We start from the raw sequence: 461,373 nt of genomic DNA, 5'->3' as shown, positions 1-461,373 counted from the left end.
AGAGCATGTGAATGCGCATTCTAAAGTTTCTTTTGAAAAAGATTTCGCGCAACCAGTGAAGAAGATGCGTTACCTAGCGGATAACTTCACTAACTCCGACGCGTTTTCACGCTCCTACGGTGATGGGAATACCAATTTTGCAAAAGGGAAGGCCGCGATGCTGATGCAAGGCCCATGGTCGTTCAGTGAGATCGCTAAGACTAATCCCGATCTGAACCTAGGTACTTTCCCTCTGCCCATGACAAACGATCCGAGTGACCTGAAAGTTCGGGTTAACGTAGACTTAGCGGGCTGGATCCCTCAGGCGTCAAAACACAAAGCTCAGGCAAGGCAGTTCCTCGAATACCTATACAGCCCAGGCGTAATTGAAAAGTACAACGCGTCCCAATTAGGGATCGTACCGATCGACGGGGCGAAGCAAACTCAGGACGAGCGGATTCAAGGGGCAATGCACTACTACAACGAAGCTAAATTTTACCAGGGTCCGTCCGTGCTGATAGATAAAACGATCCCGGTGTTCAACTACACGCAAGAGATGCTGTTGAGCGATCAGCCAAATAAGCTCTTGCAAACGCTTGACGAAGACTGGGCGCGTTTAGCGTCACGGCGGTAAGAAAAGAGGCGACATGATGTCCACTGAATATGCTCCAGCGGCTACGCCGGGCCGCAGCAAATCGGCTCGCAGCAAACCGGTTAGTTCCAAGCAGGGGCGCAAGAAGCACCGGCGCCTATCAGTAGAGCCAATCTACTGGTTTTTCTTGCTCCCCACGTTGATACTGATCACGCTGGTGATCACGGTGCCTGCAATAGTCGGATTCTTCTTTGGGCTCACCAACTACATTGGGGTAGGGGAATGGGACTTTATCGGACTGGCGAACTACAAGACCTTATTCGCCGATCCAGCGATCCGACAAAGCTACTTCTTCACCCTCGGGTTCTCGCTGGTGACCGTCATTATCGTGAACATTATTTCCTTCTTACTTGCGGTTGGGTTAACCGCGAAGATAAAGTTCAAAGTCACCCTCCGAGCCGTGTTCGTTCTCCCAATGGTGATTTCTGGCATCATCATTGCGTACGTGTTCAACTTCCTGTTCTCCACCACGCTGCCGAACGTTGGGCAGGTTCTGGGGATAAGCTGGTTGGAACAAAGCATCCTCAGTGACCCAAACTGGGCGTGGCTCGCGGTCGTGATCGTAACTGCATGGCAATCAATGCCGACCATGCTGCTGATTTACATTGCGGGCCTACTGTCAATCCCCACGGATGTGTACGAAGCCGCCGCGATTGATGGAGCCTCAAGATGGCAGCAAATGATGCGCATAACGCTGCCGCTCGTGTTCGGATACGTGGTTATCAATATTGTGATTGGGTTTAAGAACTACCTGAACTCCTACGACATTATTGTGGGACTCACTGGGGGCGGGCCGGGTACGGCAACCCGCTCGGTCGCCCTCACTATTATCACTGGGTTTTTCGGTGGGGACTACGCCTACCAGATGGCGAATGCCACAATATTTTTCATCCTGGCGATTGCCCTGGCGATACTGCAACTGTCGCTAACGCGTGGAAGGAATGCGATCTAAAATGTCCGCACACACACAAACACTGTCAAGCCCCTCGTCGTCCGCGCGCAGACAAAGAGCGGGCAGCGTAAAAACCCGCAAAGAGCGCGTAAACTGGTCCACCACCATAGTGCTGATCCTGTGTTCGGTCACGGTGATCCTCCCGTTCTTCGTCGCTATTTCAATGGCGCTTAAAACCACGGGCCAGGCGGTGGACGGCAAAGCATTCTCAATGCCAAACCCGTTCAGCCTGGAAGGTTTTACGCAAGCGTGGTCGCTCACGGATTTCCCTAAGGGCGCGTTCGTGTCCGTGTTCGTAACTGCCGGCACGGTGGTGTGCACCATTATTTTGGCGGCCATGGTTGCGTACGCGGTGGTGCGCAACTGGGAGAAACGGTTTTTCCGCTACTCGTTTTTCTACATCATGGCGATGATGTTCATCCCATTCCCCGTAGTCGCTTTACCACAGATCCAAATGACCGGCCGGTTGCATTTAGATAACCCCGTGGGCGTGGTGGTGTTGTCCACCATGTTTCAGATGGCGTTCAGCGTAATGCTGTTTACCGCGTTCTTGAGGTCCATTCCACTGGAGTTAGAAGAAAGCGCGCGGATCGATGGCGCCACCACGTGGCAAGTGTTTTGGAAACTGATTATGCCACTGCTTACCCCGATGGCTGCCACCGTGGGGATCTTCGCGTTCTTGTACGCGTGGAACGACTTCATGCTGCCGTCCCTCATGATTTCTGACCCCCAGTGGCAGACACTACCGGTGCGGCAAAACCAGTTCCAAACCCAGTTTTCCAACAACTACAACATTGCGTTTGCGTCGTATTTGATGGCGATGGCCCCGGCGATTGTGGCGTACTTGTTTTCACAGCGCTGGGTAATGGCAAGTGTCACCCAGGGCGCTGTGAAAGGTTGATGCTTACTGCGCTGCCCGAATCCACACGGTGGTTTCACCGGGGATCTGTGTAGCAGAGTCGGTGGAACGCACGAGCGGTTGGGTGGATAGCACCACGTCTTCTAGACGCGAATTTGCTTCCGTGTCTGGGCTGGTAGTTTGAGGCAGTTCGATGGGGCCGGAACCGAAGTTCGTGACGCACACCCATCCGCCGGGGCGCTCAAATGCGAGTACGTTGTTTGTGCACAGGTCTTCGCACCACTGTAATGTTTCGTCGCCCTCCATGGCGGCGCGCCAGGCCAGGGCTGCGCGGTAGAAATGCAAGAACGACCCACTGTCCGCCTCTTCAGTTTCTACGCTGAAGTTCGCGAACCAATCTGGTTGCGGTAGGTGTGCTTGCGCGGTGCTGAAGCCGAATGCGGGGCGCTCCTGCGTCCATGGGATGGGTACGCGGCAGCCGTCACGCCCAATCTGCGTGGCTTGTGTGCGGAAGTACGTGGGGTCTTGCCGCTCGGCGGGCATGATTTCAACCACCTCGTGCAATCCCAGTTCCTCACCCTGGTAAATGTAGGCAGATCCTGGGAGGGCAAGCATGAACGCGGTTGCGGCTTGAGCGCGGCGCGCACCTTTCTCGCGGTCCAAGTGCGGGTGCTTGCCACCGGAGAGGAGCCATTCAGATTCTGGGCCCGGTTCGTTGTCGAGCACGCTTCCGGCCGTGTGTTTTGAGGGTGGGAGCCCGTAGCGGGTGGGGTGGCGCACCACGTCGTGATTGTTCAGTACCCACGTGCTCGAAGAACCTGAGGTTTTAGCTAGTTTCAGGTTGTGCGTAACGATCTGCCGGAACTCACCTGCATCGAAGTTCGCTTTTAGCAGGTCGAAGTTGAAGGCTTGTCCCAGGCTCTGCGGGTTTGCGTAGCGGGGAATCCGATCGGGATGCACCCAGGCTTCTGCCACGGCGGTGCGGGGTGGGTCGTATGAGTTAAATACTTCCCGCCACGTGGCGTAAATATCCTGCACGTCGTCGCGGTCCCACAGGGGGTGTTTACCGTCGTGAGGGAGGGCATCTAACTGCTCTTGGGTGGGCAGGATTTCCGGGAGGTCTTTTGCCAACCCATGGGCCACGTCGATGCGGAAGCCGTCGACTCCACGGTCAGACCAGAAGCGGAGGGTTTCTAAGAACTCTTCTTTCACCTCTGGGTTGCGCCAGTTCAGATCCGGTTGTTCCCGCGCGAAGAAATGGTAGTACCACTGGCCGTCCTCAACTTGGGTCCAGGCGCGCCCACCGAACGTGGATTCCCAGTCGGATGGCGGCAGTTCGCCGTGTTCGCCGCGTCCGTCGCGGAAGATGTACCGGTCGCGTTCTGGTGATCCGGGGCCGGCAGCAACGGCTTCTTTGAACATTTGGTGCCGGTTAGACGTGTGGTTTGGCACGATGTCAATAATGATGCGAATACCACGTTCGTGTAGTTTCGTGGCGAGTTCATCGAAGTCTTCGAGCGTACCGATGCGCGGGTCTACGTCCCGGTAGTCGTCCACGTCGTAGCCACCGTCAGCGAGTTGGGAGGGGTAGAACGGGCTGAGCCAGACGGCGTCGATCCCGAGTTTTTCTAGGTAGTCGATTCGCGAAATGATGCCTTGGAAGTCTCCAATTCCGTCGCCGTTACTGTCTTGGAAGGAGCGGGGGTAGATTTGGTAGACGACTGCTTGCCGCCACCAGTTCGGGTCGCTGGAGTCAAACCTGCGTTTTGCGGTGGGGGTTGGTAGTACGAACTGTGTCATTTCACTGCCTCGTTCTAAAACTAGGGGTCACGAACTGTTCTCACTCAAGTTTACGTGTCCACTTGGTTGGGTGCGTAGTTGGGCTTGGGTTTTGGGTGGTCAGCCAGGATTGGGATGGGTTTTGTCTAATGCGTTTGAGGTTGGGGTATCTGCGCGTAGGCGTCGTCGCGTTTTCGCATGAGGCGGCCAATCGTTACGAAACTCACGATCATGAGGATGATGCCGAGGACAACGGTGTAGGGGTTCGCGGTGATGCCGGCGACGATAAACATGAGGAGCACGATCGTGCCGTTGGTGAGGGCGTAGGGGATTTGGGTGCGCACGTGGTCGATGTGGTCGGCGGCGGCACCTGTGGAGGCGAGGATGGTGGAGTCGGAGATCGGGGAGCAGTGGTCACCGAAAATGCCGCCCGATAAGACGGCGCCGATGCACACGAGCATGGGGGCGTTTAAACCTTGGGCAATGGGGATCGCGAGGGGAATCATGATCGCGAACGTTCCCCACGAACTGCCTGTGGCAAACGACATGAGGCCGGCTGCGATAAACACGAGCGCGGGCACTAAGAAACCGGGGATGTTGCCCTGCAGGATTTCCACAATGTAGTTGGCAGTGCCCATTTTGTCTAGAAGTGCGCCGAGGCTCCAGGCGAGCACCAGGATTATTACTAAGTTAATCATCCGTTCCATGCCTTTTACATACGTAGAGAATACGCTCCCAAGTGAGCTCACTTTGTAGAGGAGCATGAGTACCACGAGGGTGATCGCGGCGAACAGGTAGGCGGTGGAAAGAGCTGCGCGGAACTCGTTGCCGGGAACCTGTTTTACGGGAAATCCTTGTGAAATAAGGATCCCAAAAAGGGTGGTGAAGAGGACCGCGAGTGGCAGCCAGATGAGTGTGGCGCGGCTTGCTTTAGGGGTTTCGTTTTGCTGTGTGTTTTGCCCCCGAAGTGGTTTCGACCCCGGCCAGTAACGCTGGTTTTGGTAGGCGGTGCGGGCTTCGGCGCGGCGCATGGGGCCGAAATCTGCGTTGGCGAAGATAACGACGGGCACCGACAGTACGGTGAGGATTGCGTACATTTGGAAGGGGATCACGTGTACGAACGTGGTGAATTCGGATGCGTTGATGTGGGCACGGTCGAACGCGTCTGCGATTAGTCCCATGATGTATATGCCCCATCCGATGAAGGGGATGAGTACGGCTACGGGCGACATGGTGGAGTCGAGTATCCACGCGAGTTTTTCGCGTGAGGATTTCACTTTGTCGTAGATGTTTTCGAAGATGGGGCCCAGGATCAGTGGGGTGCCGAGGTCGGAGAAGAAGATTGCGAGTGATCCGAGCCAGGTGGCGAATTGGGCGCGTGTGCGAGAGGTGATGAGTTTTTCACTGCGTTCCGCCAGGGCGTTGCCCCCGCCAGATTTTTCTACGAGGGCAACGAATCCACCGATGAAAAATAGGAGTACGAGTACGCCTGCGTTGTACGAATCTGTGGCTTGTTCGATTAAGTAGTCCTTGACGAGGGACATGCTGGTGCCCACCGGGTTGCCGTGCAGAATAATGAGTAGACCAACAAATAGTGCGGCGAATAGGGATACTTCCACGCGTCTAAACGCAATGGACAGCCCGATAGCTAGAACCGGTGGTATCAGGGAGATTATCCCCATATTCTCCATTTCTTATCCCTCCAAAGAAAAACAAACCGAGAATAACCATACACAACTAGCGATAAACATGCATAAAACGGTATAAAACACCTCCGGACGAAAATGGGTTGGAATTCATCCGGAGGTTATTTGTTGCCTGCTTCAGTCCGCTGTGAACTGAAAGTGCTCAAGCGGGGTTCATTGGCGAGTAACGCCTGTTTATCTCAGCGTTTCCCCGCGGCATGCCGCTTAGCGAGCACGTATGCACACAGCACGGAGATGAACGCGGTTATGGTAGAGAATAATCCCACTAGGATCGTGTCTCCGTCAACTACGGACACCAGGTATGTGCACACGGACGGAACGATACCAGCCACCAGAAACGACGGCACGTGGTAGACGAATGAGATTCCGGAGTAACGCACTTCCGGTTCAAAGTATGAGGACCACAGGGCCCCCATTGACGCCCACACCAGGGTAAACGCGCCAGACCAGCCCAGGACGATCACGGTGGTGGTGAGGAAAATTTCCCCGTCCGACCATTCGATGAGCTTCAGTGTGGGGATGGACATCAGTGCGGATAAGACCGCGCCGATCATAAAGGTTTTCGCGTTTCCGATTCGCTGCGCGATGTGGCCACCAATAAAAGTGAACGGGATCTTAAAGATACACGCAACAATCGTGATTATGTACGTGTGCAGCAGGGGAGTGTTGTGGTAGGCGTGCAGGTACGCCATGATCCAGACTATAAAAATGTTGTAGAACGTTCCATCTACCCACCGGGTTCCGCAACCCAGCAGCAGGGTCCGCCAGTACCCTTTACACATTGCGATGAACCCCAAACTTTCTTTCGCTTGGGCTGCATCCATCTGTTCCATGCGTTCTTGGGCTTTTTTAAAGTCCTCGGTTTCCATCATGTGGTCTTTGGCGTACACCACGATTGCGGTTAGCACTACGGCCAGCAAGAACGGGAAGCGCCATCCCCACGAGAGGAACACGTGCTCGTCCAGCAGGTAGGCGGGGAGCGCGATCGCAAGTGACGACAAACCGAACCCTAGTGGCAGGCCAATTTGGGGGATCGCGGCGTATAGGGAGCGTTTATTTTCGGGCACGTTTTCGTACGCCATGAGAATTGACCCGCCCCACGTGCCACCGCGGCCAAAGCATTGCAGTAGGCGCATTAGTTGCAGTACGACCACTACCCATACGCCAGATGCAGCGGCGGAAGGTAGCAGGCCGATCACCGCAGTGGAAACCCCCATGGTGAGAAGGGAGGTGTACATCGTGAACTTGCGTCCGTGTTTATCCCCAAGGTTGCCAAAAAAGATGGCGCCGAAGGGGCCGGCAATGTATCCGATGGCGAACGAGAGGTAAGACAGGATTAGCGCGGTGGTCCGATCGGACACTTGCGAGAAGAACACGGTGTCGAATACGGTGCCGGCCGCTGTACCGTACAGCAAAAAGCAGTACCACTGGATCGAGGAGTCAAATAGAGTCACCGCTGCGACGCGTCGTAAGCTAGGTTGCCGATCAGCCGTTACTCGGGTTGCGATGGCGGTCATCAGTGTTCTCCCTCGTAGTATTTGAACGGCCAAGGACCAGAGTAGTCGGCGCCCACTGGAATGGGTACGTAGTGGGTGTTGACCTGCCCGTCTACGAAGTTGTGGATATAGCAGGCGGGGTTCGCTAGGTAGAACCGGTCACCGCCACCTTTGAAGCCGTGTTCACGCTCTTGAGCGGTGACGTCTGGGCTTTCGGGCGTGCGGAAATCGACTTCCATCTGCATGCACACCGCGGGGCTGACGCGGCAAGAGACCCCGTGCCACGTGGTGATCAGTGGGGTGTGCAGGTGCCCGCAGCAATAGATTATGTGGTCTTTGTGCTGTTCAAATATTTGCGCCATACGTTCGCGGTTCTCAAACCCTTCGTCCATGGCGGGCAACCCGGATTCAAACGGTGGGTGGTGTCCAAACACTATCGTGGGGGTGGTGGGGTGGGCGTCCAGCTGGGCTTCGAGCCAGTTAGCCACCGGGTCTGCTAAACCACCCCAGTGTTTACCCGGTAAGGACGTGTCGATGAACACGGAACGAACGGGTTGTGACTCTACCGTGTAGCAGATATAGGGGGCGATGTCAGTGGCAACTGGAGCGTTGTCGGGCAGCATCTCCAAGTACAGGTTGCGGTCATCGTGGTTACCTGGAACCACGTAGGCGGGGCGCGGGAGGCGAGCGAGCTCCTCACGCACCATCTCTAGCCCCTCGCGGGTACCACCTTCAGCCAAGTCACCGCTTACCACAAAGTAATTTGGTAAATCGTACGGTTTTAGATCCCTCAACCAATCGATGGTTTTCGCGACGAACGCGCGGGTATCACATTTTTGAAACGATAGCTTTCCGTCTGAGCGAAGATGAAATTCTGAGATTTGAATTATTCGCATGTAATAAAAGTATCAGGAAACTACCGTGACGAACACCTCGTAGTTTTCACGTACCTTCCGCCACACTCCATATGCATTGGGCGGGTTTTGTCGGTAACGTTGAACCGTTCGAAGCCCCGAGAGACCTTTAATGGTAGAAAGCACATGTTCAAAAAAATAATTAAAATCGCGATGGCGTTCCTAGGCATGGTTGTGGGGGCTGGGTTTGCATCCGGACAAGAGCTCCTGCAGTACTTTGTCGCATTCGGTAAGTGGGGGGTTGTCGGCGCAGTCATAACCGGGATTGTCATGGCGATTTCCGGGGATGCTATTTTGCAGTTAGGCTCCTATTACCGGGCTCGTGAGCACAAGTCTGTGCTGGACGAGGTAACCCACCCGATAGTGTCTTGGATTCTGGACGGTATCCTCATATTCACCCTCTTCTGCTTCGGATTCGTAATGATCGCAGGTGGGGGCGCTAACCTGAATCAGCAGTTCGGCCTGCCCATCTGGGTTGGGGCTGCGCTGATGGCGGTTCTGGTTATTGCAGCCGGGTTCCTGGACGTAGACAAAGTCACCACTTTGATTGGGGCGATTACGCCGCTGATCGTGGTGCTACTCGTGCTCGGTGCCGGTTACGCAATCAGCCAATCGGACCTCACGTTCACCGCTGCGGCACAAGCGGCAAGTAAGATCACTCCCGCAATGCCCCCGTGGTGGCTGTCGGCAATTAACTACGTTGGCTTAGCCCTCGTCCTCGCGATCTCGATGGCGCTCGTCATGGGTGGGGACCAGTTGAATACCCGAGCTGCCGGTCTGGGCGGTGTCGCAGGAGGTTCTCTGTTCGGCGTGCTCCTGGTACTGTCCGCCGTTGGGTTACTGTCTGCAATAGATAAAGTTAGAGACGCAGACTTGCCCATGCTCGCGCTCATGGACGCGATTCACCCCACCGTGGGCGTAATCATGGCGATCGTTATTTATCTAATGATTTTCAATACGGCAATCGGGATCTACTACGCGCTCGCAAAACGTGCGGAAGCGGTGAAACCAAGTTGGTTCCGCCCCGCATTGATTTTGAGCACGCTGGCGGGATTCGTATTCAGCTTCCTGGGGTTCAAGTCACTGATTTCGTGGCTGTTCCCAATCCTGGGTTATTTGGGCGTGGCGATGGTTGCAATTCTGGTGGTGTCGTGGCTGCGTTCCTATGGAGAGATTACGGAAGAACACGAGCGGCGCGAGCGGGTACGCGATCTGATTCAGCGTAAGTTGCATCCGCGCAAGCGCTTCCAGCGCAAGCACCGCACGGAACTTACTCGCACTATCGAAGATTCGAATGTGGAGAACTCCGATTTGTCTGATCAGATTCACCATGAGGTGGCAACTGAACTCGTTGCGGACTCTGATGTAGAAGAATTCACGGAGGAAGAAGCACAGCCGTACCTGCTGGATACCGAGGAGACCGAGCAGTCGGACGAGGCAGAAGAGGCTGCGCAGGCGAACGACAGCGATGACGCTGCTTTGAAGGATGAGGCGGCCGAAGCTGTGGCGCATAAAGACTAGGCCCGCTCCCACTTCAGAACAGCCGGCGATTGGCGGTAGGCGAGGAGGCGTTCTCCTGAGGGTTACTGGCCATCAGATGGCAGGCATTACTAGGTAACTGTCCCATATCTGGTAGGCATCGGTTGATAAAGGTGACGAAAAAGGGGTGCTGATCGACTTGGATCAGCACCCCTAGAGTTTTACTTAGATTTTTGCTTGCCAGCGCTTTCAACGGCTGCCCGCAGGACCCAGAGTAGCTCCGGCGTGCCAGCCTAGTCGAGGCGTTCGAATTTGCGTGACCACGCGGTCCGTACCGGGTTCGCGTTTGTGAGCATGATGGAGAACCGGTCGTTCGCGATCTCCACGATTTCAGACAGGACGACGATTCGTTCTTGCACCGGAGAGTTCTCTAGCCGGCGCAACCCTTTTTTCGCGATTTGTTCCCGCGAGGTGAGCGCGCCGAGGCATGCCACGAACGGCATGGCAAATCTCTTGCGGTACCGGTCGGATAGTTCTTGGATTTCTTCGCGTTCTTTGTCGTCCATTTGATCCAGCGCCAGGGAGCCAATGTCTTGCGAAATCTGCTGCGCAGCCCCTTCGTCTGAAAGCAGTAGCTGCGCCATGTCGGGGTACGCACTAATCAGCGTGTCTTGATCCGAGCGGCTGGCGGTGAGCACGGCCTCTTGGAACGCGTCACGCAAGTGCTGCACATCTTCGAATGGTTTCGACTGGTAGGCGCGTTCCACCGGCCAGGTGGCGTCATTGAACAAGCGTTTGAACGTGTGGACGAACTGGGTTTTGTCCATCGCATTAACGTCACTGAGTGTGAGTCGTTTACCTTTAGTGAGTGCCACGTCCTCACCGCGGGTTTTCACCAGGTGGAAGAACACGAGGTTGAGCACGATTGCGGTTATGGACCCGATTGTCACGCCGGAAGCGAAGAATATTTGTGCCCACGAGGGGAAGACGTTCGCGATGTCGGGTTTGAAAGACACGAGCATAGCTAGGCCGAGCGAAGTGGTGACGATGGCGGAGTTACGCGCGTCGTGCAGATCAACTTTACTGAGCATTTGGATGCCCACGAGCGCCACGTTCGCGAATAGGGCAAGCGAAGCCGCTCCCAGAACCGGCCCGGGAATCGACGCGACTACGGCGCCGGCTTTGGGAATAATGCCAAGAATTATCATGAGGCCCCCGGCGAGCGCTACGACCCAGCGAGACTTTACGCCGGTGAGCCGCACGAGCCCCACGTTCTGGGCAAAACACGTGTACGGGAACGAGTTGAGGATGCCCCCGAGGGTGGTGGACAGGCCGTCGGCGCGAAGTGCGCGGGCAATGTGGTCGCGGGTGATGCGCCGGCCCACGATCTCGCCGCAGGCGAAGACGTCGCCGGTGGTTTCCACCATGGTGATGATCATGACGATAATCATCGAAATAATCCCGCTTAGGGCAAATCGGGGGGCGCCAAAGTAGAACGGGGTGGTGACCCCTAACCAGTGCGAGGTGCCGACTTCGCTAAAGGACGCGTCGCCAAGCGCAATTGCCACTCCGGTGCCGATTACGAGCCCGAGCAGCACGGATATGGTTCCGAGGAATCCACGGAAAAAGCGTTGCACGAGGATGATTATGAGCAGCGTGCCAGCGGCGTACGCGAGGGAACGCATGGCGATCGGTTGGGGTGGTTGCATTTCGTCAACCCGATTGATGATGTCGCCGGCGGACACACCCAGCAGGGTGATGCCCATGGTGGCGAGGACTGTGCCGATCACTACGGGTGGAAAGAACCTCACGATTTTTGCGAAATAGGGGGCGGCGAGGAAAGTGAATAACCCTGCCACGATGATGGAACCGTATATGGTGGGCAGGCCCTCGGCACCCCCGTCGGGCCCGGTTACTGCGAGTCCGATTGCAATAATAGGGGAGATCGCGGTGGTGGTGACGCCTTGAATGATCGGGAGGCGAACGCCGATTTTCCAAAATCCGACCGACTGAATCAAAGTGGCGATTCCGCAGGTGAACAGGTCGGCGTTGATCAGGTGGATTGTCTGTGCTGGAGTTAAGTTTAACCCGCCGGCAATCACGAGTGGAACTACAACGGCGCCTGCGTAAAACGCGAGAACGTGTTGGGTTGATAGAAGAAGTGTTTTTCCGAAAGGAGGTTTGTAATTAACTGGATCGATGTCTTTAGTTGACATTAATTATCCATATCTATGAGCAGTGGGATAGGGACAGTCACTACTATATGACCGCTGGTGGAGCGCGGGGCAAATCGCTGATCTTAATCGTCAGAACTGTGAGACACAGATTAAACCTAACTGTCAGACCCATACTAAACTGAGAGAATGCACACGATTACACGCGAGGAAGCCGCTCAGCGGAGTCAAACAATCGACCTGGAAACAATCGACGTCACGTTGGACTTAACGGGGGCCGCGGGGGAGGGCACGACATTCACTTCGGTAAGTGAGTTGACGTTTACCACCCGCGTGCCGGAAACATTTCTAGATGTGATTGCCGATAGTGTCGATTCTGTTGAGGTCAACGGGGCCGCCGCACAGTACGAGTTTGACGGCGGGCGGGTAACGCTTACAAACCTACCAGTTGGGGTAGAGCTGACAGTGCGGGTTGAAGCGCAGTGTAAGTATTCAACTACCGGTGAGGGGCTGCATCGGTATCGGGATCCAGAAGATGGCGCCACGTACCTGTATACGCAGTATGAGCCCACGGATGCGCGGCGGGTTTACGCTTGTTTTGACCAGCTAGATTTGAAGGCCCGGTGGCAGTTCACGATTGCGGCGGATACCGATTGGGTGGTGTTATCTAATCAGCCGCAGGTATCCGAAACTACGCAGGGGGCGTTCACGACCCGAGTTTTTGACCGCACGCCACCCTTGTCGTCGTATATTACAGCGGTGATCGCGGGCCCGTACACGCGCGTTGATGGTGGGGTTTGGCGCGGTGGCGCCGCAGATTCGCAGCCAGTGGATGTGCCGCTGGCCCTGTATTGCCGGGCTGCGCTAGCCCCGTATTTGGATTCCGACGAGGTGCTGGCGGTGACGCGCGCGGGGTTGGATTTTTACCACGCCCGCTACAACTACACGTACCCGTGGGGTAAGTACGACCAGGTGTTTGTTCCCGAATACAACTTGGGGGCAATGGAGAACCCGGGGTGCGTGACGTTTAACGAAAACTACATTTCGCGCGATCGCACTACGCGCAGTGAGCGGCAGTCGCGGGCGAATACGATTTTTCACGAAATGTGCCACATGTGGTTTGGGGATTTGGTGACGCCCCGCTGGTGGGACGACTTGTGGCTAAAGGAATCTTTTGCGGACAACCAGGGCAGTGCGGGTCTGGTGGCTGCCACCCCATATAAAGGGGAGTGGGCTACGTTCGCAGCGGGCCGCAAGGAGTGGGCTTACTATCAGGATCAGCTTTCTACCACCCACCCGATTGCCGCGTCGATTCCCGACGTGGATGCTGCGAAACATAACTTCGATGGCATCACTTACGCAAAGGGCGCGGCCGTGTTGAAACAGTTGGTGGCGTACGTTGGGGAGAGCGCGTTTTACGCGGGCGCGAGTGATTTGTTTAAGCGCCACGCCTTTTCAAGTGCTTCCCTTAATGATTTGCTTGAGGTTCTAGAAGCTCATTCTGAGCGTTCGGACCTCAAAGACTGGGCGCATCGGTGGTTGCAGACAACGGGGCCGAGCCGGCTCAGTTGTTCGCGTGAAGATCGGCTGTTAAGTATCACCCAGGCAGGTGAGGTGATGCGTCCGCACACTATTCGCGTGGGCTTCTTCAAGGGTGAGGACGCGGTTAGGGTCGATCAGGTTGAGGTGACGATTCGGCAGCAAACTTACGAGCTGGAACTGTCTGAAAAGCAGATGAGCGCGGATTTTATCTTGCTGAACGACGATGACCTCACGTATGCCGTCATTGAGCTGCACGGGCCTGATTTGGCGTACGCTGTCGATCACGTGCACCGCATGGCGCACCCTACTTCTCGGGCCGTGGTGTGGTCCGCTCTGTGGGCGGCTATGCTCACTCAGAAGCTCCCGCCCGCGCGGTACATAGAGGCCGTGGGTCGCCACGCGGAAAGCGAGACTGAGGATGCTGTATTAGAGGACGTGATCAACCAAGCGGTTAAAGCCTTGCGGTACTTCACCCCAGGTATCCACCGGGACGAACGAGCTGCGTGGTTTGCTCAGCGTGCATTGGAAAACTGCGCTAACGAAACTGAGCGCGATCGGCAGCACATTTGGGCAACTGCGGCGGTGCAGGCACTTACATTGGACCGCTCTAACCGCCCCGAGCAAAACCGGTTCCTAGAGGATCTTGCGAACCAGAACAGCAGTCTAATTACCGTGGGGCCATCATTGGCGTGGCGAGCCCGAGTGGCCCTCGCAGCACGCGGTCGGTTTACGCAAACGCAGGTGGATGCGGCGCGGCAGGAGGATAATACGGGTGAAGGCCGGGTGTGGGCCCTGCGGACGGGGGCGGCGATTCCGGAACGCAAGTCGCGCCTAAACGCTTGGGATATGGTGCTTGCCGACAAGTTGACTAATCAGGAGATGTCCGCGGTGCTGGCGGGTCTTGCCGTCGGCGGGATAGGTAACCAAGTGCCCGGTTTCGCAGGTGGTTTCTTTGACGAGGTGGGGCCGTACTGGATGGAGCATTCGATCGGGATGGGCAACCGGTTCGTGGCGGGAGCGTTCCCAGATCTGATTGACGCGTCGAATCCGGCGGATGCGCAGGCCCTGCTGTACCAGGTGTCGTACTGGCTGAGTGAGTCGGATGCGCCCGCTGCTTTGCGACGTTTAATGGAGGAAAAGCGAGATGACTTGCGGCAACGATTCGAGGTACAGCAGGCTTGGCTAGAGTAGATGCCTCGGTTGAAAACGAGGGTGGTGCGGGGCGAAATGGTTCCGCGGCGGGGAAGAAAACCGCTTTGCGCAAGCGGGATGCTGCCGCATCCATGTCTCTTTTGCAGGAGCTTTTGTATGATCCGCTGAACTATGGGTATTCGAAAGTACCTCAAAGAAATGGGCGGGAGCGCCCGAAGCGGTCGGCTTGGGGACGTGTGGTTACGCTGGTGCTTGCAGTGGTGCTCGGGCTAGTGGTTACGGTGAGTACGCGCAGTCTGTTGGCGCAGCTTAACTCGGGTGACGTGGTGAATAAGTCTTTACGCAGCCAGGTTCAGATGAGTCGGCAGAGTGTGAATACTCTTCAAGATGAGGTGGATACTTTGCAGGGCAAAGTGCAGATTCTGTCTAAGCAAGATGACAGTGCTCGCCCGGCGGATAGTAACAGTGTTGCGTTAGCCCAGTCGCAGGAGCTGCGGGGGGAGGGCGTGGTGCTAACCGTGCGGGAGGATGCGCATGCAGATGCGAAGGGCCGGGTGCAGGACGCAGATTTGCGGGTGTTGATTAACGCGTTGTGGGCCGGTGGTGCGGAAGGAATTACGCTTGGTGATGTTCGGGTTGGCCCAACCACGTCTGTGCGCACGGCGGGCGGAGCGATTTTGGTTAACTTCCGGCCCATTGAACCACCGTATGTGCTGCAGGCAATTGGTGATGCCAGTGATTTGCAGGCCGCGGTTACAAACGGGGATACGGGCACGTATGTTGCAGCGTTGAATCGGGAGTACAACATTTCGACCCGTATCGATATTAAAGACAACCTCGTTCTGCCGGCGGCGAATAATCGTACGGTAGAACAGGCGCGCTTGATGAAGGAGGAATTGCAGTGATCGCGATTTTCGGGTTGATTATCGGCGTGGTTCTGGGGATAGTTTTAGACCCGGTGGTGCCGGCAGTGCTGCAGCCTTACCTACCGGTTGCGGTGGTGGCGGCTTTGGATGCGCTTTTTGGTGCGACCCGCGCTTATCTGGAGGGGCAGTTTAACGACAAGCAGTTCATAATCTCTTTTTTCTGGAATGTGCTGGTGGCTTCGCTTTTGGTGCTGCTTGGCGTGCAGCTGGGCGTCGGGGCCGCGTTAACCACCGCCGTGCTGGTGGTGCTTGGGATCCGAATCTTCTCTAACGCCGGGGCCATTCGCCGGCACCTTTTCGGAGCGTAAGCCATGGCGAGAAGGCGGTTGCGGGATCTACTGTACACTTCGATTTCACCTACGCACGTGGTGATTGCTCTGTTGTGTCTGTTGCTTGGATTCGCGTTGGTGACCCAGCTGAAGGTGCGTCGGAGTGATCCTTTGGAGGGGTTGTCTGAGGAGGAACTGGTGACGCTGCTAGACCAGCTGGGTTCTTCGGAGGAACAGTTGCGGTCTGAACGCGGGGATTTGCAGGCGCAGTTGCGTCGGTTAGAGAGCGCGCAGTCGCAGGCCGAGGTGGCGCGTGAAACCGCGCAGAAGGAGCAGACGGTAGCGCAGATCCTGTCGGGCCGTAAACCGGTGGAGGGCCCGGGGATAAGAATGACTATTTACCCTGATGAACCTCTTCGGGCCACATTGTTTGTAACGGTGTTGGGGGAGCTGCGGAACGCGGGAGCGGAGGCGATTGAGCTGAACGGTAACCGCATCAACGCCAGTTCTTTTATCACGATGCGCGGGGAGAATATCGCGGTTTCGGGTAAGGAGTTGGAACCGCCGTATGAGTGGGCGGTTATCGGGAATGCGGATACTATCGCTCCGGCGTTGGAGATTGCCGGTGGGGCTGCTTCGCAACTGCGTGGGTTTGGAGCGCGGGTGGATATCACCAAGGTTCCGGATCTGGTGATTCGTTCTACGGTTGCACCAGTGGATTATGAGCATGCCCAGGTTGTTCCCTGAGCTGGTACGCATTAAACGATTCTGTCGACATCAAACGAGTTCTCGAACACTGAATCAGTCTGGCGATGTTAAACGAGTCCGTGGATATTACACGAAGTGAAATCTACAATAGGAGTAGTAAAGATGTGTGAAGTATCGAAATTAGGAGGCGGCGATGTCTATTAACAATAATGCACCCGACCCGTCACAGACCGCTGTTTTTGGCACAGTTGGCCACGCTTCGGATGTTCCTGAGGACACGTTCGTCCGCACGCCGCTTTCACCACGCGATCAGGCTGCGGTTGACGCCTTGCCAGCTGGTTCTGCACTGTTGATTGTGCAGCGCGGCCCTAATTCGGGAGCACGGTTTCTACTTGACGGAGATCGCACCACCGCTGGGCGGAGTCCGAAGGCGGATATTTTCTTGGATGATGTGACTGTTTCGCGCCGCCACTGTGAGTTCCGCCGTACGGATGAAGGCTACGTGGTGCGCGATTCCGGTTCCCTCAACGGTACGTATGTGAACCGGGAGCGGGAAGAGCAAGCTTTGCTGGAGGCCGGTGACGAAGTGCAGATCGGCAAGTACCGTCTTACGTATCATCCTTCTGCGCAGTGACTGCGCCGCGTAGGCTGCAGGAGCATTCGGGGGAGCTTGAGCCTTGGCCTCGGGATGTGAGTAGGCAGCCAAAGTACACGATCAGTCAGGTTCTAGAGCGGGTGAAACCGGAGTTCCCAGCACTGTCGGTTTCTAAAATCCGGTATTTGGAAGATGAGGATCTCGTTAACCCGCATCGCACTCCTGCGGGGTACCGCAAGTATTCGGAAGCGGATATTAAACGTCTGCGTTATGTGCTTGCCCAGCAGCGAGATTCATATCTGCCTCTGAAGGTGATTCACGAGCAGCTTTTAGCGTTGGATGCCGGCCACGACGTTGAGGTTCCCGCTGCTGCCCGCGTGGTGAGTGACCGGGGCGAGTCGCGAACTCCAGCTTCGAGTTTCATTTCGGTGCGGCAACTGATGGATCTGACGGGTGTGTCGAAGTCACAGGTGGAGGACCTAGTTGAGCTGGGGTTGCTTTCTCCAGATTTAGCGGGGTATTTTCCAACTCGTTCGATCCGAGTGGTGCAGCTGATTTTGTCTGCACGGAACTTGGGGATAGCGCCGCGGAACCTGCGTTCGGTACGGGCTGGTGCGGAACGAACTGCGGATCTAATTGATATGAGCGTGCAGTCTACGCGGGCGCGCGGCCGGTCTGGGGATAAGGAGCGGGCGAATGCGCGGGCGCGGGAGCTCGCAGGAACGCTTGGTGAGTTGCAGGTAGAGTTCTTGCGTATCGCCGTCGATAGGTTATCGAAATGACGGGGTTTGAAACGCTGAGCTACGTAAGGAAGCTGCCAACCATGGGGCGGTGCAGCTACGGTGGTTGGTTGCGGTTGGTTTGCCCCAGAGGTAGCGCCGTGCGCAGTGTTCTGGGCATAGACTTAAGGCTGGCTGATGGTGGCTAGTTGCGGGTGAAGGTAACGAAATGGTTTCAAGTTCAACTTGAGGGTTAGCCACGCCGCGGGTGTCGTTGACGATGGCGGCGGAACTGTTTAGCGTTGAATTATCGACATTGACACTGGTATGAAACGAGGACGCAAGGTGAGCGAACAGGCTAGGGAGGCCCAGCAGCCTAAGCAAGGGATGTTGTTTGGGGATGTTCTTGCTGACATTGGACCTGACACGGGTTATCGCGGCAAAGTAGCTTGCCATGCAGCTGGGATTACTTACCGGCAGTTGGATTATTGGGCTCGCACGGGCCTGGTGGAGCCGTCGATTCGGTCTGCTCGCGGTTCCGGTTCGCAGCGTTTGTATTCTTTCCGTGACGTGTTGGTGTTGAAGGTTGTTAAACGTTTGCTGGATACGGGTGTTTCTTTGCAGCAGATTCGGGTTGCGGTGGGGCATCTGAAGAATCGTGGGGTAGAGGACTTGTCTTCTATCACCTTGATGAGCGACGGTGCTTCCGTGTATGAGTGTCGTTCTCGTGATGAGATGATTGACTTGATTGAGGGCGGCCAGGGCGTTTTCGGTATTGCGGTTGGTCGCGTGTGGCGTGAGATTGAGGGGTCTTTAGCGGAGTTGCCTTCTGAGGAGGCGCAACCGGCGGTTGTGGATGAGCTCGCTGCGTTGCGGCATGCACGGCGCAGCGCCTCTTGATTGTGCCGATAGGCTTATTGTATAGCTCGTTTGTGTAGATAGCTTTTGGGGGCTGAGTACGTTTGGTACTCAGCCCCCGTTTTGTTTAGCTGTTAAACAGGAGTGTCCTGTTTAGTTGCCTGGTTTAGTGTGCGCGGCGACGTGCAGCAGCTACACCTACACCACCGAGTGTCAGAGCGGTTAGGCCCAGCAGGGCGGCCGCACTGGAGTCCGCACCAGTTGACGCAAGAGCCTTAGGAGCAGCCGTGGTTGCTTTCGCAACTTTCACAACTTTCTGCTCGCCGGCAGCGTTAACCACTGCTTCAGCTTTCTTACCTTCTTCAGCCTTGGGGGACTCCTGCGTTCCCTCCTCGGCCTTAGGAGCTTCCTGCTTGCCCTCTTCCTTCATGGAAGCAATCAGGTCAGCCAGTTTCTCGTGATCAATGAGGTCATCAATCGTCTTACCAGGCTTCAAAATGTCTTTGATGCCTTCCCAGTTAATGAAGTCATCAAGCGTCAAACTTGGTTTCTCGGAGTCGCTCAGGATCGGCTTGTTACCAGCTGGATCCTCATCCTTCAGCGCCGGAGGAATACCCATCGGGTCTTCCTCTTCAGACTCACTGGTGATCGGCTTGTTACCAGCTGGATCCTCATCCTTCAGTGCTGGAGGAATACCCATCGGGTCTTCCTCGGACTCACTGGTGATCGGCTTGTTACCAGCCGGGTCCTCATCCTTCAGTGCTGGAGGAATACCCATCGGGTCTTCCTCGGACTCACTGGTGATCGGCTTGTTACCAGCCGGGTCCTCATCCTTCAGTGCTGGAGGAATACCCATCGGGTCTTCCTCTTCAGACTCACTGGTGATCGGCTTGTTACCAGCCGGGTCCTCATCCTTCAGTGCTGGAGGAATACCCATCGGGTCTTCCTCTTCAGACTCACTGGTGATCGGCTTGTTGCCAGCCGGGTCCTCATCCTTCAGTGCTGGAGGAATACCCATCGGGTCTTCCTCGGACTCACTGGTGATCGGCTTGTTGCCAGCCGGGTCCTCATCCTTCAGTGCTGGAGGAATACCCATCGGGTCTTCCTCTTCAGACTCACTGGTGATCGGCTTGTTACCAGCGGGGTCTTCATCCTTTAGGGCTGGAGGAATACCCATCGGGTCTTCCTCGGACTCACTGGTGATCGGCTTGTTACCAGTCGGGTCTTCATCCTTTAGCGCCGGAGGAATACCCATCGGTTTCTCCGAGTCACTCAAGATCGGCTTATCACCAGTCGGGTCCTCATCCTTCAACGGCGGGTTGATGTTCGGTGTAACCGCGGGATTGTCGGTAGTAATCGGCTTCTCACCAGTCGGGTTTTCATCCGCTTGCACGTCTGATTCCTCGTACTTTGGACTGTCTACCGCGCCGTCCGCTGGACGAACATCATCGATAGCGACCGGTTTTCCCTCGTTGCCCACTACGGCAAAAGCACCGGGTGCCGCTGCAAGCCCGGTCAGAACAAACGCTGCAGCAATACCTGTTGCAATACTTTTCTTCATTTTTACGTCCTAGTTGTATCGGAACGAACCTGTGTTGGCAGGTCTCAAAGTTAGTATGGCATTGCTGGGGGGGGTGTCAACTTATCGGCAGCTTGTAATTTTTCGATCCCTAACTTAAAAGCAATAGTGAGTTGACGAGGAAAAAACAACTTGTGAGGCGCCGGCAACTGCCGACGCCCCACAAGCCCTCACCTGCAATAATGGGAAATAGAGAAGATATACGTTCCCATAATAGCGACGCGGTTTTACGCCGCTTTCGCAGCGCGCTGCCGTGCAGCGGGAACAGCAACGAAACTCAAAACGAAACTCGCAGCACCCCAAAGCACAAGCGGCATCAACGTCGCAAACAGTGACGTCAACTGGCCACCAATAGCCGTGTGCGTAAGCCCCGAAGTGGCAATCGACAGCGGCATCACCGCATTCAGACTTTGGAAAGCCGGGGGAGCGGTCTCGATTGGCAGAATCCCGCCCAATGCAACCACTTGCACTACCAGCAGAAGTAAAGCCAAGACCCGACCTATTCTAGAGCCAAATACAGCGAGCAACATTTGATTGATCAAGGCAAACGCTATCGCTGCGACTAACAGCACCAGCAGTGTCGTAAACGAATTCGCAGGGCGCACCCCCACAGCGTAAGCAACCCCGAACACGCCCAACGCCTGCACAACTGCAGACACCACTGCGGGCACACTTGAGCGCCAAACCACGTTCATACTCGAATGGGCAGAAGAAAGCTCACGCCGCCTCAAGCCCGGCATCACCAAGAACGTTCCCAACGCACCAATCCACAGTACAAACGCAGCAGCCCATGGGAAGATCGCGTTATACGTGGCAGACGCCTCATTCCACGTGTGCGCTTGCGCCCGAGCGGGAATACTTGCCATATCCACAATCCGCGTACGCTCCGCATCCGTATAAGTTGGTACCTGCTTCACCCCATCCTTCAACTGAGACGCAAACTGATTGGTCCCCTCAGTTAACTGATCTGCACCCGCACTCAACTTCGACGTGCCGTCACTGAGCTGGTTAATCCCACCAGCAAGTTGAAGGGCACCATTTTGCAATTCAGGGGTGCGCGCATTCATCTCACCCAAACCAGCGGCCAATTGGTCCACACCCCACTGGAACTGCGGTACCTGCGCTTGAGCTTGCGCAAGTCCCTCATACAACTGACGAGACCCAGCAACCAAGCCGGGTTGTGAACGCGTGCCATCAAAGGCCACCTTAAACTGCTGCGCTCCCTGAGAAAGCTGAGCCAGGCCCTGCGCCAAACCAGGCTTTGACTGGGTGCCATTAACCCCGTCAGAAAGCTGCTGTGCTCCGTCAGCCAACTGCTCGGTGCCGGACTTAAGCTCATTCAACTGCTTGTGTATTCCTTGCAAACCACCACTGTTATGCATCTGGGATGCCAAATCGTGCAACTTCGCGACCAGCTGCTTCAACTGATCCAACGCTCCCTGCAGGCTGCGCGCACTCGCGTTAACCCCATCCCCAGACGCTGCCCGCTGACCGGGGGAGAGCTGCTGCCCCAAGTTACGCAGCGGCTGCACACTCGCATCCAGACGCTTCGCGGAATCCTGCAACGACTCACAGTACTCACCAGCCTGCGCAACCGGGCACTGATTAGCCACCGCAACCACGTGATCTGCCGCCGGCACAATATCGGCCAGCAACTCAATCTGCTCACGCCACTGCTGTAACTGAGCCTCAAGCCCTTCCAAGTTCCCAAGCTCGTCGCGGATCTGATCAATAATCGCCTGAATCTCAGCCGGATCAATGTTCCCGATCTCCTGTTCAAACCCCAGGATCGGTTCAATAACACCGTTCGCCGTGTCCACAAACTGACCGATATTCACAGAAAGCTTAGCCGTTCCATCTGCCAGCTGCTTACTACCGTCCGCCAAACCGCCCTTACCATTCACACCAGCGTTAAGCTGCTCGATCCCAGGCAAAAGCCCGGCAGAACCATTCGCCCCTACAAAACCATTACGGGCCTGCGCAACCCCATCACTGAGGCTCTTCGCACCCCCGGTCAGCTGCCCAAGGCCACCGGTGAGCTGATTAACGCCACTGGCTAACTGGTACGCACCGTCTGCACTCTGCCCAATCCCATCACTGAGCAGACCGATTCCACCCTGCAGCTGGCCAGCACCTCCAGCAAGTTTCTTAGAACCCTGATCCAGACCATGGATCCCACCGGCAAGCTTGTGTGAGCCGTCGTTTAGCTTATCCGCGCCCTCAGCAGCTGTATTTAACTGGTCGTGCATCTGATTGAACCCCAAATACACCTCGTCCAACACGTTCTTAGTCAGCGCTTCCCCGAACGTTTTCGCAGCGGTCTCGCTAATCTGCTTCCCAATAATTCCCATAATCGGCGAAGACGCGTCATTACTAGTGACCGTAATTAAACCCGGCGTTGCATCCGCCGTGCCGATCGTGGCGATGTTCTTTGAAAAATCTTTCGGAATCGTAATGACTGCCGAGTAGGTACCGTCCTTCAAACCCTGCTCAGCATCTTTTTCTGGCACGAGGTTCCAATCAAGATTTCCCTGCACCTCCTTCTGCGGATACATTAATCCCGCAGTGAGCTGACGGCCGAGTGGCACCGTCTTTTCTTCGCCATCGACCTGCATCTTCGCCCCCTTGTCGAGGTTCACAATCGCAGCCTGCACCTGATCAAAATTATCTGTGCGCGTTCCCACCGCCCACAGGGTCAACGCAGACGCCAGTATAGGCAGCAGCAAAACCGCTACCAAAGCACGCCAATCACGCGGCCTCATCCGCCTCATCGCGTAGCCTCCTTCTGAAGTTGAGCTGAGCGTAAGTGTTCAAATTCGTAAACTCGATTAACTTCCAAACCAGTAAGCGGACCGCATCCCAAAACCACGGCGCTACCACCACTCACATTGTCCTTCAACACCCGAGTCTCTGACTCCGTCAATGCCCGGCGCACAATGTAGAGCGACACGCCCGTTGAGGCAACCGGTTGGCCAGTAACAATCCAGCCCACATGGGGGAGCACCCGGCCTGGCTCATCCACACTTGATACGTCCCCTACAAACGCTTGGCCCGCATCCGGTCGCAATCTGCCAGCCAGCACCGAGCACAAGGCGTGTACCTGCGCTTCATCACCGGTTAACCGCAGTACCTCACCGGGGCGGACCACTAAATCAACGTTCTCAAACAGGGGAGTGCTCCCCGCGGTTACCGTCAAAGACTCCGCCCGCGCCGCTGCTTGACCATGTTCCTCCTGCCACTTCTCGTGCTCAAACCGAGCTTCGATCGCAGCTCCCTCAACGTCAAATACCGGCAAGATCTTCTGCATCCACCTGGGTAAGTACCACGCGTGTGCCCCCAGCAGCTGCATCACGGCCGGCACCAAGGTCATGCGCACCAAGAACGCGTCCACGAACACGCCTACTGCCAAGCCAAATGCAATCGGCTGAACGTAGAACGAACCTCCGGGTAAGAAGCCAGAGAACACCGAAATCATAATCAGCGCCGCCGCGATAACCACCGGAGCGGAAGCGCGGAAGCCAGTCAAAATGGAATGGTGTGGATCATTGGTGCGTACATAGTCTTCCCGCATGCGCGACACGAGGAACAGCTCGTAATCCATCGCTAACCCAAACAACACACCCATGAGGATGATGGGCATGAAGGAAATGACGGGACCGACTTGGTTAATGCCCAGCGCCGTATTGCCCCACCCGTCAATAAACACCAGCGTGGTCATGCCGAACGCAGCCCCAACAGACAGCAGATACCCAAGAGTCGCTTTGAGCGGCACCCAAATGGAGCGGAACACGATCGTCAATAATCCTAACGAGAGACCAACTACCACCACGCCAAAGGGCAGGAGTGCGTCAAAAAGCCGCTCAGATACGTCGATCTTCACAGCTGCCATACCAGTTACGAACGTGTTTTTAATCCCAATATCGTCAGACCACTTAGGTGCCCGTTCACGCAGTTCGTGCACGAGGTTTTCAGTTGCGATCGAGTCCGGGCCCTCCCGCGGAATCACCACGGCCACCCCCAGGTCCGCAGTCCGGTTCGGAGTTGCGAGTTGCACGTGATCCACGCCCTTTATGGACTCGATTTCGCCTTTCAGATCGTCCATCAACCCGAGCGGATCAGTTGACGTCACAATGTCACCTATCACCAAGATCGGCCCGTTAATGCCCGGTCCGAACTCTTCCGCCACCAGGTCGTACGTATCGCGGCCCGCACTTCCCACCGGGTCCACCCCGTTATCAGGCAGGCCCAAACGCAGGTTGCACGCGGGAACCGTCATTGCCACCAGAACAGCTACGACGCCTAAGATCGCGAACCACGGGTGCGCCGTCACCACTTTGGGCCATCTGGAAAGAAATCCATTCTTCTTCTTTTTACGCGCCTTTGGTTTTATCCGGTTTCCCAGCAGCATGAGGATAGCTGGCAGCGCGGTGATTGCCACTAGTACAGCCAGCGCAACTGCTAAAGCCGCGCACAATCCCATGATCGTCAAGAAAGGAATCCGCGCAACGAAGAGCGCAGCCAGGGCTATCACCACGGTTACCCCAGCAAACGTGACTGCGGAGCCAGAAGTGGCAATCGCTAGGGGAATAGACTCTTTAACGTCCATGCCGCTGCCCAGCTGGTCGCGGTGGCGCGAAACAATAAATAACGAGTAGTCAATCCCCACCGCGAGGCCAAGCATAATCGCGAGCGTTGGGGTAGTGGTGGAAATCGTTACGGCTTCGCCGAGCATCATGATGATCGACATTGCAACCCCAACACCGAGCAGCCCCGTAGCAATGGGGATGAACGCCGCAATTAGGGAGCGGAACGTCACCACCAAAATGACGAGCGCTACCAGCACGCCCACAGCTTCCATGATTGACAGGGGAATGGAGGTAACTTGTTTAATCTGTCCGCCCACGTCCACGCTCAAGCCGGCGTCCTGTGCGGTGTGCGCGATCTTCTCAACCTGGTTAACCGAGGCATCATTGAGCTCGTCGATTCCAAAATCAAAGTTCACCTGGGTCATCGCATACCGGTTGTTGTCCGACACCATGGGGTCCATTAACGTGTCATCAAACGGGCTGGGGGCCGCGATCACGTGCGGTACTTTAGAGATTTTCTTAGCTACATCCTCGATATCGGACTGGTATCTGTGGATATCCTCGCCCTTGGGGGCACCGAAAACCACTTGTCCGGACGCGCCCGCGAACTCTGGGAATCGATCATCCAGTGTGTCTAGCCCCTGTTGCCCCTGAGTGCCTGGGATGGTGAAGTCATTTCCGAGCGTAGATCCAACTGCAACCATGCCACCCACCGCGGCAATGAGGACGATTATCCAACCCGCTAAAACGGATTTCGCATGGCGTATCACCCACGCTGCCGTGCGGTATAGGAACGAGGACATTAGCAACTCCAAATCCAATACATTATTGTATTCAATATACTATTGTATTCTGTAGGTGGAATCAACACAGAAGGTAGCGATGAAACGAACTAGAGAGAACACCCGCGCACGCATGATCGCCGCAGCGGCAAGCGTATTCGCCAACAAGGGCGTTGCCGGCGCTACAATAGACGACCTGACTACTGCGGCCGAGTTCACGCGCGGCGCGTTTTACTCGAATTTTTCCTCTAAAGAAGAGGCGTTTGCCGCCACGTTCGAAGACTTCACCGCGCGGCTCGTGGATAAAATCACAACCGATGCCCAAAAACTGTTGCGACAGGATCCGCCAGAACAAGCGGTAAGTTCCATCTTGGAGTCAATCCGCCCAATGGGGCGTCTGTGGGTACTACTGGATGCCGAAGCAGTTCGCCAGTCGCTTCACAACGAACAGATTCGTGGCGTGTACTTGCGAAGCCGACAACAGGTTGCAGACGTGATTGTCGCCGAGCTGGCAAATCGCACGGAAGCTGCGTCTGGGCAACCCAAGGCCAGTGCGGTGGACGCGCGCCGGTTAGCCACGTTTTGTGTAGGCGCGTACTCAGAAGCGATTATTGCAGAGCATTTACAAGGCGTTGATTCTACGCAGCGTCTAGTGGGTACAATCGTGTCTTTGCTTGAGGCTGTGCGCCAGCCTAAGGGTAGTGGCGCAACGGAAGACGAGTGAATGACTTTAGGTACCCTCAAGCAGGTGGGGCTGAAGTGCCTCATCTCCAAATATCTATTTCTGACATAATGTACATTATCGGATAGAGGTGTTGGTGTGTTGAATCGACAAAACGGTGCCAACTCGCGCTAAACCCACTTCTGTAGGCCATCAGCAATGGAAATAAAACCCTAACTCGATAGGTTATCTACTAGTTGGAGAAACAAACGAGGAGGAATATAAATGTCAGATCGCGCCCTACGCGGCATGCAGATCGGTGCCAAGTCCCTAGAAACTGAAGACGGCATTGTATTTGCAGACCGCACACAAAAACGTTACCGGTGCGAAAACGGACACGTGTTTTCCGTAACTATGTCTGTAGATGCATCCGCGCCCGCAACGTGGGAATGTAAATGTGGCGCTCCCGCAGAGTTCCTAGGTGACGCAGAACCCGACGATTCAAAACCACCAAAACCCGTGCGCACCCACTGGGACATGCTGCTGGAACGGCGGTCAGAGGAAGAACTGGAAGTGCTCCTGCAAGAACAGCTTGAGGTACTCCGACGCGGCGAGTTGCGTGACGGAGTCGCATACCGTCGCTAACAACAATTCATCATTGACGTGAAGGAGAATGCGTGAGCACTCACGAACCCCCATCCCAATCGCTGCACGACCCGCGTGACAAGCGCCTACCTGTAATCGCTCCGCCGTGCGGGCTCGTGATTTTTGGCATTACCGGAGACTTAGCGCGCAAAAAACTAGTTCCCGCACTGTACGACCTGTCTAACCGCGGTCTGCTGCACCCGTCGTTTTCCCTCACGGGATTTGCACGTCGCGACTGGGGCAGCCAAGACTTCGAAGACTTTATCCGCGATTCTGTAAAGAAGAACGCGCGCACAGACTGGGACGAGAACACGTGGGAACAGTTCAGCGCAGGCCTGCGGTTCGTAGCCGGTAGTTTTGACGATTCGGAGAGTTTCGACCAGCTTGCCCAAACCGTAAAAGAACTCGACCACACCCGCGGAACCGGTGGTAACCACGCGTTCTACCTGGCGATTCCACCGGCGGCATTCCCAAAGGTCGTGTCGCAACTGGTTCGGTCGGGGTTGAACGACGAATGGGGCGAAGACCGGTTCCGCCGGGTAATTGTTGAAAAACCCTTTGGCCACGACCTGGAATCCGCCAAAGAGCTGTCGGACTTGTTGCACGGCGTGTTCTCTGAAAAGGACACGTTCCGCATCGACCACTACCTGGGGAAAGAAACCGTCCAAAATATCTTGGCGATGCGGTTTTCAAACATCATGTTTGAACCCCTACTGAACTCGAACTACGTCGATCACGTGCAAATTACGATGGCCGAGGAGATCGGGATTGGTACGCGCGCGGGCTACTACGACGGCATTGGGCAAGCCCGCGACGTCATGCAAAACCACCTGCTGCAGCTCCTAGCTCTGACCGCCATGGAAGAGCCCGTCACATTTGGCGCCAGCGACGTGCACGTTGAGAAAGAGAAAGTCCTCTCGGCCCTACGCCTGCCTAAAGACCTCGAAAGTGCGAGCGCGATTGGACAGTACACCGCCGGCTACCAAGGTGGTGAACACGTGCGCGGGTACCTCGAGGAAGACAACATCGACCAGAATTCACGCACCGAAACGTTCGCTGCCCTCAAACTATTTGTAGATACGCGACGCTGGGCGGGCGTACCTTTCTACCTCAGAACTGGGAAGCGGCTTGGTAAACGCGTGACTGAAATCGCGATCGTGTTTAAGCGGGCCGCGCACATTCCATTCGACAAGGAATCCACTGAGGAACTGGGGAACAACGCGCTGGTTATTCGCGTCCAACCGTTTGAAGGCGTGACAATCCGCTTTGGATCCAAAGTACCCGGGGTTGGCATGAGGGTGCGTGACGTAACAATGGACTTCGGCTACGGACACGCGTTTACGGAAGACTCTCCGGAGGCGTACGAGCGGCTGCTTTTGGATGCGTTGGCGGGTGACTCTCCCCTGTTCCCGAACCAGCGGGAAGTGGAGCTGTCCTGGCAGACACTAGACCCGGTGTTGAAATACTGGGGGCAAACAGGTGGCCCGCAACCCTACCGTCCGGGCACGTGGGGGCCAGAAAGCGCGGAACAAATGATGGCTCACGATGGACGCACTTGGAGGATACCGTGAAAATCACTTACCAGAACACATCCGCAGGTGAAGTAGCGATGCGCCTGCACGAGTTGCGGGATCAAGAAAGCGCAACCGTTAGTTCCGTGCTGAACCTAGTGGCGATAATCCAGCGGGATGAACAAATTGACTCAGCAATCGAGGTGTGCGGAGCGGCGTCGCACGAGCATCCGTGCCGCGTCATCATTGTTGTGGAAAACACGCAGGCGGATGGCGACTCACTCACCGCGCAGATCCACGCGGGGCCCGATATTGGCCCTTCCGAAGTGATTGTTTTGCAGCCCTCGGGCAAATCCGCCAGCGAACTAGACACGCTCGTTATGCCGCTGCTGCTAGCAGACACGCAGATAGTAGCGTTCTGGCCGTTTGAAGCCCCCGACTCCCCCGTCGAACATCCACTCGGGAAGATCGCAGCGCGCCGCATTACGGACTCACGCTACGTGGCTGACGGGAACGAAAAGATCTCCGCCCTAGCCCACCATTACGCTCCCGGTGACACTGACCTCGCGTGGGCGGCAAGTACACTTTGGCGAGGCCTGGTTGCCGCGATGGTGGATGAGAAACCCCGCCGCGAGATTGAAAGCGCGTGCGTTAGCGGCAACGAAGCTCACCCCTCATGCCATTTACTAGCCCAATGGATGCGGACTCTACTGGGGATTCCCGTGACCTTGCACGCTACGGAAGCGAACTCAATCGAGTGCGTGAGCTTGCGCCGCCACGACGGCTCCGATGTGTCACTGCGACGTAAGAACGGCGCGTCCGTAGCGCAGCTTGAAAGGCCTAACCTGCCGGCGCTTCCAGTTCGACTTCCCCGGCGTTCCGTAGGCGATTGCCTGATGGAGGAGCTACGGATAATGGATCCAGACGACCTGTACGGTGACGTGATCACAAGTGGTGTTGCAAGCGACTAAAAGCAAAGTAGCGCATGAGGCGCGGGTGAACGCGGTAAAGTTAGCGAATGCAGGGCAGTATAGTTAGCGAATGCAGGAAGGAAAATAGCACTCTAAATGGATCTAGACGTTAGAACCTACAAGACCGAGCAGAAACTATACGACACTGCGGCACTCGCGCTGTTGAAAAAACTCGATACGCTAGCGCGGGCACAGCAAACGGACCTGCACGTGGGAGTTGCCGGCGGGTCGATCGCGACCCGACTCCTGCCTTCGCTGGCGGAACTGATTGAGCAAAAACCGGAACTCACTAACCACTGGTGCCCAATCCACCTGTGGCTCGTGGACGAACGATTCGTTGACCTCGACGACGAAGACCGCACTGACAGCATCATTGAACGCGCGTTCAGCTCTAAAGTTCCTGCAGTCACACTGCATCGCCCTCTGGGGCCAAGCGAAGGCACGCTGGAAGAGGCGGCAGTGGATTATGAGCAGCAGCTGATCGACCAGTTTGGCGGCAACAGTGCGGCTGTGAAAATGGACTTGCTGATTATGGGGATGGGCCCCGATGGGCACATCGCCTCCCTGTTTCCCTCACATGAAACTTTGGATGCCGCGGGTTTGGTGACCTTCGAAGACGACTCGCCGAAACCACCACCACAGCGGATCACCATGACGATGAACCTGTTGAAACGCTCTCGCTTCGCCTGGTTTGTGATTGCCGGTAAAGATAAAGCCGCTGTCCTATCGTCCGTCGCGTCCGGTGGCGACTACCGGGAAATCCCCGCGATAGCCCTGAACCAAGTGGGAACCCTGTGGTGGTGTGACAAGGCCGCGGCCTCAAATCTAACCGCGGAACTTTAGGCTAGCGCGCTTGCGCGTCATTGTGGCTACTATTCCTGCGCGCGATTGCGCAGCTGCTGCAGTGCGCGCGCAAGAATCTGATCTGCTTGCGCTTCACCCCGCCGTTCCCGCAGTGTTTGCCAGTGCCGATCCGCCAGTTCCGGTTGGGTTTCATTGCATCCACAAGCGTCACCTCCACACTCAGGTTCAGCTCCTGAGGCGGGTTCGCGCACACAAGCAGGGTTCACATCAGATGCAGGTGAGGCGGCCGAAGCGTTCGGTACCTGAGCCGTGCCCGCACCTGCGCGGGAGCGGGACGCTGGCTGAAAACACGTGGCGCAATCCACCGTGCTGGGTACAGAAAACAGTGCGTCCGCTCGGTAACGCACTGTTGTCACATGGCCTCGCGCGCAAAAATAGCGAATTAACGCGATTTGCATAAACCCGCGGGTTAGCCTAGCTTCATGAGCAAAGCCATCGCGATAATCGTTACGGCCCAAACCACTAAGAACCCGATCGTAATCCGGTTCAAGTTCCGCTCAGCAACCCCCGACGAACCTGCGGTAGAAGAAAGCCCCCCACCGAACATATCCGACAAGCCGCCGCCGCGACCCTTATGCATAAGGATTGTCAGAATTAGGAAAAGGCTGCTCAGAACCAGTACCACCCTCAGGGCGATCATCAATGCGGTCACAATTTTCCCTACTATAATCTTGTCCCACAAGGCGCGGGATAACTATCAGCCAACTGCCACGCAACCCGTGCGCGCAGCGGGGTAACTCATTTATCTCTTGGATTCTAGCGAAAAAACCCGCTCAAATACAGCGGGCAAAACGCTCCCACGCACGAAGGTTCGCCTCCCCCACTTAGGAGCGAAGGCGAACCTCCAAAACGTTAACTAGGCGTCGAACCGCGCGATCTTCGCGAACTCGTCAGCCTTCAACGACGCCCCACCTACGAGCGCGCCATCAACATCGGGCTTAGCCATGATATCGGCCACGTTCCCGGACTTCACGGAACCACCGTAAAGAATCCGCGTTGCCTGCGCGGTCTCCTCGTCGTACAGCTCCGCCAGGCGCTTACGGATCGCACCACAAACCTCTTGTGCGTCATCCGGGGTGGCGACCTCACCCGTTCCAATCGCCCAAATCGGCTCGTAAGCAATCACGGAGGTCCGCACGTCCTCAGCGGACATACCTTCGAGCGCCCCGTCGATCTGCGAAAGCACGTGCGACACCTGGTTCCCGGCCTTGCGGATATCCAGGCCCTCACCACAGCAGATGATTGGTTTAATCTGGTTAGCCAGCGCAACGCGTGCCTTCTCACCAACGAGGGCGTCGGACTCGTTGTGGTATTCACGCCGCTCCGAGTGTCCAACTACCACGTAGGTGCAGCCCAGTTTCGAAAGCATCTGCGCGGAGATCTCCCCCGTGTACGCACCGTTTTCGTGCGTCGAAATATCCTGCGCACCGTACCCAATGTGCATCTCATCGCCCTCAACAACGGTCTGAACCGAACGCAGGTCCGTGAACGGGGCCAGCACCACAACCTCGGTCTTGCCGTAGTCGAAGTTTGAATCGGACAGTTCTGTGTGTAGGCCCTGAACCAGGTGGATCGCCTCGAGGTGATCCATATTCATCTTCCAGTTACCGGCCATCAATGGGGTTCTTGACATCGTTATTTATCCTCCAATACTGCAATGCCTGGCAGCGTTTTCCCTTCCAAAAGCTCGAGGGACGCGCCGCCACCCGTAGAAATATGTGAGAACGTGGACTCGTCAAAACCGAGCTGACGCACCGCGGCCGCGGAGTCGCCCCCGCCGATCACCGAGAAGCAGTCCCCGTCCGACAGTGCTTGCGCAACTGCGCGGGTACCACCGGAGAAGTTCTCAAACTCGAACACACCCATCGGTCCGTTCCACGCTACCGTCTTTGCGTCCTTAATCTTCTCTGCGTACAGTTCCGCAGATTTCGGACCAATGTCGAGGCCCATCTGGTCTGCAGGGATCTTGTCCGCATCCACTACCGTTGGCGTGGCGTCTTTATCGAACTCCTTCGCAACCACGACGTCCACCGGAAGCACTAGGTCCACACCGTTTGCCTGTGCTTCCTCCATGTACTTCTTAACGGTAGGCACCTGATCTTCCTCAAGAAGGGACGTGCCGACCTCGTAGCCTTTTGCCTTCAGGAACGTGTACGCCATTCCCCCGCCAATCAGCAGCCGATCCGCCTTCTTCAGCAGGTTTGCGATGACGCCAAGCTTGTCGGAAACCTTGGAGCCCCCAAGCACGACCGCGTAGGGACGTTCCGGATTATCCGTGGCCTTCGACAGGGATTCGATTTCCTTGAGGACCAGCAGCCCGGCAGCAGATGGGAGCTTCTTCGCGATGTCGTAAACCGAAGTTTGCTTGCGGTGCACCACCCCGAATCCGTCGGATACGTAGCAGTCTGCGAGCGCTGCGAGTTCGGTCGCCATTTCGTCGCGTTCCGCATCGTCCTTCGAGGTTTCGCGCGGGTCAAACCGCACGTTTTCAAGCAGCAGGATCTGGCCGTCTTCAAGGGCTTCCGATTCCGCGCGCGCGGATTCACCCGTCGTGTCTTTAGCGAGCGTTACTTCAACTCCGCTCAGTTCGCTCAGGCGCTGCGCTACGGGGGCGAGGGAAAACTCGGGTTTCACCTGTCCCTTCGGGCGCCCTAGGTGAGCCATGACGATTACTTTCGCGCCTGCATCCAACAGTTTCTTGAGCGTCGGAATCGCCGCGCGGATCCGCCCATCATCGGTAATTTTGCCGTCTGAAAGGGGCACGTTGAAATCGGAGCGGACTAGAACCCGTTTACCTTTGAGGTCGCCGAGACTATCAATTGTTTTAAGCATTTATCTTCTCCTTTTCTAGCTACTGCCTCAGTGCAGTGCCGGAAACAATTAGGCGCCCGCACACATCAAGATCGTGTGCGGGCGCCATTGCTTTAAAGCGTCAAACAGTTACTAGAGACGCTCGCCCACGTAAACCGTGAGGTTCACAAGAGCGTTTGAGTAGCCCCACTCGTTGTCGTACCAGGAAACAACCTTAACCTGGTCACCGATCACCTTGGTTAGCGGTGCGTCGATGATCGACGTGTGCGGGTCGGTGGTGATATCGGTCGAAACCAGGTATCCCTCCGAGTAGTCCAAAATGCCCTTCAGGTCGCCTTCAGCAGCCTTCTTCAGTGCAGCGTTCACGTCTTCCGCGGTTACGCCACTCTTCTTCGGGGTGAAGGTGAGGTCCGTTACCGAACCCGTGGGAACCGGTACGCGCAGTGCGTAGCCGTCCAGTTTACCCTTCAGCTGGGGCAGAACCAGGGACACGGCCTTTGCAGCACCCGTGGTGGTCGGCACGATGTTCAGCGCGGCAGCGCGAGCGCGACGCAGGTCCTTGTGGGGCGCGTCGTGGATTCGCTGGTCACCGGTGTAAGCGTGAATCGTGGTCATCAGACCCTGCTCAATCCCGAACTCTTCGTCCAGGACCTTCGCCATTGGCGCCAGGCAGTTCGTGGTGCAGGATGCGTTCGAGATGATGTTGTGCTTAGCCGGATCGTAGTCCGTGTGGTTAACACCCATTACGAACGTGGCGTCTTCGTTCTTCGCCGGAGCGGAGATGATGACCTTCTTGGCTCCACCATCGATGTGTGCCTTCGCCTTCGTCGCATCGGTGAACAGACCGGTGGACTCGATTACGATGTCGGCGCCAACCTCTCCCCAGTTAATGTTGGAGGGATCGCGCTCTTCGAACGTCTTGATGGTTTTGCCACCAACGGTGATGGAGTTCTCGTCATAGGAGACTTCCTGGTCGAGCTTACCCAGGATCGAGTCCCACTGAAGCAGGTGAGCCAGGGTTTCATTGTCAGTTAGATCGTTTACACCAACAACCTCGATGTCAGCGCCCTTCTTGAGAGCGGCACGGAAGAAGTTACGTCCAATACGACCGAAGCCGTTAATACCGACGCGGATGGTCACTATGTCCTCCTATAATGCGCATCAGCGGCGCATTGTCGTCTGTTGAAACCGAAAGGGTCTGAAATGTCCCTCCCGGTCCGCAGTGTTCTGCGGTTCCAGCAATTACAAATTTACACGGTTTTAGAGTTTTTAGTAGGCCCACATGTCCTATTTTCTCCAACGACGAATGAAAGCGTGAAAAGTATCACACCCTTATTCTTCGATGTGGAGGTCCTTTAACGCACTTTCCGTATCGCTTATCCCCTGCTCGTGCGCGGATTTATCCGCCATAGCAAGGAGGCGCCGGATACGTCCCGCGATCGCATCTTTCGTTAAAGGCGGGGTGGACAGCTTGCCTAATTCTTCTAACGAAGCTTGCTTGTGCTTAATGCGCAATTTACCTGCTTGTAACAAATGTTCGGGCACGTCCTCACCTAAAATTTCAAAGGCGCGCGCCACTCGGGCACCAGCGGCCACTGCCGCCTGCGCGGAACGACGCAGGTTCGCATCATCAAAATTAGCCAGTCTGTTCGCACTCCCGCGTGCCACCCGCCGGTCGCGTCGTTCCTGCCACGTCTTCAAGGTCTTATATGCCCCGAGGGCCGTGAGGATATTGGTTATGCTCTCGGCGTCGCGAATAATAACGCGGTGCGCATCCCGCACCTCCCGAACTCGGCCGTGCCCACCGAGCCGACGAGCCACCCCCACCATTGCCAAGGCCGCTTCCGGGCCTGGGGAGGTCAGTTCCATCGATGAGGACCGGCCGGGTTCCATCAAGGAACCGCGGGCAAGGAATGCGCCTCGCCAGGCTGCGAGTGCCTCTCGGTCTCCCGCTGCCACAATCTGCGGGGGTAAGCCGCGCACTGGCCGTCCGTGAGTATCAATGAGACCGCTCATCCGCGCCAGCCGCTCCGCCGATTCCACAATCCGAATTACGTAGCGGTCCCCCTTCTTCAGCGCCCCACCGGACACAATCACCACGGAGGAATCTATGTCGTAAAGCTTTTGGATAAACATTCGTAACCGCTTCGCAGCCAGTTCCATATCCAGCTCCGCCTCAATCACGATGCGACGCGAAACCAGGTTCAACCCACCTGCGAACCGCAGCGTAGCCGCGACCTCCGCAGCAACCTGTGACGGTTTACTAACCGGCGTAGTCACAATCTCGCGTTTCAAATCAGCAGTCAACGACATAGGCGTGCTTATCCCTCATTTAACAACGATTCCGAATGCTCTAAAGACATTATTCTACGCCAGCCACGTTTCCGGGTGACCAACCTGCCCCAGTACCCCCTCGAACGCATCCCGCAGTGCAGCCGCTAACCGCAGCGGATCATGCAGCGCTCGGTTGCCACCCATTGACACTTGTCGCAGCAGTAGGCGCGCCCCCACTTTGCGGGCTGCCTCCTCAAGCTCATCAATATCGTCAACAACGGCGGGTTCGGCAATAATCACGTCCAATGCCAAATCAGGCGCGTGCTCAGCGAGGACACGCACGTGGTCTGCTGAAGACATCTCGTCTGTCTCCCCCACTTGTGTGGACAGATTCAAGATGAGCGCGCGGCGCGCAGGCGTGCGCACCAGGGCCTCGTGAATATCGGACACCAGAAGGTGCGGCAACACCGAGGTGTACCAAGAGCCCGGGCCGAGCACCACCCAATCGGCCTGCTCAATTGCCTCCAGCACTTCTGGAACCACGGGAGGGTCGTTGGGAATCAGCCGGATGTGCTCAACTTTTCCCGCGGCCTTCGCAACCTGCGCCTGCCCGCGGATCGTGCGTTTTTGCCCGGCACAATCCAAATCTGCTTCAATCTGCAAAGGCACCGCCGCCATCGGCAGAACCCGGCCGTGCGCACCCAGCAGGCGCGCCACCCAATCTAAGCCCGAAACCTGGTCCTCCAACAGCTGCCACAGGGCCACGATCAAGAGGTTTCCGAGCGCGTGGTTATCCAACGACCCGTCCGTCTTAAACCTGTGCTGCAGCACGTCCCGCCAGGTTAAACCCCATTCTGACTCGTCACACAGCGCCGACAGGGCCATGCGTAAATCACCGGGTGGAAGCACGTCCATTTCGTCGCGCAGCCGGCCCGACGAACCGCCGTCGTCCGCTACCGTCACCACTGCCGTGAGGTTGTGCGTAATGTGCCGCAGCGCCCGCAGCGTGGCGGACAACCCGTGCCCACCCCCGAACGCAACTACGCGCGCCCCGGTTTCACCACGCTTGGGCCAGCCCTCTTCGTCTAGAAGCCCCAAGACTGCCTCATTCCCTTCCTAAATCCCGGTGAAGCACTCGCACGGGAAAATCGTAATCCCGAAGCGTGCGCGCAATCAGTTCGGTCATCGCCACCGACCGGTGTTTACCGCCCGTACACCCCACCGCGATCGTCACAAACGGTTTCAGCTCCGACAGGTATCCTCGCAGCATCGGCGCCAGAAGATTAGCGTACCCCACGGCGAAATCACGCGCCCCCTCTTGCTCCATCACATACCGCGCTACCGGCTCATCCCGGCCCGTGAGGTGGCGCAGCTCCGTTACCCAATAAGGGTTTTTCAAAAACCGCACGTCGACCACGTGGTCGGCATCCAGGGGAATCCCATACTTGAAACCGAACGACATTACCGTGAGCTTCAAAGGCGTATCCCCCGCTCCCGCGACCACGTCCCGCATGTGGCGCGTCAGGTCGTGCACACTCATGCTCGTCGTGTCGATAATCACGTCCGCCATTTTCCGCACCGGCTCCAGCGTCTCGCGTTCTAACCGAATCCCATCGAGAATCCGCCCGTCACCCTGCAGTGGGTGCGGCCGCCGGTTCGACTCATATCGGCGCACCAGCGTGGCCTCATCGCATTCCAAATAGATGAGGCGGAAGTTAATCTTCTCCTCATCCAACTGGTGCAAAACAGAAGAGAAGTCGCGAAAAAACTCTCGGCTGCGCACGTCCACAACCGCTCCTAGCCGGTGTACACCCCCGCCATCGGCGGTCATCATGCCCGCCAGTGCTGGCAACAAGTTTGGAGGCAGATTATCCACCACGTACCAATCCAGGTCCTCCAGAGCCATTGCCGCACGCGTGCGGCCAGCTCCCGATTGGCCGGTGATTATGAGCATTTCCGGATCCGGATTCTTCGGAAGCCGGGAAGTTTCGTCTAGCAGGGGGATGCCCGCCGGGAACGTGGGCGGATTCGAATCAGATTGCTTCCGCTGTGGATCAGATGGGGAAGAAGGGTTGTTTGAAGTCATATTCTTAGTGTGCCAAAAATCACCGCGGTTTGGGTTCAGAACCTGGTTTTTTCGCTAGGCGCTCATCGATCTGACGGGCGAGCTCCGGGCCGATCCCCTTGACCTCCTGCAGCTGCTCCCGCGTGGCGGCGCGGATGCGTTTCACGGATTTGAAGTGGCGCAGCAAAGCCTTCTGCTTCGCTGGCCCCAACCCCGGCACCGTATCCAGCACGGACTTTGTCATCGCCTTGCCCCGCCGCTTGCGGTGGTGAGTGATGGCAAATCGGTGAGACTCATCGCGCAGATACTGCAGTAGATACAGTCCCTCTGAGGTGCGCGGCAAAATCGCTGGATACTCATCGTTCGGGATCCACACTTCCTCAAGCCGTTTCGCCAACCCAATTACGGGAATGTCGACGCCTAACTCGTCGAGCGTGGCCTGCGCGGCATTAACTTGGGGAAGTCCGCCATCAACTACCACCAGGTCGGGACGGTACGAGAACCTGCGGGGCAAGCCCGTGTTTGGATCCACCGCGCCGGATTCAAAAGGAACCCCATCGGCGTCCTCACCTTCAATCCCCGCTTCTTCCGCCAAGAGGCGTTTAAACCGCCGCGTCAGCACTTCGCGCATCGCAGCCGTGTCGTCGTGCGTGCCCTCTTGCGTGCCGCGCACGATGAAGTGCCGATAGTCCTTCTTACGGGGCGCTCCGTCCTCAAACACCACCATGGATCCCACCGGATAGCTACCCTGGGTATGAGAAATGTCATAGCACTCTATTCGCAGGGGAGCTTCTTCGAGTCCCAAGGCGTCCACGAGATCGTTTAAAGACCGCGTGCGCTGCGTCAAATCTCCAGCGCGACGCATCTTGTGCAACCGCATGGTCTCCTTTGCATTCGAACGCACCGTGTCCATGAGCTTTCGTTTGTCCCCCCGTTGAGGCTTCAGCAGCTCAACGTGTGCCCCCCGCTGCTTACTGAGCCACCGCTGCATCACCGCTTGTTTGGTGGGCAGCACTGACACGAGGACCTGAGCTGGAATCGCGGATGTAGGCGTGTGTTCCACGTCGTCCACCGATACCGCTGCTTCTCGCTGCCGCGCTGTCGGATCCTGATCGACGTCCGCGTACGCTTGCTGCAGCAGACGTTCCATCAGCTCCGCGTCATCCACGTTTTCTTCCCGATCGATGACCCACGCGCGCGCACCCCGAATCCGGCCTCCCCGCACGTGAAACACCTGCACCGCGGATTCCAGCTCGTCCGATACGAGCGCGAAGAAGTCCGCATCCGTACCGTCGTTCAACACCACAACGTTCTGCTCTTGAATCTGCTCCAAGGCTTTAATGTCGTCGCGCAGCCGCGCGGCCCGTTCAAAATCCAACGCGTCCGCAGCCTCACGCATCTCCTCCTTGCGCGCGCGAATAAACGGCCCCACCTTACCGGCCATGAACCGGCAGATCTCCTCTGCCATAGCTCGGTGGTCCTCCAGCGAAATCCGCCCCACGCAGGGGGCACTGCACCGGTCGATATCCCCCAGCAGACACGGCCGCCCCGATGCTTGTGCCCGGCGCAGCACCCCCGCACTGCACGTGCGCACCGGGAACACGCTCTGCAGCTGATCCACTGTCTTATGCAGCGCGTACACCTGCGAATACGGGCCGAAATACCGGGTGCCAGGTTTACGCGCCCCCCTCATCACCTGCATGCGGGGGATCTCCTCCCCCATTGAAACCGCCAGGTAGGGGTAAGACTTGTCGTCTCGGAAAATGATGTTGAATCGCGGGGAGTACTGTTTAATCCACGAGTACTCCAACGTGAGGGCCTCCACCTCATTTTTAACGACCGTCCACTGAACAGAACTGGCGGTCGTGACCATCCGGTGGGTGCGCGGGTGCAGATGTTCCACGTCGTTGAAATAAGACGATAAGCGGTTACGCAGATTCTTCGCCTTCCCCACGTAAATCACGCGGCCCTGCCGGTCACGGAAACGATACACGCCCGGGTCCGTAGGGATCTGCGAGCGCGCAGGCGCATATGTAGAAGGATCAGCCACGCCCTAAGTGTATTAGGCAGCGCGAAACTGGCAAGTAGGAGCCATTCAAACCGGTTGTTGACCGCGTGTGCGCGCAGAAAAACGGACGTGGTATTTTATGAACATTGAGTTTTGAAACGCATTACGGAAGGCAGTTTCATGTTCGAATCGTCAGAGCAAGCGCTGACATATGTGGAAGAACACGACATCGAGTTTATTGATATTCGTTTCTGTGACCTAGTGGGGGTGCAGCAGCATTTCACTGTTCCAGCCGACCAGCTGGCAGACGTTCTGGAAGCAGGCGTTATGTTCGACGGTTCTTCAATCCGCGGGTTCACCCAAATTCACGAGTCCGACATGAAGCTAATTCCGGACGTCACTTCCGCGTACGTGGACCCATTCCGCACGCATCCGACGCTCGTGATCCTGTTTTCGATTGTGGATCCGTTCACTGACGAACCTTTCTCGCGCGACCCACGCCAGGTAGCCGCAAAAGCGGAAGCATATCTGCGTTCAACCGGGATTGCGGACACGTGTTACGTGGGTGCGGAAGCGGAGTTTTACGTATTCGACACCGTTTCGTATCAAACCCAGCCGCACGACACGTCCTTCTTTATTGATTCCGATGAGGGATATTGGAACTCGGGGCGCAAAGGTACGCGGGAGCATCCGAACCTCGCGCACACGATTGGCCGCAAAGGTGGGTACACGCCCGTGGGGCCGGCTGATGATAAGGCGGAGCTGCGTGACTCGATCGCGTCCACACTGGCGCAAGTGGGTTTGCACGTGGAACGCGGCCACCACGAATGCGGTTCCGGTGGGCAGCATGAGATTAACTACCGGTTCGATTCCCTCCGTACCGCTGCGGATGATTTGTTGAAGTTCAAATACGTGGTGAAAAACCGCACGCACGAGTTCAACCAGACCGCCACGTTCATGCCTAAACCCCTGTTTGGCGACAACGGCTCGGGGATGCACTGCCACTTCTCCCTGTGGCAAAACGGGGAACCCCTGTTTTACGACGCAAACGGGTACGGGCAGTTGTCGGACACGGCCCGCTGGTTTATTGGCGGACTCCTGGCCCACGCTCCGGCGTTGCTGGCGTTCACGAACCCGTCAATTAACTCTTTTAGGCGGCTAGTTCCCGGTTTTGAGGCGCCCGTGAACCTCGTGTACTCCGCGCGGAACCGGTCGGCGTGCATCCGCATTCCAGTTACTGGCACGTCACCGAAAGCGAAACGCGTCGAGTATCGCGTGCCCGACCCCACCGCGAACCCGTACTTAGCGTTCGCCGCGTGCCTCATGGCGGGAATAGATGGGATCCGCAACCGGATCGAACCCCGCGAACCCATCGATAAGGACCTCTACGAGCTGCCGCCTGAGGAATACCACGACATCGAAAAACTACCGGCGTCACTGGAAGCTGCGTTGGACGCGCTCGAAGAGGACCACGAGTTTTTGCTCGACGGTGATGTGTTCACCCAAGACCTGGTGGAAACGTGGATTCGGTACAAGCGCGAGCAAGAAATCGCGCCGATGCGCGCCTACCCCCATCCGTACGAGTTCGAACTGTACTACAACCTGTAGCCGAGGGTGCTTACCAGTTCGTAAACAGGCATACTCGAAGGTATGCGCAACGTTACGAACCTGAATGCACTTCCAGAACAAACCCAGCGGGCACTATCGCGCGTACGCCTCGCGGTAGTGGACATGGACGGCACGCTTTTGCTGCCCGGCGGAGATTTTCCGCCCGGCATGTGGGACGTGCTGGGCGAGCTGGATGACGCTGGCATTACATTCGTGCCTGTGTCGGGGCGCCAGCAATACACGCTTGCACGCATGTTCGACCCACACCACCCGGGGATGACGCTGATTGGCGAAAACGGTGGGATGATCCGCCGCGACGGACACGGCGAACCTACCGTCGTGTTCGAACCCGATCTGGTGCACGCGCTGATTGACGCGGTGCGGCAACTGCGTGCAGAAAACTATGACGTGGGCTTGCTGCTTTCCACTCCCGAAGGCGCCTACGTTGAACGCACCGACCAGCCGTTCTTGGACCAAGTGCTGTACTACAACGTGCGCACCAACCAGATTGGTGATTTGCATGAGGCAGGCGCGTCCCCATGCACGAAAATGGCGCTGTACGACTTCGGCCATCCGGACACAGGTTCGTACGCTCGGCTGGCACCGTTCAAAGATCAGCTGCAGATCGTGCGGGCAGCTGACCACTGGTTAGACTTCATGCCCCTGGGGTCAAACAAGGGCGTTGCCGTGCGCACGCTGCAAACTGATTTGGGGATCAGCCACGACGAAACCATCGGGTTTGGTGACTACGAGAACGACAACGAACTGTTGGACGCGTGCGGATTTTCTTTTGCGATGGCGAACGCCCACGAGAACGTATTTCCACACGCTCGCTACGTCGCCGAGCATCACGCGCACGCGGGTGTGCTCAAAGTAATGAAGTGGATCTTAAGCCACCGTCGTTAGGCCGCTCGCATCACACCGGTCAGAGGCCAGACAGCAGATCGGCAGAGCGCGTGTGCGGAGCGTGCGTAGCCCGGTACTCAAGCTGCAAGAGGGCACGTTTGCGTTCCACCCCACCGGTGAATCCCGTGATAGACCCGTCAGCACCAATCACCCGGTGGCACGGCAACACAATACACAGGGGGTTACGCCCCACCGCGGATCCAACTGCCCGGGCAGCACCAGGCTTACCGAGCTTTCGGGCAATATCCCCATACGAAACCGTGTCCCCATAAGGAATCGTTTCTAAAGCCCGCCACACGCGCTCACTAAAAGCTGGGCCACTCACACTATGGGGCACCGCGAAGGTGCGCAACTCGCCCTCAAAATAAGCCGCCAACTCTTCAGCCGCATTCGACAAAACCGAATCTGCCGGGGACACCCACACCCCGACGTAGGGGTTATCCGTGCGGGTATGATCCGCAAACTGACACGCAACTAGCTCATCTGAACGCGCCGACAAGATTAAGTCCCCAATCGGGCTCACCGTCAAAGTGCTCCGCAAAACCACCGGCTACTACTCCTCACCATTAAACGCATTCAGTCTAGCGTTTAACCTCAAGGCGTTTCATCAACTATTGTTAAGTTACACTCGACTATTGTTTTGAAGGAGACCGTGGTGTTGTTTCGTGGACGCAACCGTTCGCACCCTAACCGCAGTGAATGCACCGTTTACGATTTCATGGTTAAACGCGCGCGTAAATCACCGAACCAGGTTGCTGTCCGCCGGCGCCGTGGCGTGGGCGGTTGGACCGGGGTTACCGCGCGGCAACTGCTCAACGAAATCGATGAGTGTGCCCGCGGTTTCCTCGGGATGGGCCTGAAAAAAGGTGATCGGGTGGCGATCATGGCATCCACTTCATACGAATGGATGCTGCTCGACTACGCGGCGTCCTCCCTGGGTATCGTCATCGTTCCGATTTACGATTCAGACTCCGCTGAGCAAATCACGTGGATTACCCGTAAAGCACACATTCAAATGGCGATCTGTGACACGATTCAACGCTATGAACTGCTGGAACACGCGTGCGCCCCCACTGTGAAACAGTTCCTCACCCTCGAATCAGACGGCCTACAAACCCTCATTGACGCGGGCGCTCACGTAGACGAAAATCAGCTCACCACGGCGCAGTCGCAGCCACAAATTGATGACATCGCGACGATCATATTCACCTCTGGCACCACCGGTAAGCCGAAAGGCGCGATTCTAAGGCACCGCAACTTCGTCGATACGATCTACGCGATCCACGAGCGGATTCCTTATGCGATCGGCGACCCGAATCAGAGTTTGCTGCTCTTTCTCCCGCTCGCGCATGTGCTCGCCCGCTTTGTGCAATACGCGGTTCTAGCCGGCCCCGCCGTGGTCGCTCACAGCCCCGACACGAAGAACCTCCTCACGGACATGGAGAGCCTTAAACCATCTGCCCTCCTCTTGGTCCCACGCGTGCTCGAAAAAATCTATAATGCTGCGGAAGCGAAAGCCGGCAAGGGTTTGCGTCTAAAACTGTTCCGCTGGGCGGCGTCGCGCGCCATCGCGTTCTCGAAAGCACAGCACACCCGCCTGGGCCCATCGGCGCGTCTGCGTGCCGAAAAAGCGCTCGCCCACCGCCTGGTGCTCCACCGGGTGACGGATGTGCTCGGCCCAATGCAGTACATGGTGATTGGTGGCGCCCCCCTGTCTTCCGATTTAGGGCACTTCTTTCACGGCCTCGGCATCGAGATTTTGCAAGGCTGGGGACTATCGGAAACTACCGGCCCCGCCACCCTCTCAGACCCCGTCACGACCCCCATGGAATCCGTTGGTTCGGCTCTGCCAGGCAACGAACTGCGCATCAGCTCCGACGGAGAAGTGTGCGTGCGTGGCGACGTGGTGTTCCACGGGTACCTCGACGACCCAGAACAGACCCAAGAGGCACTTCAAGACGGGTGGTTCCACACCGGTGACCTCGGCACGTTAGATGAGCGTGGGAACCTCACCATTACGGGGCGGATGAAAGACCTCATCGTCACGGCGGGTGGGAAGAACGTGTCCCCGGCCGTGCTGGAGGACGCGTTGATAACCCACCCTCTCATCGCCCACGTGGTGGTGGTCGGTGAGAAACGCCCCTACATCGGAGCCCTAATTACGCTGGATGAAGAAATGCTCCCAACCTGGCTGGAAAACCATGGGCTAGACCCCATCTCCCCGATCGCAGCCACGCACGACCCGAACGTGCGGGCCTCCTTGGACCGCGCCATTAAACGCGCTAACAAAGCGGTGTCCCGCGCGGAGTCAATCCGCCGGTTCCGCATCATCAACGCGCAGTTCACGGTCGACAACGGGTACCTCACGCCCTCACTGAAAATCAAACGCAACGTAATCACCCGTGACTTCGCAAACGAAATCGACGCGCTGTACAACGAGGAAGACGACTAGTCGATTGACTCGCGTTCCTCAACGGGTGAACTAGCCAGCACTTTCTTTAGGTATTGCCCGGTGTAGGACGCGGCAACGGTGGACACGTCCTCGGGGGTACCCTGCGCGATTACGGTGCCCCCACCTTCACCACCTTCTGGCCCCATGTCGATTACCCAGTCCGTGGACTTAATAATGTCCAGGTTGTGTTCGATTACGATCACGGTATTGCCCTTATCCACCAGGCCCTGCAATACCAACAGGAGCTTGCGGATGTCCTCGGAGTGCAAACCGGTGGTGGGTTCGTCCAGCACGTACACGGAACGCCCACGGGAACGCCGCTGCAGCTCCGACGCCAACTTTACGCGCTGAGCCTCACCGCCCGACAGGGTAGTTGCAGACTGGCCTAAACGCACGTATCCCAACCCGACTTCCACGAGAGTGTTGAGGTGCCGCGCGATCTTTTGGATCGGGGCAAAAAACTCCGCGGCCTGCGCGATTGGCATTTCCAAAATGTCAGACACGGTCTTGCCCTTGTACAAGATCTCCAGCGTCTCTCGGTTGTAGCGTTTACCGTGGCATACCTCGCACGGCACGTACACGTCGGGTAGGAAGTTCATTTCTATCTTGAGGGTACCGTCACCTTTGCATGCCTCACACCGACCGCCTTTGACATTGAATGAGAAGCGGCCCGGCGTGTACCCACGCACTTGGGCCTCCGGGGTTTGTGCGAACAGTTGCCGCACGTGGTCCCACACGCCGGTGTACGTCGCGGGGTTTGAACGCGGAGTGCGCCCGATTGGAGACTGGTCCACGTGCACCACTTTGTCCAGGTCTTCCGTGCCGGTCACGGACGTGTGCCGGCCCGGTACGAGCTGTGCCCGGTTCAGCCGCGTCGCGAGTGAACGGTACAAAATGGAGTTCACGAGCGTTGACTTCCCGGACCCAGATACGCCCGTGACAGAGATGAACACGCCGCGGGGGAACTTAACGGTAATGTTGCGCAGGTTGTTCTCCCGCGCTCCCTTTACGGTGATCATTTGTTTCTTGTTCACCGGCCGCCGTTTTGACGGCACGGCAATCGCCTTCCGCCCCGACAGGTAGTCCCCCGTTAACGATTGAGTGTTTTTCTTCAGCGCCGCGACCGTGCCGGAGTGGATGATTTCGCCTCCCTCTTCACCCGCTCGCGGCCCAATGTCCACGATCCAGTCGGCAGATTCAATCGTTTCTTCGTCGTGCTCCACCACGATCAAGGTGTTCCCCAGGTCGCGCAGGTGCAGGAGCGTGTCGATCAGGCGCCGGTTGTCGCGCTGATGCAAACCGATTGACGGTTCGTCGAGCACGTATAGCACCCCCACCAGGCCCGAACCTATCTGCGTTGCCAGTCGGATTCGTTGCGCTTCCCCGCCAGACAGGGTTCCGGCCGCGCGTGAAAGCGTGAGATAGTTCAGCCCCACGTCCAACAGGAATTGCATGCGCACCAGTACTTCTGTCAACACGGGTTTGGCAATTTTCGCCGCCGCCCCTTCTAGCTTGAGGGTAGACAGCAGTTCGTGCGCCCGCGCAATAGACAGGTCTGATAGCTGCGCGATTGAAACTCCCCCAACCGTGACGGCCAGAACCTCAGGTTTTAACCGGGCCCCGTGACACTTGGTGCACGGAACTTCCCGCATGTACGAGTTCAACCGGTCCAACTGGTTTTCTGACTCAGTTTCTTCCCGTTTGCGTTCAATGTACTGTACTGCGCCTTCGAAGCCCGTCGTGTAGGAGCGTTCACGCCCCCACCGGTTGCGGTACCGCACGTGTACCTTGTAGTCACGCCCGTGCAACACCGCTTTTTGAATCTTCTTCGGCAGATCTTTCCACGGCGTATCCATAGAAAAATCTAACTGTTTCGCCAAGCCCTTCAACAGATTGCGGTGGTACTTGTTGTTCGCCGTCCACACCGCAACCGCGCCTTCGGCTAATGACAGTTCCTTATCGGGCACCACTAGGTCTTCATCCACTTCCAACCGCGAACCAATTCCGGAACACGTGGGGCACGCCCCGTATGGAGCGTTGAATGAGAACGTGCGTGGCTCAATCTCCTCCAGCGTCAACTCATGGTTATTGGGGCAAGCGCGTTTTTCCGAAAACCGACGCGACCGCGCCGGATCATCTTCGGGCAGGTCCACGCGTTCAACCACCACGATCCCGTTCGTTAAACCGAGCGCTGTTTCCACCGAATCCGTTAGCCGCTGGTGAATCCCCTCGCGAATAACTAGGCGGTCCACTACCACGTCAATATCGTGACGCAGCTTCTTCTCCAAAACCGGCACGTCATCGAGCCGGAACTGTTCCCCATCGACCACCACGCGGGCGAACCCTTTTTCGCGCAGCTCCTCAAACAAATCCTGGTACTCGCCCTTGCGGCCACGCACCATGGGCGCACGCACAATAAACCGGGTGCGCTGCGGAAACTCCATTACCGCGTCCACAATCTGCTGCGGGGTTTGCGACACGATCTCTTCCCCACACACCGGGCAGTGCTGAATCCCAGCCCGCGCGTAGAGCAACCGCAAGTAATCGTGAATCTCCGTAATCGTCCCCACCGTGGACCGCGGGTTGCGGGACGTGGACTTTTGATCAATCGAAACAGCGGGCGAAAGACCCTCAATGAAATCTACGTCCGGCTTGTCCATTTGCCCCAAGAACTGGCGGGCATATGACGACAAAGATTCCACATACCGCCGCTGCCCCTCAGCGAAAATCGTGTCAAACGCAAGTGAGGACTTACCTGACCCAGACAAACCGGTGAACACCACCATTTTGTCGCGCGGCAAATCGACATTAACGCTCTTCAAGTTATGTTGACGGGCTCCGCGGACTACAAGATTCTCATGCACATCACCCACTCTAGAGCATCATCGCAAACTGTCGCACAACTGTTCGATTGAGAATCCTCACTAAAGACCTAGAAAATTAACGATTTCAGGAGGATACTGGTTATATGCCGATTTATGCTGTCACCTACGAATACGAACCATCGACGCAAACATTTTTGAACGAACTGCGCCACTCGCACCGCAGCTATCTGCGTGGGCTGAATGCGCAGGGGAAACTCATTTCTTCCGGGCACTTGCGCGACGCCACGTTCGCCGGCGCGCTCCTGCTCATGCACACTGCGACTGCGCGGGAAGCGCAAGAGCTACTGGAAAAAGACCCGTTCTTCTCACAGGGCTTGGTGCGGCGCATAATTATCCGCGAATGGGAACCCACGATTGGCGATATGGCGGAGAAGTTTGAAACTCCCGCTGACTTTCCACAGCCCAACCCCTGATCCTCGGCCGCTACTCTGATTCGCTGGCCCACTAGGTGTAGGCACTGTGGTTAGCACGAGGTCCCCGCTTCCGAAGACGCGGGGACCTCTCTGGTTGAAAAATTAGCTTGGCAACTACTTCATGCCGTAGCTGAGTTTAGTGGCTCCGAACTTGAAGCGAAACGGTTTTACCTGTGCCATCGCCTGGCTGAGCGCCACGCGGACTTCATCGGGACGTTCCACCGCACTCATGTGAGCCGCATCCGTAATCTCCTGCACGGTCACAGCGTCGTTACCACCGTTTCTAACCGTTTTCGCGAACTCTTGGGCCTCGTCTGGTGGTAGTGTCTGATCGTGCGTTGCACAAATTATATTCAACGGTTGCGCCAGCGTTGCTGCGCCATCGCGGTTATCCATCGAAGCGATCACCTCGCAGCACTGCGCGTACCCCTCGTCAGCGCAGGATATGAACGTGTTGCGGGTGCGCTGCACGCGCGGGCCACGCTGGGCGAGGAACTGGGGAGTGAACCAGCGTTGCATCGTGGCATCCACCAGTGACTGCGTGCCATTCGACCGCACGGCCGCCGCCTTTTCCTCCCACGCGCTCGACGGTTCCAACACCGGCCCCGACGACAGCATGGTTACTGATTTAACCCGCTGGGGCGCGTTTATTGCGAGCCACAAACTGAGCATTCCACCCAGCGACAACCCAGCCGCGTGGAACGTGTCTACCCCCACGTCGTCCAACATTTTCAATATCGCGCGCCCAAGGTCCTCAACCTGGGCAGGTCCATCGACATCCAGAAGTGGGGACAGGCCGTGCCCGGGTAGATCGTAGCGAACCACGCGGAACTTGGTGAGCGCCGGCATCACGTCGTCCCACATGTGCCGGTCAGATCCAAGCGCTGACCCCAGTAGTAGCACCGGTGCTTCCGGGTGTCCCTTAATGTCGCAAGAAAGATTTGTATCCATGCCTTTACGCTAGCACTTAAAGCCGCGGTGCCCCATGCCAACCCTCATGGTAAATCGGGGGAACTTTGCTATGGTGACAAAAGTGAAGTTATCGCGTTATATCGACCCGTTTGTTGTCTCCCTAGTGACCATTCTGGTGCTGGGAATTTTGATTCCAATTCCCTCCGGGTGGATCAAAGCTCTTGAAATAGCGGGCAAAGTGGCGGTAATGGCCCTGTTTCTCGTATATGGAATGCGGCTTCGCACCTCTGAAGTTTGGGAAGGATTAAAAAATCTCAAACTTCAAGGGACAGTAATGTTTTCCACGTTCGTGTTCATTCCCCTGTTGGGGTGGGCACTTTATCCACTTTTGAGGCACGAGGCACTGCTGGGCCCCACGTTCGCCCTGGGGGTACTGTACATGACACTGCTGCCTTCGACCGTCCAGTCCTCCGTGTCGTTCACATCGATTGCCGGAGGGAACGTGGCGGGCGCGGTCTGCTCCGCGACCGTGTCTAATATTATCGGCATGGTCATTACACCACTGCTGGTCATGCTCATGATGGGAGCGAAAACGGGGGTGGGCAGCGACTCGATAGTCAACGTTCTAATCCAGTTGCTGATCCCTTTCATTATCGGCCAACTGCTGCAACCAAAACTTGGGAACTGGGTCCGACGCTCAAAGTGGCTAACCAAAGTAGTTGACCGCGGCACCATTCTGATTGTCGTCGCCGCAGGTATTGCCGGTGCTACTGCGCGCGGATTGTGGGCCACTGTGTCGTGGAAAGACGCGATCATGCTCATCATCGCAGCCGCAATAATCCTGGCTATCGTCATGTCGGCAACCTGGCGGGCGGGCCGTTTCTTGAAACTGTCCCGGCCCGACAACATCGCGTTACTCATGTGCGGTTCCAAGAAATCCCTAGCCACCGGCCTGCCGATGGCGGCGATCATCTTCCCCCCGCACATCGTTGCGCAAGTGACGATCCCGGTCATCGTTTTCCACCAGCTGCAGCTCATGGTCGCAGCCGTGCTGTCACGCCACCTCGCCGCTGGTAATGCAGAGGACACATCCACCTGGTAGGTCACTGACGTAACGCCCAATCCTGCTTAACCCAGGTTACTGAACCGGCCAAGTTCGCAATGAACTCGGTCACCGAACAATGCGCGTCACGGTACCGTACGCTCGGTCGTGGGTTCGGTGAATCCCCTCTAAAAGCAGTGCCTGCACGATGCCGGCAAGGGCGATTATCAGCCACGTCCACCCCGACGGCCACTGCAGTGCGAAGAAGGTGCGCAGCATCGGAGTCATTACGGTAACTACCGCTAAACCCGCCATGGTGGTCAAAAGCGCGATGCGCCACGGCACTAGGGGCCGCGACAAGATGCCAAGTAGGTAGAGGCCACCAATAACCACCGCGAGGGTCGCAGCTGTTGACGATTCCTCCCTGGTTTCACCGCAAAGCCGGTATATCACCAGGGCGGTAATGCCAATCACTACGGCTGAAGGCACGGCCAATGCCAGGGTGCGTTGCAAGAACCCGGGTGTGTAGCGGCGCTTGTTGGGTGCGAGTGCCAAGAAGAATGAGGGAATGCCGATTGTGAGGCTGGAGATGATCGTCATTTGCCGCGGCAAAAACGGGAACCGCCACGCCATGAGGGCAACCACCGCGGAGATAGCGGCAACGTAAAAGGTCTTGGTTAAGAACAGGGACGAGACGCGCTCCATGTTCGCGATAATGCGCCGACCTTGCGCAACCACTCCCGGGAGTTTAGAGAACTTCCCATCAACCAACACCACTTTCGCCACTGCTTTTGTAGCCGTGGTGCCCGACCCCATTGCGATCCCCAGGTCTGCAGCTTTCAGCGCCAAAACGTCGTTCACCCCATCACCCGTCATCGCCACCGTATGCCCATCAGCTTGCAGAGCCTTCACCATTTTGCGTTTCACATCCGGGGTGACGCGGCCAAACACGTCGTAATCTTGACACACGCGGCGGGCTTCAGCTTCGTCTTGCGGGAACTCGCGGGCGTCAAACGTCCGCACCTGCCGATCTCCACATAACTTCACCCGCTGCGCCAACGCTCCCACAGTGGTGGGGTTGTCCCCGGAGATGACCTTTAGCCCCACTTCTTGTTCCCTAAAGTACTGCAGCGTTTCTTCGGCATCCGAGCGGATTTCCTCTTGCAACACCACCAGCAGAACCGGCGCAAGATCGTCTGCCAGCTCTGGTTCGTCTTCGTTAAGTGGCTGCTTCGAATGCACTAGGCAAACCACGCGCGCTCCCTGCTTAGCGCATTCATCGACTTGTTCGCGGGCTTGCTGCGCGGCCTCTCCCCTAGCCTGCTTCAGCAGAATCTCGGGCGCACCGAAAAACCAGGTTCCCTCAGGATCTAGCATAGCAGACCACTTGCGAGACGAATCGAACGCGACATACCGGTCCGGATCCGACGGGGAAACGTCTTCTAGAGCGGATTTAACGGCCCGGGCGGTGTCATTTCCACCGTCGCTCACTAAGTACGCCAATGCGCGGCGGCCCGCCTGGTCATCATCCACATAGTGGTTCATTTCGGTGACCGTCATTGTCCCCGTGGTGAGTGTTCCGGTTTTGTCCAAACACAACCGGTCAACCCGGGCCAGCACCTCCACTGCATTCAACTCTTGAACCAGTACGTTTTGACGAGCCAACTGCGCGGACGCCAACGCGAAGTTCATTGAGGTAAGCAGCACCAATCCCTGCGGAATCATGCCTACCACCCCCGCGATCGCCAAGACCACGGCGTGCTGCCACGACACGCCCTCCGCACTTCGCAGCTGCGACCACACCAGCAGGCACACCATCGGCACGATCACCCAGGAGATCCATTTCAACACCCGATCGATGCCCTCGGCAATCTCTGAACGAGCGCGAGTGAACTGCTTCGCCTCCGCTGTTAACTGCCCCGCGTACGCATCCCGGCCCACGGCGGTTGCTTGGAACACCCCGTTGCCCGCCACGATAGTCGTGCCAGACATGAGCGAATCTCCCGCCTGTTTCGCTACGGGCACGGACTCGCCCGTAAGCATGGATTCATCCACCCGCAGGCCCGCACCGTGGCGCACCTCACCGTCCGCAACCACCTGGTCGCCGGCGTTCAAACAAATCACGTCCTGCGTGACCACGTCCGACGATGGAACCTCCTGCGCTTTTCCATCGCGCACCACCACTGTTTTCGGGGATTGAAGTATCGCCAACTTGTCTAGTGTGCGTTTTGCCCGCAGCTCCGAACCCGTTCCAATGAGGATATTTGCAACCATTACCACGCCGAACACGGCGTCTTGCCACTGCCCCACCAGCAGCACAACAACCATGCAAGAAACCAAGATCGCGTTAAAAATGGTCAGCAAGTTGGTCCGCAAAATCGCTTTGAACGACCGCGATGAGCGCGTGTTCATCCGGTTCGACTCACCGCGCTCTTGCGCCTGCTTCACTTGCGCGGTTGTTAACCCAGATTCTGCGTACGTAGAAATGGCACTAACATCTTTCACACGCACTAGCTTAGCGGTATCTAACCACGCGAGGAGAACCCGACCTGCCCTCAAGCAAAATCAAAAGGAAAACCGGTTTATTCGCTACGAACGTGACTTGTCTTTGCGGGACTTCCAAATGGATGCGACTACGGTAACTACCAGGGTGAAGATAATGAAGCCTAAAGAACCGGGGATGCCGATTTCGGGAACGTCGAACCCCTGGCCGCCGTTTAAGAAACTAAACGTATTCTCGTGCATAGCGTGCAAAATCAGTTTCACCCCAATGAACGCGAGGATCGCAGCTAAACCAAAGTGGAGGTAGACGAGTTTTTCTAACAGGCCATCGATCAAAAAGTACAGTTGCCGTAACCCAAGCAGAGCAAACGCGTTGGCGGCAAACACGATGAACGGTTCACGCGTTAACCCGAAAATCGCGGGAATCGAATCGAACGCGAACATGAGGTCCGCGGACCCGAGCGCGACGATCACGAGCAACAGGGGCGTAATATATGTGCGGCCCGCATGCCGATGCAAAAGTTTGTCGGACACGAACCCGTCGGTAACCGGAAACACCTTCCGCATGAGGGTCACGAACTTCGGTTCAGTATACTCCGCGTCTGCCTCATCATCTTGCAACCCATCGCGCACCTGCGTGTACGCTGTGTAAAGCAACCACAGGCCAAAAATGTAGAAAATCCACGCCCACCGCGCAATAATCGCGCCCCCAATGAGGATAAATACGAGCCGCAACACGAGCGCAATGACGATACCGGACAGCAGCACTTTCTGTTGGAATGCCCTGGGGACGCGGAATGCGCCAATAATTATGATGAACACGAACAGGTTGTCGAGCGAAAGGGACCACTCGGTGATCCACCCCGCCCAGTACTCCCCCGCGTACTTCAGCCCCCAAATCCCCCAGATCAGAAGGCCAAATGCTAACGCTAAAGCAATGTATCCGGCGCTCCACTTAGCGGCTTCTTTTAGGGTGGGTTCGTGCGGGGTGCGCACGTGCCCAAAAATGTCTACCGCCACCAGCGCTACGACTACGGCCGCTAGTCCGAGCCAGCCGAGAAGATGGACGTCCAAAACGATGGTCCCTTCAATGGATTATCTGCAGTTTTAACAATAGCGCACCCAGTTTAATCGGCCCAGGTTGCGCCCGCAGCAACAACATAGTGTGAGGTAGTTGGCGAGCCGGCGTTCAGACCCAGCGGGTGCCCACACAAAAGCTGTGACCGGGCTTTAGTTAGCGGCCCGCATCTGCCGCAGCTCCTGTTTTAGTTCCGATAGTTCGTCGCGCAACCGCGCTGCAACCTCAAACTGGAGGTCTTCCGCTGCGGCGTGCATCTGCTGGGTGAGCTGGTCAATCAGCCCCTCCAGGTCGGCCTCCGCAGCACCTGCCAGTTGGGCGCGCGTCGACAGTCCCTCAAGGCCCTTATCCGCATCCGTAACCGGCTTACGGTACCCACCGGAAAGCAGTTCCTCCGTATCAATATCCTCGCGGGCAAGCATGTCGGTGACATCCTGGATCTTTTTCCGCAGCGGCTGCGGATCCACCCCGTGTTCCTTGTTGTACGCTATCTGCTTCTCGCGCCGGCGCTGCGTTTCATCGATCGCGTACCGCATGGACTCCGTAATGTGGTCCGCGTACATATGCACCTGCCCATCCACGTTCCTGGCAGCACGTCCAATGGTTTGAATCAGGGACGTGGTGGAGCGCAAGAACCCCTCTTTGTCCGCATCCAAAATTGCCACCAGTGACACTTCCGGCAAGTCCAGTCCCTCACGCAGCAAGTTAATCCCCACCAACACGTCGAACTTCCCCATGCGCAGTTCCCGCAGCAGCTCCACCCGCCGGAGCGTATCCACGTCAGAATGCAGGTATTCCACGCGGATATCGCGCGCCAGCAGGTAGTCTGTCAGTTCTTCCGCCATTTTTTTCGTGAGGGTAGTTACCAAAACCCGTTCGTTCCGTTCCACCCGCTGGTTAATTTCATCCATGAGGTCATCGATTTGCCCCTCCGTGGGTTTCACAATCACTTTCGGGTCTACCAGACCAGTTGGGCGGATAATTTGCTCCACCACTCCGTGCGATTGCTCCAACTCGTACGGGCCGGGCGTTGCCGACATGTAGATGGTTTGGCCGATGCGTTCCAAGAACTCATCCCACTTTAGGGGCCGGTTATCCATCGCCGATGGTAAGCGGAAACCGTGGTCCACGAGCGTGCGTTTACGCGACATGTCCCCTTCGTACATCGCCCCGATTTGCGGTACCGTAACGTGCGATTCGTCGATTACGAGCACGAAGTCGTCCGGGAAGTAATCAAGGAGGGTGTGCGGTGGGGTCCCTGGCCCACGCCCGTCGATGTGCCGCGAATAGTTCTCAATCCCCGAACAAGAGCCAATCTCCCTCATCATCTCCAGGTCGTACGTGGTGCGCATCTGCAGGCGCTGCGCCTCAAGCAACTTATTTTGCTTCTTAAACCACGCCACCCGCTCATCCAGCTCCGCTTCAATCGACTCGATCGCGTGCTTCATCCGTTCCTCCCCCGCCACGTAGTGGGATGCGGGGAACAAGAATGCGTGGTCCACCTCGCGAATCAAATTCCCCGTCAGCGGATGCAGCACCGCGAGGTTCTCAATCTCGTCGCCGAACATTTCGATGCGGATTGCAAGTTCCTCATACACGGGAATGATTTCGATCGTGTCCCCACGCACGCGGAACGTGCCCCGCGTGAACGCCACATCGTTGCGGGTGTATTGCATGGCGACGAACTGGCGCAGCAGCTCATTGCGGTCAATTTCCATCCCCACCTGCAGTTCCACCATGCGCGCCACGTATTCCTCGGGGGTCCCGAGGCCGTAAATGCAGGACACGGACGCAACCACCACGGTGTCACGGCGAGTCAACAAACTATTAGTGGCGGAGTGGCGCAAACGTTCCACCTCGTCGTTAATAGACGAGTCTTTTTCTATATACGTATCCGTTTGCGGCACATAGGCTTCCGGCTGGTAGTAGTCGTAGTAGGACACGAAGTATTCAACCGCGTTATGGGGTAGTAGTTCCCGCAGTTCCGCCGCCAGTTGCGCCGCCAGTGTCTTATTGGGCGCCATCACCAGCGTGGGGCGTTGGATCTGTTCGATTGTCCACGCTGCAGTCGCGGACTTACCCGTGCCCGTTGCTCCCAGCAGAACCACGTCTTTTTCACCCGCATTAATCCGGTCTCGCAACTGTGCGATCGCGCTAGGCTGGTCCCCGGAGGGGCTGAATTCGGAAACGACTTCGAACGCTGCTTCTTGGCGCACAATAGGGCTATCCATACCCGCTAGTCTACGTGCCTACCGGGTTTTCGCCACGCGCGTTCGCTTCCCGCGTTAAACCGTTTGGTCTGCGATTTCCAGGTGCGTATCGAGCAGTTCCGTGAGGCGGTGCGCGTCTTCGCGCAGTTTGCTTGCGGTCGCGTTGTTGCGCACTTCTATGTGGGCGTGGTCGAGGCGTTCTTGATCGCTTAGTTGCGCGCGGATCCGAGCGTCGAACTCCTCCCGGCTTACTCCCCGCTCGTGCTGCACCCACGCCGCCCGTTTCTGTAGCGGCGCGGTAATCACCACGACCGCATCCACGTTGTTTACCCCGCCGGATTCTATGAGCACCGGCGCGTCGTAGAATGCGTAGCGACCCGGTGCGTTCGCCATGAGTGCTTGTGCCCGCGCGTGGATCAGTGGGTGCGTGATGGCGTTGAGATCCGCGCGGGCTGTGGGATTTGCAAAAACTATTTCCGCCAACCGCGCGCGGTCAAGTTGCCCATTGGGGGCAATCACCGCTGCTCCGAACCGGTGCTCAATCTGAGCCAACGCCGGCTCACCGGGCCCGACTATCTCGCGTGCAATCTGGTCCGCATCCGCCACAACTTCCCCTAAGCTGAGCAGCGCACTTGTGAACGTGGACTTACCGCTTCCTATTCCCCCGGTGATCCCCACTCGGTAGACCCACTTGCTTGCAGCTGGTGGCAGTGGTCGCAGTTTGATTAGCATGCGCGTGCCCTTTCAGATCATTGGTCAAGTGTGTCTATAGCATAAGTGGGCTCAGCCACTGGCTGAGCCCACTCGTGCTTATTTCGCTAAGTGCGCGGGTTAGTTGTTCGTCAACTTCTCACGCAGCGCTGCGAGTGCTTCGTCGGAAGCGAGCGTGCCGGAAGATTCCACGGGAGTGGAGTAGGACGCCGTGTCCTCGATCGAAGGCGCTGCTTCTGCGTCTTCTTCGAGTGCGCGCGCCACCTGTGCCTTGTGGGCTTCCCACCGGGCGTGTGCCTGCGCGTACTGTTCTTCCCAAGCGTCTCGCTGCTCTTCGTAACCTTCCATCCATTCCTGGGTTTCGGGGTCGAAGCCTTCGGGGTACTTGTACTCGCCGTTCTCGTCGTATTCTGCGGCCATACCGTACAGTGACGGGTCGAAGTCCTCCGAGTTCGGGTCGATGCCCTCGTTCGCCTGCTTGAGTGACAGGGAGATGCGGCGGCGTTCCAAGTCGATGTCAATGATCTTGACGAACACTTCGTTGCCAACCTTAACGACCTGCTCTGGCGTATCGATGTGGCGCTGGGCCAACTCGGAAATGTGCACCAGGCCTTCGATTCCGTCTTCCACGCGGACGAACGCGCCGAACGGAACCAGCTTCGTGACCTTACCGGGCACAACCTGGCCGATCGCGTGGGTGCGGGCAAATACCTGCCACGGATCCTCTTGCGTGGCCTTCAGGGACAGTGAAACGCGTTCGCGGTTCATGTCCACATCCAGAACCTCCACGGTAACCTCGTCGCCTACCTCAACCACTTCAGACGGGTGGTCGATGTGCTTCCAGGACAGTTCGGATACGTGTACCAGGCCGTCTACGCCACCCAGGTCCACGAACGCACCGAAGTTGACGATCGAGGAGATGACACCGGTGCGGATTTGACCTTTTTGCAAGGTGTTGAGGAAGTTTGTGCGAACCTCAGACTGGGTCTGCTCGAGCCATGCGCGGCGCGAAAGAACAACGTTGTTGCGGTTCTTGTCGAGCTCAATGATTTTCGCTTCGAGTTCACGCCCAATGTAAGGCTGCAGGTCGCGCACGCGACGCATTTCAACCAGTGAAGCCGGGAGGAAGCCGCGCAGACCGATGTCTAGGATCAGACCACCTTTAACAACCTCGATGACGGTGCCGGTAACAACCCCGTCCTCTTCCTTGATGTTCTCAATGGTGCCCCAGGCACGTTCGTATTGGGCGCGCTTCTTCGAAAGAAGTAGGCGGCCTTCCTTGTCCTCCATTTGTAGGACTAGCGCTTCGGTCGTGTCTCCAACTTCAACCACGTCGTCTGGGTCGACGTCGTGTTTGATGGAAAGTTCGCGTGAAAGAATAACGCCTTCGGTTTTGTAACCGATGTCGAGCAGGACTTCGTCACGGTCGACCTTGACGACTGTACCTTCGACGATGTCGCCTTCTTTGAAGTATTTAATGGTCTCGTCGACTGCGGCGAGTAGATCCTCTTCGGATCCAATGTCGTTTACGGCAACCTGCTCGGGCTGCTGGGGCGTAGAGGTGGTCATATATTTATGTTCCCCAAATTTGCTTATAGTAGTTATCGGACAAAGTACATGCGTGCCTCACACCTGTTATGGGGTGCATATCCATTGGATATTTCCCAGCTGGGAGAGCAGGGTGTCAGACACACAATGCCGATACTATCAGGTAACAGGCCCGCAATTACTAGCCGTATCCCCCTATTCAGAAAGAGAGATTGGTCGCATTTTACTGTTTTTTAGTGTGCGGCTGTTCTCCATGAGGTCCCCACCCCGACTGACACGTCCAGAGGAACATCCAAGTGGCCGGCACTGCCCATCTGCTCGCGCAGTATGGATTCGACCTGGTCAACCTCGGTTTCCCCCACTTCGAGCACGAGTTCGTCATGAACTTGCAGGAGCATGCGGGCACGCAAACCAGCTTCCGCCAATGCCTTTTCTACGTTCAGCATCGCGACTTTAATGATGTCGGCGGCCGACCCTTGAATGGGAGCGTTGAGGGCAGCGCGTTCCGCAATTTCGCGCCGCTGCCGGTTCGTGGAGTTCAGGTCTGGGAAGTACCTGCGCCTCCCCATGATCGTCTCGGTGTACCCCGTGTGCCGTGCTTGCTGCACGATGGCTTGAAGGAAGTCCTGTACCCCTCCGAACCGTTCGAAATACTGTTCGCGCAGCGCACGCGCCTCATTTACGCTCGTACCTAACTGCTGTGACAGACCGTAGGCAGACAAGCCGTACGCCAACCCGTAGGACGTGGCTTTGATTCGCGACCGCAAGTGTTGATCCACGTCCTCAACCGGCACGTGAAACACCATCGCAGCCATGGTTTTGTGTAGGTCCTCACCGGATTTGAATGCCTCAATCAACGCGGAATCTCTAGACAAGTGCGCCATTATCCGCATTTCAATCTGCGAGTAATCGGCGGTTACCAGCAGATCGTAATCTTGGCCGGGGACGAACGCTTCCCGAATCCGCATGCCTTCACTGGTGCGGGCCGGGATGTTCTGCAGGTTCGGATCCGACGAAGCCAGCCGGCCTGTCGCAGCCGCGGTTTGTTGGAAAGTCGTGTGGATCCGCCCATCTGGCGCCACGGCGTCAATCAGCCCATCCACGGTTTGCCGGCGTTTAATCTTGTCGCGGTGCGCCAGCAGGTTCTCTAAGAACGGGTGGTGGGTTTGCGCATACAGTTTCTCGAGGGCCGCCGCGTTAGTTGTGTACCCGGTTTTGATCTTGCGGGTTTTGGGCATGTTCAGATCTTCGAACAGCACTGTCTGCAGCTGCTTTGGGCTGGAGAGATTGACTTGTTTCCCGATTGCATCGTATGCGCCTTGCGCTGCCTGCTGCGTTTCTTTCGCTAACTCCCCCGCCAGGTCTTGCAGTACGCGCCGATCGACCTGTATGCCGCGCGTTTCCATTTGGTAGAGCACTTGTTGCAGGGGCGCTTCCAAACCCGCGAGGAGCTCGCGCGCGTTCCGCTGGTCCAACCACTGTTCCAGCTGGTCGCGCAGGTCAAACACGGCGCATGCCAATTGTGCGATCGTCGCTGTGTCCGTAAACAGTGGTTGTTGCTTTCTGTCCTCCGGTTCCGGGACTTCCCGATCTAAATAGGTTTGGGCGAGCGAGGAGATCCGGTAGTTCGCCTGTCCCGGCTGACACAGATACGCTGCTAATTCCACGTCGAACACGTCGTCGCCAAGCTCCATGCCCCGCTGAGCAAATTGGTGCCGCAGGGTTTTTGCGCCGCGGACCGTGAGAGGAGCCGACGCAAGTAGTGCCCCCAGTTCTTTTTCTCGCTTTGCATCCAGTTCCAGGGGGTCCAGCACGAGCGCCCGACTGTCGCGGTAGAGTGCGATTTGCGCGATTTCTTTGTTTCGTTCGTGCGGGAACACGTCAATAGCAATCCCCCGCGCCGCCTCCACTTGCTTCGCCCACTCTTGCACCGAAATATCACGGGTGGTTTGCACTTGGGTTTCCTGACGGGTTTCTTGAGGCGCCGAGTTCTGCTGCGCTTTTTCCCCGCTGGCTTCTCCCACGTCAACGGCTCGCACCCGGTCGCGCAACGTGCGGAACTGGAGGCTTTCGAAGAGTTTACCGAGAGCTACGTGGTCCACCTGCTGGCGGCGCAGAGCATCCAAATCCACCCCCAAGTCCACGTCGGTGCGCAAGTGGTTTAACCGCCGGTTACGTTTCACATCCTCCGCATGCTCGCGCAGCGCTTCGCCCCGTTTCCCACCGATTTTGTCGGCGTTCGCCAGCACTCCTTCAAGACCATCGTATTTTCGAATCCACTGAGCCGCAGTTTTCTCCCCAACGCCGGGTACACCGGGCAGGTTGTCGGCCTTTTCCCCTACGAGTGCGGCGATGTGCGGGTAGCGCGCGGGTTCCACCCCGTATTTTTCTTCTATCGCGGCCGTGTCCATGATCCGCAGATCCGATGGGCTCCGCCCCGGGTAGATCACTTGCACGTGGTCGGTGATCAGCTGGAACGAGTCGCGATCGCCCGATGCCACGAGTACGTGCGCGCCCTGGTCTTGCCCCATGCGCGCCAGGGTTGCGAGGATGTCGTCAGCTTCGAATCCCTCTTTCGTTAAAACCGCGATGCCCATCGCTTTGAGCACCTGTTCGATCAACGGCACCTGGTCTTTGAACTCTTCGGGAGTTTTCTTCCGACCCGCTTTGTAGTCTGCGTACTCCTGGTTTCGAAACGATCCGCTGGCGAGGTCGAATGCGACTGCCAGGTGAGTGGGCTTGTGGGTTTCCAGCATCTTCACGAGCATGGACACGAAACCGTAGACCGCGTTCGTGTGCTGCCCGCCGGAGGTAGTGAAGTTCTCCACGGGGAGCGCGTAAAAGGCCCGAAATGCCATCGAGTGTCCGTCTATTACCAGTAGTTCCGATTCACTCATCGAGTGGAGATTCCTTTCACTACGCTCATTCACTACGCTCGTTATCCGGCGCGTTCGATTAGTCCCAAGTTCCTAGTGCCACCTTTTCGCAGTCGCGTACGGGAATTGCTCCGTTCCTGTAAAGCAACTGCGGTTAGGTGCGTTAGAAAAGTTCCGCCCTGAGGGGTTAGCTTTCCGTGACCTGCTCGATCACCGCGTCCGCAACCTCACGCATCGACAGGCGCCGGTCCATGGATGTTTTTTGGATCCACCGGAAGGCATCGGGCTCACTCATGCCCATGCTGTTCATGAGGAGGCCTTTCGCGCGGTCAACGCGCTTGCGGGTTTCAAACCGCTCGGTGAGGTCCGCGATTTCGTCTTCCATCGCCATCATTTCACTTTGCCGCGACAGGGCGATGTTAACGGCGGGCAGCAAGTCGGTTGGTGAGAACGGCTTTACAACGTATGCCATTGCCCCGGCGTCACGTGCACGTTCAACCAGTTCGGTCTGCGAGAATGCTGTGAGCATAACCACAGCACAGGAGAGTTCTTTTAGAATAATCTCGGCCGCAGTGATCCCGTCCATTTTCGGCATTTTCACGTCGAGCACGCAGACATCTGGTTCCAGCTCGAGGGCTTTGCTCACCGCGTCCTCACCATTGTCACATTCCGCAACCACGTCGTATCCAGCGCCCTTCAGCGTTTCCACTATGTCGAGGCGGATGAGTGTCTCATCTTCAGCTACAAGAACGCGGCGCGACTGTTTCTCCAAGTTGGTCATCCTTATCCTTATTTTGAAATCTAGGTCTTGTATCCTATTCTAGTTCATGTTCGCAGATGGCGAGGTAACACGTTGGCATTCATAGCGAACATGCATTATTCTGTAACACGTGCTTAATGCAGCGGCTCGGTAGCCCAATTGGCAGAGGCGGTCGGCTCAAACCCGGCTTGTTATGGGTTCGAATCCCATCCGAGCTACTAACTAAAGAGGCCAAGGCGATTGCCTTGGCCTCTTTTTTATGTCTCAACCTCGCGTTCGTGGCCTAGAGGCCGCGTTCGTGGATTCCTATTTTCCAAACGCACGTTCGCGTGTATTCCAAACACACGTGCGTGCGCGTGGTTTACGCTACCGGTTCCAGCAGGAGCCCTAAGAACGCGGCTGCTTGCCCACGTTTAGCAGGTTCTGCTAGCTCGTCGATTGCCTGCAGCACGCGGTGGTTCGTCATGTCTTGGAACCAGGGGCGAACCGCCTCTGAAAGACTTGTTTCGAACAGGTTGCGTGCCTGCCGGCCGCTGTGCGTGTCATAAATGCTAAATTTCTTCATTCTTCTTCCTTCCTCTTCCGTGGTGCTGTGCGCGTAGTGTGCGCAGGTAAACACCACTAATAGCTTTTGGTACTTGGGCACCGCCCGAAACTATAGCGCTGTGTCGTCAGCGGCTTGGTGCTAGCGCAAGATGGGTAGTTGCTAGCAGCATGGGCTTCGTTGGCAAAAGCCAAGAGCGTCTAGCCAAGTTGTTTGCATCACCTTTCGGCAACACATTAAGTCTAAACAATATGCGGCGAAGAGGAAAGAGTCAAGTAAAACAAGGTGGGGTTACTCACAGTTGAGCAACCCCACTTACACCTGCCGGCCTAACAATCGCGTCCGGCCACTGCCGCTGCGTTAGATCCCGAACGGTACCTGGCCGCCCAAGCTGTAATCCACATCATCACCAATCGTGTGGATCCGCAGCGAGTTTGTTGAACCGGGCGTGCCCGGCGGCATTCCCGCCACAATCACAATCTCATCGCCTTCTTGAGCTAACCCGGCGAGCCGACACACCTGATCCACTTGCCACACCATGTCGTCGGTATGTTTTACCTCAGGAACCCGGTAGGTTTGCAGCCCCCACGACAGCGCAAGCTGGTTACGCGTGGTGTCCAGCGGCGTGAACGCGAGCATCGGGATCGGCGACCGCAACCGCGACATTTGCCGCGCAGTAGAACCAGATTGGGTGAAGGTAACGATGAACTTCACGTCCAGGCGTTCCGCAATGGTGGCAGCCGCCTGCGTAATCACAGAGGACTTAGCTACGTTGAACGCGCCGAGAGGCGCAATCCGCTCCCCACCGTTCTCCTCCACGTTCTCCACGATCCGGGCCATTGTCCGTACCGCCTCAATCGGATACGCGCCCACGGACGTTTCCCCAGAAAGCATCACGGCGTCCGCACCATCCAAAATCGCGTTCGCACAGTCCGAGGCTTCCGCGCGGGTGGGACGCGGATTCTTAATCATCGAATCCATCACCTGCGTGGCCACGATCACCGGTTTAGACTGGCGTCGCGCCAGTTCGATCGCCCGTTTTTGAACCAGCGGCACGCTCTCAAGTGGCATTTCCACACCCAGGTCACCGCGAGCCACCATGATGCCGTCAAAGGCCTCAACGATTTCCAGAAGATTATCCACCGCCTGCGGCTTCTCAATCTTCGCAATCACGGGCCGGTGGATTCCCTCTTCATCCATAATGGCCCGCACGTCCTCAATATCTTTCGCATCCCGCACGAACGACAACGCAATGTAATCCGCGCCAATATTGAGGCCCCAGCGCAGATCTTCCTTATCCTTTTCCGACAGCGCGGGAACCGACACGGAAACGCCCGGGAGGTTAATACCCTTGTTATTCGACACCATCCCCGGAACTTCAACCCGGGTTTTCACATCCGTCTCGTCCACTTCAATGACGCGCACCGCGACGTTACCGTCATCAATCAGCAGGCGGTCACCCGGCCGGCAGTCTCCTGGAAGTCCTTTAAAAGTGGTGCCAACCAGTTCTTTTGTGCCAGGAACATCGCGCGTTGTGATCGTGAACTCGTCACCGACCTCCAACTTGTGCGGACCATTCTCAAAGCGAGCCAACCGAATCTTCGGGCCCTGCAAGTCAACTAGGACTGCAATCGCCCGCCCCGATGCACGAGCGGCTTTACGGACGCGCCGCACAACTTCCTCATGGGCCTCGACCGTGCCGTGACTGCGGTTAATCCGCGCCATATCCATCCCCGCGTCGACCAACGCTTGGATCTGTTCAGGGCTTTCAGTGGCCGGCCCAATCGTACAAACAATTTTTGCTCTGCGCATGATCCTAGTCTACGGCCTCCTGTGCCAATTCCTCTCCAATCACATTCCTGGGCTGCGACCTCTGACCGGCCACGTAGAACCCAAAAACACCAACGACAAAAACTATTAGCGATGTCCAGACATTCAACCGGACACCTAAGATGAGCGTCGCCTCATCTATCCGCAGTGCCTCAATGAAGCCTCTGCCCAAAGTGTATACGCAAATGTAAAGCCACATCAGCTGCCCACCCGCCAACCGGCGGGTGCGGTCAATCCGAATGAGCACCAACGCCATCAGCACATTCCACAGCAGTTCGTACAAAAACGTGGGGTGAAACAGTGTGCCGGGCGCCGCTGTGGCAGGAAGGTGGGCGGCGTCTATTTGCAGTCCCCACGGGAGCGTGGTGGGCCCTCCGAACAACTCTTGGTTAAACCAGTTTCCCAGGCGTCCAAACGCCTGCGCAAACAAGAGTGCGGGCGCGATCGCGTCGGCAAAAGGCGCAACCCTCAAATGGTGGCGGCGTAAACAAATCCACGCGCCCAGGGCTCCCGCAGCGACCGCACCCCAGATCCCTAGACCACCGTTCCAGATTTTAAAAATATTAACTAGGCTCCCGTTAGGCCCAAAATACGCATCTGGCGACGTGAACACGTGATACAGGCGGGCCCCAACAATCCCAAACGGAATCGCCCACAATGCCACCTCGTAAGCCAGTTGCGGCTGACCACCCCGAGCGACATACCGCCGCTCAGTGACCTCCATGGCGATCAGCATTGCCAACGCCATGGTGATTCCGTAAATGTGGATCGTCAAGGGCCCCACGTTAAACTCAGAAAACGGCGGAGACGGAATCGCCGCCGGCAGGGCCATTACCATTCGGAACCTTTCAACTGAGACCACAACTGCTAGTCAACAAAACTCACTTCCAAATTATACTGGGTAACCACCCCGGAATATCAACCGGTCCTCAGTTGCGCGCAATGTGTTCACAACTATCCGCAAACCCAGCGGCGCCACGAGCACGCACGATTCGCGACCCTACTAGCACATAAAACGCGCGGCCCAGTAGCGCATAGAACTACCCACCCGACGAGCACATAGAACTACGCACCCGACGAGCACATAAAACTTGCGGCCCCCACTAGCGTAAGTGGAAGCCGTCGCTGTGGCGCTGATGAACCGTCCGTTTCACCCGTTCTTTCCGGTCGTCTAGAATCGCGGGATGCTGCGCGGCAGACACCATCTCCCCAACGAGTGTGCGCGGGGTTTTAGACGTAACCAGTGCCTCACCGATTAAAACACAATCCGCACCCGCACTTGCGTACTCGAACACGTCGCGCGGATCCCGCACTCCCGATTCCGCAACGGCCACCACGTCGGCCGGTAACACATCCACCACCTGCGAGAAATTATCACGATCAATATGGTTCGAAAGCAGATCACGAGCATTAATCCCGATCACGCGCGCTCCCGAGTCGATCGCCCGCAGCGCCTCCAAACGCGAATGTGCCTCTACAACGGGAGTCATTCCAAGTGACGTGGTGCGTTCCACGAAGCCGCGCAGTTGGTCGTCATTCAAGAAAGAAACGATAAGTAATATCATGTCTGCCCCGTGCGCTCGCGCCTCGTGGATCTGGTAGGGCGTGAGGATTATGTCCTTGCGTAACACCGGTATGCTTACTGCCTGGCTCACCGCATCCAAATCACTCAGGGCCCCACCGTATCGGTAGGCGGCAGTTAAACAAGAAATGGCGCGCGCTCCCCCAGCTTCATACTCGGCAGCTAGCTGCGCGGGATCCTCAATGCGGGCCAGTGGGCCGGTTCCGGGAGAAGAGCGCTTAATCTCAGCCATAATCGACACGGCACCCGGGCCACAGCGCAGTGCCCGGTAACCGTCTTTAGGGGTCGGCGCAGCTTCCGCCAACTGTTTCACGCGTGCAAACGAGTCCCGTTGTTCGCGCTCCCGCACACCCGCAAGTGCGCGATCGCGAATCGTTTCGATTGCACTCATGAGGCTCCTTCCACCGCAAAGTTTAGCGGCAAAAGCCCGCAAGTAGGTAACCGTCCACTTTCCGATAGTTCCGCCGATAGAGCCGCGCAAGTGCGATATGATCAGCACTTATTAGCCCCGCATTGCCCGGCTATGGTGCAGCATACCCCAGCCTTTAGGTTCTTACTTCTTGTCTGGTTTGACTTCTGCTTCGTCCGTCTGCCGCGTTGCGAGAATGTCGATTATTACCATGAGGGTTGAATCCCCGGAGGCCTGGTCGGGCGGAATCGTGATCGCCAGGCGAGTGCCGACCCGCTGATCGAGCAGAGCTTGTTCCACCCCAGCCATTGCGGTGCGCAGGGGGATCATTTTTGGAATCCCAGTGGCCCACGTAGACGAAATTTCAACGGAATCGTCCCAGCGGGCCGCCAAGTACTGCACCAGCACAGTGTCGTCCGCCCGCACCTGCTGCCCACCTCCGGTCACTAGAGTCTGAACCGTCAGGTCGGCGGGTGGTTTCTGTCCGTCGTGGCTCGGTCGGGGGCCCGCTTCCGTCATGGTGACTTTAAGGGGTTTTCCGGGGTCTTTCACCGCGTCGCCCCAAGCGACCGACGGTAAAATGTCCACCACGTTTATCTCCGTGGTACGCTGCCCCTTGTTCGTCACTGGCCGCACGAACAGTACCCGGGACCCTTCCGTTTTCCCGATCACGCCGTCGAGTAGTTCCGGTTCAAAAGACTGTGTCTCCGCCGGTCCGACGTCAAACGTAGACCGCTGATTTGTAGACAAAACATGTCCGTTTTCGCCTGAAAACGAGGTGATAGACACTAGCAGGGGGGCGCCTTTAGTGATCTGCCGGCCCCCACCGCGCTCAAGAAGTTTCGTTTTTGTTTCGGAAACACTCACCGGTTCGCTGAGTTTCAGGATTGGAACGCGCCCCACGTTGCCCGACACTTGGATGCGCTCTAACCAGTTGCTAGGCGGCTGCGCATCATTCTTCCTGTTGACCGCAACGAGAATAGCGGTGCCCACTATAGCGGCCAGTACCACCAGTACCAGCGCTTCGATCCACCACCGTTTTATCCGCGCGCGAGCACTGCGGCGGCGCTCAACGCGGGACCTGCGCAGAGGCGTTACTCCCCGCGAGTGCGAGGCGCTCTCGCGTTTAAGCTGGGTCTTTTTTAGTTCTTGCCGGGACGGGAAGTGTCGGCTGCTGCCCCGCTCGTTCACGCAAACACTCCGGGCGTCGGATCGCTGGGTTGGCTCATTTGTTCGAGCAGGTTGTCAATCCGCTCGTCCGCATTTGCGAATGGGTCAGACAGGGTTATGCCGGTGGCTCCCGCTTCGTTTAACCGCACGTGAAGCCAATCGACAGACACGTCGCGGTGGTAGCGTTCCGCCGCCTCAACTACCTGCCCGCGCAGGTGTGCGCGCGTGGTTCTAGGCGGGGTTTGGATCGCTTCCTCCACCTCACGCGGGTCGGTTAGACGCTTCATTAAACCGGTGGTTTCCATTTTCGAAACCACGCGGTCGGTGATGTCGTGGTAGGCCAAATCCATGCGTGCGATCCGCGGATCGGTGAGCGAAAAACCGTGCCGCTCGCACGCGCGGGTTAAGAATCGGTGTTTAATCGCCCAATCGAGCTCCGTTTCCACGGGCGTGTAGTCCTGAGATTCCACGGCGTCCAACCCGCGGCCCCACAGGTCCACCATCGCGGGGATAAGCGCAGGTGCCGTCGATAGGTCCACGTGGTTTAGAACTCGCTCGCGCCACTGTCGCTGCAGCGTTACGGTGTCCATTTCCCGACCGTCTTTGAGTGTGAGAACCGGATTGTTCCCCACCTTCTCGTCGATGCGGCGAATATCGCTGAGGGGGTCGGCCAAGGCAAGGTCTGCGATCCGCACGCCGTTCTCGATCGCCGCCAAACACAGGTCCGTCATTACTATCTTGAGGGCCTTGGCGCTCTCGGACACATTCGTATCCCCCACAATTACGTGCAGGCGCCGGTACTCACTCGCATCTGCCAGCGGTTCGTCGCGGGTATTAATTATGGGGCGGGTACGCGTCGTTGCGGACGAAACCGCGTCATCCATATGCCAAGCCCGCACCGAGTAACCCAAGCGGGGCACGCCCTCACGGTGAATATGACCCGTTCCCGTTAGAATCTGCCGGGTCACGAAAAAGGACACGAGCGCGTCTGCGATATCACGAAAATGTCGGTTGCGGCGCATCAAATAGTTCTCGTGGCAGCCAAACGAAGTGCCTTGCGCGTCCTCATTATTGCGAAACAGGTGCAACTTCCCAGCAATCCCGTCGTTAGCTAAGTACTCATTGCCTGCACTCGCCATTTCGGTAAGAATGCGGTCACCTGCCCGGTCTTGAAAAAGCAGGTCCGAAACTCGGTCGCATTCTGCGGTGGCGTATTCCGGGTGCGAACCGACGTCGAGGTACACGCGCCCCCCATTGCGCCAATACACGTTCGAACTGCGACCACTGTCGATCAGTACTTTGAACAGGTAGCGCGCAGCCAGGTCCGCATCGATTGGGGACTGATCCCCGCGGGTACTGGCACACGTTAGGCCGTACTCGGTTTCTACCCCAAAAATCCGTCGCTTCAACGTCTTGCCTATTCCCCACCTTTTTGTACGAATCCCTGGACGAATGTTTGCGCATCCGCTTCCAGTACCGTATCGATTTCGTCAAGAAGATCGTCCAAGCTGGATGCGTCTTCTTGCACCTGGCCGGCAGCTAACTCCTCATTATCAGAATCGGAATTGTCGCCGCCTCCAAACGCCATTTGCTGAGCCACTGTTCCTCCTTTTGCAGTTACCGTCTAGTTACATTCATTTGCAGTTACCGTCTAATTACGTTGGTTGGCAGTGCTGGGCACTGCCCGCCGCGGGTTACGACATCAGCTTAATAAACTCTTTTGCATCGCCCGCTTGCAAGGCACGTATAGCAGCGTCTGACCCGGCGTCATTCGGGTTCGGTAGTGGCAGACGCACCAGTTGCTGTCTGTCGTCTACCAGCACCGATGTCCATGATGCGCGCGCAACTGTAGGCAGGTGTGCGATCGCGTTCCCACGCAGCCGCGCCCGCGTGTTTGCCGGCGGCACCGTAGTGGCGCGTTGCACCTGAGCGGGCGTGAACAACCGTTTCACCCGGCCCGCTTGGTCGAGTTTTTCCACCAGTGATTTGCCCGCCCTGAGGTCTGCCCACTGGATGTCCATAGCGGCCAGCTGGGGATGAGTCCAGTCGCTGCGCAGCCGGGTTCGGGCTCTATCTAGCAGCGCGCGCTTACCGACCCACTCCACCAGGTGCGCGACACTACTGCGGTCGGTTTCTAAACCGGTTAGTACCTGGTCCCAGTAGCGCAAAACGAGTTTATCCGCATCCGTTAGGTCGTCGAGGTTACAGGCGTGGTCATAGTAGTGGCGTTGCAGCTGCAGCGCAGTCATGGTTTTACCCGATTTAGTTTCGAGCCCCACCTGCAAATCCGTGTCGTGCGATACTTTCCAGCACGCGTTCACTGGGTCTTCATCCAAACTGAGGGCATCTAGGTCTAAGCCGACGCCACGTTCGATTACCCGCAGGATCAGCGCGGTGGAACCAATTCTCACGAGGTTCGACACGTCAAACTGGTTCGCATCCCCATTAATCACATGCAGACGACGGTACTCACTTGGTTTTGCGTGGGGTTCGTCGCGTGTATTAATGATGGGGCGGTCAAACGTGGTTTGCAGCCCAATTGTGTTCTCCACAAAGTCTGCGCGTTGAGAGATTTGGAATCCAGCCTCGCTCGAATGCATTCCAAGCCCAACGCGCCCGGCCCCGCACACCACCGGCCGGGTGACAAAAAATGGGATGAGCACCGCCACCATGTCGTCGAAATCTACGTGGCGTGGCACCTGGTAGTTCTCGTGCGTGCCGTATGAGGCTCCCTTCCCGTCCGTGTTGTTCTTGTACAGTGTGATCGGTGTGCCCGCCTGGCGAGCCGTGTCCATCGCCAGCTGAGCAATCCGGTCTCCGGCCCGGTCGTAGAGCACCGCGTCAAACGCGTTCGTCGTCTCTGGCGCGGAATACTCCGGGTGCGCGTGGTCCACGTAAAACCGCGCTCCGTTACTGAGCACCACCGACGTGGCCTTCTGCATGTGCTGCTCGTACTCTGAGGGGCGCGGTTCGTACTCCACCCCACCCGACGGAGCCAAGTGGTATGGGTCGTCCGTGAGCATGGAAGGATCCGCAGAAGCTCGTTCAATCCGGTAGCCGCGCGCATCGTTGAGAGGATCCTCACCCGCATAATCCCACCGCACCACCTGGGTTGTCTGCACTGACTGTGCGAAAGATTCAACTGCTACGGCAGATAGTTGAATCGGGTTCTGCGCACCAGTTTGCCCCATAATCCCGAACTCAGTTTCAGTTCCAACCACGCGGTCACTCATGCCAACCTCTTCCTACTTGTCTGCAGCTGGTTCCCATACGCCTTCGGCTTTCTCTACTCACCCAGGGCCACTTTACTTCCCTACCGCTTGCTTCACTTGTCTAGGGCCCGTTCCTTCGCCCCTTCGACCTTCCTATTTTCCTGAGGATTGTTCAACAGCGGAGACCGACACTACGCCTTCTCCTCGCAGCCCAGTGGTGCGGGCCCACTGAGCCGGCGTCGTTGTTGCCCCTAAATCTTTAGTTTCACGCATTTCCTCATCAAAAGCGGCTTGAAGATGATCCATCGTCAACCCGGGCTGCCCCGCTAAGGTGGCTTTCACCGCGAACTTCTTTGCGCGCTCTACGATCGCCGCGATCATTGCGCCCGAGATCAAGTCATCGGCGTATATCGTCTGCAGCTCCCCGGTTGCGAGGGTGAGGTTGAACAGAGCGGTTTGCGGCCGGCGCGCAAAAATCTTCTCAAGCACCATCTCACTCATCGCCTGTGTGGCACGCTGCGCGCTGCCGAACTGCGCGAGGGTTTGTGGGGCAATCGGAATCTGCTCCGTCAAGTACTTACTGAAAATTTCGCGCGCGCCCTGCCGGTCAGGCCGCTCGATGCGGATCCGAATGTCTAACCGCCCCGGACGTAACACCGCTGGGTCGATCATGTCTTCGCGGTTCGACGCGCCAATAATGATCACGTTGTCTAACGATTCAACCCCGTCCATTTCCGCCAGTAACTGGGGCACAACCATGGTTTCTATATCCGAAGAAACTCCCGAACCCCGTGTGCGGAACAAGGCTTCCATTTCGTCAAAAAATATCACCACGGGCACATCCGCCGAGGCCAGGGACCGGGCACGAGCGAAGATAGAGCGGATTTGCCGTTCGGTCTCCCCCACGAACTTGTTGAGCAGCTCCGGGCCTTTAACCGACAGGAAGTACGTGGTTCCCGCACCGTTCTCGTTCATCGCAAGGGAACGGGCAACTGCTTTCGCAATCAGCGTTTTCCCGCACCCCGGGGGGCCGTACAGCAAAATTCCTTTCGGCGACCGCAACTCGTAATCGCGGTACAACTGGGGGTGTTTAAACGGTAGTTCCACGCTGTCGCGCACTTTCTGGATCTGCGCTGCCAAACCCCCGATGTCGTCGTACGTAACGTCCGGCACTTCCGGGGTTAGCAGCTGTTCCACATCAGAGCGCACAATGCGTTCTAACGCCACCCCGGCGCGCACGTCTACGAGCATGGAATCTCCGGGTTTAACTCCGCCGTGGCGCAGCGCACCCGCGAGTTTCAACATGCGTTTACTGGACCCGTCTACGTTCACTAGCACCCGGTCTGCTCCCTGCAGTTCCACCACTGAAGCGAGAGTACCGGTGCGGCGCACACCGCGGCGCTCCACCACGACCATGTGTTCGTCAATACGTACTTCTTCCCCGCACGCAAGCCCTTTGAGGTCCACCCCGGGGGCTACGCCCAGATGCATGAACCGGCCGGACACACTCACTTCCGCTTCTCGTTTCCCCTCTATGGCGGCGATAAATGTGCCGATTTGCGCGGGTGGTTTAGTGACGTCCTCTAGTTGCTGACGCACAGCACTTAACTGCTCGCGTGCGTGACCGAGAGCTTGCGCTAACCGCGCGTTTTTCCCCTCAAGGGAACTAACTTCGTCTTGCAGCGAATGAAGCTGGGATGATCCTGGTTGTGCAGACATTTTATTCCCCTTCCTCGTGTGGTAAGACTCTGCGGCTGCGGCGGGATAACTCGCGCGCCTGCCGCCGAACGCGTTTGGGGGCGCGTTCTTCTTGAATCTGGGGGTATTCTTCCCAGTTCTGTGCGGCATTCCACTGTCCGGCTCTGCCTTCCATGGCTGGTGAGGGACGTTTCGGATTCGGTGGGTTCAGCTTCCCCGTAGCTAGCTTTCGCGTGGTGAGTAAGAAACCGGTGTGTCCAACCATGCGGTGTTCGGGCCGCACCGAAAGGCCATCAACATGCCAGCCACGCGACAGGTTCTCCCACACTTTAGGCGGCGTGAAACTGCCGTGCCGATTTAGGTCTTCCACCAAGCGTGAGAGCTGAGTGACGGTAGTAACGTAGACGCACAGCACGCCCCCATCGGCAAGCGCGTGCACAGCCGCGTCCAAACATGCCCACGGGGTCAGCATGTCGAGGACAATGCGGTCAATACTTCCACCGGGTTCAGCCAGGGCTACCTGTTGAAAATCACCGATCGTAACAGTCCAGGCCGGGTGCCGCCCCCCGAACCACAGATCCACGTTCCCCTGCGCGATTACGGCAAAATCCTCGCGTTTCTCAATCGAATGCACCGCTCCCGTGGTTCCCACTGCGTTCAGCAGCGACATGCTCAACGCTCCGGACCCGACGCCGGCTTCGAGCACTTTGGCGCCTGGGAAAATGTCGGCAAACTGCACCACGTGCGCTGCATCTTTGGGGTATACGATTGCGGCGCCACGCGGCATGTACATGGTGTAGTCGTCCAGAAGGGGGCGCAGCACCAGAAATCGGTGTGCCCCATCGCCCATCACGGTTGCTGGTGGTTGCCCAATAATGTCGTTGTGCGCCAGTTCACCTCGGGAGCAACGAAACACCTCGTTTTCGGTTAGCACCACTGTGTGTAACCGCCCCTTCGGGTCCGTAATCTGCACGTGCTCACCGGCTTTGAGCGTTCCGCGCCGGGCTGCGGGTCCCATTGGATGTTCCGCTTGCGCGGGCACATCGTAAGTTAAGTCAGATTCCATTGCTCGTACAGTCTACCTGGACCCGCCCCGGGTTCTCTGCAAAACTTGTGCTCATTCACACTTCCCCGCCCTTAGGGGCAAGTTGCAGCGCTGGTTTTGCCACGTGGATTTCCCCTTGCCGCGCCGCTATGTTTGATTACATGAGCTCAAATTCTTCGCGTCCCAAAGCCCTCTCTGCATCTTCGACGAGTACCTGGCTGCAGTGCCCCATGAAGTTCCGCCTGGTCTATATTGATGGTTTTCGCGAGCCGCCTTCCCCGGCTACTACCCGAGGGACGTTGGTGCACCGCGTGCTTGAGGACCTGTATGGGCTTCCTGCCGAGCGGCGAACCTCGCAGGCAGCGCGGGACTTGGTGCAGCCAGCTTACAGTGAGCTGTTCGCGGGGAAAGAAGATTTTGAGGCCATGTTTCCCCAGGAGGCGTTGAAAACCCAGTGGCTCAATGACGCGTACGCGCTGGTGGAACGCTACTTTACGGTTGAGAATCCGCAGCGGCTTGAACCGATTGCGCGCGAGCAGCTGGTTGACGCGCCGATGCGCGACGGGATTTTACTGCGCGGATTTATTGACCGGGTCGATAAAGCTCCATCCGGTGCACTGCGCGTAGTTGACTACAAGACGGGGCGTTCCCCGAAACCACGGTACGTGGAGGACAAGCTGTTTCAGATGCGTTTTTACGCCCTCCTCTTGCGCTGCAGCGGAGCCGGATTACCGGCGCGCACGCAGCTCGTGTTCTTGGCGGATGGCAAGATCCTCACGATGGATCCGACGGCGGACAGTATCGACGCGTTCGAACACCACCTGGTGGCGATTTGGGAGCAGATCGAGAACGCGATTCACACTGAACACTTTTCACCGAAACGGCAGCCGCTGTGCAACTGGTGCGGGGTGAAACACCTCTGTCCTCTCTACTCCGATGACACCCCGCAAATGTCGGCGGACGGTGCGCAGGCGATGCTGACCGTTAAAACTCGCGGTGAGCGTTAGAACGAACGCCGAACGCTAAGACTTGCAGTTAGCGTTAAGCCACGCCTCATCGACAACTTCTAGGCTTTTTATCCGGATCGCACGTTCATCTGCCTGCTGTGGATGCACGCCGGGCACAACAAAGGTTTTTGCACCGCTGCGCAGCGCAGCTAACGCGCCGGCGGGTGAATCCTCAAACGCAAATGCCTGCTGCGGGTGCGTTCCCAACTTCTGCGCTGCCCGCTGATACGCCTCCGGATGCGGTTTAGCGCGGTGCACCTCATCTCCCGCCACCACCGCGTCGAACGCCGCTGTAGGCACTTGCGCCACCACCGCATCCGCGAACGCACGGTAGCTGGAGGTCACCAACGCGGTGGGAATATCCAGCTCTTTAGCCAGCTGAAGTACCTCCAGCGCGCCGGGTAGCCACGGTGCCCCATGGTGATTGACCAGGTTTGTCACCTGCGTAATCAACCATTCAATCGTCTGCGCCTCATCCAAATCCAGACCGCTAACGCGCCGCATCAGCACCACGGATTCAGCCAGAGACATGCCGGCCATTTGCGCACCCGCCTCGGGATCCCACTGGGCCCCCAACTGGTCAAACAAAGTCTTCTCGGCCTCTTGCCAAAACGGTTCCGTATTAACGACCGTGCCATCCATATCAAAGAGCAATGCTTGTGGTAACGCCACTAAAACTCCTCACTCCACCGCGCCCGGAACAATAACCCCACTTTAGGCAAATCAGCCACGCAAATAACAGTAAGAACCATAAGCGCTACAGCGCAGCCCCAGAAGTGGGCGTCAAAACCCCCATCCCAAGCAGGACCGCGACAATCACGGCAAGCGCCACCCGGTAAATAACAAACGGCTGGTAAGAACGGGTTGACACCAGTTTGAGGAACCAGATAATCACCACGTAACCAACCACAAAGGCAATCAACGTAGCCAAAATGGTTGGTCCTACGTACACCGTGTCGCCACCCACCGCTACTTTAAACGTCTTGTAGAAACCCGATGCGAATACCGCGGGCATCGCCAAAAGGAACGAATAGCGGGCCGCGGCCTCACGCGTATACCCCAAATAGCGCCCCATCGTGATCGTCCCACCTGAACGAGACACCCCAGGTACGAGCGCCATCGCCTGCGCGAACCCGTACAGGATCGCATCTTTCCACGACATCTCATTCAAGTGTTTGCGTTTCGGCATGAACCAGTCCGTCAACCCCAGCAGAACCGCAAACACCGCTAGCATCGCGACCGTCACCCACAGGTTTCGGAACTGCGCATCAATCCACTTTTCCAACACCAGGCCCAAAATCCCAATCGGAAGCGAACCCACGATAATCATCCACCCCAGGCGCACATCCGGGTCAGAAGAATCCACCCGCCGCTCAGAGCTAATCCACGGTAAGGAGTGGAACCAACGCGTAACGATCCGCACTATGTCCCTCCAGAAAAAAATGAGGACCGCAGACTCCGTACCGATCTGCGTGATCGCGGTAAAAGCCGCTCCCGGGTCGTTCATTCCCAGTAAATTCCGAGGTTATGCGCAGGTGTGCGGAAGAAGAAATCGGTAAGAATTCCGTCAAGCCCTGCACGAGCCCCATGATGATTGATTCGATCCACGTCATGGGCACTAACTTATCTTGCTTCAAATACCGTTAAGCTATGAGACATGCAACAGGTGAGATTAGGATCGTCCGGCCTCCAGGTTTCAAACTTCGGTTTAGGGACCCTCACGTGGGGGCAAGACACCACTGAAGACGAGGCAACGCGCATACTCCACGCCTACGCGGACGCCGGTGGCACCACAATTGACACCGCCCCAACTTACGGCGGGGGTGAAAGTGAAGCAACACTCGGGAACGTCCTCGCGCAAGATTTCAACCGAGAAGACTTCACCCTCATCACTAAAGGCGGTTTCGCAAACCACCCGCATTGGCGCCATTCGAACGCGCGGGGCACGTTGCTCGCATCCATCGACAGGTCGTTGAAGCACCTGCAAACCGATTACATTGACCTGTTTTTACTGCAAGGATCTGACGCGCACGCTCCAATTGAAGAAACGCTCAGTGCAATTGATATCGCAGCTAGAACCGGGCGGGTGCGTTATTTTGGGGTGTCCAACATGAGCGCGTGGGATACGGCAGAAGTGTTTTACCTAGCCCGCCAACTGAGCATCCCGATGTCCGCGGTGGAAGCTGAATACTCAGTGCTGCGCCGCGGGGTGGAACGCGAACTACTGCCCGCCTGCAAGCGCCACGGAATCGGGTTCATCGCATGGTCTGCTCTAGCGCGCGGGGTGTTAACTGGCAAATACCGCCATGCCACCCCCGCGGATTCACGCGGAGCCTCCCCCTTATTAGCCGGCTTCGTACAACCCTTGCTGACGGAACAAAACGCGTCTGCGGTAGAAGGAGTATTTGCCGCGGCTAAAGGCTTGGATGCGTCCCCGATTGAAGTGGCGCTCGGATGGTTGAAAGCCCAAACTGGGGTCACGTGTTCACTCATTGGCCCGCGCACTGAGATCCAGATGCAACAAGTGGCTGCGGGGCTCGACTTTGAACTCCCACAGCCACTGGTCCAGGCGGTTAGCGACCTGCTTCCCGTTATTCGTGATTACCCCGAGGTTGGGGTTCAGTCTTCTTCCCCGTCCTCGTCGTAATCGTCGTCGAAGTCATACTCATCATCTAGATCGTCTAGATCATCGTCCAAGTCGTCATCGGCATCTAGATCGTCTTCGTCGAAGTCGTCGTCGAGGTCGTCATCCTCATCGAGGTCATCTAGATCATCGTCGTCGAAGTCGTCGTAATCGTCGTCGTCCTCGTCGACTATTTCCAGGGGAAGCTCCACTTCGTACGCATTAAACAAGGCATCGTCGTAAGTGAAGAAGGCATCCCGAAGCCGCTGATCAGCAGCTTCAACGATTGACGGGTCGGAAAACTCTGCGGCCCGAGCGGCCTGGGCGTGCGCTTCAAACGCAGCTACCAGCCGATTCAACGCGTCTTGTGGATTCATAGTCATACCCCTAGTGTATCTCGATCGGTCGGCGTGGGGCTCCCTAATCGTCCTAAGTCCCACGCCGTTACGCTACTATGATGCCGCAACTAGTGTTTAGAGGCCGCGGCGTTGCACTACCGCCTCTGGACGCGGGTCGCGCCCAAGCAGCGCCCGGAACGAATCCATGGGTTCGCGGCTGTTGCCACGCGAAAGCACTGCGCGTTCCAGCTGCTGCCCCGCCTCACGGTTCAACCCACCGTCACCACTGGTGTGCTCATGTGCGGCGAACCATTGCTCCACTTCACCAACCAGCATTTCCGACCACATGTACGAGTAGTATCCGGCGTCGTATCCGACCGTGAACGCGTGGGGGAAATACGTGGTGCGGTACCGCGGTGGTACCAGCGGGTGGTTCATCCCCGCCTGTTGCAGTGCCCACTGCTCGTAGTCGCCCACGTCTGCGGGCCCGCGGTCGCGTTCACGCGAGTACCAGTACTGGTCCAGTAGTGCGGCCGCGCAGTATTCCGCTGTGGAGTAAGGTTGTCCGAACGATTTTGATGCAGCCAGCTTTACGCGCAGCTCCTCGGGCAGTACTTCGCCGTCTTTATTGCGGGCGTAGGACGCTATCACACTTGGGTTGAATGCCCACATTTCGTTCAGCTGGCTGGGGAATTCCACGAAGTCCCGAGGTACGTTGGTGCCGCCGGTCCCGTGGTAGCGGGTTCGGGAGAGGAAGCCGTGGAGCGCGTGTCCGAACTCGTGGAAGCAGGTCTCTACCTCGTCCCACACCAGGTGTTTTTCGTGCCCGGGTTCAGGCGGGGTGAAGTTCGCGCAGTTAATGATGATGGATTGGTAGTTGTTGCCGGCGTATCCGGTTACCAGTTCGTTCATCCACGCCCCACCGCTTTTACCGTCGCGCGTGTAGGGGTCGGCGATGAAGAGCCCCAGGGGCTGGCCGTCCTCACGGCTCACTTCGTATACGCGCGAGGAATCGTCGATACCTGTCAGGTCTGGGCGGTGTACCAGCGTGATTCCGTATAGTTTTTGGGCGGCGTAGAACACGCCTTTTTCTAATACGTGCCACAGTTCTAGGTAGGGGCTCAGAGCTTCGTCTGATAACCCGAGTTCGTGGTGTTTACGGCGTTGTTCGTAGTATGGCCAGTCGCTTGCCCGCAGTTCTTCAAGCCCGTCCGCTTGCGCGTCTGCCTGCAGCGTTTGGGCCTCTTCTTCTACGCGTTTGAGGGCCTGGGTGCCAACCATTTGCAGGAGGTCACGCACCGCCGTGGTGGATGTTGCGGTTTCCGTTTCGAGAACGAGGTCGGCGTGCGAGTCGAATCCGAGGAGTTTCGCACGCGTATCGCGTAGCTGCGTTATTTGCTGAACTAGGCCGCGCGTGTCGGTGGCGGGGTCTGAGCCCCACCCGCGCGAGGTCGATGCTTCTAGAATTTGCGCGCGCACACCCGCTTGTGGCACCTGCACGAGCGTGAGGGGCATCGTGAAGTTATTGAGGGGATATTCTTGCCCGTCTACAACCGCGGGCTTGGTAAGCATGTTTTTGACGCGCTGCGAGTACTCGGTTGTCAGGTCCGCAATTTTTAGGTCCAGCTGTTCAAGCTGCGCCCGATCGGGTTCACTCAGGGTGATTCCACCGACCTCAAAATCTTTCAATTCTGTCTGTACGTAGTGCGCACTTTCTTCATCCAAGTCTTGTTGCGCCAGGGTTTTGAAACGCTCGTAGAGCGCGTCGGACGTGTCAATCCGCAACCCCAGTTTGGTAAGGGGTTCGTTGAGGTCAGATTCCAACTGGTTCCACTGCGGGCCCCCGATGGAACTTATAGCTGTGAAAGCCACGCCGAGCACCCGGTCGTATTCCCCGGTTGCTTCATCGAACGGCACCAGGAAGTCCGCGACGGTTGGTTCCGCGGCCTCCAGCTGGGTGATGGCCTGCTCGTAGGTTTCGATTGCGGCAAACACTTGCTCGCGTACTTGGTCTGCGTCTAGTTTGGTGAAATCGGGTAGTAGTTGTTCCACAGTATTCATGTGTATCCCCCTGTTTTTCGCGTTACTTCTAGATTCTGTTCCTTCAGTTTTCCGTTGTTGATGATGATACTTGTAGGGCGCGGGCGATATCTGGGTTGAAGAAGCCGGGGCCTTTGAGTACTTTCCCGTCTCCACGGTAAATCGGCTTGCCATCCGCCCCAAGTTTCGACAAGTTCGAAGCTTGCACTTGTTCGAGCACGCGATCCAGGTCGATCCCCGCTTCGAGTCCCATGCCGTAAAGCACGTACACGAGGTCAGCTAACGCGTCCGCGGTTTCAATCACGTCGCGTTCCTGGTCGTCTAACTCCCGCAATTGCTCTTGCGCAGTTTCAATTTCCTGCCTAGCCCGCGGCCCGTACACAGCTCCCACGAGTTCGGCGTATTCTTCCCCAACGAGCCCCATCCGCATGTGCACGCGTTCAAAATCCGCAGTGGGCTGCTCCCCTAGTTTTATGGGCAGCCCGTATACCTCATGGAATTGTCGTACGAGTTCCAGTGGGCGTCTTGGATCCAGTTCTTTTTCTTGAGGTTTTTGCTGGCTCGATGCCAAGTGGAAACGCGCCGGTGCATCTTTCGCATCGAGTGGTGTGTCTTGGCCTTTTAGCAGGGAAGCGCACCAGTATTCGACTACTTCACCATTTTCTATTCGCCGCTGGGTTCCCTCAAAAATGAACCCGAGGGCGCGGGCCACGTACCATGAGTCCCAGTTACCAGCCTTCGCATACCAGCGAATAATCTGGACGTCGAAGTCCGCGAACAGGGTGTCGATCAGTTGCTGGCACGCCTGTTTAATTAGGCCTTGTCCGCGGTGGGCGCGGGCTGTCCAGTACCCAATCTCAATGCTTTTTTGAACGGGATCGTAGTTGGTGGCACCGAGCGTGCCGATAAGGTGTCCGCGCTCATTTTCCACAATCGGATGGCACTGCGGAGACACACTGTCTTGACTCATTTTCACAAACGCTTGCGCATCCTCTGTGGTGAACGGCTTGGGGACCGAGGTGTAGCGTTGAATCGCTTCGTCCTGGCAAGCTGCGGTGATGCTGGGCACGTCCGCTTCGGTGGCGGTACGCAGAACTAGTTTCATTGGCTTCCTCCCACTCATAATATTGATGCCGCTCGGTTCCCCGGTCTAGCGATCCTGTTTCTGCGCTGCGGATTCCCACGCGGTTTCGAGCGCGTTCGCATACGCTTTTGCGGGTAGTGACTGGGCGACAACGAACTGGCTGTTGAACACGAACGTGGGAACGGAGTTAACCCCGATCTGCACGCCAACTTGGAAGTCCGAGAACACTTGTGTACCCGTGTCGGGGCTTTCAAGTGCTTCAAGCACGCGTTTGCCGTCAATGTTGAAGTCTTGCACAATGGAAATGAGGGTTTCCGGGTGGCTGATGTCCGCTCCCATTTCGAAGTAGGCGCGCTGTAGAGCTTCGTTAACTTTTAGCTCCATCGTGTCCGGGCCGATAGTGGTGTCGTTTTCAAGGTCAAGTTCGCGCGCCAGGAACACGAGGCGGTGCGCACTGGTGGTGGGCGCGATGCGCACGCGGTCCCAATCGAAGTGCAAACCTTCTTCACTTCCTAGTTTCGTAACTGATTCGAGGGCTTCTTGCACTTCTTCGCGTGTCATATCTTTGTTTTCCGCGAGGTATTCGAGCGCGGTTTTATCCGTGGTTTTCTCTAGTTCTGGGCGCAGTAAATATGCGTGTAGGGTGAGTCGGACGTTGTCCCGATGTTCAAAGTCGCGCAGTGCCTGACGCATGTGCCGAACTCCAAGGTAGGACCAGGGGCAAGCTATGTCAGACCAGATATCGATATGCATCATGGTCTCAACTTTACGTGTTTGCTTCGCAAATGTGCAGGGAGTCCGCGCTGCGACCTGCTTGGATTCACCTTTGCACCAGCTTTAGCCCATCTTGCTGTTGTTTCATTTCACCAGTATCGCGACCCAGTTGCCTTTAACTGCGGTCGCTATGCACTTTCGTTTCCCCACGGGCGCGGCATAGTTTCGTGTGCGAGTATGCGAAAACCCCGGTTTCCCGGGGTTGTTGCTGTGCGCGGAGGGGGACTTGAACCCCCACTCCCGTTTAAATTAGGAACTAGCACCTCAAGCTAGCGCGTCTACCTATTCCGCCACCCGCGCTGGGTAACATTCGAGTTTGCACTCAAAAGCGACGAGTGAAACTCTAGCATGGTGAGATGTGGATACGCCAATCGCTTGGCGCTGGCCTTTAGAGTAGGAAGAACATGCTGATTGCACTCTTTGATGTTGATGGCACGCTGTCCGATTCGGCGCAGGTGATTACCGATAGTGTGAATGCTACGCTCGCGCAATTGGGGTTGCCGTTGCAGACACAGGAGCAGTTGCGCCGCTGGGTGGGGCCACCGTTGGCGTCTAGTTTCAGTGATTTTGCTGGCCTCGCGCCCGCTGAGATTGAGCCTGCGATTGCAACCTACCGTAAGCACTACCAGGAAGTTATGTTTGACGCGCCCCTTTTCGCTGGCGTCGTTCCTATGCTTGAGGCTCTTGCGCACGCGGGGGTGGTGATGGCGACAGCAACGTCGAAGATGGAGCGGATTGCGAACCCGATTATTGCCCGATATGGGATTACCCACTTTTTCCGAGTGCTCGCAGGATCGCAGGTGGATTCGGCGGATCACACTAAGGCGTCTGTCATTGAGTTAGCTTTGCGTCGCCTGCGGGATGCGGGCGTGGATGTGGATGATTCCACGAAAGCTATGATTGGGGATCGTTTTTACGATATTGAAGGTGGGAATGCGTGCGGTTTGGACACCATTGGGGTCACGTGGTCTGGCACGTCCCCGGATGAGTTCGCGAAAGCCAACCACGTGGTTAATTCCCCTGAGGAGTTAACGCGGCTGCTGCTGACACTCGACAAGTAGGTCCGCTCGCTCATTGTGGGTTCCCTCATGGCGCTGCGTTCGACTCGCTATATTGCAGGTGGCCGTGCCCGTGTTAGCGGACGTTTCACGGCGCTGCACCTTCGTTAGCGGAAGTCGCGGGAGCGTCCGGACACGGGGATGGGGCAGGTGAGCAATTGGTCGGCTACGAACACGTGTGCGCCCCGATCGGTTTCAAGCATTCCGCGAACTATTAGTGCCCGGCTGGTGAGCGCTACTTTGCGGTAGCGTTCCCACAGGTTCCGTTGGCACACTACGTTAACTAACCCAGTTTCGTCCTCCAGCGACAAGAACACTACGCCCCCGGCTGTTTGTGGACGCTGCCTGTGCGTCACTACCCCCGCGGTTTTCACGCGTTTACCGTCAGGTTGGGTTTTAGCTTCTTGGCACGTGAGGATGTTTTGTGACTGCAACTGGCTGCGCACTAGCTGCATGGGGTGCGCGTCAACGCTAAGCCCGGTCGACAGGTAGTCTTCAACTACTGCTTGGGTTGGGCTCATCGCAGGTAAGTCACGCTTTAACTCCCAGTCGATCGGCAGTGTCAGTTGCTGCGCACTGCTGGCCACGAGCTGCGCATTCCACAACCCTGCTCGGCGCGATACTCCCAAACTGGTTAAGGCCCCCGCATGCGCTAACCGCTGCACGTCCCCACTGGACAGGCCGGCGCGGTGAGCCAGATCCGTCAAAGACGTAAAAGCCGCGTCCCCACGGGCTTGAACAATCCGGTCCGCCACCACTTCATCCACTCCCCTAATTGAATCCAAACCCAACCGCACGACCTTAGACTCATCGGGTTCCACCGGTGCAATCCGCTTCCTCCCGCGCCCTTGCTTCGCCCCACCTTTCTGCAAACAAGCCTGTTTTGCATCCACTTGCTCTACGCTCGCGTGAAAGTGGGAGTAGTTCACGTCCGCGCGTTCCACCCGCACTCCGTGCGCACGTGCGTCTTGCACGAGCGAAGCCGGTGAGTAAAAACCCATCGGTTGGCTAGCTAGAATTGCGGCGTAAAACTCCTCAGGAAAATGCACTTTCAACCAAGCGGAAGCGTAAACAATATAGGCAAACGAAAACGAGTGCGACTCCGGGAACCCGAACTCTGAAAACCCTTGCAAACTCTCGTAAATCTGGTCGGCAGCTACACCGGTAATCCCATTTTTCGCCAGCCCCGCGAACAACAGTGGACGCAGTGACTCCATCCGCTGCGCATGATGCTTCGACCCCATCGCTTTGCGTAGCTGATCGGCCTGCGCCGGCGTGAACCCGGCTCCAACCACCGCCAACTGCATCATCTGTTCTTGAAACAGCGCCACCCCAAGGGTTTTCGCTAGCACCGGCTTCAAAATCGGATGCGGATACGTAACCGGCTCCTCCCCCGCGCGCCTACGCAAATACGGGTTCACCGCCTGCCCTTGAATCGGACCGGGCCGAATCAAAGCCACCTCAATCACAATGTCGTAAAAACAGCGGGGCCGCAGCCGCGGTAACGTGTTCATCTGTGCGCGCGACTCCACTTGGAACACTCCCACCGTGTCCGCATTACACAGCAGGTCGTACACTTTCGGATCCTCCTGCGGCATGTTATGCAACGAATACGGTTTTCCCCGCCACTGGTACCCCGCGTTCGATAACGCGTCGTACATGCGCCGCAACGCCCCCAACATGCCCAACCCCAGCAGGTCAAACTTCACTAAACCCGCCGCTTCACAGTCCTCCTTATCCCACTGCAGTACAGTCCGCCCCGGTTTCGTCGCCCACGTAATCGGGCAGGTGCGCGAAACCGGGCTGCGGGTCAGCACCATTCCACCAGGATGAATCCCCATGTGCCGCGGCAACCCCCGCACGCTTTGCGCCATCTCCATCACGTTCTTATCCGCTTTCACATCCAGATCCGCAGACCACGTTCGCGCCACATCCTCTGAATACCCAAATGCCTTCACCACGTCTCGAACCGCTGACTTCCTGCGGTACGTGATCACGTTCGCCACCTGCGCTGCGCATTCACGCCCGTATTTGTCATACACGTGTTGAATCACCCGTTCACGCGCCTGCGCTTCAATATCCAAGTCAATATCCGGAGGGGACGAGCGGCCCGGTGAAATGAACCGTTCAAACATCATCTTGTGCCGCACCGCATCCACCGCGGTGATCCCCAACGCGTAACACACCGCCGAGTTAGCAGCCGACCCCCGTCCCTGGCACAAAATATTGTTCTGCGCACAATAATCCACAATCTCTTTCACAATCAGAAAATATCCCGCGAAGTTCAAACTGCAGATCAGTCCCAGTTCCTTATCGAGCAGCGCCCACGCCTGCGGAGCCTGCGTGCGGGTCCCATACTTCTTCCGCCCCTGAACCTCAACACACTGGCGCAACCAAGTTTCCTCCGAATACCCCGCAGGCACCTGCGCGCGCGGTAATTGCGGGGCTAGTAAACGCACATCAAAAGCCAATTCTTCCGCTATTTCCGCCGCATTCCACACGGCCTGAGGGTAGTGGCGGTGGATTTGCAGCATCTGGTTCTCACTGCGCAAGATCGGTGGGTACGCCTCCAAGTACGGTTGCACCTGCGAAAGCGAACCCCCCAACTGGATTGCACGCAACACGTGTGCGCGGCGCACAGATTCCGGGCCAGCTGCCCGGGCAGCACCGGTGGCCACCAGCGTCGCCCCCGTTTTAGCTGCTAACTCGTGGAGCACTTGCGCATCCTCCCACTGCGCCGGACTTTTCAGAGCCGACTCAACACACACGTGCCCAAACAACTCCCGCAAATGCTCCACCGCCCGAACAGCACCTGCCATCCCAGTTTCTTTTAACGCTCGCCACACTAAAGAATGGTTCGTGCCCGTGAGCACAGTCCAGTTCCCATGCGAATGAGCTGCTAGTTCCTCAAGCGAAAAAATAGAATCTGTTTTCTGCCCAGCCGCAAGCTGAAAATGCGAAATAGCTGCACACAAGTCTTCGTAACCACGCACGTTACGAGCCAAAATGGGCAGGTGAGTTTGGGAATCCAAACGGATCTCCGTGCCCTGCACCACCGGTATACCCACCTGCCTGGCCGCCGTATTAGTCTGCATTGTGGAGTACATGCCGTCGTAGTCCAACACCGCGATTCCACTTAGCCCCAATTGCTGCGCACGCTCCACCATGCGGCTGGGCATGTCCGCCCCATGCAGAAACGAATAAGCGCTGTGCGCGTGCAGTTCAGCGTAAGACACCCCCACATTGTATCGAACACTTGTTCGAAACGGGAGTGTCTGTGATTAAATCTGCAGCAGCTCCCGCAAGTCCTCACGCGTCAACGTGGGCAACGCATCGCTGAGGACCTGACTGGTCACTTTCCGCTTATGTTCCTGTAGGGCAAGCACTTTTTCTTCAATCGTGTCAGCGCTCGCCAACCGGTACACATTCACCGTTTTCGTCTGCCCGATGCGGTGGGCTCGGTCGATCGCCTGCTGTTCAACCGCTGGATTCCACCACGGGTCCATCAGGTACACGTAGTCCGCTTGCGTGAGCGTAAGCCCGGTACCACCGGCCCTCAGCGAGATGAGGAAAACGTGTTTTTGCCCAGACGTGAAACTTTTTATTACTTGGTCACGGTGGCGCGTGTGCCCATCTAGGTAAGCCGCAGCAATATCTTTTCGTTCCAATTGCTCCCGGATCTTTTGCAAATACCGCGTGAACTGCGAAAAAACGAGCACGCTGTGGCCACTGGCCACCAGTTCTTCAACGTGCGATAGCAACAACCGGGTTTTAGCCGACGCGGATTGTTCTACTCGCTGTGCTCGCGACGCGTTTTTGTCTGCCGACTTACCATCAGTGTCGCCGCTATCCTGCTCCGCCTCCAGTGGAACCATAGTCGGGTCCAAAGCCAGCAGCCGCAACCGGGTTAGGGCCGCGAGGATATCCGCTGCACTGGACTCGTCGCCTTCAAGGCCCAGAATACGTTTGCGTTCTTTCATGAGGGCCCGCTCGTACACTTCCCGGTGGGGGCCGTCCAACTCTACCGCGAGGGTTTGTTCAATCTTTTCGGGTAGCTCGCGCGCCACCTGTTCTTTTGTGCGCCGCAGTATGAACGGGCTGGTGAGCCCACGTAGTTGAGTCAGTGCCTGCGGATTTTCATCAATTTCAATCGGCCGACGATACTGCTCGTTGAACGCTGACAATCCGGGCAGGAGCGGCGGGTTCACCACTCGCATTAAAGACCACAGGTCACGCACCGTATTCTCGACCGGCGTGCCGGTGACCGCCACTTTCCACGGGGCTTTGAGGCTGCGAGCCGCCTTATGCCCGTTTGTCGAGGGGTTCTTTATTGCTTGCGCCTCATCGAATATGGCACCGTCCAACTCCAGTTCCTCATATTGCGTGGCTTCGAGCCGCAGTAGTGCCCACGAGGTAATGAGGATATCGGTGTCGTCAAGCAGCGTGGTCAGCGCGTGTGCTCTGCGCGATTGCATGCCGGGCACAGCCGTTGCCTTCAAGTTCGGGAAGTAACGCCGCGTTTCCGTTAGCCAAGTGCTCACCACTGATGTGGGGGCGACCACGAGCACACCTTGGTTCAGTTGCCCTTCGTCTTTTTTGGTTTGAATCATGGCCAGTAGCTGCATGGTTTTCCCAAGTCCCATGTCGTCGGCTAGAATCGCTCCGAATCCGAGGGTGGTGACGCGCTGCAACCAGCGCACGCCACCGAGTTGATAGTCCCGCAGCTGCGCATTCGCTGGCTGTGAAACCGGTGGTTTCGAGGCCTTATTGTTAGCGCTGGGTTCTTCGTCGAGTAGGAGCGCGCGCATATTCTGGTACCAGCTGCTGTCCCCCACCACTTTGACGTCTAATTCTTCTAGGAGTTTCAACAGTCCCAGCGAGTGGGTGGGCACGTGTGTTTTGTTATCGCGCTCTTGCCCAAGATCGTGCAGGAGTTGTTGGATCCGCTGCACTATGTTTGGGTCAATTTGTGCCCAGCGTCCCGATGGGGTGCGTACCCACGTGCGGTTTGTGGCCACGGCCTGCAAAATATCGCCGTATGGCACGGATTCTCCATCTACGTCCACCGCTATTTTGAGTTCGAACCAGTCTGGGTCGTCTGCGTCCAAAACTTGCGCGTGGAAGTCAACCGGTTGGTCTACAACGTCAATATCGCGCAGTTGGTCGTCAATCTCCCAGGTAAGCCAGTCGCGTTGTGCACTGGCCGCGGGTGCCCATTGGAGGAAAGCGTTCAGGTCCGCTAGGTCTAGGTACTGGGTTTTTTCGGTGGCTCGGAGGGGGTGGAATTCGTTCGCTAGATCCCGGATTTGCTGGCGGAAGGTTTGGATGTCGGAGTGGAACCGCGAGCGCACTTGCTGTGGGGTTAGGTGGATTTCTTGGTTGCCTGCTTGGTAGGTGGCTTCGAAGTTGATTTGGATGCGTCCGGGGGTGAAGCGGGCGATGCCTTTTAGTTTGGGGCCGCGCACTGCTTGGCTGTCTTGGTCTAGGAGTTGTTTGAGGCGGGGGGCGTAGTTGAGGTAGAAGTCGGGCAGGTCGGGGTTGGGGATGGTGATGGGTTTGTGTGCGCGGGCGAGGTCGAGGAGGGATTGGGGGGCGGTGCGGACGTGGGTGAGTTTGTTTTCGTATAGCACGAGGGGTGGGTGGGTTTCGATTATGCGGTATTTACTGATGGGTAACTGGTTTTCGCGGATGCGCACGAGGAGGTTGAGGCCGTGTTCGTGCGTGGTGGTTTGGAGTTGGAGGTCGACTCCGTTGCTGGTGATGGTGAGGGGTTCGAGTTCGGTTTGGGTTTGTGTGAATAGTTGGATGCCTTGGGTTTGTGCTTCTTTGAGGAGTTCGAGTGCTTGTGCGCCGAGGGCGTTGAGGGTGACGTGGTTGGGGCTGGTCCATGTGGAGCTGGTGCGGGCTTGTTGGTAGATGCGGCGGATTATGTTCAGGTGGTCGGGTCTGATTCCGCGGGTTACTGATTCCCATTTGGTGGAGGTGAGGTCTGCCCAGGACGCGCGTTTGGCTATCCATTTGTGGGTTTTCCCAGTTCTTCTGGGGGTGATTAGGATTTGTTCGCCTGTGGTTAGGACGAGTGCGAGTGGGGTTCCTTGTGTGTCGGGTTCGAGTAGTGGGGTGAGGGTGGCACGCCAGTTGGGTTGGTGGGTTCGGGTGAGTTGTTTTTGTGCTTGTAGGAGTGCGGCGGTGGCGTGTTTGCAGTAGGTGTGGGTGCGGCAGGCGCAGGTTAGGTCTAGGTCACGGATGAGTGGGCCGGTTTGGCTTATCCAGCAGGTGTAGGTTACGCCGGCGCCTTTTACTTTTGCGATTATTTGGGTTTGTTGGTGGTTGTAGTTGAGGGTTTTCACGTCGCCGCGGTCTACGGTGCGGAGGGCTTGCCCGTAGGTGGCGGGGCCGACGAGTCCGATGATGTCTTGGTCGCGGGCTTGGGCGATTGTTTGTTTGAGGTTGTTCACGGTTCTAGGACGCCACCGGATTCCGCTAGGTAGCAGGCGCCGCACAGGGATTCGTAGGTGACTTTTACGCCGTCGATGGCTACTTGTTCTCCGCTGAAGATGAAGTGTCCGTTGACTCTGCGTCCGTTGAAGATTGCTTTGCGGCCGCATCGGCAGATGGTTTTTAGTTCTTCGAGGGTGTGGGCGATTTCGAGGAGTCGGCGGGCGCCGGGGAATGCGGTGGTGCGGAAGTCGGTGCGGATTCCGTATGAGAGTACGGGGACGTTGTCGAGGACCGCTATTTTGAACATGTCGTCTACTTGTTTGGGGGTGAAGAATTGGGCTTCGTCTACTAGTAGGGCGGCGATGGGTTTTACTTTTATGTTGGGCATTAGGGAGTTGGGGTCTTCCCCTTGGGTTAGGGAGCGGAATCTGGTGCGGAGGTTGTCGTGGGCGGATACGAGTAGGTCTACTTCGCGTTTCACCCCGAGTCTGGAGATGATGTAGTGGTCTCCTTTGGAGTCCACGGAGGGTTTTGCTAATGCTACGCGTTGTCCGCGTTCTTCGTAGTTGTATGCGGCTTGTAGCAGTGCGGTAGATTTTCCGGAGTTCATGGCTCCGTATCGGAAATAGAGTTTTGCCACGACCTTCCTTCCCTTTCTGGTTTAAAACCATACCGCCCGCAGGGTCCATGCTCCAGCTCGCCACCCGACGAGTAGTGCTGGGATGTTCTCACATTCTAATGCCAGAAGAACTTGAGGTTCTTCTCCACTCCACCACTGTCCCAGTATTGGCCAGGGACCTCGCACTCGTTTGATGGTATGCCTGTTCGGTGAGGGGAACGGGGCTTGAAACGGCGGTCCAATTAGGTTTTGAGATGGCGTATCAAGTGAGGGTTGGGACGGTGTCTCAAGCGAGGATTGGGCTAATGTGCCAGGCGGGTTTTGGAAGGAGGGTTTCTCCAGTGTGATGGTGCGTGGGGTTGCGGTGATGTTTCCGCCGTCGCGTACGGATACGGGTTGTTCAGTTTCGTCGTATACCTGCACGGGGGTGGGGGTATCTAGCACGGTGGCGGGGGCGGCACCGTTGATTTGGCCTTCCCACCGGTCTGTGGGCTGGTAGTTTCCGTGGTAGGCATACTGGTCTGGGAGCCGCCAGGTTTCCCAGGGTTCCTGTGGGGTTTGCTCTCCCCAGTTGTAGTACCGCATGCGTTCAGCTGGGTTATACCCTTGGGTTACGTGCACGCGCTGCACGGTTTCTACACCGTTTTGCGCTTGTAGTTTTAATGCGGTTCGGCTGGCGCGTTGGTCTGAGGCACATCGTTGTCCCCACAGGGAACGGGTTTGTTCCCCGATGGGAGTTAGTTCGCTAGCAGTTAAGTGAATGTTGGTAAACCCCCAGGGTTCTTGTGATTCCGCTTGGTGGGCAGCATTTTTTCGAGATAGGGCATCTAACCAACCTTGGATTTGCCAGCGCACGCGGTCTGTTATTTCTCTGGGTGTGGGGAAATCTGGGAGCGCCCAGTGTCGTTCACATTCTTGTGTTTGCCCTTCAGCCGTTACGGTTACGGTGGCGGTGATTATGCGTGGGGCCGCTTGCTGTTCTACTAGTTTGCGGATCAGGTTTATGGATAGGCGTTGTATCCGCCCTACGGCGAGGGCCACGTCGGTTACTGGTGATTCAAAAATTATTTGTTCTTCTATATTGTTTGCTGTTTTAATATTTTTCGCCGGGTAGTTCCAAGCTTGCTTCGCACCGGTGGTTTCCAGTAGTTGCTGCAAAGTTACGCCCTCTAAACCGAACCGGGTAGCGATGTCACTCAACCCCACTGTTTTAGCTTGCCCCACGGTGTGTATTCCCAGGGGGTGGAGGTTGTTAACTAGGTTCTGGATTGGCGCGAGCCCCTGTAAATAGCGCAATGGGAGGTTCGCGATAGTTTGCTCGGTAGGTTCTTTTCCCGTTGTGGCAGCCACCCAGGCGTGGAGCAGGTCTGTTCCTAATCCGATATAAGCTTCCGCCCCCGCGTCTGCAACCGCGTTGATTGTTTGGATTTGTAGTTGCTCGGCAGTGGTGCCGTATTTCAACGCGGCTTTGGCGTTGAAGAAAGCGATTCCGGGTCTGATAGCCACTGGCATTGGGGTTACAGCGTTTAGGGCGTCTAAAATTACGTCAAAGGTTCGTGCGTCTCGCGCTGGGTCGTAGTCCAGTTCAATAAGTTTTGAGGATAGGTGTCGCGCCAGCGTTATTTTCATACCTTCGCGTACGCCTTCCCGTTTTGCCGCGATGGTTGCGTGCAGTACTTTTCCGCCGCGACTAATCACGGCGGCGGATCCTGCGGGCACGTCGATAGCAAGGGAACAGGTGGGCCATTGAGGTATCCAAACTAAAGCTATAACCGCGTTACCCATCACACCGCTTTCCTTTCTTGCCCAGGCAGGTAGGTACTTGCAGATCTGTTGCTACCGGGTGAGTGCCGGAGGGTAGGAAAGGTCAACACAGGTGCTTGTGTGGGGCGTTTCCACGGACGTGAAATACCTGGCCACACATCCACTGTGATTAGTGTTACCCCACGCGTTCGCACTCTTCCCGCTAGGTTTCGCTGCTGTCTCCTCGACAGATTTGCATGGCCGCACACAACCGCGTCTACCCCGTCTATTAAGGCTGCTAAAACAGGGGCAAGTTCTTCTAGTTGAGGCACCACTAGTGTGCGCGCAAGGTCTATTCCCATCTGCTGGGCCCGCACCCACCCCACGTTAGGGAAGCAGAGGAAACCTATCCAAGTGCCTGCTTTAAGAGTGGTTAAGGCTTCGAAAATAGCTTGGTTCCCCTCTTCGATGTGCCAAACCCCTCCTGCACTAGATGCGCATACCCCTGTTTTAGATTCCGCTTGCGCGAGGCTTTCTCGGGCTATCCGCAGTCTTTCTAGACGCGTGAGCGCTGGGTTCCGCGTGGGCATTGATTCGTGTTTGGACGCTGAGTTAGTAGCAGCTTGTAGCTCCATCCATATTCCGCTTCCTCCCCCAAGGATTATCGAACACCTGTTCGAATTACTGTACCGCACTTGCCCGCATTTAAAAACCGCTCCCAAACCCTGTGGATAAGTCTAATTCCGCTGCTAATTACCACCACTACCAGTCGGCTAGGTGAGCCACTCCTCCTACAGAGTTTTAGTTACCTCTACCACATTCCGCGCTTTTCATGCGATGATGGAAAGGACAGTAACCAGTTAGAGAAGGAGTCTCATGGATCTCAACGCACGTCCGCAGGCACCGCATCCTGACGAAGCTCTACCACCCGTTCCTACTTTTACCCTCACGTCCACAAGTGGTGAGGACGGGGCTGTAATGCCACCCAGTATGACGGCTGCAGGCGGGTCTAACTCCCCTCAGCTGAAATGGTCCGGTTTCCCCGCAGAAACAGAATCGTTTGTCGTCACTTGTTTTGACCCAGACGCCCCTACTCTGTCTGGTTTTTGGCACTGGGCGATCGTAGACCTTCCCGCTAGTATTACGGAATTGCCCGAGGGGGCTGGCGAGTCTGATTTAACATTGGACGGGCCTGCGTTTCACATCCGTGGTGACAGTGGTGAGGCCTCTTACTACGGCGCGGCTCCCCCGCAGGGAGATCGGCCGCACCGGTACGTGTTCACTGTGTATGCGCTAGATACGCCCTCGTTGGAACTCGATGATGATGTGACTGCCACCGTTGTGTCTTTCAACGCGCTTTTCCACACGTTAGCGCGGGCGTCGTTGACGTTCACGTTCCAGCAAAAATAGTGAGCCCACAAAATACTGCGCTTATAAAAATAGTGGATACAGATCGCTCCGTGTACCGAGTTTAGGCAATCGGACGGCAGCGACTAAAGTGGGGTGAGTGCTGAACGTTATTTTTTTCGAACCCCGAATTCCAGGTAACTCGGGTGCGGCTATCCGACTTTCCGCCTGCACGGGTTCCATGCTTTATCTAGTTGACCCATTATTCGACATGGATGACACAAAGTTAAAGCGAGCCGGGTTGGATTATCACGATCTGGCACACGTTAAGACGTGCCAGACACTGGACGAAGCTTTAGAGCACATTGACGGTAACGTATACGCTTTCACAGGGCATACGAGCACGCATTACACGGACGTGCAGTACCACGATGGGGATGCGTTACTGTTTGGCCCCGAACCCACTGGATTACCCCAGTGGGTTATGGAGGATCCGCGGATTACGCGCCTAGTGCGAATCCAAATGCATCCAAAAGCGCGTTCTTTGAACCTAGCTAACTCCGCTTCTATTGGCCTTTATGAGGCGTGGCGGCAAATCGGGTTCCCCGGTGGCGTGTAGATACGCACCACCCCTCGGGGATACGCGCCGCCCCTCAAAGGTACGGGGCGCAGACTTCGAGCATACGTGCCGCGATTCTCGAAGGCATGTGCATCTTCGGCACCTGGCGTTAAACGCAACGGGTCACAGACTTTGCCAAAGTGGGTTTAACTGTCTAGGCGTTCCGCGATTTCGACTATTCGCCGCGGATTAGACCACCACAACCAGAGCAGTCCAATAGCGGGCACTATGAGCGGTGCAAAATAGTAGTTCGCACCGAAACTGGTCCACATCCCTAACTGCCGTTGCGCTTGCGGGATCCCCAGTTCCATGAGGGACGTCATCAGCACCCCTACTAGTTCGAACCCGACGGCGCTCCATCCTAGGATCCGCATTCGTTTACCGTTGTGCGTAAGCGCTGCGGCTGCAGCAACGTACCCCACTGCTACCGCGATTCCTACTAGACGGGGTCCCAGTGGTACCGAGGGGTTACGCATTAAAAACAAGAAGGCGTCGTAAAGTGACCACGCGGCCATGAGCCAGAAAATGACGATAACGATCCGCCCCAGGCCGTGCGAGGCTCCGCGCGTGTCCTTCACGTATTGCGGGTCGTTATCCAGATTTCTCGACATCCCCACCCCTAACTTCTAATCCACCAAAGGGTTCGCCACTTTCCTTTATCCTAACCTCCGCATAGAACGCGTGCCGCCCCCCTGTTCATGTGGTTACCATGTTCATATGGTCAAGATTAATTTTTCTACTGGTAATCCGTTAGAGATCAGCGCGGATCTGCTCGTCGCGTACGTTGGATCCGAGTTAGAGATTTCTTTAAAGTCTGAGGACGTGGCTCAGGCTCTGGTTGATTTAGATGCGAAAACCGCGGCGTGTTCCCGCACTCTCTTACCGTCGTTAGATTCACATTCACGCCATATCGCGATGGTTGGCACTACCCCTGCGCAGTCCCTGTCTGTTCGCGGATACGACCGCGATTCTGCGATTGAGGTAGTGGGCACCGGAGCGCACCGGCATTACAGCGCGGTCGGGGTGCGCGACACGGGCGCCAAACACGTGGTCCTAGCCGGTGATTACGAGAACCAAGAGGACGTTGTTCAAGCTGGTATCGGCGCGATCGTAGGTGCCTACGAGTACACGAAGTACCGCCAGTCCACTCGGGCGGCTTTGGAAGAAATTACCATTATTGTGCCTGAGGACATTGACCAGCAGTCCGTGCAGAACCGGATCACCACGCTGGCCGAAGCGATGACGACCGTGATGGACCTCGTTAACTGCGCGCCGAACGACCTGTACCCGCAGTCCTTCGTGAAAGAGGTGGAGCGCCTCATTGAAGGAACGGAAATCGATATGGAAGTGTGGGATGAGCACCGGCTTGCGCAAGAAAATTGCGGTGCTATTCTCGCGGTCGGCATGGGGTCGGTGCGCCCACCCCGCCTCGTGAAACTCACCTACAACCCGGGGGCAACCCACCAGGTGAGTTTCGTTGGGAAAGGTATCACGTTCGACTCCGGCGGCCTGTCCCTCAAGCCTTCTAGTTCAATGGAAACTATGAAATCTGACATGACCGGGGCGGCTACCGTGCTGGCCACAACGATTGCGCTTGCCAAACTCGGCGCCCCAATCGGAGTGACCACGTACCTCTCGCTTGCAGAAAACATGCCGGGTGGCGGCGCGCAACGCCCCTCCGACGTGCTCATTGCTCGGAACGGGATGAGTGTTGAAACGACCAACACGGATGCGGAAGGGCGACTAGTTATGGCCGACGCGCTGGCGCTCGCGGCGGAAACTGGAACGGAAGCGATTGTGGACGTCGCTACTTTAACCGGTGCGCAGATGGTGGGTCTGGGGGAACGGACCGCGGGCGTGATGGGCAGTGACAGTGTGCGCGACGCGATCGTGACGAGCGCTAACCAGGTGGGTGAACCCATGTGGCCCGCTCCGCTGCCAAGTTATTTAAAGGATTCGTTGAAGTCGAATGTGGCGGACATGAAGAACTCTGGAACGCGGTGGGGCGGCATGCTCGTTGCGGGCATCTTTTTGCAAGAGTTCGTTGCCGAAAAACCGTGGGGACACGTGGACATAGCGGGGCCTTCGTACAACGAAAACAGCCCGTGGGGGGCTAACAATAAGGGCGCTACCGGCATGGGATTACTGACGCTCGTGAGCTGGGTAGAAAGCCGCATTAAATAGCTGTTTACTAACGTTTAGTAGATAGTAGCTTCAATGGGTGGGAGGTGTCTGCCGAGCCGGCACCTCCCACTTGGCGTATCGGCGCGTCACCGGCACTTCGGAAAATGCCGTGCTGTTAAGGCGCATTCGATTGTAAACAGTGGGACAATAGACCTACATGGTTTGTGTAACCAACACGATGGCAAGGAGAGTAGCACGTGAGTGAAGAACTATACGACATGGTCATTCTGGGCGCCGGTTCGGGTGGCTATGCGGCCGCCCTGCGTGGCGCACAGCTGGGCATGAAAGTAGCTTTAGTTGAAGGTGACAAGCTAGGCGGAACGTGCCTACACCGCGGTTGTATTCCGACGAAGGCGTATTTGCACGCCGCCGAGGTAGCGGAAACGGTTAACCAGTCGGAAGTGTTTGGGATTAACTCTGAGTTTCAGGGTATTGACATGGAACGCGTGGGCAAGTACCGCGACGAAGTGGTCGGTAAGCTCTACAAGGGCCTGCAAGGGCTGGTTAAGTCCCGCAAGATTGACCTAGTGACCGGATGGGGGCGCCTCACTGCGCAAGACACCGTCACGGTAGACGGAAAAGAGTACAAGGGGAAGAACATTGTGCTTGCGTCCGGGTCGTACTCGAAGACGATCCCCGGTTTAGATATTGAAGGTCGCGTTATCACTTCGGAGCAGGCGCTGCAGATGGACTGGGTGCCGAACAAGGTCGTGGTGCTTGGCGGTGGCGTGATCGGTGTGGAGTTCGCTTCCGTTTGGGCTTCTTTTGGTGCGGACGTGACGATCATTGAGGGGTTGCCTCACCTGGTTCCAAATGAGGACGAGGCGATCTCTAAGAATTTGGAACGCGCATTCCGTAAACGCAAGATTACTTTTAAAACTAAGACGATGTTCAAGTCCGTTGAGCAAGACGACAACGGCGTGGTTGTGACCACTGAGGATGGGAAGACTTACGACGGGGACGTCTTGCTCGTCGCGATTGGACGCGGGCCGGCGACCATGAACCTTGGGTACGAGGAAGTTGGGATCCCGATGGATCGTGGTTTCGTCCTTACTAATGAGCGTCTGCACACTGGGGTGGGCAATATTTACGCGGTTGGGGACATTGTTCCCGGCTTGCAACTTGCCCACCGCGGGTTCGCGCAAGGCGTGTTTGTGGCTGAAGAAATCGCTGGGAAGAACCCGCAGCAGATTGATGAACGCGGTATTCCCCGCGTGACCTTTACAGAACCCGAGATTGCATCTGTGGGGCTAACTGAGAAGCAGGCGCAGGAGCAGTACGGTAAGGACAAGGTCCATTCCACAGAGTTCAACTTGGCGGGTAACGGTAAGTCACAGATCTTGAACACAACCGGTTTCGTGAAGCTGGTTGCCGTTGAGGACGGCCCTATCGTTGGCTTCCACGCGATCGGTGCCCGCATGGGCGAGCAGGTTGGTGAAGGCCAGTTGATGGTCAACTGGGAAGCGTACCCGGAGGATGTCGCTTCTTTGATCCATGCCCACCCGACACAGAACGAGTCCGTTGGTGAAGCGGCGTTGGCGTTGGCCGGCAAGCCGTTGCACTCACACAACTAGAACACCCGCTGAAGGAAATAAGAGGAGTTTAAAATGGCGCAAGCGCTAACAATGCCAGCCTTAGGCGAGTCGGTTACTGAAGGTACCGTCTCCGCTTGGCTGAAATCTGTCGGTGACACCGTAGAGGTTGACGAACCCATCGTCGAAGTAGCCACGGATAAGGTTGATTCTGAAGTTCCCTCCCCCGTCGCGGGTGTTATCACGAAGATTCTCGTTGAGGAGGATGAAACTGTCGAGGTTGGAACCGAGCTCTGCCTGATTGGGGACGCGGATGAAGTGTCCGATGACTCGTCGGATTCCGGTGAGCAGGCACAGCCTGCGCAGGAAGAAGAGCAGGCTCCTGCTGCGGATTCTGATTCGGAAGGCTCCGCTGATTCCTCAACGTCCTCGGACGCAAGCGGTTCTAACCAGAGCGGGGCGGGTGGTGACTTAGGTGAGACCACTGAAATCAAGATGCCGGCCCTGGGTGAGTCCGTTACGGAAGGTACGGTTTCCGCGTGGTTGAAGTCCGTTGGGGACGCGGTGGAAGAAGACGAGGCTCTGCTGGAGGTGGCGACGGATAAAGTGGATTCCGAAGTGCCCTCCCCCGCTTCCGGATACCTTGCGAGCATTGAGGTTGAGGAAGATGAGACCGTGGATGTGGGCACGGTAGTGGCCATTATTTCGGCTAACAAACCCGGTGAGGGAGGCTCGAGCGCGCCGAAGGAAGAGGCAAAACCTGAGCCCAAGCCCGAACCGAAACCGGAGCCCAAGCCCAAGCCCGAACCGAAACCGGAGCCCAAGCCCGAGCCCAAACCGGCTCCGAAGGCACCGTCGAAGCCAGCGCCCGCTGCTCCAGCGGCACCGAAGGCACCTGCGGCCCCCGCGAAACCGAAGGAAGATACCCCTGCGAAACCGCAGGCACCGAAGGCGTCTAAGGCAACGGGTTCGTATGTGACTCCACTGGTGCGTAAGCTCGCGCGGGAGCAAAACGTGGACCTGTCAACGGTTGAGGGCACGGGGATTGGCGGTCGGATTCGCCGTGAGGACGTGCTGAAAGCTGCGCAGGCTGCTAAGGCGGATCAGAAGACTCCAGCACAGGCTCCGAGCGCGCCGGCTGCGGCGAAGAAGTCTTCGTTCAAGATTGAGGAAGACACCACTTTGCGTGGTAAGACTGAGAAGATGACGCGGTTGCGGCAAACCATTGCCCGCCGCATGCACGAGTCTTTGCAGAACTCCGCGCAGCTCACAACTGTGGTGGAAGTGGATGTTACCCGGGTGGCGAACCTGCGGGCTCGGGCGAAGAAGAGTTTCATGGAGCGCGAGGGTACGAAACTCACGTTCTTGCCGTTCTTCGTTAAGGCTGCAACGGAAGCTCTGAAAGCGCACCCGAAGCTCAACGCGTCCATCAACGGTAAAGAGGTTACGTACTACGATTACGAGAACATTGGGATCGCAGTTGACACGCCGCGTGGCCTGCTGGTGCCGGTGATTAAGAACGCTGGGGATTTGACGATTTCGGGGATCGCGAAGTCGATCAACGACCTGGCGGCCCGCACGCGTGATTCGAAGATCGGTCCGGATGAGCTATCTGGCTCCACGTTCACGATTACGAACACGGGCTCCGGCGGCGCTCTGTTCGATACACCGGTGCTCAACGCACCTGAGGTGGGCATCCTCGGGGTGGGCACAATCGTTAAACGCCCCGTCGTTGTGAAAGACGTGGAGGGGAACGAAACGATTGGGATCCGGTCAATGGTGTACCTGGCACTGTCGTACGACCACCAGTTGGTGGATGGTGCGGATGCAGCCCGCTACCTCATGACCGTGAAGAAACGCCTTGAAGAAGGTGACTTCGAAGCAGAAGTTGGGCTGTAAGCCATAACTATCTTCGGCCTGTAGGCCACAGCTAACTGCGATAGACAGTTTGGGGCTCCAGAGGTATCTGGGGCCCCAAACTTATGCTTTTCTTGCCCTCTCACTTGTGACCTCTGTCTTTCTTGCCTTCTCGCTTGTGACCTCTGTCTTTCTTGCCCTCTCATTTGCGATCGATTTTGTTGATCCGCCACGGGTCGGGTTTCAGTGTGAACACTAGGTCCTGGGTAGATGGTTCGTTATCCACGCATTTTTCTTTTACACACTGCGAACTGAACTGCGTAACTTTCGCCTTAACCCGCGGGTTTGCCTCACAGGACACCGATTCAATATCGTAAGCGAACTCAACACGTTTTAAGCTCACGCCGTTTTGTTTCAACTGGGTAATCAGTTTTTGATCTGCACTGAGCGCATCCACCCCCTCGGTGTAAACAGAAGATAAACGCGCCGCATCCGCCTTCGTAAACGCCTGTGTGCGAGCCGTAGACAATTCCCTAAGAATCTGCTCGGCCGCGGGAACACTCATGCACGCACGTTTCGAATCGGCTTTTCCTCTGCACTCACCACTCGGTTCATTTGCTGGTCCAGAAGTAGCTGGCGGTGCAGAAGTAGCCGGCGATCCAGAAGTAGACGGAGGTGCAGAAGTAGCTGGCGATGCAGAAGGATCCGACTGATCGGACTGTGAACGCTTCGGTACCGTTTTTTGCGCAGGCGCAGCCGCCACCGACGTCTGCTCCTCAGGTGAAAAGAACGCGGGAATCCCAACTATTCCAACCGCAATCAAACCCGCCAGCAACCCGACTGGAATCAAAACCATCCCGAGTCGCTTGCGCGCACGCGTCCGAGCTGGACGCAAGTGCCGCCCTGGTGCTGTCCGCATCACCGTGTGTTCGCGGGCGAGTTCATTTCGAAGTTGCGTGGCAACGCACGTGTCGGAACCATCGGTGTCCGCCACCCCCACCCCCGCGGGAGTCGATTCTAGTTCGAACGCCTCTTTCAGCGCACTCGCTTCTGGCCTAGCAGCCGGGTCAGTGTCTAAGCACTGCTGCACGACATCGTGAGTTATCCCCATTTCTTCAGCGAGCTTACCGAAACTCCACACGTCACTGCACCGCAGCTCATCCACCGTCAGTTCACTCTCGCTCAGCCGCTCCGGGGCAGCGTATCCAGGGGTGTAACCACCGGTCTCAAGCGTGTCAATCACCACCGCGCGATCAGACACAATCACGTTGTTAGAAGATAAATCCCCGTGCGCCAAACCCGCCTCATGCAAAACCGCCAACGCCGCAGCAACATCAGCACACACCCGACGCGCCAACATGGGTGGTAATGCCCCCGCAGTTTCTAACCGGCTTGCAAGCAAAGTGCCAGGAACCTCATCGAAAGTAACCGCTAATCGCTGTCCATCGGCAATCAAATCTCGCGGCACCAAAAGAGACGAGCAACGCAGCGCCGTTAGCTGCTCAAGCCGCTGGTGGTGCTCGGACGGAAGTGGAAGAGCTAAGAACTTAATCAGACACGCCCCGTGCGCATCCCGCCCCCGCCACAGTAGCCCGGACTGCGTCATCACGTATGGCTCGTCAACCTGAAAAGTACGCTTCATAGTTAAAGACAATCACGTATAAGACCACTGCGGAACCCCCTGTGGAAAACTTCGCCAGTGCGCACCTGGATTGGGATTGGTGTAAAGGAGTAAACTTATACCGCTTACTTCGGTAAGCTCCCTACCTGCACGACCAGCGTGCTTGCGCGGTTTGCCCAGGAGGCGCCAACATGCACCCCAGGTTTGTCCCGGGTGGGGCCCAAGTTTCGCATGGGAACAAGATGCAAAGTTCACCTTTCCGCGCCTTAACACACTATCGGCTCCTACCCGCACTGGCGGGCTGGCCCTTTTTAATATTCGCCTTCGGAGCCCGCGCCGCGTACGCAATGATTCCGCTCGGCACCCTCACCGCCGTCACCGTGTCCACGGGCTCCGTAGCCCAAGGTGGGTTCGCCACCGGCGTTGTCGCCATCGCAACCGCGATTGCCGTACCACTCATCGGCCGGTGGGCCGACACCAGTGGGCACCGCGCTCCACTGTTGATCCTCACTCCGTTGAATGCCCTCGCGCTTGCCGGGCTTTTTATCTGCACCACGTACCCGGCACCCACCGCAGCACTGTATCTGGCGTGCACCGCGGTTGGTTGCACCTCCTTACCCATTGGGGCGCTCGCGCGCTCCCAGTGGGTATCGCGCGTCCAAACACCGCAGCAGATGGCCGCTGCGCTCTCTTATGAATCCATGGCCGACGAACTCGTTTTCGTACTCGGCCCCGCCCTGGTAGGAATCGCTGCATCCACCGCGAACGCGACCATCCCCCTACTGCTTGCGACAATCTTGGTGGCCACATTCGGAATGGCATTCGCCCTCCGCACACCCCGACGCCCCGATCCCACCGCCGCGCCGGGCTCCCCTGAGGCGGAAACGCTCGGCGCGGCAAACAACAACGGTATTGAGCAAGGTCCCGGGCCTGCAGAGACTCTTGCTGTCGCACCGAGCCCGAGCATCGGATCTATAGTCACGCTCGTTTTCCCGTGCATCATAGTGGCGGTAACAATCGGATTCTTCTTCGGCGCGACCCAAGCCGGCCTGACCATGCGGATGCAACTTCTGGGCGAACCTACTACTGCCGGTCTCATCTACGCTCTCATGGGAGTCGGATCCGCCGTAATGGCCATCCTGAGCGTCCTCATTCCTGAACACATCAGCCTCGCCCAACGCCTCATGATAGGCGGATGCGGACTGTTCCTCTTCATGTCTGCCACCGCCCTGTCCACCCATCTGGCACTCACCTGCTTCCTGCTCCTAGTGTGCGGCCTGTTTATCGGACCGACTCTGGTTACGAATTTTTCAATCGTTGAGGTCCTCGCGCCCACCCAAGCCATGGCTGTAGCAATGACGCTGATGCAGTCCGCACTCACCGTCGGTACCTCCTCCGGGTCCGCGGTAGGTGGATACGTGGCGCAAACCTGGGGCGATGTGCCTGCACTAATCACCACGAGCATTATGACCTTAGTGATAACTGGCGTGGGAATCGCCCTCAAGGTAGGGAAATCGAAGAAAAACAGGTAGGCTTAACACATCATGGCTGAGAAAGATACTGCAAACACGTCGGCACCGAAGAAGCGCCGCTGGTACCACAATGTGATGGACGCTTACCGCGTCACAAAACGTTCCTTCCCAATGGTCCCCTGGTTCATGCTCGGGGGCGCGATACTGGGCGCAGCCCTGGTTATCCTCTTGGGAATTTGGGGCAAGATGAACATTGTCATCATGATCATCATGGCGATCATGATGGCACTGCTGATTCCCATGGTTATCCTCTCTCTACTAGTTAAAAAAGCCATGTACCGGCAAATAGATGGCACGCTCGGCGCGGTCTACGGGGTGCTGTCACAGATTCGCCGCGGCTGGACAATCGAGAAAGAACCGATCGCAGCCAACCGGCATCAAGACCTGTTGTGGCGCATCATTGGACGCCCCGGAATCGTCCTCATCACGGAAGGTCCAACCGGACGTGCGAGTGAGCTTTCTAACCGGGAGGAACGCAACCTCAAACGCATCATGCGCAACGTCCCCATTCACGTGATCCACGTGGGGAACAACAAGGGGCAAGTCAAGCTTGAGGACCTAGAGAAAACCCTGCGTAAGCTCCCGCGTAAACTGCGCAGCAACGAAGTGCCGATTGTGACTAACCGGATCAGTGCGATAGCGGCAAACAAAGGTAACGCGCTTCCGCATGGGATTGATCCAACAAAAGCACGGATTTCCCGGCGTGCACTGCGCGGAAACTGATCCGAACTCAATGTTTATTCTCTCCATCGGGACGCACTCACAGTGCGTCCCATTTTTATTGTCACCGCGGGCGCTGTAGTCGTGAGATATGGCACGCGCGCCGGCGCCAGGTTGCATAACTATTCACAGGTATGGATAATCGGTTTATACGTAGTTCTTAGGAGAAGTTGTGAAGAAGTTACCCGCCTTAGTATGCGCGATCACCCTCGCCGGCTCGTTAGCGCTCGCCGGCTGTTCAGACCCCGATGACAACGCGGACAAAACCACGAACGGTGCCCCCTCAGCGTCCGAATCAACAGACACCAAAACATTCGATTTCTCAAAACTAAAACCGCAAGACAACATCACCGCCATGGTCCCTCAAGCGGTTAAAGACCAAGGAATCTTACGCAACGGCGCCTCAACTGACTACGCGCCCGCAGAGTTTCGCGACACCGACGGCAAAACCCCAATGGGCTACGACATCGACATCGTCAAAGCCCTGGCGTTAGTGATGGGACTCAAAGACGGGCAAACCTCACACGCAGAATTCCCCGCTATCATCCCTGCACTCGGCTCCAAGTTCGACGTGGGTGCCTCCGCATTCACCATCACGCCCGACCGTATTAAAGAAGCCAACATGATCGCGTACGTAGAAGTCGGATCCGCGTACTCCGTTAAAAAAGGCAACCCCGGACACTTTGACCCCAAAGACCCGTGTGGAAAAACCATCGGCGTACAAACCGGTACCTACCAGCACGACTACGCGCGGGAACTATCCGATAAATGCGTCTCGGATGGGAAAGAAGCAATCAAAGTGATGCCCCACAAACTCAACACGGACGTGGTCACGAAAGTTGCGGGCGGCCAGTACGACGCTGGTTTTTGCGATTCCACAGTAACCGGTTACGCGATTGAACAGACAAAAGACCAGCTCGAACAAGTTGGGGACGTTCTCGAATCGGAACCACAAGGCATAGTGGTCAGTAAGAACGATGAGGAACTCACCAAGGCCGTACAAGCCGCGATGCAGTACCTCATGGACGAAGGGTATCTGAAGGAAATCCTTGGTACCTACGGCGCGCAGTCCGCAGCCCTAAGTGAAGCGCAACTGAACCCTGGGAAGTAACACCAATGTCAAACAAAATAGACTTTATCCACCCAAAGCCAGTTCCCCGGCCGAGCCGCTACATTTCAGCTGCCGTGGTGGCGGTCCTAGCTGCAATGGGGATAAACGCGCTGATCACTAACCGCACGTTTAACTGGCCGGTGGTGTGGGAATGGTTTTTCTCTCGCACCGTTATGGTTGGCGTTGCATTCACTCTGATTCTGACGGTCCTTGCCATGGCGTTCGGCACCGCATTAGCGATCACCATGGCGATCATGCGCCAATCCCCAAACCCGATTCTGCGGGGCGTGTCTTGGTTCTACATCTGGTTTTTCCGCGGCACCCCCATTTACACGCAGCTGATTTTCTGGTCTCTCGTTCCCGTGCTTTACCCCACGCTCTCACTTGGCATTCCGTTCGGCCCCGAGTTCGTGACGTTTAGTACCTCAAAATACTTCACCACGTTCTGGATGGCGGTAGTGGGGCTGTCCCTGAACGAGGGGGCGTACCTGTCGGAAATTATCCGTTCGGGTTTGAATGCGGTTGACTCCGGCCAGTCGGAGGCCGCGACCGCTCTGGGGATGAGCCGCTCCCAGGTGATGCGGCGCATTATCCTCCCGCAAGCGATGCGCGTCATCATTCCCCCCATTGGGAACGAAACTATTTCAATGCTCAAAACCACTTCGTTGGCCTCTGCGATTCCGTTCATTTTAGAACTCACATTCGCTACTAACGACAAGGGGCAGCAGTACTTCCAACCCGTGCCGTTCCTCATGGTCGCGGCCATCTGGTACCTGCTGATAACCTCCGTGCTGATGATTGGGCAAATGTACCTCGAACGCTACTTCGGACGCGGCTTCGACAACGGTGGTTCAGCTAAAAAGAAACATCGCAAGAACCGCAAGAGCATAGTCCTCAGTGCGAATACAACTAAAAATGACCCGTTCTTGGATGTGACCCCATGACCTCAAATAACGCGAAAATTGAAATCAAGAATATTCATAAGTTTTTCGACGACCTGCACGTGCTCAAAGATGTGTCACTGAACGTGCACGACGGTGAAGTGTGTGTACTCCTTGGCCCGTCCGGGTCGGGTAAGTCCACGCTTCTTAGGTGCGTGAACGGTTTAGAGCAGATCTCCGCGGGCCGTATCTACCTAGATGGCGACCTGCTGGGAATGCGGGAAGAAACGCGCGCGGATGGTTCCTCGCAACTGTACGCGCTTAAAGATAAAGAGGTATCCGCTCAACGTGCGCGCATGGGCATGGTATTCCAGCGTTTCAACCTCTTCCCCCACATGACGGCCGCGGAGAACGTGATGGAAGCCCCAATTCAGGTGCGGGGTGTGAAGAAGCCTGAGGCACAAAAACGCGCGTTAGAACTGTTGGATCGCGTTGGGTTGGCGGATCGGGCCGAACACTACCCGTCCCAACTTTCCGGCGGACAACAGCAGCGCGTTGCAATCGCCCGGGCGCTCGCGATGGACCCGGAGATCATGCTGTTTGACGAACCCACGTCCGCGCTGGACCCGGAGCTGGTGGGGGAAGTGCTGGGGGTCATGAAGGACCTGGCGCAAGGGGGGATGACGATGATTGTGGTTACCCACGAAATTGGGTTCGCTCGCGAAGTCGCCGACCAGATCGTATTCATGGATGAGGGGCGCATCGTTGAACGCGGAGCCCCGGAACAGATCCTGGCTCACCCCGAGCAGGAACGCACCGCTCAGTTCCTGTCCACTGTACTGTGAACCCTTCGCAGGGCGCGGGGGCTCCCGGGCGGGTTCTTGCTCTCGCCGCTACAACGGGCATTACACGCCCGAGCAGGTATCGCCAGCGTCCGGGCGCGGACTAGTCGCGCAGGCGCGAGGCCGTTGGTGTGGTGGAAAGTTGGGAGCGGTCGTAATCATCAATCTTGCGGTCACTCCACGTGAGGCCCCGCCAACTACGCGGGCCTGTCCAGGAATCCCCCACGTGCTCAAGCACGGTGGTGGACGCGTTATTCATCGGGTGCGTTGCAACCAGGGGCAGGTCAATCTGCTCCGTTAAATACGCACTAATTACGCGCGATACCGCGCCATGGGACACTATTACGATGGCGCGCTTGCCACTGGTGTAATCCGAATCTAACCGGTGGGTTTCGCAGGCGCTTTCAATAACCGGCAAATACTGGTCAAGCACTTGCTGCCCACCGTACCCACCGGGCATGCGGGTATCCCATTTGCCAGCGACCCACGCGTGGACAACCTGCAGGTACGTTTGAATATCTTCTGGTTTCGTAGACATCTCCATGCTGCCCGCAGTCACCTCCCGCACCCCCGGGTTGATACGCACCGGCAGGTCATACTGGGTGGCGAGAGGGCGGGCAGTCTGCTGCGTGCGCAACAAGTTGGAAGCGATTATACAACCAGGCAAAACAGCGGTGCGGACCTCAAACTCTTCGGCTAAACGCTGCGCTTGTGCCCTTCCCGCCTCGTCTAACGGCGCTCCCGGAGCAGCGGTATCCAAAGCCCGCGTTCGATTAGAAGCGGTTTGCCCGTGCCGAACCAGAACTAACTTCATAACCACACTTTCCCTATTTGGTGAAATACCGGGTGAACACCGCCCGCGCCCTGCGGGCCGCTGCTAAATAGTCGTTCGCCAGCAGCTCGTAATCGTCTAAATCGTATCCCATTAGCTGGGCAATCATCCGCTGCTCCGCCTGGCCGGGGAAAAGTCGGTCCAGATTGCGCGTCTTCCCACTCGCCAGCACGTTTGCCGCTCGCAGCCGGCTGCCAAACACCCACGCGTCGCGCAGCACCTGAACCTCATCGGCAGGTAGAAGTTCTTGCACCTCAATCGCTTCGAGCGCCGCCAGGGTACCCGTAGTTCGCAACTGCGGATACTGCCGCGCATAGTTCAACTGGAACCACTGCACCAACCACTCCACATCACTGAGCCCACCCGGCCCCAACTTCAAATGGTGAACCGCGCCCCGGGGAATCCGCTCGTTCTCCATCCTCGCTTTCAGCAAACGCACGGTGCGCAAATCATTGGGCTGCAGCTCAGCCTCATAGCGGGGGCGCTGCAAAGCCAGCGTCATCTGTGCCGCCAGCTCACTATCGCCAATCGGCCGCGCCCGCAAAAGCGCCTGCCGCTCCCACGCGCGCGCATGCTCGCGCCAATACTGCGCGTACTGTTCAACGGTTCGGCTCAGCGTCCCATCGCGCCCCTCAGGCCGCAAATCTAAATCCAACTGCACGCTCGGAGTGCGGCCCACGCGCCCCAACAAGTCAATGGTTCTACGCACAATCTGCGTCGCTAACTCCTGCCCCCGCTGCGGCGGTAAAGAAGTTTCGTGCACAAAAATTACGTCCGCATCCGACCCATACGAAGCCTCCTGCCCACCGTAGCGTCCCATCGCCACGGCGCACACGCGGATATCCGCATCAACCTCCTGCTGCGCACGCAACAGCGCGGCCTCAATCACCACGTCCGTCGCCACCGTCAAAATGGTGCGTGCCCGGCCAACGTCAATACGCGTGGAGACGTCAGCGATGGCACTGCGAGTGAACTCCCGGCCCCGGATGTAGCGCACCCGCTCCAGAGCATCCTCCGTGTCCGCGTTGCGTTCCATCACTGCAAAACATTCGCGTGCCAACGCGGCGGAGTCAACGGGTTCTAACCCATTGCCATCCAACCACTGCACTGCCTGCGGATGTTCCATCAGCATCTCCACCGCGTATGTGGACGTGGGGAGGATGCGTGCAAGCCGTTGCGCCGCATGCGCGGAGTCGCGCAGTAACGCCAGGTACCAGTGCGACCCCCCGATGGTGTCCGAGAGGCGGCGGAAGTTCAAAATCCCGCGATCAGGTTCCGCTCCCCCACTGATCCACGCGAGCATCGCGGGCAGCAGGTGGCGTTGAATGGTGGCGCGCCGGCTGGGGCCCGCTATGAGGGACTGCACGTGCCGCATCACTCCTTTCGGGTCGCGGTACCCCAGGGCTTGCAGACGCTGGGCTGCTCCCTCGGTGCTCAGCAGCACGCTTTGCTCATCTAGCTGCGCGATGGTCTGCACGATCGGGCGGTAGAACAACCGTTGATGCAGGTCCCGCACCTGTGCGCGGACCGCATTCCACTGCTCGTCTAAGACTTCTTTGCCCGCACTGTTACCCGGCCAGATCCACCGGGCCAGCACGTGCGCGGTCTTCTTTTGGGCCGGTAACTGGTGCGTGCGCCGGAACGCTTGCAGTTGCGCACCGTGCTCGAACACCCTCAGGGTGCGGTAGCAAGTGGAGAACACTTGCGCATCTGACCGCGCAACGTAACCCAGTTGCGCGAGCCTAGCAAGACCACCCAACGTGGAACGCACCCGCAAACGCGGGTCAGACCGGCCGTGTACTAGCTGCAGCAGTTGCACACTGAACTCCACGTCCCGCAATCCGCCGGGCGAAAGCTTGATTTCTGTCCCCTTGCGCTTTGCCGGCACCGAATGTTCAACCCGCGTTCGCATCTGCCGCACCCCAGTTACGAAACCGGTGGTCGCCGCAATATTCCACACAAACGCCGACACGAGTTGCAAGAACCGTTTACCTAGCTGCCGGTTCCCCGCCCCGATCCGGGCTTTCATCAGGGCTTGGAACTCCCACTGTTTCGCCCACTTGCGGTAGTACTGCTCGTAGCTTGCAAGCGTGCGCGCCAGTGGGCCGTCCCGACCTTCGGGACGCAGCCCGGCGTCTAAGGTCCACAATGCTGGTTCGGCGCCCGGCGCTGAGCAGCACGTGCGCACATGTCCAATCAGCTGACGGCACAAGTCGTGTTCGTGCGCTTCGCCGCCCCGGGAATTGTTTTCACTCGTGGTTCCGCCAGGCAAAGGGTTTCTAGCGGTGTCGGGCGCCGGCTCGTACACGTAAAGGACGTCCACGTCGGAAATATAGTTGAGCTCTTGCCCACCGGTTTTCCCCATCGCCATTATTGTGAACGCCCAGCGCGCACACTCGGGCACCCGCGTTTTGGCGTATTCCAACGCCAGCTCCAAAGTAGCGTCCACCAGGTCGCAGATCGTAGCGCTCGTGGTGGCGACCTGTTCGAACCGGTCTGGTGCCTGGGAGTCTTCCAGCACAATCCGAATCATGGCCTGCCAGTAAGCGCGCCTAATTAGCGTCTGCCCGCTCGCCGCAGGGTCTTTTTTTCGTTCCCCTTCAATCCGTTTTCGCATCCACCGCAGCATCTTTTCAGCAGGTTCTGTATCGTCCACCCAGGTGAGTGCCTGGCCCTCCGGCGCGGGTACCTGGCTCTCGTGCGAACCCGCCCCCGCCCCGTCCTCCAGGCCTGGAACCACGCGCGGATGCGGCAGCGGGGGAATCTCTCCGATGCGCATGCACGCGGGATGGGCGACGATGTAGTTCGCGAGTGCGTGGGAGGCACCCAGTACAGTTAGGAGCGCATCTCGGTCTTGGGCATCAGCCAGCACACTGCGCAGCGCTTGTGGGTCCGTGTCGAAGAGGCGTTGGCACGCCAGCAGCGCTGCATCTGGGTCCGCCACGTTAAACCAACGCAGGATTTGCTGTGGCGACGGGCCCTCCAGGCCGCGGGCGAGTTCGCGAGCTTGCCGCCAGGCGCGGTCTGGATCCATGAAACCTATGGTGAGCGCGAGAGTTGTGGGTGAGTGCTTCGATTCCATGGGTCACAGAGGCCGGATTGCCTTCCGTAGCTCCCACGGTGTCACCTGGGCCCGGTAGGCGTTCCATTCCGAAACCTTGTCACGCAGCACGTAGTCGAACGCTTCCTCCCCCAGCGTGGTGGCAACCAATTCAGAGCGCGCCATCGCGTCAATCGCGTCTTTCAGTGAATGCGGTAGGTCTTCGATGCCCAGTACCGCACGTTCACTGTCGGAGAGTTGCCACACGTCGTCTTGGGCTTCTTCCATGAGGTCGTAGCGTCCCTGCACGCCCGCTAACCCAGCGGCAATTAGGACCGCGAAGGCTAAGTAGGGGTTCGCAGCGGAGTCGATTGCCCGGTATTCCACGCGCGCGTCTTGACCTTTACCGGGTTTGTACAGGGGGATGCGCACGAGTGCGGACCGGTTGTTGTGACCCCAGCAGATGTAGCAGGGTGCTTCCCCACCACCCCACAGGCGTTTGTAGGAGTTCACGTGTTGGTTCACCACGGCGGATATTTCGCGGGCGTGGCGTAGCAGCCCGGCGATGAAGGCGCGGGCGGTGCGGGACATGCGGTGTTGCCCGGCGGGGTCGTAGAACGCGTTACTGCCCCCTTCGAGTAGGGAGATGTGGGTATGCATTCCCGACCCGGGGTAGTCGATGAAGGGTTTTGGCATGAACGTGGCCATCTGGTTCTCGCTCAGCGCGATTTCTTGGACCACCGTGTGGAGGGATTGGATGTTGTCCGCGGCGGTGAGCGCGTCCGCGGCCCTCAGGTCGATTTCGTTTTGCCCGGGCCCGGCTTCGTGATGGGAGAATTCAACTGAGATTCCCATGTCTTCGAGCGCTTGTACGGCCCTGCGGCGGAAGTCGTTTGATCCGCCGCGGGCGACGTAGTCGAAGTATCCTGCGTTGTCGACCGGTTCGATAGCGAGGGGGTCGCTGGTCTGCTTCAGCATGTAAAACTCCACTTCGGTGTGAATTTGCACGCTGAATCCGATTTCTTCGGCGCGTCGCAGGGTGCGTTCCAGTACGCCGCGCGGGTCAGAGAGCGCCGGTTTCCCTTCGGGAGTGAGCAGGTCGCAGAACATGCGCGCCACTTTCTCCCCCTGGTTAGGCAGGAGAGCGAACGTGGTTGGGTCTGGGCGCAGGAGCATGTCGGATTCGTACACGCGGGTGAGGCCTTGCACTGCGGACCCGTCGAATCCCAAACCTTCACTGAACGCAGCTTCTAGTTCGCCCGGGTCGATTGCCACGGCTTTGAGCTGGCCGGATACGTCCGTGAACCACAGGCGGATAAACCGGATGTTTGATTCAACTACGGTTCGCATTACTTCTTGCGCTGCTGGGTGCACACCCGTTCCTCTCGTTTTGCCTTGGGTTCTTTTGTTGCTTGAGGCCTTGGGTGGCTCAAACGTTACGGCCCAGATCTTATTCGGCGCGCCCCCACCAGCGACCGTTGTCTTCACCGACGCGCAGCGGTAAGCCGAAGGCGTCAGAGACCTGCTCGTCGGTCAGTACCTTGTGGAGCGGCCCCTGACCGATGATGGATCCGTTTTTCATGAGGGCTGCGTGGGTGAAGCCTTTCGGGATCTGCTCCAGGTGGTGAGTGATGAGCACGAGCGCTGGTGAACGGGGGTCTTTCGCGATCTCTTCGAGCGCTAGCATCAGCAGTTCCCGCGCTCCCAGGTCTAGCCCGGCCACGGGTTCGTCGAGGATCAGGATCTGCGGGTCCGCCATCAGGGCCCGGCAGATTTGTGTTCGTTGCTGTTCCCCAGCGGAGAGGGTGCTGAACTTGCGGTCCGCTAGGGCCTCAATACCAAACAAGTGCATGAGGTCGTGTGCGCGGGAAACGTCTTGCTGTTCATATTCTTCGCGTCCGCGCCCAGTTTTACCGTAGATGGAACTTAGAACGAGGTCTTCAACTGTGGCTTCGGGGCGGATCAAGGAGCGTTCCGCGGAGGATGACAGGCCGACGTAAGTACGTAGTTCCCGCACGTCCACTTCCCCAAGTTTGTACCCCAGGATTTTCGCTTCCACGTTACTGTCTTTGGAGTAGGAGGGGAAAACTCGGCCGGTGAGCAGGTTTATTAACGTCGTTTTTCCCGCTCCATTGGGGCCGAGGATCACCCAGTTTTCTCTCGGACCAATCGTCCAGTCGATGTTCGATAGGATCGGTTTTCCGCCGCGGCGAACATCCACGTGCTTGAGTGTCACAACTGTTTCCATGCCTTAACCTTACCGCGCACCGCGAGCGCCGGGGCGGCGCCGTTCCCACTTGCTTGAAGTACCGCTTGTTCAGCCCGGTCTTGGTTTTTGCAGTGGCGTGCTCAGAGTCTGTTCGCGTGCGTCTATCGCGCGTTCAGCACTTGTTCGTACACTTCCACGGTGCGTTTACCGATTGTTTCCCACGAGAAGTGTGCTTGGGCGCGTTCACGACCCGCTTTGCCCATTCGTGCCGCTAAGTCTGGGTCTTCTAGCAGGGCGGTTAGACGCTGAGCCATGTCGTGCTGGAATTTTTGTGGGTCGAGTGGTTTGCCGGTCCCGTCTTGTTTTTGTTCTATTGGCACGAGGTACCCGGTTTCGCCGTCTACGATCACATCGGGGATCCCTCCGGTAGCGGTTCCCACCACCGGTAGGTCAACGGCCATGGCTTCGAGGTTCACGATCCCTAATGGTTCGTACACGGATGGGGTGACGAACACGGTTCCGGCACTGAGCACGGCCACTAGTTGTTCGCGCGGCAGCATATCGGTGATTAGGTGCACCGAGTTCAGTTCTTCGCGCAGTTCGTCCACTAGGCCGCGGACTTCTTCCATGATCTGTTTCGTATCGGGAGCTCCGGCACAAAGCACCACTTGTGTTTCTTTGGGTACTTCACGCAGGGCGCGCAGCAGGTGGGGCAGTCCTTTTTGTCGCGTCACGCGCCCCACGAATACTACGGTTGGCCGGTTTTCGTCGATTCCTAATCGTTTGAGGGTCTGGCGCGCTGCTTGCTTTTCCTCGTCGGTTTGTGGCTTGTTCCACCGGCTAAGGTCAATCCCGTTGTGCACCACGTGGACGCGGTCTGGGGCGATCTTGGGGTAGCAGCGCAAGATGTCTTCGCGCATCCCGTTGGACACGGCGATGACTCCGTCGGCTGCTTCAAAAGCGGTGCGTTCGGCCCAGGAAGAGAGGTTGTATCCCCCACCTAACTGCTCGCGTTTCCACGGGCGAAGGGGTTCTAGCGAGTGGGCGGACACCACGTGGGGAACTTCGTGAAGTAGGTGGGCCCAGTGTCCCCCCATGTTTGCGTACCAGGTGTGCGAGTGCACCAGGTCTGTGCCTTCCACGCCCTGAGCCATTTGCAGGTCAACCCCCATGGTGCGCAGCGCGGGATTTGCCTCATCTAGGCCGGGTAAGTAGTCGTAGCCAACCACCGCGGGTGCGTCGGTGCCGCGGGGTCCGTCGAACGCGTGGACTCGCACGTCGATTAGGTCACTGAGCACGTGCGCCAGCTCTTCAACGTGCACACCCGCACCACCGTAAACATGCGGGGGGTATTCACGGGTCAGCAGATCTACTCGCATCGGTCTTACCTCATCTTTAATTGCTTTTTTACCATTCCTATAAACAGTATAAGACCATTCGTTCGCCTAAGTTATGTTCCTCACACTATGATGGAAGCATGGCTAAACCTAATGTGCTCGCAATTGTCCTCGCGGGTGGCGAGGGGAAGCGGCTTATGCCCCTCACCACCGATCGCGCCAAACCAGCTGTTCCGTTCGGTGGCCACTACCGACTGATTGACTTTGCCCTGTCAAATATTGTCAACTCTGGCTACCTTCAAGTGGTGGTGTTAACTCAGTACAAGTCCCATTCTTTGGACCGCCACATCACCACCACGTGGCGCATGTCGAACCTGCTGGGTAACTACGTGACTCCTGTCCCTGCGCAGCAGCGCCGGGGCCCGCACTGGTACTTGGGTTCCGCGGACGCAATCTACCAGTCGCTGAACATTGTGGACGATGAGAAGCCTGATTACATCGTCATCGTGGGGGCCGACAATATTTACCGCATGGATTTCTCACAGATGATGGATCACCACATTGAATCTGGCTTGCCCTGCACCGTGGCTGGGATTCGCCAGCCCATCGAACTGTCCCCATCCTTTGGGGTGATCGAAGCGAAAGACGGTCGGATCCAACGGTTCGTAGAAAAACCAGAAACGACCGAGGGCCTCCCCGATGACCCGAACTCGTTCCTCGCCTCCATGGGGAACTACATTTTCACGACCGACGCGCTCGTCAAAGCGCTGCGGGCAGACGCGTCTGATGAAACGTCTGAGCACGACATGGGGGGCGATATTGTTCCCTACTTCGTGGATCACGGAGGCTGCGGGGTGTACGACTTCATTGACAACGACGTTCCCGGTTCAACGGAACGCGACCGGGACTACTGGCGGGATGTTGGAACACTGGACGCGTACTATGAGGCAAACATGGACCTGATTTCCGTCCACCCCATCTTTAACCTTTACAACCACCGGTGGCCCACCCACACGCAGATTCCCGGCCACCTGCCGCCCGCTAAGTTCGTGTACGCGCAAGAACACGAGCGGATGGGACACGCGGTTGACTCGTTTGTGTCGCCTGGCGTGATTGTTTCTGGTGGAAGAATCCAAGGTTCAATCATCTCACCGGGCGTTTACGTGCACTCCTGGGCGCAGATCAAAGATTCCGTGGTGATGGACAACTGTCGGATTGGTCGCAACGCCGTGGTGTCAAAGGCGATTTTGGACAAGAACGTGGTCGTGATGGAAGACGCGCAAGTTGGTGTCGATGTGGAACACGATCGGGCGCGGGGCCTGACTGTCACAGAATCTGGAATCACGGTCGTACCAAAAGGTTACGTGGTGAACCCGTAGGCCGCTCTTGCAGTCAAAATTGATCTTCGACCAGGATGGTCTTTCTACCTAGGAATCACCGTCCTGGCCCAGATGAGCGTTCCTAGCCAAGATAGGCCCAGCCAGCCCCGATGAGTTTGCAACGCGAAATAATTCACAAGGCTAGATACAACAGATGAGGGTTACGCACGAGCTGTGCGTAACCCTCAAAGTTTAATTTCATCGACGGCACTACCAATTACTCCAGGGCCGGTTTCCCGGCTCGCCTAAACTGTGGTCACTCGCCGCGTTTGCGCCGCTCCCACCGATCTTCTTGCCTCTGCATGAATGAACGTTTGGAACCGCTCTTCCCCCTGAGGTGGTCCGAGGCGCCGGCACAGTTGGTTTTGTTGGAACCGTTATAAACAGTATGCCTGTGAGCATGAGGGCGAATCCCGCTACCCCAAGCAGTACTGTCAACCACAGTATGCCAATCGTTAAACCAATGATTGGTAACGCCAGGCCTACCAGCAGTAGCGCTACCCCACCGCCGACGCGGCGAGGCGAATAGGTCCGCCCAGTCCGATTCGTGCGTTGCCGCGACATTGTTGATGCCAGACGTGGGTCATCGCGACGCAACTCACGTTCCATCTGTTCGAGGATTGCGCGTTCCTGTTCTGACAACGCCACTGTTCTCACCCCCGGGTATTTCCCCTCTAGAAAAATGCGTTCCGTATAACGCACTGTAACCTTATCCTATCGACTTGTGCGACCGTACTGAAAACAAAAGTTAAGCGAACTCTATTTCTGCCCGCCGCCTCACTCCCGGCCTTCTTCCTCATGGGCCTCGCCCAGTAAAGACGCGGGCTGCAGGGCAGCTTCCCCAAAACGCTGCGCAATCGCATCCATTGCCCGCTCGGCCTCAAGCGTGCGCTCATCGTAGTCGAATGTTTGCGCCACCCCCATGGCTCGGTCCTGTAGGTTCTCCACCCGCAGCCCCAACAGTCGCGCCCCACCTTTGGGCACGCCGTAATTCACCAGGAGGCGCTCGGCAGCGTGCGTGATTTCACGCGCCGAATCCGTTGGCGCATGCAACGTAACTGACCGGGTAGCGGTTTTAAAATCTGCGGACCGGACTTTAATACTCACCGTCCACCCCACGAGGTTCACTGCCCGCAACCGCCGAGCACACTCGTGGCTTTGGCGCAGCAGCATTCTCAGCAGCGCATCCAAGTCGGTGACATTAGTGCTAAACGTCGTTTCCGTTCCAATGGACTTCTCTCGCGCCCGCTGCGTGACCGCCCGCGGGTCCACTCCCCATGCTAAGTCGTGCAACCGGCGCGCGTGCGCGACCCCCAGTAACCGATCCAGTTTACTCAGCGGGTAGTGCGCTAAATCCGAAACCGTGTCCACCCCCGCGGTTTTCAACCGCTCCCCCGTGCTCGAGCCAACGCCCCACAGGGCCCCCACGGGCAGGGCATGCAAAAATGGTACCACCGCGGCTGCGGGGATCAGCAGCAGACCATCGGGTTTAGCGTGCGAAGACGCGATTTTAGCAACCGACTTCACGGGGGCGATCCCAACCGAAGCCACGAGCCCCACTTCCTCGCGGATTCGCTGGCGAATCAGGGTACCTATCTGCGTTGGGGAACCGAGCCGACGCGTAGCCCCTCGAACATCTAAAAATGCTTCATCTATACTGATGCGTTCCACCTGCGGGGTGATCTGGTCTAAAATCGCCATGACCCGGCGGGAAAACTGTGAATAAACCCCGCGCGTTGACTGCACCACGGACGCATCCGGCGCCAACCGAAGCGCCCGCGCCATCGGCATACCCGCGTAAACCCCACGCGCCCGCACATCGTAGGTAGCAGACGTCACCACGCCCCGCGCGGACTTCCCACCCACAATCAAAGGTTTGCCTTTCAACTGTGGGTTGCGCAGAACCTCAACGGAAGCGAAAAACGAATCCATATCCACGTGCAAAATATGGCACTGCGAATCATCCCGACCCCAATTGCGCCGCACCCAAGCAGCCCGCGGAGCTTTCGACATCTTCCACCTCCCGTCTGAGCCCCCAACACTTTTCCTACCATCCGCACCCCAACACAGCCTCATTTGGATTTAGCCTGCGGGGCACGTAGCGTCTTAATCATGGCTCGACCTACACGCAACCACCAGCCACTCAAAGACGGCCTGCGCGTATCCATCGGCACTTCCACGTTAGAACTGCGGGTGGACAACCAGCTGGCAACCGTCTTTATTGATGGCGCTGAATCCTCTTGTATTAACCTATCGGATCCAACCGCCCTCGAGTTCGAATACATGCAGCAAATGACCGCCGCCATGAGCGTGCTTTTCCCCTTCGGCCCGGTCCGAGCCCTACATTTAGGTGCCGCAGCCTGCTGCCTCCCGCTTGCCTGGCACCATTTACGCCCCGGTTCACAGCAAGTGGCCGTGGAAATAAACGCCGACCTTGCGCGCGTGGTGCGGAACCTGTTCGACCTGCCCCGCAGCCCCCACTTGAAAATCCGGGTTGCGGATGCGCGTGAGGCTCTAAACCAGTATGCGCCAGGTCGTTTCGACGTGATTGTGCGCGACGTATTCACCGACGCGCACACGCCCCAGAACCTGCGCTCAAAACAATTTTTTGAAACCGCGCAACGAGTCTTGTCCCCCACCGGGGTGCTGCTGGTGAACGCCGCCCACGGTAAAGGAGTGGACGCGCGCACAGACGTGGCCGGCGCACTCGCAACCTTCGAACACGTGGCGATCTGTGCGGAAAGCAAAGTCCTCTCCGGCGGTCGGCGCGGCAACGTGTGCATTATCGCACTCAACGAACCCCCAGCAGACTACTTTCAGCTATTACAACGTGAACTACGCAAGCTTGCGTTCACTCCCCGGTTCCTCGAAACTTCTAAAGCGCGACGTTGGGTTGGGACCAGCCAACCAGTTACTGACATTAGATAGGCAAGCAAACACCGACATTGAATAGTTAAGCGCTTCCCACTGTTGGATGGTCAAGCGGTTCCCACTGTTGGATGGTCAAGCGGTTCCCACTATTTGACAGGTACGCCGTTTCCGGCCATCAGTAGGTACAGCTGCTCTACTCGTCCGCGTCCTCTTGCGGTGAATGCTCCGTCTTCCCAGGTGCCCGGTGGCGCGGACGCGGCTGTGTAGACGCCTGCGACTCCGGTGAACGCTCCACCGAAATCCCCTCACTGCGGGCCAAAAACGCCTCAATCGTCTGCGCTAACGCATCCGCATCCATCCGCTCAGCCTTACGCCCCTCACCCGGAACATAAGGCAACTGAGGTTTAGCCGCAGGATCGGGCTGCACAGTTTCGTCAAACTGCTCCTCCAGCATATGGATAAAACCCGTTACTTCCTCATTTTCATCAATCAAATGAGCCAACTGAGCCCCCACAAACTGGTTCCCCGCCTCAATATTGCCCGTCGGAAGAGACAAACCCAACTTCTCCCCCATGCGGTCAAGTAGCGCGAGCGAAGCCTGCGGATAATCCATCCGCGCCACGTAGTACGGAACCGCCGCCAAAAAATTGAGCGACTGCGTCCCCTGCTCACGCAGCACGTGCTGCAAAAACGTGTTCACAGACGAACTCACCTGAATCTGCCCTTCCATCGAAGGCTGATCGGCCACCAACGACGGGTCCGTGGACTGCAAATGTACAACGGTAGGCCGAGTATGCGGCACGCCCGCCGGCATCCCCATCAAAGACACCGCCAACTCGACCCCAGCCTCATGCGCAAAATCTGCAACGGCAGCGCCAAACCGCTGCCACTTCATATCCGGCTCCGGGCCATGCAGCACAAGAATCGGCGTGCCCTGATCGTCCTGCACTAAATCAACCGCTATCTCCGGCACTTCCATGTCTAACAACGACCAGTTTTCAAGCGTCGCCGAAGGACGGTGAGAACGGTAATCAATCAAAAGATCCGTGTCGAACTCCGCAACCCGCTGCGACGGCAGTGAAGCAAGCAGCTGGTCCACAGCCATCCCCCCAGCGTTCCCCGCGTCCGTGGCTCCACTCAGGTGGACGAGCATAACGGGAGCTTGAAAACTCGTATTACGACGGACTTCTATGAGGTCCTTAGGATTCATGCTCCTCCTTCTTTCCACGGCAAATTAGACTATATCCAAAGCCTAGCAACATTGGCAGGAGCGGCGCGCAGACCACGCTTTGGGTGAACAGTTCTGCCCCCGTAGGAAAGCAAACGCGAAAGAAGGCATAATAGATAGTCGGTTTTCAACTGGGCGCGGAGGACACATTGGCTAACACACCATTGACGTATCAACAAGACCTCGAGGGCGAACAAGCGTTCGTGAACCGGGCGTACAGCGTGCTCGATGCGCTCCGGGCCCGCTACCGCGCCCGTCAACGTCGCGTCCAAGGCTCCCGCCTGGGCGCTAACCCGCAGGCATACACGGAAAGAGATGCCCTCTCGGCCCACTGGGGAGACGAAGCCGCGCGGTTAGAATCAATCGGGGAACGCCTAGTGTTTGGCCGCCTGGACATGACTGATGGGGCCCGCAACTACATTGGCCGCGCCGGACTGCGCGACGACGAAGGTAACCAGGTTCTCATGGACTGGCGCGCCCCCGCCGCCCGCCCCTTCTACCAAGCCACCGCTGCGCACCCTCTCGACGTGGTGCGGCGCCGCCACATCCAAACCCAAGGCCGCACAGTCGTTGCCCTAGAGGACGAATCCTTAGACACCCCCACGCACTCCGAGCTGACCTTCCAAGGTGAAGGGGCCCTCATGCGGGCACTCTCACAAGCCCGTGACGGCCACATGTCCGACATTGTTTCCACCATCCAAGCGGAGCAAGATGAGATCATTCGCCGTCCCGCAGACGGACTACTCGTAATCCAAGGGGGGCCCGGAACAGGGAAAACCGCGGTGGTGCTGCACCGGGCTGCGTACCTGCTGTACGCGCACCGCGCCCGGTTGGAAAGCTCGGGCGTACTCATAGTTGGCCCCTCCCCAATTTTCTTGCGTTACATCGACCAAGTATTGCCCTCCCTTGGGGAAACCGGAGTGGTCTCCACGACCCTCAGCCAACTCGTCCCCGGCTACAAAGCTGCCGGACGCGACCGGGAAGAAGTGGCGCGCATCAAAGGCGACACCTACTGGATTAAGGTTGTGAAAAACGCGGTGCGTTCACTCGAACGCGTCCCCGCAGACACGCCCCTAGCGATTGCGGGCTACAACGTTGTGTTGCGATCGGCGGACGTGGCGGCGGCGCGCTCGCGGGCGCGGCGCAGTGGCCGGCCGCATAACGAGGCGTGGGAATCGTTCGCGTACGAACTGATGGAAAACCTCGCTCGGCAAATGGATGCGCAAGTGAGTGCACACTCGGATTTGGAGTGGTATTACGATTACATCCGCGGCTCAAAAGCTGCGCAGCGAGCCATTAACCTGTCCTGGCTGCCGATGAGTGCGTTGAAACTGTTGGAGCGCTTGTTCGCCTCCCCAAAGTTCTTAGCGCAGTGCGCACCGCGTTTTAGTGCCGAGCAAGTCGAATCGCTAATGCGCCCGCGCGGCAGTGCCCTCACTGAAAGCGACATTCCGATCCTCGATGAACTCGAAGAACAGTTGGGTGACTTGCCCACTGCTTCGGCAGCTGCTAAGCAGCGGGAGCAGGAACGGCGCCGCGCGGTCGCGGATGCGGCGCAGGCGATTGAAGCAATGGGGCTCGGTGGCGGCATGGTTTCTGCCCAGACCCTGGCGGACCGTTCTGGGGAACCGGATGCGGATCAGCCGCTAGTTCAGCGTGCATCGCGGGACCGTTCGTGGGCGTACGGGCACATTATTGTGGATGAGGCCCAGGAGCTTTCCCCCATGGCGTGGCATATTCTGCTGCGCCGCTGTCCGTCACGTTCGTTTACGGTTACGGGTGATCTGGACCAGTCTTCGTACACGCGGGCCACGCAGTGGTCGGACCTGTTGGGCCCGGCGATGCGGGCTTACGCTGGTTCCGCTGTGCTCACGGTTTCTTACCGCACGCCCGCGCAGATTTTAGACCGGGCACAAGCCGTTATGGAAGAGTTGGGCCTCCCCCTGTCTTCCCCCCTGGTTGCCGCCAGAGATATAGAGGACGCGTATGTTTTAACGCATTTGCCTGAGGGCGCGCCCTGGAAAGACGAGTTGCGCCGCGCGCTCGAGGAAGAACTCAAGGTGTTGGACTCCCTCGTGGGCGCTGACCGCGGTCGCCTGGCAGTCATTTTGGACCCGGAGCGTCACCGGGACTTCACCGAGGTTATTCACGACGGTGCGCCCCTGGACCCGCGGGTGGTGGTCCTCACGCCCACCGCCGCTAAAGGCCTGGAGTTCGACACCGTCCTCATCGTGGAACCGGGTGAGATTGCGAAACAAAGTGCCGGCGACCTCTACGTCGCCATGACGCGCCCAACCCAACGCCTGCGCGTCTTGGCGCAGCACCCGATTCCACACGCACTCAGCGTTTAAGGCCAAAAGAGCTTGTTGATCTGCAAGACGGTCAGGTTCGCTCATCAGCGGGAGAATAATTCTTTCTTGAAACATGCGACGATACTAGTATGAGTATTCGAGCGTTATTGTTAGAAAACCCCCATTCGAAAGCGGACGAAATTTTTGCGGACAATGGAATCGAGGTTGTTCGCCACACGGGGGCAATGGACGAATCCGAGCTGAAAGAAGCGCTGCGCGGTTTTCAGATCCTCGGGTTGCGTTCGAAAACCACGGTGAGTAAGCAGGTGCTGGACGCGAACCCGCAGCTGCTGGCAATAGGCGCATTCTGTATTGGGACGAATCAGATCGATCTTGCTGCCGCTTCAAACGCGGGGGTGGCGGTCTTCAATGCGCCCTATTCGAACACCCGCTCCGTGGTGGAACTAGCGATCGCAGAAATCATCGCATTAAACCGGCGTTTAACCGTTAAAAACTCGAACCTGCACCACGGGCTGTGGGCTAAAAGTGCAGCTGGTTCCCATGAGGTCCGCGGCAAAACTCTCGGGATCGTGGGATATGGAAATATTGGGACTCAACTGTCCGTTCTTGCGGAATCCCTGGGGATGGAAGTGATCTTCTACGATATTGCCGAGCGCTTAGCATTAGGGAACGCTCGGCCAGTGGGCTCGCTGGCGCAGCTACTGCAAGAGTCCGACTTTGTTTCCATCCACGTGTCTGGAAGACCGCAAAACACCTCGATGTTCACTGCAGCGGAGTTTAAACAGATGAAGCCCGGAGCCATGTTCATTAACCTCTCACGCGGGTTCGTAACTGACATTGATGCCCTCGTAGACGCTTTAGAATCCGGGCGCTTAGCGGGCGCTGCGGTTGACGTGTTCCCACAGGAACCAAAGAAAAACGGGGACCCGTTTGAATCCCCTCTAGCAGGTATGGACAACGTGATTCTCACGCCCCACGTCGGTGGGTCAACTGAGGAAGCTCAGTTCGACATCGGTCAGTTTGTCGCCCACAAGGTAAGTGACTACATTCAAACCGCGTCCACGGACATGTCAGTTAACCTACCTAACCTAACACTGCTGCCATCGAGTGCTTCACGCTACCGCGTGGGTCTGATACACCGCAATACCCCCGGTGTCTTGGCCTTGATCAACCAGACGTTCGCTGAACATGGTGCAAATATTGACGGGCAGATTTTAGGAACCTCAGGTGGAATCGGATACGCATTAACCGACATTTCGTCAGAGCTTCCTGCGGAAGCAATAACTGCTATCGACTCTTTGCAAGAGAACATACGTCTGCGCATTTTAGCCCGGCCTTAACAGGCCAGTTTGTTGCCCTCGCAGCTGCTCGGAGCAGAGGCAGGATTTGCACTTGAGCGCCACACGGAGACAAACTTACGGTAACGTTACTTACGCAAGCGTAAGTTAGGAGTTTTGTTGTGACGCTTACCGATCGGCTTCGGGAATCTTATGCGGATGGGGTTCCGTTTAAAGTTCAGGAGGAGAATCGTACTCTTGCCCAGGTGCTACTGGATGTGAGTGAACGGTACCCCAACCGGGTGGCAACAGACTTTTTAGGGGCGCAACTAACCTACGCGCAGCTAGTTAACCAGGTTCGTCTTGGAGCCGCGGCGCTGCACCGGGCTGGCGTCAAACCTGGGGACCGCGTGTCCATTACACTGCCGAACTGCACCCAACACGTGGTGGCGTTGTATTCGATCTTCATGCTGGGCGCTATCGCGGTGGAAACAAATCCGCTGGCACCTAAATCGGAGTTGACCGCGGAACTGGACCGCGCGGGCTGCAAAGTCATTATCTGCTGGGAGAACTCGCTATCCTCGATCGACGTGGCTAAACTGCGCCCGCGCGCCGTGTTCACGGTGGATTTGACGAAGGCGCTTCCGTTTATGTCTCGCCTACTCATTAATCTGCCGGTGGCGCCGGCGCGGGCGCGTAAATCGCAGATGAGTACGCCCCCACCCGGCTGGGCGCGGGACTGGGACAAGGCTTTGGCGCGGGTTGCTCCGTGGCCGAACAATCCTGTCGGATCCGCAGAGGACATTGCTGTGCTCTTGCACACCGGGGGGACAACGGGCGTGCCTAAGGCCGTGAAGTTGACGCACCACTCCGTGGGTACTAACGCAGCCCAGTCCCAAGCTTGGGTCCCTAACTTACACGAGGGCGCGGAAGTTATGTTCGCGGTACTACCATTTTTCCACGCGTTTGGCTTGAGCGTTAACCTCTGCGCTGGGATCCGCATTGGGGCAACTAACGTACTATTTCCAAAGTTCGACGTAGATATTGTTTTAGACGCGCAAAAGCGTTTGCCGTGCACGTTCTTCCCCGGTGTGGCTCCTATGTTTGACCGCCTGGCGAAAGGCGTGGAGGGCAAGGACGTGGACCTGAAGAGTATTAAGTACGCCGTTTCGGGGGCGATGCCTTTGGATCCGCAGATCGCACGGCGGTGGGAGGATGCCACCGGCGGTTACCTTATTGAGGGCTACGGGATGACGGAAGCGTCGCCAATTATTCTTGGCTCTCCCCTATCTGCGGATCGGCGTCCGTCTACTTTGGGGATCCCGTTTCCGTCCACTGAAGTTCGGATTGTGGACCCGGAAAATCCCGATCGAGACGTGGCCGACGGTGAAGTGGGTGAGTTGCTGGCACGGGGCCCACAGGTTTTTGCTGGTTATTGGGATAATCCGCAGGAAACTGCGGAGGCGTTCCACGATGGGTGGTTGCGCACCGGTGATTTAGCGCAGGTAGTTGATGGGTTCGTGAAGATGGCTGACCGCCGTAAGGAACTCATTATTTCGGGTGGTTTTAATGTTTACCCATCCCAAGTTGAGGACGCGGTGCGCACCATGCCTGGGATTGAGGATGTCGCCGTCGTGGGGTTGGAAGGTAGTACCCGTGGGGAGGACGTGGTGGCCGCATTAATTCTGGAGCCCGGTGCCACGGTGTCGCTTGATGATGTGCGTCGGTGGGCAGAGAAGTCTATTGCTCACTACGCGTTACCGCGTCAGATTGTGCTTCTTTCAGAGTTGCCGCGGTCGCAGATTGGTAAAGTTATGCGCCGCCGCGTCAAAGAGTATTTGGTTGAGGCGGGGGATTCCATGAAGGAATCGACGTTGGATTTGCGTGAGCGGATCGCGCGTTCTTCTGATGAGGTGCGCGAGAAGCTTTCTGCAGGTTCGGAAGTGGCGTTGAATCAGTTGCGTGATTTTGCTGGTCAGCTGTCGGATCAGGTTGAAGATGCTGCGGACGCGGTGTTGGATTCTATTCGCGATTACCGCCCGCAATCTCCAAGTGACCGGAACGCTTCACGCGAGCACGGTTCTGGTGCTGATGGTGGGCCTGCGGGCAGTGAGCGCTCTGACGCCACGGGTGGTGACCAGTCGAATACCGCGGATGGTGACCACTCGAACGCTGCGGGTGGTAACTAGCCGATCGCAGAAGGCAAATAAGTGCTTTGGGTGGTGCGCGTGTGGCAAAAGCACGCGTGCACTCTAGGCGCACGTATTTTTCTGCACCTGCTATCTGAGTAAGCTTGACTTAGGCTGCGTGGGGCGGTGTTTTGCTGCTAGCGGCCGCGTTCTTCACGGTTTTCGCGTAGAGCAGTGATTGCTCGTTCAAAGTCTGAGAGGGATTGGAAGTTCGAGTACACGGATGCGAACCGCAGGTAAGCGACCTCGTCTAGTTCTTTGAGGTACGGCAGGATAGCTCGCCCCACTTCGTCGGCGGATACGGTACTTTGCCCGGTTGTGCGCAGTGATTCTTCTACTTGCTGCGCTAGTTTAGCTAGTTCCCGTTCGTTAACTGGGCGCCCTTGGCAGGCTTTCGCCACTCCTGAGATGATTTTTTCGCGTGAAAATGGTTCCACCACGCCTGAGCGTTTTGTTACGGAGAAGTTCGAGGTTTCTTGAGTGGTGAACCTGCGGCCGCACGCGGTGCATTCGCGTCTGCGTCGGATGGCTAGCCCATCTTCTGACAGGCGAGTGTCGACTACGCGCGAATCCTCATGGTGACAAAACGGGCAATGCAAATGGGCCTCCACTACGTGTGCTTTAAATACATCACTAAGTTTATCTGCATAGCCCAAGTTTCGTAACATTTTATTGCTCCGCCGGCTAGTATTTCGGTATTTGAAGCACTTGCCCTGGTTGTACCACGTCGTTGTTCAACCCGTTCAACTTGCGAATATCATGTACGATCTCGGTGGTTTTATGGTTTGAATCCCCCAATGACTGCGCTATTGCCCATAGGGATTCCCCGCTTTGCACCGCGTAGCTGACGGAGGCTTCTGACGACGGCTCATCCTGCATATATACGCCCAAAGCCATGCCGAGCACGCCGATTAGTGCAACTACAACTAGTGAACGCATGGTTCGCAAAAATGCTTTTCCCCACGAGGTGATGGTTTCCGCCGAAAAGCTGCCCTCCTTGGGGGCGAGAGACAACTTTCCGACGGAAGTCTGAGGGGGCCGATTCGGCACCACGTACAAGTGGGGCCGTGGCGAGACACCCGCTTGCCGCACACTTTTGATTGAAGTTGTATTCGGCAACTCTTTCGCGCGCTGATTCACACGGATTCGGGTTCTTTCGTGCTCGCTGCCGGCACTTGGAATCTGCGGGCTTATCTGCAGGGCGCTCATAACTCCACCTTTCGAACGTGTGTTCGTCGAACACTTGTACGATACACCGGCCAAAGAGGTTTGTCGAGACACTTTCGAACATATGTTCCATTTTGTTATATTTGTGCGTAAGCTAGGTAATAGGCAAATGAGGTCGCGGGCATATGCGCGGGCTTTTCCCGCACAGTATTAACGAGTAAGAGAGCTATGCATGAGTAAGAGAACTAAGGAAGGTGCGGTCGAGCTGGGCACGGCTGGGCCTGAGCAGAGCAGGCGCGTTGCACGCGCAGGCTTGACAGCGCGGCAAGAAGAAGTTTTGGCGTGCATCCGCACGGCGATCACCGAGCAGGGATTCCCACCTTCGGTGAGAGAAATTTGTTCAGCAGTCGGCCTGTCCTCCCCTTCTTCTGTGAAGCATCAACTCGATGGGCTGGAAGATAAGGGATTTATTCGGCGTTTCCCCGGCCGGCCTCGAGCAATGGAGCTGGTGGAAGAAGACGCCGCAGCTGCTCCCACCGAAGAGGCTTCAACGGCGACGCATCCACTCGTGCTCCCCGTGTCGGTTGATACAGAAGCGACAGAACCCACCGCTACCGCCCCACTCGTCGGACGGATTGCGGCTGGTTCCCCCATAACCGCCGAGCAGTCAGTGGAGGATACCTATACGCTTCCACAGCGCTTTACAGGAGGCGGTCAACTTTTCATGTTGGAAGTTTCTGGGGAATCAATGGTTGACGCCGCGATTTGCGACGGCGACTACGTGGTTGTACGCGCCCAACCGAACGCAGAAGACGGGCAGATTGTCGCTGCGATGATAGACGGGGAGGCGACCGTAAAAGTTCTGTCGCACGCCGATGGACACGTGTGGTTACTACCGAGAAACGATAATTTTGCACCAATCCTAGGTGACGAAGCGACGATCCTCGGAAAAGTTGTAACTGTAATCCGCGCGCTATAACCCGTTTTCTACAAGACTATAACCCGTTTTCTACAAGACTATAGCCCGTTTTCAACAGGACTCTAACCCATTTTGCACAGGCTTATTACCCTAGGGTTGTACTAATACCCCCAACTTGAGCCTCCCAAGCTCAGCGGACTGTGCCGACGATCCTAAAGGTGGCACGTGCGCTCAAATATACAGCTAAAAAATAAACAGTTAGGGGCGCCAGGTGAATCAACTCACCCGACGCCCCTAGCGATCTGTAATCTGTAGTTCTTAACTCATTAGCACTGCCGCACCAGCTACGGTAGCAAGCCCGCTCCTAGCGACAAGCTTGCTTCAAGCGACAAGCCCGCGTCGAGCGTCATAACAGTGCCAAGCATCAAGCCCGCGGCTACTCTTTAACCGACCCGGCTGCAAGCCCGGCCTGCCAGTACTTTTGCAATCCGAGGAAAATAACTATCAACGGTAAGACACCAAACAGAGCACCCATCATTACCGCACCCTTCTCTGGGTTAAAGTAACTCATCATGCCGTACAGCCCAAGTGTTACCGGTTGAATCTCGGCGCTGGAAACCATCATCAATGGCAGCAAGAAGTTATTCCACGTGGCAACAAAGATGAACAGGAAGATCGTAACCATCGCGGGAGCAAGCAGCCTCAGGACAATAGTGAAGAAGATCCGCGCTTCACTGGCCCCATCGATCCGCGCAGCCTCAATCAACTCCGTAGGCACTGAACTTTGCGCGTAAACCCGTCCCAAGAAAACACCGAACGGCGAGATACAAGACGGAATGATGATCGACGCCATCGTGTTTGTAAGCCCAATCCCGTGGAACACGATGTACATCGGAATCGTCAGTAACGCAACTGGCATCAGCAGACCACTCATGATCATCCCAAGGATGAGGTTGCGCCCCCGGTACTTGAACTTAGCAAGCGAGTACCCTGCCATAACCGAGAGCAGCGTACCGATTATGCCCGCTGCCGTGGAGTAGAACAGTGAGTTCGCAATCCACCGCCAAAACAGTCCTTGCGTCCACCCCATGAGGCGCGCGTAGTTCGCTGCGATTGCGCCCGGTAGCTCACGCAGGTTAGACGCGAACCAGATGCCGTTAGTCGAAACCAGTTCTGGGTTTGACTTCGTGGCCGCCACGATCACCCAGTAAATAGGAAACAAGAAGTAGATTAGTACCACGGTGAGTACTACCACCGTAATTACTTTCGTAACCTTCTTCGGCCTAAGCGACGGAGGCGGCTCATCCACCACGGGGGCCGTTTTCTTCCACCGCGCTTTCCCAAACAATGTCTTCGTCATCTGCTTCATCACTTGGCTACTTTCTCTGACGCCACCGCGTAAACCACCGCGAGTACCCCCGCGATCGCGGCCATCACAATAGAAATCGCGGATGCCGGCCCATCACCCGGCGGGCTGATCGTCCCCATCATCGTGTTGTACGCCATCATCATCGGCGTATAGTCCTTACCCATCCACGTTTGCGACGCCGCCAACACGGTAGGTTCATTAAACAGCTGAATAGTCCCAACTATCGACAACAGCACTGCCAGTAGTGCAGCACCGCGCACCATCGGGATCTTAATGCGCGTAACAATCTGCCAACCGCTTGCCCCGTCAATGCGGGCTGCCTCAGACAAATCTTTTGGAATCGCCTGCAATGCCGCTAAGAAAATAAGCATGTTATAACCCGTGTAAGTCCACGTGGTCATATTTGCCATAGACGCCAAAATAATATTCTGATTAAGGAAATCAACGTTCAAACCTAAAGCGGCAAGACCCTTAACGATTGGAGAAAGCTCTGGCGAATACAGGTACAGCCAAATCATTGCAGCTACGATCCCCGGAATCGCAAACGGAAGGAAGTAGCCAAGGCGGTAAATAGTAACGTGTCGAACCAAGAATGAATCCAAGGCCAACGCCAAAGCGAGCGCCGCGATAATCATGACGGGCACTTGGAAACACGTGTAAATGAAAACCCGCAAGATCCCCCGCCAGAACTGTGGGCTCGTCACCACGTACTCGTAGTTCATTAAACCAACGAACTGCTGGACGGACTCACCAGTGCCGTACAGGTCGCCACCTTCAGTTACCGTGCGGAAAAAACTGATATAAATCGAAACGGCAATAGGAATCAGGAAAACGAGCACGAACCCGATAGCGAATGGAGCTACGAACGCCAGACCTACTCGTGCGTCTCTTTTACTGGGCCGATGCTTACGTTTATTCTTTTTCTGCTCTGATGTAGATACGGATGATCGGCGCGCACGCGTACCTACCGATGCGGACGTAGTCATGTGCAATCCTCTTCGCGTCATTGCGTTACATGGGCGGTTCAGCGGCGGGGGAGGCTGAGCTCCCCCACCACTGTTTTACGAGTCGAACTATTCAGCAACCGGTAGCTGCAAGTTCTTGAGCGCCTTCACAGACGCATCCTGAGCTGCAGTGAAGATATCGGCAACCTTCTTCTCGCCCTTCCCGGCTGCGTCAGCAGCGGTGATCATCTCTGGGCCAACCGCACTGAAACCAGGAATGTAAGCGAAGTCCTTCGACATTACCTCGTTAGCTTTCGCCAGTTCTGCGAACACATCTTGGCCACTAAAGAACTTCGACAGCCCCTCCGGGGTCTTCACGTCCCCAGTTGCCGCTACCACAAGGCCCTGAGAGACCAATGGTTCGATCTGAGTGTTGAACCAGGCAGCGAACTCCATTGCCTCCGCAGGGTGATCACAGTTCTTCGTCACCCCAATGCCGGAACCCCCATCGGGACCGGACATTACGCCCTCACCGTAATCCGGTAGCTGCGCAACCTTCCAGTTACCCTCATTGTCAGTACCTTCCATGTCACCGGCGAGCAGAGCAGCCTCCCACGCAGCGCCGATAGTACCGATCAGTTTGTTAGACGTCAGCGAGTTCTTGAAGCTGTCATCCCACCGGTTCATCACGAGCACGGACTTGTCATCGAGCATGGACTGCCAGAAGTCAGCCACAGTCTTTGCGCCCTCACCCGTCGTATCGACTTTCCACTTGTCGCCGTCAACGGAGTACCAGGTGTCACCTGCAGCCGCCGCCTGGCCCGCGAAGAAGTTCAGGGCTTCATCGGGTTCAAACGCAGCAATGTACTTATCCTGCTCAGCTGCTTTCTTTGCGGCTTCCTTGAACTCGTCCAGCGTGGTCGGAACCTCAATCCCGAGCTTCTTGAACTCATCCGCGTTGTAGTAGTACACGAGCGGGCCTGTGTCCTGAGGCAGGCCCACAACCTTGTCCCCTACCTTCATCATGTTGAAGGCACCTTCAGCGAACTTGTCTTTGTACTTATTCGCCTCTTCAGTAACGTCTTTCAACAGGCCCTTGGTGTAAAGCTCCGGGGTTTCACTGTAGCCAACCTGTGCCAAGCAAGGCGCATTGTCGGCCTTAACGTCGGTCTCGAGCTTCTTGATCATCTCGGTTGCTTGGCCCTGCCACTTCTCGGCCTTAACCTGAATGTCCGGGTGCTCGTCATTCCACTTCTTGACGACGTCATTTACCTTGGTCATGTCGTCACCGTCGGGCAGACGGTGCATGTAGTTGATCTCAACTTTCTCACCGGATTTAGCCGGTTTGGCTTCATCTCCGCTATTGCCACCACTGCTGCACGCTCCCAGCCCTAGGGCCGCGACTGCCGCCATGGCGATCAATCCGGAGCACGTCCTCATGCTCTTACTCATCTTTACCTCCAGGTAATGGGTGAAAGCCATCTTTGGCTCCCAGCTACCAATCAAAGAATAGCAAACCGATCACGATCAATCAATCTTTGAGCATCATTAATCATCGCGGTTCGGTACTTGTTATCACTCACATTCCAGCCAAACTAGGTCGTCGGCCCCAAGCTGCACCGAAAGCGTCTGCCCCTCACCGTGGATCACACCCTCTTGAGGCTGATCAGTAATGTTCGAAACAGCGAGCAAGGACACATTCGGGTAGTAGGCTACCTCAATCGCGGGATTATCACAGGTCCAATCGCGTTCAAACGCCTCCTCGCAACCACCGGCCCAATACAACGCCCGATGCAGCAACCGCGCATTCGTAACCGAATACGGCAAACCGCTAAAGTACACAGCTCGACCAGCACCGTACTCATGCACCGCGAGAGACACGCCTCCCTCGGGACTATCCAACACCTCAGCCCCACCGCGAGTAGCAAAAACTCCCTCCACAGCAGGCCCCGCATCGAAACGTTCAGTCAGATCACGAGTGACGAAATGATCCGCGGTAACCTGCGTGTACAAGTGGCGTGACAGGCCGAAATCGCGTTCAATATCCAAGCCCAACACGTCATCGAGGGCAAACACGTTCCCGCACGAACGGGTCTGAGATTCCGGAAGCGCAGACGGCTCCCCCACCCCAATGAACCCGCCGCCGCGCGCCACGAACTCGCGCACGCGTGTCAGCAGTTCCGGATCCGCCCAGTACTCACCACCGCTGAAGGCCGTGCCCGCAGACCCCGCGTTAATAATCACGTCCAAGTCCTGCAACGCCCCGGCCTTCACTTCGTCGAAAGAAACGAAACGCACGTCAAACGGCAAACCTGCCAGCGCCTCAATAACCCCCACGTACGCATCTGTGCGCCGATACGGCAGCGCGTGCGCAACCATGTGGGTCTGCCAAGAACGCAAACTCCCCCACGCGTTCAACACACCAACGCGAACGCGCGAAGCCGCGGGAGCGCGCCCACCTGTCTTGTCGTGAAGCTGACGGAACTGCGTGACAATCCGCTCCACCTCGTCCACGAACTCCGGGTACTTCAGAGCGAGCGAAAGGTATCCGCCGTATCCAATCCGCTCCAGGGGCTTACGGATAATCGCGCGCCGAGCAGCTCGCCAACTAGCGCGCGCCTCCCCCACAGGATCGCCCTCATCGTTAAAAACATCTGGGAAAAAGTACGGAAGCAACCGCCCTTCCCGGTAACGCACCCCGGGAATATCGCTGATCATCCGGCAGGTCGCAGCGTTCCCCACGGAACCAACCACCGCGTCCAAACCGACCTGCTCAAAATCCTCGCTGTACGGCTCAGTCCCGATCCAGTTGTCACCCAGGAACATCATTGCTTCCTTCCCCTGGGCATGCACCATCTTCACCAGCTGCGCGGTTTTTTCGCGTACCCGCTCACCCGTAAACTCCATCCAATCGCGGTAGTGCGCAGACGGAATCCGGAAAGGCGAGTTGTAAAAACCGGCGTCAACGAAATCTTCCGGGGTCAACGCGTAACCGTACCGCTGTTCAAACGCCTCCAGCGCGGGAATCGATACGCTCGCGGAATAACCGAACCAATCCACGTACCGTTCGCGCGCACGATCGTCGAACACGAGGGTGAAGTGGTAGAAGAAGGTGGTAAAACGCACTACGTCCACCTCGGGATGGGCATCCAGCCACTGCGCAAGCGACTCCTTCACGTGGGCCCACACCTGCGGGTATTCGACGTCGTACGTGCGGTCCCGACGCCGCTTCGGGTCCAACGCCCAATCGTTCGTGAGGTAGTTGTACATCTGCGTGGAATCCCAGATTTGCCGCGCCAGGAAGTTCACCGTGTACACGTGGTACCGCTGCGGCTTGTGGATCGTCACGATCGCGGACTTCGACTCCGAATCTTTCGGACCGGGTTTGGCAGCCAACTTCGCTGCGTCCGGGTACTGCACTTCACTGAACTCGAGCGACCACGCGTCCACGGGCAGAGTTTGCCCTGTTGTGCGGTCAATAACCTGCCAGTATTTGGCCCGGTCACAGTCCAAATCCGGGGCAAATTGCCAGGCAAAGTATCCCTCCATTACGTCTATCTTGAGGGGGTCGCTCGTCTGCGCCGTAACCGGTTCTGACATGAGGTACTGGCACACACGCTGCCCAGGGAGCTTATCGGCCCACTCGTTATCACCACGGGCCGGGAAGTACGTTGAATAAACCTTGTCTACGAGTTCATGGGCGATTGCTGGTAGTTCCGTCCCATCAGAGTTTCGGACTGCGTCGGGTTGTAACCGCTGCGCAAGTTCGCGAATTTGCTCGTCGATTCCGGTTTCGATCGGTAGGGTAAGACGTCCTTGGCTCATTTTCTCTCCTCTCGCCCGCGGGCGTTTTTTCAGTTCATTGAGGCTCTGGTCACCTAAACGACCGTCACCTTGATTCCACTTTCCTCTAGTTCGCGGCAGCTTTCTGGGTCCGCCCCCCGGTCCGTAATCAACTCGTCTACCGCGTCGAAATCACAGATTTTCGCGAACGCCGACTGATGCATCTTAGTGTGGTCGGCCACTACCACAACGCGTTGCGCGATCTTGACCAGGGCCGCGTTAGTCATCGCCTCCCCCTCATTGTGGGTGTAGAAGGCACGCGCCATAAAGTTGATAGCCGTGACCCCTAAGTAAAGGGTGTCCACCCCGTATTGCGCTAGCGCGTGTTCGGCGAGTGGCCCAATCAGCTCGTAAGAGCGCGACCGCGCCACCCCGCCGGTAACAACAACGCGGATCGAAGGGCGCATGGTGAGGTCGTTGGCAATATTCACGGCGTTAGTCACCACGGTGAGCGGGGTCGCGTCGACCCGTTGGTTATTGCAAAACGTTCGCCCAATCTCGGCGGCAATCGCTGCAGCCGTTGTCCCTCCGTTGAGGGCGATCACTTCTCCGGGTTTAAGCTTTTGCGCAATCGCGCGCGCAATCGCGTGTTTCTCGTCGCCCTCACGCAATTCTCGGTAGCGCAGCGGCACGTCCACTTCCGCCCCGGTTTCGGCTCGTGCCCCTCCTCTGACGCGTTGCAACAGCTGCTGGTTATCTAGTACGTGCAGGTCCCGGCGCACGGTTGCGGGGGAAACCCCCAGTGCGTCCACGAGTTCATCAACCGTGGCGGAACCGCGTTCAACGACCAGGTTCACAATGCGCATTTGACGGTCATGCTGATTCATACCGCCCCCATTTCTCCAATCAAACAATCTGATCGCAATCATTATTACGATTGTTTTCGCTAACTACAACCACAACTCTTGACATCTTCGCCTTCAAAAACAAGTTCACACGCACGTTGTGATTGATTTTGCGTTACACTAATCATAACTAATCGTTCGCAATCATTCGAATAAACGAAGGAGTAACCATGTCACTGACTGTAGACGAGATCATGAGCCAGCCGGATTTGTGGCTGAAACTATCCACGCGCCCCACCGACGCCCTCCCCGACAACGATAAAAAAGTAGCAGTAATCGGCTGCGGAACTTCCTGGTTCATGGCGCAGGCGTACTGCCGCTACCGTCAGCTACACTGCAACGCAGTCTCTGACGCGTACACGGCCACAGAGTTCCCCGACTTCTACGATTACGACGCGCTAATTTTGCTTTCTCGCTCCGGAACCACCAGTGAGATCGTTGAGCTGGCCAAGCACTGCCACGAAAACGACATCCACGCGATTTTGATTACCGCAGTTGCAGGCGGCCCCGCTAGCCCATATGTAGATTCCGAAATCGTATTCGAAGAAGCAGATGAGGAATCGGTTGTCCAAACCCGTTTCGCCACCACCGCTTTGGCGTGGCTCCTGTCGTCACTCGATTTCGACGTTAAAGCCGCTGCAGAAGACTGCCGCAAAGCCCTCGAAGCTGAAATCCCCCAGCGGTGGGTAGAAGCGGACCAAATCACGTTCCTCGGCATGGGTTGGACCATCGGGGTCGCTAATGAAGCCGCGTTGAAGTGCCGCGAAGCCTCGCAGTCCTGGACCGAAGCTTACTCCGCAATGGAATACCGGCACGGCCCCATCTCGATTGCCCAACCCGGACGCCTCGTGTGGGTATTTGGTGAGGTCCCCGCTGGCCTCGACAAGCAGGTGGAGCAAACGGGCGCCGAAATGGTTACCTCGGAGTGGAACCCGCTGGCGCACCTGGTTTTGGCTCAGCGCGTAGCAGTTGCTCGTGCGGAAAACCGTGGGTTGAACCCCGACACACCGCGGCACCTAACGCGCTCGGTTATCCTCTCGGACGACGAGTAATGACCCACCCCGCACTCGCCATCGACATTGGCGGTACCACCATCAAAGCGGTGGTCGCCACGAACACGGGACGTGTCCTCCAGCGGTGGAGCGTGCATTCCCCTCACGGTGGCACAGCCGTGCTCGACAGCGTCGTCGAGCTCGTGGGCCGAGCCCGCTCCCAGTGGCAAGCTCGGCCCACGACGGACCTGTCGGTTCAGAAGCAACCGCTCGCAGACGCTGTTTCCGTTACCTGCCCCGGAATTGTAGACGAAAAAACGGGGGTGGCCGTTTTTTCCGCGAACCTGGGGTGGACCGATTTTCCGCTCCGCAGCGCACTGCAAGAGCGGCTAGACACCCCCGTACTCTTACACCACGATGTCCGCGCCGGAGGATACGGCGAGTTCCGATACGGCGCTGGAGCTGAAGATAGCTACTACATTGCGGTGGGCACGGGCATAAGCGCCGCCTATCTCCGCGCCGGGCAGCTTTACTCGCCGCATCCGTGGTGCGGGGAAATTGGGCAGACTCTAATTCCCGATCCCAACGCCCCATCGGAACTGAAGAAACTGGAGCAAGTGTGTTCCGCGAAAGCCTTCGCGACCCGGCTGCAGACCATGGAACCGGGCTTGTTGGACGAGCACGCGGGAGCGTTCGAAGTGTTCACGCTCGCTAAACAGGGCCACGCTAGTGCCCGCCGGATAGTGGAAAGCGGTTTAGACAGTTTCGCGCAAGCCCTCGCTTCACTCACCTACACGTTGGGCCCAGCCCAGATTGTGATTGGCGGCGGGCTCTCGAAAGAAGGTCCAGATTTGCTTCACGCTCTTGAGAAGCGTTTGGAGAACCTGGTGCACCCCATGGTGAAACCGCCGGTTGCGCTGGCGCAGCTGGGTGCGGATAGTCAGGTTTTAGGTGCGGCCGCTTTGCTTTTCGACACGTATGGCCCCAAGGCTAATACCGATCTTCGTAACGCGTGATCAGGAGGTAATAATGATCTGGACAGTTACGGTTAACCCTGCACTGGATATCACCTACGGGGTAAGCGAACTGCGCCCCGGACAAGTGCATCGCGTGCACGACGTGCAGGTGCGTCCCGGAGGGAAGGGACTCAACGTTTCGCGCGTGCTCGCGGCCTTAGGGGTGCAGACAACTGCTACGGGATTCATCGGCGGGCACGCCGGCGACCTGTTCGAACAGCTGTTAGGTGAATGCAAAGGCCACTGCTTTATTCACCCCGCGTTTGTACGCACTAACCACGAGACGCGGCGTTCGGTTGCGATCGTTGCGCAAAACGAAGCGACCGTGCTCAACGAGGCAGGTGCGGGGCTTACCGAAACGGATTTCGCCTCGTTAACACACACGCTATCGGCGGTTGGGCACTCGGACGTTGTGGCCATTTCCGGTTCCTTTCCGCCTGGTAACAGCGACTACCTGCCACATATTGTGAAAACAGTGAAGCAGGCGGGCGGTACCTGTATCGTCGACACGTCTGGCCCAGCACTCCTGGAAGCCGCTAAGGCTGGGGCGGATATTTTGAAGCCTAATCACGAGGAGTTAGCGGACTTAACGGATAGCCACGACCTGCAGCGAGGAATCGACTTTCTGCTCGGTGCCGGTGCCGGTGGCGTGGTTTGTTCGCGCGGTGAGGATGGTTTCGTCGCTCAGATTAATCATGGTGAACCCGTGCGCGTGGCGCCACCCGCAGTTATTGCCGGTAACCCAACTGGCGCTGGAGATGCGTCGGTCGCTGCTCTAGCGCGCGGCGCTGCACGCGATGGGTTAGCCGCAGCGCAAGATGGGGCGGTGCTTAGAAAGTGGCTCGTGGACGCCGCTGCTTTAGCTGGTGCCGCGGTTGCCGCTCCCGTGGCCGGTGAGATCGTTATGGATGTTTACGATCGCCTGCTGCGCGCACAAGCTTAGGTTTAATAATTTTGTCGAGAGGAAATGAACAATGGCTTTAGTTAACTGCGTGGATTCTGCCCGCGCCGCAGCCAGCGAACACCGCGGTTTAGGGGCATTTAACGTCGTCTTACTAGAACACGCGCACGCGTTCGTGCAGGCTGCGGAGCAAACCGGCCTGCCGGTGGTGCTGCAGCTATCGCAAAACGCGATTAAGTACTACGGCAACCATTTGCGCCCCATTGGTGCCGCGCTGCTGGAACTGGCGAAGAGCACTGACGCGGATGTAGCCGTGCATCTTGACCACGCCGAGGACCTGGATTTGTGCCGCGCCGCAGTGGATATGGGATTTACCTCCATTATGTATGACGGTTCCAAATTGCCCGATGAGGAAAACCGCGCGGCCACCCGCGAAATCGTTGAGTACGCGCACGCCCACGGCGTTGGGGTTGAAGCCGAGCTCGGTGAGGTAGGCGGTAAGAATGGGGTGCACGACCCCAGTGCCCGCACAGATCCACACGATGCCGCCCAGTTTGTTGCAGACACGGGCGTTGACCTACTTGCCGTAGCTGTGGGGTCTTCACACGCCATGTCGGAACGCACCGCGGTGCTAGATGACGACCTGATTGCCGCGATCAAATCGCAAGTAGATGTTCCCCTAGTGCTCCATGGTTCCAGCGGCGTGCCGGATGCAGGAATGCAGGCAGCGATCGCCGCGGGCATGACGAAGATCAACGTGTCCACACACCTGAACGTCACTTTCACACAAGTGCTGCGGAACGTGCTGGAGGACAAACCGGCGCTAGTTGATCCTCGCAAGTACAACGGCCCAGCGACGGAGGCTGTGGAACAGGAGGTGGAGCGGCTCCTACGCCTGTACCAGGCGTAACTAGTCACCCCCTCAGTAGCTACCGTGCCCGCAAGACTGAAACCACTGTCTTGCGGGCACAATAATTTTTGACGATTTGTTTTTTCTTTCCGTGCTAGATAAACGCGGGCCGCTCAAATAAAGAAATAGGCCCTTATACTAGTTTCGTAAGCTGTGATTATCAGCTATGCTGAACGTGATCGTATTTGAGCGTTTGTGAATGAAAGATTTCTTTCTACTCACAACTGATCATTTTGCGATTAGTCCCAGATAGTACATACAAGCCCAATATTCAAGGGAGAAGGGGGCATCTTGAGAAAACGCCTACCGGCTACCGCTGTGGCGGCGGGTGCAGCGTGTGCTCTTACCCTGTCATTGACAGGCACTCACGCGTTCGCGGCCGAAACCACAGTGGAGTATACGAAAATTGAGCAGGGCGCGATGGAGGCTGTCGAAGCATCGTCAGTCGAAAAAACCGGCGAAGGTTCCAACGGGGCATTGGATCTGATACTGGATTCAAATCCCGATACCTACTGGCACACAAAATGGAGTGATGGGAAAGATCCACTGCCGCACTGGTTCGTGGTGAAACTAGCTGACAAAGCCGTCCCATTGGCGCGAGTAGACCTACTCCCCCGCCAGAGCTCCAACGGCTCCGGACGCGTGCACGAATACAGTATTTATGCCGTGGATACAGATGACTGTAACGCCGCCGCATTTGAATCGACCGATCCGGTCAAAACGGGGTCGGTGGATGCAGGTGAGGGCACAAACAACCAAGAGATCACCTTTGATCCCGTGCAGGCGAACTGCGTGAAAGTGCAGTACGAGTCCAGCTGGGGTGGGGATAGCAGCGCGGAAACTGTGGCCTCTTTAGCGGAGTTCAACGCTTTTACCGGCGAAGTTAAAGCAGCTGAAGAGCCGGAGGAACCGGCTCCCGCACCAGAAGTAACCGTGCCAGATGGTGCGAAGGAAATTACGGACGACACCATCACGGTGCGCACCCACCCAGATTTCCCGCAGGTCATCGACTACCGCATCGGTGAGAAACAACTCATTGGACAGCTCGGTGATCCACTTTCGAAAATCCAGGTGGACGGCAAAGACTACGCGGTCCAGGTAGGGGACGTCAGTACCTCAGAAGATGGAACTACAGTTACCTACCCACTCAAACTCAAAGACCTGGGCGCTGTGAGCCTCGACGTGCAAATGTCTGTCAAAGACGGGACACTCACCTACAAGCTCACCAACATTCAAGACCCCGATCACAAAGTTGGGCACATATCGATTCCCGGGCTTTCCCTCGTGACGGTCACCGGAGATGACCCCGCTGCCCAAGTGATGGCGGCGAACACGAGCGTAAACCGTGAATCCTCTGGCGACACGCTTTTGAACGTGGCAAAAGACAAGGCGAAAGCCGGTACCTCATACATGGCGGTTGCTGCAAACAGTGACCTAGCCGCTGCGTTCGACACTAACGCGATTGGTGATAACACGGCAGCGAACACGTCAAACAACACTCGATTCACATACGACCTCACGGTCAATAAAAACCAGCGTGCCGGACACGTAGGGCCCGCCACCTGGACGTGGCGTTCCAAAGCCATCCAAACCTACGACGATGGCAACGGAATCGGCCCGGACGCAGACCCGTACGTGAAAGTCAAAGTTGTTGCGGACCAGAACAATGACAAGAAAGTGGACTGGCAAGACGCGGCAATCGCCACGCGCGACATCGTTCCCGAAGTGGAAGGTGCCGAAGACGTGGCGAACAACGTGATTGTGCGCATCCCGTTCAATATCGTGTCGCAGGCAACGCACCCGTTCCTGCGCACCCTGGATGACACGAAGCGGATCGCACTGGCAACCGACAACCTCGGGCAGCAAGTACTGCTCAAGGGCTACCAAGCGGAAGGCCACGACTCCGCGCAAGGTGACTACGCGGGTAACTACAACGAAAAAGCTGGTGGGCTGAAAGACCTGCGTACCCTCGTGAACGAAGGTAAAGACTGGAACGCAACATTCGGGATCCACGTGAATGCTACTGAAAGCTACTCGGAAGCCAACGTGTTCGGCCTCGATCTGCTGAAGATGCCGCCGCAAAAAGCTTGGGGATGGATGAACCAGGCGTACTACATGAACAACCAGAAGGACCTAGCCACCGGCAATGTCCTCAAGCGGCTGGAGGAACTGCGCAAAGACTTCCCGAAAGATTCGAACCTGAACTGGTTGTACTGGGACGTTTACTACCCGCGTGGGTGGGAAGGCGTCCGGTTCTCTGAGGAAATCGCTAAGCAGGGATGGCGGCAAGGTTCCGAATGGTCGGATGCGCTACCGAACGTGAACACGTGGTCGCACTGGGCGAACGACGAGAAATACGGTGGTTCAACCAATAAGGGGATTAACTCCAAGCTGTTCCGCATGGTTTACAACTCAGGGCGCGACACGTTCAACCCCGACCCGATGCTCGGGAACCCAAATACCGTGGAGTTCGAAGGCTGGACCGGACACGTGGACTACAACGCGTTCATCCAAAACGTGTGGGAACGCAACCTGCCCGCGAAGTTCTTGCAGCGCTCGCAGATTATGCGCTGGGGAGACCACGAAATCCAGTTTGAGGACGGCACTAAAGTAACCTCCCCACTGGATTCCATCGGTGGCGATGAAATTCCGAAGAACCGCAAGATCGAGTTCGACGGCGCAACCGTTTACGAAAACGGTTCCTACCTGCTGCCGTGGGCTGATGGTGGGAAGGACCGCTTGTACTACTGGAACGATTCTGGGAAAGCAAGCACCTGGAAGCTTACTAATACGTGGTCTGGGCAGAGCGCGCTGACGCTGTACAAACTCACGGATACGGGCCGACAGAAGATTTCGGACGTGTCTGTTTCGAATGGTTCCGTCTCTCTTCCGCAAACGGATAAGGGCGCGGCCTACGTTCTCTACCCCACTTCGGAACTTCCGCAGAAGCCTGAGCCTAACTGGGGACAGGGATCGAACATAACGGATCCGGGTTTCTTCTCGGGAACCCCTGACGCGTACGACACGGAGGGGAACACCTCGGTTGAAACGTCGAACCGCAACAATAAGCAGGCGGTTCTGGGAGCTGATAAGGCTGTGATTTCACAAGAACTCAAGGTTCCAGCGGGCACGTATTCCGCGTGGGCTTGGGTTGAAATCCAACCTGGGAAGACCCGGCCAGTAACGGTTTCCGCTACCGGTGAGGGCGTTTCGCCGATCGCTAACCAAGTCGGTGAAACCGGTAAAGCAGTGACTGAGATCAACGCTTCTTCTGCGCTCAACGCCACTGCTTCGGACGAGAAGCTAGGTAAGTACTTCCAACGCGTCCCGGTGCGGTTTAAGACGGATGGGAAACCGTTCACATTCACGATTGCGGCCGAAGCAGGGGACGCGAAAGTGGCAGTCGATGATCTGCGGATCGTCGAGTGGCAACCCCCCACAGATCCGAACAAGACGGATAAGACCATAGTATTCACCGATTTTGAGGACGTAGACGACGGCTACTGGCCGTTCGTGACCGGGTCTTCAAACAAGACCGGTGACGCACGCACCCAGTTGGCGCGCAAGCACGTTCCATTCTCGCAATCCGGCTGGTACGGCATTATCGAGGATAAGGACAGCACCGCAACTGAGGGCGGGAAGTACCTCGACAACGTGCTCGATGGGGAATGGTCGCTCATGGCACACCAGGAGAACCCGGGGCTGATCTTGCGCACCACGCAAGCTTCTGTCCCGCTGGAGCGCGGCTACAAGTACCGCGTGTCGTTCGACTACCAGACTGCGTTTGATGACGACTACACGTTGTTCCTCGGGGTGGATAAGCCCGGTGACAAGGGATGGTCTGAATACGCCGCGGACAAGTGGCCTTTGAAGATGGCTCGTGGTACGGGCTACAAGGGGGTTGACCGCGACCCGGCGGGTGCGGGTAAAGCCGGTAAAGGTACCGCACAGTTCAAGCAGGAGTTCACGGTTGATGCGAAAGACCCGGTGTACCTAGGGATTCTCAACCAAGGTAAGTATCCGCAAGCGGACCTGGTGATCGACAACTTCCGGGTGGAACGGCTGGAAACTGAACCGGCGATCAACCTGGATGTGAAACGCGTGGATTCCGGTGATAAACAAACGCTCGCGTTCGACGTCACCACCTCTGTGGAGGCCATTCAAGGCGCGTTGGAGGACGTGAAGCACTCGGTGAAGGTACCGCAAGGCTGGTCGCTTAAACCGGTGAAAGACGGTGTTAATGCCGTGAAGCCGGGCGAGAAATCAGTTGCGCACTGGGAGCTCACACTGCCTCGGAACGCGAAGGCCGACGACATCGTATTCCAACCCACGTGGACGGAAAACGGTGAGGAACGCACCAGTGAACGCCGGTTCACAATCGACCCGCAGCATCTGACACTGCTCAACCCGTTCAAGAAGTTGACGGTTGAGGGCGTGAGCTCGGAGCAGAAGTCGGGCGAACCGGAACCGAACGGTCCTGCTAGTGCAGCGGTAGATGGCAATCCCAATACGTACTGGCACACCGAGTACTCGCCGTCGGTAGCGAAGTACCCGCATTGGATTACGGTGCGGCCAGCCGAAGCGGCCCAGGAGGGGGCGCGCTGCACAATCACGGGATTTGAGTACACGACGCGTGGGAACGCGCAGAACGGTCGGGTTAAGGACTTCGACCTATTCATCTCGAAGGATGGCAAGAACTGGGGTGACCCGGTTGTGTCCGCATCGCTGACCGACAGCACTAAACCGCAGGTATTCGAGTTCGACCCGGTGGAAGGCTCGTACGCAAAGATGGTGCAGAAGAATGCGCTCAATGGCCAGGATTTCGGTGGGGCAGCTGAGATCCGCCTCGGTGGCAACTGCAAGACCGACGGTTCGACCACGGAACCAACCGAACCAGGTAGCACGGATGAGCCGACCACGGAACCAACCGAACCGGGTGGGTCCGAGCAGCCGGTACCACCCGTGCAGACCGACGAGCCTGGTGAAGGTGGCAATGCACAGACCCCCGGTGGTGGGGCCACTACCCCGGGTAAGCCCGGGCACAAGCAGCCCACTGGTGGTAAGCACGGTTCGCTCTCCCGCACCGGCGCTCAAGTAGCTGGCTGGCTCACACTCGCAGCGTGCGCTGGGGTGTTGGGCACGGGGCTGGTACTGGCCCGGCGCAGGACCCAGAAGTAAAGAGTTTGGTACCCGCGGTCTGGCGCAATCCAGTTGCCAGACTTCGGGGCCACTCAGACCCGGATCTACTCCAGACCTGGTAGTACGGGTGCAGATGTAAATGAGGGGGTCTGTGGAGTTAACTCCACAGACCCCCTCTTACTTCACCTTGCGTGGGTGGACGCAACCATCCGCACACAAGACTAGGGAAAACTACAGACCCAGGCTCTTCGCGACCTCACGCAGGTTTTCAGCGGACCGCGTTAGCCCGTCGCGTTCATGCAGCGTCAGCGGCGGTTCCAACACCCGCCCGGCCCCCTGCCGGTCAACTAAAGTCGGTGCGGCCATCACAATATCTGAGATCCCCTGCCAATCATCCAGCATTGACGAAATCGTCAACACCCGGTTCTCGTCGCGCAGCACCGCGGACGCAATATTAGTCGCTGCCAAACCAATCGCGTAGTTAGTAGCCCCTTTACCTTCAATAATCCGGTATGCAGACTGCACTACCTCATGCGCAATTTCGTCACGCAACTGGCGGTCAAAAATCCGCCCATCCACAGTGGGCCCCCAATGGCGCAGCGGGACGTTACCAATCTCCGCACTGGACCACAACGCAACTTCGGAATCACCGTGCTCACCGGCCACGTACGCGTGAATATTTTTAATTGCAACCCCCGTGTGCCGCGATACTAGGTACCGCAGGCGTGACGTGTCCAGCACCGTTCCGGAACCGAACACTTGGTTGCGCGGCAAACCCGAAATCTTGAGCGCCGCATACGTCACCACATCCACCGGGTTCGTAATATACATTTGCACCGCGTTCGGCGCGTATTCGCATACTTGAGGCACAATCTTGCGCATCAGATTTACGGTGGACTCCGCTAGATCCAAACGCGTCTGCCCCGGTTTCTGCTTCGCCCCCGCCGTAATAATCACCAGGTCAGAGTTTTCAATCACCGCGATGTCATCTGATCCCTCCACGGAACCGCAGCCCGTGAACTGGATGCCGTGGGCAATGTCCATCGCTTCGGCTTCAACTTTTTCTTTATTAATGTCAAAGAGCGCGATTTTGCGCGCGTCACCGCGAATAGCTGACGCATATGCGACCGCGGTCCCCACCGCGCCCGCACCCACAACACTGATTTTCGACGGGCCACCTGGCACGTGGGACGGGTATAACGACTTAGGGGTAGTGCTGCTCATAGCTGTTTTCTCCATTTCTGAAACTGATCAAGGTCAGTTACCACCATTCAAACGCCTTAAAGCGGATAAAGCAACGGACTTTTGGTCGGTACGCCACATGCGCGGCAGCGAAGTCAAAAGATATTTACCGTAGCCACGGCTCGCCACCCGGGAATCAAGAATCGCAACCATCCCCCGGTCTTCATCACAGCGCAGTAACCTGCCTGCTGCTTGGCGCATCAAAAGGGCCGCGTGGTCGAGCGACACCACCCTAAATGGATTCCCCCCGCGTTTTGCAACTTCGCGGTTCCGGGCTGCCACCACCGGGTCGGAGGGCACCGGAAACGGAATCCGGTCGATCGTGATGAGTCGGCACGCATGCCCTTTTACATCTATTCCTTGCCACAGCGACAAGGTGCCTACAAGGCACGAGTCTTCCTCTGCTGCGAACTTATTGATCAGTGCGGGTAACTGTTCTTCCCCCTGCACATAAACGGGTACATCCAGTGCTTCGCGCAATGCGGCCGCCCCTTCTTGGGCACCCACGCGGGATGAGAACAGGGCGAGCGCGCCCCCACCCGCCGCTTGGGTGAGTTCAACGAGTTCTGTGAGGGCATCGGCATTCACCCCCGACCTGCCCGGCACCTGCAGATGCGAAGCCACGTAGAGGATCCCCTGTTTTTCTGGGGCAAATGGGGTTCCAACGTCGAGGGTGTGCACCGTGCCCGGCAGCAGTGATGCACCGGTCTCGCGCGCCATGGATGTGAACGAGCCCGCGAGCTTGAGGGTCGCGGACGTGAGGACGCAGCCACGTTCGGCAAACAGGTTGTGCGCAATGGCTCCCGCCACGTCTAACGGGGCGCAGTTCAGATACGTCTGCTGCTCATCTTTTGACCGCGACACCCAGGTGATCATCCGCTCCGGATCCCGCCCCCACGCATCCAAGAACGCTTGGGTGTCAGACAGGGCCGCGAGCGCCAGTTTCTTGTCGATCGCTTCTAACCCGGGCTGTGCTCCGATTTGTCGCACTACGTCGCGTACCTGGGAGTCGACGGCACAGAGGGCTTCGACGAGTTCGGGTGGGCGCACAGTAAGAAGGCCTTCGTCGAGGGATTCTAACGCGGTGTTGAACAGTTCAGAGCCGTCCTCGAGTGCGTGCGTGTCCACGCTGGAGCGGCGCGTAACCCTCCGGGCGCGTGAGGACACCCAGTTTGGGGCGAGCTGCCGGGCGGACTGGTCGCGAACAACGCGAGCTAGATCGTGGGACTCGTCGACTATGAGGGCGTCGAACTCACCGAGAATGCGGTTGTCTGTACCGGCGTGGATTCCGAGCATTGAGTGGTTGGTGACGACGATCTGGGCTTTAGCAGCTGCCTCGCGGGCCCGAGCGGGAAAGCATTCGGCCCGCATTGGGCAGGCGGTTCCTAAACACTGGTTAGTGTTTACTGACACGGCTCGCCACGCCTCATTGTTAACTCCGGGGGTGAGGTCATCGCGGTCCCCCGTAGTGGTCTCTTCTGCCCACGCTCGCAGCCGCACCACCTGTTTGCCGGTGCTTGAGGAGGGAGCGGGGGCGAACAACGTGTCGTCATCATCGGGGTAGCCGCCCGACACCTTGTGCATACATAGGTAGTTTGACCACCCTTTCAGCACGGCCACGTCCACGTCCGCGTCCATCGCGGCTGCTACCTGCGGGGCGTCCTTAGTGAGGATCTGGCGTTGCAAAGCCAGTGTGGCGGTGGAGATTACGATGCGCTCGGAATGTTCCACCGCCCGGCGCATGGCGGGCACTAAGTAGCCCAGTGATTTTCCCGTGCCGGTGCCGGCCTCTACGAGTAGTCGCTGCTGCTCGTCCAGTGCACTGGCTACCGCGTCCACCATTTTCTGCTGGCCAGCCCGTTCTTTTCCGTTGAACGAGTCGACTACGCGGCGCAGTAAGTCTTGGTCTTCACTGGCCATTTGCGACGTCCACCTCTTGTAATCGGTGCGCTAAAGATCCGTTCACGCGCCCCACGAGGCGGGTGCCGGTTTCCAGGTATTCTTCCTGTTCGATCTGTCCGGTCTCGTGGAAACTATTCACCAGGTCCCCGTGTTCGTATGGCACCACCACGTCCACGTGCACATCGGGGCGAGGTAGGGTCTGGGCGATCAGTTCTGCAAGTTCGTCAATGCCCGCACCGGTCCGAGCGGAAACCGCAACCGCTCTGGGCAGTCGCGACCGCAGAATCGCCAGGTCCGCTGCGGGAGCTAGATCCGCTTTGTTCAACGCTATGACCTGAGGAATATGCGCGGCGCCGTCGATTGTTTCTAACACTTCGTTCACCGCGCGGATCTGCGCGAACGGTTCGGGATGGGCCGCGTCCACGACGTGCACGATAACGTCCGCTTCCCCCACTTCCTCAAGCGTAGAACGGAAGGCTTCCACAAGCTGGGTTGGGAGGTTGCGCACGAACCCAACGGTGTCTACCAGGGTGTATTCGCGCCCATCTGGGGTTTGTGCCATCCGCACGGTGGGGTCGAGGGTGGCGAACAGCGCGTCTTCAACCATCACTTCCGCCCCCGTGAGCCGGTTCAGTAGCGTCGACTTACCTGCGTTCGTGTATCCCGCGATCGCAACCGACGGGATCCGCCCCATTCGGCGGTGGTGGCGCCGGGTCTGCCGGGCGGGCCGCATGTTTTTGATTTGCCGGCGCAGACGGGCCATGCGCGAGCGGATACGCCGCCGGTCGAGCTCTATTTTCGTCTCCCCCGGCCCGCGCGATCCAATGCCTTCACCACCCGCAACGCGGCCACCAGATTGGCGGGACATGGACTCACCCCAGCCACGCAGTCGCGGCAGCAGGTACTCCAGTTGCGCTAACTCAACTTGCGCCTTGCCTTCGCGCGACTGGGCGTGCTGCGCGAAAATGTCGAGGATTAACGCCGTGCGGTCCACCACTTTAACCTGCACCACATCTTCTAGTGCGCGGCGCTGTGAAGGGGCGAGTTCCGAGTCCACAATCACCGTGTCCGCCCCCGTTGACCGCACGAGGCGCGCGAGTTCTTTTGCTTTCCCCGAACCCAAGTACGTGGCCGTGTCCGGCATGTCCCGCCGCTGCAGCATGTGGCCCACCACCGCGGACCCGGCTGTGCGGGCCAGGGCATCGAGTTCGTTGAGGGAGTTTTGCGCGTCCCGCTGTGAATGCGCGTAGATTCCGACGAGGACCACGCGCTCTAACCGCACTTGCCGGTACTCAACTTCGGAAACTTCTTCCAGTTCCGCGCTCGCCACGCGGTCTTGCCGCAGAGCCCCGCGCGCGGCCCGGGCTTGCCGCTCGAGGCTTCCCGCGCCTTCCTCATGCTGCTCGGTAGTGGAACTAAGTGCCTGCGCCACGGGGCGACGTTTTTGCCGTTCCAAAACGCGTTGCACGACCGCACGGGCGCGTTCTAGTTCTGCATCATCAGAGTGAGCCGAAGAAACCTCATTTTTAGCCATACTGGCTCTATTTTCTCATGTCTTTCCGCGTATCTCCAGAGAGTGCACACGTTTCCGGTATCCTAATGCGTGTGAGCCATTACTTCACTGATACGCAAGCAGCAACGAACGCCGAAACTGAGTCTTTGAGCTTTAGTGCCCGCGGGTTTGACTTCGACGTGAAAACCGCGTCGTCCGTGTTTTCCGCGCACCGGTTAGACCTTGGGACCGCCTCTCTTCTCAAGAAAGCTCCGCCTTTACCTGAAAGTGGTTTGTTTTTAGATTTAGGATGCGGTTGGGGTCCGCTGGCGTTGGCGATGGCGAAAGAGCGCCCTCAGGCCCACGTGTGGGGCGTTGACGTGAATACCCGTGCCCTGGAACTTACGCGTCAGAACGCGCGTGTTAACGGCTGCTCAAATCTGACGGTCTTAAAAGCCGATGAGGCACTGGCGCGCGCTCAAGAAGAATCTTTACAGTTCGATTGCATCTGGTCGAACCCACCGATCCGCGTGGGGAAAGACGCGTTGCAGACCATGATCACGCAGTGGATGCAGTATTTGTCACCAAACGGTCAAGCCTGGTTGGTGATCGCCCGGAACCTCGGTGCGGATTCGTTCCAACGCTGGGCCGCGGCGCAGGGTTGGGATGCACAGCGCGCCGCCTCGAAGAAGGGTTACCGCATTTTGCGGATTATGCGCAACGCCTGATCCACCAGCTGGTCTTGGCTCATCTCTGTGGCGTTCAGCCAGTGGATGCGCGGGTCTTTCCGGAACCATTTTACTTGCCGGCGCACCAGCTGACGGGTTTGTAAACACACGGCATCCACCGTTTCCTGCAAGGTTAGCTCGCCATCTATGAGGTCCATGACTGCTCGGTAGCCCGTGGCCCGCACCGCGGTGGGTGTGGCAGCGAACCCGCGGCGCATGAGTGAGCGCACTTCTTCCACCCACCCCGTCTGGAACATCTGTTTCGTGCGGGCAGTTATCCGCTGGTCCACGTCGTCATTTTCGCGTCTCACCCCGATGAGTACGCTGGGCCGCGCAAACTCTTCTTTGGGCAGTGTTGCACTAAATGGTTGGCCGGTTAGCTCAATTACCTCCAGGGCCCGCACTATGCGACGCGCATTATTTGGGTGCAGTCGCTGCGCCGCCTGTGGATCGGCCGCCGCTAACCGCGCGTGCATAGCTGCGCTCCCTAACTCGTCCGCTTCCGCTTGGAGCCGCTCACGTACCCGCGAGTCCGTACCCGGAAAATGCATTTGGTCGAACAGCGCCCGCACGTACAATCCGGAACCACCCACCGCGATTGGCACCTGCCCGCCCGCCTCGATCACATCCGCGTCCGCCCGCGCGTACTGCTGGTAGGCAGCCACCGACGCGACCTCATGAATATCTAAAACATCTATTTGATAATGAGGTACTTGTGCGCGATCTTGCGCTGAGGGCTTCGCCGTTCCAATATCCATCCCCCGGTAAAGCGCGTACGCGTCCGCGGAAATAATCGCACCCTGCAGATGCTGCGCTAACGCCATGCCGAGCGCGGACTTACCTGAGGCGGTTGAACCAACGATCCCTATCACGCATACAGCTTAGCGGTCGGCCCGTGGTTTCTCACCAAACACAAAACCACTAGACTAGACGCATGTTCGACCAAGCCGCATCTTTGCAAGCGGCAACCCCGCAACGGGTGTACGCCGCGTTAGAACAAGCGAAGTTTCAGTGTGTCGCCGACACGGACGGTCGTGCAATCATCCCGTTCTACAGTCATTTCATGGAACTCACACACTCGGCAATTGAAAACGGGCAATACCTGTGGCGCATCCACGCCCCCTGGGGTCGGTCGGTGAACATCGCGTACCTGCGGGAAGTTAAGAACGTGGTGCAGCGGTTAAACGGCACTATCTACGCCCCCAAAATCGCGTACTACGTGATGGATGAAGGGAAGATCCGGTTCAAAGCCTCGTGGGCGTTCAACTGGGGCGCGGGGGCAACAGATACGCAGATCCTGCAAGAACTCAACCTTATTATTGGTTCCACAAACTACGTTTTAAGCCAGCTCAGCACCGCATTTCCGGACCCGTGGGAGAATGAGGGGCCCGATAGCGATGCGTAACCACCAACTGTTCTACCCTCTTGACATGAACCGGCTAGGCCAGCTCTTGGAACTGTGCCAAATCGAAATCGTCGCGCAGCAAGAAGCGGCAGTGGACGTGGTGGTCGACGACATGGCGTTAAACGTGGGAGTGTCAAGCGATCATGTGTGGATGCTCATAAAGTCAGAATTTCCCGTGCCCTCCCCCGGCGCTTCTTTCGGCGGGCAACCGGACGACACGCTCGAGGACGTGGAAAAAGCCATGCACCTGCTGACGGATGCGACAAATGAGTGGAACGCCCGGTGGCACTACCCGAACGCGTACGTAGCGCGCGTTGGGAAACAGTGGGTGATTCGCCTTGACTGCGCGTTCTACGCGGAAGCTGGAATGACGATTGAACAGTTCCAGTTGGCTTTCAACACAGCCCGGTTATGCATCAAACAAGCTATGGAGGAACTGCCCGAACTGATTCCCCCAGCTTAGCTACTCGCCAGCGCCCCCTCACGCTGAGGGCTGGGACTATCCCCTGGTGTTAATCTGCATCCGCGATCTCTGGGGTGTCTTCAATGTGGATGGCCTCTACCCCTTCGGTGGCCCCCAGTTCGGCGGCAAGCTCGGTTAAATGAAGTCTGCCCGTGAAGCGAATCGACACGTTCACGAGCGGTGGTTTTTCTTTATTGAGCCGCCGCGAAGCAATTATTTGCGCATCAAATCCCAGGTCGGATGCGATCAGCAGTAACCGCCGCAGCGTGCCGGGGTACTCCAAATACTCAATATCAACCACTCGCTGCGGATCCGCTTTGGGCAGCAGCCGAATCAGCGGCGGCAGAATAAAGGTGAGAATGAAGTACACGAGCGTGCCTGCCAATGCAATATATGTCAGGCCCGCCCCGCAGGTAACTCCGATGGCAGCGGAAATCCAGATGGAAGCCGCGGTGGTTAGGCCGCGCACGGAATCTCGATGGACGAAAATCAGCCCGGCACCCAGAAAACCAACTCCGGAAACCACTTGCGCGGCGATACGCGTCATGTCACCCGCCACCGCCTCGTGCACCACGAAACCAAACCGGCCGGTGAGCGTGAACAGGCACGCTCCCAATCCGACGAGCGCGATCGTGCGAATCCCCGCGTTCTTGTGTCGAATCTGCCGTTCCAACCCAACTAGGCCACACAGCGTGGTCGCTAGCAGCAGTGATCCCAAAGCGGGCATCACGTAGATTCGTGGATCCACCAGACCTCCGACAAAATGACTCAGTTACGTACCTCTTTGAGCCTACCGCTTTATGCGTTGTGACGCGCCCATCAGCGCCGCCAGTTCAGATTCCCATTCGCTTACCCGTCTATTACAATGGCGGCGATGAATACTGCAATTTCCCCAAAAACTTACACGGTCCGTACGCTCGGATGCCAAATGAACGTACACGATTCCGAACGTATGGCCGGTTTGCTCGAAGAACAGGGCCTGGTGCGGGTTCAAGAAGTACCGCAAGCGGCTGCGCGCGCCACGGAAGCTGGTGACGAAGGTGCGGACGTGGTCGTAATTAACACGTGTTCGGTGCGCGAAAATGCGGCGAATAAACTGTTCGGTAACCTCGGGCAGCTAGCTGCTGTGAAGCGTGAACGCCCCGACATGCAGATCGCAGTGGGTGGCTGTTTAGCGCAGCAGATGCGCGAAAAGATTGTGCAAAAAGCTCCTTGGGTAGATGTGGTGTTCGGCACGCACAACATCGATGTGCTGCCCGTATTGTTAAAACGTTCTGCACACAACCGCGAGGCCTCGGTGGAGATTGAAGAGTCCCTCAAAGTGTTTCCCTCCACGCTTCCCACGCGGCGCGAATCCAGTTATTCCGCGTGGGTTTCCATCTCAGTGGGGTGTAATAATACGTGCACGTTCTGCATTGTGCCGCACCTGCGCGGTAAGGAGCGGGACCGTCGGCCCGGTGAGATTCTGGCGGAGATTGAAGCGGTTGTAGCGCAAGGTGCAATCGAGGTTACGTTACTTGGGCAGAACGTGAACTCTTACGGCGTCAGTTTCGGCCACCGCGGAGCTTTCGCGGATTTACTGCGCCAAGCCGGTCAGATTCCGGGGTTGGAAAGGTTGCGTTTCACCAGTCCGCATCCGGCTGCGTTCCGTGAGGACGTGATCGAAGCTATGGCACAAACCCCCACGGTTATGCCGAGCCTGCACATGCCGCTGCAATCTGGGTCGGACCGGGTTTTGCGGGCAATGCGCCGGTCTTACCGCACCCGCCGGTTTGATCGAATCTTGGAGCAGGTGCGGGCCTCGATTCCGAATGCAGCGATAACCACGGACATTATCGTTGGCTTCCCGGGTGAGACGGAGGAGGATTTTCAGCAGACCCTGGACGTGGTTGAGCGGTCTCGGTTCGCTTCTGCATTCACGTTCATTTACTCGCCGCGGCCCGGCACGCCGGCGGCGGACATGCCCGATCAGGTACCGCCGCAGGTGGCGCAGGAACGTTACGAGCGTCTAGTTGCGTTACAAGACCGGATTTCCACCGAGGATGCGCATGCACTGGAGGGGCAAACGGTTGAGGTTCTGGTCAGTGAGCATCACGGGAAGAAGGATGCAGCTTCTGCCCGTCTGTCTGGGCGGGCGCGCGATAACCGGCTGGTGCACGTCGGCTTGCCGGCAGGCGTGGAGTTCGGGGTGGATGTGCGGCCCGGTGATTTGGTGAGTGCGCGCGTCACCCACGGGGCGCCGCACCATTTGATCGCAGATTCCGCACTTGAAAACGGGTTGTTTGAGGTTCGCCGCACCCGGGCGGGTGACATTTGGCAGCAGGCTAATCCGACGCCCGAGCAGGCACGTAAAGTTGGTTTAGGCATGCCCACTATCCGTCCGCGCAGCTAGCGCCAGTGGGTATTAGTTAGCACTTTCGTACGGATTGGCCTCAGCGCGCCCCTCAGGAATCACGTTAGCGCTGGTAGTTCAGCACCAGTGGGGAGCGACACGTTTTCTAGAACCGGGCTTCTATCTTCTAGAACATGGCTTTTGCTCTCTAGAACCGGGCTTTTGCTTTCTAGAACAGGGCTTCGACGCCGCTGAGTTGGTCGTAGAAGTAGTCCAGTGCCGCTTGGGTGGCTGCTTGGCGGATTTCCATTCGGTTTCCGCTGAGTGAAAATAGGGTTGCCGCTGAGGTACCTGCCTCGCGATCGTGAAAACCCACGTACACGGTGCCAGCTGGATGACCATCGGCGGCCCCTGGGCCGGCCACCCCGGTGGTGGACAGGCCGTAACGCGCGTCGAATAGTTCCGTTGCTCCGCGTGCCATCTGCATCGCAACTTTTGGATCCACTGGTCCGGTTTCTTCCAAGGCGGCGCCGCTCACGTTCAGCACGCGTGCTTTAGTGTCTACCGCATACGTACACGCCCCACCACGTAAACACGCAGACGCGCCGGGAACATCCACTAGCGCTGCGGACAGTAAACCGCCGGTGAGGGACTCGGCAACTGCCACGGTCTCATGTTTCTCGATGAGTTCACGAATAATCAGCCGTGCTGTACTTGCCACTTGCGCTCCGCTCGTCTGTTGGGACCCGTTGACGGGTTCTCCCGCCTTTTATTAGTTGTCTTCTTCCATCACTTCGGATATTACCCGAATGCTTTGTGAAGGTGGATAACCTTTTCGCGCCAGCATTGACAGCAGCCTCTGTCGTTGCCTCTTTCGATCCACTCCCCCCATCGTACGCAATCGTTTCCGCACGAGTTCACTCGCCACACGGTCGGTATTATCTTCATCCACTTCGTCTAACGCTTGTTCAATCACGTCCGGTGGGATTAGTTTGCGCCGCAGTTGCTCCACCAGAGCCCGCCCCACGAGGCCACGTTCCGCGTGTCGGGTTCTAACGAGCATGCGGGCGTACCGCTCATCGTCGAGGATGTTCGCGTCCACTAGGCGTTGCAGTGCTTCCTCGATGGGTTCGGGCTGGAACCCGCGTTCACTTAGGCGGGCCCGGCACTGCCCGACTGAGCGGTCTTGCCGATCAAGCATCCGCAGCGCCACCTCTTTTGCCTGCTCCACTGCCTGCTCCCCTTCTAGCGAGGCGGCCCACTCACGGCGTTCTTCCCGGCGGCGCTGCTGCTTTTTCCAATCCCGACGTTTCTTAACTACGTGCTCGTCTGGATCGTAAGAAAGATTCACTAGAAACCAGCCTCTGCCGCCGGATCGGAGGCGACTTTAGCATTATTCTTCTTCGCTTTTCCGCGCGCGGACTTCTTGCCCGCAGTTTCGGGTTCCGCTTTATTATCGGATTCGGCGTCGACTGAAACCGCGTTTGGGTCTTCCCGGATACCTAGTTCAATCAGGATCTTATTTTCAATTTCGTCCGCTAGCTGCGGGTTGTCGCGCAGAAAGTTACGGACATTCTCTTTGCCTTGCCCCAGCTGGTCAGAACCGTAGGTGAACCAGGATCCTGATTTCTTCACAATGCCCGATTCAACCCCCATGTCGATAATCGACCCTTCGCGAGAAATGCCTTTACCGTAGAGAATGTCAAACTCTGCTTGTTTGAACGGGGGAGCCACTTTGTTCTTAACGATTTTCGCGCGCGTGCGGTTACCCACCGGGTTCCCCTGCTCTTTGAGGGTCTCGATCCGGCGCACATCGATACGGACCGAAGCGTAGAACTTCAGGGCTTTACCACCCGTCGTGGTTTCGGGGCTGCCGAAGAAAACACCGATCTTTTCACGCAACTGGTTGATGAAAATCGCGGTGGTACCGGTTCCAGAAAGGGCGCCGGTAATTTTCCGCAGCGCCTGCGACATGAGTCGTGCTTGCAAACCCACGTGGGAGTCACCCATTTCGCCTTCAATCTCTGCTTTCGGCACCAGTGCGGCAACGGAGTCAATGACGATGATGTCGATTCCGCCGGAGCGAATTAGCATATCCGCGATCTCAAGTGCCTGTTCACCGGTGTCCGGTTGGGACACGAGGAGGTCATCGGTGTTAACCCCAAGTTTTTTCGCGTATTCAGGGTCTAATGCATGTTCCGCATCGATGAATGCGGCGTTACCACCCTGTTTTTGTGCCTGCGCCACCGCGTGCAAGGCTACCGTGGTTTTACCAGACGATTCCGGACCGTACACCTCGATAACACGTCCGCGCGGGAGCCCACCCACCCCGAGCGCAATGTCGAGAGCAAGGGATCCGGTGGGAATAACTTCTACTCGCCGGTGGGTGTCTTCCCCCAGGCGCATTACTGAACCCTTACCGAACTGTTTATCGATCTGGCTCAGAGCCAGTTCTAGTGCTTTATTACGATCTGTTGTTGCGGCCATGGAAACCCTTCCTTTAACTCTCGCGCTCTCCGCGCACTACCGGGCTGGTCTTACAGGGATACTTCCCTCTCCGGGATACCCCTATCGTGCCTAGCCGACCAGGAGCTGTAAACCCTCAAAAGTAAAATTGTGAATAACTTTCGAAGTGCACGAACACAAATAGTCTAACCGAACACCTGTTCGAATAAGAAATCGAATCCAGCGCCTGTTGAAAATCAATCAGATCCGCGCGGCCCCTAATCAGCGTTGGAAACACCCGGAATGCGCGCGTTCGATATGGAATCATCCGCTCCGGGACGCAGTCCCAATGGGGTGCCCCAAACACGTGGTAAGGCCACGTTAACGGCGTGCGACACAACCTGCACGTACGCTTTCGGCACGTAAGCCACTTCGCCATCCAACGTGAGAACGAGAGGTTCGTTACTGAGAGATTCAAAGTCGAACCGTTCCCCCTGGTAGCGCTCCAGCACGCGCGTATCGATCGGCTTACCCGTCTTAAACCGCCCGACGAGTCGGATAATCTGCTCTAGTTTGAGCGGTTTACTCCAATACACGTCGATAATCCCGTCATTCAACCGGCCCCTGCGATTTGGTTCGAACCCGCCGCCGTAGAAAGAAGCGTTACACACTGCGCACAAGTCGTAGGACCGCGCTTTGTTGCGCCATTTACCCTTGGGGTCACTGTGGCCCATTTGCATGGCCGACGGTTTGCGCCCCACCATTGCTACAGCTGCGCCAAGAAAATAGCTGACATTCGACAACGCGGGCCACCGCCGCTGAATGCTGTTCGCGATCGCGGCTACGCGCGAGTCCAAGCCGATTGAAACCGCGTTAATAACGTAGCGGTCCAAGTTGGTGCGCCACTGCCGGGCTCGGCCTAGCCGGTATCGAGGGGCACGAACCCGCAGGGTATCCACCCGGTAGGTCTCTAGGCCACCGGTGGCGATAGCGTCAATAATTTGATGCGGACGGTGCGCATGCCCGCGGTATAGGGATCGAGCTAGGTCATTTCCGGACCCATACGGTAGCGCCAACAACCGGGCGCGCGAACCAACCAGCGCGTGCGCCACCTCGCTGATAGTTCCATCACCAGCTGCCACGGCGATCAACGCGCGCGGCGAGCGGGCAATTAGATCACTCGCGATATTGGGAGCATCCCACGCTCCGTGGGTGAAATACACGGGCACGTGGTCGACGTTAAGCGCCCGCGCAAGGTGACTTTGAAGCTGCACCACCCGGCTGTGCAGCTTTTGCCGTCCCGCCCGCGGATTAACAATCAGGTACGCTCCGCAGTCGGGCGAATAAACTGCCGGACCTGCCACCAATTCATCGGACGAACCGATCGTCTCCCCGCTCATACAATCAGCTCGCGAACCAGCCTCGGAATTGTTCGTCCGATTAGTCTCGTTCAAGTTAGCCACAGTGTGATGTTAACGTGCGGGCTGTGGTTGACGGTGCACCCACCGAGCTTCGTCGCCAACATCCGTTTCGTCTACGAGTTCATTCCAGACCGTGTCGGGTTCCATCCCGTCCTTGAGGGCCTGCTCGGCAGTACCCCCCAAGTGTGGCAAGAATAGATCCCCAACCAGTGAGCGGCCGTAACAGGATCCGTAGACCGCCTCCACATTCCTCCAGAACTCTGAGATCGTCACTTGCCTAGCTCCGTTCTAATTTCTAGCTCAGAAGCGTCATCCGCTCCGCTAAAGAAGACTGCAGGTAGTCGGGTACCGTGTCGGGTACCTTCACGTTCTCTAGCGCGGCGATCCGGTCGGAGACCTCACGCAACACGAACGACAGCGGTACATCCAACGCGTTGCAGATTGCTAGCAGCAGTTCTGACGACGCTTCTTTCTGCCCGCGTTCAACTTCCGATAAATACCCGAGGGAAACCTGCGCATCGGAAGACACGTCCCGTAGTGTGCGCCCCTGGTGACGGCGAATGTTTCGCAGCACTTCCCCAAGGTGCTCTCGCAATGACAGTGTCTCAATCTTTGATACCTGCATATTCCTACCGTATCGAACAGATGCTTGATTCTTTAATGCTCGTGGGTGTGTTATGCGTCCCGTCTGATCTGACGGTGCCACCTTAATGTAATAACGACTTGGACTTTTTTCCTTCATATGAACGTAAACCCCGGTTCAGCAAACAATATTCCAAGCCGATAAGTGGGGAATCACACGTTTAGAGGTCCGGGTGGTGAGAGGAACAGGTGGTGAGAGGAACAGGTGGGAAAGTGTCCGTTACTAACTTCGTTTGCGGACGATTTTCGCCGCTTCCACCACGTACACACCACCGGACCAGACGGTGAGGACGAATGCGATCGCGATAAATGCCACGGTCACCCAGTGCAAGGCGGTAGCGAACGCGGGAGCGGTAATCCACGTGGTCCACGGGCCAACCAGGAGGAAGATGAGGAACATCTGCGACACGGTTTTCGCTTTCCCACCGGAGTTCGCGGCGACCACTATGCCGCGGCGCAAAAGTCGGCGACGCATCCACGTGATCCCCAGTTCCCGCACGCCCACGATTATCGTAAACCACCATCCGAGCAGGCCCGTTATGGACAACACGATGAACGCGCCCAGCGTTAGCGCCTTGTCAGCAATCGGATCCCAAATCTTTCCGAAGTCCGTGATCAACCCGCGTTTGCGCGCAATCTCACCGTCGAAGTGATCCGTTGCGGCAGCGACAACGAACACCGCGAGGGCCCCCCAGCGGCACGCCGTTGAGGGGATGAACATGAGGATTATGAACACCGGCACTAGAGCCAGCCGCAGCATTGTCAAAATGTTCGGGAGGTTCCAGATTTCTTCACTCCCCCGCGCGTCCGACACGTTGTCGTCCATTTGCGCTTTATTCATAGTCCCCGCCTCTCACGGTACCCACCGGATTTAACCTATCGTCCGGTGAGTTGCCACGCGTCTTCTTCACTTGCTTCACTGCTCTCTTCTGAGCCTACCGGATTCTCGCCCCTGAGCATTGCCAGAACCTGTGGTAGCGCTTCTGGCTCCACCAGCACTTCGCGGGCTTTAGATCCTTGCGAAGGCCCCACAATTTCACGCGATTCCAATAGGTCCATGAGGCGGCCTGCCCTCGCGAATCCAATCCGCAGTTTGCGCTGGAGCATGGAAGTGGAACCCAGTTGCGTTGACACCACGAGTTCCGCAGCTTGCAGGAGGTCGTCCAGGTCGTCACCGATGTCTTCGGCCACCATCGTTTTCTTCGCAGGTTCCGTCACATCTTCGCGGTACACGGGCGTCATTTGTGATTTCACGTGGTCCACTACGCGGTGGATCTCTGATTCGGTTACCCACGCGCCTTGCACGCGCATTGGTTTTCCCGCGCCCATGGGTAGGTAGAGGGCGTCACCTTGCCCGATGAGTTTCTCCGCTCCCGACTGGTCCAGAATAACTCGCGAGTCCGCAAGCGAGGAGGTTGCGAACGCGAGCCGGGATGGGATGTTGGACTTGATTAGCCCGGTCACCACGTCCACTGAGGGACGCTGCGTCGCTAAGACCAGGTGGATACCGGCCGCGCGTGCCAACTGGGTGATGCGCTGAATCGAGGCTTCTACGTCGCGTGGAGCAACCATCATGAGGTCCGCCAGCTCATCGACAACAACCAGCAGGTACGGGTACGGGCTGAGTTGGCGTTCGGATCCGGGTGGGGTTTGCACTTGCCCAGCGATCACTGCCTTGTTGAAGTCGTCAATGTGTTTGAACCCAAATTGTGAGAGGTCGTCGTAGCGGTGATCCATTTCTTTAACGACCCACTCCAGGGCTTCCGCTGCTTTTTTCGGGTCGGTAATAATCGGGGTGATCAGGTGCGGGATACCCTCGTAAATGGTGAGTTCCACGCGTTTTGGATCCACCAGAATCATACGCACCTGAGCGGGTGTGGCACGCATCATGATGGACGTGATCATCGAGTTAACGAAAGACGACTTACCGGAACCAGTTGCGCCCGCCACCAGCAGGTGGGGGGTTTTCGCAATGTTTGTAACGACGTAGCCGCCCTCAACATCTTTCCCAACCCCAACGGCGAGGGGATGGTGATTGCGCAGTGCAGCGGCGGAACGCAACACGTCACCGAGCGCAACGGTTTCGCGGTCCGCGTTGGGGATTTCCACACCGATTGCGGACTTTCCGGGAATGGGCGAGAGGATCCGCACGTCCGCTGACGCAACCGCGTACGCAATGTTCTTGGAAAGCTGTTCAATCCGCTCGACTTTAACGCCGGTACCAAGGGAAACTTCGTAGCGGGTAACGGTTGGCCCGCGCGAGAATCCATCCACAGTGGCATCGACTTTGAACTCATCCAAGACCTGTTGGAGGGCGTGCACTACCTGGTCGTTCACAGCAGAGCGGGTCTTGTGGGGGGCACCCTTAACCAGTGCATTGTCACCGGGCAGTTCGTACGGCGCATTCGGATCGTCGGGATTTACATCCACCGGGAGGTCCGCGCTGGAGGGCTCAGCCGAGGTTGCACTCGGCTGAGCGTCACGCTTCGTAGAGCCGGTGGGCGTGAACACTTCGGTTGCGGGTTCGGCGTCGCCTGGTAGTGCCTGGGAGGGTTCGTAGACTTCGTGCTCGGCGGGGAAAACCTGGGTGTTGTCTTCAACTTCGTGCGCGGTGCGGAACGCTTCGTCTGCATCGTATTCATCCAGGTGCGGGGGTTGTTGCGCAGCGTCTGACTGGCGTGTGATTCCCTGTTTGAGAACGCGGGGCAGGTCGCGAAGGGGCGTGCGCATAGCGATGACGGCGGATGCGAGCAAAACCAGTAGGAGCACAATCACTGCCCCACCACTGGTCAGCAGCGCCGTGAGGGGGTATCCGAAGAACCAGCCGATCACACCGCCGGCGTTCGCGACCCGCGGCAGGTTTGACAGCGGGGGGTTAGCGCGCGTTGCCTGCACCATCCCAGTTAGGGCTGCAGCGGTGCCAATCAGTGCTGTTATTTGCGCCGGCAAGCGGTTTTCTACCCGGGCATTGAACAGTTGTACCGCCACGTAAACGAGCGCAATTGGGATCGTGACGTCAAAAACCCCAGCCAGGTTTCGCCCCAGGTTCTGGAACCACTGCCCCACCCCACCGAATGTGTGCAGCCAGGTACCTAACGCAAATAAAACTGCGAGGAGAACTAGAACTACTGCGACGATGTCACGTTTTAGCTGTGGATCCCACGCGTGGACGTGCCGATACGCCGCCGCGACCCCGCGGGCAAAAAAACGAACGCCCTTGCGCAAGCCTTTGAAGAACGCGGAACCGATTGTGGTAATCAGACTCAGCAGGGGGGAGCGGTTGGATTCATCGGTAGGCTGATCGGATTTTTTCGCGCGTTCGTGTGCCATAGTATAAGTTAATTTACCCGCTTAGAGGCCTCGGCTGTGTCCAGGCACGCCGGTTCAGTGGGGTCAAAGTCGAGGAATGCCATGAGGTCGTCCAGCGAAGGAATGTGCATTGAGTACTCGTGCGAGATCATTACGGCGCCCGCTGCGTTCGCAATGAGTACCGCGGCGCCCACGTCGTGTCCCACTGCGAGCGCCCCGCACATGGCCCCTACGTGGATGTCCCCAACCCCGGATGTGTCCGCAACGGGTACGTGAAAAGCGGGGACCACTACGCGTGAAGCGGCGTCGCCGTTGCGGTGGTATTCACACCCGATGGACCCCATGCGCCGCACCACAACGGTGTTGGGCCGCATCCGCTCGGCGACGGCCTGCCACCCGATTTCGCCTGGTTCCAGCAGTCCCGGGAGGATCCGGGCTTCGCGCAAGTTCAAACTAAGGTAGTCCGCCCGGTGCAGGAGCATGGGCCACACTTCGGGATCGATCTGGTCGAGCATGGGCGAGGGACACAGCACAACCGTGATGCTTTCGTCGAGGTTCGCGGCCCACCGGGCGATTTGTTTGGCGGCTTGGGAGTTAGTCATGGTGAGGCCGTGTACCAGCACCACGTCGCCGGGTTGCACTTCCACCTGGTGGAACATCGCTAAGGGCGGGTCGGATTCCACGCCTACCGACAACACGGTGGTGGTGTACCCGCCTTCTTCCACCAGTTGCATAGCAACCCCGATGTCACCGATCATTTCTTCAGTCAGGATTTCGATGCTGCGCTGACGCAGAACGCGGCGCGCCACGAACGAGTTCGGCCCGGATCCGAGTACGGACAGTGCGGCGGCATGGACCCCGAGTTCACCGGCCGCGGCGAGTCCTAAAAACCCCCCGCCGGGAGCTGCCAACATGGAGCTAGCGAGCAGAATCTCGCCGCGCTCGGGAAGTTTTGGAATTGATGTGGGCAGGTTCAGATGAATCGGCTGGGTAGAAATAAATCGCGACACGTGTGCTCCTGTTCCCTACTCCTATTCAAGGTCCCTATGAACTATATCTTTACGCCCCATGCTCGGTTTAACAAGTCCCCCGTTTTGCGTTCCACACGTGAGTTTATTTCTGCCGGCAAAGATAGTTCTTGAGGTTATTTTGGTTTCACGAACGGGAAAGTTAGGAGCGGGCGGATATTCACTCCTGTGAGCATCATGCACAAGCGGTCTACGCCCAGGCCTAAACCTCCGGTCGGGACAAGTCCGAGCTCCAGGTCAGACAGGAATGCTTCGTCGATACTCATCGCTTCCGGATCCCCCGCAGCTGCCGCGAGCGACTGCATTGTGAACCGTTCCCGTTGATCCCGCGGGTCCGTCAGTTCCGTGTACGCCGTTCCAATCTCCATGCCGAACGCCACGAGATCCCACCGCTGCGCTAACGCCGGGTTGTGCGTATCTTTCCGGGTCAGCGGTGAGGTTTCAGCTGGGAAATCACAGTAGAACGTGGGGTGGACCGTGTGTGCCTCCACCAAGTCGTCGTACAGTGCCCCAATGAGGTTCGCGTGGTCACGCACCGGGGGCAGCTCAACCTCATGCTGTTTCGCCAGTTCCACGAGGGTTTCCACGCTCGTATCCGTCTCGATCCGCTGCCCCACTGCTTGCGAAACTGCGTCGTACACGCGCACCACGGGCCAGGGTTTAGACAGGTCGAACTCGTGCAGTTCGTGTCCCTCAAACGTAGCTGCGGTCTGCTCCCCCACTCCCGGGGTGTCGGCCGGCCGGTGCGCCACCGGTTTTCCGAACATTTCCGTTGCCATTGCTTTAATCAGTTGCTCCGTGAGCGTGCGCATCGTCGTGTAGTCCCCGCCCGCCCGGTAGGCCTCAAGCGACGTGAACTCCGGATTGTGAGTCGCATCCGCGCCCTCATTACGAAATGACCGGCCCATTTCATAGATGGCCCCCATCCCCGCTACCGCAAGCCGTTTCAAATACAGTTCGGGCGCGATCCGCATAAACACATCCGCGTCATACGCGTTGATGTGCGTCACAAACGGGCGGGCGTTCGCCCCACCTTGCACCGGGTGCAGCATGGGGGTTTCCACTTCGCAATACCCCTGCTCGGCCATGAACTCGCGGATGCGTTTCACCGCTTTAGAACGCAGTTGCAACAGGTAGACCGCATCCGGATTAGCCAGCAGGTAGCGCACCCGCTCGCGCCCGCGCTGACTGGGGTCAATCACATCCCCCACGTGAGGTACCGGCCGAATCGCTTTCGCCGCCATCGCCCACTTGCGCACGCTCACTGAAAGCTCTCCGGTGCGGGTGCGCATCGCGTAGCCCTCCACGCGGATCACGTCCCCGCGCTGCACGCCCAATAACAGGTCGAAGTATTTGGCTTTCGAACGTTCAAAAACCGCTTGGATCTGCACGCGCTCTTGTTCGAGCACCACAAACACGATGCCCCCGTGGTCGCGGATGTACCGCACTCGCCCACCCGCCTGCGTTTCAACGTCAGAAATCGTGTCCACTTTCAGCACTCGCGCCTGCTCCACAGCAGTTACCGATGAGGGAACCGGCAAACTCGGTGGGTACGGGTCCATGCCGCGCTCTTCCAGCCACTGGGCTTTTGCAGCGCGGACACACTGCACCTCAGGCTGGGAAGGAACCACATCCGCAACACTCGTCGCTTCAATCTCGTGCACCGCGTCCAAGTATTCGCGTGTTGGAGTCCACTCGACGACGCGTTTGCGCCCCAGGTGCGGCACGAAGCCTTCCAGCATGCCGGCGGCCAAACCCACCCGGGAGCCTTCCGCAATACCGGGTAAACACATGTAGCGCGGCACCCATTCGGGAGCGTAGCGGGCATTCGACTCGTACAGGCTTTCTAACTGCCAGAATCGCGACGCCAACCGCATAATCGAATACAGAGCCCGGTCAAACGCCCGCGCGTCCACAGCTTCGCCCTGGACGAAGAACTTTCTGAACATCGCGAAGTTCAACGACACCTGGGTGATGCCCGCATCCGCGCATTCGCGCAGCAAGTGCACCACCATGGCCTCCATCACCCCGTTCGTGGCCCCCGGGTAGCGGCGCATGTGCGACAGCGACAAGCCGTGGTGGCCAAATGGAACAAACGACAGCACCGCCTCGATCATCCCATCTGGCCGGGTTGCCCAAACCAGTCGGCTACTGGGGTCTTCCGGGCTCACCACCCGGTCTAGCGCCATCGTGAAGCCGCGTTCATCGCCCACCCGGTACTGCTGTACGGCGCGGGCGATCTTTTCTTTCAACTCAGGGGAAATGTCGCTCTGCGGGGCCGAGTGAATCTGCACGCCCGCGCGCTGCACGCGGCGCACCGCCTGCTGCAACGGTTTAGAACTCGGTTTAGACAGCGAGAAGTCACGGGTGTGAATCACCGCCTCATCGCCCATCAGGCGCACAAGAAAACCCGCTTCGCGAAATGCTTTCGCGCCCTCTTCTGACACGGACATGGCGGCTGGCACCCACCCGTAGTGCGCGCACAATGACATCCACCGCGTAATCGCATCCGCCCATGACGACCGCGCCCCAATCGGGTCCCCACCCACAATCGACACGCCCAGTGCCACCGCGTAAGAAACCACCGCTTCCCCATCCGCTGACTCCACAATCGAACGGTCTGCGCGCGTTGCGAAGTACCCCAGGGAGTCACTGCCGTAGCGGGCCAGCAGGTCGCGGACCTTCAAATCGTCCGCCATTGTGCGCCCCGGCATGCGCCGGCCCCTCAGGAACACAAATAGGGCAGCAACAATCGTGATCGCCATAATTGTGGAGATCACAACCCGGATCCAAAGGGGACCGCCAACAGAGGGCTCGCCCGTAAGAAGTCGCGTTAGATATCGCCCCATCGCGGTGCCGATAATCCAGTGTTTCGAACTCCCCTCCGATTCGGGCCGCCCCGCGAGCGTCCACAGGATTGACCCCGTGGCGATCGCGGTTAAGAATCCAACCGCCAACACTACTAGCGCTGCAATGATTGAACCGGGCATGATCCGCCCCGGGAAAGCGCGGCGAATGCACAGCAGCCACGCGGTGATCACGGTAGAACACAAGACTTTCAAAATCACGAACACCACGAGCTCGCTCGGCAGTTCAAACAGGGCGTTCGCATCCAAGTTCTCAACCGTGTTACTGGCCAGCAAATGCGGGGCCACCGCAATCAGTATCGCCATCGCGATCCCCAGCAAGCTCACCAGTTGGATGCCCAGAAGCACCCACCAACCCACCCGTTTACGCGTGGAGACAAGGTAGGCAAGTACCGCAAGCCCCACCGTCACATGCAACCCGGACACGCTCGGAAGCCCAAGTAGGAACAGGGCTAGCGTCACCCAGTTGAACGGAACCGTGTCAAACGCACCGGTTAGCAGCAGGGCCGACCACAGCGCTGCAAAATACAGTACTGTGGCAATCCACTGCGGCACCCGCACCGCTTTGCCACGCAAAAAAGCATTGTCTATAGGGCTCAGTTGTCGTTTCGACACAGTCCACCTATCCGTTGGCCCCCGTGGGGGTGATGGTCAGTACGGGTAGATTTTACCGTCTATTCTTCTACCACCACGACCGGCACGATCATGGGGCGGCGGCGCAGTTTCCGCGCTGCCCAGCGGCCCATAACGCGGCGCATCGCCTGTTGACACGAGTACGCGGTGGCGCCTTTTTTAGCCACAGCAGCTGCGAGCGCGTCCTCTAGATCCGGTTGGATTTGTTCGTACACTTGTGGGGATTCGGCAAGCCCTACTGCGCGCACGGTGGGACCAGACATGATGCGTTCCATTTCGAGGTCCACAACCGCGTAGATCGCGATGAACCCTTCGGATCCGAGGACAAGCCGGTCTTGGAGTTCTTCTTCTGAGATCTCCCCGATGCTGTCTCCGTCCACGTAAACGTATTCACAAGGTTGCAGCCCGGCAATTTGCGCGCGCCCATTAGCAAGGTCTACTGCGACCCCGTCTTGCGCGAGGATTATGCCGCGCGGGTCAACCCCAGTTTTTTCAGCCAATTCCCCATTCGCCACCAGGTGCCGCACTTCCCCATGGATGGGCATAACGTTCTGAGGTTGCACGATGTTGTAGCAGTAGAGTAGTTCCCCGGCCGCCGCGTGTCCGGACACGTGTACTTTTGCGTTCGCCTGATGTACCACCTGCGCTCCAAGTCGCATAAGGCCGTTGATGACGCGGTAGACGGAGTTCTCATTACCGGGAATCAGCGAGGAAGCGAAAATCACAGTATCCCCTTCCCCCACTTCCACGGTGCGATGTTCCCCGTTCGCAATCCGAGCGAGCGCCGCCATCGGCTCACCTTGCGACCCCGTTGCCATGTACAACCGTTCGTTCGCGGGTAGTTGCGCCGCCTCGCGCTGCGACACGAGAACGTCCTGTGGGATTTCCAAGTACCCCAGTTCCTGTGCAATCCGCATATTGCGTTCCATCGACCGGCCAATGAGAGCAACTTTGCGTCCTGATAGTTGCGCGGCCGCGAACACTTGTTGCACGCGGTGCACGTGAGAAGCGAATGAGGCTACCACGATTTGCCCCGTCGACGCTGCGACAACGCGGTTTAACACGGGGCCGATTTCACGCTCAGGCGTGACGAAACCGGGGACTTCTGCGTTCGTGGAGTCCACCATGAACAGGTCCACGCCTTCTTCCCCGAACCGGGCGAATGCCCGCAGGTCCGTCAGGCGCCCATCTAACGGCAACTGGTCCATCTTGAAGTCACCGGTGATCAGCACGTTCCCCGCGCGGGTGCGGATCATGCCCGCCAGCGCATCCGGGATGGAGTGGGTTACGGCAACGACCTCAAACGAGAACTCCCCCAGGTCTACCTTCTGCCCGTCCTCAACCACGTTTAGGTTCGGGTTGGCGATCCGGTGCTCATCCAGTTTTGGTTTCACGAACGCCAACGTGAGTTCGGATCCGTAAATCGGAATGTCGGGCCGCAGTTTCAGCAGGTAGGGAACCGCTCCGATGTGGTCTTCGTGACCGTGTGTGAGGAGCATCCCCACGACGTCGTCTAACCTGTCTTCGATCGCAGTGAAGTCCGGCAAAATCAGGTCCACGCCGGGTTGCTGCTCTTCGGGAAAGAGTACGCCGCAGTCGACAATTAGTAGTTTTGAGTTAATTTCGAACACCGTCATGTTCCGCCCGATTTCCCCCAGGCCTCCCAGCGGGGTGATTCGCAACGTGTCGGGTTTTAACGGGCCGGGTTCGGGTAACTCAGAAAGTAAAGACATCATATTTACGATTGTGCCATGTTCGAGGCGTTTACGGAGTCTCGCGTTTATTTTCAACTTTTTTCTCGAGGCCAGCCCACCACAGGTGCTGCCCCACTTTTTCCACTCCGATCTGGAGGGTGCGTTTCCCACCGGAGGGGCCGAAACCGCACGATTCCAAAAACTCGGTGCGCGGCTCATCGTCGGCCACCACCCACATGCTCACGTGCGTTGCCCCGTCTTCTTGCGCCAGGTCGGTTACCGCCGCCATGAGGCGCTCAGCGTGTCCCTCATCCAACCGCTCAGCCGCGACCTCAAACGCAATAATTTCCTCACCTTGGCCGCCCTTAACGGTTTCGCCTGAGGCCACGGCAGCGAACCCCACGGCCTCTCCCTCATGCGTGGCAACCAAGATGCGTTGGCCCGGCTGGGAAGTAGCGCGAATCGACTGTTCCCACACCTGCGTCATCGCACGCACATCGAACATTTCGGGCTTCGCCGCCACCTGCTCCAATCCCCGCTGCAGGGAACGGGCCATCCCCTGAGCTTGCAGCTGCGCCATGAACGCACCATCACCCGGTTGTGCAGCGCGCACCCCCCGGTCGGGTCGCGCGCCAAGTTTTACATTAACTTCGTTTCCCATAACTATGCTCGCCACCCATCTACCTAAACCGTCACTGCGGTGGCAGGACCCGGGAGCGGCACCACGGCTGCTCTAACAGGTACTGCGCTAACTCACTCACCTGCCCGGGCTGCACCTCTTGCAGACGGCGCAACACGCGGTCTACCGGGCGGAACCGGCCGTGCACCAACTCGGCGCGACCAAGGCGCACCATGCGGGCAGAAGAATCCTCCAGCCCCAGCGCCAACGCACCGCGCAGCTGCCCTTGCACGCGCACCATCTCTTCTTCCGTTGGCCCAGCCGCCGCTAAGTCCTCAAGCTGCGACCGCATCAAATCCTCAACCGCTTCCACGTTCCCGGGCGCGCACCCCGCGTACAAGCCAAACAGGCCCGCGTCCACGTAGGAAGAGTCGAATGCGTAAGTGGAATACGCCAACCCGCGTTTCTCCCGCACCTCCTGGAACAGGCGCGAAGACATGGAACCACCCAAAATCGCCAGTAACACGGACATGACGGAACGGCGGTCGTCATTACACGCCAGGCCGCGGCCACCAACAATCACGTGCGCCTGCTCCCCCTCCTTGCGGCGCACCAGCTCGCGTGCCTGGTAATCAATGTGCGTGTCCACGCCCGTGGGCCGGGTCGGTACGCGCTGCGGATCGGTGGACCATCCCCCGTCCTGCAGCGCCGCGTTCACCAGCGCACACAACTGGTCGTGTTCAACCGCGCCGGCCGCTACAAACACGATGCGTTCCGACGTGTACCGCTCCTGGTAGTACTGCCACACGTCCTGCCGCGACGCCGCATTCACACTTTCCACCGTGCCCCCGATGGGCCGACCCAATGGGCTAGCGCCGAACACTGCACGCGCAAAATTCTCATGCACCACGGATCCGCCATCGTCGTTACCCATCGCGATCTCGTCGTGAATAACTGTGCGTTCGCGTTCAAACTCTTCCGGGTCAATCACTGACGACGTCACCATGTCGCCCAGTACGGACACTGCCATCGGTAAATCCTCTTGCAGTACCCGCGCCCAATAGTAAGTGAACTCTTTTGTGGTGCCCGCGTTCGACTCGCCCCCAACCGCGTCGAAAGCATTCGCGATCTGCTGGGCTGAACGCGACCGCGTGCCCTTAAACAATAAGTGTTCCAAAAAATGTGTGGCGCCTGCGTACTGTTCCGGCTCATGCCGCGAGCCAACCGGGCACCACGCGGATAAAGACACGGAACGTTGCGCCGGGATCATCTGCGTCAACACCGTTGCCCCACCGGGCAGTACGCTGCGCCTTATTTGGGTTTCGTCGTCCATCACCGTCATTGTCGCCAACGAGTCCGTGGACGCCACTAAGGGGAGTTCAATAAAATCTTCTGACATCACGGTTAGTCTACATTGCCGCAGAAAAAACAACACAACAGGCGGGTGTGGACTGTGCCCACACCCGCCTGTGCTCAGCTATTCGTCACCTGATCGCGACTGCGCACCGGGTTACCCAGCGCGCTGGACCAGCACTTGCTGGATCACGAATCAGGAGTCAACTCCCTGCGTGCAGGGGACGCTGATTACTCGTCGTCCGAGTCGTTGTTGTCCTCCCCGCGGCGGCGCGACCGGGTGCGCTGGCGGCGCGGCCGGTCCGAGTTGCGGCGGCGACGGGGTTTATCCCCATGGCCTTCCGAATCGTGGTTCTCTTTCTGCTGCGCTTCCTGCGCCAGTGCTTCCTCGTCCAACACCGCGTGCAACGAGAGTTTACCGCGCTGGTCGATTTCAGCGATTTCCACCTCGATCTGCTGCCCAACCTGCAGCACGTCATCAACGGAGTCGATGCGCTTGCCACCCACGAGGCGGCGCACCTGACTGATGTGCAAAAGCCCATCTTTGCCGGGGGTGAGCGAGACGAACGCGCCGAACGACGTGGTTTTCACAACCGTTCCAACAAAACGCTCCCCAACCTCAGGAAGCTGCGGGTTCGCAATCGAGTTCACGAGGTCGCGCGCGGCTTCTGCCGCCTCACCAGTTTCCGCTCCGATGTACACGGTACCGTCATCCTCAATCGTGAGGTCCGCGCCCGTGTCCTCCTGAATCTGGTTGATCATCTTACCTTTGGGCCCAATGACCTCCCCGATCTTATCCACCGGCACCTGCACCGTGATGATCCGCGGGGCAAATGGAGACATTTCGTCTGGCGTGTCAATCGCCTGGTTCATGAGGCGCAAGATTTTCAGCCGGGCGTCGCGAGCCTGCGCGAGCGCGGACTTCAGCACGTCGGAGTCGATCCCGTCTAGTTTCGTATCCAGCTGCAACGCGGTGATGAAGTCTTTAGTGCCGGCGACTTTGAAGTCCATGTCGCCGAACCCATCTTCGATCCCCAGAATGTCAGTTAGAGTCACGGACTTCTTCTGCCCGTCTACCTCACCGGTAATCAGGCCCATCGCAATCCCCGCAACCGGAGCTTTCAACGGCACCCCGGCTTGCAGCAGTGACAGCGTGGACGCGCACACCGAACCCATCGACGTGGACCCGTTCGACCCCAGTGCTTCCGACACTTGCCGGATGGCGTACGGGAACTCTTCGCGCGACGGCAAAACCGGGACGAGAGCGCGTTCAGCTAACGCGCCGTGTCCGATTTCGCGGCGCTTGGGGCTACCTACGCGGCCCGTTTCGCCCGTGGAGTAAGGCGGGAAGTTGTAGTGGTGAATGTAGCGTTTCGAAGTTATCGGAGACAGGGAATCCACCTGCTGCTCCATCCGCAGCATATTCAGCGTCGTCACCCCGAGAATCTGCGTTTCCCCACGCTGGAACAAGGCGGAACCATGAACGCGGGGCAGCATCTCCACTTCCGCCGTAATGGTGCGCAGTTCCTTCGGCTCGCGCCCGTCAATACGCTTACCTTCGCGCAGCACCCGGTCGCGCATCAAAGTTTTCTCCAACGACCGGAACGCAGCCTTAAGGTCCTTTTCTTGCTCCTCAAAATCCTCCGCGAGGTCTTCGAGCAGCTTCTGCTCAATCTCTTCGATCCGCGCTTCCCGCTCGAGCTTACCCGCAATCGTGAGGGCTTCCTTCAAATCCGCCCTCACGTGCTGTTCCACAGCCGCGTACTGTTCGTCCGTGTAGTCGAGGAACAGTTCAAACTCCACGGTTTCCTTCGACGCGGTCTTCGCGACCTCCAGCTGGGCTTCACACAGCTGGCGGATAACCGGCTTCGCGGCTTCCAACCCGTCGGCCACCACGTCCTCAGTGGGGCGCGTGCCACCGCGTTCCATCACATTGATCATGTCGTCGCCACCACCGGCTTCAACCATCATGATCGCCACGTCGCCATCCACAATCCGGCCGGCTACCACAATGTTGAACGTGGACCGTTCGAGCTCACTGTAGCGAGGGAAGGCAACCCACTGGCCATCAATCAGCGCCAAGCGCGTGCCCCCGATCGGGCCGGAGAACGGTAGGCCCGCGATCTGCGTAGACATCGACGCCGCGTTAATCGCCACCACGTCGTACGCATCGTCGGGGTTCACCGCCATCACGGTTTCCACAACCTGCACTTCGTTCCGCAGGCCCTTCACGAACGCGGGGCGCAGCGGACGGTCAATCAAGCGGCAAGCCAGAATCGCATCCGTACCTGGCCGCCCCTCACGCCGGAAAAAAGAACCCGGAATCTTCCCGGCCGCGTAAGCCCGCTCTTCCACATCCACAGTGAGGGGGAAGAAGTCGAACTGATCGCGCGGATGCTTACCCACCGCGGTAGCTGACAAAATCGCGGTCTCGTCATCCAGGTACACCATCGCAGACCCAGCTGCCTGGCGGGCTAACAAACCCGTTTCAAAACGGATCACGCGCTTACCGAACTTACCGTTATCAATCACGGTTTCAGCGGCCGTGAGATCCTTACCTTCCATCATCAGAAGATTTCTCCTTTACTGATTAATCTCTCCCGGTGAATCGGCCGTCGATGGAAGCCCTCGGATGACTCGCTTTCCGAAAGCCACAACCGAAGACCGCTTAACACCCGGGCTTACATGTCACTTACCTACGGTATCGCTACCGTACCTGTCCTATTAAAATCTAGGCGTTCCAAGTCAAAACGCCAAAGCGGCCCGGCTCAAGTGAGCCGGACCGGTTAAAACTAGCGACGCAGACCCAGTCGCGAAATCAGCGAGCGGTAACGCTCAATGTCGATGCTCGCCAAGTACCCGAGCAGCCGGCGGCGTTTACCTACCAGCAGCATCAGACCCCGGCGCGAATGGTGATCGTGCGTGTGAGTCTTGAAGTGCTCAGTCAGATCCTTAATACGGCGGGTCAGCAGCGCGACCTGCACCTCCGGGGAGCCCGTGTCGCCCTCGTGGGTTGCGTATTCTTTAACGATTTGTTCTTTTACCTCTTTGCTGAGAGCCATCGTCTCCCTTTCCTCATGTTCGTTGCACGGAGCTGCGGAGCCTTTTCTTCCGCGCATACAATCCGTGGCCGATCTAACGGCCCTACCAGCTTACCAGGCAAACTCCCGCTCCCAACAGTTCCGCAACGTGATCCGCCCCGCATCTGCCCGGGGTGTCACGCTCAAAACCTATCGTGCGGTCACTGCTTCTGGATCCACCCGCCCCGAAACGGTTACACCCAAGATGGACGCGACCTTCCGGATGTCGTCATCCATTGTGCTCAGCAGCTCATCGACCGAACGGAACGTGAGCATCGGGCGGATCCTGGCGACGAACGAGACAGCCACTTCCTCACCGTAAATATTTAAATCGTGCCGGCCCAGCACGTGAGCTTCCACTGTGTGTTTATCGCCTTCGAACTGCGGGTTCATCCCCACCGAAATGGCAGCTGGTAAAAACACATGCGCGGGCGCATCCTTAACTCGCATCGAAAGCCACCCGGCGTACACCCCATCGGCGGGCACAACCCCCTCGATACTGGCAGACAGGTTAGCCGTGGGGAAGCCAATTTTTCGCCCCCGCTTAAAACCGTGCTCCACAATTCCGCGGATACGATGCGGCCGCCCCAACACGCGTGCCGCACCAGCCACATCACCTTCAGCTAAAAGCTCACGAATCCACGTGGAAGACCACCGCCGTCCCTCAGCAGATTCCAAATCGGTAACTGCTTTAACGGCAAACCCAAGCTCACTACCCAAGGTACGCAACGTGTCTAAATCACCTGCGTTATCGGCCCCAAACAGGACGTCTTCACCCACGACCACTTCCTGCGCCCCCAGGCAATCCACCAGCACCCGCTGGGCAAACTCGCGCGGTGACATAGAATACAAACTCTTGTCATACGTGAGCACGAGCGTGTGTGTAATCCCCTGCCCCGCCAGGGCATCCAAACGATCTTGCAAAGTAGTTATGAGCTGCAAGTTGCGTTCCGGATGGTGCACCTGCACCGGGTGCGGGTAGAAAGTGACCACAACCGGCGGTAACTCCCGGGCTTTCGCGCGTTCAATACACGCATTCAACACCTTCTGGTGCCCCACATGAACCCCATCGAAGTTCCCGATCGTCACCACACAGCGCAGATCTGCAGGCACTTCGCCGAGGCTGCGCCACACGCTCATCACCATGGCGAACTAGCCTTCGTGCTGGTGGCCGCAACCGCAACCGCTGTGGGCTTGCTGCGCGTCCTGCGCCTTTTGTGCGTGCCCGTGGCCGTGGCCGCAGCCGCAGCCGCCGTGTCCATGTCCGTGGCCGCAGCCGCAGCCACCGTGGCCCTGGTTTGCACCCTGTTCGTGACCGTGGCCGCCGTGGCGACCGCACGCACAACCTTCGCCCGGGTTCCTACCGGGCGCGTGTTTGTCGCGCAACCCGAGTTCTGGACGTCCATTAGCTAAGTTATCCATATTCCCCTCCTTGCTCACCGGGATACCACCCTACCGGGGGTAACCCCATTTACTTAATGCTTTAGGCAGTATTACACGCTAGGAGAAACTGCTCCAGGCGAAACCGCTCCAGACGAACTCGATTCAGGCGGACTCGCTCTATGCGAACACCAGCTCTGCTTTTAGTTTCTGTTCCATCCGCACCACGGCAACGGCGCGGCCCTCGTGAGTTGCTACAGCGCGGGCGCCGGGTTGGATCGCTAGGTCGAGCCCGTGCGTGTTCCCATGCGAAAGCTGTTGCGCCGCGGAATCCGAAACCTCCACCTGGGGAAACAGCGCGGTACACGCTGCTGTTAGCCCCGAGGTTTCTACCCTGCCCGCTGCCTCCACTTCTGACACCAGCTCCGCTATCGTCCGCGGCTTACTCCACGCGCCCACGCGAGTTCGGCGCAGCCGCGTCAAGTGACCACCGCAGCCAAGCACCTGACCCACGTCCCGGGCCAGCGCCCGCACATACGTGCCAGAAGAACACTCGACGTGAGCATCAAACTGTTCAACTGTTACGGTCCGCGCATCCACCGGTAGCTCGAGGGTTTCTACCTCGCTGGTGCGCGCAAACTCATGCACGGTCACCGGCCGCGCCTTCAGTTGCACTGCCTCACCCGAACGCACGCGCGCGTAGGCGCGTTGCCCACCGACTTTAATCGCAGAAACAGCGGCTGGCACCTGCTCGATCTGCCCGGTAAACCTCTCGATTGCACAATCGATCTGATCAGGTGTTGCCGCGCACCCGGGGGTCTGTAAAGCGCTGCCCTCCGAATCATCAGTTTCTGTACTGACCCCGAGGGTTATTTGCGCTTCGTAGGCCTTGTCGTGCTCGCTCACGTAGCGCAGGAGGCGGGTGGCACGTCCCACTGCGATCACGAGCACGCCCGTGGCCATTGGATCCAGGGTTCCACCGTGCCCCACCTTGCGGGTTGCGCACAGCCGTCGCATGGCCGCAACCACGTCGTGGCTCGTAACCCCTTTGGGTTTGTCCACGATCACGAAGCCATCCGCCGCACTTTGACCCGCCCGCGGCACGTCCAGACGCTGTCTCACCGCGGGCCTACGAGTTTTCGGCGGGGTCGTCGCGATATGGGTCGGCGTCACCCGCGTATTTAGCTCCGCGTGCCTGCTCTGCCAACCGCTCGTCTTCTGCCCGGGCGGCCGCCAGCACTTCTTCCATGCGCGCCGCGCTTTGCGCAAGCCCGTCCGCGGCGAACTCCAGCGTTGGGGTCAATCGGATCCCCAGCGCCTTCCCGACCGCTGAACGCAGCATCCCTTTCGCGGACTCCAGCGCCGCCGCCGTGTCCCGCGCCTCTTTTTCACTGCCATACACCGTGTAGAACACGGTGGCGTGCTGCAGGTCACCGGTTACGCGCACGTCCGTGATCGTAATGAAGCCTAAGCGAGGGTCCTTAACCCGCCGCTCCAGCATGTGCGCCACAGTCTGCTTGATCCGGTCGGCAACTTTACGTTGTCTATTCAGATCGGCCACGATTACTCCTCATGTACTTGTTCAATAACTCGCGCGAACGATTGTCCGCGCGTGAATCACAGGAGAGCCACCGGCCCTGACGCTCCCCGCGCGGGCCGGTGGCTCCGGTTCTAAACACTGTTAGTCACGCGGTTTTTCGCGCATCTCCCAGGTTTCAATGATGTCGCCTTCCGCGATATCTTTCCACCCCAGCGTCATCCCGCATTCGTAGCCCTCCCGGACTTCCGTAACATCATCCTTCTCTCTGCGCAAAGACTTGATCTCCAACTCTTCTTGCAAGACGATGCCGTCGCGGATAAGACGGGCGTTGCTTCCGCGTTTGATAACGCCCTTCTTGACGATACAGCCGGCAATGTTGCCGAACTTACCGGACTTGAAGACCTGGCGGATTTCCGCACTGCCCAGCGGCACTTCCTCGTAAATCGGCTTCAGCATGCCCTTCAGGGCCGCTTCAACCTCTTCAATCGCCTGGTAGATGACGGAGTAGTACTTGATCTCCACCCCTTCTTCTTCGGCGAACCGGGATACCTGGTCGTTTGGCCGCACGTTGAACCCGATGATGACCGCGTTGTCCACGGTCGCGAGGTTCACGTCGTTTTGCGTAATCGCACCTACGCCACGGTGGATAATGCGCAATCCAACTTCTTCGCCCACGTCGATCTTAAGCAGCGAGTCTTCCATGGCCTCCACAGCACCCGACACGTCACCTTTAATGATGAGGTTGAGCATGTCGACTTTGCCTTCCTTGAGGACTTGGTCGAACTCTTCGAGGGAAATGCGTTTGCGGCGGCGAGCCAACTGGGCTTGCCGTTCAACCGATTCGCGTCGCTCCGCGATTTGTCGGGCGGTCCGATCGTCCGATGCCACGAGGAAGGAGTCGCCCGCGCGTGGCACGGACGTCAGGCCCAGTACCTGGACGGGTGAGGCCGGCCCGACTTCTTCCACGTCGTGACCGAACTCGTCGAACATCGCGCGCACGCGGCCGTGTGCCGCCCCCACCACGAGGGCGTCCCCAATGCGGAGCGTCCCACGCTGTACCAGCATGGTTGCGACAGCGCCGCGACCGCGGTCCAGGTTCGCTTCAATCGCGACCCCGCGCGCATCCGTGTCCGGGTTCGCTTCCAGATCCAGCGCTGCATCCGCCGTTAGCAACACGGCCTCAAGAAGATCCTTAACCCCAGTTCCCTGCTTGGCGGAAATGTCAACGAACATGACGTCCCCACCGTACTCTTCGGAAACCAAACCATATTCGGTTAGTTGGGCGCGGATCTTCCCGGGGTTGGCCTCGGGTTTATCAATCTTGTTTACCGCCACCACAATCGGGACGTTCGCGGACTGCGCGTGGTTGATGGCTTCCACGGTCTGCGGCATCACGCCATCGTCCGCAGCCACCACGAGGATCGCAATGTCGGTAACTTCCGCACCGCGGGCACGCATCGCAGTGAACGCCTCGTGACCGGGCGTGTCAATGAACGTGATAATGCGGTCTTCATCATCCAGGTCCACGTGCACCTGGTAGGCACCGATGTGCTGCGTAATCCCACCGTGTTCGGAGTCCACGACGTCCGTGCGGCGGATTGCGTCCAACAGTTTCGTCTTCCCGTGGTCAACGTGACCCATGACGGTAACCACCGGTGGGCGGGGCTGGAGGTTCTCTTCGTCCTCTTCTTCCTCCGCCTCCAGGTCAATGTCGAACGATTCGAGCAGTTCGCGGTCCTCATCCTCGGGGGACACGACCTCGATCTTGTACCCGATTTCGTCGCCGAGCAGCTTGAACGTGTCCTCATCCAACGACTGCGTAGCCGTCGCCATCTCCCCCATGTGCAGCAAGACGGTGACGAGCGAGGCGGGGTTCACATCGATGCGGTCCGCGAAATCAGCGAGCGACGCACCCTGGCGGATGCGGATGGTCTTCCCGTTTCCACGCGGAATCTGCACCCCACCGATTACGGGTGCTGACTGCTGCTCGAGCTCCTGGCGCTTTGCCCGCTTGGACTTACGGTTGCGTTTACCTCCGCCGCGACCGAATGCGCCCTGCGTGGCACCGCGTCCACCGCGACCACCGCGGGGTGGACGACCGCCACCGGGATGCGGATTGAAACCGCCCCGGCCGGGTCCGCCGTGGTTTTGCCCACCGCGTCCACGGCCACCGCGACCACCGGACCGCCCCTTGTTTGACGACAGGTCCGCGGAGTCCAGGGCTGCGCGCCCCGGCATCATTGAGGGGTTGGGGCGCGGCCGCCGGTTTTGACCGCCACCGGAACGTGACCGTCCTGATCCCCGTCCCCGACCCGCACGTTCTTGGTTGCCACCGCGACCGGGACCGGATGACCCACCGGGGCGAGGCATACCCTGCGAGGACGCGAACGGGTTGTTCCCCGGACGCGGCCCGGGCTTCGGTGCGGGTCGCCCGCTCGTTCCGCCTGGGCGAGGCATACCCTGTGAAGACGCGAACGGGTTGTTCCCCGGACGCGGCCCAGGTCGGGGCGCGGACCGTTGCGGTTTCGCATCCGCCGACTTGTCTTTTGCCTTACCTTTACCCGTTACCTTGCGCAGCACTTGCGCCGGATTTGGAATCGCAGATTTAGTCTTCTTAGGCTTCGCCTCAGGTTTCTCGGTTTCCTCCGGTTTTGCCGCCGAGGTTTTCGCCGCCTTAGTGGGCGCAGCCGGTTTGCTCGAACCAGATTTTTCCGCTTTCTGCTTAGCCGCTGTTTCTGACGACTGTTTAGGCGCCGACTTGCCTTTGTTAGGCGCCGGTTTTGAAGGTTTAGACTTGGATTTCTTCGAGTCCGCTTTCTTCTTCGCGGAAGACTTTCCACCCAATTCTTCACGCATACGCCGAACCACTGGAGGTTCGATCGTTGAGGACGCAGCTTTTACGAACTCGCCGCTTTCCTTCAGGTGCGCTAGTAATTCTTTACTCGTGATTCCGAGCTCTTTCGCGAGCTCGTGGACACGTAATTTCGCCACAATTCTCCTGTTCAGATCCGCCCCTGAACAGGACGGATGTCTTATTCTTGCTGGCAGCTCATCGCTGGGTACTCATCGGGTGCCCATCAGCTTCCAACCCGCTTCCGTTTACTCATCCGCAGTGCACACCTTGTGCACTGGATTATTGCTAAATGTTTGCAACTGTTGATGTCACAGTCGAAAAGCGCGGTTAAACGCGCGCGTGCGCTCTGCCCGTTGCTGACATTTCGGATCGTCACACATCCAAGCTCCACGTCCCGGCCGTTTCCGGGCTGAGTCTAAAACAACTGTTTGGGCGGATGCATCCCACACGTATCGCACCATGTCACTCGCCGGTTTGCGTCTGCGGCACCCCACACAGGTGCGGACAGGCACATTTCGGTCCGTATAGACAGGTGACATCAACCCCATCTTAACGTTAGTTTTCGTCGATTTCGCCCTCAGGTTGTGAGCCACTGGTCACGTCCGGGCGGGAAACGTCGGACGTGAGCACGCCGTGGCCAGACGCCGTATCGGAGTGAATATCGATGTGGTATCCGCACAAGCGGGCGGCAAGGCGCGAGTTCTGCCCCTCCCGCCCAATCGCTAGGGACAGTTGGAAATCCGGCACTACCACGGACGCGCGCTTCGCTTCTTCATCCACGATTTCCACTGAGGACACGCGGGCGGGTGAAAGCGCGTTCGCGACGTAGCGCGCCGGATCTGTGGAGTAGTCCACAATGTCAATCTTTTCGCCCCGCAGCTCGTTCATTACCGCACGCACCCGCTGCCCCATCGGGCCGATGCACGCACCTTTCGCGTTCACACCCTCGCGGGTAGCAGCCACCGCGATCTTGGACCGGTGCCCGGCCTCCCGCGCAATCGACTTGATTTTCACCAGCCCATCCGCAATTTCAGGCACCTCGCGTTCAAACAGCCCTTCCACCAGGCCCGGGTGCGTGCGAGACACAGTAATGCGCACGCCACGTTCACCTCGAGACACATCAACCACGTACACGCGCACCATTTCGCCGTGCTCAAAATGTTCCCCGGGCACGCGTTCCGCATCCGGTAAAATCGCCTCGTACTCCCCCACTTTCAGTACCGTCAGGTGGGGGCCTCGTTCCACGTCAACTGTTCCGACCACAACTTTCCCCTGCGAGTTGTGGAACTCACCCAGCACTTTCGAGTCATCAGCCTCGCGCAACCGCTGCGCAATAATCGAACGTGCAGTGGCAGTTGCGATCCGCCCGAACTCGCGGGGCGTGTCATCAAACTCCCCGATCGGATTGTCGTCCTCATCGTATTCGGTCGCCATAACCAGTACTTTTCCGGTCTTTTGGTTAATGTCGATCCGGGCCTGGCGGATAGCTCCGGGCATCTTGTGGTAAACCTTCAGCAACGCTTCTTCCACGGCCTGCACCAGGGTGTCACCATCAACCTCTAGGGACGCCCCCACCTCGCGCAGTGCCCTCATATCTATTTCCACGTGCCCTCACTCTCCTTGCGATCCGAACTCAACGCGTGAACGTGCCTTAGCGATATTATCAAGTTCAACGACGGTGTTAACATCGCTGCCCTCAGCTTGCTCTTTGCGCCGCAGTTTCAATGGCGTCAAAACGATTCGGGTTTCGTCCGCGGCAATTAGCCGACCGCGAAGCCTTTGCTTGTCAACGGTAGTTATCTCCACCGGCTGGCCGACAACGCGTTCGAAGTGCCGCGCGGTCGTGAGTTTGCGCTCCGCCCCCGGGGACGTGACTTCGAGCGTGTAGCGTCCCGCAATTGGATCCGCGTCATCTAGGACCTTGGAAATATCGCGCGCCACCGCATCTACCGCTTGCGAATCAATAGAGTCAGTTCCACTGGGAAGATCCACTGTGATGCGTAATAGCGGAGGGTTCGCGTGAGTGAGCACGACCTTTTCCAAAAACAGATCATGATTTGACACACAAGGCGCCACCAGTTGCGTGATTTTCCGTTCCGCGTTGCCGTTACTCAACTATGCTCCTATTTGTAGTGGAATTTGATTCTACCGGTTCCGATTGTCTCACGAGTATCAGCCAGGATTTAAACGTGTCATTTAAGCTGCGATCACATCACGCGTTTCAACTTTGTACCGTTATTGCTTCGGCAGCGATCGTGACCAGTGGTTGTAGTGGGATTTATCTTGAGGGATCAGACCCCACGTTACCGGACCTCACGGACGCACAACAGGTGCAGGTGGCGGCCGCTAAACACGAGCAAGCGTTCGCCGGTGGGGTGGCGAGTTTGAAACTAGGTGCCGACCAGCTCGACCGCTCACGCGCCCGGCTGCGTCTGCTCGGAGGTGAGTGGAAGCCGTGGAACGGCCCTACGCCTAGCGGCGCTCCGGCGGCGCCCGCGGCGGATCCGGTTGCGAAAACCGCAGCGGACTTGGCCCGCTACGGCATCGATACCGCGCTTGCAGACTTAAACACGGCGCGCATTTCTGTTCCCGAACGTGAACGGACCACTTACGCGTGGGTGAGCGTTGCCCGGCTCGCGGACACTCTCCAAATTGCTCAAAAAGCCGGTGTGGAACAAGCCCGGATAGAAACCTGGTTGGCGGGCCCAGCTCCGGGCCATGACGCGGCGCCCGCGTTAGATAATGAGGAGAAACTGGCGTTGGCACGTGCGGTGCGCGACTGGGATTGCCTCGCGCAACGCATTCCACTTCAGATGGATAACTCCAAAGCTGAGCACAAAGACGGACCGCAGTTCGCCCACGCCACCGCGCTGCGCGAGCAGTTGCTCGACACCGTCACGCGCACACTCACGGGCACTGGGGTGGCGGACCGCCGCCTGCCCTCATGCGACATCAAGAACGCGGCCGCCAAAGAAACTGCGGACACAAAGGAAAGCGCGGCTTCCAAAAAAGACGTGGCCGCGAAAGGAACCGCGCAACTGTACCGGCAGTTACTGCAAGTGAACTTGCAGTTATTTGCATCCGCTCCGAACGCGACCCTGCCGGGCGAAAAGGAGCCGCTCGCAGTTGAGCAGCTCCTTAACACCACACTTCTCGCGGTCCGCAGCGGCCACGCGGACTCCATCTTGACGCCTTTGCAGCAGTAACCGGCGGACCCCGCCAAGGCCAGGGCTTAGTTCCCCGCCTCTTCGAACTGGGAGTTGTACAACCGCCAGTACGCACCGCGGCGCTCCAGCAGCTCATCGTGAGTGCCCTGTTCGACAATGCTGCCGTGCTCCATAACCACGATCACGTCTGCATCGCGAATAGTCGACAGCCGGTGCGCGATCACGAACGCGGTGCGGCCGTGGCGCAGCGCCACCATTGCTTTTTGCAACAGCAATTCGGTGCGCGTATCCACCGACGATGTGGCCTCATCCAAAATCAGAATCGCCGGGTCAGAAATAAAGGCGCGCGCAATGGTGATTAGCTGCCGTTCACCAGCAGAAACGTTGTCTGCGTTACCTTCCAACACCGTGTCGTAACCATCCGGGAGGGACGCCACAAACCGGTCCACGTAACTGGCTTTCGCGGCCGCCAACACTTCCTCGTCCGACGCGTCGGAGCGCCCGTAACGATTATTCTCCGCGATCGTGCCCTGGAACAGCCACGGGTCTTGCAGCACCATGCCGACGCGAGAACGCAGGTCCTGACGCGTCAGCTCCCGCGTGTCTTGCCCATCTAGCAAAATGGTGCCCGACTGGATCTCGTAAAACCGCATTATCAGGTTCACCAGCGTGGTCTTGCCCGCTCCGGTCGGCCCCACGATCGCCACCGTCTGCCCCGGTTTCGCATCCAAGTTCATGTCTTCAATGAGGGGCTCATCGGGGTTGTAAGAGAAGTTCACGTGGCGGAACTCAATGTGTCCTGGCCCCGGTTGCAGCTGCGCGGGGTGTTCACTGGCTGGCGTTTCTTCTTCGGCCTCCAAAATCTCAAACACGCGTTCGGCTGACGCCGCGGCAGACTGCATCACGGTCACGGCTTGAGACAGCTGACCAATCGGCTGGTTGAACTGCTGGGAGTACTGGATGAACGCCTGCACGGAACCGAGCCGCATCTGGCCCATAGCCACCTGCAGGCCCCCTAGTACCGCTATCCCCACGTAGGCGAGTAGGCCGGCGAACGTCATTAGCGGCATCATCATGCCCCCGAGGAACCGGGCGCGCAGTGAAGCGGAGTACAGCTCGTCGTTTTCTTGCGCGAAATCTTGTGCCTGACTGTACTTTCGGCCGAAGGCGTGCACCAGGGCGTGGGCCGAGAAGCTCTCTTCTACTCGCGCATTCAACCGCCCCGTGGCGGCCCACTGGCGGCCGTATGCCTTTTGGGACAGCGGCCCAATCACGAGCACAATGAGCGCCATCATCGGCAGTATCGTCATGGCCACCAACGCGAGCTTCCACGACGTGACGAACATCATGATAATCAGCCCCGTCCCCCAAAATATAGAGGTGATTACCGACGACAGGGTTTGTTGCAGCGCGTTCGTGATGTTATCCACGTCATTCGTGACGCGCGAAATGAGGTCCCCGCGTTTCATCTGATCAAAATACGACAGCGGCAGCGCGTGGATCTTCTCTTCCACCTGGCGGCGCAGGTCGTACAGTGCTTTCACAACCACACGGTTGATGTTCCAACCCACGTAGAAATCCAGCAGGTTGCTCGCCAAGTAAATCAGCAGCACGATTATCGACAGCATCGCCAAGCGGTTAAAATCAATGCCCTGACCAGGCACGATGTGCATGGCGGACACCATGTTCGCGATATCCTCGTGGCCCGAATCGCGCAGCATCTGCACCGCCTGCGCTTTTGTCCCTCCCGCTGGGATGTGCTTAGAGAACACGCCCTCAAAAAGCGTATTCGTCACTTCTCCAAGTACGCGCGGGGCAATAACGGTCATCGCAGACCACAGAGCACTGGCCCCAAAAATTACTGCGAACTGCCATTTCCAAGGCGCCAACAAGGCCAGGAGTTTACGCATGGAAGCCCAGAAATGCTGAGCCTTCCGGTCTGGGCGGCGCCCGTGAGCAGACTCGTCCAATTCCTCTTCAACATCTTCAGGGGCCTGGTTTGCCCGAGATGGTGTTTTCGTCTTACTCATGCTTCTACCCCTATCTGGGAGTCAACGATCTCGCGGTAAGCTTTGCAGTGCTCAAGCAGGTGTTCGTGGGTTCCGCGCCCAACCACCCGGCCGGCCTCGAGCACAATAATCTGGTCGGCTTGGGTAATGGTGGATACGCGTTGGGCAATCACGATTTTCGTTGCCTGCGGCAATGCGGTCCAGATTTTTTCGCGCACCCGCGCATCCGTGGTGAGGTCCAGGGCAGAGAACGAGTCGTCAAAGATGAACACGTCAGGTTCGTGCACGATCGCGCGGGCAATACACAGGCGTTGACGCTGCCCACCCGAAACGTTGCTGCCCCCTTGCCCAATTGGACTGTCGAGGCCCTTGGGCATGTCTCGCACGAACTCGGCGGCTTCCGCCAGCTCGAGGGCCCGCCAAATCTGTTCTTCCGACGCGTCCGGGTTTCCAAACAGCATGTTTGACCGCACGGTTCCGGCGAATAAATACGGGTTTTGAGGCACGTACCCCAAGGTTTTTGATAGTTGCGATTCCGCGAGTTTACGTACGTCTACACCCCCGACCCGCACGGTACCACCGGTGGCGTCGTAGAGGCGGGGAATCAGGTTCGCGACCGTGGTTTTGCCAGCGCCGGTAGAGCCGATGAATGCGAGGGTTTGCCCGCGGGTGACTTCGAAGTCAAGGCCGTCCAACACTGGCTCGTCCGCACCTGGATACGCGAACGTTACATTTTCGAACGCCACCTGGCCGGGCACGATAACATCTATTCCCCCATTTTCGGGTGGCTCCAATGACGTGTCCGTATCTAGTACCTCACAGATTCGTTCTGCTGACACGGCTGCCCGCGGAATCATGGCGGACATGAACGACAGGTTCAAGATCCCCGTCAAAATCAACATCATGTAAGTCATGTACGCAACCAGCGTCCCGATCTGCGTGGTGCCCGCTTCGATTTGGTGGCCACCGAACCAGTAGATCGCTACGACCGTGGCGTTTAGTACAAACATGATGAGTGGGAAGATGATTATGAACAGTTGCCCAACGCGCCGGGATACGTCGGTCATGTCTTCGTTCGCCTTCGCGAACCGGGTGCGTTCCGTGTCTTCACGCACGAACGCGCGCAGCACCCGAATGCCCGTCAGCTGTTCGCGCAGCACCAAGTTCACGGCGTCGATCCGGTCTTGGTATGAACGGAACAGAGGCACCATTTTCGAAATGATAACCAGCGTGATCGCGAGTAGGAGGGGAATGGAAATCCCCATCAGCCAGCCCAACCCCACGTTTTCACGCAGCGCCATCACAATTCCACCAATGGACATGATTGGCGCGGACACCAGTGCGATCGAGCCGAAACCGAAGAACAACTGCATCTGGTTCACGTCGTTAGTGGAACGGGTAATTAGCGAACCGGGTGAGAACTGGGCGATCTCTTTTTGCGAGAAGGAACTGACCCTCTCGAACACGCGGGTGCGCAAATCCTGCCCGGTGCGCATCCCTAAGTACGACCCGCAGTAAACCGCGCCGATCGCGAGCACCGCTTGTCCAAGTGCGAGCGTCAGCATCACCGCGCCCGTAGACCAGATGTAGCCCAGGTCTCCTTTAGCTACTCCCTCATCAATAATGCGCGCGTTCAAAGTAGGCAAATATAGCTGCGCAAGTGCCTGCCCCAACTGGAGCACCACCACCCCCAGGGCGGCTAACCAAAATTTGCTAACGGCGCGTTTCGCGACCCTTAAAAGCATAGTTTTCCCAACGATTCTTAGAAATAATGAAAAGCACTAATGAAATTGACTTGACATACTCTAAACCTACGGGTTCGTTTGGCACGAACGCGCAGCTAAGAGCGAAATTCGACGTAGACCAGTTCACACTGGTGGGAGAGCTCGTATTTTGGAAAACGCCCAAGCCGATGAGGGCTTGAGCGTTGAAAGCTCCCGCGACTGGATTCGAACCAGTAACCGTCCGATTAACAGTCGGATGCTCTGCCGTTGAGCTACGCGGGAAAGCGTTGCGGTAGAAACTTTACCAAGATTGCTTGACCGACACAAAATCCACGCGTGAGGTCATCATCACTATTTATTTACGGGGTAGCCCCACCGAGTCCCGCAGGCTCGTTTCCAGGGCTTCCACTTCGGTTTCCCCCGTGGGGGTGAGTGGCCCGTCGGCTACTGCAACGCTGAATAGTTCCCCATCTGGCCCGCGCCGCACTTGCACGGTTGCGGCGGTACCGTTGTCCAGTTCGCGCGTTGCGATCGTCACCAGTGAGTAACTCACGTACTCCTCCATCGACCGCATAAACACGGTCGGGTCCGCACTCGCCCCGGTGGCCGTCAGCGGGGGGCGGCTCGGATCCACCCACGTGATCGTCAGTTGCCGCGTCTTCCCTTCCCAGCGCGCGTGCTGCACCTCATGCCAGTATCCCAGCAGGTTCAGTTCATTTTTATGCATGAGGGCCGGCCCCGCGTGGGCGAGCAAAATTGTGGCGCCAGATTCTAAGGGCAGTTGCGGGCGCGTGGCATCGGTTTGCACCCACGGCGGGTTTACAAGAAGTTTAGGATCTACTCGACTCATGGTTTTACGCTAGATGATTTCCGCCAAGACCTCCAGAGGCTGGGCGCATTACCTTTACGGGAAGGGCAGGAAGTGGATTTGATTTGATTCACCAGCCGTTTTTTTGGCATGCTTAGAGCGCGCCCTGGTAGCTCAGTCGGTTAGAGCAGCGGACTCATAATCCGTTTGTCGCGGGTTCGAGCCCCGCCCGGGGCACTTCTTGTACCTTCCCCACGCGGATTCAAACGCTTCCGGCGCAGTTTTCTTACCTGCCCAGTACCTGCCCAGGGCCCGGTTAGGCCGTTTTGGTCGAAGCTGTCGGCGCGCCTTTAGAGCGGTTTTCACCGGATGTTTTTGCGCTGTTCCTCGAGTGTGACGAGGCGGCGGAACACCTGCGCGTGCTCGTCCGACTCTGGGTCTAGGCGCGCTAACTGCGCTTTGCACTTTCCTATCTCGCGGATGAACCCGTGTTGCACCAAGGATTTCACCACGCCTTGCGCGTACTCACGGATCCGCGTGGGGTCATCTTGGGGCAGCGGCGCCACTAGCAGCGCAGAAATCACGTTACTCACCGTCGGATCCGTCGCTTCAGTTACCGTGTTGAGCCAGCGTGAGGCCGCCACCGCGAGCGCCTGGTCGGCGTCGGCCTCTTGGGCCTGGGCGATTTGGAGTTCGTCGGCGAATGCGTGTAGCCCACCGGCAGCGCGGATTGCGTCGTGTACGGATCGCAGCGCTGGGGTGACGAACGTGTCTCCGTCCAGGTCATCGAACCCGATGCCCATTACGTCCGCGGGGCGTTGCAGTACGGCTTCAAGCGCTTGCCTTTGCGACCGCTCCACCGGGTCGGTACTGGCGCGCAAAGGGGGTTCGACGCGTTGGTTTTGTTCCCGGTGTGTGGCCCGGTTGGAGTGGCGGATTGCTTGGCTCACGTCGCGCTCGTCCATGCCGAGCCAACCGGCGAGTTCGCGGCTGTATTCGCGGCGGAGCGCATGGTCGCGGATCTGGTTGATGATCGGCGCGGTTTCGCGAAGTCCCCGCACGCGGCCTTCCGCGGTGTTCAAGTCCAGATTCTTGAGGGACGAGCGGATCGCGAACTCGAACAGTGGTTTGCGTGACTCGATGAGTTTAACCAGGGCGTCGTCGCCGCGTTCTAAACGTAGGTCGCACGGGTCGAGGCCCGTGTTTTCTACGGCGACGAATGTTTGGGAGGCGAAGTTCTGGTCTTCGGCAAACGCTTTGAGCGCGGCTTTGCGGCCGGCTTCGTCACCGTCGAATGTGAAGATCACTTCCCCACCTCGAGATCGGCCAGAAGCCAGACGGACTCCGGCAGCGGGGTCTGCGCTGTCTCCCAGTAGGCGGCGGATGATTTTTACGTGCTCGTGTCCAAACGCGGTGCCGCACGTGGCTACCGCGGTGTCTATGCCCGCGATGTGCGCTGCCATCACGTCCGTGTACCCTTCGACAATTACTACGCGACGTTTTTTGGCGATATTGCGTTTCGCCAAGTCCAGTCCGTACAGTACTTGCGATTTCTTGTAGATCGGGGTTTCTGGGGTGTTGAGGTACTTGGGGCCCTGGTCGTCGTCGGTAAGTCGGCGCGCCCCAAACCCGATGGTGGCGCCCGTGAGGTCGCGGATGGGCCAGATTAGTCTGCCCCGGAACCGGTCGTAGAGGCCGCGCCGACCTTGGCTGGCTAAGCCGGCGGTGAGGATTTCGTCTTCGCGGAAACTGCGTGAGCGCAGCAGATCGGTGAGTTCGTTCCAGCTTTGTGGGGCGTATCCGATGCCGAAGTGCTGGGCGGTTGTTTCGGAAAACCCGCGGGCACCGAGGAAGTCGCGGGCGGCCTGCGCGGTGGGGGCCGCGAGGTTCTTTTGGAAGAACTCTTCGGCGATTCGGTGGGCGTCTATGAGGCGTTGTCGTTTCCCAAATTGGGCGGCTTCGCGTTTACTGCCCCGCTCGTAGTGGAGGGTAACGTTCGCTTTTTGTGCGAGGTATTCGACTGCTTCGGTGAAGGACAGGTGGTCGATTTGTTGGATGAACGAGAAGACGTCTCCGTTTTCTCCGCAGCCGAAGCAGTGCCAGCGCCCAACGGCGGGACGGACGTGGAAGGACGGGGTTTTTTCGTCGTGGAAGGGGCACAGGCCTTTGAGGGAATCCACTCCGGCGGAACGCAGCGTCACGTACTGGGAGACGATGTCCTCCAGGTTGATGCGTTCGCGTACTCGTTCGATGTCTTCTTTCGCGATGAGTCCTGCCATGCCCTCCCCTTAACCCTTCGCGTTAAATATAGCGAGTGTACGCGGGTTTAGAAAGCTGCGGGGCCTTTTCTAGGAGGGAGTGTGGATTCTAGTAGGTTGTGCAATCTAATAGGTGATGGATTCTAGTAGGTTGTGGAGAACAGGCCGCATAGGCGCGCGTGCCACTGGTTCGCGGACGTGTCGGTGAGGGAGGCAACTTGGTCGATTGTGGCGCGCAGGCGCTGGGCGTCCGTTGAGGCGCGGCGCCACGCGGTTGCGAATGGTTCTTCGAGGTGTTCGCATTTACTGTTTACGAGTGCGTCCACCAGGTCGGCCAGCAGGGTGCGTTGCTGTAGGTAGACGGGTTCGAACTCGCGCGGGGCCATCACGTAGTACACGGCGATGCCTTTGAGTAGTTCGATTTCCGCCCGGGTTTCTTCCGGTACCTGCAGGGCGGCTTCGTAGCGTCCCAGGCTGGGGGCGTTTGCGTTTGAGGGCGCGGGGCCGCTCGGTTGTATCCAATGTTGCCGATCGGACTCGCGCGTGGCGTGCACAGCTTCTGAGCAGAATCGGCCGATCAGTTGGGACGTCATGTCTTTGAGCTGGGCGCGCGAAGCGTAGTCACCCGTGAATTCTTCGATCCAGTATGGGTCGTCCAGGAGGCGCTTGCGCGCGGTTTCGTATTTACCGGTTTCGAGGGGGTGGCCCACCCATTCGCTGAGCATTTGCAAAATCCCTGCGAACTCCTGGTCGTCTCGAAGTTTGTGGGGCGAGAACTTGCGGGTGGTGATCGCGTCTTCAATGTCGTGCACGGAGTAGGCGATGTCGTCGGACAGGTCCATGATTTGCGCTTCTATGCACAGTTGCCCGTTTGGGGCACCGCGACGCATCCACGTGAACGTGGGGGCATCGTCTGTGTACACGCAGTACTTGCGCGTGGATTTAACTGTGTCCGGCCCCTGCCCGCGTTCCCACGGGTACTTGCACACAGCGTCCAGGCTCGCGCGCGTTAAGTTCACGCCAGCGGGTTCCCCTTCTGCGCCCACAACTTTTGGTTCTAAACGCGTGACAATCCGGAAGGTTTGCGCGTTTCCTTCGAAACCACCGCATTCTTGCCCGAGGTCGTTGAGTGCTTTTTCGCCGTTGTGGCCAAACGGTGGGTGACCCAGGTCGTGAGCCAGGCACGCGGTTTCCACCACGTCGGGGTCCACCCCGAGTTCCTTCCCGATTTCGCGTCCAACTTGCGCAACTTCGAGGGAATGGGTGAGTCGGGTGCGGATGAAATCGTCCGACGAGGGGCCCAGCACCTGGGTTTTAGCGCCTAGGCGGCGGAACGCGGCGGAGTGGAGTATGCGCGCGCGGTCGCGCTCAAAATCAGTGCGGGAAGCGGACTTGGGCCGCTCCTGTGCGCGACGCTGCCGGTCGGCCGCGTCGTAGTGGTAAAGCCTGTTTTCCTTCACACTGCTAGTGTACTGGTGTGCCGCGTGGAAACGGTGGATTAGCTTATGTTCGGGCATTATACTGAACGGGACTATCGTCTTTTGCAGTGAGGTTTCTACAAATATGCGCATTGCGATAACACCTAGTTCCGCACAGGGGTCAGCGCTGGCTGCTTCCATAATTGTTCCCTTAGTTTCCCCCGGGTTTCGGTTAGGGGTAGCAACCGGGTCCACACCGGAGGGTCTGTACGCACAGTTGCGGCAGGCACACGCGGCCGGTGAGTTCACATTGGCGGGCAGTAGGGCGTGGGCGCTCGATGAGTACATTGGAATTGATCAAGATCACCTGCAGCGCTATCGCAATGTCCTCAAGCGCGAATTAGTGGGCGAAGACAAGACGGGGCTCGCGGATGCGGACCTGCACACGCCCGACGGCTTGTCGGCTGACCCGGAAGAATCGGCGAAACTGTACGAAGAATCGATTGCACCGGGGTTAGATCTGCAGATCCTGGGGTTGGGTGCGGACGGGCATATTGGGTTTAACGAGCCGTCCGGCTCACTATCTGCTCCCACGAACGTGGTGACGCTGGCGCCCCAAACTCGGCGCGATAACGCCCGATTTTTTGACGGCGTAGAAGCCGATGTGCCGAAACGGGCAATCACTCAAGGGCTGGCCACGATCATGACGGCAAAGAAGATTGTGCTGCTCGCGTTTGGGGAGCAAAAAGCGCAGGCGATTCAAGGGGTCGTGGAAGGGCCGGTGTCCGCGTTCTGCCCCGCCTCCATCTTGCAATACCACCAGGACGTGACCGTGATTGTGGACGACGCGGCGGCGGGCGCGTTGAAACTCGCGGATTACTACCGCGAAACCTGGGACAGCGCGCAAGTGTAACGAATCCGGAAGGGGTTTTAACCAGCGGTACCGAACCTCAATGAAAGGCAGTGAACGTGACTAACCACGCGGGTGATCGGGAACCAAAAGACACAACCCGGGCAGACACGTACGTGCGCACGCTGATCGTGCATCAAAGACGCAACGTCCCCACCGAATGGTGGCACCGCGCGGTGTTCATGGAAGTGCCGGGAATTGTGGATGAGGTTGCGGCCGCCATGTTGAAACCGTGCATGTTCGCAATGGCTCGCGTGGGCGCTTCCGCCGTGATTTTCCGGCCCGCCCTAGTGGATTTAACCGGTTCCACGGTGATCGCGGACCTGGTTAAAGAAGCGCACCGGGTGGGACTCAAGGTGGTGGTCCGCCTATCTGGCGCCACATTCAGCGGCAGGCCAAGTTCAACCGAAGACGCGTTGTTCTTTGGCCTCGAATCCGACCCCGCCACCCTGGTGGTGCGCGCGCGTGAAGCCTTAAAACTGGGGGTAGATGGAATCGACCTGGGAGGGATCCGCGAATGGTCCACCCGCGCGGACGCGGCGCAGCGAGCGCAACATTTCCGCGCACTGACGCGGATCCTGCAAGTTGAACTAGCGGACTTCTCCCCCAACCACACGCTCTCCGCATCCGCTGAACTGCTGGATATTGACGCGTTCGTGCGCCACCAAGAAGAAGAGTGGTTCCACAACCTGAGGGCCGGCTCACTGTACCGCGCCACGTTTGACACGCACGCGATCCGCACGGCGATCGACGAAACCTTGCAGGCATGCGACCGGGTTGGGGCGGTGCCGTCTTGGAAAGCGATTGCCCCGCAGATACTCGCAGACCCGCACGAGCGCAAAGGCACTACGCGCACGTGGGAACAGGATGCGGACACAGCGCGGCGCACTGCGATGCGGTTGCTGCTGTGCGCCCTGCCGGGCAGTATTTACCTCCCGTTTGAGTTCATTGGCGGACACGTGGAGTACGTCCACTCCGCGGTGCGCCCTCAACCGGCGCAATCAGAGAAAGAAAAGGCACGTGCCAAACACACGGGGTTGGCGTTGCGACTGCGGCAAGAACTATGCATGGGCGACGACACGTTCGCCTGGGTGGAAGGCCTGCCGTGGCAGAATCCAGACACGCTCGTGTCCACCACAGGCAATATTTTGAACGTGTTGAACACTGGTTCGGATCCGATTGAGGTGCCAGCAGAACATCGCCTGTTAATCCGCTCCGATTCCACGGGGGAAGAAGACGTGCCCGCTGCCGGCCCCGTGTTTTCTGGTGAGGGGCTGCGCCGCGTTCCCCCCGCCCCAGCGGGCACGCGGTTGCGCGGGGGCTCGTGCGCGTGGTTCATTCCTGAACGCGTTGCCGCACAGGACGTGGCCGCATACCGCTAATGCTAGAGGTCAGGCAGGATTTGCCCGCATTCCACCAACGGTAAAAGCCAGCTAGTACAGCGCGATTTTGCCAATGCGGGCGTAGAAGTCAGCTAGCGCGTGGGCATCTATCTGTCCGGGAGCGCTGGCTTGCCCGTCGGCGCTCACAAACGTGGCGGAGGAGCCTGCGTTACGGGGAAATGCGCGCGACACTATCCCGTGCTGCCCCATTGCCACCACGATCAGTGGCAGCCGCGCTTTCGTGCGTTCAAACTGGCAGCCAGCGGCCATAATCATGAGTGCTTCCATTTCGTTGCGCGCGGCAAGCGCAACTTTCACCACGCCGTACCCCCGATCGCGAAGCGCCTGCGCCTGATCTGCCGGCATATCCTGACACGCCTGCTCCCCAGCTCGCACCAGACACGTTTGCATCCGTTCTAGGCGATCGAGTAATGCGTCCGCGGATTCTGCGCGTTCAAAATTGTGGTACGAAAGCACCGGCACGGCCTCATGCGAATACGCAAGTTCCAACAACTCAGGCCGGGCCGCGTGTGAATACTCCACGTCCAGCGCGTCGGCGATTGGCGCCACTGTTTCATACACCCGCTGGGAATCCGCTGGGTCACCCTGTCCGCCTTCATCGGTGCTTCGAAAGGTTGCGATGAGGGGGCGCTGCACTTCGCGGCGCACCACTTGCGCTGCCCCGCGGACTACGCCGGGATCACGTTCTGCGAGCGTGTCAACGCGCCATTCCACTACGTCCGCTGGGCTGATTTCAATCTTGCGGGCGCGAGAAACAAGCTGAGACGCGTTCTCGCCCTGCAGCGGGCAAATCATCGCTGGCCGCCCGTTGCCTATCGCGATAGGCGTGTGGATTTTTTGCCCAATTATTGCTGGCATCGCCATTTTCAGCCTCCATCCGCATGCGTCTCATTCAGCGCGACATCGCGCCGCCCCGCCGTCGAAAGTGTCCGCGAGTCTAACCAACCCGCTGGTAAGTGTGTTTTCTTGGGTTTTCCCGCCCGGCCCCGCCGCCCCCGTGCAGCCTGAGGGTAGGGTTGCTGCAAGTCTAGGCTCTGCAACTGCCCCACGAGTTCACTTAGCGTATTGACCCGCTGCAGAGTCAGCCGCTGCTGCCCACCGATACTGAACCCGCGCAGGTACCACCCGATGTGTTTGCGCATATTCCGCATCGCGTCTTCCTCACTGCGGGAGTATTCGATCATCAGCTCCGCGTGTTTAACGATCACTTCCGCTACTTCCTTGAGGGTAGGAGCAGCCTCGGGTTTGTTCGCGCCCGTTAGCGCCGCCACGATGTCATGGAAAATCCACGGCCGCCCCTGCGCACCCCGGCCAACCACGATCGCATCGACTCCGGTGTGGTCCAGCATCTTTTGCGCATCCGCCCCACTGAACACGTCCCCGTTACCGAACACGGGAATGGACAAAAGACTTTTCAGCTCCGCAATCGCATCCCAGTCAGCCTCACCCGAGTAGTGCTGCTGCTGCGTCCTCCCGTGCAGGGCCACGGCCGCGACCCCGGCATCCTGTGCGATCTGGGCGGCGTCCCGGAACGTGGTGTGTTCACTATCGATGCCGATGCGTAGTTTTACGGTTACGGGCACGTCACGCCCCACCTGCTTCACACCCGCCCGCACTGCGCGGACAATATCGGTGAACAGGTCCAGCTTCCACGGCAGGGCCGCTCCCCCACCTTTGCGGGTGACTTTCGGTACGGGGCAGCCGAAGTTCAAGTCGATGTGGTCTGCCCACCGGTTCTTCACGAGGATCCGCGTGGCCTGTTGCAATACGTGCGGGTCCGTTCCGTACAGTTGCACGGAACGCACGCGTTCACGCGGGTCTGGGGCAACCATCTGGCGGGTTTTCGCATTGTCTTCGACCAGTGCCCGCGCGGTAATCATTTCGCACACGTACAGGCCCGCGGGTGCATCCACGTGGGCGTGGGCTGCGGGCAGTTGGGTTTGCAGGTCTTGGGGTAGCCCGGCCTCACCGAATTCGCGGCACAATCGGCGGAATGGCTGGTCCGTAACCCCAGCCATTGGGGACAGCAGAACCGGGGCCCACAGTTCGATCGGTCCGACCTTGAGGGCCCCAGTTGAAGCTTCTTGCACCAGAGTCAATTATCCGATGGGCAGCCGGTCCAGCAGGTAGGCACGCACCTGATCGATTGGGATGCGCACCTGCTCCATTGAGTCGCGATCACGGATCGTCACCGCGTTATCCTCAAGCGAATCAAAATCGAACGTAATGCAATACGGCGTCCCCACCTCATCTTGACGACGGTAGCGCCTCCCAACGGCCCCCGCATCGTCGTATTCCACGTTCCACAACTGGCGCAGTGACATCGCGAGTTCTTTCGCGGGTTCTTGCAGCTGCGGTTTACGCGACAGGGGCAGCACCGCGGCTTTCACAGGTGCCAAACGCGGGTCTAGTTTTAGAACCGTGCGTTTATCCACCCCGCCTTTCGTGTTCGGTGCTTCATCCTCGCAGTACGCATCCACTAGGAACGCCATGAGTGAGCGCGTCAGCCCCGCGGATGGTTCGATTACGTAGGGGATCCACCGTTCGTTTTTCTGCTGGTCGTAGTAGTCGAGTTTCTGCCCCGACTTTTCCATGTGCGTCTTCAAATCGTAGTCTGTGCGGTTCGCGATCCCTTCCAGCTCGCCCCATTCACTACCTTGAAAACCGAACGTGTATTCAATGTCCACGGTCCGTTTTGAATAGTGGGAAAGTTTTTCTTGAGGGTGTTCGTACAGGCGGAGGTTCTCGCGCGCAATCCCCAGGTCGGTGTACCAGTTCAACCGTTCTTGAATCCAGTATTCGTGCCACTTCTCGTCCGTGCCGGGTTCAACGAAGAACTCCAGTTCCATTTGTTCGAACTCGCGGGTGCGGAAAATGAAGTTCCCGGGCGTGATTTCGTTGCGGAACGACTTACCGATCTGCGCGATCCCAAACGGTGGTTTTTTCCGGGCGGAAGTCATAACGTTCATGAAGTTCACGAAGATGCCCTGCGCGGTTTCGGGGCGCAGGTAGTGGAGCCCAGTTTCGTCGTCCACGGCTCCCAGGTAGGTTTTGAGCAGACCGGAGAATGCGCGTGGCTGGGTCCACTGCCCGCGCGTGCCACAGTTCGGGCACGGCACTTCGGACATTTCTACCGCGTCTTCGGCGATATTTTTGCGCGCTGCGTATTCTTCTACCAGCTGGTCTTCGCGCAACCGGCGGTGGCACGCGAGGCATTCGATGAGCGGGTCGGTAAACGCAGTTACGTGCCCCGAGGCTTCCCACACGGCACGCGGCAGAATAACAGAGGAATCTAGACCCACGACGTCGTCACGCTGACGCACCATGCGGGCCCACCACGCTTTTTTAATGTTCTCTTTAAGTTCAACTCCCAGTGGCCCGTAGTCCCAGGCGGATCGGGTGCCGCCGTATATTTCCCCGCACGGATAGACGAATCCTCGGCGTTTAGCGAGGCTGATAACGGACTCAAGTCGCGATGAGGCTTTAGCCACTGTTGTCTCCTTATTAGTTAACGCGCCCTCTGGCGCAACTCACCTGCCTGGATGACAGGCCACCGTCCATTCTAAAGGCACGCCACCCATAACTGAAACGGGAAAAGAATTGCGGTAGGTCACCTTTAGATGCATTCCCCCACCACCTGTTCGAGAATGATTATCATGAGGTTTAAGACGCGTATTTTTTCAGGTTTAGCCGTAGCTGCACTTGCGCTTGCAGGATGTTCCGCTGGATCGGAGGCATCGAAAACACAGACGCTAGATATCCGCACGGCGATTTATCCGCTCGAATATATCGCTAAGAATGTAGGTGGTGATCACGTTAAAGTCACTTCATTAACCCCACCTAATGTGGAGGCGCACGACCTGGAGCTATCTCCCAAAACCGTTGCTGGCCTGTCGACCGCAGACTCGGTGATCTACCTGCGCAAATTCCAACCCGCAGTGGATGCGGCGGTAGACCAGACTTCTTCGCTCAAGTCACTCGACATCACTTCTGCCGCACACCTGCTGCCCGCTAATGAAGACGAACACTCTCACGAACATGCCGAGGGGGACCACAACGAGCATTCAGACAAAGCACACGATCATGGTGATGAAGCCGAGCACGAGCACGATCATGGTGACGAGGCCGACCACGAGGAGCACGGGCACGAGCACCATCACCACCACGATGTCGGCGGGATGGACCCGCACTTCTGGCTCGATCCAGACCGCATGGTTTCCGTGGCACAGCAGGTGAGCGATCACCTCAGCGAGATAGATAAAGCCCATGCGGCGGACTATCACAAGAACCTCGAATCCCTCAAGAAACAACTTAAAGACTTGAGCGGGACCATGACGAGTTCATTCAAATCCTGCAAGCGCGAAAACTTTATTGTCTCGCATGAGGCGTTCGGTTACCTCGCGCAAAAAACTGGGTTAAAACAGATTGGGGTGTCTGGGATTGAACCGGAAGTAGCGCCCTCGCCTGCGCGGCTAAATGAAATCGCAAAGATCGTGAAAGAGACGGGGACAACCACCCTCTACACGGAAATCGCGATATCACCTAAAGTAATTAAAGTGCTAGCTAACGATTTGGGTGTAAAAACAACTACGCTTGATCCGTTAGAGAACCAGCCTAAAGACGGTGAGGATTACTTGAGCGTGATGAAGAAAAATATTGAGGTACTGCAGGCCGGCTTAGAATGCCAGTAAACGCCCTGGAAGCACACGCACTCGACGTGGGCTACGATGCGGGAGTGATTTTGCACGGCATCGACCTCACTGTGCCCCTCGGGCAGTGTGTGGCGATCACCGGTGCAAATGGTTCCGGCAAATCCACGCTGATCCGCGCCCTGTTCAAAAGCGCTCAAATCCGCGCTGGATCCCTGAAGCTCCTCGGCCACGAGGTCACCGGTAACCACGTTCCCTGGCCACAAGTTGGGTACGTCCCGCAAGTCAGTAGCCTCTCGGGCGGAGTTATCTCTTCGGCCCTAGAGGTAGTGCGCACCGGCACGCTCGGTAAACACCAGTTGTGGTGGCCTCGCGGGTCAAAAACCCGGGCGCAAAACGCGCTGGATACCGTGGGGCTGCGCTCCCACCAGGGAGTCCCCGTATCCCAACTGTCAGGCGGGCAACGCCGCCGCGTGCTCATCGCCCGCGCGATCGTGCGCGACCCACAGGTGTTGATTATGGACGAGCCGCTCGCGGGCATCGATGCGCACAGTCAGCAAACCCTCGCGGACCTAGTGGAGGACCTCAAAGCACGCGGCTGCACCATCGTGACTGTCCTACACGAACTCGGGCCCCTAGCGGCGCACCTCGACCGGTGCGTCAACATCGCTTCTGGACACATCGACTACGACGGCCGGACCCGACCCAGCACCCCCGTGCATCACCACGATTCTCCCCACGTGCCCCACACCGTCATGTCTAACTACCAGGAGGGCCGCTGAGTGCTCCCCACAGTTTTGGGTTTCACAACCGGTTTCGAAGACCTCAGCGTCATGCTGGCCTCTCCCCTGATGCTGCGTTCACTGATTGCCGCAGTACTCGTTGGGATCAGCGCCCCCATTGTTGGCACGTTCCTGGTGCATAAACGTCTCGCTATGCTCGGGGACGGCATCGGACATGTCGCACTCACCGGGGTGGCGCTGGGCTGGCTCGTGGGTTCGTGGCTGAACCTCACCTCCCCCGAATCACTCGCCATCCCCGGGGCGCTCGCAGTGTCCGTGGTGGGCGCGGTTTTACTGGAAGTCATCCGCCTAACTGGGCGCACCTCCTCAGACGTGGCCCTCGCGATGCTGTTCTACGGTGGGATCGCCGGTGGGGTGCTGCTAATTGGACTCGCAGGTGGCACGTCAGCACAACTGAACGCGTACCTCTTTGGCTCTATCGCCACGGTTACGAACACGGACATTTGGACTATCGGCGTGCTCGCGCTCGTGATTTTCCTCGTTGCAATCACCCTCACTCCCGCGCTGTACGCGGTGTGTTCCGACGAAGAGTTCGCGCGGTCAACCGGATTACCCACCGCCGCATTATCTATCGCGATAGCACTTTTGGCTGCGTTCACGGTCGCGATTTCGATGCGCGTCGTGGGGTCACTACTGGTTTCCGCCATAATGATCGTTCCGGTAGCGATCGCGCAGCTGTTCGCCCGCTCGTTTAAAGCCACGCTCGTGGGCGGCATTCTCGTCGGGGTCGCCACTTGCGTGTGCGGCCTGTTCATAACGTACGTGCTAGACATTTCCCCGGGCGCTACCATCGTGGTTTTAGCGATCGGGATTTACGCCCTCGGCCTCATCGCCCGGTCGGCCGCGAGCCGTTTGCGACAAAATCGGTAGACTGGTCTGACGGGCGCTTAGCGTGCCCACCGCGTTAGCCGCCCCTTGGATCAGTTAGGAAGAGGTCTTATGAGTACTACCCCCGTTCGCCGGCACACGCGTCAACGGCAAGCCGTGATGGATGAGTTACGTTCTTCCAGCGAGTTCCGTTCTGCCCAGCAGATTCATGAGGACCTGGCGCAGTCTGGTTCCCGAATCGGTTTAGCTACGGTTTACCGAAACTTGAGGGCGCTAGCGGATGAAGACGACGTGGACGTGCTCATGACGCCCGACGGGGAGGCACTGTATCGGCAGTGCGACACGAAAGGACACCACCACCACCTGATCTGCAGGCGGTGCCACCGCAGTGTGGAGATTGAGGTGGATCCGCTGGAGTCTTGGTTCCAGGAGTTGGGGCAGAAAGAGGGGTTCACGGATCTGCAGCACTCGTTGGAAATTTTTGGTCTATGCTCTAGTTGTCAGAAAGAAATAGCGGATAGATAGAAAGCTCTCCCATGCCCGGTGTTCCCTCGTTCATCAGTCAATCTGGTTTCTGGGCGCTAACAGCGTTCCTGGTGATCGTGGTGTTTTTGCGTTCCCAATCAACGTACTGGCTGGCACGCCTGGTGACCAGCGGGTTCCTGTCTACCGCTAAGTACTCCCAGCGTCCCTGGGTGCGGCGCCTGCAGGGCAAACTACAGTCCGCTTCTACCCAACGGGGGGTCGACGCGGTAGACCGCTGGGGCCTAGTGATTATTCCCCTGTCGTTCTTAACGATCGGATTGCAAACCGTCATCCACTTGGGCGCCGGAGTGCTGCGGATGCGGTGGTTTTCGTACACGCTGTGCGCAATCCCAGGCTACATCGCGTGGGGGTTACTGTACGCCGCGGTTTTCACTGGCCTGTTCAGCGCCGGACAGGCGGCAGCCAGCGGCAAGTACTGGGTGCTGATCCCATTCACGTTCCTCGTCGCAGCCCTGAGCATCTACTGGATGGTAAAACGCCGCCGCGCATAAGCCGCGCGCGACGGTCGTTCAGTTCACTTTGTCCACAGCGCCACCGAAGCGCCGGTCGCGTCCCTCAAACGCTAATAAATCATCCCACAACTCACGGCGTCCATACGCGGGCCAGGGAGTGGGATTAAAAATGAATTCCGCGTACGCGCACTGCCACAAGAGGAAGTTCGAAAGCCGCTGCTCACCACTAGTTCTGATCAGCAAGTCCACATCCGGCGCATCAGGGGCGTACAAGCGGGAGGCGAACACGTCCTCCGTTATCCCCCGCGGTTTCAACGTTCCCCGCTGAACCTCCCGCGCGATTCTCTGGGCCGCATCCGCAATCTCCGCGCGCCCACCATAATTAATGGCCATGTTGAAATCCAACCGGTCATTGTGTTGCGTTAACGCGTGTGCCGCCTCCAGTTCACGAATCACCGACCGCCACAACCGAGGTCGGCGCCCCCACCAGTTAATCCGCACGCCCCACTCGTGCAACTGTGCGGCGCGGCGGCGGATGACGTTGCGTGAATACCCCATTAGGAACCGCACTTCACTGGGCGAACGGTTCCAGTTTTCCGTAGAAAACGCGTACACCGTCAAATGTTTAACCCCCGCTTCAACCGCCCCCGCGATCGTGTTCATGAGGGCAATCTCCCCGCATTTGTGCCCCTCCGTGCGCGGCAGGCCACGCGCGTTCGCCCACCGGCCATTGCCATCCATGATGATCGCCACGTGCCGCGCGGGCGCATCCAAATGCGGGGGCTGCAAATCACCCTCAAACGGGGCAATTACCCGATTCTCTTCCGCTGCTGGCTCATCAGTTTGCGCGCTGTCTGCCACGTGAATCAAACCTCCCGTAACCGGCGGAGCACATCCATAGATTTCAACCGCCTTTCCAAATGGTACTGCACCCACGCGTTAACTAACCCAGCGGACTCCCGCCGCGGGCCCCGCGGAGCCTCATCCGCCCGCGCCCAATCACCAGAAATCAAATCCCCAAGCAGGGCCAGCGCCTCAAGCGACGGGGCTAAAGAACCCGGAGGACGGCAGTTTTCACACACCGCACCCCCCGCTTCGACACTGAAACCACTGGCCGGGCCTGGCCGGCCGCACACCGCGCAATTGTAAAACGAAGGCGCCCAACCAGACAGGGCGAACGCCCGCAATAAAAACGAGTTCATCACCAAGTCCGCGTCGTGCCGGCGAAACGCTAACGCATGCAACGCCCCCAGCAAGAGCAGGTACATCTGCGGGCTCTGATCGTCCTCACTGAGCTTCTCCGCGGCTTCCACCATCACGTTTGCGCACGCGTACAAATAATGGTCGCGGGCAATCCGCATCCCGTACGGACGCAGCGTCTGCACCTGCGTGAGCGTGTCCAAACTCCGCCCCGCGTAAAACTGCGCGTCCACCACCGTGAACGGCTCCAACCGCGCCCCAAACTTAGACTTCGTGCGCCGCACACCCTTCGCAACTACGCGTTTAAGCCCCGAATACCGCGTGAGTACAGTAATAATGCGATCCGCTTCCCCAAGCTTGTGGGTGCGCAGCACTATCCCCTCATCGCGATACGTCCGCACCTGTCAGAAACCGAACCGATCTAGCATCTTCGGATCCGACTGCCAATCCTTAGCGGTACGCACATGCAGGTCCAGATAGATCCGCCGGCCAAGCAGTTTCTCAACTTCTCGCCGCGCTTTCATGCCAATGCGCTTTATGCGGGTGCCACCGGTACCAATGATGATCGCCTTTTGTGAATCCCGCTCCACGTACACGTTCACGTGCACGTCCAACATCGGCGGGTAGTTCTGCCCCGGTTTTTTCTTCCGCTCAATAATTTCTTCCACCGAAACTGCCAGTGAGTGCGGCAGTTCCTCACGAATCTCTTCTAACGCCGCTTCCCGCACATACTCGGCGATAAGTGCCTCATCGGACTCGTCCGACTCCGCATCCAGCGGGTACAGGGGCGGGGACGGCGGCAAATAAGACGCAACTACGTCTTTCAAATGGTCCACCTGCTCACCGGTAGCGGCCGAGACGGGCACGATCTGCTCCCAGTCCCCCAACTTGTCGATCGCTACCAGGTGTTTCATCACCCGCTCTTGCGTCACCGCATCCATCTTGGTTGCCACGGCGATTACCGGTACTTTTAGACCGCGCAGTTGGCGGGCAATAAAATCATCGCCCGGCCCCACCCGCTGGTCACACGGCAGGCAAAAAAGTACTGCATCAACTTGCCCCACTGAATCCCGCACCATCGAGTTCAACCGCTGCCCCAGCAGGGTTCTGGGCCGGTGGTAGCCGGGAGTGTCCACCAGCACCACCTGGTAGTTCTCGCCCTGCACCACCCCGCGGATTGACCGGCGCGTCGTTTCGGGCCGCCGCGACGTGATCGCCACCTTGCTCCCCACCAGCGCGTTCGTAAGCGTAGATTTCCCCACATTAGGCCGGCCCACAATCGCAACGAAACCCGCCCGGAACCCTTCGGGATAGTTCGCGATTAGTGGCTCCACGTCGGCCTGTGGCCCGTCCATTAACTCGTCATCACTGGGAAAGTTCACTGGTCTCGTCCTCCATTTTTCTAGCCACCACAGTCCGAACTTGGCGTCTGCGCCCCACTGCTTCATCCGCGACCATCTCCACCCCCAGGGCAGTCGCACACGCCCCCGGCAATGGTACCTTACCCAAGGTTTTCGCTAGTAGTCCACCGACGGAGTCCACGTCCTCATCCTCTAGTTCCATCCCGAGCAGCTCCCCCAACTCATCTAACCCAAGTCGGGTCGAAATCCGCCACACGCCCGGTTCCAGCTGCTGCGGTTCCACCTCGAACCGGTCGTGCTCATCACGCACCTCCCCCACGATTTCCTCAATCAAATCCTCAATCGTGAGCAGGCCCGCGATTCCACCGTATTCGTCGACCACCAGTACCATGTGGACGCGTTCTTTTTGCATGAGGCGCAGTTCGTCGTCCGCGCGTTTCATTTCCACTACGAAGTGGGGTGGGCGGCACACATCGCGCACGGCTCGGGTGACGTCTACGCGACGCGAACGCATTTTCGACACCACGTCTTTGAAGTACAGGATGCCCACGACGTCATCAATGTCATCCCCGATAACGGGAATGCGTGAGAATCCGGAGCGCACAAATAGTCCGAGCGCCTTATCCACACTTGTATCCGCGTTAATGGTGATCATGTCCGTGCGGGGCACCATCACTTCCCGCACGTACGTGTGGCCAAGTTGGAACACGTTGCGCATCATTTGCCGGTCCTCGGCTTCGAACCCGTCCGGGTCCCCCACTTCGTCGACAACTTCCCGCATCTGTTCAGTCATCGCCGCCCGCACTTGCGCGTCGGTCTGCGCGGCGGGTGGGATCCGGTTCTTAACGAGTGTAAACACGGGGTCGAGCAGGTGGGAGGCGCGCAGCAGCAGTTCAAGCAAGCCGGTGGCAGAAAGGGCCACTGAGGCGGGCCGGCGGTAGCCAATCGCCTGTGGAAGCAACGACACCAGCAAGTAGGTGAGGATCCAGTTTAAGAAAATCGACCCGAGCAGAACCACCCACCAGTACCAACCGGTTGCCGCAATCACTAGAGTGACCGCAGCTGCAACCACCATTTGCACTCCGATACGCACCGCCCGGGCGGCGAGCATGGCGCGGCGGCGGTGTTCAAAAACCTGGTCGAGGCGGCGCGCTTTCTTTCGGCCTTCTTCGATTAGGTCTTCGATCGCGGCGCGGGTGAGGCTACCGAGTGCGGTTTCGACTGCGACGAGCACTCCGGCCAGCCACAGCATCACCACGCTTCCAGCTACAAGGAAGCCCACTGGGAGTGTCACGCGTTACCTCTGGGCCAAGAACGTGAGCAGCAGGTGGCGTTGCAGACCGAACATTTCAGCTTCTTCTGCTTTGGTTGCGTGGTCGTATCCAAGAAGGTGTAAGATCCCGTGAACAGTCAGCAGCAACATTTCTTCCATTGACGAATGGCCCGCGCTCAACGCTTGCTGCGCTGCAACTTGTGGGCACACCACGATGTCCCCGAGCGTGCCCGGTGGGGTAGGTTTTTGCGCTGTGCCGGGACGTAACTCGTCCATCGGGAAACTCATCACGTCCGTGGGTCCCTCCAGGTCTAGCCAGCGTTCATGCAGGTCCGCCATCGGATCGGGGTCAATGAACAGGATCGACAGTTCCGCCTCGGTAGAAACGTGCATTTGCGTCAGCACGTATTCCGCAACGCGCGTGAAGTCTTCCAGTTCGATGGGAACTTCAGTTTCGTTAGCAACGTCAATGCTCATCTGCGGCGGCTCCTGTTGTGGTTAACTGGCTGCGGGTTTTCTTCACTCCACCTATCGTACGCGTCGATAATCTGTGACACGAGCCGGTGGCGCACCACGTCCGCGGACGTCAACTGGCAAAACTCGATTCCCTCGATGCCATCCAGAATATCCCTCGCAGTCGCTAATCCAGAGCGGACCGAACCGGGTAGATCCACTTGCGTCGCATCCCCAGTCACCACCACTTTCGACCCGAACCCAAGTCGCGTAAGGAACATTTTCATTTGCGACGCGGTCGTGTTTTGTGCCTCATCTAAAATAATGAACGCATCATTTAGGGTGCGGCCACGCATGTACGCGAGCGGCGCGACTTCAATGGTGCCGGAAGCGATCAGGCGGGGCAGAGCCTCAGAATCCACCATGTCCCCCAATGCGTCGTAAAGGGGACGTAAATACGGGTCGATTTTTTCGGTGAGAGTGCCTGGAAGGAACCCGAGGGACTCCCCAGCTTCAACCGCTGGACGCGTCAAGACAATGCGCCGCACCTGACCGGTTAGCAACGCGTTCACCGCCATCGCCATCGCCAAATACGTCTTCCCAGTGCCAGCAGGGCCAATGCCAAACACGACTGTGGACCGCTCAATCATGTTCACATACCGCTGCTGCCCATCGGTTTTCGCGCGGATCTGATGGTCCTTAACCGTCAAAATCGCTTCAGTATTCGCCACCGTCCCACTGCCTTGCAGTAAATCAATCGCGGTCTGCACTGTCGCCGCATCCAAATGCTGCCCGGTTTGTGCGACAGAAATAAGTTCGCGCACGAGGTCTGCCACAGTCGACACGTCAGCTGCGGGCCCGCGCACAGTAATCTCGTGGCCAAGGGAAGAGATAGACACTTGCGGAAACCCGGTCTGAAGGGTGCGTAACACTTGATCGGCCGTCCCGAGGACGCGCACGGGCTCCACTTGCTCCGGAATGGTAACTACGTCACTGACGTTCAGATCTTCTTCTGTGCTGTTCGCGGTCATTCGGCGCTAAACTACCCTTTCGTTGACTCACTCGTATTCTACCGCGCGGCCTCGGTTAACGCGCCGCATGAGCGAACTGTCTCACGCCCGCGCCAGGTGACGTACCAGAGTGATCCCAACGGTACCTGCGGTGGAAGAGCGCATCACCGTGTCCCCAACCACGCATGCGCGCCCACCCGCCGCTGTTAATCCAGTCAGCTCCGCGTCCGTGATGCCGCCTTCCGGACCCACCACTATCGCAATGGGGTCGCGCAGCAACGCGGGGTCGAGCTGTTCAATCGGTAACTCAGCGGCCTCGTGAAGCACCACTATCCGGTGGTCTTTCAGTGTTGCAAGCAGCTCGTTCAGGTCGGCCGCGTAGTCCAAATCCGGGATGCGTGAACGCCGCGACTGCTTCGTAGCTGCCTCGAGGGTGCGTCGCCACTTCGCAAGCCCTCGGTCCACTTTTGAGGAAGCCGTTTCTTTCGATGCCGACTTCCCCCACCGGACGATGGCGCGTTCGGACTGCCACGCAACTACCCGGTGCACGCCCACTTCTGTGGCCATTTCGATTGCCTGCTCATCCCGCCCACCTTTGGCGAGCGCTTGCACCAGGGTGATGCGCGGCGATACCACCGGCTCTTCAACGCGGGTTTGCACGCGCACCCGTCCTTGGCCCAGGTAGGTGCCGCTCATCCGAGTACCGCGCCCGTCGACTAGGTCAACCGCTTCCCCCACCGCAATGCGCATGACCCGCATGTGCTTGGCCTCTGGCGCATCCAGGTGGACCACTTCCCTCGGGTCCGCGAGTACGGACGAGAAAAACACGGGCGCAGTCACGGCTAGTTACCCGCGAACTTCTCGCGCAGGAACTGGAAGAACCCACCCGGTTTACCGTGTTCTTGGGCTTTTGCACTGGCCTCCGGGCGCAAGGCTGCGAATGCGTCGAAAGCTTCCCGCTCTTGCGCACTGAGCTTCTTGGGGATCTCCACTTTCAAACGGATCCGAATGTCACCTCTGGAGTTGCGGTGCAGATGTCCCACGCCGTACCCCTTCAAAACGATTTCTTCCCCCGGTTGAGACCCTGGTTTCACCTCGATTTCTTCCGTTCCATCCAGCGTTTCGAGCGGCACGGTCGTGCCCAGCACCGCGAGCGTCATGGGGATGGACAGGGTGACGAGCAGGTCGTCGCCCGAACGGGTGAAAATATCATGAGGTTTTTCGCGGATCTCTATGTACAGGTCACCGGCGGGTCCGCCAGCTGGGCCAACTTCACCTTCGCCAGACATGCGGATGCGGGTGCCGGCACTGACCCCGGCGGGAATGTCGACGGACACGGTGCGTTTAGCATGGACGCGGCCTTCACCGGAGCATTCGTCACAGGGCTCAGGGATGATGGTGCCGTGGCCACCACAGGCGGGGCAGGGTCCGGAGGTCATCATGGTGCCCAGCAGCGTGTTTTGGGCGCGCCGCACGGTCCCGGAGCCGTGGCACTGCGAGCAGGTGCGTGGGGACGTACCCGGTTTCGCACATGATCCCTCGCACGTTGGGCACACGACAGCGGTGTTAATGGTGGTTTCTTCGGTGCCTCCGAACGCCGCGGTTTTCAGGTCGATTGTCATTACGCTCAGCAGGTCTTGCCCGCGGCGGCTGCGGCCCGTGGACGCGTTCGCCCCCATGCCTCCCATGAAGCTTTCAAAAATGTCACCGAACATGTCGCCCATGTCGAATCCACCGAAGCCACTTGCCCCAGACGCACTTCCACCCATGTCGTAGCGCTGGCGTTTTTGTGGGTTTGAGAGAGTTTCGTACGCCACGGAGACGCGTTTGAACTCCTCCTCCTTCTCGGGGCCCGCAATGTCAGGGTGGAGTTTGCGGGAGAGTTTACGATAGGCCTTCTTGATCTCCTCGGTGGATGCGGTCCGCGAGACACCTAATATTTCGTAATAATCTTCGTTCATTAAGTTAATCCTTGCTTACCGTTTATTTTTGAGGAAGTGTGACAGGTATTGTCCGACACTGCGCACCACGTTCATGGCGCCGGGGTAGTCCATGCGCAGGGGGCCCACTACCGCCAGGTGCGCGGTGGTGGTTTCATCTCCGTAGGATCCGGCCACAACGGCTGTTTCACTGAGCCCGGCGTGTTGGTTTTCACGGCCGAGAGAGACGGTGACGTTGTCGGCTGGGAGCGCGGAAAATAGGCGCAGCAGGGCAACTTGTTCTTCTAGCGCGTCTAATACTGGCACTATTGTGTGGCGAAAATCCACTCCGGACCGCGCTAGGTTAGCGGTTCCGGCCACTACTATGCGGTCATCTACTTTACGATCCGATGCTGCCGCGATGGCTTGGCTGATTGCGGTGGCAACGGGAAGCAGGGGCGTGTCCACGTCGGTCAGCACGTCGGTTTGCGCGACGACCTGCTCCAGTGGAGCGCCCACCAACTGCTGGTTGAAGTGCTCCCGAAGTTTGTGGATCTGTTCGGTGTCTGTCGCGAAGTCGGGCACTACCTGTTGGGCCACTTCCCCATCGTCTGCGATTACGATAACGAGCAGTCTGCCCGCCCCAATTGGGACCAGTTCTATGCCCACGAGGTTCGCGCTCACGTGCTGGGGGTACTGGACGATCGCGACTTGCCGGGTGAGGTGCGAGAGGAGGCGCACGGTGCGGTCTACGACATCGTCTATATCTGCGGCGTCCGTTAGGAACACCTCTAGGGCGCGCCGTTCGGGCGCGGACAGTGGTTTGAACTCCGCAAGTTGGTCTACGAACAACCGGTAGCCTTTAACCGTTGGGATCCGCCCAGCGGAAGTGTGCGGTTGGAAGATTAGGCCTTCTTCTTCCAAGATTGACATGTCGTTGCGGATGGTTGCGGGTGACACCCCAAGGTCGTATTTGCGCGCCAGCATCGCGGAGCCTACTGGTTCGCGGGTAGAGACATAGTCGGACACAATTGCCCGCAGCACGTCTAACCGTCTTGCGTGCGTGCTCATGGTCAACCCCCTCCGAACGCATAGCACTCTTACCTTCCGAGTGCTAACCTTACCGCGCTCAGTGATAGATCGCGAACGCCGCCGCCAGTTTTGCGCTAACAGTGATCGCTCATGGATTAGTCTAGGGGCTATGTTTGACCGTTATGGATCCGATGTTCTGCGCTCTGACCCGCACCGCGCTAACGTGGCCGAGCCGCATCCGCTCCCCGCGGACCGAGGCCTAGTGGTTGAGGTTCCAGCGGACGGTTTCGTGGGCGCGGTCGTGCGCGTAGAGAAATCCGGGGGCGTGCACCTAGTTGAGTTGGAGGACCGGCGCGGCAGGCTCCGCTCGTACCCCCTTGGGAAGGGTTTTTGGGTGGATGGCAAACCGGTTGAGCTCACTGCGCCTCAGGGAAAGAGGAACGGGCAGGGGAAAGAGCAGGCGCAGCCGGGTCGGACGGCGTCTGGTTCCCGCGCTGCGCACCTGGAGCGGGCGCGCGTAGCCAGGGCCTCCCGCATCTACGTAGAAGGTAGCCACGATGCGGAACTGGTGGAAAAAATCTGGGGGGACGACCTGCGTTTCGAAGGGGTCGTAGTGGAGTTTTTGGAAGGCGTCGACCACCTGGAGGATCTTCTTGAGGTGTTTGGCCCCACGCGGTCCCAGCGGGTGGGCGTGATGGTGGATCACCTGGTTGCCGGTTCGAAAGAAACCCGGATTGCAAAGCGAGTTATGGAGCGGTGGCCCGATGCGGTCCTGGTGCTCGGACACCCGTTTGTGGACGTGTGGCAGGCGGTGAAACCGCAGCGGGTAGGCTTACGAAAGTGGCCTGATGTGCCGCGCGGCGTGGATATTAAAACTGCCTCGTTAAAAGCACTTGGTTTAGCACATGAAACCCGCGAAGATGTGGGCAGGGGCTGGCAGGCTATTCTCGCTCAAGTGCGCGACTACCGGGACCTCGAGGCGCCACTGCTCGGATGCGTGGAAGCACTGATCGACTTCGTTACTGAACCGGGCACTAAGTAGCGCAACTCAGCATCGCGGAACACGCCTCTGGCGCCACCTGGACCGCACCCAACGTTAATCTGTGCAACCCCGGCCCAATGGAAAGTCCGGATGCAGCTAAAACCCCGTACTTAGGGGAAAGCCTGCGCTAGGGGGTGAGCACGCGCGTTACGTAATCCGCTAGCAGCCTGCCCCGCAGGGTCAATACCGCGCGGCCGTTCTCTACCTGCGCCGGGTCAACTAATCCATCGCCCACGAGCTCTTGTACGCGCCCGCGCAGTGGCCTGGGAATCTCGGTGAGGGCTAACCCGTCTGCGGTGCGAATATTGAGCATGACGCGCTCCAACAACTCGTCCTCAGCCGTTAGTTCTTCACTCCCCGCAGCCGGCTCTCCGGCCGCTAGTGAATCCGCCCACGCCCGCGGGTGTTTGCGGTTCCACCAGCGGGTCGTACCCAGATGAGAGTGTGCGCCCGGGCCCACTCCCCACCAGTCCGCGTTTTTCCAATACGCGAGGTTATGCACGGACGCGTGCGTCAGGTCCGTTTGGCCGCGAGTTTCACCGGGCTCTAGTTTCGCCCAGTTAGAAATCTCGTACCACGCGTACCCGTTGGCGCTGAGCATCCGGTCTGCAATCTCGTATTTCGCGGCCTCGTCATCGGGATCTGGCTGCGGCAAATCCCCCTTGCGCACTAGGCGCCCCATCTTAGTGCCGGGTTCAATCACCAGGGCGTATGTGGAAATGTGATCCGGCTGCGCCGCCAAGGCGGTCTCTATACTGCACTGCCAATCTTCCAGACTCTCCCCCGGGGTGCCGTAGATCAGATCTAAAGACACGTCCAGACTGGCCTGCTGCCCCGCTTGCACGAGGCTGGGAATACGGTCCGGGTCGTGCGTGCGATCCAACGTATCCAACACGTGTTTGACCCCCGACTGCATCCCCATCGAAATCCGGTTCACGCCCGCGGCCGCGATCCTGTCGAACCGCTGCGCATCCACAGTATCCGGGTTGGCCTCAAGCGTAATTTCCGCATCCGCAGCCACCGGGATGCGCGTCGCCACATAGTCCAAAATAACCTGCAGATGGCTACTGTCCAGTAAAGACGGGGTGCCGCCTCCAAAAAAAATGGAACAAACCGGCCGGTGCTCAAAGGGGGCCAGGGTGCGGGCGGCCAGGTCAATTTCGGCCAAAACCGACTGGTGGTACGAATCCAAATCCGCGCCCGCACCGAAACCGCGCGTGTACGTGTTGAAGTCGCAATAACCACACCGCACCGTACAAAACGGAACGTGAATATACAGCGCTAAATCGCGACCGGGTTCGATGCTGCGTGGGGATACGGAAAAAGTCACCGCTCTACGCGCACTCCCACAACGTCGCGGGCTACCCGGCCCGCTTCCACTCCCCGGGTTTCAAACCGCGTGCGAATCCGATCCGCGAACCGCGGTGCAAACCCACCGTGCGCACCCCGCGGATCCTGCTCTGCAACGCGCTCACCCGCATACGGGTTTTCAAACCACGCGCTAGCTTCCACCACGTCCCGCATCTGCCACGCGTAATCCGGCCAGTCCGTAGCTAGCCGCCACACCCCACTATCTTGCAGCAAACGCGCCACGGTACCAGCAAACTCCTCGTTCACCAACCGGCGTTTGCGATGCCGGGCTTTGCGCCACGGGTCTGGGAAGAACGTCCACACCTCCCGCGCGCACGCCTCCGGCAGCAAGGTCGGAAGTGCCTGCGCGGCGTCGGCCTCCACCAGCCGGAGGTTATGCACGCCCTGCCGCACGGCCCGCGCCACTGTTTTCGCCAACCCCGGGCGCCACACCTCAAGCCCTAGACAGTTCACATCCGGGTGCGCTTGCGCGTACGCAACCAACTGCTCCCCGTTCCCGGTCCCCACCTCTACTATGAGCGGGGCGACGCGGGCGAAAAGCACCTGTGGATCTAACTGGAACTGCGGATCCACCGTGGTCAGACCCCCATCGCGCGGCACGTGCGCAACGTACTCCTCCGCGTGCTCGGCCCACACGCGTTCCATCGCATCATGTAAAGGCCGCCCACGCCGGGCAAACGATTTGGTTCGAGCCGGGTACTTTATATCCACACTACTTCCCCGCAGATTTACCAGACTTACCGGTCGGCGCATCCGAAGTCAGGGCCGCGATGAACGCCTCTTGCGGCACGTCGACCCGCCCAATCGCCTTCATCCGCTTCTTGCCTTCCTTCTGCTTTTCCAACAGCTTCCGTTTACGCGAAATATCGCCGCCATAACACTTCGCCAGCATGTCCTTGCGCAACGCCCGAATCGTCTCGCGAGCAATCACCCTTGAGCCAATCGCGGCCTGTACCGGCACTTCGAACTGCTGGCGGGGAATCAGTTCCTTCAGCTTCTTCGTCATCATCACGCCGTACTGGTAGGCACTGTCGCGGTGGACGATCGCCGAGAACGCATCCACCTGCTCGCCGTTCAGCAAAATGTCCACCCGAACCAAGTCTGCTGCCTGCTCACCCGCACTGTGATAATCCAAAGAAGCGTACCCGCGGGTGCGGGATTTCAACTGGTCGAAGAAGTCGAACACGATTTCGGCAAGTGGCAGCGTGTAGTGGATCTCCACGCGATCTTGCGACAGGGACTCCATGTTTTTCATGTCCCCGCGCCGGTCTTGACACAGTTCCATTACCCGCCCCACGTAGTCCGAAGGCGTGAGGATCGTGGCATCCACAATCGGTTCGCGCACCTGCGCGATCTTCCCGTCTGGAAACTCCGACGGGTTCGTCACTTCAACCGTCGTCCCATCTTCAGCCACCACGTCATAAATCACGTTCGGCGCGGTGGCGATAAGCGCGAGGTCGAACTCGCGTTCAAGCCGCTCTCGGATGATCTCCAAGTGCAGCAACCCCAAGAAGCCGCAGCGGAATCCAAATCCAAGTGCCGCAGACGACTCGGGTTCAAAAGTGAGGGACGCGTCGTTCAACTGGAGTTTCTCAAGCGCCTCCCGCAGCACCGGGAAGTCCGATCCGTCAATCGGGTAGATGCCCGAGTACACCATTGGGAGGGGTTCTTCGTAGCCCGGCAGGGGTTCATCCGCGCCCCGCACCACGGTGGTGACAGTGTCCCCCACTTTCGACTGGCGCACGTCTTTCACCCCGGTAATTAGGTACCCTACTTCCCCCACGCCCAGACCTTTGGTACCGGTTGGTTCCGGGGAGATAACCCCCAGTTCCAACACCTCGTGATGCGTGCCGGTGGCGAGCATCCGCACCCGCTCGCGGGGTTTCAGTTCCCCGTCGACCACCCGGATGTAGGTCACGACCCCGCGGTAAATGTCGTAAACACTGTCGAAAATCAGTGCGCGCGCTGGTCCGTCGCCACCCGTTGGCGCTGGGATGCGTTCAATGATCGCGTCCAGCAGCTCCTCTACTCCCGCCCCAGTTTTCCCAGACACCTGGAGGATATCGCTCGGATCACAGCCGATGAGTTGCGAGATCTCTTCCGCGTGTTTTTCTGGCATCGCGCCCGGCAGGTCGATCTTATTGAGCACGGGGATTATCTCGAGGTCGTGTTCCATCGCCAGATAGAGGTTCGCCAGTGTTTGCGCTTCAATCCCCTGCGCTGCGTCGATTAACAGCACCGCTCCCTCGCACGCGGCGAGTGAGCGGGATACCTCATACGTAAAATCGACGTGACCAGGCGTGTCAATCATATTCAACGCGTACGCGTTCCCATCCACCGCCCACGGCATGCGTACCGCTTGGGATTTGATTGTGATGCCGCGTTCGCGTTCAATCTCCATGCGGTCTAGGTACTGGTCACGCATTAGGCGTTGCTCCACGATTCCGGTTAGCTGCAACATGCGGTCCGCGAGCGTGGACTTCCCATGATCAATGTGTGCTATGATGCAGAAGTTTCGGATCCACTTCGGATCCGTTCGTCCCGGTTCAATAGACTTTAACTGCCCATCCGTAACTTGAGGCAACTGACCCCACCTTTCACTACTGCTGTGCGCAATTGTTGCATGCACTCACGGATTTACCGAATTCCCTCGCCCTTTTGATCATATTTCGCCCGCCACTCGCGGTACCACCGGTGCGCCAGGTCCAGTACCTGCGTATGCCATTCGTCGAGTTTTTCTGCCTCCGGCCCTTCATATTCCTGAGGCACCGGGGGATCTAAAGGAATAAAGCTATTCTTCGGCGGGGTCGACATGAGGGCCCAGTTCGCGAAATTTAGGATGCGTTGGTGCGACAGGCCTTCCCCAACCCAAAGCTGTGGTTTCGTGACTTGCTGGTGGCGGATTTGCGCGAGGGTAACCCCCTGTTTTTGCGCTTTGCGGTCAAGATGCCCCACGTACCAGCGGGCGAGCCCGTAGCCGACCAGCAGCAAGCCAGCTGCGCCGTACAGCACGATGCGCAATCCCACTAATGCGGCGCTAGTTGTGGGCCCCACAAAGAAGAAACCACAGAATACGAGCAAGCAAGCGAATATCCACAGCCAGTGCTGGTTTGTTTGAATTCGCTGTGCCCGATCCGCCATGGCTTGTAGTTGTGCGCGAGCCCGGTCTTCTTCTTCCGTTAGCACTTCCCGTTCCCAGGCGGATGCGATCACCTCGTATGCGCCCGCGAGCGCGAACGCGCGTTTACTCCATTCGGTGAACGCGAGTCCGTCGGCGTCTTCTAGCCACTGTGCGTACTCACGCATTTCCGATGGGGTGCGTTGGTAGCGTGCTTCCCACAGTTCTTTTGACCATTCCCGGCCTCGCTGCAGGATTGTTGCGGTCAGTGGGTCGTTGCGCAGCCCGATTGGAGAATCAATAGTAATTCCCGGTGTGTACACGACCTTTAGGGCGGAACGCACCGCGGGGATTGACACTGCTTCCATTCCGAGGCCTCCTTGTGTTTCGCTGACTCTTAGCTGTTTTCTAGCCGCTGGTTTCTAGTTGCCGATTGCTCGCTGCAAACCGTTTTGTCCTGCAAAGCAAGACGTTTCGTTTTGCAACGCAAACTTTTCTGCCTACCGGCGCGCGTTGTGTAGTTTCGCAAGACGGTTTTTGTTCTTGAGGTGCTGTCCGCTCCATTCGGTTTGGGGTAAACGCGTGGGTAGCACCCACTATAGGGGGTCAAGCTGTCTTTCAGGTGGTTGAGTTAGACTGCTATCCGTCATCACCCCGGTTTGAGGCTTGGTCTCTCAGCTTTAGGTGGGGTCGGTGCGGCGAGGTAGTTCAAATCTGATGAGTCTCGTTCTCTAAGTTATGGAAGGTGAGGTTGTGCACTCGTTTGACGATCACAAGAATCCCCCGGTCCCTGTGGCTGCGAGTAATGCGCAGCAGCGGTTTACGCGCAACGCAGTTTCGGTACCGGGTCGGCTTCTGATTCGCCTGGCTTTACTTAGCGCTGGAGTGCTAGCGGTAGCGAACATGCTGGGCGCAGCGTTATATGGGGGTGCCGGCTGGTGGATTATGCTCGTCATCGCTGCCGCTGCTCTTGCATGCACCGGTTTCTTCGCTTACCGGCGGTACTCGTTGGCAAAAGCGATTGCTCGTTCGGGCCCGCGCGAAGTGGTTACCGTGGACGACTCTTCGTCTGAGCCTGCGCAGCGACTGCAGGAGGCCGCACGTCAAACTGGGGAGCGAATCGGCAGTGCACGCGCCGAATACTCTAGGCGCACCGCCCGGTTTTTTCCTCGCATCGAAGCGGCGCAGCGGAGTCTACGCCACTTATTAGCCCCCGATTACGATGCGCAGTGGCTCAACCAGGATTTCCGCTACACGCTGGCGTCTTTTGTGCTGACCGCCGTGTCTATTCCAATCACGGGTGCGCTAACACTTATCACTGCGGTGGGGTTGCTGATCGCCTCTATCGGTTAACGAAACGGGTCCGGCTTAGTGAAGTAGCGGTAGTTAGCGCTACGGGCCTGTTAAGTAAAGGAGCGGAATTGTTATCTGCTATTTTCCTGGGCAATTACGTTCCGGTGCTACGGGTTAAGGTGAGCACCTTCACTTGTTTTGACGCGGATCCCACTATCAAGCAAGAGGCGTTTACTGGTAGAGTTAATGACTGAATTCTGGACCTGGTCGGGTTCCGGGATGAGGTTGGGTTTTTCGCGCTCGAGTGTCCCCCACTTTTAGTCCAAGACCCAACGCGCCCTCACCGACCCTGTAATCGACAAAAGAGAGTGTAAACACTGTGGCAAACATTAAGTCTCAGATTAAGCGCAACAAGACGAACGAGAAGCGTCGTCTACGCAACCAGTCTGTTAAGTCTGAGTTGAAGACCTACGTGCGTCGCACGCGCGAGGCGATCGCGGCTGGTGATCAGGAGGCCGCGCAGGAAGCTCTGCGTGCGGCAGGCCGGAAGCTCGACAAGGCAGCTTCCAAAGGTGTTATTCACAAGAACCAGGCTGCTACCCGCCAGTCAAAACTGGCCAAGCAGGTTAACGCTATGTAACGTCGGCGCCATAGCGCCTGGTAAAAGTGTTCTAACACAGCTTGTGAGATTCTGGTTCACGCGCAATCGCGGAATCGGATCAGACACGTGAAGAAAAAGAGCGGGATCGTCCCGCTCTTTTTTCATACCCCTGCTCCTCTTCACATGCGCACGCGCCCACTGATAGTTTTCATCCGCACTCGTCTTCACATGCGCACGCGCCCACTGATAGTTTTCAGCATGCATTCGAGGGCGTAATGCGGATCTTTAGATGCGCCCTTAACCTCATGATCTGCTTTCGCAACCGCGTTGACGGCCTGGGCTAACCGGGTTTCATTCCACCCGCGGAGTTCGCGCGCGGCCCTGTCGATTTGCCATGGCGCCATCTTCAACTCACGCGCTGTGGGACGCGGCCGCACTGACACTTTCGCGAGCTGACGGATCTTCATGGCCGCCGCACCCGTGAGCGCCGCGGGGGCGATTCCCTGCGCCAAAGCCGACCGCAACAAAAGGAGTGATCTAGCCAGATTTCCCGACACCGCCGCGTCTACCACGGCAAACCCCGTGGTCTCGACCTTTCCTGCCTGATATCGGCGCACATCTGCCTCGGTTATCGTTCCGTTTACGTCCGCTAGGAGCTGGTGGGTCACGGCCACTAGTTCCGCTACGTCCGATCCGAGGGCGTCGACTAGCATCTGCACGGCAGAACGCTCGATTTTACGCCCTTGTGTCTGCACTTCCGATTCAATGAACGCCATTTTGTCGCGCAGCCGTGTCATCGCGGGCGCCTCATAGGTGGGGACCTGGGCTTTCGAAAGCAGGTCGAGAAGTTTCCGCTTACCGGTTTTCCCGTTGTGGCGATACACCACCGTGGTGTCCGCGAGCGGTTGTTCCAGGTATTGCGCCGTGTCAGTCACGAGGGACGGTGGGTAGTCCTGCGCGTCATCTACCAGGATGAACCGTGGTTCCTCAAATAGGGAGGGCGAGGTGCGGATCTGTAACTGACCGCCTTCGTAACGGGGCGCGTCAAGGGTTTGCACGTCAAGATCCGGATTCTTCTTGAGCGCTTGTCCGCGCAGGTTCGCCACCGCGCGGTCGCCCAATAAGGGTTCTTCGGATTTAACTAAAACTACCGGTGCCAGACGCGCAGCAGTCCAGTTTTGCGCCCCTGTTTTCTTCCGTGCCATGGTTAAAACAATGCCACACCCCCCAGTTTTTTTCGAACCCGCTGGCGCCGGGATGGATGCACCAGCCCTTGATATTGGGGTTTTCGCACTGGATGGTTGACACCGGGGGTTTTGGCACTGGATGGTTGACGCCGGGGGTTTTGGCACTGGATGGTTGACGCCGGGGGTTTTGGCACTTCGTGGCCGGGCAGTGTTTATGGTGCGCTGTTGCGCGCCACTTCTCGTAGTCTGAAGGGGAAGGTTGTTTTTCGGATACTTACGAGGAGGAGTTATGACGAATCAACCAGGGCTTTTTCAACTACCGCTGCTCGATGGCGGGCAAATATACTCGTCTGGTTTAGGCACCTACCCGCACATGGGGTTGAAAGGTGTGGAGTTGTTTACGCAGGCTTTGCGCGATGGTCACCGCCTGGTCGATACGGCTGCTCAGTACAATAATGAGGCCGCGTTGGGCGAGGCTATCAAGCGGTCCCAGGTGGCGCGGTCGGACTTGTTTGTGCAAACAAAAATTGCTGGGGGTGATCAGGGGGAGGCGACCCGCACGGGGTTGGAGGAGTCGTTGCGTCGCCTGCGGTTAGAGTACGTGGATCTGACGCTTATTCACTGGCCTAACCCCTCACGTGGCCTGTACCTGCGCACCTGGGAGGAGTTGATCAAGCTGCGTGAGGAAGGGAAAACGAAGCACATTGGGGTGTCGAATTTTCTTCCCAGCCAGATTGATGAGTTGATTGAGCACACTGGGGTTTGCCCGGTGGTGAACCAGATTCAGTTGTCAGCGGTGATTCAGCAGCGCAGTGCCCGGGACTATCACCGTTCTAAGCAGATTGTTACGCAGGCGTGGCGGCCTCTGGGCCCCGGTGAGGATCTGTTGACGCAGCATTTAGTGGTGAATATTGCGCAGCAGGTGGGGCGGTCTCCCGCGCAGGTTGTGTTGCGGTGGGCACTGCAGTGCGGGGTGGTTCCCCTGTCGGTGTCTTCGAAACCGGAGAGGAATCGGGAAAACCTTGCGATTTACGATTTCTCTCTTTCGGATGCGCAGATGGATGCGTTAGCGCTGTTGGATACGGGTGGTCGGTTTGCGCGTGATCCAATGGTGCATGAGGAGTGGTGAGCGCCCGCGGTAACGCGCCCACACCCACCATCCGATCGGCACAGCTACCACTGTGATGACGCATGCAATTCGCGCGCTGTTTCCTTGCAAGCTGGCGTGAGGAAGCTCGGCAAGCAGGGTTGTTACCTGGATAATCCATTGGGCACTCCAGCTCGCCAGGTGGGCGGTCGCGGTGCTGAGTGCGGGGATTGGGCAAATGAAAGCCAGTAATCCCAAGAGTGTGGTGGGGGCTACTGCGGGTGCCACGAGGATGTTCGCTGGGATTGCGAATAGTGGGTACGTGCCGGTCATGGTGAGTAGGAGCGGAGTGGTGAACACTTGAACTGCGAGCCCCACGGCGAACAAACCGCAGATGCGCCCCAGTATGCCGGAGGATTTGACTCTTCCCTGGGCCGCGGCGGTTCGTTCGCGTTCGAGTACGAACAGCACGGCAACTGTTGCGCACACTGATAGTGCGAAGCCGTAGCTGCGGGCCAGCCATGGGTTTATGATGAGCCAACAAATCACGGTGGCGCATAGTGAGCTCAATGACTGGCCAGTTCGTCCCAGTTGTGATCCGACCGTCACTGCTAGGCACATGGTACCGGCGCGCACGAGCGATGGCTGCAGCCCCACTACGCTAACGAGCATCAGCAGTGCCCCGAGCATAGTGGTGGCTTTTATCTTCCCCCGCCCGGGGATTAGTAGATTTATTGTGGCAAGAATTATTCCCAGGTGCGTGCCGGAAATCGCGGTGAGGTGGGTGGTGGAGGTGGTGCGCATAGCGGCCCCGGTTTCGGTTGACAGCATGCTGGAGTCACCAATGCTCATGCCCGCGATGAGGCCCCGCTGGTCCGGTGTGAGGGCCTTTGTGTTCTGTTCCAGTGCGGCGCGCAGCTGAGCGCGAATCCCCGTGTCCGGAAGCGGTTGGAGCGCGGTGGGTTTAATAATCCCATAAGTTGGTGCAGCGCCGAAAGAACGCAGCACGCCGCACGTGCGAATTGCGTCGCCGGCGTGCACAGGTGGGCGGGTTTTCGTTGACAAAACCACTTGTCCGCGTGCTGCCCTCAAATCTACCGCGGTCAGCCACGTCGAATACTCCGTTTGTTTTGGGTTCTGTGCAGCTCCGTGAACGCACACTCGTTGTCCATTGGCGTGGTACAAGGGATTATTCATGTAAGTAGTTGCGGTGAGCGTGCCGCTGAGGGCCGTGGCTAGGAAACAAAACCCGCTGAGTACGCCCAGTAAGGACGCGGATCCAGTTGGGTATCGGGCGTGTTTTCCGCGCCGGGCAAACGGCCGCACCCCGATTATTACCGAGCTGATCAGTACCACCAGGGTGAGGGCAACGACCTGTGCACGCCCGTCCGATAGTGTCGCGGTGATTCCGTATGCGGCTCCTGCCCACGCGCTCGCGGCTGGTAGCAGGAGCCGCAGGTCCACATACCGACGGTAGGTTACGGGCACAACTGTTCCTTGAGGGATTCAAACTTTTTTGGTCCAATCCCGCTAACGTTCTGCAGGTCCTGTGGTGAGCGCAGCGGGTTCGACGCCCGGTAGTCAAGGATGCGTTTAGCCAGTGCCGGTCCAACCCCGTTGAGAGTTTGCAAGGTAGCCTCATCTGCCTGCTGAATGTTTACGCATCCCGCGCCCGCGTTCCCAGTTGGACCGGCCGACGCTCCTCCCATTCCGGCCGCCGCCGCAGCCGGAGGCGCTTCCCCAACTTTCGCTACGTGCAAGTGTTCGCCATCACTTAGGGGTTTAGCTAGGTTGACAGAGCTAAGGTCGGCTTTTTCTGCAAGCCCGCCGGCCGCATCGACGGCATCAACTCCGCGGCTACCCGCTGGAATTTTCACCACTTTTGGGGTTTTCACCGCGCCCGATACTTGCACGACCATTGTGCCAGACGCCGACCCGCTCGGCCCCACGCCTGGTTCTGAGCTCTGAGCTGAAGCTTGCGCCGCGGGCCCCGATACCTGTGATTGGTCACTGTCAGCTTGCCCGCTAGAATCGGCGTCCTTACCGGTGGTCGACGCACCGTCCGCATCACCGTCTGCACGTGAACTTTGACTGAACCCACCGGTCACGAACACGAGCACGAGTGCGATACACAGCACTGTAACGAGCGCGATAGCCGCCAGTGGCGACGGGAGGAACCGCAGCAGGGGCCGCTGCACTGCGTGCGAAGCCGTGAGGTCCGCGCCCTCACGGTGCCGGGCGTAAACACGTTCACGCAGTTGCGCTAGTTTCGAAGGATCGTAGTCCATAGTTCATATTCTGCGGCTCTGACGGTTGTTTGCGCGCGCCCCATCACCTGGTTGTGGATAGAGTGTTTTGTATCGAAACTGTGTAAGTAATTCGTCCACAGGTAAGGAGACACACATGCGCATCGGGTTTATTGGCAGCGGCAACATGGTTGGTGCTATCGCTTCTGGAGCCGTACAGTCTGGCACGGTATCCGGCGAAGACGTGTGGCTCACCGACCGGTCCGGGAAGAGTGCCCCCGCGCTAGCGAAACGCATTGGCGCTCACGCGGCCAAGTCAAACAGCGAGTTGGCAAAGACGTGCGACCTCATTGTCCTGGGAGTAAAACCCGCTGGGATCACCGCGGTAGCAGACGAGATTGCGAAGTCCCTCACGAGCGAAAAAACAGTTATTTCACTGGCAGCGGGAATTAAAACCAGCACTATTGAAGATCATGTGGGTAACGTGCCGGTGGTGCGCGTAATGCCTAACGTGAACGCGCAAATCGGGCAGTCCATGACGGGGATTGCTGCTGGTAAACACGCGGGTGATGAACAGGTGGCGAAGGCGGAAGAACTAATGGGCGCTGTGGGCAAGACGATGGTGGTGGAAGAAAACCAGTTCGCGGCATTTGCTGCGCTCGCGGGATGTTCACCGTGCTGGCTGTACGCCATCGTCGACGCCCTGGCCCGCGCCGGGGTTAAACACGGGTTGGGTAAGGACGCTGCTACTCGGATCGTGGCGCAGGCAATGCTGGGTTCCGCAGCGCTCGTGCAGGCAGAATTACAGGAAGGGCAGATTCCGGCGAACTTGATGGATCGGGTGTCCTCACCAGGGGGCACCACGATTGCCGGATTGTTGGCGGCGCAAGAAGCTGGGTTGGCGCCGGCGCTGGTGAAAGCAGTCGACGCCGCGGTAAAACGCGACAACGAACTCGGGTAAACAACCCCGCTCCCCCAAGTAGGCCCGGCCGCTAGATTGGATAACCCGGCCCTGTACTCGGGTAAATGCGGGCACTGAGTTGGGTAAATGCGCCCGCCAGTTGGAGGAATACGCCGAGTTGGAGGAATAGAGGCACTTGTGCATATTGGGGTGCTGTTTGCACCGTCGCAGGCAGCACCCCGTGTCTCACCACTACCCCATTTGACGTCTCAAGTTTTGAAACAGGGGTAACGCGGCTTCATTTCACCCCGTACAGTTGAAGCATGCGTAAGTTTGAGTTTCAGTGGCGATGGCGTAGCAGTTCCTTTAATGCTGCTGCCCGCTGGCGTGGGTAAGCACGCATTCAGAACCTTCTTCAAACTTTAATCTTTTCCCCGCAGCTTTTTCGCAAGGCTTTCTGCAGCACTTAAATGTCCGCACACCCAAGCATGGATTGCGCTAAAAACTGGTGCTAAAGCACGTTTCCTGAGCGGAAAACGCTTGCGAACGTAAATGGCGCTGCACCCGGTGAATATCACCAACTGCGCTAAGAACACCTTTACTTAACACACGCGTCTGTACAGCACGCTTAAGACTACACGCCAAAGGAAAACGAATGACTACTACAACTGGACGTTTTGGCATTCACGGAGGCCAATACATACCAGAGGCCCTCATGAATGCCGTCACCGAACTCGAGCAGGCATACAACTATTACAAAGAAGACCCCGGATTCAACGCGGAGCTGAAAGCACTGTTGGATGATTACGCGGGCCGCCCGTCCCGGCTGTACTTCGCGCGTAACCTCACGCGGGAACTGGGTGGGGCAAAGATTTACTTGAAACGCGAAGACCTGAACCACACTGGGGCACACAAAATCAACAACGTGCTCGGACAGGCGTTACTTGCGAAGAAAATGGGGAAAACTCGTTTGATCGCAGAAACTGGGGCGGGTCAACACGGGGTCGCGACCGCTACGGCAGCGGCCCTGTTCGGTATGGACTGCGTTATCTACATGGGCGAACAGGACACGCGCCGACAAGCTTTGAACGTGTATCGCATGCGGCTTTTGGGCGCGCGAGTGGTGCCCGTAACTGCGGGTACCGCGACGTTGAAGGATGCCGTGTCTGCGACCATGCAAGAATGGGTCGCGAACCTGGAAGATACGCACTATTGCTTAGGCTCTGTGATGGGGCCGCATCCGTTCCCAACCATGGTGCGCGATTTCCAAGCGGTGATTTCGCGCGAAATTAAGGCGCAGCTTTTCGCGGCCGAAGGGTGTTTGCCAGACGCGGTGCTGGCGTGTTTCGGTGGGGGCTCCAACGCGATTGGCGCGTTTTATCATTTCATTTCTGATCCGAGTGTGCGTCTTATTGGTTGTGAGGGCGCGGGGCGCGGTGTTGATTCGCCCGATACCGCGGCCACGCTGACCACCGGGTCGGTGGGGATTTTTCACGGCATGAAATCGTATTTCTGCCAGGATTCCGCGGGCCAGATCCGCCCTGTTTACTCCATTTCCGCGGGCTTGGATTACCCCGGGGCGGGGCCGGAACACGCGTACCTAAAGGATGTGGGCCGGGCCGAGTACGTGCCAGTGGAGGATGAGGATGCCGTGGCGGCATTTGAGTATTTGTCGCGCGTTGAGGGCATTATTCCCGCGATTGAGTCCGCACACGCGGTCGCGTATGGAATGAAACTCGCTCCCACGATGGAACAAGATCAGATTATTGTGATTAACCTGTCGGGCCGCGGCGACAAGGACGTGGCGGCGATCGCTCGTTACCGCGGGGAGGATATCCATGAATAACACTCGTATTAAAACAGCCTTTGACTGCGGGAAAGCGTTCGTGCCGTGCGTGACGGCCGGATATCCTTCCCTTGAGGACACGGACCGCGTGGTTCGTGCTGCCGTGGCAGTGGGCGCGGATCTGGTGAAGATAGCGGTGCCGTTTTCCGACCCGACTGCGGAGGGGCCAATCATGCAGCGGGCGTGCGCAGCAGCGCTCGAATCAGGCACGCGCACCGACGATGTCCTGGACCTCGTGGCGGACCTGCGTGCAGACGTGTCCGTCCCGATAGTACTGTCAACCTATGCCAACGTCCCATTTTGCTACGGAACGCAGCAGTTCTTGAATCGGTGTCGCGAGGTGGGGGTAGATGGGCTCGTGATTCCCGATGTTCCTCTGGAGGAAAGCGCGGAGTTCGCACCGCAGTGTGCGGCTAGTGGAATCGCGCTGATCAGAACGGTTGCGCCAACGTCGAAGAACCGCATTGAAGCTATTGCCTCGGGGGCGCCAGGTTTCATTTACGTCATGGCCTCCCTCGGCGGGGCGGGGATCCAAGCGGATACCGCAAAGAATGTTGAGGCGATGCTTCAGGAAGTCAGGTCCCATACCGATATCCCGTGTGTTGTGGGGACGGGCATCACCACCCCTGAGCAGGCTCAGCAGCTGGGGTCACTGGCAGACGGGATCGCGGTCGGGTCAGCACTAATGGAACTAGTGGGCAAGACCGACCCGGAGCACCTTGAGGAATCGGTTGGGCGCTACGTTACGCAGATGAAAGCGGCGCTATAAAACCAGCGCTGTGAAAAAAGCGATGAAAGCGGCGCTATGAGAACAGAGTTGTGAAAACAACGCTGTGAGATTAGCGCGATGAAATCGGTTGCGCGTCTAGGGGGTAAAAGTTGGTAAGATTGGCAGCGCGTATCCTTTTGCGGTATGCGCACCAGGTTTATCCGACGTAGAGGAAGAGATCGACACGGTAATGTCCGCATCACAATCTAAGATACAGCGCACACTCCCCGCTCCCACGGTTCCCGATCGGGTGAGCGCAGATGGGTTAGAAGAAAAGTGGTCGACGCGTTGGAATGATTCGGATGTGTATGCGTTCAATGAGGACGTGGACCGCTCGCAAGTGTTTTCAATAGACACTCCTCCCCCAACTGTGTCGGGTTCTCTGCACGTGGGTCACGTTTTTTCTTACACGCACACGGACACGCTCGCCCGCTACCAGCGCATGCGTGGTAAGTCCGTGTTTTACCCCATGGGTTGGGATGACAACGGTCTTCCTACGGAGCGTCGGGTACAGAATTACTACGGGGTTCGGTGCGATCCGTCTTTGCCTTACGATCCGAGTTTCACACCCCCTCATGAGGGTGGGACGGGTAAATCTATTAAAAACCGCGACCAAGTCCCGATTTCTCGTAAGAATTTCGTGGAGTTGTGCGAGCGGCTCACGGTTGAGGATGAGAAGTCGTTTGAGGCCCTGTGGCGGCGGCTTGGCTTGTCGGTAGATTGGGATCACAACTACCAGACAATTGGGAAGCGGGCGCAGAAAGTAGCGCAGGCCGCGTTTTTGCGTAACTTGGCGCGGGGGGAAGCGTATCAAGCGCAGGCACCGGGACTGTGGGACGTGACGTTCCAGACGGCGGTGGCGCAGGCTGAGTTGGAGGCGCGCGAGTACCCGGGTCACTACCATGCGTTAGCGTTCCACAAGCCGGATGGGGCGGACGTCTTGATTGAGACGACGCGTCCGGAACTGCTTCCGGCTTGCGTTGCCTTGATTGCGCACCCGGATGACGCGCGGTACCAGGATTTGTTTGGGTCTACTGTGCGCTCCCCCGGTTTTAACGTTGAGGTACCCGTGCTCTCGCACCCGGCGGCAGAGATGGACAAGGGGGCGGGGATCGCGATGTGCTGTACGTTCGGTGACGTCACCGACGTGCAGTGGTGGCGCGAACTGGACCTGCCGACCCGCCCCGTGTTAGCACGCAACGGGCGGATAAAACAGGATGTGCCCGATTGGATTACCGATGAGGACGGCCGCGCCCTGTACGCCGAATGTGCTGGTAAAACCGTTTTCTCCGCCCGGAAAGTCGTGGTGGAGCACCTGGCTGAAACCGGGGAAATGAAAGGTGAACCGGAACCGACGCAGCGGATGACGAACTTCTTTGAGAAAGGCGATAAGCCCCTGGAGATTGTCACGTCGCGGCAGTGGTATATCCGCAACGGTGGGCGCGACTACACGCGACCCGGCTGTGAGGGATCGTTGAACGCGGAACTGCTGGCCCGCGGGAAGCAACTCCAGTTCCACCCGGATTACATGTCGGTTCGCTACCAAAACTGGGTGGAGGGTTTGAACTCAGACTGGTTGGTGTCCCGGCAACGATTCTTCGGGGTGCCCCTCCCCCTGTGGTACGGCGTGGATGCCGATGGTGAAGTGGATTACGACAACGTGATCACCCCGGCGGAAGAGCGTCTTCCGGTGGATCCGACCGTGGATGTGCCAGAGGGTTTCTCTGAGGACCAGCGCGGGCAAGCCGGCGGATTCATCGGGGAAACAGACATTATGGACACGTGGGCAACGTCGTCACTGACCCCTCAGATTGCAGGTGGGTGGCTGCACGATGACGCGTTGTTCGAAAAGGTTTATCCAATGGATGTGCGTCCGCAGGCGCACGACATTATTCGCACTTGGTTGTTCTCAACCGTGGTGCGTGCCCACCTGGAGTTTGACGAACTCCCGTGGAAGCACGCTACGCTTTCGGGATGGATCTTAGATCCGGACCGAAAGAAAATGTCGAAATCTAAAGGCAATGTGGTGACCCCCATGGGGCTGCTGGAAAAGCATGGTTCCGACGCGGTTCGCTACTGGGCGGCGTCCGCCCGACTGGGGGCCGACACGGCGTTTGACGAAGCGCAAATGAAGATCGGACGGCGGCTGGCGATCAAACTGCTTAATGCCTCAAAGTTCGCGTTAACTATGGGGCAGGGTGCGGATTTGGACCTCAACCCGCTGCACGTGACGGAAGATATCGACCGGGCGGTAGTTGCGCAACTGCGTGAGGTTGTGCGGCAGGCAACGGAAGCGTTCGAGGCTTTTGATCACACGCGCGCACTGTCGGTGTCGGAAACGTTCTTCTGGACGTTCTGCAACGATTATTTAGAGCTGGTGAAAGAACGCGCGTACAACCGCGACTGCGTATGGAACGCGTCGCAGGCAGTTTCGGCGCGGTGTGCGTTGACGATTGTGGTGGATACGATGGTGCGTTTGTTCGCCCCGTTCTTGCCGTTCGCCGCAGAAGAGGTGTGGTCGTGGTACCGATCTGGTTCCGTCCACACTGCACAGTGGCCCACGCTGATTGAGCTAGATGGGGTTGATGGTGATCCAAACGTGCTGCACACCGCGTCCGCAGCGTTGATTAAGTTGCGCCGAATCAAGTCCGAAAAGAAAGTGTCGCCGCGCACTCCGTATCTGAAAGTGTCTCTTGAGGTTCCTACCGCTCAGGTGGAGTTACTTGAGATGGTGCGCGAAGATCTCGCTAAAGTTACTCACGTGGAGGGTCAGATGGAGGTTGTGCCTTCGTCGGGCGATGAGATTGTGGTGAGTGATTACGAATTGGGCGTTGCCCCACCTCGGGTTAAACGCAAGAAATAGGTTTGAGGAACGGGTATATGACAGCAGAAACTGAAGCGAACTTGAGTGGTGGCACAGGTGACCAGCAGGATGTGGTCGAGTGGCACGGACCGATTTTACGCACGGTTGAACCCGAGCAGACGATCGCGCACCTAATTCGCGAACGCGTTCGCGCTAATCCGCAGGCCACGGTGGTGGCGCAGAAGTCGCAGATGGGTTCCACGTGGCGCAACGTTTCGGGCGGTGAGTTCATTGATGAGGTGGATACCGTAGCGCGCGGCCTCTTGGCGATGGGACTCAAGCGCGGGGACGCGATTGCGATCATGTCGCACACCCGCTACGAGTGGACGCTCTTAGACGTCGCGGGCTGGTCTTTGGGCCTTGTCGTTGTCCCCATTTACGAGACTTCTTCGGTGGATCAGATTGCGCATATTCTTGAGGATTCACGCGCTAAAGTAGTGTTCACTGAAACGATGGTCATGTACCAGTTGGTTCAGGCTGCACGTTCCAGTGGCGTGGAGGGCCTCAAGATTTTCTCGTTCGATAACTCGGCGATGCTGCGGGTAACAGCAGACGCTGCGGATGTACCTCAAGAACGCGTCCTGCAATGCCTGTCGGAACTAACTATCGACGACACCGCAACGATTATTTACACGTCTGGGACAACTGGGAAGCCTAAGGGAGTGGAGTTGAAGCACTCTAACTTCACGTCCCTGTGCCTAAACGGGCACGAGTGGATGCCACAGATTGCGAAGCACTCTAAGTCTCGCCTGTTGCTGTTCCTCCCACTCGCCCACGTTTACGCGCGGTTTTTGGAGGTATTCCAGCTTACCGGTGAGGGTGTGCTGGGACACACGCCGGACACAAAGAACCTGCTGTCGGACCTCGAGTCGTTCCGACCTTCGTATTTACTGGCGGTTCCTCGGGTGCTAGAGAAGATTTACAACTCCGCGCAGCAAACCGCGGGGACGGGGTTGAAGCACACAACGTTTTCGTGGGCAGCTAAAACGGCGATTGAGTACTCGCGTGCGCTCAGCACTGAAGAGGGACCTTCGCGCGTGTTAAAGACTCAACATCAGCTGGCGGACGCGCTCGTGTACCGCAAACTGCGGGACCTGCTTGGTGGCAATGTTGACTACGTCATTTCGGGTGGTGGCCCGCTCGGTGAACGGCTTGGCCACTTCTATCGCGGCATGGGGGTCACCGTTTTGGAAGGCTACGGTTTAACGGAGACGACTGCTCCCCTGGCGGTTAACACCCCCGATTTAAGTAAGATCGGCACGGTTGGCAAACCGATTGCCACTGTGAACGTGCGGATAGCACAAAACCGGGAGATCCTTGTGAAGGGCCCGTCCGTGTTCTCTGAATACCATAATTTGCCGGAACGCACCGCAGAGTCGATAGATGAGGACGGTTGGTTCCACACCGGCGACTTCGGTTCGCTGGATCGCGACGGATACTTGCGGATCACGGGTCGGTTGAAAGAGTTGATTGTTACCGCCGGTGGGAAGAACGTAGCACCGAACATTTTGGAAGACCGCTTGCGTGGACACCCGCTGATTTCGCAGGTGGTCGTGGTAGGTGATAAGCGCCCGTTCATCGGTGCACTGGTGACGTTGGATGCGGAAATGCTGCCGGGATGGTTGAAGAACCATGGTCTTCCCCCACTCACGCTGAGCCAGGCGGTGAATGAACCGGAGGTGCAAAGCGCGTTGAACCGGGCGGTGGAACGGGCTAACCAGGCTGTGTCCCGGGCTGAATCGATCCGCAAGATCAAGATTTTGACCACGGATTTTACGCAGGCAAACGGTTTACTGACTCCGTCTTTGAAAGTTAAACGCGAGCTCGTGTTGCGTCAGTTCGAAGACGAAATCAACGATCTGTACGGCGGGCCGGTTACGGACGCGCAGAACTAGCGTTCGCCTACTCCTCACCACTGCGCGGTTGCCATACTCCGCACCCTTTTGCGGTTCTTCTCGTACTGGCCGGCGCAGTTACACGACGCCCGCGAGGTGGAAAGCGTAGGCGATTGCCAGGCACACGAATAGAGATCCTATCGTTGTAATCAAAACAGCACCTTGCGCTAGTTTAACCCCAGCCCGCGCGCGCACGGCGGCTATGAAGCAGTTCTGTGCTGCAGGTAGCGCACCCATGATGGTGACGGCCATCAGTGAAGTCGATCGCAGGTCGAGAGCGTAGCCTAAACCAAATGCAGCAAGCGGTTGGACCACGAGTTTACTCACCACTGCGAGCGCGATTAGATGCCCTTGTTCAGACCGTACTCGCAGGCGTTTACCCACCATTGACGCGCCGAAAGCAATGAGCACCAGCGCGGGCGCGGCGTGCCCCAGCATTTCCGACGATTCTTTAAGCAGGGTCGGCACGCGGATACTCCACCAGGCACATGCGAATCCTACTACCGCGGCAATCACCATGGGGTTTGTCAGAACCGTTTTGGCCACCGAACAGATTGTGGGTTTACGGTCGCTAGACACGAAGTCTACGAGCACAAAAAACATGGGGGTAAATAAACCTAGTTGGAACACCATGACGGGTACCCCGTGGATTGCAGATCCCAAAACGTAAACCGCAATGGGAATCCCCACGTGGGCCGCGTTGTTCAAGGATCCGCACATGGCGCCCACCGCCAGATCCGACCCGGTTGGGCGGATAAACACGAGGCTAACTAGCACAAAGAATAACGCGGCAACGACTCCGCATCCCGCAGCGACCAGCAGAGGTTTGCCGATGACCGCCCGCACGTTCGAAGAGATGATGGTGTGAAATAGTAGTGCCGGGGTTGCAATCCAGTACACGACGTCCGTGAGGACCGCGCTGGATTCAGTGCGAATAGCCCCGGTTCGCCGTGCGAGCCAACCAACGAACATTATTATCGTGATTGCGAGGATCCCTTGAATAATTTGGCCCATACGTCAATGCTAGAAGTTTTGGGGCACTAACTCGCGCTCAGCACAGTTTTGCTGCTGGTACTCGACGGTGTTTAGCTACCGTCGGCACTACTGCGTAGACTCCCCCGCTGCTTTAATACCTCGTGGTGGCGCACCACTTCGTCGAGAATGGCGCGCAGTAGCTTCTGCGCGAACGTGGGATCTAGGTTGGATTCGCGTGCGAGCTGTTCAAACCGGCGTAGCTGCTCTGCCTCACGCTCGCGGTCTGTGGCGGGTAATCCCCTTTCAGCTTTGATCTGTCCCACCTGGTGCGTGCAGCGGAACCGTTCCGCCAGGATGTGTATAAGCGCGGCGTCCAGATTATCGATTGACTTGCGGACGCGTTCTAGTTCGTTCACGCATCGCTGCTCCGCCTTCACCCCAGTTTCCGCTTCCGGCCCGGCTTCACTACCCTCCGGTTGCCGCGCGGCTTGTGGGTCACGCACTTTGGGATTCCTCAAGCATGTCTGCACGCAATTCTAAGTCTGGTTGCGCCCCGTCGGTGACGACCGCAGAGGTCACGGTTACGCGACCGACCTCAGGCAACGACGGAACTTCAAACATGATCGGAGATAGGGTTTTCTCCAAAATGGACGATAGCGCCCGGGCCCCGGTCTTCCGAGCGTTGGCTTTGCGCGCAACTGCGGTTAGGGCCTCGTGGGTGAACTGAAGTTGTACGTCATCTAACGCAAAAAGCTGCTGGTATTGGCGCACCAAACAGTTCTTCGGTTCCGTTAGTACCCGCACGAGATCTGATTCCCCCAGGTGCGCCACCGAGGTGATCACCGGCAAGCGCCCAATGAATTCGGGAATCATCCCGTATTTGTGCAAGTCTTCAGGCGTAACTTGCTTGTAGAGGTCACCGTACTCAGCGGCGGATTTCAGGTCGGAGTTGAACCCAGTGGTGCGCCGACCCAAGCGGGCTTTCACGATCTCGTCGATGCCCGCGAAAGCACCAGCGGCGATAAAGAGAATCCCAGACGTGTCGATTTCTAAGAACTGTTGGTTCGGGTGTTTGCGCCCACCTTGCGGGGGTACGGACGCGGTGGTTCCCTCAATAATCTTCAACAGGGCTTGCTGCACGCCCTCACCGGAAACATCACGGGTAATCGACGCGTTTTCGGCTTTGCGGCCAATCTTGTCGATTTCGTCGATGTAAATTATGCCGCGTTCGGCTCGTTTGACGTCGCCATCTGCAGCTTGGATAAGTTTCAGGAGGATGTTCTCCACGTCCTCCCCCACGTAGCCTGCTTCGGTTAGCGCGGTGGCGTCAACGATCGCGAATGGTACTTCGAGCATGCGGGCGAGCGTGCGCGCCAGGTGGGTTTTCCCCGTTCCGGTGGGTCCGAGTAGGAGGATGTTGGATTTGGTGAGTTCCATATCCAGTTTCTCCCCGTTACTTTGCGCTGCGTTGAGACGCTTGTAATGGTTGTACACTGCCACGGAAAGTGCGCGTTTCGCGTCGTCTTGCGAGATCACGTAATTGCCGAGGAAATCGAAGATCTCCCTCGGTTTCGGTAGTTTCGCAAGGGGTTTACCTTCTTGGGTGGCGAGTTCTTCTTGAATGAGGTCGTTGCACAGTTCGATACATTCATTGCAAATGTATACGCCGGGCCCACCAATCAGTTTCAGCACTTGTTTTTGGCTCTTGCCGCAAAAAGAGCATTTGAGCAGTTCGCCCGAGTCTGCAAAGCGCGTCACCGGTTACCTCCTAAAATGCATATACCGGGTACCACTGTAGTTGATACCCGGTATGTGTACTACTTAGCCGCGCCTATTGCTGTGCTTTACGCGACGTGAGTACTTGGTCGATTAAGCCGTAGTCTAGGGCTTGATTTGCCGTGAGGATCTTGTCGCGGTCAATGTCGCGACGAACCTGCTCTGCGGTGCGGCCGGAGTGTTTCGCCAGTGTTTCCTCCAGCCAGGTGCGCATGCGTTCAATCTCTTCGGCAATGATTTCAATATCTGAAGCCTGCCCGCGGGCTCCTTCCATGGCGGGTTGGTGGATCAGAACTCGCGCATTCGGGAGGGCGAGGCGCCGTCCGGGCGTCCCCCCGGCTAACAGGACCGCTGCGGCGGATGCAGCTTGGCCTAGACACACGGTTTGGATCTGCGGTTTGATGTACTGCATCGTGTCGTAGATGGCTGTCATTGCGGTGAATGACCCGCCGGGGCTGTTGATGTACATGGTGATCAACGAGTCCGGGTCTTGGGCTTCCAACACGAGCAGCTGTGCCATGATGTCATCCGCGGAGGCGTCGTCTACCTGCACGCCTAGGAACACGATTCGATCTTCGAACAGTTTGCCGTATGGGTCTTGGCGTTTGAAACCGTAGGCTGTGCGTTCCTCGAACTGCGGAAGGACGTAGCGGGCACTTGGCATTTGCATCTGGTTATTCATTCCTTACTACTCCTACTCGCTCTCGTGGGCACTGCCACCACCGGCCACTGATTTAGCACTCGTGACGATGTGGTCAAAGAACCCGTATTCCAAAGCTTCCTGGGCGGTGAACCAGCGGTCGCGGTCAGCGTCCGCATTGATCTGTTCCAGGGATTTACCCGTGCGTTGCGCGGTGATTTCCGCTAGTTCGCGTTTCATCTTGAGGATGAGGTCCGCGTTGATACGAATGTCCGCGGCCGTGCCACCAACCCCACCGGAAGGTTGGTGCATCAAGATCCGCGCGTGCGGGGTGGCGTACCGTTTCCCAGGGGCGCCGGCGGTGAGCAAGAACTGGCCCATCGAGGCAGCCATGCCCATGGCGACCGTGACGACGTCGGGTTGTATGAACTGCATTGTGTCGTAAATCGCCATTCCGGCGGTTACGGATCCACCCGGGCTGTTGATGTATAGGTAAATGTCTTTGTCGGGGTCTTGCGCTGCCAGGAGGAGCATTTTTGCGCAGATCTCGTTCGCATTGTCGTCGCGAACGTCAGACCCGAGCCAGATGATCCGCTCTTTCAGGAGCCGATCGAAAACCATGTTCTGGCCGCTACGGGGATCTTCAGTTTCAGCCACTGTTATTCCTTCCCGTTCAGATTCTTATTCAAACTGTACCCAGTTTATGGTCTGCGGCGGGGAATATCCCGGTTCAACAAGGCTTTTCGCTTTTGGCGCACACGCGCCGCCCCGCGCAGTATTTCCCACTGCCCTCACCCTCCATCTGTGAACGGTTCCAACTCCAGATATGAACGCTCTTTTATACGCCAAAGGCGGATGAGCCACCCGGCTCACCCGCCTCTGCGCTGCTGTGTGCGCTACGAGTTACTTCTCGTCTGCGCTTTCATCTTCGGATTCCGCCGCCGCGTCCTTCTCATCTTTGTCGGAAGCGTTGTCCGCCGCTTCAGTTTCAGCGGTTTGTGCCGCTTGCTCAGCTGCTTTTTCTTGCTCCTCAAGCGGGTCTTTGGTGAACTCGCTGAGGTCTACCTCGTCGCCGTTCGTGTCTTTAACGGTAACCTTCCCGAGGGTCAGGGCGAGCGCCTTGGTGCGGGTCAGGTCACCCACCAGGGCGGATACCTGCTCCTGGCTCTGCATCAGTTGAGCTGGTTCCAGCCCGTGCATCTGCGCCATCTGCATGATGTACTCGAACACTTCCTGCTGGCCAACACGCACTTCCCGCGCAGCCGCGAGGTCTTGCAGAAGAGCCTGCTCCGACAGTTGCCGCCGGATTTGCTTGCGGCCCTTTGTCTTGTCCGCAGGTTTCGCGTCTTCACCCACCAGTTTCGGTAGTTCTTCTTCCACTACCTGCTTGGGGATTTCAATCTTCGCGCCGTCAATCAGTTTGTCTAGGAGGCGGTCGCGGGCCTGCAGAGCCTGCTCACCCTGTTTGCGTGATTGAGCAGTGTTCTTCAAGTCGTCGCGCAGTTCGTCGATCGTGTCGAATTCGGACACCATCTGAGCGAAATCGTCGTCGGCTTTAGGTAGTTCGCGGGTCTTCATGGCTTTCACCTTGAGGGTCACGTCCGCTTCTTCCCCTTCGTGCTCCCCACCTTTGAGGGTGGTGGTGAAGGTTGTTTCCTCATCGGCTTTCATCCCGGTGAGGGCTTTATCCATACCGTCGAGCATCGATTTGGAACCGATTTCGTAGGACACGTCGGAGACGCTGTCAACTTCTTCGTCCCCGATTTTGGCAACGAGATCCAGGGTTGCGAAGTCACCTTTCTTCGCTTTGCGTTTAATAGTCTTGAGGGTCGCGAACCGGGTTTGCAGCTCTTCCAGTTCTGCGTCCACGTCTTTATCTGTGACCTCGAGGGGGTCGACCTCGATTTCCAACCCGTCTAGAGACGGAATCTCGAACGGGGGGATAACCAGGATTTCCGCGGTGAACTTCAGTTCTCCACCGGGTTTACCGGTGGTGTTTGGGATTTCTTCCACGTCGATTTCTGGTTGCGCTACTGGGCGCAGCTCGTGTTCTTCAACGGCGCCACTGTACAGGCGGGGCATTGCAGCGTTGATGGCCTGTTCGATCACGGTGACGCGTCCGAACCGCTGGTCAATAATCCGCGGGGGAACTTTACCGCGGCGGAACCCAGGTACGTTCACCTGGTTGGAAATCTCTTTGTACGCAGCGTCCATGTCCTTCTTCAGTTCCTCGTAGGGAACTTCGACGCTGACTTTCACCTTCGTCGATTCAAGGTTTTCAACAGTGCTCTTCACGTGCACGCACTCCAGTATCAGATAGACTTATTGGCCTTTCGGCGCCTTACAACGCGTTTATCCTATGTCAATTGCGCGCAAATTTCCTCATGCCCCCACATTTTTGGTGACGCAATTAATACGGCCCCCGGTATTTAATACGTCAACCAGTATTGCGTGGATGATATCCGGCGGCTCCTGGTCGCGGAGTTGGGTTTAAAGCGCTCGGTTTCGCAGTTGAGTTCGGCAGCTCGATTTGAAAGCGCCCGCAAGTAAGTTTCGCTATGCCCGTGGGTAAGCGTTTAGGCTGGAATAAAGGTTACGACTAGCACGCGGGGGTGTAAAAATGAGTTTTGCAGTAGTTACGGGAGCCTCATCTGGGATTGGCCGATCCACTGCCGAGCAGTTGAAGCAGCAGGGTTGGCAGGTTCTCGCTGTGGCGCGGCGTGAAGAACGTTTGCACGAACTGGCGGAACAAATTGGGTGTGAGTATTTCACAGCGGACCTCACTAAAGATGAGGACGTGGCTGCATTAGTGGATTACGCGCACGGTATCGGCCAGGTCGATGCGGTCGCGAACATTGCCGGTGGGGCGATCGGTGTGGATTCGGTTGCGGATGCGCAGGTGGAACGTTGGCAGACGATGTTTGACGTGAACGCCCTCTCTGCCCTCAGGGTTTCTAAAGCCTTCCTCCCCCAGTTGCGCAAGCACGGGGGAACCTTGCTGTTCCTCACTTCCACTGCGGCGCACGGGACGTATCCGGGTGGTGGCGGCTACGTGGCCGCGAAACACGCGGAACGGGCGATCGTCACCACGTTACGTCAAGAGCTTGTAGGCGAGCCGGTTCGGCTGATTGAGATCGCCCCGGGAATGGTGCACACTCCGGAGTTTTCGTTGAATCGTTTGGGTTCGCAAGAAGCTGCTGACGCGGTTTATGAGGGGGTTGAGAAACCGTTAACCGCTGAGGACGTGGCTGAGGCCGTGACGTGGACGCTGAACCTTCCGCCACATTTCAATGTGGACACGATGATTATCCGCCCGGTCGAGCAGGCCACGCACACAGTAACTAAACGCATGGGAAGCAAGTAGCGACCGGTGGTGGTGGTAGCTTCAATTGCATGCCTTCACGTTCTGAGCAGTTCTCCACACGCGTAGTCTTATCACTCGTTGCTGCAGGCTTGTTCGTAGGTTTACTCTCCGGACTTTTCGGGGTCGGCGGTGGCGCGGTAATTGTGCCTGCTCTTGTTTATCTAGGGTTGTCGCAGCGCGAGGCGGCTGCCACAAGCTTGATCGCCATTTTCCCAACTGCACTCACGGGCTGTGTTACGTATGCAACCACCGGGAATATTGATTGGCTCGCTGCGGGCGGATTAACCGTCGGGCTCGTAGCAGGAGTTCAGATCGGAACGTATTTCCTAACTAAATTCTCGGAGCGGTTCTTAAGGTGGGCGTTCGTAGCGTTCCTCGTTTCGATAATTTTGGTGCAGTCCGTGTTTGTCCCCAATCGGGGTGGGAGTATCCGTTTGAGCGCGCTCACCGCACTCGGTTTGGTTGCGCTAGGCGTGGCGTGCGGCTTCCTGTCTGGGATTTTAGGAATCGGTGGGGGCGGCGCTGCAATTCCGGCGCTGTGTTTTATATTCGGTGCCTCCGATCTGGCCGCGCGCGGAATCTCATTAGTCTCAATGATTCCCGGTACCCTCTCGGGCGCTATCGCTAACTTAGCGCGCCGGCAAGCTTATCTAAAGACTGGCTTAATTATCGGTGTTAGCGCGGTTTGCACAGTTCCCGTGGGGGCGAAGCTAGCGTCACTGCTCTCCCCCAGAGCCGACGCGTTACTATTTGCCGCGTGGCAGGGCGTCCTGCTGGTACGCAGCGTTTATGTGGCGCGCCAGGCCAGCAGCACAGATTCGAAAGAAGATACTCGCACGCGTTCGCACTTAAAAACGGATCAGAAAACAAAAGAATCGGGTCGCTCAGAATCAGCGTCCCGATCTGATACATCTAGTCGGGGTGACAGGATTTGAACCTGCGACCTTCCGCTCCCAAAGCGGACGCGCTACCAAGCTGCGCCACACCCCGCGACAGGTGATATCTTACCCATACTGACCCCTGATTTCACAACTCGGGGTTTTTCCGGTAGAGTTTTCACTACCCGATCGGGCAACCGGTCGAACTGCGAGTGTAGTTTAGTGGTAAAACCTCAGCCTTCCAAGCTGATGATGGGAGTTCGATTCTCCTCACTCGCTCCATTCAAATCGTAAAGAGCTAAGTCAATCTGCGCGGTAGTAAAAAGCTGAATCAGCCTGAGAGCAGTTGTTTCTGAAAGAGACGAGGGAACCTCGGGAATTTAAATACTTCCCAAGAAAATCCGCTCACTGATCGTTTAATGCTTATTTAATGACTGATAATGTCTATTTAGTGACTAACCCCGCTGTTGCGAGCGCAAAACTCAACTAATACTCAACGATTTCGCATCTGCATTTAACAAATACGAAACACAATCGGGCTCATTAGGTAACAAATTAGCCGTATTTTCGGATTAAATATGGTTTTCGTCTCTATTCCAGTGGCGAGGACCAACGACCCAAGCTATTGTATTTGCGGGAGCCACCGTTCCGCCAAGCAAAGTAGCCGCATTCAACCTGAGGGACACGCGGACCTCAAGAAAAGCGGTTACCGCTAGGCGAATACGGGCGATGGCTTCTTCCATGCAGAATACATACCGTCAAGGAGTTGCAATGAAGAAGAGCCAAAAGCTATTCGCCGTTCTCGGGTCCGTTGCACTGACCGCACTTGCCGCTTTCCCAGCGAGCGCGGAAACGATCGAGAACACCTATCCGGAAACGCCGCAGACCAACCCGAACCTGCCGATCGTGCACACGACACACGGTTCGGACCACTTAAAGGCCAACGTGCTTAACCCCCGGCCGGTCTGCAACCCCTGGGAAGATCACCGCACCACCATCTACAAGGTGACGGACAAGTTCCTCCCGATCGGAACCATTTCCACGACGAACAGCACGCAGGCAACCATCCCTCTGACACAGGACCTTTCTAAGACCCAGAGCATTTCCATCTCTGTAAACGGCTCAGAGAAAGAAAGCCTAGACATTAACCTTGGCGGCAACGCTTCCGCATCTAAAGACGACAAGACTGCGGGCAGCAACTGGGGTATCGCCTACTCACTCGCTAAAGAAATCGGTGGTTCTGCCTCCTACTCGCTGTCTTGGAACATCGGCCAAACTGTTGGCCCGTACGACGTCCCCGCTGGTTACACCGGCGAAGCCACCTACGGCTTCCGCACCATCGCGATGACCGGCACGCAGCAGTACTGCAAGCCGAACGGCACCTGGTCGAACCCGACCGCGTGGCGCGCCAACGTGCCCGTCAAGAACCAGGTAACCGTAAAGCTCTACAACAACCCTGCTGACTCGCACTAATCGGCACGCACGGACGAAAGATTGAGGGATAACTAAAATGAAAAATTCTTCTCTAAACTAAGCGCCACCGCACTAACTCTACTTGCAACCACCGCTGTCGCGGGCGCCGGTGTTGCCACCGCTGCGGACCAGGCACCAGAACCTGCTCCCGCCCAGCAGGCTGCGCTGGACCTCGCGCCGAACCTGCAGGTTTCAAGCGCTAAAGCTCCCGGTTACGCCGGCCTAGTTGCAGTGCACGTAAAGAACGTAGGCACCGACCGCTACTACGGCGAGTTCCCCATCGTCAGCTTCCGCATTGACGTCAAAACCGCTTCTGGCCCCAAGGGTGTAGACCGACTCATTACCCCGGGCTGGTTCAACGGCGCATACACGCGCGACCTTGGGTTCAACGAGAAAACCTCCACGCGCTCATTCCTCGTCACCCTCTCCAACCCGATTAAGAAGGGTGAGGACCAGCTGATCGCGAACCTCGACTTCGGTGATGGACTCACCAAAGAAGGACGCATCGTTAACTACATCACCGTCACGCAGGAAGGCCGCCTGGAAGGCGACACCTCCACCAGCAACGACCAGAATGTGGATTCACGCACCGCAACGGTTTCGGACAGCGGGAAGAAACTACCCGGACTGTTCTAACACTGCTTTTGCGCACCAGGGGCTTGGTTGGGCACGGGGTGAATAACTAGTTCACCTGCACGGGCATCAACCAAGCCCCTGTTCAATACCATTTCTGGCTGTAGAATGGCTCACATGACTAAAGACCCTTCATACCTTAAAGACCCCGCAGTCCTGGACGAGTCCATTTCACCGCGAGAAGATTTCTTCCGCCACGCAAACGGACAGTGGCTCACCCACCACGAGATTCCTGCAGACCGACCAGCGGACGGGGAGTTTTACCGCCTCCGCGACGAAGCGGAAGCCGCAGTTCGGGAAATAATCGAGGCACTCGATTCCTCGTCAGAAAACCAGGACGAAGCGAAAATGGCACGCCTCTACGCGCAGTTCATGGATACCGACAGCATCGAGACAGCGGGCACGGAACCGCTCAGACCGGACCTCAAGCTAATAGAACAAGCGCAAGACAAGAAAGAACTGGCCAACACCATGGGCCGGTTAAACCGCACGGGCGTGAATGGGTTGATCGGCCTGTACGTGGAATCGGACCTGAACGACCCGACCATGAACATTCCCTACCTGACACAGGCGGGAATCGGACTGCCTGACGAAGCGTACTACCGCGAAGACCAATACGGCCCCATCCGCGACGCCTACGTAGAACTAAACGACCGCCTTGCGCAGCTGGCGGGGCTCAGCGACAGCGACTTTGCAACGAATATCCTTAAATTCGAAACCCAAGTGGCTAAACACCACTGGGACAACGTCACCTGCCGCGACGCGCAAAAAACAAACAACCCAACCACGTGGGCCAAAATCAAGAGCGACTACCCGCAATTCCCGTGGCAGGAATGGCTCGCTGGGGTGGGATTCGAACCAGCTGACGACGGCGTTGTGAACGTGGGGCAACCCCCGTTTTTAGAGGCAGTCGCGAAGCTTTGGGAAGAAGAGGAACTGGCCGCTTTGAAGCGGTGGTTAACTGCGGCGGTACTATCCGCGCGCGCAGCCTTCCTACCCGAAGATTTCGTTGAGGCCGCATTCGCATTCAAACAGGCCCTGACGGGCGCGCAGGAACAGCGGCCACGTTGGAAACGCGGTGTGAGCCTGGTGGAAGCATCCATGGGGGAAGCCCTTGGACAACTCTACGTAGCGCAGCACTTTCCACCGGAGCACAAGCAGAAAATGCTGGAGCTAGTGGACACTCTGATTGAGGCTTACCGCGATTCAATCACGAACCTAACGTGGATGGGAGAGGAAACAAAGGCGCGGGCACTCGACAAGCTCGAGGCGTTCACCCCAAAAATTGGGTACCCCGACAAGTGGCGCAGCTACGAGAAACTAGCTGTAGGCCAAACACTGTTAGAAACTGTGCGTAACACCGCGGCGTTCGACACGGACTACGATCTAGAAAAGGTGGGGAAACCCGTAGATCCGGCGCAGTGGTTCATGACCCCGCAAACCGTTAATGCCTACTACCACCCGCTGCGTAACGAAATCGTGTTCCCAGCCGCTATTTTACAACCCCCGTTCTTTGACCCCGACGTGCCGGACGCCGTGAACTACGGTGGGATCGGCGCTGTGATTGGCCACGAGATTGGGCATGGGTTTGACGACCAGGGTTCCCAATACGACGGGCAGGGTAAGCTCAACAACTGGTGGACCGACCGGGACCGCGCGGAGTTTGAAACCCGCACAAAAGCTCTGATTGAGCAGTACAACCAGTACTCCCCCGCCCAGCTGGATGACTCCCACCGCGTGAACGGCGCGTTCACTATCGGAGAGAACATCGGCGATTTAGGGGGCGCATCAATCGCGTGGAAGGCATATTTGATTGAACTGGACCAACGCGGGGCATCACTGGAGGATGAGAAGCGAGCACAAATGAGCGCGCCCGAACAATTCTTTTACTCTTGGGCGCGTATTTGGCGGGCGAAAACACGCGACGAAATGGCTATCCAACTGTTGGCAATTGATCCGCATTCACCGTCAGAGTTCAGGTGCAACGGGGTACTTTCGAACCTCGACCTGTTCTACGAAACTTTCGGGGTCGAAGCCGGTGACGCCATGTGGATAGATCCCAGCAAACGTGTCACCATTTGGTGAAACGTGGCAGACTAGTAGTAATTAGACTGGCATCCCACTCAACGCGGACCTAGGAGGTTATAGTGCCGGGTCAGAATCTAACGAAAGAAGAAGCAGCGGCTCGTTCACGCGCCGTCACCGTTTATGATTACGATATTCACCTGGATTTAACGGGTGACGATAAGACGTTCCAGTCTACGTCTACCGTCCAGTTCGATATCGCGGGTGCGGATGAGACGTTTTTGGATTTGATTGCCGATGAGGTCACCGAGCTCACGGTAAACGGTGAGGCCCGGCCCGTGGATAGTTTTTCGGATTCACGCGTGCACCTAACTGGTCTGAAGGATAAGAATACGGTCACCATTCAAGCCACCTGTCGGTACATGCATACCGGGGAGGGGTTGCACCGCTTCACAGATCCGGCGGATGGGTTGGATTACTGCTATTCCCAGTTTGAGGTCCCCGATTCTCGGCGGGTATTCGCAGTGTTTGAACAGCCAGACATGAAGGCGCAGTTCACGTTCCACGTGCGTACGCCCTCGGAGTGGGTGGTGTTCTCTAACTCCCCCACGCCAACGCCCCGGGAGGAAAACGGGAGTAAGGTGTGGGATTTCTCGGCATCCGAGCAGATTTCCAGTTACATCACTGCGATCGTGGCGGGCCCATACGTGGGCAAGACCGGCACACTGACAAGTGCGGACGGGCGCACCATCGACCTTGGAGTGTATTGCCGCCAGTCACTGCTGGAACATTTGGACGCCGAGTGGGTCATGGATGTGACTCGCGCTGGATTCAAATTCTTTGAACGCGAATACGGGCGCGCGTACCCGTTCCGCAAGTACGATCAGATTTTTGTGCCAGAATACAACGCGGGCGCCATGGAGAATGCGGGTTGCGTGACGTTCCGGGACGAGTACGTGTACCGGTCTAAACCCACGGCCGCGCAGTTGGAGAACCTGGCGAACACGGTACTGCATGAGTTGGCGCACATGTGGTTCGGTGACTTGGTGACCATGCAGTGGTGGAACGACCTGTGGCTAAACGAGTCGTTCGCCGAGTTCATGTCGCACCTGTGCCTAGCGGAAGGCACGGAGCAGTGGCAGGATGCGTGGACAGGGTTCATGGCCCGCAAGGATTGGGGTTTGACCCAAGACCAGTTGCCTTCCACCCACCCGATTGTCGCGCCTATCCGCGACCTGGAGGATGTAGAAGTTAACTTCGACGGCATCACGTACGCTAAAGGGGCTGCGGTGTTGCGTCAGCTCGTGTCTTACGTGGGGCGCGACCAGTTTTTCGAGGGCTTGCGGGCCTACATCGCGGAGCACGCGTGGAAGAATACGACGCTGCCGGACCTCATGGGCAAGCTAGAAGCGGCATCTGGGCGCGACTTGCGGGGGTGGGCGAAAGTCTGGTTAGAAGAAGCGGGGGTGACCTTGCTCAGTCCGGTCGTGGAAACGAGTGAGGCCGGGAAGATTGTGCGCCTCGCGGTCAAACAAGAACCATTCACGCCCGGTTCCTCGCTTCGGCCCCACCGGTTAGCGGTCGCGGGTTATTCCCTTGTTGATGGGCAGGTACAGCAGGTTTTCCACGAGGAACTTGATGTTGAAGGCGACGAAACCCCGGTGGAATCCGCAGTTGGTTTACCGCGTCCGGATCTGATCTTGGTCAATGACGGGGATTTGGCGTACGCGAAGATTCGCCTTGACGAGCAGTCCCTGGCGTTCGCAACCGAACACATTGCGCAGTTCCCTTCATCGTTGACGCGCGGCGTGGTTCTCGCATCCGCGTGGGATATGGTTCGGGATGCGCAAATGCCAGCCCGCCAGTACATTGACATGGCTTTGTCCGCCCTGACCGGTGAGGATTCCATGATGATCCTCAACCTGTTGTTACGTCATATTAATACCGCAGTTTCCCTTTACCTCCCCACTGATGAACGTGAGGAAGTGGCAAACGCTGTGGCGCAACGCTTACTGTTACTGGCGCGTTCCGCAGCTGCAGGTACGGACGCACAGCGGTTGCTGACCGCTGCCGCGGCAGCGCGGGCAACGAAAGAGCAGGCTGGCGATATTGAAAACCTCCGCACTGGAAAAGCCACGTTGGTTGGGCTTCCCACCGATGCGGACATGCGGTGGACACTGCTGCTGAGCTCGGTGCGCAATGGGGTCGCAGGAGAAACCCAGATTGCGCAGATGACCAGCACGGACCAGACTCTCACCGGCGCGCAGAAAGCTGCGCAAGCCCGCGCGTCTGTGGCCGAGCAGGGAGTGAAAGACAAGGCGTTTAAGGACGTGGTATTTGACCGCGACTTGTCGAATGATATGCGCATCGCGCTTGGACGCGGATACTGGGCGAATGCGATCGCTGCTCCGGAGCTTTACCGCGCCCACGTACCTCAGTATTTCGACGCGCTACGTGAAGTATGGGAACTGAACACAAACCACACGGCACAAGACATTGTGCTCCTAGGGTTCCCCACGATGCTTGCGGGCCGGTTGGCGGACTTGGACGTGGTGAAAGCAGGTTACGACTGGTTGGATGCGAATGAGGATGCGCCCGCGGGGTTGCGTCGCCTGGTGAGTGAAGAAACTGCGGAGGCGGAACGCGCAGTGAAAGCCCAGCTGTGCCGGTAGGTCGCTATGGGTGGTTGAAGGCGCGCCTTCAACCACCCGTGGTTAATCCCACGTTCGCGGTAACCTAGTAGTAGTAACGTTATTTCGGTCAAGGAGTCACTATGGGTGCAGCATATGAACAATCCGCGAAAGCAATCGTTGAGGGGTTGGGGGGCGTCGATAATATCGCCTCACTGCAAGCGTGTATCACGCGCATACGTGCCCGAGTGAACGACGTGGACCGTGTTAATGACGAGACCTTGAAGGCTGCCGGTGCGTTTGGGGTTGTGAAAGTTGGGCCTGCTGTCCAGATTGTGGTGGGGCCAGACGCGGATGATATTGCGGCAAGCGCGGCACCGTTACTGAAATGATAGACATCTACTCTCCCCTGTCCGGAACTACGATCGCGCTGAAAGACGTTGAGGATCCGGTTCTGGCAGGTGGGATTGTAGGCGCTGGCTGCGCGGTTCGCCCCGTAGAAACGCGTATGCACGAGGTGTGCGCACCGGTTTCAGGGAAACTGTTGAAAGTGCATCCGCATGCGTTCATTATTTTTACCGCCGCTGGGGTTGGCGTGTTATGCCACTTGGGGATTGACACGGTTAAGCTGCGCGGCGAGGGATTTGAAGTGCTGCGCACGGAAGGTGATGTGGTTGAAGCTGGGGATGCGGTGATCCGTTGGGACAGTTCTGTTGCAAAAGCCCATCACCTATCCACGTCCGTGTCCGTGATTGCCTGTGACCTACCTGAATCAATGATTCAGATGAGCAGCACGATCGGCACTGAGATCCAAAGCCGCGACCTGCTGTTCCAGCTCCAAAACGGCGAATCCGCGTAACCGCGACGCCCCCTGGTGTGCAGCTGCTGGCCGGCAGTTACCTGCGCTAGCCAGCATTCGAAGATCCGCGCCTCAGCGGCTCACCCCGCGGTTCATGAGCGAACAAAGGTCGTCAACGGGCCAGGCTAGGAGCCGTTCCAAAGTTACTTCTCGTCCCTTCGCGTCCGCGAGCGGCACGCACCAGTTCGGGTACTGCCGGTGAGTGCCCGGCAGGTTCTGCGGTTGCGTATCTGCCACGATGTCTACGGTGGACACAGCCAGTAAATGAGCGGGGGTGCGCGTAATATACGCGTAGAGCGCGTTGATTACTGCGGTTTCGTTTCCGCGCTCCTCTTCACTTAGCAAACCGTACTCCACCAGGCGGTTTACCATAGCTAAACGTTCCTCGTCGTCGTGCGCACGCACGTGTTCAAGCGGTTCCACCAGCAAACCGAGCTCGTGACGCAAATCAGTTTGCACCCCCCTCAGGTAACCGGCGGTGGGTGGGAGGTCGTGTGTGTTCACGGCTACTAGGGCGCGTTCTCGATAGTGGTCGGCGTGGAGCGGGGTGTCATCATCTTCTTTTTCGAACCACAAGATTGAGGTTCCGAAGATTCCGCGCTCATTTAAGTAACCGCGCACCCACGGTTCCACTGTTCCCAAGTCTTCCCCAATGATCACAGCGCCGGCGCGTTGTGCCTCAAGCAAAAGCACACCCACCATTGCTTCGTGATCGTATTGCACGTAAGTGCCGTGGTGGGCGTCCATTCCCGTGGGAATCCACCAGAGGCGGAACAGGCCAAGAATGTGGTCGATCCGCACGGCCCCACCGTGCGATAAGGTGGCCCGAATCATGTCGCGCAGTGGTGCGTAGCCGCGTTTGGCGAGCACGCGTGGGTTCCACGGTGGTTGGGACCAGTCTTGCCCCTGTTGGGAATACATGTCCGGGGGTGCGCCTACAGTCATGCCGCTGGCGTACACTGCTGGGTCTGCCCACACGTCTGCGCCCAGTGGGTGTACGCCCACCGCGAGGTCCGCCATCAGACCGATGCGCATCCCCGCGCGGCGCATGCGCGTTTGCGCATTCGTGAGCTGTTCGTTCAGCACCCATTGCAGCCACATGAAATAGCGGATCTGGGGTTCGTGTTCACGCGCATACTGTTGGCTTACCGCGGTGTTTGCTGAGTGGTATTTTTCGGGTAGTTCGATTCCACCGAATTCGGATACGAGGGCGCACCAGAGCGCGAAGTTTCGCAGCGGTGTCCCACCTGCAGCGATGAAGGCGTCGAACTGTTGCTGCCGTTCACTGCTGAGGGGGTGGCGGTAGATGACGCGCAGCGCCGCATCCTTTGTGGACCACACTTGGTCGCGGTTGATCAGCCCAACGGAGTCCGAGTCGTCCACGAGTGACGCCCGGTGATGTTGTTCAACATCGAGCTTCTCCATGGGGGACAAAGAGTCGTACTCGGGGATTGACTGGGGGTGAATATAGATGGGGTCGTTGAACCGCCGTGAAGTCGGTAGGTAGGGCGACGGTTCGATGGGGAGCACGGGCGCACCAGAGTGGAGCGGATTTATGAGGTGGAAGTCTGCTCCTTTCTGTGCAAAATGTTCGGAAAGTTCGGTTAGAACTGCGGTGTCACCCATCCCCCACGATTGTTTCGCTCGGATTGAGTAAAGTTGCGACGACAGACCCCAGTAGCGCGCGTTGTCTTCAAACAGTTCGCTTTGCAAACTGGGCGGCACCGCAATTAGGTGGGCGTTTATTACTTGCCCGTCTTCCCGGTGGGCCCGGAGTGTGTGGTAGCCCAGTGGCAGCCATTGTTCTAACGCAAATCCGGCGCGCCCGGTGAGGACTCCGTCAACTTCTCTTGGCGGTTCCCAGTTTTCAATTTGAGGCACTGGGTGCACGGTACCGTCTTCCAACTCGACCTCAACGGTAACTGCGGAACCGTCGGGTACGTGTACGCGTAGCTCCTGCCAATCCCCTTGGCGTTTGACTGTGCACACTGGCAAAGTGTGACGCCATTCGTCTTGTTCGTGAGCTGTTAGGAGCGCGTCTATGTCTTGACTCGAGGGCATGTCCGGGAGGTTCTCCCCCAGCGATTGCAGTACTTTCACGAGCGATAGTGGGTGCACGTCTTTTAGTTGACCGTGCCAGCTCCAGAACTTTGTGGATACCCCTAATCGGTTGGCTAGTTCGCTTAGATTCTCGGGAAATAGGTCGGGGGGAGGCAGATGGGTCATCGTTACTCCATTGCTAACTGGTTGGGAACTACTCGCGGTGGTTCTTATTCTATGGGAAGCAGCCGCGATTGCGGTTTTTGTTTATTCTTTGAGCGCTTCTGGGTTTGAGGATTCCCACGCTTCCCGCATGCGTTTCGCCGTCACGTCCGCGTCCGGCCCGGTCACTATCTGCACGTAGGAGCCTGATTGCACGACTGCGAGAGGGTTGAGGTTGCGAATCGCCTGTTCGTCTACTTTATGCGGGTCTTTAACCTGCACGCGGATGCGTAGAGAACACGGTTCAACTTCTGCTATGTTGCCCCAATCGCCCAGTGCGGTGACTAATTGGTGTGGATCAAGGACTCCCATCAACACTCCCTTCATTGTGACCCTTATCGCATATTAGTACCTTTGGGGCCGATTGTATAATAGACCACTTTTTTGCTTGCAGCGTTAATGTGAACCTGTTTCCACCGCTTTTGACTAACGGTTACTTGCGGACGCTGTTGCTTTAGAGGTGTATTTGTTCGTGAAATGCAAGACAATGGGCGTGTGACTATTATTCAGATTCCGCAAGTAGATGATGAACCAATCGCCGCTGTCTTGCGTTCTCTAGCTATCCAGCCGCTTGGTGCAGACACTTTCCGCGCCCAGTCCCTGCCGCAGATGGGACGCATTTATGGCGGTCAAGTGGTGGCACAGGCGCTGATTGCTGCCTGCTCTACGCTGGATGAACCACTGGAGCGCCTGCCACATTCGCTGCACGCGTATTTCCTTGTGGGTGGAGATCCGCACAAGCCGATAGACATTGAGGCGGATCGGGTGCGTGACGGCCGGTCGTTTTCTTCCCGCACAGCGGTTGCGAGGCAGGAGGGCCGCGATATCCTCACGCTGCTAGCAAACTTCCATATCCGGGAGGACGGTCCGGATTATTCTGCTCCCATGCCGGATGTGCCTGAACCAGAGAAGTTAATGTCTGCGCTGGAGTATTTCCGCACGATGAACAATCCGGTTGGGAAGTACTTGGGGAATACGGTTGCTTTCGAATCGCGTCACGTGCAGGATTCGCTGTACATGCATAAAGAACCGAAGATCGCCTCGTCGCAGCAGGTGTGGATTAAACCGCGGGTGCCGATTCCGAATGCGACGCCACTGGTTGGGCGGATTTTGCTGGCGTACGTGCTGGATCAGTTCATTATGGAACCGGCGTTGCGTTCGCGTGGACTGTCGTGGCTCTCCCCCGGTTTGATGCTCGCCTCGTTGGACCACGCGATGTGGTTTCATCGCGATTTTGATATTAACGACTGGTTGCTCCTCGATCAGAATTGCCCCTCAACGTGTTCGAACCGGGCAATGGGGTCCATGCGTGTGTTTACGCGTGAGGGCGTGCTGGTGGCTGAAGTGATGCAAGAAGCCATGATGCGGGTGCTGGAACCTAAACCGGGTGAGAAATCACACTTTGAGTTCAATGTCCCGCCGGCGCACTAGCGGGCACACTCAGGTTCCGCAGTGGCATTCGTGGTAGCGCGGCCTTTGTGGTGCGCCGGTTTCGGAGTTGCATTCGTGGTGGCGAGTCTTTCGTAGTGCGCCGGTTTCGTAGTTGCGCCCCCGGCAGGATTCGAACCCGCGACCAAACGCTTAGAAGGCGTCTGCTCTATCCCCTGAGCTACGGAGGCACTCAGAACAAGCTTAGAGTAAACCGGGCATAATCACCGAATTCTGCCTGCCACGCCCGTGTGCGGTGCCGAATGCGGGCTTATTCACGCGCTAAAGCTCCAATTCGTCGTGCTTTTATGCAGCTCTTAGCCGAGCTGTTTTTTGGTCTAAGCTGGTAGTTATGAGTATTGACAAACCCTTGGTATGGATTGACTGTGAAATGACCGGCCTCGACCTGGAGCACGATGCGCTCATTGAGGTGGCGGTAGTGGTGACGGATTCGCAACTCAACATTGTGGATCCGGGGATTGACGTACTCATTAAACCGTCGGATGCCGCACTGGACCACATGGGAGATTTTGTGCGGAAGATGCACACTTCGTCGGGTTTGCTTGAGGATCTTGCTGACGGCATTGATATGGAGCAGGCGCAAGCGCAGGTGCTGCAATATATTAAACGGTTTGTGCCCCGCAAGGGTAAGGGATTGCTTGCCGGCAACACGATTGGGACCGACAAGATGTTCCTAGAACGCGACATGCCGGAAGTAATAGACCACCTCCACTACCGCGTTGTTGACGTGTCTTCGTTGAAGGAACTGGCGAAACGCTGGTTCCACCGTACTTTTGAAGAGGCACCGGAAAAACACGGGGGACACCGCGCGCTTGCTGACATCCGCGAGTCCATCCAAGAGTTGGAGTACTACCGCCGCGTTTTGTTCCCTCGCGATGAGGGCCCCACACGCGAGCAGTGCCGAGAGGTTGCGCGCGAAGTGGAAGCGTTGGGAATTACCCGCACCGACCAGTAAGCTCGTCCCGGCGGATCGGCCTTTCCCAGCTAGAAAGCTCGTTCCGGCGGATCGGCGTTTCCAGCTAGCGAGCCCTATCCAACTGATCGGCCTTTCCTAGGCAGCGAGATTTTTCGGCTGGGAAGTCTTCCCGAACAGTGGGGTCCCTCCGGCCTTCAGGTCCTCTGCGGGATGTGGATGGGTTTTTTCCACAACCTCGCCTCACACTAGAGTTTCCACAACGAGGCTGGACTGTGGTTTTCTACGAGCATCCGCGTTGCCAGTATTAGTGGTGTCCAATAACGAGATTCATGGTTAAAAGTTTTAGGAGTGGACACCGTGAGCAACAACGAAGTATCAAAGAAAAGTGACAAGCAGCAAGTGGAAATGCCGGTGCAGGGCCGCATCCGTGCGTCAGGTTCGGGCACTGTGAATGTGACTATCCGTGGCCGCGCCGGCGGTCCAGTCGATCTTTACTACCTCGATTCGGGTGCCACGATGGGCCGTTTCCGGCTCGCTGTCACGCGCCGAGGTAGAGATGAGGCCGGCACGTGGCACGACATGGATACCACTTGGTACTCCGTGAAAATGTGGAACCAACTGGCACAAAATGCAGCCCACTCAGTTAAGAAGGGCGACCCGATTATTACCACGGGCCGGCTGTCAATAAACGAGTGGGAAGACGAGGCGAGTCAGAAGAAGAACACGGAGTTAGTTATTAACGCCTCAACTGTTGGACACGACTTAGCGTACGGGGTTTCAAACTATGCTAAACCGATGCGGGTTCAACGCGATAAAATGCCCACCGTGGACACTAACGTGAACGAGGTTGAGCATCCAAAGACGGATGAAGCGCAAGCAGATCCGTTAGGTGTTGGAGAGGAAGAATCAGCCCTGGTGAGTTAATGCGCATTGTCGCCTACTTCCCCACCCATTGAGTAGACTGTAGAGCGGTAAAACACTGAAAGACTACTTTTTAGGAGCGCAGTGGCTGAATACATCTACTCAATGGTTGGGGCGTCAAAACGTCACGGGGACAAAGTTATTTTGGATAACGTGACGATGGCTTTCCTGCCGGGCGCAAAAATAGGCATGGTAGGGCCCAACGGCGCGGGTAAGAGTTCTATTCTGAAGATCATGGCGGGTCTAGATACCCCCTCCAACGGTGAGGCTCGGCTCACCCCGGGTTACAGCGTTGGGATCTTGCAGCAAGAACCCCCACTTGACGAAGACAAAACTGTGTTAGAAAACGTGCAGTTGGGCGTGTGGGACACAGTTAAGCAGCTGAAACGGTTCAATGAGGTCTCCGAGCAGATGGGTGATCCAGACGCTGACTTCGATGCCCTCATGGAAGAAATGGGAAAACTGCAGTCCGAAATTGATGCGGTGAATGGTTGGGATCTGGATTCTCAACTGGAGCAGGCGATGGACGCTCTGCGGTGCCCACCTGGGGATGCCGATGTGAAAGTGCTTTCCGGTGGTGAACGCCGCCGCGTCGCACTGTGCCGGCTACTGCTGGAACAGCCCGACTTGCTGCTGCTCGACGAGCCCACCAACCACTTGGACGCGGAATCGGTGCTGTGGCTAGAAAAACACTTGCAAACCTACCCGGGTGCGGTCATTGCCATTACCCACGACCGCTACTTCTTGGACCACGTGGCGGAGTGGATCGCGGAAGTCGACCGCGGCCGCCTCTACCCGTACGAAGGTAACTACACCACGTACCTAGAGAAGAAACGTGAACGACTCAACGTGCAAGGCAAGAAGGACGCCAAACTTGCGAAGCGTTTGAAAGATGAACTGGAGTGGGTGCGCACCAACGCGAAAGGGCGGCAGGCGAAGTCTAAAGCCCGTTTGGCTCGCTACGAAGAGATGGCGGAAGAGGCCGAGCGGACCCGCAAGCTCGACTTTGACGAGATTCAGATCCCACCGGGTCCACGGCTTGGAAACGTGGTGATTGAGGCAAGGAACCTGCGTAAAGGTTTCGGCGATCGAGTGCTCATTGACGACCTGTCGTTCTCTCTTCCACGCAACGGCATCGTCGGTGTGATCGGCCCCAACGGGGTTGGTAAGACCACACTGTTCAAAACCATCGTGGGCCTCGAACCACTGGACGGTGGAGATCTGAAAGTGGGTGAAACCGTAAAGATCTCTTACGTAGACCAAAACCGCGCGGGGATTGACCCGGATAAAACCCTGTGGGAAGTAGTTTCCGACGGCATGGACTACATCGAAGTTGGGAACGTAGAGATGCCCTCCCGAGCCTACGTTTCAGCGTTCGGTTTCAAAGGTGCGGACCAGCAGAAACCCGCGGGGGTCCTCTCAGGTGGTGAACGCAACCGCCTGAACCTCGCGCTAACCCTCAAACAAGGTGGGAACCTGTTACTGCTCGACGAACCAACGAACGACCTAGACGTGGAGACGCTCAGCTCGTTAGAGAACGCGTTAGAGAACTTCCCCGGTTGCGCCGTCGTGGTAACTCACGATAGGTGGTTCCTTGACCGTGTCGCCACCCACATCCTGGCTTGGGAAGGCACGGAAGAAAACCCCGCGCAATGGTACTGGTTCGAAGGTAACTTCGAAAGCTACGAGAAGAACAAGGTGGAACGCCTAGGTGAAGAGGCCGCGCGGCCACACCGCGTGACCCACCGCAGGTTAAAACGCGACTAAGAATCGCCCACCTACCAGTCGGTTAACAACATGCTGGTGCCCCGCTCATGCGGGTGCACCAGCATTGCTTATGCGCCAACCAACCAAAAACGGTAGGTACAAAACGGTAGATGCCACGCTTTACAAGTGCTCGAACTTTACAAATTCTCGAGGCATCACAAGTTGTCTATGCTGTAAATGCTTTCTCGGCTTCAGAGGTTCTCGAGCTCTTTGAATGCAGGTCCGAACGTAGCGCGGAAAGCGGTGAGCCCATGTGCTTTCAACACGCGCGGTAAAGTGAACTTGTTCGCCGACATGGCCCGCCCATCCACGCACAGCTGCGCGTTCTCCAACTGGGTACGTAGCCGCCGCAGCTCATCCGACGTTCCCGCCCTCAGGTCACGAAACCGTGCGCGCCCCGTCCCCATGGGGCTCAATCCCCATTCCAAAGAGCACACGTCAAACACGCGCACCACCAGGTTCGCTCCATCTTCTGCTGTGCTGGCAATAGTTATCAGATACACGGGGGTTCGCTGCTCAAGGGTTTCTTGGATCACTGCTGTAGTGGTGCGGTCAAAAGGCCACCAACCTGAAGCAAGGTTACTCACCTGAACGTCCGCTGGAACCTCAACCGCATTCTCCACCTCTTTGCAACGCCGCGCCGGACCAAGTGACACGACGTACGCATTAATGTTTCCAGGAATACTCACACACTTGACGTTGCGAGTCGGTATCAGTCGGGTGAGTTCAAAGTGGTCGGAAACAGTTCCAGATAGCAACGCATTTTGGAATTCGATCCGGATTGAATCTGCCGCTTCCTTTTCTTGAGGGACGCGGTCCAACTTATAGTAGACGCGGTGAACTTCAGGGCGTAGACCTTGGGAATCTAAGGTTTTAACACGGGTTCTAACTTCATCGCTGCTCTGGGTGGCTGCGGCGATTAGGTCTTCGCAGGTGGTACCAAGCTCAAAAACGCCGGTGTAGAAACATTCACCGTTCGGGCTGCTTGCAGTCCGGTTGGGATCCATCAGAGCGTATACATAGTATCCCATAGTTAAACACCTGAACTTTCAACTGTGACTACTACGCGCAGTCACATTATCATCGCATCATTGAGGTTAAAGAGAACGACATGTTGTTTACAGCCTAGCAAATGCTAAACACGTGTTGATATCGTACGACCGTTGGCCGGTTAGTTACACAAATGTGCCCCTGGTTTCCCCAGGGGCACCGATAGGGTAAACAGCGATTAGCTGTCGATATCTACCAGACCTAGTTTGTAAGCTTTCACCAGGCGACGCGGCACGCGGACCTCACGACCCTGCACGCGAATAGTCACCAGGTCAGTGAGCTTAGCCTTCCAGGTAGCTCGGCGCGTACGCGTGTTCGCACGCGACATTTTCCGCTTTGGAACTGCCATTTGCTTGCCGCTCCTCTATTAAAGATGACCAATTACTAACCTGGTTAGCATACCAAATCTACAGGTAGGTTCAAAGAAAAGCGGTAAGGAACTACGTCACAGCGAGTGAAGGTTCTCGGTGGTGAGGATCGGTAGGCACAGCAACCAGTAGTCAGCATGACTGATGTGCTACGCGCCCGATTGTGAGCGTAGCCAACGCTCACGGCTATGGGTCTTCAAAGTGAGGCCCGCTTGGTTTCAATAATACGATACGTTAGGAGGGGTGTTTTAGGAGGAAGCAGAGTGCGGAGCATACAATCCGGTAGTTTGGTGCGCCATGAGCTGGAGGTGCAGCGGTCACGTTTCATCACCACTGTTGCGCATACCCCAACTGAATCCGCGGCACGCACTTTCATCAGTGAGATAAAAACAGAGTTCCCCGATGCAACCCACAACTGTTCCGCATTCGTGGTGAAGCCAGACGGCATGAACGAAGTGGGGCATTCCAGTGACGATGGGGAGCCGTCCGGCACTGCGGGCCCTCCTATGCTGGAGGTCCTGCTTCAAAACAAACTGGTTAATGTGACCGCGGTGGTGACCCGGTATTTTGGCGGAACTCTGCTGGGGGCCGGCGGGCTCATCCGCGCGTATTCAACCTCCGTGTCCGAAACCCTGGATCGCTGCCAAGTGGTGCAGCTGGTAGACCAACGCAGGTTCCGCGTCACCGTTGACTACGATGTGGCCGGCAGGCTTGAAGCGCAGCTGCGGGCCCGTCACGCGCAAATCCTGGATGCGGCGTACACCAACCGGGTGCAGTTAGTGTTCAGCACGGACGAGCCCCTGGCCTCAAGAATAGGAAGTTTAATCGCTGAGGTAGCGTCTGAACCCGTGCCGGTTGAAGAACTGGATCCGCTGACAGTGGAAAAACCAGTTTCGCGGTAGCACTCGAGTGTGGTTGCCGTTAGGATCGTAACCGTGATGAACACGGCACGTTTTGTTAAGAGGATCTTTCAGCAGCACGGTAGCTGTTGCACGTGTCTGTAGGGTGCATGGCTTTACCGCGTTGCCAATTCTGCGCCTTGTGCGAGCCGGTGACTGCTGCGCCCATGTACCCGTAGACCACTAAAGACCATTATTAACCGATGCCAATTAGTTAGGGATTTTCATCATGTCAGAATCTGTTTCAGCAAACTTTGCTTCAAACATCACGCAAGCCGTTGGAAACACGCCTCTGGTTCAAATCAACCGTATTACCGGCGAGAACGCTAGGGTGCTCGCGAAAGTGGAGGCCTACAATCCAGCAGGGTCAGTTAAAGACCGGATCGCGATCGCAATTGTGGACGCCGCAGAAGAATCCGGGGAACTGCGCAGCGGCGGCACGATTGTAGAAGCCACGTCTGGGAACACCGGGGTAGCCCTCGCGATGGTCGGAGCGGCACGCGGGTACAAAGTTGTTATCACCATGCCCTCGTCCATGTCGGTGGAACGCCGCGCACTCATGCGGGCGTTTGGTGCAGAACTGATTCTCACCGAACCGAAAGATGGGATGCAGGGCGCGGTTGATGCCGCCGCTGACGTGGTTAAAAAACGCCCAGGAGCCGTTTTGGCGTCCCAGTTCACGAACCCCGCGAACCCGCACATTCACCAGGTGCGCACCGGGGAGGAAATCTGGGAACAAACCGGTGGCAATGTGGACTTCCTCGTGGCCGGGGTGGGCACGGGCGGCACCATTTCGGGCGCGGCCCGCACTTTGAAAGAAAAGAACCCGAACTTGCGCGTTGTCGCTGTGGAACCAGCAGAGTCACCACTTCTTTCTGAGGGACACGCAGGACCTCATGGGATTCAAGGGATCGGCGCGAATTTTGTTCCTAAAAACTACGCGGCGGACCTGGTGGACGAAGTGATTACGGTTCCAACCGACGAAGCATTGGCCTTTGCGCGACAGGCTGCGGCGCAAGAAGGCCTGCTGGTTGGTATTTCTTCTGGAGCGGCCCTGTGGGCCAGTAAGCAGGTGGCTGCGCGCAGTGACGCGGCCGGTAAGACGGTGGTGACGATTTTGCCTGACACCGGGGAACGTTACCTGTCTACCCCACTGTGGAAGGACTACTTGAAGTAACTAGCGGTGCCCACAAACTGGGCATGCAGCGTGAAGTGAGGTGCTAAGCAACTGGGCTGGGTCGCATTCGGGCCCGGCCCAGTTAACTCCCCCCCTCCCCCTAACGAGTTACCCCTAACGCAGGTGCCGTGCGGCCCCGATAGAATCTAAACCGTAAGTACGGAACACGAGAAGAGAGTACACACCAGTGGCGTCCCAAACCTTGAAGATCCGCGAGCTTATTCGCGAAGACCTGCGTAATGCCATGAACCGGGACCCGGCGGCGCGGTCGAAACTGGAAGTGGCCCTCACCTACGCGGGCGTGCACGCCCTGTGGGGGTACCGCATTTCGCACGGCCTGTGGGAACGGGGTTTGAAAACACTTGCCCGCATCGTTTCTTCCCTCACCCGGATGCTCACTTCAGTTGATATTCACCCTGAGGCACAAATCGGACGGCGAGTTTTTATCGACCATGCGATTGGCGTGGTGATTGGTCAAACCACGGTAATTGGCGATGACGTCGTGATTTTCCACGGAGTAACCCTCGGTGGAGTTTCCATGACGCAGGGCAAACGCCACCCCACTGTGGAATCTAACGTGATGATCGGCGCGGGCGCCAAAGTGCTCGGCCCCATCACCATCGGTTCGGGCGCAAAAGTAGGGGCGAACGCCGTCGTCGTTAAAGACGTTCCCGCCGACCACGTGGCAATTGGAGTGCCAGCGAAACTGCGGCCAGCCACCAGTGAATGCTCTAACGCAGACCTGATTATAGACCCTACCCTCTACATTTAACTCGCCTCGGCGTTCAACTAGCCGCGGTTCGGGCGTGGAAACCAGATTCCGTTCGGGCAATCTCGCGCGCGGAACCCAAACCCCGTTCGGGCAATCGCGCGTGGAACCCAACCCCCTGTTCGGGCAGGCTCGTGAGGTGGTGGAACCCGCCGCTAATCCCTCAAACGCGTGATTACCTGCATATAAGGGCATAAAGTAGAGGTATGTCACAACTCACATTAAAAGCCCAACTGGAGGCCTTATCGGGATTGTCAAAACCGGCGGGGGTAGAGCTTGCGACACTCACCCGGTTCGACATTCCTGCAATCGCCTCGCTAACCCTGGTGGCCTACGGCACGGACGAAACAGCAGAAAACCTAGTGGAAGCCGTTGAAGAGCTCCGCATGACGTTCTCCGGTGCGTTTGGACGCGTTCTAGACAACCTCTTTGTCGGTGCGTGGCAAGACGGCGAACTCGTAGGCGCAATTTTAACCACGGTGGATCCCCCGTGGGATGACCTCCCGAAGGATGAACCGTTCATCGTGGATCTAGTTGTCAACCCCAAAGTGCAGTCAAAAGGGATCGCCACTGCGCTAATTGGGGAGGTCGCTAGCCGGGCCGGAGACCTGGGGTACTCATCAATCGGAATGCGGTTCAACAAGGCGTATACGCGCGCAGCGCAGCTGTACGACTACCTCGGGTTCGAAGCGCTGTCCTAGCGTTGGCATCGGCTGCACCAGAACAGGCGCCGCCCTGCCACACGCTTTTCCTTAACTGGGGTTCCGCACACCAGGCAGGGCCGGCCGGTGCGGTGATACACGTAAAACCGGGAGGCTTCCGGATCGTGCTCCAAAGCTGGATCAGGCCGGTCGGTGGGTGAAACAGTTGTGATTATGCCCGTGTCCACCCCCGCGCTCATCAGCTCCACCAGGTCGTCCCACAGTCGCATGAGGCGACGCTCACCCGTGCGACTTCCAGCGCGGAACGGAGAGATCCCCACTCGGAACAGTGCTTCAGCGCGGTAGATATTCCCGGGCCCGGCCACCACCGACTGGTCCATCACCAGTTCCCCAATTGCACGCGAAGAGCGACGAATATTCGCACAAAACCTCGCACACGAGTCGTCGCTTTGATGCAGCGGATCTGGCCCTAACCTGGCCAGTATTTCCTCCACTTCGGCGCGTTCTACCAGTTCACACCGATTTGGCCCGCGCAAGTTCGCAACCTCCCCGGAGCGGATGATTTGCAGGCGTACTTGGCCGACAGCGGCGGGTACCTGCCCCTCAAACGATTCAAAGCCCCACTTGCCATACAATCCCAAGTGAATGTGGATGTAGCGCTGGCCAAACTGGAGGAACAGGTGCTTTCCATGCGCAAAAGCCCCCGTCAGTGCCTGGCCCGTCAGCTGTTTAGCCGCGGATTCGAACCGCCCTTGCGGGGACGATATCTGGAGTGCGCACCCCGTGAAATCGGTGTTAAACCGCTGCGCAAGGCGGTGGAGAACGTGTCCTTCTGGCATACCCCTATTCTTACCATCGGCTGTGTCCCATTGAAAATGCGACAATGGAAGCATGGAACGCAGCGAAGTATTGTGGCAGGTTTTCCCCCTGGGTGCTTTAGGAGCCCCGTCGGTGAACGCGAAGTTGGACGGTAAGCAACCGGATTCCCCTCCGCGCCACACCCTCGCGGACTTGGTTCCCTGGTGCGATCACGCCGCGAACTTGGGAGCAACGGGAATCCTATTGGGCCCGATTTTCGATTCGTACTCGCACGGGTATGACACGGTCGATCACTACACGATTGACCCCCGCCTGGGAACGCGTGATGATTTCGACACCCTAGTTCATGCTGCCCACGCGAAGGGGTTGAAAGTAGTGTTAGACGGCGTGTTCAACCACGTGGGATCGCGCCATCCATACTTGCTGGATCTTGCGCAAAACGGGCCGCGCAGTGAGTACGCGGATTTCTTTCGCGTCAACTGGCAGGGGTGGTCCGCCGGTTCCCTTCCGCAGTACGACACGTTTGAGGGACACACTGGGCTCGCCGCGTTGAACCATGAGCACTCGGGGGTGCTCACCTATATTCAGCGGGTAATGAGGTACTGGTTAGAAGCCGGGGCAGACGGCTGGCGGTTAGATGCCGCATACGCGCTCGACCCGGCAACGTGGACCCAGATCCTTCCACCTGTTCGCGAACAGTTTCCAAACGCGTGGTTTTGCGGCGAAGTTATTCACGGCGACTACCCCGCGCTGGTGCGGGCATCCGGGTGGGATTCCCTCACGGAATACGAACTGTGGAAAGCAACGTGGTCTAGTGTGCGCGAACGGAACTTCTTCGAACTGGATTGGACGCTGCGCCGGCACAACGAGTTCCTAGACACGTTTGTGCCGCAAACATTTGTGTCTAACCACGACGTCACCCGGATCGTGTCGCAAGTTCACGGAGATGCGCAGGCTCTTACCGCCGCGGTGATTCTTTTCACGGTAGGCGGAATCCCATCAATCTACTACGGCGACGAGTTCGGTTGGGGTGGTGTAAAAGAAGAGCGCCTCGGCGGGGACGACGCAATCCGTCCCCCACTTCCCGATTCGCTTAAGAACGCGGCTTGGAATGCGCGCGAGAAAGAATTCTGAGGGCATACAAGGAACTCGTTGCATTACGGGCGCAGCACCCGTGGTTAATGACCGCGCGCACGCACGTGGAGTACCTCGATAACGAACAGATCCGCTACTGCAGTAAGGGTGCTAACGGGCAGGCACTAACAGTGATGTTAAATACTGCTAGCACCCCGGTTCCGGTAGACCACGAGATGCTGAGCGGAATCCGGCAATGGCTGCTGTCCCCCAGCGAAGACGGTCTGCACCACGCAGCCATCGGATACCCACAAATCCCGTAACCGCCCCGGGCGGGGCCTTGCGTGGGCATGCGACAGCAGTGCAACGGCGATGCCTTGCTGTCGCATGCGTAAGCGCGCCCAGGCAACCACTGTAAACGCGCCCAGGCAACCACCGTAAGCGCGCCCAGGCAAGCGCGACGCGCCAATGCCCGGGCCGCTACTTAGGAAGGACGATGCTGACCAGTTTCGGAGCCCGCACAATCACTTTCAGTGGCTCCCGCCCACCCAGCGCTTTTTGAGCTGCCTCAGTTTCGAGCGCCAGTTGTTTTAGCTCATCCTCATCAATAGAAGGTTTCACTTCCAGCCGCGCCCGAACTTTACCAGATATCTGCACCACGCACGTGACCGCGTCCTCTTCCAGCAGTGACTCGTCTGTAACAACTGGGAAGGGTTCGCGCGTGAGTGACTGCGTGTGCCCAAGCCGCTGCCATAGTTCCTCCGCAATGTGCGGAGCCAGCGGCGCAACCATCAAAATGAGTGGTTCCATCGCCTCACGCGGCACCTGCTTCAACCCGGTCAGGTGGTTATTCAACACGATCATGCGGGCCGCCGCCGTGTTCAAACGCATGTGCTCGTACTCGTCCGTGACCTCGTGAATAGTGCGAGCCACCAGTTTGCGCGTTTTCAGGTCTGCTGGCTCTTCGGACACGGTAAGCGCACCAGTTTTCTCATCTATCGCGTTGCGCCACAAGCGTTGCAAGAATCGGTATGACCCAACTACCGCCCGCGTATCCCAAGGCCGAGAGATCTCCAGCGGCCCCATCGACATTTCGTACAGTCGGAACGTGTCCGCCCCGTACTCGTCACAAATCTCGTCTGGGCTAATCACGTTCTTGAGGGACTTACCAATCTTCCCGTATTCACGCTCAACGGGCTCGCCCCGGTACGTCCAGCCGGTTTGCTCATCCCCCTCAACCTCAGCGGCGGGCACGTACTGACCGCGCGCATCTGTGAACGCGTAGCCCTGCACGTACCCCTGGTTGAAGAGCTTGTGGAACGGCTCTGAAGAAGACACATAGCCGAGGTCGAACAGTACCTTATGCCAGAACCGCGCGTACAGTAAGTGCAGCACCGCATGCTCCACACCCCCAACGTACAGGTCCGTACCACCAGATTCCCCGTCGCGGCGCGGCCCCATCCAGTACTGCTCGTTTTGCGGATCAATCAGCATTTCTTCATTATGAGGATCTGCGTACCGCAGTTCGTACCAGCAGGACCCCGCCCAGTTCGGCATTGTATTCGTATCCCGGCGGTAGGTTTTTAATCCGTCCCCGAGGTCCAGCTCCACCTCCACCCAGTCGCGTGCCCGGCCGAGCGACGCTTCGGGCGAAGAGTTCGCATCATCCGGGTCGAATGTGCGCGGACGGAAGTCATCTACCTCCGGCAAAGTAACTGGTAAATGCGACTGTGGTAAAGCATGCGCCCGCCCCTGCTCGTCGTAAACCACTGGGAACGGCTCCCCCCAGTACCGCTGGCGCGAGAACAACCAGTCACGCAACCGGAACGTTGTAGCGGCGCGGCCCACTCCGGCGCGATCCAGCCACTTCGTCACCTTCTCGATCGCATGCGCCTTATCTAAACCATTGAGGTTAATCGCGTCATTGGCAGAGTTCACGATCTGCCCATCGCCCGTCCACGCGCCTTCCTCATGGTCCGGTCCAGGCTGAATCGTGATGACAATATCCAGATCGAACTGCTTCGCAAATTCGTAGTCACGTTCGTCATGAGCTGGCACCGCCATGATCGCTCCGGTGCCGTACCCCATTAGGACATAGTCGGCAATGAAAACTGGGATCTGCTTCCCATTCACCGGGTTCGTCCCAAACACCCCGGTGAACACCCCGGTTTTCTGCCCACCATCTGCAGTGCGTTCCTCTTCCGTACGCGCAGCCGCCCAATCGCGGTAACTCTGCACCGCTTCACGCGGGCTAGCGTAACCACCCGTCCAGGCTGCCCGCGTGCCCTCAGGCCAAGAATCTGGCACGGTAACCGAATCGGTACCAACAAGCGGGTGTTCGGGGGCAACCACCATGAATGTGGCGCCAAACAGCGTGTCCGGGCGCGTGGTAAACACTTCCAACTGCTCCAGCGCACTCCCCTGCCCCGGAGCGACCGCAAAGTGCACGTACGCGCCGTGAGAGCGACCAATCCAGTTCCGCTGCTGGGCAACCACCTTATGTGGCCAATCCACGGTCTCCAGATCATCCGCCAGCCTGGAAGCATACGCGGTTATGCGCATCATCCACTGGCGCAACCGAGATTTGAAAACCGGGTAGTTACCGCGTTCAGATCGGCCTTCGTTAGTAACTTCCTCATCTGCAAGCACCGTACCTAAACCCGGACACCAGTTGACGGGCGCTTCTGCCACGTACGCCAAGCGGTACTGGTCGAGCAGTTCCCCGCGCTCCCCCTCATCCATCTGATCCCAAGGTTTTCCACCGGTTTCGCGGGCACCGGAGGCGAACTCGTCACGCAACTGTGTAATCGGCCGGGCCGCGCCCTGGGAACCGTCGGGCGCAACCGCGTTCTCGTCGTAGAAAGAGTTGTAGATTTTGAGGAAAATCCACTGCGTCCACTTCACGTAGTCCGAATCCGTGGTCTGGAACGACCGGCGCGAATCGTGCGAAAGCCCAATGCGGCGCAGCTGGCGACGCATGTTCGCCACGTTCTGATCCGTAGTTATGCGCGGGTGCTGGCCGGTGGAGATCGCGTACTGCTCCGCGGGTAAACCAAACGCGTCAAACCCCATGGTGTACAGCACGTTCTCACCTTTCATCCGGTGGTAGCGCGCCATCGTGTCCGTGGCGATATACCCCAGAGGGTGCCCAACGTGCAGGCCAGCGCCGGACGGGAATGGGAACATGTCAAGCAGGTAGTACGGTTTCTTACTTGCCAGCGAGCCAGCTAGGTCACCCACGGGGTTATCCGCGTAGAACGCTCCTGAACGTTTCCACTGGTCTTGCCACCGCTGCTCAATCTCCCCCGCCAAATGCTGGTCGTAACGATGGGGAGTAGTGTCCGTAGCTTCGCTCATGTTCTCCTCTTCTCGGTCATTAACGCCTCTCAGACTACCGCAATGCGCCCGCCACATCATACCTGTCCACATGTGCAGGTTCGCCCGGGTACCGCCCTCGGATCGGGGGGTTGCGCCAGCGCCTAACCCCGAGGCGCATTTGAATCCCAAAGTAAAACGTGAGACCGAAAAGAAGCAGCTATGCGGAGCCGGATGATAATAAAGACAGGTAGGGTCCGCTTGAGCGGACCCTACCTGTCTTTGTAACTTCTAGCGAACTCCTAGCTAGATTTCGTGTGAATAGGTTCTTTTGCTAAGAACCTAAATCTCTATGCTAAGAATCATCGAGCTAGATGCAGCGTTGCACCGATTATTCGGTGGCCGCACGCAGGAACCAGGCCTGCTGTTCCAAACCAGAAACAACGCTGATCAGTAGGTCACCGGTAATCGGATCGGCGTCGTCGGCAGCCCCCAGGTTCTCCCGAACCTTATCGCACACAGCCTGTACCTTCTCTGCCATCAGCTGGTAGGTCTTGTCTACGGAGAGGTCACCGTTTTCAATCTCATCCAAAGACGTGGTCTTCGATACCGTAGCGGAGCGGCCATCGGGGTTGCCACCAATTGTCGCGAGGCGCTCAGCAACCTCATCCAGGTCGGTGCGGACTAGAGAAACAACCTCATCCAACGCCAGGTGCAACGCGCGGAAGCGTGCGCCCTTAATGTTCCAGTGAGCCTGCTTTGCCTGTAGCTCCAGCTCGATCAGGTCTACCAGTGTTTGCTGTAGTGATTCTTCAACTACTGCGTCAAACTTCGCCATAATCTCCTCCTTTATTGAGATCGACTTGCGAGGGCAAAACCGACCGCTCCCTAAACAATTTGGTTATTACATGCACTATTTAGCTGCGATCGCTTTTGTATCTCAAAGCCCTATAACTCTTCCAGACTATCATCACGGGCAGGTTGTATCCACAGGTGCCGCCCTAAGTCCCCTAATGGCGAAAGAAAAAAATGAGACACTAACTGCATGACTGTTTTTGAAGAAATCATCGCCGGAAACCTACCCGCCAAGTTCGCTTACGCCGACGATTTGTGCGTCGTATTCGCAACCCACGAGCCAATTAACCCCGGGCACATGCTCGTCGTACCGCGCAAAGCATACTCCGCGTGGACACAGATGCCCACGGACGAACTAGCCCACCTTGCTAAGGTAGCGCAGCTAATCGGCCAGGCACAAACAAAGACCTTCGAATGTGACCGCGCTGGCCTAACAATTGCCGGCTTTGAGGTCCCGCACGTGCACATGCACGTCATCCCCCTCACCTGCGAGGCCGACCTGGACCTGTCGAAAGCCCGCAAGATTTCTGAACGCAAACTCGAAGCGTCCACATCCGCACTACGAGCCCAGCTCAAAGAAATGGGACATGAGGACAACGTACCGATCGTAATTGATTCGCCAGAACTGGACTAACCGGCAGGACTGCTAACAGGCAGAATCGTCAAACTGCAGACCTTCTTGAACGCAAGCTCATAGGGAACCGTAGTTACAGCTACGACGCAGAATCGGGCACTATTGTGAGGGATCACAGTAGTGCCTGAATTTTATCCATCATGGTTAACACCAATACGAGGATTACCACGAGATGGAGCGCAATCCCCGTGAGCCACCAGTATCCGCGCAGCAAACGCGCATTCGGATTCGGTTCAAAAGCACGCGGTACCCAAATGCATCCGACCCAGATTGCAGCCGACCAGGTAACCATGCAGTAGGGGCATAGCACCCCGAGTTGCACCACCGACACGTAGATGAACCATCCGATTGCCCCGAACCCAGCCGCGCACCCAAGGGCAACTCCCAACCCGACGATTCGCGGTATTTGCGTGCCCAGCAGTTCCAGCAGCGCGATTACACTAAGCGCTGTGAACGCGATGATGCCCAGCACGGAGTTCGGAACGCCTAGCACGTGCCCCTGGGCGGACCCAAGCGATTTAGCGCAGGTAACTAACGAGTTAATATCGCACCCCAGCCGCTGCTCGGGTGCCGAAAGCACCCCCAACTCTGACTGCAGGAGCGCCACGCTTGCGAACGCACCCACCAGCCCTGCCACCAGCACCACAATCTGCTGGGGCCGCGTTAGTGACGCCACCGAGTTTCCCTCAAGGTATTTCAACACGGCACTCCCCACTGGTTTGTATCTACCCACTCGTTCGTAACTGTCCAAATACGAGTCGCAATTGTTCCTTCCGGTTCAAGAAGTAAGCTTTATGCGGCTCGGCGTGCATACGCAATCCGCGCGGCCCACCACTCAAGTTTACGCCAACGCACTCGATGTGCCGCTGCCACCTCGGGGCAATAATGTGCCCCAAAACTCACAAAAGTGATTTGTAGTTTATCCACGCCGGTGAGTAAGATATTTCTACGGACGCGCCATTAGCTCAATCGGCAGAGCAACTGGCTCTTAACCAGTGGGTTGGGGGTTCGATTCCCTCATGGCGCACCGACCAGGCACTAATCTTGCTTGGTACGCGCCATTAGCTCAATCGGCAGAGCAACTGGCTCTTAACCAGTGGGTTGGGGGTTCGATTCCCTCATGGCGCACCCCCATCACACATCACTGGTTCCCGTTTTATGACTCCCGGTGGCTATCAGTTAACCCCTTCTATAATCCAAGCTAATGGTTTCATTGCCTTCACTGTAGGCGTTGGAAGCAGCTAATAATAGCAAGCAGCGGATTAGCAAAAACGCGCTTCACCTGCAAAAATAAGCGTATGCTGAACCGGCTGGTAGCCTGGAACGCCAGGCTCGCTGGAGCTTTTACACAGTAGCCACATACGAATACCGCACTGCTGGTGCTTGAAAGGTAGTTTCGAGTGAGAGATCTCCATCCTAGTGAAGAGAACCTATTGGATTCGATCGGTAAGGTACTCACACAGCGCGCGCGCACGGAGGCTATCCCAAAAGAAACGATTGACGAAGCCGCTCGCATGGTCGGCTCCATCGTGAACACCCGCCCAACGTTAGACAGCATGGTAGGCCCCACGTGTGGCACCGCGGACCTGGTGGACTGGCTGGGGATATCGCGCCAAGCAATCAACAAAGCCCTCAAGGAGTACCGTCTGCTGGGGGTGCGCATGGGGACGCGTTCGTGGAAGTACCCCGTGTGGCAGTTAACGGACGACCACCAAATCGTGTCCGGTATGGCTCAGGTGCTGGGACGCATCTACGATGTGGCCTCTAGCGTTGAAAACGGGCACTGGTTCGTAACTCCAAACACGGATCTGGATAACGTCACGCCGGCCGACTGGATGCGAGACGGAAAAGAACTGAATACCGTGGTAGGTGCGGCGGAGCGTTACGCCCGCCGGTTGCGCTAGTCGATTCCGAGATCCTTGCGCAGGCGGGCCACGTGCCCTTTGGCGCGCACCCCGTAACGGGCGTACTGGATCTTACCGTCTTTACCAACCACGAACGTTGACCGGATCGGTCCTTTAATAAGTTTGCCGAAGTTCTTTTTCTCTCCCCACGTCCCCCATTCGGTTTGCACGCGCTTATCGGGGTCGGATGCGAGCGGGAAGTTCAGCGACTGTTTGGTCTTAAACTTTTCTAAGGCCGGCATCTTGTCGGAACTAATGGCAATCACGGTGAAGCCTGCGGATTTCAGGGATTGTAATGAGTCTCTGAAGTCGCAGGCTTCCGTTGTACACCCCGGGGTGGATGCTTTCGGGTAGAAGTAGACGACAACGCCGTTTTGCGCGTTCGCTACCGCGGTGGATAGTTCTACTGTTCCTTCGGTGGATTCTAGTTTGAAATCTGGGGCGTCTTGCCCCTCAGTTAGTTCTACCTTACTCATGCTTCGATTGTCTCACACTCAAGTGAGATTGCGATTTTTATGAGTAGTGGGCAACCGGCTCTATCCCCTCATGCCGGCCATAACCCAATAAGCGTCCGGTACCTAATTTAAACCGACACAAGAAAAACCCCGGTTAAACCGGGGTTTTAAGTGTGCGCAAGAGGGGACTTGAACCCCTACGCCCGAAGGCACTAGAACCTAAATCTAGCGCGTCTACCAATTCCGCCACTCGCGCTTAGGCTCAACCAGTTTAGCGTAACTGCACCTACGGAACGCAAATCTTAACTTAGCTGCGCGAAGCGGTGTTGATCACGGAATGCGCCAATATCCGATTCCCCCGGTAGATCACCAGGGACTGCCCCGCTGCGATACCGCGCACCGTTTCGCTGAGTTTAATTCGCACGTTTCCGCCCCCGGTTTCGTTTCGGTTGGCTTGCCGCGTTTTTTCTATGCCTGAGGCACTTGCCGTCCCGCCTGCCAAGGGCCCATCAGTTACGGTGAGTTCCTCAATCAACTGTGGTTTACCGTGTGCCCGCATCTGCGCGTATAGTGCCTCGTCCCCATCGGTACCCATCGCGTGTGGTTCGAGGGTACGCACGTCGCCCGCGTCGTCAGCGGCGAGCCACACGAGCTCACCCGCCTCAATGTCGTTTACAGACAACAGGGTGGACGGGCCCACGACCACCTGGTTGCTTTGCGGGTGGGTTTCGAGCACGTAGCGCGGTTTCCCATCGGCAGCGGGTCGGTCGATGCCCAACCCCTTGCGCTGGCCCACCGTGTACTCGAAGTACCCGCGGTGCTGGCCCAAAACGTTACCTTCGACATCCACGATGTCACCGGAGGATTCACCCAGTTTGGCCCGCAAGAAACCCTGCGTGTCCCCATCGGGAATAAAGCAGATGTCGTACGAGTCGGGTTTTTGTGAGACCCCTAAACCGCGTTCCGCCGCTTCAGCCCGAACCTCATCTTTCGACCCCACGTCCCCAAGGGGGAGGATAACGCGGGCAAGCTCTTCAGACCCCATAACCGCAAGCACGTAGCTTTGGTCTTTATCCAAATCCCTGGCGCGCAACAGCTGGTACCCATTGTGGTTCTCAATCCGCGCGTAATGGCCGGTGCATACCGCGTCAAAACCAAGCGCTTTTGCCCGTATGGCCAGTTCGCGGAACTTCACGAACTCGTTGCACCGCACACACGGGTTCGGGGTGCGGCCCATGCGGTACTGTTCGACAAAGTCCTCCACAACTGTTTGTTCGAACTCCTCCGCTAAATCCCACACGTAATAGGGAATCCCCAGTACCTCAGCAGCCCGCGCCGCATCCACTGAATCCTCTAAAGAACAGCATCCGCGCGCGCCCACGCGGCAAGACTGCGGGTTCGACGACAGGGCCATGTGAACGGCAGTGACCTCGTGGCCGGCATCTACTGCGCGTGCTGCCGCCACAGCTGAATCTACCCCACCTGATAATGCTGCTAACACGCGCATACGTACGCGACCTCCTCCATCTTTTAGCGATCCTTCTATCGTCTAGCGCTCCAGCTATCGTTTACCTATCTAATGCGCCAACCATTAGTTCTAATGCGCCGACCATTAGTGATCCAACGCATCTAACTGCTGGGCCGTGGCAATCACTTCGGGCAAAGCCGCCGAGAGTGCTTCCACGTCCACCATTGTCGTCAACGGACCAAACGATACCCGAAGTACCCCTAATGCTTCTCGTTCACAGCGGCCAGCTGCGAGCAATACCTCAGAGGGACGGGTCACACCCGCGTGACATGCCGAACCCGCGGACGCCATAATGCCCACGCGATCTAACCCAAGCAGCACTGCTTCCGGATGCGCAGTGGGTACAGATAGGTGCAAGATCGTGGGTGCAACCGGGCCTGTGGCAAGCGTTGGCCGCACACCCGGTGGGAGCTGCGCAATGATCTGTTCCTTAAATCTCTTACACCGCTGCACCAACGCGTCCCGCTCTTGCGCAACCGCTTCGAGCGCCGCCGCGAGCGCGCACGCCCCCGCGACGTCCTGGGTGCCGGAACGCACTTTGTTCTCTTGGTCTCCGCCGGGCCGGTCGGTCAATATCTTTACACCGCGGCGAACCACGAGGGCGCCGACTCCCACGGGGGCACCGACCTTGTGGCCCGCCACGGTGACCAGGTCCCAGTCGCGTTCGCGCACATCAATCGCCTCGGTGTGGATCGCTTGGGAGGCGTCGACGTGCAACAGGGGACGCTCGGCGCCTCCACCTCGCGCCTGATTGATTTGCTCCATCGGTTGGATCGCACCCGTTTCTGAGCACACCGAAGCCACCGATATTACGGCTGCGTTTGACTGCACCTGGTCAGTGAGCAAGCGCGTGTCCCGGTCTATGTCAAGCACTTGCCACTGGCCGCCTTCGCGTTCCACTACGCCGCGTTGATTGCGCGTAGACGGGTGGTCCGCAGCGCACACTTGCACCAGGTTCCTCCCAGTTCGCGTTTTCATCGCGCGGAACCCACCCGCGATCGCGAGAGCGTTAGATTCCGTAGCACCGGAGGTGAACACCACCTCGGGGCGTTCTACTCCCAGGTGGTAGGCCACGGCCTCACGGGCATCCTCTAATAGGCGCCGGGCTGCGCGCCCACCGGAATGCAACGCGTTTGGGTTCCCCGGGTGGGTTTGGAGCCAATCTTGCACTTCCAGCCACCGATCCCGCGCCTGCGGGCGCAGCGGCGTGGTGGCCGCGTTATCCAAGTACGTCACAAGCGTTTCCGCAGCCGCTCAATTAGGTCGGGCACTACCTCTTGTACAGTTCCCACGATTCCCAAGTCAGCGATTTCGAAAATCGGGGCGTCGGGATCATCGCAAATCGCCACGATTTTCTCGGCCGCTTGGATACCGGTCACGTGGTGGATCGCTCCCGACACGCCCAGTCCGATGTACAGTTTCGGAGCGATGGAAACCCCGGTTTGCCCCACTTGTGCCGTGCGGTCAATCCACTCTTCATCGCAGGCCACGCGGGTTGCCCCAACTGCCCCTCCAAGTAGGTCCGCGAGCTCTTGAGCGGCAGTGAAGTCCCCTTCCACGCCGCGGCCGCCGACGACCACCACGTCCGCTTCTGTCAAGGGCACGTTCCCCGAGCTGGCTTCTGGGACGGACTGGTCGACGGACACGGCGCGGGCACTGTCAGAGTAGGTGACGTCCAGCGGCTCCACGTTCGTGGCGGCGGGTGCCGGTTGTGGTTTCGCTTCCACTGAGGACGGGCGCACGGAAACCACTGGGGCGGTGCCACGGACCTCAAAAATACTGTTCCACGCCCCGGCTAATACGGGTTTGGCAGCGACCACTTTGCCGTCTTGAACGACGCATTCAGTTACGTCCGCCGCCACGCCGGTGTGCAGTTTAACCGCCAGCCCCGCGGCCACTTCGCGCCCCCGGTAGTTCGCGACGTTGAGGATCAACCCGTACGCGTCTGCCTTAAACGCTGCCAGTGCCGCGTCCACCACTGCGGCACCGACGCGTGCGGATGAGGAAGTTAGGTTCGCCGCGTACACGGTGCGGACCCCAAATTCGGTCAGCGCCTGGGTGTCGGGCGAGTCGTTGAGCGCTACGGCGTCCACCGCCTGGTTAGTTACCGCGTGTGCCAACGTGAGTATCTGTTTTGACGCTTCACTCAAGACGTATCCCTGTTCGGCGTTGCCCGAGTGGTCGGTCAACACCAGTACCGGTGCGTCGAGTTTTTCTGAGTGGTTTTCAAGTAGTTGAGCGGGCATTACTTCATTACCTCCACGATGAAATCGGTGAGCAGCTCGGCCCCATTACCACCGGTGTCCTCTACGACATCCCCGCCGACACGGGCGGGTGCCTGTTCAGACTCTAGGAGTTGGACGGACGCTCCGCCGCCACCCACGGTGTCGAACGCGGTGAAGTTCGCCAGGTCATCTAGGTTCCAGTGGTCCAGCGGTTTCTTCCGGGCGGCGCGCATGGCGCGGAAGTTCGGGTAGCGCGGTTCGTTCACCTGGTCGGTTACCGACACGACTGCGGGTAGTGCGGCACTGAGTTCGTCGTCGTACCCGTCTGCGGACCGGCGGATGTGGACCCGTTCGTCTGCCACCGACAGTTCATGGGCTAGGCTCAGATACGGTTTTTCAATGAGGGTGGCCAACGCGGCGGGCAGCAGGGACGTCATGCCGTCGAGCGAGGACATGCCGGTTAACACGAGGTCAATCGACCCTTCCGCACTGAGCTGCTGGTATGCAGCGGCGAGCACGTGGGCGGTACCCACCACGTCCGTGCCCGCGAGCCGCTCGTCAGTTACCAGCACGGCGCGGTCCGCTCCTTTTTGCAGTGCGAAACGCGCGGACTCTTCGGCATCTTCAGGCCCCATGCTGAGTGCGATTACTTCCCCACCGCGCTCCTCTACGAGCTGTACGGCGGCTTCCAAGGCATTTTCGTCGAGTTCGTTGAGGGTGTCATCTTCCCCACGGACCAACCGGCCTTCCTCGATTCGACGGTCCGACTGCGCGTCGGGCACGTGTTTAATGCATACAAGAATTCTCATACTCTCTACAGTGCCACATATTCGGCTAACGTGTTATTGCGCGTATCACCCGTTTGCACGTGCCCGCCTCACCCACCAACATGGTTAAGTGGTATTTTTTTCACACTTTGAGGCAGAATCGAGTATTATCGGCCCGTTGTAGTAACACATGCGTATTGATACGAGCGGTCCGAGCATACCTGGCGCGGGCGGTTAGTTATCTTAACCACTAAGAGCTTTAACCACTATGAGTTTTAGCCAGTACGAGTTTTAGCCACTAAGAGATGGAGTAAATGAGTTCTCAGGATCACCACTGCCCCACTGATAGTTGGGAGTGTGCACGCGCAACCCTTCCCCCGGCAATCGACTCCACGCAGCAGGGCGCCTTTTTGCGCGACGGAGGGGTGGATTTCGTGGTTGCCGCGCCGGGTGCGACCGCGGTGGAACTGTGCATTTTCTCCTCTGACGATTCGCAAGCTGCGGGTAGCGACGCCGACTTTGCAGGCGGTATTGCCCAGGCACCAGGTGGCCGCGCGCAAGAAACCGAGGTGCGCTACCGCATGCATCCGCACGAAGGAGGCTTGTGGAGTGCGCATAAGAGCGGTGTCGGCGGCGGCACTCAATACGGGTATCGGGTGAGTGGCCCGTGGGATCCCGATGGCGGGCTGGTTTACAATCCGCACAAGCTTCTGCTGGACCCGTACGGGCGCGGTTTAGAACGCGAAGTGCAGCTTCACCCGGCTCTGTACGCCCACCGGGTGGATTCGCAGTTCACTCCCCTCCCTGGGCCGCTGCAGCCAGATCTTGAGGATTCGGCTCCATACCAGGGCCGGTCCGTGGTGGTAAAAGACACGTTTGAAGTCACCGCGGGTCCGGGCACCAGCTGGGATGAAACCGTCGTTTACGAACTGCACGTGAAGGGTTTCACTAAGAACATGCCGGGGGTGCCCGCGGCACTGCGGGGTTCGTACGCGGGGTTGGCGCACCCTCAAGCGATTTCGCACCTCAAATCCCTAGGGGTCACGGCGGTGGAACTACTGCCGGTACACGCGAAGTGGGACGAACCTTTCTTGCAGCAAAAAGGTATGACGAACTACTGGGGGTACTCCACGCTGTCGTTCTTCACTCCAGAACCCTCCCTCGCAAGCCCGGGGGCGCGCGCAAACGGGGCTGGCGCCGTGGCCGAAGAATTCAAAGGCATGGTGTCGCTGCTGCACGAAGCGGGAATCGAAGTGCTCCTCGACGTCGTGTACAACCACACGTGCGAAGGTGGGCTAACCGGCCCTATGCTCAGCTGGCGCGGCTTCAGCCAAAGCACTTACTACCGGCACACCCAAAACCGCCCCGTAGTCGGCATTGACGACACCGGGTGTGGCAACACCGTTAACTTCGACGAAGCGCGCGTACTCGAAATGACCCTCGATTCCCTGAGGTACTGGGCGGGCGAAATGGGAGTGGACGGGTTCCGATTCGACCTCGCCGGCACGCTGGGTCGCTACGCCGACGGGTACACGCCCCGCCACCCCTTCTTCATGGCCCTAGCCGCAGACCCACTGTTGAAAACCAAAAAACTGATCGCAGAACCGTGGGACATCGGCCCCGGAGGGTGGCAAACCGGTAACTTCCCCCTGCCGTGGAGCGAATGGAACGACCGGTACCGCGACACCATCCGCGGATTCTGGCTCGCTGACTTCGCGAACTTAGAACGCGGCGAAGACACCCAGGGGCCAAATGATATCGCCACCCGCATTTCTGGGTCCGCGGACCTGTTTGGCGAAACCAATGGACACCCGCGTCCCTCAAGGTCATCACTGAACTTCATCACCGCGCACGACGGCTTCACGCTCGCCGACCTGACGGCATTTAACCACAAAAACAACTACGCGAACGGGGAGAATAATCAAGACGGCACCAGCCGGAACCTGTCTTGGAACCACGGGTTAGAAGGCCACCCAAGGGCCGGTAAATCTGAAAACACGCAAGCCAGCTACCGGCACGACCCGATGCTCGACGCTGTTTTCTACCCGCGGGAGAGGTCCATCCGCAACCTGCTCGCAACCCTCCTGTTTTCCGTTGGTACCCCCATGATTGTGGCCGGCGACGAGATTGGCCGCACCCAAAACGGAAACAACAATGCGTACTGTCAAGACTCCCCCATTTCGTGGATCAACTGGGATTTAGACACGTGGCAACGCGACCTGTTCGACACCGTGCGCTACCTGATTGCACTGCGCCGCAACCACCCCGTGATGCGCCCGAACGCGTTCGCCAGTGGGAGCAGACAACCCGGTGATGAACTCGAAGATCTGTCGTGGCGCACCGCTGACAACCACCGCTTGCATCCCCACGAGTGGCACGACCCCGCGCACCGGGTACTGCAGTTCTCGCGTTCGGGAAAACCGTGGAATGACTGCGACCTACTAGTTGTGTTCAACGCGACCCTCAACACGGCCACCGTGAACTTGCGCAAAGGCCGGGGAATTAATTACCGCCTGGTGTTCGACTCGTCTTGGGTCAACCCTTCTGAGGGCGGCGGGTTGCCCGACGCGTCCAACCACCAGTACTGCGACATCGTGGAACCGGGCACGACGATCCACATGGAACCGCAGTCCCTGCAGCTGTATTTAACCGAACGCCCATAAGGTAGGCTGGAGGGCGTGAGTAACAACGGTATGCAAGCATCTTCTCAGTCCGCCACCGTAGAACGGGCGATCGCACGGTCACAAGAGATTGAACGTGAGATCGATAAAGACCCGTCGCGGTTTCGGATTCTCACGGGTGACCGACCCACCGGACACCTGCACCTCGGGCACTACTTCGGCACCATCCAGTCGCGCGTTACACTGCAAAACCGGGGAATTGAACTGTGGCAGCTGATCGCCGACTATCAGGTAATCACCGACCGCGACGGCGTGGGGCCGCTGCGGGAGCGCGTCCTGTCGCTACTCACCGACTATTTAGCCGCGGGGATGGACCCAGAGAAAACCGTGATCTTCACGCACTCCGCGGTGCCGGCACTGAACCAGCTGATGCTCCCATTCCTCTCTGTCGTTACAGAAGCGGAACTGCACCGCAACCCCACTGTTAAATCCGAGCTGGAAGCCAGTGGTGGGCGCGCCATGAGCGGCCTGCTCCTCACCTACCCCGTGCACCAGGCGGCCGACATCCTGTTCTGCCGCGCGAACCTCGTGCCCGTGGGGCAAGACCAGCTGCCACACGTAGAGCAAACCCGCGTGATCGCCAACCGGTTCGACAAACGCTACGGACGCGTGCACGAAGACCAGCCGGTGTTCCGCCGCCCCGACGCCCTCCTGTCGAACGCGCGCCACGTGCTTGGCCTGGACGGCGAGAAAATGTCCAAATCCCGTGGCAACACCATCGAGCTGCGCATGAGTGCAGACGAGACTGCCAAGCGCCTCAAGAAAGCAAAAACGGATGCGGACCGCAATATTACGTACGACCCGGTGAACCGCCCAGAAGTATCGAACTTGCTGCTCCTGGCATCTATGGCGTCCGGTGAAGACCCGCGCGAAATTGCCGACCAAATCGGTGACGGCGGGGGCGGTGCATTGAAGAAACGAGTGACCGAGGACCTCAACACGTACCTAGCGCCCATGCGGGCTAAACGCGCGGAACTAGAGCAAAACGAGGACTATCTACTCGAGATTCTGCGCGCCGGCAACGAACGCGCCAATGAGGTTGCGGAAGCGACCCTGGCGGACGTGCGCGAAGCCATGCACATGCGCTACTACTAGACGGCGCTCGAGCCACCACTAGTCGGCTAACTGGCCGGCGCTATGACGCAATGCTGAGCGGAGCAACTAGCAAACGCTGGCGAGGCTGACGAGATGCGCGTGAGATTTTGCAGACATTTTTCCCTAAACTGGGGTTGAGAGTCACGTCAACCTAAGGAGCACCCAGATGTCGCAGGCTTCGAAGAAGGTCGTCCGCCGCAAGAACCCGGTTCCGCCACGCGCGCGAATCCCCCGAATCCCAGTTACGGAAATCTTCCCGTCAGTAGAAGACGGTTTATGGGCTGCGAAAGCCACCGAAGGGGAATCGTTTCCGGTGCGAGCCACGGTCTTCCGTGAGGGACACGACGCACTCGGAGTCGAAGCCGTGCTGGTGGATCCAAACGGCAAAGAACACATGCGTGCCCCCATGTACGACATCGCCCCGGGATTAGACCGATACGAAGCGTGGCTCATGCCCGACACTCCCGGTGACTGGTCCTTTTATATCGAAACCTGGTCCGACCCATATGCCTCGTGGACGCACGACGCGGCCATAAAAATCGCGGCGGACGCGGATGTGGAACTCACCCTCGAAGAAGGGGCCCGCCTCATGGAACGCGCAGCCGCTGGGAAACCCCGTCCGCGGGGGCGGGCACCTAAACCACCTAAGGAATCACAAAAAATCCTCCTCGACGCGGCAGCGCGCCTACGTGACACCAGCGCCGCCGCGCAACGCCGTTTGTCCGCTGGTTTAAGCACGCAGGTGCGCGCCGTGTTTCGCGACACTCCCCTGCGTGAGCTCGCTGGCAAATCCCGCAAATACCCCCTGCAGGTAGACCGCAAACGCGCCCTGGTGGGTAGCTGGTACGAAATCTTCCCCCGCTCTTACGGCGCCCACAAGAACGCGGACGGCCAGTGGGTTTCCGGTACCCTCACCGAGGCGGCTAACGCCCTGCCGCGCATCGCCAAGATGGGATTCGACGTCATCTACCTAACGCCCATCCACCCGATTGGCACCACGTTCCGCAAGGGGCGCAACAACACGCTCGACGCCCACCCGGACGACCCGGGGTCACCGTACGGAATCGGTGCAAGCGACGGCGGGCACGACGCGATCCACGCGGATTTAGGGACTTTCGAAGACTTCGACCGCCTCGTTGCCCGCGCCCGCGAACTCGACATGGAAGTGGCCCTCGACCTGGCACTGCAATGCAGCCCAGACCACCCGTGGGTAAAAGAACACCCCGAATGGTTCTCCGCCCGCGCCGACGGTTCCATTGCTTACGCGGAGAACCCCCCGAAGAAATACCAGGACATTTACCCCCTGAACTTCGACAATGATCCGGAGGGTATTTACGAAGCGGTGCGGGCCGTAGTACTCAAATGGATTGACCATGGCGTCACCATTTTCCGCGTCGATAACCCGCACACAAAACCACTGAGTTTTTGGCAGCGATTCCTAGCCGATATCCGTGCCATCCACCCGGAAGTAGTGTTCTTAGCGGAAGCGTTCACCCGCCCCGCCATGATGCGTACGTTAGGTGCGATTGGTTTCCATCAGTCTTACACGTATTTCGCGTGGCGCACCGAGAAGCAGGAACTGTTGGATTATTTCATTGAGGTTTCCACCCAGACAGCGCACCTGCTGCGGCCCGCGTTCTGGCCCACCACGCACGATATCCTCACGCCGCAAATGACCACGGGAGGCGCAGAAATATTTGCGATCCGCGCGGTCCTCGCAGCTACCGCAAGCCCCACGTGGGGGATTTACTCCGGTTACGAGTTCGTTGAGAACGTGCAGCGACCCGGTTTTGAGGAACAGATTGATAACGAAAAATACGAGTTCCGCCCCCGCCCGTGGGAAGACGCGGACCAACACGGGTTAGCAACTTTACTGACCCAGTTGAACACCGCGCGCAAACACCATCCGGCGCTCACACAACTGCACCGCATCAACGTGCACGAAACCACGGACGACAGGCTCCTGTGCTTTTCCCGCCACGTGCCCGCACAGTTCTCCCCCACCGGCAAAGAAGACACCGTGATCGTAGTGGTCAACCTGGATCCTCACAACGAAGTTGTGGGCGCTGTGAACCTGGACCTTAACAACCTGGGCGCCACCGTTTCTTACGGCACGTCCGGGCCCACCCTGCAGGTCCGTGACGAGTTAGATGGCGCGCAATACGCGTGGGGCGAGTCGAACTTCATCCGCCTGAACCCCAGCGAACGGGTCGCCCACGTCCTCAGCGTCCAAACTCAATAACGCACCCGAGTACCGCGCGCAAGCAGACCCGAGGGTTAGACTCGCGCTCGTCGAGCTAAAACGTATTTTGCACACAGAAATTTGGTGAGTATGACAAATCGAAATGACGCACCCGCCACCGGCGCAGTTCCTCTGGTGAACGTGCCGGGTAGTTCCGCAAAAAAACACGAAGTACCAGACTTGGCACAACACGAGTTTCCCCCAGTTGCGCAAGACCCGCAGTGGTACCGCACAGCCGTTTTTTACGAGGTTCTAACTCACTCTTTTAAGGATTCGAATAACGACGGCGTGGGGGACTTCGAAGGGCTGCGGTCAAAGCTGGACTACCTGGCGTGGCTGGGGGTGGACGCCCTGTGGATCCCCCCGTTCTACCCCTCCCCGATGCGCGATGGTGGATACGACATTTCTGACTTCATGGACGTGGATCCGCGCTACGGGACCTTAGAAGACTTCAAACGCCTGGTTGCGGACGCGCACGAGCGTCACATCCGCATAATTGTCGACATGGTTTTGAACCACACGTCTGATCAGCACCCGTGGTTCCAATCTTCCCGAAACGACCCGTCCGGCCCGTACGGGGACTTCTACGTGTGGCGATCCCGGCCCAGTGAATACCTGGATGCGCGCAGTAATTTTCATTGACACGGAGGATTCAAACTGGTCCTTCGACCCCGTGCGCGGCGAATACTACTGGCACCGGTTCTTCGACCACCAGCCGGACCTCAACTTCGAAAACCCCGCGGTGCAGGAAGCCGTGAAGAACGTGATCCGCTACTGGTGTGATATTGGCGTGGATGGGATTCGGTTGGACGCGATCCCGTACCTGTTTGAAGAAGATGGGACGAACTGCGAAAACCTGCCCGCAACCCACGAGTTCATCGCGGACCTGCGAGAGATGATTGACGATGAATACCCAGGCACGATGATGATTGCGGAAGCGAACCAGCCGCCGCACGAGGTGGTGGCTTACTTTGGGACGGACGCGCGCCCCGAGTGCCACGTGTGTTTCCACTTTCCGATAATGCCCAAGATTTTCGCGGCCCTGCGGGAGGAATCGTCGCGTGGGATCCGCGAATCGATGGCGGAAACCCCGCCGCTACCCAAGGGCGGGCAGTGGGGCACGTTCTTGCGTAACCACGATGAGCTCACCTTGGAGATGGTCACGGACGAAGAACGCGCGGACATGTACGGGTGGTACGCCCCGGAAGATCGAATGCGTGCGAACGTGGGGATCCGCCGCCGGTTGATGCCGCTGCTGCGTGGGTCGCGGCGCGAGGTGGAGTTAGCGAACGCCCTGCTTCTTTCACTGCCCGGCTCCCCGTTCTTGTATTACGGTGACGAGCTCGGCATGGGCGATGACATTTGGCTGTCGGACCGCAACGGTGTGCGCACTCCGATGCAGTGGGATGATTCGCCTGGCGCCGGGTTTTCTTCCGCCGCCGCGGAGGATTTTTACCTCCCTGTTATTTCCCAGGGTCCGTATGCGCCGAATGCGATTAATGTTGAGGAGTCGCGCTCGCGCCCCACGTCGATGTTGAACTGGATGCGGGCCATGCTGAAAATGCGCAAGCGTTACCCAGCGTTCGGATTGGGGTCAATGACACTGCTGAACAGTTCTGATGACGCGGTTTTGGCGTACCTGCGCCGCGATGAGCAAACGACGATTCTGTGCGTGAACAACCTCTCTACCGCGTCACGTTCGGCCACCATTGACCTGCCCGGCATGTCGGGGTGGCACCTAACCGATGTGGCGTCGGGCAATCCCTTCCCCTCGGTATCTGAAGAGGAGACGATTGATATTACGCTCTCGCGGCACGCTTTTTACTGGCTTGAAGTGACATTCTTGGAAGACGAGGAGGAAGACGAATGAGTGCGTCTTGGCCTGAAGATTTAGATCTGTTGGATGCGATCGGCCCATGGTTGTACTCGAGGAGGTGGTTCCCCGGGCAGAAAGGCGACCAGATCCGGGTGCTCGACACGGTGGATTTGTCTGCCCTGTCGGTTGCGGATCCGGCGAATGAACCCGTGGAACCCGTGTGGATCTCCCTAATCGAAGTGGGGGAAAACCTCCTGTCGGTCCCACTGGTGTACACGGATCAGGCGCCTTCCAGCGGAGTCGTTGCCCACGTGCGCGACGCGTGGATTGTTGACGGCGCGTATTCCCCCCTATTTTTACGCGCCTGGATCCGCGAAGCCTACACCGATGGGACGATTTCCCCACTGGCTCCTGAACAAGCCAGGACAATACGCGACCGCCTGCTGCAAGTAGCGGACCAGACCCACGTCATTTCTGGGGAGCAGTCCAACACGTCCGTGGTGTTCCCCGGCGAAGCCGCGTGCGTCGTGAAGTTCCTGCGGGTTCTGCATCCGGGAGTGCACCCGGAGTTAGAAGTCACACAAGCCCTCGCAGCTACCGGTTGGGAATGCGTGGCCACCCCCGTGCTGTACGCGCAGCTGCAACCACGCGGAGAGGCACGCGAACCGTTCGTGTACGCAATCGGCGGGGCCCTGGTGCGCGATGGCCGGGATGGGTTCGAACTGTTCGTTCAGATGGCGCGCGAAGGCGCAGACCCCGCTGCGCTCGCCCACTCACTGGGCCGGGTGACCGCGCAGATGCACGAACGGTTAGCCGATGCGTTCGGCGCCAGTGAGTCCATGGCCACCAGTGAGTTCGCTCAGCGCCTCACGGCAAATATTCAAGCGGCCAGTGCGGAAGTGCCCGCGCTGAAGGAACGCGATTTCGATCAGCAGCTGATCGCCGCAGTTCACGAAGTGGAGAACCTTTCGGAACTACCACCCGTGATCCGCGTGCACGGCGACTATCACCTGGGGCAAACGATGCATTCAGACGCCGGGTGGACAGTGCTGGATTTCGAAGGGGAACCATTGCGTTCACTCGCGGATCGGCGGCAAAAAGATTTCGCACTCCGAGACGTGGCGGGGATGCTGCGTTCGTTCGACTACGCGGGTGCGAAGGCGAGCGCGGGGGCAGCGTGGACGCAGGCGGCGCAAGATGCGTTCTTGAACGGTTACACGTCCGGGGGTGGGTTAGGTCCGGTTGAGCAGGTGATGCTGCGCGCCCTCCTGGTGGAAAAGGCGACGTACGAAACGGTTTACGAGTACCGGATGCGCCCAGAGTGGATTGACATTCCGCTGCGGGCACTTAAAAACCTCACGTAACGCACGTCACCATTTGGAACGCGTGTGGGGTGAAAACATGCGACAATGGGACCATGAATGCAACCCCTATGTACGTTTCTGGTGATATTCTCTCGCAGGTAGCGAATGCGAGTTACCACTCGCCGCACTCGGTTCTGGGCGCGCACCTTCAAGATGGTGTGGTGACTATCCGCACTGTCCGACATTTGGCGGATTCCGTTGAGGTTGTGACCGCTCACGATGTGTACGAGGCGCGCCACGAGCAAGATGGAGTTTGGGTGTGCGCATTCGAATCTCCCCAGATTGTGGACTACCGGCTGCGCGTCACGTACGGCGATCAGGTGACGGACGTGGACGATCCCTACCGCTTCCTCCCCACGCTCGGGGAGATGGATACGTACCTGATTTCAGAGGGTCGCCACGAAACGCTGTGGACCGTTTTAGGTTCGCACTTACATCACTATGAGGGTGAGCTCGGTGACGTCTCGGGCGTTTCGTTTGCTGTGTGGGCACCAAATGCGAGTGCGGTGCGCGTGGTTGGGGATTTCAACTACTGGGATGGTACGGGCAGCGCGATGCGCTCCCTGGGGGCCAGTGGCGTGTGGGAACTGTTTATTCCAGACGTTGAGGTCGGGGCGCGCTACAAGTATGAGATCTGCACGCCCGGAGGCGGCTGGGTGCAAAAAGCTGATCCCATGGCGCGGGCAACGGAGATTCCACCGGCAACAGCGTCGGTGGTGACCGATCAGTTCCACGAGTGGAATGACGAGGCGTGGATGACGCAGCGGCCAAACCGCAATCCCCAGCAGTTGCCCATGTCCATTTACGAGATTCACGTGGGGTCTTGGAAGCAGGGGCTGGGTTACCGCGGTTTGGCGGACGAGCTGATTCCGTATTTGAAACGCATGGGGTTCACGCACGTGGAGCTCATGCCGGTGGCGGAGCACCCGTTTGGTGGCTCTTGGGGCTACCAGGTGACGTCGTATTATGCGCCCACCGCCCGGTTCGGTACGCCTGATGATTTCCGCTATTTTGTGGATCAGTGCCATCAGGCGGGCATCGGCGTGATCCTCGACTGGGTGCCTGCACATTTCCCGAAAGACGAGTGGGCGCTCGCACGGTTCGACGGCACCGCCCTATATGAGGACCCGGATCCGTTGCGTGCGGAGCATCCGGACTGGGGCACGTTGGTGTTCAACTACGGGCGGCGGGAAGTGCGGAACTTCTTGGTGGCGAACGCCCTGTACTGGTTAGAGGAGTTCCACGTGGACGGACTGCGGGTGGACGCGGTCGCATCCATGCTGTACTTGGATTATTCGCGCGGTGAGGGCCAGTGGCGCCCCAACCAGTACGGTGGTCGCGAGCATTTGGAGGCAATCCAGTTTTTGCAAGAAACGAACGCCACCGCTTACCGGCGCAACCCCGGTATCGTCATGATTGCAGAAGAATCCACCGCTTGGCCGGGGGTCACGGCTCCCACCACCGGGGGTGGGCTCGGTTTCGGCATGAAGTGGAACATGGGGTGGATGAACGACACGCTGCGTTACCTGCAGGAAGATCCGGTGAACCGGCGGTGGCATCACGGTGAACTCACGTTCTCCCTCGTGTACGCGTTCTCGGAGAACTTCATTTTGCCGCTGTCTCACGATGAGGTGGTGCATGGGAAAGGTTCTTTGATTGCCCGCATGCCGGGTGATAAGTGGCGTAAGCTCGCGGGTTTGCGGTCCCTGTTTGCTTACCAGTGGTCGCATCCGGGCAAGCAACTGGTTTTTATGGGCCAGGAGTTCGGGCAGGAATCCGAGTGGTCCGACGCGTTCTCGTTGGACTGGTGGTTGCTGGACGATCCGGGGCACCGGCAGATTGACCGCTTGGTGGCGCGTTTGAATGATATTTACGTGCATTCCCCCGCCCTTTGGGACGATGATTACACGGGTTACGAATGGATTGAGGCTGGGGATGCGGACCACAACGTGATTTCGTTTATCCGCAAGGGGTGTGACGCAGAGGGGCAAACCCAGATGCTGGTGTGCATCTGTAACTTTGCGGGCAACCCCCATGAGGACTACAGGGTGGGCCTACCGTTCGCTGGTCAGTGGGAGGAGATCCTCAATACGGACAGTGAGGAGTTCGGTGGTTCCGGCGTTATCAACGTGGGGCCCGTGGTTGGCGAGTCGGTTCCATGGAACGGCCGCCCCGCTTCCGCGCAGTTGCGCGTCCCACCTTTGGGAGCGATTTGGCTTCGTCCGCAAGGGCAAGGGGCGTAATACACGAAACCGGCCGGAAACAGTGATCCGGCCGGTTTTCGATTAAGCGTGCCGTGGGCAAGGTCTCGAACAAGACCAACAATACCCGGCCTCTAGAACAACTGTTGGAAATCAGAACAGCAGCGTACAGGCGAGTTCTAGAACAACAGCGCGGACAGGCGGGCGCGCGCAGATTTAACCGCAGGATCAGCGGAACCAACAACCGTGAACATTTCCACGAGCCGCTCCCGCACCTCATCGGCCGCTTCCGCGTCCATGGGTTTTAACCGTTCAAACTCAGCGAGCATAATGTCGAACGCCGCTTGCGTGTCACCACTGATCAGCGCCTGATCGGCACGCGCCTGCGGTGTGTCCGTATCAGTGTCTTCACTGAGCGCCCGCTTTTGCAGTTTCAACCGAGCAATCGCTTCTTTCGCTTCCCGATCCCGCGGCTGGTTCGCCAACACGGTGTGCCAGGCTTTGATCGCCCCGTCAATATCCCCCGCGTCCTCCAGCGCGAGCGGCTCCTCATGCAGCGGATCCACCTGCGGCTGCGCATCCTCCTCAGTGTCAACCATGCGGCCGGTGAGCCCACTGGACGCGGCAAGTTGCAGCAACTCATTCAGCACAGCCACAATCTGGTCGCGCCCTTGAGTGCCTTGGAACAGCGGCACCGTGCGTCCCCCAAACAACGCGATAACCGTTGGTACTGCCTGCGTTCCAAGCGCCTGCGCGAACTGCGGGTTCGCATCAATATCAACCTTCGCGAGCACCACGCGACCGTTTAGCTCGCGCGTAATCTGCTCCAGTGTCTGCGCCATTGTTTTTGATTCTTCTGCGTGCGCCGACCAGAGCATCAAGATTACAGGCAGCTGCACCGACAGTTGCGACAGTTCCGCCAGCTCCTGCTCAGACACGTCGCGCACAATCGGGCCGCGCAGTTCCCCATTACCTGCCCCCGCCTGAGGTCCGGCCTGAGGCGCCGCTGCCCGCGGGTCACCCATCGGCCCCGCAGCCTGCCCGGTGCCCGCCGCACCACCGGCCGCCACGCCACTAGCTGCGGTTGCCGACTTCGGATTCACCGCTCCCCCACGTTTGTGTGCCGACAGGTCCACGGCTCCTTGCGTGGCCGGGATGTAAGGGTCCTTAGCGTTTTGCTCAGTCACTTTGCTTCCGTCTTCCTTTACTTCTCTTTCCGTTCAACCTTTTGAAGCACCCGCTCCGCACCGAGCGCCGTTATTTCCCCCTCATTCTTCTTATGAGGTACTTGCAGCAGCACGCTCACCAGGTACGTCACTACAACGCGGTCATCCCCCACCTGCGGGTCATCCAACAGCTTCGCTGCCGTCCCCCCGATCGCCAGCTCAGCTTCTTCATCCGTGCGTTCATAAGTGACCGTGTATTGCAGTGACGCGGCCGTCAATGCGTCTTGCGTACTCATTTGGATCGCAGTTATCGTCTCTGGCATCGGGGCTGCATTGAACGTTACCGTCCCCGCTGACTCCACAGCTTCCTCGAGTTTCTTCTTTTCCTCAAGGTAGTACTTCGAGAAATCATCCTCAGCCAGCTTCACGCCCTTCGTTTCTTTCCCGTTGAGGCGATCCACCCACGCCTGCACCGCCTTCTCAACCGGCAGCATGAACGCATCCGACTTCGGGTCAACCAGCGCTGACCCTTCAGCTGCCGAAATTGTCTGCACAGTGCGGCCGGGGAACAGGCGCGCCCACGATTCCAACATGTAGTTAGAACGCGCATCCTTTTGCTTAAAGATCGCCATAACCGGCAGCGACTTATTGTCAGTCACGCTCGCAGCCACGATCGCTCGCGGCCAATCCTGCGCATTCGTAACCGTCGCGGTTTTAGGCGAGAATTTGAACCCCGCTGGCTTCTCCCCCGTGGCGTCTACCAGCCCGTACTGAGCAGAGCGCATCGCTAGCGCCGGATCCACCAGACGTTCCTTTAGAAGATTCGCGTCCTGTGCCTTATCCGCCTTTTCCACCACCTGCGACACGCTGCTTAGAATCGATTCAATCCGCTTCGCATCCAAGTTCGGGGCGGCCGACGCGGACTCGCTCGGCTGAGGCTTAATCTGCGGGGGTTTACCCGCACACGCCGTCACGGTGACACCGCCCAACATCAACCCTGCTAGTTTCAGCGCACTGCGCCTGCTGACCAGACCGTCCTCGTTCTTTAGTTGACGCTCAGCTGTCATCTCGAGCCCCCTCCTTCCGATGTGCGCGCGAAGACGCTTCTGGGTCACGCACTTTCCGAACCACCGGGATTGCTTGCGTGCTAAACGAGTGCCCCTCTACCACGATCTCAGTTTCTCCTCGCTGCCGGGCCTCACGAATTGCCCGCCGAGACGGGAGTTTAACCGTGCGTTCACCAACCGTTGTTTCAATCATCGTTTCTTCACGCTGCACGCGTTCTTGCTGCTGCGCCGCCTGCTCTTGCTTTGCTTGTGTGCGCCGCGCCCGGTTGTGCAGCATGAGGGCCAGCCCGAGCGCCAGAATCACCACGCCGGTTATCGCCAACGCGATCGCCCACCCCACCGACGTTTCTTGCGTCCACGTGACCGTCAGTTGAGGCGCCGGCTCCTTCCCATCTGTCGACGCCAATACCACGAGGTTGCGGGCATCGGCGGGGATCTTAACCTTCACCGCTCCCTCGCCGGATTTAAAACTCTTCCACGTATCCAGCTGCGCCACCGCGCCGTGCTGCGCCTTCTCATCTTGCGCAGCGTGTTCCTCAAGCTTCAAACGCTCCCACGAAGACAAGCCCGTGACCTGCGTATTCGCAGAATCTCCCAACCAACCAACCGCATCGGTTTCGTCCGCAACGGCAACTGAAACGGGCTTGCCGTTCGACTGCGCGGTGACGGTCGCCTCACTGGAAATAACATCCCCAAACAGTCTTGCTTTTGTAACCACATAAGGTGATTTTGGAGCATCCATGGTTGCACGCATACTGGAATCTGGACGCAACACGGTCGCGTAAAGCACACCGGCAACTGCCATGAGCGCCCCAATGAGGATAAACACGATCGGAAGCGTCATGCGCTTGAGCATATTCTTCACAAATACTCCTATTTATATACAAAGCACTACCCCTAGATTAATGCCTGTTTCTACTTGCTTCCACCGGCTCGCAAAGCAAATGTGCGCGTTCACCCCAAACAAAGGTTACAGGTGGCATATAATACGTAAGATTAACTACCCGTAGTTTCCCCCTAGCTACGGGAATTGTTTAGACTAATAACCGGTGTATATCAGCGTTTAAACGTGTGAAGGGACAAACGCGTGAGTGAAGAGCAGACTGACTTTCCCGTAGTAATGCGCGGGTACGATCGCGTACAGGTCGACGAACAACTACACACTCTGATGAGTGCGCTCACAGAAGCGCGTCAGCGCGGCGAAGTGGCCGAAGAACGCATCCGGGGCCTAGAAGAAGACCTAAAACAAGCACGCGGCCGCGTCGAAGAACAGGAACGAGCCTCATTTACCGGGATCGGCGCACGCATCGAACAACTACTGCGTTCCGCCGAAGAACAAGCTGCTGCAGTCACAACAAAAGCTCGGGCGGAAGCCGATGCGCTCGTAGAAAAAGCCCGGGTGGCCGCCAGCCGGCTCACGGAGCGTTCTGAAGCGGAAGCGTCCGCACTGCTTGCGGAAGCTCGCCGTGAAGCTGACGAACGTACCTCTCGTGCCTCCACCGAAGCGCAAACCCTTCTGACGAATGCCCAGCACCGCGCGGACGAACTCGTGGCAGGTGCTGAACGCGAGTCCCAGTCCTTACGTGCCTCCACCAACACATACGTGCATGACACGCGCGCCAGCGCCGACCGGGAAGCGGAAGTGACCCGCACTCGGGCAGAGAAAGAATACGTTGAGGCGCGGGTGAAAGCCGAACAGGAGATCGCGCAGATGCGTGCGGACGCTCAGGCTGATGCTCGTTCCACCCGGGAGGAAGCGAACGCGCAAGCCACGCAGGCACTCGAACAAGCGAAGTCCTCCGCAGCGGCCACGGTTGCGAAAGCGAAAACTGAAGCGGAAACGCTGATGCGCGACGTGCACCAGCAGGCCGACGAACTGCGGACCCGCTCGACCGCTGAACGGCAGGAAGCGGAGCAAGAGATCGCGCAGATCCGCGCGAAAGCCAGTGAAGAGAACGCGCGTGCCCAAGAGGAAGCGCACGAACAGACGCAAGGCCTCATCAAGGCGGCGCAAGAACAGGTTGCGGAAGCGGAGAAGCACCTGGCGGAAACGCTGCACCGCGCAGAACGGCTCCTCACGGACACGGACGCGGTGGTGCGCCGGCGGCAAGAAGACGCGCGCCGAAACGCCGAGGCCATCATCGCCTCCGCCGAAGCGGAAGCGGAACAACTGCGTGAGTCTGCACGGCAAGAGATCGCGAATGAACGCTCGTTGGCGCAACGCTCGGTTGCGAAACTAGAGCGGCAACGCGAATCCGTTTCCGGGTACCTGGAGGAAATGCGCACCGTGCTCGGCTCGCTCGCCTCGGATGTTAACAACAGTGCGGTAGAAGCGCAGGTGGCGCCCCCTCAAGTAAGTGCCGCTGAAGACGACCTGTTCACCACAGAAGAACAGTAGTAGCGCGGAGGCGCTAGCGGGCCCAAGAGCCCACGGACCAGCAGTGCGGGTGCCAGTGGCGGCGCGACTGCACACCGGAATCTAACCCGAAACGCCCTTCCTCGCGCCAAGCCACCACGTGCGGGCTACCCACGCGAATAGGCTGGTTACACCCCGGACACGTGTACGTCTTGCGGGCAGCGGAAAGGTGTTGCACTTGAAAGGTTTCTTGACCGCGCTGCACAGACCGCGGCATGGACGCCAACCGGTCCATATTTAAAGGCCGGTGCGGTGCGCTCCACTTGTTTCGCCGTGAACGCCGTGCCACCGTACCTCCTCATTACTAAATAAGTCAGGTTACTACGCTACCACCAAAACGGTTAGTGCGCGCTTGACCCATGAGTCTAGAACAAGCGCGCATCTGTGGTCCAAGCACAAACACGCACCCTAGGCTCTAGAACAAGCGCGCATCTATGTCGTCAACGCCGCGCATCGCATCGTAATCCAAGATCACGCAGCGGATTCCCCGGTCCTGCGCCAGCGTGCGGGCTTGCCGGGAAATCTCTTGCGCTGCGAAGACGCCGCGGATACCAGCTAACAACGGGTCGCGCGCGAGCAACTCTAAATACCGGGTGAGTTGTTCCACCCCATCCATTCCCCCGCGCCGCTTCACCTCCACCGCCACGGGATTCGACGCGTCATCGCGCACCAGCAAGTCCACCGGCCCAATCGCAGTCGGGTATTCGCGACGCACCAGCCGCCATCCCTGGCCCAGGATCTCCACCTGGTCTGCCAACAGTTCCTGCAGATGCGCTTCCACCCCGTCTTTAATTAGACCCGTGTCGAGTCCCAAGGGTTCCTCATGATCCAAATACTTCTCCCCCACCCGAATCACGAGGGAATCGTTCGTCTTCGCGGCCTGCACTATCCATACCTCTTGGAAACCCTCGTAGGCTTCGTCCTCATCGGGCTCACGCACTGTTAGCCGGCAGGGTGCATTCATCCAGTTCAGGGGTTTGTAGGAACCACCGTCGGAATGCACTAACACTGACCCATCGCCTTTAATCATTACGGTGCGTTTCGCTAGGGGCAGGTGGGCGTCTAAACGGCCGGAATAATCTACGGAACACTGGGCAATAACGATCCGCACTAAGTACCTTTCCGGTTAGAATCTAATGGTCTTGGATTTATCTAGGTTAGTCACTTAGAGATCTAACCGCGACATGGGCGGGCCAGACTCCACCCACGAGACAATCCCGTTGTACCAGTGAGTCCGAGTGGCGATGTGCATGCGCCGGCCCGCGGATTCAACAATTACCTCAACCATATTGCCATCGGAACGAGCAATCGGATTCGACACCGTCATCCCCACGCGGGGCATCCGAAACTGCGGTCCAACGTAAAACCCAACCAGGCGGAACCACTGGAACTCCCGGGAGCCAAACCGTGCCATGCCGTACACCCAGCCGGAGGAATTATCGGGCCGTACCCAGCATTCAAACGTGCCGACAATCCGCCCGATCATCCGCACCCGTACCAGCAGGAACAAGATTGCCGCCGCAGCAGCGAGCAAGAGGAGACCGATGAGCCACAGAATCCACGCCACCACGATCTCCCCCTCCTCGTTTAAGCATCCATAGTGTCGTTATCCATAACGACAGTCACGTGGTCCGAATCTAGCGAAACGAACCCTCCAGACACCTGGACTTCGTGCGACTGGTCGTCACTGCCCTTAATGGTCATGGTACCGCGTCCAAGCGCCGCGATCACGGGTTGGCGGCCCGGCAGTATCCCCAGCTGCCCGTCGACGCTGGGGACGGACACCATCGCGGCCTTGCCGTCCCACAGCACGTCGGTGCGCGAAACCACTTGGACTGACAGCATTTTCTGGTCGGCCATCGGTTACGCCTTCTGAATCTCAGCGTAGGCACGTTCGAGGTCTTCGATCCCCCCGATGTTGAAGAATGCCTGTTCCGGAATGTGGTCGTATTCGCCGTCGCAAAGCCGGCGGAACGCCTCGATCGTCTCGTCCAAGGGCACTGTGGAGCCTTCCACACCCGTGAACTTCTCTGCCATGTACGTGTTTTGCGACAAGAACTGTTCAATCCGACGGGCGCGTGCGACCGCGATCTTGTCCTCTTCAGACAGTTCGTCAACCCCCAAAATCGCGATGATGTCTTGCAGTTCCTTGTTCTTTTGCAGAATCGACTTCACGCGGTTCGCCACTTCGTAGTGGTCCTGCCCGATGTACGTGGGGTCCAGGATACGTGACGTTGAGGCGAGTGGGTCCACCGCTGGGTACAGGCCTCGCGACGCAATGTCACGGGACAGTTCCGTGGTGGCATCCAAGTGCGCGAACGTGGTCGCAGGCGCGGGGTCCGTGTAGTCATCAGCCGGCACGTAGATCGCCTGCATGGAGGTAATCGAGTGACCGCCCGCGGAGGTAATCCGTTCTTGCAGCTGTCCCATTTCGTCAGCCAAGTTCGGCTGGTAGCCCACTGCGGATGGCATGCGCCCCAATAGGGTCGACACTTCGGAACCCGCCTGGGTGAACCGGAAGATGTTGTCAATGAACAGCAGCACGTCCTGGTTGCGCACGTCGCGGAAGTACTCCGCCATCGTCAGGCCCGTAAGCGCGATCCGCAGACGCGTGCCCGGCGGTTCGTCCATCTGCCCGAACACCAGTGCGGTCTTGTCGAATACCCCGGCGTCTGCCATTTCGTGGATCAGATCGTTGCCCTCACGGGTACGTTCCCCCACCCCGGCGAATACGGATACACCACCGTGGTTTTGGGCGACGCGTTGAATCATTTCTTGGATCAGCACGGTCTTGCCCACACCCGCGCCACCGAACAGGCCGATCTTACCGCCCTGCACGTACGGGGTGAGCAAGTCGATTACCTTGATCCCAGTTTCGAACATCTGGGTTTTTGGTTCCAGTTCATCAAACGCTGGTGGGTTGCGGTGAATCGGCCACCGCTCCTTCACCTCCAACGTTTCTCCCGGTTTGAGGTTTAAGCACTCACCGGTGACGTTAAATACCTTCCCGAGCGTCACTTCCCCAACCGGCACGCTGATGGGCGCGCCCGTATCCGTAACTTTCAGCCCGCGCACCAGGCCATCCGTCGGCTTGAGGGCGATCGCGCGAACCAGGTTGTCGCCCAGGAACTGAGCCACCTCCATGGTGAGCGTCTGCTCTTCTTTAGAATCCTCCGTGGCGAGCGTAAAATCCACGGTCAGAGCGTTGTACATCTGCGGCATCTGATCGGGTGGAAACTCAATGTCAACCACCGGACCGATGACGCGAGCGATGCGCCCAACGCCAGGTGTCTTTTCGGAGTTTTCCGTCATATTTCCATTCCTTACTCAGCCGTTTGAAAGCGCGTCGGCGCCCGATACGATTTCTGTGATTTCCTGTGTGATCTCGCCCTGGCGAGCCGCGTTAGCCATCCGCGTGTAGTCCGTGATGATCTCATCCGCGTTCTCCGTGGCCGTGTGCATCGCGCGTTGGCGCGACGCCAATTCCGAAGCCGCTGCCTGCAGCAGTGCGTTGCGGATCCGGCTTTCCACATACAGCGGAAGCAGTGCGTCCAGCACCGCGCCCTCATTGGGTTCGAACTCGTACAGTGGATACAAGTCCCGCTCCTGAGGCTCCGAATCGTCTTCAGATTCGGGCGCGTCCACCACGGTTAGCGGCAGCATTTGCCGCACCTCAGGAACTTGCACAACCAGGTTCTTGAAACGCGTGAACACCAAGTAGAGTTTCGACACTCCCCGCGCGGGGTCGGGGTCGAGGAAGTAGTCCAGCACCGTGTCCGCGATGTCGCGGATCAGTTCCACTGATGGCGCGTCTGACTCACCTTCCCAGGTTTTCTCCAGTTCCCGATCGCGGAACCGAAAGTACGAGCCTGCCCGACGTCCCGAGGCGAACAGCACCGGGTCTGCTCCCTGCGCCACGAGTTTTTCTACGAGCCGTTCGGTCTCGCGCAATATATTGGCCGAATACGCCCCCGCCATACCTCGGTCCGAGGTTACGGTAAGCACCGCAACCCGGTTCGTGTCTGTGCGTTCAGAGGTGAGTGGGTGATGCAGTTCGCCGTGCAATGCGACCGCTGCGACGGCTTGGGATAGGGCTTTTTCGTAGGGGCCCGACTGGTCGGCGTAGCGGCGGGCACGCCCAATTCGGGACGCTGCGATCAGCTCCATCGCGCGGAACACCTTCTTCAGGGTTTGCGTGGAGGAGATCTTCTGCTTGTAGATCCGCTGGTTACCGCCCATGTTAGGCCTTCTTACCTCGAACGATCTGCTCCTGCGTCACTTCGGCTTGAGCGTCACCTTTTTGCTTATCGGTCACAAGACCTTTTTCGTATTTGAATCCCTTCAGATACGTTTCCACTTCGTGGCGCAGCGCTTCTTCTGTGTCTGGTTCAAGCTTCCCACTGGTCGCAATCAGTTCCAGCACGCTACCTTGCGCATGCAGGTGGTCCAGTAGGCCGCGTTCAAACTCTTTCACGGACTCCACTGGAATGTCGTCCATGTAACCGTTCGTACCCGCCCAGATGGAAGCAACTTGGTCGGGGATTTCGTACGGGGTTGCCTGGGGTTGTTTCAGTAGTTCCATGAGGCGTTCACCGCGCGTGAGTTGCCGGCGCGTGGTGGCGTCCAAGTCGGAGGCGAACATCGCGAATGCCGCTTGCGAACGGTACTGCGCCAACGTGATCTTGAGCGTCCCAGCTACCTTCTTCATGGCTTTCACCTGCGCGTCCCCACCGACGCGAGACACGGAGATGCCGACGTCCACGGCGGGTCGTTGCCCAGCGTTGAACAGGTCGGACTGGAGGAAGATCTGGCCGTCGGTAATAGAAATAACGTTCGTGGGGATGTACGCCGAGACGTCATTGGCTTTCGTCTCGATTATCGGCAGGCCCGTCATTGAGCCGCCCCCCAGTTCGTCTGACAGTTTCGCGCAGCGTTCCAGTAGGCGCGAGTGCAGGTAGAACACGTCACCGGGGTATGCTTCTCGGCCCGGTGGGCGGCGCAACAATAGGGACACCGCACGGTAGGCTTCCGCTTGTTTCGATAGGTCATCAAATACGATGAGGACGTGTTTACCCGCGTACATCCAGTGCTGTCCAATGGCGGACCCGGTGTAGGGGGCGAGGTATTTGAAGCCGGCGGGGTCGGAGGCTGGGGAGGCGATAATCGTCGTGTACTCTAACGCCCCCGCTTCTTCTAGCTGGCGGCGCACGCCCGCGATCGTGGAGCCCTTTTGGCCGATCGCAACGTAAATGCACCGTACCTGCTTGTTCGGGTCACCACTTTCCCAGTTCTTCCGCTGGTTCATAATTGCATCCAGGGCAATCTGGGTTTTACCGGTCTGCCGGTCTCCGATGATTAGCTGCCGCTGTCCGCGTCCAATCGGGATCATGGAGTCAATGGCTTTCAACCCGGTTTCGAGCGGCTCATGCACGGATTTACGCATCATCACGCCTGGGGCTTGCAGCTCCAGCGCGCGGGTGCCTTCCATGTCGGTTACTTCCCCCAGGCCGTCGATTGGGTGTCCTAGCGGGTCTACGACGCGCCCTAGATAGCCGTCTCCAACGGGTACCGACAGCACGTCTCCGGTGCGGTAAACTTCTTGGCCCTCGTCGATTCCTTTGAAGTTACCCAGGATGATTACGCCGATTTCGCGCACGTCGAGGTTCAATGCTAGACCAAGCGTGCCGTCTTCGAACCGCAGTAGCTCGTTGGCCATCGTTCCGGGCAGTCCCTCAACGTGAGCGATACCGTCCGCTGCTTGTGTAACGTGCCCGATTTCTTCAGCTGCGTTGTCGGAGGGTTCGTAGGATTCCACGAAACTGTCCAGAGCCGCTCTGATTTGGTCGGGCTGGATTGAAAGTTCAGCCATTGAGCTTGTCCTCACCGTTTCTCATTTTTGTCACTCGTACTACTATTTTCCCACCATTGCGCGTCGCGCCTGGCGGATCTCGGAGCGTACCGTCGCGTTCACCGCTTCGCTCCCCATCACTATCCGCATTCCGCCCATGAGGTCTGGATCCACCATCACGTTCAAAGTAACGGATCCGCCATGCTTGCGTTCCAGGATGGATTGCAGGCGGGTTTGCTGCTGGGCACTCAGTGGGCGCGCCACCGTCACTTCCGCCACGCGCTGTTTCTGCCTGTTCGCAGCCAGGTCGATGATGTGGTGCAGGCGGGCCGTGAGCCGTCCGTGGACGGATAGGCGTACCGCGCGGCGAACTAGTCTAGAGGTGTACTGGTTGACGTGCCCATCCAGCAGGCGGGCGGCGAAGTGGGCTCGGTCGTGAGCACTGCCAACCCCCAGGTCGGACAGCGCGTTGCGCAGTTCGCGTTCATCCACCAGCAAAGCTTGCACTTGATGCAGTTCTTTTTGCGTCTGCTCTAAAACGCCCGCGAGTACCGCTGCTTCTAGTACCGCTTGCATCCCCAACAGTTCAAACACGTCCGCCACGTCGTCAGCACTGGACCACGTGCCGCGCGCTAGGGTTTGGGCGATTTTCACGGTGGCATCTTGCACGCCGCCACGCAGCAGGTTCTGCACGAACGCTTCCTTGTCTTCGCCGCTGCGGGACGGATCTGAGATCGCCCCCCGAACCCGACGGGATTTCCGCGCCAGGTCGGATAGGCCAAACAGGTTCTCTGCTGCTGCCATTGCGTCTACGTGTTCTTGTGCGAACACGGTACGTAACGTGCGCGTGGCTGCATGTAGTGTTTGCGCACTCGATGCCCGCATGCTTTATCGCCCTTCTGTTACGCTTTCGCGTTCTAAGTCGTCGAGGAATCGATCTACGACCCGCGCAGATAGTTCCGTATTTTTGAGGTGTTCCCCCACGATCTTCTCCGCCAGCTCAGTGGCGAGGAGACCGAGGTCCGTGCGCAGTGAAATCTCCGCTGCTTGACGGTCTGCTTCAACTTGCCGCTGGCCGTTGTCAACGATCCGGGTTACTTCCGCACGGGCCTCCTCGCGAGCCTTATCTAGGATCGCTTTCGCTTCTTCGTTGGCCTTAGTGCGAATCTCGCCGGCTTCTTTGTGGGCTTTGGCAAGCGTTTCGTCGAGGCGCCGTTCAGCCAGTGCCTGCGCTTCTTCCGCTTTCTGGGTGGCAGCGAGCCCTTCTTTAATGGTGTTTTCCCGTTTATCCAGCACCGCGTAGAACTTAGGCAGCGCAAAGTAGTACAGGACGACGCCAATAATTACGAGGCAGACTACCGACCAGAGGATGTCATAGGCAGGTGGCAAGAAGATATTATGCTCACCTGCCTGCATTGGAGCATACATCATGGGGAATTAACCTACGAACAGTGGGACTAGGCCAATCAGACCCAAGGCCTCAATCAACGCCATACCGATGTACATGTTCGTGGCTAGGGTGGAGGCAACTTCTGGCTGCCGTGCGGTAGCCTCTTGGGTCTTGCCAATCATGAGGCCCAGGCCAATACCGGGGCCGAGGGTCGCTAGGCCGTACCCGATCGCTGCGAGAGTACCAGTCATTTGTACTATTCCTTTTCTATCTTGTTGTGCGCCGAAGCGCTTTGTTGGTTCCTAATGGCTTTGGACAGACATCTTGATGTACACGGTCGTGAGGATCGTGAAGATGAACGCCTGCAGACCGGCCACGAATATTTCGAACGCCACGAACATGATTGACCCCGCTAGGGTCAGTGCGCCCGCGGCTTTAACGAATCCGGTTGCTTGGAAGAATAGGTAGTGGGTGCCGAAGAAGCAGATGGCCATCATCATGTGCCCAGCCAGCATGTTGGCGAGCAGACGGATAACCAGCGTTGCGGGCCGCACAATGAATGTTGAGAACGCTTCGATTGGCGTCAAAATGATGTACAGCGGCCAGGGCACGCCGGGTGGGAACAGCTGAGATTTGAAGAACTTGCCCACACCTTGGGCTTTGATTCCCGCGCCAATGAACATGATATACGACAGTACGGCGAATACAATCGGCACGGCCACCACGGAAGACGCCGCGATGTTGAGGCCCGGGATGACGCCGGTGATATTCATGAACAGGACGCCGAGGAAGATGATTGTCAGCAGCGGCGCGTATTTGCGGCCCGTGTTTGGCCCCAGGTTGTTAACCGCGACGAAGTCCCGCACAAACAGCAGGGGCATCTCTAGCAGTTGCTGGCCTTTTGAGGGAATGATCTTCGCGCGCGCCGCACCAGTTGAGAAAATCAGCACGAGCGCGAGGGTGGCGATGATGCGGATGAGCACCATGCGGTTCATCTGGAAGATCGTGCCTTCGAAGAGAATCGGGTCTGGGAAGAAATCATCGATCCCAGGTTTGGCCGCTAATATTCCCGTAGCCAACGCGGTGAAATGGGTTGATAGCGTTGCGAGCAGTTGAATGCACCCCCAGGTTGGCGATCGAATATGTTTGGCGTCTAGGCTGCCTGAAACTCACTACAAACTATAGATGAAGTAGTGCGGCTTCAATGCCATCTGCCTCAGCGAGTTTAGCAGTTTTACCGGCAAAAAGGGTAGTTTCTCCGACCGGCGTCCGGTACTATTTTGGATCCACTACGGGGCCGCGGTTGCGCGAGAGTGTGAAGATCTGCACGGCAGTTTGAATCACGAAGGATGCTACCAGAACTCCCGCTAGGGGTTTTAGCGGTAAAATTCCGGTTGACCGAACAATCAGTATAGTGGCTAAAATCACAAGGAATTTCAGTAGGTAGTCGCCCATGATGAAGGCACCGAGCAGTTGTTTGTGCTGCGACGAATACCATAGGGTCCCGGCATTGATCCCCGCGAGCGCGACGCCAATTAGCCCCCCACATGCTGCAGCGACTGCCACCGAGGGAGAGAATAATGCCCCGATCGCGGCGCTCACGATCATTACGCCGACGGCTGCGAGCACGAGGTTGCGAATGGTTGTGCGCACGGCGTGCACTAGGCCGGGCTTACGCGTGGTCATGGTTCCTCTTTCGCCTTGGTTTGATTGTGAATCCTGAGAACACGTTAGCAGTTAGCGCCAGGAGTGCGAGTATCACCGGCGCCGTGATAGCGGCGACGAGCGGGGGGCTGAACTGGATTAGCGCGACTGTAGGAAACAAAATCACGGCGGTCCACAAGTACATGATGAACACCACCCAGCGGTGTGAATGCCCGCGGCGTAACAGCCGGTGATGCAAGTGCCCGCGGTCGGCTTTGAACGGTGATTGCCCCCTGGCCAGGCGGCGCAGGACCGCCAGGATCATGTCGAGCAGAGGAATCGCAACCACCAGGAGAGCAAGTGCAATCGGGAGGATCGCCGCGAGGATCTGCCGGTTGCCCAGCACCGCGGGGTTCAGCTGTCCCGTGACCATTACGTCCGCCGCAGCCACGATTACCCCCAGACTCATGGAACCACTGTCGCCCATGAAAATTCGGGCCGGGTGGAAGTTGTGCGGAAGGAATCCTAAACACGCGCCCAGGAGGGCAGCGATGGTGAGTTTCGCAGGAGTGATGTAACTGATTAAACCCGAGCTACCCTCAAGTAAGAGGCAGTACAGAAAAAACGCGACCGCACTTATCGCAATAATGCCCGACGCTAACCCGTCTAAACCGTCAACGAAGTTCACGGCGTTTATGAACGTGACAAAAATGAGGACGGTGAGGAGCAAGGACAGGCGGGAGGAGCCGACGCTGACGCCGAATAGGGGAATCGAAATTAGCTGCACTCCCCCGTAAGCGAGGCCGCCGGCAACTAGGATTTGTCCGGCGAGTTTCGCCGCCCAATCCAACTCCCAGATGTCATCGACGAGGCCGAGCAGTGCGATCGCGGCGGTGCCGACCATGAGTGTCCACAGCTGCCGGTCTGCGAACAGGCCGGCGAAAGCGGGGAGCCCGGCGGCGAGCGCGAGGCTCGCGATGAACCCGGTGGCGATTCCGATGCCGCCTAAACGTGGGATCGGTTCGGTGTGAACGTCACGTTCTCTAACCGGGGTGAGAATCTTAAACCGCCACGCCACCTTTCGGCACACGCCCGTAACTATCACAGTGACGAGCGCTGCCACGCAGGTGATCGCAACGTAGGGCAACATCAGGCCCAGTACCTGCGAACTTCCGTGTCATCTAGAACCCCCGAGCGCACGATTTTCGGTTCGCCGGTTACATCCACGATCGTTGAGGGCACCCCACCTGGCGTGGGCCCACCATCCACGTACAGGTCGACTTTGTCTTGAAAGTATGCGCGCGCCGCGTCCACGTCCGTGGCTGGGCTTTGTCCCGTTAAGTTCGCCGACGTCACGGCCAGCGGGCCAACCGCACGCAGAATCTGGAGCGCCACGGGGTTGTCTGGCATCCGCACCGCAATCGTGTCTTTGATGTCCCCCAGGTCGTAGTGCAAGTCTTTCGCCGTGGGAAGGATGAGGGTGAGGCCGCCGGGCCAAAACGCTTCCATGAGTTTGCGCGCCACGGAACTCACGTGGGCGCTCACTTTTTCGGCGCTTTCCACGTCGGCTACGAGCACGGGCGGGGGCATTTGCCTACCGCGACCTTTTGCCGCTAGTACCGCGTTCACCGCATCCGTCGAATAGGGGTCTGCACCGATGCCGTAAACCGTGTCCGTGGGCAGCACCAAAATCCCCTCTTCGGCCACAATCTGCCGAATTTGCTTCAACTGAGCAGCACCTAGTGCCTCACGCGTGGCATCAATATTCTCCATAAATTGCCCTCCATACACAATCTTATCGACCCGCAAAGCCGTTCAACCTGGCTTCCGAGCGGATATGAACCGCTCGCGACCCGCCAAGTCCCGGTGGATCTCAACATCCTCAAAACCGATTTCATTCGCCACTTGGGCACAAGCTTTACCTTGCGTATCGTCGTGTTCCATCACGAGGTACCCGCCGCCCCTCAAGTACTGGAAGGCAACCGTGATGATCTGCTCGGGAATCTGCATGCCACTCTCCCCACCGCCCCACAGGGCGATGCGTGGATCCCAGTCGGTTTCTGCGGGTAGGTCCCGCTGGGGAATATACGGCGGGTTCGACACGACCAGGTCAAACAAGCCCAGTGCGGGGTTGAACGCGGTGGCGTCACCACGGACCCATTCCACCTCCAGATCGAGAGCAGCACCGTTCGCGCGCGCATAATCCAAGGCGCGGGCATCGAGCTCCACCGCTTTTACCGGGATCTTGTTCTTGGCGGCAATTGCCAGTGCGATCGCCCCTGAACCAGTGCACAGGTCTAATGCGCGGCGCATCGGCAGGTGGCGCAACGCCCAGTCCGTCATGTACTCCGTTTCGGGCCGCACACAAAACACCCCGGGCCCAGCTTTTAGTTCCAAACCCAGAAAATACATGCGGCCCAACACGTGCTGCAGTGGCCGGCGGCGGGCCCGGTCGGTAACCATCTGGCGGATCTGCTCTGCCTCCACCCGAGGTGTTTCCAGGGGCCATAAGAACCGCGGGGCAGCCAGGACCTCCACAAAAATGGCGGTCGCATCCGCCTCAGCTGACTCGATCCCGCTGCCGCGCAGCTGCTGCACCGACTGGATCCACAGTGCCTGGGTGAGCTCTGCCAAGACTACTTATCCGCTCGTCCAGCCCCAGCCTCATCCATGCGCTGCTGCTCATCCATCTCAATGGCGGAGTCGATTACGGGCCCCAACTCGCCCTCCAGCACGTTCGACAGATTGTACGCCTTGTACCCCGTGCGGTGGTCGGCAATCCGGTTCTCTGGGAAGTTGTAGGTGCGGATCCGCTCAGAGCGGTCAACAGTCCGCACCTGTGAAGCACGCACCGCCTGCGCTTCCGCCTCTTTCTTCTCGCGTTCCAACTGCGCCAACCGGGCTTTCAGCACCCGCATAGCGGCTTCGCGGTTTTGAATCTGACTCTTCTCGTTCTGCATGGACACAACGATGCCGGTTGGCAAGTGCGTCATCCGCACCGCCGAATCCGTCGTGTTCACTGACTGCCCTCCTGGCCCGGAGGATCGGAACACGTCCACGCGGATATCGTTCTTGTCGATCACGACCTCGTCGTCATCTTCCTCCACTTCGGGAACCACCAGAACCCCCGCCGCGGAAGTGTGCACGCGCCCCTGCGACTCCGTTACCGGCACGCGCTGCACCCTGTGCACCCCACCTTCGTACTTCAGATGCGCCCAGACGCCCTCCTCAGGCGGCACATTTCCTTTCGCTGCGATCGACAGGGTGATGTCTTTGAACCCACCCAGTTCCGTCGGCGTGGAAGCCATTTCCTTCACCTTCCACCCCTTCGCTTCCGCATATCGGGAGTACATGCGCGCCAGGTCCGCGGCGAACAGCGCGGATTCTTCCCCGCCCTCACCAGCTTTGACTTCCAAAATGACGTCGTCCGCATCCTGTGGGTCGCGTGGAATTAGGATCTTGAGGAACTTGTCATGCGCCGTTTCTAACCGCTGCTCCAAGCCGGGGAGCTCATCGGCGAAAGACGGGTCCTCCTGCGCCATTTCTTGCGCTGCCTCCAGGTCCTCCAGAGCAGAACGGAACGCGTCGGTGGCGTTTTTAACGGCCCCCAGTTCGGAGAATCGTTTCGCGAGTTTACGTGACTGTACTCGGTCACCAAGGACCTCAGGGTCAGCTAAAGCCTGTTCCACCTCGTGGTATTCATCTAACCGGGGTTGTACGGCCTCCAACTCGTGGCTGTACGTGCTCACTATCTCCATCTCCTTACACTTCGGGGCCGGCCTCTAGTATACGAAACGGCGCCACCCTGGTAGGGCGGCGCCGAATGCTTAAAGCTACTTCTTGCGTTTGCCGTAACGGGCCTCGAAGCGGGCAACGCGACCGCCCGTATCCATAATCTTCTGCTTACCCGTGTAGAACGGGTGGCAGTTCGAGCACACGTCTACGCGCAAGTCCGGTCCTGGCAGTGTGGAACGCGTCTGGAAACTGTTCCCGCACGTGCAGGTTACCGTGATCTCGTTGTAGTCGGGGTGAATACCCTGTTTCATTTGGTTACTCCTTAAGGAATTCGAGGAAACCGGGTCCACGCATCACCCCGATTGTTGGGGCCGGGTTAGCGGACTTGTGACCTTCACAAGCCGGCATCTCCAACTGCCTAAGCTGTGCTCAGGCAGCGTGGTGGTGAACCGGAACCTCGACTATTTTTACACGGTAAACAAGTTTTTTCCACAAGCAAAGGCGTAAAATAGCTCACCTTTAGCGATTGGAAGTTACTTGTTCGGCATGGTCTTAGCGACCATCATCAAAAACTCCGCGTTAGACTGCGTGTCTTTCAGACGATCCAACACCAGTTCCAGTGCGGGCTGCTGCTCCAACGTGCCGAGCACGCGGCGCAACCGCCACATGATCTGCAGCTCTTCCTTCTTAAACAGGACTTCCTCACGCCGCGTGCCCGAAGCATTCACGTCCACAGCTGGGAAGATGCGTCGTTCGGCGAGGTCGCGAGACAACCGCAGTTCCATGTTGCCGGTACCTTTGAACTCCTCGAAAATCACTTCGTCCATCTTCGAACCGGTTTCCACCAGTGCGGATGCGACGATCGTGAGGGATCCGCCCTCTTCAATATTGCGAGCGGCACCGAAGAAACGCTTCGGTGGGAACAGAGCGGACGCATCCACACCACCGGACAAGATTCGCCCAGACGCCGGGGAAGCGAGGTTGTAAGCCCGCCCCAGTCGGGTCAGCGAATCCAGCAGTACCACTACGTCTTGCCCGAGTTCCACAAGTCGTTTCGCCCGCTCAATCGCCAGTTCTGCAACGGCCGTGTGATCCGTTGCCGGCCGGTCGAACGTCGAGGCAATCACTTCCCCTTTAACGGTGCGCTGCATGTCGGTAACCTCTTCTGGCCGCTCGTCTACGAGCACGACCATCAGGTGTACCTCCGGGTTGTTTTGCGCAATCGCGTTTGCGATCTGCTGCATCACCGTGGTCTTGCCGGCCTTCGGTGGGGAGACGATGAGACCGCGCTGCCCCTTCCCGATTGGGGAAACCAGGTCGATGATCCTTGGGGTGATGGCTTTCGGCGTGGTTTCTAACCGCAGCTGTTCCGTGGGGTAAAGCGGGGTGAGTTTGTTGAACTCGCGGCGCTGCCCAGCTTGATCAACCGTCAAGCCATTCACCGTGTCAACTTTCACTAACGCGTTGTACCGCTGGCGCGGCCGCTCGTTTTCGCGTGGCTGCCGCACCGCCCCCACCACGGCGTCACCTGGGCGGAGGTTCCACCGGCGCACGTTCCCGAGGGTTACGTACACGTCGTTCGGCCCCTGCAGGTAACCAGATGTGCGGATGAACGCGTGGTTTTCCTGCACGTCGAGGATGCCCCCAATGGGGATCAGCACGTCGTCTTCCCTGATTTCAGGGGCGTCGTCGCGACCATTGCGGCGTTTACCCCGGTCGCGTCCGCGCCGGCGGCGTCCCCCGCGGTCGTCATCGCGATTATTGTCGTTGTTGCGATTTCGCCGGCGGCTGTTCCGCCCGTCGTTACGGGAATCGTCCTGCTTGTTATCGGCAGAAGGGAGTTTAATGTCGCTCAGTTCCGACACGTTTGATGACGAGTCAGAAGTCGCGTGGTCGCCTTCTTTGTGCTGGTCGTGTTTGTTGTCGCGGTGCTGCGAACCAAGTTCTTTTTTCACATCCAGCTGAATATCTTTAGCGTTCGCCTCGCCCGCGCTCTGGTTGCGACGGCGGCGCGAGTTGCCTCTACTGGCGTGCGCGTCTTCTTTTCCGTGTTCCTGAGGTTTCCCCTCGCCTTTTTGCGGCTGCTGGCCGTTTGTTTTGGTCGAGCCCGCTGGGGTTTGGGAAGTTTGTTTCGCTTCAGTTTCCGTTTTGCGCGGTCGTCCTCGTTTGCCGCCTCCCCCGGCGGCGCGGATCGCGTCGATGAGTTCTGGACGCCGCATCTTATCGGTTACTGGCAGGTTCATTTCTTCTGCTAGTTCGCGCAGTTGTGCCAGGCGCATCGTTGAGATTGCGCGCCTCTTGGGTTTTGGATTCTCGCTCAAGCGTTTTTCCTCACTGATGATGCTACATTGTAGCCACTAAATTATGTTCGTTGTTGAACATACGTGTATTCACGTACCGTTCTTCGTGGGATGAAGCTGCGAATACTTTCGCAATCCACAAGCCTTTCCTAATACTCACAATGGAATCGAGGAACGGTGTGAATAAGCTTTAATGATTCAGCATATGCCAGTTGGTGCGCATCGTTTAGCACTTTCTGCCACGTGCTGCTCGATGGTTAATAGCGTATTGCCTTAACCATTTACTTCGAGTTTAGCAGCCTTTCTTTTTAAAATACATTACAGATCGAGCAAAAATTATGATTTTCGTCGCGCTTCGATGCTCGTACCTTGGTTACACACGTCTAAACGGTGTACGCGCCACCCGCTGGCTGCCGCATCTTCTTGTTGCTGCGCGCTCAACTCGCCCAGTATCAGGACGGTTGGCCCCGCTCCGGAAATAACGGCGGGCATTCCTTGTTCTCGCAAGAACGTGACGAGTGCGTGGGAGGCGGGCATGCATTCTGCCCGGGCGTCTTGATGCAATTTATCTTCAGTTGCTTCAAATAAGTAACGAGTGTCCGCCACTCCCGCCATTACAAGCGCGAGTAGTCCCGCTCGGCCCACGTTAAACGCGGCGTCGGGATGCGCTACTGTGCGCGGCAGAGCTTCGCGTGCCTTTCGGGTCGCCAGTGAATACGGGGGAACTAAAACAGTTGGTTTAATTGTTTCAGGAGGTTCCACGCGAACCACGCGGGCCACCTGCTCGGCAGTGCCGTTACTCTTTGGAGCTTCGGTTGTAATCCACGCGAAAGTGGCGCCCCCGAACACGGCGGGCGCCACGTTATCGGGATGTCCTTCAAGTTCGGTAGCTAACTGGAACACGGTTTGGTCTGACATGGCTTCGGGGCCCACCAGGCCTCGAGCAATGGAAAGTCCGGCCACAATCGCTGCGGCGGACGATCCCAATCCCGCTCCCTGAGGAATCCGGTTGGTCGTCACCATGTCAACTCCAACCTGGGACACGTCCAGGTAGTCGAGCCCTGCTCGCAAGGCGCGGACAATCAGATTGTCTTCCCCATCGGGAAGCTCACCAGCGCCCACGCCCCGCACCTGCACCCGCGTGCTGCCGGTGGTTGCGCGCATCGACACTTCGTTATACATGCTGAGCGCTAACCCATATGAGTCGTAGCCGGGCCCTAAGTTAGCGCTCGTTGCCGGCACCCGCACGGTCACTTGGTCGTTAACTAAACGCATCGGTTACGCCACCCCCTCAACGCGGATAACAGACTCAACTTGCACCCCGGTGGGGGAACTACGGAGCGCATCCAAGGCCTCACGCAAATCTGATTCCGGAGTCGGATTTGTTATGAGGACTACACTCGCCCGTTCCGCGCTTTGCACCTGCGTATTTTCCAAGTCAGGATTTGCCGGCTGCGCGTTTATAACTTGGTTCTGGGAAGCGCACTGGATCGACACTTGCTTCTGGGATGCGCACTGGATCGAAATCCCGTGCTGGGCAAACTCGCCCACAACGTCGGACAAACTGACGTCGGCGGCGTTTATTAGCAAACTCACCTGGTAGCACACCCGCGTGCTTTGCGGCGGCAAAACCGGAAACTGTTCGTAATGCGACTCTGAAGGCGGGTGCTGCCCATGTCCGTGCCGCGCCGCCGTGGCAACCAGGTCACTGAGAACGGCGGAAGCAGTGGGCACACCGCCCGCGCCCTGACCGAAAAACATCAGCTCACCGGCCGCTTCGCACTCAAGCATGATCGCGTTAAACGCGCCCGACACGGATGCGAGCGGGTGGCCTGCGGGCAGCAAGGCGGGGTGAACGCGCACGTCAATCCCCTCCTCCCCAGTGGTGGTGGTACGCCGCTCGGCAACCGCAAGGAGCTTAATCACCATGTTGGCCTCGCGCGCCCGGGTGATCTGCACGGGGGTGATAGCGCGGATTCCCTCCGTGTACACATCATCGATGAGCACGCGGCAGCCGAACGCAAGCGACGCCATCAGCGCGCACTTAGCGGCCGCGTCCAGACCATCGACGTCCGCAGTCGGATCCGCTTCCGCGTACCCTAGTGCTTGCGCTTGCGCCAAAGCCTCATCGTAGGCTGCGCCGGTGGTAGACATGCGGTCAAGAATAAAGTTCGTGGTCCCATTCACGATCCCAAGCACGCGGTTTACCCGGTCCCCCGCCACTCCCTCACGTAGCGCACGCACAATCGGTACTGCCCCGGCAACCGCGGCCTCATACTGCAGCTCCACCTGGTTCGCGGCAGCCAGAGCAAACAACTCCGGACCGTGTTTGGCAAGCAGCGCCTTGTTGCCCGTCACCACACACGCCCCCGCTTTCAACGCGCGTTTCACATAGTCGAGAGCCGGTTCAATCCCCCCGATGAGTTCCACAACAACATCCGCGCTCGCTAGTGCCTCATCGATATCGGTAGTGAGCAAACTCGCGGGCACATCATAGTCGCGTTCTGCATCCAGGTCGCGCACCAACACGGCCGTGAGGTTCCACAGCAGTCCACTGCGCCGCTGCAAATCCTCCCGGCGCTCTTGGATCAAGCGGATCACTTGGGATCCGACCGTACCAGCTCCTAAAACCGCGATATTTATCGCCTTCGCGGGGCGCGTAGCCATCTGTATCTTCTCCTCTTTAATTGCGGTACTCACGGGGCGGTGCGTTCATTAATGAACGCGTCCCGTACCATCAGGTCCGAAATCTGCTCCGGGTAGATAATCCACTGTTTATGCCCGTTCTCTACTCCGAGGGTGCCCGGCCGGGGCAGCAGGTTGTAGTTTGATGCTAACGCATGCCCGTACGCGCCCGTCACGGGGACCGCGAGGACGTCACCGCGGCGCACGTCTTGTGGCAACGCCGCGTGAGCAGCAATGATATCGCCCGATTCACAATGCTTCCCCACGATCCGCACGTCCACAAGCGGGGCGGGTGAAGTCCGATTCGCCAAGATCGCACTGTAGCGCGCCCCGTACAGGGCGGGGCGGATGTTGTCCGACATTCCGCCATCCACACTTACGTAAATGCGCCGGCCCGACTCTGTGGGCACGGGTTTGACGGTGCCGACCCGATATAACGTGACGACGCTTGGGGCCACCACGGACCGGCCCGGTTCGATGGAAACCAATGGCACGGGCACGCCCGCGCTAGTGCATTCGCTCCGGATTACCTCCGCCAATCTGCGCGCAACGTCCCGCTGCGACGGCGCCACCGGATCCGCCGCCGTGTATGCGACCGCGTAGCCGCCCCCTAAATCTAGTTCACCGCACGGAACTCCCCCGGCTTGAAGTTCTTTCACAAGGCCCACGAGGCGGGTGGCGGACTGCACGAATGCTTCCAGTTCAAAAACCTGTGAACCAATGTGCGCGTGGAGGCCGACGAACTGCAAATCCGGATGCGCCGCCGCCCGTTGCGCCACACGTTTCGCATCCCCCGCCGCGAGCGACAGGCCGAACTTTTGATCTGCGTGGCCCGTTGCGACAAATTCGTGTCCGCCCGCGTGCACCCCGGTCGTGACACGCACCATTACGCGGGCACGCCGCCCCAGTTCACGTGCAATCTCGCCGATACGCTCCACTTCATCCTCAGAGTCAATGACGATGCGACCAATGCCCGCTGGACCGGTTTGAATCGCTAGGCGCAGTTCCTCATCGGACTTATTGTTCCCATGTAACCCAACGTCTTCGGGCGCAGCCCCGGCTTGCAGCGCAACTGTGAGCTCACCCAAGCTCGCAGTGTCCACGCCCATGCCTGCTGAAACTGCTTCGCGCATAGCGTAGCCGCTGGGCAACGCTTTCACCGCGTAGTAGGCACGGCCACCGTTCATCCCATACCCGTCCCAGAACTCTTCCGCCATCGCGGTGGCCCACACGTAGGCGCGGCCTTTAAAGTCCGCCTGGTCGAGGACGTACACGGGGGTGGGGATGTCAGCAAGTATCTGCGACACCGGCAGACCCCCAAAGTGCAGTTGGCCGTCGTCACCGCGTACGGCGGACCACGGCCACAAGTCGGGCCGGTCCGCCGGTTCTGCGTTCACTGCGTTCATGGGGTTACCACGGTCTTCTAGCGCGGGCGGGGCTACATCCGCGTGGGCGCGTCGACGCCAAGTAGGGTCAGTCCGTTTGCTAGCACCTGGGTGGTAGCGTCGTTGAGCCACAGGCGGGCTACGTGTCCGGCATCTACCGGGTCCGTCCCGCGCGGACTTACCCGGCACTGCCCGTACCACGCGTGGTAGGCAGCCGCCAGGGATTCGAGGTACCGCGCCACCCGGTGCGGTTCACGCAGCCGCGCCGCCTGGGCGACGGTCGCGGGGAATTGGGCAAGCACTCCCAGTAGGGAAGCATCCGCTGGCGTGTTCAACTGCGCCGGGTCGAAACCAGCGTCGCGTTTCACCCCGTGCGCCGCCGCGTTACGCGATACGTTCGCGGTGCGGGCATGTGCATACTGCACGTAGTACACGGGATTGTCGTTCGTATTCGAAGCGAGTACGTCCAAGTCAATGTCCACGTTCTGGTCCATCGATGACCGCACTAGTGAGTACCGGGCGGCGTCCACTCCCACGGCGTCCACCAGGTCGTCGAGCGTCACAATGTTGCCCGCTCGTTTCGACATGCGTACTGGCTGTCCCCCTTTGAGCAGGTTCACCATTTGCCCAATTAGTATCTGGAGGTTCTTACCCGGCTCATCGCCAAATGCAGCGCACATCGCCATCATGCGCCCAATGTAACCGTGGTGGTCCGCGCCGAGCATGATCACGACCTCGTCCGCACCCCGCTTGCGTTTATCGAGGTAGTAGGCGATGTCCCCGGCGAAGTAGGCGGCGTCCCCACCGGATTTGAACACGACGCGGTCCTTGTCGTCTCCAAAGTCCGTGGTTTTCAACCAGGTGGCTCCCTCTGACTCGTAGATAACGCCGCGTTCTCGCAGCCGGTCAACTGCTTCTTGCACGGCGCCGGATTGGTGGAGGGATTCCTCGTGGAAGAACACGTCGAACTCGACGCGAAACTCCCGGAGTTTGTCTTTAATCTGGTCGAACATGAGGGCTACGCCGCGGGCGCGGAACACTTCGAGTGCCGCGGACTCATCCAGCTCCAACGGGTTCGCTTCCCCAGCTGCCTCGACATCGGCCAGAACCTGGTTCGCAATGTCGTCTACGTAGGCACCCCCGTACCCATCCTCAGGCACTGGCTTGTGCTGCGCGCGCATAAGGAGGGAGCGTGCGAACCGGTCGATCTGCGCACCGTGGTCATTGAAGTAGTATTCGCGTGTCACTTCTGCACCCGAGGCTTCCAGCAGTCGGGCGAGCGTGTCCCCCACCGCTGCCCAGCGGGCACCTCCCAGGTGGATGGGGCCGGTGGGGTTCGCGGACACGTACTCCAAGTTCACGTGCACCCCACTGTGAGCGGTTGATTTACCGTACTTGTCACCGGCTTGCAAAATGGTGCGTGCCAGCTCGCCGGCGGAAGCAGCGTCGAGGCGAATATTAATAAACCCTGGCCCAGCGACCTCTACACTCGCGATGCCGTCGCTATCACGGAGCTTTTGCGCAATCAGTTGCGCTAGTTCCCGCGGGTTTTTCCGAGCGGGTTTCGCCAGCCGCATCGCCACGTTTGTGGCCCAATCTCCATGTTCCCGGTTCCGGGGGCGTTCCACGGTTGCTGCTGGCAGTTGCGGTACGTCTAACGTGCCCTGAGATTGCAGGTCCGCTAGCACCGCGTTGATTAATTCTTCAAGATCTTTAGGAGTCACAACTTCAATACTACGGTTTAGCAGTGCTGAAGGGTATTTACGGCCCGTGAGTCCTCTCATGTTTCACGGGCCGTAATCAGTGCTTGCAGGCGATCCTCACCGCTGACGTTCGTATTCACTCATCATGTCAATGCGTTCCTGGTGGCGCGCCTCATTCGAAAACGGGGTGGTTAGGAACACGTCCACGAGTCTTATCGCTTCCTCGACCGAGTGCTGACGCGCCCCGATCGAAATAATGTTCGCGTTATTGTGCTCGCGCGCAAGAGCCGCGGTGGATTCGTTCCACACGAGCGCGGCCCGCACCCCGTTCACGAGGTTCGCGGCCATCTGCTCGCCGTTACCGGACCCGCCGATCACGATACCCAGCGAATCGGGTTCACCAGCCACCGCTTTACCGCAAGCAATGCACATTGGTGGGTAGGCATCGAGCTTGTCGTATTCTTTCGCCCCATGGTCAACCACTTCATAGTTTTCCTCACCCAGGTGTTTGATTAGTGCCTCACGCAATTCAAAACCCGCGTGATCAGCTGCAATATGTACCCTCATGGTGTCCTTTCTAAACGGTTTAAACAGGTTATGGCGGCCCTAAAACAGGGCGATGCGGTCTGGGGCGGGGAAAATTTGCTCTAACGCGGCTTCGTCTTCGGGCTGCGGCACCCAGTCGGCTGCTTGCGCGTTCTGCCGCACTTGCTCGGGTGTAGTGGCACCAGCGATTACGGACGGCACCGTCGGGCGGGTCGCGAGCCACGAGAGAGCGACCTGCAGCGGGGAAAGCTCCCGCTCGTGCGCGAACTCAATGAACGCGTCAATCTGCTGCCAATCCGTTGACTCAAGCAGCTGCGGTTTCGAATGCGCCACCCGAGTCCCATCGGGGGCTTTACCGTGGCGGTACTTACCGGTCAGTAACCCATTTGCAAGCGGGAAGTACGGTAGCGTTCCCAAACCAAAACGCTGTGCCGCGGGAATAACTTCCAGTTCTGCCCGCCGGTCGAGGAGGTTGTAGTGCGATTCCGTAGCGATGGGCGCCACCATGCCCGGCTCGTCCGCGAGGTGCGCCAGGTCCGCTAACTGCCAGCCCGCGTGGTTTGAGGTACCGATGTAGCGGACCTTACCGGCCCGCACCGCATCCGACATGGCTGCTAGCGTTTCTTCCGGTGGGGTAATCCCGTCGGGCGTGTGGTACAGGTACAGGTCGACGTGGTCGCGTCCGAGCCGTTTGAGGGAGGCGTCGAGCGCGCGCATCATGTATCGGCGTGAGCCCCGCGCCCCGTGTTCAGGGCCGTTAACGCCGCGCATGTCCATCCCGAACTTCGTGACGACAACCGCGTTCTCCCCCAGGGTGCCGAGCTGGTTCAACGCCTTCCCGAACAGGGTTTCAGAGAGCCCGGGTTCGCGCCCGTAGCAGTCCGCCAAGTCAAACAGGTTGATTCCCGATTCCAGTGCCGTCCGCACTACCTCGAGGGTGCCTTCCGGGCTCTCGGTACGCGTGTGGGCGCGACCAAAATTATTGCCACCAATCCCCACGGCGGACACTTGCAAACCCGAATAACCTACGGTGTTATACCTCATAGTCATGAAGCCATAATATCGAACTTTACTTACGCTGTTTGACCGCGCAGTTTCTTGAGGAACCGCCGAGTGCGATCCTGCTGCGGGTTGCGGATCAGCTCGCGCGCATGTCCAGATTCCAGCACTACTCCGTCGTCAATAAATACTGCCCGATCCGCCACTTCTGCTGCGAAATCCATTTCGTGCGTGACGATCACCATCGTCATGTCCTCGTGCGCTAGAGCGCGAATAATCTGCAAAATCTCCCCGGTCAGCTCCGGATCCAGTGCGGAGGTGGGTTCGTCAAAAAACAAGATCCGCGGGTTCCTCGCCAGTGCCCGCGCAATCGCCACGCGCTGCTGTTGCCCGCCCGACAACTCCCCCGGGTACGCTTGCGCCTTATCCGCCAGGCCCATCCGGTCTAATAGTTCCAGGCACTGAGCTCGCACTTGTGCCCGATCGCGTTTTTGTACTTTTAATGGTGAATCCATGAGGTTGCGCAGCACACTCCAGTGCGGAAACAGGTTGAAGTTTTGGAACACCAAGCCGAAATCGTGGCGGAACCGGTGCTCATCCGCCCCGCTCGTTTTCTTGCCCGCGCGTTTTTCTAACGCCAGCTGCCCCGAATACCAAATCTGCCCACTGTCCATCTGCTCCAAGAATGTGGCGCAGCGCAGCAACGTGGACTTACCGGAGCCAGACGGACCGAGGATCGCCACTACCTCCCCTTCTTCAACCGTTAAAGACACGCCTTTGAGGACCCGGTTGGTTCCGAAGGATTTTTCCATATCGCAAATCTGTAACGCGTTCATTCTCAAGCTCCTTAAATCGCGTAAACGCCCATGCGTTTTTCAATGCGTTCCATAACGACTGACACGATGAGGTTGAAAACGTAGTAGAACACGCCCGCCACAATGAATGGTGTCATGGATGCAGATGCGGCCGACAGCTGCTTTGCAACCGTGAACATCTCTGCGTAAGCAATCGCGAACGCCAATGAGGTGTCTTTCACCAGCGTAATCACCTCGTTCGTGATCGACGGTAGCACCCGCCTAAACATTTGGGGCAGCTCAATCGTCAAAAACGTGCGGCGGCGTGAGTACCCCAATACGAATGCAGCTTCCCGCTGTCCTCGAGGAATGGATTGAAACCCACCTCGGTAGATTTCCGCGAAATACGCTGCGTAGTTCACAGTGAACGCGATTACGACGGCGTAGAACCGGTACTGGGGGCTGATTTCAATTCCCAGCAGGTAGTAGGGGCCGAAATAAACGACCATCACCTGCAAAATAAGCGGCGTTCCACGCATCACAGATATGTATAGCTGCACGAGTGCGCGCAGCGGAAAGAACCTGCTGATTCGCCCCAGGTACACGACGAGGGCAAGGGGCATGGAAAACACGAGGGTGAGGGTGAATACGATGACGGTATTTACTAGACCGCCAGCTAGTTGAGTAATAATTTCTTCAAGCATAATGGTTTCTCGCTAATACTCTCAGCGTGCAAGATGGTTTAGAACTGGTGAGCCCGGTTTTGCGGGTGCCGAGGAAACGCGCCAAAACGAGGATCTGGCACCCGCAAACTGCGGTTATTCGATTACGGAATCTTCAATCTCGTACTTTTTCGCGAGTTTCAAGAAGGTTCCGTCTTTTTTCATTTCGTCGAGGGACTGCTGCACTTTGTCGCGCAACTGCGTGTTGCCTTTTTTGAAGCCAATCCCGTATTCCTCCACCTGGATCGGGTCTTCAAGCACCCGGAACTTATCTGCCCCGCGGGAGTTCAACTGGAAACTCGCAACCGGCTGGTCCACCACGACGGCATCCGCCGCACCAGATTGGAGGGTCATGAAGGCGGAATCGTACTCAGGTACCTCCGTAAGGTTGCCGAACTTTGTAACCAGGCTCTTATTAGCATCGGATTTCAATGCGGCTAAACCAGACGAATCCGCCTGCACGATCACGTTCTTACCGGCGAGCTGCTCGGCTTTTTGGATCTTCGAGTCTGCCTTAACCACCACCACGATCGAGTTGTTCACGTACGGTTTTGAGAACGTGTACTTGTCTTCACGCCCCGTCATTGTGAACCCATTCCACAGGCAATCGACGGTTCCCGCGTTCAGTTCCGCATCTTTAGAGTCCCAATCGATCGGTTGTTTCACCAGATCCCAACCTTGCCGTTTAGCTACTTCTTGCGCTAGATCCAGGTCGAAACCTACGTATTCACCATCTTGCTTGAAACCATAAGGAGGGAAGCTAGCGTCGAATCCGACTGTGAACGTAGATTCATGATGGCGATGCTCGTCCGAGTTCGAGTTCTGGGCATGGTTACCGTTGGAGCACGCAACCAAACCGAAGATGACTAGAACGCTGGACAGCACGGCCAGAATCTTTTTGTTCATCGGATTTCCTTAACTAAACGATGAGTTTACTTACCCCCAGCAAACCGCTGGTGTTATTCAGCCTAACAGGGCCCAGGCAGCGCTTTTTCAACGCTCAACTTCTGAGACACGCGCACGGCGTTCCACCCGCAAATGGGTATGAAAAAGCGCCCCGAACAGGACTCGAACCTGCGACCTTCTGCTCCGGAGGCAGACGCTCTATCCGCTGAGCTATCGGGGCGGACCTACGCTAGTGTACCAGCGTGAGGGCTCGGGTTAAAAATGCGACCCGGGTTGCGCCTGAAAATGCCGCAAAACCGTGCGTGCCAAACGCGGTTTATCAGTAACAATTCCATCGACGCCAAGCGTTAAGGCCTTGTGGATTTCCGGCACACTATTGAGGGTCCATACGTGGACCGCCAGTCCGTGCTTGTGCGCAGACGCCACGAACCGCGGGGTCACCACCGGCACTCCCCGGTACGACAATGGAACTTGAACGGCCACCACACCATCTGTCGGCGCGGGTACGGACAGCCAGCTGGGAGGCACCGTCAGCTGAGCGGCGAGCACCAGCTGCGCAACCTCCATGCTGGCAAGGGAAGTAACGACCCCGGCAGAGCCAACCGCCTTGCGTAACCTCCGCAGCGTCGAAACCTCAAACGAGGCTAAACACAGCTGCTGCGGGTACTTCCGAGCGATACGAGCCAGCGGCTCCACCACCTGCGGTTCCTTCGCATCAACGTTGAACCGGGCGTGCGGAAACGCCTCCAGCACCTCTTCTAACAGTGGAATCGGGCGCTCGCATGGGCGTACCCCACAACCGGGCTCACCCGTGAGCTTGAGTTTGCGCAGTGCCTCATGCGTGAAATCCTTAACTAGCCCCGCGCCCGTGGTGACCCTACCTACAAACGGATCGTGAATGAGCACGACGCGCCCATCGGCTGTCACATGCGCATCGGTCTCAATATAGGAAAACCCGTCGTCAATGGCGCGCGAAAACGCGGTCCAAGAGTTCTCTGGGGCAAAACCGCCACCGCGGTGGGCAATAATAATGGGTTCATGGTGGCGCGCGTACATATTATTACCAGCGTCTTTAAACGCCATCACTTTGTCGCCAGCATCCTTGAACGCCATTACTTGCAGTCCTCTCCCGCGTACGTGGCCTGCTGCTCTTTCAGCCAATCCACCGGATCAATCGGAGTGTCAGCACTGTCGTGGATCTCAAAGTGAAGATGCGGACCGGTGGACATCCCGTTATTTCCAACGAGCGCGATCTCTTGGCCAACTTTCACGGAATCTCCCTTTTGAACCTTCACGTCGGTGGGGAACATGTGTGCGTACCCGGAGTAGTACACGCCCCCATCGGTGGACTCGTGTTTGATCCGCACCCAGTATCCCGCGCCTTCCATCGGCTGGGAATCCACCACCACGCCGTCAGCTACGGCGAAAATCGGGGTGCCCGCCGGGGCCGCTAAGTCCGCCCCCGCATGCAGCCGGGAAATCCCCAACACCGGGTGGAACCGCATGCCGAACGGTGACGCGAAGTTGAATGAGCCTTGGGCAAGGGGCCAAATCAGTTCGGCAGTTTGCGTAACCGGACGATCCCCATTAGCCGAATCCAACTTCATGCACTGCGAAACTTGCAGCGGGGTGCGCACTCGCGCGCGCGAAGACGCGGTTTCACTGCGATGCAGGTCATCGGCTTGCTCAACCGTCGAATCCGGTTGCCCCGCCCACGAATCACCCGCTGCTGCCACCGCGAACTGTTTAGACGGCAGTGTGATAGAACTGTTTGGCCCCACGAACCCGGACACCGGAATCGCCACCGTCGCCGCAGCCAGCACCGTCACAGCTCCAGCGCGCACAATCCGGTTGGCATGCGAACACTGCTTTGAGCACTGTTCGCGTTTGCGTTGTTTGCGTCGCTGAGCCCTGGTGGGCAACGGGCACTGCGTAGACGTGGAGTTCAACAGTTCAGTTCCTTCAGTTGCGTCAGATTGGACCAATAATTACCCGAACTTCCACGAAACAAAGGTGGAAGCCCTAAAGACTGTTACAAATCTATAACGAAATGATGAAGTTTTCTACAGTTCTCGCGTCCTGTGTAAAACCTCACCGGCTCAACGTAACCGCCCCGCATCATCACCCGCGCTGGGCAGTTGCCAACGCTGGAGAGCGTCACGTACCTCACCGACCAGCTCCTCCAAAATATCCTCCAAAAAAATAACGCCTTTCACCACACCCGCCTGCGTAACTTCCGCTAAGTGCGTGCCAGAACGTTGCATTTCCCGCAGTGCTTCTTCCACTTCCATGTTCGAATCCAGGTTCACCAGATCCCGCACCCGCCAGGTGTCGACCGGGTCAAACCGCCGCCGCTCATTTGCGTACAACACGTCTTTCACGTGGATATACCCCACCGGCACCCCATGCTCATCCACTATCGGGTACCGCGAGTACCCGGTTTTCGCCACTTCCCGTTCCACCATTTCGGGCGTCACCCCAACCGGAAGGGTCACCAAATCTGCAAGAGGCACCATGGTGGAACCAACCGTTTCGTTCGAGAACTTGAGGGTGCCAGAGAGCAACCCGGAGTCGTCATCAATCATGCCTTCTTGTTGGGAGCGTTCCACGATCGACGCCACTTCGTCCGCGGTGAATGCGGCAGACACTTCCCCTTTTGGTTCCAACCCGACGCGGCGCACGAACCAGTTCGCTAACTGATCCATTTTGGTCACCACGGGGCGCAGCAGTTTGCCGAACGCCACCAGTGGTGGAGCCAGGAACAACAGGGCTCGCCCCGGCATTGCGACCGACACGTTTTTCGGTACCATTTCGCCAAATACAACGTGCAGATACAACACGATCAGCAGCGCGCCGATAAAGCCCACCACGTGAGTGCTCGCAGCGGGCAGCCCCGCGTGCTTCAGCGGAGCTTCCACCAGGTGAGCGATTGCGGGTTCCGCCACCGCCCCGAGCGAAGTCGATGCCACCGTGATGCCCAACTGGCAGATCGCAAGCATGACGGACACGTGCTCAATTGCCCACAGCGCAGTTTGCGCTCCCCGTCGTCCTTCTTGCGCCAACGGTTCTATCTGCGCGCGCCGCGACGAGGTTACTGCAAATTCCCCAGCCACGAAGAATGCGTTTAAAGCCAGGAGAATTATGGTCACTGCGAGTCCAACCGGGAGGCTCATGACTCCTCCTGGGGTTTCGTGATCTCAATTTGTTCGATTCGTCGTCCGTCCATCAGCACCACCCGAAGCTTCACCCCATCGGTTTCCACTTCGTCACCCACTTGCCCCACGCGTCCGAGTCGGTCCATCACGAGGCCCGCGAGTGTTTCGAATGGACCGTCGTCACTAACTTGAATTTGGGTGCGTTCCAGCAGCTCGTCGGGGCGCAGCGTTCCGGGTACCCGCCAGGCTCCCGAGCGCATACGGCGAATGCCGTGGCGGCGTGAATCGTGTTCGTCCGCCACTTCCCCCACAATTTCTTCAACTACGTCCTCGAGGGTAACGATCCCCGCGGTGCCCCCGTATTCGTCTACGACCACGGCGATTTGCAGCCCTTCGCCGCGCAGTTGCACCAGCAGTGGTGCCAGGGGCAGCGTTTCGGGAACCTGCGGCGCTGGGGACATGAGGGATGAGGACAGCACGGACACTTCTGGCCGGCGTTCAAACGGCACCGCAACAGCGCGTCGGAGCGAAACAAACCCGACAATGTCGTCGGAATCGTCACCGACCACGGGAAACCGCGAGTGCCCGGTGACGCGCGAGAGGTCAACTACAGTTTGTGCAGTGTCGGATTCACGCAGGTACTGCATACGCCCCCGGTCCGTCATCACATCTTCTGCGGATAGTTCCCCGATTGACAGGGATTTGGCTAGCAGTGTGGCAGTGCCTGTGTCGAGCGTGCCTTCGCTTGCGCTGTGACGCACTAATGCGGTTAGTTCGGATGCGGAGCGGGCCGAGGATAGTTCTTCCATCGGTTCTATTCCCACCCGGCGCAGCAGCGCGTTTGCCGTACCGTTCAGCACGCGGATGAGGGGGTGGAAAACTCTAGTGAATAGTGTTTGGAACGGAGTTACGAACTCTGCGGCTTTCAGCGGAGCGGCTAACGACAGGTTCTTGGGGACCAGCTCACCAAACAACATTGAGAAAGCGTTGACGATAATTATCGCGACCACCGCCCCGATTCCGCCGGCCAATGCGACGGACAGTCCGATTGAATGCAGTCCACGCATCAGCAGGGCGGTCAGTGACACCTGGGTGGTGTACCCCAGCAAAATAGTGGTGAGGGTAATTCCCACTTGCGTACCCGAAAGCTGGGTGGAAAGAGATTTGATAGCAGTCGCAACTTTTGAGGCGGACCGGTCGCCATTCTTAGCGTGTTTTTCAACCGAAGCGGGGTCGAGCGCCACGTAAGAGAACTCGGCGGCCACGAACAGTGCGGTCCCGGCGGTCAACACTACCCCTAAGACCACCATGAGGATGTCAAAGATCACCGGCGCATCACCGGCGCGGTACTTCGATACTTATCGTTAGAATCCACACGTTAACCCTACCTAATTTTAGGCCTGGTCCCCTAGCTCCAGCAGGTTTCGGCACGGTGATCTAAGCAACCATAAAAGTTTTCCCCATAGGGACGTGTGGTCACTTAATGCTTGGATAAATTCACCTAAAACTATCTTCATGTCAAGATATTTTGTTGCGTTTTGTGCCTACACTAGAGGTATCAAGCTCCCAACAGTCATCTGCAGGCGTGCGCGCGTACGCGCCAGGCTTGTAGAGAACGGATAGTTAAAGGAACCTAACGGCATGAATGTTCAATCGTCCGGTCCGATCCAAGCAGCACCGCGTCCACCTGCCCCTCCGGCACCAGGCAAGGCCCCAGCGGAACCAAGCCGCGCAGAAGACGCTGCTGAACAGAAAAAGCACTATCCACACGCGGCAGACATGACGCGTTCCGACTTGCCACCCGCCCCTCCGGCGAAATCAAAAGAACCCACTTCCCCGTACGTACGCGCAAGGCGCGCAGCCAGTGCGGCGGACGAGCTCGTGGATACGACGGTGGAGGACGGGATCGAACGTCTCAAAGGAGTGGGACGTGCGGTTGTGAAAAACATGGAAGCTTCCCTGGAGATCCCAACAGCTACGTCAGCACGGCAAGTTCCCGCGAAACTACTCATTGAAAACCGGATGGTGATCAACTCGCACCTGCGGCGCACGCGCGGTGGCAAGATTTCATTTACGCACCTAATCGGTTACGCACTCGTGGAAGCGCTCGTAGAGATGCCTTCCATGAACCTGCGGTACACGTTCGACGAAAAAGGCCGGCCCGCCGTGGAACACTTTGCGCACGTCGGTTTCGGGCTCGCGATTGATCTGCCACGCAAAGATGGGTCGCGTTCCCTAATGGTGCCTGTCGTACACGACGCGGACACGCTCACTTTCTCGCAGTTCGTAGAAAAGTACGAGGACCTCGTGAAACGCGCTCGCGCCGGCAAACTCGGGCCGGATGACTTCGCGGGCGGAACGATCACCCTAACCAACCCCGGGACGCTTGGGACAACGCATTCTGTCCCCCGCCTCATGCAGGGACAAGGGGCAATTATTGGGGTTGGGGCCACGGACTACCCGGCGGAATGGGCAGGAGCGTCTCCGGACCGGTTGGCGCGCCTGGGAATCGGGAAAGTCATGACCATGACCTCCACGTACGATCACCGCGTCATCCAAGGTGCGGGATCGGGCGAATTCCTGCGGCTAGTAATGCGCAAACTCGCGGGCCAAGACCACTTCTACACACGCGTGTTCCGCTCCCTGAAGATCCCCTACCCGGCATACGCGTGGGCGCAAGACCACGAATACAATCCAGAGTTTGAAAAAGACAAACCGAGCCGCATCGTGGAACTGATCCACGCGTATCGCACGCGCGGACACTTGGCGGCAGACACGGACCCGCTCGAATACAAGGTGCGCCAGCACCCGGACCTAGAAATCACGAACTACGGGTTGAACGTGTGGGACCTAGACCGCTCTTTCCCCACCGGTGGGTTCGGGGGTCGCGAGCACATGACGTTGCGCGAAATTCTGGAACAGTTGCGCGACACGTACACGCGTACCGCGGGCATTGAGTACATGCACATCCCCGACCCGAACCAGCGCGCGTGGATCCAAGAGCGGGTCGAACACCCGTGGGAGCAGCCGTCGCGAGAAGCGCACAAGCACGTGCTCACCATGTTGAACCGGGCGGAAGCGTTCGAACAGTTCCTGCAAACCAAGTACGTGGGGCAAAAACGGTTCTCGCTAGAAGGTGGGGAGTCGTTAATTCCACTGCTCGACCGCGTGCTCTACGTGGCGTCGCACGAGAACATTTCAGAAGTCACGATTGGGATGGCCCACCGGGGCCGCCTGAACGTACTGGCCAATATTGCAGGGAAGTCTTACGCCCAGATCTTTTCTGAGTTTGAGGGCAACGTGGACCCACGGACAGCGGAAGGCTCGGGGGACGTGAAGTACCACTTGGGCACCGAGGGCGTGTACTCGTCCGACGATGGTTTCGCCACGAAAGTGTACCTGGCAGCCAACCCCTCGCACTTGGAGGCAGCTGACGGCGTACTTGAAGGGGTTGCGCGCGCTAAGCAAGACCAGTTGGGCGAAGATGGCTTCCCGGTACTGCCGATTCTGATTCACGGGGATGCGGCGTTCGCCGGTCAGGGCGTGGTGTACGAGACCCTCAATATGAGTCAACTCCCGGCCTACGCAACCGGGGGGACGCTGCACATTGTGGTGAACAACCAGATTGGGTTCACCACCGGCCCCGCCGCAGGCCGTTCAACCCAGTACTGCACGGACATGGCGAAAGGCCTGCAGATCCCCGTGTTCCACGTGAATGCGGACGATCCAGTGATGGTGGTGAGAGTTGCGAAACTCGCCTTCGAATACCGGCAGACGTTCAACAAGGACGTGATTATCGACCTGGTTTGTTACCGTCGGCGCGGCCACAATGAGGGCGATGACCCGTCGATGACGCAGCCGGTTATGTACTCGCTGATCGACCGCACCCCCACCACGCGCGAACACTACTTGTCGAACCTCGTGGGGCGCGGTGATATTACCGAAGAGGAAGCGGCGAAAGCGCTGAAGCACTTCCACGATTCTCTGGATGAGATTTTGAAGGAAACGCGTGAAAACGATGGGATGCCGGTGATGTCCAGTGAGGACACGCGCCACGGTTTGGAAATCCCCCAGTCCCAGCGCGAAGGCGAAGGCCAGATGATTGGGTGGGAGTCCGCGATTCCGCAAGAGATTGTGCGCCGCATCGGAGATGCGCACGTGGCGGTACCAGAAGGGTTCCACCCGCACCCGAAACTGCGTAAGTTGCTAGAAAAGCGTCAGAAGATGAGTCGCGATGGGAAGATCGACTGGGGCTTCGGCGAGCTTTTGGCGTTCGGTTCCCTGCTCGTTGAGGGCACGCCCGTACGCATGTCCGGTGAGGACAGTAGGCGCGCCACATTCGTTCAGCGGCACGCAGTGCTGCACGACCATGAGGATGGGCGCGAGTGGACCCCACTGAATAACCTCACGGAAGATCAGGCCGCATTGCAGATCTACGATTCCTCCCTGTCGGAGTTCGCACCGATGGCGTTTGAATACGGGTATTCCGTGGAGCGGCCCGACGCGCTCGTGCTGTGGGAAGCCCAGTTCGGTGACTTCGCTAACGGGGCGCAAACAGTGGTGGACGAGTTCGTAGTGTCAGCGGAGCAGAAGTGGGGGCAACGTTCCTCCGTTGTGCTGCTACTGCCTCACGGTTATGAAGGGCAGGGGCCGGACCACTCGAGTGCGCGGATCGAACGCTACTTGACGATGGCCGGGGAAAACAACATGTGGGTGGCGCAGCCGTCAACACCGGCGAACTACTTCCACCTGTTGCGCACCCAGGCTTACCGGCGTCCGCGTACCCCGTTGATTGCCTTCACGCCAAAACAGCTGCTGCGCCTATCCGCTGCCGCGTCGAGCGTGGAAGACTTCACCCACGGGAGTTTCCAACCAGTGATCGACGAAGTTAATCCGCAGGTACGCGAGAACCCGTCCGCTGTTAAACGGGTGCTGCTGTGCTCGGGGCGGGTCTACTACGACCTGTTGAAAGAACGCGATAAACGCCAGGATAACTCCGTGGCGATTGTGCGTTTAGAGAAGTACTACCCGCTGCCGTGGGACGAGTTGGAGGCCGTGCTCGGGCAATACTCCAACGCGCAGCGCGTGTGGGTACAAGACGAACCGCAGAACCAGGGGGCGTACCCGTTCTTGGCACTGAACCTGTTCAACCAGTGGGATGGTGGAGTTGAAGTAGTGGCCCGCCCGGCTGCGGCATCCCCCGCGGCTGGCACGATGGGGCTGCACAAACAGCAGCACGCTGTTCTGATTGAGCAGGCGTTCGGTTCCAAAGCCTAAGGACGTTCGGTTTGAACGCGTAACCCCTTAAGTACGGCTCACCCAATGGGCGGGCTCGGGTGCATTCGGTGCGAATGAGAGGGGTTTAAGACGGGTTTACACGCGGTGGTGATCGATTCACTGGTCACCACCGCGTATCCTTGAGTAGACACCGGGGAGAGGGAGGTATGCGTGAGCGAGTTACGCATCTGTGTTATAGGCGATGAACTGGTTGCCGGGTCGGGTGACCCTCGCAGTTTAGGGTGGTTGGGGCGCGCGGTGGCGCGCACACAAATGCCGGACCATTCATACGTGATGCCGCTAGCACGCCCTCAAGAATCAACTACGGAACTGGTGGAACGGTGGGAAGCCGAAGTGTACCCACGGCTGAGAAAGGGAGCGGATAACCGGCTCGTCATCGGGGTGGGAACTCACGATGTGGAAGCGGGCCTGTCGGTTGCCCGCACGCGCCTGAACTTAGCAAATATTGTGGATGTGGCAGCTTCTCGGGGGATCGCCACTTTGATTGTGGGTCCTCCCCCGCTGCGCACCTCTGACCGAGCGGCGCTAAAAGACGTGGCGAAGGCATGTCAAGAGGTTTGTGAACGCCGCGGAATTCCTTTTGTTGACACGTACGGGCCCCTCGAGGCACACGACCAGTGGCACGACGATTTGGCGATGAGCGTAACTGGTTTGCCGTCGCAGGCTGGGTACGGTTTGATCGCGTGGATTGTATTACACCGCGGCTGGTTTGAGTGGCTAGGACTTACCCAAAGGTCTTAGACTCGACGTACACCAATTTTGTTATAGCTTTTCCGTAATAAATGCGGTGTGGATGATTGGCCGGCGGTGAGCACACTTCGCGTGAACGGTTCACAACCGAACCGCGTTGATGGTTCATAACTAAGCCGCGCCTACGGTGGCCAACCCCAGTTACAGTGAAAGGATTTTCAGTAGCGCAGTGACCTCCCCACTTGTTCGTACCCGTGAGTTACGCGACCAGTTCGGCCGGGTCGCGCGCGATTTACGCGTGTCTTTGACAGACCGGTGCAATTTGCGCTGTACCTACTGCATGCCGCTTGAGGGGATGGAGTGGATGCCGCGCGAAGAGACCCTCACGGACGAGGAAGTTGTGCGTCTGATCCGCATTGGAGTGGAGACGCTGGGCATTGAGCAGATCCGCTTCACCGGTGGCGAGCCTTTGCTGCGCCGTTCTTTGGAGGACATTGCCCGCGCCTGCTCGCAGTTCACCACGCACTCTGGCGCCGCGCCGCGGATGGCGATTACTTCGAACGGTTTAGGCTTAGATAAGCGGGCGCAGGGTTTGTTCGACGCGGGGATTACGCGAGCGAATATTTCTTTAGATTCACTTGACCCGAAACGGTACGCGCAGATTGCGCGGCGCGACCGGTTTTACGATGCGTTAAAAGGAATCGAAGCGGCCCAGCGGGTGGGGATGAGCCCGATTAAGATCAACACGGTGGCGATGCGGGGCATAAACGAAAGCGAAGTCGCAGACCTGCTGGGGTTTTGCTTAGACCACGGGTACCACTTGCGGTTCATTGAACAAATGCCGTTAGGCCCCTCGCACGGATGGCATCGTGATCAGCTGCTAACAGAAGCGGACCTGTTGAACTTACTGTCGGATCGCTTCGACTTGTCCCCCTCCCCCGCACCGCGTGGCAGTGCACCGGCGGGCTTGTGGGATGTGGCGGCGAGCGAGCATCATCCAGCTGGGGACGTGGGAATTATTGCGTCGGTTACGGACCCATTCTGCGCGGATTGTGATCGCACGCGACTAACTGCCGACGGGCAGATGCGCACGTGCTTGTTCGCGCGCGGGGAAACAGATTTGCGCACACCGTTGCGTTCGGGGGCCTCTGACGAGCAGATCGCAGATATGTGGATGGGCGCCACGTGGCATAAGCAGGCCGGGCACGGGATGGGCCGGCCGGACTTCCGCCCACCCGAACGCACCATGTCCAAAATTGGTGGATAGTTTTGCCTCGCGTCAAGCTCACCGGTTTTGTCGTTAGTTATTTGTTGGATTTGGAAGTAACTTGGTGTTCCTGATCGTTAGGTACACGGGGGTATGCCCCGGTTACGGTAGTGAAAGGCAGTGTAGATGACGGATTTACATATCCGGTATTTCGCGGCAGCGTCCGAGGCTGCGGGCGCGTCGGAGCAGACGGTGCCCGTGCGGGAGGGCGAGCAGTTGGCGACTGTGCTGCAGCGGGTTGCAAAAGACAACGCGGAACTTCAGCGCGTATTAAAGCTGTGCTCGTTCCTCAGTGACGGTAAGCGCGTGGATAGGCAAAGCACGGTGGATCCGACCTACCCATTGGACGTGCTCCCACCATTTGCTGGCGGCTAAGCAGACCCTCGCTGTTACCACACGTTTCCACGGCATGAAGTTCCCCCGGCATGAAAAGGGGGCCCGCAAGCCCCATACATCGAGCTCCCTACCGCGAGCGCATCCAGTTGTGCGCGAGACTCTATCGGGTTAAGCGGAGCCCGGCCCCCTCGATCTAGTGGGGTGAAGCCGGCCTCCTCTATCGGGCTAGGCGGAGTCGATCCCCCTCTACCTGGTTAGGCGGAGCCGTTCCTCCCTCTCCTTGGTTAGGCGGAGCCGGTCCACTCGTGGGTGCCGTCGGGGAACTGCTGTTTTTTCCAAACGGGTAGGCGCCGTTTAACCTCGTCAACTAGTAGGGCCACGGTGGAGAACGCCTGTGAGCGGTGTGATGCAGCAACGACCGCCACCATTGCCACGTCCCCGACCGTGAGGTGTCCGGTGCGGTGGACGCAAGAAATCGCGTGCACCCCTTCGCGTCCTGCAATGTCACCTAGTATTTCGCCGATCACTTGCGCGGCTGTGGGGTGGGCGGAGTATTCAATGTCCGTAACCGCCCGCCCTTCGTCGTGGTTGCGCACCGCGCCCGTGAACGTGACTATTGCGCCCGCTTTATCTTCCGTCACTTCTGCCGTAATAGTCTGCGGATCAATCGGTTGATCCCAGATTTCGGCGCGAACAATCCGTGCGGTCACCGCACGTCCTCACCCAGGTCGGCTTCTTTCCCGAGGTCTTGGAGGCGCGAAACGATGTCGCGAATTTGTTCAACTGCCTCGGGAGCGGACTGGGGGTTTGCGGCCAGCCCCACGAGGAACGCGGTCAGCGGCGTTCCGGGACGCGAAATATTGTGCGCCGTGAACCCTGTGAGCCGCAACAAGTCCTTTTCTACTTCAGAAATAATCTGCGGGTCGAGGTTTAGTTCTTTGCTCGCCATCGTGAGCCATTTGCGCATCTGCGCCATGACCGCTGGGTCGTCTTTGCGTTTGTGTTTTTTACTGGTGTGTTCTTCAGTAGTCAACGAACTCTCCTCGGTTAGTTCATGTTTTAGATTTCTCGAAACCATCTTCATTGTCTCGCATAATCTTTATTTTCAAAACACGCTTTACCTGCCCGCAACACATGGCACTTATATGCGTTTCTTTAAAGGGTGCTTTAACGCAGTTGCGTTTGCGCACGATTTTTGTTTGATCGCACCTTTCCGCACTATATCGCGGGTTTACACGTAGGACTAAAGTCTTTATGCAAGCAATCCGTCTGGTATTTACTTAATATCTTTGTGCTGATTTGAGCGTAGAAACAAGCATTTGTTTTCTTAGTTTTTAGGCTTGCTAATCTAGCGGCACATAGACAGATGGGAGGGGTTTTAATGGCGGATAAGAACTTGGGTTTTTATTTCAACCAGACGCTTTGCAATGGTTGTAAGGCTTGCCAAATTGCTTGCAAAGACAAGCATGACACACCTTTGGGAGTTAACTGGCGCCGCGTTGTTGAATATTCCGGAGGTACTTGGCAGCGCAATGGCGATACCTACACCCCGAACGTGTTTTCTTACTACACGTCCATTTCTTGTAACCACTGCGAGAACCCCATTTGTGTGGAGGTGTGCCCCACCACTGCGATGCATAAGAACGCGGACGGGACTGTGACGGTGGATCCGGGTAAATGCGTAGGGTGCCGTTATTGCGAGTGGGCGTGCCCGTATTCAGCCCCCCAGTTTAATGCGGAGTTGGGGCACATGACGAAGTGTGATTTGTGCGCGGATTATCGTGCACAGGGTGAGGACCCGGCGTGTGTGGCTGCGTGCCCGGCCCGCGCGTTGGATTGGGGGCCGATTGACGAGCTGCGGGCAAAGTATGGCCATGAGGATGGGATTGCGCCTCTGCCGGATCCGTCAATTACAAACCCGCATTTGGTTATCACTCCGCATCGGGATGCGCAGCCGTGGAATGAACGCACGGGGGATATTGCGAACCGGAAGGAGATTTAACGGTGAATGTTTCGGAGTGGCCGGTAACGCTATTCACGGTCCTGACTCAACTGTCGGTTGGGGCGTTTATCGCTTTGGGGTTCATTAACGTGATGGGCCGGAGGTATTCTTCTGCGAGAGTTATTGACCGGGTGTCGTATCCGGCGTTGTACGCGATTGGCCCGATCATGGTGTTGGCCCTGGTGGGTTCGATGTTTCATATGGGGAATCCGTTCAATTCGCTCAACGTGATCCGCCACGTGGGTTCGTCGTGGTTGTCGTTAGAGATCGTGTTCGGGGTGGGTTTTGCTGGCCTCGGGTTTGCGTTCGCGTTTGTGCAGTGGATGGGCTGGTTTAGCCCGCTGCTGCGTAATGTTTTGGCGTCCTTTACTGCTCTGTGGGGTTTGGCGTTCATTTTTGTAACCGCGAACGTGTATCTGTTGCCGACAGTTCCGGCGTGGAACCATTGGACGACGGTGGCGCAGTTCTTTTTGACCGCGTTCATAACGGGCCCGTTGGCGGTGGCGGTGGCGTTGGCTGCCTATCCGTGGATTCGCCGCAGCCGCACGCTCAGCCGGTGGATGAGCCGCCAGCCAGTAGACTTCGATTCTGCGTTGGAGACACGCGTGGATCGTTTGATCACCCGGTGCTTGCGTTGGGTGGGAGTTGCGGCGGTCACGTTGTTGCCAGTGGAGCTGGTGGTCATCTTGTTCAACTTTATGCGCGGCACTGGAGTTAACCCGCCTGAGCACGCGTTTCAGATGGGCTGGTTCGTAACTCGGATCGTGTTGATTGTGGTGGGGGCAGGCTTGATGGGTTTGTATCTCACGCGCCTGCCAGATTCGCCTGCGGACGCGGGGGTTCGGTCTAGGTCGAACCGGCGCGTACTCACATTGGTGGCTACGAGTTTCACGCTGGTGTTGGTCGCGGAGTTCATTGGCCGGTTCATGTTCTACGGCGCGAATGACCGCATCGGTATTTGACGCGTGGGTTTTGGTAGCGGGATAGTTTTTGATTTTTAAATATTGAGGATGCGATAACTATGGTTGAGGCAAACACTAGTCGGCGTTCGTTTCTAAAGTGGTCCGCGGTTGCTACGGCGGCGGGCACCGTCCTGCCGGCGTGTACGGCACACACGCCGACGCGTTCCGAGGGGTCAAAAGAAGGCCTGCCTGCTCCGACTGCGGACCGGACGGCGTGGTCGGCCTGCCTGGTGAACTGTGGTTCCCGCTGCCCATTGCGGATGCAGGTGAAGGACGGGACTATCGTGCAGGTGCTGCCTGACAACACGGGTGATGACGGTTTGTTTACTCGTCAGATCCGCGCGTGCGTGCGGGGTCGTTCGATGCGCCAACGCATTTACAGTCCGGATCGCATTAAGACCCCTTTGATTCGCGTTGAGGGGACAAAACGCGGTGCGGGGAAATGGCGGAAAGCCTCGTGGGATGAGGCTCTTGACCTGGTGGTAGAAAAGCTGCGGTATACGTATGACAAGTATGGACCTGAGGCGGTTTACCGTAACTACGGTTCAGGCGTGTGGAACGCGCACGTAGCTAACTCCGGTGGGTGGAACCGCCTGTTCAACCTGCTGGGTGGCCACTTAACGTACTACGGCAACTATTCTTACGCGCAGATAGCGACGATCACTCGGTACTTTTACGGCAGTGAAGACGAGCAGGTGTCGAACTCGTTTGAGGACGCAGCTCTGCACTCCGATTTGTTGGTGCTGTGGGGAAATAACCCTCAGGAAACCCGGATGTCCGGAGGCGGGCTCGTGTACACGTCCCTGTGGGCAAAGATTAAGGGTAAGTGCAAGATTATTGTGGTGGACCCGCGGTATTCGGACTCGGCCGCGGTTTTGGCCGACGAGTGGGTGGCGCCGCGCCCGGGTACGGATTCGGCGTTGATCGCCGGGATGATTCACGTGATGCTGCAAGAGAATCTGCAGGACCAGGCGTTCTTGGACAAGTACTGCATCGGTTTTGATGAGGATCACATGCCCGAGGGCGCGCCTAAGCACGCGTCTTACCGGTCCTACATCGAGGGGAAAGGCCCGGATGGTGTGGAGAAGACACCCGAGTGGGCCGCACGGATAACAGGCGTTCCGGCAGATCAGATTCGCGCATTCGCGAGGCAAATCGCGAACGCGAAAGCCTGCAACATTTCGCAGGGGTGGGGTCCGCAGCGGCATGCCAACGGGGAGCATCAAGCATTGGCGATCTACCTGCTGGCGTGCGTAACCGGTAACGTGGGTATCCCCGGTGGCGGCACCGGTGGTCGCGAGGGGTACTACTGGCCCATAACCGAATGGTTTGACGACGGGGAGAACCCGGTCAAAACCTCCATTTCCTGTTTCGGTTGGACCGACGCAATCGATCACGGCCCTGAGATGACCGCAACTAAAGATGGAGTGCGGGGTGCGGACCGCCTCAAGACGGGAATTAAATTCCTGCTGAACTACGGGTCGAACATGCCTGGTTCGCAGCACGCGGACATTAATCGCACCCGCAAAATCTTGCAGGACGAGTCGAAATGCGAGTTCATCCTGGCGGTCGATAACCAGATGACGCGCACTACGGAACTGGCGGACGTGGTGCTGCCCGACACGACGCAGTCAGAACGGTGGGATTTGATCCCCAGTGAATACACGGGAGACATGGCGTACCTGATTTTGACGCAGAAGGTAATTGAGCCGCTTTACGAGTCTCGCCCTGCTTTCGAGATTGTTCGCGAAATCGCTAAACGCATGGGGTTGGAACAGGAGTTCAGTGAAGGCCGGGATCTGGAGGCGACGGTGCGCAAAATGCATGCAAAAACCGTAGCTGAACACCCGCAGTTTCCGGACTTTGACCAGATGGTGAAGCAGGGGGTGTACCGGTATTCGAATCCGGAGGGTACCACGGTTGCGTTGAAAGAATTCCGTGAGGACCCGGAGGCTAACCCGCTCGATACGCCATCTGGAAAAATTGAGATTTACTCCCAGCAGCTGGCGGATATGGCGAAAACGTGGGAGTTCCCGAATCCGCTGCGCGGCGACCAGATTCTTCCCATTCCCGCGTACCAAGCGACGTGGGAAGGTGCGGAAGAGGCCAAGACTAATCGAAAGTACCCCCTGCAGTGCATTGGGCACCACTATAAGCAGCGCACGCACTCCACGTACGGTAACTTGTCGTGGCTCAATGAGGCTCACCCGCAGTCGGTGTGGATTAATACGCTCGACGCGCAAGACCGCGGGATTGAAGATGGGAACGAGGTACTGATCTACAATCCGCGTGGCAAAGTTCAGATCCCAGCGAAGGTGACGGCGCGTATCGCCCCGGGCGTGATTTCGCTGCCGCAGGGGGCGTGGACAAAGTTCGATAAGCACGGTGTGGATCACGGTGGGGCGGTGAACGTACTCACCAGTCAACATCCCACGCCGATTTCAAAGGGCAACGGTCAACACACCACCCTCGTGCAGGTAAAGAAGGTGCGGTAAACGCTTTTGCGGCCCCGAAATACGCTGGCAGCGTCTGCGGATCCTAAATACGTTCTGGAACTGAACTGCGCTGGGAGTATTTGCCCATCTCACCCCACTGGTCTGGGTGTGCGGGATCTTGCGGAATCCACTTGGCTGAGCGGATAGGATAGAAGCGTATGGGGTATTCAGGCGCATACTGCCCACGGAGAGAGGGCACGCGCAGGCTTGGGTTCGCACCACGCCGACTTACCGCAAGCGGGTTCGCACCACGCCGGATTATTTCGAGCGGGTTCGCGCCACAGGGAAAGGAAAGAAAATGGATTTGGCTGTCTGGTCAGCTGCCTTATTTACAGTACTGGCGCAAATGTCAGTGGGCGCATTCATTGTGCTGGGGGTTTTTAACGTCATCGGACACTTGCGATACCCGAACCGGGTGAAAAACCGCCTCGCAGACCCCGCGTTGTACGCAATCGGCCCCACAATTTTCGTGGCGATGCTCGCCGCTCTCCCCCACGTGCTGCGCCCCCTCCCGCGTTTCAACCAAGCGATCTTCACCCCTGAAACGATTCTGGGCACAATCTTTGGGATCCTCGGTTTCCTATTTGCAATCGCCCAGTGGAAACGCATAAGCGCCGCCCGCGTGCGGTGGTTGTTCGCATTCGTCGTGGCCGCAGTCGGAATCGTGTTCGTAGCTGTCATGGCACACACCTACGTGGCGCAAAACAACCCGATGTGGCCGGGCTTCACCACGCCCGTACAGTTCTTCCTCACCGCCATAATTTCGGGGATGCTCGCGGTTTCTTTCGCGTTCGCCCTGTACCCGTGGCTGCGGGAAAACCAAACTTACCGCCGCCTGGTTGAAAAAGATCCAGATGGCACTTCCGCTCTTCTTGACGCTGAGGTAAATCGGTTGCTGTCCTCCTCCATCCGCGTCATCGGTTTCATCAGCATCGGACTCATCGTTGTTGAACTGGTAATGCTCATATTCAACGCACTACTCGGCACGTACCCGCGGTCCATGCCGATCCCCATGCTGATCATTACCGCGGTCCTACTGCTCGCTGGGATTGGTTTTGACACGGCCGCGATCACGTCGGTGCCTAAACTCGGTTCGTCCGTACTCAAACCCACTGCCCGCACCCTGCGTTCCCTCCTCTACGTCGGAGCTACTCTAGCGCTCGTGTGGACCGCCCTATTCATTGACCGCCTCTACTACTTCTACGCGGGTATCGGCCAATAGCGAATCCTGCATTCTCGGGCCGCAACCAGCTAGTTAGGAACCTATGGGAACACACCTGCAGAACTTGTCTGTGACACCGGTGGAACTCGCTGAACGCCTCAGCACCGCCGGTGAAGTAATCGCGCACCTCTACCTGGCGCCACCATCCGGGGTACTGGTGTCTAGCCTCATGGATCCGCAGATGCTCGACGTGTGGCCCCTCGAAGACCCCACTTCGCAAGCCGGTATCGTCCTTTTGCGCACAGGCGCAGATTCCCTCAAGCAACTACAACAAGACCATCTGTACCTATATATCGGGGTTGGCCCCGCATTAGCACAGCCGTATGAGTCGCCCTACGTGTCGGAAGAAGCGATCGTGTTCGACACCGCAACGCTGCAGGTGCGTGCCGCCTACGAGAAATACGGGTTCCAAGCCCCGCATCTAGGCACGGACCCGGACGACCACATTGGGTTAGAAATCGCGTTCCTAGCGGCCCTGGCAGGCAAGTACGCCGCGGACGGCAAAGCACAGCCGTCGCTCGTTCGCGATGCGCAAGCGTTTTTTGACCAGCATCTAATGGCATTCGCCCCCAAGGTTATTGCAGCTTCACGCGAGCATGCTCAAACCCAGATTTACCGCGCGCTTGCAGATCTGACGGAAGGGTTTATTGAGCAGTACCAGCATTGGCTCACACAAGTATCCACGCAGGAGCCCAAGCAGTGAGCCACGAGCGGCTGTACCGGTGGATCCAAGACACGCAGCCCCGGGTGGTCCTCACCTGTGCGCACGTGAACCCGCGCTTACCCCGGCGGGTGGCCGCACTGCAAGCCCCCTGCGTTGAACAAACTCCCCCGGGATTCGCATTCGAACTACTCACCGTGGGGGCAGCCAGCGTGCAGGTCGACACCACCTGTCCGCACGCATCCAAGCGGCTGCAACAATGGAAGGCACTCCACCCAAACTTGGTTACCGAATGGACAGGCAAACCAGTGCGCCTGAGGGCAAGCAAACCCGTTGATATAGCGAATCCACCCGTATCACGGCGCGCAGTTCTAGGCCTGCCTAGCGATGACCTACCCGTAGACGCCGTGGCCAACGACGCCACGCGGCTCATTCAAGCAGTCCGCTACCTCGCACAGCGCTACGACTTCGAAACAGACCCACAAGTTCTCAACACCCTGTGCGCGCCCCAAGCGACGCTTTTGAACTGTTCGGGTTGCAATGCGTGTCAAACCTGCACCAAAACCTACTCGTGTCTGCAAATGCACACTGCGGGGAACCACTGGCGCCTCGAACACAACTTAGATGAATGCAATGGGCACAGCGAAAACCCGTTCTGCCCAATCGGCGTACTACAAGTGCACGAGCCCGCTCAGTGGGCACAGCAACTAAGCGAGCCGGTGCAAACACTCGAATCCATGGTGGTCCACGAATGTACTAAATGCCACGTGCCATTTGCCACTGCCGTTCCCGCCGAAGATTCCGCGTTAGCAACAGAAGAACCAGCTGAGTCAGCAAATCCGGAAACAACCAAGCTCGCAACCACAGAAACTGTTGACCCGGCAACCACGGAACTAGGCGAGCAATTGTCGAAACAGGGGTCCGCGCAAGTGCTGTGCCCTACCTGTCAAATGAAAGAAAGTAATCCGTTCGAAATGGTACTACCCCCAGGATTTGTGAGGAGAAAATGAAGTTCACGCATTTAACATCCGCCGGTGACGCTCACATGGTGGATGTCACCGCCAAGCAACCCACCGTCCGTGAAGCCACAGCCCGAGGTCAAGTCACCTGCTCCCCCACGGTGATGACCGCGCTGCGCGACGGCGCCGTCCCCAAAGGAGATGTGTTGGCAGTAGCTCGAGTGGCGGGCATCGCCGCGGCGAAACGCGTTCCAGAGCTACTCCCTCTTGCCCACACCATCGGCGTGCACGGCGCCAGCGTGGACCTCACCATTGAATCCGACCACGTGGCGATCGAAGCCACCGTCCGCACCGCCGACCGCACCGGGGTGGAAATGGAAGCACTCACCGCCGTCAGTGTCGCTGCCCTCGCGATAGTCGACATGGTCAAAGGGGTAGATCGGTCCGCGCGCATAGAAAACTGCCGGATCGTAGCCAAATCCGGCGGCCGCTCGGGCCAGTGGGTACGCGAAGGTGAATCCTGGCCCAACGCCTAAATGCACTCAAAGGAACACAGCACCTTCACAGGTGACGTTGCGTTCCAAGCGAGCCTGGGTAAATACGCACGCTAGCCTCCGCAACCTGGGCAAAAGCACGCTAAAATCCGCACAAGAACGCGCCCCCCAAGCTCCCTCTCGGGCAGTGGTCACGCGTGGTCCAGACCGTCCAACTGGTCTAGCACGTGCCGGGCAATCGGGGCGATCACGCGCACACCATCGCGCACACCCCCGGTTGAACCCGGCAAGCTCACAATAAACGCTTGCCCGACGCCGCGTTTAGTAACCCCTGCTATCCCCCGGGTTAGCAGGGAAAAAGGTGTTTTCGAAGCCCCGTTCAGAGCGATCTGCATACTCACCGCCGGCATCGGTAACTCAATGAGAGGCTCCAGTGCCTCAACCGTCCAATCACGCGCCCCAACCCCAGTGCCACCGGTGGTGATCACAATCCGGGCCCCCGCCTCAAGCGCGTGAATAACGGCCTCCTGCACCGACTCAACCCCATCGGGCACAACCGCAACATCCGCGCAGTCATAACCGGCCGCTTGCATCAGCTCGCGTGCCAACGGCCCCGACCGGTCCGCGTACTCGCCCCGGTGAGCGCGATCAGAAACAGTAATTACCTGCACTAACGCCATCTGCTTTCCCCCATCTTTTCCACATAGAATACTAGCGTGTCAGATTTTTTGGAGGCTCGATGATTCCCGTTGAAGACTACCTAGCGAAAATCCTAGAGGGAGTACGCCCACTCCCAACCGTTCAAACTCCGCTCCTGGACGCGCTGGGAACGGTGGTGGCTAGGGACCTCGAGGCACAGTTGGCGGTGCCGCCGTTCACGAACTCAGCGATGGACGGTTTCGCAGTTCGCTTCAAAGATGTGCGGGGCACCAACCCGGACCACCCCACGCAACTACCAGTTCAGGAGGACCTGGCTGCTGGGGTGGGCGGTGAACACGCCCTCAAACCCGGAAATGCGGCGCGCATCATGACGGGCGCCCCCCTCCCCGTGGGCGCCGACACGGTCGTGAAAGTTGAAGACACGAATATCGCCCCGGGGCCAGCCGACCTGCCAGGTACCGTCACGTTCTACCAGGTGGGTAACGAAGGTGCGCATGTGCGCGCTAAAGGTGAAGACGTAAACGAGGGCGAAGTGGTGATCCACGCGGGTGAGGAAGTAACGCCCGCACTGATTTCCGCTGCCGCATCCGTAGGATACAGCGAACTGCCCGTGCATGCCCGGCCCCGCGTAGCCGTAATCTCTACCGGAGAGGAACTGGTTGCCCCAGGCCGTGAACTCAGCGGCGGGCAGATTCCCGATTCGAACTCCCTGCTGCTAGCTGCCCTCGCACAAACCTGGGGGGCGGAGGTTGTGTTCCGCGGCCGTAGTGGAGACAGCCCAGAGGCACTCGCCCAGGTTTACGACCAGGCGGCCGAGCAAGCAGATCTCATAATCACCTCCGGTGGGGTCTCTGCCGGCGCGTTCGACGTAGTCAAAGCCCTCGGGATGGAACACGATTTTGAGTTCACAAAAGTGTGTATGCAACCGGGTAAACCTCAAGGACACGGCCATTGGGAAACCGGGGGTAGACGCGTGAAAGCAATCAACCTGCCGGGCAACCCCGTGAGCGTATTCGTTTCCTTCACCCTGTTCGTCCGCCCCGTACTCGCCGCATTGGCTGGGCGGAGTGCAAAACTAGCTACCACCCACGCGATTGCAGCCACGGGCTGGAAGTCGGCAAAAAACCGGCGTCAATACGCGCCCGTGATAGCCCGGAAGACCGATCGGGGTCTAGAGGTGACGCCCACGCACGTGCTCGCAGGTAAATCTCACCTGGTTGCTACGTTGCCGCGCGCCACTGGTTTAGCTGTGATTCCTGCGGCAACCTCTTTCGTAGATGAGGGAAGCTCGGTAGTCTACATTCGGCTGTGAAATTTGGCGTTTCTACCCGCTAGATAGCAAAAAAAACACAAGTGGGTGATTCGTCAAATACGTCACTAAGCACGAGCATTAAGACGCATTTGCGTCCATTGTAGTTTAGTTTAGGTGCAAAACTAGATAGGGTGAAAACATGGAATACTTGTCCGTACGCGATACCGCAAACATTTTGGGCGTGTCAGACGACACGGTCCGGCGTCTGGTCGACGACAAAACAATTACCGGTGAACGGGTTGGGTCACGCATCCACATTGAAGGACCTTCCGTAGTTGGATACATGCAGGACCGGGCGCAGGACATGCAGGAATACCGCGAGCATTCCTCGCTGCGCAACAACCTGCGGGGCCTGATTACGAAAATCACGTCCGACAAGGTGATGACACAGGTTGAGATGATGTGCGGTCCGTTCCGGATCGTTTCCCTCATCTCCACTGAGGCCGCTACCGAGCTCGGCTTGGAAGTGGGCACCATTGCTGTGGCAAACATGAAAGCCACGAACGTATCAATCTCACGTTAAAAGGATATTAACTATGTCTCGTTTGAAAACTATTGTCGGAGGCGTCCTCGCGTCCGCACTCCTGCTGGTTGGCTGCTCGTCCTCCGGCTCTTCGGACGCACCATCCACGTCCAGTGAGTCACCAAAAGCGGAGGCTTCCGCGGAACTCACCGTGTTTGCTGCCGCCTCATTGAATAAAACCTTCGAAGAAATCAACAAAGAGGTTTTCGAACGCGACAACCCTGGTTCCACCGCTAAGTTCTCGTTCGAAGGTTCCTCCACACTGGTTGATCAGCTGAAACAGGGGGCGCCGGCGGACGTGTTCGCTTCCGCTGATCAACGCAACATGAAGAAGGCAACGGACGCGGACCTGGTGGAAGAACCGAAAGATTTCACCGATAACAAGCTCGTCCTGATTGTCCCCAAGGGTAACCCGGCGAAAGTTACAGGGCTGAATGATTCGCTCGATAACGCGAAAGTAGTTATTTGTGCGCCTGAGGTCCCCTGCGGGAACCTCACGAAGAATATTACTGAGCAGGTGGGTGTAACCATTAAACCCGCTTCCGAGGAACAGAAGGTAACGGACGTTCGCGGCAAGATTGAACAGGGTGAGGGCGACGCGGGTCTGGTGTACCAAACCGACGCGATGGCCGCTGGTGCCAAGGTAGAAACCATCCCGTTTGGTGAGGACGTGGACAGCAAGATTGACAACAAGAACATCTACCCGATTGCAGTTGTGAAGGATTCGAAGAACAAGGATCTTGCGCAGAAGTTCATCGACGCGGTACTTTCTGAAGATGGCCAGAAGATCATGGCTAAGTACGGTTTCACTACCGTAGACAAATAAATAGCTTTTGATATCGATGGTATCGAAGCAAGCAACTGGGACTACCGTTCGTAAACCACGGGCGGTAGTCCCCCGCTTTTTCCTGGTCCCCACCCTGCTGGCGCTGATTTTTGTAATCAGCCCGTTCGCGGGGATGTTTGGGCAGATCTCGTGGGATTCGATCGGTAAGGTATTGACCACGCAGCAGGCGCAAGACGCACTGTTCCTATCCCTGCGCACCTGCATCACGTCTACGATAATCGCAACCATACTGGGGGTTCCCACCGCGCATTTCATGGCGTTCATAGGTAAGCGTGGGAAGGCAGGGGCGATTGTCTCTAGGGTGATGAACGCGCTAGTGACGCTGCCGATGGTGCTTCCCCCCGTGGTGGCGGGTCTGGCTCTGCTAGTCACCTTTGGGCGCCGCGGACTGCTGGGGGCCACGCTAGACGCGTGGGGCATCACCATCGGTTTTACTTCCATCGCCGTAGTGATGGCGCAAATATTCGTGGCGATGCCGTTCCTGATTGTGTCTTATGAGGGCGCGCTGCGCACGCGCGGTACCTCACTGGAACGCGCAGCCACCAACTTGGGGGCCCGCCCGTGGCGTGTCTACCGCACGATCACGCTACCCCTAACCCTGCCCGCACTGGCGTCCGGGATCGCGTTGACGTTCGCGCGTGCCCTCGGGGAGTTCGGTGCCACCCTCACGTTCGCCGGTTCCCTGCAGGGCGTGACCCGCACACTTCCGCTCGAGATCTACGTGCAGCGGGAGTTAGACACGCAGTCAGCACTGACTCTGTCGCTGATCCTCTTGATCATCGCGGTGGTCGTCATCGCCCTCACCTCACTACTCACCGCTCGCCGCGCGCTTTCGAGCGCGCGGACCCCTCGGGAAAAGACGGACACTACATCCGAAATCCGTGCGATGGCTGGGTTGGCGCGCACGCGGCGGAATCGACCTCAAGAAGCGGAAGGCGCGGCAGCGGTTCTTGACCATGCGCGCGTGAACGTTCGCAGCGTTGACTTGACGGCGAACCTCGTACGCGGCCGGCTCACGGCAGTTGTGGGCCCAAACGGGGCTGGTAAATCCACGTTGTTACAGATGCTTTCGGGCGCGCTTACTCCCGATGAGGGGCGTGTCAGTTGGCTGCTTGGCGACGGAGATCCGCAGCTCGCGTGGCTGGAGCAGCGGGCGTTACTGTTCCCGCACATGAGTGTGCTTGAAAACGTTACCTACGGGCTTACCACCCACGGCGTGCCGGCGAAGACTGCGCATAAACGCGCCCTCGAAGAGCTGCGGGCCGTGGGGTGTGCGCATCTGGCGCAGCGGCATCCCGACCAGCTGTCGGGTGGGCAGGCGCAGCGCGTTGCCATCGCCCGGGCGCTCGCGTTGGATCCAGATGTGGTCTTACTTGACGAACCGCTTGCAGCCGTGGACTTCTCTACCGCATGGAACCTGCGGTTGGTGCTCGCCAACCGGATCGCCGCTTCCAATGTGACAGCCATTTTGGTTACCCACGACCTGGATGACGTGGCGTCACTGGCAGATGATTTGATCGTCATCGAGTCCGGTACTGTAGTGGAAACCGGGCCGGCGCAGCAGCTGTTGGCTCACCCGCAGTCAGACTTCCTCGTGGCGCTCACGGGCGCGAACCGGTTGGACGTGAATGGACGCTCGGTAGTTGCTGCCCCGCAAGCGCTCGCACTGAAGACAGAACATGTAGAGCCTGCTAACTCTAACCAGGTTGGTGCTGAGGTACTGGAGTCCATCCCCACTGGACGCGGCTGGCTAATCATCGTAGAAACCAGTGCGGGTGACTTCGTGGCGGTGGCACAAACTGGGGAGCATGCCCAGTTGCAGCCCGGCACGCGCGTGGTGGTGGACGCAGCAGCAGGGGCTGGCGGACCGGTTCAAGAAAACAGGTGACGCAGCGCATTACGGCCGGGTTTGGCTCCGAAGTAGAAATGAATACTTAGCGGTAAGTGCGGGTACACGAAGAGGGGGCTGGAACAACCAGCCCCCTCTTTTCCCACGCTAGTAACTAGCTGTTGGGACGCTTGCCGTGGTTCGCGGCGCCCTTACGACGGGCGCGACGCTTGCGACCGCGCTTACTCATAATTATCTCCTCGGATCATGTGCCACACAGGTGTGCGGCGGTTACGTAACCCGTACATTTTCGCATAAGAAAAGCTAAATCCCAAAAGAATGTGAGCCTATCCACCGCCGCCACTCACCAACGGAACCTCTACCGCGCCTGCACGTGTGTGGTGCGCAGCCGCATAATCACTTTCGCCCGCAGTTGAACCGGAGCTGAGTACTGGTTGCATTCACGCACCCGCTGTCGCAACCGAAGCTCACGGCGGATAACCGCTCGGCAGTGCGGACAGTTCAGGACGTGCTGTTCAATCTCTGCGCGCCGAACCTCATCCAGGACCTCATCGGTAAAAGCATCGAGGCAGTCGATCAGGTCCGCGCAGCAACAAGGCTTATGCATCGACATTCTCCTTACTCACAATATTGTTCTCTACCGCGTACTGGGCCAGGGCCTCGCGAAGTAACGCCCGTCCGCGGTGTATCCGCGACATTACCGTCCCCATTGGACTATCCATGATCTGCGATATTTCTTTGTACGAAAACCCGTCAATATCACTTAAGATCACGGCTTCCCGGTAGTTTTCCGGCAGTTCCTCCAGAGCCTGTCTTACCTGATCGTCAGGCAGAAAGTCCAACGCTTCCTCTTCGGCCGACAGCAGTCCGACGGCATGGTGATTAGCGGCTTCGTAAAGCTGCCAGTCCTCCACGGTCTCCCCGTCTGTTTGCTGCGGGCGCCGCTGTTTCTTGCGGTAGTTATTTATGAACGTGTTTTTCAGTATGCGGTACATCCACGCCCGGAGGTTCGTCCCCGGTTTGAAGGTGTGGAATGAGGAGAATGCGCGCACGTACGTGTCTTGCACTAGGTCTTGCGCATCTTGAGGGTTGCGGGTTAGGCGCATGGCAGACCCGTAGAGTTGGTCGAGTAGAGGCAGTGCCTCCGCCTCGAACCTTTCGCGCAGTTCATTTTCTTTATCCATCACCTTGAGCATACGTGGCTTCACTATTAGGTTCTAACTATTAGGAAGCCGAAATTATTTCAACTCCCTGCCTTTTAGCCCTGCGCGTAAAGTATTACCCCGGTAACATAAGGACTATGAATATCTTGCGTCTTGTTGCTCGCCCACTCGTTGCTCTGCCGTTCCTAGTTGATGGGGTGGATGCAGTCCGCCACCCAGATAAGCACGTGGAGAAGTTCCAGAAGGTCACGCCGATTCTTGAAAAGGCTGGTCTGCCCCCGGTGTTGGCGTCTGATGCAAAGATGCTGGCGCAGGTCACCGGTGGGGTCACCGCAGCTGCTGCCGCCGGGTTAGCGATCGGTAAAGCCCCGCGCCTGTGCGCCACGGTGCTTGCGGCCGCTGCTATTCCAATCGCGATGATTCAAAACCCAGTGCCCCTAGCTAAAGACAGCGATGAGAAAGCCGGTTACTACCGTGGCTTGCAGCGCCTCGGGGCAGCACTTGGCGGTGTGCTTTTAGCAACCGCGGACCGCGAAGGGGAACCGTCGGCCGCTTGGAAGCTCGGCAACTGGCGTGAGCACCGCACCGACTTGGTTGAAGAGCGCAATAAGACGTGGCAGAACGCTAAGGACGTCTTTGACAAATAGTTCCCGCCTGCAGCACTCGCACTGCCAGTCGGCATTTCCTGATCCCTGGCCCGCACCATTTGCCCGTGCACCAGTGGATGCATCGGTGCAAGTACCCGGTTCAAAGTCGCTTTCGAACCGCGAGCTGGTTTTGTCTGCGCTTGCACAATCCCCGTCGGAGCTAACCGGGGTGCTTCGCGCTCGCGACACGGATTTGTGTATGCGAGCGCTGCACGGCCTCGGTGCCGAGGTTGAGGCTGCGGGCACGCGCGTGCGGATCACACCGCTCTCATCTGTCCGCCCGACCGTAGTGGACTGCGGGTTAGCCGGTACCGTCATGCGGTTCTTACCTGCGGTCGCTGCGCTGGGGAACGTGCCCGTGCGCTTCACCGGGGATCCGCAACCCCAGACTCGCCCCCTCCGTCCCCTGTTGGATGCGTTAACTCAGCTGGGCGCGCGCGTGGAATACGAGTCTGAGGCGAGCCTCCCATTCACCATTTGCGGCCCCATAGCCGGAAACCACGTTCGTATTGACGCGAGCGCTTCCTCTCAATTCCTCTCTGCGCTGCTGCTAGTCGCCCCGCGGATCCCCCCGGCCGCGGCTTCGCGCAGTGCACAAGACGGTGCGGGAACGCCCCTGACCATTGAGTTAGTTGGCGCGGTCCCATCTAAGGCGCATATAGACATGACGCTGGCTTGCATGCGCAGGCGCGGCGTTCCAGTTTGGTGCCGCAAGAATATTCTTGAGGTCCCCCGCACTCCTTATCGGGGCTTAAACACGGCGATTGAGCCGGACCTGTCGAACGCCGGCCCGTTCTTAGCGGCCGCCATGGTGACTGGGGGGACGGTCACGATCGAGCAGTGGCCTGAGCAAACCACGCAGGCGGGGGTGCAGTGGCCGAGCATTTTTGAACGCATGGGCGCGCGCGTGCAGGTTGAGGGAGGCGCCCATGCCCCACTGCGGACGCTGACGGTGCACGGTCCTAAGCGTGGACAATTGCGTGGGATTGAGGTGGATCTGCACGCGTTCGGGGAGCTCGTCCCCACCCTCGCTGCCGTGTGTGCCTTCGCGCAAACCCCCTCTACGTTGGTGGGGATCGCACATTTGCGCGGCCACGAAACCGACCGCCTGCACGCGCTGACTCAGGAGCTGCAGCGCTTAGGTATAGGTGTAGAAGAGGGGGCTGATTACCTGAAGATCCTCCCTCAGGAACCAAAAGAAAACACTACTGTCGAATCGTATGCAGACCACCGGATGGCTACGTTCGGGGCAATCATCGGCCTGGTAGTGCCGGGAACAAAGGTGCGCAACATCGCAACCACCGCGAAAACTATGGCCCACTTCCCCACCATGTGGACGCAAATGCTGGCAGGTGAGCATGTCTCGGCGTGATATAGGTACCGACGACCCCCGCGTGCGGGTGCGCCCGGGGCGGGGCAGCCGACCGCGCACTAAGCGACGCCCAGACTATTCCGACCGCCCATTGGGACGCGTGATCGCCGTGGACCGGGGGCGCTACCACGTGAAGATGGATACGGGTGAGCGCGTGATCGCGGTTAAAGCCCGCGAGATTGCGCGCGGAGGAATTGTGACGGGCGACCGGGTGCGGCTCACCGGGGACCTCACGGGTCGAAAAGACACGCTGGGACGGATCGTGCTGGTAGAACCGCGCACCACCACGCTGCAGCGCAGCGGCGAAGACGCGGACGCGCACGCGCAGAAAGTAATGGTCGCAAACGCCGACACGATGGTGCTCGTAACCGCGATGGCCGACCCGCCGGTACGACCCGGGTTCATTGACCGCTGCCTAGTTGCCGCATTCGACGCGGGCCTAACCCCAGTCGTGTGCTTAACGAAAGCGGACCTGGGGGACCCGGACAACGTGGCGGCACTGTGCGAAGCGCTCGACGTGGAAACCGTGCAAACATCCACCGACACCAACCACCCCACGCACGCGGGTATAGAACAGTTGCGTCAGCGTCTTGCCACCCACGTGTCAGTTTTTATCGGCCATTCCGGCGTGGGGAAATCCACCCTCATCAACGCGCTAGTGCCACAGGCGCAGCGGCAAACCGGGGACGTTAACGCGGTCACCGGGCGGGGCAGGCACACGTCCACGAACGTGGTTGCATTCCCACTTGCACCATCCGGCCTCGTGATCGACACCCCCGGGGTGCGTGGGTTCGGCTTAGCACACGTGGACCCCTCGGACGTTATCCGAGCGTTCGCGGACCTCGACGCCGCAACCAGTAACTGCCCACGCGGATGTGACCACCGGATGGGCGCCCCCGAATGCGGGTTAGACCAGTGGATCACCCAAGCGCCCACGCAAGAGGAGCAGCGTATGCGGGCCGCGCGCGTGGCGTCCGTGCGCCGACTGCTCGAATCCCTCAAGAAAGCACAAGAAAACCCGTGGGAGAACTGACACGCGGCACGTGCAACTAGGGGCAAACTAGACGGAAACGGCACGTAGTCCGGTAGCGTAGAGAGTATGAATCAGCGCAACCTTTACAACGATGACCTGCGGTTGGCGCACGTGCTGGCAGACCAGGCGGATAGCGTCACCACATCCTATTTCCAATCAACAGACCTGCGGGTAGAAGAAAAATCCGACCACTCCCCCGTCACAGTTGCGGATCGGCAAACGGAACAGACGATCCGCCGGCAACTATCCACCGCCCGTTCGCGCGACAGCGTGTACGGCGAAGAAATGGGGACAACCGGTCGTTCCACGCGCGTGTGGGTGATTGACCCGATCGATGGCACAAAGAACTTTGTTCGCGGCGTGCCCGTGTGGGCCACGCTAATTAGCCTGGTTGAGGACGGGGACGTCGTAGTGGGAGTTGTGTCCGCGCCCGCCCTGGGGCGGCGCTGGTGGGCAGCGAAAGGACAGGGGGCGTACACGGGGACGTCCCTGCTGCGGGGCAAGCAAATCCACGTGTCCAATGTGCACCGGTTAGAGGACGCTTCCCTGTCTTATGCGTCCCTTGACAACTGGCGCAAAGCCGGGCGGTTCGAAGAGTTCAACGCGCTCACGCAGCGCACGGCCCGCACCCGGGCTTACGGTGATTTTTGGTCTCACATGCTTGTGGCGGAAGGGGCGGTTGATTTTGCTCTGGACCCGAAGTTGGAGGCCTACGACATGGCCGCACCGGTGGCGGTGGTGCAAGAAGCCGGTGGCGTGTTCACGTCCTTACTCGGTGATGACGGCCCGTGGGGTGGCACTGCCCTGTCGTCCAACGGCCACTTCCACGACGAAGTGTTGAGCATTCTGAACTGGCCCGAGCCACAGTAGGCCGGCTATGAAGTTCATTCACACGTCTGATTGGCATTTGGGCCGCACACTTGCGAACTATCCGCTGCAGCGGTTTCAAGAGCAGTTTTTAGACCACTTCGTCGACCTGGTTGCTCACGAGCGGCCCGACGCGGTCTTGTTAGCCGGGGACGTGTTTGACCGGGCGATCGCACCGCAATCGGCGATGGTGTTGCTTGAGCATACGCTGCGGCAGCTGGCAGAACTGACTCAGGTGGTGATGATCTCTGGAAACCACGACGCGCCCGTGCGTTTAGGGTACGGGTCGAGCCTGTACACGGATCGGGTGCGCGTGTTTATTCGCTGTGCCCAGGTGGGGACCCCGGTTTCGTTCGGTGACGTGCACGTGTACCCGGTTCCGTTTTTAGAACCCGATGAGGCACGTTTCGAACTGGCACCTTCATTAGACGAACCGTTGCCGCGCACCCACGACGATGTGATGGCAGCTGCTCTGCGGCGCATTGACGCGGATCTGTCGGCCCGCGGTGGGGTTGGGATCGCGATGGTGCATGCGTTCGTGGCGGGCAGTAAAACCAGTGAGTCCGAACGTGACATCGCGGTGGGTGGTTCGCAAGCGAGCTACCCGGAAACGTTTGCTCGAATGGGCAGCCACGCGCCCTGCTCCCAGTTGGCGTACGTAGCGGCAGGGCACCTGCACCGCGCCCAGCAGCTGCAAGCCGGCGGCACTCCAATCCGCTACTGCGGCACCCCGCTGCCGTACTCGTTCTCTGAGGCCAACTACGCCCATTCCACCACTATCGTGACGGTTACCGGCAAAGACGTGTCGATTCGTACCGTGCCGGTCCCTCAGCCGTACCAATTGGTGAACTTGCGTGGCTCCCTACAGGAGGTTTTGAATCAGCCGGTAGTTTCAAACGCGTTCTATTCCATTGAGTTAACCGATCCGATCCGCCCCGAACGCGCGTACGAGCAGGTTAAGAACCGGTTCGAAACCGCCCTGGTGGTGCGCCACACAGGTACGGTACCGGTAGATCATGCGCCGCAGCGCCGCAACCTGGACCCAACGGACCTGGTAGCAGCGTTCTTTGAAACGACTTTGGACCGAAACCTATCTGCCTCCGAGAGGGGTCTGGTTCGAAACACGTGGGAGCAAGTACGAAAAGAGGAACACAATGCGTCTGCTTGAGTTGAAGTTCAGTGCGCTCGGACCGTTTCCAAACGAGCACACGATTGACTTCACCGGGTTTGAAGCCAGTGGAATCTACTTGCTGCGCGGCAACACGGGGACGGGTAAGTCCACCATCATAGATGCAATTACGTACGCGCTCTATGGTGAGGTTGCAGGGCAGAACACGTCTTCTAACTCACGGTTGCGTTCGACCTACGCGGATCCGGACACGAAGACGCTGGTGCAGCTGCGGTTCGAAACCCCGCACGGGGTGTTTGAGGTGGTGCGTACCCCCGCGTACCACAAGCCAGGGCGCAAAAGTTTGACCCCTGCGAGTAGTTTTTTGTCGAAACTCACGCTCGTGGATGGGCAGGTAGTGGGCCGGGAGACGCTCGCGTCCCGTAAGCGAGAAGTTGATGAGCAGGTTGCGCACGTAGTTGGGCTGGGTCTTGACCAGTTTTTGCAAACAGTGATCTTACCGCAGGGGAAATTCGCGCAGTTTATCCGCGCTTCCTCCCTGCAGCGGAAAGAGCTACTGGCTGACATTTTTCGCACCCGCTCGTTCGAAACGTTCACAAAACTGCTGTTAGATAAGGCGCATGAGGCAAATCGGCAAACACAGCAGCGGGCAGACCGCTTAGTTACCCTCGCGGCGCATATTCATGACGGGGAGGATGCGGAGCTTGCGCAAGCGCTGGAGAAAGAAGACTTCGATGCGGCGCACAAGCGGTTGGGGGATCACCAAGAACAGTTAGAGATAGCGGCTCAGGCGCGCGCAACTGCCCGCGAGCAGGCACGGGAGAACTATCGGGAGGCCGCGTTCACGCTCGAGCAGGTGCGTGCCCTCCAGCGCTCTCGGGCACGCGCCGATGAGTTGGAGCGCGAGTTACACAGCCTGCGTGCGCGCGAGACAGAGATTGAGCAGTGCCGGCAGACGCTGAACCGGGCGCGGACAGCGCGGGCGATTGTGCCTCATATTGAACAGGCAAAGGCGGCACAGAGCGAGCTTACACGCGCGAACACTCACTTGAGTTCCGTGCACAGCAAACTCGCTTCTGCCCCGCACCTTGCGGATTTGCCGGCGTTCAAAACCAGTGGGGAGAAAGGCACGCAAACGAGCGCGGCTCTGCTCGACGCGGTGGGCAAATACGCACGCGAGTGCGCCGAGGAGCGCGGCGACGACTTGCACGCGAACGACGGTGAGAACGGCCACTCCTTGCTAGAACTCGGCCAGGCAGAAAATGCCACGGAAGCTGAACTGCCAAATAGCGAGACTCTAGACCCTCTTTATCAAAGCTTTGCGCAAGAGCTCACGCGGTTAGAAGACGCCGCCGAACACGAAGCACAGTTAGAACAGTTGCGCGAACGCCTGGCAGATGCCCGGGAACAGGCTGAACGCAGACGCGAACAAATGCAGGCAGATCAGCGTGAACTCGACGATATTCCCCCGCAGATTGAGCAGATTAAAACGCAAATGGAGCAGGCCCGAACCGAGTCGGAAGCGATTGAACAACGCGAGGCCAAGCGCAATCAACTCGACGACCGCTTGCGGGCGGCACGCGAGGTGCAGGAGCTGATCCCGCAGTTACAAGATGCGGCCGACGAAGTATCGCGCACCGCCCATGAAGATGACCGAGCGCGGCAAGCGTATGAACAGCTGCGCAATAAGTGGCTGGCGGACTCCGCATTAGCCCTGTCTGGGTACTTAAAAGACGGGTTGCCTTGCCCGGTGTGCGGTGCAACCGAGCATCCCGCTCCGGTAACGGGTGAGCGCCTGGTGGTTTCTCCTCAGGATCTTCAGGAGGCCGCGGACGCGTCGTCGAAAGCTACATCGGCGTTTGGGAAGGCACGAAGCGAACATGAGCAGATTACTAAGCGGATTGCGGATTTGAATCAGGTGGCGGGTGATTCCGCAACAGCACTTGAGCAGGCGCGCGGGCGTGCGCAAGAACTGTGGGAGGCCGCACGCAAAGCCGGCACGCAGTTAGCGACACTGTCGGAAGAGCTCACGCGCATAACGGGGAAGCAGGAACGCTTAACGGACCGGCGGGTGCACCACGCGGAACAACTCGAAGCGTTAGCGCAACGCGTTACAGAAATAAGCCAGGGCATTGCCGAAAACGAAGCGGCTGTGCGGGGTGCGCGCGGCCCATTTGACAGCGTTTGTGCGCACATTGACGCGGTCCGCTTAGCTGGCCAGCAGGTGCGGGATTTGCAGCGGGCAATCGACGAGGTCCACCATGGGCAACAATCGTTTGAGAACGCGTCCGCACAAATGCGGCGCGCCGTTGCGGAAAGTATTTTTGACACCGCTAAATCCGTACAGGAAGCGTCCCTAACCACTGCGGACAGCGAGGAGCTGGAGGCGCGGATCAACGAGTTCGAACTGAACGTGCGCGCGTGCACCCAGGAGTTGGACCAGTTGGAAACCTCGGGGGTACGCGAGTGCGTGCTCCCGGATTCGCAGGCGCTCGCGCGCGTTGCGCAAGCGTGTAAGGACAAGCAGGAGGCAGCCCAAGATGCGGCGGCCACCGCAGCGGACCGCGCGCACCGGGGTGCAGCCGAGCTGCAAAGTTGGCGCGGCGAATGGCAGGCGCTGCGCCGCGAGTTGGCGCAGACTCAGACTGTGCGGTTGTTCTCTCGGATTGCGAACGGGGACACGAGCGACGCTGGGAACCGGGTGCCGTTAGCCACGTGGGTTCTGCTCAACCAGTTTGACGACGTGCTCGCGGCCGCGAACCCGTTTCTAGCCCGGTTTTCCGCGGACCGGTACGCACTGGCGCGCGTGGAGTCGGACCCGGGGTCGCGCAGCAGCAAAGTGGGGTTGGGGTTGGCGATCCACGATTACAATACGGACACGGATCGCGCTCCCCTGTCTTTGTCGGGTGGGGAAACTTTTTACACGTCCCTCGCGCTAGCACTCGGGTTGGCGGAAGTTGTGTCCAGTGCCGCAGGTGGGGTGGAGTTCCAATCCATGATTATTGATGAGGGGTTCGGCTCGCTCGACGCGTACACGCGAGACCTGGTGATGAGTGGATTAGAGGCAATTCGCGATAGCGGCCGCACCGTTGGCCTAGTGTCGCACGTGGAGCAGATGCAGGAGCGGATCGCGGATGGCATCCACGTTATGCGAGCGCCGGGCCAGCGCTACTCCACGCTGAAAGTGTACGCGTAACTACTGCCGAAGGGATGCGCGTAACCACTGCGAAACATCTGCGCTGAGTTGCTTTTGGACGAGTTGAGCGGGGCTACAGGTCCGCGCCAACCTGGTAGATCAGTCGTTCCCGTTCACTGATGTCGTACCACAGGGGAAGGTGGTTATATAAGGCGGCCACCGCCTTGTCCGCTGCGTCTTGTGTTTGCGCCTGACACGCTGCATTCACAAGGGAACTCACGTGCGGATCGTCAATCAGGATCGCCACCACGTCTGACCATTGGATTGGCCCCTGATTCGGCAGGTCAACTGCGAGTACGCAGCGGCGCGTAAAGTCCCCTCGGTCGCGGATGAGTTCAAGCGATGCTAAACACGCTTCCATGGTGGCTTCGTATTCTGCTATTTCCTGGTCCGCTGCACCTGTCGCATCTGCTTTGGGAGCATAGTATTCCCGTTGCGGGGGTGTGGACAACTGTAGTTCTTGGGCGGTGATGGGAAGAAAAACTCGCATGGCTACAGTGTGCCACGAGTCTCAAGAGAGCAGCTAGATGTCATCCGTGTTTCGCAGTCTTTTCCGCGCCTTTCCCCTCTGCCCACTTCCGCAGGCGATTCCACCAGGGTTTGGTTTGCCGCTTAGGTGCTTGCTGCGGCCCACTGGATTCAACTGGTGTGACGTCAAATAGTTGACTGGCGATCTGGGTGATGCTGCGCGCAAAAGAGCTTTGCTGCGCGGTTTCAACGACTGTGGTTGCTTTCAAAACCGCATCATCCACTGCCGGCGTGGCGTCAATCAGTTCGAACGGGATGTTTTGGCAAATAGAACGCGCGACCGTGATCAGCGACCTGCGCGAGCGGCTCCCACTGGCCGCGTTGCGCACCTGGTTAATGACCACCAGGTCGATATCCACACTCGCGTCTTTGCACTGCGCTAACGCTTGGTTCAGCCGCGTCAGCCCCACCGCATCTGCTTTCGCCACGAGCACTCGCCGATCCGCTGCCTGTAGCAGTTCTAAGTTCACGTCTTCGCGGCTGGGAATGAACGACAGTTGCGCCGGATCCGCTTCCGTGAATCCCGCTCCTATATCCACTATCACGTCACCGAAGTAGCGCAGCTGCTCCACGGTTTGCGCCACTGCCTCTGACCTGAGTGTCTGCCACGTATCCGCTTGCGTCAGGCCAGTTAGGATCGTCAGGCGCGACGCCAGTTTTTCACGCAACTCCCCTAGCTCCGTGACTTCTAACATTCCTCGGTTTTGCAGGGAGCAGGCCCGCACCAAGCCAGATCCCCCATCTTCTACCCCCAGCATTATTGCCAGTGCGGGCGCCGTCGTATCCGCATCCACAAGGGTCACATGGCGTTCCAGGCTAGCTACACAGTGCGCCAGATTCGCCGCGATTGTTGACCGCCCTGGCGCTCCCGCCGTTCCCCATATCGCTACCATTTGCCCGTTTTTATCCGCTTGAGGTTCTGGCTCCCGCTCCACCCCTGGGCTAACCGTGGTTTCACCGCGTAAGTCTTCGCGAATCGCCAACGTCAAGGATTCCAGTAGTTCGTGCGCACTCGTGCGTTCAACGCGCACGTCCTCCCCAAATGATGGGGTCGCTAAAGTATCTGTGACCACCAGCAGAACCAGTGCGTGTGCGGCGTGCAGTGCCTCCACGAATGCACTATCGATACCGCACAGCTCGTCGAGAAGAACGATCCGTCCCACGCCCGCGAGGACACTGGCTTCCACTTCTCCCCTGTCGGCGCATCGGCGTGCTACGCGGTATCGGGCGCTTTGCTGATTTAGCGCCGCCACCACGTCCGCTTCGAAATCACCGGTTAACCAAACGATGACGTTTTCAACGCTCATTCCTACTCCAGATTCCGCGTTAGTTTTGCGATTAACCTCTTGCGCTTTAATTTCGTGGCACAACCACGAGGTTCTTGTCCTGCGACATGCCTGCCAACACCCCCGGTAGGTCCGTTTCTGGTACGGACACCTCCACTGCCCGTCCCGCGCGAATAGATAAGCCCTTACCTGGCTCATGTACTCCCAGCACGATGGCGTCCCCAGACAGGGGTTTTGCTGCTTCCTGGTGCGAGGCCGGGTCAACCGCGGTGTCTTCCACCTGCCAAACTTCAACGGCAGATCCCACTTTCACGGAAGAAGGTACATCGCCAGACACGTTCACCACCACTTGCCGCCGGCCTTGAGCGGTACTGTCTGACACCGCAGATTGGGGAAGCAGCTCGCCGGCGGATAGTGACCGGGTTGCCACCGCTCCCTTTGGTAGCGCTCCGCGTTTTACGTACACGTGGGTTTCTGGCCGGGCATCCACTACTTCCAGCTTGCCTTCGTCAATCGTCTGCCCCATCGCAACGTTTTCTCGCAGCAAATACAGGGCTTCACCGCTGCGCGCATGCCTCACGAGTAACGTGGTTCCCACTAGAGATATCACCACGATTATCAAACCAATAACGAATCGTGGGTCGCGCAGTACTGACCTGCCTTTTGAATACGCGAGCTTTGGGGCATTTCGCTTCTTCGCACTCATAGTTAAATCATGCCAAAAAATTAGCGGCCTAGTGGTTTTCCACAGAAACCGTCCACATTCTGCTCACGCAACCGCGAAACCGCAGTTATCCACAGTAACTGCCATAGACTCGCACCTACTGGCATAAAGTGAGATAGTTGTCGTATGGAACCTCGTTTTTTAACCCTGGCCGATGTTAAAGAGATCCTGAACTTATCCATGTCCGCCACGCGCGCGCTCGTTTCCTCAGGTGAGCTACCTGCAATCCAAATTGGAGGTAAGCGGCAGTGGCGGGTAGAAGCAAGCGAACTCGAAAAATACATCGAACGCCAGTACGCGGTAACGCGAGAGAGAATCGAAGCTGGCGAAGCGTCCTAAAGCACGCATTCGCAACTAAAAATCGATTCGGACCGAACAGTATAGGCCCGCTCTGCGCTACGGATTTCAAAGTGGTCCGCGTAAACCGCTCCTATCCAACCGGCGATCGACAGCTGCTGAACAGCTATTTTTACTCGCTGGCGATTTTGCATCAAAGACCGAAGCACGGAGTTCATCGGCAGTCTCCGCTCAAGTATTGACGCTTCACTCGCGTGTCGGGCCACTCCTTCGAGCACGCTGCAGTTCGACAAGTTCACCAGCACCTGCCGTCCAGCCTGGTCTAAAAGCACCCAGTTTTGCCCTACCCGCAACAGCCGTCCCTGAGCCTGCGCTCCAGTGTCACTAATGCATTTAACTTCGCTTCCAACAGTTGAGCGGAGCCGTTCGACAAGAGTTATGTCCGTCAGCTCAGCCTGCGCCAACTCGTAAACTTCCTCGCGTTCTTGCGCTCTGCGCGCAGCTGAAAACGTTTCTTCTAACTCGTCAATGAGTCCGCTTAGTTCCATACGCTCATTGAAACACATGACTGCCCTCACTTTCCCCACAGTTTCCCACCTGATCTTGAATCCTGGATCACACCTTGACAACCCACATTCACGATGTAACCATAAACACAACGAACTGACACGAACCGAAACGATCCGGTAGGGATTTAAGCCCGAGCCTAGGCGTTTCAAGCAGGTTCGTCCCGTCAGTGCCAGCCCGGCATCCGCACGATAACCACCGTTTAACGTGGGGAGCCCACAGGTATACGAGCCGCGTCTTGGCTCAGAGAGGAAAACGCACCGTGTTCACTCACCCCACCACAGTGCCCGCCGCAGCCACAACCGTGCCCGTCAAAGCTGCCAAAGTCGGCGCCCGAACGGCGACAACACTGGAGGAAACCCCGTTCGTATCGGGACGCATAGCCGTGGTTATGGCATTATTCACCGCGGTTCTCACTGTCCTTCTAGTCTGGTCGGGGGCCAGCGCGCTCCCGCTACTACGCTCTCCTGACGTCCTCGTCCAAGGCGCGTTCAGCCTCAACGCCCCGATTATTACCGTGGTTGTGTTCGCGGTTTCCGTAGGTGCGTGGGTGCTGGCTTTGTGGACGACTCTGTCACTGTTCTACGTACAGTTTTTGCTCACCACTAGGCAGCGCAGTGTTGGCGTGGTCCTGTCCTCCCGCTTCCTGAGTCCACTGGCGCGCAAACTGTTGCGCCGCTCGGTACTTAGCGTCGCATTGAGCGCCAGTATGGTCACGCCCGCGTTCGCACTCGATAGCGTCGACCTTATGTGGCCCGCGGGGACAAACCCAGCGGACGTAGCGAGCACCGCGGTTGAACAGGGCAATCCCGCCGATTCTATCTCCCCCTCCTCTGCCGATTCGAAGTCCGCTCCCTCAGGCGGGTCTAACTCCGGCTCCTCGTCCGCGTCTTCCGCGCGCAATCTGGTAGCTCCTAGCACAGCTGGTTCCACCACTGCAGGCGCTTCAGCAGATTGCGCAGCCAACGCAGGGGCCGCAAGTTCGTTCACCTACACCGTCAAAAACGGCGACACTTTGTGGACTATCGCGCAAGAACAGTGTGGAGCACAGACGCAAGCAGCTATATCCCGCGCATGGCAGAGGATCTATCAGCAGAACAAAGCTGCTATAGGCAACGATCCCTCATTAATCTACGCGGGCACCGAACTCGTAATCGACCGAGGTAGCAACCAGTAATGCTACTACCATCACAATCACTAACACTCAGGAAGGCAATCCCGATGACCGCCCCGGTAACAACCACTCCTATCCGCAGTTTCAAACGCATCCCGCCGCGCGCCGCAGTAACTAAACCAGTCCGACCAGCCCCAGTCCACTCTCCGTGGCTTAACCTCGACGTCTCGTGGGATTACTCTCGGCCAGAAGAAACCGCTAGCCCATGGCTGCAGCGCGTGGAGTTACCCGAACCCGCTCGGTGGTCAGGCGCCCTAGCGCTAGCTGTAATCGAATCTATGCTCGGATGCCGCCGCGCCAGCGCACTAGAAAGATGGATGGTGCCGAACCTGTACACCGCGTTGGACCGCAGGGTAGCGCTCGCCCGCCGTCTGAATGGCCCAATGCGTATCCGTCGCCCCCAGTTGCGTTCCAGCCGCGTGTGCGCAATCAGCGCACGAACTTACGAAACAACGCATATCGTGACGGACGGTGCGAACACCAGGGGCGTGGGCATCCGGTTGGAAGCCCGGCGGAGCCAATGGATCGCAACCGCGATCGAAATCGCATAGTCCCAACCGGAACCGCGCTACTTAACGTTTCTTCTTCCTCCGCGCAGCCCGACGCTCCGCCCGGTTCCCCCGCTTACGCGCCGGCTTCTCCGCATCGCCCTCATTCGTGGCTGCAGAAGTCTGCAGGTTCTTCTCCATCTCCTGCCGACCCACATTACCCATCACGTTATTTTGAGTGGACCCACTCAGCGGCGTCGTCGTAATCGTCGCAACCTGCTCCGACTCCTTCTGCCCAGCCTCCTGTTGCTGCTGGGCGAACACCAACTGGAACTGGCCCGCGTAAGCAAACGCCTGCTGCACCGACTCCTCCCGGATCCGATCCATCATCGCCGTGAACATCTGCGCGCCCTCAGCTGCGTACTCAACCAGCGGATCCCGCTGCCCCATCGCACGCAGCCCAATGCCTTCCTTCAAATAATCCATCTCATACAAGTGCTCACGCCACGACCGGTCCACAGCCGCCAAAATCACCCGACGCTCCAACTCCCGCATCGGATTCTCCCCTAACTGCGCTTGCGCCAACGGGTTTTGCTCGATTTTCTCCTCAAGCTTCTGATACTCCGTCTTAATATCCGATGTGTACTCAAACTCCAAATCCGCAAGACTGACAGCGTTCACCCCACCGGACGCTTCCGCCACTTCCTTGGCAGTAATCGTCGCCGGATACAGGGTCCGCATCATCTGATCCAACTCTTTCAACGTGTCTTCCGTGATGTTTTCTTCACTCACCCGATTTTCAATCACACCCGACACGATGTGCTCCATGAAGAAATCCATCTGCGGGCGCATGTCCTCACCATTCAACACGCGCTGCCGCTCACCGTAAACAGTTTCGCGCTGGCCCGTCATCACATCGTCATACTTCAACACGTTCTTACGAATCTCAAAGTTCCGAGCCTCAACCTGCGACTGGGCCGACGCAATCGACTTCGACACCATCTTCGACTCAATCGGCAGATCCTCCGGGTACCGACCCGACTGCATCACCCGCTGCACCATCGCGGAGTTGAACATGCGCATCAAGTCATCTTCCATCGACAGGTAGAACCGCGACTCCCCCGGGTCCCCCTGACGGCCAGACCGACCCCGCAGCTGGTTATCAATCCGTCGGGACTCGTGCCGTTCCGTCCCCAACACGTACAAGCCACCGAGCGCCGTGACCTCATCGTGTTCAGCAGCCACCGCGTCCCGAGCTTCCTCCAGCACCTGCGGCCACAACGCGTTGTATTCCTCCGCATCCTCCTGAGGGTCCAAACCACGATCTTTCATCTGCGCCACCGCAAGGTGCTCCGCGTTACCACCGAGCATAATGTCGGTACCACGCCCAGCCATGTTCGTCGCTACCGTCACCGCGCCTTTACGCCCAGCCATCGCGACGACATCTGCTTCGCGCTCATGCTGCTTCGCGTTCAACACTTCGTGCGGAATGTGCCGCTCCCGCAGCAGTTGAGAAACCAACTCGGACTTCTCCACCGACGTGGTGCCCACCAGCACAGGTTGACCCTCTTGGTGCCGGCGTTCAATGTCATCCACAACCGCTTTCATTTTCGACGCGAACCGTGGGTAAATCACGTCCGGCTGGTCTTTACGAATCATCGGACGGTTGGTCGGAATGGGCACCACGCCAATTTTGTAGGTGGACGCGAATTCCGCTGCTTCCGTCTCTGCGGTACCCGTCATTCCCGCTCGCGACCCCTCAGGGTAGAGACGGAAGTAGTTTTGCAGCGTAATCGTTGCAAGCGTCTGGTTTTCAGCTTTAATCTCCACACGCTCTTTCGCTTCGATCGCCTGGTGCATGCCCTCGTTGTAACGCCGGCCCGGCAAGACACGCCCCGTGTGCTCGTCAACAATCAGCACTTCCCCGTTTTGCACGATGTAGTCTTTGTCGCGTTTGAACAGTTCCTTTGCTTTAATCGCATTGTTCAAAAACCCGATCAGCGGCGTGTAAGCGGCGTCGTAGAGGTTGAAGATCCCCAGTTGGTCCTCCACATAGTCAATACCAGAATCTAGAATTCCAACCGTTTTCTTCTTCTCGTCAACCTCGTAGTCTTTATCCCGGTTGAGGTTCAAAACCAGGTCCGCGAACGTGCGGTACCACTGGTTCACATCTCCTGTGGCGGGGCCGGAGATAATCAGTGGGGTCCGGGCCTCGTCAATCAGGATGGAGTCGACCTCATCGACAATCACGTAGTTGTGGCCGCGCTGAACCATGTCTTCGGGGCGCTGGGCCATGTTGTCGCGCAGGTAGTCGAAACCGAACTCGTTGTTTGTCCCGTAGGTGATGTCGCAGTTGTACTGTTCCCGCCGCTCTGATGGGCTTTGCCCGGTGAGGATACAGCCGCAGGTTAGACCGAGGAAGCGATAGACGCGTCCCATTAGTTCTGACTGGTATGACGCGAGGTAATCGTTCACGGTTACAACGTGCACGCCTTTGCCGGACAGTGCCCGCAGGTACGCGGGAAGGGTGGCCACTAAGGTCTTGCCTTCACCCGTTTTCATTTCTGCGATGTTACCTTGATGCAGCGCCGCCCCACCGATCAGTTGGACGTGGAAGGGCCGCAGCCCCAATACGCGGTCCGCAGCTTCACGGACGGTGGCGAAAGCTTCTACCATCAGGTCATCTAACGATTCCCCGTTTTCGAGGCGTTCTTTGAACTCCGGGGTTTTCGCCTTCAGTTCCTCATCAGTTAGAGCTTTGAAGTCGTCTTCAAGGGCGTCCACCTGCTTTGCAACCTGCTCGAGCTTACGCAGGACACGCCCTTCACCCATTCGCAAAATCTTGTCAAGAATAGACACGTTTCTCCATCGTCAGTTCGGGCAAAGTAGCCTAGCTACACTATCAACCCTCCCATTCTAATCCTAAGTTCCACAAGGCCGTACACTTGCGCGCGGATTAGCGGCTAGCGAACAAATCCGACAAGATTGCTACCGGCTTGTCTGCCATAAGCGTTCGTTTTATATCATGAGGGTCGAGCTTCGTTTGCGTGGATGTTAAGAACTCGGCTCCCTCATGTTAAATTAGGCGAGGCTAACCTAAGCGCCCGTAAAGTAGATGCTCTCAGTAGAAACTGCACGTGCACGCGGGTTCGCCTACTTTTTCGGACACGTCTTGAACGGTAAAAGACCTTTCAAGCAGTTTCAGACTGAGAGGAAAATAAACGTGTCAAGCAAACGAAGTTTAACGCGCGCAAGCTCTTCCATTTTCGCGTTAGCAGCGCTTGTGACCAGCATGGTCGTCTTTTCCCCACACGCGGTTGGAGCTGCAGCAGTTACTGGCGGTGGATTAATAAATGCTAGTAGTGGGCCTGCAGATTCGGATCTGAAAGCACAGCTCGACAAGCAAATTGCACAGGTCGAGGAAGCGCTTAAAGAAGTGGCGACAGACTTCTCCAAATGTGACGCCAGTGCCAAAACCGGTTACCTAAGTGGAATCCAGCAGGGTAAGACCTTCTTTGACAACGCCAAAGAGTTAATTGGAAAACACGACTATGAGCAAGCGCTGAGTAAAGCCACAACAGCGCTCAAGCTAATTAAGAATGCTGCTAACGTTTACCTAGACGATGGTAGTGATGACGATGCTCCGCACTACTGCGCTCCACTGAACAAGGATTCTGGTGGGAACTCAAGTACCGGCACCCCCACTTCACCGCAAAGCCACACCGGTGGAACAACTCCTAGTGCACAGGGTGGAACCACGCCTGCTAGCCCTTCCGGTGGTGAAGCGACATCGCGTTCCACTGCGGTTGAGGGTAATCTCAACTGGTCTGTACGCGATTCTTTCCTCAAGTACATCCAAGGCCCGATCGCGCACGGAACTGTTGAAACCGCCGGCGGTGCAACCGCCATCAAAGACCAAAACGGAACAGTTACAAGCTTCAGTTTCAAAACAGTTAGCGATCAGAAACTGGATGTGAATCACCCTTCGAATACACTCCAGTTCCAAGGCACAGTTCACCTTATTGGACACGGTGGGATTTTGGAGATGACGATCTCTAACCCCGCTATACAGTTGACTAAAGCGAATGACGCAGCTGGCGGAAAGCGAAATGGGGTGCTTTCTGCCGAAGTGAAATCGCGTAGGTTCGTCGATACCACCACAAAAGGTGAGCTGGTTGATTACAACCGCATAGAGATAGCAAACCTACAAAACATCGACGCAAGAACCTCAGGCGATTCAATGACTATCAAAACTGAGGCGGCAACACTCTTGCAATCCGGGGTCGCTGCGTTCGGGGGGTTTTACAGTGCAAGAGAAAACCTCGCGGGCATAGCTGTGTCATTGAAAGAAAAACGGGCACACGAATCGACGCAGCCCGCACAGAAACCAAACATGGGCAGCTACCGGGGCCGCTGCAAAGCAGATGAACCTAGAGACACGCGTGTATCCAAGGCAAAACTAGAGGTAATTAAACCCAAGGTAGTTGATGCGGGCAAAGAGATGAAGTTCACTCTCAAAGGATCGGGTTTTAACGATCCCGAAGACCCCGTTGGCAATGGTGTCTACGTCTTGGTTACTCAAGATGACGAGTGGGTTATCAACGAGTGTCTAACGTTAACTGGACCCGGGGGCTTGTACTCGGGGTATATTCCAAAGATTAACTCAGACGGCACATTTGAACACACGATCACTATTGCGGCAGATAACTTTATCCCCGGACGCACCTACGCGATCGGCACACTTGCTGCACATGCGGCCTCGTTAAACAGTCGCTATTTTGACCGTGGAATCATGCTTAAGATCCCAGAAGTCACATCGAAGACAGTGACTGATCCAAAAAGTGTTAAAGCCACTGTAGATGCCAAGAAAAACGTAAAGGTCCAATGGGATGTAGCTGCGGACACGTCTGGGCAAAAGTGGCGGGTGTCCATTAACTGCATAGACAAGTGCTCAGACAAGTTTGGGCGCACAACCAGAGCAGCTGATAAGTGGAAGTCCGCGGACCGCGAGCACGTGTTCGAAGACGCTGACAACGGGATCTACATACCGAAAGTACAGGCATATCGCGAGGTCGGTGAAGAACGAGTGTACGGCCAAGAGATAGAAGGACAGCGATTTGCGGTTGGGATAGAGCTCCCCAAAGAGTCTGAGCTTGGAAACAATCAGCAACCAAATACAGAACGCCCACCGGAAGCCGTGCCGAAGCCACCGGCGAATCAGCAACCATCAGCGAGCACAGAGCCACTGGCGAATCGGAAACCACCGGTAACTACAGATCCTCTTGCAAAAAAGAAATCTGGTGAAGTCACTCAACGGGCGCAGGTGCAGGCTACCGCGAACCCTCCGAAGCTGAAGGCAGTAAGCACTGATGGAAACCATGCACCTGGCAGGCAGGCAAAACGGTTGGCTGCAACCGGAGTGGACAGTATGAGCATCGTGTTTGCGAGTGTTCTTTTGGCCGCCCTGGGGGCTGGTGTGCTCGCAGTGCGCAACCGCCACTCATAGCGGGTTTGCAGCATTAACCTGGGAGTAGAACACTCCTTGAAACATTGAACACTCCCTGAAAGCAAGAGCTGTGGAACCAACTTAGCTTTCAGGGAGTGTTTTTAACGCCCACATGCATATTCCGCGCTAATTAACGCATTAGCATGCGTGTCTTGGACGTATTGATTACCGTTCGAAACTTGTTTTACGTGCTACTTGTCGTCTACTACTCCTGCGACTACGGCGTTGAGGCGGATAACCCCGTAGGTCCAGCCAGAGCGGTGGTAGACCGCGCATGGCTGGCCGGTTTCTGAATCAATGAATAGGAAGAACGGGTGGCCCACCAATTCCATTTGGTACAGTGCCTGATCTACCGTCATCGGTTGGCTTTCGTGTAGTTTTTGCCGGACGATAACGGGGGAGTCTCCCAGCTGCTCTTCGCGTTCTTCACCGAGTTTGAGATCTTCCGCGGAACGCAGTTTGTCTGAAACGGGTTCTTTAGGTTCCGGTTTCTCTTCTGGTTCGTCGGGCACGATCCCACCCAAATCAGCTGCGATTGGCTGGTGGAAACGCCGGCGGTGGTCTTTCGCCCGGTCGCGAGCACGGCGGAGTCGCTCGAACAGCTTACCGGTTGCAATGTCGACAGCTGCGTACCGATCCGAACTGGAGGCTTCCGCGCGAATAATAGGGCCTTTACCAAATACGGTGAGCTCTATGCGTTCCGCAGTTTCCGCCTGCCGGGGGTTGCGTTCGTGCGTTAGCTCCACGTCGATGCGTTGCGCCCGAGGATAAAACTGCGTGACCTTCGCAACCTTATCTTCAATGTATTCGCGGAAGTTCGGGTGAATTTCGGCATTGCGTCCGACAACTGTGATATCCATGATTCCTCCTGGAATATAGGTCCATCCCTACGCAGGGAGACTGATTACTGACACAACGGCTGTGCCAGCGGTGAGTTTAACTACCACCTCCCGGTCGCCTACCTCTTTGTAAGTGTTAACTCACTAGGCATACACCTATAATACCTGACTGCGGTGAACTACGTCACCTTATGGTGTTAGATTCTACCCTATGAACTGGGGTTTCTTCACTACAGCCAAACTGAGCACGAGCGGCACCTGCACCCCCGTGCTTTCTAACACGCGCACGCACTCTCGGATCGTGGCGCCCGTGGTGATCACGTCATCCACCACGATTGCTTGCCGCTGCCGCACCGGGGTACGCAAGAACATTGCCCCGTGGCGACCCCGGCGGCGCGTCTGCGCATCCCGGCCCGACTGGGTGCGCTGGCCCACCCGCAGCGCCAACACCTCTCGCATCTGTGCCGGCACCCCCACTGCCCGCAGTGTTTGCGCCACCGCACACGCTACCTGCGGAGTAACCATCATCCCCTGCCAGCGGCGCCGCAGCTTGGACGGCGCAGGAACAACACACACTTCTTCACCACCCACAGCCCCGGCACACTCCAGGCGGTCCACAGCGGCCGCCCCCAAAGTTATTCCACAGTGGTAAAGCCAGGTATCTAACCGCGCACCCGAATCATGTTTAGCGGTGAGAATTATGCGCCGCAAAGGTCCGTCATATTTACCGAGTGAAAGTGCGGCAACCGCGGGGCTCCCCACTTCCTCAAGCACATGCGGACGCGGGTAGGTGCTCGACAGGTTCCCACATGCCTCACACAGGGGCGTGTCCCACCGGCCGCAACCGGCGCACGCAGTGGGCAACAGCAGATCCAAAAGAGGGCGCGCGTACATGCCCCCAGTATTACGATCACTCCCCCGCCGTGGGGCTCAGTGTAAGCAGGTCGTGGAAAACAAGCCATGTGGACGCAGCTCATCCACACAAATGCGCTGGACAGCCCCTCCACTTACGCCTTCAAGGAACCTCGCAAACCTGAAAACCTCCAGCGTCAAGGAACCTCGCAAACCTGAAAACCTCCGGCACCCAAGAACCTCACGGATTTGGAACGCTATCGCACCCGGTCGCCCTAACAGGTCTGGTGGCTTACCGGGGAAAGGTCAAAGATTTTTGTTCCACGGAATCGGCGCGCCACGACGCTCCCACACGTGTGAGGTACCCGCCGTCAGCTTGCTCCAAGATAACGTTTTGCGGGCTAGATCCGGCAGACACGCGGTTGGCGCGGCCTGGGATCGCCATGGTGGAACTTCCCGAAACGAGGTCTTTGAACACAACTTTGGAGTGGTCTCCATCGTCTTTCAATCCCACAGCCACGCCGTTACCCGCCCAGGAGCAGTCCACGGAATCGTTAAGGTCATCCACTTGCCGCGGGTTAGTCAGCCCAAGCGGTGTGCCTGACGGGGATCGCTTCACTTCCGCGATCCACACGCTCCGGTGCTCCCCGCCGCGTTTCAACAGTGCGTGTGCCCCATCTGGCGACACCCACACTTGCTGCAGCGGTCCGCCACTATCCCACGGTTGCGGCAGGTTCGCGACCTCATTATTCACACTGGCAGCAATCAACTCGCCCGCATCCACGCTCCACACCCAGCCGGCGCGGTCCACCGACGGCGCCCCTAATTCCTGGCCCCGGTAAATCACCGACGGCACCCCATCGCGCGTCACCGCCACCAGCGCACTGCGGTTCGCCACGTACGCGATCGGGGAATGCTCCAGCGGACCAATAGTGGGGTAATCCGCCGAATAGTTACCAACCGTTGACGCCGGTACCGCCACCGAGAAACTGCCTCCACTTCGAATCTCAATCCCCCGGTCAGACAGCCCCACGTTCCGGCCCAGCGCCCACTGCGGTTCCGCGGGCAACGCCACGTCCGCCAAAGGTTTACTATTCAGTTCAATGTCCACTTCCGTCACCGACGGCACCTGCATCAGCGTTGACGTGAGCTGCCACTTGAACAGGGATTGCGACTCGAGTGAGCGGATCTCCTCCGCCTCCACCCGCACTTTCGCCCGGCCAGCATTCACCTCCACCGACTGCAACGGCAGCCGCGCCCCCTCAGGAACCGCATTCACTACCGCCGCTTGAATCCCCTCCGCAGGACCTTGAATCAGCCCCTGCATGAGGTGCGAAGCCAACCGGCGCCGCGGATACCACCGCTGGTCCGCAACCAGTGTTTTCTTATCGGGCGAAAGGAAATACAGGGCGGCTTGCGTGAACGCCGCGTCAAACGCGTTGCGCGACACCAGAGCGCCCGCGGGTAACGAGTTAATCCGCCACTGCCCATCCCGGTCTTGCGACAGGCGGAACTCCAGTTCGTCACGCGATTTCCGCGCCTGAGGTTCGTACAGGCCCGCGCCGTTAACGTGACCGCTTACCGCAGCAGACACTTTAACTCTCTGCCCATCTTGTTTAACTTCTGGGGGTTTATCGTCCGGGTAAATCAGGATCTGCGTGTCCGCCGACCAGTCCCGCTGCGCCGTGGCGGTCAAATAACTGCGCGCAACCTGAAAGTCATCCGACCAGCCCGCCCCTGAGGCGCGGATGAAGTCACGGACAATCTGTTCCGGTTGTGCATCTTTAACCGGGCCGGAGCCTTTCAACACCACCGTTTCCGAATCCGGTTCACTGCGTTTAAACGCGGTCACGGGCCCGGACGTGGGGAAAGTCTGGCAGCCAACCAGGCCGAATGCGCACACCAGTGCGAGCACTTTAATGAACGAGCGGGGCCCGCGTTCTTGTGATCCGCTCATGCGTATTCTCCTCCTGCCCGGTTACTCACGAAGATAAGCCACCTTCCGACGTGGTGGCGTGATCTACCCCTTCCCACAGTGGCAGCGGGAACGAACGCACGTCTTCACCGGCCACTTTCGGCACGGTCACGAGGAAGGCGGATCCTTCGTCCGGTACCCCGTAGGCTTCTATCACCCCGTGGTGCAGAGCCACGTCTTCTTTCGCGATAGATAAGCCCAACCCGGTACCTCCCGTGGTGCGGGTCCTCGCCGGGTCTGCGCGGAAGAACCGTTCGAATACGTGTTCGCGCGTTTGCTCATCCATGCCCACGCCCCAGTCACGCACCCGCACCGCGGTTGACGTCGGGTCTGTTGCCACCGTTATTTTCACGCGTTTACCTTCCGCGTGTTCAATCGCGTTGACCAGCAAGTTACGCAGCACCCGTTCGATCCGCCGGTGGTCCACCTCTGCAATACAGCGAGTAGAGGGCATATCCACCTCAATGGGAACACTCAGTTTATTCGCAAGCGTCTGGTTCGCTTCCACCACCTTACTCACCACTCCGCGCAGGTCCGTCACGTCGGCTTCCAAACTCGCCTTGCGCGAATCGTATCGAGAAATCTCCAGCAGGTCCGCGAGCATTTTTTCGAACCGATCCACCTGCTCGTGCAGCAGTTCCGTTGAACGCGCCATCATGGGATCCAGATTCTGCCGGGCGTCGTACAGGATTTCTTCCGCCATCCGGATTGTCGTGAGGGGCGTGCGGAGCTCGTGGGACACGTCGGAGACGAAGCGCTGCTCTAGCTGCGAGAGCTTGTCGTATTCCGCGATGGTTTCTTGCAGGGAGTCCGCCATGTTGTTGAATGCCCGGCCCAGCTTCGCCATCTCGTCTTCCCCACGGATTCGCACGCGGGCCGTGAGGTCTCCGTCCGCCAGTTTCGTGGCGGCACGGGCAGTGACTCCCACGGGGCGAAGCTGGTTGTACACGATTGCGAAGATGGACAGCGCCAGGATGAACACCACCGGGAGGGCGCCAACTGACAGGGTGGAAAACATGGTGGAAATAACGGTCTGGTCGTAACGCAGAGAATAGATCAAATACAGTTCGTAATCGCCCGCCATGGGGAGTCGAACCAGGGAGCCCACTACGATTGCGGGTACAGAAGTGCCATTTTCGGAGGGAATGGAAACGGATTGGTAGTAAGACTCCGCGCCCGCCGCTACCTGAGCGCGCATTTTCGCACTGATGACGTCCACGAGGTCCCGGTCAATCAACTCGTTAATCGCAAAAGTTTTTGAAGCGCTGGGGGAACGCAGCAAAACCGTGGAGATAACCCCTGAACCGGCGGACGAGGTTTGCAGGGAAGACACCAGTTGGTTCGCCAGGTCTTGCACCTGGTCCGGGGTGGTGGCGGTGGACTGGTCGAATGTGGATTGTGCTTGCGTGAACCTAACGGACGCGTCGTCGAGGATCTGCCCGCGCCGCTGGTCAAATATATCGGCCCGCACCTGGTAGGTCACCACAAGGAACAGGGCGGCGAGGATAGCGATGGCAACAAAACTCATGATGACCGCGATCCGCAATGATAGGGACCGGCGCAGCGGAAGCGTCAACCGCGAATGCGCGATTCGACGAAACAGCTTCGTGGGTGAAGACACGAGTGGTTACGCTCCAGAGTTACCGATGCGGTAGCCAACCCCGCGGACGGTTACCACCACTTCGGGGTGTTCGGGGTCGCGTTCAATCTTTGAACGCAGCCGCTGCACGTGCACGTTCACTAGCCTGGTGTCGGCCGCGTGGCGGTAACCCCACACTTTTTCAAGCAGTTCGTCGCGCGAAAACACTTTCCAAGGGGCCCGCCCAAGCGCTACCAGCAGGTCGAACTCCAGTGGGGTTAAGGCAATCTCTTCTTCCCCGCGGAACACCTGGTGACCCGACACGTCCACCCGGATCTCCCCGAACTGCAGGTGTTCTTCTTCAAGTACTTCCCGGCCCCGCAACCGAGCTTTCACGCGCGCCACCAGTTCTTTGGGTTTAAAGGGTTTCGGAACGTAATCATCCGCCCCGGCTTCTAGCCCAGCGACGACGTCACTGGTGTCTGTGCGGGCCGTTAGCATCACGATCGGCACGTCAGATTCAGCGCGGATCATGGAGCACAGTTCGATACCGTTCAGCCCGGGGAGCATCACGTCAAGCAAAATCAGGTCTGGGTTCAAGGCGCGGAACGCGCCCATCACTTCGTCCCCATCGTGGCAGTAAGAGACGCTGAAGCCTTCCCCACCTAGCACAATGCCGATCATTTCCGCGAGGGCAACGTCGTCGTCAACAACAAGAATACTGGCGCTCATCAGTTCACTGTTCCGTTCAGCTCGGTTCTAACATCAATCATATCCTCGCTGCGCCCTAACCGCCCTCTACTATCCGGAAGTGGTGGCGCCTCTTCGCAGCACTGTCACCGCGCCCCGGTTCACGCCCTGCGCCCGGTGGGGTGTTGCCCGCTGGTTTACGTCCCGCTTCCCGCACCGCGTCCGCCAGTGCCAGCAGGTCATCGGGGGAGGGTGGGGCGGGTTCGAAGTTTGTTTCTAAGCGGATTACCTGCCAGCCGCGGGGAGCTGTGAAGTTGTGGGCGTGCTTTTCGCAAAGCTCGTACGCGTGCGGCTCCCGGTTGGGCGGCAGGGGTCCTAAGACAGCTGTGGCCTCAGAATAGTCATACGTCAACGAAGCTACCGCCGCTTCACGGCAGGTAGGTCGGGAACAAACTCGCATCGCACTCACCCATCCAGAATAGGTGAATCCTCAGGGTTTCTGTAGGCCACCGCGCCGGTACAGCGGGGAGCATGGTTTAGAATGCAGCTATGCGTCCAGTGGTTCGGAACCGAGATCGGCATGGCAGAGGCGCGCGCGGCCCCCTGTTTTCCCCCGTCGTCCCTGCCCGCCGCACGTGGTCGGAGTCATTCAACGAGATCGTGATGATGCATGCGAACGAAATGGCCGCCAGGTACCCGCAGTTGCGAGAAATTGAGGTGGCGGTGGAAGACTGTCCACCCGTTGATCCGGCTCCGTGGGAATCCCCGATGGTTAACCTCTGCCGCGCTTTCGCAGTGGATCGGATGGCTGGCCTGCGGGCCCGGATTATCCTGTACCGGCTCCCAATCAGCTACCGGGCTGGGCGCGCGAGCCACCGCGAGTTCTCGTCGGGTTTGCACGCGTTCGTGCGGGCACTACTTGCGGAGCAGTTCGGGGACCTCACGGGAATTAACCGAGACGACCTGATGCGCGGCCCCAACGATTAAACCAACCATTAAACAGCGCGGATCCCGCGCCCGAAGCGCCCGCAGTGAGCTAGACGCGCACGAAGCGAGTTGTGCGCGCATACGACACCCACGTTGGCGAGTTCTGCACGCATACGACACCCACGCTGGCGAGTTGTGCACGCCCAAAGCACGTGCGTTAGCGAGTTATGTTCAGCTGTAGCGGGGGGTTAAGTTGAGTGGGATCCGTAAGTGGTAACGAAGCGATTGCCGGTTGATCCCCTGTTTTTGTGAGCGTGACAGCACCGAAGAGGGGGCGGTCCGCACTCACCTGCACGTTGCCTTTCGCCGCCACCGTGACCGTGGAGTTCGCAGGGACTGTAACCGGTTTGCCCATCACACGAGCGTGCGCTGGTTCCCCCGCTGGGTTCACGAGCGACAGTTCCGCATTAAGCCCCGCTAAGTCGGGAACCAGTCCCCCGAGGTTCTTACTGGCGGCCGCGGGCACCCATACGCCGCGGTCGGACACCGCGTCGCCATCTTCGTTGCGTTTGCCCTCCACGTCCGCTGTGAGCACGCCCGTGACTGGCACTGATGAGTCTACTGTTATCCCCACGTGCGGCCCAGGTAACCCATCCATGTTCAGTTCCAGTACCGCTCCAGCATCAACCGTGAGGTCCGTGGCACCCGGCACGTCCTGCATTCCCTTGGGGGTGAGTGCCTGCACCGTCACCACCGCGTCTTTTTGCCCGGGGTTCACGAGCCGCAGCCGCGGGTGTGAGTTAGTGGCCATGAACCCGGGGAACACAAGTTTGCGTTCCAGTTGCGCAGCCGGGCCAGTAGCATTCATTCCCTGAGGGGCTACGCCCGCCACCGAAGTGGTTAGCAAACTCATTCCGAGCGTGGGCCCATCGACGCGCGCATGCACCGCGAGCGCCTCCTCCTGCGGAAAATAACTAGCTAAATTAACGCGTACGCTACTGAGCTTGGGGACCACCACGCTGGGGTGAATATCCAGGGGGCCAACGGAAGTCCAGGCCTGCAGACTCACGTTTGCCGCCGCATCCGACGGATTGGCTAAGACCAGAACGGATTGATTCCCAACCGCGGTGGACGCGCCCGCGAACCAACCTTCCATGGTTGGAGCGCCGCACCGGCTCCACGCTAACCCGTTGTCGTGCGCGGTGTGAGATTGCGTAATCGCGGAAGTGTAAACTCGGGTATCTGCCTGGGTGCGCACCTGAATGCGCACTGGATCACGCAGGCTCTTTGCGTTCTTTTGGTCTACCTGGCTGCCGGGACCGTTAGTGCTCAGCGTTTGGAGTTCATCGACCCACTGGCCCCCATCTTCAAGTACCTGAAGGTCACCGGCGATAGTGTCGGCTCCGTCGGCGGCTAGCCCATGTGGCACGCAGGTGAGTTGGGCCTGTGAGTTTTCCAGCGAAGCGGACACGGAAGCGGGCGCGGTTTGAACCGCAGCACTGGAAGTGAATACGTCAATGAACCCAGTGGCTCCAAGTGCGCCGGCGCACACGAGCGCAGACACGCCCAGCGCAGACAGTTTTAATCCTTCTTTCCAGTTAAACGGCACTGCGGCGCCTCCTTCTAACAGGAATGAGCATGAGTCCCAACCCCACTGCGGTCACGGCACACGCCACCCACCAGGTGTAAAGCCACGGGTTGCCGTAGTAAACATGCACCGTTCCGCTGCTCGTGCCCACGTCGAAGGCCTGTTGCCATCCGTGTTGGGTGGGCTGCAGCGCTTGGCCTTGCACCGTGGCATGCCAGTTTGCGTCCGCGCGTTCGGTGAGCGTGAGTTTCTGCCCGGCCTGCGCGGTCGTGTCCGCACTTATGTAGCCGCTCCCCCGCGCTGCAGCATCGACGTATAACCGGGCTGGTGCTTGCCCATCCGGGCGCACGCGCCAGAGGGTACCTAACTCCGACTCCCCTGCGCGTTGCAGCGCTCCGAATGAATCTAGAGTTGCCATCGTCCGGTCTCGCGCCACCCCGGTTCCAGGGGCGAGTGCGATCTGGTCTATCGCAAAGCTTTGCAGCGCCCGCGCAGTGGTCTCATCTGGGGCTTGCACCAGCCGAGTCAGCATCTGCGCCAGGTCCCTGTCTTCCGCACTCCCCGTGGTGAGCGCGTCCACCGTATCCGCTTGTTTGCCTGCGTGAAGGCTTTGCGCTTGTTCGTCTGCGTGAGCACTTTCCACTTGCTTGACTGCGTGGGCCCTGTCCCAGCGTAGGCGCGCACTCGAATCCGCCAGTTGAGGTCCTTGCGCCCGCCGCACGGCTGCGCTCAACCGCCCCGCGTCCACACTAATTACCAGCAGGCGCGTGTGCCGGGTCGAATGCTGAGCGTCAACACTGGCTAGAGGTGCGCGCGGGGCGTGGGTTTGCACACTCTGGTCGGTGTCGACTGCCCGGGGAAGCCACGTGCCGATCACGGTTAGGGGCGCTGCCATTGCCAGCACGAAGCCCACGGCCGCGGCCGTGTCGAAGGCGCGGCGGTAACGGGTTGCGCGGTTGGGTCGGTCCACTAGGCACAGTGGTGCGAACGCACGCAACGCGGCCACGATTAGTGCGGCTGCAGCAATGCTGAGCGCGGTCCCGGGCCAGGCCCGCACCCACGCATCTTGCAGGTCCACGACCGTGCGGGTGGTGAGGTTGGCTACCACCAAGCTGGCTGCTGCGAACAGCATCAGCAGGCGCACACTAACTGCCTGCCTGCGGCTCGCGAGGGCGCCGAACGCACCGATTCCTACGAGTGCGGTGGGCAGGAGCCAAATAATGTAGCCCGCAGTCGTTCCCAACCATTCGTGGGGAATACCGAGCAGTAGGTCCAGGCTTGAGGGGGCCGCGTAGTCGAGCGCCTGCCCGTTTTCGGCCAGTAGGAACTGCGCGCCCTGTCGCATGCCAAGCCCGAAAGCATGCGCATACGTGGGAGCGAGGAAAACTGCGGTCGGGAGGGCGGTCAGCAGTAGTGCCCAGCGGTGGTTCCTACCGCGCACCAGCAAAATCGCGATCAGCAGGAGCACTAGTGCAAATGTCCACGGGGCGCTGCTGGCAATCACGAGGGTGGCCAGTGCAGCTAGTGCCGCGTACTCGCTGCGCACCGGAGGGGTTTGCTCGATTTGGTTTTGTGCCCCGCGGATCAGCAGCGGCCGCGCGAACCCACTGGTGCGCGTTATCCCAAGCACTAGTAGTGGCAGGGCAACGTGTGTGCACACCGCGGCTAGGCGCCCGTCGGACCAGGCGAGCAGGAACGTGGGCAGGCCGGTCCACACGGTTGCGGCAATGAGTCTGAGCGCAACCCTTTGACTGTGCGCGCCGGCGGCCGCATACATAGCTGCCCAGGCAAGTGCGGGGGCGAGCAACCAAAACCACAGCAGAACGGTTTGCGGTTGGATGGTGAAAACCGCGAACGGGGCGGTGAGTAAGGCCCAGACTGCGAGCAGCGGGTCTGTGGGCCCGGGGTATCCGCCGGCAGAGAACACCCATCCGCCCCAGGCTTGTTTAACTAGGAGCAGCCACGAATCTGGAAGGTTCACCCACGCCTGCCCCCATAGTCCGGTGACCACCGGGCGCAGTAGAAGCACGGTGAGTATGAGGGTAATGAGTGCGCCCGCGGCCGCGCCAGCGCGGGTTCTGGCCCGGTGGTTGCGCAGTAGGCGCGCAGCTATGGGTTCCAGTTGCTGCGCGGGTTCGCGACGTTTTTCTTTGCGCGCCCGAGTGCGAGCGGCTCGCGTCACTTCACGGTTGGACACCTCGAGGTGCCGCAGGACGCTGCGGGGTACCCGCGAGGTTCTGCGGATGCGACGCTGCGCTCTGAAGACGTCGGGCGTTCGGCGCAGAACCTGCACCATGGCTTGCCATTCAGCGCGGCCCAGTTCGAAGTTTTTGGTGACCACTCGCCACGCCCATCGCAGCGCAGTGACGACGGGCAGGAACGCTAGCATCACCCACGTTAGTATCGCCGGTGCGGCCACCAGGGCGTTGTATATTTGCGCGCTACGCCGCGGCGCATACGAGCGGTCTAACTGAGCTTTAGCATGGTCTCTAACGGCCCGGTATGAGGCGCGGGCGTGCCGAATCTTTGCGCCCGGCGCGACGACTACGCGGTATCCGGCCAGGCGGATTCGACGGCCGAACTCTAAACCGTCCCCAAATGGGCCCAACGCGGGGTCGAATCCGTCTAGGTGCGTGTAAGTATCGGTGCGGACCAGCATCGCGGCGGTCCCCACGGCGAGCACGTCCGCGGTGTCGTCGTATTGCCCCTGGTCTATTTCTTCTGCCGCGATATCGTCCATTCGCCGCGCGGTTCGCGACGCTTTAATCCCAACTGACAGCAGACGCGTGGGGTCGGACCACGCCATGCACTTTGGCCCCACGGCTCCGACGGTGGGGCCGTTAACGGCGGCGCGTTCCAGTTCTTGCAGGCAGTTCGTTAGGGGCGCCGCGTCGTCGTGCAGTAGCCACAGCCAGTCGCAGTTAGTAATGGTTGGGTCTTGTTCGATTGCTTTTTTGAGGGCGTCACCGAAGTTTTGGCACGGCCCCACGTGGAGGGTCCGCACGTCCTCAAGGTCAACGTTTTGGTTGGACCAGTCGATTACGAGCAGTCGATCTGGAAGGCGGGTTTGACGCGTGACCGCAGCGATCGTTTCTTTTAAATACGGGGTGTTCCCACCGGTGACGATCAGGGCGGTGATGGAGTTAGTTTGCGAGCTCATCACGCGGACTCATTAAACGGCGCGGCGTTTGTACGCCCTTCGTTCCCGCTCGGACATGCCACCCCAAATGCCGAACCGTTCGTCGTTGGCGAGTGCGTACTGCAGGCACTGTTCCCGAACCGCGCATTCTTGGCATACGGCTTTGGCTTCGCGGGTGGAGCCTCCCTTTTCTGGGAAGAATGCCTCTGGGTCCGTCTGCGCACACAGGGCATTTGCCTGCCAAGCTAACACGCCGTCGTCGAGAGAAACGGTACCCTGATTATCGATTGTCAGCGGACCGTCACCAAGAATATTCCACACTGGTTTTCCCCTCGATTGCTTTTTGTTGCCTTTTAGAATTACACGCGTGTTATTCCGCATAGTCAAGTTGTTTAAGAGTATATGAGATTACTCTACTTTCTGACAGTCGCTTCCCGCCCAGACTTTTTGTGTGCCAAAGTGACAGTATGTTTTCTTTAGACACCTTGAGGGCACTCGAAGCGTCTGCTGAGCCGTGTTTAACGTGGTATGGGCAGGCGCGAACGGAACTCGTTGGCTCAAATGTTGCCCGCTGGATTTCCAAGTGCGCGGGCGCGATTTACGAGTTGGCAGACGAGCAGGCTCGCGTGGCCGTGGCGATGCCCCCTTCATGGCAGGCCCTCATGTGGCTTACTGGAACTGGTTTCACTGAGGGTACCGCCCTGTGGTTCGCCAACCCGGCGCACGTGGAGCCTGCGGAGTTTGAGGTAATCATCACGGACAACGCGGACTGGGCCAAGCGGTGGGCTGCAGCAGACCCGGGCCTGGTGGTTGCACTGCACAACCTCTCCCCCATGGCACTGGGGTGGACCGGTGAGCTCCCGACAGGCGTGGTGGACGCCATTGCGCAAACCCATGGGCAACCCGACCAAATGGAGTTCCTGCCCGCACCGGTGTGCGAAGTACCTCAGGAAAACGAGCCTGAAAACACGCCCGGAAACCCGGCACCTTCAACTGTGCGTGCGAGAAAGACAAGTGCGGGCCTGGTGGAAGCACTCACTTCAGAAGTAGCGATTGTTGACGCTACAGCTGCACCTAACCCGCGCGGTTGGGCGGCGCGAATACTATCTGGATTTGAACAAAACCGGCGTGTACTATGGGTCGGTTCCGGGTGGAAAGTGGGCTCTGTTTTGGAACAGGAAGGCATTGACCCACACGCGCTAGAGTGGAAATAACGATGTTTTGGAACCAAGATGGAACAATGTTACGCGTGAGTTTACTAAAAGCGTGGCAGTCGCATACCAGCCAGCACACGACCTTGAACGGGGAGTTTTAAGTGACAGCAGTACTGGGTTCACAGTGGGTTGTTAAGACCCTATTGATCTTGGCGTTATGCGTCGTTGGGTTAGTGATGATGCAGCCTGTACGCACCGCTAAGCACTTGGCCGTCCGCCGTCTGGGCATCTGGCTGTTCATACTGTTAGCCATGATCGCGGCCGTATTCCCCACCCTACTCACCCGCGTTGCGAACGCCGTGGGTGTTGGGCGTGGTAGTGACCTGCTGCTATACGGACTCACCCTGGTGGTTATTTCAACAATGATCACGTCGTACCGGCGCGAATCCAATATGGAAAAGCGCCTCACCCGGCTGGCGCGTCACCAGGCGCTCCAAAACGTTCTCCCACCGCGAGCTTCCGACGGGAGCGGCGAATGAGCACTAACACACCGAACGACCCCACGCCGGACACGATTCAACGCAACGTTAAACGCCGCGCAGAAGACGCATTAACCCTCAGTTTCCCCCGCCGCTCCCGCGTGCGGAAAAAGCAGAAGTATCGTCACGCCACGGACCTCAAGACCAAATCGAGATGGAAAAAATACGTGGCCCTAGCGGCCCTCGCGGCTGTTCTTTTCGCTGTCACGTTTGGTGGATTACTATACTACGATCTCAAAAACTCGCTGGATAATAATGCGCTGAATTTGGATTCGTTTGAAGACCACAATAAGCAACCGAATCTGGTGGATTCATATGCGGGCAGAGCACTGAACGTCCTCGTGGTCGGGTCTGATCAGCGTGCAGACCAAGACTTCAATAAAGACAATGAGGAGGGAATGCGCAACGATGTGACGATGGTGCTGCACATCAGCGCAGACCGTTCGCGCGCCCAGTTCATTGCGATTCCGCGAGATACCCTCATGAACCTACCTGCTTGCAAACTAACAAATGGTTCGCAGACGGTACCGCACTACGGCCAGTTCAACTGGGCGCTGGGCCTGGGAGCGCAAGAAAACCCGAAGAACATGGCCGCGGGTGTGGCGTGCGTGAAGAAAACCACGGAGGCTCTCACGGGGATTGATATTAACGAAGTGGTGGTAGTGGATTTCGACGGGTTCATTAAGACCGTGGAAACCCTCGGTGGAATCGAGATGTGTTTTGACGAGCCCATTCACGATTACGAAGCGGATTTGGATATTGAGGCTGGATGCCACGTGTTGAACGGAGATCAGGCTCTCGCATACGCGCGGTTGCGCCACAGCCTCGGGTCGGGTTCGGACCTAGATCGGATCACTCGCCAGCAGCAGATGATCGGCAAAATTGTAGCGACCGCAAAAGAAAAGGGGTTGGGAGATTCCCTCCAGCTTTACAACTTCGTGAAGACGGCACTGGAATCCGTGAAGACATCAAAGAACCTCACGAACCTGTCTGTGAGCGCGGGGCTGGCTAACTCTCTTAAGGACATTCCCGGTAGTGGAGTGCAGTTCTCCACGATGCCGGTGGATCCAGATCGGCGGGATTCGAACCGGGTGGTTCCAAACCAAGACACCGAGAACGTGTGGAACGCACTCAAGAATGACAAGCCGTTCCCAGCGGGCACCACTTATCGGACCATGGATGGATCCTGGTTCAAGGTGCGCAAGGATGGCTCGTTAGAACCCGACAAGGAACACTCTAAGGACTACGACAAGCCCAACAAGCAGTACGTTCCGGAACGGCCGCGGACCAATGGCTAACCCCCCGTCTTTTAACCCGAAGGACCGCCGGGCGCGGCCCTCCTCAAGTGGTGCCAAACGGGTTTCCCGCCGTTCCAGCACCGGGCAGCCGCGCCCCAGCAAAGATAGGGATAACGCCGTTCGGCGCTCTCCCAGCGGTCGTAGTTCGTCTTCACCCCCTGCGCGAGACCGGGTTTTTACGGCCAATAACCAGGCGCGTTTGGTACGCCGCCAATCCGTGTTCCACCAAAACCAAACGGGCGCGGCCACTGATCGTTCTGGGGCAGCTGCGCCCGACCGCAACTATTATCGCGAGCAAGCGGCCCGCAGGGAGGGCGCTTCTGCCAGGGAAGCTATTTACGCCCCGCAGCCCCCGTCGTATGCACCGAGTGTGGACAGGCGGCGGTCTGAGAGCACGGACGTGCACCGCGAGTATTCACCTCAATACAACCGCGGGTACCAGCCGCAGTATTCGAATCCACCAAGCGGCCCGAGCGCGCCTTCACCAGCCCCGGTTCGGCGGCGCCGCCCTCACCGCGGCCGCCGAGTTGTGCTCACGACCTTACTTGTACTTGTGTTACTGGTGGTGGCGTGGCCTGCTTATTTAGCGTTTTGGGCGTCTACACAGATCAGTCACGTTGACGCGTTGAGTTCTGCCCCAGCGCAATCGGGCACCACGTACCTCCTGGCCGGTTCAGATTCGCGTGATGGCGCCACCCCAGACGATGGCACTGAAGGCGGGCGCACGGACACGATTTTGCTGCTGCGCCGCGCAGCTAATGGCCAAACTTCCCTCGTTTCCTTGCCGCGCGACACGTGGGTGAGCATTCCCGGTCACAACCAGAACAAGCTGAACGCCGCGTACTCTCTCGGTGGCCCATCGCTCATGGTTGAAACCGTTGAGGGCCTAACGGGCCTCAAGGTAGATCGATACGTAGAAATCGGTATGGATGGTTTAAAGTCCGTGGTTGACGCCGTGGGCGGGGTGAACCTGTGCCTGGATTACGACGTGAATGACCACGATTCGCAACTGGTTTGGAAGTCCGGGTGTCACCGTTCCAACGGGGACACGGCGCTGGCGTTCGCGCGCATGCGCATGGTAGATCCCGAGGGGGATATCGGGCGAGCGAAACGACAGCGACAGGTTATCAGCGCTATCTCATCTGAAATTATGACCCCATCCTTGCTGCTGAACCCGTTTAAGCAAAGGGAACTCGTGGGAGCAACCGCGCACGCGTTAACCACTGACACCGGCACGGGGTCGTTTGGTGTGGCGCGGCTGGCGTGGGATTTCCGTTCCGTCATGAAGTCGGATCTGAACGGCGCTCCCCCCATCGCCCGCATTAACCTGCCTACCTACGCGGGGTCGGCGGTGCAGCTCGATGAAGAACGCGCCCCCAGCTTCTTTGAAAAAATGAAAGACGGTACTTTAACGCAAGCAGATTTGAACCAGGTTCGGGGGGTCACCTACTAGTAAAATCCCCCTCCAAGCCGGTTATTTATTGGCTGGAGGGGGTGGCTTGCCGGTTAGAAACGGCTTGCTCGTTGGAGCGGTTACCTAGCTGCAGTTACCTATTGGCGCGCCTTCCACGCGTCCCAGGCGGACCGAACTATGTCGTGAACACTGTGCGTCGCCTTGAATCCCAGGTCCGTGGTAATGCGCGTGGTGTCGGCAATTAGGCGAGGTGGATCGCCAGCCCGCCGCGGCGCTTCTTCCACTTCCAGTTCCAGGTTTGACACGCGGCGCAGTTCGTCAATGATTTCCTTAACGGACGTGCCTTTGCCCGTTCCGACGTTGTACACGTTGTGGGTCTGCTCCCCACCGGATTCCAACGCGTCTAACGCGTCAATATGGGCTTTCGCCAGGTCGGTTACGTGGATGTAATCGCGGATGCACGTGCCGTCAGGTGTGTCATAGTCAGTTCCGAAAATCACCGGGTTCTTGCCCTGCTCTAACCTCGAAAGCAAGATTGGAATTAAGTTGAGGGTAGCGGGGTCCTCTAAGTCGGGCCACCCACAGCCCGCCGCGTTAAAGTACCGCAGCGCTGTCCACCGCAACCCCCAGGCGCGCGCACTGTTCGCCATCATCCATTCACCCACGAGTTTTGTTTCCCCATACGGGTTAATGGGATGGCACTGTTCGTCCTCTTTAACTACCTCAACGGGAGGCATCCCGTAAACGGCTGCTGAGGAAGAGAAGATTAGTTGCTTAACCCCGGCTCGTTCCATCGCTGTCATGAGGTTCGCTAGCCCACCCACGTTCTGCTGGTAATACCAGTTGGGGCGCTGCACGGATTCCCCCACCTGCTTGCGAGCCGCGAAGTGGATGACGGCACTGACCTCGTGCTTCTTCATCGCATCTTCCAGGATGTCGCACGCAGGGTCGGTGGAAACATCGAGTTCAATTAGCTTTGAATCACCGATCCGATCGGCCTTACCGTAAGAAAGATCATCAACTACCACGACCGTGTCACCGCGTTCTTGCAGCAGCCGCACGACGTGCGCACCGATATAACCGGCGCCTCCTACAACCATAATGCTCATGTGCTCTAGCTTACCCTTTTTGGTTTCACCGTTCCGGGACCAATGCTAAGCAAGTACAGACCCCGCCCCCTAGGAACTATAGGCGCCGGGAGCGTCTTCCCACTGACACGAGCGGACCTTGGGGCATAACTACATCGGGGTCGAGGGATGCGGGCATGGCAGCGAGTGAAATCGTGAACTCCGCGGTGGGCGCATCTGTGAGCTCCAACCGCCCACCCGCGCTTTGCACGAGTGAACGCGCGAGAGGCAGGCCGATGCCGGTGGAACCGTGTCCGGACACACCTTTTTCAAAGATCCGTTGCTGCAGGTCCTCGCCCACTCCTTCGCCCTCATCGGACACGACCAGGAAGACGCTGCGGCTGCTCGTCCCGGGGCGGCACACCACCCGGGTGGTCCCATCCCCGTAGTTAAGTGAGTTTTCAATGAGGGTCGCGAGGGCTTGTGACAAAATCGACGGATCCGCCAGCACGGGCTGCGCCGCTTCATCTTTAAACACGAGTTCGCGGCCCTGCGCTTCGAACGCAGACTCCCACTCTTCGCGCTGCTGGTTGAACACTTCTAGCACGTGTACTGCTTCGGTATTAGCCCCCGCTTGTTTCGTTTGCGCAAGCAGATCACTAACGACTTGCGTGAGCCGATCCACCTGCTCCAAACACGCGTGCGCTTCCGTTCGCACGTGGTCGTCGTCACTGGTGAGTTCGATTTCTTCCAGCCGCATGGAAAGCGCTGTGAGGGGCGTGCGTAACTGGTGTGACGCGTTGGAAGCGAACTGCCGTTCCGCAGCAAGCCGCCCAGCCATGCGCTCTCCGGTGCGCGCCAGTTCTTCTTGGACCAGGTCAATCTCCTCAATCCCAGAAGGACGCACGCGGGCACGCACTTGGCCCGCACCAATCTGCTCGGCTTGCGCAGCGAGGTAAATTAGCGGCGCGGAAATCTGCCGGGAGCCGCGTAAGGCTAACCACCAGCCGGCGGCTAGGGAAACGACTATGCCCCCCACGTACGCTAAGCACACGCGGAAGATGCGCCAGCCCACGGTTTTCGCGGACTGCTCGATGCGCACTGTGGCACCGGACGTAGTTACCGTCATCCCTCGCAACCTTGGGCCCATGACTTCTTTTCCGATCACAATGGGGTCGTGTCCGGGGGCGTAGATCCGGATCATCGTGGCCACATCCGACCCGGAGCTGCGCGCCCACAAGTCATCATTGTTGCGCACCAACGGTTGCCCTTCGGTGATGCGGCGTTCAATCGCGTTCCCGATTGTCTGCGTTCGCATTTGCACCACGTTTTCTTCTGAGTTCCACACGAGCATAGAAGAAACCACGATTGCGGGAATCCCGAGGATGAGGACCGCCACGGTCACAGCCGTGGCGATCATTTTTATTGTGCGTGAACGCAAACTAACCTACTACTCGTCGAACTGAAGCCGGGGGCTTGTTATTTTTCGAACCGGAACCCCATGCCGCGAACCGTTGAGATGTAACGTGGACGCATCGCGTCATCCCCCAGTTTGCGGCGCAACCAAGAAACGTGCATGTCCAAAGTTTTAGTGGATCCAGTTGGGTCCGACCCCCACACTTCCCGCATCAGTGTTTCGCGCCCTACCACGTTGCCAGCTTCTCGCACTAGGACGCGGAGCAGTTCGAATTCCTTCACGGTAAGCTGCAGTTCTTCGTCCCCTAAGAAGGCGCGGTGTGCGTTCACATCTACCCGCACGTCCTGGGCAATCAAGTCCCCTTCGTGGTCTTCCCCGGAGGCGCGGCGCAGCAGTGCGCGCACGCGTGCCAGCAGTTCTGCCAAGCGGAACGGTTTTGTCACGTAGTCATCGGCCCCGGCGTCGAGTCCGACTACCATGTCTACCTCGTCTGCGCGGGCCGTTAGAATCAGAATCGGTGTGCTCAACCCTTCGGCTCGTACCTGGCGTGCCACATCGAGTCCGTCCATGTCTGGTAATCCCAGGTCCAGCACGATGAGGTCGCTGCGAGCTGCTTCTTTGAGTGCTGCTCCCCCAGTTTCGTGCGCGCGCACCTCGTAGCCTTCGCGTGAAAGTGCACGCGTGAGCGGTTCTGCAATGGCGGTATCATCCTCTACCAAAAGTACTGTAGTCACGGTGTTTCCTAACTTTGTGTTCCCCAACTAATGGTGGACGGTTCTTCAATGTCGTCAGTTCTGTAGGGAAAACCCCAATCTCAAATTGCACTTTACCATTATTTTATTGTTTGGCGTGACGTGTCCGTGGTCTCAATTAGTTCTCGTTTGATTCCGCCTCTTCCCATTTGTCACTCGTCTTGGTTGTCACTAGGAAAGGTACTACGCGCCCTACTCCGCGTAAGTCCGCTTCCTTTGCCGCTTGTACTTCGTACTGTTGCCCCGCTTCGCCGTTCGCGATGTGGGAGGCGGTGGTTGCGTCCGTTAATATCTGCCCCACTGGGGCAACATCTACCAATCGAGACGCGAGGTTAACGGATGGTCCGAACACGTCCCCGGATCTGGAGAACACGGAGCCTTGCACCACGGAGGCCCGCACCGGCAGGAGTTGCCCTGAAGAGTTGATTTCTTCCACCAGGTTTGTAACTACGTTCAGACCGGTGTGCAGGTCGTCTGCAATGTAGAACGCGGCGTCCCCAATAGTTTTCACGAGCCTTCCTCCCGCTGATGGGATTGCTACGCGGCACACGGTTTCGAACTTGTCGATTAATCCCACGAGGTCTTGGCTGGGCAGTTTCACGGAGTTGGACGTGTAAGAAACCATGTCTACAAATCCGAGTGTGCGAATTAGTGGGAAGTGGTCGCGTTCGTGTTCCATTCCCCGGTGTCCCACTTCTTGATCTAGCCGGTGTATGAGGGAGTTGAGTTGGCGGCGCCACGAGTAGATTAGTTCGTCTTCAAAAAACTCGAAAAACTCGCGGAATTTGTCCATGATGACGAGGCGTGCCGTGGTGTCGTCGAGGGTGTAACGCCGGGTAACATCCGCGATAAGCGCTTCTGACTGCCACAGGGTTAACCGGTCGGTAATGTGAGATTGCGCGCGCACCAACGATAGGCCGGTGGGGAGGTCGATTTTGCCAGATTCAATGAGGTCCGTCCACCTCTGATATGCCCGTAGGTCCTCGGGGGTGAATTGAACATGATCCGGTTCTGGAGGTTCAAACCCCATCGCAACCCAGTACGCTTTAACGCGGGACAAAGGCGTTTCTGTTTCGGTGGCGAGGTCGTGAGCGGTCAGTGATGGGCGCCCACCTAAGAGTTCTTTTTGGTAGGCGTCGGCCGTTGAGTGGCCCTCGTTGAACTGGCTTTCATTAGAATCTTCAGTGGCACGCATCACACGCACACTTTACACTGTTTTAGCCTTCGCTGCTATCACTTTACGAAACTACCGCCGCAACGCCACAGTAGCATCACCGCCAAGTTATGTCATTCACCCCTTCCACTTCGCAACCAACCATTTAGAACCCGTTTAGGGATTGCCTTTACGCCGCCGCACGCATATACTAAAAGACCGCATTCAGCGCGCGTGCACACGTGTTAAACAGGTTTCGCCGAATTTTCGGCACTCTTGTTTGCAAACACGTTGAAGATGCGCCGGTGGCACGTCGGCGATGTGTCAATAGCACATTGAAGATGCGTCAGCAGCTCTGTTTGCGCAGTTGTGAATTACATAGGGGGCGATCGGTTTCGACAGCGTTGATTGATCGGTATGAAGCGGGCCGAGGATGTTTACTGACCTCGTTAACCACGTATTCAAACAATAGGTGCTGAACATAACCGCACCGACTTCGCACTCGCAGCCTAAGCTAGCGAGCAAGTCCGTCAGCCCGGGTGCTGCCTTGAGCCCGGATCCTGGCGTCGTTTGCAAGGCCACTGGGTTTCTATCGCGTTAACCGGTAGCGACCGACACTTAGTTAACTGAGCCAGCCCTTCGCGTGTCTGCGCGTTAAGTGTTGGCTGAGAAATATTTTCCGCAGACTGCGCCCGGAGAAGACATCGGGTTTCAGCGTTGGACACGGGTTCAATTCCCGTCGCCTCCACCAACTAGATGCTGGTTTGGACACAATCCAAACCAGCATCTTTTTTATGCCTTACGGGGTGTTTTCTGGCTCATATGCCAGTTTGGTTTTGCTTGGACTCTCGGGTTAGTTGCACACGCAGAAACCGATTTGCACGCCTTGTCCACTCCGTGCCTTACTGCTACTTGTCCTCACCAATAAGTGCGTTAACGCGCTCCACCTTAGCGCTCAACTGCCCCTCATAGCCCGGGCGAATATCTGCTTTCATCACCAGGGAGATGCGGTTAGTGTGCTTATTCAGCTCATCAACGCACTGCTTTACGACCGCCATAATCTCATCCCACTCCCCCTCAAGGGTCGTGAACATCGACGTGGTTTCGTGCGGCAACCCCGATTCGCGCACAACCTTAATCGCAGCAGCCACAGCTTTAGCTACCGACCCATCCGGGTCATCAGTGGACTGCGGGGCGATTGAAAACGCTAACAACATGATCGTGTCCTCTCTCCACAGAAATGTTTTTTACAAGACAGTTAGAGCTTATCGCGATACGGTAGACCCATGAGTATTATCGTTACGAATGAATTACATATTCCAGTTGAACGTGCAGAACAAGTTATCGCCGGGTTCCAGGCAAACTCCAAAGGACTCGCAGAAGCGGAAGGCTTTGAAGGGTTCGACCTAGCTCAACCCACCGACCCACAGGACGATCGTTGGCTCGTAATCACCCACTGGAAAGATGAGGGATCATACCAGGCCTGGGTAGATTCTGACCACTTCGCGAAATCGCACAAGCACGGCTCCGAGTCGCGCAAACCAACCACCAACGTAGTGCGCCACTATCTGCGTGCCTTCCGCGCACCCGGAAACTAGCAGAAACGAACGGGAACGAGAAAGCTAGCGGCGAACTAGCAGGCATTAGCGGGTTACTAGCGGGAGCTAGTGGCTAACTATCAGGAGCTCGCGGGAGCTCGCATTACTGAGCCTGCGCACCACGCTGGGCAACCGCCCGCTAACTAACTGCTCTTAAGTAGGTCGTACAGCACCTGGGCAGCGGAAATCTCCACATCTTTAGTTGCCGTAATCAGGGTGACGTTGCGAGTGTGAGTTAGTTTCTGCAACTCCTGCCACTGCTCAGCGTGCTGCTCGTCTTCCAGTTCTCGCTTGTACCGAGATTTGAACTCCTCAAACTTATCTGGGTCGTGCCCATACCACTTACGCAGCTGCGAAGACGGCGCGACCTCTTTAAACCACTCATCCAACTGTGCATCTGCTTTCGCCACACCGCGCGGCCACAAACGGTCCACCAGAACCCGCGCACCATCGGCTTTCTGCGCTTTTTCGTATGCCCTGCGTATATGCAGTTGAGTCACCGTTATCCCTCCTGAAAACTTGTCATGAGGATCCGCCCGTCTCTAACGGAACCAGATTCCAATGCCTCGTGAGCCTCCCGAGCCCGGTCAAGTGGCAAGCTCAAAGCGACGCGTCCGCGCAACTCGTGGGCAGCTAAACCAGCGTTAATGTGCTCAGCAGCGGCACGCAAATCCGAAACCGAAGCGTTCGACGCGGCGAAACCGCGAATAGAACAGTCACGCGTGTACAAGCCCCCAACCGGTACCTGAAGCGCGTCCTGCATCCCGGCGGTCAACAATAGTTTGCCCCCGTGGTTCATCAGTTCAAGCGCCTTTGACGCATCTAAAGCCGAAGCTGTTTGCCACCAAATATCCACGCCCTCACTAGCTGCCGCGCGGACCTGATGCACCCAGTTCTCATCGTGGTAATCCACCACCGTGTCCGCACCTAGCTCGCGGCAGTACCCGTGGTTACGAGCGGACGCGGTAGCGATCACGCGGGCACCAGCGTGGCTCGCCATCTGAATCGCCGCACTGCCCACCGCACCGGAGCCACCACCAATCACAACGGTTTGCCCCCGCGTCAGCCCGCCCTCACGGAACCAACCTAAATACGCAGTCAGGCCACCGTGGAGCACCACTGCGGCATCGCGCGGCTCCACCCCCTCAGGCAATGGATACAAACGGTTGGCATCCACGCAAACAAACTGTGAATACGTGCCGTTACGACCCGCATACCCCAAAGAATTCGTCCACACCAAGTCACCGGGAGCGAATGCGGAATCTTCGGACTGCTCTACCTGCCCCACCAAATCACGTCCAATTGCGAACGGCGTGGGCAATGGCGTGCGGTATGCCCCGGAACGCACAAACAGGTCCACGTGATTAACTTCGGACGCGATGAAGCGCACGAGCACCTGCCCGGCCTGCAAAACCGGCACGGGAACATCCCCAGTTACAATATTGGATGCAGGTCCAACTGCTTTAACTACTGCTGCTTTCATACTTTTCACACTAGTACAGTGCATCCAACTAAGCAGGTGCAGACCCTAACTGTGGCGACTGCCTACCGCCTAACTGTAGCGCCTGCCTACCGCCTAACTGTAGCGACGAGCTATCGGTGGCCTTTTGCGAACCGCTGTATCTCCCGCTGGGCCTCCCGTTTGTCCTGGGCTTCGCGCAGTGCCTGGCGCTTATCCCACTCCTGCTTACCTTTCGCTAACCCGATCTGCACTTTCGCAATCCCGCGCACAAAATACAACTCGAGCGGCACAATCGTGTACCCCTTCGCGGCGCTGCGCTGGCCCCACTTCGCGATCTCTTCTTTATGCAGCAGCAGTTTGCGCTTGCGCGTGGGTGCGTGATTCGTCCACGTCCCCGCCAGATACTCCGGGATATTCGCCTGGTGCAGCCACACCTCGCCGTCGTAAATCTCCACCCACGCTTCCGCAAGAGAGGCCCGGCCCATGCGCAGCGCTTTCACTTCCGTGCCCGTGAGTGACAGTCCGGCCTCTAACCGGTCCTCAATAAAATAGTCGTGCGTAGCCCGGCGGTTGCGGGCAATAACTTTCTTCGCATCCGACGCTTCCTTTGCCTTCTGCGCCGCCGTTTGCTTCTTCCATTCCTTCGGCATCGTCATTCCCCTCAATCGTGCAATCCAGGCCTCAAACTGCTCTAGTTGCGAAAATACTAACTAAACCCCAACTACGCCGCGGCCCGCTACGAAACCCACCGGTCTGTGGCACGCGCGCTGTGGCATCCGCGGGTGGGGCTGCCGGGGCTCATGCGTCGGTTCGAGCTAGAAGTACTGGCTCCCATCAACACTTTGCCCATTCACAATGAACTCGTAGTGTAAGTGGCAGCCCGTGGAACGTCCAGTGGAACCCACGTATCCCAGGGTGTCACCGCGCGACACCCGCTGTCCCACCGACACCACCTGCCGCTGCAAGTGCATGTACATCGCCTGGTAAGACTTCCCGCCAATCAGCCCGTAGTTAACCGTAACGTAATTACCAGAAATACCGTTGTAAGAAACATCGGTGACCTGCCCATTAGCAGTCGCAATCGCGTTAGTGCCACACGGGGCCCCCAGGTCAGTTCCCTGGTGAACAATCCACATTCCCAACACGGGGTGGTACCGACCACCAAACGGCGAGGTAATCGGGTAAACACTGGGCAACGGGTAACCGAACGCAGACGAAGTGGCCACTGCGCCACCAGAACCAGTGGTCGGTGCAGAAGCCTGCGCGAACTGTGCTTTCGCCCGCCGGTTCTGCTCATCAATCTGATTAATCTTCGCCTGCGCCGCATCCCGCGCTGCCTTCTGCTCCTGCAGCTGCTTGGCTACCTGCGACTTACTCTGCTCAGCCTTCTTCGCATTCGACTTTTCTTCTGACTCTAAGTCGCGCAGCGTCTTCAACTTCGCGTCCGCACTCTTAGCAGCACTGTCCGCCACTCCCCGTGCCTGCGCCGCCTTCTGCTCGAGTTTCTTCACCCGATTCGTGAGGGTTTTTTGGCGACTCATCCGGTTCTTAATCGCCGCCAACTCCCCCTGAGCCGCTTCCAACACGCTCGACTGCGAACGCGTCATCGTCTGCGCTGCTGCCGCCCGGCTAGAAATATCCGCCGTAGACTCAGCACTGAGTGCCAACACGAGCGGAGAAGACACTTCCCCTGCTGACCGGTAGTACTCACGCGCTAAATCTGCGATCGCATCCGCACTCTGATCCGACTCATCCTGCCTAGCCTGGGCTTGCTCATTGAGCTTATCGAGCTGCGCCTGTGACACCGCCAACTGGTTCACCGCTGCCTCGTGTTCGCGCTGCGCTGCCGCCAGTTTAGACTTCGCCTGCGTCACCTGGGTGCGGGCCCCCGGCAGCTGGTCGCGCACGTGCTGCAGATTCGCATACAGCTTCGCCAAGTTCGCATCCAAACCGTTCAACTGGTTCGCCAACTCCTGCGATTTCGCCGCCGCACTGTCGCGTTTATTCACCTCGTCATCACGATCTGCGAACGCCAACCCACCGGTCAGTGACAGCGCACAAAGCCCCGCCGTCACAGCTGCGGCAATCGAGCCAGCCCGAAACCTCATACTACTTCCTAACACTCAGTGCCTAAACCGGGCCCCACTACGCAAGGCGCCACAGGCAACAGTTAAAAACCGTAGATACCAGTTAAACCCTACGCGAAGCGCCCCTAAACCTTGGTGTAACGCGCCAACGACACCATGGAAGCAATCGCGGCCAACAAGATCGCAGCTAACACCAACAGTGGCGCCACAATCAGCAGGTGCTTAACGCCCACGAAGTTAGTCCACATCATCGATGGAGCCAACCAATTATCCACCAGCATGTGCAAACCACCCCACAGTGCTCCCACTGCCAGCACCGCGCCGGTAAGCGCCGCGAGCGCCCCCTCAATCATAAATGGCAACTGAATCGTCAGCGTAGACGCCCCGACATAGCGCATAATCGTCGTTTCCTTCTCCCGCGAAATCGCGGATAGGCGAATCGTTGTGGTAATCAACAGCACCGCCGCGACAATCATCACGCCCGCCAGGCCCAATGACAGCATTTTCGCTCGATCCACCACGTCAAACAGGGGTTCCACCACGTCGCGCTGGTCCTTAATTTCCGAAATCCCCGGGGTCCCAGCGAACTCCTCCTCAATAAACCGATACTGTTGCGGATCCACCAGTTTCACACGGAATGCGGCCTGCAGGGAATCCGGTTTAGTCCATCGCACAATCGGATTCTGAGGCGCGATCTTCTGGAAGTTCTCATACGCTTCCTCCTTCGTCTCAAAATGCACGCTCTTCACGTACGCGGACATCGCCGGTGACTTCAGTTTCTTATCGACAGCGTCAATCTGCTCCTGCGTCGCCTCCGCCTGGTTACATGTGGCCATCAGGTCTTTCTTGGCACACATGTAGATCGAGACCTCAATCTTGTCGTACCACTGCGACTTCATCATCGACACTTGCATCTGCGCCAACGCCGCAACCCCCACAAAGAACAGGGACACGAACGTCACAATCACCACTGACACTGCCATCGCCTTGTTGCGCGACAGGCCTTTACCAACTTCAGAAAGAATATAACGTCCTCGCATACCTACCCCTGTGTCCCGTAAACGCCGCCCTTTTGGTCACGAATCACGTGGCCTTCATCCAGCTCAATTACGCGTTTACGCATCTGGTCAACAATATCCGCATCGTGCGTGGCCATCACCACTGTGGTTCCCGTTCGGTTAATCCGCGTGAGCAAACGCATGATCCCCAGCGACGTTTCCGGGTCCAAGTTCCCGGTCGGTTCGTCTGCCAGCAGCAACTGCGGCCGGTTCACCATAGCGCGCGCGATCGCGACACGCTGCTCTTCACCTCCGGACAGTTCGTAGTGCATCCGTTTTTCTTTCCCAGAAAGCCCCACGAGCTCCAGTGTTTCTGGCACCTGGATTTGGATCTGGTGTTTCGGTTTCCCCAGCACCTGCATTGCGAACGCCACGTTTTCGTACACGGTTTTGTTCTCTAATAGTTTGAAGTCTTGGAACACCATGCCGATCTGCTGACGCATTTTCGGCACGTGCCAGCGCGAGAGTTTACCCACGTTTTGGCCCAGCACCCACACGTCGCCGCTGGTGGCTTTTTCCTCACGAATAACTAACTGCAAGAATGTGGACTTGCCGGAACCGGATTTACCTACCAAGAACACGAACTCGCCGCGTTCAATTTCCAGTGAAATGTCACTGAGCGCCGGGATGGCTCCGCGCTGATATATTTTGGTAACTTGATCGAATCGAATCATGTTTTCCTACTCGTTGCCCTGTTGGTCTTTACGCCACCGAATACCGGCGTTGATGAAGTCGTCAATCTGCCCGTCAAACACGGCAGAAGTGTTCCCATCTTCCCAACCGGTCCGCAGGTCCTTCACCATCTGGTAGGGGTGCAGCACGTACGAACGCATCTGGTCGCCCCACGATGCTTTCACATCCCCCGCTAACGCCCGTTTTTGTGCCATTTCTTCTTCGTGACGTTTTTGCAGCAGTCGCGACTGGAGAACCCGCAGCGCAGCCGCCCGGTTTTGGATCTGACTTTTCTCGTTTTGCATCGAAACCACCATCCCGGTTGGAATGTGCGTCATCCGCACCGCAGAGTCCGTGGTGTTCACTGACTGACCTCCCGGGCCGGAAGAGCGGAACACGTCCACTTTCAAGTCTGATTCCGGGATTTCGATGTGGTCGGTAGTTTCGATGAGGGGAATGACTTCAACGGCTGCGAACGAGGTTTGTCGCCGCCCCTGGTTGTCGAACGGACTCAAACGCACGAGCCGGTGCGTCCCCGCTTCGACCGAGAGGGTTCCGTAAGCGTAGGGGGCGTTCACTTCGAATGTTGCTGATTTCAACCCAGCTTCTTCTGCGTACGAGGTGTCTAGCACTTTTGTGGAGTAGTTGTTGTGTTCTGCCCAACGCAGGTACATGCGCAGCAGCATTTGCGCAAAATCCGCAGCGTCTACCCCGCCAACACCAGCGCGGATTGTGACCACTGCGGAGCGTTCGTCGTAGTCTCCTGACAGGAGTGTTTTAATTTCTAGGTCCGCGAGATCAGTTTGAATTCTCTTCAGGTCCTGCGCCGCACTGTCCATGAGGCTGCCGCGTTCTTCGTCCGCAGCTTCGCCCGCTAGTTCCACCATGGCTTCGAGGTCGTCCACGCGTTCTTCCATGGATTCGAGACGTTTCAGTTTCGCTTGTGCGTAGGACAGTTGGGACGTGACTCGCTGCGCGTTTTCTTGATCGTCCCACAGGGCTGGGTCACCTGCCTGCTGTGAAAGGTCGCGGATGCGTTCTTTCAACTCGTCGGGGTGCGTGACGGCAATGATGTTGCCCAGCGTGTCCCTCAAGCTGCTGATTTCAGTGGGAAAATCGATATTCACCCCTCCACCCTAGAGGACTAATAGGCATGAGCGGTAGACGCAACGCGCAAACGCACATCTTGTGTTACAGCTTGCAGACTGCGCGGCAGAATCTTGAACCGAGCGTTCGTCTCTAGGTACACGGTGACGGCATCGGGTACCACATCCACCCGCACTACGCGCGGCGATTGCCCCACATCGCATGTTGTATCACCAAGTTTTTCCAGGAGTCTTTGCGCTTCTTGATGCGCCACTTGGGATGTGATCGTGAGGTCTTGGTGGCCGTCAAAGTACTTATCGGCCTCCATGGTGAGAACCACGTTTTGCGATAATACGTCCGCGCACGTGTACAGGCCGCGCCGCTGCAGGTGCACTGTTGAAATCGCCGCGAGAGTTAATGCGAGTGCCACCAGTATTGCTGCCAGCACTATCACCATGAGGCTGATGCGGCCCTCCTGGCTATCTTCCGGTTTGGCATTCATCTGGGATTCCAATCGCATTCGCTATCCAATCGCATTCGGCGTCTAATCGCGCAAATCAAGGTTCTGCGTGCAAGCGCGCGTGCTTCACTGGGGCGTAGCGGTTGGAATGCACGCGGATCGGAACTGACCCCACCCACCGGTCGGGTACGAGTGGTAAGGAAACTACCGCGTTTACAGTAACGTGGATGCGCGCCTGCCCGGTGCACGAGGCGGGTTCGCATCTTGCATCCACTTCCGTAGGTGCGGACACCCCGTAGTCAGAGAAAATCTGTGCCACTTGCCGGTCCGCGTACTCGTAGTTCGTGGGGTCTTCCGAAAGTATCCGCGCTGATTCACGGCTCGCGGCCTCCACCGCTAAAGACGTGCTTTGAACAGTGCCTATCGTGAACACCAGGTATACGACCGGGATGAGCAACACTAACGCTAAACCAATGAACTCGATCGTCGCCTCACCACTTTCGGCGTTCCCACTTGACCCCTGCGCATTCATCGGCCACCCCCATCAGTACCACTGCCACGCTCAGTATCGGGCGGGTCCTGCTCGGTTGGTGTGTCTGCGCTGGGGTTAGGTGGCTCCGGATTTGAACTCGGGAAGGTCGATGGCGTGCTCGCGGTCGCGGGCGAGGGTTTCTTCCCCGGTCTACCACCGGAGGTTTCGCGCGGGTTCAACCAGGAACTAGCTTCCACCGTCTGCATGTGGTCTGGCCCGAACGGTCCGAGCACCGGAAGTCGCGCACTGATCCGCACCGTAATTTTCGTGCCGTACGCTTCTTCCGCCCGAGAGATAATTACGCGCGCACCCCTGTCTGCACCCACGGACTTATCCAGCAGTGCTTGGGCCCGTTCCATCGCGTCTTTGTCGGTAGCATTCTCAAACGTAGCTCTCCGCGCCCCCTCAGACGCTGCATCTAGCGACATATTACGTACGTGAACTGCGAACGCAATCTGCATGATTGTCAACACGATCAGCACCACGAAGGTTTGCACGAGCACGTGAGAGACAACTTGCGAACCCGCTTCAGCGCCGGCCCGTTCCTGGCCTGCCAGGGGTGGTCTCACGGACCTGTAACTCCCGAGATTGCCTCTTGGAACAGGTTCACGAGGGTGGGACTGGCAACCGCCCAGATTGCGGTCACGAGACCCGCCGTCATGAGAGTGACCAGAACCCATCCGGGCACGTCCCCACGTTCTGATTCGTCTTGCCCAAGAATCCACGAGGGCGTGTGCGCGAGCGCGTGGACGATGGGTGTGTCTTGCATGTTTCCTCCACTCACTTGAGGTTTGGTTTTACTCTTTCCTTATTTACTTAGAACCGCGCAGCTAACGCAGCGCGGCATTTAAAGCTTCAACGCGACCAGCCCCGGGTATAGCGCGAACAGAACAACGACCGGCAAGATTAAGAAGACGACCGGGACAAGCATCGCGATTTCTTTACGTCCGCCCGATTCCATGAGGGCCCGGCGGGACTCGTCGCGTAGGTCCCGCGCTTGCTCCCGTAACACGAGCGCGAGGGGTGCGCCCCGTTCCGCAGCCATAACGAGCGTGTCTAGCAAACGTGATAACTGCGGCGAGTTCGTGCGTGAACTCAAGGAACCGAGAGCGCGGGTGACGGACATGCCGCCTTCAATGTCCTCAAGCGCGCGCTCCAGTTGGAAACGCAGTTCGCGGCCGCTTGCCCGGCTGACGCGCGAAAGCGCTCCCGGAATGGACTCTCCCGCAGAAATCGCGAGTGCCAGCAGGTCTGCGGAATCCGCCACCTGGTGCCCAACTTTGCGTGCCACCGCAGACACTCGCCACGTCAACCACTTGTCGTACAACGCGGCCCCAACCACAAAGCTGATGGACACGAGGATGAGCCACTGGATGACGCTAACGGGCCGCATCGCCGCAATAATTACGAGCAGACTGGTGGCCACTGCGGCGGCGAGCACCGCGGCTATCAACTGGCGCACCCGGAACTGCTGCACCGTCATCTCTTCACCAGTGAGTTCCAACCGTTCTTGTACCGAAGAAGCCGGAGAGCCAAATACCGCCCATAGTCCACTGATCCTTGTGAACGCAAAGGGCACGCGACGTGAACTTGCCTGACCTCCTAGGACACGTTCAATAAGCAGGCGGGAACGCGCGGTGAGCGCCGAGTACACACTCAGCACCCCTGCGGTGAACAGTACGGAAAGTATGATAATCACGCGTCTTCCTCCAGCGAAGCGATCCGCCGCATAACCGCGTATGCGAAGACGCACAGTAGTCCACCGGCAGCCAGAATACTCATTCCCGTAGGCGTGGAATAAGCGGCTGCCGCGTCCGTGCGCAGAGAAATGAGTAGCAGCACAATCCACGGGGCCGCAACCGCCAGGCGCGCCCCATTTACAGTCCAAGATTGACGCGCCTCAATCTCACCGCGAACCCGCGCGTCCTCACGCATCACTACCGCCAGGTCACGAAGCAGGTTCCCCAGTTCCGAACCCCCAAGTTCGCGTGCTAACCGGATCCCTTCTATCATGCGTCTAGCCTGCGAGTTTGTAACTCTTGTTTCGAGGGTGTCCAGCGCCTGACTGAACCGGCCCGTAGACCGCATTATCCGCGCGAATTCTTCAAATAGTGGGCGCGTCACTTCCGGCCCGTGGTGTTCCAGTTCAATAACCGCCTGAGGCAGGGAAACCCCCGCTAGGATCGCGGAAAGTAAGGAGTCGGCAACATCGGGCCAGGCGGCGGCGAGCTGGCGGCGCCGGCGGTTAGAACGAGTTTTCACCCACTGCCACGGTAGGGCCACCACCATGATCGCAAGCATTACTGCAACCGGCCAGGCGCGGGTGAATGCATAGACGAGCAGCAGTAGAACCAGTGGTAGCGCCAGTTGCACGCCCCAGAACAAGACCTGCGCGCGGTGGCCTAGCTGGGCATCCAGAAAGCGTTCGCGGATGCGCGTGCGCCACTGTCCCTGTGGTGGTCTGGGCATTGGGTCGCGCCGCACAGCCGCGATGATCAACACGAGCCCAACTCCGAGGCCGGATCCAAACAGTAAATTCATGCGGACTCCCGCATGGATACGCGCGCTAGCCGCGGGTCCTCCACAGCCCGGCCGGTGGGAACTAGTTTGGTGCCGTCCCAACGCCACAGGCAATCGGCTTCAATGTAGGCGCCCTCACTGCGTCCAGACACGTAACTGATTTCCTCTACGTGGCGGCGCCCATTACTGTCCCGGCTCACCTGGATTATCAGATCGATCGACCGGGCTACAGTTGGGACCACGAAGCTGCTCGTCACGTTTTCACCTGCCAGCAGGGGCAGGAGGCACAGTTTACTCAATGCTTCGGAAGCACTGTTCGCATGCACGGTTGACAACCCGGGGATCCCCGCATTTAAGGCCAGGAGCATGTCGAATGCTTCGGCGCCCCGCACCTCACCGATCACGATGCGGTCCGGGCGCATCCGGAGTGACTCGCGAACTAGATCCCGCAGCGTCACTTCGCCGCGCCCTTCAATATTTGCACTTCGCGTCTGCATGGCCACCGAGTCGCGGTTGCGGATATTTAGTTCGAACACTTCCTCGCAGGTAATCACTCGCTCCCGCGGTGGGATGGCTCCGGCTAAAGCTCGCAAAAACGTGGTTTTCCCCGCTTGGGTTGCGCCCGAAACAACCGCCGAAAAACCGGCTTCCATGAAGGTGGTGAGCATGCGCGCCGCACCAGTGGGTAGGGATCCCAGTTGCACGAGTTTTGACAGGCTGAACTCCTGGTGCAGGTGTTTGCGCACATTCAACGCCCAGTCGCGGCCCGCCACCGGTGGGATCACCACGTGCAACCGTTCCCCACCGGGAAGCATCGCGTCGACAAACGGTGCGGACAGGTCAAGTCGCCTCCCTGAATGGTGCAGCATACGTTCCACCAGGTCTTTGACTTCGTCGGCATCCAGGATAATCGAAGTCAGTTCGGACACACCGCCGCGGGCAACGAAGACTTTCGATGGGGAGTTCACGTAGATCTCCTCAATCTGGGGGTCGTCCAGGAGTCTTTGCAACGCTCCGTATCCACCGATGTCGGCTAGTAATGCCGTGGTTTGGGCTGCTCGTTCCTCCGCGGACGCGGCTGGAACCACCTGGAAGGACTCGTCAATTACACGACGCAACCGTGCTGAATCAACTATGGGGTCAAAGTTCTTGTCGGCCACTATTGCGCGGATGCTGTCTCCGCGTTGCTGCAAGGTCATACTCGACATACGTGCTCCACCGCGTTATATCTACGTTGACAACAACCACAATAATGGATACCCGCCACGCCGACACAAGGGTTTTCCGCCATGTGGATAACTTTTTTGCCCTAGATTAGTTATGTGAGTAAACCACTGACCCCTCTGACGCTAGCTGCACACGCAACCACCCTCATTCCAGACCTGTCGGTCGTGAGCTTGTGCGAACCGCAATCCAACGATGGAGCCATGGCGGTCCAAGGGATCGTAGATTCAAATGGGACACACTGGAGTGTGTGTTCACCACTGACGCAGCAGGCGGGGGTGGATATTGAAGCGCAGGTGATGCTCCTGGCGATTTTGGCCAAAGCGTTCAAAGTGGGACGGGTACCGTTTAGTGTTCCGGCTCCTCAGGCGTATTCGCGGGCGCGGCGAAACCGGCCTGCCGTGATGATTTACAAGCAGATGGCGGGGACGCACGCCACGTGGGAGGAGTTGGAGCACTCCCCCACGCTTGCAAGTTCCATGGGCCGCGCCGTTGCGGCGTTGCATGATCTGCCCAGCGAAGTTATTGAAGCGACAGGCATGCCGATGTATTCACCCGCTGAGTGTCGCGAACGCATGCTGGCCCTGCTTGATGAAGCAGTGCAGGCAACGGTTTTGCCACCGAATTTGTATACGCGCTGGGAGGAAGCTCTTGAGGACGTGTCCATGTTCCGGTTCCGCTGCGTGCCGGTGCATGGGGATTTGGCGCCGGAGTGTTTCGTTTCCAGCTACGAGGCGGTGGTTGGGTTGGAGTCGTTTGCGTCCGCGCAGTTGGGGGATCCGGCGCAGGATTTGGCGTGGATTACCACTTGTGCGAATCCGGAGGCGAGCCAGGCGTTTATGGATGCTTATCATGCGGCTCGTAAAGATGATTCGGATCTGCATTTGGCTTCGCGCGCGGTGCTTCATTCGGAGATGGCGTTGCTGCGGTGGTTGTTGCACGGGAAGCGTAATGACGATGCGGACGTGGTGGCCGATGCAGTGCAGATGCTAGAAGACCTGGCGGCTGACGTGGGTGATGAACCACTGTTGCATGGCAGTGTTGCAGATGATTCCGCTTTTTCGCCTGAGGATCTTGCTGCCTCTACCGCTGGCACGCAGTCCTCCATAGATGCCGGATCACCAAAACAAGCTGCTGCCGAACAGGAACCGGTTGCCCCGCCCGAACAGGAAGCGGTTGCGACCCCCGAGCCAAGCCGGACCGCGCGCTTTGAGGCGAACCGTGTCGCGGCCGGCGAATCGAAGACGCGCGAAGATGACGCGCTGGATTCATCCGCGGAGGGCGCCTATCAGATAGATCCCGATGCCCCAACCGTTGACCTGCGCGAGGTGCTGCGCCGGCTGGGTCGGGATTAGTCGGAGGCGGAGTTTAGCGAAAACCCTCGTAGGGCAGTACGCACATCGACCGCAGGTTAGGGCAGGCTCTAAGAGCGTTCGCGCTCACTGAGTTGCGCGAGTTGTTTTTCGAAGTCGTAGTCGGGCAGTAGTTCAAGTAGTTGCGTCAGGCTCACTCGCCGGTTTTGCAGGCTCGTTTTTCCACCTAGGAACACTAGTTCTGCGTCCACGTCGGCGGTTGGGATACCGCGTTCTTGCGCTACCGCGTGCCGGTAAACTTCCAGCTGGGTGGCGTATTGGGCGGCGCGGCCAAGACGTTTGCGGGTTGGGGGCGCACCGGTTTTCCAGTCGATCACGTGGAGTTTACCCGCGGTGGTTGTCAGCGCATCTATCCGCCCGCGCACAGTTAGGCCCGCGAACTGCACTGAAAACGGGGTTTCAACGGCTTCAAACCCGGGGTGGTTACCAAATAGTGCGATCGCGCGCCGTTGGTGAATTCGCAGCTGCTCGTGTTGTTTTTCGGTGAGCGCTTCAAAAGCCGGGTTCGTTTCAAACTCCCCTACTGTGTCGGGGTCTTCTTGGATTAGTCCTTCCGCGTTTTCGGGTAGTGGTGCGGGGAGGTGCGCCCACTGGGCTGCCCACTCGTGGAACACGGTTCCCAACTGTGCACTGTCAGATGGTTCTTGAGGTAGTGGACGGCGCAACTGCAGTGCGAACTCGGTGGTTGATTCTAGCAGTTGTGGCATGGTGGTTGCGGATAGGCGCGATAGGTCCACCGTGAGGTCCGCTGGTTTTTGTTTTGCGCGGTGATGCGCGATTGCGTTTTGTACTTGGGCAACTAGTTGTGCCTCATCTTTATTGGATGGGTCCAGGTCCAGGTTGTTGAAAGATAGTTCCCCGGTGTGCACGCGCATCACTTGTTCGCGGGTTCGTTCGGCCCCCGCGGTGATCAGTTCGCGCGTCGGTCCGGGTTGGCGGGGGAACATGTGGCTTGCGCGTTTGGGGGGCTGCGTTGCGTCTTCGTCGGGTTCGATAACTACGGCGGGCAGGTCGTCGCAAAGGTCCGGGTACGCGCTCGCGGTTTCAGATGCCAGCGCTTCAACTAGGTAGTGTGATGGGTTCTGCAGGCTCTTGGCATCAGCTTTTCGCCATGCCCCCGCGAGGAGCAGGTGGGTGCGCGGGCGGGTGAATGCCACGTAGGCGATGCGCCGCTCCTCACGTTCTAAGTATTCTGCCAGCTCGTACTGGTACTGCTCGATTACATCTTTTTGCTCGCGCACGTCCAAGCTCCCGAGCCCAGGTAGGAGCGGCAGGATCGGCGTGTTATCTAGTTTGCAGCGGTCCATGCGCAGTTCAAACGGTAACTGTCCAGCGTCAGCCATCCACCCTTTCTGAGCGCGGGGCTCCAGCTGGAAGTGCTTATCTAACCGCACTTGTGTAGCTGGTTTGTAGTTGTGCGCCTGGTCAACGCTCGGGAAGGAACCGTGCATCAGATCTAGCACTACTACGCGGTCCCACTCCAGACCTTTCGCCTGGTGTACCGTCATGATCTGCACCGTGGTGGGGTCCACCGTCGGACTTGGAGCGGGAAGCCCCCGTTCCGCCTCTAAAGCCACGTCAATCCAGTCTAGGAACACGCGCAGTGACGCCTGTTGGGTCTGCGACACGTAGTCGTTGACCGTGTCCACGAATGCGTCCACTGCTTGCATTCCCGCGTTTGTGAGTGGGTCAGATTTGATTGCAATATCGAGGTCAAAAATGTGCAGCGCAGTCGTAACCAAGGTCGGTAAGGGCCGATCCATGTGTTCGCGCACGTGCTCTAGGCGCCGCGCTAAATCTTGGACGCGTTCACTAGCTTCTTCAGAGAACACGTCGCCGCGAGCACGCCAACCCGCCGGTGGGGGTGAGTCAATCGCGTCCGCTAAGAACTCGGTGCGCATCGAGTCTTCCGGTGCGCGCCGATGCTTACGCTGATGCTTCGCGTACTCGTACAGTACCCGCAGGTCCGATGCCGCGAGGTCCAGGTTTGCCAGCAACCGCATTGCCGAGGGTCCGTGGGTGGGGTCCACGCTTAGTTTCAACACTGCGCGCAGGTCCGCTACCACCGGTTGGGTTAGCAACCCTCCCATGCCCGTGACGACAGCGGGAATATGGTGTGTTCGGCACGCTTCCAACATGGGTTCGAGCGAACCTGATTTGCGTGCGAGAACGCCGATGCTTGCGGTGGGGTCTTCCCGTTTCCACTGGCCAATAATCTGCGCGACTAGTTCGTATTCATCCTCCTGCCACTGCGTGTAGAGGTACTGCACGTTACCCCCCTCAGGTTTGGGGCTGCGCAGTGGCTTCACCGTCCCATCTGTTTGTTTATTTGCACCAGAAATAGTGTTGGCGAGGTCTAGAATCTTTGGATCGTTGCGCCACGCGTACGTCATGTACCTGCGAACGCCCTGACCGCGGGTGTCAAAGTATTCTAGGAAAGTTTCGAGTGATGCTGCGGATGCGCCGCGGAACCCGTAGATCGCTTGGTTCGGGTCCCCCACTGCCATCACTGGTTTGTCTTTGAAAAGCCGCGACAGCAGTTCCAGCTGCCCCACTGACGTGTCTTGAAACTCGTCTAGTAAAACTGCGTCGTAGTCTCCCCGGAGGGTGTCAACTACTTGCGGATGCTGCTCAACGATCTGCCTAGCGTACGACATCTGGTCGGAAAAATCGATCATCTGACGCACGCGTTTTTGCCGCCGATACTCCTCTACCAAGCCCAGTAGGTGCACTTGTCTGTGCACATTTTCTAGGTAGCGTTTCGTGAATGAAGGGTTCGGATTCTTAGTTCTTCCTGAGGGGGGTGCCTCCTCAATATTGGCAATTGTTGCTGCGCAGTATTGGCGCATGTCGTCCACCGAAACGGCGTGTTCAGCCATTGCATCACTTAGTTTTAATGCGAGTTCTATGAGGCTTTCGCGGCTCAAGCGTGGTAGCTGCCCCGTGTAGTGGCTCAGTACCTCATCCATAATCTGCCATTTCAAGGCGTCCGTAATTAACTGCGCTCCCGGATCTACTCCGAGTAGTAGACCGTATTCTTTAACCACGTTCGATGCGAACGCGTTGTAGGTAGATACGTTTAGGCTGCCAGAAAACCATGCGGTATCCGTTTGAGGGGAAATCAGCCCGGTGCGGATAAGCTGCTCAATGCGTAGCCGCAGCCGCGCAGATAGCTCACCCGCTGCTTTGCGGGTGAAGGTGAGCCCGAGGATGCGTTCCGGGTCCATTCCTTGGCACAGAAGGTACAGTACGCGCAGGGACATGGTTTCCGTTTTCCCAGATCCCGCACCGGCAACCACGAGGGTGGGCGTGAGGGGTGCTTCAACGACGCTTTCTTGCTCGTCGGAAAGCAGAATCTGTTTAACCCCCGGCTGGGTGTTCAGTGCGTGTGCGATCTCGCGCGCGCGGATGCGCGGGTGGCTCATTCTATGGTCCTCATTCCTTCGGTCTGCGCGGGGCAAATCTGCCTCACTGCACAATGGTCGCAAGCATCTTTTGATGGTTTAGGTAAGAACAGGGGCCCGCGCGTTAGTTCCGCAGCGGTTTCTAACTGTTCCAGCAGTGCTTTATACCGCTGCTGAGTGTCTTCGTCGGACGCAAAAATTGACGGTTGGGGAAGTACAAGTCCGCGAGCTGATCGGGTCAGCGCGATTAGTCGTGCGCCCTGCACGTCATACGGTTTCCCATCGGGGCCTTCTAATTGCGCTAGGACCAACTGGTACAACAAGAGTTGCAGGAAGTCAGGCAGTTCGCTTTTGCTGGGTAGTTTGGTGCCCGTTTTGATGTCCGCAATGGTGGTCGCACCCCGGCTGGTTTCGACGCGGTCGATGTACCCGTTAATGATGGCTGGCCCCACGTCTGCGGTAACTGCTTTTTCTACTTCTACTTGTCGGTGAGTGTCAGCTTGGAAGTAGTCACCGAGTTTCGCGACCATGTCCTGTGCTTTTTCTAGTAGTTGTTGGTCGAGTTCGCTCTCGCGCCCAAAGTTCTCGTCCCACAGTTCATCGAGAGCGCCCAGCAGTTCTTGCGCGGTGCCGTAGGGGTGTTCCTCCGCGATTTGGTGAATCATGTTCCCCAGGCGTGCCGCGTCGGTAGAAAAGTAGTCGCCACCGTGGCGCGTCATGAACCATTTTGCGGGGCATTCCAGCAGTGTCTCCACCTGCGACGGAGAGAGGAAGGGTTTGCCCTCCCGCTTGGTTTCCTGGGGTTTCGCAACGCTCATCCCACCGGCCCCAATCCAGGTGCGTGCATCCGCCGCATCGATGCCTTCACTGGCCGCGAGCGCTAGTAGCTGCGCCGCAAGTGTGCGCTGGCGAGCATTAGCCGCTGGATTCAAACCAGTGGGCGCCGCCGCAGGCTGGGCAGCCAGGGGTTGCGCCGCCGCAGGCTGGGCGGCCGAATCGGGTTGTGCATCCGGTTGGCTCACCAAGTACCTCAAACGGGCAATTAGTGAACGCGTGTCTACCCCGGGGGCAACCTGGGAGGTGACGACCCTCATGTCTTCTATCTTGGCTCCCATGTGGGGGGCCAGAATGTCGATGAATGCTGACTCGGTTGTGTCTTCGGTGCGGGCAGCGCTAATCCACAGTTGCTGGCGCGCACGCGTCATCGCCGCAGCCAGGAGGCGGAGTTCGTCAGTGAGCATAGCTCGGCGCGTGAGGGCCGATGGGAGGGGGCGTTGCAACTGGGTTTCATCTACCTGCCCGGCAGCCAGCTGGGTGATGTCTGCCGCGCACGTAATGCGGTCCCGCAACGTCAAGTTGGGCCACGCACCGTCTTGCAATCCCACGATGAACACCGCTTCCCATTCGCGGCCCACCGCTTGTTGGGGCGTGAGGACACTCACCCCGGCGGGCCGCTGAGCCTGTTGCGCCAGCGTATCTGTAGGAAGGTTTTCTTCCAGCAGGGCGCGGGCGAAGTCGCGGGCCGTGTCCGCTGGGTTACGTTGCGACCATACGTCCGCGCTGCGCATCAGCGAAATCACAGCGTCTAACCGCTCGTCGTATTCAACCGAGCTTGCGGTGGGAATCAGGGCGCGTTCGCGCCAGCGTTTCTGCACGTGGCTGGCGTCCCACAGTTTCCACAACGCCACCGTCGGGGCCGCGTTCGCATTTTCTTGCCCCAGTTGGATCAGCTGGTAGGTGGTGCGCAGGTCATGCGCAGCCCCCAGTAGGTTCTGCCCGCGGATCCGCGCCGCTAGTTCCGTATCCTCCGTTAATGCCGAATCCACTTGTTCCGCGAGGTTTAACAAGTCTGTTTTTTCTGCACTCACCCCAACCACGTCGATGAGGCGGCGCAGCAAGATGGCATCAATGTTCACCAGGGCGCTCGCGGCCGTTGTGGTGATGAGATCGTCCGGGTTTTCCGGTTCCACCAGCAGGTTCAAAAGTGTGGCGGTCACGTTAGTTTTTGCGTAGTTAATGGCCCGCCGCACAGCGGTCGTTTCAACGTCCGCAGCCATGAAGGCGGACCGCACGCGTGCGATTTCGGCGCTATCACGCACGATCACCGCCATGTCCGACAGGGCCATCCCCCTGTACTGCAGCGTGTGGACGCGGCCCACCAGAGCGGACATTTCTTGGGTGGGAGATCCAAATACTTCCAAGTTGAGGTTCTGGCCATCCTCATGCGGATTCACCGCTCCCTGCGTGCGCCGCTCGTGCGAGCCCGTGGTGGGGATTCGCGCGGTGATTTCCTGCACTGCGGCGCGCAGGGCTTGCCCGCCGCGGTGGGTGGGGCCAAGTTCGTATTCAGCTGCCCGCAATCTGGTGGCGAGCCTTCCGTCTAAGTGTGGTTCCCCACCTCGGTAGGTGGCGACTGCAACGTCGGCGTCTGCGCACGCGACGATCCGGGTTCCCAGTTCGGCACATTGGGTCAGTAGCTGCAGGGTCGCTGCCGTGCAGTCCTGTAGGTCATCGACTACCAACAGCTGCGGTAATTCGAACGAGCCGCGGCTGTCCGAGGAGCTGCTCTGGGCGTTCTCACGCAGTATTTGCGCGGCCCGCTGTTGCAGTGCGGGTGCACTCAGGTGCGGGTTGGTTTCTGACCTGCTGATGCGTTCGTCCCAGACTTGCATCAGCTGCCCAACACTCACCCACACTTCCCGGCCAACCCGCTGCCCCAGCTGCGCTAACCACGCGCCATCGCGCCCCGATTCTTCTACCCGCGCAATCAAGTTCCGCACCTGCATGCGGAACACGGGCAGTGCCGTCACCTCAGCTGTGATCAGGGCCGGCCACTGCACCGCTTCTTGTTCAATGAGGTCCTTCAGGTACTGGTCTTGTTGCGCGCCTGTGAGTAACCGTGGAGGCGCCAACTCGGCGTGCACGCAGTACTCGTTCACAATGTCGTAGGCAAACGACACGGGGGTACGCACTGGGCGCACCACCCCGGTTACGCGCGGCTCCAAAATGGGTTGCAGCAGGTCGGCTCGCGACCGGTCGGGAGCTAGCATCCGCACGGTTTGCCCGCCCTCATGCGAATTAACAGCCACTTCAATCGCAACCCGGGTTTTCCCTGAACCGGGGCACCCCCGCACGAGGGCATGCGTATCTGAATTCTGTATCGAATCGACCGCCCGCTTTTGGTGCGGATCCAACTTTGGCAGTGTGGCTTGAGGCGGAATGTGCAGATCCACGTGGTAACTCGGGTGGCTGAGCGAAGTGTGGCTTGTCATATCCCTATTCAACCATCTTTTTCTAACGGGCCAGGCAGACTTCTTCTACTCAACCCTCTACCATTGAGGGTGGTTACGAATAGTGTAAGGAGTGTTTTATGAAACTCACGATTGGGGTCGCTGGGATTGCCCGCGACATTTCGTTAAGTGTCGATATTACTAGTGAGGACCTGCGTGAACGCGTTAACACCGCGCTCGCACAAGATGCTACCACCGGTACGCCCGGGGTGCTCGCGCTGCGGGACACGCAGGATCGGGAGGTCATTATCCCAGCTGACAAGCTTGGCTACGTCTTGTTAGACGAAGATAAGACGAACCCGGTTGGGTTCACCGTCAGTTGAGGCCGGTTTAATAAACTCAGGTTGTGAATATCGGGTTTTGACTAGTCGTATCTAGGCCTTCAAGTGAACCGCGTCTAAGCGTTCCTTGTGGGCCTTTGATATATCCGCGACCACCTCATCGAGATCCAGTTTCGCGCTTGCCCCCTCGTCGGTGAACAAGAAAGCGCGCACCAGCCCGAGCGCTTCCCCACCCACGCGCCTGGTCCACAAGGAGAGGCGGGCTTGCAGCTGCGGATCGTCTTTAGTGACCGGTTCGAGCCGGTCGCGGGTCCACTGGCCGTGACCGAAGTCGGATACGGCATCCGCCACTTCTGGTAGTTCCAGGCCTTGCGCGGCAGTGCGCAGCGCGTCGGTGAAAATCCCGATCGCGACATAGGTTTTTGTGAGCCGCTCCCACCAGGTTGTGGGCCGAGTGCGGGCATCTAGTTCGTCAAGCATGCCTTCGAACGGGGTGATTTGTGCCGGGAGGTCCACGTCTAGTTTCTGTGCAGTGCGTTCTACTGCCGTGAATGAGCTCCAGGCGCGGGCGGACATGCGCGCCATGGCAATGTGTTCAAAAGTTTCGGGAGCTTGATCGGCGTCTTTCGCTAACCGGGCTTGCGCGGCGAGTGCGCCGTATCCGGACACACCGAGGATGCGTGCAAAAGTGCTCTCTTGCGGGTTGCTCACAATCGTCTCCTTCGTCCTGGTTTTATGAGCACATACTGCCTCCATATTAAGCATGTTTCGAACCCGCCGCTTCTCACCACGGCGGCTTGCGAACGATTACTCCAGCGCATTCGCCTGAGGTACAGGCAACCCCGCCCGTTGGGATTGGAGGTAAGCGAGGCACAATCGGTAATACGGATACTCGGTGGGTCGCACGGTACCTTAGTTGGTGGGGTTGGCACCGTTCCTTACTTTAGTTGGTGGTGTTGGCGCCGCTTTTTCGCAAGTGGCCCCAACGCGTTGTGTGGTAGCGAATAGGCAAGCCCTGTTTTTACCTTTACAATGGAGGTTGGTTAAGACCGGTCGCCGGGTTGTGAGATTAACTTTTTGGGGCAGCACCGAGCTGCTGGGCATTGCGCGATCGGCATGGTAGCGACGGAGTGTCGCGTGGCGCGGATGGGACCGCGAGGAAGATCGACAATGAGTGAAGAAAATATGGAGCCGACCACGTATTCGTCGGCTGTAGTTAATCTTGAGGGCGTGCAGGTTCAGGCACCTCAGCAGGATGCGAAACCAGATATTGATGAGGAAGTTGCTCACTTTGAACTGGAGAGCAAAACGTTCGCGGACTACGGGGTGAGCGCCCCGTTCTGTGAGGCCCTGGCCCGCAAGGATATTACGCACCCGTTCCCAATTCAGGCGTTGACGCTGCCGGTTGCGCTTGGGCGGCGCGACATTATTGGGCAGGCGAAAACTGGGACGGGGAAGACCTTGGGTTTTGGGCTGCCGTTGCTGTCGCACGTGTGCCCACCGGATGCGCAGAATTACGACCAGGACGTACCGTTTGCAGGCCACCCGCAGGCCCTGGTTATTTTGCCCACCCGCGAGCTGTGTAAGCAGGTGGCGCGCGATTTGCGTGACGCGGCATCACTCACGAGTATTCGGGTGACGGAAATCTACGGGGGCGCTAAGTTTGACCCACAGATCAGTGCACTTAAGCGTGGTACGGACGTTGTGGTGGGCACCCCGGGCCGGCTGATTGACCTGTTGAAACGCCGGATTTTGAAGCTCAATGGTGTGTCCACCGTGGTGCTCGATGAAGCCGACGAAATGTTAGACCTTGGGTTCTTACCCGATGTGGAGGTTTTACTTTCGCGCGTCCCAGCCACGCGGCACACCATGCTGTTTTCTGCCACTATGCCCGGTGAGGTGGTGGCACTCGCCCGCCGGTACATGGTGCAGCCAACGCATATTCGCGCGCAAGATCCCACGGATCAAGGGGCAACGGTTAAGACGGTTAAACAGGTTATTTACCGCACGCACGCGATGAATAAGATTGAGGTTGTGGCCCGGATCTTGCAAGCCCGCGGCCGGGGTTTGACCATTATTTTTACGCGCACTAAACGCACGGCCGCGCAGGTGTGTGACGAGTTAGCAGCCCGTGGTTTCGCGGCCGCTCCCCTGCATGGGGATTTGGGTCAGGGCGCGCGGGAGCAGGCGATGCGCGCGTTCCGCCACGGTAAAGTTGACGTGCTAGTAGCCACCGACGTGGCGGCCCGCGGGATTGATGTGGACGATGTAACGCACGTGATTAACTACCAGTGCCCCGAAGATGAACGCACGTACCTGCACCGCATTGGCCGCACGGGCCGGGCCGGAGCCTCAGGAACCGCAATCACGTTCGTGGACTGGGACGACGTGCCGCGATGGAGCCTGATTTCGAAGGCATTGAACCTGGGGGTACCCGAACCGTTAGAGACCTACCACACCTCAGCACATCTTTACACAGACCTGAATATTCCAACGGAGGTGAATGGGCGCCTGCCACGGTCCGAACGCACCCGGGCGGGTCTGGATGCGGAACAGTTCGTGGATGTGTCCGGTAAGGAAAGCCGCGGCCGTGGTAAAGGCCGAAACGGTGGGCGGGGACGGCGCCGACGCAAACCCCGTAAACGCACTCGCCGCAACAGTGGTGACGCGCCTGCGAAGCGTACTCGCCGCAACAGTGGTGACGCGCCTGCGGAGCGTTCCCCGCGCTCGCGTAAACGCACGCGGCGTCGACGTTAGCTACGCACTAACTGATTGGGTTTTCGCGGATGAAGTCGAACACGGCGTCCGCCACCATTTGGGTGGCGATTGCGGCAAGTAAGAGCCCCGCGATTTTGGTTAGCAAGAGGATGCCGCCGTTACCTAAAAAGTCAGCGAGGAACACAGAAAAACGAAAGCAAAGCCAGATTAGTAAGTGAACTGCAAAAACCGCTATCGCAACGGCGAAGGTTTTCCCAAACGATCCTTGTGATTCGTTGACGGCTACCATTACGGCCACGATCGTGCCGGGCCCAGCCATCAGTGGGGTGCCAAGTGGTACCAGAGCCACGTTGGAGTCAATGCTGTCTGCTTCCACGGAGTCTTCTTGGTTAGTGGTCAGTAGCTCCATGGCCACTATGAACAGTAGGACTCCCCCACTGAGTTTTAGTGCCTCAACGGAAATGTGTAGGAACGTGAGGATGTACTGGCCGAAAACCGCGAAAACCACGATCACCACCAGGGACGTGATGGTTGCCTGCATGGAGGCACGTTTCTTGCGGGGCCGGTCGTAGTGGCGCGTTAATGAAAGGAATATCGGCAGGTTACCAGCCGGATCCATGATCACAACGAGGGTGGTGAACGTCGTTAGGAAAACGAAAGTGTCAAACCACTGGGTCATGCTTCTATTAACCCTAAATGTCCGAGTTTTACGATTTTGTTGAGCACCGTTTCGCTCGTTTGATACTCACCCAAGCGATTTGGTTTTCCTTTCCCATGATAGTCGGATGATCCGGTGATGAGTAAATCGTGGGAGTTCGCGTATTCGGCTAGTTGGTGCGCGTCTTGGGGCGTGTGGTCGCGGTGGTAGCATTCGATTCCTTTGAGTCCGGCTGCAACGAGTTCGTCTAATGCCCAGGTGGGGAGGGTTTTCTGGCGTAGGCGTGCGCATGGGTGGGCGATTACGGGCACTCCCCCGGCGTTTAAAACCAGTTTGATCGCCTCGGTTGCCGTGGGGGTGCGCATGGGTTCGTAGTATTTTCCTGAGGGATGCAGGGCCGCGGTGAAGGCCTCGGAGCGGTTTTCGAAACAGCCTGCGGCAACGAGCGCGTCCGCGATGTGGGGCCGGCCGATTGGCCCATCTTTAGGAGCGTGGACGAGCACGTCTGCGTAGGTTATAGGGAAGTCTTTTTCGAGGCGCCTCACCATGGTTTGGGTGCGGGTTTGCCGGGAGGTAATGGTGTGCTCGCACGTGTTTGCCAGGGCCTCATCGGTGGGGTCGTGCAGGTAGGAAAGCAGGTGTACGCTGATGGGCCTGCGTAGTTGCGGCACTGGGAAGGAGCAGGAGATTTCCATGCCGCGCACTAAGGTGACGCCACTGGTTGGAACCTGCTTCGCGGCTTCGTCCCACCCGCGGGTGGTGTCGTGGTCGGTTAGGGCAACGACGTCTAAACCGGCTGCGTGCGCACGTTCCATCAGCTGCGCGGGCGTGTCGGTGCCGTCTGAAATGTTCGTGTGCGCATGCAGGTCGATCATCATGGCCCCACACTACCGCTTTGGGCTTTATAGCTGCGATTTTTAGGTTTCCAACGTCGTGCGGAGGGCTCCAGACGATGTAGATATTGATACGTTTTGACGCTGCCTTTTGGTGGGTGCCAGGTGGGTGCAAATCACTGTGCGGTGGGTGCAAAACATACCCTGACTAGCGCTTCCGCCTGATATGGCGCGGTTTTCGGGTTTCTTTCCTGTAGTGGTGGATGATCCGAGCAACGGTGCTCGGTGTAGTCGTCTGTCGCGTTTTCGTTTCTTTTGGTTCCGCGTTTTGAGTTTTTGAGAGATTCGGCGTCCGGTTTTGGTGCTTCCCGTGCCTGACAGGTGCAAGGCAGTTCTTCCTCCCTGAGTGAGGGGCTGCATCACCTACTACAGGAAGGGATCATGATGGCACCCAAGTTGCAGATCATCGATCTGAAGGATGGGCAAGGCGTCCTCGTTGAAGCCGATCGTCGACGCGTGGCGGGCCGCTAACCCGCACATTGTTGGGCTGTGGGCAGATGTCGAGGAAGCAGCCATCGCTGCCATCACATCTCGCCAGCCGATTCGACTACGGAACCTGCGGTTCGGTGTCGAGTCTGGGATTCTCTTCATCCAGCTGCCCTCAGGTATGCGGCTCGCCCACGTGTTGCCGCTCGAGCACGGCGGCACTCACGACTTCGAGAATCTGCGCGCCTTGTGTGAACCGCGCCACTCCCAACAGACAGCCCTCGATGATGACCGCTGGAGGCGAACACCCAGGTTCTACAGCTACTGATGAGCCAGCACGTTTGTTGCGTCTGGGTAAAATACGTAGACGACGTGTCGAATTGTGCGGTAGATTGACCTCGAAACGATCAAAGGGGGCATAATGATAGCTAAAGCCTCTACAAAGCCGCTAGTCGCCACTGGAATCTCGCTGGCGCTAGCTTTCTCAACAGCGGGTGTCGCTAATGCTCAAGAAACTGAGACTACGCCACTTGGGTCGCAAACTGCCATTGTCGATAGTGCAATTACTGAGGCTGAGATTGATGCTTTTTCTCAGGATGTTGCTGATAAATTCGTAATTCTCATGCGAGATGGCATCATTTACGATGGAAGTAGTTTCAGGAGCAATGATGACGTCTTGTCTGCTGCGGGATTCGCTAACGAGGCAGATTTGATCGAAGAGCTTGTTGATTCGTTAAATAAAGGAGCAAATAACCGTTACACCAGTGTCTACACGGATCGTAGTTTGAGTTCTTTTGGAAAGTGTGTTGTGACCGGAGTGCTGGGCTTTTCACCATTCCAAATCGATTACAACCTGCTCGGTAAATACATTAAAGAAAAAGCTTGGAATAAGGTAGCTGACCTTTTACAAAAGTATGCAAAGAAAGAGATTGAGAAGAAGGCTGGTAGCGTTGTCCTTAAGCAAATCATCAAGTCCACGCCAGCTGGCTTCGCAGCTTGGCTGGGAGTATATGCAGTAGGTTGCGCAGGAAAGGAAGCGTGAGACTGGTGGATTGGTTAAATCACATATCTTGGCGGGAACTGCTGATGGGTTTCGTTGCGTTTTTAGCAGTTATCACCATTATTACTGTGCTAACGTCTCTATTTTTCGAACTAAAGTCGGTTCTATCTATCACGATTCCAGCCTTTATCCTTGGTAGTCTCGTAATGATGATTCAGAAGTTGCGTCCCGAGTCAGATAGAAAAAGCTAAATGACTATTTACTATAGATAAGTAGTTACATGTTCCGATGGGGTGGGAGAGCATTTAGTTGTTCTCCCACTCCATCTCCGGTTTAAGGCCATTTCGTGTTGTTTTTAGACCGGGTTGTCGGCTTGGGGATAAGGAAAAATCTGGTTTGAAGTCGGGTTGAATGAAGGAATGGGAATCCTCGATGCAAGATCTGTGGCGGGGTGATGATGAAGCATAGAAAGACTGGGGGCCGGCCGCGTCTTCGGTGTAAGTCGTGTTCATCCACACAGACTCGTTCCAATGACACTCGCGCTCGTGGTTTTGCTGTGTTCTTAGACTTTGTCACGGGCCGGCATACGTTGCGTGACCATGGATTTCAAGCACGCACACTACGTCGACATAACGAACTGTTTTGGCATCTGTGGCCCGCCTCTTCACTCGTTGATGAGGTTCATCATGTGGTCTTCGTTTATGGGATCTACCTTTTCCACACTCTCGTGGCCTTAATCGCGTGTATGAAGACTCACTTCTTGGGGTGGTACGTGGCCAAAGGAGAGACCACCCGGGCCTGGCAGTGCCTCATCGGGCGTATTGGAGTCCCGGATGTGGTGGGTCTGCTGATGGTTTGGTTGCCATGGAGTTTGCTTCACTGGGTGGGCAAGGGAGGATGTTGGTCATGCCGAAGGCTTATAGTGATCAGTTCAAAGCAGATGCTGTGGCACTGGTGGAATCGGGGATGGGTAGGTGCCAGGTGTGTGCCGATCTGGGGGTCTTGCGTTCCTGGCTTCAAAAATGGGTCATGGATGCGCGTCTGGTATCTCACGGAATAAACCCGTCAAGCGATCCAGAGACAGTTAAACTGATGCGGGCAGCGTTGAAGCGGATTCGTGAGCTGGAAATGGAAAATGAGGTATTGCCAGCTGCGGCGGCTTATCTTTCTCAGGAGGTGATTCGCCCAAGATTATCTACCCGACCGTGGAAGCACTAATCGCTCAGGGGAGGGCACCCCTCCAGGTCGCGACTCTGGTGTTAGGTTTTTCTCGTCAGGCTTTCTATCGGTAGACAAAGAATCGCCTCAGTGCTCGAGAGTGCGGGGAAGCTGTATGTGAGGCCAAAGGTTCCATGGGTAGGGTCGGGGCGTGCGGGGATAACGCTGCGATGGAGTCGTTTTTCCCGCTGTTGCAAAAGAATGTTCTAGATCGGAAGGTCTGGACTAGTCGGAATGAGCTATCTGTAGCGATCACCCACTGGATCGAGCGGGCATACCACCGTAAGCGCCGTCAAAGAGCTCTCGGATAATTAACACCCATCGAATATGAGACAATCATGAGACCGGCCGCACCACACGCGGTCTAAAAACAAACAGGAAAACAGTCAACCAAACCCACAGCAGACCCAACAGTACCGCATGTACATGTGCACGTCGTTCCACGCTGGAAAGATGACAGAATCCCAGACTTTTGGCCAGAAGGCACTGATTCATCACCAGCAGAGCTAGACGAAACTCTAGCCAAACTAAGAGCAGTCACCTCTGTAGTAAACCGACCTTCAGAAGAGGAGCCGCACCAACATCTATCGTTCATCCAATCGATCATCTCACGAATAGCGGAATCTTCTGCACGGGCTAAGAGCTGGCTTCTGCCTATCGTGACCACCGCTTATAGCTTTGCCGCCGTCAATCATTCACAGGAAGTCACGCTTCTCGGTATCGGTGCTGCGTTACTTCTCTCCTTCATTGATACTGGCTATCTCGCGACTGAACGTCAATACCGTCGTTTGTACGATCAAGTGGCTACATCCTCAAGTGAGAAACCCGCAGCACCGGCCATCGACCACAGTTTCCCGCGTTACCGTGCCATTTCACGCGGCGAGCACACACTCGCGCACAGTCTTATTTTGTATCAACGTCTTAGTCCAACGTTTTCCACTATGCGCATCGGTCTACGCGGCCGGCGTGGGAGGTGACACAATGGGCCCTATGAGTGAAGAGAAAAATGTTGAGCAGTCCATGGCGAACCGTGGGGAGAATCGGTCTCGCCGCCCCGATTCGCAAGCTTTCCGGGAGTTCATTGGGTCCGGTTGGGGGGAGCGGCCGGCGCCGCGCGGCCGCCAGGAGGTGGCGGACTATTTGCCGGCTCGTCATGAGAAAGCGGGCGAACCGTTCACGGGTGAGCGCCTAGTGATCCCAGCGGGTGGTTTGAAGGTGCGGAACAATGATTGTGACTACCGGTTTCGCGCGCATTCTGCGTTCGCTCATTTGACGGGGCTTGAGGGCGAGTTGGAACCCGATTCGGTGCTGGTGCTGCATCCAACTGATGAGGGTCATGAGGCGGTGTTGTACTTTAAACCTCGGGCGGCAAGGTCGTCGGAGGAGTTTTATGCGGATCCGCGTTACGGCGAGTTCTGGGTGGGCGCGCGACCGTCACTGCAAGAGATGGAGCAGATGACGGGGCTGCGGTGCGCTCATATTGACACGTTGCGCGATGGGATCGCGAAGGATGCAGGGCAGGTTCCAGTGCGGGTGGTTGCGCAGGCGGATGCGAATGTGACTCAGCTGGTTAATGAGGTTCGACAGCAGGCTGGTTTGCCGCACGGTGCGGACGCGCAGAAGATTGACGATGAGTTGTTGGAGCACCTGTCGGAAATCCGTCTTATTAAAGACGCGTTTGAGGTGCGGGAGATGGAGCGGGCTGTTCAGGTTACGAAGGAGGGGTTTGAGGAGATTATCCGCTCACTGCCCCGCGCGGCGGAGCACCGTCGTGGAGAACGCGTGTTGGAGGGCGCGTTTGGAGCTCGTGCCCGCGAGGAAGGTAATGGCCTGGGGTACGACACGATTGCGGCGGCTGGGAACCATGCGAATACGTTGCATTGGATTGATAATGACGGGCCGGTTCGCAAGGGTGATTTGGTGCTGGTGGATGCGGGAGTGGAGTTGGATTCGCTTTACACCGCGGATATTACCCGCACGTTGCCGGTTGATGGGACGTTTACGGGGCCGCAGCGGCAGGTTTATGAGGCGGTTTTAGACGCTTGTGAAGCGGCTTTAGCTCGGGCGCAGGAACCGGGTTGTCGGTTCCGTGATATTCACACGGCCGCCATGGAAGTGTTGGCGAATCATTTGGAGAACTGGGGGGTATTGCCCGTGTCTGCTGAGGAGTCCCTGTCGGTTTCTGGGCAGCAGCACCGCCGGTGGATGCCACATGGCACTTCGCACCACTTGGGGTTGGATGTGCATGATTGCGCGCAGGCCCGGCGGGAAATGTATTTGGATGCGGTTTTGAAGCCTGGGATGTGCTTCACGATTGAGCCGGGGCTTTATTTCCGTGCCGATGACCTTTTAGTGCCTGAGGAGTTCCGTGGGATCGGGGTGCGTATTGAAGACGACATCTTGGTTAATGAGGACGGGTCCGTGCGCCGCATCTCGGAAGATATTCCCCGCACTGTTGCAGACGTGGAGCAGTGGATAGCTCAGGTGCAAGCTCGTTAATCACGCTCAGACGCGGGCTCTGTGGGTTCTGCCGGCTCTGTGGCCGAAGCGGCGGAGTCGATGCCCGACTGGGTTGGTGGTTCAGACTCGTCCGCGGGTTTTGCGTGCCTGGGGTGGTGATGCTGCGGGGCAGTTGATTCTGGTTGCTGCGCACCGTGTTGTTGCCAAGTGTTCGGTTGTCCTGCGGGTTGCTGCGCCGTGTCTCGCTGCGCCGCTTTTTGCGCGTCGCTCAACCGCACGCCGTAGCGGGGTTGTTCGTCGGGCCTGGATCCGAACGCGGTTGGCCCAGTTTGCGTGGCAGGTTCCGGTTCTGGTTCGCGAGTGAGGTTTCCGGGTGAGTCCGCGAGTACTTCGCGGATCCGCCCGGCCTCAATGGTGGCGAGTAGCATGTAGCGGCCCGCAACGATTTGGGTTACGGACGTGAAATCCCGTTTCCCTCTTGATAGTAGGTAGGGAATTACGGACATTGCGGTGTAGAAGATCACACCCAGAGCAATGCCAGCGACGAGTATCAGTGGGGTGCGGTTCGGCATCCACAGGTAGATGAGCAGGGAGAACAGCAGGCCCATCCAGATTCCCGACAGGGCGGCCCGGCCGAGCACTTTCCAGATGGTGAGTCTGCCGGTTACGCGTTCCACTTGCCGCAGGTCCGTACCTACGATGGTGACGCCACGGACGTCTATGTCCATGTCAGAGATTTTGTCGACTGCGGCTTGGGCTTGCGGGTAGGTGCGGTATGACGCCACTTCCGTGCCGGTTGGCAGTTGAGGCAGGAGGCCCGCTGCGAGGCCTTTAACACTAATATTTCCACTCATAGGAACTATCTTTGCAGATAACGCTTAGCGGATCCTGTGGGATGCGCGCCGTTTCGCTTAGGGCGTGCATATAATCTTCCCATGCCAGCATTGAAAACGTTAGAAGAGTTTTTAGCCACTATTGATCATGAGGATCATCGTGCCCGCATGGTGGAGGTACTGCAGTGGGTTGAAAGCCACTACCCCACGTTGCAGATGCGGATCGCGTGGAGCCAACCCATGTTTACGATGGATGGCACGTTCATCGTGGGGTTTTCGGCCGCTAAGAAACACATGGCGATCGCTCCGGAACGGGCGGGGATTCTACATTTTGAAGACGAGTTCGAAGCCCGGGGGGTTGATCACGGGAAAATGTTTGTGCGCCAACCTTGGGCTAAACCGTTTGATTTTGACCTGCTCGGCCGCCTCATTGAGTTCAACATGCAAGACAAGCAGGGGTGTACAACATTCTGGCGTAAATCTAAATGATTTGAGTACCTAGCCCGATCCAGGTGCTGCTTCTCCTACAAACAGCCTTGCTTCTCCTACAAGCAGACGTGTTTATTCTAGCTAGCAGGCTTCTACTAGCTAGCAGCTTTCCCCGTGTTCTACTAACAGCTTTTCATCCAGTGACATAAGGCCGTAAACCTAGCCTTTGGTAGCGCGTTTTGGTTGTTTCCGTTTTAGGGCGGTAACGTTGAAGGTGCCTCAACCCAGGTGATGCTGGGCACCTTAGTTTTTCAAGGAGACAACTTGTCGGGCTACGTTGAAAAAACGGGGATTGATCAGATCCCTAATCAAAATCGATATGGAAAACCCTCGGGGTTATTTTTCGTGTGGGCTGGAACCACCACTAACATTTTCACTCTGACCTACGGGGCGATGCTGGTAGTAGTTTTCCAGCTCTCATTTTTCCAAGCACTAGTCGCAATCATCGTAGGCAACGCACTTGCCTACCCCCTCCTGGGCCTCACCTCACTGCAAGGTCCGCGCACAGGAACCACATCTATAACTATTTCCCGCGCCGCATTGGGAACAGTAGGGGCACGCGTAAACGCGGTACTTTCCTGGCTTATGCTCATCGGTTTCGAAGCCGGTGGGCTCATCCTCATTTACTACGCAGCCGACGGGATCCTCACGGGCGCGGGCGTAAATATGAATGCAGCAATCCGCATAGGGATGATTATTGCGCTGGGGGCGGTTCAAGCGCTCATCCCCTTTTTCGGACACCGCCTGCTGATGGCCGCGCAAAAATACGCGACATGGATTTTTGTGGTTGTATTCATTGCACTTGCCGTCGTAATTATTCCGCAGATGAACGTTTCTGAGGGTGGCGCTGGATTCTCTTGGTTCAGTTTCATTTCGGCCACGGCCCTCGTCATGGTTTCTGGAGGTCTGTCGTACGCACCTTCAGGCGCGAATTTCTCTCGGTACCTGCCAAAGAACACCGACTCACGCGCCGTCGCATTATGGGCAACGATGGGCGGGCTATTGCCCTATATTCTGCTACAAACTCTAGGGGCGGGGCTAGCGACCGTCACTGTTTCCGCTAACGTGGATGTCACAAACCCGCTAGCTCTTCCAACTGTGCTGCCGAACGCATTCGTGTTCCCGTTTTATCTTCTGGTGATTGCGGGGCTGATGATCCAAAACTCCACGAACCTGTATTCATCCAGCCTCAATCTACAAACCGCGGGAATCCAAGCCCCACGCATGCTGATCGTGATTACGGACTCACTCATAGCCATCGTGATCACCGTAATCGCAGTGTCCCAAGCGAGCTTCTACGAGTTCTTAAATGTTTTCCTGTCCTCACTGAGTATCTGGCTCGCTCCCTGGGTAGCAATAAACCTAACTGATTTCTTCTTGCGTTCCGGCACGTACCAGACACGGGATTTCACCGACCTGCACGGGTCCCGCAGCGTAGACACACCCGGATGTTTGGCGCTCGCAGCAGGAATGCTGATGGCGTATCTATTCTCGAACTCCGGTTCTTTCGTAGGGCCCCTCACTGCCTCGCTCTCTCCAGACAACCCGCTACTAGCACCCGACTTAAGCATCATTACGGGCGCGGCCACAGCCTCATTCATCTACTACACAACCCATCGAACAAAACTAAGGAGCGTAACTTATGCTTAACCGCCACCTTTTAGACGTCGGATACGCACGCGCGCATGCAGACACGGTAATCAAAAACGGAAAACTTGTGAACGTCCTGACTGGTGAAATCTACCCAGCAGACGTGGCGATCGCGGATGGGCGTGTGGCCGCGGTGGGTGACGTGAGTGCGCAAACCGGGCCGGATACTGAAATCATCGACGCCCACGGGTCACTCATGACACCTGGCCTCATTGACGGGCACTTGCACGTGGAGTGCTCGAAACTATCCGTAACCATGTTTGCAGATTTAGTGTCCCGCTACGGCACCACTTCGGTAGTGTCGGGGCTCGATCAGATCCTGGTTGTGGCCGGTTTGGAGGGCGTTAAGGAATTCCTCGCAGAAGCACGCGAATCGGCTATGCGCGTGTGGTGGGGCGCCCCAGCGAAAGCGCCTTACACGGTACCGGAATCTAACGTGGGCCACCGGTTTGCGGTTGCCGAACACAAACAAGCGCAACAGATGCCGGAGTGCGTTGGCCTGTGGGAAACCGTGCAAGAGTTCGTAGAGCAGGAAGATGAGGAGGCTTTGGAGGCGATCGCGCTCGGAGCAAAGAATCGTTTGCAACCGTTCGGATGCGCGCCGCTGGTAGATGCGCGCCGCACCGCAGGGTACGCAGCCGCCGGAGTTGCCCTATGCCACGAATCGTATTCCCCAGAGGAAGAGCTGGAAAAGATGCGCAACGGCATCAACATCATCATCCGCGAATCCACTGCCGCACCCATGTTGAAAGAAAACATCAAGCTGGTTACCGAAATGGGTGCGCCTTCACATCGCGTCGGGTTCTGCACGGACGATGTTACCGCCACAGATATTCTCGGGCGCGGGCACCTGGATTATGTGGTTCGGTTGGCGATTGAACAGGGCGTTTCCCCTATTGAAGCGGTGCAGATGGCGACTGTGAATACTGCTCGCATGTATCGGCTGGACCATTTGATTGGTTCTATTGCCCCGGGCCGCTACGCAGATATTTTATTTGTTGATTCGCTTGAGGACTTCCGCCCTCATACGGTAATCAAAGGCGGCAAGATTGTGGCGCGAAATGGTAAACCGGTGCACGCGCCCACGCCTCCGGAGCGCAGCGCAGCAGTGTCTGACACGTTCCACTTGGGGCAGGTCGACCCCGATCGGTTGTGTGTAAAAGCGCAGGGGAAAACCGCGAGGGTGCGCACGATTGAGCTGTCCACTGGGGTGGCTTTTAAACGCCGCGGGAACCAGGTTGATCTGCAGGTTGTGAACGGTATCGTGCAACCTGATCCAGACCAAGACACGCTACTGCTCGCAGTTGCTGAACGTTACGGAAAAACCGGTAACCTCCCGGTCGCATTCGTCCAGGGATTTGGAATTAAACGCGGTGCAATCGCCACGTCTGCTTCGCCCGACGACAACAATATTGTGTGTGCGGGCGCAAACCAAGCGGATATGGCGACGGCAATTAACGAAGTTGTACGTATCGGCGGGGGCCAAGTAGTGGTTCTAGACGGAGAAGTTATTGCCAGCTTGCCACTGCCCGTAGGTGGGATTGTTGCAGACATCTCCGCCGAACAGATGATGGAACAAGAGCAGGCACTAGACAAAGCTGCACACGAACAGTTGGGCGCCACAATCGATTTTCCGTTCATTCAACTGTTTTTCCTATCTATCACCGCTATCCCCGATTGGGCGATGACGGATTTGGGGCTCATTGACTGCGTTAATTTCGTGGTCACTGACCCTGTGGTTTAGACGAGTTTTGAGGCGTCGTTTCCTCTCCCGGGGTTGTTCCTCCCTCAGGAATATTTAAGAAGAAAGGCATGTGTTATGGCGTTGAAAGAGTTTATTGCGGGGCTTCCGAAGGTTGAGCTGCATCTTCATATTGAGGGCACGCTGGAGCCGGATTTGAAGTTTAAACTTGCTAAGCGAAACGGGATCGAGCTGAAGCACAAGACGGAGCAGGAGGTGCGGGATTCGTATTCTTTCACGGACCTCCCATCGTTCTTGGAGGCCTATTACGAAGGCATGAATGTGCTGCAGACCAGTGAGGATTTTTACGAGCTGGCTATTGAGTACTTCCGGCGGGCTGCGAAGCAAAATGTGCGTTATGTTGAGGTATTTTTTGACCCTCAAGCACACACTGCGCGGGGCGTGTCGTTTCACAACGTGATCAGCGGGCTTCGGCGCGCACAGTTGGAGGCCGACCGGAACCTGGGTGTATCATCCCAGCTAATCATGTGTTTCTTACGTGATTTCCAAGCTGAGTTCGCGATGGCTACGCTGCTGGAATCCCTCCCTTACAAAGAATGGATCGTGGGTGTGGGCTTGGATTCGGATGAAAACGGGAACCCACCGGAGAAGTTCACGCAAGTGTTTGAACGAGCTCGCGCAGAAGGATACCTGCTGACCATGCACTGTGACGTGGACATTCCCGGGTCTATTGAACACATCCGCCAGGTACTTGAAGACATTCGGGTGGACCGCATCGACCATGGCACCAACATTGTGGAGAACCCGGAGCTTGTGCAGTACGTGGCAAAGCACCGGATTGGTTTGACGTCGTGCCCGATTTCGAACACGTGGGTGTCTGACACGTCGAAAGTGGAACTGCTGGTTGAGCTAGATAAGCAGGGTGTGCTGGTTACAGTTAACTCCGACGATCCCGCGTACTTCGGTGGTTACATCGGGGAATGCTTCGAACGCGTCGCTAAAGATAGTGATGAGGTTGACGAGGCGATGCTCACCCGCCTAGCGAAGAACGCGATTGAGGTGTCTTGGGCGCCGCAGAGGACTAAGAATCGGCTCCGGGAAGAAATCGATAAGTATGTGAAATGATTTCTGCCGCGTGTTTCAGCCCCGTGTAAAACACGGGGCTGAAACCTTATTCAATTTGCGGGCTGATTCTATTTCCCAGCCGCGACCTCTTTGGAGGATTTCACAGATACATGTTGTACCCACCGGTAGAGCGCGTACATGCCACCAACGAACAAAACCACACCTGCTAAGTCAGAGACCGCGCCGAACCCATCCGGAGATATAGCTAACGCTTGGTCGTTCCCAGCGGCACCGATTATAGCGGCATTCAGCACGCCGAACAGAGACTCCCCCACGATCAAGCCGGTGGCTAGCAGCACTCCGAACCGTTTCGTCACACCGGGGCGTTTCGTGGTGTTCGCCCACTTGTCGTAGAAGTAGCCGACGAACGCACCGATCGGAATCATGATTGTAACTGCGGACGGCAAGTACATGCCCATTCCCACCGCCAGTGGTGGCAGCGAGTAGCGCGTGTTCCGGCTTAGAACCTCATCAATAATAATGACTACTACCCCAACGGCAGCACCAATACCGATCAGGCCCCAATCCAGAGAGCCACCGAACACGCCTTTAGCCAGCGAAGAAATTAAGGAGGCCTGCGGGGCGGCAAGCTGGCCGGGTTTGGTACCGAAACCGAACGAAGATGCCATCAGATCGAGAACCGGGGGAATCACCAGCGAGCCGAACCCAACGCCGATCATCAACGCAACCTGCTGTTTCCAAGGAGTTGCGCCAACCAGCTGCCCCGTCTTGAGGTCCTGCAGGTTGTCGTTAGAAATAGTTGCTACACCGAATACGACGGCCGCGGTGAATAGCGTGTACGCAACCAATGCGGACACTTCATCGCCCGACGCCGCACCATGCAGTGCTTTCACTAGGAGGGCGGCAATAATTACCACGAGGATACCAACCCCGGAAATTGGTGAGTTCGATGCCCCAATCAGACCCGCCATGTACCCGCACACTGCGGCTACGAACAAGCCGATTAAAAGCACGAACACGACCGAGAGGATCACGAGTTTGAACGCGTCGTTCGTCAGGTGGGTTTCGCGCACGAACATGAAAATCAATGCGCCCACTGGAATAAGTAGCGCAAGGATCGACACGCCCACCACGGTGATGGGAATGTCTTGTTCTTCCCGGCTCACCACTTTTCCGTCGTGGCGGGCACGTGATGAAGCGAGAGATTCGCTGATGCCTTTGAATACGGGGCCCATTACTTTAATGAGGGTCCACACGGCTGCTACTGCCATGACGCCAGCACCGATGAAACGCACCTGAGAGCTGAACACGTCACCGGCAACCTGCGCTAGATCTGCGCCCGCACCAACTTGGCCCGACGTGTAGTAAGGCAAGAATACGAAGTAGCCGATTCCAACACCTACCAGCATGGCAACTGCAACGGCAACGCCAACTAGGTGCCCAATGCCCATCAGAGCCATTGACATGGACACACCCACGAGGGTGCCCCCACTGCCGATGCGCAGCGCACCAGAAAGTTCACCGGCTGCCACTTTCATTGCGGACAACAGTTGCATCAGCGCGGACGCACCTGCGCCAGCACCAATAATTTTTAGGCCGTGCCGGTTGTCTGCCCCCGCTTGGTGCGTGTCACCAACCTTGAGTACCTCTGCAGCCGCTACCCCCTCAGGGTAAGGCAAGTCTGAATGCGTAACGAGGGCGCGTCGAAGCGGAATAGAATATAGGACCCCAAGGAAGCCACCGACGGCGCACACCGCAACGGTTGTCCAATAGGGGAATCCTTGCCACCAGCCGATCAGCACGAGGCCGGGGAGGACGAAAATGATTGCAGAGAGGGTGCCTGCAGCGGAAGCAATGGTTTGAACAATGTTGTTCTCTTGGATCGTGTGATCCTTCCAAGCCCTAAGGACGGCCATGGAAATAACTGCGGCGGGAATAGACGTAGCGAACGTCAAACCAACTTTGAGCCCTAAATAAACGTTCGCGGCCGTGAAGATCAGTGTGATTACACCGCCGATCACGATTCCTCTGAACGTTAATTTTTTAATTGGCGCATTTGCGGCCTTGGTGGGCGCACCGGGTTGGTCAGCCCCCTTAGGGCTTGCTTTACTCATATTTAATCTTTCTACACTGTCGGATAATTGCCGAAGGGCACCTTCCCCTGTAGAAGGCGCCCTTCAATACTAGTGTCAACAATTGTTGTGGTCACATTTCCTCTGCAGATTTGTCCACTTCGTGGTTATGTCACAATCGAGAGAAAGCACACATTCCATTAAATACAAACCTCAAAGTGAAATGAGCCACTCTCTAGTAAAACGTGAACATATGTGACCGAACGAGATTGCTGTCTGAGTGATCCCACGCAGATGGGCCTATCGGCTAGATAGACCGCAGTATTGAGTTCGTGGTTTTAGAATAAAAAACCTCATCTAACACTTCAACTTGAATCAATGCGCCACTTTTAAATCTGTGCTTGTGCTTCATAAGAGCTTCGCAATTACCTCTTTTACATGCAGGTCAGGGTGGTTATTAGCAGCTTTGCGTAGCTCGTTAATGTCCGGTGGGTTCGCCGCCCCCTGGGGGTGTTTCAAAATTTCGCTCACGAGGTACGCGCATCCCAACAGTTTTTGCTGAAGCGGAACGTGGAACTGGTCGAAATAACTAAAAGCAGCGAGCGTGGAATCACCCGCCCCCGTAAAGTTCGCTACCATCACGGGGAAAGCGGGCACCCGCGCGGTCTCGCCAGTGCGACTATCTACCGCGAGCATGCCTTCAGCGCCCAGTGTCACCACTATTACCGGCACATACCGGGTGAGTTTCTGCGCGGCCTCCTCCGGATCAGCTACCGCCCCATATTTTTGCGCCTCCAGCTCGTTAAGCATCCACACGTCCGTGTTTGGCAACGCCGGTAAATCCTGCGGATCCCAACGTTGCGATGAGTCATAACCGCACGAACCATAAACCCGCGGCCCACGCTGCGCAACGCCGCGCTCCTGCCGCGCAGCCCCACTCTCCCGTTGCCGCGCAGGGCCGCGCTCCACCTGCGCACTCCCACTTTCCTGTTGGCACGCTAGCCACGCGGGAACTTGCGTCTGCATGTCGATAATCGCGTGGTCAATCGCTTGCTCACCTGCAGCTTCTGCGGTGGTGGGGGCAAAACCAATCGAATGTACAGGTGGTTTTTCTACTGTTACCATGGCCCGGTCCTGGGCCACAGACATCGCCACGGTAGTGGGAATCGCCCAGCCTTTAGCTGGCTCGCACAAACTACAGTCCACATTTTCTGCCTGCATGTCGGCAAGCAGTTTGGCACTGACCTCATCGTCACCAATCGGCGCACACAACCACGTGCGTCGGTGCAGACGCGCAGAAACGCGTGCCATCGTGGCGATCCCACCCCAGCTGTAGCCGATCGCATTCGCGTATATCTCTTCGCCCTCAACCGGCAAACGTTCCAGACCCGTCAGCGTAATGTCGCGAAACACGGTGCCCAGTACTAAAACTGAAGCACCTTCACGTACGCCATTTTCACTAAACACGCATTTTTCGCTATCCACGCTCTTAACATTTTGGGCCTGCTGATTCGTAGATTCTGTTTTGATAGTTTGCTGAGTTGGTCCACGTCCCATACCTCTGATCATAATCGTTCAATACGGTAAAATTTATTCAATGAAGGAGATACCTGTACACGTCAGCGCTGTTTTATTCGACATGGACAACACCCTCACGGACTCAGAAATCGCATGGGACAAAGCGGCTCAATCCCTCTGGGCAGAGGCCGGCAAGAAATTGGAGCGAGAAATCCCGCTGGGCGGCACGGTTGAAGACGTCGTCACCGTTTACCGCAGCGACTTCCCCACCGCGGATCCACAAACAACGGCGCAGCGCATGTTGGAACTGTTGCGCGCGAACCTCACGGAAGTAATCCCCACCCCGGGAGCCGACGCGCTAGTTCGGAGGCTAACAGTTCCCCGCGCAATCTCGTCTAACTCACCGGGTCAGATAGTGCGCGAAGTAACCACAGCTGTAGGCTGGACGGACTTATTCACCACCATGCTCGGAGCCGATGAAGTCGACAGTCCTAAACCCGCCCCCGACCTGTATCTTGAGGCCGCCCACCGATGCGGCGCAGCGATTGAAAACTGTGTTGTGTTTGAGGATTCCGCGATGGGCGCCCGCGCTGCGCGCGCGGCGGGAGCAGGATACCTCGTGACTATTGGACCCGACGCACGCGACCTCGGTGACAAGAATGTTGCCAACCTTCAAGATCCCGCTATCACCCAGTGGAATCCACAACTCAAATAATCAGCCGCAACGCAACTGCAATGCTTTACGCCCGTACTCTTAGCTTGCCGATGACGAAAGGAAGAACATGCTCCTGATCCCAACTCCAAAGGAAGTTCACTGGCAGAGTGGTCAGCTCACCCTCCCCGACCCGGTTGTCATTACCGGTGACGTGAAAGCGGTACGCACGCTAAAGCGTCATTTGCGCAAGGCCGGGGGGCTCACGGTGCAAGACGGCCTAGGCGGCACCATTAGTTTTGAACGCGACGAAACTCTGGCGGGGGAACAATACCGACTGGTGGTTAACGAACACCAGGTAAAACTGTTCTTCGGTACGGAACAGGGAGCAGCGCGGGCAGTGCAAACCCTGCTGCAACTAATGCCCGTGCAGATCTACGGGCCGGGGCCCATGCAAGAAGTCACCGTAGCGCGGGTGGAGATTAAAGATGAACCAAAGTACGCCTGGCGTGGCGCACACAGCGACGTGGCCCGCCACTTCCTACCGTTTGAAGGTCTCCTCAAGTACCTCGATGTAATGGCGATGCACAAACTGAACGTGCTGCACCTGCACTTGACGGACGACCAGGGGTGGCGCATCCCCATCCCGAAATATCCGGAACTGACCCGCACGGGTGCGTGGCGGCCCGGTACGGTGCGCGGACACCAACCCCCACCGGATGAAAACGATTGTGACGACTACGCGGCTCACGACGGAATTCCCCACGGTGGCTACTACACGACTGAACAGTTGATGCGTCTGAATGAGCACGCGGATGAACTGGGGATCACGATAATGCCCGAGATTGATATGCCCGGGCACATGGAATCCGCAATCGCCGCGTACCCGCACCTGGGGTGCGACCACGTTCAACACCCGCGCACGTGTTTTGGCATTTCCGGGCACGTTCTGAAGCTCAACGAAACCACCGTGCAGTTCTGCAAAGACGTGCTGGATCACGTGATGAGCGTTTTCCCCTCTTCCCCGATTCATATTGGGGGCGACGAATGCCCAGGTGACGAGTGGCTCACTGACCCCTCATCGCAAGAAACGATGCGTAAAGCTGGGGCGCAGAATACGCATGAGGCACAGGCGTGGTTTGAAGAACAGATCACCGAGCATCTGATTGAACGCGGCCGCCAGGTGGTGGCGTGGGATGAGGTGCTTGAAGGCGGGGCTCCTAAAGAGGTGACCGTAATGGTGTGGCGCGACAAGAAAGCCATTACCGAAGCTGTTAACGCTGGTCACGACGTTATTGCCGCAATCGCGGAATACACGTATTTGGATAACAGTCAGTACGAGGGGCCGAATGAGCCCCTTTCGATTGGTGGTCCGGTGACGTTTGAGAAGGTTGCGAAATATCATGAGGCGATTGTGCCTCAAGGTGAAACCAATCTAGCTGCCACCGCTTCAACTGAAACCACTACAGCTGAAAACAAGGCTGCACGCGGGCGGGTGCTCGGCGGACAGTTCCAAGTGTGGGCCGAGTACATCCGCACGTGGCCGCGAGCGCAGTACTCGGCGTGGCCGCGCGGGTGCTCAGTTGCGCAGCAGTTGTGGACTGGTGGGAGTGAGCACGTGGAGTCCGTGGATCAACTAATGCCGCATCTAGCGCGGTTGACGGCAGCGGAAATAAACTGGTGCCGCCCACCCGCGCAAGTCAAGTAAACCCGCTCAAGACAAGTAAACCCGCGCAAGTCAAGTAAATATGCGTGTGCGATTACCAGCCGCGCAGTTAGTGCCTCGGCTGGTGGAGCCGCATGGTGCGAAGAAATCGTTTTGTAGGAATAGGAGTACGCAGTTGCAGAAGATAACGAACCCGGCGCCACCGGAACTGGTTGAGGCGCTAAACCAAGCTGCGCAAAAGATTACCCGCGCGTGTGGGCAGGTTGCGGGGCAATGGTTCACGCGTCTGATGTTGAATACGTGGCAGACCACGATGTCCCCCTCGCGCGGGGGCGTGTTCGTGATCACAGGCGATATTCCTGCGATGTGGCTGCGCGATTCTTCAGCTCAACTACTGCCGTTCTTACGGTTCGCTTCCCTACCCGTCGTGGCTCGCACTATCAGCGCGGTGATCCGTCAGCAGTGGCATTTCATCAATATCGATCCGTACGCGAACGCGTTCAACGCCACCGCGTCGGGCGCTCATTTCGCTGCGGACGACCTGGACCTCAGCCCGCAGGTGTGGGAACGTAAGTACGAGATTGATTCGCTCGCGTTTCCCGTCCGCCTGGCACACCGGTTCTGGCAGCTAAACGGCCCTGAGCATTTAACGCCGCAAGTTCACCAGGCTGCTGCGAAAATAGTTGCGTTGTGGCGAACCGAGCAGCATCACGAGGAACGCTCCCCCTACCGGCATGTGCGGCCCAGTGAACCCGTGGACACGTTGGCGCGAGAGGGCCGCGGCGCTCCCGTTGCGGTTACGGGCATGACGTGGAGTGGATTCCGCCCCTCAGACGACGCGTGCACCTACGGGTACAACATTCCCGCCCAACTCATGGCGGTTTCCGCGTGTCGCATGATCGCCCAGTTCTGCGAGGTTTGGGACGACCCTGCGTTGCAAGAATCCGCCCTCCAGCTCGCCCGCGAAATCGAAACGGGCGTGCAAGAACACGGGACTATTGACGGGGTTTACGCCTACGAGGTCGATGGCTTAGGCAACGCGTTAATAGCCGACGATGCGAACATGCCGTCTTTACTGTCCCTGCCGCTCGTGTCTGACATTCCCAGTAGTGATCCGATTTATTGCGCGACCCGCGAGCGCGTACTGAGCCAGGCGAACCCGTATTATTACACGGGCCCGTACGCTTCTGGGGTAGGTAGCCCCCACACCCCTAAGGGGTACATTTGGCATATCGCACTTGCCTGTGAGGGACTGACGGGCTCCATGGATGATGCAGCTCGGTGCTTAGAAACCATCCTCACAACCGACGGGGGTACCGGGTGGACGCACGAGAGCTTTGACCCAAGTGACCCAAACGTGTTTACCCGCGAATGGTTCAGCTGGTCTAACTCCATGGCGTGCGAACTAATGCTGCACCTCGCGCAGAACTAGAGGCTCGGCTCATAGTTTAGATGCGCGAGGTGCCATCACCAGTTATTTAGTTCCTAGTCACTATTCGGATGGGTGGCCGACGCCAGCCGCGTTAGTTCACCATTCGGATGGGTGGCCGACGCCAGCCGCGTTAGTTCACCATTCGTATAGGTGGCGCGGGCTGCGTTCGTTCACCATTCGAAGTCGAGGTTCCGGGTGGGGCCCACGGTTTCAATATCCTGTAGCTCGCCTACCCCTGGGGCGTCATAACTACCGCTTTTAACACCCATCGCGTCGAGGAGCAACCACATGACCTCATGGGAATGAAGAACCTCTTTATCGCGAATAACTTGCGGAAGCTGGCCGCCAATCATGTGGGTGATGAGGAAGCTGCGGCGCACCTCCACTTCATCTTCACCGTGCCCACCTTCCGGCTTGTGCCCGTGGTCCGTGGTGACTGCCACCAGCCATTCTTCGCCCAACTGCTCGTAGCGTTCCGCAACGGCTTTAATGAGGTATCGCACCCACTCATCCACCTGAGAGATGGCGTCGCGGTACTGTTCAGACTCCGCGCCGTGCGCATGCCCCGCCGCGTCCACGCCCTCCAGATAGACCACGGCCGCGTCTGGGCCCTCATGCAATAAATGCCAAGTGGCCCACTGGATAACGGACGCGTCCGCAGCTGGCACGCCGTTTGAAACGTCCGGGTGGAACACTTTGTGCTGGCCCGTTCGCTGCTGGTCCACGCGCTGGTGAATCATGGGTCCAGGCCCAGATCCGACGGTGAACGCATCCCACGTGCATGCCGCCAAAGTACGGGCTTTCGGGTTGGCGAAGAAAACGCGCGAAAGAATATCGGGGGTTTTCGCTAGCTCGTGGCCAACGAACTCATTCCACCACACGTTGCATTCCTCATGCGTTGCCCCGGTGATGATCGTGGACCAACCGGGCCCGGAATCCGTGGGTGGAGTCATCCACATGGGAATCACTTTGCCTTCGGAATGCTCATCGCCCCGACCGAGCCGATTCAGGGTGCGCGCCAGGTTTTTAGGCCGCTCTTGCGGTGGGAGCGTGTGGTCTTTGCCGCCACTGGAAAAACGCGGGTCCGCAGGGTGGTCTGGGGTTTTAAAAAGCGGGTTTTCTTCCATAAAGTCCGGCAGCGCGTAGTCTGCACGCACGCCATCAAGACAGATTAAAAGCAGTTTCATCGGGTCACCATCCTTAGGGTCAAGATTTGGAAAGGTCGTAGTTTGAGGGTGAGCGGCTGCCCGGCCCGCAGTTCGGTTGGAAGTTGCTGTGTGGATGCGAGCTCACTGTCAGCTGCCAGTGGGTCTTCGCACAGGTCTACTTCCCGCAGGTTTGCGGCTGGTACCCCCAGGGTCAAGGCGACTTCGCTGCCCACGCCTGCATTTTCGTGCAGGCGGACAATCAGGTCGCCAGATTCGTCGTCCGCGCGTTTAACTGAGTCAATCACCGCGTGCGCATGCGTGGCCGCAGTGGTTAGCGACGCCAGCGACGTTGCGTTTACTTTCGCGGTGCGGGTTCGGATCGGCTGGTTTAAGCCGATGCCGAGTTCAGTTGCCTTTCGCACGTCAGAGCCCACTTGCAGGCGGTAACGCAGGCTTTGCTGCCCCTCGTCCACATGCGGGTCCGGCGCTTGAGCCGAGCGCAACGCGGTAAGCCCCACGCGCACCCCAGCCCGCCGAGCACCGGCCGTGGTTAGGGGGTGGACGTCGTGGCCGTACGTGGAGTCGTTGGCGAGCGCCACTGCGTATCCGGGTTCATCCAGAAGCATCCAGCGCTGTCCACTGGTTTCGAACCGCGCGAAATCCCACGGCGTGTTCGTCTGCATTGGGCGGCTGATCCATCCGAATGGGATCTCATCTTTCACGTCGGTGGCGGCGATGTCTAGTGGGAATAGTACTTTCAGCACTTTAGCCCGCTCGTGCCAGTCGACGTCCAACGCGAAATCAACGTGAGTGGCATCCGCATCCAAACTGATTGTCTGCACAAACGTGGAGTCGCCGTGCCGGCGGGTAACCCTAACGGTGCCGCGCAAAGGTTCCGCATGTGTTTCGATTGATTCCACTGCGGTGACGTCTTGGTGGTTGGCACGGTAGTGGTGCTGCAATTCCCACGCGTCGAAGCAACTGGGGTTGTCCGGGTGTAGGCGCAGCAGGTTCGCCGCTGCCCCTGTGGCCAGTACCTCCCGTTCGGCCACCAGGTCGCGTATCTGAGTGATTAGCCCATCCGCACTTATGGTCACGCGGATCTTACCGTTGTCGAGCACGTACCCGGCCTCTGCTTCGGCGTCCGCTTGCTCAGCAAGGTCGACTTGTTCAGAGGGTTCGGTTTGTTTAGCCGCTCGGGTTTGCTTACCCACTTCGGAACCGGCCCGCTCGCGTTTATCGCGCGTGACAGTTTTTTCTAGCGTAACCGTGTTTTCTGGCTTGCACACCGCTTCTTCTAGCGGGGTCCTGCTCATGCTGGGCACATTCACCAGCGCTAGCTCACCCGCAGCCTCGATCACTTCTGTGCGATCAATGGGCGCGGCGTTCAACACCGTGAGCGCTTTATGCTCCCCCACCCCAATCTTTGCGCCAGTTTCAGTCGCAGGATCCTTTGGCTGCGCCTTATCGCTCTCAGCCTTTTCTTCCGCCTGCTCTTGCGCGTCAGCCGTAGATTCTTCCGCCTGCGTTTGCGAGGCGTGGTCCAGTTGCCGTATTAGTTTGCCGCGCATGCCCTCAATATCATCTGCTAGCTGCGCGTATTCCGCCTGCGCGTCCTGATTTACCCACGCGATTCCCGTTCCGGGCAAAATGTCGTGGAACTGAAGCAGCAGCATTCGTTGCCATAGCTGCGTTAATTCCGCATGAGGGTACCTGCGTGAATCGGCAGTGTTCCCCAGCTGGCTCACCGCAGTGGCTAACCATTCGAGCTCAAACATGGCGGCTTCAACCCGTCGGTTCCCCTGCTTCAAGCGATGCGCGGAAGTGTATACGCCGCGGTGGAACTCCAAGTACATTTCGCCCGACCACACGGGTGCATCCGGATAGTCCGCGCGGGCGCGGTCAAAGAACTCCTCCACCCCACCGGATCGCACTGCGGGCGCCCCCTCACAGTTCGATAGTCGACGCACCCGCTCAACCATCTCCCGGGTGGGGCCGCCTCCACCATCTCCGTACCCGTACGGCAGAAGTGAATAAGGGGTGAGGCCTTTTTCTTTGAAGTTCTTTTCTGCGAACCGCACTTCTTTGGGGCTAACGATTGAGTCGTAGCAGTCCACGGGTGGGAAGTGCGTAAAAATACGCGTGCCATCAATGCCTTCCCACCAGAACGTGTGGTGCGGCATCGTGTTGGTCTGGTTCCAGTTCAGCTTTTGGGTGAAGAAGTACTGCATGCCCGCAAGCTTGGCAATCTGCGGCAACGCACCGTTATAACCAAACGAGTCGGGGAGCCACAAGCAGCGTGGCCGCACTCCCAGGTGGTCTTGGAACCACTTCAACCCCACTGTCAACTGCCGCACCAGCGCTTCCCCGCTGGGCAGGTTGGCGTCGGGTTCAACCCACATGCCACCCACCACTTCCCACTGCCCGCGCGCAACCATTTCCTTAACTCGCGCGTACACCTCGGGACTATCCTGTCGCAACCATTCGTAGTGCTGCGCGGAGGTGCAGGCAAAACGCATGTCTGGATACTGCTGCGCCAGCGCCGTCACATTCGAGTAGGTGCGCACCACTTTGCGCCGCGTCTCGCGGATTGGCCACAACCACGCCGAGTCAATATGCGCGTGCCCCACCGCAGTCATTTGCTGCGCCGAACCGCCAACCCCAGAATCAATTACCGGCGCCAACACCTGCCGCGCTTCGTCCGCCGTTCGTTCCAGGGGCCCAGCTTCGAGCGTGTTCGCAGCCCGCTCCAGTTGCCGCAAAATCACCGCACGCCGCGTGGAATCCGCCGGGAGTTCTAGCATGAGGCCGTTCAGAACCTCCATGTCGAGCTGCAATCCCCACACGTCCCGGTCACGCACAATAACTTCCGCGCCCTTAAAAACCCACAGGTTCTCCTCCGTGCGGGTACGCAAATCCCCCTGCGCAGAGGGGTGGTTCATGAACCCACCCATGTTCGGGTTGCATCCGGCCTCAACGAACACGTGAAAGCGGCCTTCCCCGTCCAGAATCTGCGTGTCAGGTTGGCTGGCGAAGTGGCCGTGGTTTAGCGCCACCTCGTTGTTCATCGGGTTAATCGCCTTTAACGGGGTGCCTTGCCGGGTGTAGACCATGCCTTCGGACTGGTTGCCCGGCCAGTCACCCTCAAACCCTAAATCGATTTTCAACTCCAGGTCCGCGTGCAGATACTCGGCAGGTACCTGACCGCGAATCTCAAACCACCAGGTGCTCCACGCCGGCCCCCAGGGCGTGCCCGCCGCAAACGGTTCGTAAGTTTGCGCGGTGGCGGTGTGGAAATCAACCGGTTCTCCCGGTGCCCGCCACGCGCCCGCGGTAGCGGTGGTCACTGTCCGGGTCGATGCGCGTTCCAGCCGTTCCACAAGGTCGGATATGCGCTCTTCCACCAGGTTGCGATCATCAAACATCGTGTTTTCCTAACGGTTGCAGGGCTTCGAAGTGGGCCACTAGGTCGTCTAACAGCTGCGTGGCGACGTTAAAGGAATCCACCAGGGGGTGGTGTGCAAGCGCCAAGATCGCGTCGGAACGCGAGTGGTCCAGCGCCGCCAGAATCGTTTCCCGCTCCACGTACTTCGCGTTCACCACTAGGCCGCGCGCGTGGTCTGGTAGGTAAGCGGTTTCGGGCAGGTGGATTCCGCGCCCATCCACCCGGCAGGGGATTTCCACAACCGCGGAATCATCCAGTTCTTTAATAACCCCTTGGTTCGCAACGTTAAGGATCAGTTCTGCCGGCACGTCATTCGCGATCGCATGCATGATCGCGAGCGCTATTTTGTCGTACCCCCCGCTTTCCAAATCTTGCGTGTCGCGTTCAAAGTTACCGGTTGCTTCCCGGTTCGTCGCCATGTACGTTTGTTCGCGCTCAAGCCGGGTGCGTTCCCACAGGTCAAACACGCCGGTCTCGGTTGATTCGGCTTGCGTGTAGAACCGGTTTTGTTGCTCTTCCAGGTACCGGCCGCGCGTGTGGTCCGATTTTTGATCGGTCTGGAGGTTCTCGCGCGGGTAATAGTAGTAGTGCAGGTATTCGTTGGGTACACTCCCCAGGCTTTGCACCAGGTTCGCGCCGAATAGCCGGCCTTCTTCGAAGGATTCAATGAGGTCTGGGCGTTGCAGTAACACGGGGATAACGTCTTGCCCATCCACCAGGAGTTTTGTGATCCACCCGAGGTGGTTGAGCCCCGCGTATTCCACGTGCACGCGTTTGTTGCCAGGAACGTTGGTAGACAGGTCCTGCGGAAGCAGTTGGGCGCGTTGCAAAGCGGTGAGGATCCGGCGGGCTAGCCCCACCGGGGAGTCGCAGATTCCGACGACACGGCCGGGGATGTAGCGCTGCATCACTTCGGACATGATGCCCGCGGGGTTCGTGAAGTTGATGACCCACGCGTTCGGAGCGTGTTTCTTAACCTGTAAAGCGATTGCCACGACCTCAGGAATCCCCCGAAGCGCGTACGAAATCCCCCCTGCCCCAACGGTTTCTTGGCCGATAACGCCGTGTTTAAGGGAAATGACTTCGTCCAATGCCCGCCCCTGGGTGCCACCCACGCGGATTGCAGAGAAGATGAAGTCCGCGCCCGCGATCGCTTCAACCAGGTCCGTCGTGGCCACGATACGCGGGTGGTAGTCAGCGGTTTCGTTCAGTTCAATGAGGACGCGGTAGATGGTTTGGAGTCGAGATTCGTCAATATCGTACAGGCGCAGTTCAGTAACGCGCTCGTCCGAGGTGTCTTTTAAGATCGCTTGATAGACCAGAGGTACGCGGAAGCCCCCGCCGCCCAGAATCGTCAAAATCATACGTTAATAACCTCAATTCTGTTCTTGACGCGCAGTTCTTTAACAGTTGGGGGAAGAACGTCGACGTCGGTGATGATGCCCGCAGTATCAGAAACTGCGAATGGGATATAAGCTCCTTTCCCTGGAAATTTGCGTGCGTCCGCCAGTACGTAGCTGCGTGCCGACGCGGCGAGGACTGCTTGTTTAATAGTGGTTTGTGAGGACGAGTTGTCGCGCACCCGCCCACCCTGGTCGATGCCGGAGCAGCCGATGAACGCGATATCGATGGAGCGGCGCTCTAGTACGGATACGACGTCGTTACCGGAAAAGCACATGTAGCGTTCGGACCATTCCCCGCCCACCAGGCAGATGCGGGGGCGGTCTGGGCGAGATTGTTTGCGGAGCATCTCAAATGTTGGAAGCGAGGCGGTTACTACAACGACGTTGCGGCGCACCAATGATGCAGCCACGTTATAACAAGTGGTGCCCACGTCGATGTACACGGCCGCACCATCGGGCACCAATTCTGCCGCCGCTGTTCCGATCGATTGTTTAGCTGCGGTTTGCCGTTCTAGCGCTTCCTCAAAAGGGTCGTCGACCTGGTCAATTAATCTGGCCCCACCCCAAGTGCGCCCAACTCGCCCAGATTCCTGCAAGTCAATCAAGTCACGGCGGGCCGTCGAGGGGCTCACCTCGAGCTCATTCACAATTTGGGAAACCGACAAACTACCCTTTACCCGCAGTAAATCAACGATTGCTGCCTGGCGCTCCACTTTAAGCATATAAACATAATACATGGACAATCGTTCATTTTCGAGCAATACGTTCAAATGGTTCCATAAATGAGCAAACCGTGTTACTCTCCAAATGACGTGGTAAACATCACGAACACCTTCACTCGAGGTTTCTTTTCATAAAGGAGTTAAGGATGCAGTTAACACGACGATCGTTGTTGAAATCGGGCGTATTGGGGCTAGGCCTATTTGGACTAGTAGGTTTAAACGGTTGTTCAACCGAGGCCTCATCTGGATCTAAAAAAGGCGGCGACGGCGAAACTAAGAAAATGACCCTGTGGACATGGCCAGAGGGTTTTGGTGAGAAGCTGCTGGAGGAAGTTAAGACAAATCTAAAACAGTATGACCTGAGCCAAAACGTTATTGGTGGGGACTTCAAACAGAAACTAACCACAGCATTCACCGCTGCGTCGGGACTTCCCGATATCACTGGGGTTAAGGGCCAAGACCTCCCCTTCTTCCTAACCCAAGATAAGTACTTCGAAGACCTAAACGAGCTCGGTGCCAAAGACATCAAAGACCAGTACCTCGAGTGGAAATGGGATGAGGCCACCACGCACGACGGTAAGCAAATCGGGATCCCAATCGACATTGGCCCCACCGTCTTGTTCTATCGTAACGACGTGATGGAAGAAGCGGGTCTGCCGTCAGAGCCCGATGAGCTGGCGAAGGCAATCCACGAGTGGGACGCGTTCATTGAACTGGGCAAAGAACTGAAGAGCAAGCGAGAGAACACGTTCTTGATCCGTAACTGCTCGGGCATGTTCGGCACCATCCGGGCGCAGTCTGGTAAAGACTTCATCGACGAGGATGACAACTACATTGGCGACCAGGAGCACGTACGCCACGCTTGGGACGAGAGCTTGAAGGCCCTAGACGCGGGGATTGTTGCGAAACTGCAGGCAGACACGGCAGACACAGCGGCAGCTGTGAACGATGGCCGGCTCCCCGCAGACTTCGGGGCCTCCTGGCACCTCGCGGACCTGCAGGTGGACGCGCCAGAGACAAAGGGTAAGTGGCGCGTGTGCAAGCACCCGGGCAGCCCCACTAACAACGGTGGTTCGTTCCTCACGATCCCGAAGGGCGTGGACGATCCGAAGGCCTCATTTGAACTGATTAAGTTCATTTTGAACCCGAAGAACCAGGCTTACGAATACCAAGATAAAGGGAACTTCCCCTCCACCCCCGCCTCATACGAGATGGAGGAAGTGTCGGGCCCAGTTGAGTTCTTGGGCGGCCAGAAAGCAGCGGAAGTGTTCGGCGACGCGGCGAAAGAGGTGAAACCTGTTTTCAAACACGCGCACTCAGACACCGTGTCTGCACCGTTCACGGCGGAACTGGAGAACGTGGAATCTTCCGGTAAAGATCGCGACCAAGCGTGGAAAGATGCGGTTACCGCGTCGAAGCGTATGGCCGAGCAAGTTGGTTTAAAGGTTAGGTAAACGGTATGGCATCGCCTCGATTACGTAAAAAACAGGGCACAACAGCTGAATACGATGAAAGAGCTAAAAAACGGAAGCGAGCCAGATGGATTAAGGCGATACCACAATACATAGCCGTCTCTCCCTACTTCTTCTTTTTCACCGTATTCGGCGCCATGCCCATTATTTTTACGATGGTGTTGGCGTTTACAGACTGGTCGGGGCTAGGTGAGATTCACTTTGTTGGGTTAACCAACTTCAAGTACCTAGTCTCCGACCCCCTGTTCTACAAGTCATTAGCCAACACGTTGATACTGTGGGTTATGGGTACGGTCCCAACGTTGACGTTCGCCACGATTTTGGCGTTGATGCTCAACTCGGTGATCCGGTTTTCCACCACGTATCGGGTTATTTATTTGATTCCCAACATCACCTCTATGGTGGCGATGGGGATTCTTTTCAGTTCAATCTTCTCTAGCCAGTTTGGTTTAGCGAATGCGTTTGTGCGCACGCTGGGGATGTCGAACATCCCCTGGTTGCAAAGCGAGTGGGGCATTAAGATCGCAATTTCTGCACTCACCACGTGGGCGTTCGTGGGTTATAACGCCCTGCTGATTCTGGCGGGGTTGCAGGCGATTGATAAAACGCAGTATGAACAGGCCGCACTCGATGGCGCGAACGGTTGGCAAACATTCTTCCGCATCACGCTCCCCCAGTTGCGGCCCATCGTTTTGTTCATCACCCTCATGTCGACTATTGGTTCGCTGCAAAGCTTCACGGAAGCGCAGGTGCTAACTTCTTCTACCTCTTCGGGCGCTGCCTCTGCTGGTGGTGTGGGGAACTCAGGTTTGACGATGGTGCTGTACTTCTTCTCGGTTGCTTTCCAAGAAAACCGGTACGGGTACGGTGCGGCGATCGCATGGGGTGTGTTTGTGATCGTCATGTTCTTCTCGTTTATTAACTGGCTTATCACTAAGGAACGTAAGGATAAGGTGCGGTAATGGCTCTTTTGACCCGTAAACCTAAGATTTTTAAAGTCAAGGCACGCGATGGGCAGCCGGAACGCGAAATCGCTTTGCGCCGCAAACCACCCCGCCCTTCAGTTATTGCCCGCCACGGGTTTTTGATTCTGGGCGCGTTAATATCACTGTTCCCGTTCTACTGGATGATAGTGCTGTCCACGCACCCGTCGTCGGTGATTTTCAAGTTCCCACCCGTGGTTTTGCCGGGCGAGAAGTTCTTGGAGAACTTCGGGACGGTGATGTCTAGGGTCAACATTTGGGGCGCGATGCTCAACACCACGTTCGTGGCGTTAACCGTGACGTTCCTGGGTTTGTTCATCTCTTCCATCACCGCGTTCGCGTTCGCGAAATACCGGTTCCCGGGGCGGAACTTCCTGTTTGGCATCATCATGGCCACGTTCCTGCTGCCCGCTCAGCTGGCTACTATTCCACAGTTCTTGCTGATCAGTAAGCTCGGGTGGGTGAGCCAGTTGAAGGCACTGATTTTCCCAGCCCTCGCGGGCGCGTTCGGGATTTTCTGGTTGCGCCAGTACGCCACCAGCGCGATCCCAACTGAGCTTCTGGAGGCCGCGCGGCTGGATGGGTGCGGGTTTTTCCGCCAGTACATTCACGTGTGCCTGCCCACCATTAAACCTGCGTTAGCGTTCTTGGGGATGTTCACGTTCATTGGTTCATGGAACGACTTTATGTGGCCGTTGATCGTGCTCAACGATCCGCATAAACTCACCCTGCAGGTGGCGTTGAGCCAGTTGAAGTCTGCGCACGGCACGGATTACGGCATGTTGATGGCTTCTTCACTGATCGCGGTTGTCCCCCTGATTTTGGTGTTCATCATTGGTGCCCGCCAGTTCATCTCCGGTATTACCGACGGCGCTTTGAAAGGTTAGCGCCACGTTTCTGGCCAGTTCCCCTCTGACACGCGTCGGTTTCCTCTGGCCGTAGCAAGTTCCCTCTAGTTCGGAAGGACCCTCGTGTTTTCGATTGATAACCTGGCAAACCCGCGTTTCGTTTCTGAAAATAGGATGAGGCCGCATTCTGACCACGCTTTCTACGCTTCCGCGCGGGAGTGTGAGCGCGGTGATTCCAGTTTGGTTCAGTGCCTGGATGGTACTTGGCAGTTCCATTTAGCAAAGAATCCGCATGAGGTTGTGGATGGGTTCGCAGAACCAGCTTTCGACACTTCATTGTGGGATGCGATTCGGGTTCCGGGGCATATTCAAACGCAGGGTTACGACCAGTCGCAGTATACGAACAAGCAGTATCCGTGGGATGGCTTGTTTGATGTGAACCCGCCGCAGGTACCTACCGAGTCGAATCCGACTGCGTGTTACGTGAAGGATTTTGATTTAGATAGCCAGGTAGGGCCCGGTGAGCGGGTGACGATTACTTTTGAGGGGGCCGAGAGTGCGCTCGCGGTGTGGCTGAATGGCCAGTACGTGGGGTATTCGGAGGATTCGTTTTCACCGTCCGAGTTCGACGTCACCGAGTTAGTTAAGCCGCGTGGCAACCGGGTTGCGGTGCAGGTGTTTAAGTGGTGTTCGGGTTCGTGGTTGGAGGACCAGGATTTCTTCCGGTTCTCCGGTTTGTTCCGCAGCGTAAACTTGCGCAGATACCCGCGTGCCCACGCTTATGATCTGGCGCTTTCCACGCGGTTGAGTGAGGATTTTGCACGCGCCACCGTAACCCTGGATGTGGAAGTAATTGGTGAGGGCAGCGTGGTTGCCCACCTGGATGGCGTGGGGGAATTCTCTGCGAAGCCTGTAGGTGGGGCCGCCAAAAACGAGCACACAAGTAGCGGTGAACCCGCCCCAGACGATCCAGAGAGTAGCACTGAGGCCACGCCTGCGCGTGGTAAGCGCCATCGGTTGCAGCTGGAAGTGGAGCGCCCACGGCTTTGGAGCGCGGAAGATCCTCATCTGTACAAAGGCACGCTTCTGGTGCGTGACCGGGCCGGGGAACCTGTTGAGGTAGTGCCTTTGCGGGTCGGAGTGCGCCGGTTCGGGATTGAAGACGGTTTGTTGAAGATCAACGGTGAGCGCATTGTGTTCCACGGGGTGAACCGGCACGAGTTCTGTTTGGATGGGCGCACGATCACCAGGGAGCAGACGCAGCGGGATTTGGTGACATTGAAGCGCCTGGGGGTGAATGCGATTCGCACGAGCCACTATCCGAATAACTCGTTCTTCTACGAGCTGGCGGATGAGTATGGGTTCTATGTGATGGATGAGGTGAACCTGGAAACGCATGGTTTGTTCGACATGTTAGAGTACCGCCGGCTTCCGGTTTCGCATGCGGTTCCGGGGGATTCTGAGGATTGGTCGGCCGCGACTTTGGACCGGGCGGCGAGCATGTTTGAGCGCGATAAGAATCATGCGTGCGTGGTGATGTGGTCGTGCGGTAATGAATCGTATGGGGGAAAGAATATTTTTGAGGTCGGCCAGTATCTACGCCGGGTAGATGACCGGCCGGTGCATTACGAGGGTACGTCGATTGATAATCGCTATCCGGACACGAGTGATGTGCATAGCCGCATGTATATGCCCGCTGCGAAGGTTCCGCAGTTTGTTGAGGAGAATGCAGATAAACCGTTTATTTTGGCCGAGTTTGCGCACTGCATGGGGAACTCATTTGGCGCGGTGCACCTGTATACGGATCTGATGCGTTCGTTGCCGCGTTTTCAGGGTGGTTTCATTTGGGATTTTGCGGATCAAGCGTTGTTAGCTGTGGATCGGTATGGCAACGAGTACATGGCGTACGGTGGGGATCATGGCGATGCCCCTAATGATGAGGACTTTTGCGGCAATGGATTGTTTTATGCGGATCGGAGCCCGAAACCTCCGGTGCAGGAAGCTAAGTTTGTTTACCAGAAGTTGACGGGGTCTGTGGAACGGGATACGTTCACGGTCTCTAACTTGTATAACTTTACGAATAGTTCGCAGTTTATTTGTAAGGTGACTTTGCGCGATGAGGGGACGACGTTGCAGACCGCGGTGGTTGATACTTCTGTTTCCCCGGGTGAGACCCGCAGTTATCCCCTTCCATTCGCATTGCCTGAAACTACCGTGTCGGGCGAGTGCATTGTGGATGTTTCGTTTTTGCTGAAGGCCGATACTGCGTATGCGGAGGCGGGGTTTGAGGTTGCGAATCTTGAGGCCGTGTTCCCCACTTCGCGTTCAGCTACGTTCGGTGCGTGTGCTGGTGGGCTTACTGACGCGGCTGTGTCTACTATTAGCAACCGTGCACCCGAGCCCGCTGACGGTATTACTAGCGTAAGTGCCGACGCACCTGCCAGCTGTGGGCTTGAGGTGCGTGAGGCTCCGCGGGTGATCACGGGTATTCATAATATTGGGGTGTCGGGCCCGAGTTTTAGCGCGTTGTTCTCTAGGACTACGCAGGGGATGACGTCGTATAAGTTTGGTGAGGTGCCGGGTTCTATGCGGGAGTTGCTGCGCACGTCGCCGAAACCGAATTTTTGGCATGCACCGACGTCTAATGAGCGAGGGTGGCATTCTTCGTTTGACGATGCGGTGTGGGCGATGGCGTCGGCGTGGCCGCGTTTGGAAGACCAGTCGATGGACATTGAAGCGCACGTTGATGGGCAGTTTGTGGTGATTAGTTACGACTATCGGATTCCAACCCCGCCCACTGAGTCGACTTGCACGGTGTGTTACCGCATTGGTTTGGATGGCACGGTGCATGTGGATGAGCATTTGGATTGCGACAGTTCTTTACCGGATTTGCCGGAGTTCGGGATGTTGCTGACGGTGGATTCGGATTTGGATCAGATCCGTTTTTACGGTGCGGGGCCGGATGAGACTTATTCGGACCGGTGTTTGGGCGCTCGTTTGGGTGTGTATGAGTCTGATACGCAGTCTGGTTTTGCGCGTTATTTACGTCCGCAGGAGTGTGGTAACCACGTGGGTGTGCGTTGGGCAGAAGTGTTTTCTGAGGACGGGTTTGGCGTACGGTTGCAGGCCGATACCCCGATGGAGTTCTCGGCGCTGCCGTGGGGTCCGTTCCAGGTGGAGCAGGCGCGGCATCCGAACGAGTTACCGCAGCCGTTGTACACGCATATCCGCCCAGCGTTGGCACGCCGGGGTGTGGGTGGTGATAACTCGTGGGGTGCGGAAACTCTGCCGCAGTACCGGATCCCAGCTGGCCCAATGGACTTCAAGTTCTCATTCAAAGGAATCGACAGGCGGTAGCCGTCTTACTACTAGATGGGCCGTAATAGTCGCACCCTACTAGTTGGAGACGCTGACCTAGTGATATAAACCAGTGGGCTTGCCTGTTAAACGCAGGCAAGCCCACGTTGGGTTTAGAAAGCTTCGTTTGAATCTTTACAGCTAAGAATAATTTGATCTAGAAAGAGCCGGGGCTGTTGCCCGCAGTATTTAATCCGAATACTGTTTGTGCCCAGTCGGATACTAGCAGTCGGTTATCGGCACTTTTCGCAATCCTTGTGGGACAACCAGTCGGGCTTATTATTGTTTTTCCATTCGGGAGCACGCTTACCGCTAAAGGTTCTGCGCTCCAGCCCAGTACATCCGGATTTACCAGGTGCGTTACCGCTAGCAAGTCATGAATCCACATTCCGTCCACTGGCCGTGTTTGCGCGCTGTACCGTATCCAAGGCTCCAACCATTTTGAGATTTTTTCTGCAATATGACCCGCTACTGGTACACGCGAGTCGACGCGCTCATCGTGTCTTGGGCGTAAATTCGAAGCTGTTAGATCATGCGCACTCTGTTTAATTTCACGCCACTCCTGTAGGGTCAAACAAGTTGTGCGCGTTACGTCCAGTGGGATCATCCAGATAGGAATCTTAGAGGACAGGACTACTTGCGCAGCTCGTGGGTCAACCGCAAAATTGGTGTCGACCTCACTAGTTTGTTTAAAGTAGCCACCCATCAACGATATTTGTTTAATTTTTGCTGCTACTTGCGGGTAATTCGTAATCAGTCTCGCGATATTCGTAAGCGGACCAATACACACAAGGGTTGTGGGCTCCCGAGCACAAAGCAGATCTTCAGCCATGTTTTGCAGTGCAGTAGCACGGCGGTTTGTTTGTGGATCCCAATTTCGTTCGGCGCAACCATCGATTCCCCACAGTGTACAGACGGACGGATCCTGGCTTGGCGCATCTAGTTTTGCCCTCAATGCGCGGGCGTTACCTGATAAAGGCGAACTCGAGCCTACGCGTATGGGAATATGAGTGTCCTGTTTCGAACTACGAACGAATGCTTGGACTATCTTCGAAGCCGAGGCCGCACCCTCCTCAGGTGAAGTGTTTCCAAATACGGTCCATATAGCAGCTACTTCAAGCTCCTTCGCTGCCAGTGCGTATGTTAGAGCCAACCCATCGTCCACATTTGCCCCTGGAATGCCATTTCCAGGATCACAATCAATGATTACGCGCATGGTGTTGCAGTCTCTCTAGATCGCGTCATCCATCAGCGACAGGTTGCGCCCACGCGTTTCCGGGGCCACAAACGTTGTTGCCAAGCCGATACCCGCCATAACGACAAAATAAGCAGCAAGTGGAATCCACGATCCGCTGGCGGCGAGCAGTGCGGAAGCCACCATGGGAGCCGTTCCACCAGAGAGTATCGAACCGAGCTCTTTCGCGACTGCCATCTTTGAGTAGCGGTGTTGAACTCCAAAGAGTTCCACGCCGTACGCGGCTTGTGCACCGAAGATACCAAGCGACGCGATGCACATTCCCACCACTATTACTGTGCCTACAATCCAAGGGTTGCGCGATTCCATCAGGTAGAAAGCTGGTATACCGTAGAGCACCAGTGCTAGGCAGAAATAGCGGTAAACGATTCTGCGTCCAAACTTGTCTGTTAACCAGCCGGAGAGTGGGATCACTACGAAGCCCAATATAGATGCTACGAACACAGCGGTCGTTGGTACCGATTTATCAATCGATAGAGCCTTCACCACATACCCCACCAAGAAACCTTGCGCAATGTACGAGGGCCCATTTTCACCAATCCGCAGGCCCATCATTACAAAGAAGGCCTTCCAACCGGCATTCGTTTCCGTTTGAGTTTTCGCTTCCGAAACCCATTTTTCTTTAGTTTTTTGAAACTCTTGGAAAACTGGGCTTTCTTTCATAGTTCTGCGCAGCAAGAGTGCTAGCAAGGCGACCAAGAATGAGCATAAGAATGGAATGCGCCACCCCCACGACATTATTTGGTCGTGAGGAAGCAAGAGCACCAGCAGCCACACGGTGGAAGCAAGCAGGGTACCACTATTGGACCCGACACCGATTAAAGAAGTAACTAAACCGCGTCGTTTCGAGGGCGCTGATTCAGCAAGCATCACGGCGCCACCGGATAGTTCTGCCCCCGCGCCAAATCCTTGTCCTAATCGACAAAGCACCAGCAACAATGGAGCCCAGAACCCAATACTGTGGTAACTCGGGATCAGACCAATGGAGGTTGTGGAGATTCCCATTAAAGCTACTGTTACGATCAGGATCGTTTTGCGCCCGTGAGTGTCACCGAGTTTACCGAGAACGATCGCTCCGATTGGTCGGGCGATGAACCCAACGGCCCAGGTGGCGAACGAGGAAAGAAGGGCGACTATTGGGGTTTGCTCTGGAAAGAATACGTCGCCGAAAACAAGGCCCGCGGCAAGCCCGTACAGAGCAAAGTCTACGTACTCCATTGTGGTGCCTAGCCAGATGGAGATTATTGTGGACCAGAAGCTTTTTCGGCCATCCTTTGTATCAAAATGTAGATCTGCAATGTGATGGTGTTGTTTGTTTGCTTTCCGTTTCACGCTCGAATCTCCTTGGGGTAACTAATTGCCCCTCTGACCCTACTATTTAAACGAAGTCAGCGCTTTTTTCACTACTTCCGCATAATATTTCCCGCCTTGACCATCGGGGTGGACGTAGTCGCCCGCCAGGTTCTCGGTATGTGCTCCAATAGCAGCCGCCCAGTCTGCCACCTGCACCCGGTCTTTACCCGCAGCCCAGCTGCGCATCACGTCATTACTCGGCCCAATCCACGTGGTCCGCTCCGGCCCAAACGCGGTTACCAGCACCAAATAATGGTCCTTCCCAATCAGCTCATACAACTGATCTAACTGCTCGGCCGACACCGCGGAATTCGTAGCCAAAGACAACACCACGTAAGGCCGCAGCGCACCCTCAGACTTTAAAGACTGAACCAAAGAAATCCCTGCCGGCATCGCGCGCGACACTTCCGCGTCCACACTCACATCCGGTAGCGCCTGCTGCAACGCCGGTGCGGCCGCGAGCGTAACGGAATCACCAATCACCGTCACATTCTTCCCCACCACTTGCGGCGCATGCCCAGACCCACGGGGCTTCTTAGATTCCCCGTCAGCAGACTCCCCCTTATTACCATCGCTATTACCGGCGCCGGGCTCGTTACCGTCTTTACCGGCCCCGGGTTTCCCATTTTCCTGAGGTTCATTCCCCTGCTTACCGCCATGCGACTCATCGCCGTGCACCGCCTGCTGGCCTTTCTGCACAGCTAACTCAGCCGAGGTTTTTTCTGGCGCCCCAATCAAGAAACCAACCACGGCTCCCACCACAGCAATCACCGCCACCAGTGGGGTCACAAACTTAACGTAATCCACTGCCGCGGGTTTGTATCCACGCGAAGGCCGCATAAAAGCCCACGACGAGCCCAACCAGCGCCGCAACGTGTGGCCAATCCCATCGCGCCGCATCGGCTCCTCAACAAACCGGAAAGACAAAGCCGCAGCCACAACAGACAAAACCACCACAACGCAACCAATAATCCGCGTATCCACGTGCGGCAACTCATGCGACAAAATCACCCACACCGGCCAATGCCACAAATACACCCCATACGAACGCACGCCGAACCACTTAATGGGCTTCCACTCCAACAAACCCACCAGGAGCTTCGCGGGGTAGCGCTCATCAATCGGCCCAAGCACCCCCTGAATAACCAGGGCACTGCAAACACACGCCAGCAGCGTGCCCCACGGGTACACCCACGTCTGACTATCCGGAATGTGCAAGCAGCACAGCACGATTCCAATCAAACCGAGCCAAGCGCCAACCCCACGCACCAACGGGTACCGACGCCGGCCCACCCCCAGCGGATTCGCCGTAGCCAACGCCAACGCCGCCCCCACCATGAGGGAAAACGCGTGCGAATCACTACCCTGGTAAGCGCGCGTAAAATCGTCCGCATTGGAAATCAAATACGCCATCCACCCGGCAGACAGGGCTCCCAAAACCGTGGGAACTACCCAGCGTACGCCCCGCCTCAGAAGAATCACCAGAAGGACGATCGCGGGCCAAAGTAAGTAAAACTGCTGTTCAACTGCAAGCGACCACACGTTAGTCCACAAATGCGGATTCGCCTGGTCGAAGTAAGACGCGCCCCGAGCGATCTCCACCCAGTTATACGAAAAGGTAATTACCCCCAAGAACTGTGGCAGAATCCCTGCAAGCAGGTCCATACTCAAGGTGCCCGCAACAATTAACGTCACCACCGCCATCAACGCGGACGCCGGCAACAAACGCCGGATACGGCGCAGCCAGAAGCTCCACAGGTTGATGCGACCCGATCTGTGATGCTCCTTAACGAGCAGCGCGGTGATCAGGAACCCGGAGAGCACGAAAAACACGTCGACCCCCAAGAAACCTCCGGGAGCAAATGGGGATAAGTGGTATGCAAGCACTGCGATCGCACCAATGGTTCGCAAACCGTCAAGGCCCTTAACTCGGCGCTTCTTTACGGATGCTACATTAGCCGATTCCACAACTTCCCTAACTTTCTCGCCTGCGTTCCTGAGCCTAAATTATATGCCGCACTGGGAGAGTTACAGCAACATCTACTAGTATGGCGTGTATGAGTGTTGTCACCGAAGAGTCTGTACGTAAAGCGTTAGAGGACGTCATAGATCCGGAAATTCGCCGGCCCATCACGGAACTAAACATGGTTGATTCCGTCGAAATTGACGGCACCCATGTGACCGTGGGAATCCTCCTCACCGTCGCGGGCTGTCCCCTCAAGGACACGATTAATAACGACGTGGAACAGCGTCTGCTGAAGGAAGATGGGATTGAATCCGTCACCATCAACTTGGGTGCGATGAATGAGGAGCAGCGCAAGGCCCTGCGGGAGCAGTTGAACGGTGGGGTTACCGAGCGTGAGATTCCGTTTGCGAAACCCGGTTCCCTAACCCGCGTGATCGCCGTGACATCCGGCAAAGGTGGGGTTGGGAAGTCTTCAATGACAGCTAACCTGGCGGCTGCGATGGCGAAGCAGGGTCTGAAGGTTGGGGTTGTGGATGCGGATATTTACGGCTTCTCCATCCCCCGCATGATGGGGGTTGAACACGAACCAACTGTTATTGACGGGATGATCATCCCCCCGATTGCGCACGAGGTGAAAGTTATTTCGATCGGCATGTTCGTGCCGGACGGCCAGGCAGTAGTGTGGCGTGGCCCGATGCTGCACCGGGCGATTCAACAGTTCTTGGCGGACGTGTTCTGGGGTGACCTAGATGTGCTTTTGCTGGACTTGCCGCCGGGCACAGGTGACGTAGCGATTTCGATTCCGCAGCTGCTACCGAACTCGGAGATTCTGGTGGTCACCACCCCGCAGATCGCCGCTGCGGAAGTGGCGGAGCGGGCTGGTTCCATTGCACAGCAGACGAACCAGCGGGTAATTGGCGTGGTTGAGAACATGTCGTACCTGCCACAAGATGATGGTTCGCGTTTGAACATTTTCGGTGAGGGCGGGGGCCAAACCGTGGCGGACAGGTTGAGCGCGCAGCTCGGTTACCAAGTGCCTTTATTAGCGCAAGTTCCATTGGATGTTGCTTTGCGTGAGGGCGGCGACGCTGGTAAGCCCGTGGCTCTGGAATCCGGGCCGGCTGCTGAAGCTCTGGGCGAGGTCGCAACCGCGCTGGGTAAGCGCGCCCGCGGACTTGCCGGCCGTAATCTGGGGGTTAGTCCCGTTTAACTGACTCAGTCTTGACTGGGGCGATTACGGATCACCTGAGGCCGTGGGGCTAGGAGCGGGAGAGTTCTTGGTCGAAGATTTGTTTCGCGTCTTCACTGAATAGTGCGAATGTGATTTCTTGTGGCTCTTCCGTAACTGGGGTCTCTTCTGCGGTGGTGTAGCGTTCTTCGGGTTTCCACGCGCGCATAGCGCTTATGGCATGGTGGGCGACCTCAGGCATATCCCACCCGTAAACACCACCGGAAATGGCGGGGAACGCGACAGTGCGGGCACCGAGCTCAGTGGCTACGTTAAGGCTGTTTGTGAACGCGTTGCGCAGCAGCTGCGGGTCAGTTTGGCCGGCGCGTTTATTGGGCCCAACCGTGTGGATCACCCAGCGGGCCGGCAAGTTAAACCCGCTGGTCGCCACGGCCTGCCCCACCGGCAGGCCATCTGGGAGGGATGTGGCACGAAGTTGCTTACAAGCTTCAAGTAGTTTGGGGCCGGCGGCGCGATGAATCGCTCCATCCACACCCCCGCCCCCAAGCAAACTGGAGTTCGCGGCATTAACAATCGCGTCAACAGTCAAAGTAGTGATATCAGCTAACTGTGTTGAAATCTGTAATGTGCTCATGCTTACAGGGTAGCTGTTATCCCACCTCTGCGGTGCGCGCGTTACTAGCCTTCCATATTGAACTTGCCCACTACTTTCGCTTTCGAAGTAGAGAAAATGTCAGACACTTCCACGGTTAACTCAGAATCATCCTTCAGAACAAACGCCTGCGTAACTGTCCCCGTGGCACCCGGCTGAAGGTTCTGCAGCTCAGAGTTCGCGTCGTACGAACCGGCGCTGTCGTCGGTAATTAGAGCACTCTTTAGCTGGTTGCCGTTTTGGAACACGTCAGAATGCATAAGCGCCATGAACGATTGGTTCTCATCCGACTTGTTGGTCCACTCGTAGGTAACAACAACCGTAGGCTTTCCATCTATATCCGTACCTTCTTTGACAACGGACACGATTTTCACGTGGGATTCAGACAGGTCCCCCTCCATCTCTTGGACGTTTTTGGCTGAGCCCTGTGCGTCCGCATCGTCAGATTTCTTCTGATCGTTTGAGTCACCATCGTTGCCCGACTGGTCTGACTCCCCGCTAGTACTTTGGTTGGTTTCGAACGCTTTACCGGCTTCATCAAACGCATCCGAAATACTCTTTTGAACCCACAGTGTAACTATCAGGGAGATTACGCACAGCACAGTCGCCACAATCGCCAGTGGCTTGCCAGACTTTTTACCACGCAGCGTTCCGACGAGGCCGATAATGCTCAGCACCAGCCCCACTGCGCCGAGCACGAAAGAAATATTATTGATCAGCGGAATAAAGCAGGTCAGAGCCGCCACTGCCCCCAGAACTAGACCAATAATCCCGCATACGGTGGTGCCTTTAGGTTGATTCACTGAACCATTAGATTCACTTACTGCACTGTTGAGCTGCGGTTCCACGCCATTATTACTCATGTGAAAATCCTTCTATTAGGGTTTGCGCACTGCTTGTTATGGTCTTGTACGCTTGAACGCCAGGTTTTACACAAACCCAGTTGTACCGTTTTGACCAGCAGTTTCACACTACCGATTGGCCGGAAAACACAACATTGTACGATGAGGCAGAAAAAGTGTCCCCTTCGGGCAAGAATGCCACGTAGTTACGTCTAAACGTCCACTTGCTTGTACCCGTTTGGCCGATAGGTTCCGCGCCTTTGTTGATTTACAGTTAGATTCATGAGGTACATGAGGGAAGACCGTGGTAGCGCGCCCGCTGGGGGTAACGCGGCGCGTAAGCCGTTTGCCTCCTCGCTCAAGCGTGCATTGACTCTGGCGTTCAAACCGAAACGGCGCGCTTTTGCCGACGATGTTCCCGTGCGCTCGCGGTGGTGGTGCACACTCATTATGATTCCACTGGCAGTGTTCACCTGCCTAGTACAAGCCAGTGCAATCGGGATTCGTTTTTTACCAAAAGGTACTGGCCCCATTTCCGCCCCCCAGCTTCTGGCTGCGGTTTTTACTCTCCTTGCTCTGCTGCTCGCGTTCGTTATCCCTTTTAGTTTGCTCCGCCGCTCAACTCATCCAGAGATGGTGTTCTGGCTTTGCTTGGTAACTGTACTGGTGTTCCCGTTCGATCCCCTACTTCTTCTGATGGCCCTCACGGCCCATGTGGCGCGGCGCAGAAACAAGGCAGTAACGCTTTTGGTATGTGGTGTTTCACTACCAGTTGTAGTTCTCGCGCATATGCGGGACGCGTTGCAACCACCTCAAAACTCTATGTGGCACAGCGTGTTTGCGGGCAACGCTAACTCAACCGTTTCGAATGCCGTTGAGACCAGCCAGGTGCTTGTTTCTAACGCAACGATAATCGCGGTTGCGATTATTTACGCACTCGCTAGTTGGGGTGTTGCCGTGCTAATAGGTTTCTATATTAGAACGCGTGCCGGCCTGGCTGTTGCGAGTAAGAAGGTGCAAGCGGAGCAGCATCGAAGTGACGATCTGCAGCAAACCTTGCACAACCAGAAGCTTGCCGATGCAATCGCCGCAGAAGCCCACGATACGTTAGCACATTCACTTTCTCTGATTTCTCTGAGCGCGTCCGTGTTGCAAGCGCAGATGGCGAGGCTGGAAAAAGATCGGTCTCTCAGCCCGGAGCAGACACAACAAATGCTGGTTACGGCGCAGACTCTGCGTGAACAAGCTGCGGGTGCGATGGATGAAACGCACTCCATTATTGACATGTTGCGCCACCCTGACGTCGCTTGGAAGCAGCTGTCCGTTCCTTCCACAGAGGCGTGCTTAACGCGTGAATCTTTAGAACAGTTACTGAATAATGTGCGCGAGGCAAGTGTGCACGTGAACACCTGGATAGAGATAGAAGAGCTTTCTGGCCTGAGTGATGTAATCAGTAAAGTTGCGTACCGCGTTCTTCAAGAGGCACTAACGAATGCTATGCGCCACGCTCCAGGTGCCGAGATTATGGTTGAAGTTACCGCTACTCCAGAGGCAGGAGTGCATATTCACGTTTCCAATAGTGCCTCCAATATTTCGCTTGAGGGTAGTTACAAGTCGGCAGGCAACATAGATTCGGGCATTACAAGTACCGAAACCACGAACGCTGCACAGCAAAATGATCAACAAAACACGCCACAAGCTGAGCATAATCCAACGCCACCTGGCGGCACTGGGCTAATCGGACTCACGAAGCGTGTTGAGACGGAGGGTGGGCAGCTGCAATACGGCTTCGACGACAAGCACTTGTTCCACGTGGATGCGACGATCCCGTGGGCGTAGTATTCCACCAGGTAATACAAGGCAGCTAGGGGTGCCGAAGAGCACCTACCAGTATTTCGAGGTGGTGGATTTATCGTTTACATGAGGTGAAATCCCGTGTATTCACTTGAAGTACAATTGGGATCATGAGTGAAGGGCTGCCGGTTACCGTAGGGCTTGTGGATGATGACCCGATGGTTTGTCAATCTTTGAAGTTGATTCTTTCCGAGTACTCGAAGTCTCAGATCCAAGTTTTATTTACCGTCACCAGCGGTAGCGAAGCTCTGCAGCGCGCGCAAGAAACCCAGCCAGATGTGTTGTTGATGGACATCGCTATGCCGGGTATGAGTGGTATTGAAGCCACCGCGTTGGTTAGGCAGTTGCCTTCCCCACCTCAAGTTTTAATGCTCACCTCTTTGCACCCAAAAGAGACCATAAATGCGGCAGTGGAAGCAGGTGCATGTGGGTTTATTTCTAAAACTGAAGAGCCAAAAAGAATAATTGAACGCGTTATTGAAGCGGCGCAAGGAAACCCGCAGTTCGACGCTTCGGGGCAACGCCAGCTAATGAACTACCTCGTTAGCGAACAACCGTACTCACGCCGCGACAGGGCCCGCGCCCAACTAAATAGCCTCCCGGAGCGCGAGCGTCAGGCAGTGGTGTTGGCAGCCCAGGGGCTAACAAACGCGGAGGTTGCGGACGCCATGTATATTTCAGAGCGAACAGCAAAAGCACACTTATCATCTGCCTCAAGCACGCTGGGAATGAACCGGATCCAAATGGCACGCCTCGTTGAACGCGCCAACCTTTAGCTTAAACGGGCCCAATCTGATTCCTCATGGAATTCAGACTCACTTCGGTCACAGTCGTCAACTCACCGGACCTGCCCATCCCACTCGATACAGAACCGTTCCACCAGGGTACGCGCAACGAAAATTTAGTCTGCGCGAAGTGGCGACGGTCCGCAGCTAAAACCGGTCAGCTCAGATCTAACCGAACTTCCGTGCCGACCCAGCGTTCGTAGTGGTCTAGAACGTCGTGGCACACCTGGTCTTCGGTGTAATCGTAAATATTGTAATTAACGCCGGTGGGCAGCGATACCTGCAGCCGGCACGTCGTGTCATCTTGGTGGGATACGCGCCCACCGCCATACACTGGTTGCAACACGCGGTGCACCTGCACGGCATACAAGAAGTCATCGTGCAGCTGCGATGTTACATACAGCTCCGCCCGCAGATTCTTCCCCCCGGTCTTAGACAGAACCTCAGAAATATCAACCTGCGCATTCGCACCCAAACGCTGCAACTCGCGGGCAATCTTCTGCAACGCGGGAATCACCACCCGCTGCATGCGCCTACTAGCTCGCGCCGGTGAAACACCCGTCAACTGGCGGCTCAAACGCGCCTGCCACGACCCGCGCGAATCGTCATTAGTACGCCCCAACACCTGCGACGTCACCGTCGTCATCAACGCTGCTTCGCGTTTCTGCTCACTACGCAGCGCCCTCAAGAAACCAACCATCACAAAAATCATGACGAACGCGAACGGCAACCCCATAATCACCGTCGCATTCTGCAACGCAGGCACCCCATCAACCGTGAGCATCGCAATCGTCAACACTGCGGTAGATCCAGCCCAGAAAATCCGCAGCCACGACTTCGCATCAACCTCCGGAGCCGGCAACTTAGAACACAGGTTCGCCATCACCAACGCCCCCGAATCCGCCGACGTAACGTAAAACAACAAGCCAACAAACGTTGCCAACCCAATGATCGCCGTGGCAAACGGGTAGCCCGACAAGAGCGTAAAGAAACTCTGCTCCGGGTTTGTGAGCGCCAACTCACCAAACGCACTATCACCACTTTGGATGCGTTTAATCGCTGCGTTCCCAAAAATCGTGGCCCACATGACGATGTAAGAAAACGGGATTGTTAAACACCCCAACACAAACTGGCCAATGGTGCGGCCACGCGAAATCCGTGCCAAAAACATGCCCACAAACGATGCCCACGCGATCCACCACGCCCAGAAAAACAAGGTCCACGCGCTCATCCACTCAGTCGGGTAGTTATACGCCATCGTGTCCAGAGTCATGCCGGGGAACATAGAGATGAAATCACCGATATTCATCACCATTGCGCGCAGTAAAAACGCGGTGTCGTCCGCGATCAGCACGAACACGCAGATCGCGATCGCCAGCAAGACGTTCAGTTGGCTGAGCACGCGGATTCCCTTATCCACCCCTGTGGTTGCGGACACCGTTGCCATCACCACCGCGACGATCACAAGCCCCACCTGCGCGGGTAGGCCCTGTTCGACCCCGAACAGCATGTCGAGCCCCACGTTCAGCATAACCACGCCGATTCCCAGTGACGCGGCCACACCAAAAATGGTGCCGGTAACAGTGGCGATATCCACCGCGTGCCCCGCCGCGCCCTTAACCCGCTTACCAATCAGTGGGTACAGGGCAGACCGCACCGCGAGCGGCAGACCGTGTCGGTGTGCGAAATACCCAAGCGTCATCCCCATCAGCACGTACATGCCCCAGCCGACGAGCCCGTAGTGATGCATCATCCACACCGTTGCCTGACGCGCCGCGTCAATCGTCCCCCCTGCTCCCTGCGGCGGCGCCACGAAATGCGACGCTGGTTCCGCCACAGCGAAAAACATGACGTCCGTACCGATCCCCGCGGCGAACAGCATCGCACCCCATGTGAGGGTAGAATACTCGGGTCGGTCCGTATCTTTACCGAGCCGCACCCGCGAATACCTCAGGGCAATATAAACCACGAAAACTAAAACCACGGCGCCCAACAGAATGTAGAACCAGCCCAGGTACGTGGAAATCCAAGTGACCGCACCTTCTAGAAACGAGTTCATACGTTTGGGGGAAACAAACGCCCACAGTGCAACCGCGAGCGTGAAAACCGCTGATCCCGCTAAGACCAGGCGTTGTGTTTTCGGGGTTAAATCGTCTGTGCGTTGCACCTGGGTTGCTTGCGTAGTATCCGCCGGCATCAGCTATTCATTCCTTCTTCCCAGCTGTAGCTTGTTCGCATACTTATCTTATGCAAAACGTTTCGCGGATTTTAAAACCGCCATTTATTCCCCTTGAGGGCATTGCACTATCAGTGCTGCACAGGTCAAACCGTGCGTTAACGGCAGGGCGTGGGGAACGTTGGTCGACACAGCATGAGGAACTGCGCGCAGCGGAGCATTCAAAAGCCTGTCTAGCGAAGCATGAAGATGGCGACGATACCCACGACTACTATTAGAGCGCGCAGCACCCAGGCGGGTAGGCGCCGGCCCACTACTGCGCCGAGCTGACCGCCGATTATGGTGCCGATCGCCATTAACCCAACCGCGTCCCAAGAAACGGGAAACGCAACCACAAACACGATGGCGGCAACGATATTGACGAGTGTTTGCAAAACGTTTTTAAGCCCGTTCACGCGTTGCAGTGACTCCGGCAAGCCGAGCCCTAAAATGGCCAGCAAGAGTATGCCCTGCGCGGCACTGAAGTAGCCTCCGTACACACTTGCGAAAAACACGGCGACCCCGGTTGGGAGCACCACGTTTTTCGACTGCGCAACCGGCCGCTGTTCCCGGCGGCGTTCCAGCACGCGATTAAGCCACGGTTGCACTAAAACTAAAAGGACGGCAAGGCCAATGATAATCGGAACGATTGCTTTGAACGCGCTCTCGGGCAAAATAAGAAGTAGCGCGGCGCCCCCAATAGCGCCGAGTAGGGACACGACACCGTATCCAATAATCCGTTTTTTCTGCCCCTCAAGTTCGCGCCGGTACCCCCACGCACCAGATATTGAGCCGGGCACCAGACCTATCGTGTTCGTTATATTCGCAACCAGCGGTGAGTAGCCGAACGCAAGCAAAATTGGGAAACTCACGAGCGATCCACTGCCAACCATCGTGTTGATAGCACCGGCCCCAATCCCCGCGGCAATAATGCCCAAAATCGCTCCGATGGTCACGCTAACTCCCCTCAACTACCTGCCAGCTGATACCTACCGCAGGCACCTGCTAACCCACACCTTTTGCGCCTACCTACATTAGTCCACGAGCATGCTAGGACCCAACAGATATCCACTGCCCGGGGAAGGCATTCGACGCTTCTAAGACAGCCAGCCGTTATAAGACGATCCTGGTCTAGAAAAGCTGGGCCTACCCAAACCGACTCCCTACGCCTGCCCAAACTGATCCAGCATGCGCCTACGCAAACCAATTCAGTCCGCGCCTACCCAAACCTTTTTCACGGATATAAACTTGTTAATTGCAGGTTCAGATAATCTTCACTCGATAGGAGTACTAATATGCGGAAGACCCCATTTACTGACAGCGTGGTTGCAACCGGTTTATCAGATTCGCTCCCGATCGTTGCGGATGCCACGACCTCAAAAGTACCTATTGATAACGAAATCTTGCAGTTAACCATATTCACGTTCGGAAAAGGCCAGTCCCTTTCCACCCACGCGAGCCCCAAAGCGGTAGTGGTAACGCTTCTAGAAGGCGAAATGAGTTTTCCTGTTGAGGGACAAGACCACACGATCACTGCGGGTGACTCGATATATCTAGCTCCAAAGGCTTCACATTCACTAACCGCGTTAACAGATTGCCGGATGCAACTGGTGATGGTAGACGCGAAACCCTGGCAGCCGCAGGATTAACTACGCAGCCCGATAAAGCGCCCGGCCCGTTAAGGCGATGCGCGCGTTCAAGCGCCCGACCCGTGAAGGCGATGCGCGCGTTCAAGCGCCCGGCCCGTTTAAGCGGCCAGGTCAGTTGCGGGGGCGCGGATTCCTGTAAACAGCTTGCCCAGTCAGGCGTCGGGTTTTCTTAGTGGACGCAGCCGCCCGCACCGCACGTGCCACCTGGGCTCCGTAGCCGCGCCGGTCCGACACATACCACTGCCCCACGCGCATCCCACGTTTTTGCGGTGCAACCGGGTTCAGCGGCGCGCGTACCGCCCCTGTTTCGCCCGCGGTCCCAGATGTGGCACCGGTTGCGGCACCAGTGGACGCTCCAGTGGCCGGCCCCACTGCGGTTGCACTAGCCGCAGCCGCACCGGCAGCTTGAACAGAGCCTGCTGTCTGGTTCGAGGTAGCTGCTGACGAGGCTTGGCTGGGGCCGGCTGGCGCAGAAGTCTGATTCGAGGTGGAGGCCGCGGCATTAGCGTGTGCCGTCGCTTGCGCATTCGCTTGGGAACTTGCATTCGCCTGCCCAAACGGGCCTACGAGTTTACGCCACTCATCCATCTCTTCTTGTACCGCTTCGCGCACAATCCGACGTGGATCATACTGGCGCACATCCAAGGCAGACAAGTTCATGTTCCGCAGGTCGTCTCCAACCTCAGAATCCAAAGACGCCCGCACCTTAGTCAGCTGCACGCGCAACTTCTTAACCCACCGCGTCAGAGTGCGCGTAACCTCAGGAAGACGAGACGGGCCCACAACCACAACGATGACCACGGCGATCACCAAAAACTCCGCCCCGCTAATTCCAAACATGGCTCTATTCTAAGCAGAACCCGCGGGGGCCTCGAACCGACTAGAATAGAAACAATCACACTAATGCGCTCAGGAGGTAACCATCAGTACCGATAAAGCCCTCAGCTGGTCATACTGCGAAGATTTTGTTCCCGAGGGCGACGTCATAGCCGCAACCCGAATGCAAGCCGAAGAACTGGGCTGCACCCCCATCTCCCCGGGCACCGGCTCCGCACTACGCACGCTCGTAGCCACCTGCGGGGCGAAAGCCGTGACAGAAATCGGTACTGGCGTGGGAGTGTCCGGCCTGTGGCTCCTATCTGGAATGCGGGAAGGTGCGGTTCTGACCACCATTGACCACGAAACCGAGTTCCACCGCGTAGCCCGCGCTGCCTTTGCCGCCGCCGGCTCGCGCCCACCCCGCACCAGGTTAATCACTGACCGCGCGTTGGATGTCCTTCCCCGCATGGCCGCGCACGCTTACGACATGGTGTTCGTTGACGCAACCCCGTCAGAAAATGCCGCGTACATCCAGCATGCTGCACGCATGCTCCGACCCGGAGGGGTCCTCGCCTACGCCCACGCTCTCTGGCACGACACTGTTGCGGACCCCGCCCGGCGCGAACCCGGCACCGTCACCATGCGTCAACTGAACAAAGAACTCGCTGAATCCGACCAGTTCATCACCAACCTCCTGCCCGTCGGTGACGGCCTGCTCATAGCTGTGCGGCAATAATGCGGTGGTAGCAAGAAACGGGATGGAAAGCACTCTTAGTGCTAACCATCCCGCTGGGATTAAACTATTACGCCAGCTACTTCACCGCTTCAGCGAGCTCTCCCGCCAGCGTCTGGGCCTCCTCAGGTGTCAGTTCAATAACGAGGCGTCCGCCTCCCTCACTGGGGATGCGCATGACGATTCCGCGCCCTTCCTTCGTAGCCTCCATGGGGCCATCACCGGTGCGGGGCTTCATTGCAGCCATATTCCACTAGTCCTCTCTTGAATCACAACCGGCACGCTAAACCGCGAAACCAGTCTTTAGCCCCTATTCTATCGAAAAACTAGCGTTTGCACGCGAAAAGCCATGCAACAACTCGAGGTCACACGCGAAAAAGCTCGCAGACAGCTGCTGTTCACCCGCGCAAAAGCTTACTGACACCTCGCGTTCACATGCTGAATAACCTCCACCATCCGCGCCTTCGCGTACGGATCTTTACTTCGCGCCATTCACACTGCAGTACTCACGAACGATCCCCACAGCTTCATCCGCCGTGTCCACCACCTTCAACAACAGTTCATCGCCCTCAGAGATCATGCCTTCCTTCAGCATCGTGGTTTCAATCCACTCCACAAGCGGCGCCCAGAACCTCCGGCCAATCATCACAACTGGGAATGAGCGGATCTTATGCGTCTGCACCAAAGTGAGGGACTCAAACAACTCATCCATCGTGCCAAACCCACCCGGAAGTGCGATAAACCCCGACGAATACTTGACGAACATCGTTTTGCGCGCAAAGAAATACCTAAAGTTCACCCCCAGGTTCACCCACGGGTTCATCCCCTGTTCCTTCGGTAGTTCAATCCCCAAACCAACCGACGTTCCCTGAGCCTCATCCGCACCCCGGTTCGCAGCCTCCATCACTCCCGGGCCACCACCCGTGATCACCGCGAAACCTGCCTGCACCAACAGCCGACCAACCTCGCGCGACAGCGTGTAAACCGGGTCCGACGGCGCAATCCGGGCCGACCCAAAAACGGAAATCGCCGGCCCCAACCCAGCCAACGCCTCAAACCCCGCAACGAACTCAGACTGAATCCGCATCACCCGCCACGGGTCAGAATGACGCCAATCCTCCCCCTCGTTCTTCGCAAGCAAATGCTCATCGGAAGTCTTGCGGGGAATCTTGTGGCCACGCAACAACACGGGGCCCTGACGGTAGCTTTGCGAAGGGAAACCCGACTGATCAGATGGGGACATACCTGCTCCTAAACACTTACGAAACCATGTTTTACCATGTTAAAGCATTTACTGTACGCACCACGGACAGTAGAATTAGGCACTGTGAAAGAACAGATTGAAAACCCCGCGCAAACCGCGCGCGATGCCGCAGACACAATTGCCCAGCGCACCGGCGTGCAACAGCACGACATTGCGCTCGTACTCGGATCCGGATGGTCCGGTGCAGCAGACCTAATCGGCGAATGCAAACACACCATTCCCGCGCATGAAGTACCTGGTTTCTTCGCCCCCGAAGTTGCTGGCCACGGCGCCACCATGCGGTCGATTGAACTGGAAAACGGAAAGCACGCGCTCGTGCTCGGCTCCCGCACCCACTACTACGAAGGTAAAGGAGTGCGCGCTGTCGCCCACGGGATGCGCACAGCAGCTGCGGCGGGTGCTCGCGTTGCCGTGCTCACCAATGGTTGCGGCGGCCTCAACCCAGAATGGAAACCTGGCCAAGCGGTACTGATTCGCGACCACATTAACTTAACTGGCACGTCTCCCATTGAAGGCGCGAACTTCGTGGATCTAACCGACCTGTATTCCACGCGACTGCGCAGTATTGCCCACGAGGTGGATGCGAACCTACCCGAAGGAGTGTACGCGCAGTTTCGTGGCCCCCACTACGAAACCCCCGCGGAAGTGCAGATGGCACGCATTATTGGGGCGGACCTAGTGGGTATGTCCACCACCTTGGAAGCGATTGCCGCGCGCGAAGCGGGGATGGAAGTACTGGGGATTTCCCTTATGACGAACCTGACGGCTGGGATTTCTCCCACCCCACTTCCTCATGAGGAAGTGATTGCAGCGGGCGAGGAAGCTGCCCCGCGCATTTCCAAGCTGCTGGCAAACATTGTGCGCCGCATCGCGAATGCCAACTAGAAGCGAAATACACCAACCGCAAACACGCTGGCATTAACTAAAAAAGCTGCCTAGCTGCTCTTTTGATTAGCAACCGCGTAAGCCAGCTGGTGGCTCTTACCAATACCAAGCAGAAATCAGCCCACCAACCAGGTGGCTGAGAGAGGAAATCAATGGCTAAGTTCAACGAAGACACGGTGCGCGCCTGGATCGCTGACGATCCCGACGCAACCACCCGAGCCGAACTCGAAACCCTACTAGAACGCGCAAAATCAGGCGCCGCTGAGGCCAGTGAGGACCTCGCGGACCGGTTCGCGGGAACACTCAAGTTTGGTACCGCTGGGCTGCGGGGCCGGCTTGGAGCAGGGCCGAACCGCATGAACCGCGCGGTCGTGATTCGCGCGGCCGCTGGGCTCACCCAGTTTCTACTCGACCAGGTAGGGGAAGGGTTCCACCTGGTGGTCGGTTACGACGCCCGCTACGGCTCGGAGCAGTTCGCGCTCGACACCGCCGCGGTTGCAGTTGCCGCCGGTGGACGCGTTTCCCTGTTCGACCAGCACCTACCCACCCCTTTGACTGCGTTTGCCCTCAAGTACCTGGATGCGGACGCGGCAGTTATGGTAACGGCCTCGCACAACCCGCCTAAAGACAATGGGTACAAGGTTTATTTAGGCGGCCGTGTAGTTACCGACGCGGGGCAGGGCGCGCAGATCGTGCCGCCTTACGACGCGCAGATTTTTGAGGCGATCCAGGCGGTTGATTCGGCTAGCGCGGTTGAACGCGCCGAATCTGGGTGGGAGCTGATTGGCAGTGAAATTGTGGACGCGTATTTGGATCGCGCTACATCCCTGCTGCCACCGGCACAGTCGGATGAGGCGTTGGCGCGTTCGCGGGCAGATTTGAAAATCGTGCTCACATCCATGCATGGCGTGGGTGGGGAGACGACTTTGAAAGCTTTGGCGCGCGCCGGGTTTACGGACGTGCACGTGGTTGAGGCCCAGCATGAACCAGACCCGGACTTCCCCACTGTTCCCTTCCCGAATCCGGAGGAGCCGGGGGCTTTGGACCTGTCGTTCAAACTTGCCCGGAAGTTAGGCGCGGACATTATTTTAGCTAACGACCCGGATGCGGACCGATTCTCCGCTGCAGTGCCTGACCCGCGGGGTGAAGATGGTTGGCGTCAGCTAACAGGTGACGAAGTGGGCGCCCTGCTAGGCACCGCGGTCGCCCGCGAATACGAGGGGAACGCGGACGCGGTTTTGGCTAACTCTATTGTTTCTTCACGGTTGCTGTCGCGTATTGCTAAGCACTACGGGGTGTCTTACCGGGCGACGCTAACCGGGTTCAAGTGGATTTCCCGCACTCCCGGAATCGTGTTTGGTTACGAGGAAGCCCTGGGATACTGTGTTGACCCAGACCACGTGCGTGACAAGGATGGGATTAGCGCATGTTTGAAGATTTCTGCGATGGCTTCGCAGTACAAGGCGGCGGGCCGCACGCTGGTGGATGCGTTAGATGATTTTGCGCGTGCGTACGGTTTGCATGCCACCGCTCCCCTGTCGATTCGCGTGTCTGACCTGTCTTTGATTTCGAAAGGCATGCAGAACCTGCGGGCCGGGTCCGTTAAGTCCCTAGGTGGTTCCCCAGTTATTTCCGTTGAGGACCTGTCTGACGGCAGCGCGGACTTGCCACCCACAGATGGCCTGATCTTCCTCACCGAACGTGGTGACCGCGTGGTAGCCCGGCCTTCTGGGACGGAACCGAAACTGAAATGCTACCTAGAAACCATCGTGCCGATAGATACATGTAATTCGCCTGAGGCCGGTGCTGATTCTAAGGCTGGCGGTGACGCTAGGGTGGGTGCTGGTTCCAAGGCCGGTGGCTCCAAGACCGGTGGCGAGCAGGTGTCTGAACTCGCTGCAACGGTTGATGAAGCGCGGGACATTGCCGCGAGCCGCCTGGAGGCCATGAAAGCTGATATGCGGGCAGGAATGGGGATCTAACCCCACCGCAACATCGCTCGTTCCTAGTGCGCCAAACAAGCAGGTGGCTGCGACGCCTTCGTTTTGAAGGGCCGCAGCCACCTGCAGTTCTATTTCAGCGAGCGCTATTTTGATTGTTTAGCGAGAACTACGCCAGCTTTGCCTGCACATTGCGCTTACTTGAGCGCATGCTTGTTAGCTGTCTAGGCCCGCGAGTACTTTCGCGGTAGAGGACAGGCCGAGCCGGTTCGCTCCCGCTTCGACCATGGCGAGCGCTGTTTGCGCATCCCGGATTCCACCGGAGGCCTTCACGCCCATCGAATCACCCACTGTTTCGCGCATGAGCTTAACCGCGTGCACCGACGCACCCCCAGCCGGGTGGAACCCCGTGGAAGTCTTCACAAAATCCGCGCCCGCAGCTTGCGCAGCCTGGCAGCACGCCACAATCTGCTCATCCGACAGCAGCGCCGACTCAATAATCACCTTCAATACCGCGCCGCTAGTCGCTTCTCGCACCGCGCGGATATCGGCCTCAACGCCTTCAAAATCGCTTTCAAACACGAGTTTCAAGTTCACTACCATGTCGATTTCCTGCGCGCCTTTAGACACGGAATCGGCGGCCTCCGCAGCTTTTACGCTGGAGGGATGAGCGCCGGATGGGAAACCGCACACCGCTGCTACAGCCAGCCCTTGCGGAACCTCAATCGGCAACTGGTTCGGGCTGACGCACACGGAATACGTGCCTAACTGCGCGGCCTCATTAATCAACGCTTTCACATCTTCGGCGGTAGACTCCGGCTTGAGCAGGGTGTGATCCACCATGTGCGCCAAAGTTTTCTTATCCATATCTTCCTCCTATCGAAAAACAATCAAGTAAACACCCGGCCTACTAGCAAACCGTTGCTTCTTTACCCGGTGTAGGAACCACTAGCTGATCCGATCCAACACAACCTCGCGGGCCGGGGGTGCACACTGGTCAATGTCGATCGCCCCATCCAAAACTTCTAACGCCCGCTCGAACCGTTCTGGCGTTTGCGTGTGTAGACGCAGCAGTGGCTGGCCTTTCTGCACCCTGTCACCGGGCTTGGCGAACATCTCCACCCCAGCTTCAGCCTGCACCGGGTCCCCTTTCTTAGCGCGCCCAGCGCCCAGGCGCCACGCCGCTACCCCCACTGCTAAAGCGTCGAGCTTCGTCAAATAACCATCCGTTGGTGCAACCACGTCCTCGGTTTCACGCGCCTGCGGCAGGGGTGCATCCGGGTCCCCACCTTGCGCGGTGATCATCTGCCGCCACCGGTCCATCGCCCGGCCGTCTTGCAGTGCGGCCTGCGGGTCCGCATCCTGATGGCCCGCGGCGATGAGCATCTCTTTCGCTAGCGCGAGTGTCAGTTCCACAACGTCGGCTGGTCCGCCGCCCGCTAGAACCTCCACGGCTTCGCGCACCTCCAGCGCATTCCCGGCTGTCAGGCCCAGTGGAGTCGACATGTCCGTTAGCAACGCGGTGGTGCGAACCCCGGCGTCCGTTCCCAAGTCAACCATCGTGGACGCGAGCTCGCGGGCAGCCTCAAGGTCTTTCATAAAGGCCCCACTACCCACTTTCACGTCCAAAACCAGGGAATCCGTGCCCTCAGCGATTTTCTTGGACATGATCGAAGAGGCGATCAGCGGAATACAATCCACCGTGGAGGTGACGTCGCGCAGTGCGTACAGTTTCTTATCCGCGGGCGCAAGGCCCGCCCCTGCAGCACAAACCACCGCACCTGGGCCGGTGCCGAGAATCTGCATGATCTGCTCATTCGACACGTCCGCGCGCCAACCGGGAATCGACTCTAACTTGTCCAACGTGCCGCCAGTGTGGCCCAGGCCGCGCCCAGAAAGCTGCGGTACCGCCACGTCGAACGCAGCCACCAGGGGAGCTAGCGGCAGTGTGATTTTGTCACCCACCCCACCGGTTGAGTGCTTGTCCGCCGTTTTGCGAGGCAGCGAACCGAAGTCCATGGTTTCCCCAGAGTTGATCATCGCCTGGGTCCAACGCGCAATCTCCTTGCGGTTCATTCCCTTGAGGAAAATCGCCATGGCGAGCGCCGCCATCTGTTCATCGCCCACCACCCCGCGGGTGTACGCGTCGATCGTCCAGTCGATCTGCCCGGAACTGAGGGCGTTGCCATCACGCTTAGTTCGGATAACGTCTACTACATCGTATTTCTCACTCATCCACTCACCTCTATCAAACTCTGCTGTTGCCCGCAGTACCTGGTTCACCACTAGCGGGATCTTGCGTTTGCGCCCCAAGGTCGTGCTGCACGCGGGTTTGCGGCCCGCCCGTCGCGGCTTGATTCTCGCCCGCAAGGTCGCCGGGGCCGAACGCGTCGGGCAGCACGTGTGCCATCGTGGTGTCACCGCTGGGCATGCGCATCGCGAGCTCAGGCCCGCCGTGTTCGAACAGTAGTTGCCGGCAGCGGCCACACGGGGCGCACACTTGCCCGGCTTCTCCGCCTACGCACACGAATGCAACTAGGCGGCCCCCACCGGTGTTCACGAGGTTCGACACCAGTCCGCATTCCGCACACAGGGTCACTCCGTAGCCAGCGTTTTCAACATTGCAGCCCGTCACTACCCGGCCGTCGTCAACTAGGGCCGCTGCCCCAACCGGGTAGTGCGAATACGGGCAGTACGCGCGGGCGCGCGCTGCTTGCGCTGCTTCTAACAGCTGCGCCCACACCTTCTCGTCCACCACCTTGTTACTTTGCTGCGGGTTCATCACGGATACGGTTTCCCTTCTGCTGCGGGTGCCCGCACCGCACCAACGAACCCGGCGACTGCGAGGATTGTGATGATGTACGGAATCATCAGCAAGAACTCTGATGGAATCGGCGAACCCACCGCCTGCATGATCGCCCCCAGGTTAGTGGCGAACCCGAACAGTAATGCAGCTGCTGCCGCGCCCTTGGGGTTCCACCGGCCTAGGATCATTGCTGCTAGGGCGATGAACCCGTTGCCCGCCGCCATGTCTTTACTGAACGCCAGGCCTTGCCCGACGGTGAAGAATGCGCCACCTAGTCCAGCAAGCGCACCCCCAAGTAGTACGTTGCGCCACCGGGTCGCATTCACTTTGATCCCAACCGTGTCTGCGGCTCGGGGGTGCTCCCCGCACGCGCGCATCCGCAGGCCCCAACGGGAGTTGAACACCATGAACTGCAAGAACAGTACCGCGAAGTACATCAGGTACACCAGGATTGACTGGTTGAACAGCACCGGGCCGATCACTGGAATGTCTGCGAGCACGGGGATGCGGATGGCCCCCAGCGAGTAGTTCGCGTTCAACGATTCCGCGTTCTGTTTCAAAACCGTGGAGTACATGAACGAGGTAATGCCCACTGCCAGCATGTTCAGCACCACGCCCACGATGATGTGGTCGGTCCGCAAGTTCACGGTGAACAGCGCCAGCAGAACAGCTAGCGCCATGCCACCTAGGGGCGCGCCGATCAGCCCCAGGTACGGGTTTTTGAACAGGGAGGCCACCACGGCGCCCATGAACGCGCCGAGCAGCAGTTGTCCCTCAATGGCAATATTGATAACCCCAGAACGTTCGCACACCACGCCAGACAGGGCGCCGAACACTAGGGGGGTTGCGAAGGCGATACCGCCAATCAAAAGGGAAATCACGGGTAGGTGCGCGCTTTCGCGGCCCGCTACCGTGTAGATCAAGAACGCGATTACGAAACACGTGGCCACCCCCACCAGGAACCAGCCGGACGCTTCCCGCCGCTGCTGGGCAACGCGCCAAATATACACGGTGAGGGCAATCGCGATGACCGCCAAAATAGCAATCGTTGGCTTCGAGGGAATGTGCGTGTCCGGGATCGTGAACCAACCCGTGGCCCCAGACCATGAGAACACGGACCTACCTTTAGAAAGCAGCGCCAAGATAACTGTCAACGCAGCCATCACGGTTGCGGCAATCGGATCGCGCAACGTCATTTTCCGCTGCACCGCTGGGGTATTTTCAGGAGTTTTCTTGAGGATCTGCGTGCTCATTTCGTTTCTCCTTTCTCCGTGGCGGCGGCAGATGTTCGGCGTTGTACGGAGCGTTTTTCTCTAAAGTAACGAACGGCTTCAGAGGCAGCGATTAGAAGCACGATAACTGCCTGGGTGATCTGCACGATATCCACCGGGATTCCCGCGGAGGATTGCATTGTGGACGCTCCCGCAGCCAGGCCACCAAAGAGGATGCCAGCCAGCACAGTGCCCAGGGGTGTTGATTTACCGAGCAGTGCCACTGTGATCGCATCGAAACCATATGATCCGGCGGTGCCGTTAGTGAGGAACCGTTCCGTCCCGAGCACGGGCGCGGTACCCGCTAGGCCTGCTAGGGCCCCGGAGATCACGAGGGTTAAGAAGATTACGTTGCGTACGGAAATGCCGGCGGTTCGAGCTGCTGCTGGGTTTGCGCCCGCTGCGCGTAGTTCGAACCCGAAAGTGGACCGCTCTAGGAGCCACCAGACGAACACGGCTGCGCCGAGTGCCAGCAGGAACGATAGATCGAGCCGCATCGTGGAGCCCAGTAGCCGCGGGTACATCGCGGCGTCCGCCACGTACTGGGATTTACCGCTCACCCCTTCGCCCACCAGGAACTTCTGTTTCAGCATGTAGGCCACTAGGTATGCGGCGATGGAGTTGAGCATGATCGTGACGATCACTTCGTTGGCCCCCACCCAGGATTTGAGAGCACCGGGAATCCCGCCCCAGATCGCGCCGCCAAGAATGGCGCAAATGATCGCGACTAGTAGGTGCAGGCCGATGGGTAGGTGCAGGTGAATACCGGCGATTGTGCCGCACAGGGCACCGATCGCGAGTTGTCCTTGCACACCGATGTTGAACAGGCCGGCGCGGAACGACACTGCCACCGCCAGACCGGCGAGGATCAGGGGCACGGACCGCGTGAGGGTTTCGACAAATGGTTTGATTGCCGCTGCGAAACTGTCCGCCTGGTAGTTCACTACGGCGCCGCGGAATAGGGAGGAGAAGAATCCGCTGAACGCGTTCCAAGATGCACTCAAGAAGTCTGAGGGGCGGGCCAGCAGGTATCCCGCGGTGGTTTGCACGTCCTCGTTGAAGATGACGACAATCACCGCGCCGATTACGAGTGACAGGGCGATTGCCGCCAAAATCGTTGCTGTGGAGATGGAGAATATCCGCTTCAGTATACGGTTTGCCATCGGCACGTGTTGATCTTGGTTTTGTTTTGGTTCCTGAGGTGGTTTAACGCCCGTGGGGGCTAGGGAACCCGGTTGTGCTTCACTCATCACTACCTTCCTTAACTTCGCTCCCAGTTTCGGGCTTTGCGTCAGCTGATGGCCGGGGTGTCTGCCCGCCTGCGGGGCTCGAACCAACGGTCTGCCCATCTGCCCGACCAGAGCCCGCGGTTTCCTGGGCTAAGCGGCCAGAGCTTGCAGCTTGTTGTGCTTCTTCGAGCGGCACTCCAGCCATCATTAGGCCCAGCACGGACCGGGGGGTGCCGGCGGGGACTATCCCAACGATTTTGCCGCGGTACATGACTGCGATCCGGTCCGCGAGCGCATCCACTTCGTCTAGTTCTGTGGAGATTACGAGTACGGCGGTGTTCGCGTCGCGTTCTTCAATTATGCGTTTGTACACGAATTCGATTGAGCCGACGTCGAGGCCGCGGGTGGGTTGGGAGGCCACGAGCGCAACGAGTTTGCGTGACAGTTCGCGTGCCAGAATCGCTTTTTGCGCGTTCCCACCGGACAGGGTTGCGATTGGGTCGGTTACGGAGGTGACGCGCACGTCGTATTCTTCGCGTAGTTTCTGCGCGTTGTCCAGGACCACGTGGGGCCGCATGTTGATGCCTTTGGCGAACGGGGGCCGGTCGTACTGGTCGAGAATCATGTTTTCTGCGATTGAGAACGAAGCAATCATGCCGTCTTTTGAACGGTCTTCAGGCACGAACCCGAGGCCGCCTTGCAGCCGGTTTTTAATGGTCCGGCCTGAGGCGTCTTTTCCACCGATTTCAATGGTGCCCGCGCTGGGGGCGGTGGCGCCGAGGAGGCATTCGGACAGTTCTGTTTGCCCATTCCCTTGCACCCCGGCGATACACACCACTTCGCCGCGGCGCACGTCCAGGTTCACGTCGTCGAGCAGTAGATTCCCTTTTTTGCTCACGAGTGAAACGTTCCGCAGTGACAGGCCGACGTCGCTGGTGTTCGGTTCGTCTTTTTCGACGTTGAGCATCACCGGCCGGCCCACCATCATGGACGCGAGTTCTTCTTCGGTTGATTCCGCGCTCGCTTCACCCACTACTTTTCCGCGTCGAATCACGGTGATGTGGTCTGCAACGGCGCGGACTTCGCGAAGTTTGTGGGTGATGAACACGATTGACGTACCTGCCGCTTTTAACTGCAGCATGATGTCCATTAGTTCGTCTGTTTCCTGAGGGGTGAGCACAGCGGTGGGCTCGTCGAGGATCAGTACGCGGGCGTCGCGCGAGAGGGCTTTGATGATTTCAACGCGTTGTTGAGCTCCCACGGAGAGGGATTCGATGGGGGCGTCGGGGTCGATGTCGAATCCGAAGCGTGCGGATAGTTCCCGAACTTGGTCACGCGCTTTTTTGGTTTCAATAATGCCCGCGACCTTCGTGGGTTCGTAGCCGAGCGCTACGGATTCCGCGACGGTGAACACGGGCACGAGCATGAAGTGTTGGTGGACCATGCCGATCCCGGCGGCGACCGCGTCGCCGGGGCCGGAGAATGACACGGGTTTGTTGTCAATGAGGATCTGTCCATCGTTTGGCTGGTACAGACCGTAGAGTACGTTCATCAAAGTGGATTTTCCCGCACCGTTTTCCCCCAGTAACGCGTGGATTTGTCCGGGTTCGATGGTGAGGTCGATGTGGTCATTGGCCACGAGTGGGCCGAACACTTTGGTGATTCCTCGTAGTTCGAGCTTCACGGTGTTCCTTAACTTTATCGGTGTGTTACGGCTTTATTACAGGCCCGCTCCCGGTGGGAACGGGCCTGTAATCATTTAGGGCAGCACATCAGTTTACGGTTGGTTCTGGGTTTCTACCTTAATCTCACCGCTTGTGATCTGCTCCTGGAGCTTCTTCAGTTTCTCTTTCAGCTCAGCAGGTACCTTGGAGTCGAAGTCGTGGAACGGTGCCATGGAGACACCCCCGTTCTTCAGGTCCCCAATGTAGGGTTTGGAGTCGAACTTACCTTCCTTAACAGACTTGATGGTGTCGAACACGGAGTTCCCGATTTCTTTAACCACCGAGGTGAGGATGATGTCTTTCGACTCTGGTTGCGTGCGGTAACCGTCGGCGTCAACCCACACGATGGACGCGTTCTTATCGGACGCGTCTTTAACGGCCGCGAGCGCACCGGAACCAACGGGGCCGGCGACGGGCATGATGATGTCCGCACCCTGATCGAGGAACTGCTTAGCGGTCTCTTTACCTTTCGGGACGTCTTCGAAGTTACCGGTGGCAGCTCCGTTTTGTTTCTCTTTATCCCAACCGAGGAGTTGAACGGCAGAACCGTTTTCTTCGTTGTAGTGCTTGATGCCGTCGGCGAATCCGTCGGCGAAGATCGCGGTTGTGGGGATCTTCATGCCGAGGAACGTGGCGACTTTACCGGTTTGCGTCATGCCGGCAGCTGCGTATCCTGCGAGGTAGGCGGCTTCAGCGGTGTTGAACACTAGGGCGCGCGCGTTCTCAGGTGCGTCTTTGAACTGTGAGTCCACAATCGCGAACTTGATGTCCGGGTTTGCCTTCGCTTTGGCTTCTAGCTGGTCTACCATGAGGAAGCCCACGCCGATGATTATGGAGCATTTGTCGCTTACCGCGGCGTCGATGTTGGGTTCGAAGTCGGCTTCGGAGTGGGATTCGATTGCGGAAACCTCTACGCCGAGTTCGTCTTTAGCCTTCATGAGGCCTTCGTGTCCGGACTGGTTGAAGGATTTGTCGTCGAAGCCGCCGGAGTCCGAAATCATGCAGGCTTTGACTTTGTCACCGCCTTCTGATGAGGACTTGCCTTTGTCCCCACTTTCAGGTGCTGCACCACACGCGGTGAGTAGGAGCGCCGTTGCAGCAATGGCGGCCGAGATCTTGGATGCTTTCTTCACTTTCCCCCCTAGTTGGGATTCGTTAGGAGTGATGAACCCAAAGCCTTAGTTAAGGCTCCGCTCTGGTTCGCTGGTTGCCAGATCATTTTACCTCATACGTGACGGCCAATGGGATAAAACGGTGCAGAAAACTTTAGTTTTAACGAACTTAGAAGTATTTATACTAGATCTTCGAAACCAGCGTTGAGCAGCGCTTTAGGGATGCTTTTCACGTCTTGCGCCCGGTTGGAGTCGATCACCAGCACCGCATCAGGGGTACTTACCACAGTTATCCCTTCCACGCCTAGTGTTACAACAGCCGGTCCCGTAGTGAATACGCGGGCGTTGGCATCAATTTGTACTATTCGCTCGCTCTTATTTTTTAGCGGCTTGAGGGACTCAAAGTCTCCTAGGTCCGACCATTCTGTGTGCAGGGGTACCACCGCGACGTCCCCCTGGTCTGCTGCGGGCATGGCGATTGCATAGTCGAACGCGATTTTCTCCAGTGACTCCCACAGTTCTTCTCGCCGGTTTACTGCCGCGCTGTCCCATTCTTGCGCAAGAGTTAGAACCGCGTCTGCCATGCGGGGGTTGTGGTTGCGCAAATGCTGGGTGAAGGTGTCGGCGCGCATTATGAACATTCCCGCGTTCCATAAGTACCCTTCGGATACGAACTGTTCGGCGCGCTGCTGGTCGGGTTTTTCTACAAATGCGTCTGCCGCATAAGCGGGTGTCTGCCCCGATTTCCCCATGTGTGCATCAGCCTCATCCTCGTTGCCCTGAGCTAGCGGATGGCCGGGTTTGATGTATCCGAAGGCGGTGGACGCGCACGTGGGTTCGATCCCGAGCGTGACGATTTTTCCGCGCTGGGCAATGCGAGCAGCGGTTTGGACGCACTGGCGAAATAGGGCCTCATCGTCAATAACGTGGTCTGCAGCAAACGAACCCACTACGGCGTCCGCACCGTATTGCAACTTCAGGTGGGTAGTGGCAAGCGCAATTGCAGCAAGGGAATCGCGTCCACTGGGTTCCACCAGCACCTGGGCTGCGGAACCGACTTGTGTGCGCACCGCGTCCGCGTGCTCAGCTCCCGTGACGATCGTGATTGACGCGGCCACTGGGGCAAGCCGGCTCACCGTCATCTGTAGCAGTGACCGGTTTGGATCCGCAAGGTTCAGTAAAAACTTCGGGGTAGCGCGTCGCGACAGGGGCCACAAGCGGGTTCCCGCGCCACCGGCGGGAATTATGACGTGTAGTTTCGGGTCCGGGTAGTTCTTTTCCACACCCTCCAGCATACGGTGAGTGTCCAGACTACGAGCGCTACGTTACGCACTACCACAAAAATGCACGCCCACAGGTGCGGTGCGGAAGTGGTTGTAGATAGGAAATAGGGGTAGAGGGTGGGGTAGATGCATTGGGTCATCGCGGTTATCCCGGCTAGTGCAAGGCCCATTTTGGCGTGCCAACGGGTGCGTTCAAATACCAGCACTACGGTCCACAGGGGCAGCAGCCAGATCATGTATTGCGGAGAGAAAACTTTGTTCGAGCAGATCAACAGGCCAGTGATCGCGCATGCCAGTAACGCTTTAGTTCCAGCGGTGGTGGACACGCGGTAGGCGCGCATGCCGAACCACCCGATCAGCGCAAGCGTCAGTACCGTCAGAACGGTCCCCACGTGTAGCGACAAAAATACGCCTGGCCCCGAGTAGTCGATTGAGTTGTTAGTGGAAAGCGCGGCGGTGTAAGCACCGGGGTTGAAGGCCCTCGCCCAGGTGATGGCGGTGGCCACGATCGATTCCGAATGCAGCCCGCGGCCGAGTTGCCATCCCAAAGGGGAGAACACGCGCTGCCACCCACCTAGCAGCGCGCTGATCAAAATGAGCCCCACGCCCGTTCCAAGCAGAGCTAGGCCCGCGCGTTTCCAGGAGCGGGTGAAGGCCGCGAACAGGGTGATTGGCGTGAGTTTCATCGCGGTCCCCCACGCCAGCAGGTGACCGGCCCACGCGGGGCTGGTGGCCAGAAACGCAGCCGCCCCCAGCAGCGCGGGCACGAGGTCGAACCGGTTGAGCAGCAGCGGACCCATGCACACAGCCAGCAGAGCCCACATCCACCCCGGTTCCGTAAACAACCACACCCAACGCGGCTGGTGTAGATGCCGTGGTTGCTGCTTGCGCCAAAGCACTAGGAACCACACTCCTACCAACAGAACCATGGCCCACGCGAATCCAGCCTGGTAGGTCTGCGCGTCATTGGTGAACGCTGCCCCAAAAAAGAGCAGTGCCGCCGCCGGGGTTGGGTATTCCACCATTGCCCCGCTGACACCATGTTTGAGGGCGAACCGGCCCCACTGGTAGTAGTAGTTCACGTCCCCGGTTATGCCCCACGAACCAGTGAGCTGCCACAAGCACCACACGGCCAGCATGGATGCGGCATAAAAGAGGGCATAAGAAAAGCCAAGACCCAGCGCGTTCCGCCGGGCCTTGGCTAGTAAGCGTGAAAGTAAGGTCACTCTTCTTCGGAGTCGCCCTCGCCATCATCGGAGCCCTCTTCGGCCTCCGCGGACTCCTCGGTTTCCTCCGGTTCTTCTTCCGGCTCTTCCTCCGGAATCATGATGGAACCAATAACCGTGTCGGGCTCCAGGTCCGATTCCACGTCGGTTGGGAAGTTAACGTCCGCGATTGTGAGCACGGCGCCTTCCTCAAGACCTTCAATCGACACCTCAATGGACTCGGGAATGTCAATCGCAGGGGCGTGCACCAGCAGCGTGAAGTGCTCTTGCGACAAAATCGTGTTCGGTGCGGACTCACCCACGAACACCAGGGGTACGTCCACATCTACCTTCTCGTCGCGGCGCACAGCCAGCAGGTCCAGGTGGATGATTTCGCGGCGCACCGGGTGACGCTGAATATCTTTAACGATCGCCAGCTGTTCCTCCCCGTCGCAAACCACGTTCACAAGGGCGTTTTCGTTGTCTTTAACGATGAGGAATACATCGTGCGCATTCATGTCCATGTGCACGGGTTCCACGGTGTTGGAGTAGATCACCGCGGGAATCATACCGGCGCGACGAGCGCGACGAGCAGCGCCTTTACCGAATTCTTTACGGGCTACGCCGTCGAGGCGGGTAATGTGAGTAGCCATTTGTTTATCCTTTCAGAATCTTATTATTGGACCCCGGAAGGAGCGGAACCACAGGTTTTGCAGCACGCATAATGCGAGCGTTGCAAAAAGGGTGTTTCCACGCCCAGTCGATAACGGCAACACCGGTTCCGGTGCGCCCTCGCCGAGGCAACAGGAAAGAGTTTAGCGCAATTAGGCCACACCGTCGAATAGCGAGGTTACCGAGCCGTCGTCAAATACCTCACGTATTGCCCGTGCCAGCAGGGGCGCGATCGGCAGGATCGTGAGTTTATCAAACCGTTTCTCCGCTTTAATAGGGAGCGTGTCTGTAATCACCACTTCGGTTGCCCCGCATTCGGATAGGCGCTGCGCCGCCGGTGGGGACAGCACCCCGTGAGTGGCGGCAACGATAACGGATTTCGCACCGGAGTCTTTGAGTACCTTAACAGCTTCCGCAATAGTCCCACCGGTGTCGATGAGGTCATCAACGAGCACGCAGTTCAGACCTTCCACGTCACCAACTACGCGGTTAGCGACCGCAACGTTCGGCCGGGAGGTGTCACGAGTCTTATGCACGAACGCCAGGGGGCAGCCACCGAGCTTGTTCGCCCACTTCTCCGCCACGCGGATACGACCCGCGTCGGGGGAAACAACGGCCACGTGCGATAGGTCCACGCGAGATTTCACGTAGTCCACAAGCACCGGCATGGCCCACAGGTGGTCCACTGGGCCGTCAAAGAAACCTTGGGCTTGTGCGGCGTGCAAGTCCACTGCCATGAGCCGGTCCGCACCCGCGGTTTTAAATAGGTCCGCCATGAGGCGTGCGGAAATGGGTTCGCGGCCCAAGTGTTTTTTGTCTTGCCGTGCGTACGGGTAGAACGGGGCAACCACGGTGATGCGTTTAGCGGATGCACGCTTGAGCGCATCCACCATAATTAGTTGCTCCATGATCCACTGGTTTATGGGTTCGGTGTGGGATTGCAGTACGAACGCGTCACAGCCGCGCACGGATTCGTTGAACCGCACGTAGATTTCAGAGTTAGCGAAATCGTATGCTGTGGTTGGGAGCACGCCGGTTCCCAGTTCTTTCCCCACCGCCTCCGCTAGTTCTGGGTGAGCTCGGCCAGTAACGAGTACCAAGCGTTTTTCTCCGGAGGTGATGATTCCTGACACTGTACTAATTCTCCTTGCGGCGGTTACGGGATCTTATTGCGGGTCAGAGTCTTTAAATTCGGAAAATGCGGGGGCGACGGTGCCGGCCGCGATTGTCGTGTCATAGGCGAACACGTGTGGCAGTACCGCCCCTTCTTCTACGCGGGTGTTCCGCAGCGTAGTGTGGGGGCCAATTGTGGCGAAGGGTTCTACGATAGTGGTGCCTTCGAGTACACATCCGGGTTCGATGGTTACGTCCGGGGCTATTGCCACGTCTTTATCGATTGAGGTTTCGTTTGGGGATATGATCGCCACTCCGCTC

At 57.8% G+C, this 461,373-nt stretch carries 394 protein-coding genes, 11 tRNA genes, 1 other RNA gene and 3 pseudogenes (2 of these 409 only partly in view); 162 read left to right on the top strand and 247 right to left on the bottom strand.

Translation table 11 applies throughout. The features are described 5' to 3' along the window. The 3 genes in view from CJ187_RS03080 to CJ187_RS03070 are tightly spaced (at most 13 nt apart) and all read left to right on the top strand, a layout consistent with a single transcriptional unit that may run on beyond the window. On the top strand, window positions 1–613 hold the end of the coding sequence (locus CJ187_RS03080) for an ABC transporter substrate-binding protein (RefSeq protein WP_102215798.1). Its footprint begins 653 nt before the window's first position; 613 of the gene's 1,266 nt are visible here — the last part of the coding sequence; its start codon lies off the left edge, out of view; the stop codon is at window positions 611–613. 13 nt (window positions 614–626) lie between these two features. Continuing rightward, window positions 627–1,583, top strand: coding sequence for a carbohydrate ABC transporter permease (locus tag CJ187_RS03075; protein WP_199171046.1), 957 nt, complete (start codon window positions 627–629; stop codon window positions 1,581–1,583). Window position 1,584: 1 nt separating this feature from the next. Next, window positions 1,585–2,484, top strand: coding sequence for a carbohydrate ABC transporter permease (locus tag CJ187_RS03070; protein WP_102215799.1), 900 nt, complete (start codon window positions 1,585–1,587; stop codon window positions 2,482–2,484). 3 nt (window positions 2,485–2,487) lie between these two features. On the opposite strand, the gene CJ187_RS03065 is transcribed toward CJ187_RS03070, so the two are convergent. From CJ187_RS03065 to CJ187_RS03050, 4 genes are all read right to left on the bottom strand, one after another. Then, window positions 2,488–4,242, bottom strand: coding sequence for a glycoside hydrolase family 13 protein (locus CJ187_RS03065; RefSeq protein WP_102215800.1), 1,755 nt, complete (start codon window positions 4,240–4,242; stop codon window positions 2,488–2,490). 125 nt (window positions 4,243–4,367) lie between these two features. Beyond that, window positions 4,368–5,912 carry a Na+/H+ antiporter NhaC family protein gene (locus tag CJ187_RS03060; protein ID WP_102215801.1) on the bottom strand — a complete coding sequence of 515 codons (1,545 nt, stop codon included), beginning with the start codon at window positions 5,910–5,912 and terminating at the stop codon, window positions 4,368–4,370. Window positions 5,913–6,106: 194 nt separating this feature from the next. Beyond that, window positions 6,107–7,444, bottom strand: coding sequence for an MFS transporter (locus CJ187_RS03055; protein ID WP_102215802.1), 1,338 nt, complete (start codon window positions 7,442–7,444; stop codon window positions 6,107–6,109). Next, window positions 7,444–8,319, bottom strand: a complete 876-nt coding sequence (locus CJ187_RS03050; RefSeq protein ID WP_102215803.1) for a metallophosphoesterase — start codon at window positions 8,317–8,319, stop codon at window positions 7,444–7,446. The genes CJ187_RS03055 and CJ187_RS03050 overlap by 1 nt, the downstream gene beginning before the upstream one ends. Before the next feature lie 144 nt (window positions 8,320–8,463). Here CJ187_RS03050 and CJ187_RS03045 point away from each other — a divergent pair, with 144 nt between their 5' ends. Further along, a complete protein-coding gene (locus tag CJ187_RS03045; protein ID WP_199171047.1) occupies window positions 8,464–9,858 on the top strand; it encodes a YkvI family membrane protein in 1,395 nt (464 codons plus the stop codon). Window positions 9,859–10,109: 251 nt separating this feature from the next. On the opposite strand, the gene CJ187_RS03040 is transcribed toward CJ187_RS03045, so the two are convergent. Next, window positions 10,110–12,032 carry a solute carrier family 23 protein gene (locus tag CJ187_RS03040; protein WP_102215804.1) on the bottom strand — a complete coding sequence of 641 codons (1,923 nt, stop codon included), beginning with the start codon at window positions 12,030–12,032 and terminating at the stop codon, window positions 10,110–10,112. Window positions 12,033–12,179: 147 nt separating this feature from the next. Here CJ187_RS03040 and pepN (CJ187_RS03035) point away from each other — a divergent pair, with 147 nt between their 5' ends. From pepN (CJ187_RS03035) to CJ187_RS03005, 7 genes are all read left to right on the top strand, one after another. Next, window positions 12,180–14,723 (top strand): aminopeptidase N, encoded by a 2,544-nt coding sequence (gene pepN / locus CJ187_RS03035; RefSeq protein ID WP_284667875.1) that lies wholly within the window; start codon window positions 12,180–12,182, stop codon window positions 14,721–14,723. Continuing rightward, window positions 14,711–15,589 carry a DUF881 domain-containing protein gene (locus CJ187_RS03030; protein ID WP_102215807.1) on the top strand — a complete coding sequence of 293 codons (879 nt, stop codon included), beginning with the start codon at window positions 14,711–14,713 and terminating at the stop codon, window positions 15,587–15,589. Before pepN (CJ187_RS03035) ends, CJ187_RS03030 begins: the two co-directional genes overlap by 13 nt. Next, the gene (locus CJ187_RS03025) at window positions 15,586–15,918 is read left to right on the top strand and encodes a small basic family protein (RefSeq protein WP_102215808.1); all 333 of its coding nucleotides are present in this window, start codon (window positions 15,586–15,588) and stop codon (window positions 15,916–15,918) included. Before CJ187_RS03030 ends, CJ187_RS03025 begins: the two co-directional genes overlap by 4 nt. 3 nt (window positions 15,919–15,921) lie before the next feature. Next, window positions 15,922–16,626: a DUF881 domain-containing protein gene (locus CJ187_RS03020; RefSeq protein ID WP_102215809.1), complete on the top strand. Its 705-nt coding sequence runs from the start codon at window positions 15,922–15,924 to the stop codon at window positions 16,624–16,626. Between the two features lie 154 nt (window positions 16,627–16,780). Beyond that, window positions 16,781–17,221, top strand: a complete 441-nt coding sequence (locus CJ187_RS03015) for an FHA domain-containing protein (protein WP_102215810.1) — start codon at window positions 16,781–16,783, stop codon at window positions 17,219–17,221. Window positions 17,222–17,277: 56 nt separating this feature from the next. Then, window positions 17,278–17,964, top strand: coding sequence for a transcriptional regulator FtsR (ftsR, locus tag CJ187_RS03010; RefSeq protein ID WP_233187284.1), 687 nt, complete (start codon window positions 17,278–17,280; stop codon window positions 17,962–17,964). Between the two features lie 324 nt (window positions 17,965–18,288). After that, a complete protein-coding gene (locus tag CJ187_RS03005) occupies window positions 18,289–18,801 on the top strand; it encodes a MerR family transcriptional regulator (protein ID WP_233187348.1) in 513 nt (170 codons plus the stop codon). 124 nt (window positions 18,802–18,925) lie between these two features. On the opposite strand, the gene CJ187_RS03000 is transcribed toward CJ187_RS03005, so the two are convergent. The 3 genes from CJ187_RS03000 to CJ187_RS02990 form a co-directional block, all read right to left on the bottom strand. Continuing rightward, complete coding sequence (locus CJ187_RS03000) at window positions 18,926–20,320, bottom strand: LPXTG cell wall anchor domain-containing protein (RefSeq protein WP_284667869.1); 1,395 nt, start codon at window positions 20,318–20,320, stop codon at window positions 18,926–18,928. A gap of 245 nt (window positions 20,321–20,565) precedes the next feature. Continuing rightward, the gene (locus CJ187_RS02995) at window positions 20,566–23,109 is read right to left on the bottom strand and encodes a YhgE/Pip domain-containing protein (protein ID WP_102215814.1); all 2,544 of its coding nucleotides are present in this window, start codon (window positions 23,107–23,109) and stop codon (window positions 20,566–20,568) included. Next, window positions 23,106–25,727, bottom strand: coding sequence for an MMPL family transporter (locus tag CJ187_RS02990; protein WP_102215815.1), 2,622 nt, complete (start codon window positions 25,725–25,727; stop codon window positions 23,106–23,108). Before CJ187_RS02990 ends, CJ187_RS02995 begins: the two co-directional genes overlap by 4 nt. Before the next feature lie 79 nt (window positions 25,728–25,806). Between CJ187_RS02990 and CJ187_RS02985 the strand changes: the two genes are divergently transcribed. From CJ187_RS02985 to pgl, 5 genes are all read left to right on the top strand, one after another. Beyond that, the gene (locus tag CJ187_RS02985) at window positions 25,807–26,430 is read left to right on the top strand and encodes a TetR/AcrR family transcriptional regulator (protein ID WP_102215816.1); all 624 of its coding nucleotides are present in this window, start codon (window positions 25,807–25,809) and stop codon (window positions 26,428–26,430) included. 222 nt (window positions 26,431–26,652) lie between these two features. Continuing rightward, window positions 26,653–27,012 (top strand): RNA polymerase-binding protein RbpA, encoded by a 360-nt coding sequence (locus CJ187_RS02980; protein WP_102215817.1) that lies wholly within the window; start codon window positions 26,653–26,655, stop codon window positions 27,010–27,012. Window positions 27,013–27,044: 32 nt separating this feature from the next. Next, on the top strand, window positions 27,045–28,583 hold the full coding sequence (gene zwf / locus CJ187_RS02975) for a glucose-6-phosphate dehydrogenase (RefSeq protein ID WP_102215818.1): 1,539 nt from the start codon (window positions 27,045–27,047) through the stop codon (window positions 28,581–28,583). Further along, the gene (locus CJ187_RS02970) at window positions 28,580–29,494 is read left to right on the top strand and encodes a glucose-6-phosphate dehydrogenase assembly protein OpcA (RefSeq protein WP_102215819.1); all 915 of its coding nucleotides are present in this window, start codon (window positions 28,580–28,582) and stop codon (window positions 29,492–29,494) included. The genes zwf and CJ187_RS02970 overlap by 4 nt, the downstream gene beginning before the upstream one ends. Before the next feature lie 96 nt (window positions 29,495–29,590). Beyond that, the gene (pgl, locus tag CJ187_RS02965; protein WP_102215820.1) at window positions 29,591–30,337 is read left to right on the top strand and encodes a 6-phosphogluconolactonase; all 747 of its coding nucleotides are present in this window, start codon (window positions 29,591–29,593) and stop codon (window positions 30,335–30,337) included. 29 nt (window positions 30,338–30,366) lie between these two features. Here pgl and CJ187_RS02960 read toward each other — a convergent pair whose 3' ends face one another. The 9 genes from CJ187_RS02960 to uvrC form a co-directional block, all read right to left on the bottom strand. Then, window positions 30,367–30,714 (bottom strand): RNA polymerase-binding protein RbpA, encoded by a 348-nt coding sequence (locus CJ187_RS02960; RefSeq protein ID WP_146003042.1) that lies wholly within the window; start codon window positions 30,712–30,714, stop codon window positions 30,367–30,369. Between the two features lie 53 nt (window positions 30,715–30,767). Then, window positions 30,768–31,010 (bottom strand): preprotein translocase subunit SecG, encoded by a 243-nt coding sequence (gene secG, locus CJ187_RS02955; protein WP_102215822.1) that lies wholly within the window; start codon window positions 31,008–31,010, stop codon window positions 30,768–30,770. 204 nt (window positions 31,011–31,214) lie between these two features. After that, on the bottom strand, window positions 31,215–31,991 hold the full coding sequence (tpiA, locus tag CJ187_RS02950) for a triose-phosphate isomerase (RefSeq protein WP_102215823.1): 777 nt from the start codon (window positions 31,989–31,991) through the stop codon (window positions 31,215–31,217). A gap of 2 nt (window positions 31,992–31,993) precedes the next feature. After that, a complete protein-coding gene (locus CJ187_RS02945; RefSeq protein ID WP_102215824.1) occupies window positions 31,994–33,190 on the bottom strand; it encodes a phosphoglycerate kinase in 1,197 nt (398 codons plus the stop codon). Window positions 33,191–33,301: 111 nt separating this feature from the next. Beyond that, a complete protein-coding gene (gene gap / locus CJ187_RS02940) occupies window positions 33,302–34,309 on the bottom strand; it encodes a type I glyceraldehyde-3-phosphate dehydrogenase (protein ID WP_102215825.1) in 1,008 nt (335 codons plus the stop codon). 192 nt (window positions 34,310–34,501) lie between these two features. Then, window positions 34,502–35,482 carry a DNA-binding protein WhiA gene (gene whiA / locus CJ187_RS02935; RefSeq protein ID WP_102215826.1) on the bottom strand — a complete coding sequence of 327 codons (981 nt, stop codon included), beginning with the start codon at window positions 35,480–35,482 and terminating at the stop codon, window positions 34,502–34,504. A gap of 54 nt (window positions 35,483–35,536) precedes the next feature. Then, the gene (locus CJ187_RS02930) at window positions 35,537–36,541 is read right to left on the bottom strand and encodes a gluconeogenesis factor YvcK family protein (RefSeq protein WP_102215827.1); all 1,005 of its coding nucleotides are present in this window, start codon (window positions 36,539–36,541) and stop codon (window positions 35,537–35,539) included. 7 nt (window positions 36,542–36,548) lie between these two features. Next, entirely contained in the window at window positions 36,549–37,529 is a 981-nt protein-coding gene (gene rapZ / locus CJ187_RS02925) for an RNase adapter RapZ (RefSeq protein WP_102215828.1), read from the bottom strand. Window positions 37,530–37,548: 19 nt separating this feature from the next. Next, complete coding sequence (uvrC, locus tag CJ187_RS02920; protein ID WP_102215829.1) at window positions 37,549–39,558, bottom strand: excinuclease ABC subunit UvrC; 2,010 nt, start codon at window positions 39,556–39,558, stop codon at window positions 37,549–37,551. A 138-nt stretch (window positions 39,559–39,696) separates the two neighbouring features. Between uvrC and glnA the strand changes: the two genes are divergently transcribed. Beyond that, entirely contained in the window at window positions 39,697–41,124 is a 1,428-nt protein-coding gene (glnA, locus tag CJ187_RS02915) for a type I glutamate--ammonia ligase (protein ID WP_102215830.1), read from the top strand. Between the two features lie 42 nt (window positions 41,125–41,166). After that, a complete protein-coding gene (locus CJ187_RS02910; RefSeq protein ID WP_102215831.1) occupies window positions 41,167–42,030 on the top strand; it encodes an HAD family hydrolase in 864 nt (287 codons plus the stop codon). Window positions 42,031–42,049: 19 nt separating this feature from the next. On the opposite strand, the gene CJ187_RS02905 is transcribed toward CJ187_RS02910, so the two are convergent. Further along, window positions 42,050–42,577, bottom strand: a complete 528-nt coding sequence (locus tag CJ187_RS02905; protein ID WP_102215832.1) for a methylated-DNA--[protein]-cysteine S-methyltransferase — start codon at window positions 42,575–42,577, stop codon at window positions 42,050–42,052. 108 nt (window positions 42,578–42,685) lie between these two features. Here CJ187_RS02905 and CJ187_RS02900 point away from each other — a divergent pair, with 108 nt between their 5' ends. Further along, window positions 42,686–44,482: an AMP-dependent synthetase/ligase gene (locus CJ187_RS02900; protein ID WP_146003043.1), complete on the top strand. Its 1,797-nt coding sequence runs from the start codon at window positions 42,686–42,688 to the stop codon at window positions 44,480–44,482. On the opposite strand, the gene uvrA is transcribed toward CJ187_RS02900, so the two are convergent. Beyond that, on the bottom strand, window positions 44,479–47,346 hold the full coding sequence (uvrA, locus tag CJ187_RS02895; protein WP_102215834.1) for an excinuclease ABC subunit UvrA: 2,868 nt from the start codon (window positions 47,344–47,346) through the stop codon (window positions 44,479–44,481). The two genes, CJ187_RS02900 and uvrA, sit on opposite strands and share 4 nt — an antisense overlap. A gap of 104 nt (window positions 47,347–47,450) precedes the next feature. On the opposite strand from uvrA, the gene CJ187_RS02890 reads away from it, so the two are divergent. Continuing rightward, window positions 47,451–47,780, top strand: a complete 330-nt coding sequence (locus CJ187_RS02890) for a YciI family protein (protein ID WP_102215835.1) — start codon at window positions 47,451–47,453, stop codon at window positions 47,778–47,780. A gap of 114 nt (window positions 47,781–47,894) precedes the next feature. On the opposite strand, the gene CJ187_RS02885 is transcribed toward CJ187_RS02890, so the two are convergent. Continuing rightward, window positions 47,895–48,731: an alpha/beta fold hydrolase gene (locus tag CJ187_RS02885; RefSeq protein ID WP_102215836.1), complete on the bottom strand. Its 837-nt coding sequence runs from the start codon at window positions 48,729–48,731 to the stop codon at window positions 47,895–47,897. Window positions 48,732–48,813: 82 nt separating this feature from the next. Here CJ187_RS02885 and CJ187_RS02880 point away from each other — a divergent pair, with 82 nt between their 5' ends. After that, window positions 48,814–49,794, top strand: coding sequence for a bile acid:sodium symporter family protein (locus CJ187_RS02880; protein ID WP_233187285.1), 981 nt, complete (start codon window positions 48,814–48,816; stop codon window positions 49,792–49,794). 69 nt (window positions 49,795–49,863) lie between these two features. Here the strand turns inward: CJ187_RS02880 and CJ187_RS02875 are convergent, their stop codons facing one another. The 7 genes from CJ187_RS02875 to CJ187_RS02845 form a co-directional block, all read right to left on the bottom strand. Next, the gene (locus CJ187_RS02875) at window positions 49,864–52,239 is read right to left on the bottom strand and encodes an HAD-IC family P-type ATPase (protein WP_233187286.1); all 2,376 of its coding nucleotides are present in this window, start codon (window positions 52,237–52,239) and stop codon (window positions 49,864–49,866) included. 84 nt (window positions 52,240–52,323) lie between these two features. Beyond that, complete coding sequence (locus tag CJ187_RS02870; RefSeq protein WP_102215837.1) at window positions 52,324–53,310, bottom strand: TerC/Alx family metal homeostasis membrane protein; 987 nt, start codon at window positions 53,308–53,310, stop codon at window positions 52,324–52,326. Between the two features lie 156 nt (window positions 53,311–53,466). Next, entirely contained in the window at window positions 53,467–55,545 is a 2,079-nt protein-coding gene (gene uvrB / locus CJ187_RS02865; protein ID WP_102215838.1) for an excinuclease ABC subunit UvrB, read from the bottom strand. Window positions 55,546–55,599: 54 nt separating this feature from the next. Further along, window positions 55,600–56,256 (bottom strand): dephospho-CoA kinase, encoded by a 657-nt coding sequence (coaE, locus tag CJ187_RS02860; RefSeq protein ID WP_102215839.1) that lies wholly within the window; start codon window positions 56,254–56,256, stop codon window positions 55,600–55,602. A 99-nt stretch (window positions 56,257–56,355) separates the two neighbouring features. Further along, window positions 56,356–57,804 carry a 30S ribosomal protein S1 gene (gene rpsA / locus CJ187_RS02855; RefSeq protein ID WP_102215840.1) on the bottom strand — a complete coding sequence of 483 codons (1,449 nt, stop codon included), beginning with the start codon at window positions 57,802–57,804 and terminating at the stop codon, window positions 56,356–56,358. Between the two features lie 212 nt (window positions 57,805–58,016). Further along, the gene (gene polA, locus CJ187_RS02850) at window positions 58,017–60,680 is read right to left on the bottom strand and encodes a DNA polymerase I (protein WP_102215841.1); all 2,664 of its coding nucleotides are present in this window, start codon (window positions 60,678–60,680) and stop codon (window positions 58,017–58,019) included. A gap of 166 nt (window positions 60,681–60,846) precedes the next feature. Continuing rightward, entirely contained in the window at window positions 60,847–61,440 is a 594-nt protein-coding gene (locus CJ187_RS02845) for an ANTAR domain-containing response regulator (protein ID WP_102215842.1), read from the bottom strand. 123 nt (window positions 61,441–61,563) lie between these two features. On the opposite strand from CJ187_RS02845, the gene CJ187_RS02840 reads away from it, so the two are divergent. Beyond that, window positions 61,564–61,637, top strand: a tRNA-Leu gene (locus CJ187_RS02840). A gap of 143 nt (window positions 61,638–61,780) precedes the next feature. On the opposite strand, the gene CJ187_RS02835 is transcribed toward CJ187_RS02840, so the two are convergent. The 10 genes from CJ187_RS02835 to CJ187_RS02790 form a co-directional block, all read right to left on the bottom strand. Next, the gene (locus CJ187_RS02835) at window positions 61,781–61,984 is read right to left on the bottom strand and encodes a hypothetical protein (RefSeq protein ID WP_102215843.1); all 204 of its coding nucleotides are present in this window, start codon (window positions 61,982–61,984) and stop codon (window positions 61,781–61,783) included. A gap of 339 nt (window positions 61,985–62,323) precedes the next feature. Further along, on the bottom strand, window positions 62,324–63,775 hold the full coding sequence (gene pyk / locus CJ187_RS02830; RefSeq protein ID WP_102215844.1) for a pyruvate kinase: 1,452 nt from the start codon (window positions 63,773–63,775) through the stop codon (window positions 62,324–62,326). A 4-nt stretch (window positions 63,776–63,779) separates the two neighbouring features. Further along, complete coding sequence (lgt, locus tag CJ187_RS02825; protein WP_102216536.1) at window positions 63,780–64,625, bottom strand: prolipoprotein diacylglyceryl transferase; 846 nt, start codon at window positions 64,623–64,625, stop codon at window positions 63,780–63,782. A gap of 271 nt (window positions 64,626–64,896) precedes the next feature. Then, window positions 64,897–65,766, bottom strand: a complete 870-nt coding sequence (trpC, locus tag CJ187_RS02820) for an indole-3-glycerol phosphate synthase TrpC (RefSeq protein WP_102215845.1) — start codon at window positions 65,764–65,766, stop codon at window positions 64,897–64,899. Between the two features lie 162 nt (window positions 65,767–65,928). Next, window positions 65,929–66,975, bottom strand: coding sequence for an FKBP-type peptidyl-prolyl cis-trans isomerase (locus tag CJ187_RS02815; protein WP_102215846.1), 1,047 nt, complete (start codon window positions 66,973–66,975; stop codon window positions 65,929–65,931). Then, the gene (pafA, locus tag CJ187_RS02810) at window positions 66,972–68,363 is read right to left on the bottom strand and encodes a Pup--protein ligase (protein ID WP_102215847.1); all 1,392 of its coding nucleotides are present in this window, start codon (window positions 68,361–68,363) and stop codon (window positions 66,972–66,974) included. The genes CJ187_RS02815 and pafA overlap by 4 nt, the downstream gene beginning before the upstream one ends. Window positions 68,364–68,371: 8 nt before the next feature. Beyond that, entirely contained in the window at window positions 68,372–68,542 is a 171-nt protein-coding gene (locus tag CJ187_RS02805; RefSeq protein ID WP_102216537.1) for a ubiquitin-like protein Pup, read from the bottom strand. 106 nt (window positions 68,543–68,648) lie between these two features. After that, window positions 68,649–70,187: a depupylase/deamidase Dop gene (dop, locus tag CJ187_RS02800; RefSeq protein ID WP_102215848.1), complete on the bottom strand. Its 1,539-nt coding sequence runs from the start codon at window positions 70,185–70,187 to the stop codon at window positions 68,649–68,651. Between the two features lie 132 nt (window positions 70,188–70,319). Further along, window positions 70,320–71,885 (bottom strand): proteasome ATPase, encoded by a 1,566-nt coding sequence (arc, locus tag CJ187_RS02795; protein WP_102215849.1) that lies wholly within the window; start codon window positions 71,883–71,885, stop codon window positions 70,320–70,322. Between the two features lies 1 nt (window position 71,886). Continuing rightward, window positions 71,887–72,930, bottom strand: a complete 1,044-nt coding sequence (locus CJ187_RS02790) for a tRNA (adenine-N1)-methyltransferase (protein ID WP_233187287.1) — start codon at window positions 72,928–72,930, stop codon at window positions 71,887–71,889. Window positions 72,931–73,070: 140 nt separating this feature from the next. Here CJ187_RS02790 and CJ187_RS02785 point away from each other — a divergent pair, with 140 nt between their 5' ends. Further along, window positions 73,071–73,916 (top strand): RecB family exonuclease, encoded by an 846-nt coding sequence (locus CJ187_RS02785; RefSeq protein ID WP_102216539.1) that lies wholly within the window; start codon window positions 73,071–73,073, stop codon window positions 73,914–73,916. 15 nt (window positions 73,917–73,931) lie between these two features. Here the strand turns inward: CJ187_RS02785 and CJ187_RS02780 are convergent, their stop codons facing one another. Both CJ187_RS02780 and CJ187_RS02775 read right to left on the bottom strand, forming a co-directional pair. Beyond that, window positions 73,932–74,588, bottom strand: coding sequence for an HAD family hydrolase (locus CJ187_RS02780; RefSeq protein ID WP_102215850.1), 657 nt, complete (start codon window positions 74,586–74,588; stop codon window positions 73,932–73,934). 85 nt (window positions 74,589–74,673) lie between these two features. After that, on the bottom strand, window positions 74,674–75,423 hold the full coding sequence (locus tag CJ187_RS02775) for an undecaprenyl-diphosphate phosphatase (RefSeq protein ID WP_434737338.1): 750 nt from the start codon (window positions 75,421–75,423) through the stop codon (window positions 74,674–74,676). Between the two features lie 150 nt (window positions 75,424–75,573). On the opposite strand from CJ187_RS02775, the gene CJ187_RS02770 reads away from it, so the two are divergent. Next, window positions 75,574–76,563: an aldo/keto reductase gene (locus CJ187_RS02770; RefSeq protein ID WP_102215852.1), complete on the top strand. Its 990-nt coding sequence runs from the start codon at window positions 75,574–75,576 to the stop codon at window positions 76,561–76,563. Here CJ187_RS02770 and CJ187_RS02765 read toward each other — a convergent pair. From CJ187_RS02765 to CJ187_RS02745, 5 genes are all read right to left on the bottom strand, one after another. Beyond that, the gene (locus CJ187_RS02765) at window positions 76,536–76,922 is read right to left on the bottom strand and encodes a hypothetical protein (RefSeq protein WP_199171048.1); all 387 of its coding nucleotides are present in this window, start codon (window positions 76,920–76,922) and stop codon (window positions 76,536–76,538) included. The genes CJ187_RS02770 and CJ187_RS02765 overlap by 28 nt on opposite strands. A 90-nt stretch (window positions 76,923–77,012) precedes the next feature. Further along, window positions 77,013–78,938 carry a M3 family metallopeptidase gene (locus tag CJ187_RS02760; protein ID WP_102215853.1) on the bottom strand — a complete coding sequence of 642 codons (1,926 nt, stop codon included), beginning with the start codon at window positions 78,936–78,938 and terminating at the stop codon, window positions 77,013–77,015. Between the two features lie 43 nt (window positions 78,939–78,981). Next, window positions 78,982–80,022, bottom strand: coding sequence for a GNAT family N-acetyltransferase (locus CJ187_RS02755; protein WP_158237698.1), 1,041 nt, complete (start codon window positions 80,020–80,022; stop codon window positions 78,982–78,984). Window positions 80,023–80,067: 45 nt separating this feature from the next. Continuing rightward, entirely contained in the window at window positions 80,068–80,757 is a 690-nt protein-coding gene (locus CJ187_RS02750) for a DsbA family oxidoreductase (protein WP_233187288.1), read from the bottom strand. Window positions 80,758–80,986: 229 nt separating this feature from the next. Next, a tRNA-Leu gene (locus CJ187_RS02745) sits at window positions 80,987–81,075 on the bottom strand. Window positions 81,076–81,179: 104 nt separating this feature from the next. Here CJ187_RS02745 and CJ187_RS02740 point away from each other — a divergent pair. Then, window positions 81,180–81,836, top strand: a complete 657-nt coding sequence (locus tag CJ187_RS02740) for an HAD hydrolase-like protein (protein ID WP_102215855.1) — start codon at window positions 81,180–81,182, stop codon at window positions 81,834–81,836. A gap of 104 nt (window positions 81,837–81,940) precedes the next feature. On the opposite strand, the gene CJ187_RS02735 is transcribed toward CJ187_RS02740, so the two are convergent. Genes CJ187_RS02735 through CJ187_RS02720 form a run of 4 tightly spaced genes read right to left on the bottom strand, consistent with a single transcriptional unit; the run spans window position 81,941 to window position 90,681 of the window. Then, complete coding sequence (locus CJ187_RS02735; RefSeq protein ID WP_350223584.1) at window positions 81,941–85,069, bottom strand: error-prone DNA polymerase; 3,129 nt, start codon at window positions 85,067–85,069, stop codon at window positions 81,941–81,943. A gap of 45 nt (window positions 85,070–85,114) precedes the next feature. Then, on the bottom strand, window positions 85,115–88,291 hold the full coding sequence (locus CJ187_RS02730) for a DEAD/DEAH box helicase (RefSeq protein ID WP_284667842.1): 3,177 nt from the start codon (window positions 88,289–88,291) through the stop codon (window positions 85,115–85,117). Then, window positions 88,288–88,914: a thymidine kinase gene (locus CJ187_RS02725; protein ID WP_102215858.1), complete on the bottom strand. Its 627-nt coding sequence runs from the start codon at window positions 88,912–88,914 to the stop codon at window positions 88,288–88,290. The genes CJ187_RS02730 and CJ187_RS02725 overlap by 4 nt, the downstream gene beginning before the upstream one ends. A 21-nt stretch (window positions 88,915–88,935) precedes the next feature. Continuing rightward, on the bottom strand, window positions 88,936–90,681 hold the full coding sequence (locus CJ187_RS02720; RefSeq protein ID WP_146003045.1) for a hypothetical protein: 1,746 nt from the start codon (window positions 90,679–90,681) through the stop codon (window positions 88,936–88,938). Window positions 90,682–91,512: 831 nt separating this feature from the next. Between CJ187_RS02720 and CJ187_RS02715 the strand changes: the two genes are divergently transcribed. Both CJ187_RS02715 and CJ187_RS02710 read left to right on the top strand, forming a co-directional pair. Continuing rightward, entirely contained in the window at window positions 91,513–92,046 is a 534-nt protein-coding gene (locus CJ187_RS02715; protein ID WP_102215860.1) for a YbhB/YbcL family Raf kinase inhibitor-like protein, read from the top strand. Between the two features lie 97 nt (window positions 92,047–92,143). Then, window positions 92,144–92,602 (top strand): tRNA (cytidine(34)-2'-O)-methyltransferase, encoded by a 459-nt coding sequence (locus tag CJ187_RS02710; protein ID WP_102215861.1) that lies wholly within the window; start codon window positions 92,144–92,146, stop codon window positions 92,600–92,602. A 146-nt stretch (window positions 92,603–92,748) separates the two neighbouring features. Here CJ187_RS02710 and CJ187_RS02705 read toward each other — a convergent pair whose 3' ends face one another. Continuing rightward, a complete protein-coding gene (locus CJ187_RS02705) occupies window positions 92,749–93,213 on the bottom strand; it encodes a hypothetical protein (RefSeq protein WP_102215862.1) in 465 nt (154 codons plus the stop codon). Between the two features lie 106 nt (window positions 93,214–93,319). Here CJ187_RS02705 and CJ187_RS02700 point away from each other — a divergent pair, with 106 nt between their 5' ends. From CJ187_RS02700 to sucB, 3 genes are all read left to right on the top strand, one after another. Further along, window positions 93,320–94,786, top strand: coding sequence for a leucyl aminopeptidase (locus CJ187_RS02700; protein ID WP_102215863.1), 1,467 nt, complete (start codon window positions 93,320–93,322; stop codon window positions 94,784–94,786). A gap of 197 nt (window positions 94,787–94,983) precedes the next feature. Next, a complete protein-coding gene (gene lpdA, locus CJ187_RS02695) occupies window positions 94,984–96,360 on the top strand; it encodes a dihydrolipoyl dehydrogenase (protein WP_102215864.1) in 1,377 nt (458 codons plus the stop codon). 33 nt (window positions 96,361–96,393) lie between these two features. Next, on the top strand, window positions 96,394–98,217 hold the full coding sequence (gene sucB, locus CJ187_RS02690; RefSeq protein WP_102215865.1) for a 2-oxoglutarate dehydrogenase, E2 component, dihydrolipoamide succinyltransferase: 1,824 nt from the start codon (window positions 96,394–96,396) through the stop codon (window positions 98,215–98,217). Window positions 98,218–98,377: 160 nt separating this feature from the next. Here the strand turns inward: sucB and CJ187_RS02685 are convergent, their stop codons facing one another. Continuing rightward, entirely contained in the window at window positions 98,378–99,817 is a 1,440-nt protein-coding gene (locus CJ187_RS02685) for a protein kinase domain-containing protein (protein WP_102215866.1), read from the bottom strand. Between the two features lie 221 nt (window positions 99,818–100,038). Between CJ187_RS02685 and CJ187_RS02680 the strand changes: the two genes are divergently transcribed. The 5 genes from CJ187_RS02680 to CJ187_RS02660 all read left to right on the top strand — a co-directional run bounded on the left by CJ187_RS02680 (window position 100,039) and on the right by CJ187_RS02660 (window position 104,885). After that, complete coding sequence (locus tag CJ187_RS02680) at window positions 100,039–101,328, top strand: MFS transporter (protein WP_102216541.1); 1,290 nt, start codon at window positions 100,039–100,041, stop codon at window positions 101,326–101,328. Between the two features lie 12 nt (window positions 101,329–101,340). After that, complete coding sequence (locus CJ187_RS02675; protein ID WP_102215867.1) at window positions 101,341–102,051, top strand: DUF4191 domain-containing protein; 711 nt, start codon at window positions 101,341–101,343, stop codon at window positions 102,049–102,051. Window positions 102,052–102,220: 169 nt separating this feature from the next. Further along, a complete protein-coding gene (locus tag CJ187_RS02670) occupies window positions 102,221–103,159 on the top strand; it encodes an ABC transporter substrate-binding protein (RefSeq protein ID WP_102215868.1) in 939 nt (312 codons plus the stop codon). Between the two features lie 5 nt (window positions 103,160–103,164). After that, entirely contained in the window at window positions 103,165–104,103 is a 939-nt protein-coding gene (locus CJ187_RS02665) for an amino acid ABC transporter permease (RefSeq protein WP_102215869.1), read from the top strand. Then, window positions 104,100–104,885 (top strand): amino acid ABC transporter ATP-binding protein, encoded by a 786-nt coding sequence (locus CJ187_RS02660; RefSeq protein WP_102215870.1) that lies wholly within the window; start codon window positions 104,100–104,102, stop codon window positions 104,883–104,885. The genes CJ187_RS02665 and CJ187_RS02660 overlap by 4 nt, the downstream gene beginning before the upstream one ends. A gap of 100 nt (window positions 104,886–104,985) precedes the next feature. On the opposite strand, the gene CJ187_RS02655 is transcribed toward CJ187_RS02660, so the two are convergent. From CJ187_RS02655 to glgA, 5 genes are all read right to left on the bottom strand, one after another. After that, window positions 104,986–105,696, bottom strand: coding sequence for a histidine phosphatase family protein (locus CJ187_RS02655; protein ID WP_102215871.1), 711 nt, complete (start codon window positions 105,694–105,696; stop codon window positions 104,986–104,988). 13 nt (window positions 105,697–105,709) lie between these two features. Further along, entirely contained in the window at window positions 105,710–108,796 is a 3,087-nt protein-coding gene (locus CJ187_RS02650; RefSeq protein WP_102215872.1) for a bifunctional [glutamine synthetase] adenylyltransferase/[glutamine synthetase]-adenylyl-L-tyrosine phosphorylase, read from the bottom strand. A gap of 3 nt (window positions 108,797–108,799) precedes the next feature. Next, complete coding sequence (locus CJ187_RS02645) at window positions 108,800–110,128, bottom strand: glutamine synthetase family protein (protein WP_434737337.1); 1,329 nt, start codon at window positions 110,126–110,128, stop codon at window positions 108,800–108,802. A gap of 76 nt (window positions 110,129–110,204) precedes the next feature. Continuing rightward, a complete protein-coding gene (locus tag CJ187_RS02640; protein ID WP_102215873.1) occupies window positions 110,205–111,002 on the bottom strand; it encodes an ABC transporter ATP-binding protein in 798 nt (265 codons plus the stop codon). A 122-nt stretch (window positions 111,003–111,124) separates the two neighbouring features. Next, window positions 111,125–112,342, bottom strand: a complete 1,218-nt coding sequence (gene glgA / locus CJ187_RS02635; RefSeq protein WP_102215874.1) for a glycogen synthase — start codon at window positions 112,340–112,342, stop codon at window positions 111,125–111,127. A 98-nt stretch (window positions 112,343–112,440) separates the two neighbouring features. Here glgA and glgC point away from each other — a divergent pair, with 98 nt between their 5' ends. Further along, a complete protein-coding gene (glgC, locus tag CJ187_RS02630; RefSeq protein ID WP_102215875.1) occupies window positions 112,441–113,679 on the top strand; it encodes a glucose-1-phosphate adenylyltransferase in 1,239 nt (412 codons plus the stop codon). 210 nt (window positions 113,680–113,889) lie between these two features. Here glgC and CJ187_RS02625 read toward each other — a convergent pair whose 3' ends face one another. Further along, window positions 113,890–114,327, bottom strand: a complete 438-nt coding sequence (locus CJ187_RS02625; RefSeq protein ID WP_284667832.1) for a DUF3040 domain-containing protein — start codon at window positions 114,325–114,327, stop codon at window positions 113,890–113,892. Window positions 114,328–114,456: 129 nt separating this feature from the next. Further along, window positions 114,457–115,692, bottom strand: coding sequence for a DNA polymerase IV (gene dinB, locus CJ187_RS02620; protein WP_102215877.1), 1,236 nt, complete (start codon window positions 115,690–115,692; stop codon window positions 114,457–114,459). A 99-nt stretch (window positions 115,693–115,791) separates the two neighbouring features. Between dinB and CJ187_RS02615 the strand changes: the two genes are divergently transcribed. Continuing rightward, complete coding sequence (locus CJ187_RS02615; protein WP_102215878.1) at window positions 115,792–116,607, top strand: spermidine synthase; 816 nt, start codon at window positions 115,792–115,794, stop codon at window positions 116,605–116,607. Window positions 116,608–116,743: 136 nt separating this feature from the next. Here CJ187_RS02615 and CJ187_RS02610 read toward each other — a convergent pair whose 3' ends face one another. Further along, window positions 116,744–117,760, bottom strand: coding sequence for a PAC2 family protein (locus CJ187_RS02610; protein WP_102215879.1), 1,017 nt, complete (start codon window positions 117,758–117,760; stop codon window positions 116,744–116,746). Window positions 117,761–117,927: 167 nt separating this feature from the next. Between CJ187_RS02610 and CJ187_RS02605 the strand changes: the two genes are divergently transcribed. The 3 genes from CJ187_RS02605 (at window position 117,928) to CJ187_RS02595 (ending at window position 123,556) form a co-directional block, all read left to right on the top strand. Next, window positions 117,928–120,129 (top strand): HelD family protein, encoded by a 2,202-nt coding sequence (locus CJ187_RS02605; protein WP_102215880.1) that lies wholly within the window; start codon window positions 117,928–117,930, stop codon window positions 120,127–120,129. An 89-nt stretch (window positions 120,130–120,218) separates the two neighbouring features. Continuing rightward, a complete protein-coding gene (gene serA / locus CJ187_RS02600; protein WP_102215881.1) occupies window positions 120,219–121,430 on the top strand; it encodes a phosphoglycerate dehydrogenase in 1,212 nt (403 codons plus the stop codon). A 119-nt stretch (window positions 121,431–121,549) separates the two neighbouring features. Then, window positions 121,550–123,556 (top strand): AMP-binding protein, encoded by a 2,007-nt coding sequence (locus tag CJ187_RS02595; protein ID WP_102215882.1) that lies wholly within the window; start codon window positions 121,550–121,552, stop codon window positions 123,554–123,556. 137 nt (window positions 123,557–123,693) lie between these two features. Here the strand turns inward: CJ187_RS02595 and nrdR are convergent, their stop codons facing one another. After that, the gene (gene nrdR, locus CJ187_RS02590; protein WP_233187289.1) at window positions 123,694–124,224 is read right to left on the bottom strand and encodes a transcriptional regulator NrdR; all 531 of its coding nucleotides are present in this window, start codon (window positions 124,222–124,224) and stop codon (window positions 123,694–123,696) included. Window positions 124,225–124,240: 16 nt separating this feature from the next. Further along, on the bottom strand, window positions 124,241–124,765 hold the full coding sequence (locus CJ187_RS02585; RefSeq protein ID WP_102215883.1) for a LysM peptidoglycan-binding domain-containing protein: 525 nt from the start codon (window positions 124,763–124,765) through the stop codon (window positions 124,241–124,243). Between the two features lie 190 nt (window positions 124,766–124,955). On the opposite strand from CJ187_RS02585, the gene lexA reads away from it, so the two are divergent. Then, on the top strand, window positions 124,956–125,702 hold the full coding sequence (gene lexA, locus CJ187_RS02580) for a transcriptional repressor LexA (protein WP_102215884.1): 747 nt from the start codon (window positions 124,956–124,958) through the stop codon (window positions 125,700–125,702). 376 nt (window positions 125,703–126,078) lie between these two features. On the opposite strand, the gene CJ187_RS02575 is transcribed toward lexA, so the two are convergent. From CJ187_RS02575 to CJ187_RS02555, 5 genes are all read right to left on the bottom strand, one after another. Continuing rightward, complete coding sequence (locus CJ187_RS02575) at window positions 126,079–127,002, bottom strand: carbohydrate ABC transporter permease (RefSeq protein ID WP_102216544.1); 924 nt, start codon at window positions 127,000–127,002, stop codon at window positions 126,079–126,081. Between the two features lie 8 nt (window positions 127,003–127,010). Beyond that, entirely contained in the window at window positions 127,011–127,997 is a 987-nt protein-coding gene (locus CJ187_RS02570; RefSeq protein ID WP_102215885.1) for a carbohydrate ABC transporter permease, read from the bottom strand. An 87-nt stretch (window positions 127,998–128,084) separates the two neighbouring features. After that, complete coding sequence (locus CJ187_RS02565) at window positions 128,085–129,437, bottom strand: ABC transporter substrate-binding protein (RefSeq protein ID WP_434737336.1); 1,353 nt, start codon at window positions 129,435–129,437, stop codon at window positions 128,085–128,087. A 93-nt stretch (window positions 129,438–129,530) separates the two neighbouring features. Continuing rightward, window positions 129,531–131,780 carry a 1,3-beta-galactosyl-N-acetylhexosamine phosphorylase gene (gene gnpA, locus CJ187_RS02560; protein WP_102215887.1) on the bottom strand — a complete coding sequence of 750 codons (2,250 nt, stop codon included), beginning with the start codon at window positions 131,778–131,780 and terminating at the stop codon, window positions 129,531–129,533. A 53-nt stretch (window positions 131,781–131,833) separates the two neighbouring features. Then, window positions 131,834–132,625 (bottom strand): DeoR/GlpR family DNA-binding transcription regulator, encoded by a 792-nt coding sequence (locus CJ187_RS02555; protein WP_102215888.1) that lies wholly within the window; start codon window positions 132,623–132,625, stop codon window positions 131,834–131,836. 188 nt (window positions 132,626–132,813) lie between these two features. Here CJ187_RS02555 and CJ187_RS02550 point away from each other — a divergent pair, with 188 nt between their 5' ends. From CJ187_RS02550 to CJ187_RS02530, 5 genes are all read left to right on the top strand, one after another. After that, the gene (locus CJ187_RS02550; protein ID WP_102215889.1) at window positions 132,814–133,695 is read left to right on the top strand and encodes an SIS domain-containing protein; all 882 of its coding nucleotides are present in this window, start codon (window positions 132,814–132,816) and stop codon (window positions 133,693–133,695) included. After that, window positions 133,695–134,651 carry an ROK family protein gene (locus CJ187_RS02545; protein ID WP_102215890.1) on the top strand — a complete coding sequence of 319 codons (957 nt, stop codon included), beginning with the start codon at window positions 133,695–133,697 and terminating at the stop codon, window positions 134,649–134,651. Before CJ187_RS02550 ends, CJ187_RS02545 begins: the two co-directional genes overlap by 1 nt. Window positions 134,652–134,664: 13 nt before the next feature. After that, window positions 134,665–135,594, top strand: a complete 930-nt coding sequence (locus tag CJ187_RS02540; RefSeq protein ID WP_158237700.1) for a 1-phosphofructokinase family hexose kinase — start codon at window positions 134,665–134,667, stop codon at window positions 135,592–135,594. Between the two features lie 31 nt (window positions 135,595–135,625). Beyond that, on the top strand, window positions 135,626–136,462 hold the full coding sequence (locus CJ187_RS02535; protein WP_102215892.1) for a class II fructose-bisphosphate aldolase: 837 nt from the start codon (window positions 135,626–135,628) through the stop codon (window positions 136,460–136,462). Between the two features lie 291 nt (window positions 136,463–136,753). Then, window positions 136,754–141,640, top strand: a complete 4,887-nt coding sequence (locus tag CJ187_RS02530; RefSeq protein WP_146003046.1) for an endo-alpha-N-acetylgalactosaminidase family protein — start codon at window positions 136,754–136,756, stop codon at window positions 141,638–141,640. Window positions 141,641–141,832: 192 nt separating this feature from the next. On the opposite strand, the gene CJ187_RS02525 is transcribed toward CJ187_RS02530, so the two are convergent. Genes CJ187_RS02525 through hflX form a run of 3 tightly spaced genes read right to left on the bottom strand, consistent with a single transcriptional unit; the run spans window position 141,833 to window position 146,279 of the window. After that, a complete protein-coding gene (locus CJ187_RS02525; protein ID WP_233187290.1) occupies window positions 141,833–142,825 on the bottom strand; it encodes an L-lactate dehydrogenase in 993 nt (330 codons plus the stop codon). A 33-nt stretch (window positions 142,826–142,858) separates the two neighbouring features. After that, window positions 142,859–144,763, bottom strand: a complete 1,905-nt coding sequence (locus tag CJ187_RS02520) for an ATP-dependent DNA helicase (RefSeq protein ID WP_102215895.1) — start codon at window positions 144,761–144,763, stop codon at window positions 142,859–142,861. Continuing rightward, window positions 144,753–146,279, bottom strand: coding sequence for a GTPase HflX (hflX, locus tag CJ187_RS02515; protein WP_102215896.1), 1,527 nt, complete (start codon window positions 146,277–146,279; stop codon window positions 144,753–144,755). The genes CJ187_RS02520 and hflX overlap by 11 nt, the downstream gene beginning before the upstream one ends. A 65-nt stretch (window positions 146,280–146,344) precedes the next feature. On the opposite strand from hflX, the gene CJ187_RS02510 reads away from it, so the two are divergent. Continuing rightward, window positions 146,345–146,965 (top strand): class I SAM-dependent methyltransferase, encoded by a 621-nt coding sequence (locus CJ187_RS02510; RefSeq protein WP_102215897.1) that lies wholly within the window; start codon window positions 146,345–146,347, stop codon window positions 146,963–146,965. Here the strand turns inward: CJ187_RS02510 and miaA are convergent. Further along, window positions 146,932–147,837: a tRNA (adenosine(37)-N6)-dimethylallyltransferase MiaA gene (miaA, locus tag CJ187_RS02505; protein WP_102215898.1), complete on the bottom strand. Its 906-nt coding sequence runs from the start codon at window positions 147,835–147,837 to the stop codon at window positions 146,932–146,934. The two genes, CJ187_RS02510 and miaA, sit on opposite strands and share 34 nt — an antisense overlap. Window positions 147,838–147,899: 62 nt before the next feature. On the opposite strand from miaA, the gene CJ187_RS02500 reads away from it, so the two are divergent. Continuing rightward, window positions 147,900–148,370 carry a hypothetical protein gene (locus CJ187_RS02500; protein WP_102215899.1) on the top strand — a complete coding sequence of 157 codons (471 nt, stop codon included), beginning with the start codon at window positions 147,900–147,902 and terminating at the stop codon, window positions 148,368–148,370. Continuing rightward, a complete protein-coding gene (locus CJ187_RS02495) occupies window positions 148,363–148,833 on the top strand; it encodes a YbjN domain-containing protein (RefSeq protein ID WP_102215900.1) in 471 nt (156 codons plus the stop codon). Before CJ187_RS02500 ends, CJ187_RS02495 begins: the two co-directional genes overlap by 8 nt. Before the next feature lie 49 nt (window positions 148,834–148,882). On the opposite strand, the gene CJ187_RS02490 is transcribed toward CJ187_RS02495, so the two are convergent. Continuing rightward, window positions 148,883–149,581, bottom strand: coding sequence for an MgtC/SapB family protein (locus CJ187_RS02490; protein WP_102215901.1), 699 nt, complete (start codon window positions 149,579–149,581; stop codon window positions 148,883–148,885). A 126-nt stretch (window positions 149,582–149,707) separates the two neighbouring features. Here CJ187_RS02490 and miaB point away from each other — a divergent pair, with 126 nt between their 5' ends. After that, window positions 149,708–151,225 carry a tRNA (N6-isopentenyl adenosine(37)-C2)-methylthiotransferase MiaB gene (gene miaB / locus CJ187_RS02485; RefSeq protein WP_102216545.1) on the top strand — a complete coding sequence of 506 codons (1,518 nt, stop codon included), beginning with the start codon at window positions 149,708–149,710 and terminating at the stop codon, window positions 151,223–151,225. Between the two features lie 169 nt (window positions 151,226–151,394). Here miaB and CJ187_RS02480 read toward each other — a convergent pair whose 3' ends face one another. The 16 genes from CJ187_RS02480 to CJ187_RS02405 form a co-directional block, all read right to left on the bottom strand. Beyond that, window positions 151,395–151,886, bottom strand: a complete 492-nt coding sequence (locus CJ187_RS02480; protein WP_102215902.1) for a CinA family protein — start codon at window positions 151,884–151,886, stop codon at window positions 151,395–151,397. 51 nt (window positions 151,887–151,937) lie between these two features. Further along, window positions 151,938–152,516: a regulatory protein RecX gene (locus CJ187_RS02475; protein WP_102215903.1), complete on the bottom strand. Its 579-nt coding sequence runs from the start codon at window positions 152,514–152,516 to the stop codon at window positions 151,938–151,940. Then, on the bottom strand, window positions 152,516–153,652 hold the full coding sequence (gene recA, locus CJ187_RS02470) for a recombinase RecA (RefSeq protein WP_102215904.1): 1,137 nt from the start codon (window positions 153,650–153,652) through the stop codon (window positions 152,516–152,518). The genes CJ187_RS02475 and recA overlap by 1 nt, the downstream gene beginning before the upstream one ends. 236 nt (window positions 153,653–153,888) lie before the next feature. Further along, window positions 153,889–155,010, bottom strand: a complete 1,122-nt coding sequence (locus CJ187_RS02465; protein ID WP_102215905.1) for a diacylglycerol/lipid kinase family protein — start codon at window positions 155,008–155,010, stop codon at window positions 153,889–153,891. A gap of 72 nt (window positions 155,011–155,082) precedes the next feature. Continuing rightward, window positions 155,083–155,304: a DUF3046 domain-containing protein gene (locus CJ187_RS02460; protein ID WP_102215906.1), complete on the bottom strand. Its 222-nt coding sequence runs from the start codon at window positions 155,302–155,304 to the stop codon at window positions 155,083–155,085. A gap of 22 nt (window positions 155,305–155,326) precedes the next feature. Next, window positions 155,327–155,656 (bottom strand): helix-turn-helix domain-containing protein, encoded by a 330-nt coding sequence (locus tag CJ187_RS02455; RefSeq protein ID WP_102215907.1) that lies wholly within the window; start codon window positions 155,654–155,656, stop codon window positions 155,327–155,329. Between the two features lie 240 nt (window positions 155,657–155,896). Further along, on the bottom strand, window positions 155,897–156,514 hold the full coding sequence (gene pgsA, locus CJ187_RS02450; RefSeq protein WP_102215908.1) for a CDP-diacylglycerol--glycerol-3-phosphate 3-phosphatidyltransferase: 618 nt from the start codon (window positions 156,512–156,514) through the stop codon (window positions 155,897–155,899). Window positions 156,515–156,549: 35 nt separating this feature from the next. Next, window positions 156,550–159,003, bottom strand: coding sequence for a DNA translocase FtsK (locus CJ187_RS02445; protein ID WP_102215909.1), 2,454 nt, complete (start codon window positions 159,001–159,003; stop codon window positions 156,550–156,552). 8 nt (window positions 159,004–159,011) lie between these two features. Then, on the bottom strand, window positions 159,012–159,992 hold the full coding sequence (locus CJ187_RS02440) for a PfkB family carbohydrate kinase (RefSeq protein ID WP_102215910.1): 981 nt from the start codon (window positions 159,990–159,992) through the stop codon (window positions 159,012–159,014). Window positions 159,993–160,126: 134 nt separating this feature from the next. Further along, window positions 160,127–163,492, bottom strand: a complete 3,366-nt coding sequence (gene lysX, locus CJ187_RS02435; protein WP_102215911.1) for a bifunctional lysylphosphatidylglycerol synthetase/lysine--tRNA ligase LysX — start codon at window positions 163,490–163,492, stop codon at window positions 160,127–160,129. Window positions 163,493–163,551: 59 nt separating this feature from the next. Then, on the bottom strand, window positions 163,552–165,246 hold the full coding sequence (locus tag CJ187_RS02430; RefSeq protein WP_102215912.1) for a ribonuclease J: 1,695 nt from the start codon (window positions 165,244–165,246) through the stop codon (window positions 163,552–163,554). A 28-nt stretch (window positions 165,247–165,274) separates the two neighbouring features. Beyond that, the gene (locus tag CJ187_RS02425) at window positions 165,275–165,880 is read right to left on the bottom strand and encodes a GNAT family N-acetyltransferase (RefSeq protein ID WP_146003048.1); all 606 of its coding nucleotides are present in this window, start codon (window positions 165,878–165,880) and stop codon (window positions 165,275–165,277) included. 16 nt (window positions 165,881–165,896) lie between these two features. After that, a complete protein-coding gene (locus tag CJ187_RS02420; protein WP_102215914.1) occupies window positions 165,897–167,222 on the bottom strand; it encodes a M16 family metallopeptidase in 1,326 nt (441 codons plus the stop codon). Window positions 167,223–167,407: 185 nt separating this feature from the next. Continuing rightward, window positions 167,408–169,744, bottom strand: a complete 2,337-nt coding sequence (locus CJ187_RS02415; RefSeq protein WP_102215915.1) for a polyribonucleotide nucleotidyltransferase — start codon at window positions 169,742–169,744, stop codon at window positions 167,408–167,410. Between the two features lie 224 nt (window positions 169,745–169,968). After that, on the bottom strand, window positions 169,969–170,238 hold the full coding sequence (gene rpsO / locus CJ187_RS02410; RefSeq protein WP_102215916.1) for a 30S ribosomal protein S15: 270 nt from the start codon (window positions 170,236–170,238) through the stop codon (window positions 169,969–169,971). A 168-nt stretch (window positions 170,239–170,406) separates the two neighbouring features. Continuing rightward, a complete protein-coding gene (locus CJ187_RS02405) occupies window positions 170,407–171,396 on the bottom strand; it encodes a bifunctional riboflavin kinase/FAD synthetase (RefSeq protein WP_102216546.1) in 990 nt (329 codons plus the stop codon). On the opposite strand from CJ187_RS02405, the gene CJ187_RS02400 reads away from it, so the two are divergent. Then, complete coding sequence (locus tag CJ187_RS02400) at window positions 171,316–171,669, top strand: hypothetical protein (RefSeq protein ID WP_199171089.1); 354 nt, start codon at window positions 171,316–171,318, stop codon at window positions 171,667–171,669. The two genes, CJ187_RS02405 and CJ187_RS02400, sit on opposite strands and share 81 nt — an antisense overlap. A gap of 147 nt (window positions 171,670–171,816) precedes the next feature. On the opposite strand, the gene truB is transcribed toward CJ187_RS02400, so the two are convergent. The 6 genes from truB to rimP form a co-directional block, all read right to left on the bottom strand. Further along, window positions 171,817–172,758, bottom strand: coding sequence for a tRNA pseudouridine(55) synthase TruB (gene truB / locus CJ187_RS02395; RefSeq protein WP_199171050.1), 942 nt, complete (start codon window positions 172,756–172,758; stop codon window positions 171,817–171,819). Window positions 172,759–172,765: 7 nt separating this feature from the next. Continuing rightward, the gene (rbfA, locus tag CJ187_RS02390) at window positions 172,766–173,197 is read right to left on the bottom strand and encodes a 30S ribosome-binding factor RbfA (protein ID WP_102215918.1); all 432 of its coding nucleotides are present in this window, start codon (window positions 173,195–173,197) and stop codon (window positions 172,766–172,768) included. 120 nt (window positions 173,198–173,317) lie between these two features. Next, window positions 173,318–176,167, bottom strand: a complete 2,850-nt coding sequence (infB, locus tag CJ187_RS02385) for a translation initiation factor IF-2 (RefSeq protein ID WP_102215919.1) — start codon at window positions 176,165–176,167, stop codon at window positions 173,318–173,320. A 171-nt stretch (window positions 176,168–176,338) separates the two neighbouring features. After that, entirely contained in the window at window positions 176,339–176,569 is a 231-nt protein-coding gene (locus CJ187_RS09395) for a YlxR family protein (protein ID WP_102216547.1), read from the bottom strand. A 16-nt stretch (window positions 176,570–176,585) separates the two neighbouring features. Beyond that, window positions 176,586–177,635 carry a transcription termination factor NusA gene (nusA, locus tag CJ187_RS02380; protein ID WP_102215920.1) on the bottom strand — a complete coding sequence of 350 codons (1,050 nt, stop codon included), beginning with the start codon at window positions 177,633–177,635 and terminating at the stop codon, window positions 176,586–176,588. Between the two features lie 6 nt (window positions 177,636–177,641). Continuing rightward, window positions 177,642–178,145, bottom strand: a complete 504-nt coding sequence (gene rimP, locus CJ187_RS02375; protein ID WP_102215921.1) for a ribosome maturation factor RimP — start codon at window positions 178,143–178,145, stop codon at window positions 177,642–177,644. 140 nt (window positions 178,146–178,285) lie between these two features. Here rimP and CJ187_RS02370 point away from each other — a divergent pair, with 140 nt between their 5' ends. Then, on the top strand, window positions 178,286–179,236 hold the full coding sequence (locus CJ187_RS02370) for a hypothetical protein (protein WP_146003049.1): 951 nt from the start codon (window positions 178,286–178,288) through the stop codon (window positions 179,234–179,236). A 26-nt stretch (window positions 179,237–179,262) separates the two neighbouring features. On the opposite strand, the gene CJ187_RS02365 is transcribed toward CJ187_RS02370, so the two are convergent. Together CJ187_RS02365 and CJ187_RS02360 are read right to left on the bottom strand one after the other, a co-directional pair. Next, window positions 179,263–181,227: an ABC transporter ATP-binding protein gene (locus CJ187_RS02365; protein WP_102215923.1), complete on the bottom strand. Its 1,965-nt coding sequence runs from the start codon at window positions 181,225–181,227 to the stop codon at window positions 179,263–179,265. Further along, the gene (locus CJ187_RS02360; protein WP_102215924.1) at window positions 181,224–182,951 is read right to left on the bottom strand and encodes an ABC transporter ATP-binding protein; all 1,728 of its coding nucleotides are present in this window, start codon (window positions 182,949–182,951) and stop codon (window positions 181,224–181,226) included. The genes CJ187_RS02365 and CJ187_RS02360 overlap by 4 nt, the downstream gene beginning before the upstream one ends. Before the next feature lie 26 nt (window positions 182,952–182,977). On the opposite strand from CJ187_RS02360, the gene CJ187_RS02355 reads away from it, so the two are divergent. Then, window positions 182,978–183,130 carry a hypothetical protein gene (locus CJ187_RS02355; protein ID WP_158237702.1) on the top strand — a complete coding sequence of 51 codons (153 nt, stop codon included), beginning with the start codon at window positions 182,978–182,980 and terminating at the stop codon, window positions 183,128–183,130. A 10-nt stretch (window positions 183,131–183,140) separates the two neighbouring features. On the opposite strand, the gene CJ187_RS02350 is transcribed toward CJ187_RS02355, so the two are convergent. Together CJ187_RS02350 and CJ187_RS02345 are read right to left on the bottom strand one after the other, a co-directional pair. Then, window positions 183,141–183,212 (bottom strand) — tRNA-Asn (locus CJ187_RS02350). Between the two features lie 73 nt (window positions 183,213–183,285). Then, window positions 183,286–183,780: a hypothetical protein gene (locus CJ187_RS02345; protein ID WP_146003050.1), complete on the bottom strand. Its 495-nt coding sequence runs from the start codon at window positions 183,778–183,780 to the stop codon at window positions 183,286–183,288. Window positions 183,781–183,901: 121 nt separating this feature from the next. Here CJ187_RS02345 and CJ187_RS02340 point away from each other — a divergent pair. Next, window positions 183,902–183,975: transfer RNA gene (locus tag CJ187_RS02340), tRNA-Ile, on the top strand. Between the two features lie 125 nt (window positions 183,976–184,100). On the opposite strand, the gene dnaG is transcribed toward CJ187_RS02340, so the two are convergent. Together dnaG and CJ187_RS02330 are read right to left on the bottom strand one after the other, a co-directional pair. Next, window positions 184,101–186,017, bottom strand: a complete 1,917-nt coding sequence (dnaG, locus tag CJ187_RS02335; RefSeq protein ID WP_102215926.1) for a DNA primase — start codon at window positions 186,015–186,017, stop codon at window positions 184,101–184,103. 122 nt (window positions 186,018–186,139) lie between these two features. Beyond that, on the bottom strand, window positions 186,140–187,456 hold the full coding sequence (locus CJ187_RS02330; RefSeq protein ID WP_233187291.1) for a deoxyguanosinetriphosphate triphosphohydrolase: 1,317 nt from the start codon (window positions 187,454–187,456) through the stop codon (window positions 186,140–186,142). A 103-nt stretch (window positions 187,457–187,559) separates the two neighbouring features. Here CJ187_RS02330 and CJ187_RS02325 point away from each other — a divergent pair, with 103 nt between their 5' ends. After that, a complete protein-coding gene (locus CJ187_RS02325; protein ID WP_102215927.1) occupies window positions 187,560–188,327 on the top strand; it encodes a glucosamine-6-phosphate deaminase in 768 nt (255 codons plus the stop codon). 56 nt (window positions 188,328–188,383) lie between these two features. Further along, window positions 188,384–189,706: a hypothetical protein gene (locus CJ187_RS02320; RefSeq protein ID WP_146003051.1), complete on the top strand. Its 1,323-nt coding sequence runs from the start codon at window positions 188,384–188,386 to the stop codon at window positions 189,704–189,706. A 51-nt stretch (window positions 189,707–189,757) separates the two neighbouring features. Here the strand turns inward: CJ187_RS02320 and CJ187_RS02315 are convergent, their stop codons facing one another. From CJ187_RS02315 to CJ187_RS02305, 3 genes are read right to left on the bottom strand one after another with little or no spacing between them, the layout of a single operon-like run. Further along, entirely contained in the window at window positions 189,758–190,591 is an 834-nt protein-coding gene (locus CJ187_RS02315; RefSeq protein WP_102215929.1) for a type I 3-dehydroquinate dehydratase, read from the bottom strand. Window positions 190,592–190,593: 2 nt separating this feature from the next. Beyond that, a complete protein-coding gene (dusB, locus tag CJ187_RS02310) occupies window positions 190,594–191,826 on the bottom strand; it encodes a tRNA dihydrouridine synthase DusB (protein ID WP_434737335.1) in 1,233 nt (410 codons plus the stop codon). Continuing rightward, window positions 191,827–193,218 (bottom strand): glycine--tRNA ligase, encoded by a 1,392-nt coding sequence (locus CJ187_RS02305; protein ID WP_102215930.1) that lies wholly within the window; start codon window positions 193,216–193,218, stop codon window positions 191,827–191,829. It abuts the gene before it with no gap. Window positions 193,219–193,383: 165 nt separating this feature from the next. Between CJ187_RS02305 and CJ187_RS02300 the strand changes: the two genes are divergently transcribed. From CJ187_RS02300 to CJ187_RS02280, 5 genes are all read left to right on the top strand, one after another. Further along, window positions 193,384–194,418: a metal ABC transporter substrate-binding protein gene (locus CJ187_RS02300; protein WP_233187292.1), complete on the top strand. Its 1,035-nt coding sequence runs from the start codon at window positions 193,384–193,386 to the stop codon at window positions 194,416–194,418. Beyond that, window positions 194,409–195,158 carry a metal ABC transporter ATP-binding protein gene (locus tag CJ187_RS02295; protein ID WP_102215932.1) on the top strand — a complete coding sequence of 250 codons (750 nt, stop codon included), beginning with the start codon at window positions 194,409–194,411 and terminating at the stop codon, window positions 195,156–195,158. Before CJ187_RS02300 ends, CJ187_RS02295 begins: the two co-directional genes overlap by 10 nt. Window positions 195,159–195,209: 51 nt before the next feature. Next, on the top strand, window positions 195,210–196,049 hold the full coding sequence (locus CJ187_RS02290) for a metal ABC transporter permease (RefSeq protein ID WP_102216550.1): 840 nt from the start codon (window positions 195,210–195,212) through the stop codon (window positions 196,047–196,049). Between the two features lie 69 nt (window positions 196,050–196,118). Then, window positions 196,119–196,532, top strand: a complete 414-nt coding sequence (locus tag CJ187_RS02285) for a Fur family transcriptional regulator (protein ID WP_102215933.1) — start codon at window positions 196,119–196,121, stop codon at window positions 196,530–196,532. Between the two features lie 11 nt (window positions 196,533–196,543). Next, window positions 196,544–197,044, top strand: a complete 501-nt coding sequence (locus CJ187_RS02280; protein WP_102215934.1) for a hypothetical protein — start codon at window positions 196,544–196,546, stop codon at window positions 197,042–197,044. Window positions 197,045–197,062: 18 nt separating this feature from the next. On the opposite strand, the gene uppS is transcribed toward CJ187_RS02280, so the two are convergent. The 9 genes from uppS to hrcA all read right to left on the bottom strand — a co-directional run bounded on the left by uppS (window position 197,063) and on the right by hrcA (window position 205,292). Continuing rightward, entirely contained in the window at window positions 197,063–197,815 is a 753-nt protein-coding gene (gene uppS, locus CJ187_RS02275; RefSeq protein ID WP_233187350.1) for a polyprenyl diphosphate synthase, read from the bottom strand. 56 nt (window positions 197,816–197,871) lie between these two features. After that, entirely contained in the window at window positions 197,872–198,606 is a 735-nt protein-coding gene (recO, locus tag CJ187_RS02270) for a DNA repair protein RecO (protein ID WP_102215935.1), read from the bottom strand. A gap of 3 nt (window positions 198,607–198,609) precedes the next feature. Further along, window positions 198,610–199,560: a GTPase Era gene (gene era, locus CJ187_RS02265; protein ID WP_233187351.1), complete on the bottom strand. Its 951-nt coding sequence runs from the start codon at window positions 199,558–199,560 to the stop codon at window positions 198,610–198,612. Between the two features lie 10 nt (window positions 199,561–199,570). Then, complete coding sequence (locus tag CJ187_RS02260) at window positions 199,571–200,860, bottom strand: hemolysin family protein (protein WP_233187293.1); 1,290 nt, start codon at window positions 200,858–200,860, stop codon at window positions 199,571–199,573. Between the two features lie 3 nt (window positions 200,861–200,863). Beyond that, on the bottom strand, window positions 200,864–201,316 hold the full coding sequence (ybeY, locus tag CJ187_RS02255; RefSeq protein ID WP_102215938.1) for an rRNA maturation RNase YbeY: 453 nt from the start codon (window positions 201,314–201,316) through the stop codon (window positions 200,864–200,866). Continuing rightward, on the bottom strand, window positions 201,313–202,323 hold the full coding sequence (locus CJ187_RS02250; RefSeq protein ID WP_102215939.1) for a PhoH family protein: 1,011 nt from the start codon (window positions 202,321–202,323) through the stop codon (window positions 201,313–201,315). Before CJ187_RS02250 ends, ybeY begins: the two co-directional genes overlap by 4 nt. 81 nt (window positions 202,324–202,404) lie before the next feature. Beyond that, window positions 202,405–203,142 carry a 16S rRNA (uracil(1498)-N(3))-methyltransferase gene (locus tag CJ187_RS02245; RefSeq protein ID WP_102215940.1) on the bottom strand — a complete coding sequence of 246 codons (738 nt, stop codon included), beginning with the start codon at window positions 203,140–203,142 and terminating at the stop codon, window positions 202,405–202,407. Window positions 203,143–203,144: 2 nt separating this feature from the next. Next, complete coding sequence (gene dnaJ, locus CJ187_RS02240; protein WP_102215941.1) at window positions 203,145–204,263, bottom strand: molecular chaperone DnaJ; 1,119 nt, start codon at window positions 204,261–204,263, stop codon at window positions 203,145–203,147. 15 nt (window positions 204,264–204,278) lie between these two features. Beyond that, a complete protein-coding gene (gene hrcA, locus CJ187_RS02235) occupies window positions 204,279–205,292 on the bottom strand; it encodes a heat-inducible transcriptional repressor HrcA (RefSeq protein ID WP_102215942.1) in 1,014 nt (337 codons plus the stop codon). 130 nt (window positions 205,293–205,422) lie between these two features. On the opposite strand from hrcA, the gene CJ187_RS02230 reads away from it, so the two are divergent. Beyond that, window positions 205,423–206,295, top strand: a complete 873-nt coding sequence (locus CJ187_RS02230; RefSeq protein ID WP_102215943.1) for a DUF3097 family protein — start codon at window positions 205,423–205,425, stop codon at window positions 206,293–206,295. 127 nt (window positions 206,296–206,422) lie between these two features. Here the strand turns inward: CJ187_RS02230 and hemW are convergent, their stop codons facing one another. From hemW to CJ187_RS02210, 4 genes are read right to left on the bottom strand one after another with little or no spacing between them, the layout of a single operon-like run. Further along, window positions 206,423–207,625, bottom strand: coding sequence for a radical SAM family heme chaperone HemW (gene hemW / locus CJ187_RS02225; protein ID WP_102215944.1), 1,203 nt, complete (start codon window positions 207,623–207,625; stop codon window positions 206,423–206,425). After that, complete coding sequence (gene trmB / locus CJ187_RS02220) at window positions 207,622–208,419, bottom strand: tRNA (guanosine(46)-N7)-methyltransferase TrmB (RefSeq protein WP_102215945.1); 798 nt, start codon at window positions 208,417–208,419, stop codon at window positions 207,622–207,624. The genes hemW and trmB overlap by 4 nt, the downstream gene beginning before the upstream one ends. After that, window positions 208,379–210,250, bottom strand: a complete 1,872-nt coding sequence (lepA, locus tag CJ187_RS02215; RefSeq protein WP_102215946.1) for a translation elongation factor 4 — start codon at window positions 210,248–210,250, stop codon at window positions 208,379–208,381. The genes trmB and lepA overlap by 41 nt, the downstream gene beginning before the upstream one ends. 53 nt (window positions 210,251–210,303) lie before the next feature. After that, window positions 210,304–211,152, bottom strand: coding sequence for a hypothetical protein (locus CJ187_RS02210; RefSeq protein ID WP_102215947.1), 849 nt, complete (start codon window positions 211,150–211,152; stop codon window positions 210,304–210,306). A 385-nt stretch (window positions 211,153–211,537) separates the two neighbouring features. Here CJ187_RS02210 and CJ187_RS02205 point away from each other — a divergent pair, with 385 nt between their 5' ends. Both CJ187_RS02205 and rpsT read left to right on the top strand, forming a co-directional pair. Beyond that, complete coding sequence (locus tag CJ187_RS02205) at window positions 211,538–212,137, top strand: hypothetical protein (protein ID WP_146003052.1); 600 nt, start codon at window positions 211,538–211,540, stop codon at window positions 212,135–212,137. 319 nt (window positions 212,138–212,456) lie between these two features. Beyond that, window positions 212,457–212,717, top strand: coding sequence for a 30S ribosomal protein S20 (gene rpsT / locus CJ187_RS02200; protein ID WP_102215949.1), 261 nt, complete (start codon window positions 212,457–212,459; stop codon window positions 212,715–212,717). A gap of 185 nt (window positions 212,718–212,902) precedes the next feature. On the opposite strand, the gene holA is transcribed toward rpsT, so the two are convergent. Further along, window positions 212,903–213,883: a DNA polymerase III subunit delta gene (gene holA, locus CJ187_RS02195; RefSeq protein ID WP_102215950.1), complete on the bottom strand. Its 981-nt coding sequence runs from the start codon at window positions 213,881–213,883 to the stop codon at window positions 212,903–212,905. Window positions 213,884–214,154: 271 nt separating this feature from the next. On the opposite strand from holA, the gene CJ187_RS02190 reads away from it, so the two are divergent. Beyond that, window positions 214,155–214,994: an aldo/keto reductase gene (locus tag CJ187_RS02190; protein ID WP_102215951.1), complete on the top strand. Its 840-nt coding sequence runs from the start codon at window positions 214,155–214,157 to the stop codon at window positions 214,992–214,994. On the opposite strand, the gene CJ187_RS02185 is transcribed toward CJ187_RS02190, so the two are convergent. Then, window positions 214,932–216,440, bottom strand: a complete 1,509-nt coding sequence (locus tag CJ187_RS02185; protein ID WP_102215952.1) for a ComEC/Rec2 family competence protein — start codon at window positions 216,438–216,440, stop codon at window positions 214,932–214,934. The genes CJ187_RS02190 and CJ187_RS02185 overlap by 63 nt on opposite strands. Beyond that, window positions 216,431–217,240, bottom strand: coding sequence for a ComEA family DNA-binding protein (locus CJ187_RS02180; protein ID WP_102215953.1), 810 nt, complete (start codon window positions 217,238–217,240; stop codon window positions 216,431–216,433). The genes CJ187_RS02185 and CJ187_RS02180 overlap by 10 nt, the downstream gene beginning before the upstream one ends. 115 nt (window positions 217,241–217,355) lie before the next feature. Between CJ187_RS02180 and proC the strand changes: the two genes are divergently transcribed. The 5 genes from proC to CJ187_RS02155 all read left to right on the top strand — a co-directional run bounded on the left by proC (window position 217,356) and on the right by CJ187_RS02155 (window position 225,472). Then, window positions 217,356–218,159, top strand: a complete 804-nt coding sequence (gene proC / locus CJ187_RS02175; protein ID WP_102215954.1) for a pyrroline-5-carboxylate reductase — start codon at window positions 217,356–217,358, stop codon at window positions 218,157–218,159. A gap of 595 nt (window positions 218,160–218,754) precedes the next feature. After that, window positions 218,755–219,945 (top strand): tryptophan synthase subunit beta, encoded by a 1,191-nt coding sequence (gene trpB / locus CJ187_RS02170; protein ID WP_102215955.1) that lies wholly within the window; start codon window positions 218,755–218,757, stop codon window positions 219,943–219,945. After that, a complete protein-coding gene (trpA, locus tag CJ187_RS02165) occupies window positions 219,938–220,714 on the top strand; it encodes a tryptophan synthase subunit alpha (protein WP_102215956.1) in 777 nt (258 codons plus the stop codon). The genes trpB and trpA overlap by 8 nt, the downstream gene beginning before the upstream one ends. A 190-nt stretch (window positions 220,715–220,904) precedes the next feature. Next, window positions 220,905–223,577, top strand: coding sequence for a valine--tRNA ligase (gene valS / locus CJ187_RS02160; RefSeq protein ID WP_102215957.1), 2,673 nt, complete (start codon window positions 220,905–220,907; stop codon window positions 223,575–223,577). A 17-nt stretch (window positions 223,578–223,594) separates the two neighbouring features. Beyond that, complete coding sequence (locus tag CJ187_RS02155) at window positions 223,595–225,472, top strand: AMP-dependent synthetase/ligase (RefSeq protein ID WP_102215958.1); 1,878 nt, start codon at window positions 223,595–223,597, stop codon at window positions 225,470–225,472. A gap of 78 nt (window positions 225,473–225,550) precedes the next feature. On the opposite strand, the gene CJ187_RS02150 is transcribed toward CJ187_RS02155, so the two are convergent. The 6 genes from CJ187_RS02150 to tig all read right to left on the bottom strand — a co-directional run bounded on the left by CJ187_RS02150 (window position 225,551) and on the right by tig (window position 231,158). After that, the gene (locus CJ187_RS02150) at window positions 225,551–226,486 is read right to left on the bottom strand and encodes an AEC family transporter (RefSeq protein ID WP_102215959.1); all 936 of its coding nucleotides are present in this window, start codon (window positions 226,484–226,486) and stop codon (window positions 225,551–225,553) included. 71 nt (window positions 226,487–226,557) lie between these two features. After that, window positions 226,558–226,884: a chorismate mutase gene (locus CJ187_RS02145; protein WP_102216552.1), complete on the bottom strand. Its 327-nt coding sequence runs from the start codon at window positions 226,882–226,884 to the stop codon at window positions 226,558–226,560. Window positions 226,885–226,942: 58 nt separating this feature from the next. Further along, window positions 226,943–228,205 carry an ATP-dependent Clp protease ATP-binding subunit ClpX gene (gene clpX / locus CJ187_RS02140; RefSeq protein WP_102215960.1) on the bottom strand — a complete coding sequence of 421 codons (1,263 nt, stop codon included), beginning with the start codon at window positions 228,203–228,205 and terminating at the stop codon, window positions 226,943–226,945. Window positions 228,206–228,278: 73 nt separating this feature from the next. Then, window positions 228,279–228,905, bottom strand: coding sequence for an ATP-dependent Clp protease proteolytic subunit (locus tag CJ187_RS02135; protein WP_102215961.1), 627 nt, complete (start codon window positions 228,903–228,905; stop codon window positions 228,279–228,281). Window positions 228,906–228,917: 12 nt separating this feature from the next. After that, window positions 228,918–229,520, bottom strand: a complete 603-nt coding sequence (locus tag CJ187_RS02130; RefSeq protein ID WP_269843562.1) for an ATP-dependent Clp protease proteolytic subunit — start codon at window positions 229,518–229,520, stop codon at window positions 228,918–228,920. Window positions 229,521–229,766: 246 nt separating this feature from the next. Next, a complete protein-coding gene (gene tig / locus CJ187_RS02125; protein WP_102216554.1) occupies window positions 229,767–231,158 on the bottom strand; it encodes a trigger factor in 1,392 nt (463 codons plus the stop codon). A gap of 325 nt (window positions 231,159–231,483) precedes the next feature. Between tig and CJ187_RS02120 the strand changes: the two genes are divergently transcribed. Both CJ187_RS02120 and CJ187_RS02115 read left to right on the top strand, forming a co-directional pair. Continuing rightward, window positions 231,484–232,227 (top strand): SDR family oxidoreductase, encoded by a 744-nt coding sequence (locus tag CJ187_RS02120; protein WP_102215962.1) that lies wholly within the window; start codon window positions 231,484–231,486, stop codon window positions 232,225–232,227. Window positions 232,228–232,256: 29 nt separating this feature from the next. Further along, window positions 232,257–233,162: a sulfite exporter TauE/SafE family protein gene (locus tag CJ187_RS02115; RefSeq protein WP_102215963.1), complete on the top strand. Its 906-nt coding sequence runs from the start codon at window positions 232,257–232,259 to the stop codon at window positions 233,160–233,162. Here the strand turns inward: CJ187_RS02115 and CJ187_RS02110 are convergent. Beyond that, window positions 233,144–233,217, bottom strand: a tRNA-Pro gene (locus CJ187_RS02110). The two genes, CJ187_RS02115 and CJ187_RS02110, sit on opposite strands and share 19 nt — an antisense overlap. A gap of 96 nt (window positions 233,218–233,313) precedes the next feature. Here CJ187_RS02110 and CJ187_RS02105 point away from each other — a divergent pair. From CJ187_RS02105 to CJ187_RS02075, 7 genes are all read left to right on the top strand, one after another. Then, window positions 233,314–233,387, top strand: a tRNA-Gly gene (locus CJ187_RS02105). A 489-nt stretch (window positions 233,388–233,876) separates the two neighbouring features. Further along, the gene (locus tag CJ187_RS02100) at window positions 233,877–234,578 is read left to right on the top strand and encodes a hypothetical protein (protein ID WP_102216555.1); all 702 of its coding nucleotides are present in this window, start codon (window positions 233,877–233,879) and stop codon (window positions 234,576–234,578) included. A gap of 231 nt (window positions 234,579–234,809) precedes the next feature. Next, a complete protein-coding gene (locus CJ187_RS02095) occupies window positions 234,810–235,214 on the top strand; it encodes a hypothetical protein (RefSeq protein WP_284667793.1) in 405 nt (134 codons plus the stop codon). Window positions 235,215–235,319: 105 nt separating this feature from the next. Beyond that, the gene (locus tag CJ187_RS02090; RefSeq protein WP_434737334.1) at window positions 235,320–237,296 is read left to right on the top strand and encodes a M13 family metallopeptidase; all 1,977 of its coding nucleotides are present in this window, start codon (window positions 235,320–235,322) and stop codon (window positions 237,294–237,296) included. A 62-nt stretch (window positions 237,297–237,358) separates the two neighbouring features. Continuing rightward, a complete protein-coding gene (gene pepN / locus CJ187_RS02085; RefSeq protein ID WP_102215966.1) occupies window positions 237,359–239,908 on the top strand; it encodes an aminopeptidase N in 2,550 nt (849 codons plus the stop codon). Between the two features lie 101 nt (window positions 239,909–240,009). Then, entirely contained in the window at window positions 240,010–240,258 is a 249-nt protein-coding gene (locus CJ187_RS02080; RefSeq protein WP_102215967.1) for a glucose PTS transporter subunit EIIB, read from the top strand. Further along, the gene (locus CJ187_RS02075) at window positions 240,255–240,725 is read left to right on the top strand and encodes a PTS sugar transporter subunit IIA (RefSeq protein ID WP_102215968.1); all 471 of its coding nucleotides are present in this window, start codon (window positions 240,255–240,257) and stop codon (window positions 240,723–240,725) included. Before CJ187_RS02080 ends, CJ187_RS02075 begins: the two co-directional genes overlap by 4 nt. 72 nt (window positions 240,726–240,797) lie before the next feature. Here CJ187_RS02075 and malQ read toward each other — a convergent pair whose 3' ends face one another. Together malQ and CJ187_RS02065 are read right to left on the bottom strand one after the other, a co-directional pair. Continuing rightward, on the bottom strand, window positions 240,798–242,951 hold the full coding sequence (gene malQ, locus CJ187_RS02070; protein WP_284667791.1) for a 4-alpha-glucanotransferase: 2,154 nt from the start codon (window positions 242,949–242,951) through the stop codon (window positions 240,798–240,800). A gap of 81 nt (window positions 242,952–243,032) precedes the next feature. Next, window positions 243,033–243,299, bottom strand: a complete 267-nt coding sequence (locus CJ187_RS02065; protein WP_102215970.1) for a PTS transporter subunit EIIB — start codon at window positions 243,297–243,299, stop codon at window positions 243,033–243,035. 183 nt (window positions 243,300–243,482) lie between these two features. On the opposite strand from CJ187_RS02065, the gene CJ187_RS02060 reads away from it, so the two are divergent. Next, on the top strand, window positions 243,483–244,418 hold the full coding sequence (locus CJ187_RS02060) for an acyl-CoA thioesterase (protein WP_284667789.1): 936 nt from the start codon (window positions 243,483–243,485) through the stop codon (window positions 244,416–244,418). 115 nt (window positions 244,419–244,533) lie between these two features. Here CJ187_RS02060 and CJ187_RS02055 read toward each other — a convergent pair. Continuing rightward, a tRNA-Arg gene (locus CJ187_RS02055) sits at window positions 244,534–244,606 on the bottom strand. Window positions 244,607–244,767: 161 nt separating this feature from the next. Here CJ187_RS02055 and orn point away from each other — a divergent pair. From orn to ettA, 3 genes are all read left to right on the top strand, one after another. Beyond that, a complete protein-coding gene (gene orn, locus CJ187_RS02050) occupies window positions 244,768–245,391 on the top strand; it encodes an oligoribonuclease (protein ID WP_102215972.1) in 624 nt (207 codons plus the stop codon). A 318-nt stretch (window positions 245,392–245,709) separates the two neighbouring features. Next, window positions 245,710–246,276 (top strand): single-stranded DNA-binding protein, encoded by a 567-nt coding sequence (locus tag CJ187_RS02045; protein ID WP_146003053.1) that lies wholly within the window; start codon window positions 245,710–245,712, stop codon window positions 246,274–246,276. 81 nt (window positions 246,277–246,357) lie between these two features. Then, on the top strand, window positions 246,358–248,040 hold the full coding sequence (gene ettA / locus CJ187_RS02040; protein WP_102215974.1) for an energy-dependent translational throttle protein EttA: 1,683 nt from the start codon (window positions 246,358–246,360) through the stop codon (window positions 248,038–248,040). Between the two features lie 191 nt (window positions 248,041–248,231). Here the strand turns inward: ettA and CJ187_RS02035 are convergent, their stop codons facing one another. Continuing rightward, a complete protein-coding gene (locus CJ187_RS02035) occupies window positions 248,232–249,071 on the bottom strand; it encodes a hypothetical protein (protein WP_102215975.1) in 840 nt (279 codons plus the stop codon). A gap of 197 nt (window positions 249,072–249,268) precedes the next feature. Next, a complete protein-coding gene (gene rpmF, locus CJ187_RS02030) occupies window positions 249,269–249,439 on the bottom strand; it encodes a 50S ribosomal protein L32 (RefSeq protein ID WP_102215976.1) in 171 nt (56 codons plus the stop codon). A 282-nt stretch (window positions 249,440–249,721) separates the two neighbouring features. Here rpmF and CJ187_RS02025 point away from each other — a divergent pair, with 282 nt between their 5' ends. The 5 genes from CJ187_RS02025 to CJ187_RS02005 all read left to right on the top strand — a co-directional run bounded on the left by CJ187_RS02025 (window position 249,722) and on the right by CJ187_RS02005 (window position 253,004). After that, the gene (locus CJ187_RS02025; RefSeq protein WP_158237703.1) at window positions 249,722–250,360 is read left to right on the top strand and encodes a YigZ family protein; all 639 of its coding nucleotides are present in this window, start codon (window positions 249,722–249,724) and stop codon (window positions 250,358–250,360) included. Between the two features lie 226 nt (window positions 250,361–250,586). Continuing rightward, entirely contained in the window at window positions 250,587–251,534 is a 948-nt protein-coding gene (gene cysK, locus CJ187_RS02020) for a cysteine synthase A (protein ID WP_102215978.1), read from the top strand. A 187-nt stretch (window positions 251,535–251,721) separates the two neighbouring features. Further along, a complete protein-coding gene (gene cysE, locus CJ187_RS02015; RefSeq protein WP_102215979.1) occupies window positions 251,722–252,306 on the top strand; it encodes a serine O-acetyltransferase in 585 nt (194 codons plus the stop codon). A gap of 34 nt (window positions 252,307–252,340) precedes the next feature. Beyond that, a complete protein-coding gene (locus CJ187_RS02010) occupies window positions 252,341–252,478 on the top strand; it encodes a hypothetical protein (RefSeq protein ID WP_158237704.1) in 138 nt (45 codons plus the stop codon). Window positions 252,479–252,509: 31 nt separating this feature from the next. Beyond that, window positions 252,510–253,004, top strand: a complete 495-nt coding sequence (locus CJ187_RS02005) for a GNAT family N-acetyltransferase (RefSeq protein WP_102215980.1) — start codon at window positions 252,510–252,512, stop codon at window positions 253,002–253,004. On the opposite strand, the gene CJ187_RS02000 is transcribed toward CJ187_RS02005, so the two are convergent. Beyond that, on the bottom strand, window positions 253,001–253,804 hold the full coding sequence (locus CJ187_RS02000; RefSeq protein WP_102215981.1) for an Fpg/Nei family DNA glycosylase: 804 nt from the start codon (window positions 253,802–253,804) through the stop codon (window positions 253,001–253,003). The two genes, CJ187_RS02005 and CJ187_RS02000, sit on opposite strands and share 4 nt — an antisense overlap. A 52-nt stretch (window positions 253,805–253,856) precedes the next feature. Here CJ187_RS02000 and CJ187_RS01995 point away from each other — a divergent pair, with 52 nt between their 5' ends. Continuing rightward, window positions 253,857–254,918, top strand: a complete 1,062-nt coding sequence (locus CJ187_RS01995) for an alpha-amylase family glycosyl hydrolase (protein ID WP_284667783.1) — start codon at window positions 253,857–253,859, stop codon at window positions 254,916–254,918. Between the two features lie 47 nt (window positions 254,919–254,965). Beyond that, complete coding sequence (locus CJ187_RS01990) at window positions 254,966–255,181, top strand: hypothetical protein (RefSeq protein ID WP_434737333.1); 216 nt, start codon at window positions 254,966–254,968, stop codon at window positions 255,179–255,181. A 157-nt stretch (window positions 255,182–255,338) separates the two neighbouring features. Here the strand turns inward: CJ187_RS01990 and leuS are convergent, their stop codons facing one another. Together leuS and CJ187_RS01980 are read right to left on the bottom strand one after the other, a co-directional pair. Then, window positions 255,339–258,215, bottom strand: coding sequence for a leucine--tRNA ligase (leuS, locus tag CJ187_RS01985; RefSeq protein ID WP_102215983.1), 2,877 nt, complete (start codon window positions 258,213–258,215; stop codon window positions 255,339–255,341). 349 nt (window positions 258,216–258,564) lie between these two features. Next, window positions 258,565–259,011, bottom strand: coding sequence for a Dps family protein (locus CJ187_RS01980; protein WP_102215984.1), 447 nt, complete (start codon window positions 259,009–259,011; stop codon window positions 258,565–258,567). A gap of 207 nt (window positions 259,012–259,218) precedes the next feature. On the opposite strand from CJ187_RS01980, the gene CJ187_RS01975 reads away from it, so the two are divergent. Next, complete coding sequence (locus tag CJ187_RS01975) at window positions 259,219–259,662, top strand: HIT family protein (protein ID WP_102215985.1); 444 nt, start codon at window positions 259,219–259,221, stop codon at window positions 259,660–259,662. 112 nt (window positions 259,663–259,774) lie between these two features. On the opposite strand, the gene CJ187_RS01970 is transcribed toward CJ187_RS01975, so the two are convergent. Next, the gene (locus CJ187_RS01970) at window positions 259,775–260,338 is read right to left on the bottom strand and encodes a vitamin K epoxide reductase family protein (protein ID WP_158237705.1); all 564 of its coding nucleotides are present in this window, start codon (window positions 260,336–260,338) and stop codon (window positions 259,775–259,777) included. A gap of 278 nt (window positions 260,339–260,616) precedes the next feature. Here CJ187_RS01970 and CJ187_RS01965 point away from each other — a divergent pair. The 3 genes from CJ187_RS01965 (at window position 260,617) to CJ187_RS01955 (ending at window position 261,566) form a co-directional block, all read left to right on the top strand. Continuing rightward, a tRNA-Lys gene (locus CJ187_RS01965) sits at window positions 260,617–260,689 on the top strand. A gap of 28 nt (window positions 260,690–260,717) precedes the next feature. Beyond that, a tRNA-Lys gene (locus tag CJ187_RS01960) sits at window positions 260,718–260,790 on the top strand. Window positions 260,791–261,062: 272 nt separating this feature from the next. Continuing rightward, window positions 261,063–261,566: a hypothetical protein gene (locus tag CJ187_RS01955; protein WP_146003054.1), complete on the top strand. Its 504-nt coding sequence runs from the start codon at window positions 261,063–261,065 to the stop codon at window positions 261,564–261,566. On the opposite strand, the gene CJ187_RS01950 is transcribed toward CJ187_RS01955, so the two are convergent. From CJ187_RS01950 to CJ187_RS01925, 6 genes are all read right to left on the bottom strand, one after another. Further along, window positions 261,563–262,042 carry a peroxiredoxin gene (locus CJ187_RS01950; RefSeq protein WP_102215988.1) on the bottom strand — a complete coding sequence of 160 codons (480 nt, stop codon included), beginning with the start codon at window positions 262,040–262,042 and terminating at the stop codon, window positions 261,563–261,565. The two genes, CJ187_RS01955 and CJ187_RS01950, sit on opposite strands and share 4 nt — an antisense overlap. A 153-nt stretch (window positions 262,043–262,195) precedes the next feature. Then, a tRNA-Leu gene (locus tag CJ187_RS01945) sits at window positions 262,196–262,277 on the bottom strand. A 51-nt stretch (window positions 262,278–262,328) separates the two neighbouring features. Then, window positions 262,329–263,528 carry a tRNA 2-thiouridine(34) synthase MnmA gene (mnmA, locus tag CJ187_RS01940; RefSeq protein ID WP_102215989.1) on the bottom strand — a complete coding sequence of 400 codons (1,200 nt, stop codon included), beginning with the start codon at window positions 263,526–263,528 and terminating at the stop codon, window positions 262,329–262,331. Window positions 263,529–263,633: 105 nt separating this feature from the next. After that, window positions 263,634–264,785 carry a cysteine desulfurase family protein gene (locus CJ187_RS01935; protein WP_102215990.1) on the bottom strand — a complete coding sequence of 384 codons (1,152 nt, stop codon included), beginning with the start codon at window positions 264,783–264,785 and terminating at the stop codon, window positions 263,634–263,636. Beyond that, window positions 264,782–265,795 (bottom strand): electron transfer flavoprotein subunit alpha/FixB family protein, encoded by a 1,014-nt coding sequence (locus CJ187_RS01930; RefSeq protein WP_102215991.1) that lies wholly within the window; start codon window positions 265,793–265,795, stop codon window positions 264,782–264,784. Before CJ187_RS01930 ends, CJ187_RS01935 begins: the two co-directional genes overlap by 4 nt. Continuing rightward, window positions 265,795–266,583: an electron transfer flavoprotein subunit beta/FixA family protein gene (locus tag CJ187_RS01925; RefSeq protein WP_102215992.1), complete on the bottom strand. Its 789-nt coding sequence runs from the start codon at window positions 266,581–266,583 to the stop codon at window positions 265,795–265,797. Before CJ187_RS01925 ends, CJ187_RS01930 begins: the two co-directional genes overlap by 1 nt. Window positions 266,584–266,855: 272 nt before the next feature. Between CJ187_RS01925 and glgX the strand changes: the two genes are divergently transcribed. The 7 genes from glgX to glgB all read left to right on the top strand — a co-directional run bounded on the left by glgX (window position 266,856) and on the right by glgB (window position 277,982). After that, window positions 266,856–269,204 carry a glycogen debranching protein GlgX gene (gene glgX / locus CJ187_RS01920; RefSeq protein ID WP_102215993.1) on the top strand — a complete coding sequence of 783 codons (2,349 nt, stop codon included), beginning with the start codon at window positions 266,856–266,858 and terminating at the stop codon, window positions 269,202–269,204. 30 nt (window positions 269,205–269,234) lie between these two features. Further along, window positions 269,235–270,317, top strand: a complete 1,083-nt coding sequence (trpS, locus tag CJ187_RS01915; protein ID WP_102216556.1) for a tryptophan--tRNA ligase — start codon at window positions 269,235–269,237, stop codon at window positions 270,315–270,317. Window positions 270,318–270,483: 166 nt separating this feature from the next. After that, window positions 270,484–272,559: an alpha-1,4-glucan--maltose-1-phosphate maltosyltransferase gene (locus CJ187_RS01910; RefSeq protein WP_102215994.1), complete on the top strand. Its 2,076-nt coding sequence runs from the start codon at window positions 270,484–270,486 to the stop codon at window positions 272,557–272,559. 90 nt (window positions 272,560–272,649) lie between these two features. After that, the gene (locus CJ187_RS09475) at window positions 272,650–273,201 is read left to right on the top strand and encodes an alpha-amylase family glycosyl hydrolase (RefSeq protein WP_434737332.1); all 552 of its coding nucleotides are present in this window, start codon (window positions 272,650–272,652) and stop codon (window positions 273,199–273,201) included. Then, window positions 273,179–274,429, top strand: a complete 1,251-nt coding sequence (locus tag CJ187_RS01905) for an alpha-amylase family glycosyl hydrolase (protein WP_434737331.1) — start codon at window positions 273,179–273,181, stop codon at window positions 274,427–274,429. The genes CJ187_RS09475 and CJ187_RS01905 overlap by 23 nt, the downstream gene beginning before the upstream one ends. Then, complete coding sequence (locus CJ187_RS01900; RefSeq protein ID WP_102215996.1) at window positions 274,426–275,739, top strand: phosphotransferase; 1,314 nt, start codon at window positions 274,426–274,428, stop codon at window positions 275,737–275,739. Before CJ187_RS01905 ends, CJ187_RS01900 begins: the two co-directional genes overlap by 4 nt. Window positions 275,740–275,792: 53 nt before the next feature. Next, window positions 275,793–277,982: a 1,4-alpha-glucan branching protein GlgB gene (gene glgB / locus CJ187_RS01895; protein WP_102215997.1), complete on the top strand. Its 2,190-nt coding sequence runs from the start codon at window positions 275,793–275,795 to the stop codon at window positions 277,980–277,982. A 137-nt stretch (window positions 277,983–278,119) separates the two neighbouring features. Here the strand turns inward: glgB and CJ187_RS01890 are convergent, their stop codons facing one another. Genes CJ187_RS01890 through CJ187_RS01880 form a run of 3 tightly spaced genes read right to left on the bottom strand, consistent with a single transcriptional unit; the run spans window position 278,120 to window position 281,038 of the window. Beyond that, entirely contained in the window at window positions 278,120–279,127 is a 1,008-nt protein-coding gene (locus CJ187_RS01890) for a tetratricopeptide repeat protein (RefSeq protein ID WP_102215998.1), read from the bottom strand. A 17-nt stretch (window positions 279,128–279,144) separates the two neighbouring features. Then, window positions 279,145–280,173, bottom strand: coding sequence for a hypothetical protein (locus CJ187_RS01885; RefSeq protein ID WP_102215999.1), 1,029 nt, complete (start codon window positions 280,171–280,173; stop codon window positions 279,145–279,147). After that, window positions 280,163–281,038, bottom strand: coding sequence for a hypothetical protein (locus CJ187_RS01880; RefSeq protein ID WP_146003055.1), 876 nt, complete (start codon window positions 281,036–281,038; stop codon window positions 280,163–280,165). Before CJ187_RS01880 ends, CJ187_RS01885 begins: the two co-directional genes overlap by 11 nt. Window positions 281,039–281,260: 222 nt before the next feature. Here CJ187_RS01880 and CJ187_RS01875 point away from each other — a divergent pair, with 222 nt between their 5' ends. Beyond that, window positions 281,261–282,571, top strand: coding sequence for a DivIVA domain-containing protein (locus CJ187_RS01875; protein WP_102216001.1), 1,311 nt, complete (start codon window positions 281,261–281,263; stop codon window positions 282,569–282,571). Between the two features lie 13 nt (window positions 282,572–282,584). Here the strand turns inward: CJ187_RS01875 and CJ187_RS01870 are convergent, their stop codons facing one another. From CJ187_RS01870 to CJ187_RS01715, 32 genes are all read right to left on the bottom strand, one after another. Next, window positions 282,585–282,878 (bottom strand): ATP/GTP-binding protein, encoded by a 294-nt coding sequence (locus CJ187_RS01870; RefSeq protein ID WP_376779554.1) that lies wholly within the window; start codon window positions 282,876–282,878, stop codon window positions 282,585–282,587. Between the two features lie 126 nt (window positions 282,879–283,004). Beyond that, window positions 283,005–283,700, bottom strand: coding sequence for an endonuclease NucS (gene nucS / locus CJ187_RS01865; RefSeq protein WP_102216003.1), 696 nt, complete (start codon window positions 283,698–283,700; stop codon window positions 283,005–283,007). 54 nt (window positions 283,701–283,754) lie between these two features. Next, complete coding sequence (locus CJ187_RS01860) at window positions 283,755–284,159, bottom strand: DUF2550 family protein (RefSeq protein ID WP_233187294.1); 405 nt, start codon at window positions 284,157–284,159, stop codon at window positions 283,755–283,757. A gap of 17 nt (window positions 284,160–284,176) precedes the next feature. After that, window positions 284,177–284,449 carry a F0F1 ATP synthase subunit epsilon gene (locus CJ187_RS01855; protein ID WP_102216004.1) on the bottom strand — a complete coding sequence of 91 codons (273 nt, stop codon included), beginning with the start codon at window positions 284,447–284,449 and terminating at the stop codon, window positions 284,177–284,179. Window positions 284,450–284,452: 3 nt separating this feature from the next. Next, entirely contained in the window at window positions 284,453–285,901 is a 1,449-nt protein-coding gene (gene atpD / locus CJ187_RS01850; protein ID WP_102216005.1) for a F0F1 ATP synthase subunit beta, read from the bottom strand. Window positions 285,902–285,916: 15 nt separating this feature from the next. Continuing rightward, the gene (locus CJ187_RS01845; RefSeq protein ID WP_102216006.1) at window positions 285,917–286,828 is read right to left on the bottom strand and encodes a F0F1 ATP synthase subunit gamma; all 912 of its coding nucleotides are present in this window, start codon (window positions 286,826–286,828) and stop codon (window positions 285,917–285,919) included. A gap of 1 nt (window position 286,829) precedes the next feature. Next, window positions 286,830–288,458: a F0F1 ATP synthase subunit alpha gene (gene atpA, locus CJ187_RS01840; protein ID WP_102216007.1), complete on the bottom strand. Its 1,629-nt coding sequence runs from the start codon at window positions 288,456–288,458 to the stop codon at window positions 286,830–286,832. 42 nt (window positions 288,459–288,500) lie between these two features. Beyond that, window positions 288,501–289,322 carry an ATP synthase F1 subunit delta gene (gene atpH / locus CJ187_RS01835; protein WP_102216008.1) on the bottom strand — a complete coding sequence of 274 codons (822 nt, stop codon included), beginning with the start codon at window positions 289,320–289,322 and terminating at the stop codon, window positions 288,501–288,503. A 3-nt stretch (window positions 289,323–289,325) separates the two neighbouring features. Continuing rightward, the gene (locus tag CJ187_RS01830) at window positions 289,326–289,868 is read right to left on the bottom strand and encodes a F0F1 ATP synthase subunit B (RefSeq protein WP_350223583.1); all 543 of its coding nucleotides are present in this window, start codon (window positions 289,866–289,868) and stop codon (window positions 289,326–289,328) included. A gap of 6 nt (window positions 289,869–289,874) precedes the next feature. Then, window positions 289,875–290,078, bottom strand: a complete 204-nt coding sequence (atpE, locus tag CJ187_RS01825) for an ATP synthase F0 subunit C (RefSeq protein WP_102216009.1) — start codon at window positions 290,076–290,078, stop codon at window positions 289,875–289,877. A 51-nt stretch (window positions 290,079–290,129) separates the two neighbouring features. Continuing rightward, window positions 290,130–290,906: a F0F1 ATP synthase subunit A gene (gene atpB / locus CJ187_RS01820; RefSeq protein ID WP_233187295.1), complete on the bottom strand. Its 777-nt coding sequence runs from the start codon at window positions 290,904–290,906 to the stop codon at window positions 290,130–290,132. A gap of 196 nt (window positions 290,907–291,102) precedes the next feature. Next, window positions 291,103–291,513, bottom strand: a complete 411-nt coding sequence (locus tag CJ187_RS01815; protein WP_102216011.1) for a hypothetical protein — start codon at window positions 291,511–291,513, stop codon at window positions 291,103–291,105. After that, window positions 291,500–292,621, bottom strand: a complete 1,122-nt coding sequence (locus CJ187_RS01810) for an MraY family glycosyltransferase (protein ID WP_102216012.1) — start codon at window positions 292,619–292,621, stop codon at window positions 291,500–291,502. Before CJ187_RS01810 ends, CJ187_RS01815 begins: the two co-directional genes overlap by 14 nt. Next, window positions 292,621–293,244, bottom strand: coding sequence for an L-threonylcarbamoyladenylate synthase (locus CJ187_RS01805; protein ID WP_102216013.1), 624 nt, complete (start codon window positions 293,242–293,244; stop codon window positions 292,621–292,623). The genes CJ187_RS01810 and CJ187_RS01805 overlap by 1 nt, the downstream gene beginning before the upstream one ends. Window positions 293,245–293,286: 42 nt before the next feature. Then, window positions 293,287–294,105 carry a peptide chain release factor N(5)-glutamine methyltransferase gene (gene prmC, locus CJ187_RS01800; RefSeq protein ID WP_102216014.1) on the bottom strand — a complete coding sequence of 273 codons (819 nt, stop codon included), beginning with the start codon at window positions 294,103–294,105 and terminating at the stop codon, window positions 293,287–293,289. Between the two features lie 2 nt (window positions 294,106–294,107). Then, window positions 294,108–295,229: a peptide chain release factor 1 gene (gene prfA / locus CJ187_RS01795; protein ID WP_102216015.1), complete on the bottom strand. Its 1,122-nt coding sequence runs from the start codon at window positions 295,227–295,229 to the stop codon at window positions 294,108–294,110. Between the two features lie 75 nt (window positions 295,230–295,304). Next, window positions 295,305–295,517, bottom strand: coding sequence for a 50S ribosomal protein L31 (rpmE, locus tag CJ187_RS01790; RefSeq protein ID WP_102216016.1), 213 nt, complete (start codon window positions 295,515–295,517; stop codon window positions 295,305–295,307). 222 nt (window positions 295,518–295,739) lie between these two features. Further along, the gene (rho, locus tag CJ187_RS01785) at window positions 295,740–297,485 is read right to left on the bottom strand and encodes a transcription termination factor Rho (RefSeq protein WP_102216017.1); all 1,746 of its coding nucleotides are present in this window, start codon (window positions 297,483–297,485) and stop codon (window positions 295,740–295,742) included. Window positions 297,486–297,842: 357 nt separating this feature from the next. Continuing rightward, window positions 297,843–298,781: a homoserine kinase gene (gene thrB, locus CJ187_RS01780; RefSeq protein ID WP_102216018.1), complete on the bottom strand. Its 939-nt coding sequence runs from the start codon at window positions 298,779–298,781 to the stop codon at window positions 297,843–297,845. Window positions 298,782–298,784: 3 nt separating this feature from the next. Continuing rightward, window positions 298,785–300,173 (bottom strand): homoserine dehydrogenase, encoded by a 1,389-nt coding sequence (locus CJ187_RS01775; protein ID WP_102216019.1) that lies wholly within the window; start codon window positions 300,171–300,173, stop codon window positions 298,785–298,787. 29 nt (window positions 300,174–300,202) lie between these two features. After that, the gene (gene lysA, locus CJ187_RS01770; RefSeq protein WP_102216020.1) at window positions 300,203–301,597 is read right to left on the bottom strand and encodes a diaminopimelate decarboxylase; all 1,395 of its coding nucleotides are present in this window, start codon (window positions 301,595–301,597) and stop codon (window positions 300,203–300,205) included. A gap of 32 nt (window positions 301,598–301,629) precedes the next feature. Further along, entirely contained in the window at window positions 301,630–303,300 is a 1,671-nt protein-coding gene (gene argS / locus CJ187_RS01765) for an arginine--tRNA ligase (RefSeq protein WP_102216559.1), read from the bottom strand. 96 nt (window positions 303,301–303,396) lie between these two features. Further along, window positions 303,397–303,846, bottom strand: coding sequence for a ribose-5-phosphate isomerase (locus CJ187_RS01760; RefSeq protein WP_102216021.1), 450 nt, complete (start codon window positions 303,844–303,846; stop codon window positions 303,397–303,399). 39 nt (window positions 303,847–303,885) lie between these two features. Beyond that, window positions 303,886–304,869: an aldo/keto reductase gene (locus CJ187_RS01755; RefSeq protein ID WP_233187296.1), complete on the bottom strand. Its 984-nt coding sequence runs from the start codon at window positions 304,867–304,869 to the stop codon at window positions 303,886–303,888. A gap of 29 nt (window positions 304,870–304,898) precedes the next feature. Then, a complete protein-coding gene (locus tag CJ187_RS01750) occupies window positions 304,899–305,660 on the bottom strand; it encodes an amino acid ABC transporter ATP-binding protein (RefSeq protein ID WP_102216023.1) in 762 nt (253 codons plus the stop codon). Window positions 305,661–305,671: 11 nt separating this feature from the next. Then, window positions 305,672–306,322 (bottom strand): amino acid ABC transporter permease, encoded by a 651-nt coding sequence (locus CJ187_RS01745; RefSeq protein WP_199171051.1) that lies wholly within the window; start codon window positions 306,320–306,322, stop codon window positions 305,672–305,674. A 114-nt stretch (window positions 306,323–306,436) separates the two neighbouring features. Next, window positions 306,437–307,246: an amino acid ABC transporter substrate-binding protein gene (locus tag CJ187_RS01740; RefSeq protein WP_199171052.1), complete on the bottom strand. Its 810-nt coding sequence runs from the start codon at window positions 307,244–307,246 to the stop codon at window positions 306,437–306,439. A 147-nt stretch (window positions 307,247–307,393) separates the two neighbouring features. After that, window positions 307,394–307,466 (bottom strand) — tRNA-Arg (locus CJ187_RS01735). A gap of 35 nt (window positions 307,467–307,501) precedes the next feature. Next, complete coding sequence (locus CJ187_RS01730) at window positions 307,502–308,359, bottom strand: glycerophosphodiester phosphodiesterase family protein (protein WP_233187297.1); 858 nt, start codon at window positions 308,357–308,359, stop codon at window positions 307,502–307,504. Next, window positions 308,359–309,195: a M23 family metallopeptidase gene (locus CJ187_RS01725; RefSeq protein WP_146003056.1), complete on the bottom strand. Its 837-nt coding sequence runs from the start codon at window positions 309,193–309,195 to the stop codon at window positions 308,359–308,361. Before CJ187_RS01725 ends, CJ187_RS01730 begins: the two co-directional genes overlap by 1 nt. Before the next feature lie 150 nt (window positions 309,196–309,345). Further along, window positions 309,346–310,419 carry a hemolysin family protein gene (locus CJ187_RS01720; protein ID WP_102216025.1) on the bottom strand — a complete coding sequence of 358 codons (1,074 nt, stop codon included), beginning with the start codon at window positions 310,417–310,419 and terminating at the stop codon, window positions 309,346–309,348. Beyond that, entirely contained in the window at window positions 310,416–311,726 is a 1,311-nt protein-coding gene (locus CJ187_RS01715) for a hemolysin family protein (RefSeq protein ID WP_102216561.1), read from the bottom strand. The genes CJ187_RS01720 and CJ187_RS01715 overlap by 4 nt, the downstream gene beginning before the upstream one ends. 316 nt (window positions 311,727–312,042) lie before the next feature. On the opposite strand from CJ187_RS01715, the gene CJ187_RS01710 reads away from it, so the two are divergent. The 4 genes from CJ187_RS01710 to CJ187_RS01695 all read left to right on the top strand — a co-directional run bounded on the left by CJ187_RS01710 (window position 312,043) and on the right by CJ187_RS01695 (window position 318,031). Then, window positions 312,043–315,678, top strand: a complete 3,636-nt coding sequence (locus CJ187_RS01710; RefSeq protein ID WP_102216026.1) for a multifunctional oxoglutarate decarboxylase/oxoglutarate dehydrogenase thiamine pyrophosphate-binding subunit/dihydrolipoyllysine-residue succinyltransferase subunit — start codon at window positions 312,043–312,045, stop codon at window positions 315,676–315,678. A 171-nt stretch (window positions 315,679–315,849) separates the two neighbouring features. Continuing rightward, window positions 315,850–316,440 carry a GDSL-type esterase/lipase family protein gene (locus tag CJ187_RS01705; protein ID WP_102216027.1) on the top strand — a complete coding sequence of 197 codons (591 nt, stop codon included), beginning with the start codon at window positions 315,850–315,852 and terminating at the stop codon, window positions 316,438–316,440. 178 nt (window positions 316,441–316,618) lie between these two features. Then, complete coding sequence (gene moaA / locus CJ187_RS01700; protein WP_233187298.1) at window positions 316,619–317,656, top strand: GTP 3',8-cyclase MoaA; 1,038 nt, start codon at window positions 316,619–316,621, stop codon at window positions 317,654–317,656. A gap of 126 nt (window positions 317,657–317,782) precedes the next feature. Then, window positions 317,783–318,031 carry a MoaD/ThiS family protein gene (locus CJ187_RS01695; RefSeq protein ID WP_102216028.1) on the top strand — a complete coding sequence of 83 codons (249 nt, stop codon included), beginning with the start codon at window positions 317,783–317,785 and terminating at the stop codon, window positions 318,029–318,031. Window positions 318,032–318,276: 245 nt separating this feature from the next. On the opposite strand, the gene CJ187_RS01690 is transcribed toward CJ187_RS01695, so the two are convergent. Together CJ187_RS01690 and CJ187_RS01685 are read right to left on the bottom strand one after the other, a co-directional pair. Continuing rightward, the gene (locus CJ187_RS01690) at window positions 318,277–318,702 is read right to left on the bottom strand and encodes a molybdenum cofactor biosynthesis protein MoaE (RefSeq protein WP_102216029.1); all 426 of its coding nucleotides are present in this window, start codon (window positions 318,700–318,702) and stop codon (window positions 318,277–318,279) included. Next, a complete protein-coding gene (locus CJ187_RS01685) occupies window positions 318,699–319,025 on the bottom strand; it encodes a DUF6457 domain-containing protein (RefSeq protein ID WP_199171053.1) in 327 nt (108 codons plus the stop codon). The genes CJ187_RS01690 and CJ187_RS01685 overlap by 4 nt, the downstream gene beginning before the upstream one ends. A gap of 348 nt (window positions 319,026–319,373) precedes the next feature. Here CJ187_RS01685 and CJ187_RS01680 point away from each other — a divergent pair, with 348 nt between their 5' ends. The 7 genes from CJ187_RS01680 to moaC all read left to right on the top strand — a co-directional run bounded on the left by CJ187_RS01680 (window position 319,374) and on the right by moaC (window position 326,829). After that, window positions 319,374–319,994, top strand: a complete 621-nt coding sequence (locus tag CJ187_RS01680; RefSeq protein ID WP_199171054.1) for a DMSO/selenate family reductase complex B subunit — start codon at window positions 319,374–319,376, stop codon at window positions 319,992–319,994. Between the two features lie 2 nt (window positions 319,995–319,996). Next, a complete protein-coding gene (locus CJ187_RS01675) occupies window positions 319,997–320,956 on the top strand; it encodes a dimethyl sulfoxide reductase anchor subunit family protein (RefSeq protein ID WP_102216031.1) in 960 nt (319 codons plus the stop codon). Between the two features lie 59 nt (window positions 320,957–321,015). Further along, window positions 321,016–323,451 carry a DMSO/selenate family reductase complex A subunit gene (locus CJ187_RS01670; protein WP_102216032.1) on the top strand — a complete coding sequence of 812 codons (2,436 nt, stop codon included), beginning with the start codon at window positions 321,016–321,018 and terminating at the stop codon, window positions 323,449–323,451. Window positions 323,452–323,749: 298 nt separating this feature from the next. Further along, window positions 323,750–324,673 carry a DmsC/YnfH family molybdoenzyme membrane anchor subunit gene (locus tag CJ187_RS01665; protein ID WP_102216033.1) on the top strand — a complete coding sequence of 308 codons (924 nt, stop codon included), beginning with the start codon at window positions 323,750–323,752 and terminating at the stop codon, window positions 324,671–324,673. 43 nt (window positions 324,674–324,716) lie between these two features. Further along, window positions 324,717–325,376 (top strand): TorD/DmsD family molecular chaperone, encoded by a 660-nt coding sequence (locus tag CJ187_RS01660; RefSeq protein ID WP_102216034.1) that lies wholly within the window; start codon window positions 324,717–324,719, stop codon window positions 325,374–325,376. Then, on the top strand, window positions 325,373–326,344 hold the full coding sequence (locus tag CJ187_RS01655) for a hypothetical protein (RefSeq protein WP_102216035.1): 972 nt from the start codon (window positions 325,373–325,375) through the stop codon (window positions 326,342–326,344). The genes CJ187_RS01660 and CJ187_RS01655 overlap by 4 nt, the downstream gene beginning before the upstream one ends. After that, window positions 326,341–326,829 (top strand): cyclic pyranopterin monophosphate synthase MoaC, encoded by a 489-nt coding sequence (gene moaC, locus CJ187_RS01650; protein WP_102216036.1) that lies wholly within the window; start codon window positions 326,341–326,343, stop codon window positions 326,827–326,829. The genes CJ187_RS01655 and moaC overlap by 4 nt, the downstream gene beginning before the upstream one ends. Before the next feature lie 149 nt (window positions 326,830–326,978). Here the strand turns inward: moaC and CJ187_RS01645 are convergent, their stop codons facing one another. After that, the gene (locus CJ187_RS01645) at window positions 326,979–327,467 is read right to left on the bottom strand and encodes a MogA/MoaB family molybdenum cofactor biosynthesis protein (protein WP_102216037.1); all 489 of its coding nucleotides are present in this window, start codon (window positions 327,465–327,467) and stop codon (window positions 326,979–326,981) included. Window positions 327,468–327,526: 59 nt separating this feature from the next. Between CJ187_RS01645 and CJ187_RS01640 the strand changes: the two genes are divergently transcribed. The 4 genes from CJ187_RS01640 to CJ187_RS01625 all read left to right on the top strand — a co-directional run bounded on the left by CJ187_RS01640 (window position 327,527) and on the right by CJ187_RS01625 (window position 332,017). Beyond that, the gene (locus tag CJ187_RS01640) at window positions 327,527–328,759 is read left to right on the top strand and encodes a molybdopterin molybdotransferase MoeA (RefSeq protein ID WP_102216038.1); all 1,233 of its coding nucleotides are present in this window, start codon (window positions 327,527–327,529) and stop codon (window positions 328,757–328,759) included. 139 nt (window positions 328,760–328,898) lie between these two features. Further along, window positions 328,899–329,282 carry a TOBE domain-containing protein gene (locus CJ187_RS01635; RefSeq protein WP_102216039.1) on the top strand — a complete coding sequence of 128 codons (384 nt, stop codon included), beginning with the start codon at window positions 328,899–328,901 and terminating at the stop codon, window positions 329,280–329,282. 13 nt (window positions 329,283–329,295) lie between these two features. Further along, complete coding sequence (gene modA / locus CJ187_RS01630) at window positions 329,296–330,108, top strand: molybdate ABC transporter substrate-binding protein (protein WP_102216040.1); 813 nt, start codon at window positions 329,296–329,298, stop codon at window positions 330,106–330,108. A 16-nt stretch (window positions 330,109–330,124) separates the two neighbouring features. After that, on the top strand, window positions 330,125–332,017 hold the full coding sequence (locus CJ187_RS01625) for an ABC transporter permease (RefSeq protein WP_102216041.1): 1,893 nt from the start codon (window positions 330,125–330,127) through the stop codon (window positions 332,015–332,017). Window positions 332,018–332,132: 115 nt separating this feature from the next. On the opposite strand, the gene CJ187_RS09470 is transcribed toward CJ187_RS01625, so the two are convergent. The 3 genes from CJ187_RS09470 to CJ187_RS01615 all read right to left on the bottom strand — a co-directional run bounded on the left by CJ187_RS09470 (window position 332,133) and on the right by CJ187_RS01615 (window position 333,174). Then, complete coding sequence (locus CJ187_RS09470; protein ID WP_376779569.1) at window positions 332,133–332,207, bottom strand: 50S ribosomal protein bL37; 75 nt, start codon at window positions 332,205–332,207, stop codon at window positions 332,133–332,135. Window positions 332,208–332,336: 129 nt separating this feature from the next. Then, window positions 332,337–332,585 (bottom strand): anti-sigma factor family protein, encoded by a 249-nt coding sequence (locus CJ187_RS01620; protein ID WP_158237706.1) that lies wholly within the window; start codon window positions 332,583–332,585, stop codon window positions 332,337–332,339. After that, window positions 332,578–333,174 carry a sigma-70 family RNA polymerase sigma factor gene (locus tag CJ187_RS01615; protein WP_102216043.1) on the bottom strand — a complete coding sequence of 199 codons (597 nt, stop codon included), beginning with the start codon at window positions 333,172–333,174 and terminating at the stop codon, window positions 332,578–332,580. The genes CJ187_RS01620 and CJ187_RS01615 overlap by 8 nt, the downstream gene beginning before the upstream one ends. Window positions 333,175–333,278: 104 nt before the next feature. Between CJ187_RS01615 and CJ187_RS01610 the strand changes: the two genes are divergently transcribed. The 6 genes from CJ187_RS01610 (at window position 333,279) to CJ187_RS01585 (ending at window position 341,385) form a co-directional block, all read left to right on the top strand. Further along, complete coding sequence (locus CJ187_RS01610; protein WP_102216044.1) at window positions 333,279–333,788, top strand: DoxX family membrane protein; 510 nt, start codon at window positions 333,279–333,281, stop codon at window positions 333,786–333,788. Further along, complete coding sequence (gene aroA / locus CJ187_RS01605; protein ID WP_233187300.1) at window positions 333,778–335,160, top strand: 3-phosphoshikimate 1-carboxyvinyltransferase; 1,383 nt, start codon at window positions 333,778–333,780, stop codon at window positions 335,158–335,160. The genes CJ187_RS01610 and aroA overlap by 11 nt, the downstream gene beginning before the upstream one ends. Then, window positions 335,147–336,193: a ribosome small subunit-dependent GTPase A gene (gene rsgA, locus CJ187_RS01600; protein ID WP_102216045.1), complete on the top strand. Its 1,047-nt coding sequence runs from the start codon at window positions 335,147–335,149 to the stop codon at window positions 336,191–336,193. Before aroA ends, rsgA begins: the two co-directional genes overlap by 14 nt. Before the next feature lie 66 nt (window positions 336,194–336,259). Further along, the gene (gene hisN / locus CJ187_RS01595; protein WP_102216046.1) at window positions 336,260–337,063 is read left to right on the top strand and encodes a histidinol-phosphatase; all 804 of its coding nucleotides are present in this window, start codon (window positions 336,260–336,262) and stop codon (window positions 337,061–337,063) included. 7 nt (window positions 337,064–337,070) lie between these two features. Continuing rightward, window positions 337,071–338,228, top strand: a complete 1,158-nt coding sequence (locus CJ187_RS01590; protein ID WP_102216047.1) for a metallophosphoesterase family protein — start codon at window positions 337,071–337,073, stop codon at window positions 338,226–338,228. Beyond that, window positions 338,215–341,385 carry an AAA family ATPase gene (locus CJ187_RS01585; protein ID WP_102216048.1) on the top strand — a complete coding sequence of 1,057 codons (3,171 nt, stop codon included), beginning with the start codon at window positions 338,215–338,217 and terminating at the stop codon, window positions 341,383–341,385. The genes CJ187_RS01590 and CJ187_RS01585 overlap by 14 nt, the downstream gene beginning before the upstream one ends. A 73-nt stretch (window positions 341,386–341,458) precedes the next feature. On the opposite strand, the gene CJ187_RS01580 is transcribed toward CJ187_RS01585, so the two are convergent. From CJ187_RS01580 to CJ187_RS01570, 3 genes are read right to left on the bottom strand one after another with little or no spacing between them, the layout of a single operon-like run. Then, entirely contained in the window at window positions 341,459–341,875 is a 417-nt protein-coding gene (locus CJ187_RS01580; RefSeq protein ID WP_102216049.1) for a DUF6912 family protein, read from the bottom strand. 40 nt (window positions 341,876–341,915) lie between these two features. Next, on the bottom strand, window positions 341,916–343,220 hold the full coding sequence (locus CJ187_RS01575; RefSeq protein ID WP_158237707.1) for an AAA family ATPase: 1,305 nt from the start codon (window positions 343,218–343,220) through the stop codon (window positions 341,916–341,918). Between the two features lie 46 nt (window positions 343,221–343,266). After that, the gene (locus CJ187_RS01570; RefSeq protein ID WP_158237708.1) at window positions 343,267–343,905 is read right to left on the bottom strand and encodes a hypothetical protein; all 639 of its coding nucleotides are present in this window, start codon (window positions 343,903–343,905) and stop codon (window positions 343,267–343,269) included. A gap of 144 nt (window positions 343,906–344,049) precedes the next feature. On the opposite strand from CJ187_RS01570, the gene CJ187_RS01565 reads away from it, so the two are divergent. Next, window positions 344,050–344,262 (top strand): helix-turn-helix domain-containing protein, encoded by a 213-nt coding sequence (locus CJ187_RS01565; RefSeq protein WP_102216051.1) that lies wholly within the window; start codon window positions 344,050–344,052, stop codon window positions 344,260–344,262. On the opposite strand, the gene CJ187_RS01560 is transcribed toward CJ187_RS01565, so the two are convergent. Further along, the gene (locus CJ187_RS01560) at window positions 344,259–344,807 is read right to left on the bottom strand and encodes a hypothetical protein (protein ID WP_284667750.1); all 549 of its coding nucleotides are present in this window, start codon (window positions 344,805–344,807) and stop codon (window positions 344,259–344,261) included. The two genes, CJ187_RS01565 and CJ187_RS01560, sit on opposite strands and share 4 nt — an antisense overlap. A gap of 218 nt (window positions 344,808–345,025) precedes the next feature. Here CJ187_RS01560 and CJ187_RS01555 point away from each other — a divergent pair, with 218 nt between their 5' ends. Then, window positions 345,026–345,964, top strand: coding sequence for a LysM peptidoglycan-binding domain-containing protein (locus tag CJ187_RS01555; RefSeq protein ID WP_146003058.1), 939 nt, complete (start codon window positions 345,026–345,028; stop codon window positions 345,962–345,964). Window positions 345,965–346,008: 44 nt separating this feature from the next. Then, window positions 346,009–346,512, top strand: a complete 504-nt coding sequence (locus CJ187_RS01550; protein WP_102216054.1) for an Rv3235 family protein — start codon at window positions 346,009–346,011, stop codon at window positions 346,510–346,512. Between the two features lie 284 nt (window positions 346,513–346,796). On the opposite strand, the pseudogene secA reads toward CJ187_RS01550, so the two are convergent. Then, a pseudogene (gene secA, locus CJ187_RS01545) lies at window positions 346,797–349,308 on the bottom strand (preprotein translocase subunit SecA); the annotation flags it as partial. A gap of 364 nt (window positions 349,309–349,672) precedes the next feature. On the opposite strand from secA, the gene CJ187_RS01540 reads away from it, so the two are divergent. Beyond that, window positions 349,673–351,955 (top strand): HtaA domain-containing protein, encoded by a 2,283-nt coding sequence (locus tag CJ187_RS01540; RefSeq protein WP_158237709.1) that lies wholly within the window; start codon window positions 349,673–349,675, stop codon window positions 351,953–351,955. A gap of 191 nt (window positions 351,956–352,146) precedes the next feature. Here CJ187_RS01540 and hpf read toward each other — a convergent pair whose 3' ends face one another. The 6 genes from hpf to CJ187_RS01510 all read right to left on the bottom strand — a co-directional run bounded on the left by hpf (window position 352,147) and on the right by CJ187_RS01510 (window position 358,350). Beyond that, window positions 352,147–352,815 (bottom strand): ribosome hibernation-promoting factor, HPF/YfiA family, encoded by a 669-nt coding sequence (hpf, locus tag CJ187_RS01535; RefSeq protein WP_102216057.1) that lies wholly within the window; start codon window positions 352,813–352,815, stop codon window positions 352,147–352,149. A 183-nt stretch (window positions 352,816–352,998) separates the two neighbouring features. Further along, window positions 352,999–353,688: a ComF family protein gene (locus CJ187_RS01530; protein WP_102216058.1), complete on the bottom strand. Its 690-nt coding sequence runs from the start codon at window positions 353,686–353,688 to the stop codon at window positions 352,999–353,001. A gap of 250 nt (window positions 353,689–353,938) precedes the next feature. Continuing rightward, window positions 353,939–355,603, bottom strand: coding sequence for an LpqB family beta-propeller domain-containing protein (locus CJ187_RS01525; protein WP_102216059.1), 1,665 nt, complete (start codon window positions 355,601–355,603; stop codon window positions 353,939–353,941). A 25-nt stretch (window positions 355,604–355,628) separates the two neighbouring features. Further along, window positions 355,629–357,242, bottom strand: coding sequence for an MtrAB system histidine kinase MtrB (gene mtrB / locus CJ187_RS01520; protein WP_269843564.1), 1,614 nt, complete (start codon window positions 357,240–357,242; stop codon window positions 355,629–355,631). 6 nt (window positions 357,243–357,248) lie between these two features. Then, on the bottom strand, window positions 357,249–357,932 hold the full coding sequence (gene mtrA, locus CJ187_RS01515) for an MtrAB system response regulator MtrA (protein ID WP_102216061.1): 684 nt from the start codon (window positions 357,930–357,932) through the stop codon (window positions 357,249–357,251). Between the two features lie 55 nt (window positions 357,933–357,987). Further along, entirely contained in the window at window positions 357,988–358,350 is a 363-nt protein-coding gene (locus tag CJ187_RS01510; RefSeq protein WP_434737330.1) for a DUF3499 domain-containing protein, read from the bottom strand. An 89-nt stretch (window positions 358,351–358,439) separates the two neighbouring features. Here CJ187_RS01510 and CJ187_RS01505 point away from each other — a divergent pair, with 89 nt between their 5' ends. Further along, window positions 358,440–358,877, top strand: a complete 438-nt coding sequence (locus CJ187_RS01505; protein WP_102216063.1) for a metallopeptidase family protein — start codon at window positions 358,440–358,442, stop codon at window positions 358,875–358,877. A gap of 157 nt (window positions 358,878–359,034) precedes the next feature. On the opposite strand, the gene CJ187_RS01500 is transcribed toward CJ187_RS01505, so the two are convergent. From CJ187_RS01500 to CJ187_RS01490, 3 genes are read right to left on the bottom strand one after another with little or no spacing between them, the layout of a single operon-like run. Further along, window positions 359,035–360,426, bottom strand: coding sequence for a DUF5719 family protein (locus CJ187_RS01500; RefSeq protein WP_102216064.1), 1,392 nt, complete (start codon window positions 360,424–360,426; stop codon window positions 359,035–359,037). Further along, entirely contained in the window at window positions 360,416–363,565 is a 3,150-nt protein-coding gene (locus CJ187_RS01495) for a glycosyltransferase (RefSeq protein ID WP_146003059.1), read from the bottom strand. Before CJ187_RS01495 ends, CJ187_RS01500 begins: the two co-directional genes overlap by 11 nt. A gap of 12 nt (window positions 363,566–363,577) precedes the next feature. Continuing rightward, window positions 363,578–363,865 carry a WhiB family transcriptional regulator gene (locus CJ187_RS01490; protein WP_284667740.1) on the bottom strand — a complete coding sequence of 96 codons (288 nt, stop codon included), beginning with the start codon at window positions 363,863–363,865 and terminating at the stop codon, window positions 363,578–363,580. A gap of 146 nt (window positions 363,866–364,011) precedes the next feature. On the opposite strand from CJ187_RS01490, the gene CJ187_RS01485 reads away from it, so the two are divergent. From CJ187_RS01485 to CJ187_RS01470, 4 genes are all read left to right on the top strand, one after another. After that, the gene (locus CJ187_RS01485) at window positions 364,012–364,758 is read left to right on the top strand and encodes a hypothetical protein (RefSeq protein ID WP_102216067.1); all 747 of its coding nucleotides are present in this window, start codon (window positions 364,012–364,014) and stop codon (window positions 364,756–364,758) included. Window positions 364,759–364,859: 101 nt separating this feature from the next. Next, entirely contained in the window at window positions 364,860–365,237 is a 378-nt protein-coding gene (locus CJ187_RS01480; protein ID WP_233187301.1) for a DUF2304 domain-containing protein, read from the top strand. Next, entirely contained in the window at window positions 365,234–366,535 is a 1,302-nt protein-coding gene (locus CJ187_RS01475) for an LCP family protein (protein ID WP_102216068.1), read from the top strand. Before CJ187_RS01480 ends, CJ187_RS01475 begins: the two co-directional genes overlap by 4 nt. Further along, window positions 366,528–367,988, top strand: coding sequence for an LCP family protein (locus CJ187_RS01470; protein WP_102216069.1), 1,461 nt, complete (start codon window positions 366,528–366,530; stop codon window positions 367,986–367,988). The genes CJ187_RS01475 and CJ187_RS01470 overlap by 8 nt, the downstream gene beginning before the upstream one ends. Before the next feature lie 98 nt (window positions 367,989–368,086). Here CJ187_RS01470 and galE read toward each other — a convergent pair whose 3' ends face one another. The 4 genes from galE to CJ187_RS01450 form a co-directional block, all read right to left on the bottom strand. Then, complete coding sequence (galE, locus tag CJ187_RS01465) at window positions 368,087–369,058, bottom strand: UDP-glucose 4-epimerase GalE (RefSeq protein ID WP_102216070.1); 972 nt, start codon at window positions 369,056–369,058, stop codon at window positions 368,087–368,089. 76 nt (window positions 369,059–369,134) lie between these two features. Then, the gene (locus CJ187_RS01460; protein ID WP_102216071.1) at window positions 369,135–370,457 is read right to left on the bottom strand and encodes an ATP-binding protein; all 1,323 of its coding nucleotides are present in this window, start codon (window positions 370,455–370,457) and stop codon (window positions 369,135–369,137) included. A gap of 38 nt (window positions 370,458–370,495) precedes the next feature. Next, the gene (locus tag CJ187_RS01455) at window positions 370,496–371,167 is read right to left on the bottom strand and encodes a response regulator transcription factor (protein ID WP_102216565.1); all 672 of its coding nucleotides are present in this window, start codon (window positions 371,165–371,167) and stop codon (window positions 370,496–370,498) included. Window positions 371,168–371,303: 136 nt separating this feature from the next. After that, a complete protein-coding gene (locus CJ187_RS01450; RefSeq protein ID WP_102216072.1) occupies window positions 371,304–372,380 on the bottom strand; it encodes an adenylate/guanylate cyclase domain-containing protein in 1,077 nt (358 codons plus the stop codon). Window positions 372,381–372,719: 339 nt separating this feature from the next. Here CJ187_RS01450 and ssrA point away from each other — a divergent pair. Then, window positions 372,720–373,089, top strand: a transfer-messenger RNA (tmRNA) gene (ssrA, locus tag CJ187_RS01445). Window positions 373,090–373,246: 157 nt separating this feature from the next. Here the strand turns inward: ssrA and CJ187_RS01440 are convergent. After that, the gene (locus CJ187_RS01440) at window positions 373,247–373,555 is read right to left on the bottom strand and encodes a thiamine-binding protein (protein WP_102216073.1); all 309 of its coding nucleotides are present in this window, start codon (window positions 373,553–373,555) and stop codon (window positions 373,247–373,249) included. A 69-nt stretch (window positions 373,556–373,624) separates the two neighbouring features. Between CJ187_RS01440 and CJ187_RS01435 the strand changes: the two genes are divergently transcribed. Next, the gene (locus CJ187_RS01435) at window positions 373,625–373,936 is read left to right on the top strand and encodes an antibiotic biosynthesis monooxygenase family protein (RefSeq protein WP_102216074.1); all 312 of its coding nucleotides are present in this window, start codon (window positions 373,625–373,627) and stop codon (window positions 373,934–373,936) included. Between the two features lie 143 nt (window positions 373,937–374,079). Here the strand turns inward: CJ187_RS01435 and CJ187_RS01430 are convergent, their stop codons facing one another. The 14 genes from CJ187_RS01430 to CJ187_RS01365 form a co-directional block, all read right to left on the bottom strand. Next, window positions 374,080–374,436 (bottom strand): DUF488 domain-containing protein, encoded by a 357-nt coding sequence (locus CJ187_RS01430; protein ID WP_233187303.1) that lies wholly within the window; start codon window positions 374,434–374,436, stop codon window positions 374,080–374,082. A gap of 2 nt (window positions 374,437–374,438) precedes the next feature. Then, window positions 374,439–375,419, bottom strand: coding sequence for an NADPH:quinone reductase (locus tag CJ187_RS01425; RefSeq protein ID WP_102216076.1), 981 nt, complete (start codon window positions 375,417–375,419; stop codon window positions 374,439–374,441). A gap of 110 nt (window positions 375,420–375,529) precedes the next feature. Further along, window positions 375,530–376,048, bottom strand: coding sequence for an SsrA-binding protein SmpB (gene smpB / locus CJ187_RS01420; protein WP_102216566.1), 519 nt, complete (start codon window positions 376,046–376,048; stop codon window positions 375,530–375,532). A 165-nt stretch (window positions 376,049–376,213) separates the two neighbouring features. Further along, window positions 376,214–377,506, bottom strand: coding sequence for a M23 family metallopeptidase (locus tag CJ187_RS01415; protein ID WP_102216077.1), 1,293 nt, complete (start codon window positions 377,504–377,506; stop codon window positions 376,214–376,216). Window positions 377,507–377,610: 104 nt separating this feature from the next. Further along, window positions 377,611–378,525 (bottom strand): permease-like cell division protein FtsX, encoded by a 915-nt coding sequence (ftsX, locus tag CJ187_RS01410; protein ID WP_102216078.1) that lies wholly within the window; start codon window positions 378,523–378,525, stop codon window positions 377,611–377,613. Between the two features lie 2 nt (window positions 378,526–378,527). Continuing rightward, complete coding sequence (gene ftsE, locus CJ187_RS01405; RefSeq protein WP_102216079.1) at window positions 378,528–379,217, bottom strand: cell division ATP-binding protein FtsE; 690 nt, start codon at window positions 379,215–379,217, stop codon at window positions 378,528–378,530. Between the two features lie 6 nt (window positions 379,218–379,223). Then, a complete protein-coding gene (prfB, locus tag CJ187_RS01400) occupies window positions 379,224–380,342 on the bottom strand; it encodes a peptide chain release factor 2 (protein WP_102216080.1) in 1,119 nt (372 codons plus the stop codon). Window positions 380,343–380,359: 17 nt separating this feature from the next. Next, the gene (locus CJ187_RS01395; RefSeq protein ID WP_146003060.1) at window positions 380,360–380,821 is read right to left on the bottom strand and encodes a hypothetical protein; all 462 of its coding nucleotides are present in this window, start codon (window positions 380,819–380,821) and stop codon (window positions 380,360–380,362) included. Window positions 380,822–380,858: 37 nt separating this feature from the next. Further along, entirely contained in the window at window positions 380,859–381,293 is a 435-nt protein-coding gene (locus CJ187_RS01390; protein ID WP_102216082.1) for a pilus assembly protein, read from the bottom strand. Next, window positions 381,290–381,862 (bottom strand): TadE family protein, encoded by a 573-nt coding sequence (locus tag CJ187_RS01385; RefSeq protein ID WP_199171055.1) that lies wholly within the window; start codon window positions 381,860–381,862, stop codon window positions 381,290–381,292. Before CJ187_RS01385 ends, CJ187_RS01390 begins: the two co-directional genes overlap by 4 nt. Then, window positions 381,859–382,062: a hypothetical protein gene (locus CJ187_RS01380; RefSeq protein ID WP_102216083.1), complete on the bottom strand. Its 204-nt coding sequence runs from the start codon at window positions 382,060–382,062 to the stop codon at window positions 381,859–381,861. The genes CJ187_RS01385 and CJ187_RS01380 overlap by 4 nt, the downstream gene beginning before the upstream one ends. Before the next feature lie 78 nt (window positions 382,063–382,140). Further along, window positions 382,141–382,992, bottom strand: a complete 852-nt coding sequence (locus CJ187_RS01375) for a type II secretion system F family protein (protein WP_102216084.1) — start codon at window positions 382,990–382,992, stop codon at window positions 382,141–382,143. After that, on the bottom strand, window positions 382,989–383,834 hold the full coding sequence (locus tag CJ187_RS01370) for a type II secretion system F family protein (RefSeq protein ID WP_102216085.1): 846 nt from the start codon (window positions 383,832–383,834) through the stop codon (window positions 382,989–382,991). Before CJ187_RS01370 ends, CJ187_RS01375 begins: the two co-directional genes overlap by 4 nt. Continuing rightward, window positions 383,831–385,021 carry a CpaF family protein gene (locus CJ187_RS01365; RefSeq protein WP_102216086.1) on the bottom strand — a complete coding sequence of 397 codons (1,191 nt, stop codon included), beginning with the start codon at window positions 385,019–385,021 and terminating at the stop codon, window positions 383,831–383,833. Before CJ187_RS01365 ends, CJ187_RS01370 begins: the two co-directional genes overlap by 4 nt. Window positions 385,022–385,135: 114 nt before the next feature. Between CJ187_RS01365 and CJ187_RS01360 the strand changes: the two genes are divergently transcribed. Continuing rightward, window positions 385,136–386,392, top strand: coding sequence for a phosphotransferase (locus CJ187_RS01360; RefSeq protein WP_102216087.1), 1,257 nt, complete (start codon window positions 385,136–385,138; stop codon window positions 386,390–386,392). A 68-nt stretch (window positions 386,393–386,460) separates the two neighbouring features. Here CJ187_RS01360 and CJ187_RS01355 read toward each other — a convergent pair whose 3' ends face one another. Both CJ187_RS01355 and CJ187_RS01350 read right to left on the bottom strand, forming a co-directional pair. Beyond that, complete coding sequence (locus CJ187_RS01355) at window positions 386,461–389,835, bottom strand: ATP-dependent helicase (RefSeq protein ID WP_102216088.1); 3,375 nt, start codon at window positions 389,833–389,835, stop codon at window positions 386,461–386,463. Next, a complete protein-coding gene (locus tag CJ187_RS01350) occupies window positions 389,832–393,086 on the bottom strand; it encodes a UrvD/REP family ATP-dependent DNA helicase (protein WP_102216089.1) in 3,255 nt (1,084 codons plus the stop codon). Before CJ187_RS01350 ends, CJ187_RS01355 begins: the two co-directional genes overlap by 4 nt. A 98-nt stretch (window positions 393,087–393,184) precedes the next feature. Here CJ187_RS01350 and CJ187_RS01345 point away from each other — a divergent pair, with 98 nt between their 5' ends. Further along, complete coding sequence (locus CJ187_RS01345; protein WP_102216090.1) at window positions 393,185–393,427, top strand: DUF3107 domain-containing protein; 243 nt, start codon at window positions 393,185–393,187, stop codon at window positions 393,425–393,427. 51 nt (window positions 393,428–393,478) lie between these two features. Here CJ187_RS01345 and CJ187_RS01340 read toward each other — a convergent pair whose 3' ends face one another. After that, on the bottom strand, window positions 393,479–394,096 hold the full coding sequence (locus CJ187_RS01340) for a ferritin-like fold-containing protein (RefSeq protein ID WP_233187304.1): 618 nt from the start codon (window positions 394,094–394,096) through the stop codon (window positions 393,479–393,481). 459 nt (window positions 394,097–394,555) lie between these two features. On the opposite strand from CJ187_RS01340, the gene CJ187_RS01335 reads away from it, so the two are divergent. After that, window positions 394,556–396,142: a DEAD/DEAH box helicase gene (locus CJ187_RS01335; RefSeq protein ID WP_233187305.1), complete on the top strand. Its 1,587-nt coding sequence runs from the start codon at window positions 394,556–394,558 to the stop codon at window positions 396,140–396,142. A 7-nt stretch (window positions 396,143–396,149) separates the two neighbouring features. Here the strand turns inward: CJ187_RS01335 and CJ187_RS01330 are convergent, their stop codons facing one another. Both CJ187_RS01330 and CJ187_RS01325 read right to left on the bottom strand, forming a co-directional pair. Further along, window positions 396,150–396,782 (bottom strand): MarC family protein, encoded by a 633-nt coding sequence (locus CJ187_RS01330; protein WP_102216092.1) that lies wholly within the window; start codon window positions 396,780–396,782, stop codon window positions 396,150–396,152. Next, complete coding sequence (locus tag CJ187_RS01325) at window positions 396,779–397,639, bottom strand: PHP domain-containing protein (RefSeq protein WP_102216093.1); 861 nt, start codon at window positions 397,637–397,639, stop codon at window positions 396,779–396,781. Before CJ187_RS01325 ends, CJ187_RS01330 begins: the two co-directional genes overlap by 4 nt. A gap of 396 nt (window positions 397,640–398,035) precedes the next feature. On the opposite strand from CJ187_RS01325, the gene CJ187_RS01320 reads away from it, so the two are divergent. From CJ187_RS01320 to CJ187_RS01290, 7 genes and pseudogenes are all read left to right on the top strand, one after another. Further along, a complete protein-coding gene (locus CJ187_RS01320) occupies window positions 398,036–398,125 on the top strand; it encodes a DUF2800 domain-containing protein (protein ID WP_233187306.1) in 90 nt (29 codons plus the stop codon). Further along, a complete protein-coding gene (locus CJ187_RS01315) occupies window positions 398,091–398,408 on the top strand; it encodes an HNH endonuclease (protein ID WP_233187307.1) in 318 nt (105 codons plus the stop codon). Before CJ187_RS01320 ends, CJ187_RS01315 begins: the two co-directional genes overlap by 35 nt. A 93-nt stretch (window positions 398,409–398,501) precedes the next feature. Beyond that, a complete protein-coding gene (locus CJ187_RS01310) occupies window positions 398,502–399,122 on the top strand; it encodes a hypothetical protein (protein ID WP_102216095.1) in 621 nt (206 codons plus the stop codon). A 412-nt stretch (window positions 399,123–399,534) separates the two neighbouring features. Further along, window positions 399,535–399,921 (top strand): annotated as a pseudogene (locus tag CJ187_RS01305) (IS256-like element ISAod1 family transposase); the annotation flags it as partial. 65 nt (window positions 399,922–399,986) lie between these two features. After that, the gene (locus tag CJ187_RS01300) at window positions 399,987–400,298 is read left to right on the top strand and encodes a transposase (protein WP_434737329.1); all 312 of its coding nucleotides are present in this window, start codon (window positions 399,987–399,989) and stop codon (window positions 400,296–400,298) included. A gap of 128 nt (window positions 400,299–400,426) precedes the next feature. Further along, window positions 400,427–400,609: pseudogene (locus CJ187_RS01295) on the top strand (integrase core domain-containing protein); the annotation flags it as partial. 679 nt (window positions 400,610–401,288) lie between these two features. After that, complete coding sequence (locus CJ187_RS01290; RefSeq protein ID WP_102216097.1) at window positions 401,289–402,797, top strand: aminopeptidase P family protein; 1,509 nt, start codon at window positions 401,289–401,291, stop codon at window positions 402,795–402,797. Here the strand turns inward: CJ187_RS01290 and CJ187_RS01285 are convergent. Then, on the bottom strand, window positions 402,794–403,612 hold the full coding sequence (locus CJ187_RS01285; protein ID WP_102216098.1) for a general stress protein: 819 nt from the start codon (window positions 403,610–403,612) through the stop codon (window positions 402,794–402,796). The two genes, CJ187_RS01290 and CJ187_RS01285, sit on opposite strands and share 4 nt — an antisense overlap. Before the next feature lie 81 nt (window positions 403,613–403,693). Here CJ187_RS01285 and CJ187_RS01280 point away from each other — a divergent pair, with 81 nt between their 5' ends. From CJ187_RS01280 to add, 4 genes are all read left to right on the top strand, one after another. After that, a complete protein-coding gene (locus CJ187_RS01280; RefSeq protein WP_102216099.1) occupies window positions 403,694–404,080 on the top strand; it encodes an iron chaperone in 387 nt (128 codons plus the stop codon). Window positions 404,081–404,344: 264 nt separating this feature from the next. Then, entirely contained in the window at window positions 404,345–405,730 is a 1,386-nt protein-coding gene (locus tag CJ187_RS01275; RefSeq protein WP_199171056.1) for a purine-cytosine permease family protein, read from the top strand. Next, on the top strand, window positions 405,723–407,474 hold the full coding sequence (locus tag CJ187_RS01270; RefSeq protein WP_102216101.1) for an adenine deaminase: 1,752 nt from the start codon (window positions 405,723–405,725) through the stop codon (window positions 407,472–407,474). The genes CJ187_RS01275 and CJ187_RS01270 overlap by 8 nt, the downstream gene beginning before the upstream one ends. A gap of 75 nt (window positions 407,475–407,549) precedes the next feature. Then, a complete protein-coding gene (gene add, locus CJ187_RS01265; protein WP_102216102.1) occupies window positions 407,550–408,557 on the top strand; it encodes an adenosine deaminase in 1,008 nt (335 codons plus the stop codon). Between the two features lie 68 nt (window positions 408,558–408,625). On the opposite strand, the gene CJ187_RS01260 is transcribed toward add, so the two are convergent. Both CJ187_RS01260 and CJ187_RS01255 read right to left on the bottom strand, forming a co-directional pair. Continuing rightward, window positions 408,626–410,632, bottom strand: a complete 2,007-nt coding sequence (locus CJ187_RS01260; RefSeq protein ID WP_284667715.1) for an OPT family oligopeptide transporter — start codon at window positions 410,630–410,632, stop codon at window positions 408,626–408,628. Between the two features lie 366 nt (window positions 410,633–410,998). Next, window positions 410,999–412,075 carry a carbohydrate kinase family protein gene (locus tag CJ187_RS01255; RefSeq protein ID WP_158237710.1) on the bottom strand — a complete coding sequence of 359 codons (1,077 nt, stop codon included), beginning with the start codon at window positions 412,073–412,075 and terminating at the stop codon, window positions 410,999–411,001. A gap of 112 nt (window positions 412,076–412,187) precedes the next feature. Here CJ187_RS01255 and CJ187_RS01250 point away from each other — a divergent pair, with 112 nt between their 5' ends. The 3 genes from CJ187_RS01250 (at window position 412,188) to CJ187_RS01240 (ending at window position 415,858) form a co-directional block, all read left to right on the top strand. Further along, window positions 412,188–412,823 (top strand): HAD family hydrolase, encoded by a 636-nt coding sequence (locus CJ187_RS01250; RefSeq protein ID WP_102216105.1) that lies wholly within the window; start codon window positions 412,188–412,190, stop codon window positions 412,821–412,823. Between the two features lie 67 nt (window positions 412,824–412,890). Beyond that, window positions 412,891–414,468 carry a beta-N-acetylhexosaminidase gene (locus tag CJ187_RS01245; RefSeq protein ID WP_102216106.1) on the top strand — a complete coding sequence of 526 codons (1,578 nt, stop codon included), beginning with the start codon at window positions 412,891–412,893 and terminating at the stop codon, window positions 414,466–414,468. Between the two features lie 133 nt (window positions 414,469–414,601). Then, complete coding sequence (locus CJ187_RS01240; protein WP_233187308.1) at window positions 414,602–415,858, top strand: glycoside hydrolase family 125 protein; 1,257 nt, start codon at window positions 414,602–414,604, stop codon at window positions 415,856–415,858. A gap of 170 nt (window positions 415,859–416,028) precedes the next feature. On the opposite strand, the gene CJ187_RS01235 is transcribed toward CJ187_RS01240, so the two are convergent. The 4 genes from CJ187_RS01235 to CJ187_RS01220 are packed head-to-tail and all read right to left on the bottom strand — an operon-like array spanning window position 416,029 to window position 422,591. After that, window positions 416,029–417,045: an alkaline phosphatase family protein gene (locus CJ187_RS01235; RefSeq protein ID WP_102216108.1), complete on the bottom strand. Its 1,017-nt coding sequence runs from the start codon at window positions 417,043–417,045 to the stop codon at window positions 416,029–416,031. Then, on the bottom strand, window positions 417,042–420,431 hold the full coding sequence (locus CJ187_RS01230; protein ID WP_102216109.1) for an alpha-mannosidase: 3,390 nt from the start codon (window positions 420,429–420,431) through the stop codon (window positions 417,042–417,044). The genes CJ187_RS01235 and CJ187_RS01230 overlap by 4 nt, the downstream gene beginning before the upstream one ends. Continuing rightward, window positions 420,424–421,815, bottom strand: a complete 1,392-nt coding sequence (locus tag CJ187_RS01225; RefSeq protein ID WP_102216110.1) for a 6-phospho-beta-glucosidase — start codon at window positions 421,813–421,815, stop codon at window positions 420,424–420,426. Before CJ187_RS01225 ends, CJ187_RS01230 begins: the two co-directional genes overlap by 8 nt. Next, on the bottom strand, window positions 421,812–422,591 hold the full coding sequence (locus CJ187_RS01220) for a DeoR/GlpR family DNA-binding transcription regulator (protein ID WP_102216111.1): 780 nt from the start codon (window positions 422,589–422,591) through the stop codon (window positions 421,812–421,814). The genes CJ187_RS01225 and CJ187_RS01220 overlap by 4 nt, the downstream gene beginning before the upstream one ends. Before the next feature lie 131 nt (window positions 422,592–422,722). On the opposite strand from CJ187_RS01220, the gene CJ187_RS01215 reads away from it, so the two are divergent. The 4 genes from CJ187_RS01215 to CJ187_RS01200 all read left to right on the top strand — a co-directional run bounded on the left by CJ187_RS01215 (window position 422,723) and on the right by CJ187_RS01200 (window position 429,236). Beyond that, entirely contained in the window at window positions 422,723–424,030 is a 1,308-nt protein-coding gene (locus tag CJ187_RS01215) for an ABC transporter substrate-binding protein (protein ID WP_102216112.1), read from the top strand. Between the two features lie 5 nt (window positions 424,031–424,035). Beyond that, window positions 424,036–425,010, top strand: coding sequence for a carbohydrate ABC transporter permease (locus CJ187_RS01210; RefSeq protein ID WP_102216113.1), 975 nt, complete (start codon window positions 424,036–424,038; stop codon window positions 425,008–425,010). Beyond that, window positions 425,010–425,918, top strand: coding sequence for a carbohydrate ABC transporter permease (locus CJ187_RS01205; RefSeq protein WP_102216114.1), 909 nt, complete (start codon window positions 425,010–425,012; stop codon window positions 425,916–425,918). The genes CJ187_RS01210 and CJ187_RS01205 overlap by 1 nt, the downstream gene beginning before the upstream one ends. An 84-nt stretch (window positions 425,919–426,002) precedes the next feature. Next, window positions 426,003–429,236: a glycoside hydrolase family 2 TIM barrel-domain containing protein gene (locus CJ187_RS01200; RefSeq protein WP_284667708.1), complete on the top strand. Its 3,234-nt coding sequence runs from the start codon at window positions 426,003–426,005 to the stop codon at window positions 429,234–429,236. 157 nt (window positions 429,237–429,393) lie between these two features. On the opposite strand, the gene CJ187_RS09390 is transcribed toward CJ187_RS01200, so the two are convergent. The 3 genes from CJ187_RS09390 to CJ187_RS01190 are packed head-to-tail and all read right to left on the bottom strand — an operon-like array spanning window position 429,394 to window position 433,812. Further along, a complete protein-coding gene (locus tag CJ187_RS09390) occupies window positions 429,394–430,452 on the bottom strand; it encodes a nucleoside hydrolase (RefSeq protein WP_102216115.1) in 1,059 nt (352 codons plus the stop codon). Between the two features lie 15 nt (window positions 430,453–430,467). Beyond that, window positions 430,468–431,823, bottom strand: coding sequence for an MFS transporter (locus CJ187_RS01195; protein ID WP_269843572.1), 1,356 nt, complete (start codon window positions 431,821–431,823; stop codon window positions 430,468–430,470). A 42-nt stretch (window positions 431,824–431,865) separates the two neighbouring features. Beyond that, the gene (locus tag CJ187_RS01190; protein WP_102216116.1) at window positions 431,866–433,812 is read right to left on the bottom strand and encodes an acyltransferase family protein; all 1,947 of its coding nucleotides are present in this window, start codon (window positions 433,810–433,812) and stop codon (window positions 431,866–431,868) included. An 89-nt stretch (window positions 433,813–433,901) separates the two neighbouring features. Here CJ187_RS01190 and CJ187_RS01185 point away from each other — a divergent pair, with 89 nt between their 5' ends. After that, on the top strand, window positions 433,902–435,020 hold the full coding sequence (locus CJ187_RS01185) for an Mrp/NBP35 family ATP-binding protein (protein ID WP_102216117.1): 1,119 nt from the start codon (window positions 433,902–433,904) through the stop codon (window positions 435,018–435,020). Window positions 435,021–435,069: 49 nt separating this feature from the next. Here CJ187_RS01185 and CJ187_RS01180 read toward each other — a convergent pair whose 3' ends face one another. Both CJ187_RS01180 and CJ187_RS01175 read right to left on the bottom strand, forming a co-directional pair. Beyond that, window positions 435,070–435,633 carry an O-acetyl-ADP-ribose deacetylase gene (locus CJ187_RS01180; RefSeq protein WP_102216118.1) on the bottom strand — a complete coding sequence of 188 codons (564 nt, stop codon included), beginning with the start codon at window positions 435,631–435,633 and terminating at the stop codon, window positions 435,070–435,072. Between the two features lie 44 nt (window positions 435,634–435,677). Then, the gene (locus CJ187_RS01175) at window positions 435,678–436,514 is read right to left on the bottom strand and encodes a DUF5067 domain-containing protein (protein WP_102216119.1); all 837 of its coding nucleotides are present in this window, start codon (window positions 436,512–436,514) and stop codon (window positions 435,678–435,680) included. A gap of 270 nt (window positions 436,515–436,784) precedes the next feature. On the opposite strand from CJ187_RS01175, the gene CJ187_RS01170 reads away from it, so the two are divergent. Next, window positions 436,785–438,332, top strand: a complete 1,548-nt coding sequence (locus CJ187_RS01170) for a sensor histidine kinase (RefSeq protein ID WP_158237711.1) — start codon at window positions 436,785–436,787, stop codon at window positions 438,330–438,332. Window positions 438,333–438,457: 125 nt separating this feature from the next. Next, window positions 438,458–439,123 carry a response regulator transcription factor gene (locus CJ187_RS01165; protein ID WP_102216121.1) on the top strand — a complete coding sequence of 222 codons (666 nt, stop codon included), beginning with the start codon at window positions 438,458–438,460 and terminating at the stop codon, window positions 439,121–439,123. 166 nt (window positions 439,124–439,289) lie between these two features. Here the strand turns inward: CJ187_RS01165 and betT are convergent, their stop codons facing one another. Together betT and CJ187_RS01155 are read right to left on the bottom strand one after the other, a co-directional pair. Beyond that, window positions 439,290–441,329 (bottom strand): choline BCCT transporter BetT, encoded by a 2,040-nt coding sequence (gene betT, locus CJ187_RS01160; protein ID WP_102216122.1) that lies wholly within the window; start codon window positions 441,327–441,329, stop codon window positions 439,290–439,292. Between the two features lie 212 nt (window positions 441,330–441,541). Continuing rightward, the gene (locus CJ187_RS01155) at window positions 441,542–442,303 is read right to left on the bottom strand and encodes a sulfite exporter TauE/SafE family protein (protein WP_102216123.1); all 762 of its coding nucleotides are present in this window, start codon (window positions 442,301–442,303) and stop codon (window positions 441,542–441,544) included. Between the two features lie 339 nt (window positions 442,304–442,642). Between CJ187_RS01155 and CJ187_RS01150 the strand changes: the two genes are divergently transcribed. After that, the gene (locus CJ187_RS01150; protein ID WP_102216124.1) at window positions 442,643–442,996 is read left to right on the top strand and encodes a cupin domain-containing protein; all 354 of its coding nucleotides are present in this window, start codon (window positions 442,643–442,645) and stop codon (window positions 442,994–442,996) included. A 111-nt stretch (window positions 442,997–443,107) separates the two neighbouring features. Here the strand turns inward: CJ187_RS01150 and CJ187_RS01145 are convergent, their stop codons facing one another. Next, the gene (locus CJ187_RS01145; RefSeq protein ID WP_102216125.1) at window positions 443,108–443,836 is read right to left on the bottom strand and encodes a twin-arginine translocase TatA/TatE family subunit; all 729 of its coding nucleotides are present in this window, start codon (window positions 443,834–443,836) and stop codon (window positions 443,108–443,110) included. 82 nt (window positions 443,837–443,918) lie between these two features. On the opposite strand from CJ187_RS01145, the gene CJ187_RS01140 reads away from it, so the two are divergent. Continuing rightward, window positions 443,919–444,551, top strand: coding sequence for an O-methyltransferase (locus CJ187_RS01140; protein ID WP_233187355.1), 633 nt, complete (start codon window positions 443,919–443,921; stop codon window positions 444,549–444,551). Window positions 444,552–444,627: 76 nt separating this feature from the next. On the opposite strand, the gene CJ187_RS01135 is transcribed toward CJ187_RS01140, so the two are convergent. Both CJ187_RS01135 and CJ187_RS01130 read right to left on the bottom strand, forming a co-directional pair. Next, window positions 444,628–444,795: a DUF3117 domain-containing protein gene (locus CJ187_RS01135; RefSeq protein WP_102216127.1), complete on the bottom strand. Its 168-nt coding sequence runs from the start codon at window positions 444,793–444,795 to the stop codon at window positions 444,628–444,630. 231 nt (window positions 444,796–445,026) lie between these two features. Then, complete coding sequence (locus CJ187_RS01130; RefSeq protein WP_102216128.1) at window positions 445,027–445,791, bottom strand: TIGR00730 family Rossman fold protein; 765 nt, start codon at window positions 445,789–445,791, stop codon at window positions 445,027–445,029. A gap of 84 nt (window positions 445,792–445,875) precedes the next feature. On the opposite strand from CJ187_RS01130, the gene CJ187_RS01125 reads away from it, so the two are divergent. Both CJ187_RS01125 and CJ187_RS01120 read left to right on the top strand, forming a co-directional pair. Next, window positions 445,876–446,697: a purine-nucleoside phosphorylase gene (locus CJ187_RS01125; RefSeq protein WP_233187309.1), complete on the top strand. Its 822-nt coding sequence runs from the start codon at window positions 445,876–445,878 to the stop codon at window positions 446,695–446,697. Window positions 446,698–446,849: 152 nt separating this feature from the next. Then, window positions 446,850–448,679, top strand: coding sequence for a phospho-sugar mutase (locus tag CJ187_RS01120; RefSeq protein ID WP_102216130.1), 1,830 nt, complete (start codon window positions 446,850–446,852; stop codon window positions 448,677–448,679). 174 nt (window positions 448,680–448,853) lie between these two features. On the opposite strand, the gene deoC is transcribed toward CJ187_RS01120, so the two are convergent. The 12 genes from deoC to CJ187_RS01060 all read right to left on the bottom strand — a co-directional run. Further along, window positions 448,854–449,504 (bottom strand): deoxyribose-phosphate aldolase, encoded by a 651-nt coding sequence (gene deoC / locus CJ187_RS01115; RefSeq protein ID WP_102216131.1) that lies wholly within the window; start codon window positions 449,502–449,504, stop codon window positions 448,854–448,856. Between the two features lie 81 nt (window positions 449,505–449,585). Beyond that, on the bottom strand, window positions 449,586–450,872 hold the full coding sequence (locus CJ187_RS01110; RefSeq protein WP_102216132.1) for a thymidine phosphorylase: 1,287 nt from the start codon (window positions 450,870–450,872) through the stop codon (window positions 449,586–449,588). Window positions 450,873–450,885: 13 nt separating this feature from the next. Further along, window positions 450,886–451,419 (bottom strand): cytidine deaminase, encoded by a 534-nt coding sequence (locus CJ187_RS01105; protein ID WP_102216133.1) that lies wholly within the window; start codon window positions 451,417–451,419, stop codon window positions 450,886–450,888. After that, window positions 451,419–452,696 (bottom strand): ABC transporter permease, encoded by a 1,278-nt coding sequence (locus CJ187_RS01100; protein ID WP_102216134.1) that lies wholly within the window; start codon window positions 452,694–452,696, stop codon window positions 451,419–451,421. Before CJ187_RS01100 ends, CJ187_RS01105 begins: the two co-directional genes overlap by 1 nt. Further along, window positions 452,693–453,964: an ABC transporter permease gene (locus CJ187_RS01095; protein WP_233187310.1), complete on the bottom strand. Its 1,272-nt coding sequence runs from the start codon at window positions 453,962–453,964 to the stop codon at window positions 452,693–452,695. Before CJ187_RS01095 ends, CJ187_RS01100 begins: the two co-directional genes overlap by 4 nt. After that, entirely contained in the window at window positions 453,957–455,627 is a 1,671-nt protein-coding gene (locus tag CJ187_RS01090) for an ATP-binding cassette domain-containing protein (protein ID WP_102216135.1), read from the bottom strand. The genes CJ187_RS01095 and CJ187_RS01090 overlap by 8 nt, the downstream gene beginning before the upstream one ends. 93 nt (window positions 455,628–455,720) lie before the next feature. Further along, complete coding sequence (locus tag CJ187_RS01085) at window positions 455,721–456,800, bottom strand: BMP family lipoprotein (RefSeq protein ID WP_102216136.1); 1,080 nt, start codon at window positions 456,798–456,800, stop codon at window positions 455,721–455,723. 158 nt (window positions 456,801–456,958) lie between these two features. Then, window positions 456,959–458,062: a mannose-1-phosphate guanylyltransferase gene (locus CJ187_RS01080; protein ID WP_233187311.1), complete on the bottom strand. Its 1,104-nt coding sequence runs from the start codon at window positions 458,060–458,062 to the stop codon at window positions 456,959–456,961. Continuing rightward, on the bottom strand, window positions 458,023–459,288 hold the full coding sequence (locus CJ187_RS01075) for a glycosyltransferase 87 family protein (protein ID WP_102216138.1): 1,266 nt from the start codon (window positions 459,286–459,288) through the stop codon (window positions 458,023–458,025). The genes CJ187_RS01080 and CJ187_RS01075 overlap by 40 nt, the downstream gene beginning before the upstream one ends. Continuing rightward, the gene (locus CJ187_RS01070; protein WP_102216139.1) at window positions 459,285–459,920 is read right to left on the bottom strand and encodes a 50S ribosomal protein L25/general stress protein Ctc; all 636 of its coding nucleotides are present in this window, start codon (window positions 459,918–459,920) and stop codon (window positions 459,285–459,287) included. The genes CJ187_RS01075 and CJ187_RS01070 overlap by 4 nt, the downstream gene beginning before the upstream one ends. A gap of 171 nt (window positions 459,921–460,091) precedes the next feature. After that, window positions 460,092–461,072, bottom strand: coding sequence for a ribose-phosphate diphosphokinase (locus CJ187_RS01065; RefSeq protein ID WP_102216140.1), 981 nt, complete (start codon window positions 461,070–461,072; stop codon window positions 460,092–460,094). A 33-nt stretch (window positions 461,073–461,105) separates the two neighbouring features. Next, on the bottom strand, window positions 461,106–461,373 hold the 3' portion of the coding sequence (locus CJ187_RS01060) for an NTP transferase domain-containing protein (protein ID WP_434737328.1). Its footprint extends 764 nt past the window's final position; 268 of the gene's 1,032 nt are visible here — the last part of the coding sequence; its start codon lies off the right edge, out of view; it ends in the stop codon at window positions 461,106–461,108.

This window comes from Gleimia hominis (genome assembly GCF_002871945.2).
Classification (GTDB): domain Bacteria; phylum Actinomycetota; class Actinomycetes; order Actinomycetales; family Actinomycetaceae; genus Gleimia; species Gleimia hominis_A.
The sequence above is the reverse complement of the archived record's forward strand: the minus strand, read 5'-3'. Positions and strand labels throughout refer to the sequence as shown.

Excerpts from the sequence above, each read along its gene's own strand:
- CJ187_RS03075 (WP_199171046.1), top strand. The coding sequence starts at position 627 with ATGATGTCCACTGAATATGCTCCAGCGGCTACGCCGGGCCGCAGCAAA.
- CJ187_RS03070 (WP_102215799.1), top strand. The coding sequence starts at position 1,585 with ATGTCCGCACACACACAAACACTGTCAAGCCCCTCGTCGTCCGCGCGC.
- CJ187_RS03065 (WP_102215800.1), bottom strand. The coding sequence starts at position 4,242 with ATGACACAGTTCGTACTACCAACCCCCACCGCAAAACGCAGGTTTGAC.
- CJ187_RS03060 (WP_102215801.1), bottom strand. The coding sequence starts at position 5,912 with ATGGAGAATATGGGGATAATCTCCCTGATACCACCGGTTCTAGCTATC.
- CJ187_RS03055 (WP_102215802.1), bottom strand. The coding sequence starts at position 7,444 with ATGACCGCCATCGCAACCCGAGTAACGGCTGATCGGCAACCTAGCTTA.
- CJ187_RS03050 (WP_102215803.1), bottom strand. The coding sequence starts at position 8,319 with ATGCGAATAATTCAAATCTCAGAATTTCATCTTCGCTCAGACGGAAAG.
- CJ187_RS03045 (WP_199171047.1), top strand. The coding sequence starts at position 8,464 with ATGTTCAAAAAAATAATTAAAATCGCGATGGCGTTCCTAGGCATGGTT.
- CJ187_RS03040 (WP_102215804.1), bottom strand. The coding sequence starts at position 12,032 with ATGTCAACTAAAGACATCGATCCAGTTAATTACAAACCTCCTTTCGGA.
- pepN (WP_284667875.1), top strand. The coding sequence starts at position 12,180 with ATGCACACGATTACACGCGAGGAAGCCGCTCAGCGGAGTCAAACAATC.
- CJ187_RS03020 (WP_102215809.1), top strand. The coding sequence starts at position 15,922 with ATGGCGAGAAGGCGGTTGCGGGATCTACTGTACACTTCGATTTCACCT.
- CJ187_RS03015 (WP_102215810.1), top strand. The coding sequence starts at position 16,781 with ATGTCTATTAACAATAATGCACCCGACCCGTCACAGACCGCTGTTTTT.
- CJ187_RS03005 (WP_233187348.1), top strand. The coding sequence starts at position 18,289 with ATGTTGTTTGGGGATGTTCTTGCTGACATTGGACCTGACACGGGTTAT.
- CJ187_RS03000 (WP_284667869.1), bottom strand. The coding sequence starts at position 20,320 with ATGAAGAAAAGTATTGCAACAGGTATTGCTGCAGCGTTTGTTCTGACC.
- CJ187_RS02995 (WP_102215814.1), bottom strand. The coding sequence starts at position 23,109 with ATGAGGCGGATGAGGCCGCGTGATTGGCGTGCTTTGGTAGCGGTTTTG.
- CJ187_RS02990 (WP_102215815.1), bottom strand. The coding sequence starts at position 25,727 with ATGTCCTCGTTCCTATACCGCACGGCAGCGTGGGTGATACGCCATGCG.
- CJ187_RS02985 (WP_102215816.1), top strand. The coding sequence starts at position 25,807 with ATGAAACGAACTAGAGAGAACACCCGCGCACGCATGATCGCCGCAGCG.
- CJ187_RS02980 (WP_102215817.1), top strand. The coding sequence starts at position 26,653 with ATGTCAGATCGCGCCCTACGCGGCATGCAGATCGGTGCCAAGTCCCTA.
- pgl (WP_102215820.1), top strand. The coding sequence starts at position 29,591 with ATGGATCTAGACGTTAGAACCTACAAGACCGAGCAGAAACTATACGAC.
- tpiA (WP_102215823.1), bottom strand. The coding sequence starts at position 31,991 with ATGTCAAGAACCCCATTGATGGCCGGTAACTGGAAGATGAATATGGAT.
- CJ187_RS02945 (WP_102215824.1), bottom strand. The coding sequence starts at position 33,190 with ATGCTTAAAACAATTGATAGTCTCGGCGACCTCAAAGGTAAACGGGTT.
- whiA (WP_102215826.1), bottom strand. The coding sequence starts at position 35,482 with ATGTCGTTGACTGCTGATTTGAAACGCGAGATTGTGACTACGCCGGTT.
- rapZ (WP_102215828.1), bottom strand. The coding sequence starts at position 37,529 with ATGACTTCAAACAACCCTTCTTCCCCATCTGATCCACAGCGGAAGCAA.
- glnA (WP_102215830.1), top strand. The coding sequence starts at position 39,697 with ATGTTCGAATCGTCAGAGCAAGCGCTGACATATGTGGAAGAACACGAC.
- CJ187_RS02910 (WP_102215831.1), top strand. The coding sequence starts at position 41,167 with ATGCGCAACGTTACGAACCTGAATGCACTTCCAGAACAAACCCAGCGG.
- CJ187_RS02890 (WP_102215835.1), top strand. The coding sequence starts at position 47,451 with ATGCCGATTTATGCTGTCACCTACGAATACGAACCATCGACGCAAACA.
- CJ187_RS02885 (WP_102215836.1), bottom strand. The coding sequence starts at position 48,731 with ATGGATACAAATCTTTCTTGCGACATTAAGGGACACCCGGAAGCACCG.
- uvrB (WP_102215838.1), bottom strand. The coding sequence starts at position 55,545 with ATGGATAGCCCTATTGTGCGCCAAGAAGCAGCGTTCGAAGTCGTTTCC.
- coaE (WP_102215839.1), bottom strand. The coding sequence starts at position 56,256 with ATGCTAATCAAACTGCGACCACTGCCACCAGCTGCAAGCAAGTGGGTC.
- rpsA (WP_102215840.1), bottom strand. The coding sequence starts at position 57,804 with ATGACCACCTCTACGCCCCAGCAGCCCGAGCAGGTTGCCGTAAACGAC.
- polA (WP_102215841.1), bottom strand. The coding sequence starts at position 60,680 with ATGAGTGAATCGGAACTACTGGTAATAGACGGACACTCGATGGCATTT.
- CJ187_RS02845 (WP_102215842.1), bottom strand. The coding sequence starts at position 61,440 with ATGACCAACTTGGAGAAACAGTCGCGCCGCGTTCTTGTAGCTGAAGAT.
- CJ187_RS02835 (WP_102215843.1), bottom strand. The coding sequence starts at position 61,984 with ATGAAGAAATTTAGCATTTATGACACGCACAGCGGCCGGCAGGCACGC.
- pyk (WP_102215844.1), bottom strand. The coding sequence starts at position 63,775 with ATGCGCAGAGCAAAAATTGTTTGTACGATTGGGCCGGCCACTGAAAGC.
- lgt (WP_102216536.1), bottom strand. The coding sequence starts at position 64,625 with ATGGCCCTGCCGGCGGCGATTCCGTCTCCGCCGTTTTCTGAGTTTAAC.
- trpC (WP_102215845.1), bottom strand. The coding sequence starts at position 65,766 with ATGAGTGCAATCGAAACGATTCGCGATCGCGCACTTGCGGGTGTGCGG.
- CJ187_RS02805 (WP_102216537.1), bottom strand. The coding sequence starts at position 68,542 with ATGGCGTTTGGAGGCGGCGACAATTCCGATTCTGATAATGAGGAGTTA.
- dop (WP_102215848.1), bottom strand. The coding sequence starts at position 70,187 with ATGAGTGACCGCGTGGTTGGAACTGAAACTGAGTTCGGGATTATGGGG.
- arc (WP_102215849.1), bottom strand. The coding sequence starts at position 71,885 with ATGTCTGCACAACCAGGATCATCCCAGCTTCATTCGCTGCAAGACGAA.
- CJ187_RS02790 (WP_233187287.1), bottom strand. The coding sequence starts at position 72,930 with ATGGAATCTGACTTAACTTACGATGTGCCCGCGCAAGCGGAACATCCA.
- CJ187_RS02785 (WP_102216539.1), top strand. The coding sequence starts at position 73,071 with ATGAGCTCAAATTCTTCGCGTCCCAAAGCCCTCTCTGCATCTTCGACG.
- CJ187_RS02775 (WP_434737338.1), bottom strand. The coding sequence starts at position 75,423 with ATGAACGACCCGGGAGCGGCTTTTACCGCGATCACGCAGATCGGTACG.
- CJ187_RS02770 (WP_102215852.1), top strand. The coding sequence starts at position 75,574 with ATGCAACAGGTGAGATTAGGATCGTCCGGCCTCCAGGTTTCAAACTTC.
- CJ187_RS02765 (WP_199171048.1), bottom strand. The coding sequence starts at position 76,922 with ATGACTATGAATCCACAAGACGCGTTGAATCGGCTGGTAGCTGCGTTT.
- CJ187_RS02760 (WP_102215853.1), bottom strand. The coding sequence starts at position 78,938 with ATGAATACTGTGGAACAACTACTACCCGATTTCACCAAACTAGACGCA.
- CJ187_RS02755 (WP_158237698.1), bottom strand. The coding sequence starts at position 80,022 with ATGAAACTAGTTCTGCGTACCGCCACCGAAGCGGACGTGCCCAGCATC.
- CJ187_RS02750 (WP_233187288.1), bottom strand. The coding sequence starts at position 80,757 with ATGATGCATATCGATATCTGGTCTGACATAGCTTGCCCCTGGTCCTAC.
- CJ187_RS02740 (WP_102215855.1), top strand. The coding sequence starts at position 81,180 with ATGCTGATTGCACTCTTTGATGTTGATGGCACGCTGTCCGATTCGGCG.
- CJ187_RS02715 (WP_102215860.1), top strand. The coding sequence starts at position 91,513 with ATGGATCTCAACGCACGTCCGCAGGCACCGCATCCTGACGAAGCTCTA.
- CJ187_RS02705 (WP_102215862.1), bottom strand. The coding sequence starts at position 93,213 with ATGTCGAGAAATCTGGATAACGACCCGCAATACGTGAAGGACACGCGC.
- CJ187_RS02700 (WP_102215863.1), top strand. The coding sequence starts at position 93,320 with ATGGTCAAGATTAATTTTTCTACTGGTAATCCGTTAGAGATCAGCGCG.
- sucB (WP_102215865.1), top strand. The coding sequence starts at position 96,394 with ATGGCGCAAGCGCTAACAATGCCAGCCTTAGGCGAGTCGGTTACTGAA.
- CJ187_RS02685 (WP_102215866.1), bottom strand. The coding sequence starts at position 99,817 with ATGAAGCGTACTTTTCAGGTTGACGAGCCATACGTGATGACGCAGTCC.
- CJ187_RS02680 (WP_102216541.1), top strand. The coding sequence starts at position 100,039 with ATGCAAAGTTCACCTTTCCGCGCCTTAACACACTATCGGCTCCTACCC.
- CJ187_RS02675 (WP_102215867.1), top strand. The coding sequence starts at position 101,341 with ATGGCTGAGAAAGATACTGCAAACACGTCGGCACCGAAGAAGCGCCGC.
- CJ187_RS02665 (WP_102215869.1), top strand. The coding sequence starts at position 103,165 with ATGTCAAACAAAATAGACTTTATCCACCCAAAGCCAGTTCCCCGGCCG.
- CJ187_RS02660 (WP_102215870.1), top strand. The coding sequence starts at position 104,100 with ATGACCTCAAATAACGCGAAAATTGAAATCAAGAATATTCATAAGTTT.
- CJ187_RS02655 (WP_102215871.1), bottom strand. The coding sequence starts at position 105,696 with ATGAAGTTAGTTCTGGTTCGGCACGGGCAAACCGCTTCTAATCGAACG.
- CJ187_RS02650 (WP_102215872.1), bottom strand. The coding sequence starts at position 108,796 with ATGGAATCGAAGCACTCACCCACAACTCTCGCGCTCACCATAGGTTTC.
- CJ187_RS02640 (WP_102215873.1), bottom strand. The coding sequence starts at position 111,002 with ATGGAAACAGTTGTGACACTCAAGCACGTGGATGTTCGCCGCGGCGGA.
- glgA (WP_102215874.1), bottom strand. The coding sequence starts at position 112,342 with ATGCGAGTAGATCTGCTGACCCGTGAATACCCCCCGCATGTTTACGGT.
- glgC (WP_102215875.1), top strand. The coding sequence starts at position 112,441 with ATGGCTAAACCTAATGTGCTCGCAATTGTCCTCGCGGGTGGCGAGGGG.
- dinB (WP_102215877.1), bottom strand. The coding sequence starts at position 115,692 with ATGTCGAAAGCTCCGCGGGCTGCTTGGGTGCGGCGCAATTGGGGTCGG.
- CJ187_RS02615 (WP_102215878.1), top strand. The coding sequence starts at position 115,792 with ATGGCTCGACCTACACGCAACCACCAGCCACTCAAAGACGGCCTGCGC.
- CJ187_RS02610 (WP_102215879.1), bottom strand. The coding sequence starts at position 117,760 with ATGAATCCTAAGGACCTCATAGAAGTCCGTCGTAATACGAGTTTTCAA.
- serA (WP_102215881.1), top strand. The coding sequence starts at position 120,219 with ATGAGTATTCGAGCGTTATTGTTAGAAAACCCCCATTCGAAAGCGGAC.
- nrdR (WP_233187289.1), bottom strand. The coding sequence starts at position 124,224 with ATGTTACGAAACTTGGGCTATGCAGATAAACTTAGTGATGTATTTAAA.
- CJ187_RS02585 (WP_102215883.1), bottom strand. The coding sequence starts at position 124,765 with ATGAGCGCCCTGCAGATAAGCCCGCAGATTCCAAGTGCCGGCAGCGAG.
- lexA (WP_102215884.1), top strand. The coding sequence starts at position 124,956 with ATGAGTAAGAGAACTAAGGAAGGTGCGGTCGAGCTGGGCACGGCTGGG.
- CJ187_RS02575 (WP_102216544.1), bottom strand. The coding sequence starts at position 127,002 with ATGACGAAGACATTGTTTGGGAAAGCGCGGTGGAAGAAAACGGCCCCC.
- CJ187_RS02570 (WP_102215885.1), bottom strand. The coding sequence starts at position 127,997 with ATGACTACGTCCGCATCGGTAGGTACGCGTGCGCGCCGATCATCCGTA.
- CJ187_RS02565 (WP_434737336.1), bottom strand. The coding sequence starts at position 129,437 with ATGGCTTTCACCCATTACCTGGAGGTAAAGATGAGTAAGAGCATGAGG.
- gnpA (WP_102215887.1), bottom strand. The coding sequence starts at position 131,780 with ATGAGCCAAGGACGTCTTACCCTACCGATCGAAACCGGAATCGACGAG.
- CJ187_RS02555 (WP_102215888.1), bottom strand. The coding sequence starts at position 132,625 with ATGAATCAGCATGACCGTCAAATGCGCATTGTGAACCTGGTCGTTGAA.
- CJ187_RS02550 (WP_102215889.1), top strand. The coding sequence starts at position 132,814 with ATGTCACTGACTGTAGACGAGATCATGAGCCAGCCGGATTTGTGGCTG.
- CJ187_RS02545 (WP_102215890.1), top strand. The coding sequence starts at position 133,695 with ATGACCCACCCCGCACTCGCCATCGACATTGGCGGTACCACCATCAAA.
- CJ187_RS02540 (WP_158237700.1), top strand. The coding sequence starts at position 134,665 with ATGATCTGGACAGTTACGGTTAACCCTGCACTGGATATCACCTACGGG.
- CJ187_RS02535 (WP_102215892.1), top strand. The coding sequence starts at position 135,626 with ATGGCTTTAGTTAACTGCGTGGATTCTGCCCGCGCCGCAGCCAGCGAA.
- CJ187_RS02525 (WP_233187290.1), bottom strand. The coding sequence starts at position 142,825 with ATGAGCAGCACTACCCCTAAGTCGTTATACCCGTCCCACGTGCCAGGT.
- CJ187_RS02520 (WP_102215895.1), bottom strand. The coding sequence starts at position 144,763 with ATGGCCAGTGAAGACCAAGACTTACTGCGCCGCGTAGTCGACTCGTTC.
- hflX (WP_102215896.1), bottom strand. The coding sequence starts at position 146,279 with ATGGCTAAAAATGAGGTTTCTTCGGCTCACTCTGATGATGCAGAACTA.
- CJ187_RS02510 (WP_102215897.1), top strand. The coding sequence starts at position 146,345 with ATGCGTGTGAGCCATTACTTCACTGATACGCAAGCAGCAACGAACGCC.
- CJ187_RS02500 (WP_102215899.1), top strand. The coding sequence starts at position 147,900 with ATGTTCGACCAAGCCGCATCTTTGCAAGCGGCAACCCCGCAACGGGTG.
- CJ187_RS02495 (WP_102215900.1), top strand. The coding sequence starts at position 148,363 with ATGCGTAACCACCAACTGTTCTACCCTCTTGACATGAACCGGCTAGGC.
- miaB (WP_102216545.1), top strand. The coding sequence starts at position 149,708 with ATGAATACTGCAATTTCCCCAAAAACTTACACGGTCCGTACGCTCGGA.
- recA (WP_102215904.1), bottom strand. The coding sequence starts at position 153,652 with ATGGCCGCAACAACAGATCGTAATAAAGCACTAGAACTGGCTCTGAGC.
- CJ187_RS02465 (WP_102215905.1), bottom strand. The coding sequence starts at position 155,010 with ATGAGCGGGGAGACGATCGGTTCGTCCGATGAATTGGTGGCAGGTCCG.
- CJ187_RS02455 (WP_102215907.1), bottom strand. The coding sequence starts at position 155,656 with ATGCAGGTATCAAAGATTGAGACACTGTCATTGCGAGAGCACCTTGGG.
- pgsA (WP_102215908.1), bottom strand. The coding sequence starts at position 156,514 with ATGAATAAAGCGCAAATGGACGACAACGTGTCGGACGCGCGGGGGAGT.
- CJ187_RS02445 (WP_102215909.1), bottom strand. The coding sequence starts at position 159,003 with ATGGCACACGAACGCGCGAAAAAATCCGATCAGCCTACCGATGAATCC.
- CJ187_RS02430 (WP_102215912.1), bottom strand. The coding sequence starts at position 165,246 with ATGATGTCTTTACTTTCTGAGTTACCCGAACCCGGCCCGTTAAAACCC.
- CJ187_RS02420 (WP_102215914.1), bottom strand. The coding sequence starts at position 167,222 with ATGTCAGAAGATTTTATTGAACTCCCCTTAGTGGCGTCCACGGACTCG.
- CJ187_RS02415 (WP_102215915.1), bottom strand. The coding sequence starts at position 169,744 with ATGATGGAAGGTAAGGATCTCACGGCCGCTGAAACCGTGATTGATAAC.
- rpsO (WP_102215916.1), bottom strand. The coding sequence starts at position 170,238 with ATGGCTCTCAGCAAAGAGGTAAAAGAACAAATCGTTAAAGAATACGCA.
- CJ187_RS02400 (WP_199171089.1), top strand. The coding sequence starts at position 171,316 with ATGAACCCCATCGAAGTTCCCGATCGTCACCACACAGCGCAGATCTGC.
- CJ187_RS02405 (WP_102216546.1), bottom strand. The coding sequence starts at position 171,396 with ATGAGCGTGTGGCGCAGCCTCGGCGAAGTGCCTGCAGATCTGCGCTGT.
- CJ187_RS09395 (WP_102216547.1), bottom strand. The coding sequence starts at position 176,569 with ATGTCACCTGTCTATACGGACCGAAATGTGCCTGTCCGCACCTGTGTG.
- CJ187_RS02365 (WP_102215923.1), bottom strand. The coding sequence starts at position 181,227 with ATGAGTAAGACGAAAACACCATCTCGGGCAAACCAGGCCCCTGAAGAT.
- CJ187_RS02360 (WP_102215924.1), bottom strand. The coding sequence starts at position 182,951 with ATGCTTTTAAGGGTCGCGAAACGCGCCGTTAGCAAATTTTGGTTAGCC.
- CJ187_RS02355 (WP_158237702.1), top strand. The coding sequence starts at position 182,978 with ATGAAAAGCACTAATGAAATTGACTTGACATACTCTAAACCTACGGGT.
- CJ187_RS02345 (WP_146003050.1), bottom strand. The coding sequence starts at position 183,780 with ATGAGTCGAGTAGATCCTAAACTTCTTGTAAACCCGCCGTGGGTGCAA.
- dnaG (WP_102215926.1), bottom strand. The coding sequence starts at position 186,017 with ATGGCAGGACTCATCGCGAAAGAAGACATCGAACGAGTACGCGAACGC.
- CJ187_RS02325 (WP_102215927.1), top strand. The coding sequence starts at position 187,560 with ATGCGCATTGCGATAACACCTAGTTCCGCACAGGGGTCAGCGCTGGCT.
- CJ187_RS02315 (WP_102215929.1), bottom strand. The coding sequence starts at position 190,591 with ATGGCGATGCCAGCAATAATTGGGCAAAAAATCCACACGCCTATCGCG.
- CJ187_RS02300 (WP_233187292.1), top strand. The coding sequence starts at position 193,384 with ATGAGGTTTAAGACGCGTATTTTTTCAGGTTTAGCCGTAGCTGCACTT.
- CJ187_RS02295 (WP_102215932.1), top strand. The coding sequence starts at position 194,409 with ATGCCAGTAAACGCCCTGGAAGCACACGCACTCGACGTGGGCTACGAT.
- CJ187_RS02290 (WP_102216550.1), top strand. The coding sequence starts at position 195,210 with ATGCTGGCCTCTCCCCTGATGCTGCGTTCACTGATTGCCGCAGTACTC.
- CJ187_RS02285 (WP_102215933.1), top strand. The coding sequence starts at position 196,119 with ATGAGTACTACCCCCGTTCGCCGGCACACGCGTCAACGGCAAGCCGTG.
- CJ187_RS02280 (WP_102215934.1), top strand. The coding sequence starts at position 196,544 with ATGCCCGGTGTTCCCTCGTTCATCAGTCAATCTGGTTTCTGGGCGCTA.
- era (WP_233187351.1), bottom strand. The coding sequence starts at position 199,560 with ATGGACGGGCCACAGGCCGACGTGGAGCCACTAATCGCGAACTATCCC.
- ybeY (WP_102215938.1), bottom strand. The coding sequence starts at position 201,316 with ATGAGCATTGACGTTGCTAACGAAACTGAAGTTCCCATCGAACTGGAA.
- CJ187_RS02250 (WP_102215939.1), bottom strand. The coding sequence starts at position 202,323 with ATGACCGCGAACAGCACAGAAGAAGATCTGAACGTCAGTGACGTAGTT.
- dnaJ (WP_102215941.1), bottom strand. The coding sequence starts at position 204,263 with ATGAACGAAGATTATTACGAAATATTAGGTGTCTCGCGGACCGCATCC.
- hrcA (WP_102215942.1), bottom strand. The coding sequence starts at position 205,292 with ATGAGCACGCACGCAAGACGGTTAGACGTGCTGCGGGCAATTGTGTCC.
- CJ187_RS02230 (WP_102215943.1), top strand. The coding sequence starts at position 205,423 with ATGTTTGACCGTTATGGATCCGATGTTCTGCGCTCTGACCCGCACCGC.
- trmB (WP_102215945.1), bottom strand. The coding sequence starts at position 208,419 with ATGCGCCGACCGGTAAGTCTGGTAAATCTGCGGGGAAGTAGTGTGGAT.
- CJ187_RS02210 (WP_102215947.1), bottom strand. The coding sequence starts at position 211,152 with ATGGAAGCAGTGTCAATCCCCGCGGTGCGTTCCGCCCTAAAGGTCGTG.
- holA (WP_102215950.1), bottom strand. The coding sequence starts at position 213,883 with ATGGCACGGAAGAAAACAGGGGCGCAAAACTGGACTGCTGCGCGTCTG.
- CJ187_RS02190 (WP_102215951.1), top strand. The coding sequence starts at position 214,155 with ATGACGAATCAACCAGGGCTTTTTCAACTACCGCTGCTCGATGGCGGG.
- CJ187_RS02180 (WP_102215953.1), bottom strand. The coding sequence starts at position 217,240 with ATGGACTACGATCCTTCGAAACTAGCGCAACTGCGTGAACGTGTTTAC.
- proC (WP_102215954.1), top strand. The coding sequence starts at position 217,356 with ATGCGCATCGGGTTTATTGGCAGCGGCAACATGGTTGGTGCTATCGCT.
- trpB (WP_102215955.1), top strand. The coding sequence starts at position 218,755 with ATGACTACTACAACTGGACGTTTTGGCATTCACGGAGGCCAATACATA.
- trpA (WP_102215956.1), top strand. The coding sequence starts at position 219,938 with ATGAATAACACTCGTATTAAAACAGCCTTTGACTGCGGGAAAGCGTTC.
- valS (WP_102215957.1), top strand. The coding sequence starts at position 220,905 with ATGTCCGCATCACAATCTAAGATACAGCGCACACTCCCCGCTCCCACG.
- CJ187_RS02155 (WP_102215958.1), top strand. The coding sequence starts at position 223,595 with ATGACAGCAGAAACTGAAGCGAACTTGAGTGGTGGCACAGGTGACCAG.
- CJ187_RS02150 (WP_102215959.1), bottom strand. The coding sequence starts at position 226,486 with ATGGGCCAAATTATTCAAGGGATCCTCGCAATCACGATAATAATGTTC.
- CJ187_RS02135 (WP_102215961.1), bottom strand. The coding sequence starts at position 228,905 with ATGAATAACCAGATGCAAATGCCAAGTGCCCGCTACGTCCTTCCGCAG.
- CJ187_RS02120 (WP_102215962.1), top strand. The coding sequence starts at position 231,484 with ATGAGTTTTGCAGTAGTTACGGGAGCCTCATCTGGGATTGGCCGATCC.
- CJ187_RS02115 (WP_102215963.1), top strand. The coding sequence starts at position 232,257 with ATGCCTTCACGTTCTGAGCAGTTCTCCACACGCGTAGTCTTATCACTC.
- CJ187_RS02100 (WP_102216555.1), top strand. The coding sequence starts at position 233,877 with ATGAAGAAGAGCCAAAAGCTATTCGCCGTTCTCGGGTCCGTTGCACTG.
- CJ187_RS02090 (WP_434737334.1), top strand. The coding sequence starts at position 235,320 with ATGGCTCACATGACTAAAGACCCTTCATACCTTAAAGACCCCGCAGTC.
- CJ187_RS02080 (WP_102215967.1), top strand. The coding sequence starts at position 240,010 with ATGGGTGCAGCATATGAACAATCCGCGAAAGCAATCGTTGAGGGGTTG.
- CJ187_RS02075 (WP_102215968.1), top strand. The coding sequence starts at position 240,255 with ATGATAGACATCTACTCTCCCCTGTCCGGAACTACGATCGCGCTGAAA.
- malQ (WP_284667791.1), bottom strand. The coding sequence starts at position 242,951 with ATGACCCATCTGCCTCCCCCCGACCTATTTCCCGAGAATCTAAGCGAA.
- CJ187_RS02065 (WP_102215970.1), bottom strand. The coding sequence starts at position 243,299 with ATGGGAGTCCTTGATCCACACCAATTAGTCACCGCACTGGGCGATTGG.
- orn (WP_102215972.1), top strand. The coding sequence starts at position 244,768 with ATGAGTATTGACAAACCCTTGGTATGGATTGACTGTGAAATGACCGGC.
- CJ187_RS02035 (WP_102215975.1), bottom strand. The coding sequence starts at position 249,071 with ATGGGATACTATGTATACGCTCTGATGGATCCCAACCGGACTGCAAGC.
- rpmF (WP_102215976.1), bottom strand. The coding sequence starts at position 249,439 with ATGGCAGTTCCAAAGCGGAAAATGTCGCGTGCGAACACGCGTACGCGC.
- cysK (WP_102215978.1), top strand. The coding sequence starts at position 250,587 with ATGTCAGAATCTGTTTCAGCAAACTTTGCTTCAAACATCACGCAAGCC.
- CJ187_RS02005 (WP_102215980.1), top strand. The coding sequence starts at position 252,510 with ATGTCACAACTCACATTAAAAGCCCAACTGGAGGCCTTATCGGGATTG.
- CJ187_RS02000 (WP_102215981.1), bottom strand. The coding sequence starts at position 253,804 with ATGCCAGAAGGACACGTTCTCCACCGCCTTGCGCAGCGGTTTAACACC.
- CJ187_RS01995 (WP_284667783.1), top strand. The coding sequence starts at position 253,857 with ATGGAACGCAGCGAAGTATTGTGGCAGGTTTTCCCCCTGGGTGCTTTA.
- CJ187_RS01990 (WP_434737333.1), top strand. The coding sequence starts at position 254,966 with ATGACCGCGCGCACGCACGTGGAGTACCTCGATAACGAACAGATCCGC.
- leuS (WP_102215983.1), bottom strand. The coding sequence starts at position 258,215 with ATGAGCGAAGCTACGGACACTACTCCCCATCGTTACGACCAGCATTTG.
- CJ187_RS01980 (WP_102215984.1), bottom strand. The coding sequence starts at position 259,011 with ATGGCGAAGTTTGACGCAGTAGTTGAAGAATCACTACAGCAAACACTG.
- CJ187_RS01975 (WP_102215985.1), top strand. The coding sequence starts at position 259,219 with ATGACTGTTTTTGAAGAAATCATCGCCGGAAACCTACCCGCCAAGTTC.
- CJ187_RS01950 (WP_102215988.1), bottom strand. The coding sequence starts at position 262,042 with ATGAGTAAGGTAGAACTAACTGAGGGGCAAGACGCCCCAGATTTCAAA.
- mnmA (WP_102215989.1), bottom strand. The coding sequence starts at position 263,528 with ATGCGCGTGTTAGCAGCATTATCAGGTGGGGTAGATTCAGCTGTGGCG.
- CJ187_RS01930 (WP_102215991.1), bottom strand. The coding sequence starts at position 265,795 with ATGCCCGCTCAACTACTTGAAAACCACTCAGAAAAACTCGACGCACCG.
- CJ187_RS01925 (WP_102215992.1), bottom strand. The coding sequence starts at position 266,583 with ATGAGAATTCTTGTATGCATTAAACACGTGCCCGACGCGCAGTCGGAC.
- glgX (WP_102215993.1), top strand. The coding sequence starts at position 266,856 with ATGAGTTCTCAGGATCACCACTGCCCCACTGATAGTTGGGAGTGTGCA.
- trpS (WP_102216556.1), top strand. The coding sequence starts at position 269,235 with ATGCAAGCATCTTCTCAGTCCGCCACCGTAGAACGGGCGATCGCACGG.
- CJ187_RS01910 (WP_102215994.1), top strand. The coding sequence starts at position 270,484 with ATGTCGCAGGCTTCGAAGAAGGTCGTCCGCCGCAAGAACCCGGTTCCG.
- CJ187_RS09475 (WP_434737332.1), top strand. The coding sequence starts at position 272,650 with ATGACAAATCGAAATGACGCACCCGCCACCGGCGCAGTTCCTCTGGTG.
- CJ187_RS01905 (WP_434737331.1), top strand. The coding sequence starts at position 273,179 with ATGCGCGCAGTAATTTTCATTGACACGGAGGATTCAAACTGGTCCTTC.
- CJ187_RS01900 (WP_102215996.1), top strand. The coding sequence starts at position 274,426 with ATGAGTGCGTCTTGGCCTGAAGATTTAGATCTGTTGGATGCGATCGGC.
- glgB (WP_102215997.1), top strand. The coding sequence starts at position 275,793 with ATGAATGCAACCCCTATGTACGTTTCTGGTGATATTCTCTCGCAGGTA.
- CJ187_RS01885 (WP_102215999.1), bottom strand. The coding sequence starts at position 280,173 with ATGACAGCTGAGCGTCAACTAAAGAACGAGGACGGTCTGGTCAGCAGG.
- CJ187_RS01855 (WP_102216004.1), bottom strand. The coding sequence starts at position 284,449 with ATGGCCGACCAGAAAATGCTGTCAGTCCAAGTGGTTTCGCGCACCGAC.
- atpD (WP_102216005.1), bottom strand. The coding sequence starts at position 285,901 with ATGACGGAAAACTCCGAAAAGACACCTGGCGTTGGGCGCATCGCTCGC.
- CJ187_RS01845 (WP_102216006.1), bottom strand. The coding sequence starts at position 286,828 with ATGGGCGGTAACCAGCGGATCTACAAGCAGAAGATCTCCTCCACGCAA.
- atpA (WP_102216007.1), bottom strand. The coding sequence starts at position 288,458 with ATGGCTGAACTTTCAATCCAGCCCGACCAAATCAGAGCGGCTCTGGAC.
- atpH (WP_102216008.1), bottom strand. The coding sequence starts at position 289,322 with ATGCGGGCATCGAGTGCGCAAACACTACATGCAGCCACGCGCACGTTA.
- CJ187_RS01830 (WP_350223583.1), bottom strand. The coding sequence starts at position 289,868 with ATGATGTATGCTCCAATGCAGGCAGGTGAGCATAATATCTTCTTGCCA.
- atpE (WP_102216009.1), bottom strand. The coding sequence starts at position 290,078 with ATGACTGGTACTCTCGCAGCGATCGGGTACGGCCTAGCGACCCTCGGC.
- CJ187_RS01815 (WP_102216011.1), bottom strand. The coding sequence starts at position 291,513 with ATGACCACGCGTAAGCCCGGCCTAGTGCACGCCGTGCGCACAACCATT.
- CJ187_RS01810 (WP_102216012.1), bottom strand. The coding sequence starts at position 292,621 with ATGTTGCCCTACGTTGCGATCACCTGCGTGGCAGCGCTCGTCACTGTG.
- CJ187_RS01805 (WP_102216013.1), bottom strand. The coding sequence starts at position 293,244 with ATGGAGAATATTGATGCCACGCGTGAGGCACTAGGTGCTGCTCAGTTG.
- prfA (WP_102216015.1), bottom strand. The coding sequence starts at position 295,229 with ATGGAGATAGTGAGCACGTACAGCCACGAGTTGGAGGCCGTACAACCC.
- rpmE (WP_102216016.1), bottom strand. The coding sequence starts at position 295,517 with ATGAAACAGGGTATTCACCCCGACTACAACGAGATCACGGTAACCTGC.
- rho (WP_102216017.1), bottom strand. The coding sequence starts at position 297,485 with ATGCGCCTGGCACAACTGCGCGAACTAGCAGAAGAAATGAACCTGCCA.
- thrB (WP_102216018.1), bottom strand. The coding sequence starts at position 298,781 with ATGCGTTTAGTTAACGACCAAGTGACCGTGCGGGTGCCGGCAACGAGC.
- CJ187_RS01775 (WP_102216019.1), bottom strand. The coding sequence starts at position 300,173 with ATGGCTACGCGCCCCGCGAAGGCGATAAATATCGCGGTTTTAGGAGCT.
- lysA (WP_102216020.1), bottom strand. The coding sequence starts at position 301,597 with ATGAACGCAGTGAACGCAGAACCGGCGGACCGGCCCGACTTGTGGCCG.
- CJ187_RS01760 (WP_102216021.1), bottom strand. The coding sequence starts at position 303,846 with ATGAGGGTACATATTGCAGCTGATCACGCGGGTTTTGAATTGCGTGAG.
- CJ187_RS01755 (WP_233187296.1), bottom strand. The coding sequence starts at position 304,869 with ATGAGGTATAACACCGTAGGTTATTCGGGTTTGCAAGTGTCCGCCGTG.
- CJ187_RS01750 (WP_102216023.1), bottom strand. The coding sequence starts at position 305,660 with ATGAACGCGTTACAGATTTGCGATATGGAAAAATCCTTCGGAACCAAC.
- CJ187_RS01745 (WP_199171051.1), bottom strand. The coding sequence starts at position 306,322 with ATGCTTGAAGAAATTATTACTCAACTAGCTGGCGGTCTAGTAAATACC.
- CJ187_RS01740 (WP_199171052.1), bottom strand. The coding sequence starts at position 307,246 with ATGAACAAAAAGATTCTGGCCGTGCTGTCCAGCGTTCTAGTCATCTTC.
- CJ187_RS01730 (WP_233187297.1), bottom strand. The coding sequence starts at position 308,359 with ATGGCGTTCAAGGATGCTGGCGACAAAGTGATGGCGTTTAAAGACGCT.
- CJ187_RS01720 (WP_102216025.1), bottom strand. The coding sequence starts at position 310,419 with ATGAGCCTCCCGGTTGGACTCGCAGTGACCATAATTCTCCTGGCTTTA.
- CJ187_RS01710 (WP_102216026.1), top strand. The coding sequence starts at position 312,043 with ATGAATGTTCAATCGTCCGGTCCGATCCAAGCAGCACCGCGTCCACCT.
- CJ187_RS01695 (WP_102216028.1), top strand. The coding sequence starts at position 317,783 with ATGACGGATTTACATATCCGGTATTTCGCGGCAGCGTCCGAGGCTGCG.
- CJ187_RS01680 (WP_199171054.1), top strand. The coding sequence starts at position 319,374 with ATGGCGGATAAGAACTTGGGTTTTTATTTCAACCAGACGCTTTGCAAT.
- CJ187_RS01670 (WP_102216032.1), top strand. The coding sequence starts at position 321,016 with ATGGTTGAGGCAAACACTAGTCGGCGTTCGTTTCTAAAGTGGTCCGCG.
- CJ187_RS01665 (WP_102216033.1), top strand. The coding sequence starts at position 323,750 with ATGGATTTGGCTGTCTGGTCAGCTGCCTTATTTACAGTACTGGCGCAA.
- CJ187_RS01660 (WP_102216034.1), top strand. The coding sequence starts at position 324,717 with ATGGGAACACACCTGCAGAACTTGTCTGTGACACCGGTGGAACTCGCT.
- moaC (WP_102216036.1), top strand. The coding sequence starts at position 326,341 with ATGAAGTTCACGCATTTAACATCCGCCGGTGACGCTCACATGGTGGAT.
- CJ187_RS01645 (WP_102216037.1), bottom strand. The coding sequence starts at position 327,467 with ATGGCGTTAGTGCAGGTAATTACTGTTTCTGATCGCGCTCACCGGGGC.
- CJ187_RS01640 (WP_102216038.1), top strand. The coding sequence starts at position 327,527 with ATGATTCCCGTTGAAGACTACCTAGCGAAAATCCTAGAGGGAGTACGC.
- CJ187_RS01635 (WP_102216039.1), top strand. The coding sequence starts at position 328,899 with ATGGAATACTTGTCCGTACGCGATACCGCAAACATTTTGGGCGTGTCA.
- modA (WP_102216040.1), top strand. The coding sequence starts at position 329,296 with ATGTCTCGTTTGAAAACTATTGTCGGAGGCGTCCTCGCGTCCGCACTC.
- CJ187_RS01625 (WP_102216041.1), top strand. The coding sequence starts at position 330,125 with ATGGTATCGAAGCAAGCAACTGGGACTACCGTTCGTAAACCACGGGCG.
- CJ187_RS01620 (WP_158237706.1), bottom strand. The coding sequence starts at position 332,585 with ATGCATAAGCCTTGTTGCTGCGCGGACCTGATCGACTGCCTCGATGCT.
- CJ187_RS01615 (WP_102216043.1), bottom strand. The coding sequence starts at position 333,174 with ATGCTCAAGGTGATGGATAAAGAAAATGAACTGCGCGAAAGGTTCGAG.
- CJ187_RS01610 (WP_102216044.1), top strand. The coding sequence starts at position 333,279 with ATGAATATCTTGCGTCTTGTTGCTCGCCCACTCGTTGCTCTGCCGTTC.
- rsgA (WP_102216045.1), top strand. The coding sequence starts at position 335,147 with ATGTCTCGGCGTGATATAGGTACCGACGACCCCCGCGTGCGGGTGCGC.
- hisN (WP_102216046.1), top strand. The coding sequence starts at position 336,260 with ATGAATCAGCGCAACCTTTACAACGATGACCTGCGGTTGGCGCACGTG.
- CJ187_RS01590 (WP_102216047.1), top strand. The coding sequence starts at position 337,071 with ATGAAGTTCATTCACACGTCTGATTGGCATTTGGGCCGCACACTTGCG.
- CJ187_RS01585 (WP_102216048.1), top strand. The coding sequence starts at position 338,215 with ATGCGTCTGCTTGAGTTGAAGTTCAGTGCGCTCGGACCGTTTCCAAAC.
- CJ187_RS01580 (WP_102216049.1), bottom strand. The coding sequence starts at position 341,875 with ATGCGAGTTTTTCTTCCCATCACCGCCCAAGAACTACAGTTGTCCACA.
- CJ187_RS01575 (WP_158237707.1), bottom strand. The coding sequence starts at position 343,220 with ATGAGCGTTGAAAACGTCATCGTTTGGTTAACCGGTGATTTCGAAGCG.
- CJ187_RS01570 (WP_158237708.1), bottom strand. The coding sequence starts at position 343,905 with ATGAGTGCGAAGAAGCGAAATGCCCCAAAGCTCGCGTATTCAAAAGGC.
- CJ187_RS01565 (WP_102216051.1), top strand. The coding sequence starts at position 344,050 with ATGGAACCTCGTTTTTTAACCCTGGCCGATGTTAAAGAGATCCTGAAC.
- CJ187_RS01550 (WP_102216054.1), top strand. The coding sequence starts at position 346,009 with ATGACCGCCCCGGTAACAACCACTCCTATCCGCAGTTTCAAACGCATC.
- hpf (WP_102216057.1), bottom strand. The coding sequence starts at position 352,815 with ATGGATATCACAGTTGTCGGACGCAATGCCGAAATTCACCCGAACTTC.
- CJ187_RS01530 (WP_102216058.1), bottom strand. The coding sequence starts at position 353,688 with ATGTACGCGCGCCCTCTTTTGGATCTGCTGTTGCCCACTGCGTGCGCC.
- CJ187_RS01525 (WP_102216059.1), bottom strand. The coding sequence starts at position 355,603 with ATGAGCGGATCACAAGAACGCGGGCCCCGCTCGTTCATTAAAGTGCTC.
- mtrA (WP_102216061.1), bottom strand. The coding sequence starts at position 357,932 with ATGAGCGCCAGTATTCTTGTTGTTGACGACGACGTTGCCCTCGCGGAA.
- CJ187_RS01510 (WP_434737330.1), bottom strand. The coding sequence starts at position 358,350 with ATGCGAGTTTGTTCCCGACCTACCTGCCGTGAAGCGGCGGTAGCTTCG.
- CJ187_RS01505 (WP_102216063.1), top strand. The coding sequence starts at position 358,440 with ATGCGTCCAGTGGTTCGGAACCGAGATCGGCATGGCAGAGGCGCGCGC.
- CJ187_RS01495 (WP_146003059.1), bottom strand. The coding sequence starts at position 363,565 with ATGAGCTCGCAAACTAACTCCATCACCGCCCTGATCGTCACCGGTGGG.
- CJ187_RS01485 (WP_102216067.1), top strand. The coding sequence starts at position 364,012 with ATGTTTTCTTTAGACACCTTGAGGGCACTCGAAGCGTCTGCTGAGCCG.
- CJ187_RS01475 (WP_102216068.1), top strand. The coding sequence starts at position 365,234 with ATGAGCACTAACACACCGAACGACCCCACGCCGGACACGATTCAACGC.
- CJ187_RS01470 (WP_102216069.1), top strand. The coding sequence starts at position 366,528 with ATGGCTAACCCCCCGTCTTTTAACCCGAAGGACCGCCGGGCGCGGCCC.
- galE (WP_102216070.1), bottom strand. The coding sequence starts at position 369,058 with ATGAGCATTATGGTTGTAGGAGGCGCCGGTTATATCGGTGCGCACGTC.
- CJ187_RS01450 (WP_102216072.1), bottom strand. The coding sequence starts at position 372,380 with ATGCGTGCCACTGAAGATTCTAATGAAAGCCAGTTCAACGAGGGCCAC.
- CJ187_RS01440 (WP_102216073.1), bottom strand. The coding sequence starts at position 373,555 with ATGTTGTTAGCGTTTTCAATCGCCCCGCAGTCCACTGATGACCCGGAT.
- CJ187_RS01435 (WP_102216074.1), top strand. The coding sequence starts at position 373,625 with ATGAGTATTATCGTTACGAATGAATTACATATTCCAGTTGAACGTGCA.
- CJ187_RS01425 (WP_102216076.1), bottom strand. The coding sequence starts at position 375,419 with ATGAAAGCAGCAGTAGTTAAAGCAGTTGGACCTGCATCCAATATTGTA.
- smpB (WP_102216566.1), bottom strand. The coding sequence starts at position 376,048 with ATGCCGAAGGAATGGAAGAAGCAAACGGCGGCGCAGAAGGCAAAGGAA.
- CJ187_RS01415 (WP_102216077.1), bottom strand. The coding sequence starts at position 377,506 with ATGAGGTTTCGGGCTGGCTCGATTGCCGCAGCTGTGACGGCGGGGCTT.
- ftsX (WP_102216078.1), bottom strand. The coding sequence starts at position 378,525 with ATGCGAGGACGTTATATTCTTTCTGAAGTTGGTAAAGGCCTGTCGCGC.
- ftsE (WP_102216079.1), bottom strand. The coding sequence starts at position 379,217 with ATGATTCGATTCGATCAAGTTACCAAAATATATCAGCGCGGAGCCATC.
- CJ187_RS01395 (WP_146003060.1), bottom strand. The coding sequence starts at position 380,821 with ATGCGATTGGAATCCCAGATGAATGCCAAACCGGAAGATAGCCAGGAG.
- CJ187_RS01390 (WP_102216082.1), bottom strand. The coding sequence starts at position 381,293 with ATGAATGCGCAGGGGTCAAGTGGGAACGCCGAAAGTGGTGAGGCGACG.
- CJ187_RS01380 (WP_102216083.1), bottom strand. The coding sequence starts at position 382,062 with ATGCAAGACACACCCATCGTCCACGCGCTCGCGCACACGCCCTCGTGG.
- CJ187_RS01370 (WP_102216085.1), bottom strand. The coding sequence starts at position 383,834 with ATGAATTTACTGTTTGGATCCGGCCTCGGAGTTGGGCTCGTGTTGATC.
- CJ187_RS01365 (WP_102216086.1), bottom strand. The coding sequence starts at position 385,021 with ATGTCGAGTATGACCTTGCAGCAACGCGGAGACAGCATCCGCGCAATA.
- CJ187_RS01355 (WP_102216088.1), bottom strand. The coding sequence starts at position 389,835 with ATGAGCCACCCGCGCATCCGCGCGCGCGAGATCGCACACGCACTGAAC.
- CJ187_RS01350 (WP_102216089.1), bottom strand. The coding sequence starts at position 393,086 with ATGACAAGCCACACTTCGCTCAGCCACCCGAGTTACCACGTGGATCTG.
- CJ187_RS01345 (WP_102216090.1), top strand. The coding sequence starts at position 393,185 with ATGAAACTCACGATTGGGGTCGCTGGGATTGCCCGCGACATTTCGTTA.
- CJ187_RS01335 (WP_233187305.1), top strand. The coding sequence starts at position 394,556 with ATGAGTGAAGAAAATATGGAGCCGACCACGTATTCGTCGGCTGTAGTT.
- CJ187_RS01330 (WP_102216092.1), bottom strand. The coding sequence starts at position 396,782 with ATGACCCAGTGGTTTGACACTTTCGTTTTCCTAACGACGTTCACCACC.
- CJ187_RS01325 (WP_102216093.1), bottom strand. The coding sequence starts at position 397,639 with ATGATGATCGACCTGCATGCGCACACGAACATTTCAGACGGCACCGAC.
- CJ187_RS01320 (WP_233187306.1), top strand. The coding sequence starts at position 398,036 with ATGATGGCACCCAAGTTGCAGATCATCGATCTGAAGGATGGGCAAGGC.
- CJ187_RS01310 (WP_102216095.1), top strand. The coding sequence starts at position 398,502 with ATGATAGCTAAAGCCTCTACAAAGCCGCTAGTCGCCACTGGAATCTCG.
- CJ187_RS01300 (WP_434737329.1), top strand. The coding sequence starts at position 399,987 with ATGCCGAAGGCTTATAGTGATCAGTTCAAAGCAGATGCTGTGGCACTG.
- CJ187_RS01290 (WP_102216097.1), top strand. The coding sequence starts at position 401,289 with ATGAGTGAAGAGAAAAATGTTGAGCAGTCCATGGCGAACCGTGGGGAG.
- CJ187_RS01285 (WP_102216098.1), bottom strand. The coding sequence starts at position 403,612 with ATGAGTGGAAATATTAGTGTTAAAGGCCTCGCAGCGGGCCTCCTGCCT.
- CJ187_RS01280 (WP_102216099.1), top strand. The coding sequence starts at position 403,694 with ATGCCAGCATTGAAAACGTTAGAAGAGTTTTTAGCCACTATTGATCAT.
- CJ187_RS01270 (WP_102216101.1), top strand. The coding sequence starts at position 405,723 with ATGCTTAACCGCCACCTTTTAGACGTCGGATACGCACGCGCGCATGCA.
- add (WP_102216102.1), top strand. The coding sequence starts at position 407,550 with ATGGCGTTGAAAGAGTTTATTGCGGGGCTTCCGAAGGTTGAGCTGCAT.
- CJ187_RS01260 (WP_284667715.1), bottom strand. The coding sequence starts at position 410,632 with ATGAGTAAAGCAAGCCCTAAGGGGGCTGACCAACCCGGTGCGCCCACC.
- CJ187_RS01250 (WP_102216105.1), top strand. The coding sequence starts at position 412,188 with ATGAAGGAGATACCTGTACACGTCAGCGCTGTTTTATTCGACATGGAC.
- CJ187_RS01245 (WP_102216106.1), top strand. The coding sequence starts at position 412,891 with ATGCTCCTGATCCCAACTCCAAAGGAAGTTCACTGGCAGAGTGGTCAG.
- CJ187_RS01235 (WP_102216108.1), bottom strand. The coding sequence starts at position 417,045 with ATGAAACTGCTTTTAATCTGTCTTGATGGCGTGCGTGCAGACTACGCG.
- CJ187_RS01230 (WP_102216109.1), bottom strand. The coding sequence starts at position 420,431 with ATGTTTGATGATCGCAACCTGGTGGAAGAGCGCATATCCGACCTTGTG.
- CJ187_RS01225 (WP_102216110.1), bottom strand. The coding sequence starts at position 421,815 with ATGATTTTGACGATTCTGGGCGGCGGGGGCTTCCGCGTACCTCTGGTC.
- CJ187_RS01220 (WP_102216111.1), bottom strand. The coding sequence starts at position 422,591 with ATGTATTATGTTTATATGCTTAAAGTGGAGCGCCAGGCAGCAATCGTT.
- CJ187_RS01215 (WP_102216112.1), top strand. The coding sequence starts at position 422,723 with ATGCAGTTAACACGACGATCGTTGTTGAAATCGGGCGTATTGGGGCTA.
- CJ187_RS01210 (WP_102216113.1), top strand. The coding sequence starts at position 424,036 with ATGGCATCGCCTCGATTACGTAAAAAACAGGGCACAACAGCTGAATAC.
- CJ187_RS01205 (WP_102216114.1), top strand. The coding sequence starts at position 425,010 with ATGGCTCTTTTGACCCGTAAACCTAAGATTTTTAAAGTCAAGGCACGC.
- CJ187_RS09390 (WP_102216115.1), bottom strand. The coding sequence starts at position 430,452 with ATGCGCGTAATCATTGATTGTGATCCTGGAAATGGCATTCCAGGGGCA.
- CJ187_RS01185 (WP_102216117.1), top strand. The coding sequence starts at position 433,902 with ATGAGTGTTGTCACCGAAGAGTCTGTACGTAAAGCGTTAGAGGACGTC.
- CJ187_RS01180 (WP_102216118.1), bottom strand. The coding sequence starts at position 435,633 with ATGAGCACATTACAGATTTCAACACAGTTAGCTGATATCACTACTTTG.
- CJ187_RS01175 (WP_102216119.1), bottom strand. The coding sequence starts at position 436,514 with ATGAGTAATAATGGCGTGGAACCGCAGCTCAACAGTGCAGTAAGTGAA.
- CJ187_RS01170 (WP_158237711.1), top strand. The coding sequence starts at position 436,785 with ATGAGGGAAGACCGTGGTAGCGCGCCCGCTGGGGGTAACGCGGCGCGT.
- CJ187_RS01165 (WP_102216121.1), top strand. The coding sequence starts at position 438,458 with ATGAGTGAAGGGCTGCCGGTTACCGTAGGGCTTGTGGATGATGACCCG.
- betT (WP_102216122.1), bottom strand. The coding sequence starts at position 441,329 with ATGCCGGCGGATACTACGCAAGCAACCCAGGTGCAACGCACAGACGAT.
- CJ187_RS01150 (WP_102216124.1), top strand. The coding sequence starts at position 442,643 with ATGCGGAAGACCCCATTTACTGACAGCGTGGTTGCAACCGGTTTATCA.
- CJ187_RS01145 (WP_102216125.1), bottom strand. The coding sequence starts at position 443,836 with ATGTTTGGAATTAGCGGGGCGGAGTTTTTGGTGATCGCCGTGGTCATC.
- CJ187_RS01135 (WP_102216127.1), bottom strand. The coding sequence starts at position 444,795 with ATGGCTGCAATGAAGCCCCGCACCGGTGATGGCCCCATGGAGGCTACG.
- CJ187_RS01130 (WP_102216128.1), bottom strand. The coding sequence starts at position 445,791 with ATGTCCCCATCTGATCAGTCGGGTTTCCCTTCGCAAAGCTACCGTCAG.
- CJ187_RS01120 (WP_102216130.1), top strand. The coding sequence starts at position 446,850 with ATGGCTAAGTTCAACGAAGACACGGTGCGCGCCTGGATCGCTGACGAT.
- deoC (WP_102216131.1), bottom strand. The coding sequence starts at position 449,504 with ATGGATAAGAAAACTTTGGCGCACATGGTGGATCACACCCTGCTCAAG.
- CJ187_RS01110 (WP_102216132.1), bottom strand. The coding sequence starts at position 450,872 with ATGAGTGAGAAATACGATGTAGTAGACGTTATCCGAACTAAGCGTGAT.
- CJ187_RS01105 (WP_102216133.1), bottom strand. The coding sequence starts at position 451,419 with ATGAACCCGCAGCAAAGTAACAAGGTGGTGGACGAGAAGGTGTGGGCG.
- CJ187_RS01100 (WP_102216134.1), bottom strand. The coding sequence starts at position 452,696 with ATGAGCACGCAGATCCTCAAGAAAACTCCTGAAAATACCCCAGCGGTG.
- CJ187_RS01095 (WP_233187310.1), bottom strand. The coding sequence starts at position 453,964 with ATGAGTGAAGCACAACCGGGTTCCCTAGCCCCCACGGGCGTTAAACCA.
- CJ187_RS01070 (WP_102216139.1), bottom strand. The coding sequence starts at position 459,920 with ATGGCTACTCACATTACCCGCCTCGACGGCGTAGCCCGTAAAGAATTC.